General features: G+C 59.4%; 424 protein-coding genes, 2 tRNA genes, 1 pseudogene and 1 riboswitch (1 of these 428 cut by a window edge). Of the genes and pseudogenes, 266 read left to right on the top strand and 161 right to left on the bottom strand.

Annotated elements, in window-relative coordinates:
- The 47 genes from K6118_RS09410 to K6118_RS09180 all read left to right on the top strand — a co-directional run.
- Positions 1-95, top strand: a 95-nt coding sequence (locus K6118_RS09410) for an EF-Tu C-terminal domain-related protein (RefSeq protein WP_247120094.1), incomplete at its 5' end; no start/stop codon positions are given.
- A gap of 52 nt (positions 96-147) precedes the next feature.
- The gene (gene rpsJ / locus K6118_RS09405) at positions 148-462 is read left to right on the top strand and encodes a 30S ribosomal protein S10 (protein WP_247120083.1); all 315 of its coding nucleotides are present in this window, start codon (positions 148-150) and stop codon (positions 460-462) included.
- A gap of 5 nt (positions 463-467) precedes the next feature.
- Positions 468-1,226, top strand: coding sequence for a 50S ribosomal protein L3 (gene rplC / locus K6118_RS09400; protein ID WP_343269928.1), 759 nt, complete (start codon positions 468-470; stop codon positions 1,224-1,226).
- Between the two features lie 5 nt (positions 1,227-1,231).
- Positions 1,232-1,852 (top strand): 50S ribosomal protein L4, encoded by a 621-nt coding sequence (gene rplD / locus K6118_RS09395; RefSeq protein WP_247120082.1) that lies wholly within the window; start codon positions 1,232-1,234, stop codon positions 1,850-1,852.
- Positions 1,849-2,142, top strand: a complete 294-nt coding sequence (locus K6118_RS09390; protein WP_247120081.1) for a 50S ribosomal protein L23 — start codon at positions 1,849-1,851, stop codon at positions 2,140-2,142. The genes rplD and K6118_RS09390 overlap by 4 nt, the downstream gene beginning before the upstream one ends.
- A 3-nt stretch (positions 2,143-2,145) precedes the next feature.
- Positions 2,146-2,982 (top strand): 50S ribosomal protein L2, encoded by an 837-nt coding sequence (rplB, locus tag K6118_RS09385; protein WP_247120080.1) that lies wholly within the window; start codon positions 2,146-2,148, stop codon positions 2,980-2,982.
- Between the two features lie 12 nt (positions 2,983-2,994).
- A complete protein-coding gene (rpsS, locus tag K6118_RS09380; protein WP_247120079.1) occupies positions 2,995-3,276 on the top strand; it encodes a 30S ribosomal protein S19 in 282 nt (93 codons plus the stop codon).
- 62 nt (positions 3,277-3,338) lie between these two features.
- The gene (rplV, locus tag K6118_RS09375; RefSeq protein WP_247120093.1) at positions 3,339-3,659 is read left to right on the top strand and encodes a 50S ribosomal protein L22; all 321 of its coding nucleotides are present in this window, start codon (positions 3,339-3,341) and stop codon (positions 3,657-3,659) included.
- Positions 3,659-4,354 carry a 30S ribosomal protein S3 gene (rpsC, locus tag K6118_RS09370; protein ID WP_247120078.1) on the top strand — a complete coding sequence of 232 codons (696 nt, stop codon included), beginning with the start codon at positions 3,659-3,661 and terminating at the stop codon, positions 4,352-4,354. The genes rplV and rpsC overlap by 1 nt, the downstream gene beginning before the upstream one ends.
- A 32-nt stretch (positions 4,355-4,386) precedes the next feature.
- Positions 4,387-4,797 (top strand): 50S ribosomal protein L16, encoded by a 411-nt coding sequence (gene rplP / locus K6118_RS09365; protein ID WP_247120077.1) that lies wholly within the window; start codon positions 4,387-4,389, stop codon positions 4,795-4,797.
- A gap of 20 nt (positions 4,798-4,817) precedes the next feature.
- Positions 4,818-5,009, top strand: a complete 192-nt coding sequence (rpmC, locus tag K6118_RS09360) for a 50S ribosomal protein L29 (protein ID WP_247120076.1) — start codon at positions 4,818-4,820, stop codon at positions 5,007-5,009.
- An 11-nt stretch (positions 5,010-5,020) separates the two neighbouring features.
- On the top strand, positions 5,021-5,257 hold the full coding sequence (rpsQ, locus tag K6118_RS09355) for a 30S ribosomal protein S17 (protein ID WP_247120075.1): 237 nt from the start codon (positions 5,021-5,023) through the stop codon (positions 5,255-5,257).
- Positions 5,258-5,309: 52 nt separating this feature from the next.
- Positions 5,310-5,678, top strand: a complete 369-nt coding sequence (gene rplN, locus K6118_RS09350; RefSeq protein ID WP_247120074.1) for a 50S ribosomal protein L14 — start codon at positions 5,310-5,312, stop codon at positions 5,676-5,678.
- Entirely contained in the window at positions 5,679-5,996 is a 318-nt protein-coding gene (rplX, locus tag K6118_RS09345) for a 50S ribosomal protein L24 (RefSeq protein ID WP_247120073.1), read from the top strand.
- A complete protein-coding gene (gene rplE / locus K6118_RS09340; protein WP_247120072.1) occupies positions 5,989-6,540 on the top strand; it encodes a 50S ribosomal protein L5 in 552 nt (183 codons plus the stop codon). The genes rplX and rplE overlap by 8 nt, the downstream gene beginning before the upstream one ends.
- Before the next feature lie 26 nt (positions 6,541-6,566).
- Positions 6,567-6,872: a 30S ribosomal protein S14 gene (gene rpsN, locus K6118_RS09335; RefSeq protein ID WP_247120071.1), complete on the top strand. Its 306-nt coding sequence runs from the start codon at positions 6,567-6,569 to the stop codon at positions 6,870-6,872.
- A 12-nt stretch (positions 6,873-6,884) separates the two neighbouring features.
- Positions 6,885-7,283: a 30S ribosomal protein S8 gene (gene rpsH, locus K6118_RS09330; RefSeq protein ID WP_247120070.1), complete on the top strand. Its 399-nt coding sequence runs from the start codon at positions 6,885-6,887 to the stop codon at positions 7,281-7,283.
- A 15-nt stretch (positions 7,284-7,298) separates the two neighbouring features.
- Positions 7,299-7,832, top strand: a complete 534-nt coding sequence (rplF, locus tag K6118_RS09325; protein ID WP_247120069.1) for a 50S ribosomal protein L6 — start codon at positions 7,299-7,301, stop codon at positions 7,830-7,832.
- A gap of 12 nt (positions 7,833-7,844) precedes the next feature.
- Positions 7,845-8,201 carry a 50S ribosomal protein L18 gene (gene rplR, locus K6118_RS09320; RefSeq protein ID WP_247120068.1) on the top strand — a complete coding sequence of 119 codons (357 nt, stop codon included), beginning with the start codon at positions 7,845-7,847 and terminating at the stop codon, positions 8,199-8,201.
- Positions 8,202-8,229: 28 nt separating this feature from the next.
- Positions 8,230-8,802, top strand: coding sequence for a 30S ribosomal protein S5 (gene rpsE / locus K6118_RS09315; RefSeq protein WP_247120067.1), 573 nt, complete (start codon positions 8,230-8,232; stop codon positions 8,800-8,802).
- Between the two features lie 24 nt (positions 8,803-8,826).
- Positions 8,827-8,997 (top strand): 50S ribosomal protein L30, encoded by a 171-nt coding sequence (gene rpmD, locus K6118_RS09310; RefSeq protein ID WP_281500693.1) that lies wholly within the window; start codon positions 8,827-8,829, stop codon positions 8,995-8,997.
- A 26-nt stretch (positions 8,998-9,023) separates the two neighbouring features.
- Positions 9,024-9,482: a 50S ribosomal protein L15 gene (gene rplO / locus K6118_RS09305; RefSeq protein WP_247120092.1), complete on the top strand. Its 459-nt coding sequence runs from the start codon at positions 9,024-9,026 to the stop codon at positions 9,480-9,482.
- Between the two features lie 56 nt (positions 9,483-9,538).
- Positions 9,539-10,873 (top strand): preprotein translocase subunit SecY, encoded by a 1,335-nt coding sequence (gene secY / locus K6118_RS09300; RefSeq protein WP_247120065.1) that lies wholly within the window; start codon positions 9,539-9,541, stop codon positions 10,871-10,873.
- The gene (locus K6118_RS09295) at positions 10,870-11,517 is read left to right on the top strand and encodes an adenylate kinase (protein ID WP_247120064.1); all 648 of its coding nucleotides are present in this window, start codon (positions 10,870-10,872) and stop codon (positions 11,515-11,517) included. Before secY ends, K6118_RS09295 begins: the two co-directional genes overlap by 4 nt.
- Positions 11,518-11,634: 117 nt before the next feature.
- On the top strand, positions 11,635-12,003 hold the full coding sequence (gene rpsM / locus K6118_RS09290; protein WP_247120063.1) for a 30S ribosomal protein S13: 369 nt from the start codon (positions 11,635-11,637) through the stop codon (positions 12,001-12,003).
- A gap of 49 nt (positions 12,004-12,052) precedes the next feature.
- Positions 12,053-12,442 carry a 30S ribosomal protein S11 gene (gene rpsK / locus K6118_RS09285; protein WP_247120062.1) on the top strand — a complete coding sequence of 130 codons (390 nt, stop codon included), beginning with the start codon at positions 12,053-12,055 and terminating at the stop codon, positions 12,440-12,442.
- Positions 12,443-12,528: 86 nt separating this feature from the next.
- Positions 12,529-13,545, top strand: coding sequence for a DNA-directed RNA polymerase subunit alpha (locus K6118_RS09280; protein WP_343269926.1), 1,017 nt, complete (start codon positions 12,529-12,531; stop codon positions 13,543-13,545).
- Between the two features lie 138 nt (positions 13,546-13,683).
- The gene (rplQ, locus tag K6118_RS09275; protein ID WP_247120061.1) at positions 13,684-14,106 is read left to right on the top strand and encodes a 50S ribosomal protein L17; all 423 of its coding nucleotides are present in this window, start codon (positions 13,684-13,686) and stop codon (positions 14,104-14,106) included.
- A 140-nt stretch (positions 14,107-14,246) separates the two neighbouring features.
- Positions 14,247-14,777 carry an NUDIX hydrolase gene (locus K6118_RS09270; protein WP_247120060.1) on the top strand — a complete coding sequence of 177 codons (531 nt, stop codon included), beginning with the start codon at positions 14,247-14,249 and terminating at the stop codon, positions 14,775-14,777.
- A 98-nt stretch (positions 14,778-14,875) separates the two neighbouring features.
- Positions 14,876-15,565: a hypothetical protein gene (locus K6118_RS09265; RefSeq protein ID WP_247120059.1), complete on the top strand. Its 690-nt coding sequence runs from the start codon at positions 14,876-14,878 to the stop codon at positions 15,563-15,565.
- A gap of 191 nt (positions 15,566-15,756) precedes the next feature.
- On the top strand, positions 15,757-17,211 hold the full coding sequence (locus K6118_RS09260; protein WP_247120058.1) for a Do family serine endopeptidase: 1,455 nt from the start codon (positions 15,757-15,759) through the stop codon (positions 17,209-17,211).
- A gap of 11 nt (positions 17,212-17,222) precedes the next feature.
- Positions 17,223-18,554, top strand: coding sequence for a replication-associated recombination protein A (locus K6118_RS09255; RefSeq protein ID WP_247120056.1), 1,332 nt, complete (start codon positions 17,223-17,225; stop codon positions 18,552-18,554).
- 85 nt (positions 18,555-18,639) lie between these two features.
- Positions 18,640-19,455, top strand: a complete 816-nt coding sequence (locus K6118_RS09250; protein ID WP_247120054.1) for a DUF7946 domain-containing protein — start codon at positions 18,640-18,642, stop codon at positions 19,453-19,455.
- Positions 19,427-20,317 (top strand): hypothetical protein, encoded by an 891-nt coding sequence (locus K6118_RS09245; RefSeq protein ID WP_247120052.1) that lies wholly within the window; start codon positions 19,427-19,429, stop codon positions 20,315-20,317. The genes K6118_RS09250 and K6118_RS09245 overlap by 29 nt, the downstream gene beginning before the upstream one ends.
- Before the next feature lie 22 nt (positions 20,318-20,339).
- A complete protein-coding gene (gene crcB, locus K6118_RS09240; RefSeq protein ID WP_247120050.1) occupies positions 20,340-20,720 on the top strand; it encodes a fluoride efflux transporter CrcB in 381 nt (126 codons plus the stop codon).
- On the top strand, positions 20,717-21,703 hold the full coding sequence (locus K6118_RS09235; protein ID WP_247120049.1) for an RluA family pseudouridine synthase: 987 nt from the start codon (positions 20,717-20,719) through the stop codon (positions 21,701-21,703). Before crcB ends, K6118_RS09235 begins: the two co-directional genes overlap by 4 nt.
- 2 nt (positions 21,704-21,705) lie before the next feature.
- On the top strand, positions 21,706-22,386 hold the full coding sequence (locus K6118_RS09230) for an HAD-IA family hydrolase (RefSeq protein ID WP_247120047.1): 681 nt from the start codon (positions 21,706-21,708) through the stop codon (positions 22,384-22,386).
- Positions 22,386-22,862, top strand: coding sequence for a hypothetical protein (locus K6118_RS09225; protein ID WP_247120045.1), 477 nt, complete (start codon positions 22,386-22,388; stop codon positions 22,860-22,862). The genes K6118_RS09230 and K6118_RS09225 overlap by 1 nt, the downstream gene beginning before the upstream one ends.
- Positions 22,863-22,865: 3 nt before the next feature.
- Complete coding sequence (locus K6118_RS09220) at positions 22,866-23,591, top strand: ATP12 family chaperone protein (protein WP_247120044.1); 726 nt, start codon at positions 22,866-22,868, stop codon at positions 23,589-23,591.
- 64 nt (positions 23,592-23,655) lie between these two features.
- Positions 23,656-25,188, top strand: a complete 1,533-nt coding sequence (locus tag K6118_RS09215; protein ID WP_247120042.1) for an acyl-CoA carboxylase subunit beta — start codon at positions 23,656-23,658, stop codon at positions 25,186-25,188.
- A 12-nt stretch (positions 25,189-25,200) separates the two neighbouring features.
- Positions 25,201-25,431: a hypothetical protein gene (locus K6118_RS09210; protein ID WP_247120040.1), complete on the top strand. Its 231-nt coding sequence runs from the start codon at positions 25,201-25,203 to the stop codon at positions 25,429-25,431.
- Positions 25,431-25,655: a hypothetical protein gene (locus K6118_RS09205; RefSeq protein ID WP_247120039.1), complete on the top strand. Its 225-nt coding sequence runs from the start codon at positions 25,431-25,433 to the stop codon at positions 25,653-25,655. The genes K6118_RS09210 and K6118_RS09205 overlap by 1 nt, the downstream gene beginning before the upstream one ends.
- Positions 25,656-25,678: 23 nt before the next feature.
- The gene (locus tag K6118_RS09200) at positions 25,679-27,664 is read left to right on the top strand and encodes an acetyl-CoA carboxylase biotin carboxylase subunit (protein WP_247120037.1); all 1,986 of its coding nucleotides are present in this window, start codon (positions 25,679-25,681) and stop codon (positions 27,662-27,664) included.
- A 4-nt stretch (positions 27,665-27,668) separates the two neighbouring features.
- Positions 27,669-28,838: an acetylornithine deacetylase gene (argE, locus tag K6118_RS09195; protein ID WP_343269925.1), complete on the top strand. Its 1,170-nt coding sequence runs from the start codon at positions 27,669-27,671 to the stop codon at positions 28,836-28,838.
- A gap of 71 nt (positions 28,839-28,909) precedes the next feature.
- A complete protein-coding gene (locus K6118_RS09190; protein ID WP_247120034.1) occupies positions 28,910-29,524 on the top strand; it encodes a DUF2306 domain-containing protein in 615 nt (204 codons plus the stop codon).
- 48 nt (positions 29,525-29,572) lie between these two features.
- On the top strand, positions 29,573-29,866 hold the full coding sequence (locus K6118_RS09185; protein WP_247120032.1) for an acylphosphatase: 294 nt from the start codon (positions 29,573-29,575) through the stop codon (positions 29,864-29,866).
- 94 nt (positions 29,867-29,960) lie between these two features.
- Positions 29,961-30,248, top strand: a complete 288-nt coding sequence (locus K6118_RS09180) for a ferritin-like domain-containing protein (RefSeq protein WP_247120031.1) — start codon at positions 29,961-29,963, stop codon at positions 30,246-30,248.
- Positions 30,249-30,309: 61 nt separating this feature from the next.
- Here K6118_RS09180 and K6118_RS09175 read toward each other — a convergent pair whose 3' ends face one another.
- Both K6118_RS09175 and lipB read right to left on the bottom strand, forming a co-directional pair.
- Positions 30,310-31,398, bottom strand: a complete 1,089-nt coding sequence (locus K6118_RS09175) for an acyltransferase family protein (protein ID WP_247120029.1) — start codon at positions 31,396-31,398, stop codon at positions 30,310-30,312.
- A gap of 263 nt (positions 31,399-31,661) precedes the next feature.
- Positions 31,662-32,285, bottom strand: a pseudogene (gene lipB, locus K6118_RS09170) (lipoyl(octanoyl) transferase LipB); the annotation flags it as partial.
- Positions 32,286-32,595: 310 nt separating this feature from the next.
- On the opposite strand from lipB, the gene K6118_RS09165 reads away from it, so the two are divergent.
- The 5 genes from K6118_RS09165 to K6118_RS09145 all read left to right on the top strand — a co-directional run bounded on the left by K6118_RS09165 (position 32,596) and on the right by K6118_RS09145 (position 37,260).
- The gene (locus tag K6118_RS09165; RefSeq protein WP_247120026.1) at positions 32,596-32,838 is read left to right on the top strand and encodes a FliM/FliN family flagellar motor switch protein; all 243 of its coding nucleotides are present in this window, start codon (positions 32,596-32,598) and stop codon (positions 32,836-32,838) included.
- Between the two features lie 111 nt (positions 32,839-32,949).
- Positions 32,950-33,036, top strand: a tRNA-Leu gene (locus K6118_RS09160).
- A gap of 209 nt (positions 33,037-33,245) precedes the next feature.
- Positions 33,246-34,742 (top strand): magnesium transporter, encoded by a 1,497-nt coding sequence (mgtE, locus tag K6118_RS09155; RefSeq protein WP_247120024.1) that lies wholly within the window; start codon positions 33,246-33,248, stop codon positions 34,740-34,742.
- 13 nt (positions 34,743-34,755) lie between these two features.
- Positions 34,756-35,562: a response regulator gene (locus K6118_RS09150; protein WP_247120022.1), complete on the top strand. Its 807-nt coding sequence runs from the start codon at positions 34,756-34,758 to the stop codon at positions 35,560-35,562.
- Between the two features lie 93 nt (positions 35,563-35,655).
- Positions 35,656-37,260: a M20/M25/M40 family metallo-hydrolase gene (locus K6118_RS09145; protein ID WP_247120021.1), complete on the top strand. Its 1,605-nt coding sequence runs from the start codon at positions 35,656-35,658 to the stop codon at positions 37,258-37,260.
- Positions 37,261-37,284: 24 nt separating this feature from the next.
- Here K6118_RS09145 and panC read toward each other — a convergent pair whose 3' ends face one another.
- Together panC and K6118_RS17520 are read right to left on the bottom strand one after the other, a co-directional pair.
- Positions 37,285-38,154 carry a pantoate--beta-alanine ligase gene (gene panC, locus K6118_RS09140; RefSeq protein WP_247120019.1) on the bottom strand — a complete coding sequence of 290 codons (870 nt, stop codon included), beginning with the start codon at positions 38,152-38,154 and terminating at the stop codon, positions 37,285-37,287.
- Complete coding sequence (locus tag K6118_RS17520) at positions 38,151-39,095, bottom strand: glucosaminidase domain-containing protein (RefSeq protein WP_247120017.1); 945 nt, start codon at positions 39,093-39,095, stop codon at positions 38,151-38,153. The genes panC and K6118_RS17520 overlap by 4 nt, the downstream gene beginning before the upstream one ends.
- 135 nt (positions 39,096-39,230) lie before the next feature.
- Between K6118_RS17520 and K6118_RS09130 the strand changes: the two genes are divergently transcribed.
- The 7 genes from K6118_RS09130 (at position 39,231) to K6118_RS09100 (ending at position 46,364) form a co-directional block, all read left to right on the top strand.
- Positions 39,231-40,094: a division plane positioning ATPase MipZ gene (locus tag K6118_RS09130; RefSeq protein WP_247120015.1), complete on the top strand. Its 864-nt coding sequence runs from the start codon at positions 39,231-39,233 to the stop codon at positions 40,092-40,094.
- Positions 40,095-40,096: 2 nt separating this feature from the next.
- On the top strand, positions 40,097-40,549 hold the full coding sequence (locus K6118_RS09125; protein WP_247120014.1) for a DnaJ domain-containing protein: 453 nt from the start codon (positions 40,097-40,099) through the stop codon (positions 40,547-40,549).
- Positions 40,550-40,633: 84 nt separating this feature from the next.
- Positions 40,634-41,350: a substrate-binding periplasmic protein gene (locus K6118_RS09120; protein ID WP_247120013.1), complete on the top strand. Its 717-nt coding sequence runs from the start codon at positions 40,634-40,636 to the stop codon at positions 41,348-41,350.
- A gap of 90 nt (positions 41,351-41,440) precedes the next feature.
- Complete coding sequence (gene pgmG / locus K6118_RS09115; RefSeq protein ID WP_247120012.1) at positions 41,441-42,820, top strand: phosphoglucomutase/phosphomannomutase PgmG; 1,380 nt, start codon at positions 41,441-41,443, stop codon at positions 42,818-42,820.
- A gap of 110 nt (positions 42,821-42,930) precedes the next feature.
- The gene (gene clpS, locus K6118_RS09110) at positions 42,931-43,257 is read left to right on the top strand and encodes an ATP-dependent Clp protease adapter ClpS (protein ID WP_247120010.1); all 327 of its coding nucleotides are present in this window, start codon (positions 42,931-42,933) and stop codon (positions 43,255-43,257) included.
- 52 nt (positions 43,258-43,309) lie between these two features.
- Positions 43,310-45,709: an ATP-dependent Clp protease ATP-binding subunit ClpA gene (gene clpA / locus K6118_RS09105; RefSeq protein WP_247120008.1), complete on the top strand. Its 2,400-nt coding sequence runs from the start codon at positions 43,310-43,312 to the stop codon at positions 45,707-45,709.
- Between the two features lie 115 nt (positions 45,710-45,824).
- Entirely contained in the window at positions 45,825-46,364 is a 540-nt protein-coding gene (locus tag K6118_RS09100) for a GNAT family N-acetyltransferase (RefSeq protein ID WP_247120007.1), read from the top strand.
- On the opposite strand, the gene K6118_RS09095 is transcribed toward K6118_RS09100, so the two are convergent.
- From K6118_RS09095 to K6118_RS09060, 8 genes are all read right to left on the bottom strand, one after another.
- Complete coding sequence (locus K6118_RS09095) at positions 46,361-46,996, bottom strand: hypothetical protein (RefSeq protein ID WP_247120005.1); 636 nt, start codon at positions 46,994-46,996, stop codon at positions 46,361-46,363. The two genes, K6118_RS09100 and K6118_RS09095, sit on opposite strands and share 4 nt — an antisense overlap.
- A gap of 2 nt (positions 46,997-46,998) precedes the next feature.
- Positions 46,999-48,159: a GNAT family N-acetyltransferase gene (locus K6118_RS09090; protein ID WP_247120003.1), complete on the bottom strand. Its 1,161-nt coding sequence runs from the start codon at positions 48,157-48,159 to the stop codon at positions 46,999-47,001.
- A gap of 16 nt (positions 48,160-48,175) precedes the next feature.
- On the bottom strand, positions 48,176-48,931 hold the full coding sequence (locus K6118_RS09085; protein ID WP_247120002.1) for a glycerophosphodiester phosphodiesterase family protein: 756 nt from the start codon (positions 48,929-48,931) through the stop codon (positions 48,176-48,178).
- 4 nt (positions 48,932-48,935) lie between these two features.
- Complete coding sequence (locus K6118_RS09080) at positions 48,936-49,397, bottom strand: RidA family protein (protein WP_247120001.1); 462 nt, start codon at positions 49,395-49,397, stop codon at positions 48,936-48,938.
- Between the two features lie 128 nt (positions 49,398-49,525).
- A complete protein-coding gene (locus K6118_RS09075; RefSeq protein ID WP_247119999.1) occupies positions 49,526-50,230 on the bottom strand; it encodes a GGDEF domain-containing protein in 705 nt (234 codons plus the stop codon).
- A gap of 96 nt (positions 50,231-50,326) precedes the next feature.
- Complete coding sequence (locus K6118_RS09070; protein WP_247119997.1) at positions 50,327-51,646, bottom strand: DNA polymerase IV; 1,320 nt, start codon at positions 51,644-51,646, stop codon at positions 50,327-50,329.
- On the bottom strand, positions 51,643-52,284 hold the full coding sequence (locus K6118_RS09065) for a hypothetical protein (protein ID WP_247119996.1): 642 nt from the start codon (positions 52,282-52,284) through the stop codon (positions 51,643-51,645). The genes K6118_RS09070 and K6118_RS09065 overlap by 4 nt, the downstream gene beginning before the upstream one ends.
- Before the next feature lie 5 nt (positions 52,285-52,289).
- Positions 52,290-52,577, bottom strand: a complete 288-nt coding sequence (locus tag K6118_RS09060) for a DUF3572 domain-containing protein (RefSeq protein ID WP_247119995.1) — start codon at positions 52,575-52,577, stop codon at positions 52,290-52,292.
- Between the two features lie 209 nt (positions 52,578-52,786).
- On the opposite strand from K6118_RS09060, the gene K6118_RS09055 reads away from it, so the two are divergent.
- The 3 genes from K6118_RS09055 (at position 52,787) to K6118_RS09045 (ending at position 55,055) form a co-directional block, all read left to right on the top strand.
- Positions 52,787-53,152 (top strand): response regulator, encoded by a 366-nt coding sequence (locus K6118_RS09055; protein WP_247119993.1) that lies wholly within the window; start codon positions 52,787-52,789, stop codon positions 53,150-53,152.
- 6 nt (positions 53,153-53,158) lie between these two features.
- The gene (locus K6118_RS09050; RefSeq protein ID WP_247119991.1) at positions 53,159-54,535 is read left to right on the top strand and encodes a PleD family two-component system response regulator; all 1,377 of its coding nucleotides are present in this window, start codon (positions 53,159-53,161) and stop codon (positions 54,533-54,535) included.
- Positions 54,536-54,665: 130 nt separating this feature from the next.
- On the top strand, positions 54,666-55,055 hold the full coding sequence (locus K6118_RS09045; protein ID WP_247119990.1) for a DUF4870 family protein: 390 nt from the start codon (positions 54,666-54,668) through the stop codon (positions 55,053-55,055).
- Between the two features lie 101 nt (positions 55,056-55,156).
- On the opposite strand, the gene rpmG is transcribed toward K6118_RS09045, so the two are convergent.
- A complete protein-coding gene (rpmG, locus tag K6118_RS09040) occupies positions 55,157-55,324 on the bottom strand; it encodes a 50S ribosomal protein L33 (protein ID WP_247119988.1) in 168 nt (55 codons plus the stop codon).
- A gap of 250 nt (positions 55,325-55,574) precedes the next feature.
- On the opposite strand from rpmG, the gene K6118_RS09035 reads away from it, so the two are divergent.
- Positions 55,575-56,330 (top strand): Hpt domain-containing protein, encoded by a 756-nt coding sequence (locus K6118_RS09035; RefSeq protein ID WP_247119987.1) that lies wholly within the window; start codon positions 55,575-55,577, stop codon positions 56,328-56,330.
- Between the two features lie 502 nt (positions 56,331-56,832).
- The gene (locus K6118_RS09030) at positions 56,833-58,110 is read left to right on the top strand and encodes a hypothetical protein (protein WP_247119986.1); all 1,278 of its coding nucleotides are present in this window, start codon (positions 56,833-56,835) and stop codon (positions 58,108-58,110) included.
- Positions 58,111-58,205: 95 nt separating this feature from the next.
- On the opposite strand, the gene rnr is transcribed toward K6118_RS09030, so the two are convergent.
- The 11 genes from rnr to K6118_RS08975 form a co-directional block, all read right to left on the bottom strand.
- Complete coding sequence (rnr, locus tag K6118_RS09025; RefSeq protein WP_247119984.1) at positions 58,206-60,509, bottom strand: ribonuclease R; 2,304 nt, start codon at positions 60,507-60,509, stop codon at positions 58,206-58,208.
- A gap of 59 nt (positions 60,510-60,568) precedes the next feature.
- The gene (gene topA / locus K6118_RS09020) at positions 60,569-63,169 is read right to left on the bottom strand and encodes a type I DNA topoisomerase (RefSeq protein ID WP_247119982.1); all 2,601 of its coding nucleotides are present in this window, start codon (positions 63,167-63,169) and stop codon (positions 60,569-60,571) included.
- A 94-nt stretch (positions 63,170-63,263) separates the two neighbouring features.
- Entirely contained in the window at positions 63,264-64,385 is a 1,122-nt protein-coding gene (gene dprA / locus K6118_RS09015; RefSeq protein WP_247119980.1) for a DNA-processing protein DprA, read from the bottom strand.
- Between the two features lie 62 nt (positions 64,386-64,447).
- A complete protein-coding gene (gene plsY, locus K6118_RS09010; protein ID WP_247119978.1) occupies positions 64,448-65,080 on the bottom strand; it encodes a glycerol-3-phosphate 1-O-acyltransferase PlsY in 633 nt (210 codons plus the stop codon).
- Positions 65,081-65,083: 3 nt separating this feature from the next.
- Entirely contained in the window at positions 65,084-66,325 is a 1,242-nt protein-coding gene (locus K6118_RS09005) for a dihydroorotase (protein ID WP_247119977.1), read from the bottom strand.
- On the bottom strand, positions 66,322-67,323 hold the full coding sequence (locus tag K6118_RS09000) for an aspartate carbamoyltransferase catalytic subunit (protein ID WP_247119975.1): 1,002 nt from the start codon (positions 67,321-67,323) through the stop codon (positions 66,322-66,324). Before K6118_RS09000 ends, K6118_RS09005 begins: the two co-directional genes overlap by 4 nt.
- Before the next feature lie 63 nt (positions 67,324-67,386).
- The gene (locus K6118_RS08995) at positions 67,387-67,641 is read right to left on the bottom strand and encodes a hypothetical protein (RefSeq protein ID WP_247119973.1); all 255 of its coding nucleotides are present in this window, start codon (positions 67,639-67,641) and stop codon (positions 67,387-67,389) included.
- A 5-nt stretch (positions 67,642-67,646) separates the two neighbouring features.
- Positions 67,647-68,150: a GNAT family N-acetyltransferase gene (locus tag K6118_RS08990; protein ID WP_247119972.1), complete on the bottom strand. Its 504-nt coding sequence runs from the start codon at positions 68,148-68,150 to the stop codon at positions 67,647-67,649.
- Positions 68,140-68,613, bottom strand: a complete 474-nt coding sequence (gene ruvX / locus K6118_RS08985; protein WP_247119970.1) for a Holliday junction resolvase RuvX — start codon at positions 68,611-68,613, stop codon at positions 68,140-68,142. Before ruvX ends, K6118_RS08990 begins: the two co-directional genes overlap by 11 nt.
- Positions 68,610-69,851, bottom strand: a complete 1,242-nt coding sequence (locus tag K6118_RS08980; RefSeq protein WP_247119968.1) for a DUF3089 domain-containing protein — start codon at positions 69,849-69,851, stop codon at positions 68,610-68,612. The genes ruvX and K6118_RS08980 overlap by 4 nt, the downstream gene beginning before the upstream one ends.
- A 32-nt stretch (positions 69,852-69,883) precedes the next feature.
- The gene (locus tag K6118_RS08975; protein WP_247119967.1) at positions 69,884-70,420 is read right to left on the bottom strand and encodes a GNAT family N-acetyltransferase; all 537 of its coding nucleotides are present in this window, start codon (positions 70,418-70,420) and stop codon (positions 69,884-69,886) included.
- 98 nt (positions 70,421-70,518) lie between these two features.
- Here K6118_RS08975 and K6118_RS08970 point away from each other — a divergent pair, with 98 nt between their 5' ends.
- The 4 genes from K6118_RS08970 to gatB all read left to right on the top strand — a co-directional run bounded on the left by K6118_RS08970 (position 70,519) and on the right by gatB (position 74,402).
- Complete coding sequence (locus tag K6118_RS08970; protein WP_247119965.1) at positions 70,519-70,983, top strand: hypothetical protein; 465 nt, start codon at positions 70,519-70,521, stop codon at positions 70,981-70,983.
- Between the two features lie 143 nt (positions 70,984-71,126).
- Positions 71,127-71,417 (top strand): Asp-tRNA(Asn)/Glu-tRNA(Gln) amidotransferase subunit GatC, encoded by a 291-nt coding sequence (gene gatC / locus K6118_RS08965; RefSeq protein WP_247119964.1) that lies wholly within the window; start codon positions 71,127-71,129, stop codon positions 71,415-71,417.
- A gap of 10 nt (positions 71,418-71,427) precedes the next feature.
- Positions 71,428-72,909: an Asp-tRNA(Asn)/Glu-tRNA(Gln) amidotransferase subunit GatA gene (gene gatA / locus K6118_RS08960; RefSeq protein ID WP_247119963.1), complete on the top strand. Its 1,482-nt coding sequence runs from the start codon at positions 71,428-71,430 to the stop codon at positions 72,907-72,909.
- A gap of 5 nt (positions 72,910-72,914) precedes the next feature.
- The gene (gene gatB, locus K6118_RS08955) at positions 72,915-74,402 is read left to right on the top strand and encodes an Asp-tRNA(Asn)/Glu-tRNA(Gln) amidotransferase subunit GatB (protein ID WP_247119961.1); all 1,488 of its coding nucleotides are present in this window, start codon (positions 72,915-72,917) and stop codon (positions 74,400-74,402) included.
- A gap of 190 nt (positions 74,403-74,592) precedes the next feature.
- On the opposite strand, the gene K6118_RS08950 is transcribed toward gatB, so the two are convergent.
- A complete protein-coding gene (locus K6118_RS08950) occupies positions 74,593-76,152 on the bottom strand; it encodes a S10 family peptidase (protein ID WP_247119959.1) in 1,560 nt (519 codons plus the stop codon).
- Between the two features lie 264 nt (positions 76,153-76,416).
- Between K6118_RS08950 and K6118_RS08945 the strand changes: the two genes are divergently transcribed.
- The 4 genes from K6118_RS08945 (at position 76,417) to K6118_RS08930 (ending at position 79,717) form a co-directional block, all read left to right on the top strand.
- The gene (locus K6118_RS08945; protein ID WP_247119958.1) at positions 76,417-77,145 is read left to right on the top strand and encodes a hypothetical protein; all 729 of its coding nucleotides are present in this window, start codon (positions 76,417-76,419) and stop codon (positions 77,143-77,145) included.
- A gap of 16 nt (positions 77,146-77,161) precedes the next feature.
- Complete coding sequence (locus tag K6118_RS08940; protein WP_247119956.1) at positions 77,162-78,457, top strand: M48 family metallopeptidase; 1,296 nt, start codon at positions 77,162-77,164, stop codon at positions 78,455-78,457.
- A gap of 4 nt (positions 78,458-78,461) precedes the next feature.
- Entirely contained in the window at positions 78,462-79,037 is a 576-nt protein-coding gene (locus tag K6118_RS08935) for a hypothetical protein (protein WP_247119954.1), read from the top strand.
- A gap of 221 nt (positions 79,038-79,258) precedes the next feature.
- Positions 79,259-79,717 carry a hypothetical protein gene (locus K6118_RS08930; RefSeq protein WP_247119953.1) on the top strand — a complete coding sequence of 153 codons (459 nt, stop codon included), beginning with the start codon at positions 79,259-79,261 and terminating at the stop codon, positions 79,715-79,717.
- Positions 79,718-79,792: 75 nt separating this feature from the next.
- Here the strand turns inward: K6118_RS08930 and K6118_RS08925 are convergent, their stop codons facing one another.
- Positions 79,793-80,032, bottom strand: a complete 240-nt coding sequence (locus K6118_RS08925; RefSeq protein WP_247119952.1) for a hypothetical protein — start codon at positions 80,030-80,032, stop codon at positions 79,793-79,795.
- A gap of 96 nt (positions 80,033-80,128) precedes the next feature.
- On the opposite strand from K6118_RS08925, the gene K6118_RS08920 reads away from it, so the two are divergent.
- Positions 80,129-81,376 carry a glycine zipper 2TM domain-containing protein gene (locus K6118_RS08920; RefSeq protein ID WP_247119950.1) on the top strand — a complete coding sequence of 416 codons (1,248 nt, stop codon included), beginning with the start codon at positions 80,129-80,131 and terminating at the stop codon, positions 81,374-81,376.
- A 103-nt stretch (positions 81,377-81,479) separates the two neighbouring features.
- Here the strand turns inward: K6118_RS08920 and K6118_RS08915 are convergent, their stop codons facing one another.
- Complete coding sequence (locus tag K6118_RS08915; RefSeq protein WP_247119949.1) at positions 81,480-82,073, bottom strand: glycine zipper 2TM domain-containing protein; 594 nt, start codon at positions 82,071-82,073, stop codon at positions 81,480-81,482.
- Between the two features lie 210 nt (positions 82,074-82,283).
- On the opposite strand from K6118_RS08915, the gene K6118_RS08910 reads away from it, so the two are divergent.
- The 3 genes from K6118_RS08910 to K6118_RS08900 all read left to right on the top strand — a co-directional run bounded on the left by K6118_RS08910 (position 82,284) and on the right by K6118_RS08900 (position 84,796).
- On the top strand, positions 82,284-83,459 hold the full coding sequence (locus K6118_RS08910) for a sensor histidine kinase (RefSeq protein ID WP_247119947.1): 1,176 nt from the start codon (positions 82,284-82,286) through the stop codon (positions 83,457-83,459).
- A gap of 206 nt (positions 83,460-83,665) precedes the next feature.
- Positions 83,666-83,944 (top strand): SEL1-like repeat protein, encoded by a 279-nt coding sequence (locus tag K6118_RS08905; RefSeq protein ID WP_247119946.1) that lies wholly within the window; start codon positions 83,666-83,668, stop codon positions 83,942-83,944.
- A gap of 96 nt (positions 83,945-84,040) precedes the next feature.
- Positions 84,041-84,796: an SDR family NAD(P)-dependent oxidoreductase gene (locus K6118_RS08900; RefSeq protein WP_247119945.1), complete on the top strand. Its 756-nt coding sequence runs from the start codon at positions 84,041-84,043 to the stop codon at positions 84,794-84,796.
- Between the two features lie 84 nt (positions 84,797-84,880).
- Here the strand turns inward: K6118_RS08900 and K6118_RS08895 are convergent, their stop codons facing one another.
- The 4 genes from K6118_RS08895 to K6118_RS08880 form a co-directional block, all read right to left on the bottom strand.
- Entirely contained in the window at positions 84,881-85,240 is a 360-nt protein-coding gene (locus K6118_RS08895) for a hypothetical protein (protein ID WP_247119944.1), read from the bottom strand.
- A gap of 69 nt (positions 85,241-85,309) precedes the next feature.
- Positions 85,310-85,822, bottom strand: a complete 513-nt coding sequence (locus K6118_RS08890; RefSeq protein WP_247119942.1) for a DUF6702 family protein — start codon at positions 85,820-85,822, stop codon at positions 85,310-85,312.
- A 14-nt stretch (positions 85,823-85,836) separates the two neighbouring features.
- Positions 85,837-86,982 (bottom strand): GGDEF domain-containing protein, encoded by a 1,146-nt coding sequence (locus K6118_RS08885; protein ID WP_247119941.1) that lies wholly within the window; start codon positions 86,980-86,982, stop codon positions 85,837-85,839.
- A 149-nt stretch (positions 86,983-87,131) separates the two neighbouring features.
- Complete coding sequence (locus K6118_RS08880; RefSeq protein WP_247119939.1) at positions 87,132-89,519, bottom strand: M1 family metallopeptidase; 2,388 nt, start codon at positions 89,517-89,519, stop codon at positions 87,132-87,134.
- 266 nt (positions 89,520-89,785) lie between these two features.
- On the opposite strand from K6118_RS08880, the gene K6118_RS08875 reads away from it, so the two are divergent.
- From K6118_RS08875 to smpB, 3 genes are all read left to right on the top strand, one after another.
- Positions 89,786-90,295 (top strand): EF-hand domain-containing protein, encoded by a 510-nt coding sequence (locus tag K6118_RS08875; RefSeq protein WP_247119938.1) that lies wholly within the window; start codon positions 89,786-89,788, stop codon positions 90,293-90,295.
- A 143-nt stretch (positions 90,296-90,438) separates the two neighbouring features.
- Complete coding sequence (dapA, locus tag K6118_RS08870; protein ID WP_247119937.1) at positions 90,439-91,329, top strand: 4-hydroxy-tetrahydrodipicolinate synthase; 891 nt, start codon at positions 90,439-90,441, stop codon at positions 91,327-91,329.
- A gap of 5 nt (positions 91,330-91,334) precedes the next feature.
- The gene (smpB, locus tag K6118_RS08865; protein WP_247119935.1) at positions 91,335-91,817 is read left to right on the top strand and encodes an SsrA-binding protein SmpB; all 483 of its coding nucleotides are present in this window, start codon (positions 91,335-91,337) and stop codon (positions 91,815-91,817) included.
- Positions 91,818-91,828: 11 nt separating this feature from the next.
- On the opposite strand, the gene K6118_RS08860 is transcribed toward smpB, so the two are convergent.
- Positions 91,829-92,602 (bottom strand): cyclic nucleotide-binding domain-containing protein, encoded by a 774-nt coding sequence (locus tag K6118_RS08860; RefSeq protein WP_247119933.1) that lies wholly within the window; start codon positions 92,600-92,602, stop codon positions 91,829-91,831.
- 270 nt (positions 92,603-92,872) lie between these two features.
- Here K6118_RS08860 and K6118_RS08855 point away from each other — a divergent pair, with 270 nt between their 5' ends.
- The gene (locus tag K6118_RS08855) at positions 92,873-93,034 is read left to right on the top strand and encodes a hypothetical protein (protein WP_247119931.1); all 162 of its coding nucleotides are present in this window, start codon (positions 92,873-92,875) and stop codon (positions 93,032-93,034) included.
- Positions 93,035-93,111: 77 nt separating this feature from the next.
- Here the strand turns inward: K6118_RS08855 and K6118_RS08850 are convergent, their stop codons facing one another.
- Both K6118_RS08850 and K6118_RS08845 read right to left on the bottom strand, forming a co-directional pair.
- Entirely contained in the window at positions 93,112-93,762 is a 651-nt protein-coding gene (locus tag K6118_RS08850) for a uracil-DNA glycosylase (RefSeq protein WP_247119930.1), read from the bottom strand.
- 84 nt (positions 93,763-93,846) lie between these two features.
- Complete coding sequence (locus K6118_RS08845) at positions 93,847-94,449, bottom strand: LabA-like NYN domain-containing protein (RefSeq protein ID WP_247119928.1); 603 nt, start codon at positions 94,447-94,449, stop codon at positions 93,847-93,849.
- Positions 94,450-94,560: 111 nt separating this feature from the next.
- Here K6118_RS08845 and folK point away from each other — a divergent pair, with 111 nt between their 5' ends.
- From folK to K6118_RS08830, 3 genes are all read left to right on the top strand, one after another.
- Positions 94,561-95,205 (top strand): 2-amino-4-hydroxy-6-hydroxymethyldihydropteridine diphosphokinase, encoded by a 645-nt coding sequence (folK, locus tag K6118_RS08840; RefSeq protein WP_343269924.1) that lies wholly within the window; start codon positions 94,561-94,563, stop codon positions 95,203-95,205.
- 65 nt (positions 95,206-95,270) lie between these two features.
- Positions 95,271-95,594 carry a DNA-directed RNA polymerase subunit omega gene (rpoZ, locus tag K6118_RS08835; protein WP_343269923.1) on the top strand — a complete coding sequence of 108 codons (324 nt, stop codon included), beginning with the start codon at positions 95,271-95,273 and terminating at the stop codon, positions 95,592-95,594.
- Positions 95,595-95,762: 168 nt separating this feature from the next.
- Complete coding sequence (locus tag K6118_RS08830) at positions 95,763-97,901, top strand: RelA/SpoT family protein (protein ID WP_247119926.1); 2,139 nt, start codon at positions 95,763-95,765, stop codon at positions 97,899-97,901.
- Positions 97,902-97,912: 11 nt separating this feature from the next.
- On the opposite strand, the gene K6118_RS08825 is transcribed toward K6118_RS08830, so the two are convergent.
- From K6118_RS08825 to K6118_RS08815, 3 genes are read right to left on the bottom strand one after another with little or no spacing between them, the layout of a single operon-like run.
- On the bottom strand, positions 97,913-98,248 hold the full coding sequence (locus tag K6118_RS08825) for an ArsR/SmtB family transcription factor (protein ID WP_247119924.1): 336 nt from the start codon (positions 98,246-98,248) through the stop codon (positions 97,913-97,915).
- Entirely contained in the window at positions 98,245-99,498 is a 1,254-nt protein-coding gene (gene arsJ / locus K6118_RS08820) for an organoarsenical effux MFS transporter ArsJ (protein WP_247119922.1), read from the bottom strand. The genes K6118_RS08825 and arsJ overlap by 4 nt, the downstream gene beginning before the upstream one ends.
- A gap of 11 nt (positions 99,499-99,509) precedes the next feature.
- Entirely contained in the window at positions 99,510-100,520 is a 1,011-nt protein-coding gene (locus K6118_RS08815) for an ArsJ-associated glyceraldehyde-3-phosphate dehydrogenase (RefSeq protein ID WP_247119921.1), read from the bottom strand.
- A gap of 275 nt (positions 100,521-100,795) precedes the next feature.
- Between K6118_RS08815 and pyrE the strand changes: the two genes are divergently transcribed.
- The 8 genes from pyrE to K6118_RS08775 all read left to right on the top strand — a co-directional run bounded on the left by pyrE (position 100,796) and on the right by K6118_RS08775 (position 107,851).
- Positions 100,796-101,380, top strand: coding sequence for an orotate phosphoribosyltransferase (pyrE, locus tag K6118_RS08810; RefSeq protein ID WP_247119919.1), 585 nt, complete (start codon positions 100,796-100,798; stop codon positions 101,378-101,380).
- 7 nt (positions 101,381-101,387) lie between these two features.
- Entirely contained in the window at positions 101,388-101,951 is a 564-nt protein-coding gene (locus K6118_RS08805) for a DUF2062 domain-containing protein (protein ID WP_247119917.1), read from the top strand.
- A gap of 11 nt (positions 101,952-101,962) precedes the next feature.
- Positions 101,963-102,697, top strand: a complete 735-nt coding sequence (locus K6118_RS08800; protein WP_247119915.1) for a pyridoxine 5'-phosphate synthase — start codon at positions 101,963-101,965, stop codon at positions 102,695-102,697.
- Position 102,698: 1 nt separating this feature from the next.
- Complete coding sequence (gene rnc, locus K6118_RS08795; RefSeq protein WP_247119914.1) at positions 102,699-103,373, top strand: ribonuclease III; 675 nt, start codon at positions 102,699-102,701, stop codon at positions 103,371-103,373.
- 4 nt (positions 103,374-103,377) lie between these two features.
- Positions 103,378-104,289, top strand: a complete 912-nt coding sequence (era, locus tag K6118_RS08790) for a GTPase Era (protein WP_247119912.1) — start codon at positions 103,378-103,380, stop codon at positions 104,287-104,289.
- A gap of 24 nt (positions 104,290-104,313) precedes the next feature.
- Entirely contained in the window at positions 104,314-105,057 is a 744-nt protein-coding gene (gene recO, locus K6118_RS08785; protein WP_247119911.1) for a DNA repair protein RecO, read from the top strand.
- A 68-nt stretch (positions 105,058-105,125) separates the two neighbouring features.
- Entirely contained in the window at positions 105,126-107,375 is a 2,250-nt protein-coding gene (parC, locus tag K6118_RS08780) for a DNA topoisomerase IV subunit A (protein WP_247119909.1), read from the top strand.
- 77 nt (positions 107,376-107,452) lie between these two features.
- Positions 107,453-107,851: a nuclear transport factor 2 family protein gene (locus K6118_RS08775; RefSeq protein WP_247119907.1), complete on the top strand. Its 399-nt coding sequence runs from the start codon at positions 107,453-107,455 to the stop codon at positions 107,849-107,851.
- A 55-nt stretch (positions 107,852-107,906) separates the two neighbouring features.
- Here the strand turns inward: K6118_RS08775 and K6118_RS08770 are convergent, their stop codons facing one another.
- The 9 genes from K6118_RS08770 to K6118_RS08730 all read right to left on the bottom strand — a co-directional run bounded on the left by K6118_RS08770 (position 107,907) and on the right by K6118_RS08730 (position 118,487).
- Complete coding sequence (locus tag K6118_RS08770) at positions 107,907-108,290, bottom strand: VOC family protein (RefSeq protein WP_247119905.1); 384 nt, start codon at positions 108,288-108,290, stop codon at positions 107,907-107,909.
- A gap of 123 nt (positions 108,291-108,413) precedes the next feature.
- Positions 108,414-108,842 (bottom strand): thioredoxin family protein, encoded by a 429-nt coding sequence (locus K6118_RS08765; RefSeq protein WP_247119903.1) that lies wholly within the window; start codon positions 108,840-108,842, stop codon positions 108,414-108,416.
- A gap of 61 nt (positions 108,843-108,903) precedes the next feature.
- On the bottom strand, positions 108,904-110,460 hold the full coding sequence (locus tag K6118_RS08760) for a TRAP transporter large permease (RefSeq protein ID WP_281500731.1): 1,557 nt from the start codon (positions 110,458-110,460) through the stop codon (positions 108,904-108,906).
- 34 nt (positions 110,461-110,494) lie between these two features.
- A complete protein-coding gene (locus tag K6118_RS08755) occupies positions 110,495-110,995 on the bottom strand; it encodes a TRAP transporter small permease subunit (protein ID WP_247119899.1) in 501 nt (166 codons plus the stop codon).
- Positions 110,996-111,004: 9 nt separating this feature from the next.
- Positions 111,005-112,189: a TRAP transporter substrate-binding protein gene (locus K6118_RS08750; RefSeq protein ID WP_247119898.1), complete on the bottom strand. Its 1,185-nt coding sequence runs from the start codon at positions 112,187-112,189 to the stop codon at positions 111,005-111,007.
- 98 nt (positions 112,190-112,287) lie between these two features.
- The gene (locus K6118_RS08745; protein WP_247119897.1) at positions 112,288-113,025 is read right to left on the bottom strand and encodes an arginyltransferase; all 738 of its coding nucleotides are present in this window, start codon (positions 113,023-113,025) and stop codon (positions 112,288-112,290) included.
- Between the two features lie 17 nt (positions 113,026-113,042).
- Complete coding sequence (locus K6118_RS08740) at positions 113,043-114,875, bottom strand: SLC13 family permease (protein WP_247119896.1); 1,833 nt, start codon at positions 114,873-114,875, stop codon at positions 113,043-113,045.
- A 156-nt stretch (positions 114,876-115,031) separates the two neighbouring features.
- Positions 115,032-115,955 carry a flagellar motor protein MotB gene (locus K6118_RS17515; protein ID WP_247119894.1) on the bottom strand — a complete coding sequence of 308 codons (924 nt, stop codon included), beginning with the start codon at positions 115,953-115,955 and terminating at the stop codon, positions 115,032-115,034.
- A gap of 72 nt (positions 115,956-116,027) precedes the next feature.
- Positions 116,028-118,487 carry a penicillin acylase family protein gene (locus tag K6118_RS08730; RefSeq protein ID WP_247119892.1) on the bottom strand — a complete coding sequence of 820 codons (2,460 nt, stop codon included), beginning with the start codon at positions 118,485-118,487 and terminating at the stop codon, positions 116,028-116,030.
- A gap of 124 nt (positions 118,488-118,611) precedes the next feature.
- Here K6118_RS08730 and K6118_RS08725 point away from each other — a divergent pair, with 124 nt between their 5' ends.
- The 5 genes from K6118_RS08725 to K6118_RS08705 all read left to right on the top strand — a co-directional run bounded on the left by K6118_RS08725 (position 118,612) and on the right by K6118_RS08705 (position 124,450).
- Complete coding sequence (locus K6118_RS08725; protein ID WP_247119891.1) at positions 118,612-119,496, top strand: NAD(P)-dependent oxidoreductase; 885 nt, start codon at positions 118,612-118,614, stop codon at positions 119,494-119,496.
- Positions 119,497-119,691: 195 nt separating this feature from the next.
- Positions 119,692-120,303, top strand: a complete 612-nt coding sequence (gene rpsD / locus K6118_RS08720) for a 30S ribosomal protein S4 (RefSeq protein ID WP_247119890.1) — start codon at positions 119,692-119,694, stop codon at positions 120,301-120,303.
- A 129-nt stretch (positions 120,304-120,432) separates the two neighbouring features.
- Positions 120,433-120,927 (top strand): GNAT family N-acetyltransferase, encoded by a 495-nt coding sequence (locus K6118_RS08715; protein ID WP_247119889.1) that lies wholly within the window; start codon positions 120,433-120,435, stop codon positions 120,925-120,927.
- A 212-nt stretch (positions 120,928-121,139) separates the two neighbouring features.
- Positions 121,140-121,259, top strand: a riboswitch (TPP riboswitch).
- Positions 121,255-123,093 (top strand): phosphomethylpyrimidine synthase ThiC, encoded by a 1,839-nt coding sequence (thiC, locus tag K6118_RS08710; RefSeq protein WP_247119887.1) that lies wholly within the window; start codon positions 121,255-121,257, stop codon positions 123,091-123,093. It overlaps the preceding riboswitch by 5 nt.
- A 124-nt stretch (positions 123,094-123,217) precedes the next feature.
- On the top strand, positions 123,218-124,450 hold the full coding sequence (locus tag K6118_RS08705; protein WP_247119885.1) for a HEPN domain-containing protein: 1,233 nt from the start codon (positions 123,218-123,220) through the stop codon (positions 124,448-124,450).
- A 120-nt stretch (positions 124,451-124,570) separates the two neighbouring features.
- Here the strand turns inward: K6118_RS08705 and K6118_RS08700 are convergent, their stop codons facing one another.
- On the bottom strand, positions 124,571-125,122 hold the full coding sequence (locus K6118_RS08700) for a hypothetical protein (RefSeq protein ID WP_247119884.1): 552 nt from the start codon (positions 125,120-125,122) through the stop codon (positions 124,571-124,573).
- A 203-nt stretch (positions 125,123-125,325) separates the two neighbouring features.
- Between K6118_RS08700 and K6118_RS08695 the strand changes: the two genes are divergently transcribed.
- The 4 genes from K6118_RS08695 (at position 125,326) to K6118_RS08680 (ending at position 127,843) form a co-directional block, all read left to right on the top strand.
- Complete coding sequence (locus K6118_RS08695; protein ID WP_247119883.1) at positions 125,326-125,778, top strand: DUF3574 domain-containing protein; 453 nt, start codon at positions 125,326-125,328, stop codon at positions 125,776-125,778.
- Between the two features lie 227 nt (positions 125,779-126,005).
- On the top strand, positions 126,006-126,683 hold the full coding sequence (locus K6118_RS08690) for a GNAT family N-acetyltransferase (RefSeq protein ID WP_247119881.1): 678 nt from the start codon (positions 126,006-126,008) through the stop codon (positions 126,681-126,683).
- Between the two features lie 140 nt (positions 126,684-126,823).
- Positions 126,824-127,186 (top strand): hypothetical protein, encoded by a 363-nt coding sequence (locus K6118_RS08685; protein ID WP_247119880.1) that lies wholly within the window; start codon positions 126,824-126,826, stop codon positions 127,184-127,186.
- Positions 127,187-127,210: 24 nt separating this feature from the next.
- Positions 127,211-127,843, top strand: coding sequence for a hypothetical protein (locus K6118_RS08680; RefSeq protein WP_247119879.1), 633 nt, complete (start codon positions 127,211-127,213; stop codon positions 127,841-127,843).
- A gap of 15 nt (positions 127,844-127,858) precedes the next feature.
- On the opposite strand, the gene K6118_RS08675 is transcribed toward K6118_RS08680, so the two are convergent.
- The 3 genes from K6118_RS08675 to K6118_RS08665 all read right to left on the bottom strand — a co-directional run bounded on the left by K6118_RS08675 (position 127,859) and on the right by K6118_RS08665 (position 130,819).
- A complete protein-coding gene (locus K6118_RS08675) occupies positions 127,859-128,632 on the bottom strand; it encodes a substrate-binding periplasmic protein (RefSeq protein WP_247119878.1) in 774 nt (257 codons plus the stop codon).
- A gap of 193 nt (positions 128,633-128,825) precedes the next feature.
- Entirely contained in the window at positions 128,826-130,211 is a 1,386-nt protein-coding gene (locus tag K6118_RS08670) for an MFS transporter (protein WP_247119877.1), read from the bottom strand.
- Complete coding sequence (locus K6118_RS08665; RefSeq protein ID WP_247119875.1) at positions 130,208-130,819, bottom strand: PadR family transcriptional regulator; 612 nt, start codon at positions 130,817-130,819, stop codon at positions 130,208-130,210. The genes K6118_RS08670 and K6118_RS08665 overlap by 4 nt, the downstream gene beginning before the upstream one ends.
- 283 nt (positions 130,820-131,102) lie before the next feature.
- On the opposite strand from K6118_RS08665, the gene K6118_RS08660 reads away from it, so the two are divergent.
- A complete protein-coding gene (locus K6118_RS08660) occupies positions 131,103-131,882 on the top strand; it encodes a class I SAM-dependent methyltransferase (protein WP_247119874.1) in 780 nt (259 codons plus the stop codon).
- A 79-nt stretch (positions 131,883-131,961) separates the two neighbouring features.
- Here K6118_RS08660 and K6118_RS08655 read toward each other — a convergent pair whose 3' ends face one another.
- The 4 genes from K6118_RS08655 to K6118_RS08640 form a co-directional block, all read right to left on the bottom strand.
- Positions 131,962-133,071, bottom strand: a complete 1,110-nt coding sequence (locus K6118_RS08655) for a DUF2167 domain-containing protein (RefSeq protein WP_247119873.1) — start codon at positions 133,069-133,071, stop codon at positions 131,962-131,964.
- A gap of 122 nt (positions 133,072-133,193) precedes the next feature.
- On the bottom strand, positions 133,194-133,697 hold the full coding sequence (locus K6118_RS08650) for a GNAT family N-acetyltransferase (RefSeq protein ID WP_247119871.1): 504 nt from the start codon (positions 133,695-133,697) through the stop codon (positions 133,194-133,196).
- Positions 133,698-133,732: 35 nt separating this feature from the next.
- Positions 133,733-134,065, bottom strand: coding sequence for a Grx4 family monothiol glutaredoxin (gene grxD / locus K6118_RS08645; protein WP_247119869.1), 333 nt, complete (start codon positions 134,063-134,065; stop codon positions 133,733-133,735).
- An 87-nt stretch (positions 134,066-134,152) separates the two neighbouring features.
- Complete coding sequence (locus K6118_RS08640) at positions 134,153-134,386, bottom strand: BolA family protein (RefSeq protein ID WP_247119867.1); 234 nt, start codon at positions 134,384-134,386, stop codon at positions 134,153-134,155.
- Positions 134,387-134,855: 469 nt separating this feature from the next.
- Between K6118_RS08640 and K6118_RS08635 the strand changes: the two genes are divergently transcribed.
- The 6 genes from K6118_RS08635 to K6118_RS08610 all read left to right on the top strand — a co-directional run bounded on the left by K6118_RS08635 (position 134,856) and on the right by K6118_RS08610 (position 140,048).
- Positions 134,856-136,373 carry an oligosaccharide flippase family protein gene (locus K6118_RS08635; protein ID WP_247119866.1) on the top strand — a complete coding sequence of 506 codons (1,518 nt, stop codon included), beginning with the start codon at positions 134,856-134,858 and terminating at the stop codon, positions 136,371-136,373.
- Positions 136,370-137,593, top strand: a complete 1,224-nt coding sequence (locus K6118_RS08630; RefSeq protein ID WP_247119865.1) for a glycosyltransferase family 4 protein — start codon at positions 136,370-136,372, stop codon at positions 137,591-137,593. Before K6118_RS08635 ends, K6118_RS08630 begins: the two co-directional genes overlap by 4 nt.
- A gap of 103 nt (positions 137,594-137,696) precedes the next feature.
- The gene (locus tag K6118_RS08625) at positions 137,697-138,548 is read left to right on the top strand and encodes an alpha/beta hydrolase family protein (protein ID WP_247119863.1); all 852 of its coding nucleotides are present in this window, start codon (positions 137,697-137,699) and stop codon (positions 138,546-138,548) included.
- Between the two features lie 87 nt (positions 138,549-138,635).
- Positions 138,636-139,052 (top strand): DUF1330 domain-containing protein, encoded by a 417-nt coding sequence (locus K6118_RS08620; RefSeq protein WP_247119862.1) that lies wholly within the window; start codon positions 138,636-138,638, stop codon positions 139,050-139,052.
- Positions 139,053-139,061: 9 nt separating this feature from the next.
- A complete protein-coding gene (locus K6118_RS08615) occupies positions 139,062-139,487 on the top strand; it encodes a hypothetical protein (protein WP_247119860.1) in 426 nt (141 codons plus the stop codon).
- Positions 139,488-139,589: 102 nt separating this feature from the next.
- Positions 139,590-140,048 carry a hypothetical protein gene (locus tag K6118_RS08610; protein ID WP_247119859.1) on the top strand — a complete coding sequence of 153 codons (459 nt, stop codon included), beginning with the start codon at positions 139,590-139,592 and terminating at the stop codon, positions 140,046-140,048.
- Between the two features lie 81 nt (positions 140,049-140,129).
- Here K6118_RS08610 and K6118_RS08605 read toward each other — a convergent pair whose 3' ends face one another.
- The gene (locus K6118_RS08605; protein WP_247119858.1) at positions 140,130-140,579 is read right to left on the bottom strand and encodes a DUF6694 family lipoprotein; all 450 of its coding nucleotides are present in this window, start codon (positions 140,577-140,579) and stop codon (positions 140,130-140,132) included.
- A gap of 243 nt (positions 140,580-140,822) precedes the next feature.
- Between K6118_RS08605 and K6118_RS08600 the strand changes: the two genes are divergently transcribed.
- Positions 140,823-141,110: a GIY-YIG nuclease family protein gene (locus K6118_RS08600; RefSeq protein ID WP_247119857.1), complete on the top strand. Its 288-nt coding sequence runs from the start codon at positions 140,823-140,825 to the stop codon at positions 141,108-141,110.
- A gap of 221 nt (positions 141,111-141,331) precedes the next feature.
- Here K6118_RS08600 and purL read toward each other — a convergent pair whose 3' ends face one another.
- Genes purL through purC form a run of 4 tightly spaced genes read right to left on the bottom strand, consistent with a single transcriptional unit; the run spans position 141,332 to position 145,219 of the window.
- On the bottom strand, positions 141,332-143,527 hold the full coding sequence (purL, locus tag K6118_RS08595) for a phosphoribosylformylglycinamidine synthase subunit PurL (RefSeq protein WP_247119855.1): 2,196 nt from the start codon (positions 143,525-143,527) through the stop codon (positions 141,332-141,334).
- Positions 143,528-143,538: 11 nt separating this feature from the next.
- Positions 143,539-144,201, bottom strand: coding sequence for a phosphoribosylformylglycinamidine synthase subunit PurQ (purQ, locus tag K6118_RS08590; RefSeq protein ID WP_247119853.1), 663 nt, complete (start codon positions 144,199-144,201; stop codon positions 143,539-143,541).
- A 5-nt stretch (positions 144,202-144,206) separates the two neighbouring features.
- Positions 144,207-144,446 carry a phosphoribosylformylglycinamidine synthase subunit PurS gene (gene purS, locus K6118_RS08585; RefSeq protein ID WP_247119851.1) on the bottom strand — a complete coding sequence of 80 codons (240 nt, stop codon included), beginning with the start codon at positions 144,444-144,446 and terminating at the stop codon, positions 144,207-144,209.
- Positions 144,447-144,451: 5 nt separating this feature from the next.
- Positions 144,452-145,219, bottom strand: coding sequence for a phosphoribosylaminoimidazolesuccinocarboxamide synthase (purC, locus tag K6118_RS08580; RefSeq protein WP_247119849.1), 768 nt, complete (start codon positions 145,217-145,219; stop codon positions 144,452-144,454).
- Between the two features lie 208 nt (positions 145,220-145,427).
- Here purC and K6118_RS08575 point away from each other — a divergent pair, with 208 nt between their 5' ends.
- The 4 genes from K6118_RS08575 to K6118_RS08560 all read left to right on the top strand — a co-directional run bounded on the left by K6118_RS08575 (position 145,428) and on the right by K6118_RS08560 (position 150,076).
- Positions 145,428-145,751 carry a DUF1476 domain-containing protein gene (locus K6118_RS08575; protein WP_247119847.1) on the top strand — a complete coding sequence of 108 codons (324 nt, stop codon included), beginning with the start codon at positions 145,428-145,430 and terminating at the stop codon, positions 145,749-145,751.
- Positions 145,752-146,013: 262 nt separating this feature from the next.
- Positions 146,014-147,228 (top strand): MFS transporter, encoded by a 1,215-nt coding sequence (locus K6118_RS08570; protein ID WP_247119845.1) that lies wholly within the window; start codon positions 146,014-146,016, stop codon positions 147,226-147,228.
- Positions 147,225-148,217: an N-acetyl-D-Glu racemase DgcA gene (dgcA, locus tag K6118_RS08565; protein ID WP_281500692.1), complete on the top strand. Its 993-nt coding sequence runs from the start codon at positions 147,225-147,227 to the stop codon at positions 148,215-148,217. Before K6118_RS08570 ends, dgcA begins: the two co-directional genes overlap by 4 nt.
- Positions 148,218-148,309: 92 nt before the next feature.
- Positions 148,310-150,076 carry an amidohydrolase gene (locus tag K6118_RS08560; protein ID WP_247119843.1) on the top strand — a complete coding sequence of 589 codons (1,767 nt, stop codon included), beginning with the start codon at positions 148,310-148,312 and terminating at the stop codon, positions 150,074-150,076.
- A 90-nt stretch (positions 150,077-150,166) separates the two neighbouring features.
- On the opposite strand, the gene K6118_RS08555 is transcribed toward K6118_RS08560, so the two are convergent.
- Entirely contained in the window at positions 150,167-150,442 is a 276-nt protein-coding gene (locus tag K6118_RS08555; RefSeq protein ID WP_247119841.1) for an Lrp/AsnC family transcriptional regulator, read from the bottom strand.
- 142 nt (positions 150,443-150,584) lie between these two features.
- Here K6118_RS08555 and K6118_RS08550 point away from each other — a divergent pair, with 142 nt between their 5' ends.
- From K6118_RS08550 to K6118_RS08535, 4 genes are all read left to right on the top strand, one after another.
- The gene (locus tag K6118_RS08550; RefSeq protein WP_247119839.1) at positions 150,585-152,174 is read left to right on the top strand and encodes a phytoene desaturase family protein; all 1,590 of its coding nucleotides are present in this window, start codon (positions 150,585-150,587) and stop codon (positions 152,172-152,174) included.
- A 163-nt stretch (positions 152,175-152,337) separates the two neighbouring features.
- Entirely contained in the window at positions 152,338-152,637 is a 300-nt protein-coding gene (locus K6118_RS08545; protein WP_247119838.1) for an STAS domain-containing protein, read from the top strand.
- 18 nt (positions 152,638-152,655) lie between these two features.
- Positions 152,656-153,882, top strand: a complete 1,227-nt coding sequence (locus K6118_RS08540; RefSeq protein WP_247119837.1) for a PP2C family protein-serine/threonine phosphatase — start codon at positions 152,656-152,658, stop codon at positions 153,880-153,882.
- Positions 153,879-154,790 (top strand): ATP-binding protein, encoded by a 912-nt coding sequence (locus K6118_RS08535; RefSeq protein ID WP_247119836.1) that lies wholly within the window; start codon positions 153,879-153,881, stop codon positions 154,788-154,790. Before K6118_RS08540 ends, K6118_RS08535 begins: the two co-directional genes overlap by 4 nt.
- Positions 154,791-154,805: 15 nt before the next feature.
- Here the strand turns inward: K6118_RS08535 and K6118_RS08530 are convergent, their stop codons facing one another.
- Positions 154,806-155,702, bottom strand: a complete 897-nt coding sequence (locus K6118_RS08530; protein ID WP_247119835.1) for a LysR family transcriptional regulator — start codon at positions 155,700-155,702, stop codon at positions 154,806-154,808.
- Positions 155,703-155,874: 172 nt separating this feature from the next.
- Between K6118_RS08530 and K6118_RS08525 the strand changes: the two genes are divergently transcribed.
- Positions 155,875-156,369 carry a hypothetical protein gene (locus K6118_RS08525; RefSeq protein WP_247119833.1) on the top strand — a complete coding sequence of 165 codons (495 nt, stop codon included), beginning with the start codon at positions 155,875-155,877 and terminating at the stop codon, positions 156,367-156,369.
- A 2-nt stretch (positions 156,370-156,371) separates the two neighbouring features.
- The gene (locus K6118_RS08520; protein ID WP_247119831.1) at positions 156,372-156,779 is read left to right on the top strand and encodes an MAPEG family protein; all 408 of its coding nucleotides are present in this window, start codon (positions 156,372-156,374) and stop codon (positions 156,777-156,779) included.
- 14 nt (positions 156,780-156,793) lie between these two features.
- Here K6118_RS08520 and K6118_RS08515 read toward each other — a convergent pair whose 3' ends face one another.
- A complete protein-coding gene (locus tag K6118_RS08515) occupies positions 156,794-157,714 on the bottom strand; it encodes a hydroxymethylglutaryl-CoA lyase (RefSeq protein ID WP_247119829.1) in 921 nt (306 codons plus the stop codon).
- A gap of 344 nt (positions 157,715-158,058) precedes the next feature.
- Here K6118_RS08515 and K6118_RS08510 point away from each other — a divergent pair, with 344 nt between their 5' ends.
- Positions 158,059-160,068, top strand: coding sequence for an elongation factor G (locus K6118_RS08510; RefSeq protein ID WP_247119828.1), 2,010 nt, complete (start codon positions 158,059-158,061; stop codon positions 160,066-160,068).
- Here K6118_RS08510 and mnmC read toward each other — a convergent pair.
- Positions 160,065-161,963, bottom strand: a complete 1,899-nt coding sequence (gene mnmC, locus K6118_RS08505) for a bifunctional tRNA (5-methylaminomethyl-2-thiouridine)(34)-methyltransferase MnmC2/FAD-dependent 5-carboxymethylaminomethyl-2-thiouridine(34) oxidoreductase MnmC1 (RefSeq protein WP_247119826.1) — start codon at positions 161,961-161,963, stop codon at positions 160,065-160,067. The genes K6118_RS08510 and mnmC overlap by 4 nt on opposite strands.
- A 114-nt stretch (positions 161,964-162,077) precedes the next feature.
- Here mnmC and K6118_RS08500 point away from each other — a divergent pair, with 114 nt between their 5' ends.
- The 3 genes from K6118_RS08500 to K6118_RS08490 all read left to right on the top strand — a co-directional run bounded on the left by K6118_RS08500 (position 162,078) and on the right by K6118_RS08490 (position 164,593).
- Positions 162,078-162,608 (top strand): gamma carbonic anhydrase family protein, encoded by a 531-nt coding sequence (locus K6118_RS08500; RefSeq protein WP_247119824.1) that lies wholly within the window; start codon positions 162,078-162,080, stop codon positions 162,606-162,608.
- A 68-nt stretch (positions 162,609-162,676) separates the two neighbouring features.
- Positions 162,677-163,633, top strand: coding sequence for a DUF2336 domain-containing protein (locus tag K6118_RS08495; protein WP_247119822.1), 957 nt, complete (start codon positions 162,677-162,679; stop codon positions 163,631-163,633).
- Between the two features lie 375 nt (positions 163,634-164,008).
- Positions 164,009-164,593: a lysophospholipid acyltransferase family protein gene (locus tag K6118_RS08490; RefSeq protein WP_247119821.1), complete on the top strand. Its 585-nt coding sequence runs from the start codon at positions 164,009-164,011 to the stop codon at positions 164,591-164,593.
- Positions 164,594-164,624: 31 nt separating this feature from the next.
- Here K6118_RS08490 and K6118_RS08485 read toward each other — a convergent pair whose 3' ends face one another.
- The 3 genes from K6118_RS08485 to K6118_RS08475 all read right to left on the bottom strand — a co-directional run bounded on the left by K6118_RS08485 (position 164,625) and on the right by K6118_RS08475 (position 168,678).
- On the bottom strand, positions 164,625-166,199 hold the full coding sequence (locus tag K6118_RS08485; protein WP_247119820.1) for a DUF945 family protein: 1,575 nt from the start codon (positions 166,197-166,199) through the stop codon (positions 164,625-164,627).
- Positions 166,200-166,303: 104 nt separating this feature from the next.
- Complete coding sequence (locus K6118_RS08480) at positions 166,304-167,722, bottom strand: FAD-binding oxidoreductase (protein WP_247119819.1); 1,419 nt, start codon at positions 167,720-167,722, stop codon at positions 166,304-166,306.
- Positions 167,719-168,678: an L-threonylcarbamoyladenylate synthase gene (locus K6118_RS08475; protein WP_247119818.1), complete on the bottom strand. Its 960-nt coding sequence runs from the start codon at positions 168,676-168,678 to the stop codon at positions 167,719-167,721. Before K6118_RS08475 ends, K6118_RS08480 begins: the two co-directional genes overlap by 4 nt.
- Positions 168,679-168,823: 145 nt before the next feature.
- On the opposite strand from K6118_RS08475, the gene K6118_RS08470 reads away from it, so the two are divergent.
- The 8 genes from K6118_RS08470 to K6118_RS08435 all read left to right on the top strand — a co-directional run bounded on the left by K6118_RS08470 (position 168,824) and on the right by K6118_RS08435 (position 177,790).
- A complete protein-coding gene (locus K6118_RS08470; RefSeq protein ID WP_247119816.1) occupies positions 168,824-170,617 on the top strand; it encodes an acyl-CoA dehydrogenase in 1,794 nt (597 codons plus the stop codon).
- A 60-nt stretch (positions 170,618-170,677) separates the two neighbouring features.
- Positions 170,678-171,883 (top strand): MBL fold metallo-hydrolase, encoded by a 1,206-nt coding sequence (locus tag K6118_RS08465; RefSeq protein ID WP_247119814.1) that lies wholly within the window; start codon positions 170,678-170,680, stop codon positions 171,881-171,883.
- A 121-nt stretch (positions 171,884-172,004) separates the two neighbouring features.
- Entirely contained in the window at positions 172,005-172,262 is a 258-nt protein-coding gene (locus K6118_RS08460; RefSeq protein WP_247119812.1) for an exodeoxyribonuclease VII small subunit, read from the top strand.
- Positions 172,252-173,166: a polyprenyl synthetase family protein gene (locus K6118_RS08455; RefSeq protein WP_343269922.1), complete on the top strand. Its 915-nt coding sequence runs from the start codon at positions 172,252-172,254 to the stop codon at positions 173,164-173,166. Before K6118_RS08460 ends, K6118_RS08455 begins: the two co-directional genes overlap by 11 nt.
- 77 nt (positions 173,167-173,243) lie before the next feature.
- Positions 173,244-175,193, top strand: coding sequence for a 1-deoxy-D-xylulose-5-phosphate synthase (gene dxs / locus K6118_RS08450; RefSeq protein ID WP_247119808.1), 1,950 nt, complete (start codon positions 173,244-173,246; stop codon positions 175,191-175,193).
- A gap of 28 nt (positions 175,194-175,221) precedes the next feature.
- Complete coding sequence (locus K6118_RS08445; RefSeq protein ID WP_247119806.1) at positions 175,222-175,968, top strand: TlyA family RNA methyltransferase; 747 nt, start codon at positions 175,222-175,224, stop codon at positions 175,966-175,968.
- Positions 175,961-177,262 carry a 23S rRNA (uracil(1939)-C(5))-methyltransferase RlmD gene (gene rlmD, locus K6118_RS08440; protein ID WP_247119804.1) on the top strand — a complete coding sequence of 434 codons (1,302 nt, stop codon included), beginning with the start codon at positions 175,961-175,963 and terminating at the stop codon, positions 177,260-177,262. Before K6118_RS08445 ends, rlmD begins: the two co-directional genes overlap by 8 nt.
- Before the next feature lie 87 nt (positions 177,263-177,349).
- Positions 177,350-177,790 carry a hypothetical protein gene (locus K6118_RS08435; protein ID WP_247119803.1) on the top strand — a complete coding sequence of 147 codons (441 nt, stop codon included), beginning with the start codon at positions 177,350-177,352 and terminating at the stop codon, positions 177,788-177,790.
- Positions 177,791-177,807: 17 nt separating this feature from the next.
- On the opposite strand, the gene K6118_RS08430 is transcribed toward K6118_RS08435, so the two are convergent.
- From K6118_RS08430 to K6118_RS08405, 6 genes are all read right to left on the bottom strand, one after another.
- The gene (locus tag K6118_RS08430; protein WP_247119802.1) at positions 177,808-178,818 is read right to left on the bottom strand and encodes an alpha/beta fold hydrolase; all 1,011 of its coding nucleotides are present in this window, start codon (positions 178,816-178,818) and stop codon (positions 177,808-177,810) included.
- 66 nt (positions 178,819-178,884) lie between these two features.
- Positions 178,885-179,505: a hypothetical protein gene (locus tag K6118_RS08425; RefSeq protein ID WP_247119801.1), complete on the bottom strand. Its 621-nt coding sequence runs from the start codon at positions 179,503-179,505 to the stop codon at positions 178,885-178,887.
- A gap of 67 nt (positions 179,506-179,572) precedes the next feature.
- Complete coding sequence (aroC, locus tag K6118_RS08420; protein WP_247119800.1) at positions 179,573-180,646, bottom strand: chorismate synthase; 1,074 nt, start codon at positions 180,644-180,646, stop codon at positions 179,573-179,575.
- 25 nt (positions 180,647-180,671) lie between these two features.
- Positions 180,672-181,487 (bottom strand): enoyl-ACP reductase FabI, encoded by an 816-nt coding sequence (locus tag K6118_RS08415; RefSeq protein WP_247119799.1) that lies wholly within the window; start codon positions 181,485-181,487, stop codon positions 180,672-180,674.
- A gap of 69 nt (positions 181,488-181,556) precedes the next feature.
- On the bottom strand, positions 181,557-182,513 hold the full coding sequence (locus K6118_RS08410; RefSeq protein WP_247119798.1) for a YihY/virulence factor BrkB family protein: 957 nt from the start codon (positions 182,511-182,513) through the stop codon (positions 181,557-181,559).
- A 1-nt stretch (position 182,514) separates the two neighbouring features.
- A complete protein-coding gene (locus K6118_RS08405) occupies positions 182,515-183,465 on the bottom strand; it encodes a DnaJ C-terminal domain-containing protein (protein WP_247119797.1) in 951 nt (316 codons plus the stop codon).
- 191 nt (positions 183,466-183,656) lie between these two features.
- Between K6118_RS08405 and pdxH the strand changes: the two genes are divergently transcribed.
- From pdxH to K6118_RS08365, 8 genes are all read left to right on the top strand, one after another.
- Positions 183,657-184,259 (top strand): pyridoxamine 5'-phosphate oxidase, encoded by a 603-nt coding sequence (gene pdxH / locus K6118_RS08400; RefSeq protein ID WP_247119796.1) that lies wholly within the window; start codon positions 183,657-183,659, stop codon positions 184,257-184,259.
- An 85-nt stretch (positions 184,260-184,344) separates the two neighbouring features.
- Positions 184,345-185,793: a coniferyl aldehyde dehydrogenase gene (locus K6118_RS08395; protein WP_247119795.1), complete on the top strand. Its 1,449-nt coding sequence runs from the start codon at positions 184,345-184,347 to the stop codon at positions 185,791-185,793.
- A 10-nt stretch (positions 185,794-185,803) separates the two neighbouring features.
- The gene (locus K6118_RS08390) at positions 185,804-186,940 is read left to right on the top strand and encodes an iron-containing alcohol dehydrogenase (protein ID WP_247119794.1); all 1,137 of its coding nucleotides are present in this window, start codon (positions 185,804-185,806) and stop codon (positions 186,938-186,940) included.
- Between the two features lie 5 nt (positions 186,941-186,945).
- Positions 186,946-187,389: an acyl-CoA thioesterase gene (locus K6118_RS08385; RefSeq protein WP_247119793.1), complete on the top strand. Its 444-nt coding sequence runs from the start codon at positions 186,946-186,948 to the stop codon at positions 187,387-187,389.
- 40 nt (positions 187,390-187,429) lie between these two features.
- The gene (locus K6118_RS08380; RefSeq protein ID WP_247119792.1) at positions 187,430-188,233 is read left to right on the top strand and encodes an SDR family oxidoreductase; all 804 of its coding nucleotides are present in this window, start codon (positions 187,430-187,432) and stop codon (positions 188,231-188,233) included.
- A gap of 11 nt (positions 188,234-188,244) precedes the next feature.
- Positions 188,245-189,012 (top strand): glucose 1-dehydrogenase, encoded by a 768-nt coding sequence (locus K6118_RS08375; RefSeq protein ID WP_247119791.1) that lies wholly within the window; start codon positions 188,245-188,247, stop codon positions 189,010-189,012.
- 14 nt (positions 189,013-189,026) lie between these two features.
- Positions 189,027-190,100 (top strand): phosphotransferase family protein, encoded by a 1,074-nt coding sequence (locus K6118_RS08370; protein WP_247119790.1) that lies wholly within the window; start codon positions 189,027-189,029, stop codon positions 190,098-190,100.
- A gap of 133 nt (positions 190,101-190,233) precedes the next feature.
- Complete coding sequence (locus tag K6118_RS08365; RefSeq protein ID WP_247119789.1) at positions 190,234-191,502, top strand: ferritin-like protein; 1,269 nt, start codon at positions 190,234-190,236, stop codon at positions 191,500-191,502.
- A 3-nt stretch (positions 191,503-191,505) separates the two neighbouring features.
- Here K6118_RS08365 and K6118_RS08360 read toward each other — a convergent pair whose 3' ends face one another.
- From K6118_RS08360 to K6118_RS08350, 3 genes are all read right to left on the bottom strand, one after another.
- Positions 191,506-192,390 carry an acyl-CoA thioesterase gene (locus K6118_RS08360; protein WP_247119788.1) on the bottom strand — a complete coding sequence of 295 codons (885 nt, stop codon included), beginning with the start codon at positions 192,388-192,390 and terminating at the stop codon, positions 191,506-191,508.
- Between the two features lie 45 nt (positions 192,391-192,435).
- Positions 192,436-193,215 carry a class II aldolase/adducin family protein gene (locus K6118_RS08355; RefSeq protein WP_247119787.1) on the bottom strand — a complete coding sequence of 260 codons (780 nt, stop codon included), beginning with the start codon at positions 193,213-193,215 and terminating at the stop codon, positions 192,436-192,438.
- A gap of 114 nt (positions 193,216-193,329) precedes the next feature.
- Positions 193,330-194,763: an MATE family efflux transporter gene (locus K6118_RS08350; RefSeq protein ID WP_247119786.1), complete on the bottom strand. Its 1,434-nt coding sequence runs from the start codon at positions 194,761-194,763 to the stop codon at positions 193,330-193,332.
- Between the two features lie 312 nt (positions 194,764-195,075).
- Between K6118_RS08350 and K6118_RS08345 the strand changes: the two genes are divergently transcribed.
- The 15 genes from K6118_RS08345 to K6118_RS08275 all read left to right on the top strand — a co-directional run bounded on the left by K6118_RS08345 (position 195,076) and on the right by K6118_RS08275 (position 213,058).
- Positions 195,076-196,245 (top strand): acyl-CoA dehydrogenase family protein, encoded by a 1,170-nt coding sequence (locus tag K6118_RS08345; protein WP_247119785.1) that lies wholly within the window; start codon positions 195,076-195,078, stop codon positions 196,243-196,245.
- 18 nt (positions 196,246-196,263) lie between these two features.
- The gene (locus tag K6118_RS08340) at positions 196,264-197,400 is read left to right on the top strand and encodes an acyl-CoA dehydrogenase family protein (RefSeq protein ID WP_247119784.1); all 1,137 of its coding nucleotides are present in this window, start codon (positions 196,264-196,266) and stop codon (positions 197,398-197,400) included.
- 3 nt (positions 197,401-197,403) lie between these two features.
- On the top strand, positions 197,404-199,134 hold the full coding sequence (locus tag K6118_RS08335) for a class I adenylate-forming enzyme family protein (protein WP_247119783.1): 1,731 nt from the start codon (positions 197,404-197,406) through the stop codon (positions 199,132-199,134).
- Between the two features lie 20 nt (positions 199,135-199,154).
- Positions 199,155-200,393, top strand: coding sequence for an acyl-CoA dehydrogenase family protein (locus K6118_RS08330; RefSeq protein ID WP_247119782.1), 1,239 nt, complete (start codon positions 199,155-199,157; stop codon positions 200,391-200,393).
- Between the two features lie 18 nt (positions 200,394-200,411).
- Positions 200,412-201,200, top strand: coding sequence for an SDR family oxidoreductase (locus tag K6118_RS08325; RefSeq protein WP_247119781.1), 789 nt, complete (start codon positions 200,412-200,414; stop codon positions 201,198-201,200).
- Between the two features lie 110 nt (positions 201,201-201,310).
- Positions 201,311-201,775: a MaoC family dehydratase gene (locus K6118_RS08320; RefSeq protein ID WP_247119780.1), complete on the top strand. Its 465-nt coding sequence runs from the start codon at positions 201,311-201,313 to the stop codon at positions 201,773-201,775.
- A gap of 60 nt (positions 201,776-201,835) precedes the next feature.
- The gene (locus K6118_RS08315) at positions 201,836-202,756 is read left to right on the top strand and encodes an SDR family NAD(P)-dependent oxidoreductase (RefSeq protein ID WP_247119779.1); all 921 of its coding nucleotides are present in this window, start codon (positions 201,836-201,838) and stop codon (positions 202,754-202,756) included.
- An 11-nt stretch (positions 202,757-202,767) separates the two neighbouring features.
- Positions 202,768-203,949 (top strand): acetyl-CoA C-acyltransferase, encoded by a 1,182-nt coding sequence (locus K6118_RS08310; RefSeq protein ID WP_247119778.1) that lies wholly within the window; start codon positions 202,768-202,770, stop codon positions 203,947-203,949.
- A 68-nt stretch (positions 203,950-204,017) separates the two neighbouring features.
- Entirely contained in the window at positions 204,018-204,992 is a 975-nt protein-coding gene (locus tag K6118_RS08305; RefSeq protein WP_247119777.1) for an NADPH:quinone oxidoreductase family protein, read from the top strand.
- A gap of 117 nt (positions 204,993-205,109) precedes the next feature.
- A complete protein-coding gene (locus K6118_RS08300) occupies positions 205,110-206,189 on the top strand; it encodes a glycosyltransferase family 2 protein (RefSeq protein ID WP_247119776.1) in 1,080 nt (359 codons plus the stop codon).
- A complete protein-coding gene (locus K6118_RS08295; RefSeq protein WP_247119775.1) occupies positions 206,182-207,504 on the top strand; it encodes an NDP-hexose 2,3-dehydratase family protein in 1,323 nt (440 codons plus the stop codon). Before K6118_RS08300 ends, K6118_RS08295 begins: the two co-directional genes overlap by 8 nt.
- Before the next feature lie 148 nt (positions 207,505-207,652).
- On the top strand, positions 207,653-208,720 hold the full coding sequence (locus tag K6118_RS08290) for a patatin-like phospholipase family protein (protein WP_247119774.1): 1,068 nt from the start codon (positions 207,653-207,655) through the stop codon (positions 208,718-208,720).
- 49 nt (positions 208,721-208,769) lie between these two features.
- A complete protein-coding gene (locus tag K6118_RS08285) occupies positions 208,770-210,458 on the top strand; it encodes a long-chain-fatty-acid--CoA ligase (RefSeq protein ID WP_247119773.1) in 1,689 nt (562 codons plus the stop codon).
- Positions 210,459-210,470: 12 nt separating this feature from the next.
- A complete protein-coding gene (locus tag K6118_RS08280) occupies positions 210,471-211,229 on the top strand; it encodes an SDR family NAD(P)-dependent oxidoreductase (protein ID WP_247119772.1) in 759 nt (252 codons plus the stop codon).
- A gap of 134 nt (positions 211,230-211,363) precedes the next feature.
- Entirely contained in the window at positions 211,364-213,058 is a 1,695-nt protein-coding gene (locus tag K6118_RS08275) for an ATP-binding protein (protein WP_247119771.1), read from the top strand.
- A 56-nt stretch (positions 213,059-213,114) separates the two neighbouring features.
- Here the strand turns inward: K6118_RS08275 and K6118_RS08270 are convergent, their stop codons facing one another.
- Complete coding sequence (locus K6118_RS08270) at positions 213,115-214,068, bottom strand: isoaspartyl peptidase/L-asparaginase family protein (protein ID WP_247119770.1); 954 nt, start codon at positions 214,066-214,068, stop codon at positions 213,115-213,117.
- A gap of 139 nt (positions 214,069-214,207) precedes the next feature.
- Here K6118_RS08270 and K6118_RS08265 point away from each other — a divergent pair, with 139 nt between their 5' ends.
- The 3 genes from K6118_RS08265 (at position 214,208) to K6118_RS08255 (ending at position 217,597) form a co-directional block, all read left to right on the top strand.
- Positions 214,208-215,992, top strand: a complete 1,785-nt coding sequence (locus K6118_RS08265; protein ID WP_247119769.1) for a DUF885 domain-containing protein — start codon at positions 214,208-214,210, stop codon at positions 215,990-215,992.
- A gap of 2 nt (positions 215,993-215,994) precedes the next feature.
- The gene (locus K6118_RS08260) at positions 215,995-216,492 is read left to right on the top strand and encodes a PAS domain-containing protein (protein ID WP_247119768.1); all 498 of its coding nucleotides are present in this window, start codon (positions 215,995-215,997) and stop codon (positions 216,490-216,492) included.
- Between the two features lie 103 nt (positions 216,493-216,595).
- Entirely contained in the window at positions 216,596-217,597 is a 1,002-nt protein-coding gene (locus K6118_RS08255) for a cysteine synthase A (protein ID WP_247119767.1), read from the top strand.
- Here K6118_RS08255 and K6118_RS08250 read toward each other — a convergent pair whose 3' ends face one another.
- Positions 217,598-218,065, bottom strand: a complete 468-nt coding sequence (locus K6118_RS08250; protein ID WP_247119766.1) for an Lrp/AsnC family transcriptional regulator — start codon at positions 218,063-218,065, stop codon at positions 217,598-217,600.
- 169 nt (positions 218,066-218,234) lie between these two features.
- On the opposite strand from K6118_RS08250, the gene ald reads away from it, so the two are divergent.
- The 3 genes from ald (at position 218,235) to K6118_RS08235 (ending at position 221,443) form a co-directional block, all read left to right on the top strand.
- The gene (gene ald / locus K6118_RS08245) at positions 218,235-219,353 is read left to right on the top strand and encodes an alanine dehydrogenase (protein WP_247119765.1); all 1,119 of its coding nucleotides are present in this window, start codon (positions 218,235-218,237) and stop codon (positions 219,351-219,353) included.
- Between the two features lie 24 nt (positions 219,354-219,377).
- Entirely contained in the window at positions 219,378-220,349 is a 972-nt protein-coding gene (locus tag K6118_RS08240; RefSeq protein WP_247119764.1) for an asparaginase, read from the top strand.
- A gap of 119 nt (positions 220,350-220,468) precedes the next feature.
- Entirely contained in the window at positions 220,469-221,443 is a 975-nt protein-coding gene (locus tag K6118_RS08235; RefSeq protein ID WP_247119763.1) for an EAL domain-containing protein, read from the top strand.
- A gap of 36 nt (positions 221,444-221,479) precedes the next feature.
- Here K6118_RS08235 and K6118_RS08230 read toward each other — a convergent pair whose 3' ends face one another.
- Positions 221,480-221,932, bottom strand: a complete 453-nt coding sequence (locus K6118_RS08230; RefSeq protein WP_247119762.1) for a MarR family winged helix-turn-helix transcriptional regulator — start codon at positions 221,930-221,932, stop codon at positions 221,480-221,482.
- A gap of 150 nt (positions 221,933-222,082) precedes the next feature.
- Between K6118_RS08230 and hppD the strand changes: the two genes are divergently transcribed.
- The 5 genes from hppD (at position 222,083) to phhA (ending at position 226,432) form a co-directional block, all read left to right on the top strand.
- On the top strand, positions 222,083-223,171 hold the full coding sequence (gene hppD, locus K6118_RS08225) for a 4-hydroxyphenylpyruvate dioxygenase (protein ID WP_247119761.1): 1,089 nt from the start codon (positions 222,083-222,085) through the stop codon (positions 223,169-223,171).
- Positions 223,172-223,239: 68 nt separating this feature from the next.
- Positions 223,240-223,788 carry a VOC family protein gene (locus tag K6118_RS08220; protein WP_247119760.1) on the top strand — a complete coding sequence of 183 codons (549 nt, stop codon included), beginning with the start codon at positions 223,240-223,242 and terminating at the stop codon, positions 223,786-223,788.
- A gap of 56 nt (positions 223,789-223,844) precedes the next feature.
- Positions 223,845-224,852, top strand: a complete 1,008-nt coding sequence (locus K6118_RS08215) for a fumarylacetoacetate hydrolase family protein (protein ID WP_247119759.1) — start codon at positions 223,845-223,847, stop codon at positions 224,850-224,852.
- Between the two features lie 23 nt (positions 224,853-224,875).
- Positions 224,876-225,529: a maleylacetoacetate isomerase gene (maiA, locus tag K6118_RS08210; RefSeq protein ID WP_247119758.1), complete on the top strand. Its 654-nt coding sequence runs from the start codon at positions 224,876-224,878 to the stop codon at positions 225,527-225,529.
- Between the two features lie 24 nt (positions 225,530-225,553).
- On the top strand, positions 225,554-226,432 hold the full coding sequence (gene phhA / locus K6118_RS08205; protein WP_247119757.1) for a phenylalanine 4-monooxygenase: 879 nt from the start codon (positions 225,554-225,556) through the stop codon (positions 226,430-226,432).
- A 235-nt stretch (positions 226,433-226,667) separates the two neighbouring features.
- On the opposite strand, the gene K6118_RS08200 is transcribed toward phhA, so the two are convergent.
- The 7 genes from K6118_RS08200 to K6118_RS08170 all read right to left on the bottom strand — a co-directional run bounded on the left by K6118_RS08200 (position 226,668) and on the right by K6118_RS08170 (position 234,276).
- The gene (locus K6118_RS08200; RefSeq protein WP_247119756.1) at positions 226,668-227,123 is read right to left on the bottom strand and encodes a YybH family protein; all 456 of its coding nucleotides are present in this window, start codon (positions 227,121-227,123) and stop codon (positions 226,668-226,670) included.
- Positions 227,124-227,279: 156 nt separating this feature from the next.
- Positions 227,280-228,404 carry a Glu/Leu/Phe/Val family dehydrogenase gene (locus tag K6118_RS08195; protein WP_247119755.1) on the bottom strand — a complete coding sequence of 375 codons (1,125 nt, stop codon included), beginning with the start codon at positions 228,402-228,404 and terminating at the stop codon, positions 227,280-227,282.
- Between the two features lie 362 nt (positions 228,405-228,766).
- Positions 228,767-229,252: a hypothetical protein gene (locus K6118_RS08190; RefSeq protein ID WP_247119754.1), complete on the bottom strand. Its 486-nt coding sequence runs from the start codon at positions 229,250-229,252 to the stop codon at positions 228,767-228,769.
- A 79-nt stretch (positions 229,253-229,331) separates the two neighbouring features.
- Positions 229,332-230,726 carry a dihydrolipoyl dehydrogenase gene (gene lpdA, locus K6118_RS08185; RefSeq protein ID WP_247119753.1) on the bottom strand — a complete coding sequence of 465 codons (1,395 nt, stop codon included), beginning with the start codon at positions 230,724-230,726 and terminating at the stop codon, positions 229,332-229,334.
- A 3-nt stretch (positions 230,727-230,729) separates the two neighbouring features.
- On the bottom strand, positions 230,730-232,031 hold the full coding sequence (locus tag K6118_RS08180) for a dihydrolipoamide acetyltransferase family protein (protein ID WP_247119752.1): 1,302 nt from the start codon (positions 232,029-232,031) through the stop codon (positions 230,730-230,732).
- Position 232,032: 1 nt separating this feature from the next.
- Positions 232,033-233,046 (bottom strand): alpha-ketoacid dehydrogenase subunit beta, encoded by a 1,014-nt coding sequence (locus K6118_RS08175; RefSeq protein ID WP_247119751.1) that lies wholly within the window; start codon positions 233,044-233,046, stop codon positions 232,033-232,035.
- A gap of 3 nt (positions 233,047-233,049) precedes the next feature.
- Positions 233,050-234,276, bottom strand: a complete 1,227-nt coding sequence (locus tag K6118_RS08170) for a 3-methyl-2-oxobutanoate dehydrogenase (2-methylpropanoyl-transferring) subunit alpha (protein ID WP_247119750.1) — start codon at positions 234,274-234,276, stop codon at positions 233,050-233,052.
- Between the two features lie 751 nt (positions 234,277-235,027).
- Between K6118_RS08170 and K6118_RS08165 the strand changes: the two genes are divergently transcribed.
- Together K6118_RS08165 and K6118_RS08160 are read left to right on the top strand one after the other, a co-directional pair.
- Entirely contained in the window at positions 235,028-235,444 is a 417-nt protein-coding gene (locus K6118_RS08165) for a hypothetical protein (protein WP_247119749.1), read from the top strand.
- 426 nt (positions 235,445-235,870) lie between these two features.
- Positions 235,871-236,752: a hypothetical protein gene (locus K6118_RS08160; RefSeq protein ID WP_247119748.1), complete on the top strand. Its 882-nt coding sequence runs from the start codon at positions 235,871-235,873 to the stop codon at positions 236,750-236,752.
- Between the two features lie 358 nt (positions 236,753-237,110).
- On the opposite strand, the gene K6118_RS08155 is transcribed toward K6118_RS08160, so the two are convergent.
- From K6118_RS08155 to K6118_RS08140, 4 genes are read right to left on the bottom strand one after another with little or no spacing between them, the layout of a single operon-like run.
- Positions 237,111-238,277: an isovaleryl-CoA dehydrogenase gene (locus K6118_RS08155; RefSeq protein WP_247119747.1), complete on the bottom strand. Its 1,167-nt coding sequence runs from the start codon at positions 238,275-238,277 to the stop codon at positions 237,111-237,113.
- Between the two features lie 31 nt (positions 238,278-238,308).
- Positions 238,309-240,318, bottom strand: a complete 2,010-nt coding sequence (locus K6118_RS08150; RefSeq protein ID WP_247119746.1) for an acetyl-CoA carboxylase biotin carboxylase subunit — start codon at positions 240,316-240,318, stop codon at positions 238,309-238,311.
- Entirely contained in the window at positions 240,315-241,109 is a 795-nt protein-coding gene (locus tag K6118_RS08145) for an enoyl-CoA hydratase/isomerase family protein (RefSeq protein WP_247119745.1), read from the bottom strand. Before K6118_RS08145 ends, K6118_RS08150 begins: the two co-directional genes overlap by 4 nt.
- Before the next feature lie 11 nt (positions 241,110-241,120).
- Positions 241,121-242,728: a carboxyl transferase domain-containing protein gene (locus K6118_RS08140; RefSeq protein WP_247119744.1), complete on the bottom strand. Its 1,608-nt coding sequence runs from the start codon at positions 242,726-242,728 to the stop codon at positions 241,121-241,123.
- 126 nt (positions 242,729-242,854) lie between these two features.
- Between K6118_RS08140 and K6118_RS08135 the strand changes: the two genes are divergently transcribed.
- The 4 genes from K6118_RS08135 (at position 242,855) to K6118_RS08120 (ending at position 248,523) form a co-directional block, all read left to right on the top strand.
- Positions 242,855-243,727, top strand: coding sequence for a LysR family transcriptional regulator (locus tag K6118_RS08135; protein ID WP_247119743.1), 873 nt, complete (start codon positions 242,855-242,857; stop codon positions 243,725-243,727).
- Positions 243,728-243,926: 199 nt separating this feature from the next.
- Positions 243,927-245,021, top strand: a complete 1,095-nt coding sequence (locus K6118_RS08130) for an efflux RND transporter periplasmic adaptor subunit (protein ID WP_247119742.1) — start codon at positions 243,927-243,929, stop codon at positions 245,019-245,021.
- Positions 245,018-248,119, top strand: coding sequence for an efflux RND transporter permease subunit (locus tag K6118_RS08125; RefSeq protein ID WP_247119741.1), 3,102 nt, complete (start codon positions 245,018-245,020; stop codon positions 248,117-248,119). The genes K6118_RS08130 and K6118_RS08125 overlap by 4 nt, the downstream gene beginning before the upstream one ends.
- A gap of 5 nt (positions 248,120-248,124) precedes the next feature.
- Complete coding sequence (locus tag K6118_RS08120) at positions 248,125-248,523, top strand: hypothetical protein (RefSeq protein WP_247119740.1); 399 nt, start codon at positions 248,125-248,127, stop codon at positions 248,521-248,523.
- Positions 248,524-248,592: 69 nt separating this feature from the next.
- Here the strand turns inward: K6118_RS08120 and K6118_RS08115 are convergent, their stop codons facing one another.
- From K6118_RS08115 to K6118_RS08100, 4 genes are all read right to left on the bottom strand, one after another.
- Positions 248,593-249,813, bottom strand: coding sequence for a threonine ammonia-lyase (locus K6118_RS08115; RefSeq protein ID WP_247119739.1), 1,221 nt, complete (start codon positions 249,811-249,813; stop codon positions 248,593-248,595).
- 280 nt (positions 249,814-250,093) lie between these two features.
- On the bottom strand, positions 250,094-250,975 hold the full coding sequence (locus K6118_RS08110) for an alpha/beta fold hydrolase (RefSeq protein ID WP_247119738.1): 882 nt from the start codon (positions 250,973-250,975) through the stop codon (positions 250,094-250,096).
- On the bottom strand, positions 250,968-252,503 hold the full coding sequence (locus K6118_RS08105) for a class I adenylate-forming enzyme family protein (protein ID WP_247119737.1): 1,536 nt from the start codon (positions 252,501-252,503) through the stop codon (positions 250,968-250,970). Before K6118_RS08105 ends, K6118_RS08110 begins: the two co-directional genes overlap by 8 nt.
- Positions 252,504-252,610: 107 nt before the next feature.
- Positions 252,611-254,875, bottom strand: a complete 2,265-nt coding sequence (locus tag K6118_RS08100; RefSeq protein WP_247119736.1) for a TonB-dependent receptor — start codon at positions 254,873-254,875, stop codon at positions 252,611-252,613.
- Between the two features lie 171 nt (positions 254,876-255,046).
- Between K6118_RS08100 and K6118_RS08095 the strand changes: the two genes are divergently transcribed.
- Together K6118_RS08095 and K6118_RS08090 are read left to right on the top strand one after the other, a co-directional pair.
- Positions 255,047-255,703: a TetR/AcrR family transcriptional regulator gene (locus tag K6118_RS08095; RefSeq protein WP_247119735.1), complete on the top strand. Its 657-nt coding sequence runs from the start codon at positions 255,047-255,049 to the stop codon at positions 255,701-255,703.
- A gap of 123 nt (positions 255,704-255,826) precedes the next feature.
- A complete protein-coding gene (locus K6118_RS08090) occupies positions 255,827-258,040 on the top strand; it encodes a S9 family peptidase (protein WP_247119734.1) in 2,214 nt (737 codons plus the stop codon).
- A gap of 76 nt (positions 258,041-258,116) precedes the next feature.
- Here K6118_RS08090 and K6118_RS08085 read toward each other — a convergent pair whose 3' ends face one another.
- The 4 genes from K6118_RS08085 to K6118_RS08070 all read right to left on the bottom strand — a co-directional run bounded on the left by K6118_RS08085 (position 258,117) and on the right by K6118_RS08070 (position 261,374).
- Positions 258,117-259,085, bottom strand: coding sequence for a hypothetical protein (locus K6118_RS08085; protein ID WP_247119733.1), 969 nt, complete (start codon positions 259,083-259,085; stop codon positions 258,117-258,119).
- A gap of 49 nt (positions 259,086-259,134) precedes the next feature.
- Positions 259,135-259,767, bottom strand: a complete 633-nt coding sequence (locus tag K6118_RS08080; protein WP_247119732.1) for an NUDIX domain-containing protein — start codon at positions 259,765-259,767, stop codon at positions 259,135-259,137.
- A 91-nt stretch (positions 259,768-259,858) separates the two neighbouring features.
- Entirely contained in the window at positions 259,859-260,113 is a 255-nt protein-coding gene (locus K6118_RS08075) for a SemiSWEET family sugar transporter (RefSeq protein ID WP_247119731.1), read from the bottom strand.
- 391 nt (positions 260,114-260,504) lie between these two features.
- Entirely contained in the window at positions 260,505-261,374 is an 870-nt protein-coding gene (locus tag K6118_RS08070; RefSeq protein ID WP_247119730.1) for an alpha/beta fold hydrolase, read from the bottom strand.
- Positions 261,375-261,621: 247 nt separating this feature from the next.
- Between K6118_RS08070 and K6118_RS08065 the strand changes: the two genes are divergently transcribed.
- The 5 genes from K6118_RS08065 (at position 261,622) to K6118_RS08045 (ending at position 267,336) form a co-directional block, all read left to right on the top strand.
- A complete protein-coding gene (locus K6118_RS08065; RefSeq protein WP_247119729.1) occupies positions 261,622-263,205 on the top strand; it encodes a peptide chain release factor 3 in 1,584 nt (527 codons plus the stop codon).
- A gap of 118 nt (positions 263,206-263,323) precedes the next feature.
- Positions 263,324-264,742 carry a glutamate-cysteine ligase family protein gene (locus tag K6118_RS08060; protein ID WP_247119728.1) on the top strand — a complete coding sequence of 473 codons (1,419 nt, stop codon included), beginning with the start codon at positions 263,324-263,326 and terminating at the stop codon, positions 264,740-264,742.
- Positions 264,739-265,761 carry a M14 family metallopeptidase gene (locus tag K6118_RS08055; protein WP_247119727.1) on the top strand — a complete coding sequence of 341 codons (1,023 nt, stop codon included), beginning with the start codon at positions 264,739-264,741 and terminating at the stop codon, positions 265,759-265,761. Before K6118_RS08060 ends, K6118_RS08055 begins: the two co-directional genes overlap by 4 nt.
- 23 nt (positions 265,762-265,784) lie before the next feature.
- A complete protein-coding gene (locus K6118_RS08050; protein WP_247119726.1) occupies positions 265,785-266,255 on the top strand; it encodes a VOC family protein in 471 nt (156 codons plus the stop codon).
- Positions 266,256-266,265: 10 nt separating this feature from the next.
- On the top strand, positions 266,266-267,336 hold the full coding sequence (locus tag K6118_RS08045; protein ID WP_343269938.1) for an SMP-30/gluconolactonase/LRE family protein: 1,071 nt from the start codon (positions 266,266-266,268) through the stop codon (positions 267,334-267,336).
- A gap of 14 nt (positions 267,337-267,350) precedes the next feature.
- Here the strand turns inward: K6118_RS08045 and fliP are convergent, their stop codons facing one another.
- From fliP to K6118_RS08030, 3 genes are read right to left on the bottom strand one after another with little or no spacing between them, the layout of a single operon-like run.
- On the bottom strand, positions 267,351-268,151 hold the full coding sequence (fliP, locus tag K6118_RS08040; protein WP_247119724.1) for a flagellar type III secretion system pore protein FliP: 801 nt from the start codon (positions 268,149-268,151) through the stop codon (positions 267,351-267,353).
- On the bottom strand, positions 268,138-268,488 hold the full coding sequence (locus K6118_RS08035) for a FliO/MopB family protein (protein ID WP_247119723.1): 351 nt from the start codon (positions 268,486-268,488) through the stop codon (positions 268,138-268,140). The genes fliP and K6118_RS08035 overlap by 14 nt, the downstream gene beginning before the upstream one ends.
- Positions 268,478-268,870, bottom strand: coding sequence for an EscU/YscU/HrcU family type III secretion system export apparatus switch protein (locus K6118_RS08030; RefSeq protein ID WP_247119722.1), 393 nt, complete (start codon positions 268,868-268,870; stop codon positions 268,478-268,480). The genes K6118_RS08035 and K6118_RS08030 overlap by 11 nt, the downstream gene beginning before the upstream one ends.
- A 152-nt stretch (positions 268,871-269,022) precedes the next feature.
- On the opposite strand from K6118_RS08030, the gene flgB reads away from it, so the two are divergent.
- The 10 genes from flgB (at position 269,023) to K6118_RS07980 (ending at position 280,308) form a co-directional block, all read left to right on the top strand.
- Complete coding sequence (gene flgB, locus K6118_RS08025) at positions 269,023-269,451, top strand: flagellar basal body rod protein FlgB (protein ID WP_247119721.1); 429 nt, start codon at positions 269,023-269,025, stop codon at positions 269,449-269,451.
- A gap of 47 nt (positions 269,452-269,498) precedes the next feature.
- Positions 269,499-269,906: a flagellar basal body rod protein FlgC gene (flgC, locus tag K6118_RS08020; RefSeq protein WP_247119720.1), complete on the top strand. Its 408-nt coding sequence runs from the start codon at positions 269,499-269,501 to the stop codon at positions 269,904-269,906.
- Positions 269,907-269,917: 11 nt separating this feature from the next.
- Positions 269,918-270,241: a flagellar hook-basal body complex protein FliE gene (gene fliE, locus K6118_RS08015; RefSeq protein ID WP_247119719.1), complete on the top strand. Its 324-nt coding sequence runs from the start codon at positions 269,918-269,920 to the stop codon at positions 270,239-270,241.
- Positions 270,242-270,267: 26 nt separating this feature from the next.
- Entirely contained in the window at positions 270,268-270,534 is a 267-nt protein-coding gene (gene fliQ / locus K6118_RS08010; RefSeq protein ID WP_247119718.1) for a flagellar biosynthesis protein FliQ, read from the top strand.
- A complete protein-coding gene (fliR, locus tag K6118_RS08005; protein ID WP_343269921.1) occupies positions 270,531-271,298 on the top strand; it encodes a flagellar biosynthetic protein FliR in 768 nt (255 codons plus the stop codon). Before fliQ ends, fliR begins: the two co-directional genes overlap by 4 nt.
- A 4-nt stretch (positions 271,299-271,302) precedes the next feature.
- A complete protein-coding gene (gene flhB, locus K6118_RS08000) occupies positions 271,303-272,388 on the top strand; it encodes a flagellar biosynthesis protein FlhB (RefSeq protein ID WP_247119716.1) in 1,086 nt (361 codons plus the stop codon).
- Positions 272,389-272,445: 57 nt separating this feature from the next.
- Complete coding sequence (locus K6118_RS07995; RefSeq protein ID WP_247119715.1) at positions 272,446-274,845, top strand: hybrid sensor histidine kinase/response regulator; 2,400 nt, start codon at positions 272,446-272,448, stop codon at positions 274,843-274,845.
- A 157-nt stretch (positions 274,846-275,002) separates the two neighbouring features.
- A complete protein-coding gene (recA, locus tag K6118_RS07990; protein WP_343269920.1) occupies positions 275,003-276,067 on the top strand; it encodes a recombinase RecA in 1,065 nt (354 codons plus the stop codon).
- A gap of 297 nt (positions 276,068-276,364) precedes the next feature.
- Positions 276,365-279,013 (top strand): alanine--tRNA ligase, encoded by a 2,649-nt coding sequence (gene alaS / locus K6118_RS07985; protein ID WP_343269937.1) that lies wholly within the window; start codon positions 276,365-276,367, stop codon positions 279,011-279,013.
- Between the two features lie 56 nt (positions 279,014-279,069).
- Positions 279,070-280,308, top strand: coding sequence for a cyclic nucleotide-gated ion channel (locus K6118_RS07980; protein ID WP_247119713.1), 1,239 nt, complete (start codon positions 279,070-279,072; stop codon positions 280,306-280,308).
- Between the two features lie 97 nt (positions 280,309-280,405).
- Here K6118_RS07980 and K6118_RS07975 read toward each other — a convergent pair whose 3' ends face one another.
- Together K6118_RS07975 and K6118_RS07970 are read right to left on the bottom strand one after the other, a co-directional pair.
- On the bottom strand, positions 280,406-281,620 hold the full coding sequence (locus tag K6118_RS07975; RefSeq protein WP_247119712.1) for an NADP-dependent isocitrate dehydrogenase: 1,215 nt from the start codon (positions 281,618-281,620) through the stop codon (positions 280,406-280,408).
- A gap of 158 nt (positions 281,621-281,778) precedes the next feature.
- Positions 281,779-282,363, bottom strand: coding sequence for an LOG family protein (locus K6118_RS07970; RefSeq protein WP_281500690.1), 585 nt, complete (start codon positions 282,361-282,363; stop codon positions 281,779-281,781).
- A 120-nt stretch (positions 282,364-282,483) separates the two neighbouring features.
- Between K6118_RS07970 and K6118_RS07965 the strand changes: the two genes are divergently transcribed.
- Positions 282,484-283,518 (top strand): LysM peptidoglycan-binding domain-containing protein, encoded by a 1,035-nt coding sequence (locus K6118_RS07965; protein WP_247119710.1) that lies wholly within the window; start codon positions 282,484-282,486, stop codon positions 283,516-283,518.
- A 38-nt stretch (positions 283,519-283,556) separates the two neighbouring features.
- On the opposite strand, the gene K6118_RS07960 is transcribed toward K6118_RS07965, so the two are convergent.
- A complete protein-coding gene (locus tag K6118_RS07960; protein ID WP_247119709.1) occupies positions 283,557-283,967 on the bottom strand; it encodes a hypothetical protein in 411 nt (136 codons plus the stop codon).
- Between the two features lie 268 nt (positions 283,968-284,235).
- Here K6118_RS07960 and K6118_RS07955 point away from each other — a divergent pair, with 268 nt between their 5' ends.
- Both K6118_RS07955 and pssA read left to right on the top strand, forming a co-directional pair.
- Positions 284,236-284,895, top strand: coding sequence for a phosphatidylserine decarboxylase (locus K6118_RS07955; RefSeq protein ID WP_281500689.1), 660 nt, complete (start codon positions 284,236-284,238; stop codon positions 284,893-284,895).
- A gap of 11 nt (positions 284,896-284,906) precedes the next feature.
- Positions 284,907-285,674 carry a CDP-diacylglycerol--serine O-phosphatidyltransferase gene (pssA, locus tag K6118_RS07950; protein WP_247119707.1) on the top strand — a complete coding sequence of 256 codons (768 nt, stop codon included), beginning with the start codon at positions 284,907-284,909 and terminating at the stop codon, positions 285,672-285,674.
- Positions 285,675-285,684: 10 nt separating this feature from the next.
- Here the strand turns inward: pssA and K6118_RS07945 are convergent, their stop codons facing one another.
- On the bottom strand, positions 285,685-286,215 hold the full coding sequence (locus K6118_RS07945) for a PadR family transcriptional regulator (RefSeq protein WP_247119706.1): 531 nt from the start codon (positions 286,213-286,215) through the stop codon (positions 285,685-285,687).
- A gap of 215 nt (positions 286,216-286,430) precedes the next feature.
- Between K6118_RS07945 and K6118_RS07940 the strand changes: the two genes are divergently transcribed.
- On the top strand, positions 286,431-287,276 hold the full coding sequence (locus K6118_RS07940) for an SPOR domain-containing protein (protein WP_247119705.1): 846 nt from the start codon (positions 286,431-286,433) through the stop codon (positions 287,274-287,276).
- Positions 287,277-287,732: 456 nt separating this feature from the next.
- Here the strand turns inward: K6118_RS07940 and K6118_RS07935 are convergent, their stop codons facing one another.
- Positions 287,733-287,912 carry a hypothetical protein gene (locus K6118_RS07935; RefSeq protein ID WP_247119704.1) on the bottom strand — a complete coding sequence of 60 codons (180 nt, stop codon included), beginning with the start codon at positions 287,910-287,912 and terminating at the stop codon, positions 287,733-287,735.
- A gap of 191 nt (positions 287,913-288,103) precedes the next feature.
- Here K6118_RS07935 and K6118_RS07930 point away from each other — a divergent pair, with 191 nt between their 5' ends.
- The 5 genes from K6118_RS07930 to K6118_RS07910 all read left to right on the top strand — a co-directional run bounded on the left by K6118_RS07930 (position 288,104) and on the right by K6118_RS07910 (position 293,589).
- On the top strand, positions 288,104-289,270 hold the full coding sequence (locus K6118_RS07930) for a Ppx/GppA phosphatase family protein (RefSeq protein ID WP_247119703.1): 1,167 nt from the start codon (positions 288,104-288,106) through the stop codon (positions 289,268-289,270).
- A gap of 2 nt (positions 289,271-289,272) precedes the next feature.
- Positions 289,273-290,019, top strand: a complete 747-nt coding sequence (locus tag K6118_RS07925; RefSeq protein ID WP_247119702.1) for an RlmE family RNA methyltransferase — start codon at positions 289,273-289,275, stop codon at positions 290,017-290,019.
- Between the two features lie 188 nt (positions 290,020-290,207).
- On the top strand, positions 290,208-291,677 hold the full coding sequence (gene guaB / locus K6118_RS07920; RefSeq protein ID WP_247119701.1) for an IMP dehydrogenase: 1,470 nt from the start codon (positions 290,208-290,210) through the stop codon (positions 291,675-291,677).
- Positions 291,678-291,689: 12 nt separating this feature from the next.
- Positions 291,690-293,021: an RsmB/NOP family class I SAM-dependent RNA methyltransferase gene (locus tag K6118_RS07915; protein ID WP_247119700.1), complete on the top strand. Its 1,332-nt coding sequence runs from the start codon at positions 291,690-291,692 to the stop codon at positions 293,019-293,021.
- A gap of 64 nt (positions 293,022-293,085) precedes the next feature.
- Entirely contained in the window at positions 293,086-293,589 is a 504-nt protein-coding gene (locus K6118_RS07910) for a hypothetical protein (RefSeq protein ID WP_247119699.1), read from the top strand.
- An 80-nt stretch (positions 293,590-293,669) separates the two neighbouring features.
- On the opposite strand, the gene K6118_RS07905 is transcribed toward K6118_RS07910, so the two are convergent.
- Complete coding sequence (locus K6118_RS07905; RefSeq protein ID WP_247119698.1) at positions 293,670-295,070, bottom strand: M20/M25/M40 family metallo-hydrolase; 1,401 nt, start codon at positions 295,068-295,070, stop codon at positions 293,670-293,672.
- Positions 295,071-295,122: 52 nt separating this feature from the next.
- The gene (gene trmFO / locus K6118_RS07900; RefSeq protein WP_247119697.1) at positions 295,123-296,460 is read right to left on the bottom strand and encodes a methylenetetrahydrofolate--tRNA-(uracil(54)-C(5))-methyltransferase (FADH(2)-oxidizing) TrmFO; all 1,338 of its coding nucleotides are present in this window, start codon (positions 296,458-296,460) and stop codon (positions 295,123-295,125) included.
- A gap of 148 nt (positions 296,461-296,608) precedes the next feature.
- Between trmFO and K6118_RS07895 the strand changes: the two genes are divergently transcribed.
- On the top strand, positions 296,609-297,781 hold the full coding sequence (locus tag K6118_RS07895; RefSeq protein WP_247119696.1) for a M28 family peptidase: 1,173 nt from the start codon (positions 296,609-296,611) through the stop codon (positions 297,779-297,781).
- Positions 297,778-298,323, top strand: a complete 546-nt coding sequence (locus K6118_RS07890; RefSeq protein ID WP_247119695.1) for a DUF924 family protein — start codon at positions 297,778-297,780, stop codon at positions 298,321-298,323. Before K6118_RS07895 ends, K6118_RS07890 begins: the two co-directional genes overlap by 4 nt.
- Positions 298,324-298,339: 16 nt before the next feature.
- Here K6118_RS07890 and K6118_RS07885 read toward each other — a convergent pair whose 3' ends face one another.
- The 3 genes from K6118_RS07885 to uvrA form a co-directional block, all read right to left on the bottom strand.
- Complete coding sequence (locus K6118_RS07885) at positions 298,340-299,080, bottom strand: substrate-binding periplasmic protein (protein WP_247119694.1); 741 nt, start codon at positions 299,078-299,080, stop codon at positions 298,340-298,342.
- A 216-nt stretch (positions 299,081-299,296) separates the two neighbouring features.
- Positions 299,297-300,037 carry a metallophosphoesterase family protein gene (locus K6118_RS07880; protein ID WP_247119693.1) on the bottom strand — a complete coding sequence of 247 codons (741 nt, stop codon included), beginning with the start codon at positions 300,035-300,037 and terminating at the stop codon, positions 299,297-299,299.
- A gap of 23 nt (positions 300,038-300,060) precedes the next feature.
- Positions 300,061-302,922, bottom strand: a complete 2,862-nt coding sequence (uvrA, locus tag K6118_RS07875) for an excinuclease ABC subunit UvrA (RefSeq protein ID WP_247119692.1) — start codon at positions 302,920-302,922, stop codon at positions 300,061-300,063.
- Positions 302,923-303,060: 138 nt separating this feature from the next.
- On the opposite strand from uvrA, the gene K6118_RS07870 reads away from it, so the two are divergent.
- The gene (locus K6118_RS07870; protein WP_247119691.1) at positions 303,061-303,465 is read left to right on the top strand and encodes a GFA family protein; all 405 of its coding nucleotides are present in this window, start codon (positions 303,061-303,063) and stop codon (positions 303,463-303,465) included.
- 72 nt (positions 303,466-303,537) lie between these two features.
- Here the strand turns inward: K6118_RS07870 and K6118_RS07865 are convergent, their stop codons facing one another.
- Positions 303,538-304,083, bottom strand: coding sequence for a hypothetical protein (locus K6118_RS07865; protein ID WP_247119690.1), 546 nt, complete (start codon positions 304,081-304,083; stop codon positions 303,538-303,540).
- A 330-nt stretch (positions 304,084-304,413) separates the two neighbouring features.
- Between K6118_RS07865 and ssb the strand changes: the two genes are divergently transcribed.
- From ssb to K6118_RS07845, 4 genes are all read left to right on the top strand, one after another.
- Positions 304,414-304,917: a single-stranded DNA-binding protein gene (ssb, locus tag K6118_RS07860; RefSeq protein ID WP_281500687.1), complete on the top strand. Its 504-nt coding sequence runs from the start codon at positions 304,414-304,416 to the stop codon at positions 304,915-304,917.
- 109 nt (positions 304,918-305,026) lie between these two features.
- On the top strand, positions 305,027-305,770 hold the full coding sequence (locus K6118_RS07855) for an SIMPL domain-containing protein (RefSeq protein ID WP_247119689.1): 744 nt from the start codon (positions 305,027-305,029) through the stop codon (positions 305,768-305,770).
- A 218-nt stretch (positions 305,771-305,988) separates the two neighbouring features.
- Positions 305,989-307,158, top strand: coding sequence for an alpha/beta hydrolase-fold protein (locus tag K6118_RS07850; RefSeq protein ID WP_247119688.1), 1,170 nt, complete (start codon positions 305,989-305,991; stop codon positions 307,156-307,158).
- Positions 307,159-307,304: 146 nt separating this feature from the next.
- Positions 307,305-308,135, top strand: coding sequence for a patatin-like phospholipase family protein (locus tag K6118_RS07845; RefSeq protein ID WP_247119687.1), 831 nt, complete (start codon positions 307,305-307,307; stop codon positions 308,133-308,135).
- Here the strand turns inward: K6118_RS07845 and K6118_RS07840 are convergent.
- Both K6118_RS07840 and K6118_RS07835 read right to left on the bottom strand, forming a co-directional pair.
- Positions 308,125-309,258, bottom strand: coding sequence for an acyl-CoA dehydrogenase family protein (locus K6118_RS07840; RefSeq protein ID WP_247119686.1), 1,134 nt, complete (start codon positions 309,256-309,258; stop codon positions 308,125-308,127). The genes K6118_RS07845 and K6118_RS07840 overlap by 11 nt on opposite strands.
- 11 nt (positions 309,259-309,269) lie before the next feature.
- Entirely contained in the window at positions 309,270-310,451 is a 1,182-nt protein-coding gene (locus K6118_RS07835) for a thiolase family protein (RefSeq protein ID WP_247119685.1), read from the bottom strand.
- Between the two features lie 214 nt (positions 310,452-310,665).
- On the opposite strand from K6118_RS07835, the gene K6118_RS07830 reads away from it, so the two are divergent.
- On the top strand, positions 310,666-310,842 hold the full coding sequence (locus tag K6118_RS07830) for a hypothetical protein (RefSeq protein WP_247119684.1): 177 nt from the start codon (positions 310,666-310,668) through the stop codon (positions 310,840-310,842).
- A gap of 50 nt (positions 310,843-310,892) precedes the next feature.
- Here the strand turns inward: K6118_RS07830 and K6118_RS07825 are convergent, their stop codons facing one another.
- Positions 310,893-311,807, bottom strand: coding sequence for a sterol desaturase family protein (locus K6118_RS07825; protein WP_247119683.1), 915 nt, complete (start codon positions 311,805-311,807; stop codon positions 310,893-310,895).
- Entirely contained in the window at positions 311,797-312,222 is a 426-nt protein-coding gene (locus tag K6118_RS07820; RefSeq protein ID WP_247119682.1) for a hypothetical protein, read from the bottom strand. Before K6118_RS07820 ends, K6118_RS07825 begins: the two co-directional genes overlap by 11 nt.
- A gap of 229 nt (positions 312,223-312,451) precedes the next feature.
- Between K6118_RS07820 and K6118_RS07815 the strand changes: the two genes are divergently transcribed.
- Entirely contained in the window at positions 312,452-313,399 is a 948-nt protein-coding gene (locus tag K6118_RS07815; RefSeq protein ID WP_247119681.1) for a glycerophosphodiester phosphodiesterase family protein, read from the top strand.
- A 173-nt stretch (positions 313,400-313,572) separates the two neighbouring features.
- Here the strand turns inward: K6118_RS07815 and K6118_RS07810 are convergent, their stop codons facing one another.
- The 3 genes from K6118_RS07810 to K6118_RS07800 all read right to left on the bottom strand — a co-directional run bounded on the left by K6118_RS07810 (position 313,573) and on the right by K6118_RS07800 (position 319,949).
- Positions 313,573-314,169 carry a DUF4389 domain-containing protein gene (locus tag K6118_RS07810; protein ID WP_247119680.1) on the bottom strand — a complete coding sequence of 199 codons (597 nt, stop codon included), beginning with the start codon at positions 314,167-314,169 and terminating at the stop codon, positions 313,573-313,575.
- Between the two features lie 74 nt (positions 314,170-314,243).
- Positions 314,244-316,016, bottom strand: coding sequence for a putative bifunctional diguanylate cyclase/phosphodiesterase (locus K6118_RS07805; protein ID WP_247119679.1), 1,773 nt, complete (start codon positions 316,014-316,016; stop codon positions 314,244-314,246).
- 264 nt (positions 316,017-316,280) lie between these two features.
- Positions 316,281-319,949, bottom strand: coding sequence for a vitamin B12-dependent ribonucleotide reductase (locus tag K6118_RS07800; protein WP_247119678.1), 3,669 nt, complete (start codon positions 319,947-319,949; stop codon positions 316,281-316,283).
- A gap of 441 nt (positions 319,950-320,390) precedes the next feature.
- Between K6118_RS07800 and K6118_RS07795 the strand changes: the two genes are divergently transcribed.
- From K6118_RS07795 to K6118_RS07785, 3 genes are read left to right on the top strand one after another with little or no spacing between them, the layout of a single operon-like run.
- Positions 320,391-320,783, top strand: a complete 393-nt coding sequence (locus K6118_RS07795) for an NADH:ubiquinone oxidoreductase subunit NDUFA12 (RefSeq protein ID WP_247119677.1) — start codon at positions 320,391-320,393, stop codon at positions 320,781-320,783.
- 31 nt (positions 320,784-320,814) lie between these two features.
- Positions 320,815-321,273: an outer membrane lipid asymmetry maintenance protein MlaD gene (gene mlaD / locus K6118_RS07790; RefSeq protein ID WP_247119676.1), complete on the top strand. Its 459-nt coding sequence runs from the start codon at positions 320,815-320,817 to the stop codon at positions 321,271-321,273.
- A gap of 49 nt (positions 321,274-321,322) precedes the next feature.
- A complete protein-coding gene (locus K6118_RS07785) occupies positions 321,323-321,754 on the top strand; it encodes a DUF2155 domain-containing protein (RefSeq protein WP_247119675.1) in 432 nt (143 codons plus the stop codon).
- Here K6118_RS07785 and aat read toward each other — a convergent pair.
- The 4 genes from aat to aroQ are packed head-to-tail and all read right to left on the bottom strand — an operon-like array spanning position 321,691 to position 324,724.
- The gene (gene aat, locus K6118_RS07780) at positions 321,691-322,350 is read right to left on the bottom strand and encodes a leucyl/phenylalanyl-tRNA--protein transferase (protein ID WP_281500684.1); all 660 of its coding nucleotides are present in this window, start codon (positions 322,348-322,350) and stop codon (positions 321,691-321,693) included. The genes K6118_RS07785 and aat overlap by 64 nt on opposite strands.
- A gap of 41 nt (positions 322,351-322,391) precedes the next feature.
- On the bottom strand, positions 322,392-323,753 hold the full coding sequence (gene accC / locus K6118_RS07775; protein ID WP_247119673.1) for an acetyl-CoA carboxylase biotin carboxylase subunit: 1,362 nt from the start codon (positions 323,751-323,753) through the stop codon (positions 322,392-322,394).
- Between the two features lie 12 nt (positions 323,754-323,765).
- Positions 323,766-324,242, bottom strand: a complete 477-nt coding sequence (gene accB, locus K6118_RS07770) for an acetyl-CoA carboxylase biotin carboxyl carrier protein (protein ID WP_247119672.1) — start codon at positions 324,240-324,242, stop codon at positions 323,766-323,768.
- A gap of 23 nt (positions 324,243-324,265) precedes the next feature.
- Complete coding sequence (gene aroQ / locus K6118_RS07765) at positions 324,266-324,724, bottom strand: type II 3-dehydroquinate dehydratase (RefSeq protein ID WP_247119671.1); 459 nt, start codon at positions 324,722-324,724, stop codon at positions 324,266-324,268.
- 148 nt (positions 324,725-324,872) lie between these two features.
- On the opposite strand from aroQ, the gene thiS reads away from it, so the two are divergent.
- From thiS to K6118_RS07740, 4 genes are read left to right on the top strand one after another with little or no spacing between them, the layout of a single operon-like run.
- A complete protein-coding gene (thiS, locus tag K6118_RS07755; protein WP_343269936.1) occupies positions 324,873-325,868 on the top strand; it encodes a sulfur carrier protein ThiS in 996 nt (331 codons plus the stop codon).
- 28 nt (positions 325,869-325,896) lie between these two features.
- On the top strand, positions 325,897-326,115 hold the full coding sequence (locus K6118_RS07750) for a hypothetical protein (protein ID WP_247119670.1): 219 nt from the start codon (positions 325,897-325,899) through the stop codon (positions 326,113-326,115).
- Positions 326,112-326,348: a hypothetical protein gene (locus K6118_RS07745; RefSeq protein WP_247119669.1), complete on the top strand. Its 237-nt coding sequence runs from the start codon at positions 326,112-326,114 to the stop codon at positions 326,346-326,348. The genes K6118_RS07750 and K6118_RS07745 overlap by 4 nt, the downstream gene beginning before the upstream one ends.
- 2 nt (positions 326,349-326,350) lie before the next feature.
- A complete protein-coding gene (locus K6118_RS07740; protein WP_247119668.1) occupies positions 326,351-326,725 on the top strand; it encodes a hypothetical protein in 375 nt (124 codons plus the stop codon).
- A 4-nt stretch (positions 326,726-326,729) separates the two neighbouring features.
- Here K6118_RS07740 and K6118_RS07735 read toward each other — a convergent pair whose 3' ends face one another.
- From K6118_RS07735 to K6118_RS07720, 4 genes are all read right to left on the bottom strand, one after another.
- Positions 326,730-327,461: a carbon-nitrogen hydrolase family protein gene (locus tag K6118_RS07735; protein WP_247119667.1), complete on the bottom strand. Its 732-nt coding sequence runs from the start codon at positions 327,459-327,461 to the stop codon at positions 326,730-326,732.
- Between the two features lie 63 nt (positions 327,462-327,524).
- A complete protein-coding gene (locus K6118_RS07730; RefSeq protein WP_247119666.1) occupies positions 327,525-328,289 on the bottom strand; it encodes a DsbA family protein in 765 nt (254 codons plus the stop codon).
- 39 nt (positions 328,290-328,328) lie between these two features.
- Positions 328,329-329,693 carry a M48 family metalloprotease gene (locus K6118_RS07725; RefSeq protein ID WP_247119665.1) on the bottom strand — a complete coding sequence of 455 codons (1,365 nt, stop codon included), beginning with the start codon at positions 329,691-329,693 and terminating at the stop codon, positions 328,329-328,331.
- Between the two features lie 162 nt (positions 329,694-329,855).
- Positions 329,856-332,699 carry an Rne/Rng family ribonuclease gene (locus tag K6118_RS07720; protein ID WP_247119664.1) on the bottom strand — a complete coding sequence of 948 codons (2,844 nt, stop codon included), beginning with the start codon at positions 332,697-332,699 and terminating at the stop codon, positions 329,856-329,858.
- Positions 332,700-333,229: 530 nt separating this feature from the next.
- On the opposite strand from K6118_RS07720, the gene K6118_RS07715 reads away from it, so the two are divergent.
- The 3 genes from K6118_RS07715 (at position 333,230) to prfB (ending at position 338,203) form a co-directional block, all read left to right on the top strand.
- Positions 333,230-334,426 (top strand): N-acetylmuramoyl-L-alanine amidase, encoded by a 1,197-nt coding sequence (locus K6118_RS07715; RefSeq protein ID WP_247119663.1) that lies wholly within the window; start codon positions 333,230-333,232, stop codon positions 334,424-334,426.
- A gap of 76 nt (positions 334,427-334,502) precedes the next feature.
- Positions 334,503-337,025: a penicillin-binding protein 1A gene (locus tag K6118_RS07710; RefSeq protein ID WP_247119662.1), complete on the top strand. Its 2,523-nt coding sequence runs from the start codon at positions 334,503-334,505 to the stop codon at positions 337,023-337,025.
- A 49-nt stretch (positions 337,026-337,074) separates the two neighbouring features.
- Positions 337,075-338,203 (top strand): peptide chain release factor 2 gene (gene prfB / locus K6118_RS07705; RefSeq protein WP_247119661.1). Its coding sequence is split into 2 segments (ribosomal slippage): positions 337,075-337,143 and positions 337,145-338,203, totalling 1,128 coding nucleotides; the frame shifts between segments, so codons are not numbered across the junction.
- A gap of 85 nt (positions 338,204-338,288) precedes the next feature.
- Here the strand turns inward: prfB and K6118_RS07700 are convergent.
- The 5 genes from K6118_RS07700 to K6118_RS07680 form a co-directional block, all read right to left on the bottom strand.
- Positions 338,289-338,729, bottom strand: coding sequence for a bactofilin family protein (locus K6118_RS07700; protein WP_247119660.1), 441 nt, complete (start codon positions 338,727-338,729; stop codon positions 338,289-338,291).
- Complete coding sequence (locus K6118_RS07695) at positions 338,707-339,984, bottom strand: peptidoglycan DD-metalloendopeptidase family protein (protein WP_247119659.1); 1,278 nt, start codon at positions 339,982-339,984, stop codon at positions 338,707-338,709. Before K6118_RS07695 ends, K6118_RS07700 begins: the two co-directional genes overlap by 23 nt.
- A gap of 153 nt (positions 339,985-340,137) precedes the next feature.
- Positions 340,138-340,953, bottom strand: a complete 816-nt coding sequence (locus K6118_RS07690) for a ferritin-like domain-containing protein (RefSeq protein ID WP_247119658.1) — start codon at positions 340,951-340,953, stop codon at positions 340,138-340,140.
- 5 nt (positions 340,954-340,958) lie between these two features.
- Positions 340,959-341,423, bottom strand: a complete 465-nt coding sequence (gene bcp / locus K6118_RS07685) for a thioredoxin-dependent thiol peroxidase (RefSeq protein ID WP_247119657.1) — start codon at positions 341,421-341,423, stop codon at positions 340,959-340,961.
- A 1-nt stretch (position 341,424) separates the two neighbouring features.
- On the bottom strand, positions 341,425-344,367 hold the full coding sequence (locus K6118_RS07680; RefSeq protein ID WP_281500681.1) for a bifunctional [glutamine synthetase] adenylyltransferase/[glutamine synthetase]-adenylyl-L-tyrosine phosphorylase: 2,943 nt from the start codon (positions 344,365-344,367) through the stop codon (positions 341,425-341,427).
- A 190-nt stretch (positions 344,368-344,557) separates the two neighbouring features.
- Between K6118_RS07680 and K6118_RS07675 the strand changes: the two genes are divergently transcribed.
- Entirely contained in the window at positions 344,558-347,974 is a 3,417-nt protein-coding gene (locus K6118_RS07675; protein ID WP_247119655.1) for a YhdP family protein, read from the top strand.
- Positions 347,975-348,028: 54 nt separating this feature from the next.
- Here K6118_RS07675 and tyrS read toward each other — a convergent pair whose 3' ends face one another.
- Positions 348,029-349,279, bottom strand: coding sequence for a tyrosine--tRNA ligase (tyrS, locus tag K6118_RS07670; RefSeq protein WP_247119654.1), 1,251 nt, complete (start codon positions 349,277-349,279; stop codon positions 348,029-348,031).
- 137 nt (positions 349,280-349,416) lie between these two features.
- On the opposite strand from tyrS, the gene K6118_RS07665 reads away from it, so the two are divergent.
- The gene (locus K6118_RS07665; RefSeq protein ID WP_247119653.1) at positions 349,417-350,574 is read left to right on the top strand and encodes an anhydro-N-acetylmuramic acid kinase; all 1,158 of its coding nucleotides are present in this window, start codon (positions 349,417-349,419) and stop codon (positions 350,572-350,574) included.
- Positions 350,575-350,622: 48 nt separating this feature from the next.
- On the opposite strand, the gene K6118_RS07660 is transcribed toward K6118_RS07665, so the two are convergent.
- Positions 350,623-351,270, bottom strand: a complete 648-nt coding sequence (locus K6118_RS07660) for an alpha/beta hydrolase (RefSeq protein ID WP_247119652.1) — start codon at positions 351,268-351,270, stop codon at positions 350,623-350,625.
- A gap of 170 nt (positions 351,271-351,440) precedes the next feature.
- Here K6118_RS07660 and K6118_RS07655 point away from each other — a divergent pair, with 170 nt between their 5' ends.
- From K6118_RS07655 to K6118_RS07645, 3 genes are read left to right on the top strand one after another with little or no spacing between them, the layout of a single operon-like run.
- On the top strand, positions 351,441-352,559 hold the full coding sequence (locus tag K6118_RS07655; protein ID WP_247119651.1) for a cysteine desulfurase family protein: 1,119 nt from the start codon (positions 351,441-351,443) through the stop codon (positions 352,557-352,559).
- Between the two features lie 5 nt (positions 352,560-352,564).
- On the top strand, positions 352,565-353,731 hold the full coding sequence (locus K6118_RS07650) for a cysteine desulfurase family protein (RefSeq protein WP_247119650.1): 1,167 nt from the start codon (positions 352,565-352,567) through the stop codon (positions 353,729-353,731).
- Positions 353,728-354,066: a ferredoxin family 2Fe-2S iron-sulfur cluster binding protein gene (locus K6118_RS07645; RefSeq protein ID WP_247119649.1), complete on the top strand. Its 339-nt coding sequence runs from the start codon at positions 353,728-353,730 to the stop codon at positions 354,064-354,066. Before K6118_RS07650 ends, K6118_RS07645 begins: the two co-directional genes overlap by 4 nt.
- 35 nt (positions 354,067-354,101) lie before the next feature.
- On the opposite strand, the gene K6118_RS07640 is transcribed toward K6118_RS07645, so the two are convergent.
- The 5 genes from K6118_RS07640 to rpsF all read right to left on the bottom strand — a co-directional run bounded on the left by K6118_RS07640 (position 354,102) and on the right by rpsF (position 358,928).
- Complete coding sequence (locus tag K6118_RS07640) at positions 354,102-355,700, bottom strand: glycosyltransferase family 61 protein (protein ID WP_247119648.1); 1,599 nt, start codon at positions 355,698-355,700, stop codon at positions 354,102-354,104.
- 130 nt (positions 355,701-355,830) lie between these two features.
- On the bottom strand, positions 355,831-357,357 hold the full coding sequence (locus K6118_RS07635) for a replicative DNA helicase (protein ID WP_247119647.1): 1,527 nt from the start codon (positions 357,355-357,357) through the stop codon (positions 355,831-355,833).
- Between the two features lie 276 nt (positions 357,358-357,633).
- Positions 357,634-358,248 (bottom strand): 50S ribosomal protein L9, encoded by a 615-nt coding sequence (rplI, locus tag K6118_RS07630; RefSeq protein ID WP_247119646.1) that lies wholly within the window; start codon positions 358,246-358,248, stop codon positions 357,634-357,636.
- Between the two features lie 24 nt (positions 358,249-358,272).
- Positions 358,273-358,503 carry a 30S ribosomal protein S18 gene (rpsR, locus tag K6118_RS07625; RefSeq protein WP_247119645.1) on the bottom strand — a complete coding sequence of 77 codons (231 nt, stop codon included), beginning with the start codon at positions 358,501-358,503 and terminating at the stop codon, positions 358,273-358,275.
- Positions 358,503-358,928 (bottom strand): 30S ribosomal protein S6, encoded by a 426-nt coding sequence (gene rpsF / locus K6118_RS07620; RefSeq protein WP_247119644.1) that lies wholly within the window; start codon positions 358,926-358,928, stop codon positions 358,503-358,505. Before rpsF ends, rpsR begins: the two co-directional genes overlap by 1 nt.
- A 280-nt stretch (positions 358,929-359,208) precedes the next feature.
- On the opposite strand from rpsF, the gene fabD reads away from it, so the two are divergent.
- The 7 genes from fabD (at position 359,209) to gmk (ending at position 365,396) form a co-directional block, all read left to right on the top strand.
- Complete coding sequence (gene fabD / locus K6118_RS07615) at positions 359,209-360,147, top strand: ACP S-malonyltransferase (RefSeq protein ID WP_247119643.1); 939 nt, start codon at positions 359,209-359,211, stop codon at positions 360,145-360,147.
- Positions 360,148-360,185: 38 nt separating this feature from the next.
- Entirely contained in the window at positions 360,186-360,923 is a 738-nt protein-coding gene (gene fabG / locus K6118_RS07610; RefSeq protein WP_247119642.1) for a 3-oxoacyl-[acyl-carrier-protein] reductase, read from the top strand.
- A 176-nt stretch (positions 360,924-361,099) separates the two neighbouring features.
- Positions 361,100-361,333 carry an acyl carrier protein gene (locus tag K6118_RS07605; RefSeq protein WP_247119641.1) on the top strand — a complete coding sequence of 78 codons (234 nt, stop codon included), beginning with the start codon at positions 361,100-361,102 and terminating at the stop codon, positions 361,331-361,333.
- 112 nt (positions 361,334-361,445) lie between these two features.
- Positions 361,446-362,717, top strand: a complete 1,272-nt coding sequence (gene fabF / locus K6118_RS07600) for a beta-ketoacyl-ACP synthase II (RefSeq protein WP_247119640.1) — start codon at positions 361,446-361,448, stop codon at positions 362,715-362,717.
- Between the two features lie 100 nt (positions 362,718-362,817).
- Positions 362,818-363,765, top strand: coding sequence for an endolytic transglycosylase MltG (gene mltG, locus K6118_RS07595; protein ID WP_247119639.1), 948 nt, complete (start codon positions 362,818-362,820; stop codon positions 363,763-363,765).
- 75 nt (positions 363,766-363,840) lie between these two features.
- Entirely contained in the window at positions 363,841-364,728 is an 888-nt protein-coding gene (locus K6118_RS07590; RefSeq protein ID WP_247119638.1) for a YicC/YloC family endoribonuclease, read from the top strand.
- 11 nt (positions 364,729-364,739) lie between these two features.
- Positions 364,740-365,396, top strand: a complete 657-nt coding sequence (gmk, locus tag K6118_RS07585; RefSeq protein WP_247119637.1) for a guanylate kinase — start codon at positions 364,740-364,742, stop codon at positions 365,394-365,396.
- Here the strand turns inward: gmk and rsmA are convergent.
- From rsmA to K6118_RS17510, 4 genes are all read right to left on the bottom strand, one after another.
- Positions 365,393-366,253: a 16S rRNA (adenine(1518)-N(6)/adenine(1519)-N(6))-dimethyltransferase RsmA gene (rsmA, locus tag K6118_RS07580; RefSeq protein ID WP_247119636.1), complete on the bottom strand. Its 861-nt coding sequence runs from the start codon at positions 366,251-366,253 to the stop codon at positions 365,393-365,395. The two genes, gmk and rsmA, sit on opposite strands and share 4 nt — an antisense overlap.
- Entirely contained in the window at positions 366,250-367,257 is a 1,008-nt protein-coding gene (pdxA, locus tag K6118_RS07575) for a 4-hydroxythreonine-4-phosphate dehydrogenase PdxA (protein WP_247119635.1), read from the bottom strand. The genes rsmA and pdxA overlap by 4 nt, the downstream gene beginning before the upstream one ends.
- A 12-nt stretch (positions 367,258-367,269) precedes the next feature.
- Positions 367,270-368,565, bottom strand: a complete 1,296-nt coding sequence (locus K6118_RS07570; protein ID WP_247119634.1) for a peptidylprolyl isomerase — start codon at positions 368,563-368,565, stop codon at positions 367,270-367,272.
- A gap of 83 nt (positions 368,566-368,648) precedes the next feature.
- The gene (locus tag K6118_RS17510) at positions 368,649-370,856 is read right to left on the bottom strand and encodes an LPS-assembly protein LptD (protein WP_247119633.1); all 2,208 of its coding nucleotides are present in this window, start codon (positions 370,854-370,856) and stop codon (positions 368,649-368,651) included.
- A gap of 234 nt (positions 370,857-371,090) precedes the next feature.
- Between K6118_RS17510 and K6118_RS07560 the strand changes: the two genes are divergently transcribed.
- The 3 genes from K6118_RS07560 to K6118_RS07550 are packed head-to-tail and all read left to right on the top strand — an operon-like array spanning position 371,091 to position 373,495.
- Entirely contained in the window at positions 371,091-372,557 is a 1,467-nt protein-coding gene (locus K6118_RS07560) for a leucyl aminopeptidase (RefSeq protein WP_247119632.1), read from the top strand.
- A gap of 21 nt (positions 372,558-372,578) precedes the next feature.
- Positions 372,579-373,028, top strand: coding sequence for a DNA polymerase III subunit chi (locus tag K6118_RS07555; RefSeq protein WP_247119631.1), 450 nt, complete (start codon positions 372,579-372,581; stop codon positions 373,026-373,028).
- Positions 373,025-373,495, top strand: a complete 471-nt coding sequence (locus tag K6118_RS07550) for a GNAT family N-acetyltransferase (protein ID WP_247119630.1) — start codon at positions 373,025-373,027, stop codon at positions 373,493-373,495. The genes K6118_RS07555 and K6118_RS07550 overlap by 4 nt, the downstream gene beginning before the upstream one ends.
- A 78-nt stretch (positions 373,496-373,573) precedes the next feature.
- On the opposite strand, the gene K6118_RS07545 is transcribed toward K6118_RS07550, so the two are convergent.
- The 3 genes from K6118_RS07545 to K6118_RS07535 form a co-directional block, all read right to left on the bottom strand.
- Positions 373,574-374,470, bottom strand: coding sequence for a hypothetical protein (locus K6118_RS07545; RefSeq protein WP_247119629.1), 897 nt, complete (start codon positions 374,468-374,470; stop codon positions 373,574-373,576).
- Between the two features lie 80 nt (positions 374,471-374,550).
- Positions 374,551-375,396: a DUF417 family protein gene (locus tag K6118_RS07540; protein WP_247119628.1), complete on the bottom strand. Its 846-nt coding sequence runs from the start codon at positions 375,394-375,396 to the stop codon at positions 374,551-374,553.
- A gap of 68 nt (positions 375,397-375,464) precedes the next feature.
- Entirely contained in the window at positions 375,465-377,357 is a 1,893-nt protein-coding gene (locus K6118_RS07535) for an ABC-F family ATP-binding cassette domain-containing protein (RefSeq protein WP_281500714.1), read from the bottom strand.
- A 130-nt stretch (positions 377,358-377,487) separates the two neighbouring features.
- Between K6118_RS07535 and ndk the strand changes: the two genes are divergently transcribed.
- Positions 377,488-377,910, top strand: a complete 423-nt coding sequence (ndk, locus tag K6118_RS07530; RefSeq protein WP_247119626.1) for a nucleoside-diphosphate kinase — start codon at positions 377,488-377,490, stop codon at positions 377,908-377,910.
- A gap of 86 nt (positions 377,911-377,996) precedes the next feature.
- Here ndk and purN read toward each other — a convergent pair whose 3' ends face one another.
- On the bottom strand, positions 377,997-378,650 hold the full coding sequence (gene purN / locus K6118_RS07525) for a phosphoribosylglycinamide formyltransferase (RefSeq protein ID WP_247119625.1): 654 nt from the start codon (positions 378,648-378,650) through the stop codon (positions 377,997-377,999).
- A gap of 20 nt (positions 378,651-378,670) precedes the next feature.
- The gene (gene purM / locus K6118_RS07520; protein ID WP_247119624.1) at positions 378,671-379,777 is read right to left on the bottom strand and encodes a phosphoribosylformylglycinamidine cyclo-ligase; all 1,107 of its coding nucleotides are present in this window, start codon (positions 379,775-379,777) and stop codon (positions 378,671-378,673) included.
- A 178-nt stretch (positions 379,778-379,955) separates the two neighbouring features.
- Between purM and K6118_RS07515 the strand changes: the two genes are divergently transcribed.
- From K6118_RS07515 to K6118_RS07495, 5 genes are all read left to right on the top strand, one after another.
- Positions 379,956-381,047: a DUF2066 domain-containing protein gene (locus K6118_RS07515; RefSeq protein WP_247119623.1), complete on the top strand. Its 1,092-nt coding sequence runs from the start codon at positions 379,956-379,958 to the stop codon at positions 381,045-381,047.
- A gap of 39 nt (positions 381,048-381,086) precedes the next feature.
- Positions 381,087-382,178, top strand: a complete 1,092-nt coding sequence (locus K6118_RS07510; protein ID WP_247119622.1) for an AI-2E family transporter — start codon at positions 381,087-381,089, stop codon at positions 382,176-382,178.
- 5 nt (positions 382,179-382,183) lie between these two features.
- Positions 382,184-382,849: an HdaA/DnaA family protein gene (locus K6118_RS07505; protein WP_247119621.1), complete on the top strand. Its 666-nt coding sequence runs from the start codon at positions 382,184-382,186 to the stop codon at positions 382,847-382,849.
- Positions 382,850-383,023: 174 nt separating this feature from the next.
- Positions 383,024-385,144, top strand: coding sequence for an RNA degradosome polyphosphate kinase (locus K6118_RS07500; RefSeq protein WP_343269935.1), 2,121 nt, complete (start codon positions 383,024-383,026; stop codon positions 385,142-385,144).
- A 9-nt stretch (positions 385,145-385,153) separates the two neighbouring features.
- A complete protein-coding gene (locus K6118_RS07495) occupies positions 385,154-386,659 on the top strand; it encodes a Ppx/GppA family phosphatase (protein ID WP_247119619.1) in 1,506 nt (501 codons plus the stop codon).
- Positions 386,660-386,763: 104 nt separating this feature from the next.
- On the opposite strand, the gene rnd is transcribed toward K6118_RS07495, so the two are convergent.
- Positions 386,764-387,930 (bottom strand): ribonuclease D, encoded by a 1,167-nt coding sequence (gene rnd, locus K6118_RS07490; RefSeq protein WP_247119618.1) that lies wholly within the window; start codon positions 387,928-387,930, stop codon positions 386,764-386,766.
- A gap of 195 nt (positions 387,931-388,125) precedes the next feature.
- On the opposite strand from rnd, the gene aspS reads away from it, so the two are divergent.
- The 12 genes from aspS (at position 388,126) to cutA (ending at position 401,786) form a co-directional block, all read left to right on the top strand.
- Positions 388,126-389,913 carry an aspartate--tRNA ligase gene (gene aspS / locus K6118_RS07485; RefSeq protein WP_247119617.1) on the top strand — a complete coding sequence of 596 codons (1,788 nt, stop codon included), beginning with the start codon at positions 388,126-388,128 and terminating at the stop codon, positions 389,911-389,913.
- 100 nt (positions 389,914-390,013) lie between these two features.
- Complete coding sequence (guaA, locus tag K6118_RS07480) at positions 390,014-391,561, top strand: glutamine-hydrolyzing GMP synthase (RefSeq protein WP_247119616.1); 1,548 nt, start codon at positions 390,014-390,016, stop codon at positions 391,559-391,561.
- Between the two features lie 193 nt (positions 391,562-391,754).
- Positions 391,755-393,086 (top strand): alpha/beta hydrolase family protein, encoded by a 1,332-nt coding sequence (locus K6118_RS07475; protein ID WP_247119615.1) that lies wholly within the window; start codon positions 391,755-391,757, stop codon positions 393,084-393,086.
- 141 nt (positions 393,087-393,227) lie between these two features.
- Positions 393,228-394,079 (top strand): 3-methyl-2-oxobutanoate hydroxymethyltransferase, encoded by an 852-nt coding sequence (gene panB, locus K6118_RS07470; protein WP_247119614.1) that lies wholly within the window; start codon positions 393,228-393,230, stop codon positions 394,077-394,079.
- Between the two features lie 176 nt (positions 394,080-394,255).
- A complete protein-coding gene (locus K6118_RS07465) occupies positions 394,256-395,008 on the top strand; it encodes a tetratricopeptide repeat protein (protein WP_247119613.1) in 753 nt (250 codons plus the stop codon).
- Entirely contained in the window at positions 395,005-396,357 is a 1,353-nt protein-coding gene (locus tag K6118_RS07460) for a PQQ-like beta-propeller repeat protein (protein ID WP_247119612.1), read from the top strand. The genes K6118_RS07465 and K6118_RS07460 overlap by 4 nt, the downstream gene beginning before the upstream one ends.
- 27 nt (positions 396,358-396,384) lie before the next feature.
- Positions 396,385-397,833, top strand: coding sequence for a ribosome biogenesis GTPase Der (gene der, locus K6118_RS07455; RefSeq protein WP_247119611.1), 1,449 nt, complete (start codon positions 396,385-396,387; stop codon positions 397,831-397,833).
- 46 nt (positions 397,834-397,879) lie between these two features.
- Positions 397,880-398,845: an ABC transporter substrate-binding protein gene (locus K6118_RS07450; protein WP_247119610.1), complete on the top strand. Its 966-nt coding sequence runs from the start codon at positions 397,880-397,882 to the stop codon at positions 398,843-398,845.
- Positions 398,845-399,561 (top strand): ABC transporter ATP-binding protein, encoded by a 717-nt coding sequence (locus K6118_RS07445; RefSeq protein WP_247119609.1) that lies wholly within the window; start codon positions 398,845-398,847, stop codon positions 399,559-399,561. Before K6118_RS07450 ends, K6118_RS07445 begins: the two co-directional genes overlap by 1 nt.
- Positions 399,558-400,319 (top strand): ABC transporter permease, encoded by a 762-nt coding sequence (locus K6118_RS07440; protein WP_247119608.1) that lies wholly within the window; start codon positions 399,558-399,560, stop codon positions 400,317-400,319. The genes K6118_RS07445 and K6118_RS07440 overlap by 4 nt, the downstream gene beginning before the upstream one ends.
- Positions 400,320-400,446: 127 nt before the next feature.
- Entirely contained in the window at positions 400,447-401,421 is a 975-nt protein-coding gene (locus K6118_RS07435; protein WP_247119607.1) for a COX15/CtaA family protein, read from the top strand.
- Positions 401,421-401,786, top strand: a complete 366-nt coding sequence (gene cutA / locus K6118_RS07430) for a divalent-cation tolerance protein CutA (protein WP_247119606.1) — start codon at positions 401,421-401,423, stop codon at positions 401,784-401,786. The genes K6118_RS07435 and cutA overlap by 1 nt, the downstream gene beginning before the upstream one ends.
- Before the next feature lie 7 nt (positions 401,787-401,793).
- Here the strand turns inward: cutA and K6118_RS07425 are convergent, their stop codons facing one another.
- Both K6118_RS07425 and K6118_RS07420 read right to left on the bottom strand, forming a co-directional pair.
- On the bottom strand, positions 401,794-402,930 hold the full coding sequence (locus K6118_RS07425; protein WP_247119605.1) for a carbon-nitrogen hydrolase family protein: 1,137 nt from the start codon (positions 402,928-402,930) through the stop codon (positions 401,794-401,796).
- Between the two features lie 5 nt (positions 402,931-402,935).
- Positions 402,936-403,949 carry an NADP-dependent oxidoreductase gene (locus tag K6118_RS07420; RefSeq protein WP_247119604.1) on the bottom strand — a complete coding sequence of 338 codons (1,014 nt, stop codon included), beginning with the start codon at positions 403,947-403,949 and terminating at the stop codon, positions 402,936-402,938.
- A 285-nt stretch (positions 403,950-404,234) separates the two neighbouring features.
- On the opposite strand from K6118_RS07420, the gene rplM reads away from it, so the two are divergent.
- Together rplM and rpsI are read left to right on the top strand one after the other, a co-directional pair.
- Entirely contained in the window at positions 404,235-404,693 is a 459-nt protein-coding gene (gene rplM, locus K6118_RS07415; protein ID WP_247119603.1) for a 50S ribosomal protein L13, read from the top strand.
- A gap of 5 nt (positions 404,694-404,698) precedes the next feature.
- Positions 404,699-405,178, top strand: coding sequence for a 30S ribosomal protein S9 (gene rpsI / locus K6118_RS07410; protein ID WP_247119602.1), 480 nt, complete (start codon positions 404,699-404,701; stop codon positions 405,176-405,178).
- 136 nt (positions 405,179-405,314) lie between these two features.
- Here rpsI and def read toward each other — a convergent pair whose 3' ends face one another.
- Complete coding sequence (gene def, locus K6118_RS07405) at positions 405,315-405,902, bottom strand: peptide deformylase (RefSeq protein ID WP_247119601.1); 588 nt, start codon at positions 405,900-405,902, stop codon at positions 405,315-405,317.
- Positions 405,903-406,003: 101 nt separating this feature from the next.
- Positions 406,004-406,879 (bottom strand): aspartyl protease family protein, encoded by an 876-nt coding sequence (locus K6118_RS07400; protein WP_247119600.1) that lies wholly within the window; start codon positions 406,877-406,879, stop codon positions 406,004-406,006.
- A 270-nt stretch (positions 406,880-407,149) separates the two neighbouring features.
- On the opposite strand from K6118_RS07400, the gene K6118_RS07395 reads away from it, so the two are divergent.
- The 11 genes from K6118_RS07395 (at position 407,150) to K6118_RS07345 (ending at position 418,268) form a co-directional block, all read left to right on the top strand.
- On the top strand, positions 407,150-407,992 hold the full coding sequence (locus tag K6118_RS07395) for a sterol desaturase family protein (protein WP_247119599.1): 843 nt from the start codon (positions 407,150-407,152) through the stop codon (positions 407,990-407,992).
- 135 nt (positions 407,993-408,127) lie between these two features.
- Complete coding sequence (locus tag K6118_RS07390) at positions 408,128-408,499, top strand: cupin domain-containing protein (protein ID WP_247119598.1); 372 nt, start codon at positions 408,128-408,130, stop codon at positions 408,497-408,499.
- Between the two features lie 86 nt (positions 408,500-408,585).
- A complete protein-coding gene (locus K6118_RS07385) occupies positions 408,586-409,020 on the top strand; it encodes a DUF4399 domain-containing protein (protein ID WP_247119597.1) in 435 nt (144 codons plus the stop codon).
- 307 nt (positions 409,021-409,327) lie between these two features.
- Positions 409,328-410,728, top strand: coding sequence for a M28 family metallopeptidase (locus tag K6118_RS07380; RefSeq protein ID WP_247119596.1), 1,401 nt, complete (start codon positions 409,328-409,330; stop codon positions 410,726-410,728).
- Between the two features lie 191 nt (positions 410,729-410,919).
- Positions 410,920-413,022 carry a protein-disulfide reductase DsbD family protein gene (locus K6118_RS07375; RefSeq protein ID WP_247119595.1) on the top strand — a complete coding sequence of 701 codons (2,103 nt, stop codon included), beginning with the start codon at positions 410,920-410,922 and terminating at the stop codon, positions 413,020-413,022.
- A gap of 25 nt (positions 413,023-413,047) precedes the next feature.
- Positions 413,048-413,659, top strand: a complete 612-nt coding sequence (locus K6118_RS07370) for a redoxin domain-containing protein (RefSeq protein ID WP_247119594.1) — start codon at positions 413,048-413,050, stop codon at positions 413,657-413,659.
- A gap of 131 nt (positions 413,660-413,790) precedes the next feature.
- Positions 413,791-414,660, top strand: coding sequence for a flagellar motor stator protein MotA (motA, locus tag K6118_RS07365; RefSeq protein WP_247119593.1), 870 nt, complete (start codon positions 413,791-413,793; stop codon positions 414,658-414,660).
- 128 nt (positions 414,661-414,788) lie between these two features.
- Positions 414,789-415,916: an N-acetyl-gamma-glutamyl-phosphate reductase gene (argC, locus tag K6118_RS07360; RefSeq protein ID WP_247119592.1), complete on the top strand. Its 1,128-nt coding sequence runs from the start codon at positions 414,789-414,791 to the stop codon at positions 415,914-415,916.
- On the top strand, positions 415,913-416,512 hold the full coding sequence (locus K6118_RS07355; protein ID WP_247119591.1) for a gamma carbonic anhydrase family protein: 600 nt from the start codon (positions 415,913-415,915) through the stop codon (positions 416,510-416,512). Before argC ends, K6118_RS07355 begins: the two co-directional genes overlap by 4 nt.
- 139 nt (positions 416,513-416,651) lie before the next feature.
- Positions 416,652-417,260 (top strand): superoxide dismutase, encoded by a 609-nt coding sequence (locus tag K6118_RS07350; protein WP_247119590.1) that lies wholly within the window; start codon positions 416,652-416,654, stop codon positions 417,258-417,260.
- 156 nt (positions 417,261-417,416) lie between these two features.
- Complete coding sequence (locus tag K6118_RS07345; protein ID WP_247119589.1) at positions 417,417-418,268, top strand: phytoene/squalene synthase family protein; 852 nt, start codon at positions 417,417-417,419, stop codon at positions 418,266-418,268.
- Between the two features lie 102 nt (positions 418,269-418,370).
- On the opposite strand, the gene K6118_RS07340 is transcribed toward K6118_RS07345, so the two are convergent.
- Entirely contained in the window at positions 418,371-418,553 is a 183-nt protein-coding gene (locus tag K6118_RS07340; RefSeq protein WP_247119588.1) for a hypothetical protein, read from the bottom strand.
- 192 nt (positions 418,554-418,745) lie between these two features.
- Here K6118_RS07340 and K6118_RS07335 point away from each other — a divergent pair, with 192 nt between their 5' ends.
- Positions 418,746-419,597 carry a tetratricopeptide repeat protein gene (locus K6118_RS07335; RefSeq protein ID WP_247119587.1) on the top strand — a complete coding sequence of 284 codons (852 nt, stop codon included), beginning with the start codon at positions 418,746-418,748 and terminating at the stop codon, positions 419,595-419,597.
- Positions 419,598-419,677: 80 nt separating this feature from the next.
- The gene (locus K6118_RS07330) at positions 419,678-419,983 is read left to right on the top strand and encodes a chorismate mutase (RefSeq protein ID WP_247119586.1); all 306 of its coding nucleotides are present in this window, start codon (positions 419,678-419,680) and stop codon (positions 419,981-419,983) included.
- A 6-nt stretch (positions 419,984-419,989) separates the two neighbouring features.
- Here K6118_RS07330 and K6118_RS07325 read toward each other — a convergent pair whose 3' ends face one another.
- Positions 419,990-420,325 carry a TraR/DksA family transcriptional regulator gene (locus tag K6118_RS07325; protein ID WP_247119585.1) on the bottom strand — a complete coding sequence of 112 codons (336 nt, stop codon included), beginning with the start codon at positions 420,323-420,325 and terminating at the stop codon, positions 419,990-419,992.
- Positions 420,326-420,444: 119 nt separating this feature from the next.
- Between K6118_RS07325 and glpK the strand changes: the two genes are divergently transcribed.
- Positions 420,445-421,935, top strand: coding sequence for a glycerol kinase GlpK (gene glpK / locus K6118_RS07320; RefSeq protein WP_247119584.1), 1,491 nt, complete (start codon positions 420,445-420,447; stop codon positions 421,933-421,935).
- 344 nt (positions 421,936-422,279) lie between these two features.
- Here the strand turns inward: glpK and K6118_RS07315 are convergent, their stop codons facing one another.
- From K6118_RS07315 to K6118_RS07295, 5 genes are all read right to left on the bottom strand, one after another.
- Positions 422,280-423,362, bottom strand: a complete 1,083-nt coding sequence (locus tag K6118_RS07315; RefSeq protein WP_247119583.1) for a ferritin-like domain-containing protein — start codon at positions 423,360-423,362, stop codon at positions 422,280-422,282.
- Positions 423,363-423,528: 166 nt separating this feature from the next.
- Positions 423,529-424,860: an ammonium transporter gene (locus K6118_RS07310; protein ID WP_247119582.1), complete on the bottom strand. Its 1,332-nt coding sequence runs from the start codon at positions 424,858-424,860 to the stop codon at positions 423,529-423,531.
- Between the two features lie 11 nt (positions 424,861-424,871).
- The gene (locus tag K6118_RS07305) at positions 424,872-425,210 is read right to left on the bottom strand and encodes a P-II family nitrogen regulator (protein ID WP_247119581.1); all 339 of its coding nucleotides are present in this window, start codon (positions 425,208-425,210) and stop codon (positions 424,872-424,874) included.
- A 376-nt stretch (positions 425,211-425,586) separates the two neighbouring features.
- Complete coding sequence (locus K6118_RS07300) at positions 425,587-426,075, bottom strand: hypothetical protein (protein ID WP_247119580.1); 489 nt, start codon at positions 426,073-426,075, stop codon at positions 425,587-425,589.
- Between the two features lie 100 nt (positions 426,076-426,175).
- On the bottom strand, positions 426,176-426,718 hold the full coding sequence (locus K6118_RS07295) for a VOC family protein (RefSeq protein WP_247119579.1): 543 nt from the start codon (positions 426,716-426,718) through the stop codon (positions 426,176-426,178).
- Positions 426,719-426,948: 230 nt separating this feature from the next.
- Here K6118_RS07295 and K6118_RS07290 point away from each other — a divergent pair, with 230 nt between their 5' ends.
- Positions 426,949-427,815, top strand: coding sequence for a patatin-like phospholipase family protein (locus K6118_RS07290; protein WP_247119578.1), 867 nt, complete (start codon positions 426,949-426,951; stop codon positions 427,813-427,815).
- Between the two features lie 5 nt (positions 427,816-427,820).
- Here K6118_RS07290 and K6118_RS07285 read toward each other — a convergent pair whose 3' ends face one another.
- Together K6118_RS07285 and K6118_RS07280 are read right to left on the bottom strand one after the other, a co-directional pair.
- Positions 427,821-428,264, bottom strand: a complete 444-nt coding sequence (locus K6118_RS07285; RefSeq protein WP_247119577.1) for a DUF123 domain-containing protein — start codon at positions 428,262-428,264, stop codon at positions 427,821-427,823.
- Between the two features lie 80 nt (positions 428,265-428,344).
- Positions 428,345-428,434: transfer RNA gene (locus tag K6118_RS07280), tRNA-Ser, on the bottom strand.
- Positions 428,435-428,677: 243 nt separating this feature from the next.
- Here K6118_RS07280 and gyrA point away from each other — a divergent pair.
- Positions 428,678-430,841, top strand: partial view of a DNA gyrase subunit A gene (gene gyrA / locus K6118_RS07275; protein WP_247119576.1) — the 5' portion only. 596 nt of this gene lie beyond the right edge of the window; the window shows 2,164 of its 2,760 coding nt (coding positions 1-2,164); it begins with the start codon at positions 428,678-428,680; its stop codon lies beyond the right edge, outside the window.

The following is a 430,841-nucleotide window of genomic DNA, read 5'->3' as shown; positions in this document are numbered from 1 at the left end:
TCGCTCCGATCGCCATGGACGAAGGCCTCCGCTTCGCTATCCGCGAAGGTGGCCGTACCGTCGGCGCCGGCGTCGTCGCTAAAATCCTGAAGTAATGCAACATGGCGCCGGCCCGCGTGGCTGGCGCCGCCTTTAAGGTATAGATCAATGGAAGCGCAAAAAATCCGCATCCGGCTGAAAGCCTTCGACCACCGCGTGCTTGACCAAGCATCGAGTGAGATCGCTGGCACGGCCAAGCGTACGGGCGCTCTGGTGCACGGGCCGATCCCGCTGCCGACCAGGATCGAAAAGTTCACGGTTCTTCGTGGTCCCCACATTGACAAGAAGTCCCGCGAGCAGTTCGAGATGCGCACGCACAAACGTCTGCTTGATATTGTTGACCCGACCCCGGCTACCGTCGACGCGCTGATGAAGCTCGACCTCGCTGCTGGTGTTGACGTCGAAATCAAACTGCAAGGGTAAGTCTCATGCGTACAGGTTTGATTGCAAAGAAACTCGGCATGACCCGTATCTTCAATGATGCCGGTCATCACGTGCCTGTCACCGTTCTGGAGCTTGATGGCTGCCAGGTCGTTGCTCAGCGCACCATGGAAAAAGACGGTTACACGGCTGTCCAGCTTGGTGTTGGTTCCCGCAAGGCGAAAAACGTATCGAAAGCGATGCGTGGTCACTTCGCCAAAGCGGAAGTAGAACCCAAAGCCAAAGTTGCGGAATTCCGTGTGGCTGAAGATGCCCTTATTGAGGTTGGCGCTGAACTCACCGCCGATCACTTCGTACCGGGCCAGCGTGTAGACGTTGTCGGTACCTCCAAGGGTAAAGGTTTTGCGGGTGCCATGAAACGCCACAACTTCGGTGGTCTTCGTGCTTCCCACGGTGTGTCGATTTCGCACCGTTCGCATGGTTCGACCGGTCAGTGTCAGGATCCGGGCCGCGTCTTCAAAGGTAAGAAGATGGCTGGTCACCTGGGTGACGTTCGCACCACTGTGCAGAGCCTTGAAATTGTCGAAACGCGGGTAGAAGACGGCCTGATCCTGGTGAAGGGCGGCATTCCTGGTTCCAAAGAGGGCTGGGTGCTGATTTCCGACGCTGCGAAAAAGCCGCGGCCAGAAAACGCGCCGATGCCGGCTGCGTTCCGTTCTCCCGTGAAAGCCGAAGCTGCTGTTGAAGCGGCCCCGGCTGAGGAAGTCACCGAAGCAGCACCTGCTGCAGAAGGTAACGAGGAATAAGCGTCATGAAGACGAATGTTCTTACATTGGACGCCAAGAAGGCCGGCGACATCGATCTCGATGAAGCCATCTTCGGCGTACCCGCACGGGCAGACATCCTGCACCGTGTGGTAAACTGGCAGCTCGCAAAGCGCCGCGCTGGAACCCACGCTGTGAAGTTCCGCTCGGACATCTCCCGCACTGGTGCCCGTCTGGGCCGCCAAAAGGGTGGTGGTACCGCACGTCACGGTTCGCGCCGTTCCAACATCTTCGTTGGCGGTGGCCGTGCTTTCGGTCCGATCCCGCGCGACCATGGCTTTGACCTGCCGAAGAAAATCCGCAAGCTCGGTCTGAAGTCGGCTCTGTCCGCCAAGCAGGCCGACGGCAAGCTGATCGTTGTTGATGTTGCTGAACTCAAGGACGGCAAAACCAAGGAACTGGCTGCAAAGCTCGGTAAACTCGGTCTCGCCAACGCCCTGTTCATCGACGGTGCTGATGTGAATGAAAACTTCAAGCGCGCCGTTCAGAACATCCCGAACATCGATGTGCTGCCGACCCAAGGTGCCAACGTCTACGACATCCTCCGTCGTGACACACTGGTTCTGACGAAGGCTGCTGTTGCCCAACTCGGGGAGAGGCTCAAATGACCGCAATCAAGCATTATGATGTGATCAAGAGCCCGGTCATCACCGAAAAGGCGACGCTCGGCTCAGAAAACAACCAGGTAACCTTCAAGGTTGCGATCGACGCTACCAAGCCGCAGATCAAAGCCGCTGTCGAAGCTCTGTTCGACGTGAAGGTCAAGAAAGTCAACACGCTGCGCCAAGAAGGCAAGGTAAAACGTTTCCGTGGTGTAACCGGCAAGCGCGCCGAGTACAAAAAAGCCATGGTCACGCTTGCCGAGGGCAGCAGCATTGACGTGACTACGGGGGTTTAACCGATGGCACTCAAGCAATATAAACCGGTGACCCCGTCGCAGCGCGGCCTCGTCCTCGTAGACCGTTCCGGTCTTCACAAGGGCAAGCCCGTCAAGAAGCTGACCGAGGGTCTGACCAAATCCGGCGGCCGGAACAACACCGGTCGTGTAACGTCCTGGCAGCGTGGCGGTGGCCACAAGCGCACTTACCGCGTGATTGATTTCAAGCGGACCAAGTGGGACGTACCGGGTACGGTTGAGCGTCTGGAATACGATCCGAACCGGACCGCATTCATCGCGCTCGTCAAATATGAAGATGGTGAACTGGCTTACATCATCGCGCCGCAGCGTCTGGCCCCTGGCGACCAGGTTATCGCGGGCGAAAAAGTTGACGTGAAGCCGGGCAACGCCATGCGTCTGGCCAACATGCCGGTCGGTACCATCATCCACAACGTGGAGATGAAGCCGGGCAAGGGCGGTCAGATCGCACGTTCCGCTGGTGCTTACGCCCAGCTGATCGGTCGCGACCGTGGTTATGCGCAGATCCGTCTGTCTTCGGGTGAAGTTCGTCTCGTCCGTGGTGAGTGTATCGCCACTGTCGGTGCGGTTTCCAACCCGGACAACCAAAACCAGAAGCTCGCGAAAGCGGGCCGGAGCCGCTGGCTGGGCCGTCGTCCGCACGTTCGTGGTGTTGCCATGAACCCGGTCGATCACCCGCATGGTGGTGGTGAAGGTCGTACCTCTGGTGGTCGCCATCCGGTGACCCCGTGGGGTAAAGGCACCAAGGGTAACAAGACCCGTTCGAACAAAGCTTCGGACAAATTCATCATCCGGTCGCGCCACGAGCGCAAGAAACGCTAAGGAGTCCTGAATATGGCACGCTCTGTATGGAAAGGCCCTTTCGTTGACATGCACCTGATGAAAAAGGTGGAAGGTGCTCTGGAAAGCGGCAAAACCTCGGCAGTAATTCAGACCTGGTCGCGTCGTTCGACCATTCTGCCGAACTTCGTTGGCCTGACCTTCAATGTCTACAATGGGCAGAAGTTCATCCCCGTTTACGTAACGGAAGACATGGTTGGTCACAAACTCGGCGAATTCGCCCCGACGCGGACCTACTACGGTCACGCTGCGGATAAGAAAGCGAAGAGGAAGTAACTGTGGGCAAGGTATCTGCAAAACGCCGTCTGGCGGATAACGAAGCCGTCGCAACCGCGACCATGCTTCGCGGCTCGCCCCAGAAACTGAATCTGGTGGCAGCCTCGATCCGCGGTATGAAAGTGGAAAAGGCTCTGGCTTCGCTGAGCTTCAACCGCCGTCGTAGTGCGATCGAAGTACGCAAGGTTCTGGCGTCGGCTATCGCCAACGCTGAGAATAACCATAACCTGGATGTGGACAGCCTGGTTGTCGCGGAAGCGACTGTCGGCAAGGCCCTGACGATGAAGCGCTTCCGCGCTCGTGCTCGTGGTCGTGTTGGCAAAATCGTCAAGCCGTTCAGCCGTCTGCGCATCGTAGTGCGCGAAGTAGAGGAGACTGCATAATGGGTCAGAAAGTAAGCCCCGTCGGTCTGCGCCTCGGTGTCAACCGCACCTGGGATTCGCGCTGGTATGCTGACCGTAGCGACTATGGTAATCTGCTGCACGAAGACCTGAAAATCCGTGACTTCGTTATGAAGGAACTGAATCAGGCCGGCATTTCCAAAGTCATTATCGAACGTCCGGCTAAAAAATGCCGCGTGACCATTTACTCGGCTCGTCCGGGTGTGATCATCGGTAAAAAAGGCGCCGACATCGAGAAACTGCGCAGCAAGATTGCCGGTTTCACCGACGCTGAAGTCAGCCTGAACATCGTCGAAGTCCGCAAGCCGGAAATCGACGCCAAGCTGATCGCCGACAACATCGCCCAGCAGCTGGAACGTCGTGTCGCTTTCCGTCGCGCTATGAAGCGTGCGGTTCAGAGCGCCATCCGTCTCGGTGCCGGTGGTATCCGGATCAACTGTGCAGGCCGCCTTGGCGGTGCAGAGATTGCCCGGACCGAATGGTACCGCGAAGGCCGCGTGCCGCTGCACACCCTGCGTGCCGACATCGACTATGGTACGTCCGAAGCTAAGACTGCCTACGGTATCTGTGGCATCAAGGTTTGGGTGTTCAAAGGCGAAATCATGGAACACGACCCGATGGCCCATGAACGTCGTGCAAACGAAGTTCAAAGCCAAGGAGGCCCGTCCCGCCGCTAAGGCTGGGACGGCTAGAGTAGGAGCGACAAGAGATGTTGCAACCGAAGCGTACTAAGTTCCGTAAAGCCCATAAGGGCCGCATCCATGGCAATGCCAAGGGCGGAACTGCTCTGAACTTCGGCGAGTTCGGTCTTAAAGCGACCGCACCCGGCCGTGTAACTGCCCGTCAGATCGAAGCGGCGCGTCGTGCTATGAACCGCCACATGAAGCGTTCTGGTAAGGTCTGGATCCGCATCTTCCCGGATGTGGTCGTGACCTCGAAGCCGACTGAAGTCCGTATGGGTAAAGGTAAGGGTTCGCCCGATTTCTGGTGCTGCCGCGTTAAACCCGGCCGCGTCATGTTCGAAATCGACGGCGTGTCCGAAGAACTGGCTCGTGGTGCGTTCGAGCGTGCAGCTGCAAAGCTGCCGGTCGGCACGCGCATCGTGACCCGGATGCAATAAGTTTAATCGGAGAAAAGACAATGAAGGCAGCTGATCTTCGTGCCAAGTCGCAAGACGAGCTCCGTGAAGAGCTTGTTAGCCTGAAGAAGGAGCAGTTCAATCTGCGCTTCCAGGCTGCGTCCGGGCAACTGGAAAATACCGCCCGCGTTCGTGCAGTACGTCGCGATATTGCGCGTATTCAAACGATCCTGGGCCAATCGGCTGAGGCGTAAGGAGTAAACCCATGCCAAAGCGTATTCTGCAAGGTGTAGTGGTAAGCAACAAGGGTGATAAAACCATTGTTGTGAAAGTAGAACGTCGCATCAAGCATCCTTTGCTTGACAAAATTATTCGACGCTCTAAGAAGTACCACGCTCATGACGAGAGCAACCAAATTCAGGTTGGGGACACAGTCCGCATTGAGGAATGCCGTCCTATCTCGAAACTGAAGTCCTGGCGTGTAGTCGGCGGTGAGGCCTAAGGCCTCATCGTTTTGCTATTCGTCAGCAATTTGCAATTAGAGGGTAACACCCATGATTCAGATGCAAACGAACCTCGATGTGGCCGACAACTCCGGGGCCAAGAGGGTGCAGTGCATTAAGGTGCTTGGCGGGTCCAAGCGTAAAACTGCCGGGGTAGGCGACATCATTGTCGTCACCGTAAAGGAAGCGATCCCGCGGGGTCGTGTAAAGAAAGGTGACGTGCATCGTGCCGTCATCGTCCGCACCGCTAAGGAAGTGCGTCGCGCCGATGGTACCGCCATCCGGTTCGACCGCAACGCAGCTGTGCTTGTAGACAAGAAACATGAGCCGATCGGCACCCGTATCTTTGGGCCGGTTGTGCGTGAACTGCGTGCAAAGAAGCATATGAAGATCATTTCGCTTGCACCGGAGGTACTGTAAATGGCCGCGAAACTGAGAAAAGGTGACAAGGTCGTTGTGGTTGCCGGTAAAGACAAAGGCAAGCGTGGCGAAATCATGTCTGTTCTGCCGAAAGAAGGCCGTGCTGTTGTATCGGGTGTGAACCTGGTCAAGAAGCATAACCGTCCGACGCAGACGAGTGCGGGTGGTATCGAATCGAAAGAAGCGCCGATCCAGCTTTCCAACCTCATGATTGAGGATCCGAAAGACGGTGCTCCGACCCGCGTTGGTTTCAAAAATCTCGACGACGGTAGCAAGGTTCGCTTTGCTAAGAAGTCCGGGGAGGTGATCAATGGCTAAGGCTTTGCCGCGTCTTCGTACTGTATACGAAGAGAAAGTCCGCTCCTCGCTTAGCGAGCAGTTTGGCTACAAAAACCCGATGCAGGTTCCGAAACTGGACAAGATCGTGATCAACGTTGGTGTTGGTGACGCCGTTCAGGATAAGAAAAAGATCGACAAGGTTGTCAGCGAAATCGCTGCGATCTCCGGTCAGAAACCGGTTGTAACCCTGGCCCGTAAATCCATCGCAGGCTTTAAGCTTCGCGAAGGGATGCCGATCGGTGTCAAGGTAACCCTGCGTGCTGAGCGCATGTACGAGTTTCTTGATCGTCTGATCACCATTGCGCTGCCGCGCGTTCGTGACTTCCAGGGCGTTAACCCGAAGTCGTTCGACGGCCGTGGCAACTATGCAATGGGCCTGAAGGAACAACTGGTGTTCCCCGAAATCAGCTACGACGACGTAGACCAGGTTCGCGGGATGGACATCATTATCTGCACCACGGCTGGAACCGATGACGAAGCGCGTGCGCTTCTGGCCGGTTTCGACATGCCGTTTAAGAAATAACGGCTAGCCGCTAGGAGGGTTTTGATATGGCTAAAAAAAGTGCCATCAACAAGAACGAACAGCGTGTGAAACTGGTAGCTAAATATGCTGCCAAGCGTGCCGCGCTCAAAGCTCAGGTCTACGATAAGGACCTGGACGACGATGAGCGTTGGATGGCTGCGCTTAAGCTCGCTGCGCTGCCGCGCAATGGTGCCCGTACCCGTATTCGCAATCGTTGCGAAGTCACCGGTCGCCCGCGTGGTAACTATCGTAAATTCAAGATGTGCCGGATTTCTTTCCGGGAGCTGGGCTCCGCGGGCAAGATTCCGGGCATCGTTAAGTCAAGCTGGTAAGGGGGTAGGCTCATGTCGATGACTGATCCGATCGGCGATATGCTGACCCGTATCCGCAACGGTCTGCAAGCTCGCAAAACTGTTGTAGCCACGCCGGCTTCCAAAACGCGTGAGCGCATTCTGGAAGTTCTGCAGCGTGAAGGTTATATCCGTGGGTATTCGCGTGTTGATCTCGAAGGCAACAAAGGCCAGATCAACATCGAGCTCAAGTATCTCGAAGGTGAACCGGTAATCCGCACGATCAATCGTGTGTCCAAGCCGGGCCGTCGGGTATACAGCTCGGTTCGCGACTTGCCTCGTGTTCATAACGGCCTTGGTATTTCGATCGTCTCCACGCCGAAAGGCGTTCTCTCCGATGCTGAAGCTCGGGAGAACAATGTGGGCGGCGAAATCCTTTGCACCGTATTCTAAGGAAGGGAAAGAGTTATGTCCCGTATCGGTAAAAAAGCTGTGGCGATTCCGTCCGGTGTCACCGTTTCCTTGAACGGCGCAGACTTCGCTGTAAAAGGCCCGAAGGGTGAACTGGCAATGACCTTCGTTCCTGAGGTTGAAGTATCTCAGAATGACGATGGCATTGTTGTGAAGCCTATTAACGAAACCAAACGCGCCCGCTCCATGTGGGGTATGCAGCGCACGATGGTTGCCAACATGATTGAAGGTGTGACTGATGGTTTCAGCCGCAAACTGGAGATCAACGGTGTTGGTTACCGTGCGCAGATGAAGGGCTCTGCTCTGAACCTGCAACTTGGCTACAGCCACGATATCGATTTTCCGGTCCCCGAGGGTATCAAGATTGAAACTCCGGACCAGACCACGATCCTTATCTCGGGTGTCGACAAACAGAAAGTCGGCCAGACCGCAGCCAAGATCCGCGAGTTCCGGAAGCCAGAGCCTTACAAAGGCAAAGGTATCAAGTACCAGGGCGAATATATCTTCCGCAAGGAAGGTAAGAAGAAATAACGGGTGGCAGAAATGGCTTCCAGTACCAAACTTTTTGAACGGCGCCGTCAGCGTAACCGCACTCAACTTCGCAAGAAGAGTGCCGGGCGGCCGCGTCTTTCTATCCACCGTACCAACCAGCATATCTATGCGCAGATTATTGACGATGTTAAGGGCGTAACGCTTGCCGCTGCCTCCACCGTCGAGAAGGACCTGCGTGGTGGCGCCACGTCGAATGCCGACGCTGCCGCCAAGGTTGGCAAAATGATTGCCGAGCGGGCCAAAGCTGCCGGCGTTGGGGAGGTCGTGTTCGACCGTGGTGCGTTCCTGTACCATGGCCGTGTAAAAGCACTGGCTGACGCAGCGCGCGAAGGCGGCCTGGATTTCTAAGGCTCGAGAGAAGGAAAAGGAACGTCCAATGGCACGCCCCGAACGCAATCGTGAAGAAAGCGAACTGATTGAAAAGCTTGTCCACATCAACCGTGTGGCCAAGGTAGTAAAAGGTGGCCGTCGCTTCGGTTTCGCCGCTCTCGTAGTGGTAGGTGACCAGCGTGGCCGTGTTGGCTTCGGTAATGGCAAGGCACGTGAAGTGCCGGAAGCTATCCGCAAGGCAACCGAAGCTGCCAAGAAAAACATGATCCGCGTCCCGCTCCGCGAAGGCCGGACTCTGCACCATGACATCAAGGGCCGTCACGGCGCTGGTCGGGTGCTGATCCGTACGGCTTCCGCCGGTACCGGTATCATCGCCGGTGGTCCGATGCGCGCAGTGTTTGAAGCACTGGGTGTACAGGACGTGGTGACCAAGTCTCAGGGCTCGTCGAACCCGTACAACATGATCCGGGCTACGATCGACGCGCTCTCGAAGCAGAACTCACCGCGTCAGATCGCTGCAAAGCGTGGTAAGAAAGTGGCCGACATCGTCGCGCGCCGTGGTGATGTCAAAGTCGCCGGTGCTGACGAAGCCACTGACGACGCTGCTCAAGCGGAGTAATGACCGATGGCTGCTAAGAAAAATATGCTTAAAGTAACCCAGATCGGTAGCCCGATCCGCCGTCACAAAGAACAGCGTGCTACGCTGGTCGGCCTGGGCTTGAACAAAATGCACAAAACGCGCGAGCTGGAAGATACCCCGGCCGTCCGTGGCATGATCAACAAGGTGCACCACCTGGTGCGCATTGAAGAGTAAGCCAGGGAAGCGTTTGGAGAAGTATGATGAAAATCAACGAACTTCGTGACAATCCGGGTGCGCGTAAAGACGCCACCCGCGTTGGCCGCGGTATCGGTTCCGGCAAGGGTAAGACCGCCGGTTCCGGTATGAAGGGTCAGAAATCCCGTTCGGGCGTGGCGATCAACGGTTTTGAAGGCGGTCAGATGCCGATCTACCGTCGTCTGCCGAAGCGCGGCTTCAAGAGCCTGAACCGGAAAGACTTCCAGATTGTCAACCTCGGCCGCCTGCAGAAGGCGATCGACGACGGCAAGCTGGACGCCAAGAAGCCGATCGACGCTGAAGCACTGGTAGCTGCCGGTGTTGTCGGTAAGGTGGTTGACGGTGTCCGTCTTCTGGCCAAAGGTGCCCTGACTGCCAAAGTCGACATCGCTGTCGACGGTGCTTCCAAAGCAGCTGTTGAAGCTGTTGAGAAAGCTGGTGGCAAGGTTACCGTTGCAGCCTAAGCACAAAAAAGCGTAGGCCGAGATAAGACTTAATCAAGGGGCTGGAGAAGGCGTTTATGGCATCCGCTGCAGAACAACTGGCGGCCAATTTTAGCTTGGCGTCCATCGGCAAAGCCGAGGAACTTAAAAAGCGTATTTGGTTCGCTCTTGGTGCACTGATTGTGTACCGGTTGTGCACTTACATTCCGCTTCCGGGCATCGACGCACAGGCGCTTCAGCGCATGTTCGCCGACCTGGGTGGCGGCTTCCTGGACATGGTGAATACCTTTTCAGGCGGTGCACTCAAGCGGATGTCCATCATCACTCTCGGCATCATGCCCTATATCTCGGCCTCCATTATCCTTCAGCTGCTGACCACGATGCACTCGGGTCTGGGCAGCCTGAAGAAAGAAGGCGAACAGGGCCGCAAGAAGATCAACCAGTACACCCGTTACGGCACCGTGCTCCTGACCATCGTTCAGGGCTATGGCGTCGCGACCGGCCTTGAAGGCCAGGCGGGTGTCGTTGTTCAGCCGGGCCTGTTCTTCGAATTCACCACCGTGGTGACGCTGGTTGGCGGCACCATGTTCCTGATGTGGCTTGGTGAGCAGATCACCCAGCGCGGTATCGGCAACGGTATTTCGCTGATCATCTTCTCGGGCATTGTCGCCAACCTGCCGGGCCACCTTGCGCAAGCGTTCGAGCTCAACCGGGCTGGCTCCATGTCGCTCACGGTTCTGCTCGCGCTCCTTATCGGTGCCGGCGCGCTTATCTGGTTCATCGTTTTCTGCGAACGCGCTCAGCGCCGCGTCGTGATCCAGTACCCCAAGCGCCAGCAGGGCAACCGCATGTATCAGGGTGACAAGTCGCACCTGCCGCTGAAGCTGAACGTTGCCGGCGTTATCCCGCCGATCTTCGCAAGCTCGCTTCTGTTGATGCCGCTGACTGTCGCCAACTTCTATCAGGCGAATGGGCCTGAGTGGCTGAGCACCGTGACCGCGATCCTGTCGCCGGGCAAGCCGCTCTATATCGCCTTCTATATCGCGCTGATCGTCTTCTTCTGCTTTTTCTACACCGCGATCCAGTTCAATCCGGAAGAAACCGCAGATAACCTGAAGAAGCATGGTGGCTTCGTCCCCGGTATCCGTCCGGGTAAACGGACCTCCGAATATCTGGATTATGTGCTGACCCGTCTGACCGTGATCGGCTCCGCCTACCTGGCCCTTGTCTGTGTCGTACCTGAAGTTCTGGTACGTCAGGCTGCCGTGCCTTTCTACCTTGGCGGCACGAGCCTTCTGATCGTGGTCAACGTGACGATGGACACCGTATCCCAGATTCACTCGCATCTGATGGCCCAGCAGTATGAGGGTCTGCTTAAGAAAGCACGCCTGAAGGGGGGCCGTAATAAATGATCGTAATTCTGTTTGGTCCGCCTGGCGCAGGTAAGGGTACCCAAGCGCAGCGTCTCGAGCGGGAGAAGGGCCTTGTCCAACTCTCCACCGGTGACATGCTGCGAGCGGCCGTTGCCCATGGCACCGAGATGGGCCTGAAAGCCAAGGCCAAGATGGAAGCTGGCGAGCTCGTCTCCGACGATATCGTCATCGGCATCATCCGGGACCGGATTGCAGAAGACGATTGTAAGAATGGCTTCATCCTTGATGGGTTCCCGCGCACTGTGGCTCAGGCCGAAGCGCTCGACGGGATGCTCAAGGAGCAGGGACTGAAACTCAATGCGGTTGTTGAGATGAAGGTTGACGACAATGCGCTTGTCGATCGCATCGCTGGCCGTTATACCTGTGCAAAATGCAACGCAGGCTATCATGATACCAACCTGAAACCGAAGGTGGACGGTGTTTGTGATGAATGCGGCAGCACGGAATTCAAGCGCCGCCCGGACGACAATGCGGAGACCGTGGCCAAGCGTTTGGAAGAGTATTACGCACAGACGGCGCCGGTATTGCCGTACTATGCGGAAAAAGGTGTTTTGCGCCAAGTTGATGGCATGGCGTCCATCGATGAGGTTGCTAAACAAATCGACGCGGTTTTGGCCGCGTGAAAAACTGTCACAGGACGGTTGACGAGCGGGGGTTAATTCATATAATCCCCGGCTTCAACACGTCTTGTGATTTGTGCTAACTCACAGTCGTGAAACATTGACTTAGGAGAAACGGTCGTGGCGCGTATTGCAGGCGTAAACATTCCGACCAACAAGCGAGTAGAAATCGCTTTGACCTATATTCACGGTATTGGCCCGACCACGGCCAAGGCAATCTGCGCTAAGCTGGATTTGCCCCGTGAACGTCGCGTGGCGGAACTCTCGGATGCTGAAGTAATTCAGATCCGTGAAATCATCGACAACGAACATACGGTTGAGGGTGACCTCCGCCGTGAAGTAGCTATGAACATCAAACGGCTGATGGACCTGAAGACCTACCGTGGTCTCCGTCACCGTAACAAACTGCCGGTGCGCGGTCAGCGCACGAGCACGAACGCCCGGACCCGTAAGGGTAAAGCGGTCGCGATTGCCGGTAAGAAGAAGTAATTACGAGTTCTGCTGTTTAGGACTCCCTCAGATATAGGGTCTGATAGAGATGGCTAAAGATACAGGTCGCATTAAGCGCCGTGAGCGGAAAAACATCAGCAATGGTGTTGCTCACGTAAATGCATCGTTCAACAACACGATGATCACTATTACGGATGTTCAAGGGAATGCAATTTCCTGGTCGTCCGCGGGCATGATGGGTTTTAAAGGTTCCCGTAAGTCTACGCCGTATGCCGCACAGGTTGCAGCCGAAGACGCGGGCAAGAAAGCCCAAGAACATGGCATGAAATCGTTGGAAGTGGAAGTGAAAGGCCCGGGTGCTGGTCGCGAGTCCGCTCTGCGCGCACTGCAGTCCATCGGCTTTGTCATCACGTCAATCCGTGATGTGACGCCGATTCCGCACAACGGTTGCCGCCCGCCGAAACGTCGCCGCGTTTAAGCATACCGAGTATCGGGTAGTACGACAGAGTATTGGCGCGAATCCTTTGACGCTCTTATGGCGTCATCCAAAACGAGGGTTACACCGTGATCCAGAAAAACTGGCAGGAACTTATCAAACCGAATGGCCTGACGATCGAACCGGGCTCTGACCCGCTTCGCAAGGCCAAGCTTGTTGTCGAACCGCTTGAGCGCGGCTATGGCATGACGCTGGGCAATGGCCTGCGTCGTGTTCTGTTGTCGTCGCTTCAGGGTGGTGCGGTAACCAGCATCCATATTGAAGGCGTGTTGCACGAGTTCTCGTCCGTTCCGGGCGTGCGTGAAGACGTGACCGATATGGTTCTCAACATCAAGCAGCTTCCGGTCCGTGTGACCAGCGATCTGCCGAAACGTCTGCACCTGACCGCTTCTGGTCCGGGTGAAGTCAAAGCCGGTCAGATCAGCGAAGTTGCCGATGTTGACATTCTCGACAAAGACTTGGTGCTCTGTCACCTGGACGAGGGTGCTACGCTCAACATGGAACTGACCGTCGCAAGCGGTAAGGGCTATGTACCGGCGGACCGCAACCGTCCGGAAGACGCACCGATCGGTCTTATCCCGGTCGACGCGCTCTACAGCCCGGTCAAGAAAGTCAGCTACAAGGTTGAGAACACCCGTGAGGGCCAGGTTCTCGACTATGACAAGCTGACCATGGAAATCGAAACCGATGGTACGGTCACCCCTGAAGATGCAGTTGCTTTCGCAGCCCGCATCCTGCAGGACCAGCTTGCGATCTTCGTCAACTTCGACGAACCGGAAGAGACCACCAAATCGGAAGAAGAGGAAGAGCCGACCATCAACCGTCAGCTTCTCCGCAAAGTGGACGAGCTCGAGCTCTCCGTCCGCTCGGCCAACTGCCTGAAGAACGACAATATCGTCTATATCGGCGATCTCGTTCAGAAGACCGAAGCCGAAATGCTGCGGACGCCGAACTTCGGCCGCAAATCCCTGAACGAAATCAAGGAAGTTCTTTCCTCCATGGGCCTGCGCCTTGGCATGGAACTTCCGGCTTGGCCGCCTGAGAATATCGAAGAGCTGGCCAAAAAGCTCGAACAGGAATATTAAACACACCGGCGGCCGGGTTTTGGGGATATCCCAGAACCCTGCCGCTCTTTTAAAACCTCCCCTAGAGGGACACCTCCCGGTACTATGCCCGTGAAATATGAAAAGGGCACAAGGCCGGACAGGCAAAAGGAGTAGACCATGCGTCATCGTAATTCCGGCCGTAGGCTGAACCGTACCGTAAGCCACCGTAAGGCTCTGTTCATGAACCTCGCTCAGGCGCTTATCAAGCACGAGCAGATCGTGACCACGTTGCCGAAGGCAAAAGACCTGGCTCCGGTCGTTGAAAAGCTGATCACCATTGCTAAAAAAGGTGGTCTGGCCAACCGTCGTCTGGCGATCGCTCGCCTGCAGGACGAAACCCTGGTTGCGAAAATGTTCGACGAACTGGCCGAGCGTTACAAAGAGCGTAACGGTGGTTACACCCGCGTTCTCAAAGCCGGTTTCCGTCATGGCGACAACGCCCCGATGGCTGTCATCGAGCTTGTTGACCGTAACGAAGATGCCAAAGGCCAAGACAGCGGCCCGACCCAGGAAGCTGGTGAGGAAGAAGACGCTGCATAAGCCTTAAGGCGTGCAAGACTTCAGGAACGGCTCCGCCAGACAGGCGGGGCCGTTTTTCTTTTGGGGCCCTTGCTTTAATGTGGAACAAGGCGGGCTGTCCTGCCTATGCTGGCCACAGTCGATTCAGTAGCGGAGGTTCCATGTCAGACCCCAAGCTTACCAAGCGCACCGAGCTTTATGCCCACACGTATCTGCGGGTGGTGGAAGACCGGTATGACCATGAGGAAGAGGAACTCCGCTATTTGGTCAAGGAGGACCCCGATTTTTCGGTCGTCGGGGCGGTGACGGAGGGCGGCAAGGTCCTGATGCTGCGGCAGTTCCGGCCGGGGCCGGGGCGCTTCTGCTTCGACATGCCCGCCGGGATGATCGATCCGGGCGACACCGCACTTGAGACCGCCCATAAGGAACTTCTCGAAGAAACCGGTTATGTGGCGGCGGAGATGACGCTGGTCGCGGAAACCTATGTCTCGGCCTATTCGACGGCGCGCAAGCATATCTTCCTCGCGCGCGGCTGTACGCCCATTCAGGCGCCGGAGGAGGAAGAAAATGTGGTCGCGGAACCGGTGTTGATGGATGTGGAAGACTTTATCGCCCTTGTGCGCGCGGAGCCGATCATAGACCTTGATTGCGCCCTGATCCTTGCCGATTCCCTGGGGCATAAACTTTTTTAAAGTATCATAAATTTCCCCTTGCAATTTAAAGGCGAATTCCCTTTATCTGGGCGCCTTAAAAATTTGTGTCTAACTATTTCAAATCTGATGGGGGATTTATGAAATCGCTAAAATTGCTGGGGCTGGCCCTTGCGTTGTCGTGCGGGGTTTCGGCTTCGGCTTTTGCTGACCACAAGGTTGCGTTTATCGCCCGCGCCGGGACGCGCGGTGTCGGCGGTGAACTGGTTTTCCCGCTGGCGCATAACCTGAATTTCCGGGGCGGGGTCTATGGTTTGAACTTCAGCCATAACGACCGGGCTTCCGGCATTGACTATAAAATGAACGCCAAGCTTCTCTCGGCAGGTGGGTATCTGGACTGGTATGTCGGCGGTGGTAATTTCCACCTGAGCGCCGGCGCGCTTTATGACGGCAACAAGGTAGATGCCCATAACCTGCCGGCCCAGACGTTCGATATCGGCCGTAACACCTATACCGCCGATGAGATCGGGCAGCTGAATGGCCGGATCAGGACCAACAACTTCGCGCCTTATGCGGGGATCGGTTGGGGCAACGCCTTGACGGGCGACCACCGGGTCAAGTTCATGTTCGACCTTGGCGTTATGTACCATGGTAAGCCGCAGGCTTCGCTTGTTGCCGACATTCCGGCCGACAGCCCGCTCAATGCATCGCCGACGCTTCTGGCCCAATTTAACGACGACTTGAAGCGTGAAACCACGAATTTCCAGAATGATATCGCCGGCTACCGCTTCTACCCGGTTGTCAGCCTCGGGGTTTCCTACGCCTTTTAAACGCATCTGAGGCACAGTTCATCGCAAGGGGCGTCCCAGGATAGGGGCGCCCCTTTTTTCTGCCACTTTCCGTTCCTATTTAGGCCCCAAGTCAGGGCTTTGGCGGGACCAAGCTGGATGTGCCCCTTGCATGGGGCACGAGGCTCCGCCATAACTGACGCTTCAATCCATCAGCACGGAGTAAGCTGTCGATGAAACCGCTCAAGCAACTCATGTCCCTTATGGTGGTTTTCTGCGCCTTTGCGGGGCTTTCGCCCGCAAACGCCCAGATGACCGAACGGCAGGTGCCGGAATCCCGTACGCAAGTACAGCTTTCCTACGCGCCCCTGGTCCACAAGGCGGCGCCCGCGGTCGTCAACATCTATACCAAACAGGTTGTCCGCTCCCAGCGGTCGGCGCTGTTCGACGACCCTTTGTTCCAGCGCTTCTTCGGGCAGAACTTCAGCTTCGGCATGCCGCAGGAACGGGTGCGGGGCTCGCTGGGCTCGGGCGTGATCGTGCGGCCGAACGGTGTGATCATCACCAACCACCACGTGATCGCGGGCGCTGATGAAATCCGCGTGGTCCTGGCGGACCGGCGGGAATTCGATGCCAAGGTGGTGCTGGATGACAAACGCACTGACCTCGCTGTCCTCAAAATCAATGTCGGCAACGACCGGCTGGATAGCCTGCCCTTGGCCGACTCCGACCAGGTGCAGGTCGGCGACATCGTGCTGGCGATCGGCAACCCGTTCGGGATCGGGCAGACGGTCACCAGCGGTATCGTCTCGGCGAACGCGCGGACGCAGGAAGGCATTTCCGACTTCGGCTTCTTTATCCAGACAGACGCCGCCGTGAACCCCGGGAACTCCGGTGGTGCGCTTGTCGGCATGGACGGTAAACTTCTCGGTATCAACACCGCCATCTACAGCCGCACCGGTGCTTCGAACGGGATCGGGTTCGCGATCCCGGCCAACATGGTCAAGACCGTCCTCCGCGCCGCGATGAACGAAGGCACGCTGACGCGGCCATGGCTGGGGATCAAGGGCCAGTCGGTGACGGCGGACCTCGCCGCAGGCCTCGGGCTTGACCGCGCGGGTGGTGTGCTCATCGACAATATCTATCCGGGTGGTCCGGCCGCTGAGGCAGGGCTCAAGACCGGCGACGTCATCATGGCGGTCGGTGACAAGGAAGTCATCGACGAGCCGGGGCTCAATTTCCGGGTCGCGACGCGCAAGGAAGGTGACGAAGTCACGCTGGCTGTGCTGTCGGACGGCGCCATCACCCAGAAGACAGTCAAGCTGCAGCTGCCGCCTGAGAATCCGCCGCGTGACATAACCACGCTGGATGGTCACAACCCGTTCCAGGGCGTGAAGATCGCCAACATGTCGCCGCGCTTCAATGACGAGCTGCAGATCAACCAGTTCGAAAGCGGTGTCGTGGTGCTGGGCGTTGACCCGCGCTCGCCGTCGGCGCGCTACCAGTTCCTGGTGCCGGGCGATATCATCATGGAAGTCAACGGCCGCAAGATCGGCAAGGTCTCCGACCTGGATAACGACCTGCTCGAAAACCAGCAGCGCTATGACTATAAGGTGCGCCGCCGCGGCGGGGATCAGGAATGCCAGATCATTCCGAACCGCTCCTACCGCTGCGTCCAGCTGCAGTAAGGAAGGCATCTATGGTCGATCTGTTCGAAAGCGCGGGGGCGGATGATGGCGCGCCACGTCCGCTCGCGGACCGGCTGAGGCCCCGTGCGCTCGACCAGGTCGTCGGCCAGTCACATTTGCTGGGGGAGGGCGGACCACTCGCCCGGATGGTCAAGTCCGGCAAGATCAGCTCGCTGATCCTGTGGGGCCCGCCGGGGACCGGTAAAACCACGATCGCGCGCCTGCTGGCCGACCATGCCGACCTGGCGTTCGAGCAGATTTCCGCCATCTTCTCCGGCGTCGCCGACCTCAAGAAGGTGTTTGAGGCCGCGAAGGCGCGCCGTATGGGTGGACGCGGGACGCTATTGTTCGTCGATGAGATCCACCGCTTCAACCGCTCCCAACAGGACGGCTTCCTGCCTTATGTGGAAAACGGCACGGTGACGCTGATCGGCGCCACCACCGAGAACCCGTCGTTTGAGATCAACGGCGCGCTTCTGTCGCGGATGCAGGTGCTGGTCCTCAACCGGCTGGACGATCAGGCGCTCGAAGAACTGCTCGTCCGCGCCGAAACCGAATATGGCGAGCCGCTGCCGGTCGATGCCGATGCCCGCGTGGCCCTCAAGGCCATGGCGGATGGCGACGGCCGCTTCCTGCTCAACTGCGTCGAGACGCTTTATAACCTCGCGTCAGGGGAAGTGTTGCAGACGCAACAGCTCGCGGCGCTCCTGCAACAGCGCGCGCCGTCCTATGACAAGGACCGGGACGGCCACTATAACCTCATCTCCGCGCTTCATAAGTCCCTCAGGGGCTCAGACCCGGACGCGGCGCTTTACTGGGCTGCCCGGATGCTGGTCGCGGGTGAGGACCCGATGTATCTGATCCGCCGTTTGGTCAGGTTCGCGAGCGAGGATATCGGCCTTGCCGACCCGGAAGCGATCCATCAGGCGCTCGCCGCCAAGGATGCGTATGACTTTCTGGGCAGCCCGGAGGGCGAGCTTCAGATCGCGCAGGCGGTGCTATACCTCGCCACCGCGCCCAAATCGAACGCGGCCTACAAGGCGGAGAAGGCGGCGAAGAAAACCGCGCGCGCAACCGGCAGCCTGATGCCGCCCGCCCATATCCTCAATGCGCCCACCAAGATGATGAAGAACCTGGGCTACGGTAAAAACTACGCCTACGACCATGACACCGAAGCAGGCGTGTCCGGCCAGAATTATTTCCCGGACGGCGAACCGCGGCAGGAATTCTACCGCCCGGTCGAGCGCGGGTTCGAGCGCGAGATCCAGAAGCGCCTCCAGTATTTTGCCCGCATCCGCGCCGACTATGCCGCCAGGGCGCAGTCGGACGGCGGAGATGACTGACTTCACCCAAAATTTCGTATAATTGACATGGGTGTATTTTTCTCGCCTAATGCGTATTGTCGGTGCGTGGGGAGATTATTCGTCTATGGAATTTATTGCGAAGTTTGAAGGGCTAGAAGCAGACCGTCATCGCGCACCAGCTTACGAAGCTGCCGAGAGTATTGTTGGCATCGCACGGGCGTTTACACTTGCTAGCCATACCTTAGTGACGGGGGAGGTAAGGAAGCGGACCCCATATGATAATCGGTTGGCGTTATATTTACGTCCGATGCGTGAAGGTAGTCTGGAGACAGTTTTTCACGCGATAGTTCAGTCCCCCGATCTGAAGGCTTTTGGAATAGCCGCAGGTGCGGGAATCACAGCCTCACTTTTTACTGATCTAATTCGAGTTTTATTTCGCCGTGCTGTTGGCTTTGAACAAAAAGCGGAAAGCCGGAGTGTGGAGCAATTCATCGAAGATAAGGCTGGAAACTTCGATGCGCTTCAGGATGCCGTGGAGCCTGCCCTGAAGATGGCGCACGAGGTCATTGATAATGGTGTCTCTAGCATCTCGATTATTGGAGACAGTAATGTTGCGAAATTTAATAGGATTACCAAGCAATATATTCGCTCCCATGCCCTTGAGGAGCGTTTTGAAGAAATGGATGTGAGCGTTGGTGCTTTCAATGTGAACCAAAAAACTGGGAGGGTCTTCTTTCATGATCTGGGTAAGACGGTTCCATTTAAGATAGCCAAAGAAGCTCCTCCGTTTACCACTACTATCTTGGCGGCAGGACTTGAGGCCTATGCCAATGCCTTAGGTACAAAACCCACTCATATTCGTTTCCGTCGTGTATTGACTCCTGATGGCCGTACCAAATCTATTGTCATCTATGGAGCAAGCAGAGTTATCATACAGTAACTTCACCCATTTCGTCGGCATCGACTGGACCGGCGCCAAGGGCCGGGCCCACGCGGGCCTCGCCATCGCGCTATGCGCCGTGGGGGAGGGCGCGCCGAAGCTTATCTCCCCACCGTCCGGAAAACGCCGCTGGAGCCGCGAGGAATGCGCGGCCTGGATTTCCGCTGGTATGGGGCTTGGAGAGGGCGCCCGGGCCCTTGTCGGGCTCGATTCGTCCTTCGGGATGCCTTTTGCGGATGAGGAAACCTATTTGCCCGGCGCGCCCCTGCCTGCGGACGTGCGCGGGCTTTGGGCCCATGTCGATACCCTGTGTGCCGGGGATGCCGACCTTTATGGCGGCGGCTTCGTCGATGCCCATGCCGAACATTATCTGCGCGGGGACATCAAAGGCGCGCGCTACAGCCGCCGGATGCGGGTGGCCGAACGGCTCGCCGTAGACTCCGGCGCGGGGCCGTGCGAAAGCGTATTCCATCTGGTGGGGCCCAGCCAGGTCGGGCTTTCGGGGCTTTCGACCATGCGAATGCTGCACAGATTGAATCAAGTGCCCCATGTGGCGCTGTGGCCGTTCGACGAGGACCTTGAAAAGCCTGTCGTGGTGGTTGAGATCTATGCCGCAGCTTTCGCGGCGCTTGCGGGGCACAAGGGCAAATTCCGGCGCCGGGAAGACCTTAAATCCGCGCTTCTCCGCCTCGGCGCTACCGGGCCTTTGCGCGTCGGTGGGGACATGAGCGACCATGCCGCAGACGCGGTCATAACCGCGGCCGCGCTCCGCAATATTCATGACGTACGCAAATACTGGAATCCCGCGGGGCTTTCCACTATGGTGCGCCGCACCGAGGGCTGGGTCTTCGGGGTAGAATGACGGTTAGTGAAAAGGACGACGTATGCGGATGCTGTTTGCCATCGCCGCTGGCGGCGCGACCGGCGCTTTGATGCGCCACTTTATTTCGGGCTGGGTGATGCACCGGGTGGGCACTGGCTTTCCGTTCGGCACCTTTACGGTCAATATCCTGGGTAGCTTGATGATGGGCTTCCTGGTGACGGCCTTTGCACTCAAATTCCAAACTACGCAGGAGCTTCGCGGCTTCCTGACCGTGGGCATGCTCGGCAGCCTGACCACCTTTTCGACCTATTCGCTTGAAACCGCGCTGTTGATTGAGCGCGGCAATATCTCCGGCGCGGCGCTTTATGCGCTTGGGTCCCTGATGGTGGGCGTGACCGCGCTTTTCACCGGCATGTGGCTTGGCCGGGTGGTGGTCGCATGAGGACCGTCCAGAATATCACGGTGGCGGACGACGATCATGACGTCCGGCTCGACCGCTGGTTCAAACGCCATTTCCCGGACCTGAGCTTCATCCAGCTCCAGAAAATGTGCCGCAAGGGCGAGGTGCGCCTGGATGGCCACCGCGTCAAGCCGGGCGACCGCATCTATGCCGGTCAGTCGGTGCGCGTACCGCCGCTGGGTGACCGTGCCGTCCCCAAACCGGACGATGTCAAGCCGAAGGCCGAGCACAAACTCTCGGATGAGGATATCAAAGAGGTCCGCAGCTGGGTGCTGTATAAGGACGATCAGGTGATCGCCATCAATAAGCCCGCGGGACTGGCGACCCAGGGCGGGACCGGCCAGAAACGCCATCTGGACGGGCTTCTGGAGGCGCTCCGCTACGACAGCGAGCACCGTCCGCGCCTTGTGCACCGGCTTGATAAAGATACATCGGGCGTGCTGCTGCTGGGCCGCAGTGCCAACTCTGCCGCCGCCCTCGCCAAGGGCTTCCAGTCCAAGGAAACCGACAAACGCTATTGGGCGCTCGTCAAGGGCGTGCCGCACCCGACCGACGGCCGCATTGTCCTCAAGATGGACAAGGCGCCGATCAAGGGCGGGGAGCGCATGGTGGTCACCGAAGACGGCAAGAAATCGATGACCGACTATGCGGTGGTCGATAGCGCGCCGCCGGAAGCCGCCTGGCTCGCGCTCAAGCCGCACACCGGCCGGACGCACCAATTGCGTCTGCACTGCGCCGAGATGGGCCATCCGATTGTCGGCGACGGCAAATATGGCGGTGCGGATGCGTTCCTCACCGGCGCGATTTCCCGCAAGCTGCATCTGCACAGCCAGTCTGTCACCTTCCCGCACCCCAAGGGCGGCATGATGACGGTCACGGCACCGCTGCCGCCCCACATGAAGGAAAGCTTCGCCATGCTGGGCTTCGAAGTCGGGGAGTATGAAGACCCGCTTCAGGAGGACTGAGCGTGTCAGGCTTTACCAAGCTCGTGATTTTCGACTGTGACGGCACGCTGGTGGACAGCCAGCATATGATCGTCGGCTCGATGCAGGAAACCTTCGAGGAAATGGGGCTCGCACCCGTGAGCGACGCCGATGTGCGGTCGATCATCGGCCTGAGCCCGGTTCAGGCCATCGCGGCGCTTGTCCCGGACGAAGACCCCGCTTTCCATGATGCTGTGGCCGAAAAGTTCAAATCGGTCTTCTACCGCCGCCGCGTGGCGATGCAGGCGGGTCCCGACCCGCTGTTTGATGGCACGCTGGAGGTGCTTGAGGCCTTGAATGACGCGGGCTACATGCTCGGGGTCGCGACCGGGAATTCAGTGCGTGGCCTCAATCGCGTCCTTGATGAACACAAGCTGGGCCATCTGTTCGTCACGCTTCAGACCGCGGACCACCATCCGTCCAAGCCACACCCGTCGATGATCCAGACAGCGATATTGGAAGCGGGCGCCCACGCTGACAGTGCAATCATGATTGGTGACACCAGCTATGATATGATGATGGCGCGCGCGGCCCGCTGCGGCGGGATCGGTGTTGACTGGGGATACCATCACACCGACATGCTCAAAGATGCCGGTGCGGACCATGTGGTTTCCCGTTTCCATGATATTCCCGAGCTGGTCGCCGGGATGATAGGAGCTGCGTGATGATGAAACACCAAGACAGTTTCGAGGATGAAGCGCTGAGGCCGCGCCGCGGCTTCCTGGTGGCTTCCGCGGTGGCGAGCGTGGCGGCGATTGCGGCTTATCTGTACCGGGACGATATAATCGGCGCAGACGGCCATAACGAGATCGCCTTTGCCTTCCTGATCGGCATGTTGATCCTGATTGCCATGTATCTGCTTCTGTGTTTCCGGGTGCCGAGGATCGGCAACCGGCTTCTGGGCTATGACGTCATGCTCAAGCCGGAGAAGAAAAAGGAAAAGGCCAGCATGGAATATGTTGGCAGTTTCAAAGTGCAGGCAGGGCTCGCCGAAAAGCGCCAAAACACCAACCGCAAGCAGGCGCGTTATTCGCGCCGCAAGCTCGCGGAGGTGACGCGCCAGATGCAGGCTGAGAAGAAGGCCGGGGCGGAGACATCCACTGCGGAACCTTCCTCTGAAAAGACCACAAAAGACGAATAGACGATGAAAAGATTTTACAAGACCGTCAGTGTTGAAAGCACCGAGGCGGGCCATGTTGTTGCGCTTGACGGCCGTATCGTCAAAACCCCCGCCAGGGAGACGCTGGCCATGCCGACGAAGGCGTTGGCCGAGGCCGTGGCCGCGGAGTGGGACGCGCAGGCGGATGAGGTCAAGCCGGATACCATGCCGGTGACCAAGCTTGCCAACACCGTGCAGGACCGTGTCGCCCCGCGCCATGACGAGGTGGTGGCGGAAGTCGCCAATTATGCCGGCACCGACCTCCTGTGCTACCGCGCCGATGACCCGGCGGAGCTCGCGGCCCTTCAAGCCAAGGCCTGGGACCCGTATCTGGACTGGCTCGCGGAAGAAGAAGGCATCCGTCTCAAGGTCACGGACGGCATCATGCCGATTGCCCAGGACAAGGCGGCGCTTGACGCGATTACGGCCATCGTTAAGGCGCATGATCCTTATGAACTGACGGCGCTTCATGCCTTCACCACTGGGCTGGGCTCGCTGATCCTCGGCCTCGCGCTCATGCGCGGCTTTACCGATTTCGACACCATCTGGCGCGCCAGCCTGGTGGATGCCGAGCACCAGGAAGAGAAGTGGGGCACCGATTGGGAAGCCGAAGAAAAGCGCGATCTCCTGCGCGCCGACATGGAAGCCGCGATCGCGTTCCTTTCGCACATGCGAAATAAATCGCTGGAAAGCCCGGCTAAAGCAGGATAATAAAATTTCATCACTGGGAGCGCGGGCCGGGAAGCCACGCCCGCAGGCTCAAGGGGAAGGTTATATGAAACAAATTCTGGAAAAGCTTGAGCTCAAGCGCGAAGAAGCGCGCCTGGGCGGCGGGCAGGCCCGCATCGATGCCCAGCACAAACGCGGCAAACTGACGGCGCGGGAACGCATCGACCTTCTGCTCGATGAGGGCAGCTTTGAAGAATATGACATGTTCGTTGAACACCGCTGTGCCGATTTCGGTATGGGCGAGACCAAGTATCCGGGGGACGGCGTCGTCACCGGGTCTGGCACCATCAACGGCCGGCTGGTTTATGTGTTCAGCCAGGATTTCACGGTTTTTGGCGGGTCGCTGAGCGCAACCCACGCCCAGAAGATCATCAAGGTCATGGATATGGCCATGAAGGTGGGCGCACCGGTGATCGGCATTAACGACAGTGGCGGCGCGCGCATCCAGGAAGGTGTCGCGGCGCTTGGCGGCTATGCCGACGTGTTCCAGAAGAACGTTCTGGCCTCAGGCGTCGTGCCGCAGATCAGCATGATCATGGGGCCGTGCGCGGGTGGTGCTGTCTATAGCCCGGCGATGACCGACTTCATCTTCATGGTGCAGGACACCAGTTATATGTTCGTGACCGGCCCGGATGTGGTGAAGACCGTGACCAACGAAGTGGTGACGCAGGAACAGCTGGGCGGGGCATCGACCCACACCACCAAATCCGGCGTGGCCGACAAGGCGTTCGACAATGACGTGGAAGCGCTGGCGCAGCTTCGCCGCTTCTTCGACTTCCTGCCGCTTAATAACCGGGAAAAGCCGCCGGTCCGGCCGACTTTCGACCAGGCGGACCGGATCGAGAAATCGCTCGACAGCGTGATCCCGAGCAATCCGAACAAGCCTTATGACATGCATGAGGTGATCCAGAAGCTCGTCGACGAAGGCGATTTCTTCGAAATCCAGCCCAAGCATGCGGGTAATATCCTGACTGGTTTCGCGCGCATGGACGGCGAAACAGTGGGCATCGTCGCCAACCAGCCGATGGTGCTGGCCGGTTGCCTGGATATCGACAGCAGCAAGAAAGCCGCGCGGTTTGTGCGCTTCTGTGACTGTTTCAATATTCCGATCATCACGCTCGTGGACGTGCCCGGCTTCCTGCCCGGCACCGCACAGGAATATGGCGGCATCATCAAGCACGGCGCCAAGCTTCTGTTTGCTTACGGCGAAGCCACGGTGCCGAAGATCACCGTCATCACACGCAAGGCTTACGGCGGCGCTTATGACGTTATGGCATCCAAGCACCTGCGTGGGGACCTCAACTATGCCTGGCCGACCGCCGAGATCGCGGTCATGGGCGCGAAGGGCGCCGTGGAAATCCTGTACCGCAAGGAAAAGGACGACGCGGAAAAGATCAAGCAGCGCACCAAGGATTATGAGGATCTGTTCGCGAACCCGTTCGTCGCGGCCCAGCGCGGCTATATCGATGAGGTTGTCATGCCGCATTCGACGCGGAAACGCATCATCTCCGGCCTCAAGAAGCTTGCGAACAAGCATCTCGAGAACCCGTGGAAGAAGCACGACAATATTCCGCTTTAACGGGAGAGTGTGATGAGTTCGGACGTTAAGACGACGCTCAAGGAAATAGGCTTCAAGGCGCTGGGTTTCTTCGTTGTCCTCGTGGCTGGTGGCTATCTGCTCGCAGGCTTTGGGGTCGGCGGCAAACCCAGCCCGTTTCAGGCCATCATCCTGGCTATCCTGCTGGCCACGCTGGAGAAATTCGGCAGCCAGCACCATGAAAAGCATGGGGATGACGGCGGTTCTGACGGAGATGCTGCCTGATGGCGAAGCCGCTCCCGGACGATATGGCGCATGTCGCCCAAAACGCCCGCCGCGCCGAAATCCGGTCGGTTGCCGTGATGGCGTTCATTGTCGGTGGAGCGGTTGGCTTTGGGCTCGGGCGGGGGTTTCCATCCGCTGACGGATCGCACTACACCTTCTTTTTCGGCGTCCTTGTCGTCGCCGCACTTTGGTTTCTCGCCGCACGCCGGCGGGCACAGAAATAATACCGGGATAGGGGCTATAGAGCATGTTCAATAAAATCCTGATCGCCAACCGGGGGGAAATCGCGTGCCGGGTCATCAAGACCGCGCGCCGCATGGGCATCAAGACAGTCGCGGTCTATTCGGACGCGGACGCCGATGCGCTGCATGTGGAAATGGCGGACGAAGCCGTTCACATCGGCCCGCCTGCCGCGGCGGAAAGCTACCTGCTGGCGGACAAGATCCTGCAGGCCGCCAAGGATACGGGCGCCGAGGCGATCCACCCGGGCTACGGCTTCCTGTCCGAGCGTGCCGAGTTCGTCAAGGCCGTGCAGGCTGCGGGCATCGCCTTTATCGGGCCGGACCCGAAAGCCATCGACGCCATGGGCGACAAGATCACCAGTAAGAAACTGGCGGCTGAGGCCGGTGTTTCCACCGTGCCCGGCTATATGGGCATCATCAAGGACGCGGATGAGGCGGTCAAAATCGCGTCGGAAATCGGTTATCCGGTGATGCTGAAGGCCTCCGCGGGCGGTGGCGGCAAGGGCATGCGGATCGCCTTTTCCGACGAAGAAGCTCATGAAGGCTTTATCTCAGCCCAGAACGAGGCGCGCTCCAGCTTCGGCGACGACCGCGTATTCATCGAGAAATTCGTTGAAGAGCCGCGCCATATCGAAATCCAGGTGCTGGGCGACAAGCACGGCAACGTGATTTACCTGGGCGAACGCGAATGCTCGATCCAGCGCCGTCACCAGAAGGTGGTTGAGGAAGCGCCGAGCCCGTTCCTCGATGAAGCGACGCGCAAAGCCATGGGCGAGCAGGCTGTCGCGCTCTCGAAAGCTGTGGATTATTGCAGTGCCGGAACGGTCGAGTTCATCGTCGACAAGAACCGCAATTTCTATTTCCTTGAGATGAACACCCGCCTGCAGGTGGAACACCCGGTGACTGAGCAGGTCACGGGCATCGACCTCGTCGAGCAGATGCTGCGCGTGGCGGACGGCGAGAAGCTCACGCTCCGCCAAGAGGACGTCAAGCTCACCGGCTGGTCGATGGAAACCCGCGTTTATGCCGAGGACCCGTTCCGCGGCTTCCTGCCGTCGATCGGCCGCCTGACCCGTTATGTACCGCCGGAGGAGACAGAGACCGTCCGTGTGGACACCGGCGTCTATGAGGGCGCGGAAATTTCCATGTTCTACGACCCGATGATCGCCAAGCTGATCACGACGGGTGAAACCCGCGATGAGGCGATTGCCGCCCAGCGTAAAGCGCTCGACGAATATTATATCCGCGGGATCGGCCACAATATCCCGTTCCTGGCGGCCCTGATGGCGCATCCGCGCTTCCAGGCAGGCAACATGACCACCGGCTTCATTGCCGAGGAATATCCGGACGGCTTCCATGGCGGTGTCCTCCGGGATGAGGTCAAGGAAGCCATGATCGTCGCCGCGACCTTCCTCAACGCTGTGGAGCGCTCCCGCGAGAGCCAGATCGAAGGTCAGATCACCGAGCCCGAAGCCCCGCAGAACCGCCAGTGGGTGGTGTCGATCAACGGTGATGAAGCCGTGACTTCGATCATCCCGATGGAAGACCATTCGGTGGTCGCGGTTGGCGATAAGAAGGTCGAGCTGTTCAGCGACTGGATTCCCGGCCAGCCGGTCCTCCATGCCACCATCGGCGATGTCGATTACGCGATGGAGATTGACCGGGGCACCCTCGGCTGGACGCTGACGTGTGACGGTGTCGCCATGGATGTGCGGGTTCAGACCGAACGCGCCGCCGCGCTCTATAAGCTGATGCCTGAGAAGGTCGAGGCCGACACCAGCAAGATGCTGCTGTGCCCGATGCCGGGCCTTGTGGTGTCGATCAACGTCGCCGAAGGCGACGAGATCAAGGCGGGCCAGGCGCTCGCGGTCGTCGAAGCCATGAAGATGGAAAACATCCTGCGCGCCGAGCGCGACGGGGTGGTCAAGTCGGTGAATGCCGAAGCGGGCGATAGCCTCGCGGTTGATGCCGTGATCATGGAGTTCGAATAAGCCGGTGACCGGGGCAGAGAGTCATAAGGCAACTGTAAGCTTGCTTGAAAGGCTGGTGGGGTTCGATACCACCAGCCGCCTCTCCAACCTCGCGCTCATTGAGTTCATCGCCGCCTATCTGAAGGAGCATGGCATCGAGGCCGAGCTTCAGAAGAATGCGGACGGCGACAAAGCCAACCTCATCGCCACCATTGGCCCCAGGGTCGAAGGTGGCGTTGTGCTTTCGGGCCACACGGATGTGGTGCCCGTGGAGGGGCAGGACTGGACGTCCGACCCGTTCACGCTGACCGAACGCGACGGGCGGCTTTATGGCCGTGGCGCGGCTGACATGAAAGGCTTCATCGCCTCAGCGCTCGCCCATGTGCCGCTGTTCGTGAAAGCCGACCTGAAAACGCCGATCCATCTCGCTTTCTCCTATGATGAGGAGATCGGCTGCTTGGGCGTTCAGCAGATGGTGCAGTATCTGAAGCCGCTGCTGCCGCGCCCCAAGGTGGTCGTGGTGGGCGAACCCACCTCGATGCAGGTCGCGAATGCCCACAAGGGCCAGCATGTCAGCCGCACCCGCGTGATCGGGCGGGAGGCGCATTCCAGCCGTCCGGAAGACGGGGTGAACGCTGTGGCCGTGGCGGCGGAGCTGATCGGCTTCATCACCGAGATGGCGCGCAAGGAACGGGAAGAGGGGCCGCGCGATGACGCGTTCGACCCGCCTTATACCAGCTTCAATGTCGGCCCGATCATCGGCGGCAGCGCCTTTAACATCATCCCGAATGTGTGCGAGTTCGATTGGGAATTCCGCCCGCTGCCCGCAACCGACTCCGCAGCGCTTCTGAAGCGCTATCAGGACCATATCGACACGGTGGTCGGCCCGCGTATCGCCGCCGAGCACGCAGGCTGCCATATCGAGAATGGCCGCTGGGCCTATCTGCCACCCCTGAAGGCTGAGCCAGGCTCGGACGCCGAGGCGCTGGTGCTGGCGCTCGCGGAGAAGAACGACACCAGTGTCGTCGCCTTCGGGACCGAAGCAGGCCACTTCCAGGGCATCGATTATCCCGCCGTCGTCTGCGGCCCGGGCAGTATCGCCCAGGCCCACAAGCCGGATGAATATGTCGAGCTGAACCAGCTTGCCGCCTGCGACCGTTTCATGACCCGCCTCGCCGAGACGCTTGCCTCCTGACCAATCGAAAGTTAGGATTTCAGGGAAGAAGAAGCACCGCAGAGTGCCCTGATGAAAAAGCGAGGAAAAACATGAAACGTTTCTTATGGGGGCTAATGGCCTTCTGGGCAGTTGCCATTGCCGTTTATGCCCTTTATCTCATTACGCATACAGACCTTATCCGTGCCAATGATGTCCTGCGGGAAGATTTAGCTCAGCGTGCGTTTGCGCTCTATGGCCACCTTGCTGGTGGTGCTGTTGGCATGGTTTTGGGTCCGCTCCAGTTTCTTCGGTCCGTGCGGCAACGCCATCCCCGCCTTCATCGCTGGATGGGGCGCACTTATGTTGTGGCCTGCATCGTCTCCGCCCTGTGTGGATTGGTCCTGGCCGTTCATATTGATGTTGGGCCAATACCGCCCGTGGGATTTAGCCTGTTGGCGCTGGCGTGGCTTTCAAGCACAACGACGGCTTTCCTGAAAGCCCGGGGTCGGGATTTTGGCGCACATGAACGCTGGATGGTTCGCAGCTACGCCCTAACCCTTGCTGGCGTGTCGTTGCGCATTCAGTTGCCACTGATGCTGATCGGTGGGGTCGAATTTTCGCTCGCTTATGCCATCATTTCGCTGAGTTGTTGGGTGCCGAACCTGCTTTTGGCGGAACTTTTTATCAAGGCGCGCAAGTCTTCCCCGCGCCCGGTGGCGGCTTGACAGCAGGCAAGAGCCGGCGGACAGTTGAGGCGGAACGGAGACCTCCAAATGACAGATATTCAGAACCGTGCGGCTGTCCGCGTGCGTATCCATGGCCGGGTGCAGGGTGTGTGGTACCGCGCCTGGACCGAGGAGGAAGCGGCGCGTCTCGGCCTTCATGGCTGGGTCCGGAACCGCAAGGACGGCACGGTGGAGGCCTTGTTTGTCGGGCCGGAGGCGGATGTGAATACCATGCTGGTCAAATGCCATGATGGCCCGCCTGCGGCAGAGGTTGAAAAGGTTGAGACCTTCCCGGCCGAGGGCATCGTGCCCCGGCGTTTTGAGGTTAAACCGACGGTGTGACGCTTTGCCCCCATAAGGGGCATTGATCCGGCCGTACCCATCCTGCAAGATAGCCGCCTAAAAGACTGAACAGCTAACGATAGGGAGCTTTGTTATGTCGGCTGAAGGGTATCATGAGCCCATTAATGAAATTTCGGATGAAACGCGCGATATGCACCGCGCCATCACGTCGCTGATGGAGGAGCTGGAGGCTGTCGACTGGTATAACCAGCGGGTCGATGCCTGCAAGGATGATGACCTCAAGGCGATCCTCGCTCATAACCGTGATGAGGAAAAAGAACATGCCGCCATGGTGCTGGAATGGATCCGGCGGAAAGACCCGACGTTCGACAAGGAACTGAAGGACTATCTTTTTACCGACAAGCAGATCGCCCACAAATAAGGCGCCTGCAGCGTGAAAAATCCAAAGCCGTATCCGGATAGCCGGGTGCGGCTTTTGTCATTTATGCAGCATTGGGTTTGTCGGGGTGGGGTATGGATTTTCCCCACCGGTCAAACAGGGCCAGGAACCAGCGCTTCAAGGGAATTTTTGCGCGTTCGCACGGGCGGCCAATGAGGACCGCGGCCATGAGGGGCACGCCAAATACCATCATCCGCTGAGGGGCAGAGTCCACAGGGAACCAGCCGAGGGCGGCGATGAGCATGATGAGCGGCAAATGGAACAGGTACAGCGAGAAGGTCAGGGACCCGGCATAACGGGCTGGGGCCGCGACGGACTGCACCCAGTCTTTAATGCTCTCAGGCAGGGTGCTGAACCCCAGGATGACAAGCGAAAAGCCGATGCCATCGGTATAATCGCTGATCAGCATGGGCCGGAGGAGCGGCAACGTCCAGCGGTGGGTGCCCTCCCGGATGAGAGGCGAGGCATAGACAAGCGCGAGCCCGAGGATGAAAGCTGCCCCCGCTACCCACCCCGGCAGGCTACGGATTCTCTTGCGCAAATGATAGACGCCAAGGCCCATCAGCCAGATCGGCAGGCGCGACAGGATGGACGGCCCGACAAGCAGGGCCGCCAGTATAAGCCACAGCCACTTCCTGGGGCCTTTCAGAAAGAAATAGAGCCCGAACAGCACATAATAGCTGGCTTCATAGCTCAGGGACCAGAAGGGGGCATTGCTGCCCGGGGCCACGGGCCAGGACCAGAACTCATTGGCATAAAGGAAGGTTGCGAGATAGCCGAGGAGATGCTCGCCGCCGAAGTTCCAGGGGCCGTTATAGTAGAAGCCGGCATTGGCTGACAGGCCGATTGCATCTGCGGCCACTGTGAGAAGAAGCGCGGGCAATACCACGGAATAAAGCCTGGCCAGCCGGGCTGCGGCATAGTCCTTCGCCTTGGTTTCACGCGTGTCTGTCACATAGCCGATCACATAACCGGAGAGCACGAAGAAGACCATGACCGCGGTTTCAAGATACCGTCCCACCTGCCAGAACAGCCCGCCGGAGAAGGCGTGCCCCGCAGTATGGCCGACGAAAACCACCATCGCCGCTGTGAAACGGCTGATGTCCAGGAAAACCGATGTGTGCCGGTCCATTGATGCCCCACCTTCGAAGGCGGCCTGAGGAGGCCGCGTATCCCCCATCAGGATTTATAGGGGGGAAGCAGAAGGGCGGTCAATCTTTCGAGAAGGGCAGAGGGCTATACCTTGAAGACGGGGTGGGTGTCTTCAATGGGCATGCCAGCCTCCACCACGCCGCTTTCGGTCGGCATGGCTTCGTAGGGCAGTTTGCTCGCTTGGGTCTCTGACGGGCCTTCCGGCGCTTCCTGGAACTCCAGGTGCATCGGTCGGCTTTCCAGGCCGAAGACCTCGTCGAACACGTCCTTCAGCACCACATCAAGGTCATCCATCGTGACCGGCAGGCCAAGGTCGGCGAGGCTTGTGACGCCATGCTCGGAAATGCCGCAGGGTACGATGCCGGTGAAATGCTCCAGGTCAGGTTCCACATTGATGGCAATGCCGTGGAAGGTAACCCACTGGCGCACACGGACACCGATGGCGGCGACCTTGTCCTCGCGGCCGGCGCCGCGTTCCACCCATACCCCGACCCGGCCCTTGCGGCGTTCGGCCGTCACGCCGAATTTGGCGAGCGAGCGGATGATGACTTCCTCGAGGCTATAGACGAACTGACGGACATCGCGGCCACGCTTCTTGAGGTCGAGCATGAAATAGACCACGCGCTGGCCGGGGCCGTGGTAGGTATATTGCCCGCCGCGCCCGGCGTCATAGACCGGGAAGCGGTCCGGGTCCACCAGGTCGGCCGGGTCCGCGCTTGTGCCCGCGGTATAAAGCGGTGGATGTTCGAGGCACCAGACCATCTCAGCCGCGTCTCCAGCCCGGATCTGCCGCACGCGCTCTTCCATGAAGGCAAGCGCGTCAGGGTAGGCGACCAGCTCATCGCTGATCTTCCATTCAAGCGGCATGGACAGGGTGGGCTCTTGGGTGCTCATTCGGTCCCTCTTAGTCTCTTGTGATATCGTGGCGCCTAGGCGCCTTTGGGGGCTTCATACCGCCAAACGGGGCCGAGGCCAAGCCGGAAAGCACGCGCCGTGGCGGTGCCGAGGCTGCTGGAGAGGCGCGATTTCCACCGATTCTCGCTTGTCGGTGGATGTCTGCTTGATGTCGGCCCCCGGTTTGGTTAAGCATTTGATAACGCTGCTTGTGCATTATAGCGGTGCCTCAGGCATCCTTTGGCGCGGAAACAGGGTAAAGTGAGCCCAGTAGAGGATTTTAATGAGCTTTCATTCCGTCAATCGAGTCTCCGTTGAGATCACAGTTGTGCTCGGGCGTACCCACATGCCGGTGCGCCAGCTTCTGAAGATGGGCCGGGGTGCCGTGATCGATCTGGATGCCAAGCATGAAGACGAATGCTGGGTCTACGCGAACGGCGAATTGATCGCGCGTGGCGAGATCATGATCGTCGGTGAAAAAATCGGCGTTTCCATCACCCGGATGATGAGCCAGCTTCAGGTCTGACGCATCCTCATAAGCCGCAGAAACCTGGGGCCTGTCAGTTTCATTTCATTTTCATGTCTTTTTCCCCTTGCGGGGGTGAATTCTTTCTGTTAGCTAAGCGCCCGTTCCGTTGCGGTCGTGGCGGAATTGGTAGACGCGCAGCGTTGAGGTCGCTGTGGGGTAACACCCGTGGAAGTTCGAGTCTTCTCGACCGCACCATCTCAGAGCCCGAAGGTGAAAGCCTTCGGGCTCTGTTCTATTCTGGCTCCTTAAAAATGGCCCGTGGCCGTCGCACCTGACAATTTTCTATTCACGAGACTGGAAAGCCGGGCTGCTTTCTTCTATCAAGGGAGCCAACAGGGCAATGGCATCAGCTGCGTCGCACAAGATACAATGGCCGGCGCAGGCTAGAGCAAGGGGAAACGGTCATGGTAGAGACTGGGCGAGATCCGAATCGACCGGATAGCCAGGCGGACGACCGGCAGGAAGATCTGCGGCACAACGACCCCGATGTAACAGATGCCGCACCTTCCAATCAGAATCTGGCCGAGGACGAGAATGCGGACTCTCCGCAGACCGACGTACACCTGTCACGTGAGTTTATCGCTCAGGTTATCCAGGCCCTGAAGGACGAGGACCGCGACGCAGCCTACGAGCTTGTCGAGGAACTGCACGCGGCCGACGTCGCCGACCTTCTGGAAGTCCTGTCTTCAAGCCAGCGTCTGTCGCTGATCTCCCTATTGGGGGACCGGCTGGACCCAGACGTCCTGATTGAGGTTGAAGGCGCGGCGCAGGACGACCTGTACGAACATATGCCCAACGAGCTGATCGCCGACGCGGTCAACGAGCTCGATACCGATGACGCGGTCTACGTTCTGGAAGAACTGGAACCAGAGGACCGGGACGAGGTCCTGCGCGCGCTGCCGGCCGACGACCGGGTCGCGATCGAGGAAAGCCTGAGCTATCCGGAAGAATCCGCCGGCCGCTTGATGCAGCGCGACCTGGTGGCGCTGCCTGAATTCTGGACCGTTGGTCAGACCATCGACTATCTCCGCAGCGAGAATGAGGACATCCCCGAGGATTTCTACGACATTTTCGTGGTCGACCCCGCGCACCGGCCGGTGGGCACCGTGCCGCTGTCGCGCGTGATGCGCACGCACCGCCCGGTCACCATCGGCGAGATCATGGACCGGGAACCGCACCTGATCGACGTCACCGCCGACCAGGAAGAAGTGGCCTACCAGTTCAGTAAATATCACCTGATTTCCGCGGCCGTGGTGGATACAAGCCAGCGCCTTGTCGGTGTGGTCACGGTAGATGACATCGTCGACGTTATCGGTGACGAGGCCGAGGAAGATATCCTCGCGCTTGCCGGTGTCGGCGACGAATCAGGCGTGAACGAAAATTTCATCGAGGTGGTCAAAGGCCGCTTCATGTGGCTGTTCGTCAACCTGGGGACAGCCGTGTTGGCCTCGACCGTCATCGGACTGTTCGATGCCTCGATCGAGCAAATGGTCGCGCTCGCGGTCCTGATGCCGATTGTCGCCTCCATGGGCGGCAATGCCGGCACGCAGACCATGACCGTGGCGGTGCGCGCGATCGCCACCAAGGAATTGAGCGCCACCAACGCCCTCCGCGTCGTCAACCGCGAGATCATGGCGGCGATGGTCAACGGCATGGCGCTTGCCATCGTTTCCGGGCTTGTGGCGTGGGGCTGGTTCCATAACCCGCTTCTGGGCGGCGTTTTCGCCGTGGCGCTTATCGTGAATATCTTTGTCGCAGGCCTGTTTGGCGTGCTGATCCCGATGGGGCTAAATCGCTTCGGGGTCGACCCGGCTGTTGCGTCCAGCGTTTTTGTAACTACGATTACCGATGTTGTTGGATTTTTCGCCTTCCTAGGCTTGGCGGCAGTCTTCTTGCTATAGGGCCCTCGCACGGATGAATACCGGACCCGTTCTGTTGGTCGATGATGAACCCGTGGTGCTGCGCATCCACGCAGCGGCGGTTAAGCAATTCGGATTCGAGACCATCATTGCTGAAACGGCTGAGGAAGCCGTGTCGCTTACGCGCGCCTATCGGCCGTCCCTGGTGATCAGCGATGTCCAGATGCCGGGTGAGGGCGGGTTCGACTTCGTCGAGGCGCTCGACCGCAGCGGCCTCAAGGCCATGCCGGTCATTTTCCTGACAGGCTATGACGATATCGAAATCGTGCGCGGCGGTCTGAAGGCCGGTGGCGACGATTTTATCATCAAGGGCGGCTCGGTGGAGCGGCTTCGGAACCGGATCGCCTTCTGGCTCGCGAGCGGTTTCCAGGAACTGCCAAGTGACCTCAGGCGCCGCGCGCTCATCGCCGCCAATGCGGTCAAGGGTGACCATTTCAGCAAGGTTGAGGACCATCTGACCTACAGCCCGGCGCTCACACAGCGTGTACTCAAGGCCGTCCGGGCCGAGATGGCGCCGCTTGGGGCCGACTTTGGCGTGCGTCTGGTCGAGCGGGTCTGTTTCCTTGGCCGGCTCTCTAAACTAATTATCGATGAATGCGCCTCGTTTGGCGACTTTGTTCGCTTTCCCGACTATATCATCGCGGTTATTAATGGCCTGAACCCGGTATGGAAGCGTGAGATGTGGCCGCTTCTGGGCCGGTTCGAGGATTGGGCCTGCGATATGCGCTTTGTCTATGCCGGGGTCGAACCCCTGAAACCGTTCCGGGAGTATGAGTGGTTCGTCGAAGGGTTGGAGCGCTAACCTGGGCCTGTTTTTGTGTATGGAGTGGAGGACGGAAAGTCGACGTGTCTGGGGGGCATGTGCTGTGGGTTTTCCGGCAAACTGGGGAATGCAATGAAACGTTTCTTTACGGCCGCTGTGGCGGCTTTCTCGCTGACAGCGTCGGTTTATGCGGCGGATGATGCCGTCAACCTCGACATGGTCACCAAAATCCGGGATGAGGGCTTTAACCACTCCCAGGTGATGCAGACGCTGGAATATCTGAGTGATGAAATCGGCCCGCGCCTGACCGGCTCGCCCGGTCTCAAGCGCGCGAACGAGTGGACCAAGGACAAGCTGACGGCCTGGGGCCTCAAGAACGCGCATCTGGAAGGCTTCGAGTTCGGCCCGGGCTGGACCTATAGCCGCGCCGATGTGTTCATGACAGCGCCGCGCAAGATGCAGCTTTATGCGCTGCCGATCAGCTGGCATCCGGGCACCAAGGGTGTGCTGAGTGGCTCCATCTTTTATGCGCCGATCAAATCCCCGGACGATTTCAAGAAATACGCCGGGGAGTTGAAGGGCAAGATCGTGCTGGTCGATCCGGTCCCTGATCAGAAAGAGCCGAAAAACGAGATTTTCGAACGCCTGGACGAAAAGGGCCTGCAGCGCGAGGTCAACTACCGCGTGCCGACCTCTGAAACCAAGGATGAGAACCGCTGGTGGGCCGATTATGTCGGCAACCAGTACAAGCTGGAACAGTTCCTCGCCAAGGAAGGCGCGCTCGCCATGGTGCGCCGCAGCCCGCGGGGCGCGATGCTCATCGAAGCCAGTGGCTACCAGTATAAGAAGGGCCTCAATGCCACCATCCCCGGTATCCGGGTCGCGGCTGAGCATTATGGCCGTCTCGTCCGGCTGTATCAGCGCGGTGACGATGTGAAGATGAGCCTCGATATCGATGCCACCTTCCATAATGAAGACATGAAATCCTATTCGACCATTGCCGAAATTCCCGGCAAGGGCCGCCATCCGGAAATCGTCATGGCGGGTGCGCACCTGGACAGCTGGTTCGTGGGCGACGGTGCCACCGACAACGGCGCGGGTGTCGCGGTGGTGATGGAAGCTGTGCGCATCCTCAAGGCGCTCGGCGTCCAGCCCAAGCGCACCATCCGCATCGGCCTGTGGGGCGGGGAAGAGCAGGGCTATTATGGCTCCTACCAATATGTGCAGGATCATCTGGCGACCCGGCCGACCAACCCGGACGAAGCCTATAAATATTCCGAACCCTATGCCCAGCAATATGGCCAGTTCCCGATCACGCATAAGCCGGGGTTTGACCGTTTCTCGGTCTATTTCAACCTGGATAACGGTTCAGGCAAGATCCGCGGTGTTTATTCGGAGGGCAATGCGGCCGCGGCGGCTATCTTCGGGCGCTGGCTGACACCGTTCCATGACCTGGGGGCCAAGACCGTGTCGATGAACGCCACCGGCGGCACCGACCATGAGCCGTTCGATGACATCGGCCTGCCGGGCTTCCAGTTCATCCAGGACCCGCTCGATTATGAAACCCGCGTCCACCACAGCCAGATCGACACGTTCGATCATGCTTATGAGGCAGACCTCAAGCAGGCGGCGGTGATTATGGCGAGCTTCCTCTATAACGCGGCGATGCGGGAGGACCGTTTCCCCCGCAAGCCGGAGCCCAAGGCACCAGCGGCGCCTGAAACGGCCAAGAAATAACGGATAAGAGAATGTCGGGGCGCCTCAGGGGGCCCCGATTGCCATATTGTCCAGAAGCCTTACGCCGCCCAGGCGGGCAACGGCGAGCACACGGGCCGCGCGGTCGTGGCTTTCGAGGGGGGCAAGGCTGTCCGGGTCGACGATGCTGACATAGTCGACTGTATCGAACCCTGCCTCGATCAGCTTTTTCCCGGCTTCGGCTTCGGCGGTACGCAGGTCCTTGCCAGCTTCGACCGCTGTCACCAAATCCTTGAGGATGACATTGAAGCGCCCGGCAACCCGGCGTTCGTCTTCGCTCAGATACGCGTTCCGGGACGAGGCGGCGAGGCCGTCCGGTTCCCGGATCAGGGCGCCGCCCAGAATTTCGACCGGAATGTCGAGGTCGGCGACAAAACGCCGGATGACGGCAAGCTGCTGATAGTCCTTTTCGCCGAAGATCGCCACGTCCGGGCCACACTGCATCAGAAGCTTGGTGACGATGGTGGCAACGCCGTCGAAATGGCCGGGGCGCAGGGCACCTTCGAAGCCTTCGGTGACGCCTTTGACGCTGACGGTGCTGGCAAAGCCACCGGGGTACATCTCCTCGACTGTCGGCGCGAAGATCAGGCTGGCTGGCGTATCCGAAAGCGCTTTCCTGTCGGCTTCCATCTGGCGGGGATATTTGTCCAGGTCTTCGCCTTCGCCGAACTGGGTCGGGTTGACGAAGATCGACACCACGACACGGTCTACATGGCCCGCAATGGCATCTACAAGCGAGAGGTGCCCATGATGGAGGGCGCCCATGGTTGGTACGAGGCCAACACGCAGGCCCTCACTCTTCCAGGCGGAAACCTGGGCGCGCAGGTCGGCGACCGTGTGCACAACGGGAACGAGGCCAGTCTCGGGGCTTGTCATCGGGCGAGGTCCGTATCCTGAACCGACAAGTGGGCGCTATCCAGCTTGTCCAGATCGTTATAATGGATGATCGACAGGATATCGCTGACGTAGGAAGCGCCGCGCTCGGAGTAATCGACCAGCGCGGGGGCAAGGGCAGGGCCCGTGACCGGCAGGTTGAGGTCCCTGAGTTCGGCACGGCGGCGCCTCAGCTCCCGATAGCTCGGGTGCCGGTTCAGGTTGGTCATATAGCTCAGCACGCTATCGATCAGATAGTCGAACTTCTTGACCTTGTGGGTCTTGCCTTCATCGCGGTCACGCGGCAGGAGACCGTTGCTGTCACCCCACACCCATTCACCAAACAGGGCGTTGCCTTCCTGGGCGAAATAGCTGGTGCCCCAGCCGGATTCCATCGCTGCCTGCGCAAGCGCGAGCGACGGCGGGATGACATCGACACGGTACAGAAGAATGTCGATATCCTTGGTCTGGAAATCATGGCGCTTTTTCAGCCGGTACTGGCTGCTTTTCTCCGCGAGCCAGTCTTCCTCGCTTTCACGCAAGGGGCGGCCTTCTTCCAGCTTTTCGCGCAGTACCTTAAGCCGGGTGCGGTCCGCCATGATCAGCTCGTTCGCGCGCAACACCACAGGCAGCAGCACCGAGGTGAACATCCGCTTGCGTTTCTGCGCGTTCTTGAGGTCAGGCAGCTTTTCCGGCAGCCGGGTCAGGAACACGCGCGGGACGGCGTTGACCGTGTGCAAATCCTTGTTGAGAAGATGGGCGAGCTTCGGTGTCAGCGTGGCGCGGCCTGCAGGGTACTGGTGGGCCAGATAATTGGGCCTGTCGGCGCTCAGCGCCATCATGTGCGCCGTACTGATCATATGGCGGGCAAGCGAGAAGGGGCCGACGACAAGCGTCAGCGTCCCGAAGGCTACCAGCAATATTTTTTGTACGGTTTTACGCACGTTCACCATTTCTCCGTCACCAGATATTATATATATCTGGTTAATAAATGTAGGTTCAAAACCCGAGTTCGGCTAGATAGTGCCGGAATGCGCCAGAATCAAGGCGCGGGTTCTGTGTAACGGGAGGAGAAGACGGTGCCTGACAGTGAGGCTAACCGCAGTGCTAAACCCCTTGATCGACCTTATCTTATTGTTCTTGGCAACGAGAAAGGCGGTTCTGGCAAGTCGACAACGGCGATGCATATTGTTGTCTCGCTGTTGCGCGAAGGTTACAGGGTGGGCACCATCGACCTGGATGCACGCCAGCGCAGCCTGACCCGTTATATCGAAAACCGCCGCACATATCTGGACCGCAAGGGCCTCGATCTGCCCATGCCGATTGAAACCGTGGTCGCCAAATCCACGCTCCGGACCTCGGATGAGGCTGAGGCGGATGAAAAGCGCCGGTTCGAGGAGGCCTACGTGGGCCTGATGGACAAGGTGGATATCGTGGTCGTGGACTGCCCGGGTAGTGACAGCTTCCTGTCCCGCCTCGCGCATACGGCGGCGGACACGCTGGTAACCCCGGTGAATGACAGTTTTGTCGATCTCGACCTGCTGGCCCGTGTGAACCCGAACACCCACAAAGTAGAGGGGCCGAGCCTCTATGCCGAGATGGTCTGGAAAGCGCGTCAGCGCCGCCAGATGGCCGATGGGGCCTCCATCGACTGGGTCGTGCTCCGGAACCGTGTCGGGATGCTGCACGCCAAAAACAAGGAACGGGTCGAAGGCGTTCTCAATGAACTGACCCGCCGGATCGGTATCCGCTATATCCCGGGGCTTGGCGAACGCGTGGTCTACCGCGAGCTTTTCCTGCGTGGCCTCACGCTGATGGACCTCAAGGAAGCCAAGGGCCTGGATGGCCGCGGCATGTCCATGTCCAACGTGGCGGCGCGCCAGGAAGTCCGCCGCATGATGGATGCGCTCAACCTGCCGTTCCGCAACGCCAAGGTCGCCTGAGGATGGGGTGGCTTTTCGCCGGTTTAGCCCTCGCGGGCCTGATGATGCTTTTCCTTTATTGGTGGGCGAACACCGATGTGAAATCGGCGCGCAAGTCGCTCATGTGGGCGGTGATGTTCGTTGCGGTGCTGTTGGGGCTGATGCTGCTGGCGACTGGCCGCGGCTTTTTCGCGATCCTGCCCATCGGCTATGCCGTCTGGCGTATGGCGGGGGACCGCCGTGGCGGGGCCTCAGGGACCTCACGTGACCGTACGGGTCCTGGCCCAGGCCGCAGCAAAGGGACGATGACCCGCTCGGAGGCTTATGACGTCCTCGGCCTCGAAGATGGTGCGCGTGAAGAAGAAATTAACGCGGCCTATCGTAAACTGATGGCGCAGGTGCACCCGGACAAGGGTGGCAGCAGCTGGATGGCGGCGAAACTCAATGAAGCCCGCCGCATACTTTTGGGAAAATGAATGGCTGATTGGGCTGTAAACAAGGGGAGATATAAATTCGGAGGCCTGAGGGCAGCCGTTCTGTCTGCCTGCGGCCTGGTCTTTATGCTTTTTGCCGGTGCTGGGCTATCTCCTGCCCATGCCGATGAGGCCAAGGTCATCCGGGTGGGCGTTATCCTGAGCAACCCGCCCTATGTGACCGAAACCCCCTCAGCCGGGATCGATAACGATATCGTCCGCGCGGCGCTTGCGAATGTTGGCTACAAGACTGAATTTTTCCATGCGCCGCTCGGCCGTCTCGACAGCCTTCTTGAGGACCAAAAGGTGGAGGCCATCACCACCTTCAACCCGCACGCCAAAAACTGCCTCATGAGTGATATTTTCACTTATTGGCACGACGGTGTAGTGGTCCGGCGTGGGCTTGGCCGGACAGTGCGGTCCGTGGCCGATCTCAAGGGGTTGCGGGTCGGGACATTCCCGAATGCAGAACTTGCGCTCGGGGATAAGCTGGCGCCGTACCTGTCCACCTTCGCAAAGCGGATCAATGTGTTCCGCACCGACCTTGTGGTGCCGATGCTGGAACGCAGCCGGATCGATGCCTATATCGGCGATGTCTGGGCGGTGCAGGAGTCTTTCGACAACCAATTGGGTATCCGGGAGGACCAGCCGCCCTTCATTGTCGCCGAATATTTCAAGCCGACGCCGCGTTGGCTGTGTTTCCGTGATGAGAAGCTCGTAAAAACCTTCAATAAAGGCCTGGCTGAGCTGAAGGCCAGTGGCCGCTATAAGGCCATTATTGCAGACTATCATCCCGGCCCGTAATACCTGTATTTTTCCACCGATAGCCATTGACCGGGGCACCCCTCCAAGGCACCCTAGTGGTATAAATCTTTTTCATTTGAGGCTTTTAAAATGACGGCTCACCATTTTCATTCGACCGTTCTTCGGGAATATGATGTCCGCGGCATTGTGGACCAGACGCTTTCAGGCGATGACGCCTATAACCTCGGCCGCGCGTTCGGGACCCATGTGGTGCGAAATGGCGGCAAGTCCGTCTGTGTCGGCTATGATGGCCGCCTGTCCTCGCCGCATTTGTCCGAACGGCTGATGGACGGCCTCAAAAGCACCGGCCTCGCGGTCAAGAATATCGGCCTTGGCCCTACGCCCATGCTCTATTATTCGGTGTTCGAGCTGGATGCCGATGGCGGCGTGATGGTCACGGGATCGCATAATCCGCCGGATTATAACGGTTTCAAGATGATGATGGGCAAGAAGCCCTGTTTCGGGGAAGCCATCCAGGCGCTCGGCAAAACCGCGGCGGCTGCCGATTTTGAGGTCGGGGACGGCATGGTAGAAGATATCGATATTTTCGACCGCTATATCGACCGGCTTCTGCTTGATGTCGACACCAAAGCCTTCAAGGTGGCGTGGGACCTGGCGAACGGTGCAGCTGGCCCCGCGGTCGAAGCGCTGGTGAAGCGCCTGCCGGGTGAGCATATCGTCATCAACGCCGAGGTGGATGGCACCTTCCCGAACCACCATGCTGACCCGACGGTCGAAGAAAACCTCGAGCAGCTGAAGGCCGTGGTGGCCGAGCATGGCTGCGACATGGGCTTCAGCTTCGACGGCGACGGCGACCGTATCGGCGCTATTGACGGCAAGGGCCGTGTCGTGTGGGGGGACCAGATGCTGGCGATCCTCGCGGGCGACGTGCTCACCGACGTGCCGGGCGCGCCGATTATCGCTGATGTTAAGGCCAGCGAAGCGCTGTTTGAACGCATCGGTGAGCTGGGTGGCCAGCCTGTGATGTGGAAAACCGGCCATTCGCTCATAAAGGACAAGATGGTTGAGCTTAAGGCGCCCTTGGCGGGTGAGATGTCCGGCCATATTTTCTTCAAGCATAAATTCTACGGTCATGACGACGCGCTTTATGCCGGGCTCCGGTTCCTCAATGCCGTCAGCCACCAGGGCGGCGACCTCGCGGCCCTCAAGGATGGGCTGCCGAAGGCGATCAATACGCCCGAGCTGCGCTTCGATTGCGAAGAAGACCGTAAATTCAAGGTGGTTGAAGAGGTCAAGGCCAAGCTTCAGGCCGGTGGTGCCGATATGAGCACGGTTGACGGCGTGCGGGTGAAAACCGCCGACGGCTGGTGGCTCCTGCGGGCTTCCAACACCCAGGCTGTCTTGGTCGCGCGCTGTGAGGCCTCGACCGAGGAGGGACTGGCCCGCCTCAAGGCCGCGCTGGTGGCCGCCCTCAAGGCCGCGGGTGTTGATGCGCCTGCAACACTTTAACGTTACCGCCGATCTTTTTTTTCAAAGATCGGCACTTTCACCGGTTCTTTACTCTTTTAGTGGAGGCTTTATGCATTACATTAGAAGGGTATGGATGTCGCGGAGGATCGATGCCTGACAAACGTAATACGGATGGGACTGGAACGGGCACCGGCTTGCTGACCAAGCCGGAGGTCAAAACCAAGAAACCGTCCATGTACAAAGTATTGTTGCTGAATGACGACTACACGCCGATGGAGTTCGTGGTTCATATCCTGCAGCGGTTTTTCCGCATGACGTTGGAGGAAGCCACGGAAGTTATGCTCCACGTTCATCAGAAGGGTGTCGGGGTGTGTGGTGTCTTCACCTACGAGGTCGCGGAGACCAAGGTCAATCAGGTCTTGTCATTCGCGCGCCAGCATGAGCATCCGCTCCAGTGTACGCTAGAGAAGGAATAGCGACACAAAGGGGGGAAGCCGCAAGATCGATAACTGACAAAGGAACCGTCTATTGCCAAGCTTTTCGCCACATTTAGAAGAAACCCTGCACCGCGCCCTTAAAGAGGCCAACAGCCGCGCGCATGAATATGCCACGCTTGAGCACCTGTTGCTCGCGCTTCTGGAAGACCCAGACGCCGTGGCGGTTTTGCGCGCCTGTGATGTGGATGTGGAGCTTCTCCGTGGTCAGCTTGTCGATTATCTCGATGAGGACCTTGAAAGCCTGCGGGTGGACGGTGAAGGGCTGGAAGCCACGCCGACCGCCGGGTTCCAGCGCGTGGTTCAGCGCGCACTGTTGCATGTCCAGTCTTCGGGGCGTGAGGAAATGACCGGCGCCAACCTGCTGGTCGCCCTGTTCTCCGAACGGGAAAGCCACGCGGTCTACTTCCTGCAAAGCCAGGATATGACCCGCCTGGACGCTGTCAGCTATATCTCCCACGGCATTGCCAAGGTGCCGGAGTTCCGTGAGGAACGCCATATCCACGGCGCCGAGGAGGAGGAAGAGGAACCGATCGCCCAGCCGGAAGCGCCGGCGGGGGAAAGCAAAAAGGCCGATACCGCGCTGGATGCTTACTGTGTCGACCTCAATGAGAAAGCCAAGGCGGGCAAGGTTGACCCGCTTATCGGCCGCGAGACGGAGCTTGAGCGCGCCGTGCAGGTCCTCTGCCGCCGTACCAAGAACAACCCGCTTTTCGTCGGTGACCCCGGTGTCGGCAAAACCGCGATCGCCGAAGGGCTTGCGCGCCGCATTGTCGAGCATGACGTGCCTGAAGTGCTTGAAGGCGCGGTCATCTATTCGCTCGATATGGGCTCGCTCCTCGCGGGTACGCGTTACCGCGGTGATTTCGAGGAACGCCTGAAAGCGGTGGTGAAGGAACTGGAAGCGCGTGAAGGCGCGATCCTGTTCATCGATGAAATCCACACGGTGATCGGCGCCGGTGCGACATCAGGTGGCGCAATGGACGCCTCGAACCTCTTGAAGCCCGCGCTTGCCAGCGGCACCATCCGCTGCATGGGGTCCACCACCTACAAGGAATTCCGCAGCCATTTCGAGAAGGACCGCGCGCTGCTCAGGCGTTTCCAGAAGATCGATGTCAACGAGCCGTCGGTCGAGGATACGATCAAAATCCTCAAGGGCCTCAAGTCCTACTATGAAGCGCACCACGGTGTCCGCTACACGATGGAGGCGATCAAGACCGCCGTTGAGCTGTCGGACCGCTATATCTCGGACCGCAAGCTGCCGGACAAGGCCATCGATGTGATCGACGAATCGGGCGCCGCGCAAATGCTGCTGCCGCCGTCGAAGCGCAAGAAAACCATCGGCGTGAAGGATGTGGAGGCCGTGGTCGCCAAGATCGCACGCATCCCGCCGAAAACCGTTACCCGCGACGAAAGCCGCACCATGCTGACGCTTGAGGAAGATCTGAAGCGCGTAGTGTTTGGCCAGAATGCCGCGATCGAAGCGCTGACCGCCGCGATCAAACTGTCGCGTGCGGGCCTGCGCGAGCCCAACAAGCCGATCGGGTCCTACCTGTTCTCAGGCCCGACGGGTGTGGGCAAGACCGAGGTTGCCCGCCAGCTTGCCGGCCTTCTGGGGGTTGAGCTGCACCGCTTCGACATGTCCGAATATATGGAACGCCATTCGGTCTCGCGCCTGATTGGTGCGCCGCCGGGCTATGTCGGCTTCGATCAGGGCGGTCTGCTCACCGACGCGGTCGACCAGCATCCGCACTGCGTGCTGTTGCTCGATGAGGTGGAAAAAGCGCACCCGGATCTTTTCAACGTGCTCCTGCAGGTGATGGATAATGGCGCGCTCACCGACCATAACGGCAAGAAGATCGACTTCCGCAACGTGATCCTGATTATGACCACGAACGCCGGGGCGATGGAGCTTTCGAAGAAAGCCATCGGTTTCGGCCGCGAAACGAACGAAGGCGCCAGCGAAGAGGCAATCAAGCAAATCTTCAGCCCGGAATTCCGCAACCGGCTGGATGCAGTTATCGCCTTCGACTTCCTGCCGCCCGAGGTGGTGGCCCGGATTGTCGAGAAATTTGTGCTGCAGCTTGAGCTTCAGCTCGCGGATCGCGGCGTGGAAATCAGCCTCATGGAAGACGCCAAGGCCTGGCTCGCCGAGAAGGGCTATGACCGTCACTATGGCGCCCGCCCGCTCTCGCGCGTTATCCAGGAACATATCAAGAAACCGTTGGCCGATGAGCTTCTGTTCGGCAAGCTCGCCAAGGGTGGTGAAGTGGTCGTGAAACTGAAAGACGACAAGCTTGTCTTTGAGGTCACGCCGTACGCGCCCAAGCCCGCGCAAGCCGCAAAGACGCCTGAGCCCGCGAAAGCCAAGGCGAAAAAGGCCAAGGTTCCGGCCAAACGCAAGCCGACGAAGCCGCCAGTGCCGGTGAAGTAAGCGCACGGTTATGAGATGATTGGAAAAGCCAGCGGTTGCATCCGCTGGCTTTTTTGTCTTGCTGGACGGTTTGGTTCGGCGTTAGAAGAGCCGCCCTTTTGGTGGGAGACGACCTATGCTGGAAACTGACCGTTTGATCCTCAGGCAGTGGCGCGCGGAAGACCGTGCCCCGTTCGCGGCGATGAACGCGGATGCGGAGGTCATGCGCTTTTTCCCGGCGCCGCAAACCCGTGCGGAAAGTGACGCGTCGGTCGCACGGCAGGAGAAGCGGATCGCTGAGCGTGGCTACGGCCTGTGGGCGGCCGAGCTCAAAGAGACGGGGGCGTTTATCGGTTTCATCGGTGTTCAGGACGCGCCGTATGAGGTGCCGTGTGCGCCCGCGTGGGAAATCGGCTGGAGGCTGGATAAGGCCCATTGGGGGCAGGGGCTCGCGCCTGAAGGCGCCCGCGCGGTGCTCGCCTACGCTTTTTCAGCGCTAAAGGCCGAGGAGGTCGTCGCCTTCACCGCCGAAATCAACCTGCCGTCCCGCCGGGTGATGGAAAAGATCGGCATGACCTATGACGCAGAGGGCGATTTCAAGCATCCGGCCGTGCCGATCCGGCACCCCGTCCGTCCGCATGTGCTATACCGGATAAAGGCTGAGGACTTGGCTTAAGTCAGCACGTCCTTAAGCCAAGCCCGGAAGTGGACAGAGTTGATTGTCAGCTTGCCAGAATGGGGCTCATGGCGGCTGTTATCGCACACGTAGTCCTGTTGGTTATCGGCGAAATCCCAAACATTTTTGATCAGGCAGGCTTCTAGTTCTGCAATGATTGTTGAGGCAGGAAGGTCTGGCACCGGGGAGAGGTCGCAATCAGCATCACGACCCAGTTTAGGCACCCGGCAGTAATAGAAATTGGTGCGCAGGACTTCCTGGACGGCTTCTCTGACATTCTTCTCAAGGTCGTTGAACTGGTTCAGTCCGTTGCGTTCGGGGTGTGTGAAGGCATATTCGTTCTCTGCATAGAGAGCGACTTTCTCATGGGAAGATGCTACCTCAAGTGCCTGCTGATATTCGGCACGGGGACGAGGGTCGTCTTTTCTGCGCCAATATTGGAAACCAAGGATGCCTGCGAGGTGTTGATGGAATCGCTTCCCTAGGTGCATGGACTTTCCTGCATAAAGGGCCGTCACGTTTGGGAAACGTTGGACATAAAGGTATACGCCGGGGATGGCGAGTGTACGTAGGTCCTTAGGGTAGGTGCCGGGCTTGAGTGGGCCTTGCCAATTAAGCTCAATATTTAGCATCTTTAGCCCTTCTTGAACGGCGTGTGCTCGGCCATCCATTCGATGTCATGCTCGACGCCCTGGCGTTCCTGCCTGAGGTAGCGGTCGATCGCGTCGCGGAAACCCGGATTGGCGATATAGTGCGCGCTGAGGGTTTTGACCGGTTCGTAGCCGCGCGCCAGCTTGTGCGGGCCCTGGGCACCGGCCTCGACCCTCTTGAGGCCGTGGGCGATGGCATAATCGATGGCCTGATAGTAGCAGGTTTCGAAATGCAGGCAGGGGTGATCCTCCACGCAGCCCCAATAGCGGCCATAAAGCGTGTCAGCGCCGATAAAATTGAGCGCCCCGGCAATCGGCTGCCCCTCCCGCATGGCGAAGATAAGCAGGATACGGTCAGCCATTGCTTCGCCCACCCGCGAGAAAAACTCTCGGTTCAGGTAGGGCTGGCCCCATTTGCGGCTGCCGGTGTCGATGTAGAAATCGAAAAAGGCATCCCAGTGCGCCTCGGTGATCGCGTCGCCTGTGACATGCTCGAAGCTGATGCCGGGCTCGACCGCCGTACGGCGTTCCTTGCGGATCTGCTTGCGCTTGCGCGACGACAGGGCGGCGAGGAAAGCGTCAAAATCGGCATAGTCGGCATTGTGCCAGTGAAACTGCTGGTCGGTGCGGATCAGCCAGCCTGCGTCGGCGGCAACTTGCGCCTCAGCTTCCTCCATGAAGGTGATGTGGCAGGAGGAAACCTGTAACTGTTTGGTTGCGGATTCCGCAGCCGCCAGAAGCATCGGCCCGCTTTCGGCCTGTGCGCCTTGACGGATGAGAAGCCGCGGCCCTGTGACCGGCGTGAACGGCACGCTGACCTGCAGCTTGGGGTAATATTGCCCGCCCGCGCGCTCAAACGCGTCAGCCCAGCCATGGTCGAACACATATTCGCCGTAGGAATGGCTTTTGAGGAACATGGGCATGACGGCGATGGGCGGCGCGGTTTCATCGCCACCCGCGTGCAGGACAAGGTGATAGGGCATCCAACCGGTGTCTGCCGTGGTGGTGCCCGCCTCTTCAAGGCAGCGGAAAAAGGCGTGGCTGACGAAGGGGTTACCGGCCCCCGCGCAGGCATCCCAGTCCGCACGCTCGATGTCATGAATGCTGCTGATCAGCCGGGCGTGTGGGGCATCGCCGTCAGCCATGGCGCCGCCCCCGCCTTCAGTCCTGGTCCCCGACGACAGCCGGGGCTTCGAAGATGACGGCGTCGGCATATTGGCGCGCGATCTGTTCCATCTCCGGCGTGCGCACGGTCCAGGTCAGGAGTTTGCCGCCGCGTTCCCGCCAGCGACGTGCGAAGCTGTTGGGCAGCAGGTTGATATCGCAGGCAAAGAAATCCGGCTTGGTCCGCGACGCCCAAAAGCCGAGCAGCATCCGGTTGCGGATTTTCAGAAGCGCGTCGCGCCCGATAATCAGCCCGCGGGCATATTTCGGCATATAGGTGGCGAACCATTTGACGACGCGCGGGTCGAACGACATGACGGCCACAGGCCCGGCATAGCCTTCGAAACAGTGGCGGACACCGGCACAGACTTTCTGAATGTCTTTATCGAGCCGGGTCTTGATCTCCACATAGATCGGCTGTTTGCCGTCCACGGCTTCCAGAACGTCCGGCAGCGAAGGGATCGGCAGCCCGCTGTTGCCGACATTATGTTTCTGGAGCTGCTGAAAGCCCCAGTTGGAAACCTCGCCCTTGGCGTTGGTCATGCGCTCCAGCGTATCGTCATGGAAAACCACGACAATATCGTCCGACGTGGTGCGTACGTCGAGCTCGATGGCGAACCCGGCCTCAAGCGCTGCCTTGAAAGCGGGCAGGGTGTTTTCCTCCGCCTTCGTGCCCGCGCGGAACAAGCCGCGGTGGGCGACATCGCCTGAAGCGATCCAGGGAAAATCACGCTGGGTGGGTTGGCTTGCCATGCGCTCAGTCGATCTCCACGAGGGCGTCGATCTCGACCGGAACGCCCAGCGGCAGGGCATTCACGCCCACGGCAGAGCGGCTGTGACGGCCTTTATCGCCGAAGACCGAGACCATCAGGTCGCTGGCGGCATTGGCCACCTGCGGCTGTTCGGTGAAACCGTCCACGCAGTTGATGAAAGCGCCAAGCTTGACGATGCGGACCACGCGGTCGAGGTTGCCGCCGCATGCGGCTTTCACTTGCGCAAGGATATTGATGGCGCAGAGGCGGGCAGCTTCCTGGGCGTCCTCTTTCGTGACCGTGTCGCCGACCTTGCCGGTGAAGGCGACTTTGCCGCCTGCGATCGGCACCTGGCCGGAGATGCTGACCAGATTGCCGCTGATCACATAAGGCACATAGTTGGCAACCGGCGCGACCGGTGTCGGAATTTCAAGCCCGAGTTCCTTCAGTTTTGCGTCGATGCTCATGTGTGTGCGGCTCCCTTAACCGGTCAAAAACTGCTGTAAAACTAAGATTTTGTACCAAAGGCTTTAGCATAAAAAAAGGGCTCCGAAAGCCCTTTTCTTGCGTGATTCTATCTTGGCCTGGCGGCGCTTCAGGCGCTTCTCAGATGCTTGCCCTTGCGGGTCTGCTTGTCGTGATACATGGCCTGGTCGGCGGCCTCGATCAGCTCACCCGGATCGGTGGCGCCCGTGAAGGGTTTGACGCCGATCGAGCATTTGACCGGGATAGATGCCCCGCCATAGGTGAAATCGCTGTCGTTGATTTCCCGCTGCAGCGTGCGCAGGCGTTCAACACCCTGGACTGAATCACAGCGGGTCAGGACGACCGCGAACTCATCGCCGGCGATACGGGCGACGACATCGGTCGGCCGGACATGGGCCTTGAGGATCTTGGCAACGTGGCGCAGGACACCGTCACCGGCCATGTGGCCGTGGATGTCGTTGATCGCCTTGAAACCGTCCAGGTCCAGGAAGCCGAGAACACCGGTTTCGCGGTGGCGCGCGGCGGAGGCAAGCGTCTGCCCAAGCGCGTTCCGTAGCCCACGGCGGTTCGGGATGCCGGTCAATTCATCGGTGACGGACAATTGCTCGAGATAGGAAATTCGTTCCTGCTGCTCAGCCATGCGCTGCTCGGCGGCAGCGGCGAAGCTCAGGACCTCAGTGATGAGTTGCCAGCCGGTGCTGTCAAACTTCACTTCGGCATTGGCAGCCGTCTTCATCAGCTTGCTGGCCAGCTTGCTGACATAGGGGTTGATCTCGTGTTTATCGTCCAACTTGCTAGAGGGGTGTTCAATCATGCCCGTCTCCCAAACTTAATTTCACATAAGCAGAAGCAAGACGCGTGCCACTGGTGGTTTGTGATAAACCCTTGAAAAACAGCGGTTTTGGAGGCGTCAGTCCTTGGACTTTTTTGCGGGCGAGGCATCTTTTGCCGGGTCGAAGCCGCGGCCCTTGACGATGGCGGCCTTGCCGTATTTGCCGCGGAGCGCATCCATCGCCGCTTCGGCCTGCTGGCGCCGCGTACGGCCGGGTTCGATCAGGTCGGGCTGGTCGGCCTCCTGGAGCGGCCGGAAATGGCTCATGCCGATGCCGATCAGCCGGTAGGGTGTGCCGTCGGTTAACGGCTTCAGAAGCTGCTGGCCAACTTCGAAGAGGGTGGCGGCAAGCTGGGTCGGGCCATCGAGCGTGCGGGAGCGGGTTATGATGCGGTGCATACTGGTCTTGAGCTTCAAGGTCACGGTCAGGCCCGCCAGTCCCTTGCGCTTGAGGTCCTCGGAGACGTTTTCGCTTAAAGCCCAAAGCCTTTGTTCGAGCTGGTCATAGTCCGCGAGGTCCCGGTCGAGCGTGCGTTCGCTTGAGACGCTCTTGACCGGCTGGCGCGGCTCCACCTTGCGCGTGTCGATCCCGCGGGACAGCCGCCACAGCCTGAGGCCGGTTTCACCGTAACGGCGGGCGAGTGTGGCTTCCTCCATTGTCTGCAATTGGCTGATCTGGGTCAGCCCGTCCCGGCGCAGCCTTTCGGCCGATTTGGCTCCGACACCGTAGATCCGGCTGATCGGCAATTCTGCGAGGATGCTTTTGGCATCCGTCTCACCGATCACGGTAAAGCCACGCGGCTTGTCCATGTCGGACGCAAGCTTGGCGAGGAATTTGTTGGGCGCGAGACCGATGGAGACGCTGATTCCCACCTCCCGCTCGACCCGGCCGGCAAGGTCGGCGAGAAGGGCGGCCGCAGGCGCGCCGTGCAAGCGCTCGGTGCCGGTAAAATCCATGAAGGCTTCGTCGATCGACAGGGGCTCAACCAGCGGCGTCAGGTCCTGCATCATCGCCCGCACCTGATGCCCGACCTGGGCATAGAGCTTCATGTTGGGGTGCAGGACCACGGCATCCGGGCACAGCTTGCGCGCCTGATACATGGGCATGGCCGAGCGCACGCCGGACATGCGCGCGATATAGCAGCAGGTGGAGACAACCCCGCGCTGGTCACCGCCGCCGATGATCAGCGGCTTGGATGCCAGCTCCGGGTTGTCGCGCTTTTCGATGGAGGCATAGAAAGCATCACAGTCCAGGTGCGCGATCTTCAGCGTTAACAGTTCCGGGTGCGAAACAAGCCTGGGCTTGCCGCAGTTAGGGCATTTCCGGGCCCCGCCTTCGAAGATATGCAGGCAGCTACGGCACAGGACCGGCGTGTCTGGCTCAGGGGGCGGGGTCATGACGAGAGGAGGTCGGTCAGATGCAGCTGAAGCGCGGGCCAGTCGTCCAGCCGGATATGGGCGTGTTCGGCCTTCGGGAGCAACGGTCCCAGCCGCGGGTCTGCAACGAAATGCACCCGGTGAACGTGAGGGGCGTGCGCGGCGACGGACGCATGCTGCGGCGGCAGGTCATCGATGAAAACGGCAGGGTGTGCGGCGGCGGACGCGAGCCTTTTGGCGGCCGGGCCCTTTTCGCCGGCGTTGGCAAGCACGGGGTAATCAAGCCCAAGGGTGGCGAGACTCGCCTGCCGGCGCGCGCGGCAGCGTTTCGGCACGTTGGTCAGGATCACCGGCTGATAGTGTTCTGAAAGCGCCGCCAGCGCCTCCGCCGCGCCTTCGACTGCGCCAATATCATCGACACAGTCATCGAAGAAGCGGGCGATCAGCCCCTTGCAGGTGGCGGCATCCGCGCGGTCGCCGCTGGCTTGGTCGAAGATATTGCCGCTGAGGCGGAAGCTTTCCAGCCTGAGTTCGTAGCCCACATCCAGAAGGAAGCGTTCGAGCCGGGCGACGAACTGAAGCAGGACTTCGTCGGCATCGACCATCAGGAGCGGTCTCTCGGGCGTGAGGTTGGCGATTATGTCTTCCATTGTCGTCATTGCGGTCACCAGGTCTGCCATTCGTCACCGGAGATCCCGCCGCCAAGCGCGCGCCAGGCGGCGATCACCGTCTCAGGCTTTTCATCCACGTGCGCGGCGAAGGCCAGGAGGTCGGGCTCATGCCCCATCAGGAAATCGAGCGTGCTCAGGAGGAAGTCGCGGTCGCCGATGCGGGCACGCAGGCTGTCGCCATCAAGCCCGGTCAGCGCCAGGAATCGGTCCTTTAGCGCGTCTTCAGCCAGAATGAAGACAACGGCCGACAGGGCCAGGGATTGGGCTTGCTCGCTGATCATATTTGCTATCCCACGATACGAATCTTTTGTGCTAGTGTTCCAGAATGAGGCGCGGATGCAAATCGGCTTTTTGTCCGGCTCGGTCCTTCGCGGCGGAAATTGCTATTTTAAATCCCTAGACGGGCTTGTCTTTTCCTGACAAGCGCGCCTATTATTCCCGTGACTGCGCGGCAGTCCGGCAAAGTGTGAACAAGGGGCCAGGGGATCGTATGGGTAAGAAAATCCTGATAGTCGAAGACAACGAGCTAAATATGAAGTTGTTCTGCGACCTTCTGGAGGCTCATGATTATGAGACGATCCAGACGCGCGATGGTATGTCAGCGCTCGATTTGGCCCGGGAACACAAGCCCGATCTCATTCTCATGGATATCCAGTTGCCGGAAGTATCCGGCCTTGAAGTCACCAAGTGGCTCAAGGAAGATGAAGACCTCCGGAAAATCCCTGTGGTGGCGGTCACCGCTTTCGCTATGAAGGGCGACGAGGAAAAAATCCGGGAAGGCGGCTGTGAAGCCTATATCGCCAAGCCGATTTCCGTCGGCCATTTCCTTGAGACCGTCAAACAATTCGTAGGGTAACGGCCGATGACAGCGCGGGTGCTGGTGGTTGACGACGTTCCGCCGAACGTCAAACTGCTGGAGGCTAAGCTTACAAGCGAGTATTTCGATGTTCTGACCGCCTACAGCGGGCCGGAAGCGTTGGAGATTATCAGCCGCGAACATCCTGACATCATCCTCCTGGACGTCATGATGCCGGGGATGGACGGGTTCGAAGTCTGCCGCCGTATCAAGGCGGACCCGGTGACAGCCCACATTCCGGTGGTGATGGTCACGGCGCTTGACCAGCCGTCCGACCGCGTGGCCGGGCTTGAAGCCGGCGCAGACGATTTTCTGACCAAACCCGTGCAGGACCTGGCGCTGTTTGCGCGCGTGCGTTCCCTGGTGCGGCTCAAGGTCATGATGGACGAGCTTCGGAACCGCGAAGCCACCGGTGCCCAGCTCGGCTGGGAGCGGGAAGAGGGCGGTTCCCAGGAAGCCGACTTTCCGGCCGATGGTTCTATCCTGATCGTCGATGAGCAGGAACGGGTGATGGAACGCATCGCCCGTGCGCTTGAAGGCGTCGGCGACCTGACCTTCATGGCGGGCGGCGAAGACGTGGCCGACCGGGCCCGCGAAAAGAATTTCGACCTGATCATCGTGTCGCTCACCATGCGCAATACCGATGGCCTCAGGGTCTGTTCGAAGTTGCGCTCGTTCGAGGAAACGCGCCATGTGCCGATTCTGGTGATGGTGGATGACGGCAACACCAAGCTGCTGGTCCGGGCGCTCGAAATGGGCGTGAACGATTATGTCGTCCGCCCCGTTGATCGGATGGAATTCCTGGCCCGGGTCAAGACCCAGCTCAAGCGCAAGCGCTATGCCGACAAACTGTGGGAGAATTTCCACCTGTCGATGCAGCTGGCCACCACGGACGCGGTGACGGGGCTTTATAACCGCCACTATCTGACCAGCCACCTGGAAACGCGCCTTGCTGCTGCCCATCAGGCCGGCAAGCCGCTGTCGGTCTTGATGATGGATATCGACCATTTCAAGAAGGTCAATGACACCCACGGCCACGCAGTCGGGGACCTTGTCCTCAAGGAATTTGCCAACCGGATCGCCAAGAATATCCGCGGTGTCGACCTCGCCGCGCGGTATGGCGGTGAGGAATTCGTCGTCATGATGCCGGAAACCTCGACCGACTGGGCCTATATGATCGGCGACCGGCTCAGGCAGGAAGTGGCGGAAAACCCGTTCGATGTCGGGGCGTCATCAGGCCCGCTCAAAATCACAGTATCAATCGGCGTGGCGACCAGTCAGCCGGGAGACCTGCCGGCCCAGCTTCTGGAAACGGCGGACAAGGCGCTCTATGACGCCAAGGAAGCCGGCCGGAACCGCGTGATTGTCGCAGGCCAGGACTAGGCTCTCCTCCCCCTCAAATTTGCCTCAGCGGCCCTTCTGAGGGCGTAGCTCCTGTTTGCTAAACATTGCCAGCGTCCCTGCGGCGCGGTAGCCTCCTCTTATCCGTACTTAGGGGAAGGAGGGAACAGGTATGACCGAAGCCTCAGACGAAAGGCGGGAGATGCCGGAGGGCTCGCCGGAGGAAATGCGCACCGACAGTGAGCGTCAGGCGGTCCTGCTCGTCTATATTCTCTATCTCATCGGGTTCGCCACCGGCATCAGCGCCTTCGCAGGCGTCGTTATCGCCCATACCAAGCAGGAGGGCGCAACCCCGCCGTGGGACAGCCACTATCGCTATCTGATCCGTACATTCTGGCTCGGGCTGGTGCAGTTGGCGATCGGTGTGGTGATGACCATGGTCTTCGTCGGGATTGTTATTATCTTCTGGTGGGCTTTCTGGACCGGCGTCCGCTGCGTCAAGGGCCTGTTGCGCACGCTGGATGACGAACCGATCAAGAACCCGGATACACTGTTGTGGTAGCGCCCCGAAGCAGATGGCGCACGGGCAGGGGCTAACCCAAATAAGAAAACGCCGCGGCCATTTCTGGCGCGGCGTTTTCCATTCGGATCGGAATTCCAAGATTATTTGATCTTGGCTTCCTTGAACTCTACGTGCTTGCGAACGACCGGGTCGTACTTGCGCAGGACCATTTTCTCGGTCAACGTCCGCGGATTCTTCTTGGTCACGTAGTAGTAGCCGGTATCCGCAGTGCTCACCAGCTTGATCTTGATGGTGGACGGCTTAGCCATCTGATTAACTCCAAGAAAACGGTTTAAAGGGCCGCCCCACTTGTGGGCGGTTCGTCGGCGCAAAATACTCGCGCGCAGGCATAAGTCAAGTGTTGAGTGGCACGTTTGTCATAAAATTTATGCCTGTTTGCAAAATGCATTGTAAATGCTAACGCTCGGGTAACCTTTTTCATGGCAAATGAAAAGGCAGGCATCATTGAAGCACGTGACCGGGACAGGCACCGCCGGTTGGCAGTTGGGATAAGGACTTATGATCGAAAACGATCTTGTTGAAGAGTTACGCACCGAAGCCATTGATACGGTCGAGGACCGTCTCGCCAATCTGCAGGAAGCGGTACAGCATTTTCAAGAGGGCGTGATCAAAGGCACGGATGCGCTCGCCGTCGTCCGGCTTGAGGCACACTCTTTGAAGACCGTTGCCGCCAGTTTCGATATGAAGGCCCTCAAGGTGCTGTGCCACCGTTTCGAGGACTATTTCTTCAACGTCAAGGACCTGACGCCTGAGGTCAGTCGTGACATTCTCTATTATGCCGACCGTATGGCCGAATGCCTGGAGGCCTTTGTCCACAATCGGGAGATCGATGTTTCCCAGATGATGCGCAAGCTGCCGAACAAAGGCGGCTTCGAGGTCAGCGATGTGACGGTCACGGATATTGAGGTGATGCTGGTGATGGAGCCGGGCCTCGCCACCAAAATCGTCACGCGGGAACTGCTTGAATGCGGCTACCGCATGATCAACGTCGCCTCCACCATGGATGCGGTCCAGCTTATTCCGTCCATGCGGCCCGATGCGGTGATCGTTTCCCGCGTGATGCCGGAACTGACGGGCGTGGACCTCGCCTGCGCGCTCCGCGCCATGCCGACCACGCGGAATATTCCCGTGGCCCTCATCGCCACGGAGAGCCACGAAATTACCGACCTGCCGGCTGACGTGCCGGTGCTCCGGAAAGGCGCGAATTTCGCCGACGATGTGGCCACTGTGTTCGTCAAGCTCGGCATTCTCTAGCCCCGATCCGATAGTGTTGCTTTTATGCCTGCAATTTTAGCGGGCGTGTGCAAGCTCGTGTTCCCACTTGACTATTATCAAGGTTAGCCAACGCCAGGGTTGTTTTTATGCCTGCGTTGAAAGACCCGTCTCATGCCCGAATGTTAGGTGGAAGACGGGACGCCGAATGGTTCTGCGGACCAGGCTTAGGCACGACAAAGCCTCGAGAGGGTCCCGTTATTGAGAGAGTAACTCATAGCGGACTTGTCTGAGGGTGGCCCCTGGCACCATCGACGCTTCCAACAGCAGTGTTGTCTGACAGTCTCGTTTTGCCGGTATCGGCAGGGCGCGAAGACTCTCAGGCCAACCAAAAGCCTGGAGAAGCAAGATGAAAACTATCTTGAGAAAAGTCCGGCGCGGCATCCTGTCCGCGTCCTTCGGGTCCGCGTCAGTAAAAAGCGGTGTCAGGCCGCGGCGTGGGCGATATTTACCAACCCTGGCGTTGCCGCTGGTTTTGGGCCTGATGAGCTTGGGGGTCAGCCATCCGGCGGCCGCGATCCCATCCTTTGCCCGCCAGACCGGCATGGAATGCAACGCCTGCCACACGGTCTACCCGCAGCTCAATTCGGTGGGGCGTGAGTTCAAGGCAAGCGGCTATTCGGAAGGCGATGTGCCTTTCTTCGAGAAGTTCAGCGCCTGGGCGCAGGGCTCCTTCACCCATACGGCCAAGGACCAGACCGACAACGCCGCTGATGGCTATGGCACGAATGATAACTGGACGGTCGACCAACTCAGCCTCTTCTATGGCGGCAAGGTTGTCGGCAAGGTCGGTGCCTTTGTTCAGATCACCTATGACGGTGTCGAAAAAGGCTGGTCCTGGGATAACGTAGACATCCGCTATGCCGACAGCACCACGATGAACGGCAAGGACCTGCAGTATGGGGTCAGCATCAACAATAACCCGACCGTGCAGGACCTGTTCAACTCCACACCTGCATGGGGCTTCCCATTTGACGGCTCGGCGCTGGCGCCTGGACCGGCAGCCGCGACCCTCATCGAAGGCGGGCTTGGGCAAATCTCCTACGGCGTTACCGCGTACGGTCTCTATAACGATACGCTTTATGCCGAGGCTGGCTTCTATCACATGCTGTCCCGCAGCCTGATCGGAAGCCTGACCGGTGATGCCAGCGGCACTCCTGGCTCCCGTGGCATAGCGCCATACTGGCGTTTGGCCATCCAGAAGGATGAAGGGGCGAACTTTTTCTCGGTCGGAACGTTCGGGATGGCTGCATCCTTGTATCCTGACGGGCACAGGTTCGTGGGGTCCGACCATTATACCGATGTCGGCTTCGATGCCACGTACCAGCGGATTGCCGACAATTATGATGTCACGGCCCGTGCCAGCCTGATCTTCGAGAATCAGCGGCTTGATGCCAGCCATGCGCTTGGTGATGCGGATAATGTGTCGAACACGCTGCACAGCTTCAACACCAGCGTCTCCTACACGTATGACCATACGTACGGCGCAACGTTGGGCATGGTCCGCATCTCAGGCGATCCTGACCCGGCCTTATATGGCACGCTCAAAGGCTCACCCAATTCGACCGAATTCATCGTCGAAGGTGACTGGTTGCCGTTCCACAAGAAACCGCTCGGCGCCTACCCCTGGTTCAACCCCAAACTGACGCTTCAGTATGTGGCCTATGCCAGCATGGACGGGCAAACCAACAATGTGGATGGCATGGGGCGCCATGCGTCCGATAACAACACCTTATTCGTGCTGACGACCCTGACGTTCTAGGAGGACAGTCAGAGCCATCTCAGCATGACCTGGGGGAAGCGGCACCGACAATATCGTCGGTGCCGCTTTGTTATCTGTGCAGGGAAGGGTGAGCCTCAGTGGCGGCGGCCGCCTTTTTTGCGGCCTGGCTTTTCACCGCCGACCGGACGGGCCTTGCGGCCCTTGGCGCGCGGGGGCGGGCCGCCACGGCCGCGGCGCTTGTGCTTGGCAAAGGCCGGAACATCACGTTCGCCCGCCAGGTCAAGCTTCAGGCCGCCGGTATAGCGGTTGGCTTCCGTGAGCTTGACGGTGAGCTTGTCCCCAAGCGAGAAGCTTTCGCCGTAGCGTTCGCCCACCAGCCGGTGATGGAGTTCATCGAGCGCGTAGAAATCCTGCCCGATCTCCGAGATCGGAATAAGCCCGTCGCCGCCTGAAGGCTCAAGCGCCACAAACAGGCCGAAACGGGTGACGCCGGTGATGCGGCCTTCGAACTCTTCCCCCACATGGTCGGCGAGGTAGGAGGCCATGTAGCGGTCGGTCGATTCGCGCTCGGCAATCATCGCCCGGCGTTCGGTGGCGGAAATCTGTTCGCCGACCTCGCCCATTTTGTGGATTTCCGCGTCCGTCAGGCCGTCGGAACCGAAGCCGAGCGCGCGGACAAGGCCCCGGTGGACCAGAAGGTCGGCATAGCGCCGGATCGGGGAAGTAAAGTGGGCATAGCGCCGGAGCGCGAGGCCGAAGTGGCCGAGGTTTTCGGGGCTATAGTAAGCCTGTGTCTGGCTCCTCAGCACCACCTCATTGACCATATGTTCGTGTGGGGTGCCTTTCACCTGGCCCAAGATGCCGTTGAACAGGCGGGCCATCAGCACATGGCCCTTGGCGAGGTTAAGGTCCAGCGTGGCGAGGAAGTCGCGCAACGACTCCATCTTTTCCATCGGCGGCTCTTCATGCACACGGTACATGGCCGGGGTATGGTGATGCTCCAGCTCTTCCGCCGCGCAGACGTTGGCGGAGATCATGAATTCTTCGACGATACGGTGCGCATCCAGCCGGTCACGCAGCGTGATGGCTTTCACGTGGCCCGCATTATCCAGCTCGATCTTGCGTTCGGGCAGGTCCAGTTCCAGCGGTTCACGCTTGGCCCGGGCTTTCATCAGAGCCTTCCAGGCGCCGTGGAGCGGCTTCAGGACGCTTTCTAGGAGCGGTCCGGTCTCATCGTCCGGATGGCCGTCAAGCGCGGCCTGGACGCGGCCATAATCGATATTGCCGGCGCTTTTCATCAGGCCGCGGACGAATTTATGGCGGATCTTGTGGCCGCTCGCGTCGAACCACATGTGGACGGCCATACAGGCACGGTCCACGCCCGGCATCAGGCTGCACAGGTCGGCGGACAGGGCTTCCGGCAGCATCGGCACCACCCGGTCCGGGAAATAACAGCTGTTACCGCGTTTCAGCGCCTCGCGGTCGAGCGCGGAGCCGGGGGTGACATAATGGCTGACATCGGCGATGGCGACCATCACATGCCAGCCGTCCTTGTTTTTGGGATCATCGTCGGCTTCGGCCCAGATGGCATCGTCATGGTCGCGCGCGTCGATGGGGTCGATGGTGATAAGCGGAATATCGCGGAGATCGGTGCGATTGCCGAGGGTAACCGGCTTGGCAGCCTCGGCTTCCTTGATCACTGCATCCGGGAATTCATAAGGAATTTCATGGGCATGGATCGCGATCATGCTGATCGAGCGCGCGTCCGAAAGGTCGCCCAAGCGTTCCTTGATGCGGGCGCGCTTCGGACCCATGTGGCGTTTGCCGGGCTTCGCGGGTTCAGCGAGTACCAGTTCGCCGTCCACGGCCCCGTTTATATCGTCCCGGTCGACCCAGTATTCGTCCCGGTTCTTTTTGTCCACGGGTTCGATGCGGCCGCCGTTCTCATTGCCCTTGAACACGCCCATCAGCGCCTTGGGGGCAGGTTTCAGCACCTTGAGGACATGGCCGCGGTAAAGGTCGTTCTTGACCTGGATGACCCGGACAAGCGCGCGGTCACCGGGGCCGAGCGCCGGGGCGCGCCCGCGGCCGTGCTTATGCTTGCGTTCTTCGCTGATATAAATGGTTGGCGGCGTGCCTTCGCCTTCCCAGTTGACCGGCTTCACAAGCGGGTCGCCGTGGGAATCGAGGCCTGCGAACTCCACCACCTGCACGCTGGGCAGCTGGTCGGCGGGGCGGAGGGCTTGTCCCTGGTCCTTCGCCAGCGTGCCGTCTTCCTGCATTTCCCGGAGGAGCTTCTTCAGGTGCACCTTGTCGGGGCCGGTAACGCCAAAGGCGCGGGAAATTTCCCGCTTGGTCACCTTGGTCTTGGAGTCCTTGATGAAGGCGAGGACGTCTTCGCGGCTCGGCAGGTGGGCAGGGGCGTTCTTATGTGCCAAGGGCACTTATCCTTTCAAATGAGCGGTCAGCCGTTTGGGGGTATAAAAAAGGCCCCCGATCAGGAGGCCTTCTTCGCTTTGGCTGCCGGCTTCTTCGCCGTGGCTTTTTTCGCGGTGGCCTTCTTGGGCGCGGCTTTCTTTCGGGCCGGTTTCTTCTTATCCGACTTTGCCGCGATCCATTCAAGCGCCTGTTCAAGCGTCACGCTTTCGGGCTCGGTGCCTTTGGGCAGCGTGGCGTTGATCTTGCCGTGGTTCACATAAGGCCCGTAGCGGCCATCGAGCACGCGGACAGGGGCCTCATCGTCCGGGTGGGCCCCCAGTTCCTTGAGCACGGTCTTGGTGCCGCGGCCGCCCGCCTTCTTGGCGGCGGTTTCGGCGAGGATGGTGACAGCGCGGTTGATACCGACGGAGAAGACTTCCTCGGTGGAGGAAAGCCGGCCATAGATGCCGTCATGCGCGACATAGGGGCCATAACGGCCGATCGACGCGGTAATCGGTTTGCCGGTTTCGGGGTGCGTGCCCACGGTCCGTGGCAGCGACAGAAGCTGAAGCGCCTGCTCTAGCGTCACTTCCTTGGCGTTTATGTCCTTCGGAATGCTGGCCCGGCGCGGCTTTTCGCCCTTTTCCTTGGGCTCACCCGCCTGGATATAAGGGCCGAAACGGCCGACGCGGATGGTGATTTCCTCGCCGGTTTCAGGGTCTTCCCCTAGCGTGGCGGGCTCATCGCCCGCGCCTTCGGCATTGTCATTGCTGCCGAACGGCCGGGTGTAGCTGCATTCCGGATAGTTGGAACAGCCGACAAAGGCGCCGTAGCGGCTGGTCTTCAGCCCCAGGCGGCCGTCTGCGCAGGACGGGCACTTGCGCGGGTCGCTGCCGTCCGCCGGTTTCGGGAACAGCATCGGCTCCAGGAATTCGTCGAGCGCGTCGATAACCACGGCGTTGCGGACAGCGATAATTTCTTCTGTCTTCGGCTTGAAAGCGTCCCAGAATTCACGAAGGACCTTCTTCCAGTCCTCTTGGCCTGCGGAGATTTCATCGAGCTGGCTTTCAAGGTCAGCGGTGAAATCATATTCCACATAGCGCGGGAAGAATTTCTCCAGGAACGCGGTCACGAGGCGGCCCTTGTCTTCGGGCACGAAACGGTTGCGGTCCATATGGACATAAGCGCGGTCGCGGAGCACGCTGAGCACCGACGCATAGGTCGACGGACGGCCGATGCCCAGCTCTTCCATGCGCTTGACGAGGCTTGCTTCCGTGAACCTGGGCGGTGCATCGGTGAAATGCTGTTTGGGCGTGACGGCTTCAAGCGTCAGCACTTCGCCTTCCTTCATCATCGGCAGGCGGGCATCTTCCTCATCCGCTTCGTCATCGCGGCCTTCCTGATAGACCGAGAGGAAGCCGTCAAACTGGACGACGGTACCGGTGGCCCGCACTTCGGCGGAGTTGTCGGCGTTCAGGATGGTGACGGTGGTACGCTCCATCTGGGCGCTTTCCATCTGGCTCGCGATCGTGCGGCGCCAGATCAGCTCATAAAGCTTCTTCTCATCGGCGTCGAGCGCGTGGGCGACTTCGGCCGGGGTCCGGGACGGTGCGGTCGGGCGGATGGCTTCGTGCGCTTCCTGGGCGTTCTTCGCCTTGGTTTTATAGACGCGCGGGGCATCCGGCAGATATTTCGCGCCGTAGCGGTTTTCAATCACACCGCGGGTCGCGTGCAGGGCTTCCTGCGCGATGGTCACACCGTCGGTACGCATATAGGTAATAAGACCGGTCACTTCGCCGTCGATGGTCTTACCTTCATAAAGGCTTTGCGCCACACGCATGGTGTGGTTGGCGGCGAACCCAAGCTTCCGCGCGGCTTCCTGCTGCAGGGTCGAGGTCGTGAACGGCGGCTGCGGATGGCGGCGCGCCGGCTTGCGTTCGACACCGCGCACGGTCAGCGGCGTGTTTTCGACGAGCTTGGCGGCGGTTGTCGCCTTCTCTTCATTATTCAGGTCATATTTGTCGAGCTTCTTGCCGTGGGTCGCGAACAGGCGGCCAATGAAGCCTTTCTTGGCGTCACCATTCAGCGCGGCTTCCACCGTCCAGTATTCCTGGGCGACAAATTGTTCGATCTCGCTTTCGCGGTCACAGACCAGGCGAAGTGCTACGGACTGCACACGGCCGGCCGAGCGGGCGCCCGGCAGCTTGCGCCACAGAACCGGCGACAGGGTAAAGCCGACAAGATAGTCGAGTGCGCGGCGGGCGAGGTAAGCTTTCACCAGCTCCTCATCCAGCTCCCGCGGTTCCGCCATCGCTTTCAGGATCGCGGATTTGGTGATTTCGTTGAAGACGACACGCTTGACGTCGACATCCTTGAGCGCCTTCTTGGCGGCCAGGACTTCAAGCACGTGCCAGCTGATCGCTTCCCCTTCGCGGTCGGGGTCAGTTGCGAGATAGAGCCGGTCGGCTTCCTTGACCGCCTTGGCGATCTCCGTGAGGCGTTTGTTCGAATCGCGGTCGACCACCCAATCCATGGCGAAATCTTCATCCGGCTTAACGGAGCCGTCTTTCGCGGGCAGGTCACGGACGTGGCCGAAACTGGCCAAAACCTTGTAATCCTTGCCAAGATATTTGTTGATGGTTTTTGCCTTTGCGGGCGATTCAACAATAACGACGTTCATCCGTCCCGGTATCCCCATGGTAGAAGTGTGGGCGCAATATGCGCGCCGCCTCACAGCCATCACCTAGTGTGAAGCGGGCCCGATTGCAATGCCTTTATAACAGACGGCTCACGCGGCCCCCAGCGTGGCGGGTGATTTTTCCCGCCAGTTCATACTCCAGAAACGCGGTGGCGACAGCCTCGGACGTGAGGCCGGAAAGCCGCACAACATCATCGATATGGATGGGGCTGGCGGTCAGGAGGTCGAGAAGTGCGTCGGCGGCCTTGGGCCCGTCTTTGATCGGCCGGACGGGCCCGTGGTTCTGCGGCACAGTGGCGCGGGTCACGGGGGCGCGCATCAGCGGCAGGGTTTCAAGCTCGGCCAGTATGTCATCGGCATTGCGGGTGAGGGTGGCGCCGTCCCGGATCAGCCGGTTGGTGCCTTCGGCGCGCGGGTCGAGCGGGGAGCCGGGGACGGCAAACACATCCCGTCCCTGGTCGGCAGCAAAGCGCGCGGTGATCAGCGAACCGGATTTTTGCGCTGCCTCGACGACGAGGACGCCTTTTGAAAGGCCGGAGATCAGCCTGTTCCGGCGCGGGAAGTGGCGCGCCTGCGGCTCCGCTCCCATCGGCCGTTCGCTGACGACTGCACCATGCGCGACGATGTCCTCATAGAGCCCCCTGTTTTCGGGCGGGTAAACCACATCCAGGCCACCGGCGACGCAGGCGACCGTGCTCATGCGGACGGCGGCCATATGGGCGGCAGTATCGACCCCGCGCGCGAGACCGGAGACAACGGTGACGCCTTTTTCCGCGAGATCCGCGGCGATCTGCTTGGTGAGCTTCAGGCCCGCCGCACTGGCGTTCCTCGCGCCGACGATGCCGATGGCGGTGCGGTTCAGGTGCGCGGCATCCCCCACTATATAAAGGACGGGCGGTGCGTCTTCGGTTTCAGCGAGAAGCGCGGGGTAGGGCGCGGTGCCCCAGAAAAGCGCGGTGCCGCCGAGGGCATGGAGCTTTTCAAGATCGGATGTACAGGTGTCGGCACCCGCGAGCCGCATCGGCTTCTTGCGGCCGCCTCGTGCTGCCATCTCGGCTACGCCCGCAAGCGCGGCCTCACCACTGCCGAACCGGGCCAGAAGCTCACGGAAGGTGACAGGGCCGATCCCGGCGGTGCGTGCGAGGCGCAGCCGGGCCAGCTTTTCGGCGTCAGTCAGCTTATTGGACGTGGTGGTCATGGCGGCAAGCCTGCCGCCCATGGGCGCCCAAGTCAATCAGCCAAGTCAATCAGACGGTGTGTTTATTCGCCTTTTTCGGCCTTGGCGGCGGCGTCTGCTTTTTTCTTCGCGCCGATCTTGGGTTCCTCACCCTTGAGGATGCGGCGGATATTATCCTTGTGGCGGATATAGATGACCAGGCTCATGAAGGCGAGCGGCATCCAGCCCTGATCGCCGATCAGATAATAGGCGTAGAAGGGCGTGAGAAGCGCGGTCAGGAGGCCCGAGAAGGACGACATGCGGAACAGGAAGGCGCTAATCAGCCAGGTCGCACCGGCGGCGAGGCCCAGCAGGGGCGAAATGGCGAAGATGGTGCCGAAGAAGGTGGCAACGCCCTTGCCGCCTTTGAATTTCAGGTAAATCGGGCAGCAGTGGCCGATGAAGGCGGCCATACCGGCGAGGGCTGCCAGGTCCGGGCTCACGAAATAGCGGGTGACGAGGACCGCGATCGCGCCTTTGCCCGCGTCCAGAAGCAGGGTGATAAGCGCCAAATCCTTGCGGCCGGTCCTCAGCACATTGGTCGCGCCGATGTTGCCTGAGCCGATGGCGCGGATGTCACCAAGACCTGCGAGTTTGGTGATGACGAGGCCGAAAGGCACAGATCCCAAAAGGTAGCTGAGCGCCAGAACGGCGGTCAGCTCAATCGGATTTCCCATTGTTTACTCCCCCTCGAACAGGGTTTTGCCGCCCACGATGGTACGCCAGACCTTGCCCTGCACGGGCAGGGTATCAAAAGGCGTGTTCCTTGCGCTAGAGCGGAATTTCTCCCGCTCGATCCGCCAGGGTTTGTCCGGGTCGAAGATGACGATGTCTGCGGGCGCTCCGGCCGAAAGGCGGCCGCTATCGAGCCCCAGAAGCTGCGCCGGGGTGCTCGTGAGCGCCTTCAGGGCCGTCATCAGCTCGATCTTGCCGGCGTGCACCGGCGCGAGCGTGAGCGCAAGCAGGGTCTCGAAGCCGACAATGCCGGGCGCGGCCTGGCCGAACGGCAGGCGTTTGACGTCCTCACTGCGCGGATCATGGTCGCTCACCACCGTATCGATGGTGCCGTCGGCGAGGGCCGCAATGAGCGCGAGCCGGTCTTCTTCCGCGCGGAAGGGCGGGCTGACTTTCGCGAAAGTGCGGTAGCCCTCGAGCGCATTGTCATTAAGGTGCAGATAATGCGGGGCGGTGGAGCAGGTCACCTTCACGCCGCGCTTCTTGGCGGCGCGGATGGCTTCCACGCCCTCGCGGGAGCTGATCATGGCGAAGTGGATGCGCGCACCGGTCAGCTCCGCCAGCCGCACGTCGCGGTCGATCTGGATGGCTTCGGCGGCGGCGGGCACACCCGCGAGGCCAAGCCGGGTGGCGATCTCGCCTTCGTGGGCGACAGCGCCGTTCGCCAAGGATTTGTCTTCCGGGAACTGGACGATCAGCGCGCCGAAATAACCGGCATATTCCATCAGGCGGCGCATCAGCTGGGTGTCGCTGATGGCGTGGCGGCAGTCGGTGAAGGCGACCGCGCCCGATTCCTGCATCTGGCCGATTTCGGCGACCTGGGTGCCTTCAAGGCCCTTGGTGGCCGCGCCCATCGGGTAGACGCGTACGGCGTGGGTATCGTCAGACCGGCGGCGGATGCGTTCGACCACCGGGTCGGTATCGATGATGGTTGTCTGGTCCGGCTGCAGGATCACAGTGGTGATGCCGCCCGCGAGCGCCGAGTCCGAATCGACCCTGTGCGCGCGCATGTCGATGAGGCCGGGCGCGAGCACGCGGCCTTTACAGTCGACAACCTCGGCGTCCGCCGGGGCGTCAACCTTCTGGCCGAGGGCCACAATCACATCGCCGTCGATCAGCAGCGCGCCTTTTTCATCCAGCCCGGTTGCCGGGTCGATCAGGCGGGCGTTTTTATAAAGGACGCTCATGCCGCTTCTCCGCGCAGGTTTCGGGTCAGGATATCGAGGCAGGCCATACGGACGGCCACGCCCATTTCCACCTGTTCCTCGATCGCCGAGCGGTCGATGTCATCGGCGACGTCGGAGGCGATCTCCACCCCGCGGTTCATCGGGCCCGGGTGCATGACCAGCACATCGTCCTTGGCGTAGGCCAGCTTCTCGGCCGTCAGGCCCCAGAAGCGGAAATATTCGCGCAAACTTGGCAGGAAGGCACCCTGCATGCGTTCCTGCTGCAGCCGCAGCATCATCACCACGTCGGCGCCCTTGAGGCCTTCATCCATGCGGGTGGCAACCTCGACGCCGAGGCGGTCGACATCCTTCGGCAAGAGGGTCGGCGGGGCGACAAGCCGCACGCGCGCGCCCATCGCGCTCAGGAGATAGATGTTCGAGCGGGCAACCCGGCTGTGCGCCACATCGCCCGAAATCACCACGGTTTGGCCGTGGAGCGCACCTTTGCGGCGGCGGATCGTCAGCGCGTCCAGCAGCGCCTGCGTCGGGTGTTCGGCGCGGCCGTCCCCGGCGTTGATCACCGCGCAGTCCATTTTCTCGGACAGAAGCTTGACCGCGCCACTGTCGGCGTGGCGCATCACCAGCACATCCGGGTGCATGGCATTCAGGGTCGCGGCGGTATCAAGGAGCGTCTCGCCCTTCTTGATGCTGCTGGTGCCGGTCGACATGGAGATGGTGTCCATGCCAAGGCGCTTGCCCGCGATCTCGAAGCTCATCAGCGTCCGGGTCGAGTTTTCGAAGAACAGGTTGATCTGCGTCAGGCCGGCACATTTGGGGGTGCTTTTCTGCGCGCGCCTGTTCTGCTCGACATACTCTTCCGCGGTATCGAGGATGTGCTTGATCGAAACCGGGTCAAGGTTCCAGGTGCCAAGCAAATGTTTATGGGGAAAAAGGCTGCCCGAGGGCGGAGTAACGTCCGCGCGCGGGTAGGAATCCGTCTCGGTTGGGTGCGTGCTCATTAAAGGGGGCTTATAGGCCCAAACGGCTGCGCGGGCAAGGGGTTAATGATGTGAAGTGGATGATCAAATCCATAAGGTCGCAGTGAGGAGAGCGGCAGCACTTATTGACAAGAAGGCGAGGAGACCGAAGCAGCCGGATGATCCCGTGCTTTCCGCGAACATCCTGTCCCGCACATTCAATTTGGAAACAGGCGTCCATTCGCCAAGTCCATGAGGGGTCTGGTCGGCTTTTTCGGCTTCGGCCGCACGCTTGGCGGTTTGCCGTTTGCGCCGGGCTTCGCGGCGTTGCCATCCTTCAGTAGGTTGTTCGTCGGCCATCTGCCTTACCCCTCGGCGAAGGCGGGGTCGAAGAAGACGCGGCCGTGAATGTCCTTGAGGGCGTCTTTCCAGCATTCCATCGCCATGAAGGCGGTCTGTACGGCGCTGTTGTCATCGTAGGACAGGCCGAACTCGGCCGCCGGGTGGAAGCCGATCTTGGCATAGAAGCCGACATGGCCGAGCACGAACAGCGCGTCGGCGTGGGTTTCCTCGAAGCTCTCGGTCATTAGCTTCACGGCGAGGCCTTCATTCTGATATTCCGGGTCGACCGCCAAGGGGCCGAGGCCCCAGAAGGTGCGGTCTTCATGGCCGTGTTCCACCGTGACCGGCGAGTAGGCGATATAGGCCACCAGCGCGCCCTGGTGCCACAGGCTGTGTTCGGCGGCGAGTTGCCCGCGTCCGCGCAGGCGGTCGATCAGGTGGGCTTCGAACTCCGTGGGGTAGGTGCCGCGCAGAAGCGCGTCCACATTGGGCCAGTCATCGGGTTCTAAAGTGTTTTTAAAGAGCATGGAGTGCGCCCTGCAGGATGTAAGCTGCTGCCATCTTGTCGACCAGCTCCTTGCGGCGCGCGCGGGAGCGGTCAGCCTCAATCAGGGTACGCTCCACCGCCGCGGTCGACAAGCGCTCATCCCACAAAGCCTGCGGCAGGTCGATCACCCCGGCGAGGTTCTCGGAGAAACTCAGGGTGGACTGGCACCTCGGGCCTTCCGTACCGTCCATATTGACCGGCCAGCCGAGCACGAAGCCGCCGACGCCCTGCGCCTCGACAATTTCCTTCAGCCGCGCCACGTCATTCTTGAACTTGGTGCGCTTGATCGTCTCCATCGGCGTGGCGATGGTGAGCGTGGTGTCCGAAAGCGCGAGCCCGATGGTCTTGGAGCCGATATCGAGGCCCAGCAGGCGCTTGCCGCGCGGCAGGGCAGCCTTTAGCTCCCGTATCGGCATGATCACATCGGTAACGGGTGTCATCATTCTTGGTGGGCCTCCAGCCAGGCGCGGGCGCGCGCGGCGGCGTTTTCGCGGATGTTCATATAAAAGAGGTTCAGGTCATAGACGTGGTAATTGTCCCCGGTCATGACATATTCGCGCCAGTCGCCGGCGTCGGAATGGTCGAACGTCTTGCTCATCTTGATGCCTTCGCCGCCGGGCGGGTTGTCGAGATAGAGGATGCCGTCCTTGCCGCAGCGCGCGCCGGTGAGGCCGGGGATCGGCGCATCGATCGGTTTGTCATTGATGAACAGGGGGACAGCGCCCTTGTTGGCCTTGGCGCCCTCGCGGCTGCCGATCTTCCAGTCCAGCGGGTTGGTGCACAGCATGTGGGTGCCTGTGTGCGGCTTGCCATTCAGGCCCGGCATGGCGTCAAACAGCTTGACGATGGGGCTGGCGTCGCCGTCCTTGCCGAAGCTCTGGTAGGAGATGACGCAGCCGGTATCCGTGCGGCCCTCGCAGCCATTGATGCCGTCCAGCGCGTCGATATCGCCCTCCACGCTCACGGGCCAGCCGATGATATAGGCGGCGACCATGCGGTTCTTGAGCTTGGAATTCGCGAGGCGTTCCTTCAGCAGCATCAGCGCGTGCAAGGCGCCCTGGCTGTGGCCGACGAGGATGAAGGGCCGCCCGCCGTTATCGTGCGCGATATAATAGTCGAACGCCTTCAAGACATCGGCGTGCGCGCGCATGATGGCCTGCACACCCTGGCCGGAGGTGTCCAGAAACGCGCCGAACGTGGCCTGCCGGTACTTGGGCGCATAAACCTGGCCTGCGAGGTTGAAGGCCGAGGCCTGATACTTGAGCGCAAAACCGCGGACCCAGCGCACCGCCTTGGCATCACCGTTATAGGGCGCGTTCCAACTGGCTTTGTTAAGATAGGTCGTCGGGTGGATATAGAAGACATCGACACCGGGCACGACCGCCGCGTCCATCACGCCTTCGGGCTTCCACCCGGCGGTATCTTCCGCGCCCGGCCTCGCGGCCCAGGCTGAAGCGTCGGCATAATCCGGCGCCGGGGCCATTTTCTCATCCGCGATCTTGCCGGAGGGCACGAAGGCGAACGTCATCATCTTGCCTTCGTTGGTGGTGAAGATGATGCCACCCACCAGGATCAGCACGATCACCGCCGCGATGATCAGCAGGAATTTGGCGGCAGGCGCCGTCTTGTGCTTTGTCTTCGGGGTGTCGCTGTCGGTCGGCTTGTTGTCTGACTGTCCCATGCTTCCCTCTCTGGACCTTTGAGGCGGCCATTCTAGCCCTTAGGAGGCCACAGCGCCATGATCTGGTCATCGACGACGCGGCCGTCCTCATAGGCCACGGCGCGGCGTCTCACCCCTTCTAGCGCAAAACCGAAGCGGCGATAAAGCGCAATCGCGCGGGCGTTGTCATCATGAACGTGAAGCTCGATGCGGCGCAGGCTTTTGTGGGCTTTTACCCAGGCGATAAAGGCCTCCAGCAGGGCGCGGCCGACCCCGCATCCGCGCCAGTCGGCCGCCACGGACATGGCGAAGACGGTGGAATGGCGCACCCGTGCGCGGCTGTCGGTCCAGCAGTCGATCATGCCGACAAGCGTTCCGGTGTCATCCTCGGCGACAAGGCAGGTCTCGTAAGCGTTCGCGAGCTTGCGCGCCAGCCGCACGCGCTGGCCAAGCCAGCCGAGGGTGAACTCGTCGCCCCGGGTGATCATATAGCCGCCGGGCTCCTTATAAATGGCGCGGATATAGCCGTTGAGCGCACGGGCATCCCTAAGCCGCGCCACTCTCACCGTAAAAGCCTGGCCCTCCGCCATAACTTGCCCCCATAATGCCTCATTCCCACTGTTCTTTTTAGAGGTGGGGAAGGGGAAAGGGAACCAGTCTTTCACCCAGGGAAACAAAGGGGGGTTTCATGAGGAAATTTATCGCTGTTCTGATGCTGCTGGTATTTGGCACGCCCGCGGCGTTGGCGGATGGGGCTCCGGCAATGAAGCCGGAGGCCATGCTCAAAATGGTGCAGGATTTCTACCGGCTGAGCCGCGAAGTCGACCGGCGCGGCATGGCGGCGGTGGAGGACATCATGGCCCTGGTGCATGATGACGCCCGCTATATCCACACTGAATATGCGTCCGAGTATGACAAGGCGGCCTGGATCGACGGCTACAAGCGCCGGATCGCCCGCGCCCACACGGAGCGCGAGGGCGAAACCGTCATCACCAACCATATCGCGGGCAAGAATATCCTGATCACCGAGCGCACCGCCCGCTGGTCCGACATGGAAGGCGGCCAGCGCGTGCACCATGAGAAAACCGGCATGGTCGCCACCTATCAATTCAAGGGCGGCAAGCTGTGGCGCATCAAGGAATATTGGGAGTAGGCCGGTAGGCTGGGGCCGTTATACGGATTGTACCGCTAAAAATCCCCCCGTTCCCCCTTATTCCCGCTTGCCCCCCGTGACCTCAGGCGTTAAGTTCCGCGCTTGATTTCCTAAGTATTTCCCACAAGTCATAGGGATTTTTGATGTCCGATATAGATAAGGCAACGGTGGCCAAGATCGCGCGGCTTGCGCGCATCAGGATCGAAGACGACAAGCTTGAGCCGCTCGCGGGTGAGCTCAACGGTATCATGGGCTGGATCGAGCAGCTCAATGAAGTCAATACCGACGATATCGCGCCGATGGCGAGCGTGGTGAACGCCAAGCTCCGCTGGCGCGAAGACGTGGTGAATGACGGCGACAAGCAGGACAGCGTTCTCAAGAACGCGCCGCGCGCCGAATACGGCTTCTTTGCCGTTCCCAAAGTGATCGAGTAGGGGGAGCGCCATGACGGACCTCACGAACCTGACTATCGCGGACGCCCGCGACCTTCTGAAGAAGGGCGACATCACGTCGCGCGAGCTCACCGAAGCGCATGTCGCTGCGGTCGATGCCGCCGACGCGCTCAACGCCTATGTCGCCAAGACGCCGGAGCTGGCCATGGAAATGGCAGACAAGGCTGACGCCAAGATTGCGGCGGGCGAGCAAAAAGGCATGACCGGCATCCCGGTCGGCATCAAGGACCTGTTCGCCACCAAGGGCGTGCACACCCAGGCCTGCAGCCACATCCTCGACGGTTTCAAGCCGGAATATGAAAGCACGGTCACCCAGAACCTGTGGGATGACGGCGCGGTCATGCTCGGCAAGCTGAACATGGACGAATTCGCCATGGGCTCCTCGAACGAGACCAGCTTCTATGGCCCGGTGAAGAACCCGTGGCGCGCCAAGGGCTCGGACAAGGATTATGTGCCGGGTGGCTCCTCGGGTGGCTCGGTTGCCTCCGTCGCGGGCTACTGCGCCATGGGCGCGACCGCCTCGGATACCGGCGGCTCGATCCGCCAGCCTGCCGCTTTCACCGGCACCTTCGGTATCAAGCCGACCTACGGCCGCTGCTCGCGCTACGGCATGGTGGCGTTCGCAAGCTCGCTCGACCAGGCCGGGACCATCACCCGCACGGTGCGGGACGGCGCGATCATGCTCGAAAGCATTTCGGGCTTCGACAAGAAAGACAGCACCTCGGTCGATATGCCGGTGCCGAACTTCGAAGCCGCGCTCACCGGGGATATCCGGGGCATGAAAATCGGTATCCCGCAGGAATATCACCTCGCCGGAATGCCGGCGGAGATCGAAGCGCTGTGGCATCAGGGCATCGAATGGATGAAGGCCGCGGGCGCTGAGGTGGTGGACATCAACCTGCCGCACACCAAATATGCGCTGCCGACCTATTATATCGTCGCGCCCGCTGAGGCGTCCTCGAACCTCGCGCGCTATGACGGCGTTCGCTACGGCCTGCGTGAAATGGTCGAAGGCGGCAACCTCGTCGACATGTATGAAGCCACGCGCGCCGCGGGCTTCGGCGATGAGGTCAAGCGCCGGATCATGATCGGCACCTATGTGCTGTCCGCCGGCTACTATGACGCCTATTACCTGAAGGCGCAGAAGGTCCGCCAGCTTATCTCGCATGACTTTAACCAGGCGTTCGAGCAGGTTGACGCGATCCTGACGCCGACCGCACCGTCGGCCGCCTTCGCGTTCGGCGAAAAGTCGGATGATCCGATTGCCATGTATCTGAACGACGTCTTCACCGTTCCGGCGTCGCTTGCCGGTATTCCGGGCTCGTCGGTTGCGGCGGGCACGGATGCGAACGGTCTGCCCTTGGGCCTGCAGGTCCTCGGCCGTCCGTGGGATGAAGAAACCGTGCTGAAAGTCTCGGGTGTGATCGAGGAAGCCGCGGGCTTCACGGCGAAACCTGAAATCTGGTGGAGGTAAGCGTCATGAGTAACTATGTCATCCAAGGCGCCACCGGCGATTTTGAAGTGGTGATCGGGCTTGAGGTTCACGCCCAGGTCACCTCGAACGCGAAACTCTTCTCCGGCGCCTCGACCGAATTCGGCGCTGAGCCGAATGCCCAGGTCAGCCTCGTCGATGCGGCCATGCCCGGCATGTTGCCGACCATCAACGAGGAATGCGTGCGCCAGGCTGTGCGCACCGGCCTCGCCATCGGGGCCGAGATCAACAAATATTCGGTGTTCGACCGCAAGAACTATTTCTACGCCGACCTGCCGCAAGGCTACCAGATCAGCCAGTTCAAGCACCCGATCGTGGGGGAAGGCACCATCGTGCTCGACCTCGAAGACGGCAAGACCAAGCACGTCGGCGTGGAGCGTATCCACCTGGAGCAGGACGCTGGCAAGTCGATGCACGACCAGCATCCGCAATATACCTATGTGGACCTGAACCGTTCGGGCGTGGCGCTGATGGAAATCGTCTCCAAGCCGGACATGCGCAGCCCGGAGGAAGCCGGCGCTTACCTCACCAAGCTTCGCACCATCGTGCGCTATATCGGCGCCTGTGACGGCAACATGGAGCAGGGCAGCATGCGCGCGGACGTCAACGTCTCGGTCCGCCGTCCGGGCGAAGGTCTCGGCACACGCTGCGAGATCAAGAACGTCAACTCCATCCGCTTCGTGCGCCAAGCCATCGAAGTTGAAGCCCGCCGTCAGGTGGACATCATCGAAGATGGTGGCTCGATCGACCAGGAAACCCGGCTGTTCGACCCGGTGAAGGGCGAAACCCGCTCGATGCGGTCGAAGGAAGAAGCGCACGATTACCGCTACTTCCCGGACCCCGACCTGCTGCCGCTTGAATTCGATGATGCCTTCATCGACGCCGCGCGCGAGAGCCTGCCGGAACTGCCGGACGCCAAGAAGGCCCGCTTCATGACCGAGCTTGGCCTCAATGACTATAACGCCAGCGTGCTGGTGGCCGAGGGCGAGACCGCGGACTTCTATGAAGCCTTCCTCGCCGCCGTGGTGAACAAGACCGGCAAGAAACCGGCCGAGGTTGCCGCCAAGGCCGCCAACTGGGTGCTTTCGGACCTGTTCGGCGCCCTCAACAAGGCGGGGCTTACCATCAGCGAAAGCCCGGTCGGTGCTGTTGCCGGTGCCGAGCTTCTGGCGCTCATTGAAGACGGCACCATTTCGGGCCGGATCGCCAAGGATGTGTTCGAGGTGATGTTCTCGACCGGTAAGTCGGCCGAAACCATCGTCGAGGAACAGGGCCTCAAGCAGGTTTCCGACACCGGTGAGATCGAAAAGATCATCGACGCCGTGATCGCCGCGAACCCGAACCAGCTCGCCCAGTACCGTTCAGGCAAGGATAAGCTGATCGGCTTCTTCGTCGGCCAGGTGATGAAGGAAACCGGTGGCAAGGCCAACCCGGGCCTCGTCAACCAGCTTCTGAAGCCAAAGCTGGACGGCTAGGGCGGCAGCCTTAGCGCTTAACAAAAGAAAGGCAGCGGCCGGTGGGGCCGCTGCCTTTTTCTTTCGTTCGTCATTCGCCGGCTTGACCGGCGAATCTAGGGACACTGTCCTATCCGTTTACATCTCTGTTCCTGGACCCGCCGGTCAAGCCGGCGGGTGACGACAGAGTGTATGGCGGTTGACCTCAGTCTTATTTGGCGTTGGCTTTATAGAAAGCCTGCAGGTCCAGGCGCATCTGGTGGCGCGCCTCGGGGTTCAGGTACACCATGTGCCCGGCGTGGTAATAGTGGAAGCTCAGGTTATCCTGCAGCTTCTTCGGCAGGCCCATGTGCTTCAGGTCCAGTTCGGTCACGAAGAAGGGCGTCGCCATATCGAAATAGCCATTGAGGGACATCACCTTCAGGTGCGGGTTGGTGCGCATGGCTTTCGACAGGTCAAGTGCGACATCGACCATCTTCTGTTTCCAGCCGCTGTTCGGGGCCATGTGGCCGAAGTCCCAGGTCCAGCCCTTGTAAGGGCGGGCGCTCAGGCGGTACTTCAGGTCGGTCTTGTAGCCGAACTTGCTGGTCAGCCGGTCCATGAAGCCGCTGACGTAGGTGCCGGAAATGCCGGTATCGGACGGGTCATATTCCGGGCTTTCGCCAGCGTTGTCGACATCGACACCCATATAACGGCCATCGAAGCGGCCGAGGGTTTCGCCTTCGTCCCGCATCAGTTCCTTGCGGAAGCGCGACGGGTCGATGCGCAGTTTGGTACGCTTCAGGTAGGCGGTGGACAGACCGGTGTAGGCGCTAAGCTCACCTGCGATCTTGTCGGCTTCGGCGTCGGAGATATCGTCGCCCTTGGCGAGCGCGAGCCGGTAGGGGCCATTCGCGAAGGCGCGGACCTTGTCGACAAAGGCCTTCAGGTCAGCCGGTTTGTTCTTGATCTTGTCATGATACCAGGCGGTGGCGGCGTAGGTCGGCAGATAGCCGATATAGGCATTGTCGAAGCCCGGCTGGTAGATGCCGTAGTTGAGGATGCTCGAAAGCAGGATCACGCCGTTCATCTGGACGCCATCGTCCTCAAGCGCGTTCACGAGGCCCGCCGAGCGCGTGGTGCCGTAGCTTTCGCCGAAGATATATTTCGGGTCATTCCAGCGCTTGTTCTTGGTGATGTAACGTTTGATCGCCCGCTTGAAGGCGTCGATGTCCTGGTCGACACCGTAGAAATGCTCGGGCTTCGTACCGCTTAAGGGCCGCGAATAGCCGGTGCCGACGGCATCGATGAACACCATGTCGGTGGAGCCGATCAGCGTGTCCGGGTTGGCCTTGATCGAACCAAACGGCGCGGGGCCGCCGGTGGTCGGGTCCTTGGTCATCACCGCTTCGGGCGCGAAGGAGCCCATGCGCAGCCACAGGCTGGCTGAGCCCGGGCCGCCGTTATAGAAGAAGGTGACCGGGCGGTGCTCGCCTTTCGCGGTATAGGCGGTGTAGAAGACGCTCGCTTCCGGCTTGCCTTCATCGTCACGAATGGTCAGCGTGCCCGCGGTCGCGGTGTATTCGACCTTATGGCCATCGACCGTGGCTTTGCCGGCATAGTGGGTGTCCTGCTCAACGATCGGGGCTTTGGCCCAGTTGTCGGCAACGTCCTTCGCCGCCTTTTCGGCATGGACTTTGGCGGCACTTGCACCAGCTTGATCAGCATTTACGGGACCGGCCATGCCGAGACACACGGTCAAAGCGATGGCGGATACAGCAGTAAAACGCATGGGTTTCCTCCCAGTGAAATTGACGGGTTTATTATTGCACTTGTATCGCGCGCGCAGCCTAAGAAGGCAGGGGACTGCAATCACGGACTTTGCGGCCAAACGAGCCTTCTCCGGGATAGGGTGACGCTGGCGTGGAATGATTTCGCCTGCTGATCTCAGTGAAGTGCACTTACTGATTGTATACGGCGGCATTTTCTTGTAGGCATATTCTATTATTAGTACCTGCCATGGGACGGCAGGGTTTAGTTATTCGGTGGGGGAAATATGACTCATTTTAGCCGTTTGGGCGCGCTTTTTGCCGCCTGTATCATGCTTGCTGCCTGTTCGCATACACGCGATTTCGCCAGTACGGTCAATACCAGCCGTATCCAGCAAAGCGGGAAAGTTCTTCTGATGCCGCTTGATGTCCGCCTGTCGCTTCTGACCGCGTCTGGCGTGACCGAGCCTAACGCAACCTGGACTGAAGACGCCAAGCGTCACATTCAGGAAGCGGTTCTCGAATATAAGGATAGCAAGGGCTTTCAGGTTGCCATGCTTGACCGCAGCCAGCTGCCGGCCGACCTGGCCACCAACTCGTTTGAGCTGGAGAAGCTGCACCGCGCGGTCGGTAACGCGATTCTGATCCACAAATATGCAGGCCTCAAGCTGCCGACCAAAAAGGGCAAGTTCGACTGGACCCTTGGCGATGCGACCAAGGCTTTGGCGGCCAAATATGGTGCCGACCAAGTGCTGTTCATCTTTGTTCGTGATTCCTATACCAGTGCAGGGCGTATGGCGCTTCAGTTCTTTGCCAGCATGGTCGGGGTCGGTGTCCAGGGTGGACAGACCGTTGCCTTTGCCTCGCTCGTGGACGCGAAGACGGGTGACGTAACCTGGTTCAATGTGCTGTCGAGCGGGTTTGCGGATTTGCGGGACATGGATGGCGACCGCAAGTTCGTCCATAACCTGTTCGATACGCTGCCGGTCGGCACGGCGCCCACCACAGGCCGCTGACGGCTCGGATCGTATCATGATGCGCAAGATGCTGATGGCGGCCGGGCTCAGCCTGGCAGCCCTATGGCCGTGCAGCGATGTCGTTGCAGGGGGACGCCTCCATTATGGTGACCTCCGGCCCGAAGTGCCGCCAGGGTTCAAGCCGCTTCGGAACAATGATGAGGCGGGTCTTTGGATGGCGGTGGACCGTCAGGAGGAGCAGCTCGAATATTCCCAGTTCGTGCTGCGCCAGCCTGACCTCAATGCCTATGTGAAGTCTATCGTCTGTCGGCTGGCCCCGGACTATTGCAGTGATATCCGGGTCTATATCGTGCGGACACCGCATTTTAACGCCACCATGCGGCCGAACGGCGTGATGGAAGTCTGGACCGGCTTGTTGCTCAGGATGCAGAATGAGGCACAGCTCGCGGCCGTGCTTGGCCACGAAATTGGTCACTATCTGCGTCGCCATTCTATCAAAAACTGGCGCAACATGCGGAACACGTCCGACTTTATGGCCTTCCTGACACTCGGAATTGTCGCGGCGGGCGGCGGCTACGACACGGCGGAGAGCATCAACCTTCTGGCCGTTGCCTCTATGTTCAAATTCGGACGCGACCAGGAAGCCGAGGCCGATATGTTCGGCCTGCAGATGATGGTTCATGCGGGTTACGACCCGCGTGAAGCGGCGAATGTCTGGCAATATATGCTGAGCGAATCCGAGGCGGCCTGTCTGTCGGCTTACAAGGACAGGAAGCTGGCCAAGAAGGGCAGGCGCGCATTGACGAAGGGATATCTGGCCAAGATCGATAAGGCAGCGGCCAAGCATTGTTCCAAACACTCGCGCTCTCTGGGGGATGTTTTGTTCGCCACGCACCCGCCCAGTGAGGACAGGGAAAAGACGCTCAGGGATACTGCCGACTGGATTGTCAGCAAGGAAAGCGGTTTTACCACAGGCGAGAAGCAATATTTCCAGGAACTCCGGCCCTATCTACCCATGTTCATGCAGGACCAGCTGCGCCTGCGCGATTATGGCCGGGCCGAATTCATGCTGAGACACCTTGAAGAGGAACCGGTGTGGAAGGGGTATGGGCGTTATTTCATGGCCGAACTTCTGCGCCAGCGGGCGCGCGAAGGCGATAGCCAGAAGGCGCTTGCCCTTTATGAAGAGGCGGTCAAATCGCCTGATGTACCGGCTGCGGCCTGGCGCGGCCTGGGCTTCATGCAGCTCAAGGCAGGCCATGCCGGGGCCGCCAAAAAAGCTTTTTCAACCTATTTGCAACTTGATCCCGATGCCGCCGACAAGGCGATGATCGAATTTTATGTGAGGTGATATCATGAACCGACGCACAGTTTTTGCCCTTTTGAGCCTTTCTTTTGTTTCCGCCTGTGGCCCGAGCTTCAGCATGTTGTCCTCGGGGACGACACTCCATGACAAGGACCTTACGGTCGTGCCGGTCAGTGACTGGAACCAGGGCAAGGGCCTGCCGTACCAGAAAAATACAGTGATGCTGACAGCCAACGGCCTCGGGGTCGATGAAGTGCTGATCTTTGCCGGAGTCAAAGACGGTGAGACGCTTCTGAAATCGGCTAAGAAACTGCCGACCTACCGTAAGGACATGCTGCCGAACGAAGTGATGGAACTGGTCCGCGCGTCCTATGTCATTCAGTATGATACGCCGATTGTTAATGTATCCAATTTACAGCCCACCGAATTTGCTGGCACCCAAGGCTTCCAATTTGACTATGCCTTCACCTCGAAGGATGAGGTCAAGCGCCATGGCCGCGCGATCGGTGGTGAGATCAACGGTAAGCTCTATCTGATGCTCCTGGATGCCGCCGCGACCTATTATTATGACGAGCTTCTGCCCAAGTTCGAGCAGATGGCGAAAAGCGCTCGCGTGAAGACCTAAGCGGGCTGAAGGTCGGCTGATGTCGCCGATTTAGGAGGTCACCCTATGGGGTGGCCTTCTTTTTTGCTGTTATGGTGCTCGAACTGTTGCACATGCAACAGGGGAAAGCCGTGAAAAATAGTGACCTGTTGCACGGGCAACAGCGAAGGACGCTGCCCCAATCCGGTCTCACTTTCGCCACGGAGGCAGGGCATCCTTTCAGGGTGAAAGAGAGGCCCTTCATGCTTAAATATGCTCTGCTCGCTGCCGTTTTTCTGACCGTCCCTGCTGCGGCGGCGGATGATCAACCTATTGATGGTAAAAAGGAAATGAGTCCGTCTGTTGCGGCGGCAGGGCCTGAGGTGCCGCACGCGAGCCTGTGTGAGGGTAATGGCTGTGATGCCTATCTGCCCGCCGCGCTTTTCACCCCGCGCTACCGCGACGAAGAAGGCGCGCGTCGCCGCAATGCGGTGATCGGCGCGGCATCCGGGGCGATTGTCGGAAATGAGATCGGCGGTCTTCCGGCTGCGATTGGGCTGGCTTCTCTAGGCGCTGCAATGGGTTACCACCAGTCGCGGGCGGAAATGGAAGCCCGCGCCCGCGCCTATGATGCCGCCTGGATCAGAGGCGACGATATATATTATAATCCGGTCTATGCCATCCCGGTGAACCCGCACTATTGGGGCGGCAAGCGCAAGTGATAAGGCGCTGACACTGCGCTGACACTGCGCTGACACTGCGCTGACATTGGGCTGACAGCCAGGTTCATGCCCGGTTCAGTTTACGAACGCTACGCTGATCGGGCATAATGACAGGAGGCATCGATGTTGAAGAAATCCCTGCTCCTTTTGACCACGACAGCAATCTTGTGGCCGGCCGAAGCCGCCGTGGCTGCAGGCGGAAATTCGCATCACCGCGCCGAACAAAGCCATGTCCGGCAGGCCCAGCCACATGTTCAGCGCAGGTCCCAACCCCAGCGCCAGCACCATGTACAAGCGCAGCGCAGTGTGCGCCATGAGCCTGTCCGGGCGCAGTCCAGCGAACGCCACACCCGTATGGTAAACCGTGGGAATGATGGGGAGCGGAGATATCAGGCTCCGACGGCGCGCCGCATGACGCCTGAACCGACCCGCCATGTCCAAAGCGAACAGCGCAAGAAGACGCAGCCGCCTGCACATCCCCAGCCTGCCCATCCCCAGCCTGCGAGCCAACCGCGTAAGAAGGCCCCCCCGGCTTCAGACCGCCGGGTCACCAAACCGCGCTCCGCCCCGGAGCACACCACAGGAATGCCGGTGCGCCGGGATGTTGGCGGTAACAGCACGACCATTCACCGTGCGACGGAAGGCGATGTCCGCACGCCGCACGCCCGCAGCGTTACGCCGCCCGCGCCCGCGGTCCGGGCCCCCCATGCCGGCGAACGGGTTACCCAAACGCAGCCACAGGGAACAAGCCGGCTGACGACCAGTCATAGCAGCGTGGTAAACAGGGGGCAGAGCGATATCGAACGCCTGCGCGCCCAGGAAGACCTTGCCCGCATGGGAGAAGATCGTCCGCGCGGTGGCTATAACGATGATCAGGACCGGCCTCGCCGTGATACGCGGACCACGAGCCGTGACCGCGATGACCGCCGCCATGTCCAGGACCGTGACCGCCGGGATCGCCGCGATCCCCGTGACCGCCGGACATATCGTGACCGGGACGATCACCACCGGCTTTGGTATCATGACCGTCACCGGCGGATATACCGGAGCTATTACTGGCCGCACTATTACAACAATATCTGGTGGGACAGCTATTACCGCAGTTACATCTATTACCGGCCCTACTATTTCGGGGATTGGCCTTATTATTCAGGCTATTGGCCGAGCTATTCCCGCTGGGTCTGGTATGCGCCGCACCACCATTATCACTATGGCAGCTGGTGCCCGGGGCTGAGCTATGAATATACCGTGCGCTATACGTCGGACCCCTATGCCTACTCGCCGCCTGATGCCAACAATATTGTTGGCACCATCCTTGGCGGTGTCGTCGGCGGGATCATCGGCGGTGAGATCGACGGCAGCCGTCACCACCGCGCCGGGACAGTGATCGGCGCGCTCGTGGGGGCAGCAATTGGCAATGCGATCACCCAACCGCAGACCAGTCGTGGCTACGACAGCAGCACGACCTACCGGCGGGATGATTATAATTCCAATGACCCGGGGGCCTATACCTATGGCCAGGAAAATTATGTCCCGCCCGAGCAGAAGCGGAGCTGCCTGGAGTATAAGATGCAGAACGGTGCTTATACCTGCACCAAATGGGGCACCGACTATGTCTATGACGGGGAGGATCTTCCCGAGGACACCCCGCAGCAATAAGGCTGGGCAGCTTTCAGCCTCCAGCCCCCCTTAGGGGACAAAGGAAAAGAAAAAGGGCAGCTCCTGTAGCTGCCCTTTGTGTTTGTCAGGAAAGTCCCAAACCTTAATGGTGAGGGTTTTCCTCTTCATGGCCGGATGGCTCTTCCCGGTAATTCTGGCCAGACTGACCTTCATCATCCTGATAATTTTGCGGCTGTTGCTGCTGCGAATTTTGCCGGAAGGCGGCATCGTCAAGCCGGACACGTGCGCGGTCGGCGCCGAAGACGATGATCACGGGTGCGCCGTCCGGCAGGGGTTGCTGGTCCGCCTGCACAATCGTGACAAGCGAGCCGCTTTCAGTCCGGATGATATATTCATAGGCGCCTTTGGTGCTGGCCGATTTTTCAACGCTTGAGCCGATCAGGCCGCCAATGATGGCGCCGCCGATGGCGCCGATAACGCTGTCTGCGCCGCCGTTGCCGATGGTCGACCCGGCTGCGGCACCGACCCCGGCGCCTGCGACGGTACCAACACCGGAATCGTTCTTCACCTGTACCCAGCGGAAACTTTCAATGGTGCCGCGCTCAACCCTGCGGACCTGACCGACGGCATAGGAATCATATGTACGAGGCGACGGGGTGGAAGCGCAGGCGCCCAGCGCAAGGGCCAGGGGCAATGCGATCGCTTTGGTCACCATTTTCTTTTTTGTTGCAATCATTCAGCAATCCTATCCAAGGCTGTATCTGGCGCCTTCATAGCCATCAAAGCGGGCAAATTCGTGGCACCTATCCAATGTTACGCCTCATTATCATAGATCCCGCTGAATGATCGATGAACAATCTTTTCCCAAGCGTTTGAAGGCAGTTCCCCTTGTCATGGTGCGGTAACAAATTTTCGCCACTACTGATGCTGCCTCAAGGGTGAATGTATGAAGCTTCTTAATATTATATCGAGCCCGGTTCTCCCCGTGGCACCAACGGCCCTGTGCGGCGCTGTGTATGACAGGTTCCAGGCGGATACCTCGCTTGTGGCTATTCCTGTTGTCGAACATCAGCGGCCGCTGGGCCTCTTGCGGCGCGTGGATTTTCTGACCCGTCTTGCTGATCGTTACGGCCGCCCGCTTTATGAGCGTCGGCCGGTGATCGAGCTGATGGATAGTGGCGCCCTCATGGTTGAGGACAATCTTTCGCTCGACGACCTCAATCGGCTGCTGGTGGGCAGCCGGGATGCGGTGCAGGACGGCTTTATCATCATGCGCGGGGGCTTTTATCAGGGTATCGGAACGGGATATACCTTGTTGCAGGCGAACATGGCCCGCGCCGAGGATCGGATGCGGGAGCTGGAAGCTGCCCGTATCGAGGCCGAAGCTGCCACACGGGCGCGCACCCAGTTTCTGGCGAACATGAGCCATGAGCTGAGAACGCCGCTGAACGCCATCATCGGTTTCGCGGATTTCATTCTGACCGAAAAGAAGCGCGGTAAACCCATCGAAAATTCTGAAAATTATATCCAGGACATTCGGGAAAGTGGGCGCCACCTTCTGGGGGTGATCAATTCAATCCTAGATCTGTCGAAGTTGGAAGCGAATGCCTTCCTTCTGCGGGAAGATTTTGAATCGCCGTCCATCCTGGCGGGTGAGGTCCTGCGCATGATGGAAGGCATGGCCAAGAACCGTGCGATAGATCTGCAGTTGAGCCATTCCGGTTTGGACTATGACCTTCATGCCGACCTGCAGGTGGTACGCCAGATATTGATCAACCTGCTGTCCAACGCCATCAAATTCTCCCCGGAAAAGTCCGCCGTCGTTCTGGAAATCCATCATGACGACGATGGCGGCATTGTCTTTGTTGTGCGGGATGAAGGGCCGGGCATGGCGCCGGATGTGTTGACAAAGGTGCTTGAGCCGTTTGTCCAGGCCGATACGGGCCTTGCCCGCCGCCATGACGGGACAGGCCTTGGGCTTCCGCTTGTGCGGGCCTTTACGGAGGCGCATGGTGGCAGTTTCACGCTGGTCAGCGAACTTGGGGTCGGGACGGAAGCTCGCGTGGCTTTCCCACCTGATCGCAGCGTCGCCCGGCAGGAAGCCACGTACGCGCTTTTGTGACGCGTATCGGCGGGCTTCCAAAGCGCTTCTGATTCTTGCTTTCTTTTGCTATCATTCGTTTGTTAGGCCATGCCCGGACGTGATCGTCGGCCGATAATTACCCGCTCACAAGATACAGTTTTCCTGCGTCATCCATGAAGGATTCACCTTGGGTGCAGTCCTTATGGTTGTTTCCTTTTTGCCCGCCGTTTGGATGGAGACGTGGGATGGGACAAAAAGACCGGGACCTTTACGGTTACATTTCGGACAGGCTTGCGCAGGCAGAGGCTGGACGCCCGGATGCGCTTTACGACCTGGGTCTCCTTTATTCGACCGGGCAGGGGGTGGACCAGGATTTTGTCCAGGCCCATAAATGGTTCAACCTGGCGGCTATCCGCGGTGTCTCCCGCGCGACCGTCGACCGTTCCGAGCTCGCCCGCGACATGAACCGCCGCGATATCGCCGAAGCCCAGCGCCAGGCGCGGGAATGGCTGAGCGCTCACTGAAGCCTCTTCACCAGATTGTTAGGAAATAGCCGACAATAACTGTCGCATTGAGCGGCAGCCTTTCTATACTGCCTGCTCAAACTCAGGAGCAGCAGTATGTTTACACTTGAAGGACAAACGATTTTGGTCACCGGGGCGTCCCGCGGGATCGGGGCGGCAACGGCACAATTGGTGCTGGAACTGGGCGGCACGCTTGTTGGCAGCTATCAGAATGCGCCGGGCAAGCTTGATACGCTTCAGGCCGAATATGGGGCGGACCGTGTGCTTTCCGTGCAGGTCAATCTCGGTGAAAAAGGCGCCGGCAAGCGTCTGTGGCAGGAAGCCATGGCTTTCAAAGGCCGGATCGACGGCCTCGTCAACAATGCCGGTATCGCGCCGGAGACACCAATCGATGCAGATGACGAGGTCTGGGACAAGGACTGGGCCGACGTTATCGCTGTCAACCTGCAGGCAGTGGCTGACCTGTGCCGCGCAGCGGTCCTGGCTTTCAAAAAGCAGGGTGGTGGCCGCATCGTGACGGTGGCCAGCCGGGCTGCTTTCCGTGGCGATATCCCCGAATGCCTGCATTATGCCGCCAGCAAAGGCGCACTTGTTGCCATGATGCGGTCGATCGCCCGTGCCTATGCCAAGGACGGCATCTACGGCTTCATCATTGCGCCAGGCTGGGTGAAGACCGATATGGCGACCGGTATTTACGAGCCGGGCAATGAATATAAATTGCAGGAAATCCCGATGGGGGATGCCGCGCCGGCCGAGGAAGTTGGCAACATGATTACCTTCCTGCTGTCCGGCAAGGTCGATAATGCGACAGGGGCGACATTCGACATCAATGGCGCCAGTTACGTTCGCTAATCGCGGAAGAAAATCGGCTGATACAAGTGCGGCGCGCTCGGTTCCGGGCGCGCCGTTTTTCGTGTTATCTAACCGGCTGAAGGGTCAGCGGGCCTTTTTGACCGCGGCTTCAAAGACGGGGACGAAGGCCTTGCAACCACCTTTGGGTTCCCGCGTGCTGGCGACGGCCAGGATATTCTTGAACTCAATCTGTGCGATGACGCGTTCATATTCATCCTTGGCGAGGAATTTGATCTTGGCGTCTGTCTTGGAGATATATTCTTCGATCAGCTCTTCGTCGGCGTTGCAGTAACGGGCGCCACCGACATAGGTTGCGGCCTGATGCGCCAGCGTCATCAGCGGGTCGTTTTCCGCCGGAGCGTCTGCGGCATGGGCCGAAATGCCGTAGGACACAAAGCCTGCAGCCAGAAGGCCGGTCGGGATAAGAAACTTAGTCAACGTCATTCTATCTCTCGCATGATGGTGCTTCGACACATTAGCTATAGCAATTGTGGCAAGCAAGTGGTGATAGCCTTAGAATTCCATCTCCACAGGGCCGCTGTCGCCCGTGATCTCGCCTGCCTTACGGACGCCTTCAACGACAGCCATAACCGAATTCAGCTCACCCGGCAGGTCCTCCAGGAACATGGAATTCATGACCCGAATCTTCTTGGGCTTCTCTTTGCAGTCTGTCTCCAGATACAGATAGACAAGCTGGTCCTTCATTTCCATACCCAGGTAGGTGAGCGGTAACGCTTTGTCATCCACATAAAGCTGAAGGTGGCGCAGCGCCCAGGGACCAGTGGCTTGCTCAAGGGCGGCATAGTCTTTCTTTTCGAGGAACGTAAGCCGTTTGCCCAGGTCAAGTGACAGGCGTGCTTCCAGGTCGTTGGCATGAACCTGGACGACAAATTCCAGCGTGCCGGCCCGTTTGTTCCAATCGATGCGGGTGAAGGTGGTGAAAATATTGTGCGCCGACGCCGGGGGCAAGGTGGCCCCCAGGCTCAGGCAGAAGAAGACGGCTATACGGGCAAGCCACCTGGACATGACGATATTCCTTGTTAAACGCGGGCATATTCGAAGCCGACAACCCGGTTTCGCCCATATGTCTTGGCGCTGTATAGGGCTTGGTCGGCGCGGTCAAGCGCGGGCTCGATGGTTATTTCTTCCGGTAGCCATTGGGCAACGCCGATACTGGCGGTGAAACGGAATTTTTCCACGTCGCAAACCGTTTGATTGCGGGCGGTTTCGCGGCGGATCGTTTCCGCCATGCGGATCGCGACATCCATGGTAGCACGGGGGAGGATAATGGCGAATTCTTCACCGCCCATGCGGCCGATAAAGCCATGGTCGGCGATGGTTTGTTCCATGATGCGGGCAAAATCCCGGATCGCGACATCGCCGGCGGCATGGCCATAGGTGTCATTGATGCGCTTGAAATAATCAATGTCCATCATCAGCACCCAGATTTCCTCGCCGTCCCCTGCTTTGAGCACGGCTTCCTCGCCGAGGGCGGTGAAACGGCGCCGGTTCAGGAGGCCTGTGAGGGAGTCCGTGTTGGCAAGATGGGTCAGTTCCGCCTGTTTGGCTTCAAGCTCGGCCTTGGCATGGAAAAGCTGTTCTGCCAGTTCCGCTGTGCGGGCGGCATCGGCCTCCAGCATGGAGCGGTGCATGGCGTTGTCGTCATTGGCCATCTGGACATGGGTCAGGTCCCGTAAAATCCATATGCGGTCCGGTGAGGCTTCTACCGGCCGTGTCAGGCGTTCGTAGACCCGGCCATCCCTCATCTGCAGCATCTCGGTAAATTGGATTTCGGGGGCGGACAGGACCGCCTCCAACACCTGGTCCGCATGGTTGCGGTCCTCAAGGTTACCGTGAAGCCAGTCGAAGAGGGGCTTGATGTCGGCGGAGGATGGGGCTTCCGAGAACAGAGACTGGGCCGACCTGTTCAGGAATTTGACCTTGCCATTAACCGACGTGACGATAAGCGCGCCCGGTAACATGTCGGCATTGACGAGCTTGTCGTCTTCCGTGGTTGTTTTGGGGCGCGCCCGCCAGTCCAGGATGGCGAGGGCCGTATAGCCGCCGATAAAGATCAGGCTAAGGCCGAAAAGGGCAGGGCTTGCCTGCCCGGCAAACCACACACCGAGGACGAGCAAAAAGGCCCCAAGGCCCAGACCAATTTTGAACGCTTCCTTATGGATCATTGTACGCTTTGCACCCACTCCCCCGTGCACGAAGGGACTTTACAGCCCAGCGTTTGTCAAGTGTCTTCCGGCTGTCTTTATATAAGGGGTCATCACCCCAAAAGAAATTGGGGGGCAGATGCCCCCCAATGGTTCGCTTCCTGGAATGGTTATTTAGGCGTTGCCGTTTCCTTGGCTTTTTCCTTTTTCACCATTTCCTGACCGTCCAGCACTTCCTTCATCAGGTTGCGCGGATGGGAGTATTTGAACAGCTCCACGCGGGTCATCTTGGGCTTGGCCGGCCATGCGTTGTTGCTTTCGTCCGCATCCGCGGTTTCGTGGTTCGGATCGAGAACAACAGACTTGATCTCCTTGTCCCGGATCAGGAGCTTGGTCACATGCTTGGCATTGCGGCGCCAGATTTCGGCCGGTACGCGGACCTCCTCATGGCTGCCGTCTTTATATTCGACATCCAGGATGAGCGGCATAACGAGACCACCGATATTCTCGAAGTCGAGGAAATAGAGCTCGTGCCCGTATTTGAGCAGCTCTTTTTCCCAGTCCTTCAAGCCCTTGAGCTTGTCGGCATAGGCCTGCTTCTGCTTCTCGGTGACGATATAGTCGCTGTTCTCGTTATAGAAATCGAGAAGCTCCGGATATTTGTCGACCCGGTGCTGCTTGAGTTCCCGCTGAACACGCATCTCACCGGCGTAGCGGTGCTCATCCTTGTCCTTGGCTTCCTTGATCGGGTTTTCGACCGCAGGGTCCTCGGTATTGATGCGGGCATGGGTGATGCCGGTCAGGGCGATATCCACATGGTCGGTGGTGTAGAACCAGCCGCGGAAGAACCAGTCCAGGTCCTTGCCCGACGCATCTTCCATGGTGCGGAAGAAGTCAGCCGGGTAGGGGCGCTTGAACTCCCAACGCCGTGCATATTCCTTGAAGGCGAAGTCGAAAAGCTTCGGCCCCATGACGGTTTCCCGCAGGATATTGAGCGCGACCGTCGGCTTGGTGTAGGCGTTCGGGCCATAACCGAGGATGCTGTCCGACTGGGTCATGATCGGCACCTGGTCCGGGCTGGTCATATAGGAAATGATGCCCGTGGGGACCGCGCGGCGGGCCGGGTAGTTGGCTTCCCACTCACGTTCGGCGCGGCTTTGGAGGAAGCTGTTGACGCCTTCGTCCATCCAGGCCCAGTTGCGCTCGTCGGTGTTGACCGTCATTGGGAAATAGCTGTGGCCGATTTCGTGGATAACCACGGAGATCAGGCCGTATTTAGTCCGCTTGCTGTAGGTGCGGACTTCGGTGCCGTCTTCCTTCTTGTCGATCTCCGGCTGCGGGCCGTTCGACGTGATCATGGGATATTCCATGCCGCCGCCGAGAGGGCCATTGACCGAAATCGCGACCGGGTAGGGATATTCGAACGAATAGCGGCTGTAGGTGTCGAGCGTATGCGCGATCGCCTGCGTCGAATATTTGTTCCAAAGCGGCATGCCTTCTTCAGGATAGAAGGACATGGCCATGACCGTGCGGCCGCTGCCAGGCAGTTTCACGCCCCAGGCATCCCACACGAACTTGCGTGAGGAGGCAAAGGCGAAATCACGGACATTGTCGGCCTTGAAGTGCCAGGTTTTAGTGCCCTTGGCGCGGGTCTTTTCAGTCTCCAGCGCTTCCTTTGGCTCGACGACAAAGACCGGGCGGTCCGCCGTGCGCGCTTTTTTGAAGCGGGCGCGCTGGTCCTTGGTCAGGACATCGCTGGTATTCTCAAGCTCGCCGGTCGAGGCGACGATATGGTCGGCAGGCACGGTGATCTCGACATCATAGTCGCCGAATTCGAGCGTGAATTCGCCGGTGCCTAGGAATTGCTTGGTTTCCCAGCCCTCAAGGTCGGTATAGGCCGCAAGGCGCGGGAACCACTGGGCGATGAAGAAGACATCGTTGCCATGGCGCTTGTAGGTTTCATAACCGCCGCGGGCCCACAGGGTCTTGCCCTCGGGAATATGGTAAAGCCAGTCGATATCAAAGACGAACTTGCCACCGGACTTGAGCGGCTTCGGCAGGTCGATCCGCATCATCGTGTCGTTGATGGTGTAGTCCAGGTCCTTGCCGCCGGATTTGACGCTGTGCAGTTTGAAGCCGCCATCGAACTGTTCCATACGGGCGATATAATGCATCGTCGCATAGCTCATTTTCTTGGAGGATTCGCGGCCGACTTCCATCGTGGTATAGGCGTCGCCATGCTTGGCAAAACGGTTCTGGTCCAGCTGGAGCCAGATATAGGTCAGCGTGTCGGGTGAGTTGTTGGTATAGGTTACCGTCTCTGTCCCGGATAGCGTCCGCTCGGTTTCGTTGAGCTTGGCTTTGATCTTATAGTCTGCTTCCTGCTGCCAATATTGGTGCCCCGGGGCCCCCGATGCTGTCCGGTACACGTTCGGTGTCGGAAGATCCGCCTCAAGCTGACGGAACTTGTCTTGGAAAGTTCCTTTAGTCTGCTGAATCGCATCCGCATGGGCAGGCAGGGCGATGAGTGCAGCAAGCACAATCCCCACTATACGCATGTTTTTTATCCTTAATTAACTGTTGGCCTTAAACTCAAATTTCAACTTAAGCCGTGAAAGTAGGAGAAATCAGGGGTTCGGGCAAGATTATAGGGAAAGCTTATATCTAAAATTTAGTACACGAGAATGTGAGGTGTGATGCGAAGGGTGAGGTCGGTTGTCAGCGTACCATCTCCATAAGTTCACGACAGGCAACCAGGAAAAGGATCAAAAAAATGATCATCCGTACCTCGTTAAAACTCCTTGCTCTTTCGGGGGCGCTATATATGGCAGGCGGTGCAGCCAGCGCAGACGATAAGACACCGCCCAGACCCGAAAATATCTTCAAGCTGATGGACACCAACAATGACGGCGTTATCACCCACGATGAGCTGATGGCGCATGTTCAGGCCAAGTTCGCTTCCTTCGATAAGAATAAGGACGGGTTTCTTGTTCTTGATGAACTGCCCAAGGAAATGCCTATGCCCCAGGGTATGAAGCGCGGCAAGAAGCGGTTCCACAAAGGCGACAGGCCGTCACCATGCCAGGATGGCGACTGCCCGATGGGGGCGGAAGGCCGCCCGCCGATGAAGGCGCCGACCCGGATGCAGTTCATGGCCCGGTTCGACCGTAACGGGGACGAGAAAGTCTCGCTTGAGGAATTTGCGGAGCCCGCCGTGCGTCACTTCAAGCGCATGGACCTCAATGGCGATGGCAAAGTGACGAAAGATGAGGCCCAAGAGGCTCATAAAGAGCGTTTCAGAAAGATGAGGGATCACCGCCCGATGCGGCGATAACCGCCAGGTTTCCCGTTAGTCACTCCTCCCAAGAGAGACACATTTTCTGATATCGGAGCCTCAGGCGCACCCAGTGCTTGCCCTTTTAAGGGGCTGACGCTAGGGTGCGCCAACACTTTATCGCTATCTGAGGCTTGCTTGCCATGTTCAAAGGCTCCATTACCGCGCTCATCACGCCTTTCACTGAAGACGGTCAGGTCGATGCTGACGGCTTCCAGAAGTTTGTCGACTGGCAAATCAAGGAAGGCACGCATGGCCTGGTGCCTGTTGGCACCACCGGTGAATCGCCAACCCTTAGCCATGAAGAGCACCGCCAGGTGGTGGAGCTGTGTGTAGAGGCGGCAGGCGGGCGTGTGCCCGTCATCGCCGGGGCCGGCTCCAACAATACCCTGGAAGCTGTTGAGCTTGCCCAGCACGCCGAAAAGGTTGGTGCCGCAGCCGCCCTTGTTGTGACGCCTTATTACAACAAGCCGAGCCAGGCAGGCCTGATTGCCCATTTCAAGGCGATCCACGATGCCTGCGACCTGCCGATCATCATTTACAATATCCCGGGCCGGTCGGTTGTCGATATGGCGGTGGAGACGATGGCGGAGCTTTTCAAGTTGCCGCGTATCATCGGCGTCAAGGACGCAACCGGGGATATGAACCGTGTAACCGACCAGCGGGCCGCCATGGGGCCTGATTTCGTTCAGTTATCCGGTGAAGATTCGACCACACTCGGCTTTATGTCGATGGGTGGGGTTGGTGCGATTTCCGTGACCTCGAACGTCGCGCCGAAACTGTGCAGCCAATTCCAGGAAGCTTGCCTCGCGGGCGACTATCAGACGGCGCTTGCCCTGCATGATAAACTGTTGCCGCTTCACCGCGCCATGTTCATGGAGCCGAGCCCGGCCCCGGCGAAATATGCCGGTTCGCTGCTCGGTGTGTGCAGTGAGCATGTCCGCCTGCCGATCTTGCCTGTGTCAAAGAGCGCACGGGCTATCATCGCCTCGGCCATCTATGAGACGGGGCTTGAGCCTGCTCAGCTTGGATAAGCTTTATGGCGGCAAAGAAAAAAGATAAAAAGCCGGCATCCCGGATCGCGGCAGACAACAGGAAGGCGCGCCACCTTTTCCATATCGAGGATACGTTCGAGGCAGGCATCGCGCTTCAGGGCACTGAGGTCAAGTCGCTGAGGACAGGTGAAGCCAATATCCGCGAAAGCTATGCCGAGGAGAAGGGCGGCCAGTTATGGCTTGTTAACGCCCATATCCCGGAGTTTTCGCACGGTAACCGGTTCAACCACGAACCGCGGCGCCCCCGTAAGCTTCTGATGCATAAACGGGAAATCGACCGTTTGGGCGGCGCTGTCCAGCGGGGCGGCATGACCCTGGTGCCCTTGCAGATATATTTCAATGATCGCGGGCGCGCCAAGGTGCTGATCGGCCTTGCCAAGGGTAAGAAGCTGCATGACAAGCGCGAAGATGAAAAGCAGCGCGATTGGGACCGCCAGAAAGCCCGCCTCCTGAAGGACCACGGCTAACAGCCTTCCTGCTATTCGAACGGGACCGTAATGATGAAGCGCACCGGGCTCTCCGCGCTTCCTGCGATCGTGACATTCTGGCCCGGCTTCAATTTGCTTGTGGCTTTCATGGTATATTTGCTCAGCTTCTCGCCATTGACCATGGTGCCGTGCTGACTGCCCAGGTCGCGGACCCACAATTCCCCTTCACGCTTGATGATTTCGAAATGGTTGTCGGCCAGTTCGGGAGCGGAGGGCAGGGGAATCTTGAGGCCAGTTGCGCTGATAACGGCATGTTTCTCGGTGTTGTGGATGTTGCCGACCGTAAAGGGATATTCCTTCAACTCCACAAAGGTCAGCAACCGGTCCGCCACAAGGCGGGAGCTGCCTTCAATGGTTGGCTTGTCGCTTTTGAAATGCGGTATCTTGCCGTCCGTGCGGTCACTGGTTTGCTTGGCGCTGTAGCTGCTTCTCAGCCGCGCGGCCAAGGTGTGGACGACATGGCGCACAAGCGGGTCGGAAAAACTGCGGCGGAAAGCTTCGGCGTCAATGAACAGGACCTTGGTCCGGCAGGACGCCCTGGCGCTGACGCTGTGGTTGGCGCGTTCGATCACGCTGACTTCGCCAAGCAGTTCGCCACTGCCCAGGGAGGCGATGTGATGCGCATCGTCTTCATTCTCATGCCAGATGTCGATCCGGCCATCGAGAATCATATAGATACCGTCGCTCGGTGATCCCTGTTCATAAACGGTGTCACCCAGTTCATAGATGATCTCGCGACCTGTCGTATGTTCGGTCTCGGTCATGTCCCTCTCGCGCACAGTGTTTTTGTCGTGCCTCTTTCTCAAGAGCTACAAGTGTATCCATACACGTTCAAGAGTGAAGGAAAGGTGAAAATCGCAATCAAGGGCTTGATTGAACTATATATTGTGCCGTTATGCAAAAATTAAGGAAAATATAGTGTAATGGAGTCGTGAATAACAGCGAAAGCAAAGACGATGGCTGATCATGTCCTCCCCCCGACATACGCGACCACCATTACTGCTATGCGCCCAAGCTTGATGCGGGCTTTATGCATGGCAGTGGAATCTGGCGATGCGACACGCGCTGCGGGGCTTTATGCCCTCTGTGCTGGTCCCGATGCTGCGGCCCATCTCCGCCCCCGGGATGCGCTTGATGTCATCGGTGCCTGGCTGAGCCGGCAAAATGAAGTCGCGAATGATCTGATGGCTGCCTAAGGGTAGCCCAAGCCCTGTTGTTTTGAGTAACAAGCGGCAGCCCCTTGTGGGCTGCCGTTCGCATATCTAGGGGATTTTTATGCCTGCATGGCTTTCTGGCAGGCCTTCAAGGCACTCATGAACATCTCTTCCGTCAGCCGGTTCGTGTTCACGTTATAGCGGGAGCAATGGTAGCTATCGACGAGGATATAGCCGTTAGGCAGGGGATGAACCGCTTCATGGCCAAACGGGTAGCTGGCAAGCCTGAGCCCAAAGGTGCGGATCGTGGTGTCATGCGCGATCTTGCCAAGCGCGAGCAGGACTTTCAGATTCGGTAGGGCGGCGAGGCGTGCCTGAAGGAACGGGCGGCAGTTGTTAATTTCACTACCAACAGGCTTGTTCTGCGGCGGCACGCAGCGCACCGCGTTGGTCACCATGGTGTTGACAAGTTCAAACCCATCATCGGGCCTGCGGTCGTAGGTGCCCTTTGCCCACCCCATCTGCTTGAGGCATTTATAGAGAAGGTCACCCGCATAGTCGCCGGTGAAGGGGCGACCCGTCTGGTTGGCCCCTTTCAGGCCCGGGGCAAGCCCAACCACCAAAAGCTCGGCATCTTCCTTGCCGAAGCTTGGAACCGCGCCATTGAAAAAAGCCGGATAGGCTTTTTGGTTCGCTTCCCGGAACTCGACAAGACGTGGGCAGAGGCTGCAATCCGCGGCGGGCTCGGCTGGTGTGGCGGTCTGGGGCATGGGAATCCTCTATAATCTTTCAGGCATCAAAAAAGGCGGCAAGGGTGGCCGCCTTTTTGGCATTTGGTCAAGAGCCTCATTTGCTTAGGCTGTTTCCGGCTCAAGGTGGTCGGCATAGGCCTCGTCAAACGGGGGGTGCGCTGCGGGCTTGCGGCTGCTGCCTTTGCGTCCAACGATCTCACGCAGGTCTTCAAGGTCGATGAACTGATCAGCCTGGCGGCGCAGTTCATCGGCAATCATCGACGGTTGGGTCGAGTTGGAGCTGACGACCGTCACGCGGACGCCGCGGCGCTGGATCGCTTCCAGGAGGCGGCGGAAGTCGCCATCACCGGAAAAGAGGACCACGTGGTCGAGATTGTCCGAGATATTCAGCATATCAACGGCGATCTCAATATCCATGTTGCCTTTGATTTTGCGGCGGCCATGTTCGTCGGTGAATTCCTTCACCGGTTTGGTGACGAGCGTGAAGCCGTTATAATCAAGCCAATCAATGAGCGGGCGGAGCGGTGAATACTCCTGATCTTCCAAGATGGCAGTGTAATAGAAAGCCCGGATAAGGCGGCCTTGCTGCGAGAAATGCGAGCGCAGGCTCTTGTAGTCAATTTCCATGTCGAGTGCGCGGGCGGTGGCGTACAGGTTTGCGCCATCTATGAAGAGCGCAAGGCGTTCCTCTGGATAGAAAATCATTTTATAAATCCAATCGCTAAACTAATTAAAAAATACCGGCTGACAGCTGGGAGCTGTTGGGTGCTAGAGTGTTGACCCCATGTCGTTAAAGTTTGGTTAATAATTAAGTCAATGTCCAGTTCTTCAACAGATTGTGACAATATACAGGTCCGCGAAAACATGCCAGTTTTACTTGCGATGGGTGGGAACCTTCCATCAGCGGTCGGAACACCGCTCGATACCCAGGTTGCAGCCCTTGAATGTTTGCTGAAGGCGGGGGTGGAGGTCGAGGCGGTTTCGTGCCTTTATCGGACATCCCCGGTCCCGGTATCGGACCAGCCTGACTTTATCAATTGCGCGCTGCGGGTGCGGACACATCTAGCCCCACAAGCCTTGCTGGACGTGTGCCAGGAGACCGAGGTCGCCCTGGGGCGGCAAAAGGGGGAGCGGTGGAGCGCCAGAACCTTGGATATCGACGTATTGGCCTATGGCGACAGGGTCCTGCCGGACGAACAGGCCTGGCGTGACGTCACCTGCAACCCTGACCCTGCCTATATCCTGGACCAGGCTGTCGTGCCGCATCCCCGTCTGCACCTGCGGGGGTTTGTCCTGATGCCGCTTAATGATATTGCGCCGGAGTGGCGACACCCGGTGTTAGGGACGACGGTTAGGGAAATGCTGACGAAGTTGCCTGCTTCCGACCGCGCCGGTATTGAGCGTATGGCTGTTGATTTTGGCCGATTCTCGACTTTACAGCCGGGAAGAGGGGCTGTATAAGCGGGCGCTCGACCTACGTGGTTTGCTGAAAGAGGGCAAACCCTATCAAGTTTTGGAGATATTGCATGGCTCGCGTCACCGTAGAGGATTGCGTAGACAAGGTTCCGAACCGGTTTGATCTGGTGCTGTCTGCAGCGCAACGTGCGCGTCAGATTTCCAGTGGTGCGCCGCTGACCGTCGATCGCGACAATGACAAGAACGCCGTCGTTGCCCTGCGTGAAATTGCTGACGAAACCATCGATGCCGCTGCTATGACCGAAGCTGTCATCCAGAGTATGCGGTTGGTTGTCGAATCCGACGAGCCGGAAGAAGTGGATCTGTCGATCCTGATGGCTGGTATGGATAGCGAAACCAAGGGTGAAGCTGCGGCAAAGCCTGAAGAAGCTTAATTATACGGCGCCATCTGCGCGCTCGTTGAAAACCCGGTCTTTGGCCGGGTTTTTTTGTTCTTCTTCTATTTTCTCCAGCAATGCCGGAAGATGGGTCTGGATAATTCCTTCAGAATCTTTATTTCTGAACGAATGGATATATTTGTTTCGGTTTGGTGAGGATGCCCGGTGATCCGTCAGTTTGAACTTGTGGAAATGGTCAAGGCCTACGACAAGAATGTCGATGAGGCGCTTTTGAACCGGGCCTATGTTTTTGCCATGAAAGCCCATGGCACCCAGACGCGTGCCTCCGGTGACCCATATTTCTCCCACCCCTTGGAAGTGGCCGGCATCCTGACGGCGTTGAAGCTGGACGGCAACACGATTGCCACGGCGCTCCTGCATGATGTGGTTGAGGACACGGTCGCCACCATTCCGGAAATCGAGGAATTGTTTGGCCCCAAGGTGGCGGAGCTGGTCGATGGCGTAACCAAGCTTTCCAAGATTGAGCTGCAGACCGAAAGCGAACGCCAGGCGGAGAACTTCCGGAAATTCGTGCTGGCCATGTCGAACGACATCCGCGTGCTTCTGGTGAAGCTTGCCGACCGCCTGCATAATATGCGCACGCTCAATTACATCCAGAAGGAAGCGAAGCGCCGGCGTATCGCCCTTGAAACCCTCGAAATTTATGCGCCGCTTGCCGAACGCATCGGGATGCACGAACTGAAGGATGAGCTGGAGCATCTGGCGTTCCAGCATCTGGACCCGGAAGCGATGGAGTCAATTTCCGCCCGGCTGCATTATCTGATCGAGCAAAGTCCGAACCTGGAACAGGATATGGTGACGGCGCTGCAGGCGCTGATGGCGGAAACCGGCATCACCTGCAAGGTGAGCGGCCGGATCAAGCGTCCGTATTCGATCTGGCGGAAAATGGAACGCCAGAATATCACTTTCGAGCAGCTTTCCGACGTCATGGCGTTCCGCATCATGGTGGACGATGTCGCTACCTGCTACCGCGTGCTCGGGATCGTGCACCAGAAGTACCCAATGGTGCCGGGCCGCTTCAAAGACTATATCTCCACGCCCAAGCGGAACTTCTACCGCTCCATCCATACGACTGTGATCGGCCCCTTGAACCACCGGCTGGAAATTCAGGTCCGGACCCACCGGATGCATGAAGAAGCCGAAATGGGTGTGGCCGCGCACTGGCAATATAAGCAGGCGGCTGAAAAGGTGGACGGGTCGCAGTATCTGTGGGTGCGGGAACTTCTGGAAATTCTGGATCATACCACCGACCCGGAAGAGTTCCTGGAGCACACAAAGCTCGCCATGTTCCAGGATAAGGTCTTCTGTTTCACCCCGAAAGGGGAGCTGGTTTCCCTGCCGCGTGGGTCTTCCACGGTTGACTTTGCCTATGCCGTACACACGGAGGTGGGCGACCACTGTGTTGGCGCCAAGGTCAACGGCCGTATGGTACCGCTCCGCCACCAGCTTGAGAATGGTGACCAGGTCCAGATCCTGACGAGCAAGGGCCAGGCGCCGTCGCCGCGTTGGGAAAGCTTTGTTGTGACAGGCAAGGCCCGGTCAGCGATCCGCCGTCATGTCCGCCAGCAGCAGATTTCGGAATATAGCCATCTTGGCCATACGCTTATCGAGAAAGCCTGCCGCCGGAACGGGCTCGACTTCTCCCCCCGCGTGATCGAAGAAGCCGCCCGGGTCCTGAACCTGGAAGATGCCGACATGCTTTATGCTCTCGTGGGGCAGGGCACGCTGACGGAAGATGAAATCCTCCGGGCCTCTTTCCCCGGCTTCCGGGAAGATGCCCGCGCCGAAGGCCTGCCGACCGTGCACCATGAATGGGAGGCCATGAAAGATGCCGCCCTGCCGATCAAGGGCATCAACAAGGAATCGGCAGTTCATTTCGCCGATTGCTGCCATCCGGTGCGCGGCGACAGGATTGTCGGGATGCGCATTCCGGGCAAGGGTGTTGAAATCCATACCATCGACTGCGGCAAGCTTGATGCTTTCGATGACCGACCGGAATTGTGGATCGACCTCAAATGGCAGGACGATGAGGACGATGATGCTTTCTATGCGGGCCGCTTGAGGCTGGAGGTCACCAATGAACGCGGGGCGCTTGCCACCATCGCGGCCATCGTGGCGAAGGGTGGCGGAAACATCTCCAACCTGGTGATCCCGGAACGGGACCCTGAATTCTATATCATGATCGTCGATGTCGAAGTCAGGGACGTGAAGCACCTCAATGATATTAGCCGCAGTTTGCGGGTGAGCCGGGTCATCAGCCGGGTCGACCGGGTGCTGGGCTAATTGGGGGCTAACTATCCGCAAACGGCCTTTTCATTGCCGACCATGCCGCAGATTTCAGGATGGCCATGGCAGCAATCACTGACCAGATAATCCAGAAATTCCCGCGTGGTCGCGATATTCACTGAATAGATGAGGCTGCGGCCTTCGCGCCTTGCGGCAATCAACCCTGCGTTCGACAGGATAGAGAGGTGCGATGATAGCGTGTTTTGCGGTACGCCAAGGCGGTCGGCAATGATGCCTGCCGCGAGCCCATCTTCCCCTTCCTGCATCAAAAGCCGGAAGACCCCTAAGCGAGTTGTTTGCGCGAGCGCTGAGAGCACCCTGACGACCTGGGCATCGTTTGTCATGCGACATCTCCTTGGGCGGGTGAGCGTGTCAGCGGCAACGTCAGAAGGGCGGCAATACTTATCATTGCGCCCGAGGCAAAAAGACAGGCCACCAGCCCGGCATATTGATAGATCAGGCCTGAAAGCAGGGTCCCTGCCAGCCGCCCCAAGGCATTGGCGGTATAATAGAAGCCGACATTGAGGGAAACCTTGTCATTATCCGAATAGGCGACGATCAGGTAGGAATGCAGCGCCGAATTAACGGCGAACAAGATACCGAACAGCATCAAGCCGGGAATTAGCCAGCCTGTCGTTGTCAGCACAGGGGTGATATTTGCCAAGAGGCTTTGGCCCTTGTCGGTCATGCCAAGCGCCAGGATAAAGGTGAGGAGGGCCAGAAGGCTTCCCCAAGTGCGGGCGGCGTGGGCCGCGCCAGTGCTGTCGTGCGCTGACTTGAGGGCCTTGGGCACTAGGGCTTGCACAATACCGTAGCCGATCACCCACGCCGCCATAAAGGCGCCGACGGCATCGAAAGACCAGCCGGTAACACCCGCCAGATAAACGGGTAGGCCAACCACGAACCAGACATCGCGGCTTGCGAACAGGAAGATGCGGGCCGCAGACAGCCAGTTGATTTCCCGGCTTTTGGAGAACAGGTCGCGCCCGCGGATCTTCTCTTTCGCTTTGCCAAGCTCGGAGGTCAACCGCAGGACGGACAGGATAAGAATGACGGCCAGGCCTGCCGCCATGGCGATCAGCGCCCCCACGAAGCCCAGGGAGGCCAGAAGGAAGCCGCCGACGAAGAAACCGACGCCCTTGAGGGCGTTTTTGGAGCCGGTCAAAAGCGCGACCCATTTGAATAAAAGGCCGTGACTTTCTTCCGCGACCACTAGTTTGACCGCCGATTTGGAACTCATTTTCGTGAGGTCCTTGGCGACGCCGGAAAGCGCCTGGGCCGCCATGACATAAGCGACAGAAAGCGCGAGCGTAAGACCCGCGGGGAGGGCGGCCAACATCAAGAGGGCGACGATCTGGGTGGTAAGCCCGGCAAAGAGCGTGAGCCTGAGCCCATAGCGGGCGCCGATCCAGCCACCGACGAAATTGGTCAAGACCCCCATGACTTCATAGAGAAGGAACAGGAAGGCGAGTTCGACCGGGGTGTAGCCAAGGGCATGAAAGTGCAACAGCACCAGCATCCTCAGCGCGCCATCGGTAATGGTGAAGCCCCAGTAAGCGGCGGTCACCACGGCATAATTCTTAATATCTCTCATGTGGGTGCGCCTCAGAAACTGGCGGCGATCATGCTGGCGATGTCTGCCATGCGGTGCACATAGCCCCATTCATTGTCATACCAGGCATAGAGTTTGAGCTGGGTGCCGTTCACAACCATGGTCGAGGGCGCATCAATGATCGATGAGCGCGGATCGTTCAGATAGTCGGCTGAGACCAGGGGCCGGGTTTCATAGCCCAAGATACCTTCGAGGTAACTGCCGGCGGCTTCCTCGAACAGGGCGTTGACGGCCTTGGCGGTGGTCTCCTGCTCCAGTTCGAAGACACAATCGGTCAGGGAGGCATTGAGAAGCGGTACCCGGATGGCGTGGCCGTTCAGGCGTCCTTTGAGTTCAGGGTAGATCACGGTGATCGCGGTGGCGGACCCTGTGGTCGTTGGAATCAGCGATTGCAGGCAGGACCGGGCACGCCTCAGGTCCTTGTGCGGGGCATCGACAATCACCTGGGTGTTGGTGACATCATGCACCGTGGTGATGGAGCCGTGGCGGATGCCGATCTTTTCATGGATGACCTTGACGACGGGGGCCAGGCAGTTGGTGGTGCAGGATGCCGCGGTGATGAGGTCATGCTCAGCCGGGTCATAAAGGTCATGGTTCACGCCCATGACCAAATTAAGCGCGCCTTCCTCCTTCACCGGGGCGGACACCAGCACCTTGCGGATACCTTGGTCATAAAAAGGCTGCAACAGGCTGCGGGCTTTGAACCGGCCGGAACAATCGACAACCAGATCGACTTGTTCCCCAGTCCATCCGGTCTCCGCCGGGCTTTTTGCACGGGTGACGGCCACCAATTTCCCATCAATTGTAATGCCGTTTTCCGAAGAAGCGATTTCCTTGTCCCACCGGCCGTGGACGCTATCGAACTCAAGCAGATGAGCGAGCGTGGCTGTATCGGCGGCAGGGTCGTTTATGGCGACCAGTTCAACATCATCCCGTTCCCACACGGCGCGGGTAAAGAGGCGGCCCATGCGGCCAAATCCGTTGATTGCGATGCGAAGTGCCATGATTTTGCTCCCTTGCTGAGGCAGCCATCTGCCAGCGTGTATATTTATATCGATATATGTCGATATATAGAAGTCGTGTTGCGATATTATGTCAGCATCGGGGCTGGAAAGGCCGGGACCGGATATGCATGACAGACACCTGCGACAATTTTCCGTCTCGCCACACCTGCGGTTTGACGCAATTTCCCTTGACGCGGACGGGCGGGCGCACTATCCGCGCATTCAGACATTTCTCACCCAGCCATCGGGCTCAGCCAGCAGGAAGGACAGAAATCATGGACCAGGAAGCCGTACTTCAGGAATTTCGCGATGCCGAAGCCTTGCTCGAAGGCCATTTCAAGCTGTCCTCCGGCCTGCATAGCTCGGTTTATCTGCAATGTGCCCGAGTCCTGATGGACCCGAAGCGGGCGGAACGTCTGTGCAAAGCCTTTGCTGACAAGCTCAAGGCGACGGGCGTCGAGATCGACATGGTCGTCAGCCCGGCCATGGGCGGTGTGATCGTTGGCTATGAAGTGGCGCGCCAGCTTGGGGTCATTGGCATTTTCACCGAACGTGTCGATGGCGAGTTCGCGCTGCGCCGTGGTTTCGAAATCCCCCAAGGTGCCCGCATCCTGATGATGGAAGACGTGATCACCACGGGTCTGTCCTCACGCGAATGTATCAAGACCATTAACGAATGGGGTGGTAATGTTGTGGCTGCTGGCTGCCTGATCAACCGTTCAGGTGGTAAGGTGGACGTGGGCGCACCGATTACCGCGCTCGTCACCATCGAGGCACCGACATACAAACCTGAAGAGCTTCCTGAAGACTTGAAGGCCATTCCGGCTATCAAGCCAGGGAGCCGTGGGCTGAAGGCGTAAAGAGAGAATGCTGTTCCGGCGTCGTGCAGATTTAAGTTTTGGACAAAAATTTCTGGGCTTCCTGTGGCCGCGGTCCGGGTGGGTTCGTGCGATCAAATATATCTGGCACCGGGTCGCCCGCTTGCCGGGGACGCCGCATAGCATTGCTGCCGGTTTTGCCGCGGGGGCTGCTGTTTCCTTCACGCCATTCCTGGGGCTTCATTTCCTGATGGGGTTTGCCGTTGCCTGGCTCACGCGCGGCAACATGCTGGCATCCGCCATTGGTACCGCCGTTGGGAACCCATGGACATTTCCGTTCATTTTTGCGCTGACCGGCCAGGTTGGCGCGCTCATTCTCGGCCATGATGTCACCGCCGGTGTGCCCGCCTGGAGCTGGGCTGAGCTCATGGCGGCGCCTTTCCACTATCTATCCTCTTTCCTGCCTGTGGTATTTCCGCTTATTGTAGGCGGTGTTCCCGTTGCTATTGTCGTGTGGCTGCTGTTCTATATCTCCCTGAAGGGGCTATTGATCGGCTATCACGCCAATCGTCAACAGAAGTTAAAGGCAAAAAGGCCGCAGGTTAGCGGCTGAAAAGGCAGGGTATGACAAGGGATTATTTGCGCCTCGGGGTCAATATTGACCATGTGGCAACCATCAGGAACGCGCGTGGTATCCGGCATCCGGACCCGGTTCGTGCGGCAGGCCTCGCCGTCAAGGCAGGAGCTGACGGCATTACCGCGCATTTGCGTGAAGACCGGCGCCATATCTCCGATGAAGATATCGCGATGCTTTCGGATGTGCTGACCGTCCCCCTTAACCTGGAGATGGCAGCGACCGACGAGATGCTGGAAATCGCCCTCAGGCATCAGCCCCATGCCTGTTGCCTTGTCCCTGAAAAACGGCAGGAACTGACGACAGAGGGCGGCCTTGATGTCGCCGGTCAGCATAACCGGCTGTCGCCTTATGTTCGGGCGCTTGTGGATGCCGGTATCCGGGTCAGCCTGTTCATCGATCCGGATGAAGACCAAATCCGGGCGGCCAAGGACCTTGGCGCCCCGGTGACCGAGCTTCATACCGGGGCTTATTGCGACCTTGTCGGCGATGCTCGGGCCGCTGAGCTCGACCGCATCCGGAAGGCTGCTGAGTTGGGCGTGAGCCTCGGCATCGAAATGCACGCTGGCCACGGTCTCTCCTATGAGACAGTCGCGCCGATTGCGGCTATCCCGGAAATTCGTGAACTCAACATCGGCCATTTTCTGATCGGCGAAGCCATCTTCCATGGCCTTGAAGCCTCGATCGTCGAAATGCGCCGCCTTATGGACGAGGCACGAGCGTAACATGGGCAAGCATGACATGACGGTGGAGCGGGAAATCGCAGGCTATCGTTTCGATAAGGTCAGCCTGCTTGAAGAAGCGCTGACCCATCCGTCGCTTTCGGGCACGCACAATTACCAGCGGCTTGAATTCCTGGGGGACAGGGTGCTCGGCCTTGTCATCTCGACCTGGCTTCTGGAAGCGTATCCAAGTGAGGCGGAAGGCAAGCTGAACCGCCGCTTCACTGCGCTTGTACGTAAGGAAACGCTGGCGGAAATGGCTCAGCAGTTAGGCATTGCCGCAGCGATCATGCTGACGCCGGGGGCGGAAGCCGAAGGCACGCGGGACAAGGAAGCCGTGCAAGCGGACGCATGCGAGGCCGTCATCGGCGCCATGTATCTGGATAGCGGCTACCGCTCAGCAGAGAAATTCATCCGTAAATTTTGGGCGCCGCTGATGAAGGACGGCCCAGGCATTTATAAAGACAGCAAGACCCAGCTTCAGGAATGGTGTCAGGCCCGCGGCTTGCCGCTGCCTGTCTACAAGATGGCTGGGCGCGAAGGGCCGGACCATAACCCGGTTTTCACCATTGAAGCGCAAGTCGACGGTAAGGGCTCGGCCAGTGCGTCGGGCAGTGCCAAACGGCAGGCGGAACAGGCGGCGGCGGAAGAGCTTCTTATGCTGCTGACAGGAGAATAATAGAATGGCGCAAACGCCAGAACAGGAAACACGCTGTGGTTTTGTCGCGCTTATTGGCGCCCCGAACGCTGGGAAGTCGACGCTTCTCAATGCGCTGGTTGGTGCAAAAGTGGCGATCGTGACCCACAAGGTGCAGACGACGCGGACGAAAATCACCGGTATCGGCATGCATGAAAACACCCAGCTGGTGTTTCTGGATACACCTGGGATTTTTGAACCAAAGCGCCGGCTTGACCGGGCCATGGTCAATGCCGCCTGGAAAGGGTCCGAGGACGCTGAAATCACGGTCCTTCTGGTGGATGCGCGTAAAGGGCTCGATCATGAGGTCGAGCATATCATCGCGGGCCTGAAGGATACCAAGCGCAAGGCCATTCTGGTTCTCAACAAGATTGACCTTATCAAGCGGGACAGTCTGCTGGCCCTTGCCCAGAAAATGGATGAAACCGGTGTTTTCACCGACATCTTCATGGTCTCGGCCCTCACCGGGGACGGCGTGGCCGATCTGAAGGCGCATCTGGCGGCCCAGTCGCCGGTTGGCCCCTGGATGTATCCGGAAGACCAGGTTGCGGATGTGACGCTCAGACTTCTGGCTGCCGAAATCACCCGTGAGAAAATTTATCTCCGCCTTCATGACGAACTGCCGTATTCGACGACGGTTGAGACCGAAGAGTGGGAAGAACGCAAGGACGGCTCCGTCAAGATCAGCCAGGTCATCCATGTCGAGCGTGACAGCCAGAAAGGCATCGTCATCGGCAAGGGCGGCAGTATGCTCAAGCTGATCGGCCAGATGGCGCGCGAGGACATGGAAGAAAACTTTGAACGCAAGGTTCATTTGTTCCTGCACGTCCGCGTAACAGAACGCTGGGCCGAAGACCGCACCATGTATAAGGATATGGGCCTCGATTACGTGGACTGAGGCTCATTCTCAAAGGGAATACGGATGGAATGGCAGGATGACGGCATAGTGCTTTCTGCCGCGCGTTACGGTGAAAGTGACGCGCTTCTTGAAGTGATGACCGCATCGCATGGCCGTGTACGCGGGTTCGTCAAAGGCGGCAGTGGTCGCCGCCAGCGCGCCAACCTGCAGGTGGGTAACCGGCTTCGTCTCAATTGGTACTCCCGCATAGAGGCCAACCTTGGCCGCTTTAGCGCCGAACTCGTCTACAGCCCGCTCGGCCTGATGATGGGCGAGGGCGCGCGCCTGAGCGCCCTGTCGGCAGTGGCTTCGGTCATTGCCTCCACCCTGCCGGAGCGGGAAGACCATGCCGAGATATATGAACGGCTTCTGGCTGTTCTCGACCTCCTTGAGGAAGAGGAGGGCACCTCCGTCCTTTGGGCCGGGGCTTTGGCACGGCTTGAGCTCGCTATCCTCTCGGCGCTCGGCTATGGACTCGACCTCACATCCTGTGCGGCGACGGGCACGACTGAAAACCTCGCTTATGTATCGCCCAAGTCGGCACGCGCCGTCAGCCGTGAAGCAGCCGGTCCCTATAAGGAACGCTTGTTACCACTGCCTGGCTTCCTGCTGGAAGCGCCGCTTGCGGGTGTCACACCGGATGACGTGCTTGGGGGGCTGCGCCTGACGGGCTTTTTCCTAGACAGGCAGGTGTGGGTGGTTCACGGCAAAGGTCAGCCACCGGCCCGGGACAGGTTCATCGCATCGCTCATGCGGGCTACCCAATGAGACAAAGAAATTGTGGATAACCACAACATCTTGTAGCGTTTGCTGTCTTCATTGTTATAGTCAGCACCATGAGCACACATCCTGAGTTTAGTGAAAATATCATCGAGGCGCCGTTCGCGAACGCGCTGAGCGAACGCTACCTTGCATACGCCCTGTCGACCATTATGTCCCGCTCCTTGCCGGACGTGCGTGACGGGCTCAAACCAGTTCACCGCCGCCTTCTTTACGCCATGAGGCTTCTGAAGCTCGACCCGAAAACGGGCTACAAGAAATGCGCCCGCGTGGTAGGCGACGTTATCGGTAAATACCACCCGCACGGTGACCAGTCGGTTTATGACGCGATGGTCCGCCTGGCGCAGGACTTCTCGGTCCGCTTCCCGCTGGTCGACGGCCAGGGTAACTTCGGTAACATCGACGGCGATAACGCGGCGGCGATGCGGTACACCGAAGCCCGCCTGACCGAAGTGGCTGCCGCACTGATGGACGGCCTTGACGAAGATGCGGTTGATTTCCGGCCGACCTATGATGGCGAAGAGGCGGAACCGATCGTCTTTCCGGGGGCTTTCCCGAATTTGCTCGCGAACGGGTCCAGCGGGATCGCGGTTGGCATGGCCACCAATATTCCGCCCCACAATGTGGGGGAGCTGATCGACGGCTTGCAGCTTCTCATTGAAGCGCGGCGCAATTCGAACCAGGAAGTAACTGTCTCAGATCTTCTGGACCGTATCCCGGGGCCGGATTTCCCCACAGGCGGCGTGATCGTTGAGGACCGCGAGACCATTCTGTCGGCCTATGAAACCGGTCGTGGTGGCTTGCGGGTGCGTGCCCGTTGGGAGCGGGAAGACCTGAGCCACGGCATGTATCAGATCGTGGTGACGGAAATTCCGTACCAGGTGCAGAAATCTAAGCTCATCGAAAAGATCGCTGAGCTGATCAACGACAAGAAAATCCCGATCCTGACCGATGTCCGGGATGAGTCGACCGAAGACATTCGCATCGTGCTTGAGCCGAAGAACCGCTCCGTCGATGAGAAGGTACTGATGGAAAGTCTGTTCAGGCTGACGGAGCTTGAAACCCGCTTTTCGCTCAACGTGAATGTCATCGCGCTCGATGGCAAGCCTAAGGTGCTGTCGCTCAAGGAAATCCTGGATGAGTTCCTTGATCACCAGATCGAGGTTCTCCAGCGCCGCAGCCGTCACAGGCTTGAAAAGATCGAGCGGCGTTTGGAAATCCTGTCCGGCTACCTGATCGCTTATCTCAACCTCGATGAGGTGATCCGTATCATCCGGGAAGAGGATGATGCCAAAGCCAGCCTGATGGAAACCTTCAAGCTGACGGACAACCAGGCTGAAGCGATCCTGAATATGCGCCTGCGCGCCCTCAGGAAGCTTGAGGAAATGGAAATCCGGACCGAGCACGCCAAGCTGGAAGCTGAAAAGGCTGACCTGCTGGCGCTTCTGGGGTCCGAAGCCAAGCAGTGGATCGCCGTTGGCGACAGGCTATCCGGCATCAAGGAAAAGTTTGGCCAGGAAACTGAGCTTGGTAAACGCCGCACCCGTTTTGGCGATGCGCCGACGGCGGAAATCGTGCCGCTTGAAGCCATGATCGAGAAGGAGCCGATCACGGTGGTCTGCTCGAAGCGTGGCTGGGTCCGGGCGATGAAAGGCCACATCAAGCCGGAAGAGACGCTCAAGTACAAGGAAGGCGACGAGGAACGGTTCCGTTTCCCTGCCTACACGACCGACAAGATCTTCCTGTTCGCAACCAGCGGCAAGATCTATACCGTTGGCGGCGACAAGCTGCCGGGCGGCCGTGGAATGGGGGAGCCGATCCGCCTGATGGTCGATATGGACGCCAATGACGAAGTTGTCGCGCTCATGACCTATATGCCGGGCGGTAAGCTGTTTGTGGCTTCCAGCATCGGCAAGGGCTTCCTGGTGGACGCCGACAATGCTGTCGCCATGACCAAGTCCGGCAAGCAGCTTCTGAACCTGCCGAATGACGCTGTGGCAACCCACTGTATGACAGTGGACGGCGATAGCGTTGCCGTGATCGGTGATAACCGGAAAATGCTGGTCTTCGGCCTGGATGAGTTGCCGACTATGACGCGCGGGCAGGGGGTTACCCTCCAGCGCTATAAGGATGGCGGCATGTCGGATGTCATGATCTTCCACAAGGAAGAAGGCCTGACCTGGCCGATGGGCGGCAACAGCGACCGCTGGCGGACAGAGACCGAGCTTGCCCCCTGGACCGGCAAGCGCGGCAATGCAGGCCGTCTGCCGCCGATGGGCTTCCCGCGGAATAATAAGTTCCGCTAAAATATTGAATCTGATGCCGCACGGCATAGATGACAAAAGGCGCCACTTTGGGCGCCTTTTTCTGTGGGGGATAAAGCATGACAAGCAAAGCCAACCTCGAGCGCTGGTATGACTTCGTAAAAGCCAAAGACCCAAGCGCCTTGGACGCCCTTCTGGCTGACGATGTGACCTTCTATTCGCCCGTGGTGCATACGCCCCAGCGCGGCAAGATGATCACCAGCCTGTATCTGGGCGCGGCTGCGAATGTGCTGGGCGGGGACAATTTCCGCTATGTTGGGGAATATCTGTCCGGCGATGGCGCCGTGATTGAATTCAACACTGTCATCGACGGTATCGAGATTGACGGCATTGACATGATCACCTGGAATACGGACGGAAAGATTACCGATTTCAAGGTCATGGTGCGGCCCCTGAAGGCGGTCAATAAGCTCCATGAAATGATGGCGGCAATGCTGGCGCAGTTTCAGAAAAGGTAAACGGGCGCCCTAAGCAAGGGGACGCCCGTTCCGGTTTTAAAAGGCTTCTTGGGCCTTAGCTTGCCTGCATGTGGAAAGCGTTCAGTTTGTTGCCGTCCAGGTCCCGGAAGTAACCGGCATAGAAGGGGCTGTCCTCTCCGCCGCGCGGTCCGGGTTCGCCCTCGCATGTGGCGCCCAGCTCAATTGCCTTGGCATAGATAGCATCCACCGTTTCACGGTCCGGAGCGACAAGGGCGATCATGACGCCGTTTCCCACGGAGGCATCATTGCCGTCATAAGGCAGGGCAATGCTGAAAGACGGCTTGTCCGGGGCGGTTCCCCACAGTTTGAAACGTTCCATGTCCCAGCTGCGCTTCGCGCCCAGAAGAGCGAGAAGTTCGTCATAGAAGGCTGCTGCTTTTTCGATGTCGTTTGTGCCGACAGTAGTGTAGCCGATCATACTTGGGTGTCCTTTTCTATCCCACGTGGTGAGCCCAGTATAGCCAGCTGTGAAGAGGCATCAATGTGCCACTTCTGCATAGCGCCCATGTGGCTTTGGGGGGGGCGATGAGGGAACTGGCCCTCAGGAGACTCCATTGTCTTTCAGGAAAGCAAGGATGGCATCAGGCGTGACCAGCCCACCGGCCCGGGCAACTTCGTGGCCGCCCCGGAAAATGGCCAGAATCCCGGTTCCTTCGAAACCATAGTGACGCCCGAAGTCCTTATCGTGGTCAAAGTCGACGCGGACCGCCGGAAGGGTGGGCGCCTTGCCACTTTCGGCAAGCGACTTGAACGCCATCTGTTGCCGCACACATGTGGGGCACCAGGACGCATAGATTTCGACGAGGACGGGTTTGTCCGCAGCCATCAGCGTATCGAACGTGGCCTTGTCATAAGTCTGCCAGCCCGGCTGAATGGGATCAATGGCGCGGACATTCATATAGAGAAGTCCGCTGCCTACAATCAGTAGGAGGCCGACAAATATTCGTGCTGATAGCTTTTTCATCGTCATAAAAGCAGCCTATCAGCCTGCTCGGCCATGCCCAAATGAAGCTCTCGTGACAGGTGTGTGATTAGCCATGGAAAAGCTGGGCGGGCAGCCAGGTCACCATGTGCGGGAACAGGGCAATGATCAGAAGGGCAATGACCTGGATGATGACGAACGGAATGACACCGCGGTAAATGGCGGTTGTGGGCACGCTTTCAGGGGCTACCCCGCGCAGGTAGAACAGCGCAAAGCCAAAGGGCGGGGTGAGGAAGCTCGTCTGCAGGTTCATCGCCATCAGGATACCAAGCCAGATCGGGCCTTGGGACCCTGGCATGGCGAGAAGCGCCGGAGCGACAACGGGGACGACCACGAAGGTGATCTCGATAAAGTCCAGGAAGAAGCCGAGCACGAACATGATCAGCATCACGGTGATCAACGCACCTGTATGCCCGCCGGGCAGGCTGTGGAGCATGTCCTCAATCGCTGTATCGCCGCCCAGCCCCCGAAATACCAGTGAGAACAAGGCTGCGCCGAGCAGGATGGTGTAGATCATGGTCGAGATGCGGGTGGTGGCCTGCATGACATCGCTCAGGACACCGCTTTTGTATGTACGGACCAGGGCATAGGCTAGTCCGGCGGTAAAGATGACGCACAGGATGACCGCGGCAATGAAGGCAAGCTGGTCCATGAACGGCATGGCCTCGCGCCCCAGTCGAAGGTCGGATGTCGCGGCAATCCCCAAGATCAACAAAAGCGAAAGCAAGGTCACCATGACAATAAGGCGCGCTTTTTTATCGGCACGGGCAGCTCCGAGCAGAATGGCGCCAATGGCACCGACGGCGGCCGCTTCGGTTGGTGTGGCGATGCCGGTGAGGATAGACCCCAAAACGGCGATGATGAGCAGAAGCGGCGGCAACAGGGCTGTCAGCAGCGAGCGGTAAAAAGCGCCATCAAGCTTTTCGCCTTTTTCGCGGGGGATGGCGGGGCTTGTCTTGGGGCGGAAGAGGGCCGTTGCTGCCTGATACAGGATATAAAGCCCGACAAGGGCAAGGCCCGGGATCAGGGCGCCCGCGAACATCTCCCCCGCGCTTACGGGGGTCGGAGAAAAGATATGGTTTTTCAGCTGGGCCTGTTGCCAGGCTGAGGAAATAACGTCGGACAGCAGGATCAGCACGATCGAGGGCGGAATGATCTGACCGAGCGTTCCCGCGGCGGCGATGGCGCCGGTCGCGAGCGCAGGGTCATAGCCGCGCTTCAGCATGGTCGGCAGTGACAGGAGCCCCATGGTCACCACGGTGGCGCCGACAATGCCGGTTGAAGCCGCAAGGAGGGCACCAACGATGGTCACGGATATGCCAAGGCCACCCCGTAAGGAGCCAAACAGCTTGCCCATGCTCTCCAACAGGTCTTCGGCGACGTTGGATTTCTCCAGCATCACTCCCATGGAGACAAACAGGGGCACGGCGAACAGAAGCTCGTTCCTGATGGTATTGCTGTAAATCCTGTTTGGCAGGATCTCGAGGAAGCTTGCGTCCAGGGTGCCGGTCGCCATGCCCAACAGGCCGAACAGAAGCCCGGTTCCGCCAAGGGTGAAGGCAACAGGGAAACCCGTCAGCAGTAGAACGACGAGCGTGGCGAACATGCCAGCGGTAAGGAGAAGGGCTGGATCCACAGGGTTACATCCTCTTCAGCGCGTGGCGGTTTCGTATGAGGCTGATAATGGCATGAAGGCTGAGCGTGAACGTGAACAGCAGCAATGTCGACTTCAGAATATAGACAAATGGCAGGCCGCTGGATTCTACGCTTTCTTCCAGGATCGACCAGCTATCGAGCACATAAGGCACCGCCGACACCCACATCAGGATAAGGAAGGGGACAAGCAAAAGCAGCGTGCCCCAGAAATTGACCTGTGCGCGCCGGCGGCGGTTAAATTTGCTGTAGAAGACGTCAACGCGCACATGGCCATCATGAATGGCCGTGTAGCCAGCAGCCCCCAGAAACATCAGTGCGTTGATATATTGCAGGCTTTCCTGAAGCTTGATGCTGCCTGTGGCAAACACATAGACCATCAAAACGATGGCGAACTGGACGAGGACAAGAATGAGCGGCAGCACCGAAAGGATGCGGCCGCTTTTCTCCAGAATGGTTTCCAGTCTGTCAGCGAGATGGTCAAGCATGATAAGGCGTTACTTCTCGTACAGGCTGCGGGCATGGGCGAAGGCCTGCTCGGAAATGGCCCCCCAGCGCATACTGTAGGCGCGGGATGTTTTATAGCTATCGTAGACGCGCTTGCTCAGCTCATCATTGCTCGCGGTATCCCTCAGAACCTGATCTGAAACCTCGGCAAGTTTGGCGAGGATTTCATCGCTGAAACGCTTCAGTTTCACGCCATGCTCGTTCACAAGCGTGTCGAGCGCGCGGCCGTTGTTGGCGTTGAACTCAGCATACATGATGTCATTCTCAGCGGCGGAAGCGGCTTCGATGATAGCCTTTTCCTTCGGGCTCATGTCTTCCCACAGATCCTTGTTGAGGCCGAGGGAGAGGGCTGAGCCGGGCTCATGGAAGCCAGGATAATAGTAATTCTTCACGATGGTGTGGAAGCCGAAGGCCAGGTCGTTCCAGGGGCCGATCCATTCGGTCGCGTCGATATTGCCCTGGCTGAGGGCCTGGAAGATTTCACCGCCCTGTTTGGTTACCGGTGTGGCACCCAGGCGCTTGAGGACTTCGCCGCCGAGGCCGGGCATCCGGATGCGCAGGCCCTGGAAGTCGGCAATGCTGTTGATGTCCTTCTTGTACCAGCCGCCCATTTGCGTGCCGGTGTTCCCAGCCAGGAAAGCTTTGACATTGAAGCGGCCGCTCAGCTCATCCCACAGCTCCTGGCCACCGCCGAAGCGGACCCAAGCGGTGATTTCGCTTGCCAGCATCCCCATGGGGACGGCGGCGAAAAAGTTGAAAGCGGGGGACTTGCCTTGCCAGTAATATTCGGCGGCATGATACATGTCGGCCTTGCCCTGGCTTACGGCATCGAAGCCGTCCAGGGCGCCCACCAGTTCACCGGCGGCATAGACCTTAACCTGGATATCGCCGTCAGAAAGCGTTTCGATCCGTTTGGCAAGGCGCTCGACGCCGGTGCCGAGGCCGGGGAAGTTTTTCGGCCAAGCTGTCACCATCTTCAGTTTGCGCTGTTTGGACACGATGCCGGGCGCGCCTTTGCCGCCGACCTTGTCCTTGCCACCATCACACGCGGCGGTGAGGGCCGCTGCCCCGACGAGCGTGGCACCACGCAGAAGGTTCCGGCGGTTTAACATCTTGGCAGGTACGTCTGCCGATGTGGTCGAATTGGTGGTGTTGTGGATCGTTTTTTTCGTCACCGTCTACTCCCCCTGTACGCGTGCAGGGCGCCTACGCACGATGCGAGTCGCCGGGCGACAGTATAGAGCGCGGTTCAGGCGGAGCAAGCCTGTACAGCTTATTTCGCGTTGTCTTGTGCCTCAACCTCATACCAGCCGTTTTGGCCAAGCCGTTCAAGGGGTTGAAACCGTCCCTTATATTGCATTTTGGGGCTGCCTTTTACCCAGTAGCCTAGATAGACATACGGCTGATTCGCCCGTTGCGCCCGGTCGATATGGTCGAGGATGATATAGGTGCCGAGGCTGCGGCTCTTTTCTTCGGTGTCGAAGAAGCTGTAGATCATGGAAAGCCCGTCGCTGAGTTCATCGGTGAGGGCAACCGCCATCAGGCGGCCATCGATGGCGCGGCGGTATTCGATCAGCACAGTGGGGACAGGGCTTGTCTCCACCATGTCGCGATATTCATCGGCGGTCATGTCCGCCATCGAGCCATCGGCATGACGGGTACCCAGGTAGGCTTGCAACAACTCATATTGTTCGTCGGTTACAATCGGGGGGCGGACTTCCGACTTGAGATCGTGGTTGCTGCGGACAACCCGGCGCAAGGAACGTCCGAGGCGGAAATCCCGCGCGCGGACGCGGACGGAAACACATTCCGAGCAACCTTCGCACGCCGGGCGGTAGACAACCGACTGGCTACGCCGAAATCCAACCCGACCCAGCGCTTCATTCAGGGCCGCGGCATCAGGGCCACGCAATTCCGTGAAGACTTTGCGTTCGATCTTGCCGTCAAGATACGGGCACGGCGACGGGGCCGTGACGTAGAATTTCGGAAATTGTAAGCCCTGGTCGGTCATGGGCGTCCTTCATCTCCTTAGAAGAGGCCATAATACCATGGTACGAACAGAGTGAAAGCCATCCATATGACAATTATGAGCGGCGTACCCACGCGGACGAAGTCGACAAACCGGTAATGGCCTGGCGCCATGACGAGAAGGTTGGTCTGATAGCTCATCGGAGTAGCGAAGCTGCAGTTGGCGCCGAAGATGACCGCAAGCAGGAAAGGCATGGCGTCCACATGAAGCTCGGCGGCAATCGAAACGGCAATCGGTGTAAACAGCACAGCCGTTGCATTGTTCGACAGGACGTTGGTCAAAAGCGCGACCAGCAGGAAGAAGCCTGACAGGATAATCCATACGGGTGCACCGGCTAGTGTCTGGATCAGGGTGTGGGCAAGCCAAGTGGCACCACCGGTACCCTGAAGAGCCGTGCCAAGGGCGAGGGCGGCGCCAACGATGGTGAAGACACGCCGGTCGATGGCACGGCTTGCCTGCCGGATGTTCAGGCACCGGCTGATCATCATCAGGGTCGCACCCAGCAGGGATGCAATCACAATCGGCATGATTTCAAGGGCTGAAACGGTTACGACGCCGGCAAAGATGGCAAGGGCCCGCCAGGCATATTCGCGCATTGGCACGTCGGTGGCTGACGATTCCATCAGAAGCACGTCCCGGTTATCCCGAAGCGCCAGCACATTGTTGCGGCTGCCCATGATCAGAAGCACATCACCAGCTTCCAGGCGAAGCTGAGACAGGGCGGCGCGGATCATCCGGCTGCGTCTTTGGACGCCGAGCACGGAACAGCCTGTTTCTGCCCGGAAACCGGTTTGGGGCAGGGTACGACCGTCCATACGGGAAGCCGGCGCGATGACAGCCTCGGCAATCACCCGGCGTTCCCCGGCTTTGTCATCCACATCATCGCCTTCAGCGGCGGAAACGAGGTCGGGCGACGCGTTGAGAAGGTCGGTCATGACGCTACGCGTGGCGGCAACCAGCACAATGTCGCCTGCCTGCAGGGTGATATCGTCATATGGCGGCAGAAGCTTGTCATGCCCGCGCTCGATCATACGGATCGTCAGGTCCTTGAGGCCCGGGAACATGCCGGCAATCGCGCGCTGGCCGACCATGCCGTTATCGGATGCCAGCTCTATCTGGAACAGGAACTGTTTGCCGCCGCTGCCAGCCAGCCGGTTGGCGATGCTTTCCCGGTCAACGAGGAGTTTGGGGGCGATGAGAACCACATACAGGAAGCCGACGATGGCGATTACACTGCCTGCGACTGAGAAGTCGAAGAAACCGATGGCGTGGCCGCCCATCTGTTCGTAGGCGCCGATCGCGAGCAGGTTGGTGCTGGAGCCGATTTTGGTGATGTTGCCGCCGAGGATGGCGACGAAGCTGAGCGGCATCATGACCATGGCGGTTCTTCGCCCCAACCGTTCAGCCAAAGCGGATAATATCGGAATGAAGATCACGACAACCGGGGTGTTATTGAGAACGGCGGAAATCACCATCACAATGATGAAGCAAAGCAGAACGATGGTGATGGGATACCGCTTTCCAGCCCCAACGAGCATACGGGCAGGTCCGTTTAGAGCCCCTGTTTGCACCAATCCTTGGCCGACGACCAATAGGGCCATGATGGTGATAAGGGCGGGGTCAGAGAAGCCTTTTAACAGACTGCGCATACTGACGACTTCTTGACCGGCTTGATCATAAAGCGGCAAGAGGTTGAAGACCGTCAGGAGCAGGGCAACCGTGGTGATCGAGGAAATTTCCAGCGGGATGCGGTCGTAGGAATAGGCGATGATCGCGCCGATAACGATCGCGAACGTCAGCCACATCTGTATTGTTGGTTCTACGATTGCCATAGACACACGCAATAACCCCGGAAAAATTGAAAAATAAAATAATCTGCTGCCAGTGTTACAGACCACACTTTGGGCCGACAAGCAGAAAACGCATTGTCACTGTCCCTCCTTACCCAGGAGGAACAGTGTTGAGTGAGCTGTATGCTTTTGAAAAACCTAGTGTTTAGTTAGGTTTGGCGGGACGACGGGAGCTTCCCGCAGAAGCAGGATCGTGATGCGCCGGTTTTCAGTTCGGTTCGGTTGATCCGGGTAGAGCGGGTCAGTGCCGGCCTTGCCGACAACTTCGGCAATACGGTCATTGGTGACACCTGAATCCTCAATCACACTGCGTGCCGCATTGGCCCGGTTCGCGCTGAGTTCCCAGTTGGTGATGCCACCGTCGCCGACAAAAGGCCCGCCATCCGTGTGGCCAAGAATAGTGATCCTGTTGGGGAGGCTTTTCACGGATTTGCCGATCTCTTTGATCATCGCGCGGGCATAACCGTAAAGCTGGGACGTCCCGCTTTTGAACATGGCGCGCCTGTCTTTATCGATCAATTGAATCTTCATGCCGTCTTCGGTGACTTCCATGATCAACTGGTCGGACATATCGGACAGGGTAGGCGATTGCTGGATCGCCAGCTTGAGCTTTGCCTCAGCCGCCTTGAAAGCCATGTCTTCACGTTCCGTCATATTGGCGGCTTGCCGGTCATTCGGGAAGTTAGGATCTCCGCCGCCTTCGCCCACGGACCCACTTTTGGTGCCATCTTGCGAGCCAGCTTGCGGCGGGCCCGGTACGGTGATGGCAACAACAGGAGAAGGGTTTGCCCCAGTGGCGGCGCTGGAGGGCGGGTTAATGGCATCCTGGCCTGAGTGCCCCATCACGGCAGCCGTGGTCGGAGCGAAATAATCGGCGAGACCCGCCAGGGTTTCCGGCGGTGCGACATTGAGAAGCCACAGCAGCATGAAAAAAGCCATCATCGCTGTGGTGAAGTCGGCATAAGCCACCTTCCAGGCGCCGCCATGATGGGCGCCACCTTGGACCTTCCGCACCTTCTTGATGATAGGCCTGACTGCTTCTTCGTCTTTTTTCGGTGCCACCCAATGCTCCTAATCTCTCGGCCAAGCCGGTATTATGGCGTAGGCAACGTTAATATTTGGTTGCGCGCGCTTTCAAGGCTTTTCTGGCGCTGCGGGATGCAGCGTCAGAATATGTTTGGCGTCGGCCGGGACCGGTTTGTCCGTCGGGATCGTGAAATAACGGCCTGTCCGCCAGTAGGGGAACAAGTCATCATAGTGGCTCGAAAGCGGGTTGCCTGACTGGCCGGTCGGTTGCACGAACAGGGATTTGTCCAAATCGCTTAGGTCGAACAAACCCCGGTAACTGGGACCGAACGTGCTTTGGTTCAGCGTAGCCGGGGTCTCGCTCACACCAGCCACGTTGATGGTGTAGACGTCACCGGAGACCGGGGCGCTAAGCTCAAACCATGGCCGCAGTGACGGCACATTGCTGAACGGGCGGTGTGCCTGGTGCAGAATATGTTCTGATTCCCAGGTCCATTTTTTCCAATCTTTCCCGTGCCTTGCGGAGAGGTCTTTGATCGTTTCCTCAAGGGCGGTCCGTGCCAGGTCCGTGCAACTTTCCTGGACATCGGGGGTCTGGACATTGTCGCACCAGGCGAGGGCGGCTTTCTGGTCGATGGGCGGAAGATTGTAGTAGGCGGTGTCAGCCGGGGCATTCCCGTGGGCCTTGGCTTCCCAATAGAGGCTGCTTTTCAGAAGCCTCGGCTCGATACGGCGGAAGCTTTTGTACATGTCGCCCAATTCATCAGCCATCAGTGCCTTTTGATACTTCCTGATCCATTCATGGAAGATCAGGGGCTCTGGCCTGTCAGCGGCTGTGTCGCCATTCCATTTCGCCAGGTCCTGAACGATGGGATTGGAAGGATTGGCCGCGGCAAGGAAGGATGGCAACAGGTCGCGGATCATGTCTGATACGGTGTCCTGCTGGATCGTCTTGAAGCTTGCGAGGTCATGGCCGTCATGGGCTGCCAACAGATGCTTGATGCGGTTGGCGCGGTAGGGCAGCGTCCAATCACCGGTAATGAAGTGCGGGTAATTGTCATCGATGATCTTATTGTTCGCCGTGGCGATGATGCCGCCCTTGGGGTTGTAGTATGTCGGCAGCTGATTATAGGGAATGAAGCCCTGCCAATCATATTGCGCCAGCCAACCGGGCGAGGGCAGGCGACCGCCGATATCGTTCCCCGGCTTGCGGACCGGGACAAGGGCAGGGGCATAATAGCCAATGTTGCCCTTGGTATCGGCGTAAATCATGTTCTGCTCAGGCCCCATATAATAGAGCCCGGCGGTTTTGAAGTCCTGGAACGTACGGGCCTTTGCAATGCCGAACAGGCCTGCGACAGCGGTCTCGCGGTCCATCAGGGCTGTCCATTGCAGCGAAAGGACATAGCCGTCCTTCAGGAATTCCTTGCCGTCCGACAGGGCATCGGACAGCACAGGGCCATGGCGGGTTTCGCGCACCGTCAGGGTGACATCTTTCTCGCCCTTAACGTGGATGACTTCCTTGTGGGTGATAAAATCGGCCGGGCCGTGCGGGGTCAGGTAGCGCTTGCCGCCATCAACCAGCTTTTCGATAAACAGGTCCTGGCAGTCAGGCTCGGTATTGGTGAAGCCCCAAGCGATATGGTCATTGTGGCCGAGAACGACAGACGGCGTGCCGGGGAAGGAAACGCCGACAAGATTGGCGCCCGTCGTGCGGTTATGCAGCCGTACGAGATACCAGATCGACGGCGTCGTCAGCGTCAGGTGCGGGTCATTGGCAAGAAGCGGCTTACCGCTTTTCGTATGATCGCCGGAAATCACCCAGTTGTTGGAGCCGTAGCCCGGCGGCATTTCAGGCCCGACGATGCTTGCAACTTCCTTCAGGGGTGTTTTGGCGTAAATGCTGGCAAGGTCCGGAAGTGCCGAGGCCTTGTCGCCCGGGTACGCCGGGTAAATGCTCTGAACCTGTGTGGGCGTCAGCTTGGTCAGCAGGCGGGCGCGGGCGATCTCCCGGCGCATGTTGCCCGAAAGGTCCAGCCACATCAGCTTCTGCCACACGATGGTGTCGACGGGCTTCCAGGGCTCGGGTTTATCGCCGGTGAGCAGAAACTCCGGCGGCAGGGCACCTTTATGGCCCTTGATGTAGGCGTTAACGCCGTCGGCATAGGCCTGGAGGCTGGCAACCACATCGGCAGGCATCTGCTTGAGCGCGGCTTCCGCTTTGCGGCTGAAGCCGAGGGTACGCATGTAGCGGTCGATCCCCAGCCCAGGCTTGCCGACCACTTCTGCCAGCCGGCCATGGCCGATGCGTCGGTTAATCTCCATTTGCCACAGGCGGTCCTGCGCATGGACGTAACCCATTGCAAAATATAGGTCATTATCTGTGGCGGCATCGATGTGGGGGACGTCGTGGCTGTCGCGGGCGATGGTGATATCAGCCGTTGGGCCTTTGACTGTGATGGTGCCGTCAAGCTTGGGCAGGCTGCTCCTGACCCAGGCGGTGCCGATCAGGGCAATCATAAGAACAAGGCCGCCGATGATGGCAGCCCAAAGCTTCAGTTTGCGCATATTATTCCTCCCAGGCACCTACGCCCCACGCTGGACAGAATGGCTAATTAAGCCTATGTCAGCAGGCAATGTTTTCTGTCAACTAGCCTAAAGTAGACCGGTTAGTCCAGCTTGGGAGGTATTTATGGTAAAAGTAGCATTTATTGGATTGGGCGTGATGGGCTACCCGATGGCGGGGCACCTGGCAGTAGCCGGGCATGACGTGACCGTCTATAATCGGACTGCGGACAAAGCAGAAAGTTGGCTTGAGGCTTACGCCGACAAGGCCGATGGCGAGCTTTACATGGCCCCGACCCCGGCTGGTGCCGCCGCAGATGCCGACATTGTGTTCGCCTGCGTCGGCGCGGACAAGGATGTGGCCGAGGTCTGCATTGGTGAGTTCGGGGCGTTCGACGCCATGAAAGAAGGTGCGATCTTTGTCGACCATACCACTGCGTCAGCCAACTGCGCGCGGGCGATGGGGGCGGCGGCGGCTGAAAAAGGGCTCAGCTTCATCGATGCACCGATCTCCGGCGGGGAAGCCGGGGCCGTGAATGGTGCCCTGACCGTCATGTGCGGCGGCGACGCGGACGCGTTTGCGAAAGCCGAGCCGGTCATCCAGGCTTATGCCAAGTCGGTGAAGCTGCTGGGCGGTGTGGGCGCCGGCCAGCTTACGAAAATGGTTAACCAGATCTGTATCGCCGGTGCCGTGCAGGGCCTTGCTGAGGCGCTGAATTTCGCCATGGAAGCCGGGCTCGATGCCAAGGCGGTTGTGGATGTCATCTCCAAGGGCGCGGCGCAAAGCTGGCAGATGGACAACCGGGCCGAAACCATGATCGACGGCAAGTTCGATTTCGGTTTCGCGGTCGACTGGATGCGCAAGGACCTTGGTATCGTGCTCACCGAAGCGAATGCCATGGGCGTGTCGCTGCCGGTGACGGCGCTGGTCGATCAGTTCTATTGCGACGTCCAGAAAATGGGCGGCAACCGGAATGACACCTCCAGCCTGATCCGCCGCTTCCGCGGGTAAGGCCGGGGCACTGAAACCATACGGAAATCAGGCGCTTTTTGCATGATTTCCGTTGACTCCGGGCCGGGAACCCAGTATCTCCCGCCCATTAACGAATGGCTGTGGCAATGGTGTCCGCAGCCGCGCGAGCAAATTTGTATAATGTTTTCGGACACATACACCGCTCGTGGCGCTTGAAAAGAAGGAGCGATTCGCATGTCAAAGCGTATCCAAGCCAAATATAAAATTGATCGCCGTATGGGCGAAAACATCTGGGGCCGTGCTAAGTCCCCGGTGAACAGCCGTGAATATGGCCCCGGCCAGCACGGTCAGCGCCGCAAAGGCAAACTGTCGGACTACGGCATCCAGCTGCGCGCCAAGCAGAAGCTCAAGGGCTACTATGGCAGCATCAGCGAGAAGCAGTTCCGCCGCTACTATGACGAAGCTGACCGCCGCAAGGGTGATACCGGTGAGAACCTGATCGGTATCCTGGAGTGCCGTCTCGATGCGCTTGTGTACCGCGCCAAGTTCGTACCGACCGTCTTCGCTGCCCGTCAGTTCGTCAACCACGGCCACGTTCTGGTGAACGGCCAGCGTTGTAACATCCCGTCGCGCCTCCTGCGCCCGGGTGACGTTGTCGAAGTTCGCGAAAAAGCTCGCCAGATCCCGATGGTTATCGACGCTGGCCAGAGCCCCGAGCGTGAAATCCCGGAATATCTGTCGGTCGACGGCTTCAAAGCCACCTACGTCCGCGTTCCGGCGCTCGACGATGTACCGTACCCGGTCATCATGGAACCGAACCTGGTGGTGGAATTCTATTCCCGCTAAGGCTCCGGCTCATAAAGTTTCCGAAAGGCCATCCGCTCAGGCGGGTGGCCTTTTCTTTTGTGCGCATAAGGGCTTGGCGCGCGTCGCCCCAGCCTGTAAAACAGGGCCATGACGAGGGAGACACGCACCATGATCGAAGAGTTGCCGACCGGGTTCACGCTCCGGCACGTGGCGGATACCGACGCTGAAGGCCTTATGCGGCTGATCGGCGGCTGCTTCGCCGAATATGACGGTGTCTACCTGGAGCCGGACGGCCTGGATGCCGACCTCAAGGCCTACGCAACCTACCTCAAAAGCATCGATGGCGAAGGTTATGTGCTTGAGAAAGATGGTGAAATCGTCGCCGTCGTATCCTGCGCGCCGGGGGAGGCCGCGGATTTCCAGCTCAAGCGCATCTATTTGAGCGCATCCCTTCGCGGCACCGGCCTCGGCCCCAAACTCGCCCGCCTGATCGAGGACCGCGCCCGCGCGCGCGGCGCGAAATCGATCGAGCTCTGGTCGGACAGCCGCTTCGCCCGCGCTCATGCGTTTTATACCCGCGAAGGCTACGTGAAACAGGCGGAAACGCGGGACCTGCACGATAGCTCCAACACCACAGAATTTCACTTCATCAAACAGCTCTGAGCGGGACGCAAAACCGCCTCCGGCCTGCAACACTTCAGGCCCAACTTTGCAACAGTTGCGTCTCCCACGCTGTTGCAGGCGCAACAGTTGGCCGGTTTCGCGGCGCTTTAGTCGCGCGGCACACCTTTTCACGCCGTCCCAACCACGCGACCCACCCCCGAAACCGCTTGATCAGGCCCCCGCATAAGCGTAGAACCGGAACCCTTAAACCAATGCGTTCCGAGGGGAGCCCCGTTTTGAAAATCGGGGGCTGAGAGTCCGGGGAGAAAGCCGGAGACCCTTAGAACCTGATCTGGGTCAAACCAGCGTAGGGAACGGAGCTATATCATGCCTGATACCGCAAAAACCGATTTTAGTGTGACCACCGGCGAGCTGAAAGGCTCGAAGAAGATTTACGTGCGTTCGGAAACTGACGAGCGCGTGCGCGTGCCGATGCGCGAAATTCACCTGCACCCGACCGCGAACGAAGAACCGGTGCGCGTTTACGACACCTCCGGCCCGTATTCGGACCCGAAGGCCGAGATTGACATCTACAAGGGCCTCGAACCCCTCCGCCGCGCGTGGGTCATCTCCCGCGGTGACGTGGAAGAATATGACGGCCGGGAGATCAAGCCCGAGGACAACGGCAACGTTGAGGATAAATACCTCGCGCCCGCATTCCCGGTGCATGCCCGTCCGCTGCGCGCCAAATCGGGCGCCAACGTCACGCAAATGCACTATGCCAAACAGGGCATCATCACGCCCGAGATGGAATATGTCGCCGTGCGCGAAAACCTCGGCCGCCGGGTACTGGCCGAGAAACTGGAGCGGGACGGGGAGCCCATGGGCGCCAATATCCCGGATTATATCACCGCCGAATTCGTGCGGGATGAAATCGCCGCTGGCCGCGCCATCATCCCCAACAACATCAACCACCCGGAAAGTGAGCCGATGATCATCGGCCGAAATTTCCTCGTCAAAATCAACGCCAACATCGGCAACTCGGCGGTCTCATCCTCGATCGCGGAAGAGGTGGACAAGATGGTCTGGTCCACGCGCTGGGGCGCGGACACGGTGATGGACCTCTCGACCGGCCGCAACATCCACAACACCCGCGAATGGATCATCCGCAACTCACCCGTGCCGATCGGCACCGTGCCGATCTATCAGGCGCTCGAGAAGGTGGACGGCATCGCCGAAAACCTGACGTGGGAGATCTTCCGCGATACGCTGATTGAACAGTGCGAGCAGGGCGTGGATTATTTCACCATCCACGCCGGGGTGCGCCTGGCCTTCATCCACCTGACCGCCAAGCGCGTGACCGGCATTGTCTCCCGTGGTGGCAGCATCATGGCGAAATGGTGCCTGGCCCACCACCAGGAAAGCTTCCTCTATACCCACTTTGAGGAAATCTGTGAGATCATGAAGGCCTATGATGTCGCCTTCAGCCTGGGGGACGGCCTGCGCCCCGGCTCAATCGCCGACGCCAACGACGAAGCCCAGTTCGCCGAGCTCAGGACCCTGGGTGAGCTGACCAAGATCGCCTGGAAGCATGACGTGCAGGTGATGATCGAAGGCCCCGGCCACGTGCCGATGCACAAGATCAAGGCCAACATGGAGGAGCAGCTCAAGCACTGCCACGAAGCCCCCTTCTATACGCTTGGGCCGCTCACGACCGACATCGCGCCGGGGTATGACCATATCACCTCCGCCATTGGCGCGGCGCAGATCGGCTGGTACGGCACCGCGATGCTGTGTTACGTCACGCCGAAGGAACACCTGGGCCTGCCGAACCGGGACGACGTGAAGGTGGGGGTTATCACCTACAAGCTGGCGGCCCACGCGGCCGACCTCGCCAAGGGCCACCCGGCCGCGCAACTGCGCGATGACGCGCTTTCCCGTGCCCGGTATGAGTTCCGCTGGGAGGACCAGTTCAACCTGAGCCTGGACCCGGAAACCGCGCGTGATTTCCATGACCAGACCCTGCCGAAGGAAGCCCACAAGGTGGCGCACTTCTGTTCCATGTGCGGGCCGAAATTCTGCTCGATGAAAATCACCGCCGAGGTGCGCGAATTCGCCGCCAAGAAGGAAGAAGCCGAGACCGGCATGAAGCAGATGGCGACCGAGTTCAAGAAACGCGGCTCCGAAATCTACCTGCCCGCCGAAGAGGTTGACGCGGCAGAGTAGGGTTTACATCAGCAACCTTGACGATAGTAAGAAGGCCGGGGCACCATGCTTCGGCCTTTTCTCTTGGGGGAGGCAATTACCTAAACAACCGTAGGCCGCACATCAAACATTCGAGGAGAGGTGAATGGCTCAGAGCGATCTGACGAACCAGTTTCGATTGAACAATGTTCAGCCGGGTGAACTCGCGGCCTTTTTGTCCGAAGGCGGTACTTCCCATGCGATAACAGGCCGCAGGTTCCAATATCTGGGTTGTATTGAAGTGGCCTACACCAACAAAGGAGGCATCGCCAAGATCGTTGGAGATAGGAATGATCCGATTGTCCAGAAAAAGCTGACCGAATTTCCACATGTATTTGGCGACCATGGCTTGGCAGTCCAGACAGAGGCAATATTTGCGCAAATGCCTATAAAGGGCTTTTTTCGTTATTCAGATGTTCTGCAAATTATGCCCGACCGCTCTTTTCCCGATCCTTTTGAAGCCAATGATCTCACGCAAAGACCATTCCCAGTTGTTCTGCAATATGGGTATAGAAAAAGCCCCAATCATGGTGTTGATTTCTGGAGAAGGAATGAGGCTTTTCATGAAGTTTTTTATTTGTTGAGTGCTTTAATTGAGCATGGTTTTTATAAACAAGAGCCAAATAGAGCGTGGGGAATACAACTGGATGAGGCCAATTCGTCACTTTGCAATGTTAGTTTCAGCTTAGGTTATTCCCTCAGGGATAGCATTAATTTGGATAACACAAGTTCCTTTGAGGACCCGGCTAGTTTCAAGCCCATTGCAGAAATGGACCCTCAAAAATATTATACGCAGCAAGGTATTGATATTAGCCGGCACCTCATGCTGCCTCGAAACTTTCGGGATTTTCTGACGTCTTATTTTGCTCTGGAGGCGGCAAAGAGGCAAAAATTTCTGAGAGCGGCATACTGGCTAAATACTTCACATGTTGTAGCCAAGCATTCGTCCTCTCTCTCATATCAATGTTTGGTGCAGGCGATTGAAGCGCTTTCTGGGAGAGAGAAAGAGGAAATTCAAGAATGCCCTCGGGACGACTGCTCATTTAAAATTTGTCAGGATGTGGGGCCAACAAAGCTCTTCCGGCAATTCTTGGAAAAATATGCTCGGGGCACTCCCTCAAATATAATCAGCCAATTTTATGACATGAGGTCTAAGCTTACTCACGGTAGTAGGCTTATGCCGCAGGATACGGAATTCGATTCGTTTATTTCATCACATTTGGAAGCTTCGTCCAAAGCGCTTCATTTGCGACTTGTTGTTGTTAGGTGTTTAGTAAACTGGCTGCTTGATCAGACACCATTTTTCAGAGTTTCAGATTCTGATTTGCCAAAACATTAGATCTAATTTTTGTCACCCCGGGACTCGATCCCGGGGTCCATACGGTGCCTGAAATAGCGTTCCCTTTACCCGCAGGGTTATGGATAGCGGGATCAAGTCCCGCTATGACATTTGGGATAATTAGTCGAGCGTTCCCCCAAGAGAGATGATTTTCTGTTTCGCCTGTTGGAAAAAATACTCAAGGGCGCTGAGGTCATTCGCATCGAAAAAGATAGAGGCCTTATAGTTGACTTTGAAGAAACCTTTGCGGTCTTTACCATTTACATAAAAGCCAAACTGGGGGTCCCCATGGCCCTGATATACCACTTCGGTATAGGGAGCATTGTCCGCCAAGCTCGCCAGTTTTTTATTCATAAATTCAAGTGAACTAATGGCGCTGGACACTTCCTTTGCATCGAAAACTCCACTTGCTTCGCCATTGTCATAGTCGGAGTTGTAGTATGAGGAACTGACCCTAAGGGCATACACTTTTTTGCCAGTATTGATGTCAGTGAGAACGGCTATTTCACCATTAACGCGGTTGAATTTTCCGAATTTGAAAAACTCTTTAAGCGTCAAAGTGCCCCTTTGTAACAGAACTTGTTCAAACTTCGTGGTTGGGCCCTTCTTAATTTCATCAGCGTGTACAGGTAATGTAAGAAGAGAAATCAAGGCAATAATGACTATTCGCATTTCTATAACCTTCCAGTGAAGTTATTTGGAAAATGACAAATACGCCTAACTAACTAAGCTTATGTTAGCCAGTTTTTGTATATTCACAACCATGAATGGTGGTCTGAGGTGTGAGGTAGCCTCATTCTTGCATCCTGTCTCAAAACCCGGCACCTTTGCGACATGCAGGTCTTTGCGGCCTAGGTGTCATAAGGTGGAATGTCATGACAGCAATGAGAAAAGCTTTCGGACTAGGCTTGGCGCTGGCCTTCGCCACCCCGGCGGCCTACGCAGCTCAGACCTGCCCCGCAGACCAGCAACCCATGCAGGAAAGCCGGTTGTTTTTCGGGCGCAGCATTTCGGGCGGCGGGGCGGTGACGGACGCCCAGTTCGCCGCCTTCCTGAAGGCCGAGGTGGTGCCGCGCTTCCCGGACGGCTTCACGGTCATGGACGGCATCGGCTATTGGAAGGGCTGCACCGCCCCCGATGCCACTGGCGGCTGTGAGCGCAGCAAGGTCGCCATCTTCCTCCATGCGCCGGACGCGGCGGCCTCGAAGCGCGTGAGTGCGGTGGCACGGGCCTATGCCGTGCGCTTCCACCAGCAGGCCGTGCTGCGCGCCGACGCCCCCACCTGCGTCGCCTTTATCGGCGCGGATGGCGGCGCTAAGGCGGAATAGCCTTTCAGCTGTCACCCCAGGGTCGCGAAGCGGACGCTTGCGCCACTCGATCCCGGGGTCCATACGGTGCCTGAAATAGCGTTCCCTTTACCCGCAGGGTTATGGATAGCGGGATCAGGTCCCGCTATGACAAAGGAAATGACTGCCCCTTGCATCCCCCCGCAAAACCCGGCACATAGGGGCGAGCAGGCTTTCTCGTTTTGCGTGTCACATGGTGGGGGATTTTCATGACAGACGATACATTGGGGGCGGTTGACCCCGTTCTGGTCGCACGCTGGCTGGAGGGCTGGACCCGCTCCCGCGAGACGCCGCCGCCGGTCGCCGACCATGGCGGGCTGCGGGTCGATGTCGGCTTGCCCGAGCAGCGGGTCCGCTATGTGTTTACCGAGCTTGGCCCGGCGATACCGGCGTTGGCCGCGACGATCCATGAGCCCTATATGTTCCTGAAGGCCTGCGCGAGCCCGGAGGCGATGCGCGCCATCCTGCCGCCGCCCTGGTCGGTCCAGCCGCCCGGCTACCTGATGACCTGCGATGGCCCGATGACGGGGGTGATGGCGGAGGTCGGCGGCCTGCCTGCGGGCTACCGGCTGGAGGTCAACACGGGCGCCAAGGCGTCGTCCGTGCGCGTGGTCGCCGAGGATGGCAGCCTGGCGGCGAGCGGCTGGGTGGTGCCGGTGGACGAGTTCGCCATCTATGACCGGATCGAAACCGACCCGGCGCACCGGCGGCGGGGGCTCGGCCGCGCGGTGATGAAGGCGCTGGAGGGTCTGGCCCGAGAGGCCGGGGCGACCCGGGGGCTTTTGGTCGCGACCGACGACGGCCGGGCGCTTTATGAAACCGTGGGCTGGTCGCTGCACACGCTGTTCTGCACCGCCGAAATTCCACCACCCGTGCCTGCGGTTTGATCGGGGCCTGATCGTGGCTTGATCGCAGTCCGATCGCGGACGGGGCTGCTGGGGCGGCGGCCCTTGCATCCATCCTCAAAACCCGGCAGATAGGAACGAGCAGGCTTTCGCGTCCTGCGTGTTATTGATGGGGGACTTTTATGACTGACTATAAATTGGGGGCGATCCGGTTCGGTAACATTCCGTCCGGGTCCATGTTCAAGATCGGCTTTTTCTGCAACATCTTCATCTGGGGCGTGCTCGGCTTGATCTTCGGCGGGCTGGCCATGCTGGGCTATAACACCGTCAGTTGGAACCACCAGCATGTGTACGGGCTTGCCGGCCTGCTGTTCGGCGTCGGCATCTGCGTCGTCTTCGCCTTCCTCGGCGCGGTGCTGTTGATGGTCGGCGGCCTGCTGGCCACCTGGGCCGCGCGCCGCTTCGGCTTCGGCGAGCTTTACTATCTCGTGCCGGTGACTGAACCAGTGACGGATGCGGCGGAGAATGACGCAGGCGGCGCCTGAGGTCTTTCTGGAAGCATGAAAACCTTGGCGAAACGCAGTTGGCGCATTGTTGCCTTCATCTACGGCTATCTGGGCGGAGCGATGCTGGTCTTGTTTCCGGTCAGCGCCTTCATAGACCTGGTCCTGTTCGGCCCTAACGGCGTGCCCTTCGGGGCACGGCTAGCCACCTTCTTTGATGTCATGAGCCAGGGGCGCGCCTATGTCGCGCTCATCCCTGTGGGTATACTGCTGTTCCTGGTGGCCCTGGCCATCGTGATCGATGACTGGCGCGGGCTTGCGAAAGCGTGCAGGCGGGCAGGGATATCCATGGCTGAGTTTGGCGCGCTGGACGAAGCCGCGCAGGAGGCGGTGATCGCGAAACATGTACGGGCCCGGCAGGCGGTGCAGAAATCGCCGATCTGGCTATCGCTGACGCGGGTGAAGGAAGACGGGGGTGAAAACCATGATCCCAAAAGGCGTTACCAGCGCTTTGACCCCGCGCTCGGCTATCCGGCAGCGGCGCATTTCTTCTATGAATGCGCGGCCTGTGGCGATGTGCTGCCCAGCAAGCCCGAAGGTGATCTGCGCTGTCGTTGCGGCAACATTGCCATCGATACCGGTGCGGGTCGTGTCTCGGTGAAGGATGAGGCGAAATTCAAATGTTTCGCCGAGGTTTGAGGATGAAGGCCGCCCTTATTCACTGAGCGGCGGGGTGATGCGTTCCTTGAGGCCGTGGTTGCGGGTGATGGTGTTCAGCACCTCGGGGTTTTCCTTCAGAAGCGCGTCCAGGGCGGCGTTGAAGGCGTCGGCCTTGGCGGCGTCGGTGAAGCACAGCTGCTGCGGCGTCGGCGGGAAGAAATGCAGGATTTTGGCCTCATACTCGCCGGTCGGGTCTTCCTTGTGGAAATTATAGATGACGGTCGGATAGTCGCCGATATAGCTGTCCAGCCGGCCATAAAGCATCATGCGCACCCCGGCATTGACCGTATAGATGCGCTGAAGGCTGTCATAGTCGATGCCGATTTTCGCCAGCGCGGGCTTCAGGTGCTCGGAGCCCATGAAAATGCCGGTGCGCCGCATGTCGCCGCCCGTGCCGGGCACGCCTTTCTTGTGCGCGGTAAAGAGCGCGTTGCGCCAAAAGCGGTACGGCTTGGCGGGGTGGCAGGTCACGCCCTTCGGCAGGCTCCAGAAGGTGACGGCGTCAACCTTGTGGGAGGTCAGGATCAGCGAGCGGCGGGCGAAGGGGACATAGACAAAGTCCGGCGTGTCGCCCATGCGCTCGATGATGGCGTGGAGGATTTCAAGGTCGAGCCCGTCGCCGCGTTCGACACTGAACACATAAGGCGGGGAGCCGGAGGTGATGCCGACCTTCAGCGTATCCCCTGCGCGCGCGGCGGAGGGCAAAAGGGCCGTCAGCCCGGCGAGGAGGGCGGCGGCGGTCAGGCGGAAAGCGGTGTGGTGCGGCACATCGGGCTCCGGATGGTAGGTGTTGGCTTCCGTCCAGCATAGGCCTAAGTCTTTAAGAAATCGAGACTTCTTTGCTCCGGAATCGCTGTGCGGCTTTCGGTTGCAGGCATTCTTGCAAATGGTGTATGGGCGCGGAAAAGGCCCCCGCCCGAATGCCGGGGCAGGGGCCTTCCCGCGGTTGGTGGTAGGGTGTCTATGCCGCCGGCTGTTGGGTTTGCGTTTCCGCTTGCCCGATGCGGCGTATTGCCGGAACCAGCATAGACAACCCTGCCACCGTGCTCAGGGCCAGTCCGCAGACTGTGAAGAAGTGAACGATGGTGGTGTGGCTCAGGAGCCAGCCGCCCGCCGACGCCGACAGGGGCGCGACACCGAGGACGATGAACATGAACAGGCTCATCACCCGGCCCATCTCGGCGGGGTTGGTGCGGCCCTGGAGCCAGGCGAAGCTTTTCACCTGCACCATGCCGCCGAACAGGCCGACCCCGGCCATGAAGGCCGCGCCCACCAGCGTGCTGTCGATATGACCGAAGGTGGTAAGGAGGAGGCCAAGGGTGAAATCGACGCTCAGGAACATCCAGCCGACCGAGGGCCAGCGCGGGGTTTTGCCGGTGCCCGCCAGGATCACACCGATCAGCATGCCGATGCCGTTCGCGCCCATCAGCGTGCCGAAGGAGGCCGCGCCGCCGCCCAGTTGGGTTTCGGCGAACACGGGCAAGCCGACCTGGATCGGCCCGCCGATGAACAGCTGGATCAGGCCCATATAGAGCATCATGGCGCGGAGTTCCGTGTCCTTGAAGGCGCGGGTGAGGCCGCTTATCAGCAGTTTCATCACGCTGTCGCCGCCTTTTTCGGGCACCGGTGCGTCCGCGTGCAGATGCACCTTATATAGCGTGAAGGCGGACAGGAGGAAGCTGAGGCCGTCAAGCGCGAACACAAGCGCCAGCCCTGCGGTGTCCTCCACCGTCACGTGCGCGCCGACCTTGTGGCTGCCGAAACCGGCGATCACCAGCCCGGCGATCACGGGGCCGAGGAACATGGTGATCTGGCGCATGCCCATCAGGAGGCCGTTGGCCTTGTGAAGCGCGGCCTTCGGCACCACGAACGGCAGGATCGACGTGCCCGCGGGGATCGCGAACGCGCTCGAAAGCCCGATCGCCACCGAGAGGCCATAGAGGATCGGCATGGTGATCCCGCCGGTGTAGACCAGCGCGGCCAACAGCCCCAGAAGCCCGCTGTTGATATATTTGGAGATCAACAACACGCTTTTGGGCGCGTATTTATCGACGATCGCGCCGCCCAGCAGGATGAAGATCGCGCGCGGGATGCCGATGAGCGCCAGCACGAAGCCGAGCGCGAGCGGGTCGCCCGTCAGCTTCAGGGTCAGCCACGGCAGGCCGATGATGGTGAACTGGTCCCCGAGCATGGAGATGAAGCCGCCGCCCAATAGCCAGGCGAAACTGGGGGGCGGGCGCATCTTGCTCGCGCCGTTCTCCGCTGTGGCTTCCTGCGCCGCGCCTTCTGGTGCGTCTTGGGGCGCCTCTGTGGGCGCCGCTGTTTTCGCTGTCGTGTCCTCGGTCATTTCTTAGTCCATTCTTTTGAGAGAGTAGCGAGTTTCTCACCGATCTTTTCGCGCTCGAACGCCGCGGGGTCCCCCGGGAACAGCGGGCCGGCCTCGATTTCGGTGATCAGCGTGCGGGTCCAGTCGATCTCCGTGCGCTGGTGCGCGATGGCGTTTTCCATCAACAGCCGCCCGCCCGCCGCCATGACGGTGCGGAGGATATTATAGATGGCTTCGGTGGCCATGAGGCCGGTCTCGACCGCCGCGAGCCGTTCCCGCGCGAACGCCAGCAGATTGTCCCGGTCCGCGAGGTCGAGGAACAGCAGCGAGGGATAAAGCGGATGCATCGGCGGCTTGTCGCTCGCGAATGCTTCCATGATCAGCGTTTGCAGCCGTGCGCGGCCCGCATCCGTCACGCCATAGATGGTGCGCACCTGACGGCCGGACTTTTCCTGCCCGCGTTCCTCGATCAGGCCGTCCTTCGCCAGCTGCTTCACCGCATAGTAAAGCGTGCCGATATCGACATCGAGATAGTTTTCCACTTGCGCGAGCTTCAGCCGACGCTTGATCTCGTAGGGGTGCATGTCGCCCCGGTGCAGGACGCCGAGGATAAGGATTTCGGCTTTCATTCGTCTGGCCTTCTTACCTGTGTAACGGGTGCCGGGCTTTCCCTGGAAAGAAGCGCCCGGACACCCTTGCTGTCGTGACTAGGGCCGGTTGATCCGGTTTCGCACTGATAGTTTAATTAAACTACTTTAATTTAAATAGTAGAGCGCTCCGGCTTTGGCAAGGGGAAATATGGGCTTTCACCTAAAGTTTGTTCACAGCGAAATGACTTGCTGTTCCGGCCTGCTCAGGTAGGCTTTTGCCATCATTCAGCCCCGGGAAGGGGCATACAGTGGGGAGATAACGATGTTTCAGGCACCTATTCGTAAATTCACCCGCCTCAGCGCTGGGGTTGCAGCCGGGGTCACACTTGCCCTGTCACTCGCACTCGCGGGCCAGGTACAGGCCGATGAGGTCACCGACCCGGTCCAGGCCGCGATCGACAGCCCTGACCGCCCGGCGATCGACAAACAGCGGGATGCCGCGCGCAAACCGGCGGCGATCATCAAGTTCGCGGGCATCAAGCCGGGGATGACCGTGCTCGATGTCAATTCCGCGACCGGCTGGTATACCGAGCTGTTTTCCCGCGTGGTCGGGCCGGACGGCACGGTCTATGCCCACAATGGCCCGGCGTATCTGGGTTTCATGAAGGGCAATGTCGGCCCGCGCTATGACGATGGCCGCCTGCCGAACGTGATCCAGCTGCGTTCCACCAGTTCGGAGAATTTCGACCTGCCGGAAGACACCGTCGATGTCGCGATGATGACGCTGGTCTATCATGACTATTTCGCCGGGGCCCATGGGCCGATCGCCCCCATTCTGGCCTCGCTCCACAAAGTCATGAAGCCGGGCGGCGCTGTGGTGATCGTTGACCATGTCGCAAAAGCGGGCAGCGGTGAACATGCGGGGGATGAATATCACCGGATCGACCCAGCGCTCGTGAAAAAGCAGATGGAAGCCGCGGGCTTCAAGTTCGCGGGCGAAAGCGACGTGCTCCGGAACCCGGACGACGATCATATGTCCAAGCCGTGGGCCAAGGCGATCCGCGGCCATACCGACCGTTTCGTCTATAAGTTCGTGAAATAAAGGCACACAGCCCTGAAAGGGAAAGGGGCGCCTTCCCGTGAGGGCGCCCCTTTTTCTATGCTTCAGGGTGACGGCCAGTTCAGGCGCGTTCGCCGCCTTCACGGGGCTCGGCAGAGGCGGCCTCCTTTCCGGCTTCACCGGCCGTCTCCAGCGCCAGGGTCTCATCCGTACCCACATCTTCGTCGGCCTTGCCTTTGCCGAACATCTTCTTGAAGAAGCCGATGACGGCGACAACCGCGACGATAACGACTTTCTTGAGCGCGAGCAGGACCAGCCCGATCTTCTTGAGGCCAAGCAGGATCAGCCCGAACAGGCCGGCCTTGGCCAGGATTTTACCGGCGATCAGGCCACCGATACCGACCGCGGCGACCTTGTCGACCGACGGGTCGAAGTCGGAAAACAGGTTGCCCGGTTCGAAGTCTGTGGTTTCGAGCACGCCGTTGATCTGGTTACGGATTTCGGGCAGTTGCTCCATCCCGGCGATGAAATTCATCACCAGCACGCCTTTGCGGCCCAGAATGCGGACATTATAGTTGAGCGTATGGTGCGCATCGTTGCCGATCTGATACTCCTTGGCCCAGTAGAGCTTTTTGGCCTTGGCGTCATAGTAGGGTTTCTCGGCCCAACCGATCAGGGTGAGCGGCTGATAGCCCGCCTTGACGCGGGCCTTGCTTTCTTCCTCGGTGTCCTTCTTCATCTCGGACAGCAGGTCGTCATAGTCGATCTTGCCGGCGTCATCGTCCTTGACGTGGCCCATCTCCTCATAGGAGATCTCAACGCCCCAGGTGTCGCTTGAAAGCGGGGTTTTGCTGGCCGGGAACAACATGCCGAGGCCACCGCTTTGCGGCGGGTTGCCCCAGGCGTTTACCAGCACCTTCCGGGCGTCGGATGGTGCCAGATAATAATATTTTTTGCCGGTCTTGATGGAGGCCAGATTATCGCCGAGGTCGATGGTGCCGGTGCGCTCGGTCAGCGACGCCAGGAATTTCTGGGCCCAGGCGCGCGCCTGTTCCGGGTCATCCGGGATCGGGCCGAGGCCATCGTCTGTCTGCGCGTCTGCTGTAATGTCCTGGCCGGTTGGTACGCGCGGCGGTGGTGGTGTGTCGCCAGCATGGCTGGGCAGGCTGAAGGCAACAATAGAGACAAACGCCGCTGCAATGAGCGGACGCATCGAAAAATAGGTCGTCATAAATATCCCCCTAGTCCAAAGAGGTCTACTATGGCGGGAGCTCTGCAATCTTTCCAGAGGGAAGTTTATTCAGGGCCTTGAAGGCAAGAAAAAGTCGTCCCGATTGGGTGCCTTATTCAGGATCAGCGGAGGTCTCTGAGCATATAGCTGGACGAGCCTTCGTAGGAGGCGAGCTTTTGTTCGAGCGCGGGGCTGGTGTGCAGGCGGAAGCCCTGCTTTTCCCAGAAGGGCTCGGTGCCATTGACCGAGACAATGCTGACGTGAGCGAGGCCGTGCGCCTTGCCGACCTTGGCGACATGCTCGACCGCCTTGCCGGCGGCCCCCGTGCCGCGCGCGGCGGGCAGGAGGGCGATGTCATGCAGGTGCAGGCAGTCTGATCCCTCAGGCACCGTACCCATCAGCGCATTAAGCGCTGGCGGCTTTTCAAAAAGACACGGGTGCGCCAGCACATAACCGATCGGGCCATCAGAGCCCTCAAGGATGAGGCACGCCTCCGGCATCAGCGCGAAACGCTCCGTCAGCACGGCATCATCTTCGGGATGGTCCTGATGAATGGCGGCGGCGAGGCGGATAACCGCCTCGACATCGTCTGCCGTCATCGGACGCCAAGTGGGGCTTGCGGGCATGAAAGCAGCCTTCTTGAAGGGGGAAGCCGAAAGGCTCAGGCGGCTTTAACGCCCTTGTCGTCGAACAGTTGCTGCAGTTCGCCGCTTTCGAACATTTCGCGGACGATATCGCAGCCGCCAACGAACTCACCCTTCACATAAAGCTGCGGGATGGTCGGCCAGTCGGAGAAGGCTTTGATGCCTTCGCGCAGGTCCATGTCTTCCAGCACGTTATAATGCTGGTAGGGCACGCGCATATGGTTCAGGACCTGCGACACCACGCTCGAGAAACCGCACTGCGGGAAGATGGGCGTGCCTTTCATGAACAGCACGACGTCATTTTCATCTACATAGCCCTGGATGCGGTCGAACACCGGGTTGTCACTCATCACTCAAATCCTTTGCTTTGTTTTGCTGGGCCTAGAGATAAGCCTTCATAAGGCGCATTCCAAGCCCTGAATTAACAGAGAAACAGCTTATTCCGGGATGCTGGTCTGCAAGGCGAGGGCGTGAAGCTCACCGCCCATGCGGCCTTTGAGGCTTTTATAGACCAGCTGGTGCTGCTGCACGCGGCTCATGCCCTTGAAGCCTTCATACACCACGTGGGCGGCATAATGGTCGCCATCGCCGCGCAGGTCCTCAATCCGGACCTCGGCGCCGGGCAGGGCCTCCTTGATCAGTTTCACAATGTCTTCTGCCACCATGGCCATGGTATCTGTCCCCTGAAAACGTACATGTCTGTAAATTGATGCCCCAGTATAGCAGGTCTTTTTTTCTGCCGTCACCAACCTTGAGCGGGTTATTTCTGAAAGACACCTAAATATTTTATAGGTGTCCAAAAGACGGTGGAGCGGATACCTTACACATACGGCCCTTACGCTATTGTGCGTAGGGGATTTATAAGTTTTACCGGCCTTTGGGTCGGCACGGTGTTACCGGGGGTGATCGGCCTATATTCGTCGGTCGGTGGCACCGCGTTTCAAGCGGGGTTGAATAAATTCCAGCCCATACGCGCTTCTACAACGGTCTGGGCCGGTTGCCTTCGGGGCGCCGGCCCAATTCCATTCAAGCTCCGTCCGCGATGGCAGATGCCCGCTATCTTCCGAGAAAGATTGATTAAACCGGCGCTTTACGCCACTCTGCCCCTACGAAAAGGGGCATATTCAAAAGCGGCGCATTATGACCAGTGACAAGAGCTCAGCGACCGGCACCGGCGGGGCCCGTCTCGACAATATCGGCCAGCGCGTGGCGCGCGGTGTGGTCTGGACGACGGCGATGCGGCTGAGCATGAGGCTGTTTGGCCTTGCCAACGTGGCTGTGCTCGCCCGCGTTCTCACCAAGGCGGATTTCGGCCTGATCGCGCTCATGATCTCCACCGCGGCGGTGCTGACGCTGGTTCTGGACACGCTGATGCGCGTGGCGCTGGTGCGGCTGCAGACGGTCCGGGACGAACATTATGGCGCGGCCTTCTTCCTGCGCGCGGCAGGCGGGCTTATCGTGTGGCTGATCCTGGCGGCGGCATCAGGGCCGCTGGCTGATTTTTATGGCCAGCCGCGGTTGATGATGGCGCTCATTGCCTTCGGCGGCATCGTGTTTGTCGAAGGGCTGGTCAGCCCATGGCCGATCGCCTTCCAGCGCAATCTCGAATTCCATAAAGACTTCGCCTATGAAGTGGTGCCGAGCGTGATGCGCGTTGTCGCCACCATCGGCTTTGCCCTGTGGCTCAAGGACTTCTGGGCCGTGCCGCTCGGCCTTTACGCCGGCAGCCTTGCGCGCATCGTCCTCAGTTACAGCATCTGCCCGTTCAGGAGCCTGAAAACCGACGCTTCGGCCGTCCGGGACCTCTGGTATGTGGTCAAATGGGCGCTTGTGGAAACCGGCGCGTCCTTTTCCGAGGAACGGATCGACCGGCTGCTCCTGGGCCGGGTCGGAACGGCGGGACAGCTCGGGGTTTTCTCCGCGGTTCTGGACCTGGCGGCGCTGCCGGTGGGCAACCTGGTGCTGCCGATCGGCCGTGCGATTTTGCCGGGGCTTCAGCATGTTAGGCAGGCGGGGGCGGAGAAGATGAAAGCCGCCTACAGCCTGTCGCTTGGCGGTATGATCGCCTGCTGCATTCCCGTTGCGGCGGGGCTTGCGCTGGTGGCCGACCCGCTGATCCGCACCGTGTTCGGGGACCGCTGGGCCGACGCCATCACCCTGTTGCAGCTGGCCGCGGGCTTCGCGCTTGCGGACGGTGTCCTGGGGGCGGCGCGGCAGCTTCTGCTCGCCGAAGGGCGCTTGCGGGCGTTGACGGCATTCCAGTGGATCCGGGCCTTCGTCTATGTGCCGGCGATGATCGGCGGCTTTTACCTGATGGGGCTCGAAGGTGCGGTGCTGGCGAAATCGCTGGTGGCGCTTCTGGCGCTCATCCCCGTGCTGTGGCATCTGGCCCGCACGGTGCGGCTGGATTGGGGCTGGATCGCAAGCCAGGTGCTGCGTTCGACCCTTGCGACGATCGGGATGGCGGCCGCTATTGTCGCCCTCATGCCGAGCCTGAAGCTGTGGCTGCCGGAAAGCTGGGCGCAGCTTATTATTATCGCGGCTTTCGGGGCTGCCGTTTTTGGCGCTGTCCTTCTGGCCCTGTGGGCGCTGGCCGGGCGGCCGGACGGGCTTGAAAGCCGTATCGTCGGGCTTGTCACGCGCAAGAGGGCGGCATGACGGACGCGGCGAAATGCCTGTTGGTGACCACCCATTACCGCCCGCTGGTGGGCGGCGCGCAGGCGGTGTATGACGCGCTCGCGCGGGAAAGCGGCGGGGCGATTTCGGTGCTGACCGCGTCCTCCAACCCCGCGGACGGGACGACCGTTCAGGGCGCTGCGGCCTTTGATGCCGCGGCGCCATACCCGATCAGCCGTATCCCGATGCTGCGGGTGCCGCTGTTGCCTGCGCGCCCCTCGCTTCTCACGCGGCTGCACGCGCATCTGCTGGACTGGAGCCTCCGCGGTGAGGTGCAGATGGCGCTCATGCAGGCGGTGGCGGCGTCCGGCGCTTCTTGTGTCTGTATCGGCGCGCTCGACAGTCTCGGATGGCTGGTGGACCCGGTGCATGAAAAGCTCGGCCTGCCGGTGATCCTGTTCACGCATGGCGAGGAAATCTCCCAGGGTGCCTATTCGCCGAGGGCGGAGGACCGCCGCCGCGATGCGCTCAATAGCGCTGATGCCGTGATCGCCGTCAGCCGCTTCACCGCCCGGCTGATCCATGAGAAATATGGCGTGCCGGAGGGCCGCATCCACCTGCTGACCAACGGCGTGGATTACGCCCGTTTCAGCACGAAGACGGACGGCAATGCGCGGGCAGAGTTCGGGCTCGGAGACGACCCCCTCGTTCTGTCGCTCGGGCGGCTGGTGCGGCGCAAGGGCTTCGACACGCTTCTGGCCGCCTGGCCGCAGGTGTTGAAGGCGGTGCCGGAGGCGCAGCTCGCCATCGCGGGCGACGGTCCCCTGAGGGCAGAGCTTGAGGAAAAAGCCGAGGCGCTCGGGCATGTCCAGCTTTTAGGCCGGGTCGAGGATGACAATCTCCCCGCGCTCATGCAGGCGGCGGATGTGTTCGCCATGCCCAACCGCACGATGCCGGACGGCGACACCGAAGGTTTCGGGCTCGTCTTCCTTGAGGCCGCAGCGGCGGGCACACCGTCGGTCGCCGGGAATGCGGGCGGCGCGCCGGACGCAGTGACGGATGGGGAAACCGGGCTATTGGTGGACGGGAATGATGTGGGTGACGTCGCGCGCGCCATCATCCGGCTTCTGACCGACGATTCCTTCAGGGCCGACTTGGCGGCAAAAGCGCAGGCCCATGCCGCGGAGGAGGACTGGCCCCAGAAGGCGCAAGCCTTTCTATCCCTTTGTGAAAAACTGCCCCACCCGCCGCAAGATTGCTAAAAAGCCCGTGTCTTGCTACTCTCTCCGGCCCGGCTTGGGACCGGGGATGGCCTTTTGGTGTGCTGCCATAAGGCCGGGGATGGGCTCTGACACGGGGGTCGGTATGGACTGGCAAATGGTCGAGGCTGACGGCGGCATTCAGGTGCCGGTGAAGCTTTTCGGGGCGCCGGAGGGAGCGAAAGCGCTGCTTCTGCTGCTGCCCGCGCTTGGCGTGCAGGCCAAATTTTACGCAAAACTCGCGGCGCAGCTCGCCGAAGACGGCATCGCCACCGTGCTGATGGAACAGCGCGGCCACGGCGCCAGCCCCTACAGGGCCCGCCGCGGGCGCAGCTTCGGCTTCGATGATTTCCTGAAGGTCGATATCCCCGCCGCGATGCGCTGGGCCCGCGCCCGCGTGCCGGACGTGCCGTTCCTTGTGGGAGGGCATAGCCTCGGCGGGCATTTAAGCTCCATCACTGCCGGGCGCCACGCCGGTGACGTCGACGGTGTCATCCATCTGGCGTGTGGCTTTCCCTACCATAGGCTTTATACCGCGCCGGATTCCAAACGCATCCGGGCCTTGTGCAACCTCCTCCCCGTCGTGACGCTGCTGTTCGGGCATTTCCCGGGCAAGCGCTTCGGCTTCGGCGGACGTGAATTCAGCCGCCTGATGATGGACTGGCGCGATTGGGCCGCCCACGGCAGCTATGACTATGGCGACGCGCAGGATGTCGAGGCTGACATCAGCGCCTTCAAGGGGCCGGTGCTGTCGCTCAGCTTCGAAGCGGATGCGCTGGCGTCCGACCAGGCGGTGGAATATGCCTATACCCGGTTTGATCCCGCGGTGGTCAGCCACAAGAAACTGGGCGCCAAGGAGCAGGGTGAGCATCTCGGGCATTTTGACTGGGCCCGCGCCCCGCACGGTGTCGCCGCGGAAATCGGCGCTTGGCTCGACACGCACGTGACTCCGGCCTAAACCGCTGACAGCCTTGCCTTTTTATTGCCTTACGTGCGTGCCGCCCCAGTTAACAGGGCAGGACGTGACAAGGAAGGGAGCCTGTCCATGAATGTCTATATCGACCCCAGCGCAGAATTGTTCACCGCCTTCAAGGCGCTTGACCGTGACAAGCCGATCCAGATGATCAACCTGATCCGGCTGAAGGAACGCGCGTCCTACGCTCACGGGCGGGACGTCAGCGGGTTTGAGGCTTACAAGGCCTACAGCCGCGAAAGCGGGCCGATCTTCACCCGTGTGGGCGGCAGTATCGTCTGGCGCGGGCGGCCGGAAACACTGGTCATCGGCCCGGAAGCCGAACAGTGGGACCTCGCCTTCGTCGCGCGCTACCCCACGGCCCACGCCTTCCTCGAGATGGTTTCGGACCCCGACTATAAAAAAGCGGTCATCCACCGCCAGGCCGCCGTGGCCGACAGCCGCCTGATCCGCTGCGCCGAGCAGACAAGTGACGGCCTGTTCAGCTAAAGAGGGTGTATGACACAGGATGAGCAGAGGTATGACCCAGGCGAAATAATGCTGGCGCAATATAGCGGCTCCGGCTTTCTCTGGTTGCTGTTCAATCTTTTGTTGCTGGTCCCGACGGCGGGGCTGCTTTTCGCGATGATGCCTGATGATCTGGAAGGCTTCTTGTGGCTTCTATGGGTTATGGCACCGCACATTGCGATTTGTTTCATCGCCCTAGCTTTGATGGTGCGGCGGGGAGCAGCACGTTGGGGCGCACTTGGTCTCCTGTGTGTAGAAGCCGGAATTCTTCTGTATTTGTATGGGCCTGTCGCCCAGGACCCTAACGGCGCGCTCAACTATATCTTCGGGCCGCTATGGCACTGGGGCGCGGTTGGGGCTGTAGTCCTTGTTTGTGGACTTGCGACAGCGTTTGACCAGCGGCCGGGAGAACGCTGAGGTAGGGCGTGCTTGCGCCAGAAGTCTATCAGGCATAAACTTTCTGGGCGGTTTCCGGGAAGGGCGCCGCGCAGGGGCTATACATCATAAGGGGGACATCTCATGTCGGTTTCACTGAACAAGAACGACTATATCACCATCGCGGGCACGGTGCTGGCGGCGGCTGGCGCTTTCATGCCGATGCTGAATATCGCGCATCTCGGCACCATTAGCTACGCCAAGGCCGCGGACCCGCAGGTTTACTTCCTGGTGGCGTTCGCCGTGCTGGCGTCTGTGGTCATCTTCCTCGGCAAGCGGGCGTTCGCGCTTTATGCCGCGGTTGGCGCCTGGATCGTGCTGCTGTGGCCGGTTCTCAAGAACATCGGCTCGGGCGGCGGCGGCGATGATGGCGGCCTGATGAGCAAGGTAACGAATGCCGCGTCCGACCCGCTCCAGAAAGTGGCCGGCAAGCTGTTCAACAATGTCTTCGACCTGGAGCTCGGCGGGTATGTGTTCCTGATCGGCATGATCCTGTTGATCGTCGGCGGTGTCATGACCTTCAAGGCTGCGCGCGAGGGCTGACCCCAATCCGTCACGACTGGACACAATTAAAAAAGGCGCCTCATTCGGGGCGCCTTTCTTCTTGTTCGGATAGGGGGCTTATCAGCCGGCCATCTTGAGGATGTCATTGAACGTGAGGCCGTTCAGCTTGGCGCCCATCTTTTCATAGAGCGTGCTGGTCACGTCCCCGCCGGACATCATGCCCTTGGCGGCGTCCATCATGCTGCTGGTGTCGCCGCCGCCGCTGCTGCTGGTGGCGGAGGACGCCAGCTTGCCGAGCGCGGCCGTCAGCTTGGACTGGTCATCCGGGCTGAGGCTCGCCTGCATTTTGGCGAGGCTGGCCTTGAAAGCGTCGAGCGAGCTGGTGTCCAGCTTCAGGGCTTCGACGGCCTTGGTGGCCATATCCTTGGCGGTATCCATCGCGCTGGATGTCGCCGGGGCTTCCGAGGTTGCCGGCGGCTGCGCGGGGGCTTGCTTCTTCTCGGCTTTGTCGCCGCAGGCGGCGAGCGCAAGCAGGCTGACCGAGGCGGTGAGGACTATCAGTTTTTTCATGATTGTATCTCCCTTGATGGCTGTATGCCATGTACGCCTTACTACACCATGGTTGTAGCATAATTATGGCAGGGAGAGGAGAGGGGAAGATGGGGGCTGTTTAAGGACGTCGTTTATGGCTGGCAGGGTTATGGATTCCGGGATCAAGTCCCGGAATGACAATGAGTGTGATATTGCGACTGCCCCCCTCCGATGTCATAGCGGGACTTGATCCCGCTATCCATACGGTGTCACCGTAGCGCCATGACCTATCATGTCTATATGCTGGCGAGTAAACCGGGCGGGACGCTTTACATCGGCGTGACGAATGATATCGCGCGCCGGATGGAAGAGCACAGGACCGGGCAGGGCTCCGCTTTCGTGAAGCAATATGGCGTCACGCGGCTTGTGTATCTGGAAGCTCATGAGGATGTGAGGATTGCGCTTCAGCGCGAGAAGACGCTGAAAGACTGGAACCGGCAGTGGAAGATCGACCTGATTGAGCGGGGTAACCCGGACTGGGATGACCTGTTTGATCGGTTGAACGTCTGAGTGTGCGGCCAGTTGGGTTATGGATTCCGGGATCAGGTGGCGCAAGCGCCAGCTTCGCTAACCCGGAATGACAATGGTTTTATATAGGCATTTCTACCTCCCACTTGTCATAGCGGGACTTGATCCCGCTATCCATACGGTGTTCGTCACGGGAGAAGTGGATATAAAAAAGGCGCCCTCTCAGGCGCCTTTTTTGTGTCTTTTAGCTCTGACGTATCCGCTTATTCAGCGGCGGCCATATAGTTTGGCAGCCAGCCTTCGTGCGCGGCACGCACGTCCGCGAGGGCGAGGCTGAGGGCGTCGCCGTTCACGCTCAGGCGGTCACCGCCGGTCTTGCCGAGGACCGTGACCGGGATACCGGCGTCTTTGGCCTCCTGACGGATGGTTTCAGCCACATCTGCCTCAGCTGCGACCAGATAGCGGGCCTGGGTCTCGCTGAACAGCTGCACGTGCAGCGGCAGGGTTTCGCCGAGCGTGATCTCGGCGCCCATGTTACCGCCGATCGCCATGTCGGCGAGGGCGGCGATCAGGCCGCCGTCCGAAAGGTCATGGCAGGTGGTGACCTGGCCGTTCTCGATCATCGCACGGACGAAATCACCGTTGCGGCGCTCTACGCCCAAGTCCACCAGCGGCGGCAGGCCATCATCCTCACCCAGAATTTGCTTCTGGTAGAGGCTGGCGCCCAGCTCGTCCCTGGTTTCGCCGATCAAGAGGATGGTTTCCCCCGCTTTTTCGAACGCCACCGTGGCCATGCAGTCGATGTCCGCCATCACGCCGACGCCGCCGATGGCGGGCGTGGGCAGGATGCCGGTGCCGTTGGTCTCGTTATAAAGGCTGACGTTGCCGGACACGATCGGGTAATCGAGCGCGCGGCAGGCTTCGCCCATGCCGTCCAGGCAGCCGACGAACTGGCCCATGATCTCGGGCCGTTCAGGGTTGCCGAAGTTCAGGCAGTTGGTGATGGCGAGCGGCTTGGCACCGACGGCGGTGATGTTCCGCCAGGTTTCGGCCACAGCCTGCTTGCCGCCTTCGACCGGGTCGGCGTAGCAGTAGCGCGGGCTGACGTCGGTTGAGATGGCGAGGCCCTTCATGGTGCCGTGCACGCGGACGACCGCGGCGTCACCACCCGGGCGCTGGATGGTGTCGCCCATGACCATATGGTCATACTGTTCCCAGATCCAGCGGCGCGAGCTGAGGTGCGGGCCGCCGATCATGTCCATCACGGCTTTACCGAGGTCAGCAGGCGCTGGGACGGTTACGGCCTTGCGCTTGGGCGTCGGCACCCACGGGCGGTCATACATCGGCGCATCGTCAACGAGACTGTCGATCGGCATGTCACCCACGGTCTCCCCCTTGAACTTCAGCGTCAGCTTGCCGGTGGTGGTGATGGTGCCGATGACGGCGAAGTCCAGCTCCCACTTCTCGAAGATGGCCTTGGCCATGTCCTCACGGCCCGGCTTCAGGACCATGAGCATCCGCTCCTGGCTTTCCGACAGGCACATTTCGTAGGGGGTCATATTTTCTTCGCGCTGCGGCACGTTATCGAGGATCAGCTCGAAGCCGACACCGCCCTTGGACGCCATTTCAACCGACGAGCTGGTGAGGCCAGCCGCGCCCATGTCCTGAATGGCGACGATGGCGTCGGTCGCCATCAGCTCCAGGCAGGCTTCGATGAGCAGCTTTTCGGTGAAGGGGTCCCCCACCTGAACGGTTGGGCGCTTTTCCTCGCTGTCCTCGGTGAATTCGGCCGAGGCCATGGTGGCGCCATGGATACCGTCACGCCCCGTTTTGGAGCCGACATAGACCACCGGGTTGCCGACACCGGCCGCCGCGGAATAGAAGATCTTGTCGGTGTCCGCGAGGCCCACGGTCATGGCGTTTACGAGGATGTTGCCGTTGTAGGACGGGTCGAAGTTGGTTTCGCCACCCACGGTTGGCACGCCCACGCAGTTGCCGTAGCCGCCGATGCCTTCGACCACGCCAGCCACAAGGTGGCGGGTTTTGGGATGGTCGGGCTCACCGAAGCGGAGCGCGTTCATGTTGGCGACCGGGCGCGCGCCCATGGTGAAGACGTCCCGCAAAATGCCGCCCACGCCCGTGGCCGCGCCCTGGTAGGGTTCGATATAGGACGGGTGGTTGTGGCTCTCCATCTTGAAGATGGCGGCCTGGCCGTCCCCAATGTCGATAACACCGGCGTTCTCGCCCGGGCCCTGGATGACCCAGTCGGCCTTGGTCGGCAGTTTCTTCAGGTGGATGCGCGAAGATTTGTACGAGCAATGCTCGGACCACATCACGCTATAGATGCCCAGCTCGGTGATCGAGGGTTCGCGGCCGAGGGCTGCGAGGATACGGTCATATTCCTCAGCGGTCAGGCCGTGTTCCTTGACGAGCTCAGGGGTGATTTTAACGTCGGTCATAATGCTTCCCCTTAGCCGAGCGAGTTGATGACGGATTCGAACAGGATGCGGCCGTCGGAGCCGCCGAGCGCCGGTTCGATCATCCGTTCGGGGTGGGGCATCATGCCAAGGACATTGCCTTTCGCGTTCATGATACCGGCGATGCGGCGCTGGGCGCCGTTGATGTCGCTTTTGTATTTGAACGCGACCTGGCCTTCACCTTCCAAGCGGTCGAGCGTTTCCGTGTCGGCAAAATAGTTGCCATCATGGTGCGCGACCGGGATGGTGATGCTGTCCATGCCCTTGTAACCGCTGGTGAACATGCTGTCGGTGTTCTCGACCGTCATTTCCACGTCGCGGCAGACGAAGTGCAGGTTGGCGTTACGCATCAAGGCACCCGGCAGCAAGCCGGTTTCCGTGAGGATCTGGAAGCCGTTGCACACACCGAAGGTGGGCACGCCCGCTTCGGCGCGCTTGACCACTTCCTTCATCACGTGGCTGCGGGCCGACATGGCGCCGCAACGCAGATAGTCGCCATAGGAAAAACCGCCTGGCAGCGCGATGAAGTCGACTTCAGGGAAGTCATACTCCTGGTGCCAGACCATGATCGGCTTCTGCCCCGTGATTTTCTCAAGGGCAACAGCCATATCCCGGTCGCAGTTGGAACCGGGAAAGACGATGACGGCGGATTTCATGGTCCTCACTCCAGCTCGATGCTGTAGTTTTCAATCACCGTGTTGGCGAGGAGCTTCTTGCACATCTCGTCCACTTCGGCCTCGGCTTTCGCGCGGTCGGTGTGGCTGAGGTCCAGCTCGATATATTTGCCTTGGCGGGCGGCGTCGACGCCGGTGAACCCCATGTTGCCAAGCGCATGTTCGATCGCCTTGCCTTGCGGGTCCAGGACGCCGTTCTTCAGGGTGATGTGGATGCGGGCTTTCATCGGGCTTACTTCCCTTTGTTCTGGTGGTCGGCGAATTCGGTGATGTCGGCGTTCGGCAGGATACCGAGACGGCGGGCCACTTCCTTGTAGGCCTCCATCTCACCGCCGAGGTCACGGCGGAAACGGTCCTTGTCGAGCTTCTCGCCGGTCTTCATGTCCCACAGGCGGCAGCCGTCCGGGCTGATCTCGTCGGCGAGGACGGTCATTTCGTCTTCGCCTTCATAGAGGCGGCCGAACTCAAGCTTGAAGTCGACGAGCTTGATGCCGATCCCTGCGAACAGGCCGGACATGAAGTCGTTCACCCTGAGCGCATAGTGGGTGATGTCCTCAAGTTCTTCCGGGGTGGCCCAGCCGAAGGTCAGGATATGTTCTTCAGCGATCAGCGGGTCGCCCAACTCATCCGACTTGAAGCAGAATTCAATCAGCGGGTTCGGCAGCAGCGTGCCTTCTTCGATGCCGAGGCGGGAGGAAAGGCTGCCAGCCGCGATGTTGCGGACGATCACTTCAACCGGAATGATCTCCACCGCTTTGACGAGCTGTTCCCGCATGGAGGTGCGCTCGATAAAGTGGGTCGGGATGCCGATGTCGGCGAGCGACTTGAAGATATATTCGGAGATGTGGTTGTTGACGACGCCTTTACCGGCGAGCGTGCCTTTTTTCTGGGCGTTGAAGGCAGTTGCATCGTCTTTGAAATACTGGATGATGGTTCCGGGCTCAGGGCCTTCGAAAAGAACTTTGGCCTTGCCTTCGTAAATCTTGTTGCGGCGGGACATTAATGCCTGCTCCTCGTGGGTTGGAGGGTAGTGGTTGCGCGGGCGCGAACATAGGGGAAAATGGGGTCAGCCACAATCTTTCTGTCACATTTCGCAATAAGATTTGGAAATGTTCGTAAAAACCGCATAGAAATTGCCAGCGCGGCCATTTTGGCTATGATATTTTAGTTATGTCCAACCATAGACTCGGACAGGAGGATGTAATTCCATGACGACATTTAATAACCGCGAAAAAGGCTACGAGGACAAGTACGCCCACGACGACGAACTGATGTTCAAGGTGCGGGCCCGCCGCAACCGTCTTTTTGGGGAATGGCTTGGTACCGAATTCGGTCTTTCGGGCGATGAGCTGAAAGCCTATGCCGCTGATGTGGTGCAATCCGACCTTGAGGAAGACGGCGATGACGACGTCCTTCGCAAGGTGGCTGCTGACTGCGAGGCCCGCAGCTACGACATGTCGCTGCACCGACTCGAAAAGCACCTGCTTTCGTTTACGGACGAGGCCAAGAGGCAGGTGATGTCCGAAGTTTGATCTTCAGGACGCATCAATTGAGTTTACTGGAAACGGGGTCCGCAAGGGCCCCGTTTTCTCATTCGGGCAGGGTGTCACAAGGCGCCTGATATAAACGAGTCGGTGCCGAAAGCCCGCACGGGCGGCATGGCTTGGGAAACGGCATGGAGAAGGGCGCTTGGCCGGTCCCTCAAGGGGGACGTGACAAAAAAGTCCTTGAGGTCGGCTATTGAGCGTGCTCCCTATTAATCCCTCTTTCCCATAACCATCCGGTTGTCCAGCTATGCTTGCGTTATTTTTCCTGATCTTCCTTCAGATGGCGGCATTTGCCACGCTTCTGCCGTCCGTCATGTATGTGCTCACGAACCTCGGTGTCAGCCCGTCGCTGGCGACACCGGTTTTGGCGAGCTACAGTTTCGCCCAGTTCCTGGCAGGTCCCGCGTGGGGGCGGCTTTCAGATAAGTGGGGCCGGAAGCCCGTGTTGGCGATGACCATCACCGGCGCCTGCCTCAGTTATGTGTCGGTCGCTTTCTTCGGGGACAGCGTCGCCGGTATCTTCATCGGGTATGCGCTCGCAGGCACCTTCGCCGGCGCCAGTGCGGTGATCTACGCCTCGGTCACCGACATCACCGGTCCTGAGAAACGAGCCAAGGGCATGGGGATCATCGGTGCCGGGATCGGCCTCGCCTTCACGCTTGGCCCGGCGCTCGGTGCCCACTTGGGCGGTAAGAGCGCGGCGTCGGCCGGGATCGAGATGCCTGCCACGGCTTCTGCCATCATCTGCCTTGTGGGGCTGATGGTCGTCCTGTTCATGCTCAAGGAAACCGCATCCCACCGGGAGGGCGAAGCCGCACCGGCGCCTGCCACGCCGCAGGTCGGCCGGCTCGCCGCCATGAAGCGCGTGGCGCGTCACCCGATTGCGTTCCAGATGGCGATCATGCTGATGGCTTTCACCATGGCGATGACCATGATGGAATCGACCCTGCCGCTGCTCGCCAACGTGCGCCACGGCTGGGGGCCGCGCGATATGGGCATCGTCTTCGCCTATATCGGCCTTGTGCTCATCTTCGTACAGGGCGGCCTTGTCGGCCGTCTGGCGCAGCGCTACGGCGAACGGCCGATGGTGCGCGCAGGCCTTCTCTCGATGGCGATCGGGCTTGGCCTTCTGGCCTTCGTCCCGGCGGAATGGGCGATTTTCGTCGGCCTGACCGGGGCTGCGGTCGGCAGTGCGCTGTTCAATACCGCGATGCTGGCGCTGGCGTCCCACCGGGCGGAAGCGCATGAGCGCGGCCTGGTGATGGGCGTGTTCCAGTCGATGCAGCCGCTCGGCCGTTCGGTCGGTCCGCTGGTCGCCGGGACCTTCTACCAGGCCGGTCACACCGTGCCCTTGATCGTCGGCTGCGTCTATATGGCGATGGCCTTCCTGTGGTTCGCGACGCTCAAGCGCCGGATGGAGCAGGAAGCCCAAGACGCCAAGGAAGCGGAGGCGGCTGCTTGACGGCTGTGCTGCAGGGCTTTGCCCGCGCCGAAGCCTGGCCGCTTCGGGAAGCCTTCGTTATTTCGCGCTCAAGCCGCACCCATGTGGATGTCGTTTATGTCGAAGTCACGGACGGCATTCATGTCGGGCGCGGCGAATGCCAGCCGAACACCCGCTATGACGATACCCCGGCACAGGCAGTTGCCCAGCTCACCGCCTGCTTTGAGGCGGGTGTGACGCTCGAGACTGACGTGCAGGCGTTGCCGCTGAGCCCGGCGGCGAAGAACGGCCTCGATTGCGCGCTGTGGGACCTTCGGGCCAAGCGGGCGGGTGTCCGCGTCTGGGACCTTCTGGGCCGCGCGGCCCCCAAGCCTACCGCCACCGTCTTTACCCTGTCGCTCGGCACCCCCGAAGCCATGGCCGACGCCGCCCAGCGGGCTGTTGCGGACGGCAAGACCCGGCTGAAGCTGAAGCTGGGCGGGGAGGGGGACGATGCCCGTGTCGCTGCGGTGCGCGCCGCGGTACCGGACGCGCGTCTGGTCGCTGACGCCAACGAGGCCTGGACGCCTGATATGCTGGTGCCTTACCTGCGCGCCATGGCAGAGGCTGGCATCGAGCTTTTGGAGCAACCGCTCCCCGCGGGGCAGGATGATGCGCTTGCGGGCCTCAACCGGCCCATTCCCCTTTGCGCCGATGAAAGCTGCCACACGGCCGATGACGTACCGCGCCTCGCCGCCAAGTATGATATGGTCAATATCAAGCTCGATAAATGCGGCGGGCTGACGGAAGCCTTGCGGTTGGAGACAGCGGCTCAGGACGCGGACATGGGGATATTCGTCGGCTGTATGCTCGGCACCTCGCTGGCCATGGCGCCTGCGCTGATCGTCGCCGCCACTGCGCGCTGGGTCGATCTTGATGGCGTACTGTTGCTATCCCGCGACCGTGATCACAAATTGGCGGTCGATGCTGGCTATCATATCGCCGCCCCGGCCCCGCAATTGTGGGGATGATTCCCGCGAATTTCCGTCGTTTGATGGCTTGCATTAATCACATTTATCTGAAATCATGGCCTTAAATGTGATCACATTTACTGGAGGGGAGCATGTTTAAATCATCATCATGGGCTGTAGCGGGTCTTGTCGCCGCGTCGCTCGGCCTTGCGGGCTGTAACGGCAAAAAGGCCGAAGCGCCGGCCGATCTCGTACTGACGCACGGCACCGTTTATACGGTCAACGACCAGAATGCGGTTGTGCAGGCGGTCGCCGTCCGGAACGGTGCTATCGTCTTCGTCGGCACCGACGCGGGCGCCAAAGCCTTTATCGGGCCGAAAACCAAGGTCGAAGATCTGGGCGGAAAGGCGGTTTTCCCGGGCTTTACCGATAGCCATGTCCACCTGCCGGATGGCGGCGCGGGCATTCGCGGCCTGGCGCTTGGCAGCATCATGGACGTGAAAACGGTGCTCGCCGACGTCAAAGCCTATGCCGACGCCAACCCCGACCTGCCGGTAATCTTCGGGGCAGGGTGGGAGCTGAGCCTGTTCCCCGACGCCAACCCCAGCAAAGCGCTTCTGGATGCAATCGTGCCGGACCGCCCGGTCGTGCTCGGCGCCGCTGACGGCCACAACAGCTGGGTCAATACCAAGGCGCTGGAACTTGCCGGTATCACCAAGGACACCAAGGACCCGATCAACGGCCATATCGAACATGATGCCGACGGCAACCCGTCCGGTACGCTCCGCGAAGCGGCGCAGGCGCTGGTGATGAGCATCGTGCCGCAGCCGACGGAGGAGGACGCCGAGAAAAACATCGAAGCCGGGATGCACTTCCAGCTTTCGAACGGCATTACCTCGTCGATCGACGCCGCCATCATGGCCGACCAGAATGAAGCGGCCTACCTGAAGCTGTCCGAAAACCCGGACCTGCCGCAGCGGATGCGTGTGTGTCTCTTGGCCGCCAAAGCGATGGTGACTTCGGTTGTCACGCCTGAAAACGCCGCTGAGACAGTGAAAGAGCTGGACGCGCGGCGGGCCCAGTACCGCAAGCACGCCAAGGACCGGCTCAATGCCGAATGTGTCAAAATCTTCGTCGATGGCGTTTATGAAAACCACACGGCGGCGATGATCGACCCCTATGTGAACGCGGCCGAAGGGCCTGAGTATCGCGGCAGGCCCAACCTGTCACCGGAAGCGCTGGACGCTTATGTGACCGATCTGGATGCCGATGGCTTCCAGGTGCATATGCACGCAATCGGGGACCGGGCTGTCCGTATGGCGCTTGACGCGGTTGAGGCGGCTGAAAAAGCCAACGGCCCGAAGGACCGCCGCCACCAGATCGCGCACCTTGAGATCGTCCGGCCGGAGGATATCAAGCACTTCAAGCCGCTGAATGTCACGGCTGATCTGCAGACGCTGTGGCACTTCGCTGACGAATATATCACCGACCTGACGGTGCCGTTCCTGCAGAAGGACCTCCAGCGCTGGATTTACCCGGCCAAGAGCTTCAAGGACGCGGGCGCCCGCATCGTCTGGGGCAGTGACTGGCCGGTTTCCACCAGTGATCCGTTCCAGTCGATGGAAGTGGCGGTCACCAGGCAGGACCCGAACGCCGACCCGGCCAAGTCGGAACCGCCCCTGGTGCCGGAAGAAGCCCTGACGGTGGATGACATGATCCAGGCGCTCACCCGCGGCGGGGCGTACCTGATGAACCAGGAAAACATCCGCGGCTCGCTTGAGGTCGGTAAGCGCGGGGACATGATCATCGTCGACCATGACCCCTACAAGGTGAAGCCGGTGGATATCGGCAGCATCAAGGTGCTGGAAACCTTCATCGACGGCAAAACGGTGTTCAAGCGTAAGGCGGCCGACAGCTGAGCCTGACGCCAGGAAATGCGAAAAGGGCGCCTTATGGGGCGCCCTTTTTCTAAAGGTGAGACTGTTCTGAAGGCTCAGATACCGCCGGACTTAGATATCGTCAGGCCCGCCGGTCACGCCGTCTTCGGTGAAGGCATTGAGGCCGATGATGGTGTAGGTGTCCTTCACGCCCGGCGCGGTCTGGACCGTTTTTGTGATGAACCGGCCGATTTCCTGCTCGGTGCCGAGCTGGAACTGGGCCAGAAGGTCATACTGGCCGGAGGTGGAATAGCAGCTCCTCAGCTCAGGCACCTCGTCAGCGAGATAGGCAGCGACATCGTAAGTACGGCCAAGCTCACACTTGATCATGACAAAAACGGTTTTCATCGGGCGGGGCCTCACATGATTGGAAAACTTACCTGCTTGTAGCCAAAAGGTGCGCACTTGTGAAGCCGTGAAAGGGCATATTGTCCTGAAGGCCTAAACATAGTAGGCACGAAACACATGGGGAATGGAGGGACTTGTTCTTATGTATGATGTAGCGATTATCGGCGGGGGCCACAACGGCCTGACCTGCGCAGCCTATCTCGCCAAGGCCGGGCTCAAGGTTGTTGTGCTTGAACGCCGCGACGTGGTGGGCGGCGCCGCCGTCACCGAAGAATTTCACCCGGGGTTCCGCAACTCGGCAGCCTCCTATACCGTCAGCCTTCTGAACCCGAAGGTCATCAGCGACCTGAACCTTTATGGTCATGGCCTGAAGGTGGTGGAACGCGGCATGGCCAACTTCTTCCCGCTCGATGAGGATAATTACCTGAGCTTCCCCATGGGGGCGGAGAACAAGAAGCGCGAATTCGCCCGCTTCTCGCAGAAGGATGCCGACGCGCTGGAGCGCTATGAGGAAGACATCGAAGCGGTAGCGGACCAGCTGCGCGCGCTGCTCCTCAAGTCGCCGCCGAACGCGGGCGGGGGGCTTCGGGACCTCATCCAGGCCGGGATGCTCGGCCTCCAGACCATCAAGCAGCCGATCGAAATGCAGCGCCTGCTTCTCGATATGGCGACCGACAGCTGCGCCGACGTGCTGGACCGATATTTCGAAAGCGATGCCATCAAGGCCGCCTTTGCGTTCGACGGCATCGTGGGCGCCTATACCAGCCCCTATGCGCTGGGGACCGCCTATGTGCTTCTCCACCATGCGTTTGGCGAAGTGAACGGCAAGAAAGGCGCGTGGGGCCATGCGATCGGCGGTATGGGCGCGATCACGCAGGCCATGCGCAAGGCGGCCGAGGCCGCAGGCGCCGAGATCAGGACCTCAAGCCCGGTCGCCGAGGTCATCACGGAAAAGGGCCGGGCGGTCGGTGTGGCGCTGGAAGACGGCACGCGCATTGACGCCAAGGCCGTCGCCGCCAATGTCACGCCCAAGCTTTTGTTCGGCAAGATGGTCGACCCCGGCGTAGTGCCGAGTGATTTCCATACCCGGATCACCAACCTCAAAAGCGGGTCGGGCACCTTCCGTATGAACGTGGCGATTTCTGAACTGCCGAAATTCAGTTGCTGGAAGTCGGACGACTATGGCCTGCCGAATAGCTCGGGCATCGTCATTGGCCCGTCGATGGACTATCTCGACCGGGCCTATACCGACGCGAAACAGAATGGCTGGTCGAAGGAGCCGATCATCGAAGCGCTGATTCCCAGCACCTATGATGACACACTGGCGCCCGAAGGCTGCCATGTGATGAGCCTGTTCTGCCAGCAGTTTGCGCCGCACCTGCCGGACGGCAAAAGCTGGGACGACTGCCGGGATGAGGTGGCGGACCTGATCATTGATACGGTCAACCGCTATGCGCCGAACTTCAAAGCGAGCGTCATCGCGCGGCAGATCCATTCGCCGCTGGACCTCGAACGCAAGTTCGGCCTGTCGGACGGGGACATCTTCCACGGTCAGCTGACACCGAACCAGCTTTTCAGCGCCCGTCCTGTACTCGGCCATGCCGACCACAGGATGCCGGTGAAGGGGCTGTATCTGTGTGGTTCAGGCGCGCATCCGGGGGGCGGCGTGACCGGTGTTCCCGGCCATAACGCGGCTGCAACCATTGTGCGAGACCTGAAGCACAAGTTCTAGGCTGTCGTATCCTCAGGATATCGGGGCAACTTCTCGCCACGCCGGAGAGCTTTATCTCCGGCGGTGGTTGAGAATTTGCGGCTATATCGTTGAAAGATAGGTGACAAGTCCCTTTGGATGGGGGAAGATAGTCTTGAATTTCATGCCGGAGGGGAATGACGATATGGAATATAAGATCGAGACGAATGACGCGGATGCCCGGGTTGTCTTTACGGGCGATATCACCTTTTCCGAGAATGTGAGCTTCCGTCAGCTTTTGAAAGATTTGTCAGAGAAACACATTACCAATTGTGTCTTCGACCTGAGCGATGTCGGCATGATCGATTCCGCGGGGCTTGGCATGTTCCTGATCGCCAAGGAACAGGCCGATACCGGCAACTGGAAACTGAGCGTCACCGGCGCGCATGGTCATGTCGCCAGTATGCTGAAGCTGACAAAACTTTCCGACCTTCTCCAAGCCTAGCCCGCGACAGACCAGTCGATGAGTGTTTCAGGTAACGGGGGCGAGCAAAAGCTGGATGGCACCAGTGCCATGAGGGCAGGGATCGAGGTCGCCCGTATCCTGATCGTCGACGACATGATGCTGATGCGGCAGATGATCGGCGCCTGCCTGACCAAGGGCGGCTTTACCAATCTCGCCTACGCCGAAGATGGCGAGCAGGCGCTTGAAATCATTGCCGCAGACCCACCCGATATCCTGATCCTCGACCTTAAAATGCCCAAGCTGTCCGGCTATGACGTCTGCCGCAAATTGCGGGCGGACAAGAAAACCGCGCATTTGCCGATCCTGGTTCAGTCCGCATCCGAGACAGCGCAGGAACGGGTGGAGGTGTTTGCGGTCGGTGCCACCGACTTTGTCTCCAAACCGATCAACCAGCCGGAGCTGCTCGCCCGGGTGCGGATGCATCTTGAAAATCGCTTTCTGATCAACCGCTTGTCATCTTTCCGTGAAAGGATGTCTGCGGAGCTTACGCTAGCGCGGGAGATGCAGCATTCGCTGCTGCCGGAGGCCTCGGTCCTCAAGGCGATCGAAGCGGCTTGCGATTGCACCATCGAAGCTTTCTACCAGGCCTCCTTCGAGCTGGGCGGCGATCTATGGGGCTGCTGGCTGTTGCCGGAGAATAAGCTGGGGCTGTTCATTCTCGATATTTCCGGGCACGGTGTGGGCGCCGCGCTCAATACCTTCCGGGTTCACGCCACCATGACCCGCCTTGGCCCGCGCCGGAGTGACCCTGCGGCTTTCCTGACCGCGCTGAATGAAGCCTTGCAGCCGCATTTCCCTATCGGCCAGTTCGGCACCATGTTCTACGGCGTGCTTGACCGGGACAGTGGCGAGCTTACCTATGCCGGCGCCGGTGCGCCCCGGCCGATGGTGGTGGGTGAGGGCGGTGTCCGCTATCTCGATACCACCGGCATCCCGGTTGGCATTCTCTCCAATCCCGATTACGAAAACCGGCAGGAACGGCTGGCGACAGGCGAAAGCCTGTTCTGTTATTCCGATGCGCTGACCGAAGCGCCGGCACCGGATGGCAGTTTCCTGGGCGAGGCCGGGTTAGCCGAGCTTCTGACAGCCGTGGCGGGCGAGGGCCCGCGCGCGACGATGGTCAAACGCCTCTTGGACCGTTTCTATGAAACCAGAAGCCGGGAACTTCCGGACGATATGACCGCGGTTGCCATCCACTGCAACGCGGAAGGGGCAGGCGCATGACGGACATGAAAGCCGAAAACCCGGAAGTCGTCGCCATCGTCAAGTCCGCGTCCTGGGCCAAGCGGATGGAGAAATGCCTGGCCGATTTGCCGCTGAAGCGGCGTATTGTAACGGCAGCCGATTTCCATAACGGCCAGTGCGGTTCAGCCTCCGCGGCGTTACGGCTTATCATCATTGAAACCGGGGACGACCTGGATTTCTTCCGCGAAGCCTTGACCTGCATCGATGCGGGCTTCCTGCAGGCTGGGGGGCCTGTGATCGCGATCCTGGAAAAGGATGCAGCCGCGCAGGAGGATACGCTCCTGATGATGGGGGCGTCGAAGGTGGTGGACGGCTCCATCAGCGCGGCCCAGCTCAGGCGCATGATTGCGGTCGATTCAACGGAATATGACCGGATCAAACGGCTCAGAAAGGATATCGAACGCCGGGCCTCCGCGATCGGGGAGGTCATGCAGGGTACGTTCCGGCTCCATACCCGCCGTGAAGCGCAAAACCTGGCGACCATGCTGTCCCTGTCGGCGTCAGAGCCGCGGACCGTCGCGGTCGGCCTGTCGGAATTGATCATCAACGGGATCGAACACGGATGCCTGGGTATCGGGCACGATGAAAAGGGACGGCTGATCGAAAGCGGAGCCCTGACCGAGGAGATCCATCACCGCCGCGCGCAAACGGATTATGCCGGGCGCACTGTAATGGTTGAGTTCCGCCGCACCGCTGACCGGCTGGAGTTCGTGATCACCGACCCGGGCGAGGGCTTCGACTATAATGGCGTGACGGCGGAAGCGCCTGGAGACCTCAAGAAACATGGCCGCGGCATCCTGATGGCCCGCAACTGTTTCGATGAACTGGAATATGAAGGGCGCGGCAATATCGTCCGCGCCGTCCATTATCGCAAAAAGAAAGACTGACGCCCGGTTCCCGGCTCAGCCTTCCCCTGAAAAGGCGGCGGCATTGTCATGCAGCATGTCGCCCAGATAGTCATACATGGCGCGGATGCGGGCGTTCCGCTTCAATTCGGCGTGTGCCACCAGCCAGATGTCCGAGCTGAAGACGGTATGGTCGTCGAACAGGCGCACCAGGTCATCATTCTCGGCCGCCATCAGGCACGGATAGGCGCCGATCCCCATGCCTTCCTCCACCGCGGTCGCCAGCGCCGTCATGTTGTTGGAGCGGAACGCCGCCGCTTCTGAGAGGGCATAGACCTTGCGCGGGTCGGTCTTGGTATGGGCAAGGATTTCATCGTGCGGCAGGATGAAACAGTGATTTTTGAGGTCACGCGTGTGTTCGGGCATCCCGTGTTTTTCCAGGTAGCCGCGGGTGGCATAATAGCCGTAGACCATGGAAACCGTGCGTTTGGCGACAAGGTCATTCTGCACCGGCCGAAACATGCGGAGCGCGATATCGGCTTCGCGTCTCAATAGGTCCGATGCGGCATTGTCGACCTTGATATCGACCGTGATGCCGGGATAGCGTGCCCGAAACGGCTTCAATTGCCCGACCAGCCAGCGCCCGCCGATGGCCTCGATACAGGAAATCATCACGCTGCCGGTCAGGTTGGTGTCCTGACCTGTTACCAGCCGTTCGATGGCGAGGACGTCATCCTGCATATGCCGGGCATGGTGGAGAAGCTGTTCGCCGAGCGTGGTCATCTCCAGCCCCGTGCGGGTGCGGGAGAAAAGCTCAGCGCCGACGTCTTCCTCAAGCGCGGTCAGGCGGCGGCTCAGCGTAGGTTGGCTGACATTCAGTTTGCGTGCGGCCGCCGACAGGCTGCCGTGTTCGGCCATTGCCAGAAAATATTTCAGGTCATCCCAGGCTATCATTGTGTCCCTCGCAATATCTTGGCCGTCTTTTTATTTTGGCCAATTCAATTTTGAATAGGTTACATGCATTATTCCGCAATTTCCATCCGTATTCGTATCCACCATATCACGTCTCAGCAGGCGAAATGCCGAAACCGGGTCACGACAGCGACCCAAAGCGAGGAGACAGACAATGTTCGGGACAGCGAAGAAACGGATGCCGCAACTGATGGCGATCCTTATGGGCGCAGGCCTTGTTGGCGTGTCGGCGCAAGGGGCGGAAGCCCAGGTTTTGTATCTCACCAAGGACCGCAACTATGAAGTGGCCATGCAGGCCATGAAAGCCGGAGACCTGGAAACCGCCGCCGACCGGTTCGAACGCGCGGTCAGCTTCGATATCGGCAGCGCGCGGCTTCTGCCCATGCTCAACAACCTGTGTGCGGTTAATTATGTGCTTGGCCATCTCGATAAAGCCAAGGAAGCGTGCGACCGCGCGATCCGGGAGGACCGGCATTATTGGCGGGCCTATGTGAACCGCGGCAATGTGTTCAAGGCTGAGGGTGACCTGAAAGCCGCGCGGGCGGATTATCGCTACGCCGTGCGGCTCGCGCCCAAAGCGGACTTGCCAAGACAGGCACTTGCACGCTTAGATAATCACCGGGAACAATTACTGGCAGGGGCTCATTAGACATGGATAAAGCAATTCTCTACCCAATGGCGGCTTTGGCGGCGCTGACGTTCGGCGTCGCCTTGGTCCTCGTCAAGCGCCGGTTCGCGGCGGTGAAGGCGGGCGAGACCACCAACCTTAAATATTTCAAGACCTTCCAGGGCGAGGGTGAGCCGGAATATGTCCGCGTCGCCCAGCGCAACATGATCAACCTGTTTGAAACGCCGATCCTGTTTTATGTCGGCTGTCTGGCGGCTGCCGTGTTCGGCGCGGCTGATACCGTCAGCGTGGCCTCGGCCTGGGCTTATGTCGCCATCCGGCTTCTGCACACCATCGTGCATATTACCGTCAACAAGGTGCCGTGGCGCGCGAACCTGTTTTTCCTCAGTTTCGTGCCGCTCATCGTTCTGTGGGTGAATGTGGTGGCCTGATCAGGCCCCAAATTTCAGACCACGCCCTTCGGGAAACCGCCGGCCTGCGAGACCATTGAGGGCGCGGGCCGGCCTAGCACCGTTTCAATCCAGTGGGCGAGCTCGATCATGCGGTCGAGGGTGACGCCGGTATCCACGCCGGAACGGTCCAGCATATACAGAAGGTCCTCGGTGCCGATATTGCCGGTGGCGCGCGGGGCGAACGGGCAGCCGCCAAGGCCTGCGACCGAACTATCCAGCACAGGCACACCGGCTTCATACGCCGCCCAGGCGTTGGCGATGCCGGTGTTGCGGGTGTTATGGAAATGGGCCCGTAAGGTCACGCCCGGCAGTTCTTCCTTCAGCCGTTCCACAAGCTGGCGCACCCGGATGGGGGCGGCGACGCCGATGGTGTCGGCGATGGCGATTTCGCGGGGGGAAGCTTCGGCCAGTTCCTTCGCCATGTCGACGACCACTTCCGGGTCGACTTCACCCTCGAACGGGCAGCCGAAGGCGGTGGAGATGGTCACCTGCGCCGAAAGCCCGTCCCGGCGCGCGAGTTCGATAATTTCCTTGGAAACCTGGACAGATTCCGCACGGGTCTGACCCTGGTTCTTTTCCCCGAACGTGTTGGAGGCAGTGGCGACACAGCCGACTTCGTCGACGCCGCGCTTGTTGCCGTCCTTGGTGGCAAGCGCCCGCATATAGCCGCGCTTGTTGAGGACAAGGCCGATATAGGTGACGTCCTTGAGGTCCGGCAGCTCAGCGACCACGGCTTCGGCGTCCGCCATCTGCGGGACCAGTTTCGGGTGGACGAAGCTTGCCACTTCAAGGCGTTTCAGCCCTGCGGCCATGGCGTCGGTGATCAGCTTGACCTTGTCGGCCGTGGTGAACAGGGTCTTCTCATTCTGAAGCCCGTCGCGTGCACCGACTTCGACAATTTCAACCTCTGCCATGATGATACTCCTCGTCTGTCTCCGCGATACTCTCCGGCGCCTTATAGGCGATTGCGTGCCTCCCGTACAGGGGCGGAATAGGCGGTTGCGACTCACTTCATCCGTCATTTAGCGACAGGCCTGCCAAGGACCGTCATTTATACCTCGGAGCCATTTTTATGAAAATCAAGGGCTTGCCGGGGCAGGGGGCTGATACGGGCGTGAAGTTTGGCCCGCACGCTGCAGTCTGTTATTCTGGTCATCCGCTCAACTGCCAAGAATAAGAAGAATGATGCCTATGCCCGGTCGCTGACGAAACATAAGGTTTCGCCTGGCGGTTTGATCAACCTGGGACGGAGGATCACATGACCCAAGGCATCCAGACCGGCCCGCGGGTAGTCGCGCTCGTGGGCCCCTATGCAAGCGGTAAAACCACGCTTCTTGAAAATATTCTCTTTATGACCGAGACCACCCGCCGCCGTGCCAATGGCGAGCGGGTTTTTGGTGACGATAGTGTCGAAGCCAAGGCCCTTTCCATGGGCGTCGATATCAATCTCGCCTCGGTCCATTATCTCGGTGACCAATATATATTTTTCGATTGTCCAGGCTCGGTGGAATTTTCACAGGAAATGCGGAATGCGGTCCATGCGGCCGATATCGCCGTCGTCGTGGCGGAGCCGGAGCCTGAAAAGCTACAGGCGCTTAGCCCGCTCCTCCGGGACCTGGAGAATGACGGCATTCCGCACCTTCTGTTCATCAACAAGATCGACCATAGCAACGTCCATATCCGGGACTTGGCGGCGGCGCTCGATGAGGTCAGCGCGCGGCCGACGGTGCTCAGGCATATTCCGATCCGCGAAGGGGAGGAGATCACGGGCTATATCGACCTTGCCCACAAGCGGGCCTACAGCTACGGGCGCGACGGTCAGAGCGAGTTGATCGATATGCCCGCCACCCTGGCCGAGCAGGTCAAGGACGAACGCTTCCATATGCTGGAGACCATCGCCGACTTCCATGACGAGCTGATGGAGGAACTTCTGGAGGATATCGACCCGCCATCGGATGAAGTATTCAAGGACCTGGCGGACGATATGGCCTCGGGCCGGATCATGCCTGTGCTGATGGGCTGTGCCCATGAGGGCTATGGCCTCAGGCGTCTGATGAAGGCGCTGCGCCACGAAATGCCGGGGTTTGAGCTGGCGAGCACGCGCATGATGCCGAAGAAAAGCCGCGAAAGCTGCGCCTATATCTTCAAGACCCGCCATTTGCCGCATATGGGCAAAATGTCCTGCGGGCGCGTGATCAAGGGCACCATCAGCGACGGCCTGCACCTGGGGGACAATAAAATCTCCGGCCTTTACCGCCTGCACGGGACCGAGCTCAAGAAAACCACGATCGCCGACGCGGGCGACGTGGTGCTGATCCCGCGGCTCGAAGGCGTCGCAACCGGGGAGACACTCGGCGGCACCGATGCGCCAAAGCCCCAGGCCTTGCAGCCGGTCTATTCGGTCGCCGTGATTGTCGAGGACCGCAAGGACGAAGTCCGGCTTTCGGAAGCGCTGACCAAACTGTTGGACGAGGATACCTCCTATGCGATCGAACACCGGGAGGATACCGGGCAACTGATCCTGTGGGGGCAGGGCGAAATCCATATGCGGGCGGCCCTCGCCCGCTTGAAGGACAAGTATGGCGTTAACGTCCGGTTCGGGATGCCGCGGGTGCCCTATAAGGAAACCATCCGCCGGGCCCGGACCCAGCATTCGCGCTACAAGAAGCAGTCCGGCGGTCACGGCCAGTTCGGCGATGTCACGGTGGAGATCCGCCCGCAGGCGCCGGGGACAGGCTTCCGCTTCTCCGAACACATCACAGGTGGCGCGATCCCCAAGCAATATATTCCCAGCGTTGAAGCTGGCGTGAAGGAATATCTCCTGCATGGGCCGCTCGGTTTTCCGGTGGTCGATGTCGAAGTTGAGCTGAAGGACGGGCAGACCCATTCGGTCGACAGCAGCGACATGGCCTTCAAGATGGCGGGCCGTATGGCGATGGCGGAGGCCATGCCGGAATGCGACCCCGTGCTTCTGGAGCCGGTCGAGCGGGTGCAGGTGATGGCGCCCACGGCCCATATGGCCAAGATCAACAGCCTGGTGGCCAGCCGACGCGGCCAGATTCTCGGCTTCAACAACCGACAGGGCTGGCCCGGTTGGGAGCAGATCGACGCCGAAATCCCCACCGCCGAAATCCAGGATATGATCATCGAGCTCCGCTCGCTGACCCAAGGAACAGGCACGTTCCAGCATGAGTTCGATCATCTGACCGAAATCGGTGGACGGCTGAAGGACAAGGTGTTGGGCACGGCAGGAGCCGCAAGCACTTAAGGCTGAACGGTGCCGCGGATCAGACCCCGGATGAAGCCCTTCAAGGGGCTGATCGTCGGGGCGAGGTCCGTGGGCAGCGGCAAAGGCTCGCCGGTCATCTGGGCCGCGAGATATTCGGCGGCCAAAGGGCCATACTGGAAGCCCTTGGAGCCGAGCCCCGTCAGGATATAGAGGCCGCCCCTGTAGCTTGGCGCGCCAAGGTTTCGGGTGCGTGCATCCTTGGCAAGCGGGGCATATTGTTCGGCGGCCGCGTCCCAATCCGGCATTTGGCCCACGAACGGCAGGTGGTCCGCCGTCGTCGCCCGGATGCCTGTCCAGGACCCCGTAAGGCTGGCCGGGTCTATCGTCACGCCGGTTGAGGCCTCAAGGGCCGCCAGTATCCGGGCCCTAGCGTCCTCGCTCGGCGGATAAGCCGTGCCCGTGGTGAGCCGGTCGAAGGTTGAGCCGAGCGTGCGTTCACCGCCGACCGCAGCAGTCACATAACCGCCGAAGGCAAAGCTGTGGGGCGCCAGCTCGGGCGCGGCCGAGGTGGGCAGGCGCTCGATCTGGCCGCCGTTGGGGCGAAGCTCGATCCGGTCCCCGGCGCCTGAAAGGTCCGCGCTCGTCATACCGGTGGCAATAACCACCGAGGCTGCGTTCAGCACGGTGTCGCCGTCCGGCCCCAGAAGCCGCCAGCCGTCGCCGTCGCGTTCAAGAGCTGTGATATCGGCTTCCATATGCGGGAGGCCGTGTCCAAGCGCCGCGAGCGCTTTTTCCGTATCGAGGCTGCCGCCCATGGGCAACATGAAGCCGCCCTCGAGCGGTTGGAGCCAGTCCTGCCCCCATTTCAGGTGCGCGGCGATACGTGTGGCCCAATCGGTGTCGGCCCCCGGTTTGGCGCGGACTTCAATGCCGCGCTCTTGCGCCCAGGCATCCCGGAAGGGAGCGAAGCAGCCGCTGTAGGCGAAGGCAGAACTGAAAAACTGCGCCTGCGGCTGGTCATCCAGGCTGAAACGCGGTGACAGGATCGCGGCGGGCACGCGGCTCGCGGACGGCAGGGAACCGCTGATCACCGTGACATCGCGGCCCCGGCGGCGGAGCGCGTCCGCGATGCTGAGCCCGGCAATCCCGGCACCGACAACGGCGATGGGGCCGTCTGCAGCCGTGCTCGGCGGGGTTGCCCAGTCCGGGTAGGGGCGGGGGGCCGTATAGGCGGGCGGTGTTTCCATCTCGCCCACCAGGCGTTCGCGCTTGCGGCCGTAACCGGGCACTTTTTCGACCCGGAAGCCCCGCGCCTGAAGCCCGCGGCGGACGAAACCCGCAGCGGTGAAGGTGGCGAAGCGGGTGCCGGGGCGTGACAGCCGGGCGATTTCATCGAGCACGGCGTCCGACCACATGTCCGGGTTCTTGGCGGGTGCGAAGCCGTCCAGATACCAGGCGTCGACCGTGGCGGATAGCCGTTTGAATGCGTGTTCTGCGTCCCCGAACAGCAGGATCAGCGTGATCTTGCCGTCCTCGAACGTGCGTGGGTGAAAGCCGGGGGCGGGCGGCGGCCAGGCGTCATAAAGCTTGCGGGCGTAGGCGGCTATATCCGGGAAGCTTTCATGCGCGGCCTTCAGGGCCTCCCGGCTCAAGGGGTAGCCTTCAACCGAGATGAACGTCAGCCGGCCTGGGGTGCCGCTTTCTTTCCAGGCCTTCCATGTGGCGAGGAAATTGAGCCCGGTCCCGAACCCGGTTTCTGCAATGACATAATGGTCCCGGTCCTGCCACACGGCCGGGGCGCCGGTGCCCTGGAGGAAGACGAAGCCTGTTTCCTCAAGCCCGTTCTCGGCAGAATAATAGACATCGCCGAAGCGCGGCGCCACAGGGGCATTGCCGCGCCATTCCAGGGCTTCTTTGCCGATTTCGTCTACCATGGGACCCGTGGGAGTTGTTGGCGTTGCGGGCGCTCTTCTAAACCATTACTTGGCTTTTGTCTGCTTTCAATTATCCTATGAAAATGAACGAGCAGCAGATCGAAAGAAATATTTATGCTTTATGAGCTTGATGGTGTTCGCCCCAATCTCGAAGACGATAGTGCCTGGGTTGCGCCGAATGCGGCCGTGATCGGCCGGGTGAACATGGCCCCGCGCTCCAGCGTGTGGTTCGGTGTGACGATCCGGGGCGATAACGACCCGGTCACCATCGGCGAGGACAGCAACATCCAGGACGGCTCGGTGCTGCATACCGACATTGGCGCACCGCTCAAGATCGGCAAGGGCGTGACGGTGGGCCATAAGGTCATGCTGCATGGCTGCACCATCGGGGATTATGCGCTTATCGGCATGGGCAGCACGATCCTGAACCATGCCACCATCGGCGCGGGCTCTATCGTCGGGGCCGGCAGCCTGGTGACAGAAGGCAAAAGCTTCCCTGAAGGGGTGCTGATCGTCGGCGCCCCGGCCCGGGTGGTCCGTGAGCTGAAACCCGAAGAAAAAGAAATGATCAAAGCGTCCGCGCAGGTATATGTAGATAATTCCGCACGTTTTGCGCGAGGTTTGAAGAAAGTCATTTTAGAATAGGAAAAGTGATCATTTCAGGGTATGAGCACGGCCACACGATAGGGGGTATCGTTACATCAGGTGCGTGAATGAGCATTGAACTGAACGACGCTGAAGAGTTGCGCAATATCGATCTTGCGGCGCGTGTAGAAATCGCGCGGAAGGTCGGCCGTATTCTTGCGCGCTCACCTGGTGAGGGGGACAGCAAGGATGCTGTTGACCTGGCCCGCCTTTTGGTGGAGGACGTTTCCGTGTCCGTGCGCGAAGCCCTGTCACGTGAGCTGAAAAGCTGCAGCTTCCTGCCCAAGGATATCGTTGTTCATCTCGCCAAGGATATCGACCAGATTTCCATGCCGTTCCTTGTGGCGTCCGAAGCTGTCGATGATGCCTTCCTCGAAGAAATCGTGCGGGATTGCAGCGGCGGCGCCCAGGAAGCAATTGCGCAGCGCCGCGGGCTTTCCGAAGCCGTCAGCTATGCGATCAGCGATATCGGCAGCCAGGAAGCGGTCACCGCCCTTGTCGGCAACGATACGGTGACCCTGTCTGAGCGGAGCTGTAACCGCGTTGTCGACCGGTTCCCGGAAGAGCGCAGCCTGATGGAAATGCTGGCTGCCCGCGCCGACCTGCCGGCGGCGGTGGTCGAACGCATCATCTTCAAGGTTTCCAAGCGGTATGGCGAGTATCTGAGCGAGAAATTCGGTCTTGCGACGGATTATGCTTCCTATCTGGTATCGATGGCCAACCGCCAGGTTTTCTCGCGCACGCTTGAAATGGCGCCCTTAAGCGAGATTGAAAATTATCTGACCCAGCTGCACGCGATGCAGGGGCTTACCTCCGACGTGCTTCTCAACTATCTCCAGAACAACAATGTCCGGCTTTTCACCATGGCGCTGACAGTGCTGCTTGGCCGGCCCTATGACGTCATGGAAATGGTGCTCGACAAGGGGGACAAGAAGCTCGTTGCCCGGCTTCTTGAAAGCGCGGGCTTCTCCAAGTCGGTGATCGGCGTGCTGCTGATTGCGTACGAGCGCCTGCTGGTCGGCTAAGGTTTCGGTCAACTGTCCCAAAATGGGACGCGTACCAAAATGAAACACATTATAGCGCGGCGAGTCTGTGCCATTTTGGAACACATATTTCTAAGCCATTGAAATATTAGGTCATTTATTTCTGGCACACCCCTTGCTGATAGTAGGGTGCCTTTAGGATTTTGCCTGAGATCTGGAAGGTACTCGATACGAGTTAGGTGTTGGCCGTTTGCCTGAGCGGTCGGCACGGGACTTACACGGCGGACAGGGGACACCCTGTCCGCCTGTTTTTTTGTGCTTCGTTTATGGCTTGGCGAAAATAGGGCGATCGGCTACCGTGCGCCGCCGGTCCGGTGTGGTTTCACCGAAGCAACCGGGCAGGGGAAGGGAAGCGCAGTGGCGGAAGAACGCCTTATATACGACAGCCGTTTTTTCAGCGGCCTGCTTTATTGGCTGGGCCGCGTCATTCTTGCATGTGGGCGCTGGAAGCTGGTTGGCTCCGTGCCTGCGGATGCCAAGCTCGTTGCCATCGCAGCCCCCCACACCAGCAACTGGGATTTCCCGCTTTTCATGTCGGTGGTCGGCGTTTTGCGGCTGAGGGTACGGTTCTTTGGCAAACATACCTTGTTCGAGGGCCCGTTCGGGAAGCTGTTCTATTGGCTTGGCGGCATCCCGGTCGAACGCGAAACCAAAAACGCCGCGGACCTGGTGAATGAGGCCGTTGAAGCCTTCAGGACGCGGGATTCCCTTATCCTCGGGCTTGCCCCGGAAGGAACGCGGTCGAAGGTGGAGAAATGGAAAACCGGCTTTTACCGCATTGCGGTGGAAGCAGGTGTCCCGATCCAGTTCGCCTATCTCGATAGCCGGACGCGGGAAATCGGCATCGGCCCGCAATTCATCCCGACTGGGGACAAGGACGCGGACCTGGCCGCCATCCAGGCTTTTTATGCTGACAAGATAGGCGTGCGGGCGAAAGGCTGATACCCGCCCGCCAATCAGCCCGCCGATAGCTTTATTGAGGCTGCTGTGCGTCCGTGCCGGGTGTGGCGGCCGGCACGGCTTTGGTCACCTGATGCGGGGCATAAAGCGGCCGGATCGGCTTGCCGTTGACGATGAGCTTGTTGTCTTCCAGCTGGATGGTGCTGACATAGCTGTCACCTTCGGCCTTGATAAGGCCCGCTTGGCTATATTGCGCCAGCATCGCATCGGCTGTCTGGTCGGTCTGGGCACGGGTCGGCTTTTTCGGGCCAAGGCTGCTGCCCTCATAGATCAGCGTTTTCAGCATGGCCGTGTCGATCTTGACCGTGAACTTACCCTGGAGCGCCCCGGCAAGGGCTTCCGGATTTTCCAGGATGTTGGCATGCGCGTCTTCCCGGAGGCGAAGCGTGCCCGTAAGGCTGCTTTCGCCATCAGCGTTGGCGATGGTGTAATGATCGAGCGTCAGTTCGGGGCGGGCTTCAACCTGCCGTTCGGCCAGCGACGCGAAGTCCTTAGCGCCGACCACGGCAAAGGGAACGCTAAGGCCTTCAGGCGCCAGCTTTTTACGCATCTGCATTTCGCGGGCGACAAGGTCAAGAAGCAGGTTCTTCAACCGCACGTCCGCTTCGATATGGCCGAGCTTCAGCTTGTTGTCGTCAACCATGACGCTGAGCCCCGGGGAGCTAACCGTGGCTTTGGTGGCGAGAACGGCTTCCTTGCCCGCGTGGCTGGTGCTGGTTTCAGACTCGCTTTTGAGGCCTGCAAGCTTGATCAGCACCGGCTTGCCGCCCTCATGCACCGTCAGGCGCATGGGCTCCATTTCGAAATTGGCTTTGCCTGCCCAGTAGCCTTGGGCCAGGGGCTGGTATTCTCCCTTGAGGGAGGCCGACCCGGTCTGGATATAGGTCGTCAGGGCAGGGGATGACAGGTCGAGCGTCATGCCGCCGAACTCAGTGTCACCGGTCAGGTGCTTGGCGGTGCTGTCCAGGTGGAATGTGCTTTTTACCGGCCGCAGTTTGAGGAGCAGGCTGGTGGCGCTTTTACCGCCCTCCGCCTGTTGCCTGAGGGCCACCTTGCCGCCATGGAAGTAGGCTGACATATCGACGGAGCGGTCATAATGGACATTCATCATCAGGTCCGGGCCGATGGCGCGGATAAGGTCTGCGACGAACAGGATCAGGGTTTCGTGCTTGTCCGGGTCCTGTTCATGGACCACAAGCTCGGCTTTTTTCGAGGCGTGGCGTCCCGTTTCCATCGCGGCGTAAGCCAGGCTGAAATGTAGCCCATTGTTCAAGATGATGGGGCCGTGTGTCAGGTGGATATCGAAGTCGATGGTGGGGGCTTTGCCGTCTTTGGCTTCCGGTGTGATGCCGATGTTTGCGAGCCCCGGCAGAACAGCCTTGTTGATCGGTACGCTGACTGTCATGTCCGAGCTGAACCAGCCGGAGGTGAAATTCTTGATCTCGAAGGGATACCCCATGACATCACTGTAGGCGCCGGCAATCGTCCGGGCTTGGGTTTCCATGCTGTTGCCGATTATCTTGGCGCCAACAATCTGGACACCGGCGACAATCGCCAGGGCGCCGCCGATAAGGGTCAGTTTTTTCATGGGATTAGGTCCTTGAGGGTCAGATCTCTCGTTGGCGACCACTATAGGCATGAAGGCGGTTCTGTCACGCCCGAATTGTGGGCGGAGGGCAGCAAGCGTTTGCCTCAGCCAAACAGGGCGCCGGGGTTCATGATATTATGCGGGTCCAGGGCGGCCTTGATCGCACGCATGGCGTCAAGGTCATGCTGGCCCTTGAGGCGGGCGAGCTCCCCGCGCTTCAAGGTGCCGATGCCATGTTCGGCTGAAATGGAGCCTTTCATATCGGTGACGATGTCATGCACCAGGCGGTTCATGCCCTCCCATTCATTCAGAAAGGCCTGCTTGTCGCCGTCTTTCGGCTGCATGACGTTGAAATGGATATTGCCGTCGCCCAGGTGCCCGAACGGGGTAACGCGGGCGCCAGGGTAGGTCTGCTCAATCGCTTCGGTGGCGCGGGTGAGGAATGCAGGCACCCGGGAGACAGGGACGGAGACATCATGCTTGATGCTGCCGCCTTCATGCTTCTGGGCTTCCGACATGCTTTCGCGCACCCGCCAGAAATCCTGCGCTTGCGCGACCGTGCCAGCGATGGCGCCGTCGAGGATCGCGCCGTCCTCGAGCCGGGCTTCGAGCCAGGCGTCGAGCGCGGCGGCGAGGCCCGGGTCCTCGCGGCTGGTCGCCACATCGGTCAGCACATACCAGGGGTAGGGGGCGGTAAGCGGGTCGCGCGTGTTCGGGATATGGCGGAACACCATCTCAAGCCCGACCCTGGGCATCAGCTCAAAGGCCGAGACCCGGTCCCCCGTGGCTTCGCGGAGCGAGGCGAGGAGGCTGAGCGCGGCGGCTGGGCTTTCAACCGCCAGCCAGCAGGTGTGTTTCTGTCTTTCCGGCGGATAGAGCCTGAAGGTCGCCTTGGTGACGATGCCGAGCGTGCCTTCGGCCCCGGCCAGCAATTGGGCGAGGTTATAGCCCGTATTGTCTTTCCTGAGCGACGACAGGCTGTTTACCACAGCACCTGTGGGCAGGACGGCCTCAAGCCCCATCAGGAGCGCGCGGGTGGTGCCGTAGCGCAGCACATGCACGCCGCCTGCGTTGGTGGAGATCACGCCGCCCACGGTGCAGCTGCCTTCGGACGCGAGAGAGAGCGGAAACAGCCGGTCGGCGTCCGCGGCGGCGGCCTGCAGCGTGGCGACCGGGGCGCCTGCTTCGGCGGTGATGGAGAAATCCTGTGCGTCGACATCGAGGATGCGGGTCATGCGCTTGAGGCTGACAAGCACCTCATCACGGCCTTCAAGGCCGGGGATGCCGCCGCCAACCAGCCCGGTATTGCCGCCCTGGGGCACGATGGCGATCCGGTGTTTGTGGCAATAGCTGACGAGGCGGGATAGCGTTTCGGTGTCCGAGGGCATCAGCATCAGCGGCGTCCTGCCGTTGAATTTATCGCGCCATTCATGCAGGTGCGGCGCGATCTCCGCCGGGTCGGTGGTGGAGCCGCCAGCCCCCGCCAGCTCAATGAGAACATCGATATGCGCGCGGTCTATCATGCGGCTTCCCTCGGGGCGGCGGCGCGGCGCAGCCGGTCATTGAGCGCGATGCCGACGCCGGCATCCGGGATGGGGGCGACGGCAATAGTGCCCGCGCCCATGGTATCGGCTTTTCTCAATATTTCAAATAGGTTGTGGGCAGCTTCTAAGGTATCGCCAGAAGTGCTGAGGCTGATGTCACCAGCAATATCCCCGAAGCCGATGAGGATTTCGCCTGCCTGTTTCTCGGTGGCATTCAGCCGCACAGGCGCGTTCGGGGCATAGTGGCTCAGGAGCTGGCCGGGCGCGGTGATCTTGGTGTCGTCCCGGTCATAAACCGGGGCGCCGGTCGCTTCGGTGATATCGTCCGGGGTGATGCTGCCGGGGCGAAGCAGATAGTATTTATCCCCCTTCACGCCGACAATGGTCGATTCAATCCCGACATCGGACCGGCCGCCATCGAGAATCAGTGGCAGCTTGCCTGCGAGCCCTTCAAGCACGTCTTCGGCACTGGTGGGGGACAATTTACCGGACGGATTTGCGCTCGGGGCAGCAACCGGGCGGCCTAAAGTTTCGATAATTTTATGGGTGGTGGGATGCTTCGGCGCGCGCACGGCGAGCGTGTCGAGCCCGGCTGTGACGGAGGCAGCAATGCCGCTTCCGGGCAGGCGGTCCAGCACCAGCGTGAGCGGCCCGGGCCAGAAAGCCTCCATCAACTGTTTCGCTCCTGCCGTTACGGCGACATAGCGTTCCGCCATGGCCGCATCCGCCACATGGCAGATCAGCGGGTTGTAGGACGGCCGTCCCTTGGCCTGATAAATCTTTTGCACTGCAGCATCGGTGCAGGCATCCGCGGCCAGCCCATAGACCGTTTCGGTGGGCACGGCGACCAAATTTCCGGCATCCAACTGCTGGACAGCGGCGGAAATAGCGCCATCTTCATGGGCAGAAACGACTTGTGTTTTAAATGCTGCCATGCACAAAATTCCCTCGAGGGACAAAGGCATTATAACGAACATAAGGTTGCAACGTCATTAGCTGATAGGCCAGCGGCGGACCGGACGCAATGGTTTTGCTGGTGGATCAAGCGTAGGTTTTAACGAATATTCGGGATTTTGGGACATGAGTGAGTATCGCGCACCTCTGGAAGACATCCGCTTTCAACTGGAAACGGTCGGGGGCTTGAAGGACTGGACCGCGTGTCCGGGCTTTGAAGAAGCCAGTGAGGACTTGGCCTATGCGGTGCTTGAGGAAGCGGGCAAACTTGCGGGCGACGTGATCGCCCCCACCAACAAGATCGGGGATGAGAAAGGCGCAGTCCTGACGGACGCAGGCGTCGTCACGCCTGACGAATTCAAGCCCATGCACCAGGCCTATGTCGAAGGCGGTTGGCCGACCCTGTCGGCGGCCCCGGACCTTGGCGGGCAGGGGCTTCCGGCCACGCTGTCGATTGCCGTCACCGAAATGATCACCTCGGCTAACATGGCCTATAGCCTGATGCCGCTCCTGACCAGTGGGGCGATTGAGGCGATCCGTGCCCACGGCACCGATGCCCAGCGTGAGATGTATCTGCCCAAGATGATCGACGGTACCTGGTCGGGTGCGATGAACCTGACCGAACCGTCGGCGGGCTCGGATGTCGGGGCGCTGCGCGCCAAGGCCGAGAAGCAGGCCGATGGCAGCTATCTTGTTACAGGGCAAAAGATTTTCATCACTTGGGGGGATCATGACCTGTGTGAGAACGTGATCCACCTCGTGCTTGCGCGCCTGCCCGGTGCGCCCACGGGCACCAAGGGCATCAGCATGTTCCTCGTCCCCAAATATCATGTGAATGAAGGCGGCTCCCTTGGGGACCGCAACGATGTGCGTGTCGTCAGCCTGGAGCACAAGCTCGGCATCCACGCCAGTCCCACCTGTGTGATGAGCTTCGGCGACGAAGGCAAATGCGTCGGCTATATCGTCGGTGAAGAAAACCAGGGCATGCGCAACATGTTCACCATGATGAACCATGCCCGGATCGGTGTCGGGCTTCAGGGTGTCGCGGTGGCTGAACGCGCCTATCAGCAGGCGGTTTCTTATGCGCGGGACCGGGTGCAATCGGCCGACATCGGCGGTAAAAGCCGCGAGGCCGTGACCATCATCCACCATCCGGACGTACGCCGGATGCTGATGACCATCCGCGCGACCACGGAAGCTGCACGCGCCATCATCTACCGCAATGTCTGGGCTTCCGACCGGGCGCACACCGCGACGGAGGATGACGATCGCCGCTATGCTCAGGGTGAAGCTGACCTCTTGACCCCGATTTCCAAGGCTTATTCGACCGACATCGGTGTTGAGGCCGCGTCGCTCGCCGTGCAAGTCCATGGCGGCATGGGCTTCATCGAGGAAACCGGCGTCGCCCAGCATTACCGCGACAGCCGGATCGCGCCGATCTATGAAGGTACCAACGGTATCCAGGCGCTCGACCTCGTTGGCCGCAAACTCAATATGGACGGCGGTGACCATTGGCGCACGCTGATCGGCGAAATGCGCGCCTTCACCGACGGGCTGGATGGTGTCATGGCTGCCAGCAAGGCCGGCCTGTCCCTGGGCGTGGACGCATTGTCCTCCGCGGCTGAGGCGCTGGTCGCCAACGGGTTCGAGGGCATTGTCGACACCGCGGCGGCGGCAACGCCGTATCTCAGGCTGTTCGGCACCGTGCTTGGCGGCTATCTGCTGACCGTCCAAGCGGTGGAGGCTGAAAAGCGGCTCAAGGCGGGCGAGGGTAACCCCACGTTCCTCAAGGCCAAAATCACCACGGCGCAGTTTTTTGTTGAACAATTGTTGCCTCAGGCCACAGCCCTTCTAGCTCCTATTAAGGCGGGGGCGCATCATCTGATGGCCCTTGACGAGGAGGCCTTCGCCCGGGCATGACCCCAGGTCCGTATGGCCAACACGGGCGCAAGCCCCAGTGAAAAGAGTATGAGAGGGACCATGGCAGACCAAAAAACGCCCGCAGGCAAAGGCCCTGAGGATAAAATTCCTGAGGACGCCAACCTGGCCGACCACCGCGCCGGCAAGGTGCGGGACGCCGATGACGGGCTCGTGTTCCCGTTTCACAAGGTCCCGCATGAAGGCTCGGTGATCGAGGTTGCCCAGGGTATCCTCTGGGCGCGGATGCCACTGCCGTGGTCGCTGGACCATATCAACGTCTATCTGTTTGACGAAGGCGACAGCTGGACGGTTATTGATACCGGCTCGAACGGCAATAGCGGCCGCTCGGCCTGGGAAGCGCTTGAGGAATCCACCCTCGGCGGCAAGCCGATCAGCCGTGTGATCGCGACCCACATGCACCCGGACCACCTGGGCCTCGCTGGCTGGCTGACCGAACGGCACAAGGCCGAGTTCTATATCAGCCAGACCGAATATCTGCTCGCGAACACCCTGTGGATGAGCGCGAGCGCCGACTTCCCGCAGTCCGAGCTGGATTTTCTGTTCGAGGCCGGTGTCGACCGCCAGTATGAGGACATGATCAAGAGCGCGGGCTTCGGCAACTATAAAAAAGGTGTCTACCAACTGCCGACCGCCTTCCACAGGCTGGAGGACGGCAGCGAGATCATGATCGGCGGCAGGCGCTGGCGTACGGTCATGGGCCGCGGTCATTCGCCGGAACATGCCTGCCTGATGTGCCTCGATGAGCCCTTGTTCATCTCGGGCGACCAAGTCTTGCCGCAAATTACCTCCAACGTGTCGGTCTATGCGCGTGAACCGCTCGCCAACCCGCTGTCCCATTGGCTTGCGAGCCTGGAGCGGATCAAACAGGTCCCGGGTGACCCGCTGGTGCTGCCGTCTCATGGCCCCGTGTTCACCGGGCTCGGTGCCCGCGTGCAGGCGCTGATCGACAGCCACTTGCGCAAACTCAACACGCTGCATGCCTGGCTTGAGGAAGAAGAACGCACCCCGGTCGAGACCTTCCCGGCGCTGTTCCGCCGCAAAATTACCGGCTTCGATTTCTTCATGGCGCTCGGCGAAGCGGTCGCGCACCTGCATCTTCTGGAATCCGTCGGGCTGGCTGAGCGCCGCTTCGATGGCGAGGTCAACCGCTTCAGCGCCAAGGGGGACATTGCATCGACTGACATCATGAAAGCGGTGATGACGCTCAAGGGTGTGCCCTTGAGGTCACTCAATGACTTTGATTGACCGCTTCCAGTGCCGATAACCTTTGCGTCGCTGAAAAGCCCGTCCTATAACTCGGCTGAAAGATGAAGATATGGGGCCTGGCTCCCAAGTGGGCAGGGTTTAGCGAATTGAGGAAGGTTTTATGAGCGACGCAAAGGGCGGGGCGCAGGATTTGGCTCAGATGAGCTTCGAAGAAGCCATGGCGGCGCTGGAACAAGTGGTTGCCCGGCTCGAATCCGGCAATGCATCGCTTGAACAGTCGATCGAGCTTTATACCCGTGGCACTGCCTTGAAGGCGCACTGCGAAGCCAAGCTCAAGGACGCCCAGGCCAAGATCGAAAAAATTACCCTTGATGAAACCGGTGCCGCAAAGGACACCGTTCCGTTCGATGTTGAATAAGGCAGCAGCCGTGATTACGGGCCCATTACAGGAAGCTCTCGCCGCCACCTCGACGGCCGTTGAACGTGTCCTCGATCCTATCCTGGCGATCCCGGACGGGGCTGAATCCCGTGTTGTCGAAGCCATGCGCTATTCGGTCTTCTCAGGCGGTAAGCGCCTCAGGCCGTTCCTGGTGCTTGCCAGTGCCGAACTTTTCGATGTTGAGCGCGTCCATGCCCTGCGTGTGGCGGCGGCGATCGAATGCGTGCACTGCTATTCGCTGATCCATGATGACCTGCCGGCGATGGATGACGACGACATGCGCCGCGGCAAGCCCACGGTTCACAAAGCCTTCGATGAAGCGACGGCCATTCTGGCGGGGGATGCCCTGATGTCGCTGGCGTTTGAAATCCTTGGTGCGGAAGAAACCCACGGCGACCCGTCGGTGCGGCTGGAGCTTGTCCGCAAGCTCGCCCATGCCTCAGGCCACCACGGCATGGTCGGCGGTCAGATGATTGACCTGCGCGCCCATGAGCTTGAGATGGACGAAAACCGCATCCACCGGCTTCAGCAGATGAAAACCGGCGCGCTGATCAGCTTCTCGGTCGAATCCGGTGCTGTTATGGGCCATGCCAGCAAGCAGGCCCGCGCGGCGCTGATGGGCTATGCCCGCGACCTCGGCCTCGCGTTCCAGATCGCCGATGACCTTCTGGATGTTGAGGGTGACGAGGATGAGGTCGGCAAGGCGACGGGCAAGGATGCCGGCGCCGGCAAAGCCACGCTTGTCAGCCTCATGGGGGTTGAACGCGCGCGTCAGCAGGCCGAAATGCTGACGGAGCAGGCAATCGCGCATCTAAGCATGTTCGACGAACGTGCTTCTCTTTTGCGTGCCGCGGCGCATTTTGCTATAAGCCGCCGCGCCTGACGTTCATCGATGATGCGCTTTGATGGCGCAAAAGTGCCGGATGAAGCTATAATAGGCGTGTGAAGAAGGATAAGAAGTTGAGCGTACGCCCTGAAACGCCCCTGTTGGACCAGGTTGATACCCCGGAAGATCTCAGGAAGTTGCCGAAGGATAAACTTCAGCAACTTGCCGATGAGTTGCGCGCAGAGATGATCAGCGCGGTTTCGGTTACCGGTGGTCACTTCGGGGCAGGGCTCGGTGTAGTCGAACTCACCGTCGCGCTCCATTATGTCTTCAATACGCCCAAGGACCGGCTCATCTGGGACGTCGGTCACCAGGCCTATCCGCACAAGATTCTGACCGGCAGGCGGGACCGTATCCGGTCTATCCGCCAGGGCGGCGGGCTGTCACCCTTTACCAAGCGCAGCGAAAGCGATTATGACCCGTTTGGCGCGGGCCACAGCTCGACGTCGATCTCGGCGGCGCTCGGCATGGCGGTCGCCAACAAGCTGGACGATAACCCGGGCAAGGCCATTGCCGTCATCGGCGACGGCGCCATGAGCGCGGGCATGGCCTATGAAGCCATGAACAACGCCGAACAGGCCGGCAACCGGCTGATTGTTATCCTCAATGACAACGACATGTCGATCGCGCCCGCTGTTGGGGCCTTGAGCGCCTACCTGGCCAAGATCGTCAGCTCCCGCACGTTCCTGAGCATCCGGGACTTCGGCAAGAAGATGATCAACATGCTGCCCAGGCCGCTGGCTGACCGCGCGCGCCAGGCCGAGGAATATGCCCGTGGTATCGCGGCAGGCGGTGGCACGCTGTTTGACGAACTGGGCTTCTATTATGTTGGCCCGATCGACGGCCATAATATGGAACATCTGCTGCCGGTTCTGGAGAACGTGCGCGATGCCATCGACGGCCCGATCCTCGTTCATGTGGTGACGGAAAAGGGCCACGGTCATCCGTTCGGCGAACCGAGCCAGGATAAATATCACGCCGTGCCCCAGTTCAACCTGGTGACTGGTGAACGGAAGAAATCGACGCCGTCGGCGCCAACCTACACCAATATTTTCGCGCAAAGCCTGATCGCTGAGGCTGCCCGCGATGAAAAAATCCTGGCGATCACGGCGGCGATGCCTTCCGGCACCGGGCTCGACAAGTTCGGTCAAGCCTATCCTGACCGCACTTTCGATGTCGGCATCGCCGAGCAACACGCGGTGACCTTCGCGGCGGGCCTTGCTGCGGAAGGCTACAAGCCGTTCTGCGCCATCTATTCCACCTTCCTGCAGCGCGCCTATGACCAGGTGGTGCATGATGTGGCGGTGCAGAAGCTGCCGGTCCGTTTCGCGATCGACCGTGCCGGGCTTGTCGGCGCGGATGGCCCGACCCACGCGGGCAGTTTTGACGTTACTTACCTTGCCAGCCTGCCGAACATGGTGGTGATGGCCGCAGCCGATGAGGCTGAGCTCATGCATATGGTGGCGACCGCCGCCTCGATTGACGACAGGCCGTCCGCCGTCCGCTATCCGCGCGGCGAAGGCCTTGGTGTTGCGCTGCCGGAGACCGGCGAAGTGCTGGAAATCGGCAAGGGCCGTATCGTCCGTAAGGGCAATAAAATCGCGATCCTGTCGCTCGGTGCGCGCCTCGGTGAGGCCCTCAAAGCCGCGGATGAGCTGGAAGCGCGGGGGCTGTCGACAACTGTCGCGGATGCCCGTTTCGCCAAGCCTATTGATCATCAGATGATCCGCGACTTGGCGGCGACGCACGAGCTGGTGTTGACGATCGAGGAAGGTTCCATCGGCGGCTTTGGCGCCCATGTGATGGACTTCATGGCCGGTGAAGGCATCCTCGACGGCACCCTCAAGGTCCGTGCGCTCAAGCTGCCGGACGTGTTCCAGGATCACGACAAGCCCGAAAAAATGTATGCCGAAGCAGGACTTAACGCTGACGGCATCGTCGCGGCCGCCCTCAAGGCGCTGGGCCATAACGACGTCGGCCAGGCGGACGAAGCGGGCGATGATAAATCCGCCGTGCAAGTCTGAGGCTGGGCCGAAATTAGAGTAGGGCGGGATGGCACAGAAAATCCGGGCAGATGTAGCGCTCGTTGACCGCGGGCTCGTCGAAAGCCGTGCGAAAGCGCAGGCGCTCATCATGGCGGGCAAGGTTTTCTCCAAGGAAACCAAGATCTTGAAGGCCGGTCAGCAGATTAAGGAAGACCAGCCGCTCGAAGTCAGGGGCAAGGATCACCCCTGGGTCAGCCGCGGCGGCCTCAAGCTCGAAAAAGCGTTGCAGACCTTCCCGATTACTGTCGCAGGTGCAACAGTAATCGACGTCGGCTCGTCGACCGGCGGCTTCACCGACGTGGCGCTGACCAATGGCGCCAAAAAGGTCTATGCGGTCGATGTCGGCACCGGCCAGCTCGCCTGGAAGCTCCGGCAGGATGACCGGGTGGTGGTGATGGAAAAAACCAACGCGCGCTACCTGACCGCTGAGGATATCCCGGACCCCATCGACCTTGTGGTGTGTGACGCCAGCTTTATCTCGCTCAAGACCGTGCTGCCCGCAGCGCTCGCGCTGGTGAAGCCGGGCGGGGCGCTGGCAGCGCTTATCAAGCCGCAGTTCGAAGTGGGGCGGGAGAATGTCGGCAAGGGCGGCGTGGTCCGGGACCCGGCGCTCCATGAAGCCGTGTGCGAGGATATCCGCGCCTGGCTTGACGGCCTTGAAGGCTGGCACGCCGTCGGCATCACCGAAAGCCCGATCAAGGGGCCGGAAGGCAATATTGAATTCCTGATCTATGGGGAGAAAACCATTGGCTAAGCACTCAGGGGCTAAGCAGGCAGCGGCTGAACGGCTTGAGGTAACGATCGACAGCCTCGGCGCCCAGGGTGACGGCGTCGGTAGCCTCGCGGACGGCACGCCGGTGTTTGTCCCCTTCACCGCGCCCGGCGATGTGGTGGTGGCCGAGGTCAAAGCCAAGAACCGCAACGGCATTTCGGCCGAGCTTGTAGAGGTCAAAACCCCGAGCCCGGACCGGGCCGAGCCCGCGTGCGCCCATTTCGGTACCTGTGGCGGCTGTCAGCTCCAGTTCCTGAAGCCGGACGTTTATGCCGCCTGGGTCAAGGACCGCGCCGCCATGGCGCTGGCCCATCATGGGTTTTCGGCCGACCTGGTGCTCGACCCGGTGATCAGCCCGAAGGGGTCGCGCCGCCGCCTTGCGCTCAAGGCGCTCAAAACCGTCTCCGGCGTGCTGCTCGGCTTCAACGAACGCCAAAGCCACCGGCTGGTGGATGTGACGGCATGCCCGGTCGCCCGGCCGGAGCTGACCGCGCTGTTTGACCCGATCCGCGAGGTTCTCGACGCGACGCTCGAGCAAGCCATGCACGCCACCGTGCATATGACGCTGACGGCCACGGGCGTCGACCTGCTGATCGAGGCCTCGATGGCGCTCGATCTCGCCGCGCGGGAACGGCTGGTGGCGTTCGCGGACGCCCATGATGTCGGCGCGCTCCACTGGCAGGATCAGGGATTCCTTGACCCCGTTGCCATCCGCCGCGCGCCAGCGATGACCCTGTCCGGCATTCATGTGCCGCTGCCGCCCGCGTCCTTCATTCAGGCGACGGATGAGGGCGAGGCCGCGCTCGTTGCGGCGGTGACGAACGCCTGCAAGGGCTATAAGCGCGTCGCCGACCTGTTTTCCGGTATCGGCACCTTTACCTTCCCGCTTGCGCGGGAGCATCAGGTGCTGACGGTTGAAGGCGCCAAGGCCGCGCTCGATGCCCTGTCGTCGGGCGCCAATATGGCAACGGACCTCAAGCAGGTTGTCCCGCTCCACCGGGACCTATACCGCCGTCCGCTGACCGCGAAGGAGCTGGAAGCGTTCGAGGCCGTGGTGTTCGACCCGCCGCGCGCGGGGGCCAAGGAACAGGTGGCGGAACTGGCCAAGTCCAGCGTCAAGTGCGTGGTGGCGGTGTCGTGCAACCCCAACACCTTCAGCCGGGACGCGCGTATGCTGGCCGATGGCGGCTACGTTCTGACAAGCGTGCAGCCGGTGGACCAGTTCCTGTGGTCGCCGCACCTTGAGCTTGTCGGGGTGTTCACCAAACAGGCGTAAACCCAGCGCTTGACGGCTATCAAGGCCCCGTTTCCCCTTTGTGGTTACACTGCTTCCCGTATCAACCTTATGGGAAGGAGATACCCCATGTTCACGCTCGAGAAACCGTCGCTGATGCTCCGGGTCGGCACCGGCAAGCTGGTGGGGCTGCTGGTCGGCCTGATCGGCTTTTTCGCCCTGCCGAGCTTCTACCCCGATACCGGGCTCATGTTCCGGCTTGGCGTTCTGTGCTGGTACACCACGATGGGAGCGGTCGTCGGCATGTTCGGCGTTGTCACCTACCACCCGGTGCTGAAGCTGCCGATGCCCTGGTGGTTCCGCTCGCTCACCGTCGGGGCCTGGATGAATTTCGTCCTCACCCTGTTCCTGCATGACCGTTTCAGCGCCATGATGGTGGCAGTGTATGGGGAAGGCAGCCTGCTGTCCTCACCCTGGTGGATGGTCGCGGAAGGCGCGGTTGTCGGCCTTATCTGCGGCTTTGTCGCCACACGCGTGGGCGGCGAAGGCAAGGAAACGGTAGGGCGCTGACTGGCGCTGAGCGCGCCTCAGCCGGTCTTTTCCAAGTGCCCGCTGTGCCGCCCCAAGGCCGGGGCGGGCGGGGCGATGCGGTCGATGAAGGCCCGTACTGTGGCGGCGGATCTGGCCGGAGTTTCCTCCATCATCACATGGCCGACGTTGGGGAAGACGATAAAGTCGCTGCCCGCGATGCGCTTGTGCATCTCCGCGCCGCTTTCCTCCGGGATCAGCCTGTCTTCCGCGCCCCACAGGATGAGGGTGGGCACATGGATATCCTCCAGCTTCAAATCGGGCGGCCCCTTGCGGTAGGACGCGAAGCGGAGCCCGGTGGCCCGCCGGTTGCCGGGCGCGCGGGAGAGCTCCCAATAGCGGTCGATCATCTTCTCGGTGATGCGGCTTTTGTCGACGAAGGCCTTATCCAGCCCTTCCTTGACCAGCGAACGCGGCGTGACATGTTCGATGATCCAGTCGGCATACCAGCTGCCCGCGAGGTCAAACACCAGCGGCCGGTCGACCTTGATGCGGGTATGCGCGGGCGTGGCCAGCCCTGCGGCATCGATGAGGATAAGACCGCGTAAGCTGTCCTGATAGCGGGTGGCGTAGGTCAGCGCAACGCCGCCGCCCATGGAGTTACCACCGAGGAAGAAGCGCCCCAGCTGAAGCGTATCGGTGAATTCCTTCACGAAATCAGCCAGCCCGCCATAGGTGTAGTCGTCCGACGGTACCGGGCCGGTGAGGCCGTGGCCCGGCTCATCGACGGTGACGATGCGGTAAGCGTCCTTGAGCTCAGCCACCCAGGGCTCCCACGTCTGGAGCGAGGAATTGGAGCCATGCAGCAGCACCAGCGTCGGCCCATGCGGGTTGCCTTCGATCCGGTAATGCGCGCGGGCGCCGGAGGGCAGGGCGATAAAGGCGGACGCGGGCGTGGTGTATTTTTTAATGAGCACATCCTGAGGGATATCCGGCGTCCATGCCGCCGCAATCAGCCCAGCCACGACGACCACCAACAGTCCAACGGTTATGGAAATCCACTTCAGCATTCGACCCTCCCCAAGGTTATGTCGGGGCGAGTGTACGTCAGATGGGGTATGAAGGCCAGATGCTGCTTAGGAGCGCGCTTGCATGCGCTTGAGCGCTTCTTTCTTGCGCCTTGTGTGCCAGAAGCCGAGGGTGGAGGCGGTGCCGGCGGCGCCGACCACGGTGAAGGCCAGCAACAGCATGATCGCGGTGGCGCGGCTCATGGAGGCGGCGAGGGCGCCCGCGCGGTCCACCGTCAGCTGCAGCGTGCCGGTCGCACCCTTGTCGGTCGGGTCATTGGGGTCCGGCGCCATGGTGACCTTGCGGCCATAGGTGCGCGGCGCGAAGCCGAGATGGTCCAGAAGCGCCTCAAGCCGGGCACGCTTTTCCGTACCGCCATGCGTGGCCTTGCGCCCCGCGATCAGCTTGCCTTCCGCATTCAACAGCTTGACCTGCTCAATATAGCCCGCCTGCATCAGGCCTTCTGAAAGCGCGTCCCCGACGCCGAGCGCGGGCGCGGCGATGGCGATCTTGGCGGTGTCGGAGGCCTTGGCGAGCAGCTTTTCGACGCTGAAGGTCAGCTGTTCATCCGATGTATGCAGGATGGCGCCGAACTGCAGCATCGCGCCCACAAGCCCGACGGTCAGGCCGATAAGGGCCGCCTTCAGGAACGGCGGGCGGTGGGTCGGTTTGGATGCAGCTTTTGCCATGGCGGCGAGGCTCCCTTATACGCGGGTTACAGGATAGGCGCGGGCAGGTGGCCCGTCAGCCACACAGTCAGCCACATTGGGCGCGGTGCAGCATCATATGGTCGGCCAGCACGGCGGCCATCATGGCCTCGGCCACCGGCACGGCGCGGATGCCCACGCACGGGTCGTGGCGGCCCTTGGTGATGACCTCGGTGGCCTCGCCCGAGCGGGTAACGCTTTTGCGTGGGGTCAGGATCGAGCTGGTCGGCTTGACGGCAAAGCGGCACACGACCGGCTGGCCGGTGGAGATACCGCCCAAGATTCCGCCCGCTTTGTTACTGAGAAACTCGGGCTTGCCGTCCTTGCCCGGTACCATCTGGTCGGCGTTTTCCTCGCCTGACAGCGTCGCGGCTTCGAAGCCTGCGCCGATTTCCACGGCCTTGACGGCGTTGATGCTCATCATCGCGGTGGCGAGGTCGGAATCCAGCTTACCATACACCGGGGCGCCCCAGCCTGCGGGGACGCCTTCGGCCACGACTTCAATGACCGCGCCGATGGAGCTGCCTGCCTTCCTTATGGCATCCAGCTCGGTCGCCCATTCCCCGGCGGTGACGGCATCGGGGCAGAAGAAGGGGTTATTGTTCACTTCAGTCCAATCGAACCGGTCATAGTCGATTTTATGGCTGCCCATCTGCACCATGGCGGCGCGGATGGTGATGCCGTCCCCCAAAATCTTGCGGGCGACGGCACCGGCGGCAACGCGGGCCGCGGTTTCACGGGCGCTCGACCGCCCGCCGCCGCGCGGGTCGCGGATGCCGTATTTGGTGGTGTAGGTATAGTCGGCGTGGCCGGGACGGAAGGTCTCGGCGATATTGCCGTAATCCTTCGAGCGCTGGTCGGTATTCTCGATCATCAGCTGCACCGGCGTGCCGGTGGTTTTGCCCTCATAAACGCCGGACAGGATCTTGACCAGGTCAGGCTCCCGCCGCTGGGTGGTATATTTGGACTGGCCGGGTTTGCGTTTGTCGAGGAACCCCTGAATGTCGGCTTCGCTGAGGTCCAGCAGTGGGGGGACACCATCGACCGTACAGCCGAGCGCCGGCCCGTGGCTTTCGCCCCAGGTGGTGAAACGGAATAGACGGCCGAAGGTGTTATAAGACATAAACTTACCCGGTTAAGTTAAAGAGTTAGTCCAGAAGCGAGATGAAGGTCCTCATCACGTCTTCGTCGGTCGGCATACAGGTGGTGTTGAAGCCCGCATCGACAAAATGGACTTCGCCGGTCACGCCCGACGACAGGTCGGACAGGAGGTAAAGGCCAGCCCCGGCGACATCATCGAGTGTGATGTTGCGGCGCAGCGGCGCGTTCTTCTCGGTATATTTCAGGAGCATGCGGAAATCACCGACACCGGACGCGGCCAGCGTCTTCATCGGGCCTGCGGAGATGCAGTTGACGCGGATGTTCTGGACGCCCAGGTCCCGCGCCATATAGCGCGTGCTGGACTCCAGCGCGGCTTTGGCGACACCCATGACGTTATAGTGCGGCATCACCTTGTCGGCGCCATAGTAGCTGAGCGTCAGCATGGAGCCGCCGTTATGCATCATCTTCTCGGCGCGCTGGGCGACGGCGACGAAGCTGTAGGCGGAAATGTTCATGGTCATCAGGAAGTTGTCGAGCGAGGTGTCGACATAGCGGCCGCGAAGCTCGGTCTTGTCCGAATAGCCGATGGCGTGGACGACAAAGTCCAGGTTATCCCATTTTTCACCGAGGGTGGCGAACAGGGCGTCGATGGATTCCCCCTTGGAGACGTCGCATTCGACCATGAAATCGGAGCCGATCGATTGGGCAAGCGGGCGCACGCGCTTTTCCAGTGCTTCGCCCTGATAGGAAAAGGCCAGCTCGGCGCCCTGTTCGGCGCAAGCCTTGGCGATACCCCAAGCCATTGAGCGGTCGTTGGCGACGCCCATGATCAGGCCGCGTTTCCCTTCCATCAGTTTTGTCATGATTGCCCTCATCTTTTTCTAATATGGCACAAAATAGTGCGGCGCATCCTACACGAAAGGCCGCACCGGTCAATTTTTCTCGTGCGATTCTTTTTGGGGTTCTGTCGAAGTCTCGGTAGCGCTTTCCGCTACGGCTTCTGCGGGCGGCAGGGTCTTTTTGCGCGGGGTTTCCACGAATGTGTAGGCGGCATTGAGTTCAGCCCCCAGCACGAAGCCGAGGCTGACGAGGAAACAGAAGAGCTGCAGCACCACCACACCGGCGAGCGACCCGTAGGTGACATCGTAGGTGTTGGCGTATTTGAGATAGATCGAGAGCCCGCGCGCGGTGGCGATCAGCATGACGAGGCTGAGGACGGTGCCGGGGAAGCGGTAGGGCTTCTTCACCTTGCGGGGGGTGAGCGCCAGGTAGATGACATAAAGCCCGAACATCATGATCGCCGGGCTCACCAGCAGGCTGAGGTAGCGCCACAGCGACAGCATCCCGCCCGTGACCTCATCCGGGAACAGGCTGGTGACCGCCTTGATAACCACGGGGCCGAGGACGAGGATCGACATGGCGATCAGCATGGCGACAGCGCCGACGACGACGATACCGAGGCTCTCGAGCCGCCTGATCCACATGGCGCGGGCATGTTCGCGCCCGAACGCCTGGATGAGCACGTCGCGCGCGGCCTCGATGCCGTTGGCCGCGGTCCAGATCGCGAACAGGATCGAGAACGTGAGGATCTCGGCGCCTGTGTTGTTGATGATGCCGGAAATCGGCCCCTGAACCACATTGCCCACCTCAGGCGGCAGGACGGAGATGATGAAGGCGATGGCCTCAAGCCCACGGTCTGTCTGGCCCAGGAAGCCGGAAACCGCGACGAGGAAGATCACGAACGGGAACAGCGACAGCATGGCGAGGAAGGCCATGTTGCCGGCCGCGACCATGGCGCCGTTATCCATGAAATGCTTGAAGGCGCGGCCCCAGACCGTGCGGTGGTACTGAAACCGCGTGAGCGGCGGGGGGAGCGCGCCGTCTTCCATCTCAGCTCAGCCCGGCCTTGCGGCGCAGTTTCGGCCCGTCACCCTTGGCCCAATCCTTGATGAGCGCCTCCAGCTTGGGGTCGCGCTCCTCCGGCAGCATTACCTTGAGGCTGACATACATATGCCCGGTCTCGCCACCGCGCTTGACGCCCTTTTCCTTGAGCCGGAGCCGCTTACCGGTGGAGCTGTTCTTCGGGATACGGATGGTCAGCCGCCCCTTGGGGGTCGGGACATCGATATCGCCGCCGAGGATCGCTTCATCGAGCGAGATCGGCAGCTCAAGGTGAATATCGTTACCGTCGCGCTTGAAATAGGGGTGGGGCGAGACCCGCACTTCCACAAGCGCATCGCCCTTGGGTGCGCCGCCGAACCCGGGGCCGCCTTGGCCCGCAAGCCGGATGACCTGGCCGTTCTTGATGCCTTCGGGGATCTTGATGTCGACATCGCGGCCGTCATTCAGGTGCAGGCGCCGCTTGCCGCCGGTGATCGATTCCTCGAAGCCGATGGTGATCTGGTAGCTGATATCCAGGCCCTTGTCACGGCCCGAGCCCTTGAACGGGTTGCCGCCCTTGCCGCCGGTCTTCTTGCCGCCCGCGGTGCCACGACGGCGGCCGGTGAAGCGGAAAAAGTCGGTGAACAGGTCTTCGGCTTCGTCGAAATCGAAGGTGGTGCTGCCGCCCGCTGATTGTGAGCTTTTGAAGCCGAACGGGCCGCCGCCCATGGGGCGTTCCGCGCCGGATTCGTCAATCTCGCCGCGGTCATAGCGGGCGCGCTGCTTCTCATCACCAAGGATGCTGTAGGCTGCCGAGACTTCCTTGAAGCGGTCGGCAACCTTGACGTCATCCTTGTTACGGTCCGGGTGCAGCTTTTTCGCAAGCTCGCGATAGGCTTTCTTGACCTCCGCCTGGGAGGCCTTCTTTTCGACACCAAGAATCTTATAAAGGTCGTTCATAGGATTGTTTCGACACCTGAAACCAGATACTGAAAAACTTACCAAGCCATCTTACCCGAGGGATCGCCGATGGCTATAGTGTTGATATAGCAGAACTCTGACGTGGAAGATTAAAAAAATCGTAACCATGCGCGGGACTGCGGCGTAAGATCTGGCGCGCGTGAGAGCGGACTTCAAGGAGCAGGCGGGATATGAGCGACAATACGGCAGCTTTCGACGACCCTTTCGAAACCTTCGATGCCTGGCTCAAGGAAGCCGAGGCGGAGGAGCTGAACGACCCGACCGCGGTGGCGCTGGCGACCGCGACCAAGGACGGCTTCCCCAGCGTGCGCATGGTGCTCCTCAAGGGCGCGGACAGCCGCGGGTTCGTCTTCTACACCAACCTCGGCAGCCGCAAGGGCGGTGAGCTCGCTGAAAACCCCAACGCGGCGCTTCTGTTCCACTGGAAGTCGCTCCGCCGTCAGATCAGGATCGAAGGCGCGGTGACGCCGGTGAGTGAGGAAGAGGCGGATGAATATTTCGCCTCACGCCCGCGCACCAGCCGCATCGGCGCCTGGGCGTCCAAACAGTCGCAGGAGATGGAAGGCCGGTTCGAGTTCGAGGCGCAGATCGCCCACTATACCGCCCATTTCGGCATCGGCGACATCCCGCGGCCCGACTTCTGGTCCGGTTTCAGGCTGAAGCCGCGCTATTTCGAATTCTGGCGCGACCGCAAATTCCGCCTGCATGAACGCAAGACCTACCGCATCGCCGAAGATGGCGGGCATTGGCTCACCGCGGAGCTTTATCCCTGACCCCATCCCATTTTGGACTTTGAAGTCCAGTAATTCCGCTCTAGAGTCCTTCCCCAAGGTTACCGGACATGGAAGGGGAGCGAGAATGGACGGGATGCAACGCATTGAAACGCCGGCTGAGGTTATCGCCGGCAAGCTGAACAAGCAGCGCCAGGCCTATCTGGCTGAGGGATTCGTGACCGCCGAGGTGCGCAAGGACAGGCTCCGCCGCGCGCTCGCCGCTCTTCTCGATCACAAGGATGACTTTATCCGCCTGATCTCCGAAGATTTCGGCAACCGTTCGGCCGAGACCACGCTGTTCGCTGATGTGGTCGCCTCCGCCGGTGCCCTCAAGGACGCCATTAAGCATGTCGATAAATGGATGAAGCCCTCGAAGCGCAGCCTGATGTTCCCGCTCGGGCTTCTGGGCGCCAGGGCTGAGGTCGTGCCGCAGCCCAAGGGCGTTATCGGCCTGATCACGCCGTGGAACTTCCCGCTCACCATGGTGTTCGTGCCGCTCGCGCAGATGCTGGCGGCGGGCAACCGGGTGGTGATCAAGCCGTCCGAGCATACACCGCGCACGTCGGCCTTCCTTGCCGAGGTGGTTGCCGAGCATTTCGATGAAAGCGAAGTCACCGTGGTGCAGGGTGCGGTGGAAACCAGCCAGGCTTTCTCGGCCCAGCCGTGGGACCATCTGATGTTCACGGGTGCGCCGGTCGTCGGCAAGCTGATCATGCGCGCGGCGAGTGAGAACCTGACGCCGGTCACGCTGGAGCTGGGCGGCAAAAGCCCGGTTGTGGTCGGCAAAAGCGCGGACCTGGATGCCGTGGTCGAGCGCGTCGCCACCATCAAACACCTGAACGCCGGGCAGATCTGCCTCGCGCCCGATTACCTGAACATCGATGCGGGCCGGAAGGACGAATTCGTCAAGCGCTACACCAAGAAGGTGGAGAGCATGTACCCCACCATGCTTGCGAATGACCAATATACTTCCATCATCAGCGCGCGGCACCGGGAGCGGCTGGAAGGCTATATCAAGGACGCCGAGGAAAAGGGCGCCGATGTGCGCATCATCAACCCAGGCAGCGAGGATTTCGGTGGCCAGAACCAGGCCAACAAGCTGCCGTCGGCGCTGATCCTCAACCCCACCGACGATATGAAGGTGATGCAGGAAGAGATTTTCGGCCCGATCCTGCCGGTGCGCACCTATGATCGCACCAAAGAGGTCATCGATTATGTCAACGGCCGGCCCCGCCCGCTCGCGCTCTATTATTTCGGCCAGGACAAGGCAGAGGAACGCGAAGTGCTGACCCGTACGACCTCAGGCGGTGTGACGGTCAACGATGTTCTGTGGCACGGTGCGCATGAAAATCTGCCGTTCGGCGGTGTGGGGAACTCGGGCATGGGCCACTATCACGGCTATGACGGATTCCTTGAGTTCAGCCACCAGAAATCCGTGCTCCGGCACCCGAAATTGTCGATCGGCAATTTGCTTGGCATCGTTCCGCCCTATACTGACAAGCTGAGAAAGAATGTTGAACGCCAGCTAAAGTAGGGGAGCAGCCTTGTTTGCCTTCAATTTTCACAGCGTCGCCTCGGTTCTGGTAGAGGACGGCGTCGCCAGCCATTTGGGCGTTGTCCTGAAGGCACGTTTTGGGGCCAAACGGCCCTTTATCGTGACGGATGAGGGGCTTGTGCGCCTCGGTATGGTGGCGGCTGTCACCGATGGCCTCGCCGATGCCGGGCTCGCCCATGCGGTTTATGACGGCGTTCAGGCCGACCCGTCCGAAGCTGTGGTGCGCGATGCGCTCGCGGCCGCCAAGGTTCATGAAGCCGACCTGATTATCGGCTTCGGTGGCGGCAGCTCGATGGATGTGGCCAAGCTTGTGGCCGTCCTCATGACCGGCAAGCAGGACCTGTCCGATATTTACGGCGTCGACCAGATCGAAGGCGGGCGCTTGGCCCTGGTGCAGGTGCCGACGACGGCGGGCACGGGATCGGAAGTCACACCGATCGCTATCGTCACCACCGGGGAGACCACCAAGATGGGCGTGGTCGACGGTGTCATGCTCGCGGACCTCGCGGTGCTCGATGCCACGCTGACGGCGGGCCTGCCGAAGCATATCACTGCGGCGACCGGCATTGACGCCATGGTGCACGCGATCGAGGCCTACACCAGCAAGATCAAGAAAAACCCGATCTCCGACGGGCTTGCGCGTCAGGCGCTGCTGATGCTCGGCCAGAATATCGTCACCGCGTGTGAGGACGGCTCCAACATGGAAGCCCGGCGCAATATGCTGATCGGCGCCATGCTTGCGGGGCAGGCGTTCGCGAATGCGCCGGTGGCCGCCGTGCACGCGCTCGCTTATCCGCTCGGCGGGCATTACCACATCCCGCACGGGCTTTCGAACGCGCTGGTGCTGCCGCACGTGCTCCGCTTCAATGAGCCACAAGCCGGGAGACTTTATGGTGAGCTTGCGGGCCTCGTCGGGCTGGATGCCACGTCGGATGCCTTCATCGGCTGGCTCGACGGTATCGCCGACACCGTGGGCATCGAACGCCGCTTGCGCGATATGGGTATCAGCCACAACGCGCTGCCGATGCTGGCGGAGGACGCGATGCTGCAACAGCGGCTTCTGGTCAATAACCCGCGGGAGGTCACGCTCGAAGACGCCCGCGCCATTTATGAAGCAGCGTGGTAACCGATATGAGCGAGAAGAAAGACCCGCGGCCGATTTCCGACTATCCCACCTTCACGCCCCTTGAGACGCGCTGGATGGACAATGACATCTACGGCCACGTCAATAACGTCGTTTACTACAGCTTCTTCGATACGGCGGTGAACCGTTTCCTGATCGAAGGCGGCGTGCTGGATATTCACGATGGTGAGCTGATCGGGCTGGTGGTCGAAACCGGTTGCCGCTATTTCGCCCCGCTCGCCTTCCCGGACAGGCTGCATGCCGGGATCGGCGTTTCCCACATCGGCCGCTCCAGCGTGCGCTATGACATCGGTCTTTTCCCCGGCGGGCTGACCGGTCCCGCGGCGGAAGGACATTTTGTGCATGTTTATGTGGACAGAAAGACCCGCCGCCCCACTTCATTACCTGAACGGTTCAGGGCGCTTCTGGAGACCATCCGTCTCGACACCTGAACCCCGAAACAAGTCACCGAATTCGGGAGGGGAGCTTTAGATGGATGTGAAAGACAAGGTTGTCGTCGTCACTGGCGCGGCGAGCGGTATCGGCAAAGCCATGGCCGAGAAATTCGCGGCAGAAGGTGCCAAGGCGGTCGCGGTCGCGGACCTGGATTTTGAAGGCGCCAAGAAGGTGGCTGCGGGCATCGGCCCGGTCGCCAAGGCCTATAACCTCGATGTCACCAAGCAGGATTCGGTCAATGCCATGGTCGCGGACCTTGAAGCTGCGCACGGCCCCATTGACCTTTATTGTTCCAACGCCGGGATCATTTTCTCCGACGCGCCGACCTGGACCGTGATCAACTGCACGGACGACCAGTGGCAGAAAATCTGGGAAGTGAACGTGCTCGCCCATGTGCTGGCGTGCCGCGCCGTGCTGCCGGGCATGATCGAGCGCAAATCCGGCGGTTTCCTGATCACCGCGTCGGCGGCAGGGCTCCTGAGCCAGATTGGCGACGCCAGCTATTCGACCACCAAGCATGCGGCGGTTGGGTTCGCAGAAAGCCTCGCCATCACCCACGGCGATGATGGCATTTATGTTGGCTGCTTGTGCCCGCAGGCGGTGGAATCGAAGATGACCGCGGGGGCCGAGAACAGCTCGGCGGCCGTTGACGGCCTGATGAAGGCATCCGAGTTCGCGAACCGCGTTTATGCCGCCATGCTGGAAGGCAAATTCATGATCCGCCCGCACGAGCAGGTGGAAGGCTATTTCAAACATAAGGCCGAGAATTACGACCGCTGGGTCGGTGGAATGCGCAAGTTCCGCCGCCACCAGATGGCGACCACCGGCCGCCCGATCTGAGGAGACGCGACATGGATTACACGAAACTCATGGATTTCACCGGCAAGGTGGTGTTTGTCTCCGGCTCCTCGCGCGGCATCGGTGAGGCCATCGTGCGCGGCTTCGCGGCCAATGGCGCACGGGTCATCGTTTCCAGCCGCGACCAGGAAGCCTGTGACAAGGTGGCGGAAAGCATCCGCGCGGATGGTGGTGACGCCAAGGCCAAAGCCGCCCACGCGGGCAAGATGGAAGACGTCCACGCCGTGTTCGACTGGATCAAGGCGGAATATGGCCGCCTTGATGTGCTGGTGAACTGCGGTGGCACCAACCCCTTCTATGGCAACATCGGCGACACGCCTGAAGGCGCGTTCGACAAGACGGTTGAGGTGAACCTCAAGGGGCCGTTCTACCTGTCCGCCGAAGCTGTCAAGATGATGCAGGAGCAGGGCGGCGGCGCCATCGTCAACGTTGCCTCCATCAACGGCCTGACGCCCGGCCACCTGCAGGGCATCTATTCGATGACCAAGGCCGCCATGATCAATATGACCAAGGCCTATGCCCGCGAATATGGCAAGGACGGTATCCGTGTGAACGCCATCTGCCCGGGGCTGATCGACACCAAGATGACGGCGGTCTTCACCGCGAACGAGAAGGCGCTTGAGGGCGTGACCAGCCAGTTTCCGATCCCGCGGGCGGGCAAGCCGCAGGATATGGTCGGCGGTGTGCTCTATCTGGCGTCTGACGCGGCGGCCTTCACGACCGGCACGACGCTCGTCATGGACGGCGGCTGGACGGCCTGAGGAAGGGGACACGTATGAGCGAAGAACTCAACAAAACCGTTGGCGTGCGCCCGGGTGAAGAACTGGATGTTGGCCTGATCGACAGCATCGTCCGGGAACATATTCCAGGCCTTGAAGGCACGCCTGAGATCCGCCAGTTCGCCAGCGGCCACTCGAACCTGACCTACAGCATCGCTTACCCGAACAAGAGCCTGGTGCTCCGCCGTCCGCCGTTCGGCACGCGGCCCAAGTCCGGCCACAGCATGATCCGCGAATTCCGCGTGATGAATGCGCTGAAGCCGGTGTTCCCGGCGGTACCGGAAACATACTTCCATGTGCCGGATGAGGGCAGCCCTTTGGGCGCCGAATTCTATGTCATGGAGCTGGTGCCGGGCCGCAAGCTTGAGCGCACGATCCCGGATAGCTGGGGCTTTGGCGAAGAAGAGGGCCACAAGCTGTGCCTCAGCTTCTTCCACAAGCTGATTGAGCTGCATAAGGTCGACTATAAGGCCATCGGGCTCGGCGATTTCGGCAAGCCGGAAGGCTATGTCGAGCGTCAGGTGCTGGGCTGGAATGGCCGCTATGAGCGCGCGATCACCGACGATGTCGAAGATTTCGCCGATGTCCGCCAGTGGCTCGCCGACCATATGCCGCCGGGTGAGGTTGGCCACTGTATCGTCCATGGCGACTATAGGCTCGATAATGTCATCCTGTGTGAGCAGAATCCGTTCGAGATCAAGGCGATCCTCGATTGGGAGATTTCTGCGCTCGGCGACCCGCTCATGGACCTTGGCAACACGCTGGCCTACTGGTCGCAAAAGGGTGACCCGAATGAGATGATCGCCATGTGCATGCAGCCCTGCATGGCGCCGGGGATGCTGACGCGCGAGGAAATCTGCGAGCTTTATGCCAAGGAAACCGGGCTCGACCTCGCCAAGTTCGACTATTATCTGGTCGCGGGCGTGTTCCGTCTCGCGGTGATCCTGCAGCAGATCTACTACCGCTATTATCACGGTCAGACCCAGAACAAGGCCTTCGCGGGCTTCGGGGTGCGCGTGGGCCAGATCGGCAACTATGCCCGCCGTTTGATCGAGAAGGCCGACTTCTGACGCCTTGATGGCCGCTAGCGTTTCAGAACCCGCTCCACATGCTGTGGGGCGGGTTCTCTTTTTAGGGGAATAAAGGCAATTTACAAATGCGGCCGACCCGATAGAGTTGGGGAGACAACAGAGGGGGCTTTTCATGAGTGGGATACCGGTATCACCCAGGCGGCTGGGCAGCAGTAAGCGCGATATCAGCTTCAGGGACACGGACGCGGCGGCGGCGCGGGCGATTGCCCAAGCGGCTGTCAGTGTCGAGCTGTTTACAATTCCACTTTACATGACAACGCTTTATTCGCTTGAAGGCAGCCATGAGGCGCAGGGAAAATCCGTGCCCGGCATGGTGCCGAGCGCCAAGCCCGCCAGCGCCAACGAGAAAGCCTTCAACACCCTGTTCAGTGTGCTCATTCAGGAAATGCTGCACCTGCAACTCGCCGCCAACATGGCCTCGGCCATCGGCTGCACGCCCAGCTTTTCCGACCCTGCCTTGCAGTCAGCCGGTCATGGCTGGCGCTGCTATGGCCCCGACCAGACCGTGATCCCGCATATCATCGACCTCGCACACACCAGCACCTACGCCGACACCCGGGTGCAGCTCGGGGCCCTGACGGCCGAACAGATTGGCCTCTTCATTGCCATTGAGGAGCCGGAGCAGGCGGCGCGCGACCGGGTCAAGCCCTCGGCGCATGACCGCTACTTCCCGTGCGTGCCATTTGACGGCTGGACGGCGGGCGATGCGCTCCCGCTTTTTGGCACCATCGGCTGGATGTATGAGTGTTACGCCGAATATCTGGCGCTCCAATATACGGACGGCAAATCCCTGTGGGCGCATCTCTATGATCCGCAGTCCATTCAGCAGGACCTGTTCAACCCGGTGATCCCAGGTATTCACCCGATGCCGGAATATCCGGACATGGCGCTGACCTTCACCAAGGATGAGGCGGTGGGCCCCGCGCACGAGCGGTTCAAGGCCATGATCAACGCCATCACCGACCAGGGCGAAGGCAGCACGCTGAACGCGCGTCCGCGGGAAGGTGAGGACCCGGACGTGGTGAAGAGGCGTTACCGTCCGTGCCTCAAGGCCCTTGAGGCCGATTATCCGGACGGCCATGCCGGGGCGGCCCATGCCCGTTTTGAGGGCGCGAAGACCGACCATTATGAGCGCTTTGTCGATGTGCGGGACAGCCTGGTCGCCAATGTTTCGCTTTGGCCCGCTGGCGGGAGCGGTGGCGACTATGCGGCGGCAAGCAAAGCGGCGATAGACGCCATTGCCGTCGTCACCGACGCGCTTGACGCTTACTGGAGCGGCAAGGCGGATAGTTTCCCATTCTCGGCGATGACAGGGCTGGGCGCGCGCATGACGGCGGTGTGGGCCGACTGCGGCAAGGCGCCGGACTTAACCGGCGCCTGAACGTTACTTGTCGTCGTCTTTCTTAAGGCGGAGCAGGCTTTCCTGCGCGACGGAGGCGAGCAGGCGGCCATCGCGGGCATACATGGCGCCGCGCGCAAGGCCGCGGCCTTTGCCGGTCCAGTAGCCTTCGGTCTTGTAGTAAATCCACTCATCCACGCGGATACGGTCGCGGTGGAACCACATGGCGTGGTCCAGGCTCGCCACGGTCTTGAGCCGGGCATCGCGCGGGATCATGGCGTGGGGGCGGAGGTTCGAGGACAGGAAGGCGAAGTCGGAGACATAGGCCAGCAGGCGGGCGTGCAGGTCACGGTCATCGCTGACCGGTTCCTTGAGCTTGAGCCAGTAACCGGAAACCGGGTCCTTCGGCTGAAGGTTTTCCAGGTCCATGCGGTCGACCGAGCGCATTTCGAACGGCAGGAAAGGCTTGTTCTTGGGCGCCTTGCCGACGGCGCGCAGGATGCGGGAGTAATATTCCTCGTCATCCTCCAGCTCCTCAGGCTGGGGCACTTCCGGCATGTCGATCTGGTGGCTGACGCCGTCTTCGCCGACATGGAAGGAGACCGAGATGGAGAAGATCGCCTCGCCATTCTGGATCGCCACCACGCGGCGGGTGACGAAGCTGCGGCCGTCCCGGATCGGGTCGACATCATAAATGACCGGCAAATCGGCGATACCCGGGCGCATGAAATAGCTGTGCAGGCTGTGGAGCTTGTATTTCGGGTCCACGGTCGCGGTGGCCGCTTCCATGGCCTGCGCCACGATATGGCCGCCGAACACATGGCGGTTTGGCCACTGGTTCGGGGTCCCGCGGAACAGAAGCCTGTCCAGCTGTTCGATCTTCAGGCTCTGAATAATCGGGCCGTCGACAGTTGAATTTTCGTCGGTCATAAAATGCCTTATGTGATGCCTTCGTGCTTAATGAAGGCTGTCTTATCAGTCCCGGAAGCTCGGGTCCAGCCGGTCCATTTTCCGAAGCAGCGCAGGCCAGACCAGATTGTCGGCACCGTTCGCGCCAGCCACCACCCGCACGTCACGGAGCGCGTTGCTGATGGCTTCCTCGCTGGGCTCATGGATCTTGGCGCCGGAGGATTGGGTCAGGATCTGGATCTTGCAGGCTTTTTCGAGGAAATACATGGACTCGAACGCCTTGGCGATGGAACTGGCGGCGGTCAGCGTGCCGTGGTTCCTCAGGATCAGGCAGGTCTTGGTGCCGAAGTCGGCGACCAGGCGCTCCTTCTCACCGTCATTGACTGCGAAGCCTTCATAGTCGTGATAGGCGACCGACATCCAGGCCGGGATCGCGCTTTGGCACGTGGGCAGAAGGCCGTGTTTCTGGTTCGACACCGCGATGCCGTAATCGGTATGCAGGTGCAGGACGCACTGGGCATCCTCCCGCGCGGCATGGATGGCGCTGTGGATCACGAAGCCCGCAGCATTCGGGATGAAAGGCGTGTCCAGAAGCTTGTTGCCATTCAGGTCCACCTTCACGAGACTTGAGGCGGTGATCTCCTCAAACATCAGCCCCAGGGGGTTGATGAGGAAATGGTGGTCACTGCCGGGCACCCGCGCGGAGATGTGGGTATAGATGAGGTCGTCCCAGCCGAAATGGGCGACAAGCCGGTACGCGGCCGCGAGGTCCACCCGCGTCTGCCATTCTTCAGCCGAAACCTTGTCCCGGACCGACGGTATATCAAGCAAGCCTGGTTTAGCCATTTTCCCCTCCATTGGCTGCCCCGTGGCCATGGGTGGCCTGGGGCGCGTTTCATATGAAAGTGTAGGGCGAATTGCCGGGCCGTCCAAGCGGCGATGACAAATTTGTCAGGAAGCCTAGCGGGACAGGCCGCCGTCGTCCTTGTGGTCATGGCTGCGCTTGAAGAAGAAGCGGCGCACGCTTTCGCGGCTGAGGCCCGCAATGGACTGGAGCGGCAGCGGCGCGCGGCCGCGCCCGGCCTCGATCCAGCGGCCGGAGCGGAAGCGCAGGATCAGCATGGTGGACTTGATCATATAGTCGACGATGATGACCGCATACATGGCCTCTACCGGGCCGCCATAATGGACCACCATGGCGCCGACCGAAAGCCGCCCGAGGATCATGCCGGTGAAGGTGACCAGAAGCGGATAGCGGGTGTCACCGCTGCCCCGGAGCGCGCCGCCGATGGCGAACTCGACCGCCATCATCGGCTGCACAAGCGCGAGGATCAGGATGAAATATTCGGTATAGTGCCGCACCTCGGCGTCGGTGGACAGCAGTTCCGCGAGCGGGACGCGGAGGAGGACGGTGATGACCGCAAGCACGGTCATGCCCATGATGGCCAGCCGCATGGCCGCCCAGCCGCTTGCCATCGCCGCCTTCGGGTCGCCCGCGCCCAGCCGCTGCCCGGCGAGCGTGGCGCTCGCCACCCCGAAACCGAGGCCCGCGGTGATGCACACGCTCAGGATGGCGATACCGATGCCGTAAGCGGCGAAGGAGGCGGTGCCGTAACCCGCCAGCAGGATCATGAAGGCCAGGAAGCTCGCCTGGATGAAAGCCTGTTCGATGGCGGCGGGGGCGCCGATGTCGATAAGCTGCTTGATGCGCGCGCGCTCGAACGCTGCCTTGGGCTTGGGCGTCAGGATATAATGGCGGCGTAGCCAGCGGACAGCGAACCAGATGACGACCAGCCCCTGGCCGAAAGCGGTCCCCCACGGGATGCCCTTGACGCCGAGCGCGGGCAGGCCGAACGTCCCGTGGACAAGGATGTAGGAGCCGGCGATGGCAACTGTGGTGCCTGCCGCGGTAAAGCGAAGCGGCCGGACGACATCGCCGATCGCGCGGAAGGCGGTGGCGATGGTCAGCATCAAAGCGAACACGATATTGAGGAGGCTGGCCGGGCGGATATAGTCCACAGCCAGTTTGGCGGCGGTTTCGTCCAAATGGAACAGGCCGGCTATATGCGGCGCGAAAGCATAAACGACACTGCCGAGCGAGAGCGAGATCAGCACCGCGAGCGTGAGCGAGCTTGTGGTGGCGGCGGAGGCCTCTTCGGCATCGTCCGCGCCCCAGGCCCGGGCAACCATCGCCGTGGTCGCGACCGACAGCGCCATCGTCGCCGCCATCAGGAGGAAATGAACCCGGCCGCCGGTCACGACGGCCGCGCTGGCGTCCGGGCCATAGGGTGCGATGATCCACAGGTGCGCGAACGAGATGGAGGTCATCAGCACATTGCTGATGATGTTCGGCCCTGCAAGCTGCCAGACGGTCTGATAGGAGAATTTCGCCATAAATGCCGGTGCGTGCCGCGCCGTTCCTGTCCCGTGGTCCCTGTTAGGTATCATAGTAGGGCAGAGGCCTTTCCTGACCAGAAGCTTTTTCCGGGACCCAACTGGGCGTTTGTGTCGCAGCTTGGACGAAAAGCCAAGCTACAGCCTATGGTTAGGGGGTGTTTGGGGGCTTATGTCCGGGTCGGTCGCTGAAAAAATCCATACAAGAAAGTTGGGTGCTTACCTTGAAGCCGGACCAAACCGCCTTAAACATCATCCTTGATTTAGTTGCGTCCGTAACGTCGGACCGGGAATTTTAGGGAGAGATGGGATATGAGCGACCTGGAGCAGTTCCGCCAGGAGACGCGGGCATGGCTTGAGGACAATTGTCCGGCATCCATGCGCAAACCGGCACAAGGCGAAGCCGACATCTGCTGGGGCGGCCGCCGTTTCGAATTTCAGTCCGAAGACCAGAAGCTGTGGCTTGAGCGCATGGCGTCGCGCGGTTGGACCGTGCCGACCTGGCCCAAGGAATATGGTGGCGGCGGTCTCTCGAAAGACGAGAACAAGATCCTCGGTGAGGAAATGCGCCGCATTAAGGCACGCTCGCCGCTTACCTCCTTCGGTATCTGGATGCTTGGCCCGGCGCTCCTGAAGTTCGGCACCCACGAACAGAAGCTGGAGCACCTGCCCAAGATTGCCCGCGGCGAAATCCGCTGGTGTCAGGGCTATTCCGAACCGAACGCGGGCTCGGACCTCGCATCGCTGATGACCAAGGCCGAGGACAAGGGCGACTATTACCTGATCAACGGCCAGAAAATCTGGACCAGTTATGCCGACAAGGCCGACTGGATCTTCTGCCTGGTGCGCACGGATTTCTCCGCCACCAAGCATACCGGCATCAGCTTCATCCTGTTCGATATGGAATCGGAAGGCGTCAGCACCAAGCCGATCAAGCTCATCTCCGGCTATTCGCCTTTCTGCGAAACCTTCTTTGATGACGTGAAGGCCGACAAGAAGAACCTGGTGGGTGAGGTCAACAAGGGCTGGACCATCGCCAAATACCTGCTGACCCACGAACGCACCGGTATTGGCGACATGGGCCTGCCGACGCCGCTGAGCGCCATCGCCCGCGACAAGCTGGGCCTTGAGGACGGCGAACTCGCCGACACCATGCTGCGCCATCAGATCGCGGAACACGAAATCGACGCTGCCTCCTTCATGTTCACCATTGAACGCGCGAAGGACCAGGCCAAAGCGGGCGGCGACATGGGGGCTTTCTCCTCCATGCTGAAATATTACGGCACCGAACTGAATAAGGACCGGCATGAACTGATCCTGAAAGTGAACGGCTCCGAAGCGCTCGAATGGGAGGGTCAATTCTCCAATAATGGCGAAATCGCCCGCAGTTGGCTCCGGACCAAGGCCAATTCGATCGAGGGCGGCACCACTGAGGTGCAGCTCAACATCATCGCAAAACGTATTCTCGAATTGCCGGCCTGAGTGGGGGAGTATTAACACATGGCACTCATTCTCAATGAAGAACAGCAGCTCCTGAAGGAAACGGCCGACGGTTTCTTTGCCGATAAGGCACCGGTCAGCCAGCTCAGGAAGCTCCGCGACGATAAAGACGAAACCGGCTATTCGAAGGACCTGTGGCAGGAAATGGCCGAAATGGGCTTCGCCGGGCTCCTGGTTGATGAAGACAATGGCGGCACTGGCTTCGGCTATGTCGGCGCCGGTGTGGTGGCGGAAGCCATGGGCCGGACGCTGGCCGCGTCGCCGTACCTCGCCAGTGCGATCGTCGGCGCAAGCGTGGTTGAGGCTGCGGGCAGTGATGCCCAGAAGGCCGAGCTTCTGCCCGCGATTGCGTCGGGCGAGACGGTTGTCACGCTCGCGATTGACGAAACCGCCCACCACGGCCCTGAAAAGACCGCGCTCAAGGCCGAAAAGGCCGGGGGTGGCTACAAGCTCAGCGGTCTCAAGACCTTCGTGCCCGAAGGCCATGTGGCCGATAAGGTGATCGTGCTGGCGCGCACGTCCGGCAAGGCCGGTGAGCGGGACGGCCTCAGCCTGTTTCTGGTGGACCGCAAGGCCTCGGGGCTGATTGTCGACCGCACGGTGATGACCGACAGCCGCAACTGGGCCAAGATGACCTTCGAAGGCGTTGCCGTCGGTGCGGATGCGCTGATGGGCACGGAAGGCAAGGGCATGGACGCGCTTGAAGGTGCGCTCGACCGCGCCCGCATCGTTGTCGCGGCCGAGCTTCTCGGTATTTCCCAGCAGTGCCTGGATATGACCGTGCAATATCTGCAGGAACGCAAGCAGTTCGGCGTGCTGATCGGCTCCTTCCAGGGTCTCCAGCACCGCGCGGCGGAGCTGTTCAGCGAGATCGAGGTCTCGCGCTCGGCGGTCCTCAAGGCGCTTCAGGTGGCGGACGCGGGCGGCAATGTCGGCTGGTTCGCGAGCCTCGCCAAGGCCAAGGCCAGCAAAACCGCGGAACTTGCCACCAATGAAGCGATCCAGATGCACGGCGGTATCGGCATGACCGATGAGTTCGACATCGGCTTCTATATCAAGCGTGCCCGCGTGCTCCAGAACCTCTATGGCGGCTTCAATTATCATGCGGACCGCTTCGCGGCCCTGTCGGGGTATTGAGCCATGGGAGCGTTTGACAATCTGGACCTGCCTGCCGTCGACCCGGCCACACCGCTTGATCAGGTGATCGGCATGATGACCCGTGAGGGCATGCCGTTCGCGACCAAGCAGGAGGAAATCGGCGGCATCACCCATACGGTGTTTGCCAACCAGCCGCCAAGCCTCAGGGAAGCCTTCATGATGTTCCTGGGCCATGGTGACAAGGAATTCATGGTTTACGGCGACGACCGCATCACCTTCACCGAAACCGTTTCCCGGGCGTCCATGCTCGCTCAGGCGCTTGTGGATGATTACGGTGTCAAAAAAGGCGACCGGGTGGCGCTTGCCATGCGCAACTATCCCGAATGGGTGCTGAGCTTCATGGCGATCACCGCGGCGGGTGGGATCGCCGTCCTGATGAACGCCTGGTGGAAGGAAGAGGAACTTGCCTGGGCGATGCAGGACTGCGGTGCCCATCTGGCCATCACCGACGGTGAGCGCGCGAAGCGGATGCTGCCGGCGGCCGAGAAGGACGAGTTCCAGATCATCGTCGCGCGGGACGCTTTTGAACCCCACGAGCGGCTGCATGATTTTGCGTCCTTGTATGAGGGCAAGAAACCGCTCACCTGGCCGACGGTCGAGCTTGCGCCCGATGACCCGGCAATCATGCTTTATACCTCCGGCTCCACCGGTTTCCCGAAAGGGGCGCTTTCGACGCACCGCGCCTTCATCAGCGTGCTGATGAACTGGGTGACGATTGCGCTGTCCCTGAAGATGCTTGGCCGCCTGAATGCGGACCCGGATTTCCAGCCGGTGATGCTGGTGGCCGTGCCTTTCTTCCATGTGACCGGGCTTCTGCCGGTGCTGTTCGTCTCCGCGACGGTCGGCCGCAAGGTGGTGCTGATGCACAAGTGGGACGTGGAAGAAGCCTTCAAGCTGATCGAACGCGAGGGCGTGACCGCCTTTACCGGCGTGCCGACAATGTCGTTCGAGATGGCGTCGTCGCCGCTTCGGGAGAAATACGATCTCTCGACGCTCGTCGATATCGGCGGCGGCGGTGCTGCGCGTCCGCCCGAGCATGTGCGCCTGATCCGTAAGGCCTTCAAGGAAAGCAACCCCGGTATTGGCTATGGCCTCACCGAGACCAACTCGATGACCGCTGTGCTGTCGGGCGATGAATATGTCGACCGGCCGACAAGTGTCGGCAAACCGACGCCGCCGATGATCCATGTCACCATCCGTGACGCGGACGGCAACGAAGTGCCGCAAGGCGAACGCGGTGAGGTCTGCATTAAAAGCGCGACCAACTTCCGGGAATATTGGAACAAGCCGGACGCCACCAAGGCGGCCTTCTTCCCAGACGGCTGGTTCCGGTCTGGCGATATCGGCTATCTCGACGAGGAGGGCTACCTCTATGTCGTCGACCGGCTGAAGGACATCATCATCCGCGGCGGTGAGAATATCAGCACACTGGAGGTTGAAGCCATCCTGCACGCCCATCCGTCGGTTGAGGATGTGATGGTGTTCGGCCTTCCCGACCCGCGCCTTGGCGAGATCGTCGGGGCCGTGGTGGTAACAAGTGATCCGAATTTATCTGCGGAAGACCTGATCAAGGATGCGGCGCAGCACCTGGCCAGCTTCAAACTGCCGGAACAGCTTTGGCTCACCACCGAGCCGCTGCCGCTCATTGCTTCCGGCAAGATCGACCGCAAGGGCATCCGTACCCATTATCAAGAAATCTGGCAAAGCGCCTGACGTAAGAGAGGAATTTCCCCATGTCTATGGACCTAGGCCTGACCAAAAAAGGCGAAGAACTGCGTGACCGTATTCGGGCTTTTATCGACAACAAGGTGTTGCCGGTTGAAGATGAATATCATGCGGAGGTCGGCACCACCGGCAACCGCTTCGAATTCACGCCGCGTATGACCGAAATCCTCGAAAACCTGAAGGACGAGGCCCGCAAGGACGGCCTGTGGAACTTCTGGCTGACCGGGTCGGAAAACGGCTACGGCCTCACCACGGTCGAATATGCGTATCTGGCTGAGGAAATGGGCCGCTCTCACCTGGCGGCGGAAAGCTTCAACTGCTCCGCGCCCGACACCGGCAACATGGAAGTGATCGAACGCTACGGTACGCCCGAGCATAAGGAAAAGTGGTTGAAGCCGCTGCTTGAAGGCAAGATCCGTTCGGCTTACCTGATGACCGAGCCGGAGGTTGCTTCTTCGGATGCCACCAACATTTCCATGAGAGCGGTGCTCGACGGCGACGAATATGTCCTGAACGGTGAGAAATACTGGGCCTCGGGCGCCGGTGATCCGCGCTGTAAGATCTATGTCACCATGGTCCGCACCGGCGACGATGACGCCCCGCGCCATAACCGCCACAGCATGATCCTGGTCGAAGCCGGCACGCCGGGCATCGAAGTCCTGCGCCCGATGATGGTGTTCGGTCATGACGATGCGCCACACGGCCATATGCATATCCGCTTCACCAACGTGCGTGTACCGAAGGAAAACCTGGTCCTCGGCGAAGGCCGCGGTTTCGAGGTTTCCCAAGGCCGCTTGGGCCCGGGCCGTATTCACCACTGCATGCGCTCGATCGGCGCGGCGGAACGCGCGCTTGAGCTTCTGATCAAACGCTCGCTGTCGAAGGAGGCCTTCGGCCGTCCGCTTGTGAAGCTTGGTGCCAACTATGACATCATCGCAGAAGCCCGGATCGAGATTGAGATGGCACGTCTCCTGTGCCTGAAGGCCGCCCACATGATGGACACCATCGGGACCCAGGCCGCCCAGCCTTACATCAGCCAGATCAAGGTTGTGGCCCCGCGGATGGCGCTGAAGGTGATCGACGAAGCCATGCAGATGCACGGCGGGCAGGGCATCAGCCAGGACTTCCCGCTCGCCAGCATGTGGCACGGCCAGCGGACGCTCCGCTTCGCCGATGGCCCGGATGCGGTGCACCGCATGGTGATCGCCCGGACCGAGCTTAAAAAATACCGCTCGAACAAGGTCTAGGAACGAAGGGGGCAGGGCATGGATCTTTCCACGCTATATGACATCAAGGGCAAGGTCGCGCTGGTCACCGGGGGTGGCTCCGGTATCGGCTCCATGGCGACCGAGGCCCTCGTGCGGGCCGGTTGCAAGGTCTATATCGCCTCGCGTCGGCTGGAAAGCTGCGAGGCCGTGGCCGAGGAGCTGAACGCCGTCGGCCCGGGCACGGTGACGGCCTTGCAGGCGGACCTTTCGACCGCCGAAGGCACCGAAAGCCTCGCCGCGCAAATGGCTGAGCGTGAGCCCTGCCTCCATATTCTTGTCAACAACTCGGGTATGACCTGGGGCGCGCCGTTTGAAGAGTTCCCGCGCCAGAAGTGGGATGACGTGTTCCGCCTGAATGTGACGGCGGTCGCGGACCTGACCCGGCTTCTGCTACCGCTGCTCCAACGCGCGGGCACGGATGAGGACCCGGCCCGGGTCGTCAACCTCGGTTCTGTCGTCGGCACGCGGCCTGTCTCCAACAGCGCCTACAGTTACGGCGCCAGCAAGGCGGCGGTGCATCACCTGACCAAAATCCTGTCGAATGAGCTGGCGGGGCGGCACATCACCGTGAACGCCATCGCACCGGGCCCGTTCCCGAGCCGCATGATGGCTTTCGTCACCGATAACCCGGAACGCCGGCGTCAGCAGGAGGAGCGGGTGCCGCTCGGCCGTGTCGGTACGCCCGAGGATATCGCAGGGGTGTTGATTATGCTGACCTCCCGCGCGGGCAGCTATATCACCGGCGGTATCATTCCGCTCGATGGTGGCATTGCGGCCTTGCCTTGATGTGAGGCCTATGAAATAAATTTGTGCAGTGCAGCATAGACTTTGTGCGCACGCGATATAGATGAGACAACACGGGGGCCCGAAACGGGCCGGAATTGCAGGAGGATGAAATGGCGGTCGTCGTTTCGAAAGACAAGCTCAAGGATTATATCGGCAAGGAAATCGGCGTGTCCGACTGGTTCAAGATCGACCAGGAGCGCATCAATCAGTTTGCGGATGTCACGCTCGATCACCAATATATCCATGTTGACCCGGACCGCGCAGCCAAGACCCCGTTCGGGTCCACCATCGCTCACGGCTTCCTGACCCTGTCGCTGACTCCATACCTCGCTGCTGATGCTTCGATCGGTATCGAGGGCGCGGTCATGGGTATCAACTATGGTTCGGACAAGGTGCGTTTCATGAATCCGGTAAAGGTGAACAGCGAAATCCGCGCCCGGTCCACGCTGTTGTCGGTTGAGGAAAAGCCCGGAAATCGCTTTCTTCTCAAGACCCAGTTGACCATCGAGATCAAAGGTGAGGAGCGCCCGGCGCTCATTGCTGAATGGCTGACCATGCAGGTTCTTCCGAGCTAAGGCCTTAGCCAAATTCAAGAATTAGCGATCCAAGCTTATAGACTATTTGGGAGTTTCAAGATGAGCATTCGTTATGATGATCGTGTCGCCATTGTCACCGGCGCCGGTGGCGGCCTCGGCAAAAGCCATGCGCTGGCACTAGCCGCGCGCGGTGCCAAGGTGGTGGTGAACGACCTTGGCGGTGACGTTCACGGTGTGGGCGGCTCGTCCGCTGCCGCCGAAGCGGTGGTGAAGGAAATCATCGACGCTGGCGGTGAAGCCATTGCGCACGGTGCCAACGTCTGCAAGGCGGACGAAGTTGAGGACATGGTCAAAAAGGCCATGGAAAAATGGGGCCGGGTCGACATTCTGGTCAATAACGCCGGGGTGCTGCGCGATAAGACCTTCGTCAAGATGACGCTGGATGATTTCAACTTCGTCGTTCAGGTCCACCTGATGGGCTCGGTTACCTGCACCAAGGCGGTGTGGGAAATCATGCGCGAGCAGGGCTACGGCCGTATCGTCATGACCACGTCGTCCTCGGGCCTGTACGGCAACTTTGGTCAGGCCAACTATGGCGCGGCCAAGATGGCTGTTGTCGGTTTCATGAACACGCTGTGCCTTGAAGGCGCCAAGTACGGTATCAAGGTCAACTGCCTGGCGCCGACGGCGGCCACGCGCATGACCGAAGACCTGTTGCCGCAGGCGGCGCTTGATCTCCTGACGCCGGAGTCTGTAACCGCAGGCCTTCTGACGCTGGTGGATGACGAGGCTCCCAACCGCACCATCCTGTGCGCGGGTGCAGGCGGTTATGCCCGCGCTGTGCTTTATGAAACCGAGGGTACTTTCCTCCCCGTGGACGCGCAAACGCCTGAAAATGTGCGCGCCGCCCTCGAGCAGATTAACGACCCGACCGGCCAGCAGGAATTCACCCAAGGCGGTCAACAAACCATGAAATTCCTCGGCAAGGCTGCGGCCGCTGCCGGTGTTAAAATCGGATAAGGAACAAAACCATGCGTGAAGCAGTCATCGTATCAACGGCACGGACGCCGATCGGCAAAGCCTATCGCGGGTCTCTCAATGCCACCCTGGGCCCGAGCCTCGGCGCCCATTCCATCGAACATGCGGTCAAACGCGCGGGCCTCGAAGGCGGCGAGATCGAAGATGTGGTCTGGGGCAGTGCGCTGACCCAAGGGTCGCAAGGCCCGAACATCGGCCGTCTGGCCGCCCTGCGCGCCGGCCTGCCTGTTACCGTGTCGGGCATGACCATGGACCGTCAGTGTTCGTCGGGCATGATGGCGATTGCCACCGCCGCGAAGCAGATCATCTCGGACGGCATGGACATCGCCGTCGGTGGCGGCCAGGACAGCATCTCGGTCGTCCAGAACGAGCATATGAACCGCTATATGGGCGTGGATAAAAGCCTCGTCGCCATGCACAAGGACGTCTATATGCCCATGCTGCAGACGGCCGAAATTGTCGCCAAGCGCTATGGCATCAGCCGTGAAGCCATGGACGAATATGGCTTGCGCTCGCAAGAGCGTACGGCTGCTGCCCAGCAGGCTGGCAAGTTCGACGATGAGATCGTGCCGATCACCACGCAGATGGGCGTGATGAACAAGGAGACCAAAGAGGTCACCTTCCATGAAGTCACCCTGTCGAAAGACGAAGGCAACCGGCCTGAGACCACCCTTGCAGGCCTGAACGGCCTCAAGACCGTGATCGAAGGCGGTACCATCACGGCAGGTAACGCCAGCCAGCTTTCGGATGGCTCGTCGGCTGCGGTGCTGATGGAAGCCAAGACCGCCGAAAAACGTGGCCTCGCGCCTCTCGGCATCTACCGCGGTATCGCGGTTGCGGGCTGTGAGCCGGACGAGATGGGCATTGGTCCCGTCTTCGCTGTGCCGAAGCTTCTGGAGAAGAACGGCCTCAAGATGGATGACATCGGGCTGTGGGAGCTGAACGAAGCCTTCGCCGTGCAGGTGCTTTACTGCCGTGACAAGCTCGGTATCCCGGATGAGCTTCTGAACGTCAACGGCGGTGCCATCTCCGTTGGTCACCCCTACGGCATGTCGGGTGCGCGCATGGTTGGCCATGCGCTCATCGAAGGCAAGCGCCGCGGCGCCAAATATGTTGTCTGCACCATGTGTGTCGGCGGCGGCATGGGTGCGGCTGGCCTGTTCGAAGTCGTATAAGCTACTCAAAACAAAGGGGGCAGGGCAGCCGCCTTGCCCCTTCTTTCATTCCTGTGGGGAGACGGATCATGAAGGCAGTCGTATGCCATGAACTTGGTATGGCCGACAAACTGAAGGTCGAGGACATGCCGGAGCCCAAGGCGGGCAAGGGCGAAGTCCTGATCGACATCAAGGCCTCGGGGCTTAACTTCCCCGATGTGCTGATCATCCAGGGCAAATACCAGTTCCAGCCGCCGCTGCCGTTCATTCCGGGCGGCGAAGGCGCGGGCATCGTGCGCGAGCTTGGCGAAGGTGTCACCAATGTGAAGGTCGGTGACCGGGTGATCTTCTTCCACCAGACCGGCGCATTCGCCGAGGTGATCGCCGCACCCGCCGCGACGCTGGTGCCGATCCCGGACAAGATGTCCTTCGAGGTCGCGGCCGGTTTCACCATTACCTATGCCACCAGCTATCACGCGCTCAAGCAGCGCGCCAATATCCAGCCGGGTGAAAGCATCCTGGTGCTTGGCGCCGCGGGTGGTGTCGGCCTTGCGACGGTTGAGCTTGCCAAGGCCATGGGCGCCAAGGTGATCGCGGCCGCCAGCACCGATGAGAAGCTCGAGGTCTGCAAAAAAGCCGGCGCCGATGAGGTCATCAACTATTCCACCGAAGACCTGAAGGCGCGGGTGAAGGAACTCACCGGCGGTAAGGGCGTGGATGTGATCTACGACCCGGTCGGCGGCGACTATACTGAAGCCGCGCTCCGCACCATGGCGCCGGGCGGGCGTCTGCTGGTCATCGGCTTCGCGGCCGGCGATATTCCGAAGCCGCCGCTCAATCTGTGCCTTCTGAAGCAGTGCGCCATCGTTGGCGTCTTCTGGGGCGCATGGGCGCGCGCCAACCCCGCGGGTCAGATGCAGAATATGCAGGAGATGTTCGCGCTGTTTGATACGGGCAAGATCGACCCGCTGGTCAATGACATCTTCAGCCTTGACGACGTTGAGGCGGCTTACGCCTGCCTCACCGAACGCCGCGCCAAGGGCAAGGTGGTCCTGAAGCCTTGATGGTCGGGACTTTCAGATTAGAAGGGGCGCTACCTTGGCGGGTGGCGCCCCTTTTCGCTTGTGGGCCTGCAGTTCTAACCCTATGTTGCATAAAGTTTTATGTATTGGCCTCCTGGCATGCCCGCTGTCACGATCGTAATTTCCACCTATAACCGGCCTGAACTTCTGCGGCACACCATCCAGTCCGTGATGGCGCAGACCTTCGAGGACTGGATCCTTTTGGTCGTTGGCGACTGCTGCAGTCAGGAAACGGCCGACATGATGGCCGAAATCGATGATGAGCGGGTCTTTTACCACAATCTGTCTGACCGATGTGGCGAGCAATCCGGGCCAAACAGCGCAGGCTGGACAGCCGCTGAAACCGACTATGTCGCCTTCGCGAACCATGATGATATCTGGTTGCCGCACCATCTGGAGGTGGCACGGGGCGTTTTGGAAAAAGGCGATGTCGATTTTTACTGTGGCGCCTCTGTCCTGACATCGCTGGCGCTTATTGATGGCGCTGAGGAGGAAAGGCCCGTCTGCTGGGAGGTTACGCCGTCCGGGCGGACATACGAGCAGGCCTTCTTTAACCGCCCAGCGGTGTTCGAGCCGATTTCAAGCTGGGTCATGCGGCGGACGCTTCTGGACCGTGTCGGCGCTTTCTGGCCCGCGGCTCAGCTTCACCGTACGCCGCTTGAGCATTGGATTATGCGGGCAGGCCGTGCGGATGTCCCTACCTACTTCGCCGAGCAGGTCACCAGCATCTATTGCAATGCCGAGAAGAAGAAATGGCACCGGTCGGAAAAGGGCGAAAAGCTGTATGGCTTCTCGGATACCGAGGGTGCTTTCTGGTTGGACAGGTTCCGGGGAATGGATGGTCCGGCAATTGAAGCCCTGATCGCCGAGGAAATCAGCCGTGTGCAGCGGCGCGGGACCTTCTTCAGGCATGGCTATGCGCAGGCGGATAAAAAATGGCTGTTTGAAGCGCTCCTGACACCTGAAACAGCGCGGATTTTCTACGAATGTGGTTGGGACGCCTATGACAAGGCCTGCGAGCTTTCAGGCTGGGGTAAAGGCTGGGGGATGGCGCATATGCTGAAACGCAGGACAGGGGAAGACCTCAGGGTCCGTGTCTCCTGGCGGGAGGTGTCGCTTGCTTGCCGCAAGGCGCTGGCCGCTGACCCGCGTTGGCGGCGGATGAACGGTCATGCTTGAGTGGCTGGGCGAGCAGCGCAACAGCTGTGGGATGCGCTACAGGCCGATCCCTTTTTCGGAAAGCCTTGAATGGGCCTGGGATGACGGTCGGTTGCGCCACAGGACAGGGGGATTCTTCTCGCTCGAAGGTGTGGAGGTCTCCGCCCGGCATCCTTCGCTCGATGGTTGGCGCCAGCCGATCATCAATCAGCCTGAAGTCGGCATTCTCGGGTTTGTGCTGGTGGGTACGCCTGGAAGTTACCGTTGGCTTGTGCAAGCCAAGGCCGAGCCCGGCAACGTGGGCGGTGTCCAGCTTGCCCCAACGGTTCAGGCGACTTACAGCAATTATACCAGGCGTCATGGCGGGGCTGAAACATGCTATCTCAGCCATTTTCTAGAGGACGCGGATAGCTTGGTGAGCGACAGCCTCCAGTCGGAGCAGGGGACGCGCTTCCTGCGCAAATTCAACCGCAATGCGGTGCAGCATGTTGGCGAAGCCCCTGATGTTGCAGGGGCTTCCTTCACCTGGATGCGGTCGGGCGAGCTTCGTGCTGCGCTTGCGGATGATTATACCGTCAACACCGATGCGCGGTCCGTGCTCGTCACCGCGCCATGGCTGTTTCTTGCCCGCGGCGAGACACCGTTCGACAACCCGGCGGCCCATGCTTTGTTCGGGCAATCGCTCGCGGCTTCCTATCTGCGGCAAGCGGACCCATGCGCCTTGTTGGCAAAGCTGAAGGCGGGGCTTGATGATCTGCGGCAGCGGCTGGCCCTCACGGTCAGCTCCTGCAGCCTGCTGTCGCTCGGTGGGTGGCGGATCACGGATGGGTCGCTTCGGGCTGAGACGGGCGCGGGGGCGCTTGAGGTCTGTCACTACGCCGTTGAAGCTCCGAATCGGGAGCGCCCAGCCTGGGACCAACCGCTGGTTCAGTCACGGGAGGCGGACGAGGTCATCCTCTTTTGCCAGAAACACGAGGGTGTCATGCGCTTCATGGTTCGCCCCTGTTTCGAAGTTGGCCTGACCGGGGGTGTAGAGTGGGGCCCCAGCTATAAACGCGAATCCCTGCTTGCCCAGCCGGATTGGCTGCAGGCCCTGGTTGCCTCAGGCGATTGGCGGACGCTCATCAGCGCCGAGCAGTCCGACGAAGGCGGGCGCTTCATGCTGTCCCGCTGCCGCTACAGGGTGGCGGAAGTCCCGGTGGACTGGCAAAGGCCGACCGACATGGATGACATCATATGGCTGACAGCGGCTGAGCTGGAGCAGGTGGCAAGGGTGTCGGGTTTTCTGACAAATGAGGCCCGCTCGGCCCTCTCACTGTTGCTGAGTCTGGCCTAAGACGGGCAAGGCTAGGGCTTGCCTTCGGGATAGATTGGCGTCATTTAACCCATTCCTGATATTTCTGGACTGATCGGTCTTGAAAAGTCTGGTGTGTCCGCTATTTTCATCGCCACACCCGCCCATGGGCGGCCTTTTGGGGAAAGTCATGCAGGCTCTGCGCCTTATCGCCGGGAAGACAGCACGCAAACGCATTGAGGAGGAAGGGTTAAGCCCAGACCTCGTGCGCATGGTCGTTGGCGCGTCCGGCGGACCGAAATGGCTGTGCCTGCGTGGGCTGGACCAATTCGTATTCGGCGATTGGCTGGCGGCTGCCGAAGGGCCGATTGACTTGGTCGGGTCCTCGATCGGCGCCTGGCGCATGGCGTGTGCCGCGCATCCTGAGGCGGGCGAAATTTTCAAGCGTTTCGAGGAGAATTATTTCCTGTTCCGGAAGGAGGACGGCGCGACGCCTGAAGCGGTGACCAGTTCCTCATACGCGATCCTCGAACGCTTCCTGGGGCCTGAGGAGTGTGAGGCCATCGTCTCCAACCCCAAGCGGAACCTGAATATCGTGGCTGTCCGCTGTTTGGGCGCGACCGCGAGCCAGTCGCGTTTCTTCGAGGGCGCGGGGCTTCTGGCGGCTGCGGCGGCCAATGCCGTGCACCGGCCGCTTCTGAGCAATTTCTTCCAGCGCGCGGTTTTCTATACCGGGGCTGATGTGGCGCAGAGCGCGGCCTGGAACGATTTCGACCGGCTCGACGTGCCCTTGAAGGCCTCGGCGCTCCATGACGCGCTGATGGCTTCGGGCTCGATCCCCTTCGTGGTGGAAGCCGTGCGTAACATCATGGGGGCGCCCGAAGGCAGCTACCGCGATGGCGGCGTGATCGATTATCATTTCGAGGTGCCGTGGCAGTATGACCGCGGCATCGTTCTGTATCCTCATTTTTACGGTCATCTGGTGCCGGGCTGGTTTGACAAGGCACGCACCAGCCGCCGCGTGCATGGCGACGTCCTGGATGAACAGCTTATCCTGGCGCCGACCGACGAGTTCGTCGCGTCTCTGCCATACGGCAAGATACCGGACCGTAAGGATTTCAGCGACCTGGAAGACGATGAGCGCTGGCCCTACTGGCGCACGGTCATCGAGGAAAGTTACCGCCTGGGTGACGAATTCCAGACGCTTCTTGAAAAGCCGGATGAGCTGATGATGAGGCTTGAACCGGCACCAGAATAATGAACTAATGAAGGTTCGTGGGAAGGGAAATGCTATGGAGGCTCACTTCATGAGTGAGATTGAGTTCGGACCGGAGGACATGCTTGCCGGTTATATGGGAGAGATGGTCGACAATGCGGTCGCGGAACACGGGAACAAGCCCGCTTTCAGCTGCATCCTGCCCACAGGCCATTATGAGACCCTGACCTATACCGAAATCGGCCGCTATTCAGACGCGGTGGCGGCTTACCTGCGTGAGGATCTGGGCCTGAAACCCGGCGATGTCGTGGCCATACAGGCACCCAACACGCTGGCATACCCGATCCTGGCCTTCGGTATCCTGAAGGCGGGGCTGATCGTCACCAACATCAACCCGCTCTATACCGCGGAGGAGACCAACCACCAGCTGAAAGACAGCTGCGCCAAGGTCTGGTTCGTGATCGATGTCTTCGGCAACCGTGTGGCGCAGTCCACCGAAGGCACATCGGTTGAGCGGGTCTATAAGCTGTCGCTCGTCGATATGTTCTCAGGCCTCAAGCGCCACCTGCTGGCGTTTGCGCTCAAATATCTCAAGAAGGCCGTGCCGCCGTTTGAAGGCACTGTCGCGGGGACGCTCGCCAGCGTGATCGGGGCAGGTGAAAAGCATCTGGGCCGCGTGGACATCAAGTCCTACCGCGCCCATGCCTCGCTCGACGATGTCGCCATCTACCAATATACCGGCGGCACCACCGGCCGCAGCAAGGGCGCTGAGCTGACCCACCGCAATGTGGTCGCCAACATCAGCCAGGCCAACAAGCGCGGCGATGCCATCGATAACCAACCAGACGATGCCATGCTGCTTATCCTGCCGCTTTATCATGTTTATGCGCTGGCCGTTGGCGCGCTCAACAGCATGTATAAGGGTACGCATGTGGTGCTGGTGCCGGTGCCCAGGCCGCTGTCCAACCTCAAGGTCGCGTTCGAGACCTTCAACATCACCATCATGCCAGGCGTGAACACGCTCTATCTCGGCCTGATGCAGGAACCCTGGTTCGTGGCCAACCCGCCGAAGAACCTGCGGCTTTGCTTCTCGGGCGCTGCCCCCCTGCAGCCCGCCACCGCCGACAAGTGGGAAAAGCTGACAGGGTGCGCCATTTATGAAGGCTACGGCCTCACGGAAGGCACCTGTGTTGTCTCGACCATGCCGCTCGATCAGCCGCCGAAGCGTGGCACCTGTGGCAAGCCGATCCCCGGTACCGAGGTCCGCATCGTCGGTGAAAACGGTGAAGACCTGCCGCGCGGTGAAGCCGGTGAGCTGTGGCTCAAGGGCCCGCAGATCATGAAGGGCTATCTCCATAACCCGGAAGCCACGGGCGCCACCATCAAGGACGGCTGGCTCAAGACCGGCGATGTCGCGGTCTATGACGCGGAAGGCTATCTCTCTATCGTCGACCGCATCAAGGACATGGTCATCGTCTCCGGCTTCAACGTTTACCCGACCGACATTGAAAGCGTGCTCACCCATTCGGAGCGTATCGCTGAGGCGGCGGTCGTTGGCGTGCCGGACGATGAAACCGGTGAACGCGTCGTGGCCTACGTGGTGCCGAAGGACGAAGACCTCACGGAAGGCGAGGTGATCGCCTACTGTAAGCAGCACCTGACCGGCTACAAGGTGCCGAAAACTGTGGTGCTGGTGAAAGAACTGCCGAAATCGCCGGTTGGCAAGGTGCTCCGCCGGGAGCTTCGTGACCAGGCGGCAGGCGCAGCCAAACCGGTATAAGGGAACGCAAAGATGGACCTCGGTCTCAAGGGTAAACGGGTACTGGTCACCGGCGGCACGCGCGGGATTGGCGCTGCCATCGTCGATGTGCTGGCTGCGGAAGGCGCGCAAGTAGCCTTCTGTGCCCGTCAGCCTGCCGAGGTTGAGGCCCGCACGGCATTCCTGCAGGGCAAGGGCTATACGGTCCACGGTGCCGCGGCGGATGTCGCGGACCCGGCATCCTACGCCCAGTGGCTCCGCTCAGCCATGGATGCCCTCGGCGGCGTCGATGTCTTCATCCCGAATGTCAGCGGGGGCGCAGGCGCCGGTGAAGAAGGCTGGCGCGCGGCGTTTGAGGTCGACATGATGGCCGCGGTCCGCGGTGTCGAAGCCGTTGTGCCGCAGATGCAGGGCCAGAAAAGCGGAGCCATTGTGATGATTTCCTCCATCGCCGCCCTTGAAGCCATGGGCGGCGCGGGGCCATACGGCAGCATGAAAGCGGCGCTGACCGCATATGCGAGCCAGCTTGGGGCCGATGTGGCGCCTTACGGTATCCGTGTGAACACAGTCTCGCCGGGGCCGATCCATGTCGAGGACGGCTTCTGGGGCAATGTTCAGCGCAACCACCCTGAAGCCTATCATGGTGCGGTTGCCCGCCAGCCGTTCGGACGGCTCGGCACGGCTGAGGAAGTCGCGCGCTGCGTGGCTTTCCTTGCTAGCCCAGCGGCATCATGGGTCACGCGCACCAACATGATTATCGACGGCGGTTTCACCCGGCGCGTCCAGTTCTAACCTTTAGTCCATCGGGACCACCCTCTGGTTGTTGCTTAAACGTTCGGGAGACAGTAGGCTTTCTCCTTCGTTTGTGACGCTAAAGATGGGCATGTATGGCGCCAGTTTTGAAATCGGTTCCATGGGTTATGGCTGTGGCTGCTACGGTGGGCACCGTGTTGGCCTTTGTTGTGACCGGAACAGAAGACGTCGGCTATATGCCGGTTTTGGCGGCCGGTTTGGTCGGTGGGCTTTTCGGCGTCATCATGCAAATGATCTTCGAATATCGGATCGCTAAGCCGCAAGCGGTGTTCCTGTCGGCGCTGGCCCGGTATGTGCGCGGCGATTTTTCGGGCGAAAATGACGACCGGGATGCGCTGCACGGTCGCCGGGACCTGGAAGACGCGCTCAAGCTGGTTCGGACATCCCAGGAAGAATCGCGCCGCCGCCTGGTGGAGCTGACCGAGGTCGAGCATAACCTTCAGCAGGTCGTGCAGGACAAGCGCCGCAACGAGGCGGTGCTCAAGGAACAGCGGGAGGCCTTCGCCAAGCTCGCCAACGAGCTTTCGAAAGCGCGCGATGCCGCCGAAAGCGCCAACATTGCCAAGTCCGAATTTCTCGCGACCATGAGCCACGAAATCCGGACGCCGCTTAACGGCGTTATCGGCATGATCGAGCTTCTGATGGAAACCGGGCTCGACGATAACCAGCGCTATTTCGCCAACACGCTGCAGCAGTCCGCGCAGACGCTCCTGACCGTCATCAACGATATTCTCGATATCTCCAAGCTGGAGGCCGGTAAGGTTGATCTGGAACATAAGGCAACGCGGCTTGAGCGCGTGATATCGGACACGGTCCAGTTCCTGGAGCCCAAGGCCAAGGAAAAGGGCCTGGATGTATTCTGGCGGCTGGAAAGCGCCGTGCCGGAAGTGATCATCTCAGACCCCACGCGGCTCAGGCAGATTTTGTTCAATCTGGTCGGAAACGCGATCAAGTTCACCGAAACCGGCGGCGTGACCATTCTGGCGGAGCTGACAGGCCGCACGCAAAACGACCTTAAGGTCAAGGTTTCGATTACCGATACGGGGATCGGCATCTCCAAGGATGCGCAGCGCAAGCTGTTCCAGAAATTCACCCAGGCCGACGCATCGACCACGCGCCGTTTTGGCGGGACGGGGCTCGGGCTCGCCATCTGCCGCCAGCTTTGTATGCTGCTGGGTGGCGAGATCGGCGTCGTCAGCGAGGAAGGCGAGGGCTCGACCTTCTGGTTCACCTTCCATTGTACCGAAGGCGCGGTTGAGGACCTGGTCGAGGACCGTGGCTTTGATATGGATTTCAATATCCGCAGGGCGAAAGCCTCGCGGCCGCTCAAGATCCTGGTGGCGGACGACAATCTTATCAACCAGCGCATCATCGACAATATGCTCGGTAAGCTCGGGCACAAGCTGACGGCGGTCGAAAACGGCGCCCAGGCGTGTGGTTTGGCGGAAGAAGAGGATTTCGACCTGATCCTCATGGATATCCAGATGCCTGTCCTCGGCGGGATCGATGCCACCAAATGGATCCGGGCGATGGAAGGCAAGAAGGCCGAAGTGCCGATCATCGGCTGTACGGCGGATGCCTTCCCGGAGCAGCTTGAGCGTTTCCGTCAGGCCGGTATGCAGGATGTGGTCACCAAGCCGATCAGCCGGAGACGGCTCCTGACGGTCATTAACCAGGTGCTGGGGGAGGAAATCCACAGCGTGGTGGAGGAAGGCGCGGAAGAGGGCGCCGTCGCATCGAAGAAGGCTGCGAAACCTCCCATAAAGGTGGATAACCCGCTCGACGCCCTCCTCAGGGAACTCAGCTAAAAGAAAAGGGCGCCCCGGATGGCGCCCTTGTTGTTTCTGTGGCCGGTTCTCAGCCGTCAGTCCTTGTAGATGTCCACTTTCTCAGGAACGCCCGAGCCGACCATGCCACGGAACATCCCCGGTGTGTTGAAGGTCTGGGTCATGTTACCGTCCTTGTCGACCGCGATGATGCCGCCTTCGCCGCCCATTTCCACAAGCTGTTTCATCACCACCTGGTCAGCGGCGGCCTGGAGGCTCATGCCCTTGTATTCAATCAGCGCGCAAATGCTGCGGGCCACGGTGGCGCGGATGAAAAATTCGCCTTGGCCGGTACCGGAAACCGCACAGCTTTTATTGTCGGCATAGGTACCGGCGCCGATGATCGGGCTATCACCGATGCGGCCGTGGGCCTTGTTGGTCATGCCGCCGGTGGACGTGCCTGCGGCGAGGTTGCCGTGCATGTCACGCGCAACCGCGCCGACCGTGCCGAACTTATATTCGATGTTGCCGGTATGATCCATGACCGCGCCCATATGGAGCCTCTTGGCTTCCTGAAGCTGGTGCCAGCGGTAGTCGGTATAGAAATATTTATCGTCGGCGCGTTCGATGCCCTGTTCGTCAGCGAACTGCTCGGCACCGGGCCCCGCCAGCATCACGTGCGGTGATTTTTCCATCACGGCACGTGCCAGCAGGATCGGGTTCTTGACATGGGTCACCCCGGCAACGGCGCCCGCGTTCAGGGTTTTGCCGTCCATGATGGCGGCATCCATTTCATTCTTGCCCTCGGCGGTGAAGACCGCGCCGCGGCCCGCGTTGAAGTGGGGCGAGTTTTCAAGAACGGTGATAACGGCGGTGACGGCATCGACAGCCTTGCCACCGCTGGCCAGCACTTTCTGGCCCGCTTCAAGCGCGTGTTTCAGGTCACCGCGGATCTCGGCCTCAAGCTCTGGCGTCAGCTTGTCCGGCGTGATGGTCCCGGCGCCGCCATGGATGACGAGCGAATAGGTGGGTGTATCGGCTGCGTGTGTCATGGTGGCTCCAAAGAAGATGGCTGCGGCCGTTAAAATTTTTTTGATCGGCATCTGTTCCTCCCCGTTTGACAGAGGGTGAATTGTTCCGCATGAATGATATTCAATCAAGTGATTAGAATATTCGGGGCAGGGAGATAACATGATGGTGATAAAACGATTTTTAGCTGCAGTCGTGGTTGTGCTGATGGCGGGACAAGCGGTTGCGGCAGCTTCTGCCCCGGCGGGCAGTCCGGCGGAACGTCTCCAGGCCCTGTTCCAGAAGGAACGCGCCACCTATTATGCTGAAAACCCCGGCACCGGCCCGCGCGGCGAACCGCGCCCCGTGGCTGACCATATGCAGGGTGTCTCCCCGGCAGATCAGGCGCGGCGTGAAGCGGAGAACAAGGCTTTCCTCGCCGACCTTCTCGCTATCCCGCGGGACAAGCTGTCGGCGGAGGACCAGCTCAATTACGACCTGTTCCGCTTCATGGTCCAGAGCCGGCTGACCTTCTTCAAATACCGCACCTGGCGCCTGCCGCTGCAGGCTGACAGCGGTTTCCATACCTGGCCCGCGCGTATGTGGACCTCGGTCAATTTCCGCACCCGAGCCGATTATGAGGCCTATATCCGCCGCCTGAAGGATCTGCCCCGCTACCTGCAGCAAAATGCCGACAATATGAAGATCGGCATGAAGGACGGCTTCACCATGCCGCAGGTGGTATTGAAGGGCCTGATGCCGACCTTTACCGCCATGATCTCCAAAACGGCGGAGGAAAGCCCCTTCTACGGTCCGTTCAAGAAGATGGCTGAGGGCGTGTCCGATGCCGACAAGGCCGCGCTGCGGGCGGAGGCGAAGGACGCGATCATGCAGAGCGTCAATCCCGCCTATACGAAGCTCGCGGCTTTCATGAAGGATGTCTATTACCCGGCGGCGCGCACCAGCATCGGCGCGTCCGAATTGCCGGACGGCAAAGCCTATTATGATGCGATGGTGAAATATTACACCACGCTCGATGTCACGCCGGAGCAAGTGCACCAGATCGGCCTAAACGAAGTCAAGCGCATCCGCGGTGAGATGGAAGCGATCATCAAGCAGGTGGGTTTCAAGGGCGACTTCGCCGCTTTCCTGAAGTTCCTGCGCACCGACCCGCGCTTCTATGCCAAGACGCCGAAAGAACTTCTGATGCACGCAAGCTATATCGCCAAGAAGATCGACGGCCGTCTGCCGATGCTGTTCGGCAAATTGCCGCGCCAGCCTTATGGTATTGAGCCTGTGCCGGCGGTTCTGGCCCCCAACTACACCACCGGCCGTTATTCCGGCGCGCCCCTCGATGCGCCCCATGGCGGTTATTACTGGGTGAACACCTACGCGCTCAACAAACGGCCGCTTTATAACCTGCCGTCGCTGACGCTGCATGAAGCCGTGCCGGGCCACCACCTGCAGATCGCGCTGGCGCAGGAACTTAAGAATGTGCCTGAATTCCGGCTCGATATTTATCCGCACGCCTTCGGTGAGGGCTGGGGGCTTTATAGCGAAAAGCTCGGGATTGAGCTGGGCATCTATGAAACGCCGTATGAGAACTTCGGCCGCCTGAGCTACGAGATGTGGCGGGCGTGCCGCCTGGTGATCGACACCGGCATCCATGCCATGGGCTGGAGCCGCGAGCGAGCGATCAAACTGCTTGCTGACAACAGCGCATTATCGCTTCATAATGTCCGTACAGAGGTTGACCGTTACATCGCATGGCCGGGTCAGGCGCTTGCCTACAAAATGGGTGAGCTGAAGATCATCGAGCTTCGCAAGCGGGCAGCCAAGGCGCTGGGTGACAAGTTCGATGTCCGTGCCTTCCATGATGAGGTTCTCTCCGCAGGTGGGGTGCCGCTCTATATTCTGGAAGACCGGGTGGACCATTGGATCGCCGCCCAGAAAAACAGCAAGGGCTGAGAGTGTCGGACGACCTGGAAACATTGAGGGCGATGAGCGATCCGGCAAAGCTTTATGCCGGTGATGAAATTCCCGAAAATTCCTGGCCCGAGGCCACGATCCTCTATGATATTTGGGACAGCAAACGGGGTGGGCGTCCTGCCCCCTCGCGCGCCGATCTCAGCCCGTTCGACATGAAGAAGGTGCTTCCCCTCATCACGCTCAGTGATGTGGAATGGGAGCCGTTCCGCCTCAAAAGCCGACTGGTTGGAACCGGTTTCGTCGAGGCCATCGGTTTCGACCCGACTGGGCATTATACCGATGAATTCGAGCATACGGAGATGCTGCACCGGCGGTCCCGCTGGGTCGCGGATCACTGCATGCCGCTGATGACGCGCGGTTTGCCACTGCTATGGTCGCCCAAGGACTTCAAGTGCTATGACACGCTCTGCCTGCCTCTCATAGGGGAGGATGGGCGCGTCAATATGCTTCTGTTCATCAACCGATTTCACGTAGAATAAAGAAAATATTTTCTGTTATCACGGAAATATGGGTTGAAATTTCCATTGAAATGCGCGATTTGCCGCTTATGTGAGAATGCGTATTTCGTATGGAGATGTGAGCATGTCTATGAAGACCGGCGCTTTGGCCGCTATCGGCAACACCCCGCTGATCAAACTTCGTGAAGCGTCGGAACTCACCGGCTGCACCATTCTCGGCAAGGCGGAATATGCCAACCCCGGCGGGTCGCTCAAAGACCGTCCGGCGCTTAATATCGTTGAGGATGCAGAAGCCAAGGGGCAACTGGAGCCCGGCGGGCTGATCGTTGAAGGCACGGCGGGCAACACCGGGATCGGCCTCACGGTGGTGGCGAACGCCAAGGGCTACCGCACGCTTATCGTCATGCCCAACACTCAGTCACAGGAGAAGATCGATACCCTCCGCACGCTGGGGGCCGAGGTGAAGCTGGTGCCGCCCGCGCCTTATTCGAACCCCGGCAACTTCAACCGTGTCGCGGCCCGCCTGGCTGAAGAGCTTGCGGCGAGTGAGGCGCATGGTGTCATCTGGGCCAACCAGTTCGACAATGTCGCCAACCGCGATGCCCATGTAAAAACCACAGCACCTGAAATCTGGGACCAGACCGACGGCAAGGTCGACGCCTTCATCACCGCGATCGGCTCCGGCGGCTCGCTCGCAGGTACGGGCATCGGCCTCAAGGAACGCAACAAGGATATCCTCATTGCCGCCGCCGACCCCATGGGGGCGGCCATGTATAATTATTACAAGCATGGGGAACTGAAATCCGAAGGCAGCTCGATCACCGAAGGTATCGGGCAGGGGCGGATTACCGAGAACCTCAAAGATGCGCCGATCGATGATGCTTTCCAGATCACCGATGAGGAAGCGCTCAGGGTCGCGTTCGACCTTCTGAAGCATGAGGGCCTGTGCGTGGGCTCCTCGACCGGTGTCAATGTCGCGGGGGCGATCAAGCTCGCGCGCCAAATGGGGCCGGGGCACACCATCGTCACCCTCCTGTGCGACAGCGGCCTGCGCTACCAGTCCAAGATGTTCAATCCGGAATTCCTGCGCTCAAAGAACCTGCCGGTCCCTGGCTGGCTTTCCTGATCAGCGCTCGGCGAGCGGCAGGCGCGTGCGTTTGAGCACGGTCCTCAGCGCGAAGCTGGAGTGGATGCGGGCGACGCCGGTCAGGCGGGTCAGCATATTGTGGATGCGCTCATAGTCGGGGGCGTCCTTCACGACCACGCGCAGCATATAGTCCACGTCGCCGCTCATCAGGTAGCATTCCATGACCTCCGGCACGCTTTTGACCGCCTCCTCGAAGCCCGCGAGCTTTTCCTCGCGCTGGTCCTCAAGCGACACGCGCACGAACACCGAGCCGGGCAGGCCGACAGACGCGGCATTGAGGTGGGCGGCATAATGGGTGATCACGCCTTTTTCATGCAGGTTCCTGACCCGTCTCAGGCACGCGGATTCGGACAGGCCAACCCGGTCAGCCAGCTCCACATTCGATAGGCGGCCATCTTTCTGAAGCTGTTCCAGGATGGCACGATCAATCTTATCAATGTTAATCATTCGCAGAATCTTGCGTTAAAATTTATTTTATTGAACCTATCATGCAAAAGGCCATGCTGTCCAACCCTGTCTTCGCAAGGACGTGCCGCGGCTCTTGAGGTATAAAATTCGCCATAAATTTCAGCACCGGATCGTCCGGTGCCCATTGTTGTGGATTTAGGAGGGCAACATGCTTGTTGGGGTTCCGAAGGAAATTAAAAACCGCGAATACCGTGTCGGTCTGACGCCGGGTTCGGTGCGCGAATTGATTGCTCATGGCCATGAGGTCATTGTTCAGAAGAATGCCGGTTTCGAGATCGGCTTCACTGATGACATGTATGTCGCCGCTGGCGCCAAGATCATCGACACCGCGGCGGAAATCTTCGCCAAGGCCGACATGATCGTGAAGGTAAAAGAGCCGCAGCCGGTCGAATGTGAAATGCTGCGTCCGGGCCAGATCCTCTACACCTACCTGCACCTGGCACCCGATCCCGAGCAGACCCAGGCGCTGATCAAGTCCGGCGCGATCTGTATCGCTTATGAAACCGTAACCGATCCGTTCGGCGGTCTGCCGCTTCTGGCGCCGATGTCGGAAGTTGCCGGTCGTATGTCGATCCAGGCTGGCGCGCACGCGCTTGAAATGAGCCAGGGCGGCCGTGGTATGCTGCTCGGCGGCGTTCCGGGCGTTGCGCCGGCTAAAGTTACCGTCATCGGTGGCGGTGTCGTTGGCACCAACGCTGCCCGCATGGCTGTCGGCATGGGCGCGGATGTTACCATCCTCGACCGTTCGATCCGCCGGATGCAGCAGCTGGACGATATCTTCAAGGGGGCTGCCAAGACCGTTTACTCGACCCAGGATGCGATTGAGGAATATGTCCTCGGTGCGGACCTCGTTATTGGCGCTGTCCTGATCCCGGGGGCTGCTGCGCCGAAGCTTGTCACCCGTGAGATGATCTCCAAGATGCAGCGCGGTTCGGTGCTGGTTGACGTTGCCATCGACCAGGGCGGTTGTTTTGAGACCTCCAAAGCCACCACGCACGAAAACCCGACCTACATCGTTGACGAAGTGGTTCATTACTGCGTTGCCAACATGCCGGGCGGTGTTGCACGCACCTCGACGCTGGCGCTCAACAACGCCACGCTGCGCCACGCTGTTGCCATTGCCGACAAAGGCTGGAAACAGGCGCTTAAGGACGACAAGCACCTTCTTGAGGGCCTGAACGTCTGCGAAGGCAAGATCACCTATGAAGCTGTCGCCCGCGATCAGAAGCTGGACTATGTTCCGGCGCTGAATGCTATTGGCGGCTGACACGCTTTCAGATAAAAGGCGGGTATGAAAAAGAGACCCGTCATCCAGGTATTCGCCCTCGGCGGTACCATCGCGATGACCCCGGCGCAAGGCGCCGGGGTCGTTCCGTCTTTGAGCGCCTCGGACCTTGTCGCGGCGGTCCCTGGCCTTGCGGATGTGGCTGATGTCCGCGCCGAAACGCTGGTCCAGAAAGGCAGTGCCAACCTGGACTTCAAGCTGATCGCCGACATCTGCGCCCGCGCGGCCAAATCGGATGCCGACGGCATTGTCGTGACTCAGGGAACCGATTCGATGGAAGAGTCGTCATTTCTGGCGAGTCTCCTGTGGGGTGTTGGTAAACCGCTCGTCTTCACCGGCGCCATGCGCACGCCCAACCAGCCGGGCGCTGACGGCCCCGCGAACCTGATGGATGCCGTCACCGTTGCGGCCCATGCGCCTGCGGGCGTCTATCTGGTCATGAATGGTGAAGTCCACGACCCGTGGCGGGTTTCCAAGGAACACACAACGTCTGTCGGGGCCTTTTGGTCCAGGGGCGGGCCCATGGGTGCGCTGGTTGAAGGGGAAATCCATTGGCGGGCGCCGGTACCGGCGCGGCTTGCACTCTCCCGCCCGGAAGCGGCGGCCTTCGCCCCCGTTGCCCTCATCAGTGCCTGCCTGGATGATGACGGCAGGCTGCTCTCCGCCATCGCGCACGCTGGCTATGAGGCCCTGGTGGTTGAAGCCTTCGGGGCAGGGCATCTGTCGGAAATCTGGGCTGACAAGGCAGTAGCGCTTGCCGGGCATATGCCGGTTATTTTCGCGAGCCGGGCCAAGGACGGCCGGGTGCTTGAAGGGACATACGGTTATGTCGGGGCCGAAATCGACCTGATCGCCCGCGGGCTGGTGCCCGCCGGTGGCCTCAGCGGCCGCAAAGCGCGAATCCTGCTTTCGCTGCTTTTGAAAAAAGATAGGGATGGATGGCGGCAAGCCTTTACCTCGGCTGCAAAAAGTGTTTGAGTACTGACGCTTAGAATAACCGAGCAGGACATTTGAGGGGTCGAGTGTTGCCGGACGATTTTCTGTTTCCCCCCGTTTGCGGTGTGGGACATGCCTTTTTTTGGTGCCCAAGCGACCAGGTGACACATCGGGTCAAAAGCTTGCTGGCCTCCGGTGGTATGGTTGAGGTGCCGATGAGTGAATCCGGCGTCACCTGCTTCCTTTCAGACGATTTCGAATCCCTGATGCCGCTCCTGGACCGTGGCCTCACACCGCCTGAGAAAAAGGCCGTACGCGCGCTTCTGTCTGCGAGCAGCCAGCCGAGCCTGCGGGAATTCGGGAGTATTCAGACGCTGGAGGAGTTGGGGCTCAAGCTCTCCGCCCAGTGGCTCGGCCATATGCTGGCCGACCGGCGCTACAAGTCGCTGATGCAGCCGATTGTCTCCGCCGCAAACCATGACGATATCCTCGGCTATGAATTCCTGATCAGGGGTCTCCACACCGACGGGGTCGAAATTTCGGCGCCGACGCTGTTTGAAACCGCGGACGCGGCCGGGATGCTCTATGCGCTCGATATGGCAGCCGGGGAGACAGCAGCGCGGACGGCCAAGGGATTTGACCTCAAGGAAAAGGTATTCGTCAACGTCCTGCCGCGCACGATTGGGGACGATGAAGGCTTTGAGGCCTGGCTTGCCAATGTCCTGGGGGACGCCTCTTTTGCGCCCGGACAGGTGGTGTTTGAGATTGTCGAAAGCCAGCAGCTTTCTGACGTGGCGTCGGCACGCAAGCTGATCGAAAGCCTGCATGAGCGCGGCATCATGATGGCGCTGGATGATTTCGGCACCGGGTTCAACAACCTGGCGACGCTGACCGACATCCAACCGGACTATATCAAGCTCGACAAGTCGCTCACCAAGGATGTCATCAATGACGGCCGCAAATGGACGCTCATCGCCAACATCATCGATTCGGCCAAGCAGTCGAACATTCAGGTGATCGCGGAAGGCGTGGAAGACCTGCGGACGGCTCGTGCGCTGGAAAGCGCGGGGGCTGACTATATGCAGGGCTATCTGTTCGGGAGACCGGCGGACAAACCGCTTGAGGCCGCGGAATAGGGCGCCAGAGCAGCGCCCCAATCCCTATTGTTTCCATCAGGTGTGAAGCTGAATATCGTCCAGCTTGTTGAGAAGGCTGTTCAGAAGCGCCTTTTCGTCTGACGTCAGCTTTTCCATGATCTTGTGCTCATACTCCACCGCGATCGGCCCGACCTCGCGGTAGACTTCCTTGCCGGCTTCGGAGAGCGCAAGCACCGAGCGGCGCTTGTCATCAGGGGCAAAATGGCGCTCCAGCCTGCCGGACTGCAAAAGCTTGCTGACTGCGCGCGAGACCGCGACCTTATCCATCGCCGTACGCTCGGCCACCTGGCCCGCCGAGAGGTCGGTTTCTTCGCCGACCACGGCCATCACCCGCCATTCCGGCATGCTGAGCTGGAACCGCTCCTCATAACGGTCGGCGATCGCGCGGCTGATGCGGTTCGACAGAACCGACAGCCGGTAGGGCAGAAATTCGCCGAGGATGAGTGTGCCGTTCAATTTTTTTTCCATATTTGCCTCTTCGCAGCTTGCAAATAGTTTCTCCTGAAACTAAACTCGTTTCAAGTGAAACCTTGGACGTTACCGAAATTATGGCCGGTGGGGGCCAGTCCGGTGATGCCGAATCTCTTTTGTATATATGACTTGGAAGTGAGGTGAAACATGAAGGATCTGTTTGAGAACCCGATGGGTCTGGACGGTTTTGAATTTGTCGAGTTCACGGCGCCTGAAAAAGGCCTTTTGGAAAAGGTGTTCGAAACCATTGGGTTCACCATGGTCGCCAGGCACCGCTCCAAGGACGTGACGCTGTGGCGCCAGGGCGACATCAACTTCATCGCCAACTATGAAAAGAACTGCCACGCCGGTTATTATGCCGAAGAGCATGGCGCCTCGGCCTGCGGCATGGCCTTCCGCGTGCGCGACAGCCACAAGGCCTATGAGCGCGCCATCGAGCTTGGCGCCCAGCCGATCGAGATGAAGACGGGTCCGATGGAACTGCGCCTGCCGGCGATCAAGGGTATCGGCGGGGCCGCGCTTTACATGATCGACCGCTACAAGGAAGGCGAGACGATTTACGACATCGACTTCGAGTGGCTCGAAGGTGTCAACCGCCATCCGAAAGGCTGCGGGTTCAATGTTATCGATCACCTGACCCATAACGTCTACCGTGGCCGTATGGACTTCTGGGCGAAGTTCTATGAGCGCTTCTTCAACTTCCGTGAAATCCGCTACTTCGACATCAAGGGCGAATATACCGGCCTGACCTCGCGCGCGATGACCGCGCCGGACGGCCGTATCCGCATTCCGCTCAATGAAGAAGGCAGCAACGGCAAGGGCCAGATCGAGGAATATCTGCAGGAATATAACGGCGAAGGCATCCAGCATATCGCCTTCTCCTGCGATAACCTTCTCGAGTGCTGGGATGCGCTCAAGAAGCAGGGCGTGCCCTTCATGACCGCCCCGCCGGAAGCCTATTATGAAATGCTGGATGAGCGCCTGCCGGGCCACGGCGAGCCGGTTGCCGAGCTGCAGAAGCGCGGTATCCTCCTCGATGGCTCCACCGAAGACGGTGATCCGCGTCTGCTGCTCCAAATCTTCTCCGAAACCATGGTCGGTCCGATCTTCTTCGAGTTCATCGAACGCAAGAAGGACGAGGGCTTCGGCGAAGGCAACTTCAAGGCGCTGTTTGAATCGATGGAACGTGACCAGATCCGCCGCGGCGCGCTGAAGGTCGACGAAGACGCCGCCTAAGGCACGGAACAACAGGGCGGGGGCCGGGCTCCCGCCTTTTGCCCTGCATGGCATCAGGAGATGAGACTATGAAAATTCAGCGCATCCACCATGTGGCCTACCGCTGCAAAGACGCCAAGGAAACGGTGGATTTCTACCGCAACCACCTGGATATGGATTTCCAGCTGGCGATTGCCGAGAACAACGTACCGTCGACCGGTGCGCCGGACCCGTACATGCATGTGTTCCTCGATGCCGGGAACGGCAACGTGCTCGCCTTCTTCGAGCTCCCGAACTCGCCGGAGATGGACCGCGATCAGAATACGCCTGAATGGGTGCAGCATATTGCGTTCGAGCTTGAAAGCATGGATGAGCTCCTGAAGGCCAAGAAACGCCTTGAGGACGCCGGTATCGACGTGCTCGGCCCGACCAACCATACCATCTTCAAGTCGATCTATTTCTTCGACCCGAACGGTCACAGGATCGAACTGGCCGCCAATACGGCCGAGCCGGGGATGTTGGAGGAGCTGAAGCGCGTCTCCGATGACATGCTCGACGAATGGTCACGCACCAAGAAGGCGCCGACCCATGCTGATTGGCTTCACGGCGCAGGCGAGTTCAAGCGGGGCCAGCCCTGAGCTTCATTCTGGCCAAGCCGCTGACCTGACACGAATTTTTTGGGGATATATTTCCGATGAAACTTGCTTCTCTTAAGCACGGCCGCGACGGCAAACTGGTTGTCGTCTCCCGCGATCTCAAGCGCATGACCGGGGCGGATGACATTGCGCCGACCCTGCAGGCCGCGCTCGATGATTGGGACGCTGTCCTCCCGCGCCTGCGTGCCCTCTATGAATCGCTGAACTCCGGCGCCATCGAAGGCGACGCGTTCGACGAGACCCTGTGTGCGTCGCCGCTGCCGCGCGCCTACCAGTGGGCGGATGGCTCGGCTTACGTGAACCATGTTGAGCTGGTCCGTAAGGCCCGTGGGGCTGAAATGCCGGAAACCTTCTGGACCGACCCGCTGATGTACCAGGGCGGCTCCGACAGCTTCCTGCCGCCGCGCGGCGATATCGTTTTCCCGACGACCGAGGGCTGGGGCGTGGATTTCGAGGCCGAAATCGCTGTCATCGTCGACGATGTGCCGCTCGGTGTGTCGAAGGACGATGCCGCGAAGCACATCAAGCTTCTGATGCTGGTGAACGACGTGTCGCTCCGTGGCCTTATCCCGGCCGAACTCGCCAAGGGCTTCGGCTTCTTCCAGTCGAAACCGTCGAGCGCCTTCAGCCCGGTCTGCGTAACCCCGGATGAGCTTGAGGGCGTGTGGCAAGACACCAAGGTGCATCTGCCGCTCGTCTCCCACCTCAATGGCGACCTGTTCGGCAAGCCGGAAGCCGGTGTGGACATGACCTTCAACTTCGCGACGCTGGTTGCCCACGCTGCGAAAACCCGCCCGCTGGGCGCTGGCGCCATCATTGGTTCCGGTACCGTATCGAACAAGCTGGACGGCGGCCCCGGCAAGCCGGTTTCGGAAGGCGGCGTCGGCTATAGCTGCATCGCTGAGATCCGCATGATCGAAACCATCCAGAAGGGCAAGCCCGAGACACCGTTCATGAACTTCGGCGACTCGATTCGAATCGAAATGTTTGATTCGGAAGGCCAGTCGATCTTCGGGGCCATCGAGCAGGTGGTCTGCAAGGGCTGACAGAGATAAGGGGAGAGGGAGTTATGCGCACATTATTCGGATATTTCAGGTCATCGGCCGCTTACCGGGTGCGCATCGCCCTCGGCCTCAAGGGTCTGGCTTACGACTATAAGGCCATCAACCTCAAGCCGGGCGAGGACGAACAGCGCTCACCCGACTATCTGGCCATGAACCCGCAAGGACGCGTGCCGTTCCTGGTGGACGGCGAAGTCAACCTCAGCCAGTCGCCGGCCATCCTCGAATATCTTGAGGAAGCGTACCCTGAGGCAGCGCTTCTGCCGGAAGGCGTTGCTGACCGTGCCTATGTGCGCCAGCTTTCCGCCCTTGTTGCCTGCGATATCCACCCGCTCAACAACCTGTCGGTGCTTAAATGGCTGAAAGGGGAGCTGGGCGCGGATGAAGCTGCGGTCAATAAATGGTATCATCACTGGATTCTGGAGGGCTTCGCCGCTTATGAGGCACTTCTGGGGACAAGCGGGCTTTCGGGCCGCTTCTCCTTCGGTGACGCGCCGACGCTCGCGGACATCTATCTGATCCCGCAGGTCTGGAACGCGAACCGCTTCAAGGTGCCGCTGGAGGCCTTCCCGCGCATCAACGCCATCGTCGACGCCTGTAACAGCCTTGAGGCTTTTGCAGATGCCGCCCCTGAAAAGCAGCCGGATTGCCCGGCAGCCTGATCATCGTATTGAGGGACAAAAGCCATGCTGATTACCACACGCCTTGGCCGCACCGTCGAAGTGAACGAAGACTATACGGTCGACCAGAAATGGGACCATTTCACCCAGGAAGAACATGACCGCTGGGACCGGCTTTATGCCCGCCAGTGCAATCTTCTGCCCGGCCGTGCCTGCGACGAATTCATGGAAGGCCTGAAGCTCCTGAAGCTGTCCGACAGCGGTATCCCGAACTTTGAGGAGCTTTCGGAACGCCTGAAGGCGGCGACCGGTTGGACCGTCGTCGCCGTGCCGGACCTGGTGCCGGACGAGGTTTTCTTCGACCATCTGGCCAACCGCCGTTTCCCGGCCGGGAACTTCATCCGCTCGGAAGCGCAGCTTGATTACCTTCAGGAACCGGACGTATTCCACGATGTGTTCGGCCATGTGCCCTTGCTCGCGAACCCGGTATTCGCCGACTATATGGAAGCTTACGGCAAGGGCGGGCAACGCGCCATGGGCCGTGGGGTTCTGAAGAACCTCGCGCGGCTTTACTGGTACACGGTGGAATTTGGCTTGATCAATACGCCCAAGGGGATGCGCATTTACGGCGCGGGTATCCTGAGCTCGAAAGCCGAAAGCATCTTCTGCCTTGAGGATGCGAGCCCGAACCGCATCCATTTCGACCTGATGCGTCTGATGCAGACCGACTACCGCATCGACGATTTCCAGCAGACCTACTGGGTGATCGACAGCTTCCAGGAGCTTCTGGAAGCCACCTATCAGGATTTCGGGCCGCTTTATGACGCGCTTGAAGCCAGCAACACGGTCTATAGCCCGGCAGCGGTGCTGGAGAGCGACAAGGTCCACAACAAGGGCACGCAAGCCTATGCAAATGCCGGTGGCCGCCTTGCCAAAGCCAGCTAGGGGGCTTTGATCAGGCAGGAGCCGGTAAAGGGCTGCCCGGGGCTGGGGCAGCCCTTTCCTTTTTGATAAGAGGCCGGACCCCGTTGTAGGGAACCTCATGGATGCTGAAACAAGTTCAGCATGACGGGAAAAATAACGCCGCCATGCAATCCCTTCAGCAGTCACCCTGAACTTGTTTCAGGGTCCACACTATGCCCAGAGCAGTTGATGCTGACGGTGTTCTCAATATGAAACTTCAGTCCTGCGGGGAGGGGCCCGGGCTCGGGTTGCCGGTGTCCAGGATGGCTTTCCAGTCGTCGCCACGTTTGGCCCAGACGGTGGTGTATTTGCCGTAGCCGGTCTTGGAGGTGCCGTCTTTCGCCGTGTAGCTCACCTCATAACGACCCCAGGTGTAGGCTAGGTCTTCCGATTCTGCGACCATGCCGTCCTTGGGCCACCAGGTTAGCTTGAAGTCTTTGGGCAGGCCCTCGAAGCCTTTCATGATGGCATCGTGGCCTTGAACCGCGAAGGCGCCGCCATCCAATTTGACCGCGTCTGCCGCCAGATAATAGCTGAAGGCGGCCTTCACGCCCTTATCAGCTGCCATTTCGGCGAAGGCCCGGTCGACCAGAATGATTTCCTGCTTATCGGCGGCAAGCGCCGGAACGCTGAGGCTTGCAGCCGTGGCTGCTGCCAGGATCAGGGTACGCATCTAAGTCCTCCTCCCTGCTGTCATGTGACCGGGAGGATAGCATGACGGCTGATCTGCCGGAACGCCGCTTCGCAAGGCTAAACCATGGATATAGGGGGCATAGAAAAAGGCCCCCGCCAAAAGGCAGGGGCCTGAAGTCTGCTCTAGGAGCGCCGCTTATTCAGCTGCGGCTGCGAGCTTGGCTTCGTTGGCGCGGCGGATGATATCCTCGGCCATTTCGTTCGCAATGATGCCGGTCGGGCGCTTTTCGCGGTCGCTGGCTTCGAAGATACGGGTCAGCGTCTCACCGATACGCAGCACCTTGGCTTCGCGGGCGGCGTTGTCCGGACGCTCTTTGTGCACTTCGGATTCAACCGAGATGATGCCACCGGCGTTGATGACATAGTCCGGGGCATAGAGAACGCCGCGCATCCGCAGCTGTTCGTCTTCCACGCCCTCGGTCTCAAGCTGGTTGTTGGCAGCACCGGCAATGACGGTGGCCTTGATGTCACCCAGCGTTTTCGGGTTCAGGATGCCGCCAAGGGCACACGGCGCGAACACGTCGCAATCCACGGCGTGGATGGCGTCCGGGGCAACCACTTCAGCGTCACCCTTGGCCAGAACCGCCTTGATGTTGGCGTCGACGATGTCGGTGACGATCAGCTTGGCGCCAGCCGCGCGCAGGTGGTCGGTCAGATACTGGCCGACGTGGCCGAGGCCCTGAACCGCAACGGTCAGGCCTGCAAGGTCGTCTTTACCCAGGCGGTGCTTCACAGCAGCCTTGATGCCGGTGAAAACGCCGAGCGCGGTGTGGGGGGACGGATCGCCGGTGCCGAAGTCGCCGCCTTCGAGGCCGCAGACATACGGGGTGGATTCCGAGGCAGCGCCGAGCATTTCAGGCGAGGTGCCAACGTCTTCAGCGGCATAATAGGTGCCGCCGAGGCGGTTCACGAAACGGCCGAAGGCGCGCATCAGCTCAGCTGTGCCAAGTTCTTTCGGGTTGCCGATGATCACGGACTTGCCGCCGCCGAGACGGAGGCCGGCCATGGCGTTCTTGAAGCTCATGCCGCGGGATAGGCGCAGGACGTCATAGATGGCGTCCTGTTCACCGCGGGTTTCGGCAACGTCGATCGGGGCCGAACGGCGATGACCTGCGGCATAGTCCCAGAAACGGGTGCCGCCGGTTGCCGGGCCGAGCGCGGTCGAGTGAACGGCGATGATGGCTTTGAGGCCGGTTGCTTCATCCGCGCAGAATACGACCTGCTCGTGGTTCCTGAAGCTACGTGAATCGAATACGGGCATACTGTAATCCCTTCTCATTTGAGGTCCCGCCGGGGCAACTGAGCCCCCCAAATTCTTCTCTGTACCTGCGCCTTGCCGCCGTTCTTTATGCGGTGGCTGTTATGCACGCCCACCCATTTTCCCTTACGGAATGTTGGGCTTCAGGGCTATGGCCATTTCGTGGCCTTGGGTACTGAGCTGAGACGAGTATCTCACTCTTTTTAGGAAATGAGCTTTCGAAGATTTCCGAATTTTGCAATCTTCGAATAGATTTCGGGCCTATTTTATAATTTGTGATCAGGGCAGGGACATTTCGTTCCAAACCGGCCCGGTTTTTTCGGAAACCGATGGTGTGAGGCGGGTGCGACTCAGTCTGGTGGGCGTCAGGAGCCGATCTCAGTGGTTAACTGGGTTTCGCGTACATGCTTCAGGCCCTGCAAAAGTGTAAACGTGCCGCAGCTTGCAAGCCAAAACCAGTATCCGGCGTTATAGCCGGTGATCCAGCCCATATGGCCAGCCTCGTTTACCTCAATTTTTTGGACGAAAAGGAAAATAAGGGTGAACAAGGTTGCAGCTAAACCACAGCGGAAGGCCTGCTTGTGCCGCCCACCTCTGTTGGCGGCCCAAGCGTAGATGATGAGTGGGTTCGCGAGCCAGGCCCCTAAGCAGGAGAAGAGGCCAAGCCAGCCGAGAAGCAGCAGGAACCAACCGTAGGGATAAAAACCGCTGGGCTGTCCGTCGATATCGAAGGGTGTGGGCAGCAGGAGTGCTGGAATATAGAGCGCGATGCTGATGAGGCTGATCTGGTTGTAGCTGAGCTTGTCGATCAGCCGTTTGGTGCCAGAGCCGGAGCTATTGTGGTCGGTCATGCGTTTCCCCCCAGAAACATGATGCGCCAGAAGTATAAAGCGGATGACGGGGAGGGCGTCCCCCCGTCATCCGACCGTGCTAGATATGCAGCGCGTGGCCGAGGGCCTTGAGCGCGGCTTCCTGGAAGCCTTCGCTCTGGGTCGGATGCGCGTGGATGGTGCCTGCGATGTCCTCCAGCCGGGCGCCCATTTCGAGCGCGAGCGAGAAGGCAGCGGAAAGCTCGGACACGCCCTTGCCGACGGCCTGGATACCGAGGACGAGGTGGTTGTCCTTGCGGGCAACGACGCGCACGAAGCCTTCATCCGATTCCATGGTCATGGCGCGGCCGTTCGCGAGGAACGGGAACAGGCCAATGACGGTGTCGTGCCCTGCCGCTTTCGCCTCATCGGGCGACAGGCCGCAGGTGACGATCTCGGGGTCGGTAAAGCAGACCGCCGGGATGGCGACCTTGTCGAAGCGGCGATGCTCACCGGCGACGATTTCAGCGACCATTTCACCCTGCGCCATGGCGCGGTGCGCCAGCATCGGCTCACCCGTCAGGTCACCGATGGCGTAAACGCCGGTCATGGAAGTGCGGCACTGGTCATCGATGGCGACAACGCGGCCGTTCATGGTCAGGTCGAGGCCTTCAAGGCCCCAGCCTTCGGTCTTGGCGCGGCGGCCGACGGTGACGAGGATATTATCCGCCTTCAGCGTCTCTTCCTTGCCGTCGGCGGTTTCGACCACCAGGCCTTTGCCGTCTTTCGCCAATGTTTTCGCCTTGGTGCTGGCCATCACGGTGATGCCATGCTTCTTGAGCGATGCGACGACCGGCTTGGTCAGTTCCTTGTCATATTGGGCGAGCACGCGGTCGAGCGCTTCGACCACGGTGACGTCCGCGCCCAGCTTGGCGTAAGCGATGCCGAGCTCGAGCCCGATATATCCGCCGCCGATGACGACCAGCTTGCCGGGCACCGCATCGAGCGACAGGGCTTCGGTCGAGCTGATAACATTGCCGCCAAACGGCAGCGACGGGATTTCGATCGGCACAGAGCCTGTGGCGAGAATGACATTCTCGGCCTTAACCGTCACCTTGCCGTCAGCCGTCTCGACCTCGCAGGTCTTGCCGTCGATCATGGTGCCCCAGCCGGTGATATGCTGGACCTTGTTCTTTTTAAAGAGGCCCGCGATCCCGCCGGTGAGGCGCTTGACGATGCCGTCTTTCCACTCAACGGTTTTCCCAAAATCGATGGTCGGCTTCTGAACCGAAATACCGAGGACATTGTCGCCGGTGAAGTGGCTGACTTTCTCGAACTCGTCGGCGGCGTGAATGAGCGCTTTCGACGGGATACAGCCGACATTGAGGCAGGTCCCGCCCGGCGCATTGCCTTCAACGACAACGGTATCGAGGCCGAGCTGGCCTGCGCGGATGGCGGCGATATAACCGCCGGGCCCCGCGCCGAGCACGAGCAGCTTGCAGGAGATCGTTTTCATCTACTACTCCTCCATAAACAGGGTTGCCGGGTGTTCCATCAGCATCTTGATGCGCTGGATGAACTCGGCCGCGTCCCAACCGTCGACGATACGGTGGTCGAAGGAGGACGACAGGTTCATGATCTTGCGGGGCACGAAGGCACCTTCCTGCCAGACCGGGCGCACAGCCACCTTGTTGACGCCAACGATGGCGACTTCCGGGCTGTTGATGACCGGCGTGGAGACGATGCCGCCCATGCGGCCGAGGCTCGACAGCGTGATGGTGGAACCGGTCAGTTCCTCCCGCGTGATGCTGCCGTTGCGGGCTGCGTGCGCCAGGCGGTGGATTTCCTCGGCCATGCCCCAGATATCCCGCGCTTCAGCGTGGCGGACAACCGGCACCATCAGGCCGCCCGGCGTCTGGGCCGCCATGCCGATGTGCGCGGCGCCGTACTGGTACAGCATGTCGTTCGCATCGTCATAGTGCGAGCTCAGCTTCGGCGAATGCTTCAGCGCCCGCACCATGGCCAGCATGATGAAAGGCAGGATGGTCAGCTTCGGCTGGTCGGCGTGCTTGGTGGCATTCATGTTTTCGCGCAAAGCCTCAAGCTCGGTCACGTCCACTTCCTCCACATAAGTAATGTGGGGGATGCGGCGCTTGGCATCCTGCATGCGCTCGGCGATCTTGCGGCGAAGGCCGATCACGCGGATTTCCTCGACGCTGGTGTTGGCCACCCGGCCGGTGCCAGCCGCGCGCGGGGCGCTTTCGCCGGAAATGTAAGCGTCCAGGTCCTCATGCGTGATGCGGCCAGCGGGGCCGGTACCATGGACATATTCGAGCTTCACGCCCGCATCCATCGCGCGCTTGCGGACGGCGGGCGAAGCCACAGGCTTCTCACCTTCAGGGCGCGGCGCACCGGTGTGGGCCTTCGCAGCAGCCGGTTTGACGACCGGTGCCGGGGTCGGCTCCGGCTTCTTCGGCGCGGGTTTGGGGGCTTCAGCCTTCTTCGGCTCCGGCTTTGGCTCTTCCGCTTTGGCGGGCGCCGGGGCAGGGGCTTCCGCCTCAGCTGACGTGTTGCCTTCGCCTTCGACCTCAAGCGTGATGATCGGCGTGCCGATGGCGGTCATTTCGCCAACTTCACCCATGATCGCCTTGACCGTGCCGTCAACCGGCGAGGGGATTTCCACCGTCGCCTTGTCGGTCATCACAGCGGCGAGCACGTCGTCTTCCTTGACGACATCGCCGACATTCACATGCCATTCGACGATTTCGGCTTCGGTAATACCTTCACCAACGTCCGGCATCTTGATGTTATGAAGTCCCATATCAAGCCTCCATCATGGCTGTGAGTTCACGGCCAACACGGGCCGGACCAGGGAAATAGTCCCATTCCTGCGCGTGCGGGTAGGGCGTGTCCCACCCGGCGACGCGCACGACTGGCGCCTCCAGGTGATAGAAGCAGCGTTCCTGCACCTGCGCGGCCAGCTCGGCACCGAAGCCCGAGGTCTGGGTGGCTTCATGCAGGACCATGCAGCGGCCGGTCTTCTCCACCGACGCGACGATCGTGTCGACATCGAGGGGCGACAGCGTGCGCAGGTCGATGATCTCGGCATCGATGCCGGTCTCTTTCTTCGCGGCTTCGGCGACATAGACCATGGTGCCGTAGGTGACGATGGTCACGTCATTGCCCTCGGAGAAGACCGAGGCCTTGCCGATTGGCACGGTATAGTGGCCTTCAGGCACATCGCCGAGCGGATGCTTGGACCAGTTGGTCGCCGGGCGGTCATGGTGGCCGTCGAAGGGACCGTTATAAAGGCGCTTGGGCTCGAAGAAGATAACCGGGTCGTCATCCTCGATCGCGGAAATCAACAGGCCCTTGGCGTCATACGGGTTCGACGGGATGACCGTCTTGATGCCGGAGACGTGGGTGAACAGCGATTCTGGGCTCTGGCTGTGGGTCTGGCCACCGAAGATACCGCCGCCGCAGGGCGTGCGGATGGTGATCGGGCAGGTGAAATCCTTGTTCGAGCGGTAGCGGATACGCGCGGCTTCCGACACGATCTGGTCATAGGCCGGATAGATATAGTCGGCGAACTGGATTTCGACACACGGGCGCAGGCCGTAGGCGGCCATGCCGACCGCCGTGCCGACGATGCCGCATTCGTTGATCGGGCTGTCGAACACACGGTTGGTGCCGTATTTCTTCTGGAGGCCGGCGGTGCAGCGGAAAACGCCACCGAAATAGCCGACATCCTCGCCATAGACGACAACATCGTCATCCAGGCCCATTTTCACATCCATCGCGCTGCGGATGGCTTCAATCATGGACATTTGCGGCATGGGTTATACTCCCAACTTCTGGCGCTGTTCACGGAGATGCCTCGGCATTTCCTTGTAAACATCGTCGAACATGTCTTTGGGGCTCGCGCCTGAGCCCATGACGCCGTAGCTTTCGGCTTCCTTGGTCGCTGCGCGGATTTCGTCGTTATATTCTGTCTCGGCTTGGGTCTGGCGTTCCTCCGACCACAGCTCACGCCCGATCAGGTGGTTCTTGAGGCGCAGGATAGGGTCCCCAAGCGGCCAGGCGGCGGATTCTTCCTTCGGCCGGTACTGGGACGGGTCATCCGAGGTCGAGTGCGGCGCAACCCGGTAGGTCACCCATTCGATGAAGGTGGGGCCGAAGCCGCGGCGGGCGCGTTCGACCGCCCATTTGGACGCGGCATAAACCGCGAGATAATCGTTACCGTCCACCCGCAGTGCCGGAATGTCATAGCCCAGTGCGCGTTCAGCGAAGGTGGCATGGTCGCCGCCTGCGATGCCGCGGAAGCTGGAGATGGCCCACTGGTTGTTGACCACGTTGAGGACCACCGGTGGCCGGTAAACCGACGCATTCACAAGGGCTGCGTGGAAATCGTTCGCGGCGGTGGAGCCGTCGCCGATCCAGCCGGAGGCGATTTTGGTGTCGCCCTTGATCGCCGAAGCCATCGCCCAGCCGACGGCCTGGATGAACTGGGTGCCCAGGTTGCCGGAGATGGTGAAGAAGCCATGCTCCTTCGAGCTATACATGATCGGCAGCTGGCGGCCCTTCAGCGGGTCGCGGGAGTTGGACAGGATCTGGCAGATCATGTCGACGACCGGATAATCGGTGGACAGGAGAAGCCCCTGCTGCCGGTAGGTCGGGAAGTTCATGTCGCCTTTGGAGAGCGCGGCGCGGAAACCGACGGCAATCGCTTCCTCGCCGGTACACTTCATATAGAAGCTGGTCTTGCCCTGGCGCTGCAGCGTCATCATGCGCTCATCGTAGGCACGGACGCGGATCATGTTCCTGAGGCCCTGCAGCAGGACATCGTCGTCCAGCCCTTCGGCCCAGGGGCCAACGGCTTCGCCGTCACGGTTGAGGACGCGGATCATGGTCGAGGCCAGATCCTTCATATCCTCGGCCTTTGTGTCGATGTCAGGACGCCTTACTGACCCGGCTTCAGGGATGGTGAGAAAGGAGAAGTCTGGCGCGTCGCCCGGACGGCCAGGCGGTTCAGGCACGCGAAACTTTAGTGGTCCATATTCAGACATGATGTGTACACACCCTTTAGAAAGGTCCCCAAAAATATGTCAGGGATACTGACGTATTTCTGATAAAAAGCAATGTTTTTCTCAAGCGCCGAACTGACCGGCGGCATTGGTCCGGTCAGAGGGCGCTTCCAGGCCCGGAATACGACTCGATACTTGGTAGGCCCAGGAATACGTAACGGAAACGCCAACGGACAGAGCGGTAGCGTGCCGGTGTGGGCATCGTGGTGACGAACGAAAAGATAGGCTGCCATTGTGACACAAGCGTGGCTTATGGTTGCCTGTGTTCCGGTGCCATGCGGACGTCCGCATCTTTGTTTCCCTTCGCCTTATCATCAAGACGATATCCCTCAACGGCAGGGATTATGGCACTTTCTTTGGGAAATGAGCGGTCGAAGATTCAGCTTTTTTGCAATCTTGCATAAGGCTGAAGGCGTATTTTTGAAATATGTGAATATGCGAACGTAATAGTTGTAAACTTGCCGCGGTGCAGCATTGGTCTAAACTTATGTTTCTTGCTAAGTGACTTGTATTCAAGGGACTTTGAGGTTAGCGATTGGTTGAGTAAAGTTTAGCGCGATTTCTTTTTGGAAAAGGAAGTGGCCGCAGTGGCAAGGGCTCGGGGGTGCCGGATATGCCATTTGCGGTTCGGGAACCGATATTTATGACATGGAGCCTGTCCAATTTTACCGCCCATGAGGATGTTAATTTCCAACAGCTTGCCGCTATATGGGATGGGTGCCGGAGCAAAAGGGTGCCAAGCCGTGAGGAGCTGAGCTTTATCAAGTTGCTCCCGGTCTCTCACAAGATCGTCATGCTCGATGTTTCGCAGGTGAGCCCGCAAATCATCTACAGCGGCAGCGAAAGCTTGCCGTTTTTCTATCTTGATCCGCTCGGCGTGTCGCTGATGCAGGCCTTTTCCTTCGATACTTTCCAACTGCTGATGACGGCAATGCCAACCCTGAAGAAAAAGCAGGGGCTTATGATCAGCCTCAAGCGGGATGGTGTTGAAAAGTATGACGTGCTGGTGCTGCCCGTGGCCAACTCGAAGGACCGGGTGGTTCAGGCGGTGGCGATCGGTGAACTGGTGGATGGAGACGTCAGGGAGAGTGCGCTTAATGGGATTGTCTCCAACAATACGTCTCTCGAGTGGGCGCCGGTCGCCCTTTGAGGTGGCCTTTCCCCAGGGCTCTACTGCATCTTCACTTGTTTCCCGGCATCATCGTGCTGGGGCGATTCTGCACTTTTTCTGTTTTGTAAAAATATATATGGGGCAGAGCTTCATTTTCTTCTGTGTTTTGTTTTTAAATATATTCAGTAAAAACAAGGCGGTAATTCGCTAATATTTAAACTACACATAATATATTGTACAAAATGCTGATAATTAAGCATAATAAAGCTTGATTTTACTTTTTAATGTTTCGCAATGCCCTGAAAAATAAGGCGTTGCAGGTCTGTCGCCAAGGAAGAGGTGGCACACCATTTTATTTATCGATCCTTCTCCATCATTTGGGTCAATACATAGCTCTGGTCTGGCGGTCCGCCGGAGGGCGTGTTTCTTGGTGGGGTGGCTTTGCTTTCACTTAAAGGAAACCTGATGCCCTTAACTTTCAGGCTGCCGCGTGTAGCCCTATACCTTATTACTTTTGCAGCCTTTGCTCTTTATGGCGCTGTTACGGTGATGGCGTCGGACCCCCCCGAACCCATCCCCGCCAATGCCCATGCAAGGACCTATAGCACTGGCTGGGAATGCGACAAGGGCTTTACCAAAACCGGTGGCACGTGCACGGCTGTTGTCGTGCCGGTCAATGCCTATGCCCATTCGACCGGCTATGGCCGCGGATGGGAATGTCAATTTGGCTTCCGCGAGGACAATGGCGTCTGTCGCGCCATCCAGGTTCCCCAAAATGGCCATTTGTCCGACAGCAGTTATGGCCGCGGATGGGATTGTGGTCACGGCTTCGTTGAAAAAAGCGATGATTGCGTCAAGATTATAGTGCCGGAGCATGGCTTTCTTACCGACAAGCCAGGTGGCGGCGGTTGGGACTGTGACCGTGGCTATCGGGCAACGAAGGACGCCTGTGTGGCGATCAAAGTGCCGGCAAACGGATATCTCACCAATACTTCCTATGGTCAGGGCTGGAAATGTGAGCGCGGCTTCAAGGAAGAAGGGGATACCTGCCTTGCGATCAAGGTGCCTGAAAATGGCTATCTGACAGATTCGCCCTACGGGTCTGGTTGGGCTTGCGACCGTGGCTTCCGTGAAGACGGGGCGGCGTGTGTTGCCATCAAGGTTCCGGCCAATGCTTTCTTCGTCGATGAGAGCTATGGCCCCGGTTGGCAATGCGACCGTGGTTATCAATCCAAGCAGGGGGCGTGCATCGCCCTGGTCGTGCCTGAAAACGGGCATCTCCAGCGCGAAGGTAACGACTGGACCTGTAATGCTCCCTATCGCCGCCGTGGGGATGTCTGTGTCTGATCCCGGATATTCTTCTGCCGAGGCCCGTCAGGCCCAGCAGGGGAGTGGTGGCCCCGTCACCAGGGTCCTGGCCATCAGTCCGGGCCGGGGACGTGCGGCCGCGCTTAAAAATGCCGGGGGTGGTATCCAGGCCCGGAACGGTTGGGATGTTCCCAAGCTGCGGGCATGCCTGGTATGCCAGACAAGCTTTGAAAGCCAGTGGTCCGGGGAACGGGTCTGCCGTGGGTGCAAAAGCAAAAACGCCTGGCGCGGGGGTGTCAATTTTTAATCCCCACAGGGACGACTTCGGGCGGACAAGGCCGGAAAAGAAAACGCGACGCCATGGGCGCCGCGTTTTTGTTTTTGGAACGGGGTGCGCTTAACGGGTTTCGTTGAACAGCTCGCGGCCGATCAGCATCCGGCGGATTTCCGAGGTGCCGGCGCCGATTTCATAAAGCTTGGCGTCTCGCCACAGGCGGCCGGTGTCATATTCGTTGATATAGCCGTTGCCGCCGAGGGCCTGGATCGCTTCCCCCGCCATCCAGGTGGCTTTCTCGGCCGAATAGAGGATACAGCCTGCGGCATCCTTCCGCGTGGTTTCGCCCCGGTCGGCCGCTTGGGCGACCGCGTAGACATAAGCGCGAGTGGCACCCCAGGTGGCGTACATGTCAGCCAGCTTGCCCTGCATCAGCTGGAAGGTGCCGATCGGCTGGCCGAACTGTTTGCGGTCATGCACGTAAGGGATCACCACATCGAGGCAGGCCCGCATGATGCCGAGCGGGCCGCCCGACAGCACCAGGCGTTCGTAATCGAGGCCGGACATCAGGATTTTGACGCCGTCGCCTTCGTTGCCGACGAGGTTTTCATACGGCACGAAGCAGTCCTCGAACACCAGTTCGCAGGTGTTGGAGCCGCGCATGCCCAGCTTGTCCAGCTTCTGCGCGGTGGTGAAGCCCTGCATGCCTTTCTCGATCAGGAAGGCCGAAATGCCGCGCGGGCCCGCCTCCATGTCGGTTTTGGCGTAAACCAGCAGCACATCGGCGTCCGGCCCGTTGGTGATCCACATTTTGTTGCCGTTCAGCACAAAGCCGTCGTTCTTGCGGTCGGCCTTCAGGCGCATGGACACCACGTCCGACCCGGCCCCCGGTTCGGACATCGCCAGCGCGCCGACATATTCGCCCGAAATCAGTTTCGGCAGGTATTTGGCTTTCTGTTCGGCGTTGGCATTCCTGTTGATCTGGTTGATGCACAGGTTCGAATGCGCGCCGTAGCTGAGGCCAACGGCGGCGGACGCCCGGCTGATTTCCTCCATCGCGATCACGTGCGCGAGGTAGCCCATGTTGGCGCCGCCAAATTCCTCCGGCGCGGTCATGCCCAGAAGGCCGAGTTCCCCCAGCTTCCGCCACAGGTCCACCGGGAAGGCGTTATCGGCGTCAATTTGCTGGGCGCGCGGGGCGATCTCATCCGCGGCGAAGCGGGCGATGGTTTCGCGCAGCATGGCGATCTCTTCGCCGTGGTCGAATGTAAGGTGCGAAAACTCAAACATGGTAGGGGTCCCTCAACCAATTGTTATATAATTATTCTTTGTCCTGAATGGTCAGCAGTACGGCGCCGCCGGTGACCTGTTGGCCGGGCGTGAGCGCAAGGCCGGAGACCGTTCCGGCCTTCGGGGCAGTGATGGTCTGTTCCATCTTCATGGCTTCCATGATCAGGAGCGGCTGGCCTTTCTCGACCGTCTCACCGTCCGTCACTTTCACATCGAGGATTTTGCCGGGCATGGGCGCGGTGATGGTGCCGGGGCCTTCGACCTCGTCGTCGAGCCCGCCATCGCGTGCATGGCGTTTGATCACCATCGTGCGCTCGGGCGTCACCAGCGTGACTTTTGCCTCGTCCACCTCGGCAAATAGGCGACTGCGGAGGCCATCGACCTCGAGCGTCAGCGTATCTCCATCAAAATCGATGATCCGGGCGTCCACTGTTGCATCTGCAACAGTAATGGTGACCGTGCTGTTGCACGCCGCGACAGTTGCAGTGATGACTTCCCCATCTTCATTTTCGAACCACAGTTTTTCGCTGTGGGCGAGGTTCAGGCGGAAATTGTCGGCCATCGCCCACGGGTCGGTGCCTTCGATACGGGTATGCCGGGCCGCAAGGATCGCGGCGGACGCCAGCGCATAGTCATGTGCCGAAACTGCCGGTTTCGTGAGAAGCGTATTCTTGTGGGCTTCGATAAAGCCCGTGTGCACATCGCCCGCACGGAAATCCTTGTCCTTCAAGGCACTTATCAGGAAATCGCGGTTGGTGGTCAGGCCGGAAACCGGCGTGTTTTCAACGAGATCAATGAGCGCATTGATGGCGCTTTCGCGATCCTCGCCCCAGGCGATAAGCTTGGCGATCATCGGGTCATAATGGATGCTGACCGCGTCGCCCGCGCGCACGCCCGCGTCGATCCGCTGACCCGCTCCGACATTCGCAAACGGGTCAAACAGGCCGATCTTGCCGGTCGCGGGCAGGAAACCGCCGTACGGGTCTTCGGCATAGAGGCGAACCTCAACCGCATGGCCGTCCGCCATCATCTCGATTTCATCCTGCGCGAGCGGCAGGTCCTTGCCTTCGGCGACCATGATTTGCCATTCGACCAGGTCCTGACCGGTGATGGCTTCGGTTACCGGGTGTTCCACCTGCAGGCGGGTGTTCATTTCCATGAAATAGAAGGGTGCACCGTCGATCCCGTTCGCGACATCGACGATGAATTCGACTGTGCCTGCACCCACATACCCAATGGCTTCGGCGGCCTTGACCGCAGCGTCGCCCATGGCCCGGCGCATTTCCGCGCTCATGCCGGGGGCGGGGGCTTCCTCAATCACCTTCTGGTGGCGGCGCTGGAGCGAACAGTCACGCTCGAACAGGTGAACCGCGGTACCGTTCACGTCCCCGAACACCTGCATTTCGATGTGGCGCGGTTTCTCAATCAACTTTTCGATGAGCAGCGTGCCGTCACCGAAGCTGTTTTCGCCTTCGCGCCGCGCGCCTTCGATGGCAGAGGGCAGTTCCTCAAGGCTATAGACCTTGCGCATGCCTTTGCCGCCGCCGCCCGCGACCGCCTTGATCAGAACGGGGAAACCGATCAGTTCGGCTTCGGCCACTAGCGTTTCCAGCGACTGGTCGTCACCGTGATAACCGGGCACGACCGGCACGCCGGCGTCTTCCATCAGTGCCTTAGCGGCACCCTTCAGCGCCATCGCCCGCATCGACTGGGCCGACGGACCGACGAAAATGATACCGGCTTTCTGGCAGGCCTCGGCAAACGCCGGGTTTTCGGACAGGAAACCATAGCCCGGGTGCACGGCGTCGGCGCCGGTGCGCTTACAGGCGTCGATGATTTTCTCAGCGACCAGATAGCTTTCACGTGCGGGAGCCGGGCCGATATGCACGGCTTCATCCGCCATGGCGACATGGAGGGCGTCCCGGTCCGCGTCCGAATAGACTGCGACCGTCTTGATGCCCAGCCGTTCACAGGTGGCCATCACCCGGCAGGCGATTTCACCGCGGTTGGCGATCAGGAGCTTGCGGATGCGGTGCGTCATTGATCCACGCTCCATTCCGGTTTGCGCTTTTCAAGGAAGGCGGAAAGACCTTCGCGGCCTTCAAGGCTGGCGCGGCGCGCGGCGATCCTGTTTGCGGTATCGGCGCGGAGGTCCTCGGTGATCTCCTTGCCTGCGACTGCCCGGATCAGCGCCTTGGCTTCGCGCTGGGCCCCGGGGGCGCCGGCGAGGATATTCTTGAGCATAACGTGGGAGAGGCTGCAGGCATCCTGAAGCGACGGCGCGGTTTCCTGCACCAGGCCGATTTCCTTGGCTTTTTCAGCGCTGAAGCGTTCAGCGGTCAGGAAATAGCGGCGGGCGGCGCGGGCGCCGATGGTCGCCACCACATAAGGCGAGATGGTCGCGGGCGTAAGGCCGAGCCGGGCTTCGGAGAGCGAGAAGACCGCGCCTTCAACCGCAATGGCGATATCGCAGCAGGCGACAAGGCCAACCCCACCGCCGAAGGCTGCGCCGTTCACGATGGCAATGGTTGGCTTCGGGCAGTCATTGAGGGCCGCGAGCATATCCGAAAGCCGCAGGGCATCGGCCTTGTTCTGCGCCTCAGTATAGTCGGCGGCCGCTTTCATCCAATTGAGGTCCGCGCCTGCCGAGAAGCTTTTGCCAGCGCCCGTCAGCACAATCGCGCGAACATTTTCATCCTCACCCAGCTTCTTGAAAGCGTTGTGAAGTTCCCAGATCAGGTCGTCATTGAAGGCGTTATGCACATCGGCGCGCATCATGGTGACGGCGGCAACGCCGCGATCATCGATAGTGGTATGAAGTACGTCGGTCATGGCTTTGGCCTTTACATACGGAACACGCCGAACCTGGTCGGCTCGGCAGGGGCATTCATGCTGGCGGAAAGGGCGAGGCCGAGCACGCGGCGGGTGTCGGCAGGGTCGATGACCCCATCGTCCCACAGGCGCGCGCTGGCATAATAGGGGTGGCCCTGGTCCTCATACTGATCGCGGATCGGTGCTTTGAAAGCTTCTTCCTCGTCTGCGGACCAGCTTTCACCGCGGGCTTCCATGCCGTCACGCTTGACGGTGGCAAGTACGCTGGCGGCTTGTTCACCGCCCATCACCGAGATGCGGGCGTTCGGCCACATCCACAGGAAACGGGGGCTGTAGGCCCTGCCGCACATGCCGTAGTTGCCGGCGCCGAAACTGCCACCGATCAGGATGGTGAATTTGGGCACATTGGCGCAGGCGACCGCGGTCACCATTTTGGCACCGTCGCGGGCGATACCGCCGTTTTCATACTTCTGGCCGACCATGAAGCCGGTGATGTTCTGGAGGAACACCAGCGGGATGCCGCGCTGTGCACAAAGTTCAACGAAGTGCGCACCCTTGAGCGCGCTTTCCGAGAACAGGACGCCATTGTTGGCGACGATGCCGACCGGGAAACCGTGGATATGGGCGAAACCGCAGACGAGGGTCTCCCCATAGAGCTTCTTGAATTCGTCAAATTCACTGCCGTCAACGATGCGGGCGATAACCTCACGCACATCATAGGGCTGGCGCGTATCCTTGGGGATGACGCCGTAAATTTCCTTCGGGTCGTATTTAGGCTCGACCACATCGCGCATCTTCACCGGTACCTGTTTGGTGCGGTTGAGGTTGCCGACGATACGGCGCGCAAGGCCAAGCGCCTGATAATCGTCCTTCGCCAGATGGTCGACCACGCCGGACGTGCGGGCATGGACGTCACCACCACCAAGGTCCTCGGCCGAGACTACTTCGCCGGTCGCGGCCTTCACGAGGGGCGGGCCGCCGAGGAAGATGGTGCCCTGTTTCTGCACGATGATGCTTTCGTCCGCCATCGCGGGCACGTAAGCGCCGCCTGCTGTGCAACTGCCCATGACGACCGCCACCTGCGGGATGCCTTCGGCCGAGAGGGTCGCCTGATTATAGAAGATGCGGCCGAAATGGTCGCGGTCGGGGAAGACCTCATCCTGGTTGGGGAGGTTGGCACCGCCGCTGTCGACCAGATAGACGCAGGGCAGGTTGTTTTCGCGGGCGATTTCCTGCGCGCGCAGGTGCTTCTTCACCGTGACTGGATAGTAGGTGCCGCCTTTGACCGTGGCGTCATTACACACCACCATGCATTCGGTGCCGCTGATGCGGCCGATGCCGGTAATGATACCTGCGGCCGAAATGCCGCCGCCATACATGTCATAAGCCGCCAGCTGGCTGAGTTCCAGGAAGGGGGAGCCGGGGTCGAGAAGCGTATTCACGCGGTCCCGCGGCAACAGCTTGCCGCGCGAAAGATGCTTGTCCCGTGCGCGTTCAGAGCCGCCGAGAGAGATTTCGGCGATCTTGGCTTGGAGGTCATCGACCTGGGCCTGCATGTGGGCGGCATTCTGTTCAAATTCCGCGCTGCCCGGCTGGACAGTCGAGTGGAGAATGGTCATAGGGGCCTGATACTCCCGTATACAGCGGCGACGATGGCAGCGAACTTATTGTGATTGCTGGCATCTTAGGGAAAAGGGTGCTATCGGTAAAATCGAATGCAAAAATAGAATTGATAGACAGTATCTATGATGGATTTGTACCTGTTGCGCTATTTCCTCGCGGTTGTCGAAACCGGTAGTTTTACGCGCGCCGCCGACCGTGTTTTTGTGACCCAGCCGACCCTGTCCGCCGGGATCAAGAAGCTGGAGACACAGGTCGGACAGCCCCTGTTCGAGCGGTCGAACCGCCGGGTGTTCCTGACGGAAGCGGGAACGCGCTTCCTGCCGCGGGCGAAGGCGATTCTCCATGAATGCAACATGGCGATGCAGGCGCTTGAAGAAACGCGGGCGGCGCCGGTCATCCGGCTTGGTGTGCTGACTACCATCTCAACCCGAGCGATGGGGGATCTGTTGGCCGGGTTCAAAAAGCAGGCGCCGGAAGTTGTCCTGGAAATCGTCGATGGTACCGAGCAGGAACTCCTGAACCGGTTGGAGGACCGCAGCCTGGATTATGCCTTGTCCGTTCACCGCGGGGCTGGGCCGGACCAGGCGATTGCGCTTCGGGAAGAGGGCTATGTCTTCATCCTGCCCGCGGGCCACGCCTTGGCATCACGAACACGATTGGTGGCGGCGGATCTTGCGGAGGAACATATGGTTGTCAGAAGCCGCTGTGAGGTGCTTTCTGAGACCAGCCGGTACTTCACCGACCAGAATATCCGCCCCAGGCTTGTGTACCGTACCCCGAACGATAGTCGTGCCATTTCCATGGTGGCGGCAGGTCTTGGCGGCACGGTGGTGCCGGAAAGCCTGGTTGATGAACGGGTTACGTCCGCACGGTTGCAGGGGTTTGACTATAAACGCCGCCTGGCGCTTTATCGACCGCGCTATGAACTGCCGCCCGTTGTCGCAGCGGCAGGCCAGCAATTTGAAGGCTATGTGGCCACAGTGTGGTGTGGCTGAACCGCTTATACGGTTCGATGCGGGCGATTGGTCGCATGAAAAGCACAGTTCGCCGCAAATCACACGCATGTGACCCCACAAAGGTTCGCCTCCAAGGTATGCCACCCTAAGAAATGGCATTATATAGTTTGCAAATTTCAACTTGGGCTAGGATGTCGGCACTTTGCCGGCACGATAACGACAGAATACGAGGTAGCGAATGAAACCGGGACGGATTGTGCTGGCAGCGGTGTTTTTGGTGCTTGCTGGGGCGTCGGTGTGGCTTATTTGGGGGCCGCGCGACAAAGGCGCGCAGCAGCGGCATGGCGGCACACTGACTGTTGTCACCCAACCTGTAACCCTTCGCCCGTTTACGGATATCGTCGAAGCGCTGGGAACGGCGAAAGCGAGCGAATCCGTGACGCTGAATGCCCGTGTGTCCGATACCATCCGCGCGGTTAAATTCGATGATGGCCAACTGGTCAAGAAAGGCGATGTGCTCGTCAATCTCGAAGACCGCGAAGAAAAGGCCAAACTTCAGGAAGCTGAAGCCAACCAGAAGGAAGCCGAGCGCCAGTTCAAGCGGACGCGTGACCTGGTGAAGAAGGGCAACGCTTCGACCGCCGCCCTCGATGCCGCCCAGCGCACGCTGGATGAAGCCCGCTTCCGCGTTGATGCAGCGCAGGCAAGGCTCAATGACCAACGTGTTGTGGCGCCGTTCGATGGCGTTCTCGGCCTGCGTCAGGTCAGCGAAGGCTCGCTCATCACGCCGTCGACGCCGATCACGACCATCGATGCCATCAATCTCATCTATCTGGACTTTTCCGTGCCGGAACGTTTCTTGGCCCGCCTCAAGCCGGGGCAGGAGGTCGAAGCCAAGGTTGAGGCCTATCCGGGGCGTCTGTTCAAGGGCCGGGTGAAGACGGTGGATAGCCGTGTTGACCCCGTTACGCGCTCGGTGATTGTTCGGGCTGAAATTCCCAATGAAGACAAGCTCTTGCGGCCTGGTATTCTCATGACGGTTGATCTGATCAGCCGGTCCTGGAATGGCTTGTCCGTGCCGGAGGAGGCTGTCGTGCCCACCGGCGGCAAGGATTATGTTTTCGTGGTGGAAAATGGTACCGCGCATCGGCGTGCCGTCAGCCTCGGCATTCGCCGTCCGGGCTATGTTGAGGTGACCCAGGGCGTCAAGGAAGGTGACCGTGTCGTTACCGAAGGTACGCTCCGCCTCGGCAGCCAGCCTGTACCCGTGCGTGAAGCCGGTGATGAGCCCAAGGCATCCGCCGGTAGTGCCATGAAGGGAGCGGCGCAATGATCCTTTCCGACGTTTCCGTTAAACGTCCGGTCTTCGCGACGGTGATCAGCCTGCTGCTGGTCGCCTTCGGGATCGTCTCGTTTGAGGGCATTTCCGTGCGCGAACTGCCGGATGTTGACCCGCCTGTGGTTTCCGTCAGCACCGATTATCCGGGCTCCAACGCTGCCGTGGTTGAAACCCGCGTTACCCAAATCCTCGAAAGTGCGATTGCGGGCGTGCCGGGTATTAAAACCATGGATTCCGTCAGCAGTGACGGCAATAGCCGCATCACAATCGAGTTCGACCTCGACCGCGATATCGACGCCGCCGCCAATGATGTGCGTGACCGCGTGAGCCGTGTGCTCGACAACCTGCCGGAAACGGTCAAACCGTCGGAAGTATCCAAGGCTGACAGCGACACGCGGCCGATTATCTGGCTCAACCTCACAAGCCCGGTGCGCGACGTGCTGCAGCTGACCGACTATGCCAAGCGCAATATCGTTGACCGCCTCTCGGTGGTGGACGGTGTCGCCGGTGTCCGGATCGGCGGGCGCCGCAGCTATGCCGTGCGCATCAACCTTGACCGTCAGGCCATGGCCGCGCGCGGGGTGACCGTGGCGGATGTTGAGCGGGTTCTGCGTGCCGAAAACGTCGAGCTGCCTGCCGGTAAGATCCAATCGATCAATCGGGACACCATCGTCCGCCTCAACCGCGAATATTCGCGGCCTGAGGACTTCAAGACCATGGTGATCAAGGAAGGCAAGGATGACGGCTTCGTCCGTCTCGGCGACATTGCCACCGTCGCCATGGGCGGGGAACGCGATGAAAGCGTATTCCGCGGCAACGGTATTCCGGTCATCGGGCTGGGCGTTGTCAAGCAGTCCAAGGGCAATACGCTCGCCGTCGCCAAGGCGGTGAAGGAGGAGGTCAAGCGTCTGCAGGCCACCTTGCCTGAAAGCATGAAGCTTTCCGTGGCCTACGATAGCTCGGTCTTCATCGAGAAGGCGATTGACGAGGTTTATGTCACGCTCGCCATCGCCATGGGGCTGGTGGTGCTGGTGCTTTACCTGTTCCTCGGCAACCTGCGCACCGTACTGGTGCCCGCGGTGACCGTGCCGATCTGTATTATCGCGAGCTTCCTGGTTCTCAACCTTGCCAACGTGTCGATCAACCTGATCACGCTTCTGGGCCTCGTGATGGCGATCGGCCTTGTGGTCGATGACGCCATCGTGGTCTTGGAGAATATCTACCGCCGCGTGGAAGAGGGCGAAGCAGGCCTCGTGGCCGCCTACCGCGGCGCGCGTCAGGTTGGGTTCGCGGTTATCGCCACCACCATGGTGCTGATCGGCGTGTTCGTGCCGATCCTGTTCCTGCCCGGCAACGTCGGGCGCCTGTTCGGCGAACTGGCGATCACCATGTCGGCGGCCGTTGCTTTCTCGGCCCTTGTGGCCCTGACGCTGACGCCGATGATGTGCTCCAAGCTTGTCCGGCGCCGCAACAAGAAACCTGCGTTCGCCAAGTTCCTCGACCGCCTGTTCCAGCGCCTCAACGCCGCCTATGGCCGCGCGCTTGAGATGTGCCTGGAGAACAAGACGCTGGTGATCATGAGCTTCCTGACCTGCTTTGTGCTGATCGGCGCCATCTTCACCCGTGTCCCGTCCGAACTTGCGCCGATCGAGGACCGGGGCGGCCTGTTCCTGATGCTGCGCGGCCCGGAAGGTGCCAGCACCAACTATATGCGCAAGCAGGCGATCAAGGTGGAGAAGCAGGTGCTGCCGCTGATCAAGGAAGGCGATATGACCCGTCTTCTCCTGCGGGTCGACGGCAACGGCGGTTTCGGCTTCATCATCCTCAAGCCATGGGATGAGCGGAAGCACACCGCGACACAAATCGTCAACGAGCTTCGGCCCAAGCTGATGAACAATGTGCCGGGTATCATGGCGATCCCGATCCAGACGTCGGGGCTGACCAGCCGCAGCGGCAGTTCTCAGGCGTTCCAGATGGTTATCGGCGGCAACACCTATGATGACCTCGGCCGCTTCAAGCAGATACTGAGGCCGATCCTGGAGAAATATCCGGGCCTTGTGAACCTGGATTTCGATTACCGTGAAACCCAGCCGCAATATAAGGTCAAGATCGACCGCCTGCGCGCGGCCGATATGGGTGTTTCGATCCAGTCGATCGGCCATACGCTCGAAACCATGATGGGCGGCCGCCGGGTGACCACCTTCGTCAAGGAAGGCCAGGAGTATGACGTGATCCTGCAGGCCAAGAAGCAGGACCGTATGCAGCCCCTTGATATGGACAACACCTACGTGCCGTCGAACACCGGCAAGCTCATTCCGCTCACCAACCTGGTGAAGGTGGATGAGGTTTCGGGTGCGGGGCAGCTCCGCCGCTTCAACCGCGTGCGGGCGCTGACCGTCTCCGGCAACATCGCGCCCGGCTATACGCTCGGCACCGTCATTGATGAGGTGAGCAAGCTGGTCAGGGATGAAGTGCCTGACGTGACTGCGATCGACTATAAGGGCGCTACGCGCGAATATATGGAAGCCGGGCACGATATCTACTTCATCTTCGTGCTGGCGCTCGTGGTGGTGTTCCTGATCCTCGCGGCGCAGTTCGAAAGCTTCCTGCACCCGTTCGTGATCATGCTTACCGTGCCGCTCGCACTTCTGGGCGGCCTGGTTGGCCTCTATCTCGCAGGCAGTACGATCAATATATACAGCCAGATCGGCCTCATATTGTTGATCGGCCTCGCGGCCAAGAATGGTATCCTGATTGTCGAGTTCGCGAACCAGCTTCGGGACGAGGGCAAGGCAATCCGTGACGCGCTGATGGAAGCCTCGAAGATCCGCCTCAGGCCGATCATGATGACCGGGCTTTCCACCGCCATGGGCGCCGTGCCCTTGATGATGGCCTCAGGCGCGGGCTCAGCCAGTCGCCAAACCATCGGTGTCACCGTCTTCAGTGGCGTCATCGTCGCCACCTTCTTCACGCTGTTCATCGTGCCGGTCTTCTACGACATGCTCGCGCGCTTCACCAAGTCGCCCGGCCATGTCGCCGCCAAGATCAAGGACTATGAAGAGAAGGAAGCCGCAGGGATACCAGCGGAGTAGGGAGTATGCCGAAGGAAAACAACACATATTATTGGGGCGGTTGGCACCATGAACGGCCAGTCGACCCAATAGAGTTTTTCTATGAAGTCTCCCATGACGGTAGAGTTTTGAGGTTGGTAGAAAAGTTTAGCGATGGCCGTCTGCATTGGGATGACTTGGCGGTTTACCGTCAGAAGGGCGTGTCGTCATTTGGCCAAGACAATCTTATCGGTGGTGATTTCCGTGAGATTCTAAAGCCTGAAGGAAAAACAGCCGAAACGAGTGGTCCGTTCGAGATTGAAAAGCACACTTTTCTCAGTATGTTCGAGATGGCGCATGCGGAAGGTAAGAGGTGTGACTGTGCAGATGTTGTAGCTGCTCGTAAAGCCAACACCGAATGGGATTGCTCACACGGCAGGTCATAGTCACAGGCTTCATTGATCCGAAGCAGAAAAAGCCGGCTCTGGGGGCCGGCTTTTATTTGGGCCCGGGAATCAAACCGTCTTGGCGTAATCGACCTTGAAGCCTGCGTCTTCGAGGGCGCTGACGAGCCGCATGGCGTGCTCGCGGTCCTTGGCTTCGATCACCAGCTCCATTTCGGTGAGCTTCAGCGAAATGGCGCCAAATTCGCGCTGGTGGCGCATCTCAATGACATTGGCGCCGACCTGGGCCACCACCTCGGTGACTTTGGCGAGCGCGCCGGGCTGGTCCATCATGGTGATGCGCAGGCGTGCCAGGCGGCCGTCACGGGCCATGCCGCGCATGATGGCGCTGGCGAGCAGGCGGCTATCGATATTGCCGCCGGTGAGTACCATCCCCACCTTGCGGTCCTTGAAGCGGTCAGGGTACTCCAGAAGCGCGGCCAGGCCAGTGGCGGCGGCGCCTTCGACGACGATCTTCTCGATCTCCATCAGCATCACGAGCGCGGCTTCGATACGGCGTTCGGGCACGATGAGGATCTCATCCACGAGGGCTGCGACCACCTTGCGGGTATTCTGGCCCGGCGTTTTAACGGCGATACCTTCGGCGATGGAGATGAAGCTGCCATCCAGGTCGACACCGTCCACCACTTCCTTCATGGCGGGGAAGGCTTCGGTCTGGACGCCGATGATCCGGATGTCCGGCTTGATATGCTTGGCGATAGTGGCGATGCCCGAGATAAGCCCGCCGCCGCCGATGGGGACGAGGAGGGTGTCGAGCTCTGGCACGTCTTCGAGCATTTCAAGCCCCACGGTGCCTTGGCCAGCCATTACAAGCGGGTCATCGAACGGGTGGATGAATGTCAGGCCTTCCTTGGCCGCCAGTTCGTATGCCGCCTGGGTCGCGATCTCGAAATTGCTGCCGGTGAGCACCACGCGCGCGCCCAGCTCTTCGGTGCGCTTCACCTTGTTGAAGGGCGTACCCTCAGGCATGACGATGGTGGCGGGGATACCGAGCCGCGTGGCGTGGTAGCTGATGCCCTGGGCATGGTTGCCGGCAGAGGCTGCGATCACGCCCTTGGTATCCTTCGGGAGCGACAGAAGCTTATTCAGGGCCCCGCGTTCCTTATAGGCGGCGGTGAACTGGAAAATCTCCTGCTTCAGCCAGCAATCAGCGCCGGTTATGGCCGACAGAGTTTTGGATGGGATGGTCTGGGTGCGTTTAACGGCGTCGCGGATTGATCTTTCCGCTTCGAAAACATCTTGGGCCGTTATCGGCAATAATTGTTCGTGCACACCAGACTCCATGAAATAAAAGTACGGTCCGCAGCATTGCCATAGTGTGCAGGCCATGTCCAGCCAGAAGCACGCTATTTGGGTTATTTTTCAAGGATAAGACGCGGGGCAGTCGTGCTGGTTGGCGCCGCGTTGTGCTCTGTTGTTATAACCGTGTCACCCCGGGACTTGATCCCGGGGGGCATCCGATATCTGCCGCGATCTCCCGTGATGGACGCAGCGCATGGATACCGGGGTCAAGCCCCGGTATGACAATGAGAGCGGTTACGAAGCGACCGGCTCAGACGAAGCGGGCGAGGAAATTATCGACCGCGTCCATCGATTCCTGTTCCCACAGCATGGGCGCGTGGCCGATACCGGGAATGGTGACGGCGGTGAGGTCCGGGTGGCCTGCGGCCATCTTGTCCAGCGTCTCGGCGGAAAGGATGTCTGAAAGCTCACCCCTGAGGACCAGCGTCGGCACGCTATACATGGCGGCCCAGATCGGCCACAGGTCCGGTGCGGCCTGGTCGGGCTCGGCATCGAAATTCTGGGCGAGGGCGGCGTCATACTGGATGACAGGCTTGCCGTCCACATCTGCATAAAGCTTGTGGGTCATGCGGGACCACTCATCATCCGTGAAGCTCGGGAACATGCTGAGGCCGATTTTACGGGTGCTTTCAATAGCTTGTTCCCATGTCTTCGGCGGCGTGCCCTTGCCGACAAAGCCCTTGATGCGTTCAATGCCCGCGTCATCGATTTCCGGGCCGATATCATTGATGATGGCGGCGCGCCACACACCGGGCGTGGTGGCCTGAAGGATCATGGTCATGAGGCCGCCCAGGGACGTGCCGAAGGCGATGACGTCCTTGAGGCCCAACTGGTTCACGAGCGTGAGCACATCACCGACATAGGTCACGGGCGTGTAGCGGCTCGGGTCCGGGTCCCATTCCGACAGGCCGCGGCCGCGGTTCTCGAAACAGAGCACCCGGCAACGGTCCGCGATATGGGCGGCGATTTCCTCGAAATCCTTGGCGTTGCGGGTGAGGCCGGGGATGCACAGCACCACGGGGGCATCCGGCCCGGCGGTGTTATAGTCCCGGTAATGCTGCTTCAACCCATCGGTGTTGGTGAAATATTCGTCTGTGTAGGTAGCCGTCGGGCGTGCCGCGCTATCAGCCATAATCCTTGTCCCCATATATCGTTCTCAGGTCCCGCTTCAGGATCTTGCCGTTCGGGTTCCGGGGCAGGGCGTCGATAAATTCGACCGCCGCGATCCGCTGCTGTTTGCCGAGACGGCCATTGGCCCAGGCCTTGAAATCCTCAGGGCCAAGACCGCAGCCTTTTTCCGGCACGATGATCGCCACCGGTGTCTCGCCCCACCGGCTGCTTTTCGCACCGATGACGGCAACATCATTGATATCGGGGTTGGTAATCAGAACGGCCTCGATATCCTGCGGATAGATATTCTGCCCACCCGAAAGGATCATATCCTTCTTGCGGTCAACGATATAAAGGTAGCCTTCTTCGTCAAGTTGTCCAATATCGCCTGTACGCAACCAGGCCTTGCCGTCCGGATCGATCCAGGTGCTGTCGGCGGTGGCGTCAGGCCGGTTGAGGTAACCCGGCATGACGATACGGCCTGCACCGCAGATTTCGCCCGGCATGCCTTGCGCTACTTCGCGGTCATCATCGCCGACAATCTTGATATCGGTGCCAATCAGTGGCTTGCCGACGGAGGCCAGCCGGCCTTCGGCTTCTTCGGGCTCAAGCGTGGTGATAATGCCTTCGGTGAGGCCGTAAAGCTCGATCACGGTGGGGCCCAGGCGGTCAATCAACGCGGCCTTAAGGTCGGCGTGGAGGGGAGAGCCGCAGCTCATGACCGCCTGGATGGAAGTAAGGTCGAACCGTTCATGGTTTTCAACTTCGAGAAGGCGCTGATACTGGATCGGCACCATTGCCATGTTGGTTATGCGCTCGCGCTCGATGGTCTTCAGCGCTTCTTCGGCATCGAATTTTGAATGGATGACCATGGTGCCGCCCGCCAGCAGTGTGGTCACCATGCCGACCCAGCTGATGTTGGAATAAAGTCCGATGGTGAAAAGCGTGCGCGCCGAGCAGTTGTAGCGGAGCGCGATGGCGAGATCATAGGCCCAGTCACGGCGGCCAGCATGGGTATGCAGGATACCTTTGGGCATCCCGGTGGTGCCGGAGCTATAGATGACATTGAGCGGGTCATTGGGTTCAATCGCGACATAAGGCTTTTCGGCGCTGCCTTCGGCCTTGAAGGCGTCGTAATTGCCGTCTGCGGCGATCAGCTTGAGGCTGGGGTGCGTGGCTTTATAACCAGCCAGCCTGCCGACCTGGTCGTCCGTGGCGATAACGGCGGAGACACCGGCATCATCCAGCATGGCGTAAAGCGCTTCGTCGGTCACCGACAGGTTGATCGGTACGGATGAAGCGCCTGATTTCATGATGCCGACCAGGCTTTCGACCATTTCGGTGCTATTGGTCATGACCACGCCGACTGAGGACCCGCGGCTGATGCCTGCGCTGATCAGGGCATTGGCGAGCCGGTTGGTCTCAGCCTCGAACTCAGCCCAGCTCAGGCGTTTGTCACCGGAGATGAGGGCGGTCTTCTTGCCGCGCCATTTACCGTGGAGCGCCAGGATTTCAGGCAATAAGGGGGCTGTGGTATCAAACGGGGACATTTGATAATCCTGTCTCTTTCCAGTTTCGACCGGCGCGCCGGCCCGTTGTTGGGACTTGTTGGTGGGGAGAGCGGCGTTCGCTCTCCCCCGGACAACCTTGGGGGTTATCAGAAGTTATAGGTGACCGTACCAGTAACGGTAAGCGGTGCGCCATAGAAGGCAGTGATGTTATTCTCAAGGCCCAGGGTCGGGAAGTTGTAGCCCGAGGTCTTGTACCGGGTATCGAACAGGTTCTTGCCGTGGATACCGACAGACCAGCGCTTGTCTTCCGCGGTCCAGACGATGCTGGCGTTCGCGATGTCATAGGCTTTCTGGTCAATTTCCGGAACCGGGGTTTCGAACTGCACGATCGAGCTCTTGTGCGACCAGTTGCCGTTGAGGCTGATGGTGCCGGAGTCCAGCGGGATCGTATAGGTCAGCCCCGCGTAGGACATGAACTTCGGCGTGTTCTGGATGTAACGCTGGTTCGCAACGTTGACGCCGTTCAGCATCCACTCCGTGATCTTCGGATCAAGCAGGTTGAAGGTGCCCTGGAAGGTCAGGTTTTCGTTCAGCAGGAACTCGCCTTCAAATTCGATCCCCTTGATGTGGGCCCGACCGGCGTTGGTTACGGTGCCGACGAAGCCGTCGTTGATGCCGTCACCGTTGCTGTCAATCGGCAGCGACCCCGGGATCTGCATGTCCTTATAGTCGCTATAGAAGAGCGCGATGTTGGTGCGCGCCCGGCCGTCCAGCCAGGTGGCTTTAAGGCCTGCTTCATAGCTGTCGAGGATTTCCGGGGCGAAGCCCTTTGCCACGTCTGGCGACGAGAAGTTGGCGCCACGCGGGTCGAAGCTGCCGGCCTTGAAGCCGCGGCTGAAGGAGACATAGACCTTGGAATTGTCGCTGAGCTTATAGTCGAGCGCGATCCGCGGCGAGAAGTTCTTGAAGGTGCGCGCCGCCTGGAAGTCACTGGTAACAGCCAGGAGGGTAGCACTGTCGTTTCCGAACACCGGCGAGCCCTTGCCAAGATAGTTGGCGCGGTAAATGTCAGCCGAGCGTTTATCGTTGGTGTATCGGCCACCAAGCGACAGGGACAGGTTCTCGTTGAAATCGTAGGTCATGTCCGCGAACAGCGACCAGGCTTTGGTATCGACCGTGCCGCCGGTATAGGCGGTGACGCCAAGCCCGCCGACCAACTGGCCGAGGACAACGTCAAAGTCGTTCGAGGCGGAGGCATCCAGGTAGAAGAAGCCGACAACGCCATTGAGCTTGCTGCTGTGGTACTGCATCTGCAGTTCCTGGCTGAACTGGCTGTTGTCATAGATGACCGGGGCGTCGAAATCGTCCACCGCGAGGCTGTCGAAGTCGATCACGGATTCGGTATAGTCGGTCCGGTAGGCGGTGATGGATTTCAGGGTTACCGCGTCGCTGGCTTCCCACTCGATCGAGCCATGGATGCCCTTGGCCTTGATCTCGTTGTTGCCGTGGATTTTGGTGTTGGCGGTCGTGAGCGTGGCCCCGGCATAGGTGTCATAGACATTGCTCAGGACCGGCGTGCCGCTCAGGGCACCAGGGTAGGGGCGGTGGCCCGCAACCGAATTGGACTTGTCGTCGGTATAGTCGCCGGCGATGCGGATAAAGACGCTGTCGCTCGGCAGGATTTCGATGCTGGCGCGGGCGGCCAGAATATCCTTGTTATACTGGTCCTGGCCGGTGGTCAGGTTATGACCGAAGCCGTCCCGGTTGAGGCTGGCGACCGTCGCCCCCACACGAACCTTGTCTCCCAAGGGCGTCGAAGCCTTGATGATGCCGTCGATCTGGTTGTAGCTGCCGTAGGAGGCCTTGATGCCAAGCTCTGCATGGTCGGGCAGTTTCTTGGTGACATATTTGATGGCACCGCCGACCGCGTTCCGGCCATAGAGCGTCCCCTGCGGGCCACGCAGCACTTCGATGCGCTCGATATCGTAAATATCGAGAAGCGCACCCTGCGGGCGGGCCATATAGACGTCATCAACATAAAGCGCCACGCCTGGCTCGAACCCGGCGAGCGGATCCTGCTGGCCGACGCCGCGGATGAAGGCGGTGAGGGTGGAGTTGGTGGCGCGCGACGGCTCCAGCGTCACGCTCGGCGCGACCTGGGCGATGTCCGTGATGTCGGTTGCACCCCTCAGGGCCAGTTTGTCGGCGGAATAAGCCGAAACCGCGATCGGGACGTCCTGAAGGCGTTCAGTCCGGCGGCGGGCCGTAACCTGAATTTCCTCAAGACCGACCGTGTCGGCTTTTTTTGCGTCGGCTTTTTTGTCTTGGGCCATCGCCGGCATGGTGATGGCAAGGCTGGTGGTACACACGCTTGCCAATAGGGCAGCGCAAAGGGTCCGTCTGGATTTCATATTTCCCTCCCCAGGGTTTTGGTTGAATCGTAGACCTTGGCATTAAGTAAATTCAACAATCGTTGAAAAGTCAACGCAAAAATTCAACGGTCATTGAAATTTGAACGAATAGGCATTGTCCCCAAGGGCTTCCATGGGCTAAAAGGGGGCGTTGTTCAGGAGGGGGAGCCATTGGCTGAGCCAGAAAAGAAAAAGCGCCAAAGCCGTAAAGAGCGTATTCTTGATGCCGCCGAAGCCCTGTTGGCCCGCCACGGGTTCGACGGCGTTTCCATGCGTATGGTGGCTGAACGCGCCAAGGTGGACCTGGCGCTGGCGAGCTACCATTTCGGCAGCAAACAGGGGCTTTTTGATGCCGTACTCCTCCGCCGTGCCGAGGTTTTGAACGAAGCCCGACAGGCCGCGCTGGAGGAATGCCAGGCCAATGCAGGCCCTGATGGACCGACGGTTGAAGAGATCATCGATGCCTTCCTGAACCCGATGCTGGCGCATGGCTATGAGGATGACGAAGGCTGGCGGCATTATTTCGAACTGATCGGCCAGGTGAACAGCTCCACCGAATGGGGCGGTCAGCTGATGACCAAATATTTTGACCCGCTTGTCCGGCGCTTCATGGACGCGCTCAAAAAAGCCTTGCCGGATGCGGACCCGGCCAACCTCTACTGGAGCTATCATTTCCTTTCAGGCGCGCTCACGCTCACCTTCGCGCGCACGGGCCGGATCGACCATCTCTCGAACGGGGCCATTCATTCCGACGACATGCTCGGCGCCTACAAGCGCATGGTGCCCTTCGTCGCCGCCGGTTTCCGCGAACTCTGCGAGAAAAAATAAGCCATCTTATCCGACTGAATAGTTGACGCTCGAATATGTGACTGGGCGCCTCCCGTCAAATTTGCTAGGCAGGTCCGGTAGGGCCGCTGGGGGCGGCATCACAGTATTTTAATGAGGGTGGCTATGAAAAAAGCAGCTATCGCTGCGGGGCTGATGATAGCCTCGGGGCTGACGACAGCGGTTTCCGCAGAAAACCTGACCATTGACCGGCTTGTGGCGAGCCCGAGCATCGACGGCCCGGCCGTTCAGGGGCTCAAGATGTCGCCGGACGGCAAGCGCATCACGTTTCTGCGCGGCAAGAAGGACAAAAAAAACCAGCTTGATTTGTGGGAATTCGACGTCGCGACCGGTAAGTCCTCGCTTCTGGTCGATTCAGCCAGCCTGCTTGAAGGCGGCTCGGAAAAGCTGAGCGAGGAAGAGAAAAACCGGCGGGAGCGCAACCGCACGATCGCGGGGAAATCCGGCATCGTCGATTATTTCTGGTCGGCTGATGCCAAGATGCTGCTGTTTCCCTTGGGCGGGGACGTTTATGTGCTGCCGCTTGACGGCAAGGTCAAACGCCTGACCAAAACCCCGCAGTATGAAACCGACATCAAATTCAGCCCCAAGGGGCACTATGTTTCCTTCATCCGCGACCGTGAGCTTTATGCCGTCGATGTCGCGACCGGTAAGGAAATGCGGCTGACCACAGGCGCCAGCGATACGGTCGCCAACGGCATGGCCGAGTTTGCCGCGCAGGAAGAGCTGGACCGTTTCACCGGCTACTGGTGGTCCCCGGATGAAAGCAAGATCGCGTTCGAGCAATATGACGAATCCGGCGTCCTCCTGAAGGACCGGTATGAGGTCCAGCCCGATGGCAGCGTGGTCACGAAGAAACAGCGCTACCCTGAAGCGGGCAGCGCGAACGTGGCTGTCCGCCTCGGTGTTGTCGGTGTTCACGACAAGGCGGTCAAATGGATCGACCTGGGGCCGGACAAGGATATCTATCTCGCGCGGGTGAATTGGCTGCCGGACAGTCAGCATGTCGCATACCAGCGCCTTAACCGTCTGCAAGACCAGTTGGACCTCGTGTTCGCGGATGCCGACGGCACGTCGCAGAAGACTTTCCTGACTGAAAAATCGGATGTCTGGGTCAATCTGAACAACGACCTGAAATTCATCGACGGTGGCAAAGCGATGATCTGGGGCAGCGAACGGACGGGATACAAGCATTTGTACCGGTATGACCTCGCCTCGGGCAAGGCGGAGGCTCTGACCTCGGGCAAATGGGTCGTTGGGTCGCTTGAAAAATATGATGAGGACACCGGCGCCGTCTATTTCTCAGGCTTTAAGGATACACCGGTCGAGGAGCATCTCTACCGTCGGGACAAAGACGGCTCGATCACGCGTATAACGCAGGAAAAAGGCTGGCACGAAGCCGAGGTGGGCGACAAGGTCTTCATCGACAAATTCTCGAGCCCCGACCAGCCGCCGCAGGTGATGGTCCGTTCGCTCAAGGACGGCAAGACGCTGGCGGCCGTTCTGGAAAACAAGCTGGATGATAGCCACCCGTTCCATCCCTATTTGGCGAGCCGGGCGAAGGAAGAGTTCGGCACCATCACGGCCGATGACGGCACCACGCTTTATTACCGCCTGTATCTGCCCCATGACATGAAAGCCGGGAAAAAGTACCCGGCGATCATGGCACCTTATGGCGGCCCGCATGGCCAGCGCGTGAAATACGCCTGGTCGGTCGACTTCAATGACATTCTGGCCGCCAACGGCTTTGTCGTCATGGTGCTGGACAACCGCGGCATGTGGAACCGGGGCCTGAAGTTCGAAGGCCATATCAAGCACGCCATGGGCACGGTCGAGGTGGCGGACCAGGTCGCGGGCGTCAACTTCCTCAAGACCCAGCCTTATATCGATGGCGACCGGGTCGGTATCTGGGGCTGGTCCTACGGCGGCTACATGACACTGATGAACCTCTTCAAGGCGCCGGATGTGTTCAAGGCCGGTGTGGCGGTCGCCCCGGTGACCGACTGGCGGCTTTATGACACGGCCTATACCGAACGTTACCTTGGCCTGCCGTCAGCCCCCGGGGACGTTTACAAGAAATCGAGCGTGTTCGATTATGTCGACAATTTCAAAGGCAAGCTTCTGCTGATGCACGGCATGGCGGACGACAATGTCTTCTTCGACAATTCGGTCAAGCTGATGGCGACCCTGCAGAACAAGGGCAAGCCGTTCGAGCTGATGACCTATCCGGGCAAGAAGCACGGCATCCACGGTGAGGCGGCGCGCAAGCACCTGTGGCACATGGCGCTCAGCTTCTTCGAGCGCACGCTGGGCAACTGACCCTCGTCATAAGCTGAAAACAGGGAAGGGCGGAGCCATGCGGCTGCCGCCCTTTTCTTTGCGGGAACTTGGGGGCTTATTGCAGCACCACGCCGTTCAGGTAATCGACCGTATTGTCGAAATTGAAATTGTTATTGGCTGTGCCATTTACCCCCGGTGAGTAGGGGCCGATGTAGGCGACCGTGAAGCCGGCTTGGTTGCCATTATATTCATCGGCATCGACCGCAAGGTGGCCATCGATGGTGCTGCGTGCGCAGGCAACGTAAAAGCCTTTGTGGGCCAGGGGCGCAGCATCATCGGTTTTCAGCACGCCGAGGACATAAATCCCGACAAACTGGTCCTGGTTGAAGTTGACGCTGCCGCGAATTTGGGCGACGGCCATATCTGCTTCATTGGCATAGTAGCCCAGACCGCCTTGGCTGGTGCCATAGCTTGGATCGTAATACTGGTTGTTATACACAAGTGTCTTGTGGTTTTCCCAGTTATAGAAACCGGCCGCAGTCCCGTTGGGGCGCCAGGTGTTGGCAGACAATCCCATCACCTGGTTTGTGTGCGTGGCAATGAAGCCTTGGTGATAGGTGCCGGTATATTCGTTTACGGCAAAATTGTTTTCTGCTTGGTTGAAGCCGTACGGCATGGCGAAGCGCAGCAGACCGCGCAGTGCGTGCGCAGGGAGATTGCACTCACCGCGGTCCAATACGCCATCGAGAAGGTCATAATAGTTGCCCCGGTCCACCGGCGACCACGTCCACAGATTGTTCTGGGCAAGCGTGGTGTGAAACCTGTTGGAGAAGGCAAGTACATTGCCATGGTTCAGGACACCAAGGACCTGATTGTTGATGGTCAGGCCCCCGGGTGAGTTTGCCCAGTCGGCAATCTGCTGGACGCCCGGCGCGAAATTGGGATCGCCATCGAGGCATCTATATACGCCTCTGTCGTCCTCCTCCGGGGCATTCTGGAAAAAGCAGCAATAGATGGCGGTGCCGAAGATGCCCAGGGCGGTCAGGCCCGCCCCGATGCCTAAGATGATCGTCAGAATCGGCATGATGCTGTCCTTTTAATCTGGTGCGGGGGACGGGGGTGAAGACGGGGTATCATTGGGTTTCCTTGTCGCTGAGCGCGGTGGTGAAATAGCTGGTGTCTTGTGCGGCGGCCGTGGTGAGGTCGCTCGTGAGAGTGTCTATTTCCGTGTTCAGTTGCCCTGGTGATTTGCCGTCGAAATATTCGCGGATGACCACATCCTTCCAGCCACCGCTTGGGACTGGGGTGGCGCCGATCTTATTGCGCGCGTCGCTCATGGAAAGCACCTTCGCGCCTGCGAGTGTGCCTTCAGAAACCTGTGTTGTGCCGATCACATCGGTGATGACAGTTTGAAGCAGGCTAAGCGCCGCCATGGTCGTGAAGATACATTGCACGCTAAAGGTGGCGTAGTTCTCGGTTTTGAGGTTGATCATGGAGCGGTTCTGCAGCAGGAAATTCGACCCGACATCGCTGTCGGTAAGATCCAGGCCTGTTTGTTCGTGAAAGGTCCGGATAGCTGCAGCTTCCGGCGTTTCATTCTGGCCGATCGGGCCGCCCACCAGGCCCCACTGTCCGGCCCATTCCGGGATGATGCCTTTGACCGACTTGCCGGCTTGGCGTTTCTGGATCAATTGCCGCTGCACCAGAACCACATGGGCAGCCTTGGTGTCCACGGCAAAAGGCATGGTGAAGGCATAACTGGTCATCGTGGTCCCCGTGCGAATGGTTGACTGTTCTTCAGTTCAACGTTTTGCCTGGGGATGTGTGAAGTCGGCAGCGAGGTGCCGTCGGCAGGGGTTACCCGAACTTGATCTTGGCAATCAGGATGGAGGCGGCGAGGACAAGCGTCACAGAATTGGCGGCGATTAAGGGCACATCGCCGCGCGCGAGGCCATAGACAAGCCACATGACGATGCCGGTGAACATGATGGCGAACATGGCGAAGGACACATCCTTGGTCGACCGCGTGCGCCAGGCGCGGACAGCTTGTGGGATGAAGGCGATGGTTGTCAGGCTTCCGGCGGTCAGGCCAATAAAAGTGATCAGCGACAAGGGGTTATCTCCGAATATAGGGGGCGGTTCCATCAAGCCGCTAACGCTCAACCGCAGTTATGCAGATATGTAGCATCGGGGCAGGAAAGGGCATAGCAGAAATGGGGGTGCCGCATTTTTTTCAAAAAAAATGCGGCAGATACCTTGCCGGAAATAATAACTGGACTACTTGGTCTAATAACTCTTGCGGGAGGTTCAGCAGCCCTCCTGCACCTCGATGCTTCCTAGGAGTGTCGTATGTCATGAGTAAAGCCCGGCCGGTTCGGGAAGAGGCTTTTTCCCTCCCTCCCTAGCCCTTTTCGGACCACCGGGTTTAAATTAAGACCGGGATGCAGGCTGTTCTGCATCCCGGTTTTTGCCTCTGGGGACCTTAGCTGACCTACTCCTGCCGTTAGGCTGCGAGCTCCAGCTTGTCGTCTTCATCTTTGAGGCCGCTTAAAATGGTTTGGACCGTCGCCCGGAACTGTTCGACATGGAACATATGGTCGGCGTCCGGGATGGAGATGAAACGGCTGCGTTTGAAGGAAGCGGCAACGCGCTGGTTGGCGCTTACCGGCAGGAAATGGTCATGCTCGCCGGTGAAGACCGTAGCGTCGACATCGGGCATCAGGGCCAAATCCGTGTGGCCATGCTTCAGGATACGCATGGTGTTGTGCTTGAACTGTTCCTTCATGCCGGTGCTGGCATTGACGAGGGCATGCCGAAGCTTGTCGGCAGTCAGGCGGCACAGGCGGTTGGTTTCGCGGAAGTCCGGGTTCGTCAGCAAGTTGGTGAAGCCGTCGGCGAATTCTTCCATGCGGTTCCATTTCAGTAGGAACAGAAGCAGGTTGAACTCATATTCCAGGTGGCGGGGCAGTTGTTCCATCGCCGACCCGAGGATCAGTTTGTCGACCCCCAGATACATCTGGGCATAGCGCATGGCAACGATACTACCATAGCTACATCCCAGCACATTGACGCAGTCGATGCCGAGCTTTTTGATGGCGCTGTGAATGGCGCGGCAAATGAACTCGAAATCATAGCTATAGGGCAGGACGCCGGTGTCGCCATTGCCGGGGGTATCGACGGCGATAACCCAGCTTTCTTTGGCGAGTGCGAGGCTAACCTTTTCAATTTGTTGAATGTTTTGAAAGGCGCCGCCGATGAACACCAGTGGTTTTTCTGTAAGGCCGCGCGAGTATTCCTTCACGTGGATCGGAAAGCCTTCATAGGAAAAACAGTGGAAGGCGCTTTCATTGGGCAAACTGTGTAAACTAGACACGGTACTCTCCTAAAAGTAGAGTTGTTAATACTATGTATATTTATTTGCCTGATGATTTTTTTGCGCCCTTAACACTTATTAACCTTAATGATCAATTAACTTTAATCTATTTAATACTTAATTGCGCGCGAATGTTGCGCGAAAGCAACGGTTCCCGCAGGGCTTTGGGCATTTTCTCTTCCAATTAGGCGAAAAATCGCTAGGGTGCGCAGCCAATTCATTTGCTTATCAGGAAGATGCAAACCCCATGGCTCTCGCCGAGGAAATTGATAAACGCCGCACTTTTGCGATCATCTCGCACCCGGACGCCGGTAAAACCACGCTGACCGAAAAACTGCTTTTGTTCGGTGGTGCCATCCAGTTGGCCGGTGAAGTGAAGGCGCGCGGGGAACGCCGCCGGGCACGCTCGGACTGGATGAAGGTGGAGCAGGAACGCGGTATTTCCGTGGCCTCGTCGGTGATGACCTTCGATTATCAGGGCCATACCTTCAACCTGCTCGATACACCGGGCCACGAAGACTTCTCGGAAGATACCTACCGGACGCTGTCGGCGGTCGATAGTGCCGTGATGGTGCTCGATGCCGCCAAGGGTATCGAGGCGCAGACCCGCAAGCTGTTTGAAGTCTGCCGTCTGCGCGATATGCCGATCACCACCTTCATCAACAAGATGGACCGGGAAACCAAGGACCCGTTCGAACTCCTCGATGAAATCGAGCAGACGCTGGCGCTGGATGTCTCCCCCGCTAGCTGGCCGATTGGCATGGGCCGGGACTTCCTTGGCTGTTACGACCTGATCCATGACCAGCTGATCATGTTCGATCGCGGCAAGGGGGATGCTGTTTCCGAAGGCATCAAATGCGAAGGGCTCGACGATCCCAAGCTGGCGGAGATGCTGCCGGATTACGCGCTTGAGAAGCTGCGCGCCGATGTTGAAATGGTCCGGGAACTCTGCCCGGCCTTCGACCTGGAGGCGTATCTCGAAGGCACGCAGACGCCGGTCTATTTTGGCTCCGCCATCAACAATTTCGGGGTGCAGGAAATCCTGCGCGGACTGGGTGACTTCGCGCCGAAACCCCGGCCCGGCAAAGCGATCGAACGTGCGGTCGAGCCCAAGGAAGACAAGGTCGCGGCCTTCGTCTTTAAGATCCAGGCCAATATGGACCCCAAACACCGGGACCGTATCGCCTTTGTGCGGCTGGTTTCTGGCCGGTTCCGCAAGGGGATCAAGCTCAAGCATATCCGCAGCGGCAAGATCATGGCGATCCATAACGCCCAGCTGTTCCTGGCGCAGGACCGTGAAGTCGCGGAAGAAGCTTACGCGGGCGATATCATCGGTATCCCGAACCACGGCAACCTACGGATCGGCGATACGCTGACCGAAGGGGAAGAGCTGCACTTCACCGGCGTACCGTCGTTCGCCCCGGAAATCCTGCAGAAGGTGCGGGCGGATGATCCGATGAAGGCCAAACACCTTGGCCGCGCGCTGGAGCAGTTGGCAGAAGAGGGCGCTGCCCGTGTCTTCAAGCCGACGCTGGGCAGCGACTGGGTTGTCGGTGTGGTCGGCCCGCTGCAGTTCGACGTGCTGGCGGACCGTATCCGCACCGAATATCAGATCCCGTGCCGGTTTGAGCCGACGACACTGATGACGGCGGAATGGATTGAGGGCGATCCCCGTGAAGTGAAGCAATTCACCGACCAGAACCGCGCTTCCATGGCTGTGGACCATGCCGGTGCCCCGGTTTATCTCGCCCGCAATAACTGGCACCTGGATAAGGCCAAGGAAACCTTCCCGAGCCTCAAGTTTTTGAAAACCAAGGAAGAAGTCTACTAAATAGGCCTCTTTTCCGAAGCGTATATTCGGCCGTGGGCATCTGTCCGCGGCCGATTTATTTGTTGCGTCCTGCCCCCGTCTTCCCCACCATTCAAGGGGGATCAAGGCGGAGAGCATCATGGGCAAGGAACTGAACCGTTCAACCTTCAGCGATGAAGACTTTGGTATGTTCGTCGAACGTCTCCTGGAGGAGACGGACCTTGTGGAGGCGTGGGAGCGCGAGGGCGCCCTGTCTGGTGCGCCGATAACCGCGGGGTTCGAGGTGGAAGCCTGGCTTGTGGATGCCGGAATGCATCCGGCCCCCCGGAACCAGGAATTCCTGGAGAAGATGGATAATCCGCTCATCGTGCCGGAACTGTCCGCCTTCAATATCGAATTCAACGGCGATCCGGCGGAGCTGACCGGGAAGGGCCTTTCGGACATTCACGCCAAGCTCGATGCCCTATGGCAGGATGCGTGCCTGACCGCCCGCGGCATGGGGCTCGATATCGCCATGATCGGCATCCTGCCAACTGTGGCGGATGAGGACCTGTGCCCCGCGAACATGTCCAAGTCCAGGCGCTATAAGGCCTTGAATGAACAGGTTTTCCGCCTGCGAAAGGGTAAGCCGATCAAGCTGGATATCGAGGGGCGGGACCGGCTTGAAAGCGTGCATATGGATGTGATGCTGGAAGCCGCGGCCACATCCTTCCAGATCCACCTCAAGGTGCCGGACGGGCAGGGCGCGACCTATTATAATGCTTCCAAGCTCGCCAGCGCTCCCTTGATCGCCGCAGGCGCCAATTCCCCCTTCCTGTTCGGCAAGGACCTGTGGGACGAAACGCGGATTCCCCTGTTCGAACAGGCTGTCTCCGTCGGGGATTGGGATTATGCCGAACGTGTCACCTTCGGCGTGCGTTATCTGGAGAAATATCTGTCCGAAGTGTTTGTCGCCAACCGACAGCGCTATCCGGTTTTGCTGCCGCAAATCAGCGACCGGCCGACGACGAAGCTGGATCACCTGAGGCTCCAGAACGGGACCATCTGGCGTTGGAACAGGCCACTTGTCGGCTGGGACGATGACGGCAAGCCGCACTTCCGGCTGGAACAGCGTGTGCTCCCCGCGGGGCCGACGATCGCGGATTCGATGGCCAATGCCGCCTTCTATTACGGCTTGGTGAAAAGCTTCGCGGACCATGAAACCCCGCCGCACCGGCGCGCGCAGTTCTTCACCACGCGCGACAATTTCTATATGGCGGCCAAGCATGGCCTCCGGGCGCAGATCCGCTGGGAACATACCGATGGCCGTCCGATCGACCGCGTTATCCTGGATGAATTCCTGCCGCTCGCAGAGGAAGGGCTCAAGGCATACGGCGTCGATGGCGGGGATATCAAAACCTACCTCGGTATCATTGAGGCGCGGGTTAAAACCGGCCAGAACGGCGCAGCGTGGCAGCGCGCCTATGTGGCCAAGCATCAGGCCTCGATGGCTGATCTGTTAGCGGCTTACCTTGAGCGGCAGGCAACCGGGACGCCGGTTCATGAGTGGGATTTATGACCGAGCTCAAGACATTTGAGACCATCCCCGACGGGTTTTGGACCGTGCCTGTCACGGGGTTGAAGGACCTGCTCGGTGGGCCGTCGCTCTTCTATCTCAAGGGCGCGCGGGAACCGGCGCTTTTTGTCTCCACCTTGCTCCACGGCAATGAAACCACGGGGTTTGAGGCCGTGCGCGATGTGCTCAGGCGCCACATTGAGGCGGGGATGCCGCGCAGCCTATGGCTGTTCCTGGGGAATGTGGACGCTGCAGCAGAAGGCCTTCGGTTCCTGCCTGGACAGGCGGACTATAACCGCGTTTGGCCCCATACGCCGATGACCGGCTTGCCAGAGATCGCGCTCATGCAGGAGGTAGTGAAGCGGGTAACGGCTGAGCCGCTGTTCGCCAGCGTCGATATCCACAATAACACGGGCCGCAACCCGCATTATGGCTGCATCAATAAGCTGGAAACGCCGTACCTGCATCTGGCGGCACTGTTTTCGCGCACGACCGTCTATTTTACCGAACCGCGTGGGGTGCAGTCCATCGCCATGGCGGACCATTGTCCGGCGGTTACGCTGGAATGCGGGCAGGTGGGCGATGCTAGCGCGCACAAACATGCGGTTGATTATCTCGAAGCCTGTTTGCGGCTTCATCATATTCCGGATCATCCCATTGCGTCGGGGGATATAGGGCTTCTGCACACGGTGGCCGTGGTTAAAGTTAAGCCGGGCTTATCGATCGGCTTCGACCCGGACGATACGGATATTTCCTTCCGGCAGGATATCGACCATTTCAATTTTGGCCGGATGCCGAGCGGGAGTGTGCTTGCTTCGGTGAAAGGCGAGGATATGCCGGTTTACGTCACCGATGAGAATGGGAATGACATCACGGATAGCCTGTTCGATTTGCGGAACGGGCTGCTGATCCTGCGGGAGGATATCATCCCCTCAATGGCGACGCCGGATGCCCGGGTGATCCGGCAGGACTGTGTTTTTTATGTTATGGAACAACTTGGCGTGGCACACTTGCCAGCCTGACCCATGGTGTAAGGGGGAGAGACATGGCGGAAAACGATCGGGCGGAAAAAGACGGCATCGTCACCGGCGTGGGCGGCATATTTTTCAAATGCCGGGACCGCGAAGCCCTTGCCAGCTGGTATCAGAAGAAGCTGGGCTTTCCCTATGACGGGATCGGTGCCAGCTTCCTGTTCCGCGAAGATGACGACCCCAAGAAGGCAGGCTATCTGGTTTGGGGGCCGTTCCGTAAGGACAGCGACTATTTCCGCCCCTCCGGCAAGGATTACATGATCAACCTGCGGGTTCGGGGGCTTGATGCGCTCCTGAAACGGCTGCAGGCCGCGGGCGTGGAGCAGATCGGTGAGGTCGAGGAATATGATTACGGGCGTTTCGCCTGGATCATGGACCCGGAAGGTACCAAGATCGAACTGTGGGAACAAAAGGGTGAACCGCCAATCCATGAGCCCGACCATGAGCCGGGTATCGAATGGGGAAGCGAAGAGAAGGGGGAATAAGATGGTTTGGCTGAAACGTCTGCTGGCGCTTGCGCTGGCTGTCATTGTGCTGTTTGGCGCCTGGCTGTGGCTTGCGCCTGCGAAGATAGACCCAGTGGCCTGGACGCCGCCTAAATCCGCGGGGTTTGTCGGTGTTTTCGCCCCCAATGACAAGCTGGAGAAGGCCGAGGTCATCAAAATCAAGGATGGCACGGGGCCGGAAACCGTTGCGCTCGATAATGATGGCCGCATCTATGGCGGGCTGCAGGATGGCCGGATCATTCGTATCCTCAAGGACGGCACGCAGGAAACCTTCGCCACCATCCAGGGCGGACGCCCGCTTGGCATGGCATTCGATGCTGCCGGCAACCTGATCGTCTGTGACGCTTATAAGGGCCTTCTCAGTGTGGCGCCGGACGGAAAGGCAACGGTTTTGAGCGCGGGCGAGGGCGGCCGCCCGTTCCGCTTCACCGATGACCTGGCCATCGCCTCGGACGGCAAGATTTATTTTTCCGATGCCAGCGACACCTACAGCCAGCCGGATTACCGGCTCGATCTTCTGGAAGCGCGCGGCCATGGCCGGCTTCTGGTCTATGATCCCGCAACCGGGGTGGCCACCAAGCTGCTGGATGGGCTTTATTTCGCCAACGGTGTTGCGCTCTCGGCGGATGAGAGCTTCGTTCTGGTCAATGAAACCGGGCGCTACCGGGTCAGCCGCTATTGGCTGAAGGGCGACAAGGCGGGGACGCACGATATATTCGCCGATAACCTGCCGGGCTTCCCGGACGGTATTTCCTCGAACGGCCATGGCACCTTCTGGCTCGCCATCCCGTCCCCGCGCAACCCGGTGATGGATGATGCCCATCCCAAGCCCTGGCTCAAGAAAGTCATTTCCAAGCTGCCTGTGTGGATGCAGCCCTCGGCGATCAAGGAAGGCATCGTCGTCGCCCTTGATGAACAGGGCCGGGTGAAAGAGGTGTTCCACGACGGTGACGGCAATCCGGTCTATATGATCACCTCAGCCACGCAGGTTGGGGATACGCTCTATCTCGGCAGCCTTGACGCGCCGCAGATCGTGCGGCTCAAAGTTTCCGGCTATTGAGGAAAAAACAGGCGTCAGCCACCGACACCCGGTGGCGGCGCCGTGCCGAAGCTTTGCACCAGCGAGCCTGCAACCAGGTTCCAGCCATCCACCAGCACGAAGAAAATCAGCTTGAACGGCATGGCGATCATGACCGGCGGCAGCATCATCATGCCCATCGACATCAGGATGGAGGCGACGACCATGTCGATCACGATGAACGGCACGTAAAGCAGGAAGCCGATCTCGAACGCGCGCCTGAGTTCGCTGATCATGAAGGCGGGGACGAGGGTGGTCATCGGCACCGTGGCCGGGGTGACGTCCTTGCTGTTGCCCGCAAGATTGATGAACAGTTCCAGGTCCTTGTCGCGCACCTGCGCCAGCATGAAGTTGCGGAACGGCACGGACGCGCGCTCATACGCTTCGTTCTGGTCGATTTCCTGGTTGATGAGCGGCTGGACGCCGTCATGCCAGGCTTGCGTGAGTGTCGGCGACATCACATAGGCGGTCAGGAACAGCGACAGGGAGATCAGCACGATGTTCGGCGGCGTCTGCTGCGTGCCCATCGCACTTCTGAGCAAGGAGAAGACGATCACCATCCGGGTGAAGCTGGTCATCATCACCAGAATGCTCGGGGCGAGGCTGAGGACGGTCAGCAGCAGGATTGTCTGGACCACACGGCCGGAAAGCGTGCTGCCCTGGCCGAGGTCGAGATTGAGCGACTGGGCCATCGCAGAGCCGGTGCCGGCGATCACGAACGCGAGGAACACCGGCAGCAGCAGGAAAAAGGTCCTGAGGACGAGCTTCTTGTGGAACCGCAAGCTAGGCAGTTGCATCGCCATCATCCTTGTTAGGGCTTTTCGGGGCGTCATTGGCCCCATCTCCTGTGTCGAGCAGTTTTTCAAAGTCACTCTCTTCGGTTCCGATCATGGTAACGCCGTTCGCGCCGCTGCCGAGAAGATACTCGTGCCCGCGCCAGCGCACAATGACAAGTCTGTTGCGGGCATCGAGTGCCCGGGTTTCAAGGATGGTGATTTGTTTCTTCGCACCTTTTGCCAGCCTGGGTGTTTGGCCGGGGACAAGGCCGCTCCGTTTCAGCATCCAGACGAGGAAACCCATCAGCGCAAGGACGAAGGCCAAAGCGGCAATGGCGTTGAAAATATCACTGATCATTGCTGTTTCCGTCCTCCGGGGAAGGCTTGGCAAGAGGGGTTGTGAGCGGAGGTCTACCCGTGGTTCCATACTGCTTGGTCTGGTCCTCAGAACCGGCCGCAGCTTCCATCTTGCTGTTCTCGTTATAGACGCGTTCGAGGATCATCGATACCGCTTGGAGGGCTTCCAGGGGCACGGGGCTTTCGACCTCGAAGGCGTCCAGAAGGTCTGTCAGGTCCTTGTCCTGACGAACTTTCACGCCTTCGGCGAATGCGATGTCGAGGATTTTCTCGGCAACATACCCATGCCCCTTGGCGGTAATGCGCGGCGTGTCGGAGTCTGCTCCACGCTTGACGGCAACCGCCTTGGTTGTTGGGGTAGGGATGTCGTTGGTGTCATTCATGGCGACCATTGAGCGACAGTTGATCCGAAATTGCAAGTGGCGCCATGTTCGTGTTTGGAAAAACGTTTTATGTTTGCAACTTGTTAACCTGATTCGGGTCATGTTATGGTTCGTGCGAAAAGGTTGTGATAGGTCCCAGGACAGGCAGGCCAATGGATTTTAACAATATTCCGATTATGGCAGCGCTCAGGCAGCGTATGCGGTGGTTGAACCAGAACCAGACCGTTCTCAGCGAGAACGTGGCGAACGCAGATACGCCCGGCTATAAGGCCAAAGAACTGTCAAAGCAGGACTTTTCCGGCCTTGTGGATAACCTTTCCGGTAGCAGCAGCAAGGGGTCAGTATCCCATGTCGCGCTTAGGGTGACCGAGCCGGGACACATGTCCCTGAATGGCGGTATGGCCGGTGACTCCCATGTTATTCAAAGCAAAATTGAGGACGAATCGCCGACCGGGAACACTGTCGTTCTTGAAGAGCAGATGATGAAAGTGGCCGACAACCAGATGAAATATGGTGTTGCGGTCAATCTTTATAAAAAGAATATGGGGCTGTTGAAGATAGCCCTCGGACGAGGCGGCTAGTAGAATTGCTAACCCGCCGGCTTGAGCCAGCGTAAAGGAACAGGCACATGGACCTTCAAAAAGCGATGATCGCATCCGCGGCGGGCCTTCGGGCGCAATCCGTGCGGATGCGGGTGATTTCCGAAAACATCGCCAACCAGGATTCCGTTGCAACCGAACCGGGCGCAGACCCCTATCGCCGCAAGATCGTGACCTTCCAGAACGAGCTTGACCGGGCGGATAGGGTCAATGTCGTCAAGGCGACCGGCATCCAGTATGACAAGAAAGCCTTCGGCAAGAAGTATGACCCCGGTAACCCGGCGGCCGATGCCTCAGGCTATATCAAGACCTCCAACGTCAATGGTCTTATCGAGATTATGGATATGCGCCAGGCCCAGCGGAGCTATCAATCCAACCTGAACGCTCTTGAAGCATCGCGGCGCATGATGACCATGACGCTCGATCTGTTGCGCTAGGAGGGGGTTAGATGAACGTAAAACAACTTGATGCCGTAAACGCATATTCCCAGGCGACGCGCCAGCTCGACAAAGGCGGCGCAGCCCCGCGTGAGGGTGTGGATGGCAAGGGTGAAGGCTCGGCTTTCTCGTCGCTGATCGAAGATGCGATGGGGGATGTGACCAAAGCAACCGCCACGTCTGAATTGACGGGTGCCAGGGCCCTCACCGATAAGGCCGACATGGTCGATGTGGTAACGGCCGTTTCCAATGCCGAGATGGTCGTCCAGACCGTCGTCAGTGTTCGCGACAAGGTTATCAGCGCTTATAACGACATCCTCAAGATGCCGATCTAACCCGTGTTTCGGTTGGGGGACGTTCTATGACAGGCCCGGAAGTTCTAGAAGTAGGACGCGATGCCGTGCAGACCATGTTGCTCGTGTGCGGGCCAATCATGGCGGTCGGCATGGTCGTGGGCCTTGTGATCGCTTTTTTCCAGGCGATTACGCAATTGCAGGAAATGACCCTGACCTTTGTGCCGAAAATCCTGGCTATTTTCACGATGCTTCTGTTTTCGCTTCCTTATATGGGCCGTATCCTGAGTGCGTTCATGGGACGAATTAGCGAGCACATCATCAGCGGCGGGTGAGCGGCGTGCTTGGGCGGATTCTCCCTGCCGAGGCCTTTGGCTTTCTGCTGATTACAGTAAGATTGGCGGCCCTTGTCATGGTCATGCCCGTCCTGGGGGACCATTCGGTGCCGCGGCGTACGCGCGTGGCCTTCGCCCTTGCGCTGTCCCTGGTCATTTACCCCACAATCAAGAATATCCTGCCGCCGATGCCGGCCAGTGTCATAGAACTGGCGGCGCTTTTTATCCGTGAGCTTACGATCGGGCTGATGATGGGGCTGGTTACCCGCATCCTTTTGACGGCCACCCACACGGCAGGCTCGTTGATCGCCTTCACGACAGGCTTGTCCGCGGCGCAAAGCTTTGACCCGAGCCAGGGCTCGCAAAGCGCGCTGATTTCTACTTTCATGACCCTCATGGCCGTGACCATGATTGTGGTGACGAACATGCATCACCTTCTGATCATGGGCATGGTCAACAGCTACCAGAAATTCCCGGTGGGCATGTCCGTGCCCTATGCGGATTTCGCCACCGTGACAGTGCATTATGTCTCCTGGGCTTTCATGCTCGGGGTCCAGCTTGCCATGCCGTTCATTGTGTATGGCTTTGTCTATTATGTCGGGCTTGGCCTTATTTCCCGCATGATCCAGGGGTTCCAGGTGTTCTTCGTGGGGATGCCGGTCAACCTGTTCTTCGGGTTTGCGCTGATGATGATGTTGTTAGGCACCATCATTAACGTGTTCCTCGACCGCTTCGGTCAGCACTTAGTCGACTTCGTGGGGTAAGAGCATGGCAGAAGACGACGACCAGTCACAAAAAACTGAAGAACCCACCCCCAAAAAACTTCAGGACGCGCTGGAGAAAGGGGAAGTCGCCCAAAGCCAGGAACTCAAGACCTGGTTCCTGCTGGCCACGGCTGCGCTTTTGGTCGCCTCGACAAGCGACTATATCGCCCTTCATATCGCTGTGCCGTTCCAGGCCTATCTGGGTAAGCTCAACGCCTATGATATTGATCAGAGTGGCCTTTTCCATCCGCTCATCGGTATTCTGCAGGAAGTTCTGCTGGTTCTCGTCATCCCGCTTTTTGCTTTCATGGTGTCGGGGGTCATCTCCAACCGTATCCAGCACAAGGGGGTCTTTTCGTTAGAAAAGGTCAAACCCAGCCTGAAAAAGATATCGCCCATGGCTGGGGCTAAGCGCATGTTCTCCATGCAGAAGGGTGTCGAGTTTTTCAAGATCAGCGCGAAGCTGGTGACGGTGGCCAGTGTGATCGCCGTTATCGTCTATCCCGAACGGGGCCGGCTCGATACGGTGATGTTGCTGTCAATGCCGGACGCCTTGCACCTGATCAAGACCATCTGCATCAAGCTCCTTCTCGGGGTGGTCATGGTGATGACCGTGATCGCGGGCCTCGATTACGCCTATCAGAAATATCAGTTCATCAAGAAACTCCGCATGACCAAGCAAGAGGTCAAGGATGAGTATAAGCAGACGGAGGGCGACCCCAAGATCAAGGGGCGGCTCCGCTCAATCCGGATGGAACGCGCCCGTCAGCGCATGATGGCGTCGGTGCCCAATGCCGATGTGGTGATTACCAACCCGACCCACTATGCGGTAGCGCTGGAATATAAGCATGGCGAGATGGATGTCCCGAAGCTGGTTGCTAAAGGGATGGACGGTATCGCTTTCAAGATCCGGGAAATCGCCGAGGAAAATAATGTGCCGATCGTAGAAAACCCGCCGCTGGCCCGCGCGCTGCACGCCAGTGTCGAGATTGATGAGGAAATCCCGCCGGAACAGTATAAGGCTGTGGCTGAGGTTATCAGCTACGTCATGAAGCTGCGCCGGGCCGGCCTTGGTAAAGTGCCGGCATAAAAGCTTTTCAGGGGCTTAAGGGGCCGCTAAGCTTCCTCAAAACAAGGGTAGGAATTTATGGAAAGTCGTCTGCCGCAACCGTTTCGTGATGCGCTTATCGAAAGCGAAGCGAAGACGGGGCTACGCCTGATGGCAATGGCGCTTGCCGGGCTGTTGGGCGCGGGCGGCGCAGGCTTTCTTGCAGCGATCATCTGGGGGCTTCATGGGGCGCTTGCCGCAGCCAGCCTCGTTTTGGTCGCGACCGCTTTCACGCTTCTCAAATCGCTTTCCACCCTCGACGACCCGATCCGGCGGCGCGAGCTTCTGGACAGGGAGCTGTTGCAGGCCCTTGTCGGGCTGGAGCGTCGGGCGCTCCTGATCACCGACCTCAGCGGGACGGCTGTTGCGTCTAATGGCGGGTTCGAACGGCTTGTCCGCGGCCGGGCTGGCGGTTTGCTTGGCCTGATGGGGGACGAAGAATCCAAACATGCCTTGCAGCGCCTGGTGTCCTCGGTTCGCCAGTCGGGCACCGGGAAAATGAGCCTGAGCGGCGTTGGGGAGGGGCAGGACCTTGCCGAATTCTCGATCTCCGGCCGGCGGGTTGGCCAATATGCCATGTGGCAGGTTGTCACCGAGACCGATGTGGAACGGCTGGAAAATGAGCGCCAGCTGATTGAGGATTGGGGCGATCCGCTGTTCGAACGGCTTGAATGCGGTATCTCGCTTGAGGATGCAAACGGCCGTATCCAGTATATCAACAAGACCCTCAGGGATTGGCTGGAGCTTGACCCTGAGGCGCCTCTGCCGCGGCGTATCCAGCTCAAGGCCGGGCAAACCCAGTTACTGGTCGGCAAAAAGCAGCGGCTCGATGTCGATGTTATCGATATGCCGCTTAAGACCCGGGAAAAGGATCGGGATATCGGCCGGTACCGGTTTATCCGTCGGCTCGACCAGATCCGCGGCCGCCTGGTGCCGGAAGAGCGCCAGTTCCTGATCGACCCGATCTTCGATGCCGCGCCGGTGGCGATCGCCGTGGTCGACCGGGAAGGCATGGTTCAGGAATTCAACCAGCCGCTCAAGCGCCATCCTTCCGGCAAGAATATCAAGGTCGGCGATTCCGTACTCACGCTCGTGAAGGTCGATGACCGGGATGGTCTCAGCCAGCAGATCGCCTTTGCCTATGACGGCAAACCTGCCTCGCACCCCTTGGATGTGGTCTATAACACCCAGCCAGAACGGGTAGGGCAGGTTTTCTCCTCCTCGATCACCCGGGGGGAAGAGCAGTTCGCGATACTGTATCTTATTGATACAACGCAGGAAAAAAGCCTGGAACGCCAGTTCGTTCAGGCCCAGAAGATGCAGGCTGTCGGCCAGCTTGCCGGTGGTGTGGCGCACGATTTCAACAACCTGCTGACCGCCATCATCGGTTTCTGCGACCTGCTGCTGGTGCGGCACGACGCGGGCGACCAATCCTTCTCCGATATCATCCAGATCAAGCAGAACGCCAACCGTGCGGCGAACCTCGTCCGGCAGCTTCTCGCCTTCTCGCGCCAGCAGACGCTCCGCCCCAAGGTGCTGATGATGACGGACGTGCTGGCGGAGCTTTCGAACCTCATCCGGCGTCTGATCGGTGAGAATATCGAGCTCAGGGTCGTGCACGGCCGGAACCTGAAGCCGATCAAGGTCGACCAGGGGCAGCTTGAACAGGTGATCATCAACCTTGCCGTCAACGCACGCGACGCCATGGGCTCAGGCGGCAAGCTGGAGATCCGCACCAGCATGATCGGGCCGGACCATCCGCTGGTGGAACGCTATGACGTGATTGTGCCGGACGATTATGTGCTGGTGGAAGTGGAAGACTCCGGCTGTGGTATCCCGAAGGATAACCTCAACAAGATTTTCGAACCCTTCTTCACCACCAAGGAAGTGGGGCAGGGCACCGGCCTGGGGCTCGCCACCGTTTACGGCATCGTCAAACAGACCGGCGGTTTCGTCTTCGTTGAAAGCCAGGTCGGCAAGGGCACCACGTTCCTGTTGTTCTTCAAGGCGCATGCGTCCGAGGGGGATGAAAAGCCCGAGGACCAGAAGCCCGAAGCCCCCGCCCGGGACCTGACAGGCAAAGGCACGATCCTGATTGTCGAGGATGAGGACCCCGTGCGCATGTTCGCGAGCCGGGCGCTTGTGAATAAGGGCTACAAGGTGCTGGAGGCGGCTTCGGGGGAGGCGGGGCTCGAGATCCTGATGACCAGTCAGGAGCCGATCGACCTCCTGATCTCGGATGTGGTTATGCCCAATATGGATGGCCCCACCCTGGTGAAGGAAGCCCGCAAAAGCCTGCCTGATCTTCCGGTCATCTTCGTCTCCGGGTATGCCGAGGACATGTTCCGCAAAGACCTGGAAGACGATGACTTTTCCTTCCTGCCGAAACCTTTCTCGCTCAAGGACCTTGCCGAGCAGGTCAAGACGCTTCTCGGATAGAGCGCATCCCCTGCAGTATTGGGGATAAGGGCCTGTTTTCTGCGCATTTCAGCACGAGAACAAAAGGGGAATATTTGTTCTTGTCAGGTTAGAACAAAGCTGGTACAAAACATTGCATTGCAAGCGATGACCGCCTGTGGAATAAGGAGACCCGACAATGGCAATGCCTGAATTACAACTGGTAAAGGGAACATCCATGGACAAAGCCAAAGCGCTTGAAGCCGCGCTCAGTCAGATAGACCGGGCGTTTGGTAAGGGCTCCGTCATGAAGCTCGGTCAGCGCGAAAGCGTCGATATCGAAACCATTTCGACGGGCTCCTTGAACCTTGATATCGCGCTTGGTGTCGGTGGCCTGCCGAAAGGCCGGATTGTCGAAATTTACGGGCCGGAAAGCTCCGGTAAAACCACGCTCGCGCTTCATGCTGTTGCCGAAGCGCAGAAAGCTGGCGGTATTGCGGCTTTTGTCGATGCCGAACATGCGCTTGACCCCTCCTATGCCCGCAAGCTGGGCGTTGACCTCAATGAACTCCTGATCAGCCAGCCAGACACCGGTGAACAGGCGCTGGAGATTGCCGATACGCTGGTCCGCTCAGGGGCTGTTGATATTCTGGTCGTCGATTCCGTTGCCGCGCTGACGCCGCGGGCCGAACTTGAAGGCGAGATGGGCGACAGCCACGTCGGCCTGCAGGCCCGCCTGATGAGCCAGGCGCTCCGGAAACTGACGGCGTCGATTTCGCGCTCCAACACGATCGTCATTTTCATCAACCAGATCCGGATGAAAATCGGTGTCATGTATGGCAGCCCGGAAACCACGACCGGTGGTAACGCGCTCAAATTCTACGCCTCTGTCCGCCTGGATATCCGCCGGACCGGCGCGATCAAGGAAAAGGACGAGATCGTCGGTAACACCACCCGGGTCAAGGTGGTGAAGAACAAGGTGGCGCCGCCGTTCAAGCAGGTGGAATTCGACATTATGTACGGCGAAGGCGTCTCCAAGATGGGCGAAATCCTGGACCTGGGTGTGAAGGCCGATGTGGTTGAAAAGTCCGGCTCCTGGTACAGCTATGCCAGCCAGCGGATCGGCCAGGGCCGTGAAAACGCCAAGCGCTTCCTGCAGGAAAACCCGGATGTCGCCAATGAGATCGAACGCGCGATCCGTCAGAATGCCGGCCTTGTCAATGAAGCGATGCTGGAAGGCCGTGAAGACGATACCGAAGAGTAAGCCACAAGGGGCTTCTGTTGTCCCAAAGGTTGGCTGTTCCTTCTACGGGAACGAAAAGATCAAGGCGGTCCGTATGGGCCGCCTTTTTTGCTGGCGCGACGGTGAATTTTGGCCATTTGGGCATTCTTGTCGTGCCGCGGGAGCCACAGCGCTGGGGAATTCGGTGGCATAGGCGGCGCTCAGGCTGGACAGCGGCGGGGGCGGGCGCTACAAGAGCCTGAAAACCCGGCGGAATTCATGGTCCGGGCGTGCGTATTAATAATTGTATGAACTGAGGCTGATTTAATGGCTGGAACACTGACGGGCGCCAACGATATTCGTAAGGCATTTCTGGACTTCTTTGGCAAGAATGGCCACGAGGTCGTGCCCTCGGCGCCGCTCGTGCCGATCAACGACCCGACCCTGCTGTTCACGAACGCAGGCATGGTGCCGTTCAAGAACCTGTTCACGGGTGCAGAAACCCGGCCCTACAACCGGGCGACATCGTCCCAGAAATGTGTCCGCGCCGGCGGTAAGCACAATGACCTGGATAATGTCGGTTATACCGCGCGCCACCACACTTTCTTTGAAATGCTCGGCAACTTTTCGTTTGGCGACTATTTCAAGGAAAACGCCATTGAATTCGCCTGGGACCTGATCACCAAGGAATACGGCATCAACAAGGATAAGCTGACCGTCACGGTTTATCATGAAGATGACGAAGCCTTTAACCTGTGGCGCAAGATCGCCGGCCTTTCGGACGACCGCATCATCCGCATCGCCACCAGCGATAACTTCTGGTCGATGGGCGACACCGGCCCGTGCGGTCCGTGCTCGGAAATCTTCTATGACCATGGCGATCATATCTGGGGTGGCCCTCCGGGCAGCCCGGAAGAAGATGGCGACCGCTTCGTCGAAATCTGGAACCTGGTTTTCATGCAGTTCGAACAGCTGCCGGGTGGGGAGCGCATCGCGCTGCCGAAACCGAGCATCGACACCGGCATGGGGCTGGAGCGTATCGCTGCCGTCATGCAGGGTACGCATGACAACTATGAGATCGACACCTTCCGCCGTCTGATCGAAGCGTCGATCGATGTCACCAAAGCACCGGAGACCGACAAGACCCGTGCATCGCACCGCGTGATCGCTGATCACCTGCGTGCCTGCAGCTTCCTCATCGCTGATGGTGTGCTGCCGTCCAACGAAGGCCGCGGCTATGTGCTGCGCCGTATCATGCGCCGCGCCATGCGTCATGCCCACCTCCTGGGCGCCAAGGACCTGGTAATGCACCAGCTTGCGCCGACGCTGGTTGGTGAAATGGGGCAGGCCTTCCCGGAACTCGGCCGGGCACAGGCGCTGATCCAGGAAACCCTGAAGCTTGAGGAATCCAAATTCCGCACCATGCTCGAGAAGGGCTTGCGTCTTCTGGATGACGAACTTGGCAAGATCAGCGACAAGGACGACCTACCGGGTGAGGTCGCCTTCAAGCTTTACGATACGTATGGCTTCCCGCTGGACCTGACGCAGGATGCGCTGCGCTCGCAGGGCCGGAAGGTTGAGGTCCAAGGCTTCGACGCCGCGATGGAACGCCAGCGCGCCCAGGCGCGGGCCGCTTGGTCCGGCTCCGGCGATGCAGCCACTGAAAAAGTCTGGTTCGATATCAAGGACAAGGCCGGGGCAACCGAATTTGTCGGCTACAGCACCGAACGCGCTGAAGGCCAGATCGTTGCCATCGTCAAGGATGGTGACGAGGTTGATGAGGCCAAAGCCGGGGATGAGGTTTCCATCGTAACCAACCAGACACCTTTCTATGGTGAATCCGGTGGCCAGATGGGTGATGCTGGCACGCTGAAGGGCGCGAATGGCCGCGCCGACGTAACGGATACGCAGAAAATGATCGGCGCGCTTCATGTCCACCGCGCCAAGCTGCTGGATGGCAGCCTGAAGGTCGGCGAAGCCCTCGATATGGTTGTGGATGGGGAGCGCCGCGCCAAGCTGCGTGCCAACCACTCGGCCACGCACGTCTTGCATGAAGTGCTGCGTCAGCGGCTGGGTGAGCATGTGACCCAGAAGGGGTCGCTGGTTGCGCCTGATCGTCTCCGCTTCGATATCTCGCACCAGAAAGCGCTCTCGGATGAGGAAATCCTCGATGTCGAGCGTGAGGTCAACCGCGTGGTGCGTGAAAACGCCGCGGTCGAGACCCGTCTTCTCAGCTATGACGAAGCCATCGAAGCCGGTGCCATGGCGCTGTTCGGTGAGAAATACGGCGATGAAGTTCGCGTGGTTTCCATGGGCGAAGGCGCTGGCGGCCGTCAGCACTATTCGGTGGAGCTGTGCGGCGGGACCCACGTCAGGCGTTTGGGGGATATCGGAACCTTCACCATCGTCTCCGAAAGTGCCGTGTCGGCCGGTGTCCGCCGGATCGAGGCGCTGACGGGGGCTGCGGCGCTTGACTATCTCCTTACTCAGCAGCGGCTTCTGAAGGAGGCCGCCGCGACCCTCAAGGCTGCGCCCACAGACCTGAGCGACCGCATTTCCGGCCTTCAGGCCGAACGCAAGACGCTTGAGAAAGAGCTTGCCGATGCCCGCAAAAAAGCCGCGCTCGGCGGTGGTGCCGCCGCGGGACCTGCCACCAAGGAAATTGGCGGCATCAAGTTCCTCGGCCAGGTGCTGGACGGCATCAGCCCGAAGGACCTGCGGGGCCTTGCGGATGAAAGCAAGAAGAAACTCGGCTCCGGTGTGGTATCGTTCATTGCCGTCAATGACGGCAAAGGCGCGGTGCTTGTCGGTGTGACCGATGACCTGAAAGACCGCGTAAGCGCGGTTGATCTGGTGCGCGTCGCTGCCGCTGCGATCGGCGGTCAGGGCGGCGGTGGCCGTCCCGACATGGCACAGGCTGGTGGCCCGGACGGTGACAAGGCCGCGGACGCCATCAAGGCGATTGAAGACACCCTGGCCGCCATCTGACCAGGGTAGGCGGCCGGAACGTTTGTTCACGGCCGCCGGGCATAAAAGGGGAAGGCATGGCGGCTTCGGGCCTCAGGCGCAGAACGTATGATTTTCTCGAACTTGGCAGTTTCGCGGGACGCGCGGCTGCCGCTTTCGAGTTTTTCATGATCGGCCTGATCCTCGCCAACCTGGCGGCGGTCGCGCTCGAAACCGTGCCTGCATATTGGGAAAAATATCATCATTTTTTCCATTGGTTCGATGTCGTCTCCGTCATCATCTTCACCATCGAATATGTCGCCCGGGTTTGGGCGAGCGCGGAGCGGGAGTCAGTCGCGGGCGACACGGCCTTCATGCGGCGGGTGCGTTATGTCCTGTCGCCGTCGGCGCTGATTGACCTCCTCGCCATCCTGCCGTTTTACCTGTATCTCGGCGCGGTCACGACCGTTGACCTGCGTGAGCTTCGGGTCTTCCGGCTGCTCCGGCTGTTGAAGCTTGTGCGCTATTCCCCGGCACTGTCATCCTTGGGTAGGGTCATCTATGCCGAGCGCCGGGCTTTGATTGCCGCGCTCATCATCATGATGGGGCTGTTGTTTTTCGCTGCGACCATCATGTACGGCGTTGAACATGAGGCCCAGCCGCAGGCGTTCGGCAGCATCCCCGAAGCGCTTTGGTGGGCGCTTTCCACGCTCACGACCGTGGGCTATGGCGATGTGGTGCCGGTAACGGTGACAGGCAAGATCATTGGTGGCTTCGTCATGATTTTCGGCCTAGCCTTTTTCGCGTTGCCCATCGGTATCGTTGCCTCCGGCTTTTCCGATGAAGTACACCGGCGTGAGTTTGTCGTGCCGGTTGGTGTCGTTGAGGATTTCCCGGTCTTCTCCCGCCTGCCGCGGGAAGTGGCTCACGAGGTGGCGACGCGCGTACGGTCACTCGCGATTGCGCCCGGCACGGTGCTCAGTCACCGTATGGACGTGGACAATGGCCTCTATTTCGTCATGTCGGGCGAGGTGAGCGCCTTCTTCAAGCACCGGCCGATCCCGATGCGCTCGGGGGACTTTGTCGGCGAATGCGGTCTCATCAATGAAAACCGGCACCAGCCGGCAGCGGTCGCGCACACGCGCTGCCGCGTTATGTGGCTGGAAAGCACCGATCTGCATATGATCCTGTCCATCTACCCGGACCTGGGTGATCAGATCATCACCTACGCGGGGGAACGCCTGGCCGAGTTTGTTGAGGCCAGCTACCTGAACGCGGAGGAACGCTCGGCCATGCTTGAAAGCCTGGAAGCCTGGATGCAGAAGGCTCGGACCTGACGACATAGGGCAGGGATGTCCGGCCATTAAAACCTGCACCTCAATAAAAAAGCCGCCCGGTGAGGGGCGGCTTTCGTGTTCTTGTTACTGACGTGCCTTAGCCGAACTTGGCTTTCAGGTTGTCGTCGATCTTGTCGAAGAACTGGCCGGTGGTCATCCAGCTCTGGTTCGGGCCGATCAGCAGTGCCAGGTCTTTGGTCATGCAGCCGCTTTCGACGGTCTCGATACAGGTGCGCTCGAGCGTCTTGGCGAATTCGACCACTTCCGGCGTGTTGTCCATGTTGCCGCGATACTGCAGGCCGCGGGTCCAGGCGAAGATCGACGCGATCGGGTTGGTCGAGGTTTCCTTGCCTTCCTGGTGCTGGCGGAAGTGGCGGGTCACCGTGCCGTGTGCGGCTTCGGCTTCAACCGTTTTCCCATCCGGCGTCATCAGGACCGAGGTCATCAGGCCGAGCGAACCGAAGCCCTGGGCCACGGTGTCGGACTGGACGTCGCCGTCATAGTTCTTACAGGCCCACAGGAAGCCGCCAGCCCACTTGAGGGCACAAGCGACCATGTCGTCGATCAGGCGGTGTTCGTAGGTGATGCCGGCGTCCTTGAACTGGTCCTTGAACTCGTTCTCATAGACTTCCATGAACAGGTCCTTGAAGCGGCCATCGTATGCCTTGAGGATCGTGTTCTTGGTCGAAAGGTAAACCGGATATTTCCGCATCAGGCCATAGTTCATGCTGGCGCGGGCGAAGTCGCGGATGCTGTCATCCACGTTATACATGCCCATGGCAACACCGGATTCTGCGAATTCATAAACTTCGCGCTCGATGGCTTCGCCGCCGTCGGCCGGGGTGAATTTCATCGTCAGCTTACCGGCGCCCGGCACCAGGAAGTCGGTGGCGCGATACTGGTCACCGAAGGCATGACGGCCGATGACGATCGGCTGGGTCCAGCCCGGAACAAGCCGCGGCACGTTCTTGATGATGATCGGTTCACGGAAGACGGTACCGCCGAGGATGTTCCGGATGGTGCCGTTCGGGCTGCGCCACATTTTCTTGAGGTTGAATTCCTCAACGCGGGCTTCATCCGGCGTGATGGTCGCGCACTTGACGCCGACACCGTGTTCTTTGATCGCGTTGGCGGAATCGATGGTGATCTGGTCGTTGGTGGCGTCGCGGTTTTCGACCGAAAGGTCGTAATACAGAAGGTCCACGTCGAGATAGGGCTGGATCAAACGCTCGCGGATCCACGTCCAAATGATACGGGTCATTTCATCGCCGTCGATCTCAACAATAGGATTTTTTACCTTAATCTTGCTCATTTGTCCCTCAAATTTACTAGTTGCCAGGTGGGCTTTTCGGGTGCCGGTGCGGGGAGCACCAGCGAAATTTTGCCGCACCCTATCACCAGTTTCACAATTGTTGAAGAGCCAACACGCTGAAAATGGCGTTTTGGCCCATGGATAGCGGCTTTTGGGCCTTAAAACAGCTGGCTTTTGCTTTGGTCGCTGGTGGTTTGATGGGTGAGATAGCGGATCGCGTCCTCGGCCGTGTCCGCGACTTTCAGCAGGTCAGCATTCTCGGGCGCGGCGAAGCCGTCATCGACCACATGGCGGATGAGTTCGAGAAGCGGCGACCAATAGTTCTCATGGTTCAGAAGAATGATCGGCTTTTCATGGAGGCTAAGCTGCGCCCAGGTCATGATCTCCAGCGTTTCGTCGAGTGTGCCGAGCCCGCCGGGCAGAACGATGAAGGCGTCCGAGCGGTCGAACATCATGCGCTTGCGGTCATGCATGTTCTGGGTGACATGCAGTTCGGACAGGCCCTCCTGGGTGATTTCGATGGCGTCTAGATGTTCCGGGATGATGCCGATGACCGGCGCGCCTGCATCGCGGGCGGCCCGCGCGACCACGCCCATAAGCCCGATGGAACCGGCGCCATAGACGAGCGACATACCGGCGCCGGCGATCAGCCGACCGACATCGTCCGCAAGTTTTTCATAGGCCGGTTTATTCCCCATCCGCGAGCCACAATAAACACATACCGATTTGATGGGATGCCGCATTTCCATATCCACGCTCTCTTTCGTTACGCCGTCAAACAATTGACATGTTTTTCGTAAAATCATCTTTCAATATACAGCCTTGATTGTTAAGGCTTTGTTGAATGATTTGTAAGGCCAAACATGCCCCCATTTGAAACCAAGAACGATGACCGGCGCCGCCTTGTCATCGGCATCACCAGTGCGGTGATCGCCGTCGGCGCACTCGTATATGTTTTTTGGGGGCAGGAAAAGGACGCCAGCAAACCGGCTGAGAAGCCAGCTGTCACCGCTGAAGCAAAGAAGGCGGAGGCCGAGAAAAAGGCTGTTCCCGCGTTCGACCTCGTCCGCATTTCCCGGGGTGGTACCGGCGTTATCGCCGGTCGGATGGCGCCGGGTGCGGTGGTCGAGCTTTACGCAAACGGCAAGAAGGTTTCGGAAGTCACCGCCGATGAGAACGGCGAGTGGGTGATGATCCTCGAGCAGCCGCTTGAAAGCGGCTCTGTTGAGCTGAATCTCAAAGCGCATCAAGGGGATAAGGGCCCAGTATCCGAAGCCGACAAGGTGGTGGTGGTCTCCGTACCCAAGCGCGATAACCAGCATTTCCTCGAGCGCCAGCAAAATGGTGTTGTCGCCGTTCTGACCCCCAAGAACGGGGAGGGCGCCAGCACGGTGCTCCAGAAACCGGGCGTGGCGGCCTATGCTGAGGTGGGTGAAAGCCTGAGCGTGGACACGATCGATTATGGCGACGGCGGGCAGCCGGTCATCGCCGGTCATTCGCTGCCGCGTGTCGAGGTGCGGGTCTATATGGATGGCTCTTATGTCGGCAATTCCAGGGCTGACGACCAGGGCCGCTGGCAGGTAACCCATGATGGCGCGTTCAAGCCGGGGCAGCATGTCCTCAGGGTCGATCAGACCATCAGCGAAGGTAAGGTCCAGCTTCGAATCGAACAGCCGTTCTCGACCGGGGAGCCGCTCGACCCGACCAGCGCCGAAAGCGGTGTCTTTATCCGCCCGGGTAACACCCTCTGGCAGATTGCCCGCCAGCTTTATGGGTCAGGCGTGCGCTATACCCTGATTTTCCGCGAAAACAGCGAACAGATCAAAGACCCGGACCTCATCTACCCCGGGCAGATCTTCCGGTTGCCGAAAAAGGCTGAGACCAAGAAAGAGGGCTGAGTTCAGCCAGCTTTCCCGAAGGCCTGACGGCTTTCCCCTTAATGAAGGGGCTTGAGGTGGGAGCGCAGGGCGCGCAGGTGGGTTTCCGATTCCAGAAGGATCAGCGTCAGCGCGCCCATCAATTGCGAGCCTGTAAGCTGCTTGTCGGTCAAGGTGACGCTGTTGAAAAGGACTTCGCCCTTTTTATTGATCAGATAAGCGCCATCGATGCCGCGGTTGGTGGCATAAACGCGTTCGATCGCCATCGTGCGCTGGGCTGCGTCTTCCACAGTGAAATAAAGTCGGCCGAGCGTGGCGTTCAACCGGACGCTGCCGCTGCCGTCCGGCTTTTCTTCGGCCGAGGCGTGGAACTGGATGCCTTCCCATTCAAAATCGAGCTTGTCGAACGTCGGATCATCAAGGCGCTCCAGATGTCCCTGAACTTTGGCAAGCGTTTCTTGAAGTTTCATGGTGTCGCATCAATCCTTACACGGACAAGCAATTGTCCAGTCCCCGGATATAAACATCGCCGGACAGTTTTAAACAAGTGTAAATAGGGGCGAATTTTGTTTTGCCGGACAGGCTTGGCATTTTCTTGGCCTTTGAGTGAGATTTTGCTATTTGCCTCTGGTGTCATTACATAAGGACCCGGGCCAAGGCCCTGTCGCGATAGCTTGACGGCAAGGCGGCAAACGGCCAGTGTGACGGTGTTAACAACAAGGATAAAGGCGGCAGCCCATGAAGGCTATGGACGTAGTCATGACCCCAATTAACCGCGAGGGGCATTTGTTTGTGGCGATATTTTTTATCGCCTCTCTGGCTCTTTTCTGGGTGGCGGAGCCTCTCGGCTGGATCGGCCTCATCCTCACCGCGTGGTGTCTTTATTTCTTCCGGGATCCGGAACGGGTCATTCCCGATGAAGCTGGCGTGCTGGTAAGCCCGGCAGACGGTACTGTCTGTGCGGTCACCGAAGCAACGCCGCCGGCGGAGCTGGACATGGGCGATGCCCCTCGGATCCGTATCTCTATCTTCCTGTCCGTCTTCAATGTCCATGTGAACCGCTCGCCTGCGACAGGGCAGGTTACCAAGCTGGCCTATGTGCCGGGCAAATACCTGAATGCCGCCGCGACGGAGGCCAGTGAGGAAAATGAGCGCCAGCTTATCCGCATGACCACGGAAGACGGCCATGACATTGCGTTCGCGCAGGTAGCCGGGCTCGTTGCCCGCCGCATCCTGTGTGACCTCAGCGAAGAGCAGTCGGTTGCGCGCGGGGACCGTTTCGGACTTATCCGTTTCGGCAGCCGTACCGACATCTATCTCGATGACGGGCTGGTGCCGACGGTCAAGGTCGGTCAAACCATGATTGGCGGTGAAACCATCATCGCCCGCAAACGGTGATGGGCGACGCCATGCCACGGGAAAAGAAAGCGCTCCTGTTCAAAGCCGTTTCCATTCGCACCATCCTGCCGAATGTCGTGACGCTGTTGGCGTTCATGGCGGGGCTGACGGCAATTCGTTTCGCGCTGTCTGGCCGGTGGGAAATGGCGGTTACGGCCATTTTGCTCGCAGGCGTGTTTGACGGGCTCGATGGCACGGTGGCGCGTCTTCTCAAAAGCACCAGCAAGTTCGGTGCTGAACTGGATTCTCTGTCCGATATCGTCGCCTTCGGAGTGGCGCCGACGGTCATTCTCTATCTCTGGGGGCTTCAGGCGCTCGACCGGCTCGGCTGGGCTGTCTCGCTCGTCTATGCCATCGCCATGGCACTGAGGCTTGCCCGCTTCAATGCCCGGCTTGAGGATGAAGAGGAACCGCGCAAACGGCTCGGCTTCCTGACCGGGGTACCGGCACCAATGGGGGCCGCGCTCCTTCTCGTGCCGCTGATGGTGGATTTCATCATCGAAGGCGAATTCCTGCGCCAATATCAATATATCGTCGCGGTCTATTCCCTGATGATTGCGATCTTGATGGTGTCGACCCTGCCGACGATCTCCCTGAAAGCACTCAGGGTGCCGAAGGAATGGCTGGTGCCGGTTATGCTGATCATCGGTGTTGTCATTGCGGGGCTGTTTGCCCGCACGTGGATGGTGCTGATCGGGATCGCGGTGCTGTATCTCGCTTCGATGCCGCTGACATACCTGGCTTACCAGAAGCGGCGCGAGCAGAAGAAGAACCTCTGAGGGCAGGGGATTACCCCGTCTGTTTTTCAGGAGCCGGGCTCAAGCGGGCCCGGTTTTCTTTTAGGAAGCGGCGTGCGGCTTCCTGCATCACCAAACCATATTCCAGCACAAACCGGGCGACAGTGCCCTGTTCGTCCTTCAAATGGCCCTTCAGGAGCGCGATTTGCTCATCATGTTCGCTGATGCGGTCATGGATAAGGGCGTTGATCCTGTCTGGGCTGACGGCTTCTGCGAATAAAAGGGCGGCCAGAAAGTCCGACCGGTGGCGGTCAGGTCCGGGCGCTGCGGTGAGGGACTGCTCCAGCGCCTTCCGCCCATCCGCCGTCAGGCTGTAGACCTTTTTATCGGGCCGTCCCGTTTGGCTTTCAGCCCGGCAGGCGACAAGCCCGTCCGCTGTCATTTGTGTTAGCGCAGGATAAATAGAACCGTAGCTTGCCTCGCTGAAAAAGCTGAAGCTGCCATCGGTGACCATTTTCCTGATTTCATACCCTGTGGCTTCCCCAAGGCTGAGGATGCCGAGGCAAAGGGTGCGGATATCCATGCGCTGTCTCAAACAATATTATTATGTCTCCTTTAAATGGGGAGACCTCCTGGAATTTAAAGAGGGCAGCGGGATATTGGGAAAGAACAAGGTGAGCCGCGCAGCTGGCATCGCATTTGCATTAATTCTTGCGAGTGAATAGGCATTCCGGCGCGGAGAGACGCCATAGGGTGCAAAACGCCGAAATTCGGCGCTGAATTAGGAAGGGTAAGCTCATGTTGGCTGCAAAATTAACCCACCGGGCACGGTTCGGCTCACCGCTGACGCGGGTAATAGTTGCCGGTCTTGCGCTTATGGTCTCGGCCTGCCAGTCAGATAATCTGTGGCAGGGTGATGATGTGAAGGTGGAAGCGCGCCAGACCAATCTGGAACATACGGTAACCCGGGTGGATGAAAATCATCGGGACCTTCTCGACCGTTTCAATTCGCTGGAACGGCTGTATGTGGACCTGGTCAGGCAGGTGCGGGCGCAGGATGCTGAGATCAATACCCTGCAGACCAAGCTTGCCAACTTCAAGAAAGACCCGAAAACAGCCCTGGAATTGAGCCATCTTCAGAAAGATGTCTCCAAGGTCCATGGTCAGATGAAGAAGCTGGAAGACCGTGTCTTCTCGGTTGAAATGGCGGACAGGACCGCGCGTCAGGTCAATATGCCGACACCGGCTGCCAAGTCTTCGACCGTTCAGTCGGGCGCGGATGTAAAGGATGACAAGACGGCAGCGCCGTCAAACGAAGCTGCTGGCGGTACGGGCTCTACCCCGGTGGCGCAGAAGGCAACCGCAGAGAAGACCTTCTACGGGGTGCATCTGGCGTCCTACCGCAGCAAAGACCAGGTGGCTTCCGGTTGGAAATCGCTGGTGCGGGCGTTCGGCGCCGACCTCAATGGTCTGACCCCGCTCGTCTATGTGCAAAGCCAGGACGGTATCGGGACGTTCCTGCGCCTGATCGCGGGGCCGCTGATGAGCGAACAGGAAGCGCAGTCCCTGTGCGACCGGATTCGCAAAAATGCCAGCGAACAATATTGCCGCGTGTCCGAATATCAGGGCGAACCGGTAGAATAAAGAGTGCGGGGCCTTCTGGCCCCGTTTCATTTGCATTTTAAACAACCGGTTGCACTATCATGGAGTGGGGTTAAGCGCTTTTATTTCCCAAAGCCCCCTTGACAGAAGCGCGTGAATCCTGTCGGATGCTGTTCACCCTTGGTTTAGTGGATGTTCTGATCAACTTGGGGAGGTGAGATCAGACTGGGCGCCAATGCGGCAGCCGCCACGTACAAGGGCCGGGCATACCTGGGGGTTTCGCTCGGATTAGGCGCGGTGTATCAGTCCTGAGGATCTGTTCGCCGCGCCTCTTATTTTCTACAGACATCGCCATCATTCTGACGCTGCCTTGACCAGAAGGCGGCGCCATTTGTGTGCCTGACGCTGATGATAATCCAGATATAAAAAGACCGAAATAGGGCAAAGCGCCGCAGGAACGGCGCTTTGGTCAGTCTGGGTTTGTGTGTGGGAGAGGGCTCAAGCCCGCTGAGGGCGAACGGCAGCCGGCTTTGCGCCGCGTAGCGGCGTGCGCCGCAGGCTGGGGCGGAAGGGCAGGTTCCGCCAAACGATGCTGAGCCCATCCTGAAGCGCGGCCATACCCAGGGCACCCATGACGATAAAACCGATGATGATTCCCATGTGAGCAAAACTTAGCATCTTAGCCTCCGTTCCTTTTTTGTTCTTCTACGCTGCCTGCGGCCTCCCGTCAAGAACAAAAAGAGAACATTCTTATTTTGTCTCAAAGTCCACGCATTTGCTTTGCACAATTTGGCGCCTGGATGATATGTAGAAGGCAAGTGAGCCGCTCCTGAGATGAGCGGTGAAAAAAATAGAAAACGAGAAAAAATATGTCATTGGAAGAAGGGCGCGCGCGCCAGGGCAAGAAGCCCGGCAGCCGCTCCGATCGTCCCACCGGACAAGGTGGTGGGCGCGACCGGCAAAAAGAGGCAGCGACAGAGGCCCATGAGGGCCCGCGCCAGCGTAGGCCATACCGCGAAAGCAGGGCTTTTTCCCGCGGTGTCTATAGCGCGATCGACCTCGGCACCAACAATTGCAGGCTTCTGATTGCCCGCCCGACCCGGCAGGGTTTCCGTGTTATTGACGCCTTTTCCCGCATCGTCCGTCTGGGCGAGGGGGTTTCCGCCAACAACCGCCTGTCTGATGAGGCGATGGACCGGGCCGTTGAGGCCCTGAAGGTCTGTGCCGAGAAGATCCAGCGCCGCGGTGTGACCTGTATGCGCCATGTGGCGACCGAGGCCTGCCGCGTGGCCGATAACGCGCCTGAATTCCTCACCCGGGTGAAGGAAGAAACCGGGCTCAACCTCGATATTATTTCCGCACGGGAAGAAGCGCGGCTTGCTGTCATGGGCTGCCAGTCGCTGATCGCGCCGGGCAACAAGCACGCGCTGGTGTTCGACATCGGCGGCGGCAGTACCGAACTGATCTGGGTGCGGGTGCTATCGGGCCGCCGCACTGAAATCAGCGGCTGGATGTCGATCCCCTGGGGCGTGGTCAACCTGTCTGAACGGTTCGCGGTGCCCGGGATTACCCCGCCGCCTGAACAATATACGTCCATGGTCGAGGAGGTCGCGTCCCATCTGCGCGCGTTTGAAGATGCGCATCAGGTCGGTTCGGTGATCAAGAAGCGCCATACCCAGTTTCTCGGCACGTCCGGCACGGTCACGACGCTGGCGAGCCTGCACCTCAACCTGCCACGCTACCAGCGTGACAAGGTCGATGGCGCCTGGATGAAATCCCGCGATATCTACAGCCTGTCGCAGCGTGTGGCACAGATGACCCACGCCGAACGTGCGGCCCAGCCCTGTATCGGGGAAGAAAGGGCCGACCTTGTGGTCGTAGGCTGTGCTATTCTCGAAGCGATCCTCGGCATGTGGAACGTGCCGAGCCTCAGGGTCGCTGATCGTGGCATCCGCGAGGGCATCCTGCGCGGGCTGATGCAAACAGAACATGAACCCCGCACCGGTGATGGTCGCAATCGACAAAGGGCAGGCTGATCATGGCAAAAGGCTGGAACAACCAATCGACAACCCGAAGCCGGGCGCGCGGCGCCAAGGTACGGGTGAAAACCGCGCGCGGGCGTAAGCCGTCCTCGACGCGCTGGCTGCAGCGTCAGCTGAACGATCCTTATGTGGCTGAGGCGCAGCGCCTGGGCTACCGGTCCCGTGCGGCTTTCAAGCTCGGGGAGATCGATGACCGCTATAATATCCTCAAGGGCGCGAAGCGGGTGGTCGACCTTGGCTGCGCGCCGGGCGGCTGGACCCAGATACTGACCGAACGCCTGCCGGAGACAACCCAGATCATCGGGATCGACCTTCAGGAAGTGGAGCCGATCCCCGGTGCCAAGATGTGGGTGATGGATTTCCTGGACGAAGGCGCGGAAGAGGAACTGATGGCCGAGCTGGATGGCCCGGTCGATGTGGTGCTGTCCGATATGGCCAACTCGGCCACCGGCCACCGGGCGACGGACCAGATGCGTACCATGGCGCTTTGTGATGCCGCGCTCGATTTCGCGATCAAGGTTTTGGCGGAAGGCGGCACCTTTGTCGCCAAGGTCCTGCAGGGTGGGGCCGACAATGACCTCATGCGCCGGATGCGGACTCACTTCTCCAGCGTCAAGCATCTGAAGCCGCCTTCAAGCCGCCAGGACAGCAAGGAATGGTTCGTGGTCGCCCAGGGCTTCCGCCACGCTAAAAAGGCCGCCGTGGGTGCGCATGAGGGTGGTGACGACACGCCTTCCAAGTAAGCGTCTGAAATATAAGGCTTCTGGCGGACGGACCTGCTGTGTGAAACTTTTGAAAGATTCGCATTGCATTTGGGTCCGCCTTCGCGGTATTGAACGGCGAATATCAAATGAACCCTGATCCGGCAGCTCGTGCGCAACCAGGCGAGATGCCCTGCGCCCAAAGAGCGCCCCATTAGACAGGAATGACCATGGATATTCGCCTCGGCCTCACATTCGACGATGTTCTCCTTGTACCGGCTGCCAGTGACGTAATGCCTGCGCAGGTCGATGTACGGACCCACGTTACCCGCGAAATCGAACTCAATATGCCGCTTCTCTCGGCCGCCATGGATACGGTGACCGAAGCCAACATGGCGATCGCCATGGCGCAGGCCGGCGGTATCGGGGTTCTGCACAGGAACGTGACCGAAGAAGAGCAGGCCGAGATGGTCCGTCAGGTGAAGAAGTTCGAGAGCGGCATGGTCGTGAACCCGGTCACCATGTTCCCGGACCAGACCCTGGCCGATGCCATGGAGCTGATGACCCGCCACAAGATCTCCGGTATCCCGATTGTCGAACGCGCGAACCACGCCGGGCCGAAAAAGCTCGTCGGTATCGTCACTAACCGCGATGTCCGCTTCGCCACCCAAATGGACCAGCCGGTTTCCGAACTGATGACCCGTGATGTGGTCACCGTGCAGGAAGGTGTCTCGAGCGAGGAAGCCAAGCGCCTGTTCCACCAGCACCGGATCGAGAAACTGATTGTCGTCGACAGCGACCACCGCTGTGTCGGTCTTATCACCGTCAAGGATATGGAAAAGGCCGTCGCGAACCCGAACGCCGCCAAGGACGCCAAAGGCCGCCTGCGCGTTGCCGCCGCCACCACGGTGGGCGAGAAGGGCTTTATCCGCGCTGGCATGCTGGCGGACGCCGAGTGTGACCTGATCGTCCTCGATACCGCCCACGGCCACAGCGCCCGGGTGATCGAACAGGTTGCCAAGATCAAGAAGGCTTACGGCCATGTCCAGCTGGTTGCCGGTAACGTCGCGACCGCAGACGCCGCCAAGGCGCTGATCGACGCGGGCGCTGACTGCATCAAGGTTGGCATCGGGCCGGGCTCCATCTGCACCACCCGCGTGGTCGCCGGTGTCGGTGTGCCGCAGCTGACCGCCGTGAGCGATGTCGCTTCGGTGGCTGACAAGCAGGGTATCCCGATTATTGCCGATGGCGGCCTCCGGACCTCGGGTGACGTAGCGAAAGCCATTGCCGCAGGCGCCAGCGCCTGCATGGTTGGCTCGCTCCTCGCCGGTACCGAAGAAGCCCCGGGCGAAGTGTTCCTGTATCAGGGCCGCTCTTACAAGGCGTATCGCGGCATGGGCTCCGTTGGCGCCATGGCGCGCGGCTCCGCTGACCGTTACTTCCAGGATGACGTCAAGGATACGCTGAAGCTGGTCCCGGAAGGCGTTGAGGGCCAGGTGCCTTATAAAGGCCTCGCAGGCAACGTTCTGCACCAGCTGGTTGGTGGCCTCAGGGCTTCCATGGGCTACACCGGCAACCGCACCATCGACCTGATGCGCAAGAACGCTCAGTTCGTCCGTATTACCAACTCGGGCCTCAAGGAAAGCCACGTCCACGACGTGACGATCACCCGGGAATCACCCAACTACCCCAGCAAGTAACGGCGGAGGACGATGCAGCCCGCCGCGCGCCTTGCCGCCGCCCTTGAGCTTCTGGAAGCTATTGAGACGGCCATGAGCGCGCGGGCGCTGCCGGCTGATGTCCTGACCTCCAACTATTTCCGTGCCCGCCGCTATGCCGGATCGAAAGATCGGCGCGCCATATCGGACATGGTTTACACAATCCTGCGCGGCCGCGGCCTCTATATGTGGGCGCTTGAGAGTGCCGGGCAGGGTACCATAGATGCCCGCGCCCTCCTGATCGCCTATCTTGCTCATACGGATTCCGAGGCGCTGACGCTGTTCGGAACGGATGCCCGCTTTGCGCCTGCCGCCATAAGCGCGGATGAGGAAGCGCAGGTCGCCAAGCTGAAGGCGCTGGATTGGTCGACAGCCCCGGCGGCGGCAAACGCGAATGTGCCCGCATGGGCGCAGCCCGGGTTTGAGCGCCGCTTTGGCGGAGCCTGGCAGGAAATAGCTGCCGCACTATGTGGCCACGCGCCGCTGGATATCCGCCTCAATCCGCTTAAGGCAGGCAATCAAAAGTTTCAGGATAAAATTAAGTCTGCTCTGGAAGGTTTTGAAAAAACAAAACTTTCACCAATTGGATATCGTGCCGAAAAACATGTGAACCTTGGCGGCAGCCCGGCCTATCGGGACGGTCTTGTCGAGGTCCAGGATGAAGCAGCACAGGTGGCCAGCTTGCTGGTTGAAGCCGGCCCCGGGCAGCAGGTGGTGGACCTGTGCGCAGGCGCGGGCGGCAAAAGCCTGCTGATCGCCGCGACGATGAAAGGCAAGGGCCAGGTCCATGCCTGCGATATATCCGGCAAACGGCTTTCTGAACTGAAAACCCGTGCGAAGCGCGCCGCCGCCCATAATATCCAGCCGCTCAAACTGCCGCTTGAAGGCGAAGCGCGCACACAGGCGCTGGCCCCGCTTCAGGGCAAGGCGGACCGGGTTGTTCTCGATGTTCCCTGCACCGGCAGTGGTACCTGGCGGCGGAGCCCGGATCAACGCTGGCGCTTTGACAAGGATTCCTTAACCGCGCTCAGGCACACTCAGGAAAGCCTGCTCCATGAAGGGGCGGGACTGGTGGGCCCCGGCGGCCGGCTTGTTTATATGACCTGTTCGGTGCTGCCTGAGGAAAATGAGGACGTGATCCGCCATTTTCTGGAAAGCCCGGAAGGGCAAGGCTGGCAGGTGCTGGACTATCGGGCCATATGGTCCAATGTGATGGAAAGCCCGCCCCCGGAGAGTTTGGCCTTGATGCCGGAAATGCTGCAACTGGCACCGGTGCCCCATGAAACGGACGGCTTTTTTGTCGCGATTTTGGGGCGTTCTACCTAAAAACCATGGCAAGCAGCCAAAAACCGGGTAGCATGAGGCAACAAAGAACGTGATGAGGAATGGCATGGCAATGCGGAAACTGACGGCTCTTTGCGTTGCGGCGGTGGTCTTTACCCTGCCAGCGGCGGCCCAAACAGCCAGCAAATATCAGGCGCTTTCCCGTGAATTGGTGAGCGAGGGCCAGGCGGCACTCAGCGCCAAGCAGACCAAGAAAGCCAAGGAGCTTTATGAACGCGCGCTGGTGGCGGACCCCGCCAATGTGAATGCGCTCGTGGGCCTTGGTAAAACCCATGAAGCCATGGGGCTGGTTGGCCACGGCCTGCGCAACTACCGTCAGGCGCTGGAGTTGGAGCCCAACGACAAGGCTGCGCTTGAAGCCCAGGCCCTGGCGTTCCTGAAGCGGGACCTGGTTTCCCGGGCCACCGACAACCGGGACAAGCTTGCCCGCCTGTGCGCGGACGGTTGCAAGCCGCTTGCGGATGTGGATAGCGCGCTTTCCGCTTACCATGCCCAAAAGGCGGAAGCCGATGCCCCCGCCCATAAGGTGGCCAAGAAGGAAGGCCGTTAAGCTTTCCCTTCTGATCTTGCCTTAAACAAAAAGAGCGCCCGGTTTTGGGCGCTCTTTGTTTTTCTGCTGCGGTGCGGTGCTTACCGGAAGCTGCCGCCCCATTCAGCCGACAGGTAGGTGAAAACGACCCAGCAGGCCAGGTTCTGCTGAAGCTGGGCGGGGTCCACCTTGTCGAGCGTGTCGTCAGCCGTGTGGTGCAGGTCGAAATAGCGGGTACCATCCTGCATCAGGTCCACCGCCGGAACACCGGCATCCTTAAGCAGGCTCTGGTCAGACCCGCCTTCGACCTTGCCGCCACGCCGGGTAACGCCAATCGGGCCAAGCACACGGGCCATGGCGTCGATCACATGGAGCGAATCCTCGCTAACAGCGGCACGAAGGCCATAGATATTGTCAGCCCCGAAGTCCGATTCCGCTTCGATGGCGATATTCTTCAGCTCGTCCTTATGGGCGGCGACATAAGCCTTGGCGCCCAGAAGGCCCGGCTCTTCCGAGGCCCACAGGATAACCCGGATGGTCTTGCGCGGGTGCTGGGGCGCCATGTCCTTGATCATCTTGGCCGCAGCAACCGTCAGGGCCACGCCCGCGCCGTCGTCGATGGCACCGGTGCCGTGGTCCCAACTGTCGATATGGCCACCGATGACGACGGCCTGGTCCGGGGTTTCACGGCCGGTGATCTCGGCGATGACATTGGCGGTCTGAACCTTGCCGTAATCCTTGGTCTGGATGTCCAGATGCAGTTTGACCGGCTTGCCTTCCTTAAGGATGCGCATCAGCTGGTCGGCATCGGGGTTCGAAAGCGCCGCAGCCGGGATCTTTTTGACGCCGTCCTCATAGCGCTGGATGCCGTCATGGGGCAGGCGGTGCGTGTCAGTCCCGATCGAACGGATGACAACAGCCAAGGCACCTTTACGGGCGCCTTCCGCGGCACCATGGGCGCGGGCCTGCACGGCCGGGCCATAACCGGAGCCGTCCTTGGCGCGTTCCATACGGTTGGAGATGAAGGCGATCTTGCCTTTCACCTTGGCCGGGTCTGCGGCTTTGAGGTCGGCAAGCGTGTCGAACTGGACAACGTCAGCCGTCAGGCCGCCTTTGGGGGTCGAGACCGAGTGGCCGAGCGCCGTGATCAGCACCGGCTGCGCGTAAGGTGAAATGATGCTGGCGGTTTGCTTGATCCGCTCCCAATGGTCAACGGTGACCGGCTCGGTCCAGACCTTGTCGAAGCCCATGGCCTTCAGCTTGGCCTCAGCCCAGTCGATGGCGGCGCGCTCATGCTTGCTGCCCGAAAGCCGCGGGCCGAACTTGGTGGTCAGTTCCTCAAGAAGGCTATAGGCCGTGTCGGACTTGAGTGCGGCATCGCGCAGCTTGGCCGCCATTTCGACCGCTTGCGGGTCAAGCGGCGGCTGTGCCGCGGAAATGCTGATACTTGAAAGAACCAAAGCCGCGCTAACGGCGGCTTTGGCGAAGGAAAATGGGTTCATCGCTGCCTCCCTGTTCTACAAATGTTCGCGGGCGACAGTGGCGAGTTTTAGATCAGTCGTCAAGGGCCTCACGCCATTTGTGAAGGTCTTCGAGCGCGCGGCGGCTCATCGCCGGTTTGCGCTCTTTCTTGTAGACCTTGCCTTCAAGCGGCGGGAACAGGCCGAAGTTCACATTCATCGGCTGGAAGGTTTTGGCATCGGCCCCGCCGGTGATGTGGTTGATGAGGGCACCGAAGGCCGTGGTGGCGGGCGGCGCGACCGGCGTGCGGCCGAGCCGTTCCATCGCGGCGAATCGTCCAGCCATCAACCCCATGGCGGCGGATTCCACATAGCCCTCGACGCCGGTGATCTGGCCTGCAAAGCGCAGGCGCGGGTCCGCCTTCATGCGCATCAGGTCATCCAGCACCTTGGGGCTGTTGAGGAAGGTGTTGCGGTGCAGCCCGCCAAGCCGGGCGAACTGGGCGTTTTCCAGCCCCGGAATCTTTTTGAAGATGCGGGTCTGCTCGGCATATTTCAGCTTGGTCTGGAAGCCGACCATATTATAGAGCGTGCCGAGCTTGTTATCCTGCCTCAGTTGCACCACGGCATACTGGCGTTCTTCCCAGTGCGGGCAGGTGAGGCCCACGGGCTTCATCGGGCCGAAGCGCAGGGTCTCGGGGCCACGTTCGGCCATGACCTCGATCGGCATACAGCCTTCGAAATAGGGCGTATCCTTTTCCCATTCCTTGAAGTCTGTCTTCTCGCCCGAGTTCAGGTCCTCGATGAATTCGTAATACTGCTCCCGCGTCATCGGCAGGTTGATATAGTCGGCGCCGTCGCCCTTGTCATAGCGGCTCTGGTACCAGGCGGTGCCGAAGTCGATGCTGTCCTTGTAGATGATCGGCGCGATGGCGTCGAAGAAGGCCAGGCTGTCCTCACCGCACAGCTCCAGCACCGCAGAAGACAGCGCGGGGGAGGTCAGCGGGCCGGTGGCGATGATGACGCTGTCCCAGTCCGCCGGCGGCAGGCCGTCGATCTCACCGCGTTCGATGGTGATCAGCGGGTGATTCTCGAGCGTCTCGGTGACATGGGCGGAAAAACCGTCGCGGTCGACGGCGAGGGCCGAGCCCGCGGGCACCTTGTTCTTCTCAGCCGAGGCCATGATCAGCGAATTCATCCGGCGCATTTCTTCATGCAGCAGGCCGACAGCGTTGTTTTCCGCGTCGTCCGAGCGGAAGCTGTTGGAGCAGACCATCTCGGCGAGGTTTTCGGTATGGTGCGCGTCTGTCTTACGGACGGGGCGCATTTCATGCAGGATCACGGGCACGCCCATCTCTGCCGCCTGCCAGGCCGCTTCGCTGCCAGCGAGGCCGCCGCCGATGATATGGATTGCTTTTGGCGCTTGTGTCATGCTCTGGTGCCTCATCATACTCTTGCCATCACTTGGGCCGGTCGCGCCGCCCCTGTCGCTTTGGCGCCTGTTTACCGGACAGGCGGGGCGGTTGGAAAGCGAAAAGCGCGGCCTGGGGGCTGGGGCAGGACGGATTTTCGGGGGATCTATGCCGCTTTCCGCGACGGACATCTTTAACACGCTCAGCGACTGGCCGCATCGGGGCTTCGGTTCCGAAGAAGAAATGGAAGCGCGGGAAGCGCTGATGGCGGAGCTGAGCGGCGAAATTGGCGTTGAGGTCACCGAAGAAGGCTTCACCGCGCCCAAGACATACCTGACCTTTTTCTGGATCGTCGCCCTTGGGCAGGCGCTGATGATTTTGGCGGTGCCACTGGCGCCGGTGGCGTTCGTGCTCGGCGGATTGATGCTGCTTGTCAGCCATCTCCTTTATTTCGATTGGCGGGTCAGCCCGCTCGCCTGGGCGGGGGACCGTACGCTTGGCGCCAACCTGGTCGCCAAGAAGGGCGTGGGCCGCAGGCTCATCATCCTGATGGCGCATCTGGACAGCGCCCCGGCCTCCTTCGCCTACAGGCCTGATCAGGTCCGTCATTTCGCGCTTTCCGTCTGGCTCGGGACCGGGATTGTCACCTTCGGGCTTTTGGTGCCGCTCGCGGTCGCGGTCGGGATCGGCGTGCCTTTGTGGCTGAGGGTGTTTTTCGGTTTTCTGCTGGTTGCGCAGGCGGGGGTGGCGAGCTGGGACTATCTGCGCCACGGTTTCACGCCCGGCGGCAACGACAACCTCTCAGGTGTTGCATGTGCAACAGCTGTGGCCAGCCGACTGTGGCACAATATGCCAGCCGATACCGAGGTGCGGCTGGTGATCACCAGCGCGGAAGAAGCCGGGATGCTCGGCGCCCAGCACTACTGGCGCCAGCACCGGGGCGAACTGCACGGCTACCAGACCCATATCCTCAATATCGATACGGTCGGGGCTGGCAAGCTTGCTTACGTGACGGAAAGTGGTGGCTTCACAAAGGTTTATTATGGTGGCCCGCTTATCAAGGCGGCGGGGGCGCTGGCCCGGCTCAATGAGCGTTTCAAGGGTTTTCAGCCCGCGCGGCATCATGTGGGGGATTTCGACAGCGTCTGGTTCGCGCGCGATGATATCTCCGCGCTCACGCTCGCGGCCTATGATGAGGATGGGCTGATGCCCCATATCCATACGCCAAAAGATATGCCGGACAGGGTGGATTTGAGGTGCGTTGAGGAGGCTGCGGACTGTGCTGAGGCTTTGCTGCGCCTTCTACCCAAGGCACTGGAAAAGCAGGAGAAAAAGTTATGATACGCGCCGAGGATATTGTCTATTTCTGGTTCACCGAGATCACGCCACAAGACTGGTGGCGGAAGGATGCCAGCTTTGACGCCATGATACGGCGCCGCTTCCTTCCGCTGTATGAAGCCGCCGCCCAGGGTGAACTTGCACCATGGCGCGATACCCCGCGCGGACGCCTTGCCGAGATCATCGTGCTCGACCAATTCCCGCGCAACATGTTCCGCGACACCCCGCGCGCCTTCGCAACCGACGCCATGGCGCTGGTCTGCGCGCAGGAAGCGGTGCGGGCAGGGGCGGATGAGGCGCTGCCGCCATATTGGCGCGCTTTTCTCTATATGCCCTATATGCATAGCGAAAGCCGCACGGTGCATGAAACGTCGATCGAGCTGTTCGCCGCGACGCCGGAATTGTCGGAGAATCTGAAATTCGCCCATGCCCACAAAGATATCGTCGACCGGTTCGGCCGCTATCCGCACCGCAATGCGATCGTGGGGCGCTCCAGCACGGCAGAAGAGCTGGCCTTCCTCACACAGCCGGGCAGCGGTTTCTGAAGCTGTTATATACGGCTTAGTGTACTTTGGCGGGCGGGGCCGCATCCACTAGAATACGGGCCTTGTAGCTGTTCCAGATGTCGGCGAGCGTGCCCTCGGCGTTCAGGTCGGCATAGGCCTGGTTGAAGGCATCACAGTATTTCTGGTCATGAAAGCGCGCGACATAATGGGATGCCGGCATGATCTTATGCCCGGTAAGCTCATGATAGACGCCGGTTTTTTCCATATAGCGCCGCTGTGCGAGCCGAATGATCCATTGGTCGCCGACCACCACATCGAACCGGCGCTTGTAGAGAAGGGCGATGTGCGTGCCCTGGTCACCGGATTCGGTATAGCGGGGGCTGTCCTTGATGGCCGCGGCAAAGGTGGGGCCCAGGTAGCGCGTGGCGCCGCTGAAGGAAATAACGGCATAGTGGCTGAGGTCAGCGAGGCTCCCAACCTTCAGGTGCCGGTCCGCGAGCGTGAAAGCAAGATTATGATGGGTGATATAAGGCACCGTGACGCAGCCGACCGATGAGGCCTCGGCATTCTGGGTCAGGAGGCCGTCGATCTTGCCGTCTTCGAAGCTCTGGATCATGCGGATGCGTGGCAGCTGGATAAAGCGGTAAGGGATATGGGCTTCACTGAGGATCGCCTGAACCAGGTCCACCTCTATCCCGCTTTTTGCTTTTTCATAGACATAAGGCGGCAGGAATTCCCGGATCGCGACCTTGAGAGGGGCTTTTTGTGCCCCTGTGCCCTTCTCTTGAGCGGACACAGGCTGAAACGCCATGAAGACAAGAAAGAATGTCAGGAAAATATTTGATAAACCAAGGCGTTTAGTACTTGCAAACATCGGGGGAATCTTAAATCCAGTTATGGAAACCGCGTAAACGGAAACTCAGGTTTACTTCGGCAGCACCCTAATTTATCTGCGGCCGATCCTCAGCCTAACGGGCCGAATCTGACGATGCAAGCAAAGAGGTGGGCTTGTTTACCGAATGCGGCCGGTCCTGAGCGCAGAGGCCCAATCATCGCGCCCCATGTGGCTGGCGCGCCGGGCGGCCGTGTCCCAGTCATAGCTGACGGTCCTGAAACTGAGCTCGTATCTACCGTCCTGAATATCGAGGATCAGGTAGCGGGCATGGGGGCTGCCGGTTTCCATGACATGGGGGAAGGGCAGGTCATCCGAATAGGCGGGGAGGCCGGCACTGCCGGGGTTCGCGATCTCGCGCCCGTCCGTGAGCCTTATGTGGCGCGGTATATGGGGGTGGCCGCAGAGTGTCAGGCCTGAAAGAACATCGCTAAGAGTGACTGTGATCTGGGCATCTGATCGCAGGATGGCATGGCCGGAGGAGACATCTTCAAGCAGATAGGTCATATCGCTTCCAGGCGCGCCGTGGCACAGGAACATGCCGTCGAAGGCCTCTGTTTTCGGTAGATTTTTCAGCCAGTTAATCGGAGCTTTCCCCAAATCCCGGCAGACATAATCCAGCGTCGGCAGCACTGCGCGGCTCTCATCGGTGGCATCATAGATGATCCGGTCCTGGTTGCCCTGGATCGTGATGACATCATGCGCCCTCAACAGGTCATAGGTCTCCCTCGGCGCCAAGGGTCCATAGAGAATGTCGCCCAGGTTGACGAGTTGCCCAGCGCCTTGCTTTTCCGCATCCTCCAGCACTGCCCGGAGCGCCCAGACGTTGGCATGGATGTCGGAAAAGACGGCGTAGCGCATGGGAAGGCTCCTGTATGCTGCGGTTACTCTGCCGCTTTCCGGCTCAGCACGGTTTTCAGATACTGCCCCGTATAGCTGCGGCTGTCATTGGCCACATCTTCTGGCGTGCCGGTTGCGACAATCTCACCGCCGCCATCACCGCCTTCGGGGCCGAGGTCGATGATCCAGTCTGCGGTCTTGATAACCTCCAGGTTATGTTCGATCACCACCACCGTGTTGCCTTGGTCAACAAGCGCCTGCAGCACTTCCATCAGCTTGCGCACATCCTCGAAATGAAGGCCGGTGGTCGGCTCATCGAGGATATAGAGCGTCTTGCCGGTCGAGCGTTTGGAAAGCTCCTTGGCGAGCTTGACCCGCTGGGCCTCGCCGCCCGAGAGGGTGGTGGCCTGCTGCCCAACCCGGATATAGCTGAGGCCGACCCGGTCGAGCATTTCAAGCTTGTTCCGGATGGAGGGAACCGCCTTGAAAAACGCGACACCTTCCTCAACTGTCATATCAAGAACATCGGATATTGATTTGTCTTTAAAACGAATTTCAAGAGTTTCACGGTTATAGCGCTTGCCCTTGCACTGGTCGCATTCGACATAAACGTCCGGCAGGAAGTGCATCTCGATCTTGATCATGCCGTCGCCTTTGCAGGCTTCGCAGCGGCCGCCCTTGACGTTGAAGCTGAAGCGTCCGGGTTTATAGCCGCGGGCCTGTGCTTCCGGGAGACCGGCGAACCAGTCGCGGATCGGACCAAAGGCGCCGGTGTAGGTGGCCGGGTTCGAGCGCGGCGTGCGGCCGATCGGGCTTTGGTCGATATCGACGATCTTGTCCAGATGCTCAAGGCCCTCGATCACCTCATGGGCGCCGGGGGTAACCCGGCTGCCGTTCAGATGCTTGGCAACGGCCTTATAGAGCGTCTCAATCGTGAAGGTGGACTTGCCGGAGCCTGATACCCCGGTGATACAGGTCAGGGTCCCCAGGGGCACGGAAGCCGAGACATTCTTGAGGTTGTTGGCGTGCGCGCCTTTGACCGTCAGGAATTTCTTCTTGTGGCCGGGGCGGCGGAGCGTCGGCGTCGGCACAGCGCGCTTGCCGGTCAGATACTGGCCGGTCAGGCTGTTCTCGGACGCCATGATGTCGTCAGGCGTGCCTTCGGCGACGATGGTGCCGCCATGCTCGCCCGCGCCCGGGCCCATGTCGATGACATAGTCGGCGGTGCGGATGGCGTCTTCGTCATGCTCAACGACGAGCACGGTATTGCCGATGTCACGCAAGTTCTGCAGGGTTTCCAGGAGCCTGTCATTGTCCCGCTGGTGCAGGCCGATGGATGGTTCGTCGAGCACATACAGCACACCGGTGAGGCCGGAGCCGATTTGCGAAGCCAGCCGAATGCGCTGGCTCTCGCCGCCAGAAAGCGTTCCAGATGAACGGCTTAAAGTAAGATATGAAAGTCCTACATTATTAAGAAAGCCCAGGCGTTCCTGGATTTCCTTGAGGACTTTCTCGGCAATCGCCTGCTGCTTTTTGGTGAGCTTGGCGGGCAGATCCGTGAACCAGTCATACGCACCCTTGACCGAGAGGTCGGTGACGTCACCGATGTTGGTGCCGTCAATCTTGACGGCGAGGGCCTCGGGCTTCAGGCGTTTGCCTTCGCAAGCCGAGCAGGTGGTCGATGCCTGGTATTTGGACAGTTCATCCCGCATCCAGGCACTATCGGTCTCACGCCAGCGGCGTTCGATGTTGTTGAGAACGCCTTCGAACGGCTTGTTGACTTCAAACCGGCGCTTGCCGTCGGCATAGACGATGGTGATGGGTTTGGTGCCGGTGCCATAAAGGAAGGCCTGCTGCGCGGCTTCGGGGATTTTCTCCCACGGGGTATCGATGGAGACGCCATAATGCTCCGCCACCGCCTCAAGCGCCTGGAAATAGAAGGGTGAGGGGTTGTTGGCCTTGTTGGCCCACGGCGCGAGCGCACCCTGGCGGATCGTCTTCTTGGTGTCCGGCACTGCAAGCTCGGGGTCGAAATAAAGTTTGTTGCCGAGGCCGTCACAGGTCGGGCAGGCGCCGTGCGGGCTGTTGAAGGAGAACAACCGCGGTTCGATCTCCTCAATCGTGAAGCCGGAGACCGGGCAGGCGAATTTGGCCGACATGATCTGGCGGTCCACTTCCTCATCGCCCTTCGGCACGGTTTCAGTGACCACCAGGCCGTCTGACAGTTCCAGCGCGGTCTCGACACTGTCGGCCAGGCGCTGCGCCAGCCCTTCCTTCAGGACCAGCCGGTCGACCACCACATCGATGTCATGCTTGAATTTCTTGTCGAGCGTCGGGGCTTCCTCGATCAGGTAGAACTCGCCATCGACCTTCACACGCTGGAAACCGCGCTTCTGCAGCTCGGCGAATTCCTTCTTATACTCGCCCTTGCGGCCGCGCACGATGGGCGCCATCAGATAAAGCCGCGTGCCTTCAGGTTGGCTGAGGATACGGTCGACCATCTGGGTTACGGTCTGGCTTTCGATCGGCAGGCCGGTCGCGGGCGAGTAGGGCACGCCGACACGGGCCCACAGAAGGCGCATATAGTCGTAAATTTCGGTGACCGTGCCGACGGTCGAGCGCGGGTTCTTGCTCGTGGTTTTCTGCTCGATGGAGATCGCAGGTGAGAGGCCCTCGATATGGTCGACATCGGGCTTCTGCATCAGCTCGAGGAACTGGCGGGCGTAGGCCGAGAGGCTTTCGACATAGCGGCGCTGGCCTTCGGCATAGATGGTGTCGAACGCAAGCGATGACTTGCCGGACCCCGAAAGCCCGGTAATTACCACCAGCTTGTCGCGCGGAATGTCGACATCGACCGACTTGAGATTATGTTCCCGTGCGCCCCGCACCGAGATTTGTGTGAGCATGAAAGCCTCGCTACGCCTAACGTTTCTGTCCCATCAAGTGGCGCTTGTACCCTATTGAGTCAAGCGTCTTGTCTTGTGGCTTGACATTAGCGGCGAGAAAGGAACAAATAAAGAACAAAATCAGTGAGGAGACTGGAAATGGCTGATCTACGCCAAGGCGGCTGCCTGTGTGGTGCCGCGCGGTATGAAATCAATCTGGACGGACACCAGACCGGCAATTGCCATTGCACGGATTGCCAGAAGAACTCAGGCGGTCCCTTCATGACGTTTACCAGCGTCCCTGAGGGGCAGCTCCGCTGGATTTCGCGGCCAGAAGGCGAGGCCCGGGCGAGCGACAAGGCGGTCCGCCGGTTCTGTGCCAAATGCGGCACGCCGCTCACGTGGGATGGCGGCAAAGGCAACAATAACAATGTCAGCACTGGCTCGCTCGACGATCCGTCAGGGCTGGAGATTTCCTATGAAATCTTCACAGATAGCCGCTGGGCGACCATTCCGCCCCTTGCCGGTGCGCGCCAGTATAAGCGGGATTCGGCAGGAACCTGAGGCCCGAGGTCTGGCTGGGGGCTAAGGCGGGGCAGGGGCCGTGCAATGGCGGCCCCATGGATGCCGCCGTTCTTATCCCTTGCCGGCCTTTTTGTATATGCCGTCGAACCAGGGATTCCACTGTTTCTTGTCGGCGTCATATTGCTCGAAAAACTGACGGACACTGCCGTCTTTCTCCGGCGTCCAGGTGCCGCGGAAGGGGGCGCTAGAGCCATTCTTGTAATACCAGATGGTCCCGCTCATCACCATGGAGCCCTGATCATTGAGGCCACCTTCTATGTCGAGGCTGTAAGCGCCTGCGGCAACCCAGACCTGCCGCCATTTCTTGGTGATGGGATTATAATAATTCACGCTTTTGCCGGTGCTGCCACGCTTGCCGTGCCAGTTTTCAAGGACGGCACAGCCGCCTTCGATGGCTTTGATGACGTTGGTGCCGGCAGCTTTGCCGCTTTTCCGGCTGGTGACATCCCATTTGCCGAGCCAGAAATCGAAATCCCGGAAGTGCGGGTCGGTCTGGCAGGCGGTCTTTTTGGGTTTTGTGTCCTGGGCGGCTGTCGCCGTCGCCGTGACGGCAAGACTGGCTGCTAGGGCAGCGGTGAGGGCGTAGGATATACGCATGAGGATTGCTCCTTTTCCTGTGGGTCGTGAAAAAAGCAAAACTCGGAACGAAAACCAGCATAACGCTACTGTCATGCCACCCGGTAGCGGGGTGCGCTCAGTTGAAGGACCGGCTGCGGTGAGCCGATTATCGCCTCATAACAAAAGCTTAGACAGGCTGTGCGCTTGTGGTTGCGTGCAGTCTATGATAAATGGAACAAAAAGGGAACATAAACTTTTTGACAAGGCTGCTTGGCAGCGGTGATCCGAGTAGCTATGTTCGCCTGAACGCGGGCACCAGTTGGGGGTGCCCATGACCAACAAGCCAAGATCAACAAGAAGGGGGCTCCGATGGCCGGTAGTGTGAATAAAGTAATTTTGGTTGGCAACCTGGGCCGTGACCCTGAAGTCCGCAACATGCAGGATGGTTCGCCGGTGGTGAACCTGTCGATCGCCACGTCTGAAACCTGGCGTGACCGTGCCTCGGGTGAGCGCAAGGAGCGTACCGAATGGCACCGTGTGGTCATCTTCAATGAAAATCTGGCCAAGGTGGCGCAGCAATATCTGCGCAAGGGCTCGACCGTTTATGTCGAAGGCCAGCTGCAGACCCGGAAATGGACCGACCAGTCGGGTCAGGAAAAATACACCACCGAAATCGTTCTCCAGCGCTACCGCGGTGAGCTGACCATGCTTGGCGGTCGTGGCGACAATGCCGGCAGCAGCTTCGGTGACAGCGGCCAGAACGATTATGGCCAGCCTTCGGGCGGCGGCTTCGGCGGTGGTGCTGCCGCAGGCGGCGCAGTCGGTGGCATGGGCGCGGGTGCGGCGGACCTCGATGATGAGATTCCGTTCTAAGCCGGGATCAAAACCGAACAGCAAAGGGCGCGGAGGGAAACCTCTGCGCCTTTTTTTTGCCAGAGAGGGGCGCTAGCCTGATCTGCACGACACCTATGAGGAGGACAGAATGAAAACCGTATCCCTTTGGGCCGCTCTGTTGTTTTTCGCCTGCGCCACGCCGTCCGCCTTGGCCAAGGAGGCGCATGGCACCACGCTCGACCTCACCGTATCCGTCAGCAAGCCGGTGATGCAGGACACGCTCGATGCCGCGCTTTATTACCGTGCCGAAGGCAAAACGGCGGCTGAGGTGCAGGAAACCATCAACCGCGCCATGCAGGACGTGTGGGCGAAAGCCTCGGCCAACCCTGCGATCAAGGCGCGCCTCACGGGTTACCGCGTCTGGTATGAGGAGAACCGCCGCCCTGCGCGCGAACCCGGCGCGGCCGATATCGTGACGGGCAAGTGGGTCGGCAATCAGTCCCTGTCCATGGAAAGCCATGATTTCAAGGCGTTGAAGCAGTTGGTGGGTGCGTTCCAGCATGATGGCCTTATCGTGAACCATATCGGCTTTTCGGTATCCCCGGCCCTGAGGGAGCAGACGCAAGAGGCCCTTATGCCGTCGGCCGCCGAGAAACTGCGCCATAAGGCAAAGTTGCTCGCGGATTCCTTTGGCGTGAAAGTTTTGCGCTTTGATCAGGTTTCCCTGAATGGAGCAGGGGGCGGCCCTGTTTGGCGTGAAACCCAATTGAATGCCTTTGCGGCTCCCCGTAGCAGCGGCGGCGTTGTCGCCCCTGTCGCAGAACCGGTTGAGGAGAATATCAGCCTCACCTTAGGCGGTCGCGCCATGCTTTCGACGGTCGAGGGCGATTAGACCGTAGGACCTGCCGTCTATAGAATCGCGATTATGGCCGGTGCCTCAGGGCTCCGGCCTTTCTGATTCAGGGGCCGATGGATCGGGGGATAGCAGCCTGCTGCGTGCTTTGAGTTGAAATGGTCAACTTTAGTTGGCATATAGGGCGAACTAAAAAACGGCTCCGGTAAAGGAGACCGATAAAAAATACAACGACAGTCAGCGAGGATACCAAAGCTATGCATAAGCTTATCTGTACCTTTTTTCTATTTTTTGCGGGCGCGAGTGTACACGCCGTACCGGTCGAGAAGGCCGGTCCGCTGGTGCTTGCCACCGAATATCATATCCAGTCGTCTACGCTTGGGGATGAGCGCACAATTCTTGTTTCCGTGCCGGAAGGCTATGAAACGTCGGGTGGGGCCTATCCGGTCATCTATCTGCTGGATGGCATGCAGAATATTTATCAAGCTGCAGGCGCGCGGGATGTTCTGGTGCGCTCAGGCGACATGCCGCCGGTCATCCTGGTTGGCCTCAAGAGCGTGAACCGCAATCTGGATATGACGCCGTCCGTTCAGGAGGGCAATGCGCAAAGCGGTGGCGGCGCCAAGCTTTTGGCGCACCTCAGGGATGAAGTGATCCCTTTCGTGGAGAAGACATACCGCACCAATGGCTACCGCCTGCTGGCCGGGCATTCCCTTGGTGGGCTGTTCGCCACCTATACGCTCCTGAACGCGCCTGATCTGTTCGATGGCGAGATCATCATGTCGCCGGCCCTCTGGTGGAACCATGAAGAAATGACCAAGGCGGCTGTGCCTTTCTTCAAGACACATCCGGACCTCAAAACATCCCTTTACTTCGGCATTGGGGCCGATGACGGCTATGGCATGCGCCAAGAGCTGAAGCATTTTGTTGATGTTCTGAAGGTTGATGGGCCTGAGGGCGTGCGCTGGGGCTATAAGGAGTTCGACGGCGAAGGCCATATGTCGGCGCCCCTCAGGACCTTTTATCACGGCGTGAAATTCATCTTTGCCGACATGCGGCTGCCCGATAACATCATCGAGCATTTCACCACCAAGGCCTTCTTGGCGCACGAACGGATGATCATGGCCAAATATGGCCCGGCCGCGCGGCAGGCGCAGGAAATCTATGTGCCGCTTGGCTACCAGTTGATGGAAAAGGGCGACTTTGACGGCGCGATTGCGGTTTTCAAGCGCAATGCCGAGGCCTATGCCGCCAACCGCTATCCCCGCAACAATGCCTGGCTCGCCGCCGCCTATGAGAAAGCCGGACGAAAGCAGGAGGCACTGGCTGAATATCAGCGGGCTTACAAGCTTGCGGTCGAGACCGGATACGGCGAGTTGGACACATACCGCAAGAAGGTGACCGACCTTGGCGGCACTGTGGACTGATCCTTTCTATAGAAGTCTCTTCTAACAAGCCTCTGCTCTCTCTGGAGGGCAGGGGCTTTCTTCTATGGCGCGTGGGTGAGACCTTGTGCCGTGGCAGAGCTGTGCCCATATCAGGCTGATATAACAAAACAGCGGAGGCAGTTTTCATGACACGGATCGGATTGGCGCTTGGCGGCGGTGCGGGGCTTGGTTGGGCGCATATCGGCGTTGTGCGCGTGCTGGAGGCCGAGGGCATCGAGGTCGATATGGTCGCGGGCACCTCTATCGGGTCCATCGTCGGGGCCTGTGTGGCGGCCGACCTTCTTGATGAACTGGAAGATATCGCACGGGAGATCAAGCTCAAGGACATGCTGGCCCTTGGCGAGCTTGGCATCGGCAAGGGCGGGCTGATCGGCGGCGGCAAGATCGAACGCCGACTGCGGGAGCATTTTGGAGCCCGGACCATCGAACAACTGCCTAAGCCCTTTGCTGCTGTTGCCGCTGATATCTATTCCGGTGCACGCATCGTGCTCGACGAAGGTGACGTCGTGACGGCCGTCCGTGCCTCATCAGCCGTGCCGGGCATGTTGCCGCCGGTCAGGACCGGCCGGCTACTCCTCACCGACGGCGGGGTCGTCGACCCCGTCCCCGTGGCGGCTGTGCGTGACCTCGGCGCGGATTTCATCATCGCGGTCGACCTTCAGGGCGATTATGAGGGCAGGGCGCGGCGCATGGGATTCGACCCTGCGGGTGGGCGGGGCCAGATCGGTTCGATCCGCATGGCGCGCGCCGGTTGGTCGCTCGCCCTACAAGCGCTCAGCCGCGCGCGGCTGGAGGCAGACCGCCCGGATATAACCATCACGCCGCTCATCGGCCATATCGACATGGCGGATTTCACCAAGGCGCATGAGCTGATTGAGCATGGAAAAAAGGCAGGGCTGGATGCGCTGCCCTTAATATTGTCCGGCCTTGATGAAGGCGTGCGCGCTAGCGGTTGATCTCACGCGTGATGACGATGCGCTGGATGTCGGAGGTGCCTTCGTAAATCTGGCAGACGCGGACGTCGCGGTAGATTTTCTCAACCGGATATTCGCTCAGGTAACCGTACCCGCCCAGCGTCTGGATCGCCCCTGAGCAGACCTTCTCCGCCACCTCGCTCGCGAACAGCTTGGCCATGCAGGCTTCCTTGAGGCAGGGCTCGACCGCATCCTTTTTGGCGGCGGCGTTGAGGACCATCAGTTCCGCGGCCTGGACGCTGGTTGCCATGTCAGCGAGGCGGAAACCGACAGCCTGGTGCTCAATGATCGGCTTGCCGAAGGCTTCGCGTTCCTGGGCATATGCAAGCGCATACTCATAAGCCGCGCGCGCCATGCCGACCGACTGGGCGGCAATGCCGATCCGGCCGGTCTCCAGGTTCGACAGCGCGACCTTATAGCCGGCGCCTTCCGCGCCCAGCAGGCAATCGGCCGGGACTTCCATGTCCTCGAAGGCGATCTGGCAGGTGTCGGATGATTTCTGGCCCAGCTTGTGCTCCAGCCCCGCCACGCGGTAGCCGGGGGTGTCTGTCGGCACCAGGAAGGCGGAAATGCCGCGCTTGCCTGCGGACGGGTCGGTAACGGCGAACACAATCGCCGCGCCGCCGATTTTGCCGGAAGTGATGAACTGCTTGCTGCCGTTCAGTTTCCAGCCGCTGTTGGTGCGTTCGGCCTTGGTGCGCAGCATCGAGGCATCGGAGCCCGCCTGCGGTTCGGTGAGGCAGAAGGCGCCGATCATCTCGCCGCGCGCGAGCGGCTTCAGGAAACGCTCCTTCTGCTCATCCGTGCCGTTGGCGAGGACTGCGGCGCACACCGGCGCGTTGTTGACGCTCATCAGCGTCGACAGCCCGCCATCACCGGCTGCGATTTCCATCAGCGCGAGCGCGTAGGAGACATAATCGGTTTCTGCACCACCCCATTCCTCGGGCACGGTCATGCCGAGAAGGCCGAGCTCACCCATTTCACGCAGGAACTCAGCCGGGATTTCACCGGCTTTTTCCCAGTCACGGGCGTTCGGGGCAATGCGGTCGGATGCGAAGGCGCGGGCCATATCCCGCACCATGCGCTGCTCTTCGCTGAGGATCATTGCCTTATGCCTCAGGCGAGCTCGATGGCGAGCGCGGTGGCTTCACCGCCGCCGATGCAGAGGCTGGCAACACCCTTTTTGAGACCGCGTTTCTGGAGCGCGTTGATTAGCGTCACACAGATACGGGTGCCGGACGCGCCGATCGGATGGCCGAGGGCGCAGGCACCGCCGTTCACGTTCACCTTGTCAGCGTCGAGGCCCAGTTCCTGAATGGCGGCCATGGCGACAACGGCAAACGCTTCGTTGACCTCATAAAGGTCGACGTCCGCCGTGTTCCAGCCAGCCTTATCGAGGGCCTTCTGGATCGCTTTCACCGGCGCGGTGGTGAACCATTCCGGCGCCTGGGCGTGAACCGCCTGGCCGCGGATGTAGGCAAGCGGCTTCAGGCCGCGCTTTTCGGCTTCGCTTTCGGTCATCATGACCACCGCGGCAGCGCCGTCCGAGATCGAGCTGGCGTTCGCGGCCGTGACCGTGCCGTCCTTCTTGAAGGCAGGGCGGAGGCCGGGGATTTTGTCGAGGCGGGCCTTGCCGGGCTGCTCGTCGACGGCAACCGTGGTGTCTCCGCGGCGGGACGAGATGGTAACCGGTACCACTTCGCCTTCGAAGCTGCCGTCCTCGATGGCGCGCTGGGCGCGCTTCAGCGATTCAATGGCATAGGCATCCTGGGCTTCACGGCTGAACTGGTAGGTTTCAGCGCACAGCTCGGCATAGACGCCCATCGGCTCACCGCCATAGGCGTCGGTGAGGCCATCGAGCGCCATATGGTCGAGCATCTGCATCGGGCCGTATTTCACGCCGGTGCGGCTGTTCGGCAGGATGTGCGGGGCAAGCGACATGCTTTCCATGCCACCGGCAACCACGGCGGTTGCGGATCCTGCGCGCAGGCTGTCATGGGCCTGCATCATTGCCATCATGCCGGAGCCACACATCTTGTTGACCGTCACGGCGCCGACGCTGTCCGGCAGACCGGCCTTGATGCTGGCCTGGCGGGCAGGGGCCTGGCCCTGGCCCGCGGGCAGCACGCAGCCCATGATCGTTTCGTCGATGCCGTCATTGTCCATGCCTGCGCTTGCCAGCGCGCCCTTGATCGCGGTGGCGCCGAGTTCGGACGCCGGGACGCTCGAAAGATCACCAAGCAGGCCACCCATGGGCGTACGGGCCATGCCAACAATGACGATAGGATCGTGGGACATCTGACGGTCTCCTTTAAGTATAATGTTCATTGAGACGCTTGGGGCTGCGCCTCTGAGGGTTGGGCCTGGCGGGTCATGCCGGGCCGAAAATAATCGCCGCCAATGTCGCTAAAACCGGTTTATTTCGCAAGTGCAAAATAAATTGCCGTTATTGACGGCGATAGGCCGCAGTCCGTATAAGGCGCGGAATGCAGTTTTTTAGGAGCGAGAGCCCATGACGACGCGTATTGGTTTCTACCTGTTTATCGGCATGGTCGCCGGCGCCATCATTGGCAATTGGCTGCCCTATGTCGCAACGTTTGAAGCGCTGGCAGGTGGCATCATCGCTGCGCTCATCGGTGCGCTCATTGACTTTATCGTCAGCCGGAAAAACGCCAAGAAAGACCTCTAGGCCTTAAGCCCAAAAAGCAAAGGCCGCCAATTTGGCGGCCCCTATGTCTTTTATTCGGCGGCTTGTCTCTCGGCGCTAAGCCGTGCTTGCCATTCTTCCTTGATCATGTCGCTGGTCTTGCGGCTGCCGTCTGGCGTCCAGCCCGGCGGGGCGACGAGGAACATGAACTTGTCATGGAGGGTCTTCGCGCTCCAGACGTCCTTGATGATGCCCCACCATTCATGGAAGGCGACCCGGAGAGGGTTGAAGGTGCCCAGGTCGCGCACGAGACCGTAGCGTACGGGCTCGGCATCGTCTTCGGGCACGAAGGTGCCGAACATCTTGTCCCAGATGATGAAGACCCCGGCATAGTTGGAATCGAGATATTTCGGGTTATTGGCGTGATGGACGCGGTGGTGGCTCGGCGTGTTCATCACGGCTTCGAACCAGCGCGGCATCCGCTTGATTGCCTCGGTATGAACCCAGAACTGGTAAATCAGGTTGATGCCCGCGACAAACAGGATGATCGCAGGGTGGACCCCGAGGATGATGAGCGGGATCTTGAACAGCGCGCCGGGCGTGAACTGGCCGGTCCAGGTCTGTCTCAGGGCGGTCGACAGGTTATAATGCTGGCTGGAATGGTGGATGACATGGGCGGCCCACATCCAGCGCATCCGGTGACCGTAGCGGTGGATCCAGTAATAGGCGAAATCGTCGAGGACGAAGGCGAGCACGAACACCCATGGCGCCTGACCAAGGTCAAAGAGCCTCAGGTGGTCCCATATCCAGTAGGCTCCCACGGCGGCGATGGAAGCGGTGAGCGCGCCGGATACCGTGCTGCCAAGCCCCATGATCAGCGAGGTGAACGTGTCCTTGCCTTCAAAATGCGCCCGGCCTGTTTTCCAGCCGTAGAGCATTTCAGCCAGGCACAGGAGCACAAAGGCAGGGACAGCAATGACGGTTGGTTCTGGCAGGTTAAGCGGCATTCTTCGTCGCCTTTACATCAAGGTTTTTCAATAGATTATGGGCGGTATCTAAAGCGACACCAGAAGCCATGAAATCCAGGTCAGGGTAGGTGAAATCATGGAAACGGATGTGCAGACGGTCGTCTTTACGCTCCAGTGCTGCGATGTCCGCAGCAACCAGGAGGCGGCAGACAACCCGGTCCCCGGGCTGGGTGACAAGGCCCACTTCAGTGTCGTTCGCTGCAATCGGCAGGAGGGCCGCTGCGCCATCGTCAGCGATAATGGCCTGGCCCTGGACGAGGTCAGGATAGCAGCGGGCGAAATTACGGCTTACGCGCTCAGCGTCCAGCTGCTTCTTCACCGGAAACAGCCAGCGGGCGATCAACGCCAATAGCGTGATCGCAATGAATGAAAATGCGAGCTGCGTAGGTTCCATACCGACCTTCCTAACATTATTGTCATTAAAGACCCTTTATATACTGGACCGTCAAGTCTTGAATAGTTTTTTGATAGCGTATCGGCTGGTGCCTGCCTTGTGCTTGAGAGGGGGCCATAACCTGATATGATGCGTTTCGGGGCCGGAAAGCGGCCCAAAGGGAGAATATATGCGGTCACTATTCAGCGTTGCTTTGCTTTGCCTGGCAGCTTTAGCGGGAGATATGGGAATGAACCAACAAGCCGTGGCTGAGGCACCGCTCGATGGTCCCATCGTCATTGCACACCGCGGGGCAAGCGGATATCGGCCCGAACATACCCTGATGGGCTACAAACTGGCGCTTGAGATGGGGGCCGACTATATCGAGCCCGACCTGGTCATGACAAAGGACGGCCATTTGGTTGTCCGGCATGACATTTACCTGTCCGACAGCACCAATGTCGCCGAAGTGCCTGCGTTCGCAAGCCGCAAGCGCACCTTTGAGGGCCGGACGGACTGGTTCGTGTTCGATTTCACGCTCGCGGAACTCAGAACACTCAAGACCCGCCAGCCGCGCCCGGCACGGGGGACTGACTATGACGGCATCGAGCCGGTTCCCACCTTCGACGAAGTGATCGACTTCATTCTGAAGGCGCACAAGGAAGGCTACAAAGCCGGGCTTTATATCGAGATGAAGAGCCCGCAGATGTTCACCGGTCGTGGGCTTGACCCAACGAAGGCGCTGACAGCGGGTTTCAAGCGCTTGTCGGATGCCGGTATTCCCCTTTATTTCCAATGCTTTGACAGTGCCTTCCTGATGCATATGAAAGATAGGATCAAGGCGCCACTCATCTGGTTGATCGAGGGCCATGAGGATGAGAAAACGGGCGCCTATGTTCTGGATGCACCGCTGGATGTCATGGCGGGCAAGATCGACGGCGTCGGCCCTTATAAGCGCCTTTTGCTGGATGCCAGGGGCAAGCCCAACGATTTCGTCAAGCGCGCTCACAAGCTGGGGCTTCTGGTGCATATCTGGACCATCCGGGACGATGATGTCGGCGCCGGGTTCGCGTCCAGCCGCCAGGAGCTGAAGCTTTTCTATTCGATGGGTGTGGATGGGGTCTTTACCGACTTCGCCGATACTGCCATTGATGTTCGTAACAGCATGAAACTTCTCAAGCCGGAGGTTGCCGAATGATGGATCTGACGAAAGGGCTTCTGACAGCGCTTGCGGCCATCGTGGTGATCCGCCTGGCGGCTGAGGTGCTGTTCCGCGCAACGGGCCTTTAAGCGGCCGTATGGCTGAATATGAAAAGCGCGGGTCGCCTGTTGGCGCCCGCGCTTTTTCGTGGCTGCTATAAGGCTAGGGCCTTATTCCTCGACCGGCAGTGGTTTGCCAAGCGGGAAGGGACGTTCGTCGGTCTTGAAGCTCAGATAGGCCATCACGTCTGCGATATAGTTGCCTGCGGTCATGATCGCTTTGGTGACCACATCGTTGGGTCCACCGGTCAGGATCAGGATCACGAACTGGATGCCGGCCAGCAGGAAGCAGAAGGAAATCGCCAGCCAGGACAGGAAGCCGAATACCAGCATGAAAATGCCGCGCACCAGATAGGTGCCCCAGTCTTTTTCCTTGAGTTCGGCGATAAACTCCTGCGCGTCTTCGCTGATGGTGTGGCTGGCAGCCGCACTGTCTGCGCTCGCGCTCTCGGCTTTAGGTGCCTCAGCCTTGGGTGCTTCGGCCTCAGGCGGCGTTGCAGCCTTGGCGGTGGCTCCGGTTGCCTTGGCAGCTGCCGCCTTGGGTTTGGCAGCTGATTTCTTCGGCGCAGCCTTCTTGGCCGTGCTTGTCTTTGCGGTGGTTTTCGCAGCCGGTTTTTTGGCTGTCGTCGTCCGCTTCCGTGGCGCGGCTTTTTTCTTCGGCGCCTTGGCTTCGGTCCCTTCCGGGGTCGGGGTGGTTTCCTCGCTCATTGTATCACCTTCGCTATAGGTTGCTTTCTACCAATGTGGGCGCGGATACTATGTACTTCAAGGGGTTCGGCCCGTTACGAACTTTTGCCCCAGGGGAGCTGGCCCCTGACCATGGTCGTGGCGCCTTCGCCTTCGACGGGCTTCGAATAATAATACCCCTGCGCCAGCCGGAAGCCCATGGCATCAACCATATTGATATGGTCCAGGTCTTCAAGACCTTCGGCAACCACTTCATGGCCCAGGCTTTTCGCCAGCATACCGATCATCTGCAGGATTTTATAAGGTTCGTTATCAGGCCGCAGTTGGTTGATGAAGCTGCGGTCGATCTTGATCACGTCGATTGGGAACTGGTGCAGGTAATTGAGCGACGAATAACCGGTGCCGAAATCATCGAGCGCGACCTTGACCCCAAGCGCCCGGATGCGCGACAGCGATTCCGAAATTCGTGTCGGGTTGGCCATGATGGCGCTTTCCGTAAGCTCGATCCGCAGGAATCGGCCGTCCAGCTCATGTTCCCTGAGTGCCTTTTCGACCATGGCGGCGACATCGTCACGGGCGAACTGGATGCCGGAGACATTGACGTTGACCGGCACGGTCCGGTCGGGGCCGACCTCATCAAGCCAGGATTTTACCTGGGCGCAGGCGGCCTGAATGGCCCAGCGGCCGAGGCCAACGATAATGCCGGTTTCTTCGGCAAGCGGGATGAATTCTACCGGAGAGACAAAGCCCCGTTCCTTGTGAATCCAGCGCGTGAGGCCCTCGAAACCGTGAAGCTCACCGGTTTTGAGGTCGACGATGGGCTGATAGTAAAGCTCTAAATCGTTCCGTTCGACCGCGCGGCGGAGTTCGGTTTCCAGGTGGAACTGAGACCGGGCGCGCTGGTGCGATTCACGCTGGTAGATTTCGGTCCGGGCCTTGCCGGCCGATTTGGCCCTGTGCATGGCGAAATCGGCATCGCGGATCAGGTCCTCTGGGTGGGTCGAACTTGAAATCGTTGTGGCGACGCCAACGGAAACGGACGTAAAAACCTCATTTCCATCAAGGTCATAGGGCTGTTGCATCGCTTCATGGATGCGGTGGGAGATATTCTCCACCTCCTCGATATCCTGGAAGCGGGTGACGAGAATGGCGAATTCGTCTCCAGAAAGACGGGCAAGTGTATCGCTCGCGCGGATACAGCGCCTGAGGGTCGATGCCATCGAAATAAGGAAGCGATCGCCGGCCGAGTGACCGAAGCTTTCGTTGATCTGTTGGAAGCGGTCGATATTGACGATCAGCACAGCGCAGCCGCAGCCCTGGCTCGAACGCTGGCATTCCGCGACGGCTTCTTCCAGCTTGTTGCGGAACAGGACCCGGTTCGGCTGCCCGGTCAGGGCATCGTGGAAGGCGTGATGCAAGAGATTGCGTTCGGCGAGCTTTTCCGCCGTCTGGTCCTCAATGGTGCAGATGATCTGATAGACCTTGCCTTCATGGTCGATAAGCGGAATCAGGTGGCTGGACAGGAACCGTTCAATTGCCCCGAAACGGATGCTCCATTCGAAATTGGCGTCGCGGGCGGTGCGGTAGACCTCTGTCACCTGGCTCGCCAGGACATGATTGTCGCCGGTGGCCCATATCGAATCGAGCGAGCAGGGCAGGATGGCGGTGTCTTCGAGATTGAAGATATCGCGGGCGAAGCCGTTGACGAACAGAACTTCAACAATATTGCCGGTGCCGATGCCGCAGATCATGACTCCGACGGGAAGGCGTTCGACAACAGCACTTGTATTGACGATGCGGGCATTCCGGTTACCGCCATTCCCCAGGCTGGCGATAGAGGATATTTTGTTTTTTTGCGTATCCGCCACGGAAGGCTCCGCCTCAATAAACCAAAGACATTATACAAAAGGGCGGGAAACCCCGCCCATTGCGGCGCGGCCATGTTCGGCAGCGGGTAGTAAAGATTTGGTAAAAGTCACCATGCGCCCAATCGTATTTATCGTCAAATAATCCTACAGGGCCTGATGATAGCCCGCCCGGTGGAATTTTGGCAAAAAAATAGGGGAAGGACTAGCCTTCCCCAAGGCTTGCCGCTCACCGGGACGGGTTGGTGGGCGGCATAAACGATTGGATCAGCTGCAGCCGCTTGTCGCGCCGCAGGTGTTGCATTTCAGACATGTGCCGTTCCGGACCAGCGTGAAGTTGCCGCATTCGCCACAAGCGTCGCCTTCATAACCTTGCATCTTGGCAGCGGCCCGTGCGTCCGGCGTGGCGTCGGTCGCACCGTTGGCGACGGCCGAGCCGATGGTCACAGTGGCATCAGCGCCGTGTGTACCGGTGGCTGCCACGGTTTCAACCGCCTGCTTGCCGGTCTTCTTGGTGCTTTTCTTCAGGACAACAAGGTTGCTGCCGCGCACATAACCGGTCGAGGCCAGTTTCTGAACCCGCTCAAGGGCTTCGCTAACTTCATCGCCCATGGCCGGCACGCTTTCGGCTTTGTTGCCGCGGCCGGTGGTGTCGTGCATCAGGTCCGCCGGTGTGGCGTGGGCCAGATCGTCACGGCCGAGATAGGAGATCGCCAGCTCGCGGAACAGATAGTCGAGAAGCGATGTCGCCATCTTGATGGTGTCGTTGCCCTCGACGCGGCCGAACGGTTCGAAGCGCGTGAAGGTGAAGGCGTCGACGAATTCCTCCAGCGGCACGCCATACTGGAGGCCGATCGAGATCGCGATGGCGAAGTTGTTCATCAGCGAGCGGAACGCAGCGCCTTCCTTGTGCATATCGATGAAGATTTCACCGAGCGAGCCATTATCGTATTCGCCGGTCCTGAGGTACACCTTGTGGCCGCCAACCATGGCTTTCTGGGTATAGCCCTTGCGGCGTTCAGGCAGGCGCTTGCGCTTGGTCGGGCCCTGGCGTTCGACTTCAACGATACGCTCGACAATCCGTTCAGCGACAACCGTAGCCTTCTCGGCCAGCGGCTGACCTTCGAGCTCCTCTTCCAGGTCAACATCATCCAGAAGCGCAGCATTGAGCGGCTGGCTGAGTTTGGAACCATCCCGGTAAAGCGCGTTGGCCTTCAGGGCGAGCGACCAGCTCAGCTCATAGGCCTTGGTGCATTCATCCACCGTGGCGGCGTTGGGCATGTTGATGGTTTTCGAGATCGCGCCCGAGATAAACGGCTGGGCAGCCGCCATCATGCGGATATGGCTTTCCCAGGAAAGATAGCGCTTGCCGATTTTGCCGCACGGGTTCGCGCAATCGAAGACCGCGTAATGCTCTTCCTTCAGATGCGGAGCGCCTTCCAGCGTCATGGCACCACAGCAATAAAGGTTGGCCGCCGAGATATCGTCTTTCGAGAAGCCGAGAGCGACCAGCATGTCAAAATTATAGTCGCCAAGCTGGGCATCGGTGAAGCCGAGCTTTTCCTTACAGAAATCTGCGCCAAGCGTCCATTGGTTGAAGACGAACTTGATGTCGAAAGCGTTCCTGAGCTGAGCAGCGACCTTTTCGACCTGCTCAGTGCCGAAACCACGCTCACGAAGCGCTTCGTAATTGATGCCAGGGGCATCCTCAAGCGTGCCATGACCAACGGCATAGTCTTCGATCGCCTTGATCTCATCCGCCGAATACCCAAGCGTGGTCAGGGCGTCCGGAACGATGCGGTTGATGATCTTGAAATAGCCGCCACCGGCGAGCTTCTTGAACTTCACCAGCGCGAAGTCAGGCTCGATCCCGGTGGTGTCACAGTCCATGACGAGGCCGATGGTGCCCGTGGGCGCGATGACCGAGGCCTGTGCGTTGCGGAAGCCATGCTTTTCACCGGTTTCCAGTGCGCGGTCCCAAGCGTCAGCCGCCGCAACGGTCACAGCTTTGTCCGGGCAGTTTGCGATATCGAGCGCAACCGGGCTGGTGTGGAGCTGCTCATAGCCATCGGCCTGGCCATAAGCGGCCCGGCGGTGGTTACGGATCACGCGCAGCATATGCTCGGCGTTCTTGCCATAGCCTGGGAAGGCGCCGAGTTCGCTCGCCATCTCAGCTGAGGTCGCATAGCTTTCACCGGTCATAAGCGCGGTGATCGCGCCGCAAAGCGCGCGGCCTTCGTCGCTGTCATACGGTAGGCCCAGGCTCATCAGCAGGCCGCCAATGTTGGCGTAGCCGAGGCCGAGCGTGCGGAATTCGTAGGACAGACGGGCGATTTCCTTGGACGGGAACTGCGCCATCAGGACGGAGATTTCCAGAACCATGGTCCACAGACGCACGGCATGCTTGAAAGCATCCACTTGGAACTGGCCGTCTTCCGCCCGGAACATCAGCAGGTTCAGGGATGCCAGGTTACAGGCCGTGTCATCCAGGAACATATATTCGGAGCAGGGGTTCGACGCGCGGATTTCACCGGACGCCGGGCAGGTGTGCCAGTCATTGACCGTTGTGTGGAACTGGATCCCCGGGTCGGCGCACGCCCAGGCGGCATAGCCGACATCGCGCCACAGGTCCTTGGCATTGACCGTTTTGGCAATGCTGCCGTCCTTACGGTTGGTCAGGTGCCAGTCGGTCCCATCGCTGACGGCCTTCATGAAGGCATCGGTCACGCGGATCGAGTTGTTGGAGTTCTGGCCGGAAACGGTGAGATAGGCTTCCGAATCCCAGTCCGTATTATAGGTTTTGAAGTCGATCGAAGTGTAACCCTGCTTCGCGAACTGGATAACCCGCTGGACGTAGTTTTCCGGGATCATCACCTTGCGCGCGGCGATCACTTCCTTTTTCAGAGGCTTGTTCAGCTTGGGGTCGAACGCATCATCGCCCATGTCAGCCTTGGCTTCATGGCAGGCCTTCATGATGCGGTTGAGGTGTATTTCATTGAGCTTGGAGCCGGAGACGAGGGCCGCGACCTTCTGCTCTTCCGTGACCTTCCAGTTGATATATTCCTCAATGTCCGGGTGGTCGATGTCCACCACGACCATCTTGGCCGCGCGGCGCGTGGTACCACCGGATTTGATGGCGCCCGCAGCGCGGTCGCCGATCTTGAGGAAGCTCATAAGCCCCGAAGATTTGCCACCACCCGAAAGCTTTTCGCCTTCGCCGCGGACGTTGGAGAAGTTGGAGCCGGTGCCGGAACCATATTTAAACAGGCGGGCCTCACGAACCCAAAGATCCATGATGCCTCCGTCGTTTACGAGGTCATCCGACACCGACTGGATGAAACAGGCATGGGGTTGCGGATGCTCGTAGGAGCTTTTGGAGCGGACGAGCTTGCCGGTTTCAAAGTCTACATAATGGTGGCCTTGGGCCGGGCCGTCGATGCCATAAGCCCAGTGCAGGCCGGTATTGAACCACTGCGGGCTGTTGGGCGCGGCCATTTGCGCCGCCAGCATGAAACGCATTTCATCAAAGAAGGCCTTGGCGTCGTCTTCGCTTTCGAAATAGCCACCTTTCCAGCCCCAATAGGTCCAGGTGCCAGCGAGACGGTCAAAGACCTGCTTGGCGCTCTGCTCCGGGCCGTAGCGTTTGTCTTCGGGCATTTGGGCGAGGGCGGCTTCGTCGGCTTCCTTGCGCCACAGCCAGCTCGGGACGGTGTTTTCTTCGACAGGCTTCAGGGCCTGGGGCACGCCGGCCTTCCGGAAATATTTCTGGGCGATGATATCTGTCGCAACCTGGCTCCAGGCCGAGGGGACTTCAACGTCATCCATGTGAAAGACGACAGACCCATCAGGGTTACGGATTTCACTGATCGCGGAACGCCACTCCATGCCGGCGTATGGATTAGAAAGGTCTTTTGTGAAGCGGCGCTCAATACGCATTCGTTTCCCCCGTATGTTCCCAACCTGGTTGCGCAGTCGAAGTATAGCATTTTTGCGTCTTTTCCGGGTGTCCCGGTGTACTTCAACTGTCTATCGACCCCACTATATGTTGGGGGCCTAGCCCAATAGCTCGCAAAGTGTAGGGGTGAGAGGGCGATATCTCCAAGCCTATTTTTCAGTAATATGCGATTGACTCATGGTTCTGAGAAGTGGCTAAACCAACGACTCATGACACTTCAATGAGTCGTGCTTTTTGCCTTATTCTTTCCTTAAAGCATGGGTAAAAGAACATCATGGATTGGCCCGGGCATGTCGCGGCTCGAATCGCCCTAAAGAGGCGGGGATGCGGATAAATACCGTGTGAGGGCAAGCTGCCGCTTTCCCTCCGGACACAAACATGCTAAACGGGCCGCGAATATCCAACAGTATGGAATGAAAGTTATGGCTGGTATGATCTCCAAGCTCTTTTCGTCGCCGATTTTTACCTGGTGGAACAGCGCCACGTTCGGGACGCGGGTTTTCACGAGCTGCAAAGGCGTAAAAGTGGGCGAAGATAGTCAAGGCAACATCTATTATAAGGAAAAGGACGGTCGTCGCCGTTGGGTCATCTACAAGAATGGCCCGGTAGAAGCGTCGCGCGTTCCTGCCGATTGGCATGGATGGCTTCATTACACCGTCGACACGACGCCCACTGAAAAGCCGCTTGAGGTCAAGCCGTGGGAAAAAGACCACCAGCCCAACATGACCGGGTCTGCAGCCGCCTATGTGCCGCCGAGCCTGCATGGTGGCAAGCGTGCTGCAACCGTGGCCGATTACGAAGCCTGGCGTCCGTAACAGCCTGCTTCAGAGTGCATGAAAGGTTGGTATGTCGAGCAATCTTGTAGAGTCGCTGATTGGCGCGCTGGTTCTGGTCGTTGCCGGTTGGTTCCTAGTTTTCGCCTATGACCGGACGGAAACCCGTATAGACGGCGGTTATGTCCTGCAGGCACGCTTCGACCAGATCGACGGTATCAGCGTCGGCTCTGATGTCCGGCTTGCCGGGATCAAGGTGGGCACTGTCGTTTCTAGTGATCTCGACGCCAAGACCTTTCAGGCGATCATCCGTTTCTCGGTTCGCGCCGGTGTGAAGCTGCCGATCGATACGGCTCTGGCCGTGACCCAGGAAGGCCTTCTGGGCGGTAAGTATCTGACCCTCATCCCCGGCGGTATGGATGAAACGTTGGCCAACGGTGACGAGATTTCTGAAACGCAGGACTCGGTGGACCTGATCCGCCTCTTCGGCAAGTTTGCCACTGGCAGCGGTAATGACGATAAGAAGAAATAACACATTCTTCCAAATCCTGATAGCGGCCTCGATCTTTGGGGCCGCTAGCTTGGTCTCACCTGCAACCGCGCAGGATACGGCCGCTGCTCCTTCCGACCAGCCGACAGATAGCCAGCCGATCCCGCCTACGGGGGCGGAGGCCACCGACAATGTCTCACATAATGTGGTGGTCTTGCGTGCGCTTGATAAAATCACGGCGCGCATCACCGAGCTTGATGTCCCGATCGGGAAGGAAGTCCGCTTCGGAACCCTGGCGCTGACCGCCAAATATTGCCGGACCCGGCCGCCGATTGAACCGCCTGAGACCTATGCCTACCTGCAGATCGATGACATCAAGCGCGCCGGCAAGCGGGAGCGGATTTTCGATGGCTGGATGGTGGCGTCAAGCCCGGCCCTGAACCCGCTGGAGCACCCGGTCTATGATGTCTGGGTGATGAGCTGTAAAACCGTTTCGCCCGAGGCAACTTCCGGCAGCGAATAGAAGTTGGCGGTGATCAGCGTCAGCGCCTGTTGAAGGCGTTCGTGATATTCCTCACGCGGGATTTCGACTGCGCCAAACTGTTTCAGATGATCGGTAACGAACTGGGTATCCAGGAGGCTGAAGCCACCGGCTTTGAGCCGTGCCACAAGGTGCACGAGCGCGACCTTGCTGGCATCCGTCTCGTGGTGAAACATGCTTTCGCCGAAAAAGGCTCCGGCCAGTGAGACGCCATAAAGACCGCCAACAAGCTCGCCTTCACGCCAGCATTCCACCGAATGGGCGAACCCGCGTTCGAACAGGTCGGTATAGAGCGCTTCAATGCGCTCGCTGATCCAGGTGGTCTCCCGCCCGCGCGCGGGTTTCGCGCATGACTGCATAACCCTGCGGAAGGCCGTGTCGACACGGACTTCGAAATGGTCGCGGCGTACCAGTTTCTTCAGGGATTTCGAAAGGTGAAAGCGCTCAAGCGGCAGAATACCGCGCTCATCGGGGTCGACCCAGAAAAGCTCGGCATCGTCCCGGCTTTCGGCCATAGGAAAGACGCCGGCCGCATAGGCCTGCAATAAAAGATTAGGGGTTATGACGTCGTGCGGCATAACCCCTAATTTAATCGTTTCAGCTGGTTCAAGCCAGAGGCCTATTTCGCTTTTTCTGACTCGGCTTTTTCAGCGAGGAATTTCTCCAGCCAGTGGATGTCATAATTCCCGGCCCGGAACTCCGGATTCTCAATGAGTGCCAGGTGGAGCGGGATCGTGGTCACGACCCCGTCGATGACATATTCCTCCAGCGAACGGCGGAGGCGCATAAGGCAGCCTTCGCGCGTGTAACCGGACACGATCAGTTTGGCGACCATGCTGTCGTAATAGGGCGGGATTTTATAGCCAGCATAGACCGCGCTGTCGCAGCGGACGTTCAGACCGCCGGGCGGATGATACTGGGTCACAAGCCCCGGGCTCGGCATGAAGGTGAACGGGTCCTCGGCATTGACGCGGCATTCGATGGCATGGCCGAAGAAGCGCACCATATCCTGCGTGTAACTGAGTTTTTCGCCGGACGCGACGCGGATTTGCTCCCGCACGATATCGATGCCGGTGATCATTTCTGTCACCGGGTGTTCCACCTGAAGGCGGGTGTTCATTTCGATGAAATAGAACTCACCGTCCTCATAGAGGAACTCGATCGTGCCTGCGCCGCAATAGCCGAAGTCCGCCATGGCCTTGGCGACGACGCCGCCCATGCGCTCACGGGTTTCACTATCGATGACGGGCGAGGGGGCTTCCTCCAGCACCTTCTGGTGGCGGCGCTGCAGCGAGCAGTCCCGTTCCCCAAGGTGAATACAGTGGCCGTGGTTGTCGCCGATGATCTGGAATTCGATATGGCGCGGCTTCTGCAGGAATTTCTCGATATAAACCGCATCGTCACCAAAGGCCGCTTTGGCCTCGGTGCGGCAGGTCTGCAGCTTGCGCGGCAGCTCGTCTTCCGAGCGGACGATCTGCATGCCGCGGCCACCACCGCCTGCTGAGGCCTTGATGATGACCGGATAGCCGATCTCGTTGCAGACCTTGCGGGCTTCATCGTCTTCGGTGATGCCGCCGGATGACCCCGGAACCACAGGAATGCCAAGCTTCTTGACGGTTTCCTTGGCGGTGATCTTGTCACCCATCATACGGATATGCTCAGGCGACGGGCCAATGAAGGTGATTCCGTGGCCAGCGACGATCTCGGCGAAACGGGCATTCTCGGACAGGAAACCGTAGCCCGGGTGAATCGCGTCGGCGCCGGTGATTTCGGCTGCCGAGATGATTGCCGGGATATTGAGGTAACTGTCCGTGGAAGCGGCCGGTCCGATACAGACGCTTTCGTCTGCCAGGCGCACATGCATGGCATCGGCGTCGGCGGTCGAATGCACAGCCACCGTCTTGATGCCCATTTCATGGCAGGCGCGGTGAATGCGAAGCGCAATCTCGCCCCTGTTGGCAATCAGGACTTTTTTAAACATGGCTTATTCGTCCTATTCGATGATGCAGAGGACTTCGCCAAACTCGACCGGCTGGGCGTCGGTGAACAGGATTTCCTTCACGGTGCCGGATTTGGGCGAGCTGATCTGGTTCATCACCTTCATGGCTTCGATGATCAGAAGCGTATCGCCTTCCTTGACCTTGTCGCCAACCTTTATGAAGGCTTCGGAGTCAGGCGAGGGGGCTGCATAGGCCGTGCCTACCATCGGTGACGGAACGGCACCCGGATGGTCGGCCGGATTTGCAGCTGCCGCGGCGGCCGGAGCTGCAGCAGGAGCCGCAGCCGGAGCAGCCATGGCAGGAGCCGCATGCGTCATCGCCGGAGCGGTATAGTTGACCGCGCTCGGAACGTCACGGGCGACACGGATGCGGAAATCCTCTTCTTCGACTTCGATTTCCGACAGCGTCGACTTGTCCAGAAGTTCCGCCAGTTCGCGGATCAGCTCTTTGTATTCTTTAAGTTTTGACATGATACTAAGTCCTTACCCCTCGATCATGATTGGTCGCGCAGCATACCTGCTAGCGCGTCAATCGCAAGCACATATCCAGCCGGTCCAAATCCGCAGATAACGCCTGCCGCCACATCCGAAACAAAGGAATGGTGGCGGTATTCTTCGCGCTTATAGATATTGGACAGGTGGACTTCAACAACCGGTGTTTTTATCGCGGCAATCGCGTCATGGATGGCAACCGACGTATGGGTGTAGGCTGCGGCGTTCAGGATAATGCCGGCAAACTCCCTGCCGCCTTCCTGAAGCCATTCCACAAGCGTGCCTTCCTGGTTGGTTTGGCGAAAATCGACAGCGAGACCGAGGTTGGCCCCATGGCTCCTCACCATGGTCTCGATATCGCCCAGACTGTTGGTTCCGTAGGTTTCGGGCTCCCGGGTCCCCAATAGATTGAGATTGGGGCCGTTAAGCACCAAAATCCGGGCGGATGTCTTTTCAGTCATAAGCGGCTCGCTGTCCTGACAGATCGCTTGAAGCCCCCTGTATAATGCCATATGCATGACATGCAAAGCCGGAAGGATAAATTTGTTCCATTGGTCCAGCCTCTCCGGCCGAATAGGACCGAACGAGTTTGGAGGACCAAAAGCCGTGATCAGCATTACAGTCAATGGCGAGCCGAAGAAAATCGAAGCGGGCCAGAATGTTGCGGCTTTTTTGGCCACTCTGGGGCTGGAGCCGACCAAGGTTGCGGTTGAGCGTAATCTCGAAATCGTGCCCAAGTCGACTTACGCGGACGTAACGCTTGAAGACGGCGACCAGCTGGAAATTGTACATTTTATTGGCGGAGGACTGGAAACCGTGACTGACGCAACCGCACACGATGATAGCTGGACCTTGGCGGGCAAAGCTTACCGCTCGCGCCTTATTGTCGGCACCGGGAAATATAAGGATTTCGAGGAAACGGCACAGGCGGTCGAAGCCTCCGGTGCGGAAATCGTTACCGTGGCGGTGCGCCGCGTCAATGTCTCGGACCCGAACCAGCCGATGCTGGTCGACTATCTCGACCCGAAGAAAATCACCTACCTCCCCAACACCGCGGGCTGTTTCGATGCCGACAGCGCTGTGCGCACGCTGCGCCTGGCCCGCGAAGCCGGCGGCTGGGACCTGGTGAAGCTTGAGGTTCTGGGCGACCAGAAGACGCTTTATCCGAACATGCTGGAAACCTTCACCGCCGCCGAAACGCTTATAAAGGATGGCTTCAAGGTCATGGTTTACTGCTCGGACGATCCGATCGCTGCCAAGCGGCTTGAGGATATGGGCTGTGTCGCCATCATGCCTTTGGGCGCGCCCATCGGTTCCGGCCTCGGTATCCAGAACCCGGTGCAGATACGGCTGATGATCGAACAGGCCAAAGTGCCGGTGCTGGTGGATGCGGGTGTCGGCACGGCCTCTGACGCGGCCGTCGCGATGGAACTGGGGTGTGACGGTGTACTGATGAACACGGCCATCGCCGAAGCCAAAAAGCCGGTGATGATGGCACGCGCCATGAAGCTGGCGGTCGAAAGCGGCCGGTTGGCGTACCTTGCAGGCCGGATGCCCAAGAAACGCTACGCAGACCCGAGCTCACCGCTTTCGGGCCTGATCTGAGACAAAGCCGAAGGGGGCTGAAATGGAAATGACAGCAGGATATGTAACGTTGGTGGCCGGGCTTCTCGGCATTCCGGCGTGGAAAATCTTCCAGAAGGCCGGCTTCAATGGCTGGATCGCCGTGGCAGTCCTGCTGATCGGGGTTGTTCTGTGGGGGCGTGCGGGCGAAGGCTTCGCGGTCTTTGGCCTGATGGCGTTTCTGGCGCTGAGCAATTGGCGGCCCACACGTTCGGGTGACGACCAATGATGGACATGCGCGGCATAGAAGCCCTCGGCTGGCCGACCATCAGCATGATTTTGCTCCTCGTCGTCTATTTCAGCATCCGTATCGCAGGCAAGGCCGGTTACAACCCGTTTCTTGGCCTTCTCATTCTGGTGCCGCCTGTGAACCTGATCCTTGTTTGGCTGTTCGCGCTCAGCGAATGGCCCGTCTTGAAGGATGCGGAAGGAACCGGGAGCAATTCAGCGCAGGGAGAATAAGGATGAAATTTGCACGGTGGGTTTTCACGATTGCTGGCATCTATGGCATTCTGGTGCTGACGCCGATGTATTTCACGGAAAGCATGGCGGTCCATCTGCGCGGGCCGGATAATTATCCCGAATATTATTATGGCTTCGCCGGTGTGGCGCTGGCCTTCCAGGTCTTGTTCTTGCTGATCGGGCGTGACCCGGTGCGCCTGCGCGCAGCGATGATTCCGTCGATGCTGGAAAAGCTCAGCTTCGTGGGCGCGGTGTGGCCGCTTTATTTCGCCGGGCGTACGCCGGGGATCACCGCGAGCTTGGCCTCAGTTGATCTATTACTGACAGGGCTCTTTGCCATCGCCTATGTGAAGACCAAACCTGCTGCTAACGGCTGACAGGCTATAGTGCCAAAGTGTGGATGATGGCGCCGGGGACACCCTCCGGCGCTTTTTCTATGATGTCACCATCCGGTGAGACAATGGCGGTGCAGCCATAGCTTTTATAGCCGTCATGCGTGCCAATAACGTCCGCTGACGCCACCCAGCACCCCGTCTCTTGGGCTCTCATCTGGAGAATTTGGGGTGTCTTGTGCCGCCACGTGTCAGCCGTAGCAATGGGCAGCATGTTGTTGAGGGGCGCAAGGATGATATCGGCCCCACCTTTGGCCATGCGGTTCAGCGTTTCAGGATAATTGGCGTCATTGCAGATGCTGATCCCGAAGCTGGTCTTGCCGATGTTGAAGAGGGGCGTGTCTTCACCTGGGCATATGCCGGCTTCATTGGGGTGACGTTTGCGCGAAACCCCCAAACACTCGCCCGCACGCATGACGAGGGCGCTGTTGTAGAATGCGGTACCAGAAGCTTCGATAAAACCCACGACGACAGTTGGCTGGTAGGGGCCAAGCCGTGTGAGAAGGGTTTCTATGGGGCTGTCCGTCAGCCGAAGCGCGGAGGCGTGGACGTCCGCGCGGCTATGCGGGTAGCCCTGCAGGAAGCTTTCGGGGAACAGGCACAGGTCCGCGCCATTGTCCTCAGCCCACGCGACATCTTTGAGGATGGCGGCAACAACCGTATCCGGGTCCCCACAGATTTCACGGCGTTGGAAACAGGCGACGCGGATGTCAGTTGGCATGTTTCGAGATGGGCCTTGGTCTTTGGCAGGAAGAACCCGGCGGTCCTTCCTGCCGGGAAAAGCTTATTGCTTGGCCTTTTTCGCGGCGTCTGCGCGGGCGCGGTCGACCGCTTGCTTCAGACGGTCATAGCCTTCGGCGCCGAGGATAATATCGTCACCGACGATATAGCCAGGGGTGCCGTTGAAGCCGATGTCCTTGCCGATGGCCAGCGTGTTCTGGATCGATTTCTCGATCATCTTGTCCTTCATATCGGCCTTGAGCTTGTCGACATTGAGCCCAACGGAGGCGGCAACTTTATAAAGGCCGTCCTCGGTCAGCCGGTCGGGGTAGGCCATGAGGGCGTCATGGAATTCGGCAAACTTGCCTTGCAGGTTGGACGCCAGCGCGGCCTTGGCGGCCATCAGCGAAACGGCAGGGGCGCCGGGGCGGTCCAGGATCGGGTATTGGCGCGGTACGAGACGGATATTGCCGTCTTCCTTCATCAGCTTCTGCAGCACGGGGAAACTGTGTTTGCAGTAGGGGCAGCGGTAATCGAAGAATTCGACAATGGTCACGTCGCCGTTCGGGTTGCCAAGGACGGGCGCGCCTTTTTCATGTTCCAGGTAATCGCGGTACAGGTTGATGGTCGGCAGCATCTGGGCGACCGTCTGGCGGCGTTGCAGTTCCTGTATGGACTGGATGATCACCTCCGGGTGCTGCATCAGATAGTCATGGACCACCGTCTCGATCTTGGCGCGTTCTGCCGGCGTCATATCTTGGGCAGCGGCGGAAACGGTCGGCGCCAGCATCAGGCCGGCAACAAGAAGGGACTTTGCGAATTTAATCATATAAGGGGACTTGCTCTATAAAGGGGGCGGATGCCCGGTTTAACCGCGATGACTGCGGCGTTTCATTTTGGATGCAGCTTCCTGCGAAATCAGCATGATATCCTGGGCGCGCAGCCAGTCAGGCGTGCCCATTTTAAGGCCGCGCATCGCGCGTTCGGCGTGCATGGCGGCCTGGGCTGGCGCGCCGCCCGCGTAAAAGCGCTCTGCGGTCGCCAGGCTGGCTTCAGGTTCATTGCCGACCCAGCTATAGGCGCGGGCGAGGTTGAACCAGCCGAAGGTATTTTCCGGGTCCTGCTTTGTCGCCTTCTGCAGGATCGGGATCGCCTGCTTCATATGCTTGTCGTCTTCCAAGGAGACGAGGGCCTGGCCATATGCCGTCGCAATCAAAGGCTCATAAGGCTTGAGAGAGACAGCCTCCTTGAAGACGGGCAGACTTTTCTGGATATGCCCGTTTTCAAACAGAATCTGACCTTTGATCTCATAATAATAAGGATCGCTCGGGTCTTCTGCGATCAGGGCATTGGCTTCTTTGATTGCCTTATCCCACTCAAGCGCCTTGTGGTAGGCGTAGACGCGGGCATAGCGCGCGGGCACAGACGTATCACTGGGCGGATAGATGCGCAGCGTCTGAACCGGGTCATAAAGATAACCAGCCAGCTTGGCTTTAACCTTCAGGAATTCGCCATTCGTCTTGGGGTTGGGCGGCGTGTGATAGTAAGGGCTTGTCTCCACCGCCTGCTCAAGCTGCAGGATACGTGTGCGGTTCAAGGGGTGGCTGCGGACGAACGGGTCCTGTTTGATCTGCGCCAGAACTTCCTCACGCTGGAGTTTCTGGAAAAAGCGGATCAGCCCGCTGCCGGAGACGCCAACGGCACGGAGATACTTAGCGGCGGCAAGATCGGCCTCGCTTTCCTGACCGCGGCTGTAGGCGAGGGCCTGGCCCTGTGCCATTTGCTGGCCTGCCATCATGATGCCCATGCCGGCGTCAGCGCCGCCAGCAAGGATAGCGGCAGCCCCCAACACCATGGAGAGAACACTGGTCGTACCAGCGGTCTGATAGCCTTCATCCCGGACCTGGTGGCCGCAGGCGATGTGGCAGGTTTCGTGGGCGATAACGCCTGTCAGTTCGTCAACATCGTGTGCCGCTAGGATAAGGCCTGTGTGGATGAAGATATTCTCGCCGCCTGCGACGAAAGCGTTGATGCTGTTGTCATGCACCAGATAAATGTGCACGGCTTCAGGTTTCAGGCCTGCAGCCTTCAGAATTGGGTCGGTGATATTATGGAGGAAACGTTCGGTTTCGGCATCGCGCAGGAACGAAATCTGCCGCTGTGCCAAGGCATTGGTCACAGGCACGAAAATCACGAGAAGTGCGATTATCAGGCGTTTCGCAAAGTTTGCCAAAACATGGTCTCCCATCATTCCCCGTCACGCTAGGCGGTGGCAGCTTAATCGTCAATGAACATCACCTGACATCAACGTGAGCGACGGGGTCAGCCCCCATATAAGAACAAAAGGCGGCGAAGCTATGGCCTCGCCGCCTTTTTATTCATTTTTCAGGCCTGATCAGCCAAAGGTGCGTTGCCACCAGCCTTTACGTTTTGGCCCGTCGCCATCCTCTTCAGGAGCCGCAGCAGTGGCCGCGACCGCATCATCCCCCATTCCGACAGAGATGGATTGAACAGGCTTGTCGACCGGCTTTTCCTTCGGGGCAGGTGCTTCGGCCTTGGCTGTCTTCTCCGCCGCAGGTGCCGCTTTCTCAGGTGCCTTTTCAGAGGCTACCGCATCCTTTTGCGGGGCAGCTTCCTCCGCGGCAGCTTTCGGCTTGCGGGTGCGGGTGCGTTTAACGGGCTTTTCCGTTTCAGCCTTCTCATCGGCGGCTTTCTTCGGCGCTTCGTCAGCCGCATCCGTGCTGGCAGAGGCTTTCTCGGCCGTCTTCTTGGTGGTGCGACGCGTCCGTTTCGGCTTGGCCGGTGCTTCTTCCGCTTCGGCAGCGGCTTCTACAGGGGCGGCTGCCTCAGATTCAACCGTTGTGGCCTCAGCATCGGCCGGTTCCGCTTTTTTACGGGTCCGGCGCCGACGTTTCGGCTTTTCTTCAGCCTCTGCTTCTGTTTCAGCTTCAGCTTCAGCTTTCACCGGCTCTTCCGTTTTCACCTCTTCGCTGGCGGCAGCTTCAGCAGCTTCTGCGGCCTCTGCCATTTCAGCTTTCGTGCGGCGACGACGGCGGCGCGGCTTTTCCTCTTTCACTTCAGACGGTTCAGCGGCTTCGGCTGCAACTTCCTGAGCGGGAGCTTCAGACGCTTCTTCGCCAGCCTCGGCCTCAGTTTCCGGAGCCCCTTCGGTCCGGCGTTCTGCGGCTTCGCGACGACGGCGACCGCCACGGCTGCCACGGCGACGGCGCGGACGACGTTCTCCGTCTTCGCCGCTTTGGGCTTCTTTGCCGTCTTCCGATTCCTCGGCTGCGGTATCTTCATCTTCGTCGTTGGCTGCGGTCTCCTGTGCCGTTTCAAGGGCACCTTCTTCACCGCTGCCACGGCGCCGACGCCGACGCCTGCGGCGCTTGCGGCGGGGTTTGTCTTCATCGCCCTCGGACGCTTCGGCTGGCTCAGCCGGACGTTCAGCCGGAGCAGGGGCTGCAGCCTGGGGTGCCGGTGCACCATCCGGGGTAACAGCCGTCTCGGCGAGGAGGGCATCGCCCCGGCCACCGCCGGAGGCGGCTTCGCGGGTTACTTCGATATCCGACGGGCCCATCTCAGTGGTGGCCAGGATTTCGATGGTGAACTCGTAATCATTCTCCAGATCGGAGAGCACCTTGCGCTTCTTGTTGAGAAGATAGATGGCGACCTCGGGGTTCGCGGAGATGCGAACGGTCGAGCTACGGCCACGGATGCCTTCTTCTTCAAGCTGACGCAGCACCATAAGCGCAGCGGATTCGACCGAACGGACAACGCCGGTGCCGCCACAGGTGGCGCAGCTTTCCATGCTGGCTTCGATAAGGTTGGGCCGCAGGCGCTGGCGCGACATTTCCATAAGGCCGAAGCCGGAAATGCGGCCGACCTGGATACGGGCACGGTCCGACTTGAGGACTTCCTTCATGCGCCGTTCGACCGAGCGGTTGTTGTTGCGCTCTTCCATATCGATAAAGTCGATGACGACAAGACCAGCCATATCCCGGAGACGCAGTTGGCGTGCGATCTCTTCCGCGGCTTCCATATTGGTCTTGAGCGCGGTTTCCTCGATATTGTGTTCTTTAGTCGCCCGGCCTGAGTTGACGTCGATCGAAATCAGCGCCTCGGTCGGGTTGATGACGATATAGCCGCCGGACCGGAGCTGCACCACAGGCTGGTACATGGCCTCCAGGTGGCTCTCGACCTGATAACGGTGGAAGAGGGGGATGCGGTCCTTATAGTGCTGGACCTTGCGGGCGTGGCTCGGCATCAGGAGCTTCATGAAGTCCTTCGCTGCGCGGTAGCCGGCTTCGCCTTCCACCAGGATCTCGTCGATATCGCGGGTATAAAGATCGCGGATCGTCCGTTTGATCAGGTTGCCTTCTTCATACACCAGGGCCGGCGCGACCGACTTCAAGGTCAGGTCACGGATGCCGCTCCACAGGCGCATGAGATATTCGTAATCGCGCTTCACTTCGGCTTTGGTGCGCTCCATACCCGCGGTGCGGATGATGAGGCCCATTTCGTCCGGCACTTCCAGCGCGCCGATCATCTTCTTCAGCCGCTTGCGGTCGGCAGCCGAGGAGATTTTGCGGCTGATGCCACCCGAATGGGTCGAGTTGGGCATAAGCACGCAGTAGCGGCCAGCGAGCGACAGATAGGTGGTGAGCGCAGCACCCTTGTTGCCGCGTTCTTCTTTCACGACCTGGACGAGCAGCACCTGACGGCGCTTGATCACTTCCTGGATGTGGTATTTGCGTTTCATGGCGCGGAGCGAGCGGCGGCGTTCGGCGGCGGCTTCTATTTCCGCATCCTTTTCCTCTTCGTCGCTCCCGAGGACTTCATGCTCGTCCTGGTCTTCGGCGTCGCCTTCAGTTTCAGATTTGGCGGTCGCTTCGCTGGCCGCTTCCTCTTCATGATCGGCGTCTTCGACTTCTTCCGCGGTTTCAGCCGCGGCCGAGGTTTCGGCAGCAATCAGCTGTTCGCGGTCTTCGACCGGGATCTGGTAATAATCAGGGTGAATTTCGCTGAAGGCGAGGAAGCCATGGCGGTTGCCGCCATATTCTACAAACGCGGCCTGAAGGGACGGCTCGACCCGGGTTACACGGGCGAGATAGATATTTCCCTTAAGTTGGCGTTTTGCTGCAGATTCGTAATCGAACTCCTCTACCCGGCTTCCCTTAACAACTGTGACCCGCGTCTCCTCTGTGTGACGCGCGTCGATAAGCATACGTGTTGACATAAATTAAGTCTCCGGACAGACCGCCGCGCAGGCACGCCCTCTCGATTGAGGGGGGCGCAGACGGTTTCCATGTTTTTGTGAGAAAGGGCCCGCGGACGGCGAGACGCCGAAGGCCTGGAAGAGGCAAGCTCCGAATGGCAGCTGAACGCAAAAACAGGTGGCCGCCCATCACTCCGAGGGGACCCTGTTTTGGTAAAATACTCTACGCACAGCCTTTTGGCCATTGCCGGTTCTTGTCCTTGTTTGGCTCTGGAGGATGGAAGTAGCCGTCTCAAACACTGCGGCTACGCGGTCATCCCCGAAAGCCCCGACCTGCCGTTGTTAGCGGCCGATCGAAAAACTCGCATGAGTAAAATAGTGAACTCATAAGGTCTTTACAATCGAAAACTGGTATCAGGAGGTGCGATTGTCGCAAACGCAGGGGCGCCAGGTGGGACGAAATGTCCGGTTTCCCTTGAGCCATTTAGATATTCTTCATACTATCTAAGCATATAGATAGAGTTCAGGAGGAAACACTGCGGGAATTGCTTGTGTTGCGTTGTCTTAAGCAGATTGTGGTTTGGGGTGCCCTGAGCCTGTCAGTGGCCGGTTTTGCCCAGGCCAAGGATATTGACATTTCCGGTGTTCGGTTTGGGGTGAACGGTAAGGTCACCCGTTTTGTCCTCGATATGTCGAGGAAGACCACACCCCAGATATTTCTTCTGGCGGACCCTTACAGGGTTGTGATCGATCTTCCCGAAGCCAATTGGCACGCCAGCGATGACGTCAAGACATCGGGCGCCGTTGCCGGGTTCCGCCACGGGCTTTTCACCCCCGGTACCTACCGCATTGTTCTCGATCTGGATAAACCGGCGACGGTGCAGTCCATCTTCAACCTGCCGTCCAAGGGCGGATACGGTCCCCGCCTCGTGCTTGACCTGCAGGCTTCGAGCCGGGGTGATTTCCTGAAAGCTGTGGCAGAATCGAAAAAGGCGCGGCCGATACCTGCGCCGACTGTTGTCGATGCAACACCTATGCCCCGACGCAAGGGTGGTAAGCGCATCATCGTGCTGGACCCCGGCCATGGCGGTCCCGACCCCGGGAACCTCGGGGTGATTGGCGTATATGAGAAAACCATCGTCCTCAATATCGCCAAGGAAATACGCCGTGAACTGGAGAAGACAGGCCGCTATGAAGTGCGCATGACCCGTGACCGGGACATCTTCTGGCCGGTCAGGGAGCGGTTCCGCATCGCAAGACGGATGCACGCCGACCTTTTCATCAGTGTCCATGCCGACAGTATCAGTGATCATAGGACCAAAGGCGGCAGCGTTTATAACCTTTCCGAGGTCGCATCGGACAAGGAGGCCGCGCGTCTGGCCGCCCGGGAGAACAAGTCCGACGTGATCGCAGGAGTGAACCTGGATGTGGTTGATGACGATGTCTCCAACATCCTGATCGACCTGGCGCAGCGCGAGACAATGAATTTCTCCGCCCAGTTCGGGGAGCTTCTGGTTAGAGAACTGCGGTCTGAGGATGTCCCGATGTTACCGCGGAGCCACCGGTACGCCAACTTGGGCGTGCTGAAGGCGCCGGACATTCCTTCTGTGCTGATGGAAGTTGGCTACCTTACCAACCGCTCGAACGCGAAATTCCTGAACAGCAGCAAGGGCCGGAAACGCATTGCCAAGGCGACAGTCATCGCGGTGGACAAGTTTTTCGATCATATGGTGGCCCTGGGCCGCTAAACTGCCACAAGAGCGACACATTTTCTTGCGATCACAGGCTAAATAGGCATGATGCGCCATCCTTGTGGCGAAACGAATGGCTGACAGTAAAGATTTGAAAACCGAACCGACCGGTCAGAAAAAAGCGAAACCGGCGCGTTGGAAGAGGTTGCTTAAATACGGCCTTATCCTGGGCGCCGTTGGCTTTGTCGTGGCTGCGGGCGCGGTTATCTGGGCCATTATCTATTATGGCCGCGACCTGCCGGATTACCGCCAACTGGCCAATTATGAACCCGCCGTTGTGACCCGTATCCATGCGGGGGACGGTAGCCTGTTGACGGAATATGCGCGTCAGGAACGGCTGTTCGTCCCGATCAACGCGATCCCGGACCAACTGATCGATGCCTTCATTTCCGCCGAGGACAAGAATTTCTACGAGCATGACGGCCTTGATTATATGGGCATGGTGCGGGCCAATATCCGCAACGTCTATAATATCATGCGCGGCCGCCCGCTTGAGGGGGGCTCAACCATCACCCAGCAGGTGGCGCGGAACTTCCTGCTGACGCTCGATCAGCGGCTCGACCGCAAGATCAAGGAAATGATCCTGACGCTCAGGATCGAACGCGCTTTCTCCAAGGACCGTATCCTGGAGCTTTATCTCAACGAGATTTATTTCGGTCACCGGTCCTACGGCGTTGCGGCGGCAGCCCTCAACTATTTCAATAAGTCGCTGAGCGAACTGACGGTCGCGCAGATGGCGTATCTCGCTGCACTTCCCAAGGCACCGGGTAACTATAACCCGGCACGGCACAAGGCGCGGGCGGTTGCGCGGCGTAACTGGGTGCTGTCGCGCATGTATACGCTTGGCTATATCGACAAGCCGACCTACGAAAAAGCGATACAGGAAGACCTTGTGATGGTCGAAAGGGACGATCACGCCCATTTCGAAGCTGAATATTTCACCGAGGAAGTCCGGCGCCGGGTTGCCCATATGTATGGCACCAAGGTCCTGTATGAAGGCGGCCTGTCGGTTAGGACATCGCTTGAGCCACGCCTGCAGGCCATTGCCGAGCGCAAGCTCAGGGACGGCCTTGTCGCGTATGACCGCCGCCATGGCTGGCGCGGACCGGTCACACGGATGACGGTGGACCGGGATTGGCAGACGAAATTGGCTGCGATCAAGAAGCCGCTCGGCTATAAGACCTGGCACCTTGCCGTGGTTCAGGAAGTGCGCGCCGATGGGGCCATCGTCGGGCTGGCAGACGGCCACTATGGTTTTATCCCGGTTGATGAGGTCAAGTGGGCGCGGGCCTGGCGGCCGGGCGAACATATTGGCCCCCAGGTAACGGATATTGCGCAGGTTCTGTCTGTCGGCGATGTGGTGCCGGTCGAACAATTGGAAAGTGCGCCTGCCGTGTCGCTTGCGGGCTTTGCGGGGGAGGAGGGCCAGCCCGTGCCTCCGGTGCCGCAATATGGCCTTCGCCAGGTGCCCGCCATCAATGGTGCGCTGGTCGCGCTCGACCCGCACACAGGCCGTGTTTTGGCGCTTGTCGGCGGCTACGACTATGACGCCAGCGAATATAACCGGGCAATCCAGGCTGAACGCCAGCCGGGCTCGGCCTTCAAGCCGTTCGTGTATATGGCGGCGCTTGACCACGGCTTTACCCCTGCCAGCCTTGTGCTTGATGCGCCTTTCGTCATCGACCAAGGCGACGGGCAGGGCAAATGGAAGCCGAAAAACAGCTCCAACAAATATTACGGCCCGAGCACGCTGCGGCTCGGTATCGAAAAATCCCGGAACCTGATGACGGTGCGTCTCGCCCAGTATCTGGGAATGCCGCTGATCATCAATTATGCGAAGCAGTTCGGGATCGCCGATAACATGACGCCGACACTGGCTTCGTCGCTTGGCGCGGGGGAAGTGACGCTGTTGAAGCTGACCGCCGGGTATGGCGAGATCGTCAACGGCGGCAAGGAGATCAGCCCGACACTGATCGACCGTATCCAGGACCGCCGTGGCCATACCATCTATAAGCATGACACGCGCAAGTGCCTGTCCTGCAATGTGAAATGGGATGTCAGCCATGACGAGCCGGATATCCCGGATGACCGTAAACAGATCATCGATCCGCTCACGGCCTACCAGATGGTTTCCATGCTTCAGGGCGTGGTTGAACACGGTACGGGCCGGAAAATCCGCGTGTTGCACAAGCCGCTTGCTGGCAAGACCGGGACAACCAACGATGCGACCGACGCCTGGTTCGTCGGCTTCTCAGCGGACCTCGTGGTGGGTGTTTTCACCGGCTTCGACCAGCCTCGGTCGCTTGGTTATGGTGAGGAAGGCTCCAGCGTTGCGGTGCCGATTTTCCGGGACTTCATGCGCGTTGCGCTCAAGGACGAACCGGGGATTCCGTTCCGGATGCCGAAGGGCATCAGGCTTGTCCGCATTAATGCTGACACCGGGGAACCCGCCAAGGTAACGGACAGCCACGTTATTCTTGAAGCCTTCAAGCCGGGCACGGAACCGCGCCCCGGTCAATATGCGGTACTTGACGGCTCCGCCGAAACCGCTAAAACCAAGAGCACAATTCGTAAGGGCACCGGCGGCATTTATTGATCGCCTCGCCGTGCCCGGCTCTTGAATTCGAATATAAAGGATAGTGTTTATGCGTGCGGAAGCTCAGGCAACCGTCGACCAACTCCAGCAGTCTCTCGCGCTGCTGAGGAGGCATCTTTGACTGGGATCGGGCCCTTTTAAGACTTGAGGAGCTCAATGCCCTCGCCGAAGACCCCGATCTTTGGAACAACCCCCAGAATGCGCAGAAGCTGATGCGTGAACGGACCCGGCTCGATGACTCCATCGGCGCCGTCAAAGCCATTGAACAGGACCTCAGCGATACGCTGGAGCTTCTGGAACTGGCGGAGATGGAAGGCGATGCAGATATGGAAGCCGAGGCCGAGGTCGCGCTTACGCAGATGGGTGAGAAGGCGAAAGCGGCTGAGCTGAAAGCGCTCCTCTCCGGTGAAGCGGACGCCAACGACACCTACGTGGAAATTCACTCAGGCGCAGGCGGGACCGAAAGCCAGGACTGGGCATCGATGCTTTTCCGCATGTATATGCGCTGGGGCGAAAAGCACGGCTACAAGGTCAGTACGGTTCAATATACCGCAGGTGAAGAAGCCGGTATCAAGTCCGCGACCCTTCAGATGAAGGGCGAGGATGCCTACGGCTGGCTTAAAACCGAATCCGGCGTGCACAGGCTTGTGCGGATATCGCCGTATGATTCCAACGCCCGTCGCCACACCAGCTTTGCGTCGGTCTGGGTTTATCCTGTCGTGGATGACAATATCGAGATCGAGATTCTGGAGAGCGACCTGAAGACGGATACTTACCGGGCATCCGGTGCAGGCGGTCAGCACGTCAACACGACGGATTCCGCAGTCCGCATTACCCACATTCCGACCGGGATCGTGGTTCAGTGCCAGGCTGAGCGGTCCCAGCACAAGAACCGGGCGGCGGCGATGAGCATGTTGAAAGCCCGTCTCTATGAAGCGGAGCTGCGCAAACGGGAAGAAGAAGCCAACGCGGTCAATGCGACAAAGACGGAGATCGGCTGGGGGCACCAGATCCGTTCGTATGTGTTGCAGCCTTACCAGATGGTGAAAGACCTCAGGACGGGGGAAGAATCCGGCCAGCCCGACAAGGTGCTGGATGGTGATCTGGATGCCTTTCTGGCGGCGGCGCTTGCCGCGCGCGTGCACGGCGAAACCAAGGATATCAGCGATATCGACTAAGGCCGGTAGCGTTTTCCGCGTCTGATAATGAAAAGGGCGCCGCAGGATAATGCGGCGCCCTTTCTATTTGGGTATTGCGCCTGGCTTATTCGGCGGCCGCGCTCTTGGTGCCGGAAACGAACGAGGGCGTTTCATCGGCCTTTTCCAGCGTCTTTGCCTCACTGGGACTGGTGGTGTGCGCAAAACGACCGGTCAGCTTGGCGCCGGATTCGACCGAAAGGCTTTCGTGATAGACATCACCATCGACCACAGCGGTCTTTTCCAGGCGTACGGCGCGGGCGCGGATTTCACCGCTGACTGCACCCCGAATGGTGACGCTGTCAGCCGAAATACTGCCTTCAACCGAGCCACTTTCCCCCATCACCAGGCCACCGCAGGTAAGGTCGCCGATGATGGCGCCATCGAGCTGAAGCTCGCCACGGGTTTTCACATTGCCTTCGATCTGGACATCGGAACCGATGATCGACGGGGTCGGAGCCGCGCCGGAACGGGGCGCAGCCGCGTTATTGCTGGCTGGTTTCTTCATATCGTCCTTGGATTTTACGAACATCATTTGCTGCCTTCAAATAGGGCATCGGATCCCGGACCTTACCGTCAAACCACACTTCATAGTGCACGTGGGTGTCGGTGGCGCGACCGGTCTTGCCCATGTCTCCGATCTGTTGGCCCAACTGGACCACTTCACCTTTATGGACCCGGAGCTTACGCATATGGCCATACCGGGTATGGAAGCCGTTGCCGTGATCAATCTCAACCATCTTGCCGTATGGTCCATGCCAACCGGCATAGATTACGACGCCAGGGGCTGTCGCATGGATCGCCGTGCCGGGCCATCCCGCAAGATCGAGCCCATAGTGATGTGCCCAGGTTTTCCTGAACGGGTCCATCCGTCGGCCAAACCGGCTGGCAACATAATATTTATCAGCTGGCTTCCCGACAGGGAAACTATTCAGCACATTTGTGACCATCTCAAGGCGGTGCCGCGCATCCAGAAGTTCGCTGAACTTGGTGCCGTCCTTGTGGTCAAAGACAGGCTTGAACCCGCTTTCCGGCATGAAGGGGCCGCCGATGGCGGAATCGTCTTCATGATTATACTGGCGGATCAGGTCGCCGGTCGTGATTTTTGTGCCTTTGAGCACGGTATCGATATGGCTGAGCTGATTATCGGTTTTTGCCAGGAGACGCGTCGCGAGATCTTGTTGGCGTTCTCCCAAAGACCGGAGGCGGTTTGACAGGCTTTTGCGCCAGTCGACGTCGCTTTTTTCAGGAACGGACGCCTGGGCCGTGCCGGTGCCGAGAAGGCGCTCAAGCAGCGTCAGGCGCGATTGCGATGGCTCATCGGCGGAGGATGTTTCACCATCGCTATCCGCGGCTTGGTCATCTTCCTTGCCTTGAGGTGCATTTGTGTCCGTGGTCGGGGCAGTCTGCTGGCCGTCAGCCTTCTGAGAGGCGCCGGCGACTTCTTCAAGGAATTTCTGGCGCTCTTCTAGTTGCTTGGTCTGGCGCTCCACCTTCTGGATCACGGTCGAGAAATCGGTCGACAGCGCCTGATACTGGGCGGACATGCTGGCGATGGTACGGTTCTTACGCTCCAGCGTCTTGTCACGGGTGAGATAGGCGTAGCTTGTAATGCTGCCCCAGACGAGGGTGCCTGCCAGAATTGTGGTGGCGACGAGCTGGGTGTAGCTACCGATGGTGACGAAACGGACCCGGCCTTCACTGCGCAAAAAAAGCTGGCGTTCGGGGAAATATTTCCCGCGCCATGCATGGAATTTGCTCAACAATGTACGTTGGCCTGCCAAATATCCTCTCACGCTGTCAGCGTGTCCTCACCCTGTAATTACAATATTCTTTATGCGCTACATATGGTTAATAGCTGCAATTTCTTAATATTGTCTGCATTCCACCCACTTTTGCAATGCTGGTCAAGTTCATTATCCTGCTTTGGAAGGCGCTGCAAGGGGTTCGTAGAAGCTGGCGCCCATGCCAGCCCGGTCGCGGGCGGGCTTGTTAAAGGGCGGTTTAAGCTGGCCGTGGAAGTAAAGTTTCACCAAATTCTGGAACCAAAGATCCGGGTCTTGGCCCTCCTGCTCGGCGAGATAGCGGAACCAGCGTGTCCCTGCGGCAACGTGGCTGACTTCTTCCTCATAGATGGTGCCGAGGACTTCCGCGGACGTATCGTCGCCAGCGTTTTTCAGCAGTTTAATCATCTGCGGGGTAACGTCGAGCCCGCGGGCTTCCAGAACCATAGGCACCACGGCAAGCCGGGCGGGCAGACAGTCCTTTGTCGCTTGTGACGACTGCCATAAACCGTCATGGGCTGGCAGGTCGCCATAGAAGCTGTCGAGCGCCTTGAGGCGGCTTGAAACCATGATGAAATGGCGGGCTTCGTCATCGCCCACCTGAACCCAGTCATCTGAAAAGCCGCGCGGCATCTCCGCCCCGAAGCGCGCGACGATATCGAAGGCGAGGTCGATGGCATTCAGTTCAATGTGGGCGACTGCATGGAGGAGCGCGCGGCGGTTATTCTCATTCCCGGCTTTCCGGCGCTTCGGCATATCCCCAGGCGCCAGAAGGATAGGGCGGTCCGGCCTCGCGGGCCTGTCCGGGACCGGCGTGTCGAAGCTGAAGTCCAGTTCCCGTGCACGCCAGGCGGCGGCGACCGCGCGGGCAACTTCCGCTTTCGTGCGGGGCTTCTCGGTGTTGAGGACGGCGACCGCGGCCTCCCCCAGTGTTTGCCACTCAGCCATGTGACTTAAAGGGCCTTGGCGGCTTCGAGGACAGCTTCAGCGTGGCCCTTCACCTTCACCTTGTGCCAGACCTGGCGGATGACGCCGTCACCGTCGATAAGGAAGGTGGCGCGTTCGATACCCATATAGACACGGCCATAGAGCTTTTTCTCGACCCAGACGCCGTATTTCTCAATGACTTCACCGTCCACGTCGGCAGCGAGTTCGACCTTCAGGTCTTGCTTGGCGATGAAGTTGTTATGCCTGGTAACGCTATCCTTGGACATGCCGATGACCACGGCGCCCGCGGCCTTGAACTCGCCTATGAGGGCTGAAAAGTCCTTGGCTTCGGTGGTGCAGCCGGGTGTGCTGTCCTTGGGGTAAAAATAGAGCACGACCTTCTGACCCTTGAAGTCGCTCAGGCGCAGGTTTTTGTCGCCGGCGGCCGGCAGATCGAAATCCGGGGCTTTGGCTCCGATATCAAGGCTCATGCTAGTCTCCCTTCAGGTGGTCTTGTTCTGTGCGCGCCTTCAAGAGGGCGTACGCGGGCTCTTCTATAACACGCTTGTAGAGGCTGTACAGCCTGGCCTCCTGCCGCAGGACGGTTTCCTTGAGGGCGCCGAAATCCTCGGTATGGGTTGCCCGGCAAAGCGCTGTGCGCAGGCCTTCGGGGATTTGTTCCTCAGAGCGCGGCGAACTGCCCAGGCTCAGACGCAGGAGTGATTGGACATTCTGGAGCAGAAAGTGCGCGCTTGCCATAAGCTCGGTATCGGCCTCCGGGAGGACTTTCTTTGCACGCAGGCGCTTGATGGTTTCGGAGATTTCCGGGTGGAAGATCCCCGGTGTCTTATGGCCTTCGCGCAGCATCAGATACTGGCAGATGAATTCGATATCGACGAGGCCGCCCCGGACATATTTGATCGCCCACGGGTTCTTCGTACCGAACTGGGCCTCGACCTTGAGCCGCATGTCATGAACGGACAACAGTAGGTCGTCGGCATCGCGCGGGGACGTGAGCACAGAGCGGATCGTGTCGGTGAGCGCGTCCCTGAGCGCGTCTGGCGCGATGATGATGCGCGCGCGGGTCAGCGCCATATGCTCCCACGTCCAGGCGGCGCTGGAATAATAGTCCGTAAACGTCTTGAGGGTGACGACCAGTGGCCCCTGGTGCCCCGACGGACGCAGCCGTGTATCAACCTCAAAAAGCCGGCCTTCGGGGGTCAGGGCCGTGATCGCGGTGATGATATGTTGGCCCAGGCGGGAGAAATACTGGCTGGGGCCTAGGGGCTTATCGCCATCAGACATGCTGTTCATGTCTTCGACGTGATAGAGGAACACCATGTCGAGGTCCGAGGTTTGCGTCAGCTCCCGCCCGCCATATTTCCCCATGCCGAGGAGGCAGATACCGCCACCGGGGAACCGGCCATGCCTGCGGGCGAACTCTTTCTCCACTTCAGGCACAAGCACCTTGAGCGTGACATCGGCGACGCGTGTCATTGCTTCACCGGCCTCGCGCACGTCGGAAAGTGATTCAAGCAGTTGCACCCCGATGCGGAACCGAAGCTCGGCGACGAAGCGGCGAACATAGTCAAGCATGTCCTGGTAGTCGTTCGCGGTGTGCAACATGCTTCTGAGCATATCGGCGAGGGTGTCTTCATCCTCGATAGGGTCGAAGAAATGGGGCTCCAGCACGGCGTCCCACAAGGCCGGCTTCTTGGCGAGCGTATCTGCGAGCGCAGGTGCAAGCCCCATCACATGGGCCAGCAGCTGGAAGAGCGACGGGTTGGCATGAAGAAGCGAGAATAGCTGAACGCCGGCCGGTTGCTGGGCGATGAAGGAATCGAAGCGCATAAGGGCGGCGCTCGGCTTGTCGGTTTTGGCGAAAGCTTCCAGAAGTCCCGGCAGCATCTGGTCCAGCAGATGTTTGGCGCGCTCGGTCCGCAGTGCCCGGTGCCTGCCGCGGCGCCAGCCTTCAATGACCCCAGCGGAGCTTGCCGGGTCATCGAACTTCATCTCGGCAAGGTTGCTTTCCAGGTCCTGCTCATTGAAGCCGCTTTCTGATGTTTCATCTTCAGGGAGCAGGGCATCATAATGGGCGCTGACCCTGTCGCTGTGGCGCAGGACTTCGGCCTTCAGGGCCCCCCGATCCGCAAGCCCCATAAACGTAGCGAGCCGATCTTGGCCGGCTTCATCCTCCGGTATCTGGTGCGTCTGTTCATCCGCCACCATCTGGATACGGTGTTCGAGCGTGCGGAGGAAAACATAGCTTTCGCTGAGGTCTTTATGGACTTTCGGTTCGATCAGGCCATCCGTTGCCAAGGCATCCAGGGCGTCGAGCGTGCCACGTATACGCAAGCGCGGGTGACGGCCAGCAAACAGTAACTGGTTGATCTGGGCAAAAAATTCGATCTCGCGGATGCCGCCATGGCCGAGCTTGACGTTATAGCCCGCAAAGCGAACACCCGAGGTGCCATAGTGGCGGTTGATCTGGTGCTTGATGGCGGCAATGTCGGCAAGGGCGGCAAAATCCATGTTGCGGCGCCAGATCCAGCTACTCATGAACCCCAGGTAGGCTTCGGCTGCAGCCTTGTCGCCCGCGGAGGGGCGCGCCTTGATCATGGCCGAGCGTTCCCAGTTTACCGCCATGGAGTGATAGTAATTCTCTGCGGCCTCCACCGAGATGGCTACGGGGGTCGCGCCAGGGTCAGGCCTCAGCCTCAGGTCGGTGCGGAAGACATAGCCGTGCATGGTGCGCCGGTCCATCATCTGTACCAGGTCCTGCGTGATTTTGATGAAGCAGTCCGACACGGATTTGCGCCCGCTATAGGTGACCCGGCTTGCGTCATAGAGCGCGATCAGATCGATGTCGGACGAATAATTGAGCTCATAGGCACCAAGCTTGCCCATGCCGAGGAGGAAATAGCCGCAGTTTTCGGTCAGGGCAGGGGTAACGGGTTCCGGCTCACCCTTGGGCCAGGCAAGATCACCCCGCTGCATCCTGTCGTGCAGGAGATGGGCGAGCGAGAGCGTGAGCGCCGCATCGGCAAAGCGGCTGAGCGCTGTGGTGACGTCGTCGAACTGCCAGCGGCCTGAAATATCGGCGTAGGCCGTCAGGAAGGATACGCGGGTCTTCAAGTTCCTGAGGACAGCCATCAGGTCCGGCATTTTCTCGCCGTCCGGCCGCGGTGCGGTCATGTCCTTAATAAGTACCTCGAACAGGTCGGTAGGGTCGCCTGCCATCAGGGTCAGGCAGTCAGCCGGGTGGCGCTGCATGATGCCGGCGAGGAACGGGCTATTGCCGGCAAGGGCTGCGATCAGGGCAGCTTCCGGCATAGGCAGATTATTTTCCGCCGCTGTTTCTTGTAGCGTTGCCGTAATTTCGTCCGCTTTTGCCTTATCATAGGCAGACGGATATGGACTGTTGCTGTCTGACATGCTCTATACCGGGTGAGACGGGAACGGACGACTGGGATGTAAGTGTCTATGGCCCGTGCCGTCAAATCAAGGGTCTTAAAACGGTTGGGCTGCGCCTTTGAAGCGGATTAGTGCAATATTGGCAAGGATCGGTGTCTGGGGTCTGACGGCGAGCCTGCTTCTGATAAGCCTTGCCTTCGTAAGGGTATTCTTGGCGCCTGTCGATGTCAGCTTCGCCAGAACGCTGGTCGAAGCACGGGCCGCGGATGTGCTGCCGGGATGGCGGATCAGCTTCAAGGACGCCATCGTCGGCTGGGACTGGCGTTCCGTCCGACCCTGGGTTTCCATCACCGACCTCAAGCTTATCGACCGCCGGGACAGGCTGCGCGCCAATGTGCAGGATGTACGGCTGGGGATGGCCTTTACCTCGCTCCTGTCCAATGTCAGCTTTTCGACGATTGACGTATCGAACGCCAATATCACCATTTCAGACCTTGCCGGGTTCAGCGACGCGACGGACAACGGCAAACAGGGCACGCCCCGCAAGCTATTTGGCGAATCGGGCATTCCAAGACCCGAACTTTTGCGGCCGGTTACGGAAGCTTTCAGCCGGTTTGGTAGCCGCCTTTTGAAAACGGCCCCCGGGCTTGACCGTATCCTGATCAAGAACACCTCGGTCGATATCTATCGCGGGGAAGGGCTGCAGGATGCGCACCTGGACTTGCCGACCTTCCGGCTCAGCAATAACCATAACGAGCTGGAGCTCCGTTCGCTTATCGATGCCCGCTTTGCCGATGTTCCAACCCAGATTCGCCTGACCGGGACAGCCGAGCCGACCTATGGCGAGATGAAGCTGTCGCTGTCGATGAGCGGGCTGATGCCATCAAGCCTCGCAGAAACGGCCAAATTGCCGGAGGTGGTCTCCGCGCTTCAGTTCCCGATCGGGCTCGATATTGACCTGGAACTTGGCGCCAATGTGGGCCTGCGCGGGGCACGTTTTGCCATTACCATCGATGACGGCATTCTTTCTGATCCGGTGATGTTCCCGAAGCCTGCGCCCATCCGCTATGGCACTATCAGTGGCGATTATGATGTCGCTGAGCAGGTTATCGCCATCAAGCAGGTGGAAATCGCGGCAGGGGATCATCTGATCACCGGACACGGGTTGGTTTACTGGGATGAAGGCAATCCGCATCCTGGAATCAAGCTTGATCTGGGAATTGATGGCGAAGTGCCGCTTTCCGACGTGTTGATGTATTGGCCGATCCATACCTACCCGGACGGCACTCCGCGGGGCGCGCGGGCCTGGGTCGACCAGCATATGATCAAAGGCATGACCAATGACGCCGAGTTCCAGGTCGACATGCGTCCGGATGGTACGGGGCCGTTCGAAAACAAAAGCATTATCAAACTGGGCTTCGGCTTCCACGACCTGGATACGCATTTCCTGTTGACCATGCCGCCGATTAAGGGCGCGAGGGGTCATGCCGCGCTGACGCACACCAGTTTCCGGCTTTGGCTTGAGGGCGGCACGGTGCTTGAGATGCCGCTTAAGGACTCGCGCGTGGATATCGAACATATCAACATCCATGAAGGCGCGATCGGTAACTTTACGGTTCATACGGCAGGCGACGTGCCGACGGTGATGAAGCTGATCAGCTATCCGCCCTTGAGTGTGCCGGAAAAAATGCATTTCGATGCGGCCCGCATCGGTGGCGAGGCCACTATCCGTGCGCTTATCACCTTACCGCTTATCAAAGACCTGCCGGATGATGCCATCCATTATGATGTTCAGGCGGAGCTCGCCCACGCGAGTGTGGCGGACCTTCTGGGCGGGGAAGGGCTGAAGGATGCCAGCCTTACCCTATCGCTGGACCGTGACACGTTGGCGGTTGGCGGGAACGGCATCCTTAACGGCGTCCCCCTAAATCTGCACTGGCGCGAGGATATGGCGGCAGGGCGGGCTTCGCCAGACGCCGATACCAGCCAGATTGTGCTGACCGGAAACATGGACCAGAACGACCTGAAGGCCTTGGGGGTCGATATCAGTGATTTTCTGGACGGCAAGGCCTGGGGTGAGGCGACCTTTGTCGGGCGGTCCCTCAAATTCCGGAAAGGTTATTTTTCCGCTGATACCCTGGGCGCTGTGGTTATGGCGCCGCAGCTGGGATGGAAGAAGCCGGCGGATGCCCCGGCCAATATCACCGGGACAGTGATCTTCGACGACAAGGGAACCCATTTGCACCCGCTTGTCGCCACTGGTGAGAATATCGACGTTAAGGCCGATTTCGATTGGGGGCCGAAAGATAGCGGCCTTTTCAAGGGGCGCTTTGATTTGCGCAAGCTGGGCCGGACGGAAGGACTTGTGGGCACCGTTGAGGAAAAGCCCGGCAAGCCGACGGTCGCTAAATTGAAGGCCAAGGACTTCGACCTCGCCCCACTTCTTGTGGCTGGGTCTGACAAGAAGCAAAACAACGGCACCAAGGATGTGGACCTGTCGCTTGATGCGAACCGCCTGCTTCTGGAAAACGGTGAATATTTGAAGGGGGCGACAGTCCGGGCGCGTTTCCGGGATGGCTCGCCCAAGTTAGCCAGCTTTACAGGAACCTTCCCCGTGAAAGAGGGGCAGAAACCGGTTCCGACCACGATGGCGATCCGTGAAGATGGCGGGCAGGATCAGGCAATCACGATCGAATCACCTGATGGCGGTAGGTTCTTGCGTGGCCTAGGCCTTTTCGCGCACCTATCCGGCGGCACGCTGAAAATGGAAGGCCGGACCACAGGCTGGGGCGGAACCCTCCATCTCAAAGGGAACGGGACAATCCTCGGGGCTAATCTTGTCTCAAAGGAAAGCCTCGGCCCGGCTGTTACCGAAGGGGTGGTCAGTGGTCTTGATCATTATCTCAAGGACGGCCCGATTGAACTGAACAACATCACCATTCCCTTTGCCTACAACGAGGGCCTACTGGATCTGAATGAGCTGAAAGCGAACGGCCCGTCGATGGGCATGACCATGGAGGGGCAGATTGAAGCCAAGACCGGGCGGATCAACGTCAATGGCGTGATTGTTCCGGCTTACGGTATCAATTCACTTCTTGGGAAAATCCCGCTTGTCGGCGGCTTGTTCTCGGGCGGGGAGGGCAAGGGGCTGTTCGGGGTCGCTTACCGTGTTAAGGGGCTGACCGAGAAGCCGGATGTCTCCGTGAATGCGCTTTCAGGGCTCGCGCCCGGGTTCCTGCGCCTGCTGTTCGAAGGCCGCAAGGGCAAGGTATCCGACGTCAAGGAGCCGCCACAGACGCCAGAAAAGGCAGCAGAGCAGACTGACAAGGCAACGCAGCCGGCATCCGAGGTAGAGAAACCTGCATCGCCGCAGCCGTCCCCTGCTGTAAAGCCTGATGCCAAGCCAGAAACAAAGCCGGAAACCAAGCCTGACGGGACGCCGGAAAAGACAGCGCCAGCCCCGGAGAAAACACCCGCGACGCCTGATCAGGAACCGGCAAAGGCGCCGGACCAGGCCCCAGTTCCTGCGCCTGAGAAAGCTCCGACAAAGTCCCCTGATACAGCCCCGGCGAAAGATCCAGCCCAATCGCCATCGGTTACGCCGGCAACTGTGCCGTCCCCCGCATAAAAAACGGCCCGCCAAGTATGGCGAGCCGTCTGTGATGCTTCGAAGGCAGGTGGCCTAGGCGCTTTTCACCAGCGCATGGCGCTTTTTGCCTGCGGACAGCTTGATCTGGCCGTCGGCGAGGTCGGCTGCGGTCACCGCCTGGTCGATGCTTTCAACCTTCACGTCATTGACCTTGGCGCCGCCTTGCTGCACCAGGCGCCGGACCTCACCCTTGGAGGCGCCGAGCCCGGCTTCCACCAGCAGGTCGACGATGTTGATGCCGCCTGCAAGCCGTGCGGCGGCGACATCGATGGTCGGCAGGTCGGTACCGGCGCCCCCCTTGACGAAGGTTTCGCGCGCAGTGGCTTCGGCGGCCTTGGCGGCTGCCTCGCCGCGGCACATGGCGGTGGCGGCATTGGCGAGGATGACTTTGGCGTCATTGATCTCGGCGCCTTCCAGCTTTTCAAGGCGGCGGACCTCATCCATCGGGATATCGGTGAAGAGACGCATGAACTTGCCGACATCGGCGTCATGGCTGTTGCGCCAGAACTGCCAGTAGTTATAGGCCGGAAGGCTTGCTTCATTAAGCCAGACGGCGCCATCTGCCGTTTTGCCCATTTTCTTGCCGTCAGCGGTGGTGATCAGTGGTGTGGTCACGCCGTACATCTCGCGGCCGTCAATCCGGCGGGCCAGTTCAATACCGTTGACGATGTTGCCCCACTGGTCGGAGCCACCCATCTGCAAGGAACAGCCATAGCGGCGGCCCAGTTCCATGAAGTCATAGGCCTGGAGGATCATGTAGTTGAATTCGAGGAAGGTCAGCGGCTGCTCGCGCTCAAGCCGCAGCTTGACGCTATCGAAGGTCAGCATACGGTTGATGGTGAAGTGAGGGCCGACGTCGCGCAGGAACGAGATATATTCCAGTTTGTCGAGCCATTCGCCGTTATTGACCATGGTGGCATCCGTGGTGCCATCGCCGAAGCTCAGGAACTGGGTAAAGATAGAACGGATGCTTGCCATGTTGCCCGCGATGATCTCGTCGGTCATCAGCTTGCGGCTTTCATCCTTACCCGATGGGTCGCCAACCCGGCTGGTGCCGCCACCCAGGAGAACGATCGGCTTATGGCCAGCCTGCTGGAGCCGTCGCAGCATCATGATGCTGACAAGGTTGCCGACATGGAGGCTGGAGGCGGTGCAGTCGAAGCCTACATAAGCGGTGATCGGACCCTCAGCCATTTTGGCGTCCAGCGCGGCCAGGTCAGTCGCCTGGTGAATGTAGCCGCGCTCGGTGAGGATTTGCAGAAATTCCGATTTCAACTCGCTCATGGGATTGGTCCAGCATCTTCCGGGAAGCCCCCTATAGGCCGCCCACACAAAATAGTTTAAGAGCGGGCTGATGTAGCATAGGGTGGCGAAAAGGCAAAGCCTTCGCGTAAGAGGATAGGGCAGGGAATAAGCGACATATGACAGTTCTGGGGGAACCGGGCGAGGTTAAGTGTGTGATCGGGCTGATGAGCGGCACCTCGATGGATGGGGTCGACGCGGCTCTTATCTATACCGATGGTGTGAAATTGGAGCGGCGCGGCCCGTCGCTGACACTGCCGTATCCGAGCGCGATGCGCGAACGGATCAAGGAAGGGCTGAAGCTTGCGTCCGCCTGTTCAAGCGCCGCTGACGCCCCGGCCGAAATCCAGGTTCTTGAGCAGGATATCACCGACTATCATGCAGATGCGGTGGCGGAAATCCTGGCGATTACTGACCTCAAACCCTCAGATGTCGACCTTGTCGGCTTCCATGGCCAAACACTGACCCACCGCCCGGACAGGGGCTGGACCTGGCAGATCGGTGATGGCGGCCGCCTTGCGGGCCGTACCGGCATTCCTGTCGTGAATGATTTCCGAACCGCCGATGTGGCGGCGGGCGGTGAAGGGGCACCTCTCGTCCCGCTGTATCATGCTGCATTGATGGCAGGAGAAAACCGCCATAAAACCGCAGCGATCCTCAATATCGGCGGTGTAGCGAACGTGACCTGGGTGTCCTTCAGGAACGGGCCAGAGCCGGAAATCGTCGCCTTCGATACAGGCCCAGGCAACGCCATGCTGGACGACTGGGCCGAAATCCATACCGGCACGCCGTGTGACATGGATGGCCAGCTCGCGGCTGAGGGCCTCAGCCATGAGGAAGTGGTCATGGGCTTGATGGCGAGCCCGTATTTCGATGAGGCGCCACCGAAGACGCTTGACCGTGACGATTTCAATATTCAGGCGGTCCGGGGCCTGAGCGCCGAAGATGGTGCCGCGACACTGACCGATTTCATCGTCGAATCGATGGTTGCGGCCCAAAGCCATTTCCCGAGCCCACCGGACGCCTGGTATGTCTGTGGTGGCGGGCGGCATAATCCGACCCTGATGCGCCGCCTGCGCCGCCGCCTGCCGGTACTTGTCGATCCGGTTGAGGTATTGGGCTGGCGCGGGGATGCGCTTGAGGCTGAGGCTTTCGCTTTTCTGGCCGTACGCTCGGTCCGTGGTTTGCCGATCACGCTGCCGTCGACGACGGGCTGTCCTGAGCCAACAACAGGTGGTGTGCTTCATAAACCCAGAGGGCGCCAAACCCGGATATGAAAAAAGGCGCCGGAAGGCGCCTTTTTTGTCATTCTTTGGGTCGGAACCTTATTCCTGGCCGGTCAGGCGCAGGTTCAGGTATTTGTTCACCGACGACATCAGCTGATTGAGCTCCGTCTCAAAGAAATGGTTTGCCCCTTTGATCACGTCATGGTGGACGGTGATCGATTTCTGCGCCTTCAGCTTTTCAACAAGCTTGGTGACGGAGATCGGCGTAACCAGATCGTCATTGTCAGCCTGAATGATCAGGCCCGATGACGGGCAGGGCGCCAGGAAGGAGAAGTCATACAGGTTCGCCGGCGGCGCAACCGAGATGAAGCCTTTGATTTCCGGGCGACGCATCAGAAGCTGCATCCCGATCCAGGCCCCGAAGGAGAAACCGGCGATCCATGTGCCGGTCGAATTCGGGTTCATCGACTGAATCCAATCCAGCGCCGATGCGGCATCGGACAGTTCGCCCGTTCCGTTGTCGAATTCGCCTTGGCTGCGTCCGACACCGCGGAAATTGAAGCGAAGCGTTGCGAATCCACGATGCGCAAAGGCATGGTACATGTAATAAGTGACCTTATTATCCATTGTACCGCCATATTGCGGGTGCGGATGCAGGATGAGGGCAACCGGAGCGGTGTCGCTCTTGCCAGGCTGATAACGGCCCTCAAGCCGCCCGGCCGGTCCATTGAAAATAATTTCTGGCATCTGTGGGTCTAATTCGCACTTTTTTATGGTTGACTGGATTGTTGGGGCCACCGGCCCGCAGTATGTTCAGTCCCCGATATATCGAACTTTGGCACCGATTCGCAAGCAAACTAAGTACCGGAAGCTAAATTAGAATTGATCGGGCCGGTATTTCTTCCTATGTGACAGACATGAAAACGCCAATATATCTCGATTATAACGCCACCTGTCCCATCCGTCCGGCCGTGATTGACGCCGTCGCGTCGACGATGCGGGAGGTTGGGAATCCGTCATCTGTTCATGCTGCGGGGCGCAACGCCCGGGCGGCGGTGGAGAAGGCACGGGTCCAGGTGGCGGCCCTGGTGAACTCCCGGCCACGGGATGTTGTGTTCTGTGGCGGCGGGACGGAGGCGAACAACACCGTCCTGCGCGGTGCTGGCGCTGCGAGCCTGATCATTTCCGCGATCGAGCATGAAAGCACGCAAGCCGCGGCCGAGCAGGCTGGCATGCCTGTCTTTACCATTCCTGTGAATGCCCATGGCGTCATCCTGCTGGATGAACTGGAAAGCCTTCTGGCGGAAGCCCCCAAACCGGCGCTGGTGTCGGTGATGCTGGTCAATAATGAAACCGGGGTCATCCAGCCGGTGGCGGATGCGGCCAAGCTTGCGCATGAAGCCGGGGGGCGTATCCATACCGATGCCGTTCAGGGCGCGGGCAAGCTGACGCTGGACCGTCAGGCGCTTGATGTCGACTATATGACCCTGTCCGCCCACAAGATTGGCGGGCCGCAAGGCGTCGGTGCCATCGTGCTGGCGCCGACAGCCCCCTTGAAGGCCATGCTGGTCGGCGGCGGGCAGGAACTGTCGCGCCGGTCCGGCACTGAAAATGTCGCCGGGATTGCCGGGTTCGGCGTTGCCGCGATTGAAGCCATGGGCGGGCTTGCCAGTATCCAGCATATCGCCGCCATGCGGACACGGCTTGAAGCCGGTATCATCGCCCATGCGAACGATGTGGTTATCGTCGGGGCCGGGGCGGACCGGAACGCCAACACCAGCTGTATCGCCATGCCGGGTGTGAAGGGGGAAACCCAGGTCATGCATTTTGACCTTGCGGGCATTTGCGTGTCATCGGGCTCGGCCTGTTCGTCAGGCAAGGTGAAGGTGTCCCATGTCCTCAATGCCATGGGCTATGAAGATGCCATTGCGGAAAGTTCGATCCGCGTGTCGCTCGGCTACGGTACCCAGGATGCGGACATAGACGCTTTCCTGACAGCGTGGCAGGCGATTTATAACCGGACACGCGGGCGCTGAGATTGATGGCAACATCCCCGAAAACCCCGGTTTATCTGGACTATCAGGCGACAACGCCGATGGATGAGCGGGTGCTCGGGGCCATGATGCCCTATCTCACCACCAAGTTTGGCAATCCACATTCCAGTACACACCGGTTTGGCTGGGAAGCTGAGGCGGCGCTGGATGTCGCGCGCGGGCAAGTGGCCTCGCTGATCGGCGCGCAAGAGAATGAAATCTATTTCACCTCCGGCGCGACCGAGACCAACAACCTGGTCCTCAAGGGCGTGATGGATGTCTGGGGCAAGAAGCGGCCAGAACTGATCACCGTGGCGACGGAGCATAAATGTGTGCTCGAATCCGCAGCAGCCTGCGCGCGCGCCGGGTACAAGGTCACTGTGTTGCCTGTGAAAGCTGACGGCCTTTTGGACCTGAACAGGCTTGAGGATGCGGTCAGCGAGCAGACCGCGCTCGTGTCCGTCATGGCGGTCAATAACGAAATCGGTGTCATCCAGCCCCTCAAGGAAATTGGTGCTATCGTGAAAGCCAAGGGCGCGCTGTTCCATTCGGACGCGGCTCAGGGCTATGGGAAAATCCCGCTCGATGTCGAAGCGCTTGGACTCGATTTTATGAGCATCTCCGGCCACAAGATTTATGGCCCCAAGGGCGTGGGCGCGCTTTACAAACGGACTGGGCGTCAGACTGCGCTGACGCCGCAAATAGTCGGTGGCGGGCAGGAAGACGGCATCCGCGCCGGAACCCAGGCACCTGCCTTGGTCGCGGGCCTCGGGGCCGCAGCCAGCCTGTGTGCGGATGGAATGCAGCAGGAAGCCGGGCGGCTTCAGGCCATGATGGCACGCTTCAAGGACAAGCTGTTTACCGCGCTTCCTGGTCTTATCCTCAATGGTGATGCCGAAAAGCGCTGGCAGGGTAACCTGAATGTCAGCTTTCCGGGGCTTGATGGCGACCTTCTGCTCGCGAGTATCCGGCCGCTTGCGGTCTCAAGCGGGGCGGCGTGCGCGTCTGCCGTCACCGGCTCGTCTTACGTGTTGGAGGCACTGGGGCGTAGCGAGGATGAAAGCAATAGTGCGCTCCGGATCGGGATCGGGCGTTTCACCACCGATGAAGAAATAGATTTCGCCGCCGACACGCTGATCGGCGCGGTTGAAAAGCTGGGAGGCCTGGTGCCATGAGTGACGTAACCGTAACTTTCATCCGGCCTGACGGCAGCGAGTTGAAGGTCACGACCGAACCCGGCGTGACCGTGCTTCAGCTTGCGCAGGAAAACGGGCTTGAGATGGAAGGGGCGTGCGAAGGCAACATGGCCTGTTCCACCTGTCATGTCATTGTCGATAAACACCATTTCGACCGCCTGCGGGAAGCCAGCGAGAATGAGGAAGAAATGCTCGATCTTGCACTAGGCCTTACGGCTACGTCGCGCCTCGGTTGCCAGATCGTCATCGATGAAAGCCTGGATGGCCTCATTCTGCGGCTCCCTAGGGAAAGCCGCAACATGATGGGCTTTTGAGGCCCTTATCCTGCCTGGCCCGTGGGGGGAGTATATCAGGCCTTGGGGGCAACGTTACGGGCAATGCCCTTGGCAATATCGTTTATATGTAGAACTGGAAGGTTGGCGATAAAACTGGGTTTTGCCGAGCTTTGTTCGTCATTCCCCTCGGGGGTAAATCCTGGCCTGCTCTGACCCCATACCACTGCGACCGATGCTCCCTGAACGCGGGCAACGGATAATGTGGGGTAGGCGGCCTGGATGGTGGCCAGGAGACGCTCATTTGCGCTGTCGGGGGCTCCTGCCTCCCAGCCCTCAATGAGCCATATTGTTTCCTTGGTTGCATAGGAGCGCGAGCTGTTGAACGCTCTGAGTGCCGCGCCGTAATCAGCCTGATGGCGAAAACAATATATATCCTGACTGGGTTTAACCAGCTGCGTAGTGAAATACTGGTCTGTGGTCATCTCATAATATTGGGTATTGTCCTCACGAAGAGGCGCAACATCGAACGTGAGTTTTTCGGCAACCACGGTTGAATCTTGCACGCCAACATCTGTGGCGATGGCATTGTCTGTTGGCCATAACTCGGTGATCGATTTACGGCCAAAATAATTGGCGAGGGACTTGGCGATGTTCCGAAGCGCATGTGGCAGGGGTGCCCATGGCCGTTTGGGGCGTTCTGCCTTCAATGTATCGAGGATGAAATCCAGGTCGGTCCATAGCCAATTGTTTTCCCAGACGTTGAGCCCTGTGGACCATTGGGTACGCGGCGGGGATGCAAAGGAAAGTTTATGCCCATGTGTGTGACCGATGTTGGCATAATCCATGTTGAGTTTGGCGCCGCGGCCAAAAATAACCACCTCACCGGCGAAATCGGGCATCAGGATCAGGGTATGAAAGGCCGACCCTTCGACACCGGCGATCAGCTCGGCGTCTGCCAGCATGGCAAGCTGCTCTGCGATGCTATGTTCTTCCGGATGGTAAAGGATCCAGCCATTCGCGGCTAATATGTCCTCAAGTGCTGGTTCATTATGAATGATAGCGGATTTGAGTTTGCTGCGGGAGAGCCAGACCTTCTTGCCTGGCGTAAGTTCAGTCGGCCCTACCAGGCGCAGTGCTTCCGCCTGAGCATCCGTGAACTTGCTGTTGATGATGTAGCCTGCCTCCGGCACCACCAGTTCTTCAACCTCGGTTTGTTCTGTGATCAGATGCATGGGATTCCTGAGGCCGAAAAGCTCAAATATCTCTTGCTGCATCTGGATGAAGTCATGCTGGTTATGGACGCCGAGCCAGACCAGGGGAATATCGGGGTTTTGGCGAATGACCCAAAGGCGGGACAGGCTTTCCAGGAGGAAATGGCCATAGTGCGGGAACAGATAGCCGGCGAAGATGTGCCGCCCGCTCAACCGAGCTTTGGTTTTCCCTATATTGCCCTCAAGCACCATCTGTGTTTCGACAGTCTCATGCCCTGTTGTGCTGTCCCACACGCCATCGATAATTTTTGACTTCAACCTATAGCGTCGGACCAGAAACGCCTCCTTGATAGGCTGTTTATCCTGGGTGAAAACACCGCCGTGAGCGCCATTAGCAAGGAGTGGTTTTTGTTCCGCGCCGAGACAAGGCAAGCAAATGGCGTTCCGATATATTTGGGTCATTCCCCCGAAATCCCTCAACCTGGCGAGACCAATGAAAACGCCAAAATTATTGAAATAAAATCACTTTTACCTCAATGCCTTAGCGTTTGGCAACCGCAGGGGATTTGGGGCTGCACTGAGCAGGAGCAGGTTACTCGAAGCGTTCGGGCAGGTGGTCTTCCTCGATAAGGTCGGAGAAGCGCGTGCATTCTTTGTCGAACGCAAGATGGATGGTGCCTACCGGACCATGACGTTGCTTGCCTATGATCAATTCGGCCTTGCCGTAAAGGGCCGACATTTCCGCCTGCCACTGCAGATGCTTTTCCTGGTCGGCCTGAGAAGGTTCCTCCTTCTCTTTGTAATATTCTTCCCGGAAGACGAACATCACCATATCGGCGTCCTGCTCGATCGAGCCTGATTCCCGGAGGTCCGACAGCATGGGACGCTTGTTTTCACGTTGTTCCACACCCCGGCTAAGCTGCGACAGGGCTAGAACCGGTATGTGAAGTTCTTTCGCCAAGCCCTTGAGACCACGTGTAATTTCTGAAATTTCCTGCACGCGACTTTCGGCTGCGTTTCCCTTGCCGGTGCCGCGGAGGAGCTGGAGGTAATCGACGACCACAAGGCCGAGGTTATGCTGGCGCTTGAGCCGGCGGGCACGGTTCCTGAGGGCCGCGATGGTCAGCGCGGGCGTGTCATCGATGAAGAGGGGCGTCTCCTCCAGCTCGATCGCCGCGCGGGCGATGGCCTCGAACTGGTCCTCGCGCAGATGGCCCTGGCGCATTTTGTGGGACTGGATCGGCTCCGGCCCGTTATAGAGCGCGTTCGCACGGTCCGAAAGAATACGGGCGGCCAACTGGTCGGCCGACATCTCAAGACTGAAGAAGCAGACGACTGCGCCTTTGGATTTGGCCGGGTCAACCCCCACCAGCCGGTCGTCGGCAAAGCGTTTAGCGGCATTGAAGGCGATGTTGGTGGCAAGCGCGGTCTTCCCCATAGCCGGACGTCCGGCGAGGATCATAAGGTCCGAATCGTGCAAGCCGCCGATTTTCTCATTGAGGAGCGACAGCCCCGTCGTGATACCGGAAAGGCTGTCCGGGTCTTTGTAGGCGTTTTCGATATTTTCAACCGCGGTTCTAAGCGCGCGGGAGAAGGGCTGGGCGCCGGTTTCGGCCTGACCGAGCTCCGCCAGATCGAAAAGCTGCTTTTCAGCGTCGGCGATCTGTTCGGCGGCCTCAAGGTCGACCGGGGCGTCATAGGCGTCATTGACCATGCGCTCCCCGATCAGGATAAGCGAGCGCCTGAGCGCAAGGTCATAGATGGTGCGGCCGTAATCTTCGGTATTGATGATGGTCGCGGCGGAGGCGGCCAGGCGCACCAGATACTGCGCGCCGCCGACGTCCGAAAGCGCCTCGTCATTCTCAAAATAGGGCTTCAGCTTGACCGGGTCGGCGACCTGGTTTTTGTCCATCAGTTTAAGGACGGCTTCATAGATCCGGCCGTGGACGGGCTCGAAGAAATGTTCGGGCAGTAGAAAACCCTGAACCTTCTGGGCGGCCTCGTTGTTGACGAGGATGGAGCCGAGGAGCGCCTGTTCCGCTTCAAGGTTATGCGGTTGCTGGCGATATCCGAGCTTGTCCTCAGAATCGTTGGCAGCATCGCGTTTCAGCGCTTCCATTGGGAGCCCTCCGTGACCATTGTTTCCCTGAGCCAGGCCATTCTTGCATGACCCGCGTCAAATTCCGAGTCTTCGCCCGGTCGCATCCTTGCGGAGCGTGGGGCACCATAACGGAAATGTCGCTTAAGGGCAGGGGCTATTTCCATTCATCCACAAGAGAGTTTTCCACAGGGGAATAACTCTGGGGATAACTTGTGATGGCGCGGTCGGAGGGTAACAAAAAAGGCGGCCCTAGGGACCGCCTTTTCCGTGAATGTCTGTAAGAGGAAAAAGTCCTTAGGCTTCTTTGGCTTCCTCTTCGCCTTCAGCTGCAGCTGCTTCAACAGCAACTTCTTCAGCTTCGAGCTCTTCATCTTCGTCTTCACCGAAAGCGCTTTCGAAATCAGATTCGAAACGCTCGCTAGCGACGAGAGCCGAGCCAGTTTCAAACTGGGTTTCAGCTTCTTCGACCGAGCGGGCGATGTTGACGGTCACGTCAACCGATACTTCCGGGTGCAGACGTACATGAACGTCGTGCAGGCCAATGGTTTTCAGCGCGCGATCGAGGATGACCTGATTGCGGGCAACCTTGACACCGGCTTCGGTGATGGCGTCTGCAAGGTCACGGCTCGTAACTGAACCGTAGAGCTGACCGGATTCGCCAGCTGCGCGGACCATAACGACCTTGAGGCCGTCCATGGATTTTGCAACAGCTTCGGCTTCGGTGCGGCGCTCGAGGTTATCGGCTTCGAGGCGGGCTTTATCGGCTTCGAAAACAGCTTTGTTGGCTTCCGTGGCGCGCAGGGCTTTTTTCTGCGGCAGCAGGAAGTTACGGGCAAAGCCGTTACGAACGGATACGATATCGCCCATCTGGCCGAGTTTCTCGACGCGTTCCAGCAGGATGACTTCCATTTTATGTCTCCGTGGCTTGAGCGATTATTGAACGATGAACGGAAGCAGCGCGATGTTACGGGCGCGTTTGATCGCTTTAGCCAGTTCACGCTGTTTCTTCAGGGAAACGGCGGTGATACGGCTCGGGACGATCTTGCCACGCTCAGAAACATACTTCTGCAGCAGCTTCACATCTTTATAGTCGATGACCTGGGCGTTCTCACCGGAGAAGGGGCAGGTCTTGCGACGACGGAAAAACGGACGACGAGCAGCCATTATTTAGCCTCCCTTTTACCGCCACGGCGGTCACCACGATCACCACGGTCACCACGATCACCGCGGTCATCACGGTCACGCGGGCCACGGCGTTCTTTGTCAGCTTTCGAGCGAAGAACGATCGACTGACCTTCCTCAAGCTCGTCAACGCGGATGGTCATGAAGCGAACAACGTCTTCATGAAGGCGCGCCTGGCGCTCCATCTCAGCGAGGGCTGCGTGCGGGGCATCGATGTTCATGAGAACATAGTGGCCCTTGCGGTTTTTCTTGATTTTGTAGGCCAGGTTCTTAAGGCCCCAGTATTCGGTCTTGGCGACCTTGCCGTCGTTCTCCTCAATGATTTTGGAGAAGTCGGCGGTAATGCCTTCAACTTGCGAGGCGTTGATATCCTGCCGCGCAATGAAAACATGCTCGTACAAAGCCATGTTTTGCTCCTTTATGCTGATCGCTCACCGCCCGCCATGGACGGTGCCTCCAGCTTTCCTAAACAAAGTCCTTCTGCCGCAAACCGCATGGTCTGGGGACTCGAGACGCGCCTCTATACCCCTGGTATCACCCAAAAGCAAGGGAAACCGGGGTTCTGGCAATTATTTGCCGGATATTATGCCTTAAAGGCTTGCTATGCCGCTACGGACTGTGCCATTTGCCGGGGGATAACGCCGCAACGTTCCTGGGATGCGGCAGGGATATCAAGGGAGAGACCATATGACCCGTGCGCTCGTGTTCCCCGGTCAGGGTAGCCAATATATCGGAATGGGCAAGTCGCTGGCCGATGCATTCGAAGCCGCCCGGAACGTGTTTGAAGAGGTGGATGACGCGCTGTCGCAACACCTGAGCAAGATCATGTGGGAAGGGCCGGAAGACGATCTCCGCCTGACCGAAAACACGCAGCCCGCCCTGATGGCAGCATCGCTTGCCGTCATTCGTGTGCTGGAAGCTGGCGGTGTCAAGGTTGAGGATATCGCAAGCCATGTCGCGGGGCACTCGCTCGGCGAATATTCAGCCCTGGCGTCGGCTGGTGCTTTTTCCATTGCTGATACGGCACGGCTTCTCAAACGCCGTGGCCAGGCGATGCAGCGCGCCGTACCGGTGGGTGAGGGCGCCATGGCGGCAATCCTGGGCCTGTCGCTCGAAGACGTGAACGCTGTCGCTGAAGAAGCGTCGCAAGGTCAGGTCTGTGTGATGGCCAATGATAACTCCGATGGGCAGGTTGTCGTATCCGGTCATAAGGCTGCGGTTGAACGGGCCGTGGAAATCGCAAAAGCCAAAGGCGCCAAGCGCGGCTTGCTGCTGCCGGTGTCTGCACCTTTCCATTGCCCGCTGATGCAGCCGGCGGCGGATGAGATGAAAGAAGCGCTCGCGGAAGTGACGGTCAATCGTCCTGTCGTGCCTGTGATTGCCAATGTGCTGGCCGCCCCGATCAGCGAACCGGAAGGTATTCGCACCCTTCTCGTCGAGCAGGTCACCGGCTCGGTGCGCTGGCGTGAGAGTGTGGCGTCGATGGCATCGCTCGGGATCGATCAGGTTGTTGAAGTTGGCTCCGGCAAGGTCCTTTCCGGCCTTGTTCGCCGGATTGACCGTGACCTGAACGTTGCCAACTTGCAGGACCCCGCCGATATTGAAGCTTTCACGGCTTCGCTTTAACGTCGCTTTTTCAGGCAAAATTCAAGAGGCATTCATTCATGTTTGATCTTACAGGCAAAAAGGCACTGGTAACCGGTGCGACCGGCGGCATTGGTGCCGCCATCGCGACCGCGCTCCATGACGCCGGCGCCGAAGTCACCCTTTCCGGCACGCGGGCCGAAAAGCTGCAGGAACTTGCAGCGCAGCTCGGGGGCCGTGTTCATGTAATCGCAGCCAATCTTTCCGATCGGGCCGATGTTGACCGGCTCGCGAAAGACGCGGCCGATGCTATGGGCGGGATCGATATCCTGGTGAATAACGCCGGGATTACCCGCGATAACCTTGCCATGCGCATGAAGGATGAGGACTGGGACAGCGTGATGCAGGTGAACCTGGAATCCGCTTTCCGTCTCATCAAGGCAACCATGCGCGGCATGATGAAATCCCGCTGGGGCCGGATTGTGAATATCACATCCGTCGTCGGCGTAACCGGCAACCCGGGCCAGGCCAACTATTGTGCGGCAAAGGCCGGGATGATCGGCATGTCGAAATCGCTTGCGCAGGAGCTTGCGAGCCGGGGCATTACCGTCAACTGTGTTGCCCCCGGTTTCATCGCCACGCCAATGACAGACGTGCTGACGGACGACCAGAAAGCCAGCATCACATCCGGTATTCCGTCCGGGGAACTGGGCGAACCGGCTGATATCGCTTCCGCGGTCTTGTATCTTGCAAGCCCGGAAGCCAAATATGTCACAGGCCAAACACTGCATGTGAATGGCGGCCTGGCGATGATTTAAGGCGCATTTATGCGCTTCAAATGCGTAACATAGGCTTCTCAAACAGGGGAAACTATGTTACGAGCACCCTCGATACGGGCGATCTGGCTAAAGATTTGGCAGCCTGCCGCACGTTAGGGGTAATAGTTCAAGGGCATATCCCTTGCTATACGGTGTTAAGAACGAGGAAATGAGCAATGAGCGAAATCGCCGACAAGGTGAAAAAGATCGTAGTCGAGCACCTGGGTGTTGACGAAGATAAAGTAACCGACACTGCCAGCTTTATTGATGATCTGGGCGCTGACAGCCTGGACACCGTTGAACTGGTGATGGCGTTTGAAGAAGAATTCGGCATCGAGATCCCCGATGACGCGGCTGAAAAAATTCAGACCGTCAAGGACGCGATCGATTATATCAGCGCGAATTCCTAAGCCGGATCTGCTATTAAAATAGGGCAACAGCCGGGCCGGTTGGGTTGGGCTGTTGCCCTTTTGATTTTCTGTCAGCATTTGGGCTGCAAGATAGAAATTTGAGGAACGACCGATGAGACGTGTAGTAGTGACAGGTTTGGGCATGGTGTCGCCGCTCGCTTGCGGCGTCGATGAGACCTGGAATCGCCTTATTGAAGGCCGCTCCGGTGCTGGGCCGGTAACTTTGTTCGATACCACTGACTTCCCCTGCAAAATTGGCTGTGAAGTTAAGCTGGGTGACGGCACTGAGGGCACATTCAACCCGGATGACTGGATGGATGCGCGTGAACAGCGCCGCGTCGATACTTTCATCCTGTTCGGCATGGCTGCGGCGACGCAAGCCATCCGGGATTCCGGCTGGGAAGCGCCGGGCGAGGAAGAATGCCTGCGGACCGGTGTCATGATCGGTGCGGGCATCGGCGGCCTGAAGTGGATTTCGGATATGTCGCTCGTGCTCAATGAGCGCGGCGTGCGCAAGGTCAGTCCGCACTTCATCGCAGGCTCCATCATCAACCTCGCGTCCGGCAACGTTTCGATCAAATACGGTTTCAAGGGCCCGAACCATGCGGTTGTCACCGCCTGTTCGACCGGCGCGCACGCCATCGGTGATGCGGCCCGTCTGATTGCGCTGGATGACGCGGATGTCATGGTTGCAGGCGGTACCGAAGCTTCGATCTGCGGCATCGGCTACGCTGGTTTCAGCCAGGCCAAAGCGCTGTCGACCAAATATAACGACACGCCGGAAGAAGCGTCCCGTCCGTGGGACAAAGGTCATGACGGTTTCGTCATGGGTGAAGGCGCGGGCATTGTAATCCTGGAAGAGCTTGAGCACGCGAAAAAGCGCGGCGCTAAAATCTATGGTGAAATTGTCGGCTACGGCATGTCGGGCGATGCCTATCACGCCACGGCACCTGCGCCGGATGGCAATGGCGGTTTCCGCTCCATGCAGGCCGCTCTCAAGCGGGCCGGCTTGAACGCTGAAGACCTGGATTATATCAATGCGCACGGCACCTCGACGCCGGTCGGTGACCCGATTGAATTCGGCGCGGTCAAACGCCTTCTGGGTGACGCGGCCAACAAGGTTGCCATGTCTTCGACCAAATCGTCGATCGGACACCTGCTGGGTGCCGCGGGGGCTGTGGAGGCCATCTTCTGCATCAAGGCCATCAATGAAGGAGTCGTTCCGCCGACCCTGAACCTGCATGAACGCGCCGAAGGTTGTGACGGTATTGACCTGGTGCCGCTGGTTGCGCAGGAACGCAAAGTGAAAGCCGCTCTTTCGAACAGCTTTGGTTTCGGCGGTACAAACGCTTCCCTAGTGGTGCGGGAATACAACGGCGACTAATTTTCGCTACTCCGATAATAAAGACCGGCTTTGGACCGGCCCCAACGCCTGATAGGCTAGGGGCATGATCCGAAGCCGGTTTTTCATTGGGATAGTGCTAGTGGCCGCGTATGCGGCTGTTGGCATTTGTCTGTGGTTTGGCATCGTCCGGTATGTGAGCGATAGTCCCATCCCGGCGAAGAAGACGGTCTATTATTATATCCCATCAGGCTCGGGCCTCCTGAAGGCATCTTATCAGGCCGCGCGTGACGACCTGGTCCGGGCGCCGTGGCAATTCAAGGCGGCGGTCCGCTTGCGTGGTCTCGAGCGTTCTCTCTACGCTGGTGAGTATGAAATCGCCCCCGGCACCCGCTTGACCGATGTCCTCAGCAAAATCCAGAAGCAGGAGCGGTATCAGCGCCATCTGGTTATCCCGGAAGGTCTGTCTGCGGCTGAGGTGAAGGCGCTTCTCTCCTCGGCGTTCGGGCTTGAGGGTGGGGACGATGTCTCGATCAAGGAAGGGTCTGTGCTGCCGGACACATATTTCTATGAGCGCGGCGATAACGCCAAGTCGCTTGTCCACCGGATGCAGGGGGCGATGAACAAAGAACTCCTGTCCCTGTGGCAGACACGGGCTGCAGATTTGCCGTTCGAGGACCCGGAACAGGCGCTTATTCTTGCCTCAATCGTTGAGAAGGAAACCGGCGTGCCGTCCGAGCGGCCCTTGGTGGCTGCCGTTTTTGTCAACCGGATGAAAAAGGGAATGCGGTTGCAGTCCGACCCGACGGTCAGCTACGGTCTCACCGGCGGTCTTCCGCTCGACCGGGCGCTGACGAGTGCGGACCTCCGTGAAGAGACGCCCTATAATACCTACCGTATTGCGGGCCTGCCGCCGACGCCGATTGCCAACCCAGGCAAAGCCGCGCTTGAAGCCGTGCTGCACCCAGCCGATGTGAATTATCTCTATTTCGTGGCTGATGGAACCGGGGGACACGCTTTTGCCAGTACCCTGAGGGCCCATAACCGCAACGTCGCCCGCTGGCGGCACCACCAGCAAAAAAGGCGCTAAAGGGCCGATTAAGACGTGCAACGCTGCATGGCTTGCGGCTATAGTCCGGCATTATTTTGAGGAAAGGGACACTCTATGGCGCTGATGAGCATGACAGGCTTTGCCCGCGCAGCAGGGGAAGGGGCTGGTTGCCGCTGGAACTGGGAAATCAAAAGCGTCAACAACAAGGGCCTTGAAGTCCGGACCAAGCTGCCGGGGCTTATCGATGGCTTTGACCTGACGATCAAGAAGCGGGCGGCCGACTATCTGACTCGCGGGTCTGTTTTCGTAACCCTGTCCGTCAGCATAGATGGCGATGAAGGTGCACTGGTCATCAATGAGGAGCGGCTGGAAGCGCTGTTGGCGCTCGCTGCGAAATATACTCACCGGCCCGGCGTTGAACCGGCCCGGCTTGATGGTCTGCTGGCAGTGAAAGGGGTGGTTGACGTTACCACCCGTGAAATGGACGAAGATGAGAAGGCTGCCCTTGAGGCGGATCTGAGCAAAAGTTTCGATGAGCTCCTCGATGCGCTTAAATCCGCCCGCGCCCAAGAAGGGGCAAGGCTGCAGACAGTGCTCGAAGGCCAACTCGCCGATATTGAGCGCCTGGCCAAAGCGGCGAGGGCCGCCGCCGGGGACAGGCTCGAAGGGATGCAGGCGCGGTTCAGCCAGCAGCTGGCCAAGCTTGCGAAGAATGACAAACCGGTCTCTGAAGAGCGGCTCGCGCAGGAAGTGGCGCTTATGGCCGTGAAAGCCGATGTGCAGGAAGAGCTGGACCGGCTCGATAGCCATGTGGAGGAAGCCCGCAGGCTTCTGGCTGAAGATAAACCTGTCGGCCGCCGGCTCGATTTCCTGTGTCAGGAATTCAACCGTGAGGCCAATACGCTCTGTTCCAAGTCCGGCGATAATGTGCTGACGAAAATTGGACTTGACCTGAAGGTCCTGATCGACCAATTCCGTGAGCAAATTCAGAATATCGAATAGCAGGACCATATATGACTGAGAACACGATCCATGCCCGTCGGGGTTTGATGCTTGTGATGTCGTCGCCTTCGGGCGCCGGAAAAACCACCCTGACGCGCCGGCTTCTGGCGGAAGAGGGAGGCAATATGGTCATGTCCGTTTCCGCCACCACGCGGGAGCCGCGGCCCGGTGAGGTGGACGGTAAGGATTACTTTTTCGTCAGCCATGACCGCTTCCGCGAGATGATGGAACATAATGAACTGCTGGAACATGCCGTCGTGTTCGAGAACCGCTACGGCACACCGCGCGGTCCGGTGCAGGACGCGCTGAACCAGGGCAAGGACGTTGTGTTCGATATCGACTGGCAGGGCACCCAGCAGCTGGAACAGAATGCGTCTCAGGATCTTGTGCGTATCTTCATCCTGCCGCCGAGCATCGATGCGCTGGAACGCCGCCTGCACACCCGGGCGCAGGATAGCGATGAAACCGTCCGCAAGCGTATGGCGCAGGCGGGCAGTGAGATCAGCCACTGGAACGAATATGACTATGTTCTGGTGAATGACGACCTGGATGAGACTTTCGCGGAACTGAAGACCATCCTGCAAGCCGAGCGCAAGCGCCGGCGCCGTCAGACCGGGATCGCGGAATTTGCCCGCAAGCTTATCGATGATGCGGAAAGCCGGGCTTAAGCCTGGCTTTTCATCTCGGCAAAACAGCGGGTGAGGCGGACAAAGTCTGCCACGCTGATATTTTCGGCCCTCAGGGTCGGCTCAATCCCTGCTTTTTCCAGAAGGGCCAGCGCATCCACGGGAAGCCCTTTGAGGCTGGCGCGCAGCATTTTGCGCCGCTGGTTGAAGGCGCGCTCGACCACCAGTTCGAGGTCGCTGAGTTTCACGGTGGGGTCAATGGGGTCCATTGGTTCGAAATGGATGACCGCACTTGCGACCTTGGGCGGCGGCGTAAAGGCCGCAGCGGGGACATTGAGCGCGATCCGGACCTTGCCGCGCCACTGTGCCAGCACGGACAGGCGGCCATAGGCCTTGGTGCCGGGCCCCGCAACAATGCGCTCCGCCACCTCGCGCTGGAACATCAGCGTGAGCGAGGCATACCAGGGCCGCCACTCATCGAGCGTCAGCCATTTGATCAGCAGCATGGTGCCGACATTGTAAGGCAGGTTGGAGGCGATCCTCAGCTTCTCACCCGGTTCAGGGTTGATAAGCGCTAGTTCGTCCACCTCAAGCGCGTCGGCGTTATGGACAGTCAGACGGTCGTCATAGGCCGCTGAAATGTCAGCGAGCGCGGGCAGGCAGCGGCTGTCCATCTCAACCGCGACAACGCGCTTCGCGCCGGACATGAGAAGCCCGCGCGTCAGGCCGCCGGGGCCAGGGCCGACCTCATACATGACGCTATCGGAAATATCGCCGGGGATGCGGGCGATCTTGCTGGTGAGGTTGAGGTCCAGAAGGAAGTTCTGGCCGAAATTCTTCTTGGCGCGCAGGTCATATTCGCGAATGACCTCACGAAGCGGCGGCAGCGTGTCGGTCATGCTTGCTCCTCCGTGGTCGCCATTTCGGCCGCCATGCGGATCGCGGCGAGCATACTGTCCGTGCGGGCGATACCTTTGCCTGCAAGGTCAAACGCAGTGCCGTGGTCGGGTGATGTCCGGATAATCGGCAGGCCAAGCGTGATATTCACGCCACCCCAAAAATCCAGCGTCTTAAGCGGGATCAGCGCCTGGTCGTGATACATGCACAGCACGGCGTCATAGTTTTGGCGGGCATCGGCATGGAAGAGCGTGTCAGCGGGCAGGGGGCCGGTGACGTCAATCCCGTCGTCCTTCAAGGCCCAGATAGCCGGCTGGATATGGGTGGCTTCCTCCATGCCCATGGCGCCGGATTCGCCCGCGTGCGGGTTAAGCGCGGCCACGGCAAGGCGCGGGGTCTTGATGCCGAAGCGGTCCCGGAGGTCGGCGGCGGTTGCCCTTCCTGCATGGATGATGGCATCTGCCGTCAGCTTCTTGGCCACGTCCTTGAGCGCAATATGAATGGTGACAGGCACCACGCGCAGGCCTTCAGTCGCCAGCATCATGACCGATGCATCATCCGGCAGATCGCACAGGCGCGCCAGATACTCGGTGTGGCCGGGGGCGGTGAAGCCGGCTTGATAGAGGAGTGCCTTATGCAGCGGTGCCGTGACAATGGCGGAAACGGCACCCGCGCGGGCGAGTTCCACGGCTTTATCGATGGCATTGATAACGGCGCTCCCGTTTGCCGGGTTGCCTTCCCCCGCGACGACAGGCGCTGGGACCGGGACCGCGAGAACGGGGATAGCTTTGGCGAAGACCTCTGCGGCTTCGCTGACATCGTCCAGAACTTGGTACGGCACGTCGGGAAGAGCCGCGGTGAGGGCTTCAGGCGCACCGATAAAGACGAATGGCGGCAGGGCTAGCTTATCCCGGTCCTGCCACAGACGTGCGGCCAGTTCCGGCCCCACGCCCGCGGGGTCTCCCATTGTCAGGGCCAGCGGGGCGGAGGCTGGGGCCTTTGTCATGAAGCGTGCCTTTTAGCGGTAGTCCACGATTGCGTCGCGGCGCAGGTCCCGCAAATAACGGCGGGCCATCATGGACAGGCGTTGCTGTTCGATCTGGTTATAGATGCTGTCGAAGTCCGGTTCCTGGACCTGCGGCTCCTTGCGGCTGCAAACGGTCAGCACACGCCAGCCGTCCTCCATCTTCATCATCGGAGTCGATTGACCGGCCTTCAGGTCCTTGATCTGGGAACGGACATTGCCCTGCAGGTCACGCAAGCGCAGCGTGCCGATGTCTTGCGGGCCGTCAGCACCGGACTTTTTGGCGAGATCGGCAATAGCATCACACTTGGTGGCGGTGTCATGAAGATTGGCGACAACACTTTCGAATTTCTTGGCGGCAGCCTCATCAGCAACCTTATCCTTGCCCAAGGCCAGCTGCTTCAGGTCGAACTGGGCATCAAGCGGATCGGCCGTCAGGACACGGCGGCGGTCACGCACGGCGATGATGACATAGCCGCCCGGTGTCCGGATCGGGTCCGAGATCTGGCCGACAGGAACGGTTTTCACAGCCGTTTCATAAGGGCCAGTGATGTCATCACCTGTGATCCAGCCGATATCGCCCCCAACCGCAGCGGTCGAGGAGGCGGAAAGCTGCTGTGCGATGTTCGGAAAGGAAGCGCCGCCACGGATACGTTTCACCAGTTCTTCTGCGTTGTTTTTGACACTGGCTTCCTGGTCAGGCCTGTCAACGAGCAGGACGATTTCAGCCAGATGGTATTCAAACTTGCCGCGGTTTTCGCGGATTCGCTTGATAAAGGCGTCAACTTCTTCGTCGGACACGCTGACGAACGGCCCAAGCTTGCCCTGGACAAGCTGTGACCAGGCCAGCTCGGCGCGCATCTGGTCCAGCATGGTTTTCTTGCTGGAGCCGATCTGCTTAAGCGCTTTCTCGAATTGTTCGGGCGTTTGGCCTAGGCCTTTGGCGCGGCGGGCGAAAAATTCTTCAAGCTGAGCGTTGTCAACTTTCACGTCATTTTTCTTGGCTTCCTGAAGCTGCAGGCGTTCATCCACCATCGAGCGGATGACCTGCTTTCGCACTTTCAGGAATTCTTGCTGGGATTTAACGCCGCCGGAGACCGCGATAACCAGTCTGAGCCGCTGGTTGATGTCGAAACTCGAAATCGGTTCGTCATTTACCAGAACTTCAATACCGTTTATGGGCTGCTGCGCGAGAACTGGCGTCAAACTTGGGATTACCCCCAGGCTAAGACACGCCCCCAATACCCCCAATAAAACCCAACTCTTTGCTTTTTCTACAATTCTCGCCATGCTCTAACTTCGTTTACACTCTCGTTTCAGCTGCGCTTCCGCCCCAATATGGTTAGCCTTTTAGACGCTTTCGAGGCAATGCACTAGCCCAAATTCTTTAATTTCACGGTGAACAGAAGGGACGTCCCCGGCACAATGTCCCGGTCTTTGGTGAAGGAACGTTTATATCTGATGCCCAATTCGATGCATTCGTTGATGTAGGTAACACCAAAATTATAGTCGACGCTACCTGCGCCTTCACTAACACCGTTAATAACGGCACCTTTAAGGCGCTGGGTCAGGCCGCCATAAAGCTGCCAGCTGTTATCGATGGTGAAAAGGGCGTTGCCGCGAATTTCCTCACGGTCTTCCCGGTTGATGAAGTTGAGGCTGCGGTCCAGTTTGAAGTAGCCAACGGAAAAGTGTCGGCCTTTGGAGCCGATACGCAGATTTACCTCATTGCGGCGGAAGGCCATGGTCTTGTCATCCAGCCGGTATCGGTGGTCGATGTCGAGCCAATCCTTGTAGGAAATCTCTGTCTGGCCGACAAAATCGGACATGGTGCCTTCAAGGCCGGTGCCTTGGGCAAGGATGACATTGCTACCGGATATACGCCAGGACTGGCCAACCATGACACGGGCGTGCAGGTCGCTGCCGTCATAGCGCCAGCGCAGGCCATAGGTCAGGCGGGAGCCGTCCTCCCAAAGGTCATAGCCTGCGGCACGCTCGCTTGAGAATAGGTTGAGCGCGGTCAGCTCGAACGCCCGGCTGTCTTCAACGACCGGGATGGCAGCATTCGCCCGTGCCGGGGAAACCGTCATTTCCAGGATCGGCTCAATGGTTTGGCTGCCACCTTGCATCAGTTTGACAAGGGGCCAGCTCAAGGTGCCGGTCAGGCGCGACAGGGTGCGCACGTCGCTCGAGGTGTTGGTGTCTGTCGCCGTTGTGTAGCTGCCGAGGAAGGCAGGGTCATCCGGGGCGCTCAAGTCGCTATAATGATAGGCGTCGGTACGGATGAGGCCGTCAACGTCCAGGACGAAGCCCTTGGGCGTGATCCAGCGGCGCTGCCAGTCAGCCGAAACCGAAATGCGCTGGGTATCGAGCCCGGAGCTGCGGTGCAGCGCCAGCAGGTTGCCGGTTGCCCGGAAGGTCCCGCCGAGCGGCTTGAAAGGCGCGACATATTCGGCGTCGATAAGCGGCAGGGCATAGGCTGTCTTGCCGGCGACATCTTCAAGGCGCAGGCCCTGGAACGCCATGGTGCGTGCCGAGATATAGGACGCGCCATAAAAACCTTCGAGCTTATATTGGCTCATCAGCGTATCGGCGGTCGAGAATCCGTAGCGCCGCAGGTAGGTGTCATCCGACGCCCACGCTACCTGATAGGTGGAGCGCCAGCGTTTCGAATGGTTGAACACGCCGCTCGAGCGGAAATGCCCCCGCGTGCCGTTGGTGTTCGTGGACGTGATGCTGCCGTCCGCCATGAATTGGCCGAAACCAAGGTTCTGCCGGTACTCTGTCGCCAGGACGGGGCCTTCCTTGGTGGTCAGGATCGGCGTGATCGTCATATCCTGACTGTCGTTGAACAGCTGATAGTAGGGCAGGCCGACAACGAAGCCGAGATCCTTGCTGGTCTGCAACTCAAGCGGCAGGAAGCCGCTGGCCTTCTTCACTGTAGGATCAGGATGTGAGAAATAAGGCGTCCACAGGATCGGAATGCCGAGGATTTCCAGCGAGGCATCTTTATAATAAAGCCGGTGCTTCTTGCGGTCATGCACCACGCGCACGGCTTTTAGCTGCCACAGCGGTTCCTTATAGCCTTTTTCGTCGCACACTTTGCACGGGCTATAGACGGCATGGTCGAGCGTGATGCGGTCTCCGTCGCGCTTGCCGCTTTTCGCGCGGGCCTGGGCGCCGTCCTGCATCACGAGGCGGATATCTTCGACGAAGGCCTTTGTCAGCTTGTCATCAAGCGTGACATGCGGGGACAAGATGCGTTCACCACCCGGGGCCGTCAGCTCTACGGCGCCAGACGCTTCGGCATGGCCGGTTTTCTGGTTATAGCGGACTTCACCAGCCTTCAGGACATAGCCGTCCCGGACAAGCTGCACGCGACCGCGGGCGACGATATCGCCAGTTTGTGCGTCATAGCTCAACTGGTCGGCGGTAAGCTCGATCTGGTCTTCACTTTCTGGCGCTGCGTGTGTTGCCGAATCGTCGGCATGAACAGCCAGGCACGGGGCGGTCAGCGCCGTTGTGAAACACAAGGCGGCAAGCGCTATGCTCAGACGATCAGCAGTGAAGTTTCGTGGCACGATTAGACACCTAGCCCTTAGATATTTGTGACTTGATAGCGGCTGGCACGCCCCTCTGCAATGACCTTACGCGTCCACCATCATATATTTGATCGTGATCTCCCTTAAAATTGTGGCGATTTCGGGGGGAGGGCGCTTGCGCTCGCGCGCATTTAGAGGCATTAGTTTCGGACTGCCGATCCCCCGTGTGCGGGGTCGGATGTAAGGATTTCATACAATAAGAAGGGGACCCCCATGCAGATTTCATTTACTGGCACCGCGCTTCCGTCTTCGGGCGCAGCCGTCTTCCTGGTTGCCAAGGACAAAGCCTTCAGCGGTGCTGCTGCTGAGGCGGATGCTGCGACCTCCGGTGCGCTCAAGAAAGCTGCCGACGTATCGCGTTTCACCGGCGCCAAGGGCCAGACGCTTGAAGTTGTAGCACCCGCAGGCCTTTCGGTTGACCGGGTCCTCTTCATCGGCCTGGGTGACGGTGACAAGATGGCCGAAACCGATAGCCTGACCATCGGCGGCACCGCTGTTGCCAAGCTTCTGATGGCGGGCAGCGAAAGCGCGACCATCTTCGCCGATGCCGACGGTGTTGACGCTGCTGTCGTCGCTGAAGGTGCACGCCTGCGCTCCTACCGGTTCGACAAATACCGCACCAAGGAAACCGCGGACAAGAAGCCGACGCTGAAGGCCGTTGCCATTGCAACGTCCGACAAGAATGCCGATGACCGTTATGCCGTACGAGACAAGGTTATCGACGGCGTGTTCCTGACCCGTGACCTGGTGTCGGAGCCCGCGAACGTCCTGTACCCGGAAAGCTTTGCCGCTGCAATCAGCAAGCTGTCGGCGCTGGGCATCGATGTTGAGGTTCTTGGCGAAGCCGAGATGACGAAACTCGGTATGGGGTCGCTGCTGGCGGTTGGCCAGGGTTCGGAAAAAGAATCGAAGCTCGCCATCATGCGCTGGAACGGCGCCGACAAGGACGACCAGCCGATCGCCTTCGTCGGTAAGGGCGTCACCTTCGATACCGGCGGTATCTCGCTGAAGCCGGGCGAAGGCATGGAACAGATGAAATGGGACATGGGCGGTGCAGGCACCGTGACCGGCCTCATGAAGGCGCTGGCGGGGCGTAAAGCCAAGGTGAACGCAATTGGCGTCGTTGGCCTCGTTGAGAACATGCCGTCCGGCAACGCCCAGCGTCCGGGTGACGTGGTCACCAGCATGTCGGGCCAGACCATCGAAGTTCTGAACACCGATGCCGAAGGCCGCCTGGTGCTTGCCGATGCGCTTTGGTACACGCAGGACCGCTTCAAGCCGAAGTTCATGGTCGATTTGGCCACGCTGACCGGGGCCATCATCATTTCGCTCGGCAATGAGCATGCTGGCCTGTTCAGTGATAGCGATGAGCTTGCTGAGCGTATCGCCAGCGCGGGCACCGTGACCGGCGACAAGGTGTGGCGCATGCCGCTTCATGACAACTACAACAAAATGCTCGATTGCGCGATTGCCGACATGAAGAACATCGGTGGCCGCCCGGCTGGTTCGATCACCGCGGCGCAGTTCCTGAAGCGCTTCACCAACGATGTGCCGTGGGCGCATATCGACATCGCAGGCATGGCCTGGTCGGACAAGGACCTTGCGGTTTGCGAAAAAGGCGGCACCGGCTTCGGCGTTCGCCTGCTCGACCGCATGGTTGCCGAGCATTACGAAAGCTAAGGCTGAAAAGGCGAGGTCAGCGTGACGGAGATCCGGTTTTACCATTTGCAGCGGCAGTCGCTTGAAGAAGCGCTGCCAAAGCTTCTGGAGCGGATCCAGTCGGCTGGCCTCAACGCCGTCATCAAGCTGCCGGATCGCGGCTTGATGGAAACCATGGATAAAGTCTTGTGGGATTACGATCCCGCAAGCTTCCTGCCCCATGATATCGAAGGCTGCAAACACGCGGACGCGCAGACCTTTTACCTCACCACATCGGATGAAAATCCCAACAGCGCCACGGCGCTGGTGCTCGTGGATGCGGTCGATAGCCCGGATGTGATGAAATACGACCGCTGCCTCTATATGTTCGATGGCCGCAATGACGACATTGTCGCCAAGGCGCGGGCGGATTGGAAGAACTTCAAGGAAACGGACGCCGAGCTGAGCTATTGGCAGCAGCGTGAAATGGGCGGCTGGGAGCAGAAGGCATGAGTGCGCCACACGCCCGGCACGATAGCCTGCCATATTATGTTTCCACCGATCTTGCCGATTTCGACCTCGACCGCATGCATGGTTGGCTTGCCTCCACCTATTGGTCACCCGGCATTCCGTATGAGACCATGGAGCGGGCATTCCTGAACTCGCTTCCGTTTGGGCTGTTCCATGAGACGGACGGGCAGGTGGGCTGTGCGCGCATGATCACCGACTATGCGACTTTCGCCTATCTCGGGGACGTCTATATCGATGAAAGCCAGCGCGGGCATGGTCTCGGTCTATGGCTGATGCAGGTCATCATGGCGCATCCTGACCTTCAGGGCCTGCGCCGCCGCATGTTGGCGACCCGCGATATGCACAAGCTTTATGCCAAGGTCGGCTTTCAGCCGGTCACGCGCCCGGACGTCCTGATGGAAATCGTCGATCCGGATATGTACCGGCGGCTGGTTCAGGCGGACGCCTGAACCTTACTTGCGCTCGCGCACCTAGGTCTACACGTTCGTTCTTGGTTAATCGGTTAAATCTTAAAATTTAACGTTAACTTACGGAGCATTTAATGCTGCGAAGGATGAGATAATTTCTCGAGAATATCTCCGATAAAATTTGCAATACGCCATGCCGATAATCCAGGTAAATAACCAGAAGCATATTAATGCCCACTCAGTGCCTCCAAGGTATTTCGTGTGATCATGAAAGTCGAGACAATCGAACATTAGATCAAAGACGAGAAGCCAGCACACTATGGTTCCAAGAAAAAGAAAAGACCGCAAAAACCCATATAAAACAACATAGTTGTATGCTTTAGGGGCAACGTATGGGTACTTGTTCAACGTGTAGTACGACAGCAGAGAAAACCAATCCCCATTTTGCTCTTTTATATAGTTTGAATAGCTTGGCCAAATTTTTGTGAAGCGCTTTTTGCATTCGTTTACGACGCAGGGAGATAGCGGCTCAGTATAAAATCCAAAGCCTAAAAGCATTGAGCCAAGAATTACGGGTAGAAGAACTATATGAAAAATAAATATGGCTCGTGTGAACCAAGGGCCGCGCCAGCCAAAGCCACCCCCGTACAGTTGATCCATAATATTTTTTCTAATTCTGGCCCCTGCAGTCTTTTTTTGCTTGGCTTGATCAAGAGGAGCATAACTTCTCCCCATGAGATAGACAGTGGGGTAGCCCAAAGAACGAACAATGAATTTTTCGGATACCTCCGAAGACAAATAGGAGAGTACATGTCCCATTACGTAGGACAGAATCAACAATATTAAAAATGCAATTACTTGAAAGGCTGTGTTTCCTTTCTCCAGCATTGAAGAGAGAGAATTGCTGAAAAAGTTGTTATGTAAGAAGAAAATTAAAACAACAACGCTTCCAGGTACCAAGTACCCGACCAAGTCATAAGTTGTGAAGGGTAAGTTTTCAATCCGGTCACGTGACATATTCGCACCTTCCAAAGATATTGGAGGTGAAGAAGCTACGCTTATTTACATAGATTGTCTTTTAAAATTTGGGGTTGTCTTCATTTGCGCTCGCAGGCGAGGATTAGCGTGCCTGCCATCAACAGGAAATCCTTCACCAGAAACTGCCCTGCCGATGTGAGGTAGGGAAAGCCGGCACCCGTCCAGGCACCATGATAGGTGACGAGGAAGCTGATCGTTGCAGCAAAGGTATAGACCGCAAACAACAGCCCGAAGCCATAAAGCGTGTCGTTCCAATAGCGCGCGGTTAGCAGGACGGCCGTCGCGATTTCAATGCCGCCGATCAGGTTCGAGGCACTGCGTTCGGTAAAGCCGCCAGTGAGCAGCCAGCTGAAGGCCGGGCTGGATTTCAGGAGCGGCAGGATGCCGTGGGCCTCATGCGCGGTGAATTTCATCGCGCCGATCCAGCCGAGGACGAGAATAAGCCCGATCAGGATCACGGTTTCGGCGTGGCGGTTATGAAGCGCCCACAGGGCCACCCCGATCACGGTGATATACTTTATCAGCCCTTGCCCGGCGCCGATCGCGGGGAAGCCGCCGAGGCTCGCGACCCAAACGGGGTTGGTGAGCATGAAGCTGAGCGCCCCGATGCTGAAGGCGATAATCGCCCACAGGGCAAGGCGGCGTGTCCGTTCGGGTACGCTGTGCAGGGCGATAATAAGGCCGACTAAAATCTGAGCAATACCAAGAAGATACATCAGTATCTTCATGTTCGATTTAAACTGGTGGAGGAATATGTGTCCGCCCATCCAGTGTTCGACGTTGGCGGCGCTGGTGCCGGTGAAATTCATCAAGCCGAACCAGATAAACACGGTCGCTAAAGACGCTGTGGTGAAGAAGCGGGTAAAGGCGAACGTGGGCGCAAGGTGCGGCTGGGTCGTCAGCATGAAAGGCTCCGGTTTAGGCTAATCCCTCGCGGGTCATAAGGCGATAAAGCGCTTCCGCCGTCAAGCGCTTACGCGGTGACCAGGGCTTCCTGCTCGGCGAAGGTTTCTTCGGCGGTCATCCAGGCGGCTTCGGCATCAGCCAGTTTCGCGGCCACCTCGGCGGCTTTCTTGGTGGCAAGCGCAACCTTGTCCTCATGCCCGGGCTCATAAAGCCGCGGGTCGGCGAGGATCTTGTCGATCTTGGCCTTTTCGGCTTCGAGCTTCTCAACCAGTGCCTCGGCTTTTTCCACGGCCCGGCGGTAGGGTGCGAGCTTGAGCCGCAGGTCGGCGGCGCTTTGGCGGGCGGTCTTCTTGCTGTCCGGGCCCTTGGCGCCCCGGCGCTCAGTGCGTTCCCCCGCGCGTTCTTTAAGCAGATGGGCGCGGTAATCACTCAGGTCGCCGTCAAAGCGCTTCACGCCACCTTTTTCAACGATCCAGAGCCGGTCAACACAGGCTTCCAGCAGGTGGCGGTCGTGGCTGATGAGGATCACGGCGCCATCATATTCGTTGATGGCGTGGGCGAGCGCCTCGCGGCTGTCGACATCCAGGTGGTTGGTCGGCTCGTCAAGCAGCAGGATTTGCGGCTTCTCGAAGGTGGCGAGCGCGAACATCAGCCGCGCTTTCTCACCACCGGAGAGCGATTCGATCGGCCGATCCGCCTTATCGGCGCCAAACCCGAAGCTGCCGAGGCGCGCACGCACCTTGGCCTCAATCGCATCAGGCATCAGCTTGGCCATATGGTCATAGGGGCTTCTGCCCGGCATAAGCTCATCCAGCTGGTGCTGGGCGAAATAGCCGATCTTCAGAAGCCTCGGGCGGCGCATCTTGCCTTCCATCGGCTTCAGTTTTTCAGCCAGAAGCTTGGCGAAGGTGGATTTGCCGTTGCCGTTCGCGCCCAGAAGCGCGATGCGGTCGTCCATATCGATACGGAGGTCCAGCTTCTTGAGGATCGGCTGGCCTTCAGTATAGCCGACGCCGACATCTTCAAGCGCGATCAGCGGGGACGACAGCGGTTCCGGCTTCGGGAACTGAAACGGCACCGTGTGGGCTTCAACCATGGTAGCGATGGGCTTCATGCGCTCCAGCGCCTTCAGGCGGCTCTGCGCCTGCTTGGCTTTCGAGGCCTTAGCCTTGAAGCGCTCAACGAAGGACTGGATATGCCGCCGTTCGGCTTCCTGCTTGGATTTGAGCGCCATCTGGCGTTCCATCTGCTCACGCCTGAGGTCCTCAAACCGGTCATAGCCGCCGGTGTAGATATTGAGCTTGCCGTTCTCAAGGTGAACGATGTGGGTGACGGCGGTGTTCAGAAGGTCCCGGTCGTGGCTGACGATGATGACGGTGTAGGGATAGTTGCGGAGGAAATTCTCCAGCCACATCACACCTTCAAGGTCGAGATAGTTGGTCGGCTCGTCAAGGAGCAGCAGGTCGGGCTCATTGAACAGCACGCAGGCGAGCGCCACACGCATCCGCCAGCCACCGGAATAGCTGGAGCAGGGGCGGGCCTGCGCTTCTTCATCAAAACCAAGGCCTGACAGGATCGTCGCCGCGCGGGCCTCCGCCGTGTGGGCGCCAATGTCGGCGAGCCGTGTGTGGATTTCGGCAATACGGTGCGGGTCTGTCGCCGTTTCGGCCTCAGCCTCCAGGGACGTCATCTCATGATTTGATGCCATCACCGTCTCAAGCAGGCTTTCCGGCCCGCCCGGCGCTTCCTGCGCCACATGGCCGACGTGCGCTGTCTGCCTGACCGTCACCTCACCCGATTCCGGGCCGATCTCATGCAGGATCATTTTCAGAAGCGTGGACTTGCCAGCACCGTTTTTGCCGACAAGGCCGACCTTGTGGCCCGCAGGCACATGCAGCGTGGCGCCATCAAAGAGAAGGCGGTCGGCAATACGGTAGGTGATGTCATTGATATGAAGCATGGCCCGGGCAAGTATCACAAGAAAGCCCGGCCTGCAACGCAAGCTTGGCTTAGGGCTTGGCTTTACGGTAACAAGCCGCTATAAGGCCCGCGAATCGAGTTTCCAACAGCATCCAGCAGAGGATATTACAATGGCTGTTCAACGTACTTTTTCGATCATTAAACCGGATGCCACCAACCGCAACCTGACCGGCGCCGTTAACGCCAAGCTGGAAGCTGCCGGCCTGCGCATCGTTGCCCAGAAACGCATCCAGATGACCCAGAAGCAAGCTGAGACCTTCTACGCTGTTCACAGCGAGCGTCCCTTCTTCGGCGAACTGGTTGAGTTCATGACCTCCGCTCCGGTTGTTGTTCAGGTTCTCGAAGGCGAAAACGCCGTCCTGAAAAACCGCGAAGTTATGGGCGCCACCAACCCGGCTGAAGCCGCTGAAGGCACCATCCGCAAAGAATTCGCCCTGTCGATCGGTGAAAACTCCGTTCACGGTTCGGACAGCGAAGAAAATGCCGCGATCGAAATCGCGCAGTTCTTCGCGGGCAACGAAATCGTCGGCTAATGCGCCGCTGATTTCCGTTCCGACGGAATGACAAAGGGCCGGTCCAGATGGATCGGCCCTTTTGTTTTGGTGCGTGGGACGAGTGTTTAAGCAACAGGCCCAATAAGCCCCTCGGCTGGCATCTCTACGTCATCCGAAAAGACCACCATGTTTGCGCTCACCCGCACCTTGCCTTCGGCGATCAGCTTCACGGCGGCCGGGTACATGCGGTGTTCGTAGGTGTGGATCTTGGCGGCCAGGCTGTCCGGCGTCTCATTGTTGGCGATCGGCACGGCGGCCTGCATCAGGATCGGGCCGTTATCCATCTCCGCGCGCACATAATGGATGGTGCAGCCCGCAAAGCGGACACCGTCCTCAATCGCGCGGTCGTGGGTGTGCAGGCCCTTGTAGGACGGCAGCAGCGACGGGTGGATGTTGATCATCCGGTCACGCCAGCGGTTGACGAAGCCGGGGGTCAGAAGACGCATGAAACCAGCGAGGCAGACAAGCTGGACCTTATGGTCCGTAAGGGCGTCGTGGATGGCATCCTCGAACACTTCGCGCTCGTCATAATCCTTATGGTCGATGCAAATGGCCGGAATGCCTGCCTTTTTGGCGCGTTCCAGTCCCATCACGCCGGGGCGGTTGGAGATGACGACGACAATCTCGGCCGGGTAATCGGCAGTTTCACAGGCGTCAATCAGCGCCTGCAGGTTGGTGCCGGTTCCCGAAATCATCACGCCGAGGCGAAGCTTGCTCATAAGGATTATCCTAAACTTTCTCAGGCGTCTGCGGTGATGGCGGACCAGTCGGCGTCTTCGCCCCAGGTGCCGGCCTTGCCGGTTACGCGGCACTTGGGCTTACCAGCACCTTTCACGATGCGGCCAATCTCATAAACGGTTTCGCCGCCTTCTTCGAAGATGGCTTTGGCCTCGGCCGCATGTTCGGGGGCCACCACAACCACCATGCCGATGCCGCAGTTGAAGGTGCGGCACATTTCAGCCGCGGTGACATTGCCTTCATCCTTGAGCCAGCCGAACACGCCGGGCAGGGCCCAGGTGCTGCTGTCGATCTCAGCCAGCGTACCCTTGGGCATCACCCGCGGGACGTTCTCGACGAAGCCACCACCGGTGATGTGCGCCAGTGCCTTCACGGTACCCGCACGCACAGCGGCGAGGCTGCTTTTCACATAGATTTTGGTTGGTGCCAGCAGGGCCTGGCCCAGCGTCTGGCCGGGCGCGAACGACGCGTCAGATGCGTAATCATGGCCCTTGTCGTTCACGATGCGGCGGATGAGCGAGTAACCGTTCGAATGGGTGCCATTGGAGGCAAGGCCCAGCAGGACGTCACCTTCAGCGACGGTCGAGCCGTTGATCAGCGTGCCGCGTTCGGCAGCACCGACAGAAAAACCGGCGAGGTCATAGTCGGCATCCTGGTACATGCCCGGCATTTCAGCGGTTTCGCCGCCGATGAGCGCGCAGCCAGCCTGACGGCAGCCTTCGGCGATACCCGCGACCACGTCGGTCATCTGCGCGACATCCAGTTTGCCGGTGGCCATATAGTCGAGGAACAGAAGCGGCTCAGCGCCCTGGACCACAAGGTCGTTCACGCACATGGCGACAAGGTCGATGCCGACCGTGTCATGAATGCCGGCGTCGATGGCGACTTTGAGCTTGGTGCCGACCCCGTCGTTGGCGGCGACGAGGATCGGGTCCTGAAAGCCCGCGGCACGCAGATCGAAAAGACCACCGAAGCCGCCAAGGTCCGCATCCGCGCCGGAGCGCTTGGTGCTGGCCGCCAGCGGCTTGATATTTTCGACGAGCGCCTCACCGGCGTCGATGTCCACGCCAGCCTGTTTGTAGGTATAAGATTGTTTATTGTCCGTCACGATCCGACCCGTTCTGCCCCAACTTGGGCTTATTCCGGTGCCAGGCTTTAGGCCGCTGGTTGCGAAGCGGTTACTGGGCGCTGGCAATTGAACTCAAGGGCGTTATAGTGGCGCCGAAACCGATAGAAAAGAGCTTATGCACAAACGATTGGCAAATAACGGGCTTTTAGGCGCCGCTGTGGTTTTTGCGCTGCTGATTCTGTTGCCTGCAGCGCTGGGAATGCTTCCCGCGCGCGCCGATGATGCGCCTGTACCCGGTGAAGACCCGCTCGACCGGCTGTTCACGATCCAGGATGTCCATGTGGATGAGACCGCGACGAGCGCGGCGCTCGCCCGTCAGGTCGCGCTCAAGAAGGCGGAAAATATCGCCTACAACAAGCTTCTGGGCAAGCTGACGCAGGCGGAAGGCCGCGCCAAACTGCCGGAGCTGTCCGAAACCGAACGTGAAGCGCTGGTAAGCGGGATTGAAGTGGTGGACGAACAGTCTTCCTCCCGCCGCTATATCGCCACGCTCAACATCCGGTTCGAACCGCAGCGGGTGAGCGCTTATTTTGCGCAGTATCATGTCCCGCACGTGCTGGGGACCGGCGGTGGCATTCTGGTGCTGCACGCCCATGCCCGCGGTCTCAGCCACTTTCTGTGGGAAGAGGACCCGGCGATGGCCGCAGGCCGCAAGGCTGTCGACTGGGTGAACCGGATTCGCCACTATGTGTTTCCCTATGGCGATGTGCGCGAACGGCTGGCGATTAGCTATGAGGAAGTGAAAGACTTTGATACAGACGCGGCCCGCAAAATGGCGGCGCGGTATCAGGTTCAGGCAGCCTTGATGATTTTTTCCCGGTATGAAGACGGTGTCCTGCATTACCGGTTCCATTCCACTGAAGGGGATTTTTCCGGGGAAGGCGACATAACAGGCGCTGCGGACGAAAGTGCGGCACTTACCGCCATGTATGAACGGGTTCTGGATGCCAACGACAGCGCCTGGCGCGCCCAGCTTTTGGTCGATACCAGCACTGGCGGGGAAATGACCGTGCTGGTGCCGACCCGATCGCTGGCTGACCTGAACACGGTGGAAGCGAAACTGAAGTCCGTCGCGCTGATTGAGGGCTATAGCATCGATGAGCTGAGCCTGCCGCTCAGCCGCATTCATCTGCGCTATAACGGGCGGGAAGACCAGCTTACCATGGCACTTCGCTATGCCGGGCTTAGCCTGGTGCCGTATGGCGAGGACAGGCTTCTGGAGCCGCATGCCGCGCTCACCGACAAATAGGCCGGGACCGCATGGCGGAAGAATAGAGGAGGGGGAGTTATGAACAGATGGGTATGGGCTGGCACGATTGCCGTGACGGCGCTGTTTTTCTATCTCACACGCGGAATCCTGCTGCCGTTTATGGCGGGCCTCGCCGTGGCCTATTTCCTCGACCCGCTCGCCGACAGGCTTGAGGCACGCAAGGTGTCGCGCGGTTTGGCGGCGGCTCTCGTTATCGCCTTGTTCTTCATGACTATCGTTGGGGTCGTCCTCGCGTTCTGGCCGGTTATCGAGGCGCAGGTCAGTGCGGCCGCGCATACCTTGCCGAAAACGCTGGCTGGGCTCAGGCCGTGGCTGAACCACCTGCTGCAGGCAGTGTCGGACAAGCTGGGCCCCGATGTCATGGGCGATGTCGACAGTATGCTCGGCAGCTTCTCTTCCGACCTGATGACGGAAGTGCAGGCCGCGGCAGGCAAGCTGTTAAGCGGCGGGCTTGCGGTTTTCAACGTGCTTAGCCTTGTACTGATCTCCCCGGTCGTGGCCTTTTATCTCCTCAGGGACTGGGATTTGCTCGTCGCGAAGATCGACAGCTGGATGCCGCCTGCCGCCGCCCCCATCGTCCGGGAGCAGGCGAGCAAGATCGATACCGTACTCGCCGGTTTCGTGCGGGGACAAATCCTCGTCAGCACCACCATGGGCGTGCTCTATGCCACCGGCTGGTCGCTCGTGGGGCTCAAATCCGGTATCGCGCTTGGGGTTCTGGCGGGCATCATGTCCTTTGTGCCGTTTGTCGGGGCGCTGTTCGCCGCCATCATCGCTGTCGCGATGGCTTTCGGGCAGTGGGGTTTCGACCCCATGCACCTGGGGCTTGTCGCCATGATTTTCGTAATCGTGCAAGCGATTGAAGGCTCGTTCCTGACGCCGCGCCTGGTTGGCGGACGGGTCGGTCTGCACCCTGTGTGGGTCTTGTTCGCTGTTTTCGCGGGCGGTGAGGTCATGGGCTTCGTCGGCGTGCTGATCGCGGTGCCTGCGGCGGCGGCCATTGCGGTTCTCGTCCGTTTCTGGATTGAACGCTATCTCGAACATTACGTCGGCCCCAAAGAAGCCAAGGCGCTTGTTGAGGGACCGGAACAAGAGGAAGCGGAAGACTGAGCCTGATGTCTGTGACCAACCAAATTCCGCTCAAGCTACCGCATGAGCCAAGCTATGACATGGCGGACTTTATCGTCTCCAGCTCCAATGAAGCCGCCGTGGCGCTTGTCGACAGCTGGCCTGACTGGCCTTTGCACGCGGTGGCGCTTGTGGGCCCTGCTGCGGCGGGAAAAAGCCATTTGGGCCATGCCTGGGCCGCACGCGCCGGGGCCCAAACCCTGGCGGTCGATGCCACACCGGATGACCTTCAGCCAGGGCAGGCCTATCTCGTGGAAGACGCGGACCAGGCCGCATATGACGCGGCGACCCTGTTCCATCTATATAATTGGACGCGGGAAACCGGCGGTTATGTGCTGATGACCGCCCGCACGGCACCGACGAAATGGCCGTTTAGTTTGCCTGATTTACGGTCCCGCTTGGCGACGTTGCCGGTCGCGGAAATCCAGTCTCCCGACGACAAACTTCTTATGGCGCTGTTTATAAAATTGTTTTCTGACAGACAATTACAAGTAGACCTTCCTGTGATAGATTATCTTTTGCCACGGGTGGAGCGGTCGTTTGCGGCCGTACGGGCCTTGGTGGCGCTCATGGATGAGCGTTCCCTGGCTGGCAAGCGCAAGATCACGAAGGCCTTGGCCAGAACTTGCCTTGAAGAGCTTTCGGACCGATAATTGCAACAATTCCCCGGTAACTCAGGGCTTTTAGACCAAATGACGGAGCAACAGATGGCGGATGGTGATCACGTGCAGGTACAGGCGGGCGACGCGAACGCCCCTGTGCACCATGCCGAAGACAGTAAGCCGGCGCTGCCGACCCGCAAGGCGATTGTCTCCAAGATCAAGGCGATGCCCAATCCCGCCAAGTATCTGAACCGGGAGCTGAATTGGCTGCATTTCAACATGCGTGTGCTGGAAGAAGCGGAGAATATGCGTCATCCGCTTCTGGAACGCCTGCGCTTCCTGTCCATTTCCGGGAATAACCTGGACGAATTCTATATGGTCCGTGTGGCCGGCTTGCGCGGTCAGGCTGAAATGAAGCTGGATGTGCAGTCGGACGACGGACTGTCGCCGATGCAACAGTTGGAGCGGGTCAATACCCTGGCTGAAAAGCTGATGGACCAGCAGCAGCAGGTCTGGGCCAAGCTGAAAACTGAAATGCGCGAAAACAATATCGTCGTCCTGGAAAAACATGAGGTTTCCAAGAAGGACCGCGCCTGGATCGAGACCTATTTCCTCGAGAATATCTTCCCGATGCTGACGCCGATCGCGGTTGACCCGGCGCACCCGTTCCCCTTCATCCCGAACCTGGGCTTCACCATGGCCTTGTCGCTGACGCGCAAGAATGATGGGCGTGAGATGGTGGCGCTTCTGCCGGTGCCGCACCATGTGCAACGTTTCATTCGCCTGCCAGGTGACAAAGTGGTGCGCTTCATTTCGCTGGAACGCATCCTCGAACTCTTTCTCGACCAGCTCTTCCCTGGCTACCACGTTGAAGCATCTGGTGTATTCCGGATCGTGCGTGACAGCGATATCGAGATCGAGGAAGAGGCCGAAGACCTGGTGCGCGTGTTCGAAAGCGCGCTCAAACGCCGGAGGCGGGGCCGTGTCATCCGCCTGAAGATCGACCAGGCAATGCCGAAATCCTTGCGGAACCTGGTGATCAACCGCAGCGGCGCCGATCCCGATACAGTTATGCTGGTTGATGGTATTCTCGGCATCAATGAGACCGAACAGCTGATCATCGACGATTTCCCGGCGCTAAAGTTCAAGCCGTATAACCCGCGCTATCCGGAACGGGTGCGGGACTTCGGTGGCGACATCTTCAAGGCGATTGCCGCGAAGGATTTTGTCGTCCATCACCCGTATGAATCATTTGACGTGGTCCACCAGTTTCTCAGGCAGGCCGCGCGCGACCCCGATGTACTGGCGATCAAGCAGACGCTGTACCGTGCGGGTTCCCAGTCGCTGATCATCAGCGCGCTTATCGAAGCGGCGGAAGCGGGCAAGTCCGTCACGGCCGTGGTGGAACTGAAGGCCCGTTTCGATGAGGAACAGAATATCAAATGGGCGCGGGACCTGGAACGCGCGGGGGTGCATGTGGTGTTCGGCTTTATCGACCTGAAGACCCACGCCAAGGTCTCGATGGTGGTGCGGCGCGAAAATGGCAAGCTCAAGAGCTACATGCATTTCGGCACCGGCAACTACCATCCGATCACCGCGCGTATTTATACCGATCTGTCCTTCTTCACGGCGGACCCGGCGCTGGCGCGCGACACCAACAAGATGTTCAACTATCTGACTGGGTATGTGGAGCCTGTCGGCGTCGAGAAACTGATCCTGTCGCCCTTCATGCTGCGGGATCAGCTGATCAAACTGATCGAGAAGGAAATTGAATTCGCGCGGGCAGGGCGGCCCGGGTCCATATGGGTGAAACTGAATTCGCTTCTGGACCCCAAAATCATCGATAAGCTCTATGAGGCTTCGATGAATGGCGTGCAGGTTGACTTGGTTGTCCGCGGTATCTGTACGCTCAGGCCCAAGGTGCCGGGGCTCAGCGACAATATCCGCGTGCGGTCCATTGTCGGGCGGTTCCTGGAGCATGCCCGTATTTGCTGTTTCGGGAATGGGCATTCGCTGCCTTCGCGCCATGCCAAGGTATTCATTTCCTCTGCCGACTGGATGCCACGGAATTTCGACCGCCGGGTGGAAACGCTGGTGCCGATCGAGAACCCGACCGTGCGAGACCAGATCATGGGGCAGGTTATGGCCGCCAACATGCGCGATAATGTGCAATGTTGGAAAATGGGACCGGAGGGTGAATATACCCGTCTGCATCCAGCCGAAGGCGAAGAAGAATTCTGCGCGCACCATTATTTCATGACCAACGCTTCGCTTTCCGGGCGGGGCACTGCGCTCGGTGAGGAGACGATGATCGCCCCGCTGATCGATTATGGTATCGAGGACTAGGATTTATGTATGTTTGAAGCCAGCCGTGCTGCTGACCGATATCTTGCCGTCGTTGACATCGGCTCCAACTCGGTCCGCCTGGTGGTGTTCTCCGGCCGCGAGCGCGTTCCGGACAGTATCTTCAATGAAAAAATCATGTGCGGCTTGGGGGCAGAGGTCGGTAAGACCGGCCGTATGGCCGATGACGCCGTGGCCCAGGCCATTAGCACCTTGCGCCGCTTTCGGGCGCTCTGTGAGCAGATGGGTGTTTCCGAAATCCACTGCGTCGCGACGGCAGCCGTAAGAGACGCGGAAAACGGCCCGGATTTTGTGGCGCAGGTGAAAGATGAGTGCGACCTCGATATCCAAGTCATTCCGGGTGAGGAAGAAGGCCGTCTGGCGGCCATGGGGGTCCTGTCGGGGGAACCGACCGCGCGCGGAATCGTCGGTGACCTCGGCGGTGGCTCGCTTGAGCTTTCCCGCGTGGAAAATGGTCAGGTCCTGGATACGGTGAGCCTGCCGTTTGGCCCGCTCAGGCTGATGAGCCAGTTCGGCACGAAACGCAACAAAATCATCAGGCATTTGCGTGAGCTTTTTGCCACGATTCCCTGGCTCCGGGAGTGTGAAGGACAGGCGCTTTACCTGGTTGGTGGCGCCTGGCGGAACATCATCAAATTGATGATGCGTGAAAAATCGAACCCGCTGCCGATCCTGCATGGCTTCCGAAGCTCGAAGACAGAGCTTGTCAATTACTGCCACCGCATCAGTTGTCTCCGGCCTGAAGATATCCCCTTCGGCAGTTATCTGCCGCAACGCCGGCGGGACGTCCTGCCGGTGGCGGCGATTGTCCTCAGTGAAGTGCTGAGCGGCATGAAGGCTAAAGCTGCGGTCGTTTCCTCCTATGGCTTGCGGGAAGGGTTGATTTTCGACGCGCTTGAGAGTGACATCCGCGCCATGGACCCGTTCCTGTTCAGCTGCCGTGTCCTTGCGGATGAACGCTGCCGTTTCGCCGAACATGCGGATTTGATCTATGATTGGACGCGTCCCCTATTCTCAGTGCGGGTGCAGGAAGCTGCCCGGACGATCCGACTCCATCGGGCACTGTCGCTCCTGGGGGACATCGCCTGGCGTGGTCATCCGGATTTCCGGGCGGAGAAAGCGGTGGAGGCTGTCCTGCATGGCAACTTTGTCGGAGTGAGCCACAGGGACCGGGCGTATCTCGCTGTTGCACTTAACCAGTCATATGGCGCCCCGGTCGATTCCGACCATATCGCGCATATCCTACCGCTTCTGAGCATCAACGATATCATGGAGGCCCGGCTGATGGGGGCGGCGCTCCGGCTCGCCCAGCGCCTGTCCGGCGGTGCGGTGGCCGCGCTGACAGTCAGCCGCCTGCGTGTCAGCAAAAGTAAGCTGTTTTTGGGCATACCCAAAGCGTACCAGGATATCGCCAACGATGTTGTCATGAAGCGGATCGAAGCCTTGGCGCAGCTTATGGGCAAGAAGGCGACGATCGAATTTATCCCGGCTGACTAGCGGGGAAGAGCGCACTTCGGTGCCGTGAGGCATTCTACCCAGTAAAAGAAAAGGCGACGCCACATAAGTGGGTCGCCTTTTTCTAATAGTAGGGCATATGAAGCCTAGTCGGCTGCGTCTTCTTCCAGTTCCACGACATCGATATCGCCCTTGTGGGCGGTCAGCGCCAGGGTACCAGCCATCAGCTTGAGGGCATCGGCACCGAAAATTTCCCGGCGCCAGCCATGGAGTGCGGCAATATCGACCTTGTCAGGCTCGGCGGCCCAGCTTTCGATATCGTGCGCGTTGGCGACCATCCTGGGGGCTACCTTGGCTTCCTGGCATTTGATCTTGAGAAGAACCTTCAACAGATCCGCCATCGGCGGCGTTGCTGGACGCGGCTTGGCGCGGGCCACATGCGGCAGGTCGTCCTCCGGGATTTCCAAGCCGGCCTCGATAGCCTGCAGCAGGCTTTTGCCTGCGCGGGATCGGCTGAAGCCTTTGGGAATGCCGCGAATGCGGTCCACCGCGGTTTCATCCTTGGGGGGATGTGCGGCAATCTCGAACAGAGTTTCGTCTTTGGCGACCCGGTTGCGGGGCAGGTCACGCTCCTGAGCCTGACGTTCACGCCAAGCGGCCAGCTCCTTCAGAAGCCCCAGGAAGCGCGGCTTGTTGGTGCGTACCTTCAGACGCAGCCATGCATCTTCGGGCTCCACGCGGTAGAGACCGGGATCACGCAGCACAGCCATTTCCTCTTCAACCCAGGACCGGCGGCCGGTATCGGTCAGCTCGGCATCCAGGTGGCGGTAGATGTCCCTGAGGTAGGTCACGTCGCCGAGCGCATAGTGAAGCTGCGTGTCGGAAAGCGGGCGTTTGGACCAGTCGGTATAGCGGGCGGATTTATCGAGCGGTTTTTTGGTGATTTTGGTCACCAGAGTCTCATATCCGACCGAATCGCCGAAGCCGCAAACCATGGCCGCGACCTGGGTATCGAAAATCGGTGCGGGCAGGGTGTCCATCATCAGCGCGAAAATTTCCATATCCTGCCGGCACGCGTGCATGACCTTGAGGACATTTTGGTCCGCAAGCAGGTCAAACAAGGGTTGCAGGTCTATGCCTTCGGCAAGCGGATCAATGGCGTGCGCATCCTCGTCATCCGCAACCTGGACAAGACAAAGTTTTGGATAATAGGTGTTGTCGCGCAGGAATTCGGTGTCGACTGTAACAAAACTGGCCTTCTTCAGGCGCTGGCACAGGACCTCTAGGTCCTCCGTCCGTGTTATGGGATGCATGTAAAATTCCGTCCTTGTTTCCGGCATCTAATACACAAGGAAGGTGCGGTCGTCACCCTTTCTGTTGTATAACGGCACCCCGGTCTTGACAATCGATGCCTTTCATGCGCTTTTCCCCGGCAAAATATAGCGACTTCAATCGCTTTGAACGGCAGCGAATTTTCGCTGCAAACGACATAAAAAATGTAGGACACCATGCACGCATATCGTTCTCACACCTGTAACGACCTTCGCCATTCCAACGTCGGTGATACCGTCCGCCTTTCGGGGTGGGTTCACCGGAAACGCGACCACGGCGGTCTCCTGTTCATCGACCTCCGCGATAACTATGGCATGACCCAGTGTGTGTTCGATGTCGATAGCCCGGCCTTTGCCGCAGCAGAAGCCGTTCGCGCGGAAAGCGTGATCCGGGTTGACGGCAAGGTGAAAGCCCGGACCGAGGATACGGTCAACAAAGACCTGCCGACGGGTGAAGTTGAGGTCTATATCACTGAGCTCGAAGTTCTGTCGGCCGCCGGTGAGCTGCCGATGCCTGTTTTCGGCGACACCGAGTACCCGGAGGACATTCGCCTCAAGTACCGCTTCCTGGACCTGCGCCGCGAACGTCTGCACAAGAACATCCTTCTGCGTTCTGGTGTGATCAACAGCTTGCGCCGCCGTATGGTTGAACAGAACTTTACTGAGTTCCAGACGCCGATCCTGACCGCGTCGTCGCCTGAAGGCGCGCGTGACTTCCTGGTGCCGGCTCGCCAGCATCCGGGCAAATTCTACGCCCTGCCGCAGGCGCCGCAGCAGTTCAAGCAGCTGATCATGGTGTCGGGCTTCGACCGCTACTTCCAGATCGCACCGTGCTTCCGCGATGAAGATGCCCGCGCTGACCGTAGCCCGGGCGAATTCTACCAGCTCGATGTTGAAATGAGCTTCGTGACCCAAGATGACGTCTTCAACGCCATCGAGCCGGTACTTGTCGGTGTGTTCAAGGAATTCTCCGAGAAGAAGATCACGGAAGCCCCGTTCCCGCGCATTCCGTTCAAGGAATCGATGCTGAAGTACGGCAACGATAAGCCGGACCTTCGGAACCCGATCGAAATTCAGGATGTGACGGAAATCTTCCGTGGCTCAGGCTTTGGTATTTTCGCAGGCATGATCGAAAATGGCGCCGTTGTGCGCGCAATTCCGGCACCGGGTGCCGGTGCGCTGCCGCGTTCCTTCTTCGATAAGACCAACGACTGGGCCAAACGGGAAGGTTATGCCGGTCTCGGCTACACCAACTTCAAGGACGGTGTCGGCGGTGGCCCGATCGCCAAGAACCTGGGTGAAGAACGCGTTCAGCAGCTTATTGACCAGCTTGGTCTTGAGCCCAACGACGGTGTCTTCTTCGCCTGTGACAAGGAAGCCGGTGCCGCCAAATTGGCTGGCCTCGCCCGGACCAAAGTCGGTGAGGATCTGAACCTGATCTCGGATGACGAGTTCAAGTTCTGCTGGATCGTCGATTACCCGATGTTTGAGTATAATGAGGATGAGAAGAAGATCGACTTCTCGCACAACCCGTTCTCCATGCCGCAGGGCGGTATGGAAGCGCTGGAAACGCAGGATCCGCTGGATGTTCTCGCGTACCAGTATGACATCGTCTGTAACGGGATTGAGCTGTCCTCGGGTGCTATCCGGAACCACCGTCCGGACATCATGATCAAGGCCTTCGGTATCGCGGGCTATGATGAAGAGACGGTTGAGACCGAATTCGGCGGTATGCTCAACGCCTTTAAATATGGTGCACCGCCGCACGGTGGCCTCGCGCCGGGGGTTGACCGGATGGTCATGCTGCTCGCCGATGAGCCGAACATCCGGGAGGTTATCCTGTTCCCGATGAACCAGAAGGCCGAAGACCTGATGATGGGCGCGCCCGCCGAGGTGACGCCAAAGCAGCTCCGCGAGCTTCATATCCGCTGCGTCGAGCCGCCGAAGAAAGAAAAGTCCGAGTGATAAGATGGGGCCCAAGCGGCCCCATCTTGCCAATTGGCCCTTTTGCCCATAGGGCCAACCTATTTTTTAGAAGCAACCGAGCAAACAACAGGACCTGTTGATGAGCGACAAAATCCTTATTCTCGATTTCGGGTCACAGGTGACCCAGCTGATCGCCCGCCGCGTACGCGAGGCCGGTGTTTATTGTGAAATCGTTCCGTTCAACAAGGCGGATGAGATTATTGATGATTTCAAACCCGCCGGTGTCATCCTTGGCGGTGGCCCGGCGAGTGTGACGCACCATGACACGCCGCGCGCGCCTGAGCGGCTGTTCACCATGAATATCCCGGTTCTTGGTATCTGCTATGGTCAGCAGACCATGGTGGCCCAACTGGGCGGCAGCGTGACTGCCTCCGACCATCAGGAGTTCGGCCGGGCGTTTGTCGACGTTAAAGAAGACTGCGCGCTGTTTGATGGCGTCTGGTCCACGGGTGACCGTGAGCAGGTATGGATGAGCCATGGCGACCATGTGGACCGCCTGCCGGAAGGCTTCAAGGTTGTCGCCACCAGTGAAGGCGCACCGTTCGCCGCCGTCGCCAACGAAGACCGTCATTACTACGGTGTTCAGTTCCACCCTGAAGTGGTGCACACGCCCCATGGCGCCCAGCTTCTGAAGAATTTCGTTCAGAAGATCTGCGGCTGCAAGGGTGACTGGACCATGGCCAGCTTCCGCGACACCAAGATCCAGGAAATCCGCGAGCAGGTGGGGGATGGCAAAGTCATCTGCGGACTTTCGGGCGGCGTGGATTCGTCTGTTGTTGCCGTGCTGCTCCATGAAGCCATCGGCGACCAGCTGACCTGTGTGTTCGTTGACCATGGTCTCCTGCGTATGAACGAAGCCGAGCAGGTGGTGAGCCTGTTCCGGGAACATTATCACATCAACCTGATCCACAAGGATGCCAGTGACCTGTTCCTGGGGGCGCTTGAAGGCGTGACCGACCCTGAAGTGAAGCGCAAGACCATTGGCAAGCTCTTCATCGATGTGTTCGAGGAAGAAGCAGCAAAAGTGGGCGGCGCAAAATTTTTGGCACAGGGCACGCTGTACCCGGACGTGATCGAGAGCGTATCCTTCATCGGCGGCCCATCGGTGACGATCAAGTCCCACCATAACGTGGGTGGCCTGCCGGAGCGCATGGATATGGCGCTCGTCGAGCCGCTCCGCGAGCTGTTCAAGGACGAAGTCCGCGCTCTTGGCCGTGAACTTGGCCTGCCAGAGACCTTCGTTGGCCGTCATCCGTTCCCGGGCCCGGGCCTTGCGATCCGCATCCCAGGCGAAATCACCCGTGAGAAATGCGAAATCCTCCGGAAGGCCGACGCCGTCTACCTCGAAGAAATTCGCAATGCTGGTCTTTATGACACAATCTGGCAGGCTTTTGCCGTGCTGCTGCCGGTCAAGACCGTCGGCGTCATGGGTGACGCGCGGACCTACGATTATGTCTGCGCCCTGCGGGCAGTGACATCAACGGACGGCATGACGGCGGATTATTTCCCGTTCCCGCATGACTTCCTCGGCCGGGTTTCCACCCGCATCATCAACGAGGTGCGCGGCGTGAACCGCATTGTCTATGACATTACCTCGAAGCCCCCAGGAACCATCGAGTGGGAATGATCTGAAGCCTGATCCTATAATCGGCGCGCCTGAAAAGGGCGCGCCGATTGCGTTTCAGGCAGATGCTAAATGGCCTAGAGAAGGTTGCCAAATTGGCCCTTGACCGACAGGCCGGTCAGGGGGCTAAGCTTGTGTACGGCTTACGCGCAAAAAATCAACAAGACGTGGCACGCCTAAGACACGAGGATAACCTATGAAAATCAAGATTTTGGCGACCTCTCTGGCCGCTATATCCGCTTTTCTTGGCGGATATGCCGCTTATGCAGACACGCTCACTGAACCGTGCAGGGTTGGGCTCTATCACTTATCGGATGGTCGTGACGTTGACATCGACCCTGCGGATGCAGGACACCTGCGCTGGCGCCTCAAGAATGGAACATCAGGTAAATTGACGCGGGAGGCTGACGGCAGCTGGTCTAGCACGCTAGGCTGGGCCGGCAGACCGGATGGTATACATGTGTCGTTCGGCAGTTGCAGCCAGGGTCGCATAACCTTTAACGGTGTCTCGGGAAAGCGGGATATTTTCGATATCCAGAATGTCACATTTGCCGGTGCTGGGGATGTTCCGCTTGCGGGCCGACTAGTATTGCCTAAGGGGCGAGGGCCTGTTCCCATTGTTGTGTTGGTTCATGGTGCGGAACGGATGTCTGCGCTTCAGTATTATTCGCTCCAGCGCCTATTTCCATCGGACGGTATTGGTGTCTTTGTCTACGACAAGCGTGGGACCGGCGCTTCGGGCGGTGAGTATACGCAAGACTATACCCTGCTTGCCCGAGATGCCGTCGCCGCGGTAGCTGAGGTGCGAACCCTGGCCGGTAGCCGTGTCGGCCGTGTCGGCTTTCAGGCGGGCAGTCAGGGCGGTTGGGTTGCTCCTCTGGCCGCTACTTTGACACCGGTTGATTTTATCGTTGTCAGCTTTGGTCTTGCGGTTTCACCCTTGGCGGAAGACAGGGAAGCGATTGCCCTCAACATGACCAACCATGGCTATGGCCCAGACGTCATGCAGAAGGCGATGGAGGTCGCGGATGCCACGGCAGCCATTCTCACCAGCAAATTTCAGGCGGGATACAAGGCGCTTGCCGCCGTACAGGCCAAATACCGTGCCGAACCATGGTTCAAGAATGTGCGGGGGGACGTGACCTGGTTCATCCTCAAAACACCGGAAGCCAAGCTGCGCAAAATCGGCCCGGAACTGCTCCGCGGGGTCAACCTTGACTATGATCCGCTCCCGGTTCTGCATAAGCTTGAGACGCCACAGCTCTGGGTGTTCGGAGCTGAGGATCGGGACGCGCCCTATGCAGAAACGTTGCGCCGACTGGACCGTCTGGTGCAGGGCGGCAAGCCAATCGTTACGGCAGTTTTTCCGAAAGCTGAACATGGTATCTATGAGTATGAGACCACAGCCGATGGCGAGCGCCTGTCCACCCGCAATTCAGACGGCTATTATGCCATGATGCGTGACTATATACTCACCGGTCACCTGAGCGGGCGTTACGGGAAAAGTGTTGTTGCGCCACCCCGCTGATGTGGGTTTCGTCTTCGACGAGCTTGCCCGGCGACATCACTTTCCGTCTATGGCTTTTGCTTTTTCTGCTGCAGCGCACTATATCTTGGCCAAGTCACCCAGTATGGGTCACTTTCCTGTTTCCTGGAAGGAGAGGCCGTTATGTCTACGACCCCCAAAGACACTGCCATTGACGCGCGTCCCAAGCGCCAGCAAACCGCGAAGAATATCCGTGCGATGAAAGGCAGCACACCGATCGTGTGCCTGACAGCTTATATCACGCCGATGGCGGCGCGGCTCGACAAGCACTGCGATCTACTTCTGGTGGGCGACAGTGTGGGCATGGTGCTGTATGGCATGGATTCGACCCTTGGTGTCGATGTCGACACCATGATCCGCCATGGCCGTGCTGTCTGCCGGGGGGCGAAACAAGCGCTTGTGGTCATCGACATGCCGTTTGGCTCTTACGAGGAAACGAAGGAGCAGGCATTCCGGAATGCGGCGCGCATGCTGTCGGAAACCGGGGCGGGGGCTGTGAAGCTGGAAGGTGGTATCGAGATGGCGGAAACTGTCCGCTTCCTCGCACACCGGGGTATCCCGGTTCTGGGCCATGTCGGCCTGATGCCGCAATCCGTGCACGCGCACGGCGGCTATGGGGCTCGCGGGCGTTCTGTCGATGAATGGCAGCCGATTATCGAGGATGCCAAAGCCATCGCGGAAGCTGGCGCTTTTGCCGTTGTTCTTGAAGGCGTTGCTGAGCCGCTTGCCCGCAAAGTGACGGAAGAAGTGGATGTGCCGATCATCGGCATTGGGGCCTCGAACGCTTGTGATGGCCAGATTTTGGTGACGGAGGACATGCTTGGCCTCTTTGCCATTAACCCCAAATTCGTCAAGCGCTATATGGAGCTTGGAGCCGCCATTGAGGAGGCTATCGGCGCCTATGCCGGTGAAGTCCGATGCCGCGCTTTTCCTGCTGAAGAACATACCTATAAGATGCGCGGCGCGAATAGCTGACAGCCTGCCGAAAATTCACCACATTCCCTTGATGTGTTTGCGTGTGTGTTCGGGTTTGCTTCTGTGGCCGGCTTTGGCTATGGTAGCCGCGAATTTGGGCGGATTGTCCGAACAATGATAGATTATTGGCGCCGCTTGGCCTTGTGTGGCCGGCGGCTTTGTCTGGGGAGTATGGTGTGTCGGACCTTCATTCCGATCTTCTGACTCAGGAAGTTGATGAGGAAGTGCGCCGCGAGCGGATGCACAAACTTTGGAAAACCTACCGCAAATATGTTTTCGGTACGGCGGCGGCGATTGTTATCGTCGTGGCGGGCCGGGAGCTTTACCAGTATCAGGTAAAAACGCGCGAAGAGGGCTTTTCCACAACCTTTTCGAAAGCAGCCGAGTCTGCTGGTACTGACGGGGCGGATGTCCTGAAGGTCTGGCAGGGGGCCTTGCCGAAGCTCAAGGGCGGCTATCACGCGCTCGCGGAAATGCGCTTGGCGAAGGCTGCTGAGGATAAGGGCGATGTTGCCTCGGCCCTGAAGGCGTATGACAATGTCATCGCCGACGATAGCGTTGACCAAAGCCTGCGTGACCTGGCGGAACTTCAGTCCGGCCTGTTGCAGGCTGGAAAAGGCAAGAACCTGGATGACGCCCGCAGTCGTCTGTCGCTTGTCGCCGTTAAGGGCAATGCCTGGTACTTCAGCGCGCAGGAACAGCTGGCGCTGATCGATCTTCAGCAGGGCCACCTCAAGGCAGCGCATGACAAGATCAGCCTTTTGGCCGATGACGCGGAAACCCCGCAGTCGATCAAGGCACGGGCCAACGAATTGCGTAGCTATATCGAAGCGCGGATGCCTGCGAAGGAAACTGAGGCAAATGATAAAGCTCCGGAAGCCCAGAAGGACACCGGCGATAAAACAGACAGCAAGGAGCCGTCTAAATGACCCGTTCGGTCCTGAAATCCGGTGTCCGCATCGGCGTGACGCTGACGGCGGCTTTTGCCCTGTCCGCCTGTGGCATGTTCAATACAAATCATAAACCCAAGGGTAAATATGATGACGGCGGTCGTGAGCGGATTTCGATCCTGAGCTCGACCCAGACCTTGAACGCTGACCACGCGCTGGCGGATGTGCCCGTCGTTCTGCCGAAACCGTACCGCAACCATAACTGGGCGCAGGTTGGCGGCAATACGCTCCACTCTGTCCAGCATCTGGCAATCGCTGATCATATTTCGCTGGCATGGCGCCGTAACATCGGTCCGGGTGACCAGAAATATCAGCGCATCATTAGCGGCCCGGTGGCTGCGGATGGCCGTGTTTTCGCGGTTGACGTTAAAGGCGATGTAACGGCCGTTTCGCTCAAGGATGGCCGGAAGCTTTGGCACGCAGAAGTCCGGAACCCGGATGAACACAGCAAAGTTGGCTACGGCGGCGGTGTCGCCTATGCCAATGGCCGTGTGTTCGTAACCTCGGGCTATGGCATCCTCGTGGCCCTCGACGCCAAGACAGGCCGGGAAATCTGGCGCTATAAGGGTATGGTGCCGTTCCGCGGTGCACCGACCGTGGCGGCAGACAAGGTTTTCGCCGTCACCCATGATAACCAGATGATCGGCCTGAACGCCGAGAACGGTGAACATTTGTGGGACCAGGTCGGTATCGCCGAAACCGCCGGTATGCTTGGTGCTGCAAGCCCAGCCTATGATGGTCATACGGTCATCGAAGCCCTGTCGTCGGGTGAACTTATCGCCCTTCGCGGTGCTAACGGCCGGACGCTTTGGCAGGATGCGCTGTCAAGCTCACGCCGCCTGACCCCGCTGGCCACGCTGTCCGACATCGACGCGAGCCCGGTTATCGACAATGGCAAGGTTTACGCCATCAGCCATGCCGGCCGGATGGTCGCAATCGACATGCGTTCGGGCGAACGGTCGTGGGAAGCTGACATCGCTGGTGTCAACACCCCTGCCGTTGCCGGCAACTTCGCTTTTATCACCACTATTGACGCCCAGGTCATCTGTGTGGCACTAGGCGACGGCCGTATCCGCTGGGTTACCCAACTTCAGCGGTTTGAGAACCAGGAAAAGCGCCGTGACCTCGTTAAGTGGAATGGCCCGATCCTGGCCGGTGACAGATTGCTTGTCACCAGTTCGCACGGCTATCTCTTGAGCGTGTCGCCCTATACCGGGAAAGTGCTGAGCGGTGTTAAGATGCCGGCCGGGTCCGTAACTGATCCGATCGTCGTGGATGGCACCTTCATCACGCTGACAACAGAAGGTGAACTGGTGGCTTATCGCTGATAGGCCGCCTTTCAGGACCATTGATAAATGAGTTTTACGCTTGCCATTGTTGGCCGTCCCAATGTCGGCAAATCGACCCTGTTCAACCGTTTGGTTGGGCGGAAGATCGCTATTGTCGATGATACGCCGGGCGTCACCCGCGACCGGCGCGAGGCCGAGGGCCGTATTGCCGACCTCCAGTTCAGCCTGATCGATACGGCCGGGCTTGAGGAAGGTGAAGCCGGATCGCTTTCGGACCGGATGCGCCAGCAAACCCAGCGCGCTGTCGAAGATGCCGACGTGACCGTCATGATGTATGACGCGCGCGCCGGTGTGACACCGGCCGATGAGCATTTCGCCAAATGGCTCCGCCGCAGCAATACATCGGTTATCCTGGTGGCCAACAAGTGCGAAGGCTCTGCGGTTGTCGACGGCATCTATGAGGCCTATACGCTTGGCCTGGGCGAGCCTATCGGCCTGTCTGCCGAGCATGGCGAAGGCTTGGGTGAGCTGTATGGTGCCATCGTCGAAGCGTTGAAGGAAAAGGGTATCGACCCCTATGAAGACCTCGACGAAGACGAGGTTCGCGAGGGTAAGGACAAGGATCACGGCCCCACCGAAGGCGACATGGACTATGAATATGTCGACCCCGAGGATGAAGATGAGGAAATCCGGCCGCTGCGTCTCGCCATCGTCGGGCGCCCGAATGCCGGTAAATCCACGCTCATCAACATGCTGGTCGGCGAAGACCGTATGATCACCGGGCCTGAAGCCGGTCTTACGCGCGATTCAATCGCCGTTGACTGGGAATGGAACGACCTGCCGGTTAAACTGTTTGATACCGCCGGGCTTCGTAAACGGGCCCGCATCAATGAAAAGCTCGAAAAGCTCTCGGTCGCGGACACCATGCGCGCTGTTCAGTTCGCCGAGGTGGTCGTGCTGCTTCTGGATGCTGAACTCGGCATCGAGCGCCAGGATCTCCGGATCGCCGAAAAGGTGGTCAGCGAAGGCCGGGCGCTGGTGATAGCGCTCAACAAATGGGATGCGGTGGATGACCGGCTTGAGGTTACCCGCCAGCTCAAGGATACGCTCACGCGCAGCCTGCCGCAATTGAAGGGCGTCAAGGTCATCAATTTCTCGGCGCTCACGGGGCAGGGTGTTCAGCGCCTGATGCCGGCTGTAGCCGAGGCCTATGAAATCTGGAACGCCCGTATTCCGACCGCAGCCTTCAACCGCTGGCTCGCGGATGCCATGGAAAAGCACCCGGCACCGTCGTCGGGTGGCAAGCGCACCAAAATCCGCTATGGCGCGCAGATCAAGGCGCGTCCGCCAACCTTTATGCTGTTCTGTAACCGGCCGGAAAACCTGCCGGACAGCTATGTCCGTTATCTGGAAAACGAGCTTCGGCACGACTTCAACCTACCGGGCGTGCCGCTCCGTTTCGTGATGAAGAAGGGCGAAAACCCCTATGAAGGGCGCAGGCGCAAGAAGAAATAGCACCAAGGCGATTGAGCTTTCTCTCAAGGCTCCTATAGTCGGGAGTATGAAACGTTTCTTGGTCTTCTTATCGCTGATCTTGACGGCTGCAGCACCCGCTGCGGCCGATACTGCCATTAGCTTTGCGACCGACTGGAAGGCCCAGGCCGAACATGGCGGTTTCTATGAGGCGCTCGCCAAAGGCTATTACAAAGCCGAAGGGCTGGATGTGCGCATTCGTCCAGGCGGGCCGCAAACGGACCTACCACGGCTTATGGCTGCCGGTGCCATCAATATCGGCATGGCCTCCAATAGTTTCCAACCGATAAACCTGCTTGCCGCTGGGGCGGATGTGAAGGTGGTGATGACCAGCTTCCAGAAAGACCCGCAGGTCCTGATGGTGCATCCTGAGGTGCCGGCGAAAAGCCTGTCCGATCTCAAGGGGATGCCGATTTTCATATCCGACAGCGCCATCGCCACCTTCTGGCCGTGGCTGCAGACGAAATTCGGCTATGACAACCGGCAGATTCGGAAATACAGCTACTCGCTCGCCCCTTGGCTTGTGAACAAGAACAGCGTACAGGAAGGCTACCTGTCGTCCGAACCTTATTCGGCGGAAAAGGCAGGCGTGAAGCCCAAAGTGTTCCTGTTCGCAGATGCTGGCTACCCCGGGTATGCCGGCATGGTCATGGTGCGGGGGGAATATCTCCAAGCACATGAAGCGGCTGTCCGGGCGTTTGTAAAAGCCAGTATCCATGGCTGGCAGGATTATATCTGGGGTGATCCGTCCGCTGGCAATGCGCTTATCCTGAAGGATAACCCGGAAATGACCCCCGGCCTGATCGCCTATGCTCGCAAAGCCATGCTTGAGAATGCCATGTTAGGGGACCGGGACAAGGTTGGGGTAATGAGCGATGCCCGTTGGCAGCGGTTCTACTCTGAAATGTCCGGCCTTGGCATTGTCGCCAAAGGGCTGGATGTCAAAAAAGCATACCGGCTCGACCTCTTGCCCCAAAACGGGAAGGCCGATTGATGCTGTCCGTCAGCGGGCTGGGTTTTTCCTATCCGGGCTCAGGGCCGGTCCTCAACCATATTGAGTTCAGCCTGAAAGCCGGGGAAGTCGTGTCGCTTCTCGGCCCCTCAGGCTGTGGTAAATCGACCGTGCTGCGCCTGGTTGCGGGCCTGATGACCCCATCCTCTGGCCAGATTGTCCGGGAAGAGGGTGGGGACCATATCGGCTTCGTTTTCCAGGAGGCTGCTTTGATGCCCTGGGCGACGGTTGCCGACAATGTCTCTTTACCCTTGAGCCTTGCCCACAAAAAGGACGCTGCTGCGGTTGCCTCTGCGCTTGAGGCTGTCGGTCTCGCCGATTTTGCAAGCCGTTATCCGGAAACGCTTTCAGGCGGTCAGAGGATGCGTGTCTCCCTCGCGCGGGCACTGGTTGCGGCCCCGACCCTGATGCTGATGGATGAGCCCTTCGCGGCGCTTGATGAAATCCTGCGCTTCCAGATGAACCAGCTTCTTCTGGATCTGACGGCCAGTAAGGGCTGGGGCTGCCTGTTCGTGACCCACAGCCTGTTTGAGGCAGCATATCTGTCTGACCGGGTGCTGGTGATGCGCGAAGGCCGTATCGCAGGGGAAGTGACCCCAGGCCTTGACCGCAGCCTGTCCCCCACTGCCCAGCGGGCATCCGTGCCTTTCATGAAGGCCGTTGAACGGATCGGCACTTTGTTGGAGGGCGGCGCATGAAGGTGAAAGCCATTTTCCTGCCACTCCTGGCTTTATCGCTCCTGCTTGTCGGTTGGCATTTCGCCGTGGTTTGGACGGGCGTTTCAAAATTTGTGCTGCCAGGGCCCATCGCCGTTCTGCACGCCTTGCTGTCTGACTGGGCCGGGCTGATGACTGCGGCACTTGCCACGCTCAAGGTGACGCTCATGGCCTTATTTTTCGCAGTTCTCAGCGGTGTCCTGCTGGCCTTAATGTTCAGCCTGAGCCGAACCTTCGAGATGACCGTCTATCCCTTCGCTGTGGTGCTGCAGGTCACGCCGATTGTCTCAGTTGCGCCCCTTGTACTCATCTGGGTCGGGATCGACCATGTGGAGCGCGCGCTGGTCATCATTGCCTGGCTCGCGGCTTTCTTTCCAATCCTCACCAATATGTCGGCGGGCCTCCGAGCCACGGACCGCAACCTGCACGATCTGTTCCGCCTATACCGCGCCACGCCGTGGCAGCGCTTCTGGCGGCTTTCCTGGCCGACGGCGATGCCGTACCTGCTGGCGAGCCTCAAGGTCAGCGGTGGGTTGGCACTGATCGGGGCAGTGGTCGCGGAATTTGTCGCGGGCTCAGGCGGGGCGACAGGGCTTGCCTGGCGCATCCTCGAAGCTGGGAACAGGCTCCAGGTGGAGAAAATGTTCGCCGGACTCGTGCTTCTGAGCCTGATGGGGGTCATGATCTTTTACGGTTTCGCCCTGGTTGAATGGCTGGTCCTGAAGCGGAGGATGCGCTGAAACTGTCATCCCCCTTGCTGCGACAAGATTATCGCTTGCCCGGCGCCGTCAACCGCGCTAGCAAACTGCCATGATGTTCCAGACCCATGATAAAAATCGTCGCGCTGTAGCCTATTGGCTTTTGTTCATGGCTTTCATGGTTTTCGCCATGGTGGTGGTGGGCGGCGCAACCCGGCTGACCGAATCCGGCCTGTCGATCGTTGAATGGAAACCTGTGACCGGTGCTATCCCGCCGATCACTACAGCGGACTGGCAGGACGAGTTCGCCAAATACCAGCAAAGCCCGGAATATAAGCTCAAGAACCTCGGCATGAGCCTGGAGGACTTCAAGGGCATCTTCTACTGGGAGTGGGCACACCGGCTGCTTGGGCGGTTGATCGGCCTGTTCTTCCTGGCTGGGCTTCTGTGGTTCTGGGTGAAGAAACAGGTGCCGCCCGGCTATAAGCCAAAGCTGGTAACGCTTTTCTTCCTAGGTGGAGCTCAGGGGGCGCTTGGCTGGTATATGGTCGCCTCCGGCCTCGTGAACGAACCGGCCGTCAGTCATTACCGGCTTGCCGCGCACCTGTCGCTCGCGCTCTTTATCCTGTCAGCCATGCTGTGGACGGCGCTGTCGCTCCTGAACCCACGCCCTGCCGCCGCTCCGAAGGCATTGAAGCCGCTTACGCACACAGCCATGCTGGTGTTGGCGCTTCAGCTCGTCATGGGGGCGTTGGTCGCGGGACTTAAAGCTGGCCATATCTTCAATACATGGCCGCTGATGGGCACAGGCTTCGTGCCTGAGGACATGATGCTGATGGACCCCTGGTGGCGCAACCTGCTGGATAACGCCATTACGGTCCAGTTCGATCACCGCCTGGGAGCCTATCTGTTGACGACGCTGGTACTCGTGATTTTCTGGCGGTCCCGTCAGGCCTCGGTTGCTGTTCGGTCAGCGGCAAACCTCGTCCTTGGTGCCGTGATCTTGCAAATGGTCCTTGGCATCACCATGCTATTAAAGGATGTCCCCGTAAGTTGGGGCACCGCGCACCAGGCCGGCGGCGTGCTGCTTTTGGTGACGCTTATAAATCTAATGCATAAACAACGGCGAGGGGAGGCCCGATAGTGGCAACCGAAAATAATAACGACAGCGAATTTGTTACCCTTTATGTGATGGCGGAAAATGAAGACGTGGGGGTCCATATGGCGACCTCCCTGGTGAAAGAGCGTCTGGTCGCCTGCGCCAACGTCAACACAGGGACGCGCTCCATCTATGAATGGGATGGTCTGATCCGGCTGGACAACGAAGTCACAATCTTCATGAAAACGACGCGGGATAAGGTGGAAGCTGCGGTTGCACGGATCAAGCAATTGCACAGCTATGATGTTCCGTGCATCACGGCGATGCCGATCATTGACGGCAACCCGGATTATCTTTCCTGGATACGACAGCAGGTCAACGCTGAAATCCACGAAACCCACGGCCACTAGGCCGGGGTCAGTTCAGCCACAAATTATAGAGTGCGGCGCCGTCTTTCGTGTCGGCGCCGACATGAAGCGTGCCGTCTTCTAAAATCAAGGCCCTACCGTCGCCTTTCAGGCCCCACAGATCCCCTTTCAGGAACACTGTCATGCCGTTCTGGATACCCAGGGTGGCGGCCTGGCCGGGTAGGGCATACTTGACCCAGGCTTCGCCTTCATTGAGGCGTCCGACGTCAGTGCGCCAGTCTTTGTCCTTCGGGGAATCATTCAGATAACCGCGCCAGGGGGAAGACCATGTCGTCCCCTGTAGGAAGGCAGGAACCAGGAGAACGTCAGCCCCAGCGTTCTTGAGGGGACGGGCCACGCCTTCAAACCAGCTATCGGCGCATATCATGACGCCGAACCGGTGCCGGGAAAGCGGGAAGGTTGGTTGACCGGCATCCTGCGGCCACGGGGTGATAAAGCCTGTTTCAGACGGTATGGGGTGGACCTTGCGGACAGCGTCATCAATCGGTTCACCATCAGGCCCAAAGACAAAACTCGCATTGAAAATGGGGCCATGGCCATAGGTAAGGCCGTCATCATAAATGCCTGCCGTCATCTGTGCGGCAGAACCGGCGACGATCGTGACGTGATACTCACGCGCGAGAGCGCTGAAAACGCTGAGCTGCGCATCTGCTATTTTCTTGGCGTATGTTCTGAATAAAGATGCAGATACAATATCTTGATCGTTAAATATAAAGTAGTCTTTTAAGAAATCTAAGGGGTGTGCAGTGATAAGCGGGAGCATGGCACTTGAAAGATCATCTGCCTCGAGTACTCGGCTTTTGCTGTCGGCGGCGATCAGCCATGTCCCCAGGTGTTCCGGTAGCAACACCACGGTCCCCTCACCGAACCAGCCTTTGGTTTTCGCCGCATCGAAATAGCCAGCCAGTTTGGCCTTGAAACGCGCTGGGGTCGCATAGTCTAGCGGCACCATATACGGTTCGATCCCGACAACGTTGCCGCCGCCGGTATCTGAGCCGAAGCTCGCACTTGCTGTAATCTTAAGGCTAGGCGGGGTGCTGAGGTCGGGGCTGAAACCCGGCCAGAACAGCCAGAAGGCGGCAGCCGCAGCTACCGCCAGCGTTATCAGCTTTTTCTTATGCCGCATGGCGCTTAGTCATCGGCGAGCTTGACCACCTGTTTGCCGAAATTCTTGCCGGACATCATGTCGATGAAGGCTTGCGGCGCGTTTTCAATGCCGTCCGCGACGCTTTCGCGGTACTTGAGCTTGCCTTCTTTGATCCAACCGGCGCCAACGCCGATCCATTCCTTACAGAGGTCCGGATAGTTGGAGACGATAAAGCCCTGCATCTTGACACTGCGGCCAACCAGAAGCGCCAAATTGCGCGGGCCCGGCGGCATGTCATCCAGGGTGGCGTTATAATTGGCAATCATACCGCATAGGGCCACCCGGCTGTTAAAGTTCAAAGAGGCGATCACGGCTTCCAGGATCGGGCCACCGACATTCTCGAAATAGACGTCGATGCCATTCGGGTTGGCTTCCTTCACGGCCCGGAACAGATTGTCCGAAGTTTTATAGTTGAAGGCGGCGTCAAACCCGAGCTCATCCTTAAGGTAGGCGACTTTGGCATCGTCACCCGCGCTGCCCGCGACATGGCAGCCCATATTCTTGCCAATCTGGCCGACAACCTGGCCGACAGCGCCGGAGGCTGCGGAAACGAACAGGTTGTCGCCTTCCTTCAGGTCCGCGACGCCTTTGAGGCCGACATAAGCAGTCATCCCCGGCATTCCGAGAATGCCGAGATAGTAGGAAAGCGGGGCAAGTGTTGGGTCGACAGGCTGGAATCCCTTACCGTCCGTCGTCATATAGTTGGCCCACAGGCCCATACCGGTGACATAGGCGCCTTGCGGGAAGCTGCCGCCATTCGACGAGACCACTTTGGCGACTATACCGCCCTGGAGCGGTTCGCCGATCTGGAACGGTGGCACATAGCTTTTGACGTCATTCATCCGACCCCGCATGTAAGGATCGACGGACAGATAGAGCGTCTGCAGGAGCATTTCACCGGGCCCAGGTTTCGGCATGGCAGCGTCGGCTAAGGTGAAATTGTCGGCTGTCGGCCAGCCTGACGGGCGGCTTTTCAGGAGAATCTGTTTGTTTGTCATGGGGTGTCCCAATCTTGGTTTCATCTACCCGATGATATGGGGCAGGGGGCTGATGCGACAAGAAAAGCCTCAAAAACAATGGGGTACTTAAATACCTATTTTATAATGCATTGTTTTTGTTAGATTATTTAGAAATGTGGGGTGAAAATAGCCGTTGACACTCCGCGTTTTATGCCTATATTCCGCGCCTATTACGGATTTTGGGACCTGCGCCTGAATTGGCATGGTGTCAGGTTCTTGTTTGATAAGTAACACCGGATCATCCGGTAACCGAGGCAGATAGCTATGAAAACATATAGCGCAAAACCTTCGGAGATCGAAAAGAAGTGGCTGGTCGTTGACGCCGAAGGCGTTGTCCTTGGCCGTCTCGCTCAGGCAATCGCCGTCGTTCTCCGTGGCAAGCACAAGCCCACGTACACCCCGCACATGGATTGCGGTGACAACGTGATCGTTATCAACGCGGAAAAAGTAAAGCTGACCGGCAAAAAGATGCAGGACAAGGTTTACTACCGTCACACCGGCCACCCGGGTGGTATCAAGGAAGCAACCGCAGGCGAAATCCTGACCGGCCGTTTCCCTGAGCGTGTGGTTGAGAAAGCCGTTGAGCGCATGATCCCGAAAGGCCCGCTTGGCCGTCAGCAAATGCGCAACCTGCGTGTATACGCTGGTAACGAACATCCCCATGCCGCACAGGAACCTGTCGTTCTTGATGTTGCTGGCATGAATGTGAAGAACAAGAGGTAATCAACATGGCCGATCTTCAGGACCTGAAAGAAATCACCGGCGCAGCTGACGTTGCTGCTGAGGTGGTAAGCGAAGAGCGCAAGCCGGTTGTTGATGCCCAGGGCCGTTCCTATGCTACCGGCAAGCGTAAAGACGCTGTAGCCCGCGTATGGATTAAGCCTGGCACCGGTAAAATCACGGTCAACAGCCGTGACCAGGAAACCTACTTTGCCCGTCCCACCCTGCGTCTGATCGTGAACCAGCCGTTCCAGGTTGCTGGCCGCGTAGACCAGTATGACGTTGTCGCCACTGTTAAGGGCGGCGGCCTCTCCGGTCAGGCTGGTGCTGTCAAGCACGGCATCTCGCAAGCGCTGCAACTGGCTGAGCCGGAACTGCGCGGTGCGCTGAAGGCTGCTGGCTTCCTGACCCGCGATAGCCGCGTTGTTGAACGTAAGAAGTACGGCAAGGCAAAAGCCCGTCGTTCCTTCCAGTTTTCCAAGCGTTAAGCTTCAAGAGTTTTCTGTTCAGAGTTTCGTTTCGAGTATCGCACAATTCTGTACAGAGTACGAAAGGCCGCCCCATCGGGGCGGCCTTTTTGTTTGTAACGAAGTCCCTGCAGTATAGGGACGTTCCTATCTTTTCCTAATGATCGTGGTCGCAGTGCGGACCATGGACATGATCGTGTCCATGGTGATGGTCATGGCCGCAGCCGGGGCCATGCACATGGCCGAATTTTTGAACCTTTACCATCTTCTTGAGCAGCTGGTCGCGCTTCAGTTTTGACAGATGGTCGAGATAGGTACGGCCGTCGAGATAATCCATTTCATGCTGGATGACGGTTGCGAGATCTCCTTCGGCTTCCAGTTCATGCTCAACACCGTCCCGGTCCAGGTAGCTTATATGAATGGCACGCGGGCGGCTGACCACTGCTGAAATGCCGGGGAAGGAGAGCGAAGCCTCTTCCATCTGGCTCTTATCTTCCGAATACCAGATGATTTTCGGGTTGATACACACAAGCGGGTTGCGGTTACCGTCCTGTTGTAGGTCCAGAACGATGATGCGCTTGAGAATGCCAACCATATTGGCGCCAATGCCGACCCCGCGTTCGGCATACATGGTCTCCAGCATATCGTCGACCAGTTGGCGAATATCATCATCCACTGTCTCAACGGGCACCGCTTTCTGACGGAAGATTGGGTTCGGGGCATATACGAGTGGCAACACAGCCATGGCAGTATCCTGAAAGTCGTTGATCTGTCGCTTCTATAGAGCGCCCGACAGCCTCTGTCACGTTTTTGCGGCAGAGGCGTGGGTATGGATGGCTTACTCGCTTAGGGTCGTGACAGGTAAATCCTATGGTTCGGGAAGTCGACCACCATGGTATGGCTGCTGAGATAATCCAGGCCGAGTATCATCGCGGGTTGGTCTGCTACACCGAAGGCCTTGAAAACGGGGAGGTTGGCTGCCCCTCCGACAAAGGCATCGGCCCGGTCGCCGGCAACTGACAGAGTTCCAAGCGTTCCGATCTTGATATCTGTTTTCCTGATAGTAGCACCGTAAATTGGTTTGGCTGGCTTCAGTATATCCAGGTCGACCCCAGCTATTTTGGCAAGCTGCGGGTTGATGATGCTACGGCGGGCGCCGGAATCGAGGACGGCAATCGCCTTTTTGCCATTAAGCCACACGGGCAGGCTCAGAAGTCCGCTTTCGGGCAGAATTGAAGCATCCACCTCATGTCCGTTTGCGTGGACAAGCGAACGGGCATTGGTCCAGGCTGGATAAAAGCTGAGTTGGTGATGGGGCATGTCGAATTTGACCACATAGGCGCCCATGGAATCGAGCCCGACAATGCCCGCATAACCCGCCTTATCCCGGCGTGGTGGCAGGATGACACATTCGAGCGGCCCTGTTTTGACACCAGCCACTTTCAGGCTGTTGATTTTGGCAAGCTTGACGGCACTGCTGCCGGTTTGTCCGGTCAATTGGGTTGATCCTCTGGCCTTTATGCCACTTGCCTGGACAAAGCCGCTATAGAGCGCGCACCCGCCGGCACCGGTATCGACAACGAACTTACCGTTATGTGTGCCATTGACAATTGCGGGCGTTACAAAATGCCCTTGCGGTGCCCGGGTGAGTGGCGCTGCTGGAGCTAAAGGGGCTGTGACGGTGCTAGCGTGGGCCGAAGTCCCTGCCAGGGCCATGATCATCGTACTCAAGACGATGTGGCGGCATTTGGGGTGCCTCATATCTTTTCCTCTCTGTCTTTTTAAGGCCCCGATATGGTTCCGGGGTATCTTCATATTCGGGGGAAGGTGGCAACAGCACAAGGACACGGCGACCCGATTCATCGCAAAAATGAAGCGCTTTGTCGAAAAAATCACTCAAGACGGGAACCTGAAAGTTTTATCTATTTGCTGTCAGTCTTTTAACGGCTGGTCGCTAACATTGGGCGTGTGGCAACCGGATGAGGTGGGGCAGTGCTTGAACGTCTGGCAGACGGTATTCAGGAACTTATAGTCTTGGCAGCGCTTTTCACGGAGCTCAGTTTGCTTGCGCGCGGCATGACCAGCCTGCGTACCTCCTGGCGGAACAGCCTTGCAGAGTGGCGCGTCAACCTGATCTACTATTTCTCAGACTTGATCCTGCTTGTGCCGGTGTTGACCTCAATGAGTGGCGGTATTGATAGTTTTATGGCTGGGCATGGGCTGAAAGGGCTGGCTGCAGATGAAATCGCCAGCTTGCCGACATGGGCCGTGCTTATTCTGGCGGTCGCGGTGTCCGATCTGATTGCTTACTGGGTACACAGGGTGATGCATATCTCCTGGCTGTGGCCCGTTCATGCTGCCCACCACAGTGACCGGGCTGCAAACTGGCTGACCCTGATCCGTTTTCATCCGCTGAACCGTTTTATCGCTGTGGGTTTGAGTGCTTTGGTGTTCGTGCCGTTAGGCTTCCCTGTATGGTCCGTGGTCGCCAGCAACTGGATACGACATTTCTACGGCTATTTCATTCACGCCAACGTTGGCTGGCGGTTTGGCCCGCTCAGGTATGTGTTGGTAAGTCCCCATTTGCACCGTTGGCACCATTCCTCAGATGCAGTGGCTTTTGACCGCAATTTCGCATCTGTCTTTGCGCTCTATGATGTGATTTTCGGCACCTTTTACTCACCAAAACACGAGGCAGGGGCCTTGGGTGTATCAGATCCTGCATATCCGGGCACATGGTGGGGGCAGACCCTTTATCCTTTCCGGGTATGGGTGCGCGCGCTTCAGGGGGCTGTCTGGCGGGATAGAGGCCGCTCCGGTGTCCCCGCCGAGTAATTCTTGTCCGGTCGGTTAGATAATTCTCTGCACTATCATGCGAATGTCATTGCCAAGCTCTCTCCCCTTTTGGCAGGTTAGGCGCGCCTGCGAGGGGCAGGCTTTCAGGCCAATTCATTTGAGGGGAGACAGGCTGTGAACGTTGGTGCAAATGGGGTTTTGGATTTTGCTGGTGTGAAGCCGGAACGGGAAGAAAGCCTCCCGGCCGATGATAAGCTGATCTCAGGACAGCCAGTTCAACTCACCGAGAATGTCTATGAAGACAAAAAAGGCAGCTTTTTTACCGGATTCTGGTCATCCGCGCCGGGAAAGTGGCGGGTGAATTACGCCGGTGAGGAAGAGTTCTGCCATCTGCTGGAAGGCTTGGTGGAACTTGCCGATGATGAGGGTAACGTCAGCCGTTTCAAGGCAGGGGACAGGTTCGTCATTTCGGAAGGTTTCTCCGGCACCTGGGAGACGATCGAGCCCAGCAAGAAGCTCTATGTGATCTCTGTCGTCGGCGCGTAAGGCGGTTCTTGGCCGATTTGACAGTCTATACCCCGTGTGGAATGCTCGGCCAAGTGGTGGAGGATTTCACAGGACGGGAGCTTGTCATGAAACACGCACTGAAACTGATCGCAGCGCTAGCTATCGCGGGCTTTAGCCTTGTTGCCTTCTCGGGGCCAGCGAGTGCGAGAACACCTTCAAAACCTGGGGCGGAAGAATATATCATCAGCCCCAAAGATGGTGACACGGTTACGAGCCCTGTCACCATTGTGTTTGGGCTCAAGGGCATGGGCGTCGCGCCTGCGGGGGTCGCCAAGGCTGGCACGGGCCATCATCACCTGCTGATCGATACCGACTTGCCGCCTCTCGACCGGCCGATCCCGGCGGATGAGCACCATCGTCATTTCGGTGGCGGCCAGACGCAGGTGACGCTGGACCTCGCCCCTGGTAAGCATACGCTTCAGCTGCTTCTTGGGGACCAAAACCATATCCCTCATGACCCGGCGGTCTATTCCAAAAAGATCATGATCATGGTCAAATAACGGCAGGCGGCCCGGGTCCGCCCTGTCAGGGATATGTCAGTAAAGCTTTATTAAGATGAAGGCTGCACAGTGCGCTCACATTGATGATCACGCATTTGTGGCTGGTCATCCAGACGGTTTCATCCATGTTATCGTCTAGTCATTACCGGTAAGGGGGACACCGGGGACGGTCATTGTTTCAGGGGCCTGTTGGGGCAAGGCCGAGACAAATTCCGTCAGTATCTTCGGGCGTCGAAGAGGAAAGCTTAATCGCGTGCCGGGAGGCCAACAAAACCGACGAGGCGCGCGTCCATGAGGGAAAAAAGTGATGTTTGATAAAATTTCGATGGTTGCGGCCTTGTGCCTGGTTGGAACGACCGCCGCATCCGCAGTTTCGGATGAACCTGCACCGACGGAAGTCCCGCGCCTGCATCAATATGTTGCCGACGTATCAGCCAAACGGATTGAGGCGGATGTGCGCAAGCTCGTTGGTTTTGGGACGCGTCACACGCTGTCGGATACCAAGTCCGACACCCGCGGCATTGGCGCTGCGACGCGCTGGGTCGAATCCCAATTCAAAGAGATCAGCAAAAGCTGTGCGGCCCCGCTTGAGGTCTTCACCGTCTCCGACACGGTAACCGGTCCGCGCATTCCGACCCCTACCAAGGTCACCAGCGTTGTTGCGATCCAGCGCGGTATTCTGGATCCCGACCGCATGGTCATCATGTCGGGTGATCTGGATAGCCGTAACTCGGACCCGCTTGACGGCAAGAATGACGCGCCGGGCGCCAATGATAACGCCTCCGGCATGGCCGGCACCATGGAAGCCGCACGGGTTCTCTGTAAAACCAAATTCCCGGGTTCCATTGTTTACCTTGGCCTGTCGGGCGAAGAGCAGGGCCTTTATGGCGGTAAGATTGTCGCGGCTTATGCCAAGAAGCATGGCTGGCGCATCATGGGGATGCTGAATAACGACATGATTGGCAACATCTCCGGCATCAATGGCGTGATCGATAACTCGACCGCCCGGGTCTTCTCTGAGGGCACGCGCATTGTCGAAACTCCGAAAGAGGCCAATCAGCGCCGTTTCTGGGGCGGTGAGGTCGATAGCCCGAGCCGAAACCTCGCGCGGCTCATTGCCAAGCTCGGTGACCAGTATGTCCCGAACCTGAAGGTCATGATGGTCTACCGGCTCGACCGGTTCCGCCGGGGTGGTCACCACCGCCCGTTTAACGAAGCCGGTTATCCAGGCGTGCGGGTTATGGAGACCAATGAAAACTATAATCGCCAGCACCAGAACGTGCGGGTTGAGAACGGTATCCATTATGGTGACACTATCGACGGTGTGAACTTTGATTATGCCGCCAAGCTGACCTCGCTCAACGTGGTGACACTGGCGTCTATCGCCGGCGCGCCGCCTGCGCCCGTCAATGTGACCATCGAAGGGGCCGTATCGCCTGACACCACCATCAAGTGGGATATGCGTCCGGACCAGAAGGAAACGGCGAACCTGCGTGGCTTCCGCGTCTATTGGCGCCTGACCACCGACCCGCAGTGGCACTGGAGCCGTTGGGTCGGCAAGGATGCCCGTTCGCTCACCCTCAAGAATGTTGTGATCGACAATTATTTCTTCGGGGTTGCCGCGGTTGCCAACGACGGCCTTGAAACGCCGGTGGTCTTCCCGGGCCCGATGGGGGCTTTCGACCATATGCCTGAAGCCAAAAAATAAGTCTGGCTTTCAGCCTGGGCTGAAAATTGACTGCCGCGGCCCAGTGTCGCGGCAGTTTTTTTATGATCTGTGAGGGATCCTAAAGCCGTACACGAAGCTGGCTATCGCGTTCTTTTGACGCATATGTGAAGGCCCGCTGCCGTTAAGCGTGTTATAGGACTGCTAAATCAACGCAATCATCGGGTTGGGGTATGAAAAGACGGACATCACTGGTTTTGCTGGCAGCCCTGTGGCTCCTTGGCGGCGCACAGGCGGCTTCGGCTACCCCTATGGCGACCGCAGACGACAGCCACAGCAAGCTCGCCCTTTACGGTGAAACCGTATCGGTTGCTCCTGGCGGCAGTGTCTGGCTTGGTGTTCATATCACCCCCGAAAAAGGCTGGCACACCTATTGGCAAAATCCTGGGGATAGCGGCGCGGCCCCTATCTTGACCTGGAAGCTGCCTGCGGGGGTGAAGGCTTCGGCTCCCCTGTTCGGTGCCCCGCATGCGATCCGCTTCGGCCCGTTGATGACCTATGGCTATGAAGGGCCTTCCACGCTGCTGGTTCGCCTGGAAGCGGACAGTTCCATTGCCGATACTCTACCCCTGCATCTGTCCGCCGAATGGCTGACCTGTGCGGATATTTGTGTTCCGCAATTGGCAGAACTTGATGTCACCCTTCAGAAGGGGGCGGCAAAGCTCGACCCCGACAATAAAAGCCTTTTCGCGGCGGCAAGGCAGGCTTTGCCGGAGCCGTCTTTCTGGGATGCCAGCCTCAAGGTTGGGAAGGCAAGCTCTGACCTGACGGTCTTTATGGCGAAGACGGATATCCCAGACGTCAAATCGGTCCGGTTTTTCCCAGCCTTCGAAGGTGTGCTGGACTATCCTGCTGACCAAAGCTTTGCCTTCACGCAGGAGGGGCTAACCCTTCATTTCCCGCGCAAGCCGGGGGCTCCCGCGCCGAAGTCTGCGTCTGGCGTCTTGGCACTCTATTATGACGATGGTACCTCCGCCCACTATGAGATGACACCCAAGCTGGATATCGCGGCTGATGTCGCATCCCAGGCGAAGGGCGCGCCTTCTTCACTGGATACGCTCCTGCCGCAAGCTCATGCTGGTTTGCCGATATGGCAGGCGGCCCTGTTTGCCTTTTTAGGCGGCTTGATCCTCAATTTGATGCCGTGCGTTTTCCCGGTTCTCTCTTTGAAGGCTTTCGCCTTCATCTCGGCCAACAATAGGAGTTTGGCACACCGGAGGGCCGAAGGATGGGCTTATACGGGCGGCATCTGGGCCAGCTTCATGGTTATCGTGAGCGCGCTTATGGCCCTGCGTGCGGGGGGCACTGCGATCGGATGGGGCTTCCAGCTTCAGTCCCCGATCTTTGTCGGCCTTATGACGCTGCTGATGGTGCTTGTGGCCCTTTCACTCGGCGGGTTAATCCATATTCGTCTGGGTGTTGAAGGGGCAGGGGGCAGTTTCGCCGCCAAGGAGGGAATGCAGGGCGCGTTCTTCAAAGGCGTACTGGCAACTTTGGTCGCGACACCGTGTACTGCGCCGCTGATGGCGCCTGCTATCGGCTTCGCGCTCACCCAGCCGCTTCTGGTGGTCTTCACCATCTTCACGCTGCTTGCCCTCGGGCTGGCGCTTCCTTTTCTCATCTTGTCCTATAGCACGCGCGTTGCCGCCATGATGCCAAAGCCCGGCGCGTGGATGGAAAAGCTCAAGGAAGGTTTGGCCTTCCCGATGCTGCTGACCGCGGCCTGGCTTCTCTACATTTTCGATCAGCAGACCGGCAGTGCGGGCACGCTGATGCTGGTGTCGGCGATTATCGTGTCGGTGTTCGCTGTCTGGCTGTGGCAGCAAGGCCAGGGGAGAGTCCTGCGCGCGATTGCGCTTGTCTGTGGTGTTGCTGCACTTGTTGCCATCGTCCGCGTGCCGACCCCCCAAGATCATCAGGCCGCAAAAACCGAAGCTGGGGACGTCGCCTATTCGGATGCTGCGCTCAATCAACTGCTGACCGATGGCAAGCCGGTGTTTGTTTATTTTACTGCGGACTGGTGCATCACCTGCAAGGTCAATGAAAGTCTGGCCTTGGACCGCGAGGACACCCGCACGCTTTTCAAGGACAAAGGCGTTACCGTGATGGAAGGCGACTGGACCAACCGGAATGCCGAAATCGCCCATGTGCTGGCCCGCTACGGTCGCGCTGGTGTGCCGCTTTATCTTTACTTCGCTCCCGGGAAGGCGGAGGCGACCGTCTTGCCGCAGATGCTGACCTATGGCATCTTAAAGGACACGCTTGATGGGCGTTGACCCTTTGTCCGAAAGGAGGGGTACCGTGCGTTTTTTCAAAATCTGTTTCCTGTTTTTGTGTGCAGGTTGGTCTGTCGCTGCAGCCGCTGAGCCCGTGCCAGGAAAAGCTGCGCCAGCCTTTACAGGAACCGACAGCAAGGGCCAGAAAATTTCCTTGTCTGACTTCCGCGGTAAACGCGTGGTCCTGGAGTGGACCAACAAGGACTGCCCTTATGTCAGGAAGCATTATTCCAGCGGGAACATGCAGCGTTTGCAGAGGGCGCTAACGGAAGACGGGGCTGTCTGGCTTTCAGTAATTTCATCCGCGCCCGGCAAGCAAGGCTTTCTGACACCGGAAGAAGCAGATGATGTTGCCGCTCGTGAGGGCAGCTATGCCGACCACATCATTCTGGACCCCGACGGCGTGATCGGCAGGGCATATGGTGCCAGCACCACGCCTCATATGTTCATTATCGATACGGATGGAACGCTCCGCTACATGGGGGCGATAGATGACCGGCCTTCGACCCGTCAGGCCTCGCTCAATGGTGCCACCAACTATGTGATGAAGGCATGGACGGCGGTTAAAGCAGGTCAGCCTGTAAACCCCACCTCGACAAAACCTTACGGATGTTCAGTGAAGTATGGTCGACAGTGACCGCTCGATCCGCTGATTTCTGCGGCAGGCGGGGCTGTTCGCATTAATCGTCTGTTAAACCTATTGATTGAGACTGAACGACCTGTAAGATGCGGGACAATCTATAATTTTTTTCAGGCAGGCGCGCGCCCATGTTTCTATTCATCGGTCTGATCGTCGTTTTGGTGATGGTTTTTGGCTCCTTCGCGATTTCGGGGGGCAATTTCGAAATCATCCTTCACGCGATTCCGCACGAATTGATGACGATTTTCGGTGGTGCCGTTGGCGCCTATATCATCGCCAACTCGACAGGGGTCATCAAAGGCACCTTCAAGGGCATCATGATGGTGATCAAGGGTCCGAAATGGCAGGCCGAAGATTACCGCGACCTTCTGTGCCTGATGTATCTGGTGACCAAGACCATCCGCTCCAAGGGTGTGGTCGCGATCGAACCGCATGTCGAAAACCCTGAAGAATCAAAGATTTTCCAGCAGTTTCCGCGTATCGTATCGGACCATCATGTGGTCGACTTCATCTGCGATTATGTGCGCATGATGACTATGAACTTCGAAGATCCCATGCAAATGGAAGACGCGATGACCATAGACCTCGAGAAGCACCACCGTGAGGAACATGAACCCCAGCATTCGCTGCAGACCATGGCGGACGGCCTTCCGGCTGTCGGTATTGTCGCGGCCGTTCTGGGGATCGTGAAAACCATGGCCGCAATCGCGGAGCCGGTTGAGGTTCTGGGCGCCATGGTCGGTAGCGCCCTTGTCGGTACTTTCCTTGGTATCTTCCTGTCCTACCTGCTGGTGGCGCCGATTGCCGGTCGCCTGAACCAGATTCTGGAACAGGATGGTCAGTTCATGAACCTGATCAAGCTCATCCTGGTGTCGCATCTGCAGGGGAACCCGCCGCAGATTTCGGTGGAGATCGGCCGACGAAATGTCCCGACGCCTCTGATGCCCGGCTTTATCGAGCTTGAAGAGGCAATCGCCGAGCTGCCGCCTGATCTTTGATCGGTTTCAACCTAATCAACATCACAAGGCAGCCGGATTTCTCCGGCTGTTTTGCATATAATCAATGACTTGTCGCGCGGCCTTCGTCAGAATGGCAGCGTGTTTCCATTAGCCAAGCGGAGCGTCTCATGTCTGAGCCCAAGAAAATTCGTGCCGGTATTCTAGGTGCAAGCGGTTATACGGGGGCTGACCTCGTGCGCTTGCTGATTTCGCACCCGAACGTCGAAATCGCGCTGATGACCGCGGAGCGAAAGGCCGGGATGCCGCTTTCCGAAGTCTTCCCGCATTTCCTGGGTTATGCGCTGCCGGACCTGATCAGCCTTGATGAAGTCGAATGGCCGGCGGTTGAGCTGGATGTCGTCTTCTGTGCGCTACCGCACGCGACGAGCCAGGAAGTCATCAAGGGCCTTCTGCATGCCACCAAGCACAGCCTTTTGGATGAGATGATTGTCGAAACTGAAGGCGACCTTGCGGACAGCATCAAGGGTGAAGTGAAGGTTGTGGACCTCTCGGCTGATTTCCGGCTCCGGAATGTCGATACCTACGCCGAATGGTATGGCCGCTATCACCAGGCGCCGGAGTTGCAGTCGAAAGCTGTGTATGGTTTGACCGAAGTTTATCGGGAGCAGGTCAAGAAGGCGTCGCTCGTAGCGTGCCCCGGCTGTTATCCGACGGCGGCTTTGCTTGCCCTTGTGCCGCTCCTGAAGGCTGGGCTGATCGGCACGGAAGATATCATCATCGATGCCAAGTCGGGGGTTTCCGGGGCAGGGCGCTCGCTCAAGGAAAGCAACCTGTTCGCGGAAGTTGCTGAGGCCATGAATCCTTATGGCATCAGCCATCACCGGCATATGCCGGAAATCGAGCAGGAACTGGGCGTGGCTGCGGGGGAAGACCTTTCCATCAGCTTCACGCCGCATCTGGTTCCGATGAACCGGGGCGAACTTGAAACCATCTATGTGAAATTGGCTGACGGGGCGTCGGTTGATGATCTCCGTGCGGCGCTTACAGACGCCTACGAAGATGAGCCGTTTGTGCATCTGCTGTCAGAAGGTGTCGCACCGGCGACCCGGATGGTCCGCGGATCGAACAACTGTGTGCTCAACGTCTTCCCGGACCGGATTTCTGGCCGTGCGATCATCGTTTCTGCGATCGATAACCTTGTGAAAGGCTCGTCGGGACAGGCGATCCAGAACATGAACCTCATGTTCGGCCTTGATGAAACGGCGGGTCTTTCGCAGGCACCAATGTTCCCGTGAGCAAGCAGGACGACACCCAACGGCCCATCTGCCGGGATACCGCACTCGGCGGTCGCTTGAGCCCCTTCAAGGGCCAATGGCCAACCGTTCCCGAAAGCGCCTTCATCTTTCATGGTGCGCAGGTTGTTGGGGATGTCACGCTCGGGGAGCATGTCAGCATCTGGCATAACTGCGTCCTCAGGGGCGACGTGAATTCGATTCGCGTCGGTGAGCGCAGCAATATCCAGGACGGCACGGTTATCCATGTCAGTACACGGACCTTTCCAACCACCATTGGTCGGGATTGTCTGATCGCGCATATGGCTATGCTGCATGGCTGTACGCTCAAGGACCGGGCTTTCGTCGGTATGGGGGCTGTTGTCATGGACAATTGCACCATAGAGGAAGATGGAATGCTGGCGGCGGGCGCCATGCTTACGCCGGAGAAAACCGTTGGTTCCTGTGAGCTTTGGGCGGGCCGTCCGGCTAAATTTGTCCGGATGCTGACGGACGCGGAGCTTGAAAAGAACCGCAGCATGGCTGAACATTACCACCAGCTTGCACTCCAGCATAAGGCTGATGCCGAGGGTCGTACGCTCGACCGGCCTTATCCGTAAGGAAAGCATGATCAAATCATTGCAATCCAAGGGTTGTTTCTATAGCTAATAGGACCAAATAGGTAATGTAACCGGACACACGCGCCGGGATTATCTATCCGACTTTTCTGTCAGACACGAACAAATAAGGGAGTCTCCCATGAGCTTTGAATTGCCAGCATTGCCGTATGCCGATACGGCGCTTGAACCCCATATTTCCGCAAACACGCTCAGCTTCCACCATGGCAAGCACCACAATGCTTATGTCACCAACCTGAACAAGCTGATCGAAGGCACTGATTTCGCTGGCAAATCGCTTGAGGACATCATGAAGGCGACCGCCGGTGATGCCGCGAAAGCCGGTGTTTTCAACAACGCCGCGCAGGTTTGGAACCACACCTTCTATTGGCATTCGATGAGCCCGAACGGTGGCGGTAAGCCCTCTGGTGCGCTCGCCGACAAGATCGACGCCGATTTCGGCAGCTTCGATGCGTTCGCTGAAGCCTTCAAAACCGCGGGTGCCACGCAGTTCGGTTCCGGCTGGGCTTGGCTTGTCCTGAATGCCGACGGCAAGTTGGAAGTGGTGAAAACCGCCAACGCGGAATGCCCGCTGACGGCTGGTAAAACCCCGCTCCTGACCATGGATGTGTGGGAACACGCTTACTATCTCGATTATCAGAACCGCCGCCCGGACTATATCGCGACCTTCCTGTCGTCGCTGGTAAACTGGGACTTTGCGGCTCAGAATTTCGCGGCTGCTACTGCATAAACTGCGTAGTCTGGTCTATAAGGCGAGACACCAAAGGGCCGGGTTTCCGGCCCTTTCTATTTTACCTGTTGCACCTGCGACAGTTGCTGCCGAAAGGCCTCATTCCCGTACCGATTTCTGTTGCATCGGCAACAGTTCGCCGTCATTTTGCCCGCCATGACCCCAAAGACAGATACAGAGACCGACAAAAAGCTTTATTGCCAGGAGATGGTGCGCCGGGATGACCCCGATCGCTACTATGCCACCCTGTTTGCGCCTGCCGATCATCAGGGCGACCTGTTCGCGCTTTATGCCTTCAATCAGGAAGTCGCCAAAACGCGGGAGAGCGTGTCCGAACCCATGCTCGGTGAAATCCGGCTGCAGTGGTGGCGGGAAGCGTTGGAAGGTCTGGCTGAAGGAACAGTCCGGGCGCATCCGGTTGTCGAGGCGCTGGCCGAGGTGAAAAACCTTCAGGTCGCCTTGCCGATGCTTCATGCCGTCATCGAAGCCCGTGGGCAGGATATGTATGACGGCGGCACTGCCGATTTTGCGGCGCTGGAGGCCTATGCCGACGGAGCAGGGGGCGCGCTTCAGGAAGCGGCGGCTGTTCTGGTGGCTGGGGATGACACGATCCGCAAGGCAGCACGAGCGTCAGGACGAGCTTTCGCGATGCTGGGGCTTGTGCGGGCGCTGCCGTATCACTGGCAGGCTGGGCGCAGTTATGTGCCGCAGGAAGCCGATGTCGATATCGCGAGCTTCACCGAGGCAGAAAAGCTTTTCCCCGCCCTCAAACCGACGATCGAGCGGATGACCGCATTTGTGCAGGGGGGGCTTGAGGAAAGCCGGGCAGAAGGCAAAAAGGCAGGAAGAGCAGGCCGGTCGGCGCTGGCCCTGAATGGCCTCAGCCGTCTTTACCTCAGGGGCCTGGAAAAGGCTGGGATGAACCCGTTCGAGCTGGCCGGGCAGGAGCCGAGTGACCTGAAGCGGCTTTTGGCGCTCGCCGGAGTCGCCTTTCTGGGGCGGGTATAGACGCCTGCGAACAGGCAGCCTTAAAGATCATCGGAAAAATCTGGATGCAGAAAAAGCCCGCCAAAAATATTGGCAGGCACCACTTTCAGATGCAGACGATACTTACGCCCGGATGTCTACGCGCTCACCAACACCACGGTTGGTTGCCGACGGTTCGGCTTCCTTGCGCTCGATCTGCGAATCTTCGACTTCCTTACGTTCGGTTGCCGCGGATTCAACAGAACCGCTCCGCCCAGTGGCGTTCACGGTTTGCGCAAGCGTAGCGCTTGATCCTTGAATATCCATTTTATCACTCCAGCGACGTGTGATAACCCATGACACACGCCCTCTCAGCACTTACAACTATACTCGATATGGCTGACCGGCCAAAGGATTTCACGCATTTTGGGCCTGAAATCGCCGTTTTCGGGCGGTTTTGCTGATTTCAGGGGCCGAAACCGGGGGTGAATATTGTTTAAAATTTTAGCTATCCGAATCATGCCTTTAACGCTCGGCCTCGTGCTCAGTGCCTGCGCAAGCGGGCCTGCGAAGCACGCAACGGAGGGGGATGGGCCTGTTTCTGTCCGGGCGCGCAATGAACTTGCGGCCCACAATCCTCTCGGTCTCGTGCATGTGGGCGAGGGGTTTGAGCGCGCAGGCGATCTTTCGGGCGCCTACAAGCTTTATGGCCAGGCCCTGGCGGCAGATCCCAAGCTTCTGGAGGCAAGGGTCGCGCTTGCCCGCACCCTCGGCAAACTTGGCGAGCATGACGAAAGCATCAAGCGATTGACCGCGATGGTGGGCGAATATCCGGACAATCAGACAGTCCGGCATGAACTGGTCGAGGCTTATGTCCGCGCAGGCGACTATAAACTGGCCACGGAAAGCCTGGGCCCCCTGGTCGGTACCGATAAAGCCAGCCCTGAACTGTTGGACCTGGCAGGCCGCCTGGCTCAGGTAAACGGCAACCCCACGGACGCCCGCAGCTATTTCGATCGCGCGCTCAAGAAGGCGCCTGGCAATATGGCGGTCACCCGTCATATGGCGCTGTCGTTTGCGCTGGCGAAGGATTATACCACGGCGGTGGCAATGCTGCAGGTTGACCTCGATAGCGCAGCAACACAAACGTCGGCGCAGGAATCGCTTGCTGTCGTCTATGCGCTTTCCGGCCAGTATGACGCGGCGATGACCATTGCGAAGACCATCATGGACCCGGATCAAGCGGCGAGCCTCAGGCTTTATTATGCGCTGTTGCCGAAGCTGGAGCCTGCCCAGCAGGCGGAGGCTGTGATGTTCGACCGTGTGCCCAAGGATGTGCTGAAACGGCTGTCGCCCGATGGGGCAAATTGACCGCTTGAACCCGGGTGCCAGGGGCGCTAAGGAACGCGCGGGTAATCGTTACAGTTGATCAGTCAGGAAAGGGCGGCGCCGTGAAGACATGCCGGAACATGACCGAGGTGCGGGAAGAAATCGACCGGGTGGACCGGTTGATCGTGCCGCTGCTTCTGGAGCGTCTGGGCTATATCGCCCAAGCCGGGCATATCAAACAGGACCGCGAGGCCGTGCGGGACGAATGGCGGATTGAGGATGTGGTCAGCAAGGCCAAGGCGACTGCAGAGGGCCTAGGCGGCAACGATGGCTATATCGAGGATATTTACCGTCATCTGATCGAGTGGAGCATCGCCCACGAATTCACGGTGTGGGACGGCGTCAACGAGACAGCCAAGCAGGCCTGAGGCTCTTTAGCCTTTGCCTGATGTGCAATCGGTACAGAGAGCGGCTGCCGGGTCCAGGTCCAGCCGTTTGGGGCTGATCTCCTCACCGCAGCGCACACAGTAGCCATACTCCCCTTCATCAAGCCGCTGAAGCGCGGCTTCCACCTTCTGAAGTGCCTGACGCCTGCGGGCGGCAATCGCCTGGTTCATGGCCTGGCCCTGCAGGGCATCCATGCGGGAAAGGCGACCGACACGGGATTGATCCAGCTCCACGGTGCCACGGGATTCCTCGCTGGAGTGATCCATGGCCTCAAGCTCTGCCTTCAGGGTATTCAGGCGGGCGCGTATGTCGGCATCGGTCATTTGATGGTTCCTTTCCCCTTCCACTGGTTACGTAAATGCGGCGTGCCGTCAAGCCTGCTGACGTCACTTGACAGCAGCTGTTAGGCGCGGGACAAAAGCGGAAAGAGGGGAGACACATCATGGCCGATACCGGGTATATCCTGGCCCTGGACCAGGGAACCACAAGTACGCGCGCGCTGGCATTCAATGCCGAGCATAAGGTGCTTGCGGTCGCCCAGCGGGAACTCAAGCAATATTACCCGGCCAATGGCTGGGTCGAGCATGACGCCGCTGAGATATGGGATGCCTCGCTCGCGGTGATGGCCGAGGTGATCGGTGCCATGGAGGCGCGCGGGATGACTCCTATGGCGCTCGGCATCACCAACCAGCGTGAAACCACCATCCTGTGGGACCGCCGGACCGGGGAGCCCGTCCACCGGGCCATCGTGTGGCAGGACAGGCGCACGGCCGACGTCTGTGACGACCTCCGCAAGGAAGCTGGCGTAACAGCCCGCATCACCCGCCAGACAGGACTTCTGCTGGACCCCTATTTCAGTGCCACCAAGATCGCCTGGATACTGGACAATAACCCGGACCTGCGTGCGCTTGCGACCGCGGGGGACCTCGCCTTCGGGACGGTTGAAAGTTATCTCCTCTACCGGCTGACAGGGGGCATACGCCATGCCACCGACGCCACCAATGCGTCCCGCACCATGCTTTGCGATATCCGGACCTGCACCTGGTCGGAGGAACTGCTGGACCTGACCCGGGTTCCGAAGGCCCTGATGCCGGAAATCGTCGATAACGCCGGGGCGTTTGGTGTGGTTGACGAAGGTTTGCCGGGCGCGGGTATCCCCATCACGGGGCTGATCGGGGACCAGCAATCCGCCGCAGTGGGCCAGGCCTGTATTGCGCCAGGCCAAGTGAAAAGCACTTACGGCACCGGCTGCTTCGTGCTGCAGAACACCGGCGAAGAGCTGGTCTATAGCCAGAACCGGATGTTATCGACCGTCGCTTACAGGATAGGCGGCAAAACGGCCTATGCCATGGAAGGCAGTATCTTCAATGCCGGGACGGTGGTGCAGTGGTTCCGGGACCAGTTGGGGCTGATCCAGTCGGCACCGGACAGCGAGGCCCTGGTTGCCGGGCTCAGCGATTCCGGCGGGGTTTATATGGTGCCCGCCTTCACCGGGCTTGGCGCCCCGCACTGGCGCGCGGATGCCCGTGGGATGCTGTCGGGGCTCACCCGGGATACATCGGCGGCCCATATTGTGCGGGCAGGGCTTGAATCGGTGGTTTATCAGACGGCGGATCTGTTTGCGGCCCTGAAGGCTGACGGGGCGCAACCGGCTGAGATCGTCCGGGTCGACGGCGGCATGGCGGCCAATGGCTGGTTTGTCCAGTATCTGGCCGATATCTGCGATGTGCCGGTTGAAAGGCCGGTGTCGGTGGAGACCACGGCGCTTGGCGCCGCGCTCTGTGCCGGGGTCGGCATCGGCTTGTGGCCGGACCTGGAAGCTGCGACAGCCCAGTGGCAGTTGGACGCCCATTATGACCCGGCCATGGAAGCCGGGCACAGGGCCGGGCTCCTGAAAGGCTGGCAGGCGGCGCTCCGTCAGTGCCTGGCCTGATTGTATAGCAGCCAAAGGTTGCCGGTATTTTGTTCAAATTCAATGACTGTTGAAAGTATAGGGTTGATCCTGTCTAGACAGTCAGAAAATAAAGAGTATGCAGAATGTGAGACCAGTTCACTTTAACTTGACGGTATCACAGGAATTATTTGCTTAAGATTTGGGCAAAATATGATTACAATGCCCTGATCTGGCGTCCAGAGCTGTTCGTCTCGGCGATGGCGCTGTTTGACCCAGAGGGCTTACCCCCATCGCCCTCTGGGTCATCTATTTCCAGACATACCCGCCAATAAAAAAGGACGGCCATGACCGTCCTTTCTCTGATATTGGGGTATGGAACAGGCTTATTCCGCGGCGTTTTTACCTGCCTCAATCGCTTCTTCGACATGGGCGCGGCGGGCATCATGCTCATCGGCAACCTTCATGTCATTGGCCTGCATGGCATCGATATCGATGTTGGCGAAGCCAAGGATGCCCATATCACCATATGCCTTCTGGATCTTGTCACCCCACAGGCCGATGTCCTTGACCACGGGGACGATACGGCTGAAGAGCCCGGTCCGGAACATCTTCATGCCTTCGGAGTGCTCCAGGTAATATTCACATTCCTTGACCGGGTAATCGAGGGTTTCCCAAAGCTCGGTGCTTGTGAAGCGGTCGCGCATCAGGTAGCAGGCTTCGATCAGGAATTCTTCGCGCTCATTGCGCTCGGCCTGTGTCAGTTCTGGATAATAGTCCCTGAGCGTGAGGCGACCAAAGGCAACATGGCGGGCCTCATCCTGCATGACATAGGCGTTGACGGCCGCCGCAAGCGGGTTTTTGGCATTGTCCCGGATATTGGCGAAGGCTGCGAGCGCGAGCCCTTCTATCACCACCTGCATGCCGAGGTAGGTCATGTCCCAGCGTTTGTCACGCAGGACCTGGTCGAGAAGGGACTTCAGCGGCCCGGTAATCGGGTAGGCCAGGCCGATCTTCTCCAGGAGCATCTTGTAGCTTTCCACATGGCGGGCTTCATCGATCACCTGGGTGGAAGCATAGAATTTGGCTTCGCTGTCCGGCACGTTCTGGACGATCTTGGCAGCGCAGAGAAGCGCGCCCTGTTCGCCATGCAGGAACTGGCTGTTGGACCAGGCAGCCTGGTGGCGCCGGGCTTCGGACTGTTCCTTCTTGGACATTTTCATGAAAAAGTCCGCGCCGTAGAGCGGGAACAGTTCGATCGGGATGCCGAGTGGGTCATCGGGATCAAGTTCCTGCGACCAGTCAATACGGCTTTCCGCATCCCACTGGGATGACTTACCCTTGCGGTAGAGGTTCAGAAGGTCTTTGCGGTCGTCGCTGTAGTTCCAGTTGAAGAGCGCGTCATAGTTTTGCGGCACATCCCACTGGTTGTCTTCAAGCGCTCTTGCGTAAAGCGGATCCAGAGCCATCTTTCCCCTCCCAGGTTGCAGGCTTAATGGACGTACCAGTCTAGGTAAAGAAGGTGCCGCTGGCAAGTGACAAGATTATCAATAAGGTGCAAGCACTTGCCAAAAAAAGAGAGGCAGCCGCAGTGCCTGCGGCTGCCAAGTTCCAGGGTAGAAGAGCCTTATAGGCTTAGAAGCTAAGCTTCTGAGACCCACGACCGAATTCGGGGTAGGCCTCCATGCCCATTTCCGCAAGGTCGGAACCAAGCTCCTCGTCTTCCGCCGAGAGGCGGATGCCTACGGTCGCCTTGAGAGCGAACCAGGCAATGGCGCTTGTGAGGGACACAAAAGCGCCAATAGCGAGCACGCCGATAGCCTGCGTGCCAAAGTGTGTGTCAGGGTTCGTGAAGGGAACCGCCATGGTGCCCCAGATACCGCAGACCAGGTGAACAGAGATGGCACCAACGGTGTCGTCGATCTTCAGCTTGTCAACGAACGGCACGGAGAAGACCACGAGCACACCGCCGACAGCCCCGATGAGGGTGGCGACAAGCGGGGTCGGGGTTGCAGGGCCCGCCGTGATGGCCACGAGGCCGGCGAGGGCGCCGTTCAGGATCATCGACAGGTCAGCCTTGCCGTAAACCACCTTGGTCAGCAGCATGGCTGCGATCAGGCCGCCACAGGCTGCCATGTTGGTGTTAACATAGACGTTGGAGATCGCAACGGCGTCGGACGCGGAAGCCATGGCAAGCTGCGAGGAACCGTTGAAGCCGAACCACCCAACCCACAGGATGAACGTGCCGAGCGTGGCGAGGGTCATGTTGGAGCCGGGCATCGGGCGCACTTTGCCGTCAGGGCCGAACTTGCCGATACGCGGGCCAAGGATGATGGCACCCATGAGGGCAGCCCAACCGCCACAGGAATGAACGAGGGTCGAGCCTGCGAAGTCGGAGAAGCCCTTCTCGGCGAGCCAGCCCTGACCCCAGACCCACGAGCCCTGGATCGGGTAGATGAGGCCGGTGAGGATGACCGTGAAGATCATGAAGGGGAACAGCTTGATGCGCTCGGCAACCGTGCCGGAGACAACCGAGGCGGCGGTGGCCACGAACACGACCTGGAAGAAGAAGTCCGAGCCGGTGGTGTGGCCGCTATAGTCGGCGCCTTTTTCGGCGAGAGCGGCTGCATCATTCGGGGAGAACATGGCGAAGGTGCCGAAATAGCCCCCGTTGACGCCGGTGTACATCAGCTCGTAGCCCACGAGCAGATAGACCACACAGGCAACAGCATAAAGCGCGATGTTCTTGAGGCAGATTTCGCCAACGTTCTTCGAGCGGACGAGACCGGCTTCAAGCATGGCGAAGCCTGCCGCCATCCACATGACGAGGAAGCCGCCCATCAGGAGCAAAAGCGTGTTGAAGATATAAGCGGTTTCACCACTCACCGCGGCGGAAGCGGGAACGGACAGCAACAGGGCACCGGCCGCGGCAAGCAATAGCTTCTTGGGCATGAGTTTGGATATCATTGGTTCACTCCTTAAAGCGCCGAGGCGTCGGTTTCGCCCGTGCGGATCCGCACGACCTGGCTGAGGTCGAGGACAAAAATCTTGCCGTCGCCAATCTGGCCGGTGTGGGCGGTTTGTTGGATGGCCTCGACAGCCTGTTCGGCGACCGCGTCGTCGGTGGCGACTTCGAGTTTCACTTTGGGCAGAAAATGGACTTCATATTCCGCACCGCGGTAGATTTCCTTCTGGCCACGCTGACGTCCGTACCCCTGTACTTCCGTCACCGTCATGCCGTTGATGCCAATCTGGGCAAGGGCATCCCTGACCGGGTCGAGCCGGTGAGGTTTGATGATGGCTATGATGTATTTCATAACGACTCCCTGTGGTTGCTGTGGTTCCACCTCCCTATCAGCAGCTTCCGTGCCAGTTTGCAAAAGTCATAAATATCAATGACTTGAGAAAGCATTCATTAAAAATAGATGGTTTTTTGTGCACAAAAATTACGGTGTGCACAAAAAATGAGCATTAATATTTCAAATTTATGTCCCGAAAAGGGTGGGCTATTGCGGGAGTGCCTCAGGTTAAGGCGTTACGTGTCCTGAGGCGCCTTGTTGGGCGCGGCAGTTAGCGGCTTGTGGGGCCAAGCAGTCTATCGCCTCTGCATACAGAAAAGCCGCCGTCTCTCGGGAGACTGGCGGCTGTTCGGGGTCGGCGGGGCCTTGGGAAAGATTGAGGGCTATCGCGGCCTTATTCGCCGTCCGGGTTCGGATTTGGGTTCGTTTCATGTGCGGGCTGGCTTTGCTGCCGTTTCTTGCGCTGATTATCGATGATCGTCTTGGCGCCGGTCTGCTGGCAGGCGTTGGTCATGGCCATAAAGACCTGGCCGCCTTCGGTGGCGCGGCCGCTCACGGCCATCTGGAATGCCTGAAAGCCGGCAGATTCACCGAGGAGGCTGGCTGCATCGGGGCCGAGCTTATCGAGCATGGCCTTGATGCGCGGGTTCTTGAGGCCCTGCAGCCGCTGATCGAGGCTTTTTGCCAGGTTGGCATCGCGCCCGCCCACCAGTTTCACCACCTGCCGGAAGCTGAGCGGCAAGAGGAAATCCACCGTGGCAGCGCCGACATTGCCGTAATAGGTGCAGATGTCTTCGTTATCATCCGCGCGCACGGGCAGGGCCGTGGTCACGGCTGTGAGGCTAAAGGCACCCATGAGGGCAGCGGCCAGAGGTTTTTTCATCGGTCGGCTCCATCCTTGACTGTCTTTTCTTTGATACATCATCAGGGCTGGCAAATGAACCGACAATGAATGGCGCTGACAACCAGATGTCAGCGAAGGCTTAGCGTTTCGGCAAGGAGCGCATGGCGGCCCGGGCAGCACCATCTTTCCATTCAGGATGTTTGGTTTCCTCCGACTTTATGGCGCGGAAGAAACGCAGGAGCGCGGCAGGTGAGGGAATGCGCGGTGTCGTGGCCAGTTCCCAGTGGATACCGTTGATCGGGTCATCGAAGAAGACGGCATAATAGCCAGGCGCATAAATATCATAAGCGGCAGGGGCTTCGGTCACCGGAATGTCATTCTTCAGAAGGAATTCCGTATAGAATTCATTTATTTCACGCCTGTTTTTCGCCCAAAGCGCGATGTGATGAATGCCGGTCGCGCGGGCCTCATGGTCAAGCTTGTCGCCGCTTTTCGCGGGCTGGATGCCGATGTAACTGTGGGGCATGGGAAAGCGCGCCATATAGTAGGTGGAGCGGTAGCCGATATCGAGGGTCCAGAAGCTTTTGTAGCCCAGCCATCCGAACATCTTGTCGTAGAAGGCCACCGAGGCTTCATAGTCGAGCACCGAAAATTCCACATGATGAACACCGCGCCAGCGCATGGTTCCCTCCTTGTTATGGGGGTTGGGGCCGCAGGAAAACGCGGCCATCTTGCCATAAAGACGCAGGCCGTGCCCTGAAAGTTCAGATTTTACGGAAAAGCGGGCAGGCGTGGCGGTGAAGCTTGAGAAATCAGGGCCCGCGCGATATGGCTGGGTAAAGGGGCTTAACCGGCAGGACGCGAAAGGACAGCGGCATTAGCAAGAAGCAGGACAAGAAGAGCGTCTCCCTCGTGCTCGGCAGTGGTGGTGCGCGCGGCGTCGCCCATATCGGCGTGATCAAATGGCTTGAGGAACACGGCTATGACATCCGCTCCATCGCCGGCTGTTCGTCAGGCGCCATGGTCGGCGGCATCTATGCGGCGGGCGAGTTCGCGGCGTTCGAAGCCTGGGTGCGCTCGGTGAGACGCCTGGATATCATCAACCTGCTCGATATCGCCTGGAGCCGCAGCGGTTTCGTCAAGGGCGACAAGATCATCCGCACGCTGACGGAAATCGTCGGCAACCATACGATCGAAGACCTGCCGATCAAATTCACCGCCGTCGCGGTCGACATCAAAAACGAAAAAGAGGTCTGGCTCAATAAGGGTGACCTGTTCAGCGCGATCCGGGCTTCCATGTCGATCCCGCTCTTTTTCACGCCGTTTCCCTATAATGACGGCTTGCTGATCGATGGCGGCGTCCTCAACCCCGTGCCGATCGCGCCGACCTTCGGGGACGACACGGACATCACCATCGCGGTGAACCTGGATGCAGAAGATGACACGGTTGTGCCGGAGCAGGCTGAGCCCGAGCCCGCAAAGGAAAGCGGCTCCCGCATTCAGGATGCCATCGCGGCGCTCAGCAAGCGCCTGACCTGGCCGCCGTCCCGGTCTGCTGACGAGCAGCCGGTGGGGGACATTTTCGGCGTGGCTTTGCAGGCGTTTGAGACCATGCAGGGCACCATCGCCCGGCAGAAGCTGGCGGCGTATCCGCCCGACCATCTGATCGAAATCCCGCGCACGGCCAGCAAGATGCTGGAATTTCACCGTTCAGCTGAACTGATCGACCTTGGTTACCGCAAGGCGGAACAATATCTGGGCGGCATGAAAGGCCGGTAAAGGCCTTATATCGGCAGGCTGTCAAAACCGCCTTCGGGGACCGTTCCACGTGCCATCAGCAAATGGCTCTCGCACGTCTGGCAATCGCTGCTGCCGAAGCCCGGCATGATGTGAATATACTGTCCGGTCTTCATGAGGCGATCCACCAGCCCGCACTCGCTGCCGTCAGGCTCCGCGAAGGCCATGATGTCCGCGGCCTCGGTGGCCAGCCGGTCGATATGCCAGTGGATTTTCTTGTCCCTCAGGAAATGCCGCCTCAGCCGCGCCTGCATCCCGCCGCCGCCATAGGCACTACCGGCGTAAAGGTACCAGCCCGGCGCCAGATGGGCGGGGGCCTTGCCTTTGAGACTGACGTCAATGCCAGAGGCAAGCCGGAACACAAGGACATAAGCCCCTTTGGCCGTGCCGAGCGTTCCTAAACTTTCCGTGGTGACCCGATGAAGATTCATAGCCCGACTGTGACATGGCGGCAGTCTGAGGTGAAGGTCATAAACAAAAAAGCCACCCCAGATGGGACGGCCTTTTTTAATGGCGGGCAGGGTGGGATTCGAACCCACGAAGGGCTTGCACCCTTGCTGGTTTTCAAGACCAGTGCATTCAACCGCTCTGCCACCTGCCCGTGGTCTGGGTCATGCCTCAAACTGGCGAGCCTTTTACCCGCAGATGCCGCCTGCGTCCAGCTTATTTGTGCAGGATTGCGCCATAGCCTGCGATGCACCTTGCAAGGCCGGGCGCGACTTGATAGACAAGTCTGTCAGTCTACCACATATCGGGGCATCGCTCCTGGATGTAGGCTATATTTCGTTTGTTGTTAGGATAAGACCGCGGCGTGCGATCCGCGGCAATCAGGGGGCTGAAGCTGGTGAGCGACAATACACCGATTACGCCGGAAGAGCGGAACATCCAGCCGATTACCATCGAAGAGGAGATGAAGACGTCCTACCTCGATTACGCCATGAGCGTGATCGTGTCGCGGGCGCTGCCGGATGTACGTGACGGCCTGAAACCGGTACACCGCCGTATTCTCTACTCGATGCATGAAAACGGCTATGAATGGAACAAGCCGTTCCGGAAGTCCGCCCGTATCGTCGGTGACGTGATGGGTAAATATCACCCGCACGGTGATAGCGCGATCTATGACGCCTTGGTGCGGATGGCGCAGGACTTCTCCATGCGGGCCCCGCTGATTGACGGGCAGGGTAACTTTGGCTCGATGGACGGCGACAGCGCCGCCGCCATGCGTTACACCGAAGCCCGGATGGACAAGGTGTCTTCGGTGCTGCTGGCGGATATCGACAAGGATACCGTCAACTTCCAGCCCAACTATGATGAAAGCGAGAGCGAGCCGATCGTTCTGCCGGCCCGGTTCCCGAACCTGCTCGTGAACGGCGGTACCGGTATCGCTGTCGGCATGGCCACCAACATTCCGCCGCACAGCCTCCGCGAAGTCGTCGATGGCACGCTGGCGCTGATTGACAACCCGGCGATCGAGACGCTGGAGCTGATGCAATATGTCAAGGGGCCGGATTTCCCGACCGGTGGCATTATTCTGGGCGCTGGCGGTATCCGCCAGGCGTTCGAGACCGGCCGTGGCTCCATCACCATCCGCAGCCGCACCCATATTGAGGAAGTGCGCAAGGACCGCTGGGCCATCGTCATCACCGAGATCCCGTTCCAGGTGAACAAGGCCTCGATGATCGAGAAGATTGCCGAATGCGTGCAGTCGAAGCGTATCGAAGGCATTTCCGACCTCCGGGACGAAAGCGACCGCGACGGTGTCCGTGTTGTTGTTGAACTGAAGCGCGATGCCGTGGCCGATGTGGTGCTCAACCAGCTGTTCCGCTTCACCCCGGTTCAGACGAGCTTCGGTATCAACATGCTGGCGCTCAATGGCGGCAAGCCGGAGCAGCTCGGCCTCAAGGATATTCTGAAGGCGTTTGTGACCTTCCGTGAGGAAGTTATCACCCGCCGCACCAAGTTCGAGCTTGGCAAAGCCCGGGACCGCGCCCACGTGATGGTCGGCCTGGTGATCGCCGTGACCAATATCGACGAAGTGGTCGCGATCATCCGCGGCGCCAAGTCCCCCGCCGATGCGCGGGAAGCCCTGACGGCCCGCAAGTGGGACGCCAAGGACATCATTCCCTACCTGGAGCTCATCAATGAGACCGGGCAGCTGAATGACGACGGCACCTGCCAGCTTTCGGAGATACAGGTCAAGGCCATCCTGGACCTGCGCCTGCACCGCCTGACAGCCCTCGGCCGTGACGAAATCGGTGGCGAGCTTGATGAGCTGGCGAACAAAATCGCCGAATTCCTCGAAATCCTGCGCTCGCGCGTCCGCCTTTACGAAGTACTGCGCGGCGAGCTTGAAGCTGTCCGTGAAGAATTCGGCAACGACCGCCGGACCGAGATCGACATGAACGCCATCGGCGCCTTCGAAGACGAAGACCTGATCGCGCGGGAAGAGATGGTCGTGACCGTGACCCATTCGGGCTACGTCAAGCGCGTACCGCTCAGCACATACCGGGCACAGCGCCGTGGCGGCAAGGGCCGTTCAGGGATGCAGACGAAGGATGAGGATTTCCTCTCCACCGTCTTCGTGGCCGATACCCACACGCCGGTGCTGTTCTTCACGAACATCGGCCAGGTTTACAAGATGAAGGTGTGGAAAATCCCGCTCGGCACCCCGCAATCGAAGGGCCGGGCTTTCATCAACCTGCTGCCTTTGAAGCAGGAAGAAACCGTTGCCACGATCCTGCCGCTGCCTGAGGATGAGGACAGCTGGGGCGATTACAACATCATGTTCGCGACCGCCCACGGCAACGTGCGCCGCAACAAGCTGTCCGACTTCTCGAACGTCATGTCGAACGGCAAGATCGCCATCCGGTTCTCGGAGGAAGACGACAAGCTTATCGGTGTCGGCATCTGTACCGAAGATGACGACATTCTGCTCGCGGCCCGGGGCGGCCGTGCGATCCGCTTCAAGGCCACCGATGTCCGCCTGTTCGCGGGCCGGACGTCGACCG

This window comes from Kordiimonas marina, from assembly GCF_023006325.1.
Lineage (GTDB): Bacteria > Pseudomonadota > Alphaproteobacteria > Sphingomonadales > Kordiimonadaceae > Kordiimonas > Kordiimonas marina.
The sequence above is the reverse complement of the archived record's forward strand: the minus strand, read 5'-3'. Positions and strand labels throughout refer to the sequence as shown.

Bases quoted from the DNA above. Each gene is read 5' to 3' on its own strand.
- rpsJ (WP_247120083.1), top strand. From the start codon at position 148: ATGGAAGCGCAAAAAATCCGCATCCGGCTGAAAGCCTTCGACCACCGC.
- rplC (WP_343269928.1), top strand. From the start codon at position 468: ATGCGTACAGGTTTGATTGCAAAGAAACTCGGCATGACCCGTATCTTC.
- rplD (WP_247120082.1), top strand. From the start codon at position 1,232: ATGAAGACGAATGTTCTTACATTGGACGCCAAGAAGGCCGGCGACATC.
- K6118_RS09390 (WP_247120081.1), top strand. From the start codon at position 1,849: ATGACCGCAATCAAGCATTATGATGTGATCAAGAGCCCGGTCATCACC.
- rplB (WP_247120080.1), top strand. From the start codon at position 2,146: ATGGCACTCAAGCAATATAAACCGGTGACCCCGTCGCAGCGCGGCCTC.
- rpsS (WP_247120079.1), top strand. From the start codon at position 2,995: ATGGCACGCTCTGTATGGAAAGGCCCTTTCGTTGACATGCACCTGATG.
- rplV (WP_247120093.1), top strand. From the start codon at position 3,339: ATGCTTCGCGGCTCGCCCCAGAAACTGAATCTGGTGGCAGCCTCGATC.
- rpsC (WP_247120078.1), top strand. From the start codon at position 3,659: ATGGGTCAGAAAGTAAGCCCCGTCGGTCTGCGCCTCGGTGTCAACCGC.
- rplP (WP_247120077.1), top strand. From the start codon at position 4,387: ATGTTGCAACCGAAGCGTACTAAGTTCCGTAAAGCCCATAAGGGCCGC.
- rpmC (WP_247120076.1), top strand. From the start codon at position 4,818: ATGAAGGCAGCTGATCTTCGTGCCAAGTCGCAAGACGAGCTCCGTGAA.
- rpsQ (WP_247120075.1), top strand. From the start codon at position 5,021: ATGCCAAAGCGTATTCTGCAAGGTGTAGTGGTAAGCAACAAGGGTGAT.
- rplN (WP_247120074.1), top strand. From the start codon at position 5,310: ATGATTCAGATGCAAACGAACCTCGATGTGGCCGACAACTCCGGGGCC.
- rplX (WP_247120073.1), top strand. From the start codon at position 5,679: ATGGCCGCGAAACTGAGAAAAGGTGACAAGGTCGTTGTGGTTGCCGGT.
- rplE (WP_247120072.1), top strand. From the start codon at position 5,989: ATGGCTAAGGCTTTGCCGCGTCTTCGTACTGTATACGAAGAGAAAGTC.
- rpsN (WP_247120071.1), top strand. From the start codon at position 6,567: ATGGCTAAAAAAAGTGCCATCAACAAGAACGAACAGCGTGTGAAACTG.
- rpsH (WP_247120070.1), top strand. From the start codon at position 6,885: ATGTCGATGACTGATCCGATCGGCGATATGCTGACCCGTATCCGCAAC.
- rplF (WP_247120069.1), top strand. From the start codon at position 7,299: ATGTCCCGTATCGGTAAAAAAGCTGTGGCGATTCCGTCCGGTGTCACC.
- rplR (WP_247120068.1), top strand. From the start codon at position 7,845: ATGGCTTCCAGTACCAAACTTTTTGAACGGCGCCGTCAGCGTAACCGC.
- rpsE (WP_247120067.1), top strand. From the start codon at position 8,230: ATGGCACGCCCCGAACGCAATCGTGAAGAAAGCGAACTGATTGAAAAG.
- rpmD (WP_281500693.1), top strand. From the start codon at position 8,827: ATGCTTAAAGTAACCCAGATCGGTAGCCCGATCCGCCGTCACAAAGAA.
- rplO (WP_247120092.1), top strand. From the start codon at position 9,024: ATGAAAATCAACGAACTTCGTGACAATCCGGGTGCGCGTAAAGACGCC.
- secY (WP_247120065.1), top strand. From the start codon at position 9,539: ATGGCATCCGCTGCAGAACAACTGGCGGCCAATTTTAGCTTGGCGTCC.
- K6118_RS09295 (WP_247120064.1), top strand. From the start codon at position 10,870: ATGATCGTAATTCTGTTTGGTCCGCCTGGCGCAGGTAAGGGTACCCAA.
- rpsK (WP_247120062.1), top strand. From the start codon at position 12,053: ATGGCTAAAGATACAGGTCGCATTAAGCGCCGTGAGCGGAAAAACATC.
- rplQ (WP_247120061.1), top strand. From the start codon at position 13,684: ATGCGTCATCGTAATTCCGGCCGTAGGCTGAACCGTACCGTAAGCCAC.
- K6118_RS09270 (WP_247120060.1), top strand. From the start codon at position 14,247: ATGTCAGACCCCAAGCTTACCAAGCGCACCGAGCTTTATGCCCACACG.
- K6118_RS09265 (WP_247120059.1), top strand. From the start codon at position 14,876: ATGAAATCGCTAAAATTGCTGGGGCTGGCCCTTGCGTTGTCGTGCGGG.
- K6118_RS09260 (WP_247120058.1), top strand. From the start codon at position 15,757: ATGAAACCGCTCAAGCAACTCATGTCCCTTATGGTGGTTTTCTGCGCC.
- K6118_RS09255 (WP_247120056.1), top strand. From the start codon at position 17,223: ATGGTCGATCTGTTCGAAAGCGCGGGGGCGGATGATGGCGCGCCACGT.
- K6118_RS09250 (WP_247120054.1), top strand. From the start codon at position 18,640: ATGGAATTTATTGCGAAGTTTGAAGGGCTAGAAGCAGACCGTCATCGC.
- K6118_RS09245 (WP_247120052.1), top strand. From the start codon at position 19,427: ATGGAGCAAGCAGAGTTATCATACAGTAACTTCACCCATTTCGTCGGC.
- crcB (WP_247120050.1), top strand. From the start codon at position 20,340: ATGCGGATGCTGTTTGCCATCGCCGCTGGCGGCGCGACCGGCGCTTTG.
- K6118_RS09235 (WP_247120049.1), top strand. From the start codon at position 20,717: ATGAGGACCGTCCAGAATATCACGGTGGCGGACGACGATCATGACGTC.
- K6118_RS09225 (WP_247120045.1), top strand. From the start codon at position 22,386: ATGATGAAACACCAAGACAGTTTCGAGGATGAAGCGCTGAGGCCGCGC.
- K6118_RS09220 (WP_247120044.1), top strand. From the start codon at position 22,866: ATGAAAAGATTTTACAAGACCGTCAGTGTTGAAAGCACCGAGGCGGGC.
- K6118_RS09215 (WP_247120042.1), top strand. From the start codon at position 23,656: ATGAAACAAATTCTGGAAAAGCTTGAGCTCAAGCGCGAAGAAGCGCGC.
- K6118_RS09210 (WP_247120040.1), top strand. From the start codon at position 25,201: ATGAGTTCGGACGTTAAGACGACGCTCAAGGAAATAGGCTTCAAGGCG.
- K6118_RS09205 (WP_247120039.1), top strand. From the start codon at position 25,431: ATGGCGAAGCCGCTCCCGGACGATATGGCGCATGTCGCCCAAAACGCC.
- K6118_RS09200 (WP_247120037.1), top strand. From the start codon at position 25,679: ATGTTCAATAAAATCCTGATCGCCAACCGGGGGGAAATCGCGTGCCGG.
- K6118_RS09190 (WP_247120034.1), top strand. From the start codon at position 28,910: ATGAAACGTTTCTTATGGGGGCTAATGGCCTTCTGGGCAGTTGCCATT.
- K6118_RS09185 (WP_247120032.1), top strand. From the start codon at position 29,573: ATGACAGATATTCAGAACCGTGCGGCTGTCCGCGTGCGTATCCATGGC.
- K6118_RS09180 (WP_247120031.1), top strand. From the start codon at position 29,961: ATGTCGGCTGAAGGGTATCATGAGCCCATTAATGAAATTTCGGATGAA.
- K6118_RS09175 (WP_247120029.1), bottom strand. From the start codon at position 31,398: ATGGACCGGCACACATCGGTTTTCCTGGACATCAGCCGTTTCACAGCG.
- K6118_RS09165 (WP_247120026.1), top strand. From the start codon at position 32,596: ATGAGCTTTCATTCCGTCAATCGAGTCTCCGTTGAGATCACAGTTGTG.
- mgtE (WP_247120024.1), top strand. From the start codon at position 33,246: ATGGTAGAGACTGGGCGAGATCCGAATCGACCGGATAGCCAGGCGGAC.
- K6118_RS09150 (WP_247120022.1), top strand. From the start codon at position 34,756: ATGAATACCGGACCCGTTCTGTTGGTCGATGATGAACCCGTGGTGCTG.
- K6118_RS09145 (WP_247120021.1), top strand. From the start codon at position 35,656: ATGAAACGTTTCTTTACGGCCGCTGTGGCGGCTTTCTCGCTGACAGCG.
- panC (WP_247120019.1), bottom strand. From the start codon at position 38,154: ATGACAAGCCCCGAGACTGGCCTCGTTCCCGTTGTGCACACGGTCGCC.
- K6118_RS09125 (WP_247120014.1), top strand. From the start codon at position 40,097: ATGGGGTGGCTTTTCGCCGGTTTAGCCCTCGCGGGCCTGATGATGCTT.
- K6118_RS09120 (WP_247120013.1), top strand. From the start codon at position 40,634: ATGCTTTTTGCCGGTGCTGGGCTATCTCCTGCCCATGCCGATGAGGCC.
- pgmG (WP_247120012.1), top strand. From the start codon at position 41,441: ATGACGGCTCACCATTTTCATTCGACCGTTCTTCGGGAATATGATGTC.
- clpS (WP_247120010.1), top strand. From the start codon at position 42,931: ATGCCTGACAAACGTAATACGGATGGGACTGGAACGGGCACCGGCTTG.
- K6118_RS09100 (WP_247120007.1), top strand. From the start codon at position 45,825: ATGCTGGAAACTGACCGTTTGATCCTCAGGCAGTGGCGCGCGGAAGAC.
- K6118_RS09095 (WP_247120005.1), bottom strand. From the start codon at position 46,996: ATGCTAAATATTGAGCTTAATTGGCAAGGCCCACTCAAGCCCGGCACC.
- K6118_RS09090 (WP_247120003.1), bottom strand. From the start codon at position 48,159: ATGGCTGACGGCGATGCCCCACACGCCCGGCTGATCAGCAGCATTCAT.
- K6118_RS09085 (WP_247120002.1), bottom strand. From the start codon at position 48,931: ATGGCAAGCCAACCCACCCAGCGTGATTTTCCCTGGATCGCTTCAGGC.
- K6118_RS09080 (WP_247120001.1), bottom strand. From the start codon at position 49,397: ATGAGCATCGACGCAAAACTGAAGGAACTCGGGCTTGAAATTCCGACA.
- K6118_RS09075 (WP_247119999.1), bottom strand. From the start codon at position 50,230: ATGATTGAACACCCCTCTAGCAAGTTGGACGATAAACACGAGATCAAC.
- K6118_RS09070 (WP_247119997.1), bottom strand. From the start codon at position 51,646: ATGACCCCGCCCCCTGAGCCAGACACGCCGGTCCTGTGCCGTAGCTGC.
- K6118_RS09065 (WP_247119996.1), bottom strand. From the start codon at position 52,284: ATGACGACAATGGAAGACATAATCGCCAACCTCACGCCCGAGAGACCG.
- K6118_RS09060 (WP_247119995.1), bottom strand. From the start codon at position 52,577: ATGATCAGCGAGCAAGCCCAATCCCTGGCCCTGTCGGCCGTTGTCTTC.
- K6118_RS09055 (WP_247119993.1), top strand. From the start codon at position 52,787: ATGGGTAAGAAAATCCTGATAGTCGAAGACAACGAGCTAAATATGAAG.
- K6118_RS09050 (WP_247119991.1), top strand. From the start codon at position 53,159: ATGACAGCGCGGGTGCTGGTGGTTGACGACGTTCCGCCGAACGTCAAA.
- K6118_RS09045 (WP_247119990.1), top strand. From the start codon at position 54,666: ATGACCGAAGCCTCAGACGAAAGGCGGGAGATGCCGGAGGGCTCGCCG.
- rpmG (WP_247119988.1), bottom strand. From the start codon at position 55,324: ATGGCTAAGCCGTCCACCATCAAGATCAAGCTGGTGAGCACTGCGGAT.
- K6118_RS09035 (WP_247119987.1), top strand. From the start codon at position 55,575: ATGATCGAAAACGATCTTGTTGAAGAGTTACGCACCGAAGCCATTGAT.
- K6118_RS09030 (WP_247119986.1), top strand. From the start codon at position 56,833: ATGAGCTTGGGGGTCAGCCATCCGGCGGCCGCGATCCCATCCTTTGCC.
- topA (WP_247119982.1), bottom strand. From the start codon at position 63,169: ATGAACGTCGTTATTGTTGAATCGCCCGCAAAGGCAAAAACCATCAAC.
- dprA (WP_247119980.1), bottom strand. From the start codon at position 64,385: ATGACCACCACGTCCAATAAGCTGACTGACGCCGAAAAGCTGGCCCGG.
- plsY (WP_247119978.1), bottom strand. From the start codon at position 65,080: ATGGGAAATCCGATTGAGCTGACCGCCGTTCTGGCGCTCAGCTACCTT.
- K6118_RS09005 (WP_247119977.1), bottom strand. From the start codon at position 66,325: ATGAGCGTCCTTTATAAAAACGCCCGCCTGATCGACCCGGCAACCGGG.
- K6118_RS09000 (WP_247119975.1), bottom strand. From the start codon at position 67,323: ATGAGCACGCACCCAACCGAGACGGATTCCTACCCGCGCGCGGACGTT.
- K6118_RS08995 (WP_247119973.1), bottom strand. From the start codon at position 67,641: ATGGCCGACGAACAACCTACTGAAGGATGGCAACGCCGCGAAGCCCGG.
- K6118_RS08990 (WP_247119972.1), bottom strand. From the start codon at position 68,150: ATGCTCTTTAAAAACACTTTAGAACCCGATGACTGGCCCAATGTGGAC.
- ruvX (WP_247119970.1), bottom strand. From the start codon at position 68,613: ATGATGACACCCGTTACCGATGTGATCATGCCGATACGGGAGCTAAAG.
- K6118_RS08980 (WP_247119968.1), bottom strand. From the start codon at position 69,851: ATGGGACAGTCAGACAACAAGCCGACCGACAGCGACACCCCGAAGACA.
- K6118_RS08975 (WP_247119967.1), bottom strand. From the start codon at position 70,420: ATGGCGGAGGGCCAGGCTTTTACGGTGAGAGTGGCGCGGCTTAGGGAT.
- K6118_RS08970 (WP_247119965.1), top strand. From the start codon at position 70,519: ATGAGGAAATTTATCGCTGTTCTGATGCTGCTGGTATTTGGCACGCCC.
- gatC (WP_247119964.1), top strand. From the start codon at position 71,127: ATGTCCGATATAGATAAGGCAACGGTGGCCAAGATCGCGCGGCTTGCG.
- gatA (WP_247119963.1), top strand. From the start codon at position 71,428: ATGACGGACCTCACGAACCTGACTATCGCGGACGCCCGCGACCTTCTG.
- gatB (WP_247119961.1), top strand. From the start codon at position 72,915: ATGAGTAACTATGTCATCCAAGGCGCCACCGGCGATTTTGAAGTGGTG.
- K6118_RS08950 (WP_247119959.1), bottom strand. From the start codon at position 76,152: ATGCGTTTTACTGCTGTATCCGCCATCGCTTTGACCGTGTGTCTCGGC.
- K6118_RS08945 (WP_247119958.1), top strand. From the start codon at position 76,417: ATGACTCATTTTAGCCGTTTGGGCGCGCTTTTTGCCGCCTGTATCATG.
- K6118_RS08940 (WP_247119956.1), top strand. From the start codon at position 77,162: ATGATGCGCAAGATGCTGATGGCGGCCGGGCTCAGCCTGGCAGCCCTA.
- K6118_RS08935 (WP_247119954.1), top strand. From the start codon at position 78,462: ATGAACCGACGCACAGTTTTTGCCCTTTTGAGCCTTTCTTTTGTTTCC.
- K6118_RS08930 (WP_247119953.1), top strand. From the start codon at position 79,259: ATGCTTAAATATGCTCTGCTCGCTGCCGTTTTTCTGACCGTCCCTGCT.
- K6118_RS08925 (WP_247119952.1), bottom strand. From the start codon at position 80,032: ATGGCGCACACTGCGCTGCGCTTGTACATGGTGCTGGCGCTGGGGTTG.
- K6118_RS08920 (WP_247119950.1), top strand. From the start codon at position 80,129: ATGACGCCTGAACCGACCCGCCATGTCCAAAGCGAACAGCGCAAGAAG.
- K6118_RS08915 (WP_247119949.1), bottom strand. From the start codon at position 82,073: ATGATTGCAACAAAAAAGAAAATGGTGACCAAAGCGATCGCATTGCCC.
- K6118_RS08910 (WP_247119947.1), top strand. From the start codon at position 82,284: ATGAAGCTTCTTAATATTATATCGAGCCCGGTTCTCCCCGTGGCACCA.
- K6118_RS08905 (WP_247119946.1), top strand. From the start codon at position 83,666: ATGGGACAAAAAGACCGGGACCTTTACGGTTACATTTCGGACAGGCTT.
- K6118_RS08900 (WP_247119945.1), top strand. From the start codon at position 84,041: ATGTTTACACTTGAAGGACAAACGATTTTGGTCACCGGGGCGTCCCGC.
- K6118_RS08895 (WP_247119944.1), bottom strand. From the start codon at position 85,240: ATGACGTTGACTAAGTTTCTTATCCCGACCGGCCTTCTGGCTGCAGGC.
- K6118_RS08890 (WP_247119942.1), bottom strand. From the start codon at position 85,822: ATGTCCAGGTGGCTTGCCCGTATAGCCGTCTTCTTCTGCCTGAGCCTG.
- K6118_RS08885 (WP_247119941.1), bottom strand. From the start codon at position 86,982: ATGATCCATAAGGAAGCGTTCAAAATTGGTCTGGGCCTTGGGGCCTTT.
- K6118_RS08880 (WP_247119939.1), bottom strand. From the start codon at position 89,519: ATGCGTATAGTGGGGATTGTGCTTGCTGCACTCATCGCCCTGCCTGCC.
- K6118_RS08875 (WP_247119938.1), top strand. From the start codon at position 89,786: ATGGCAGGCGGTGCAGCCAGCGCAGACGATAAGACACCGCCCAGACCC.
- dapA (WP_247119937.1), top strand. From the start codon at position 90,439: ATGTTCAAAGGCTCCATTACCGCGCTCATCACGCCTTTCACTGAAGAC.
- smpB (WP_247119935.1), top strand. From the start codon at position 91,335: ATGGCGGCAAAGAAAAAAGATAAAAAGCCGGCATCCCGGATCGCGGCA.
- K6118_RS08860 (WP_247119933.1), bottom strand. From the start codon at position 92,602: ATGACCGAGACCGAACATACGACAGGTCGCGAGATCATCTATGAACTG.
- K6118_RS08855 (WP_247119931.1), top strand. From the start codon at position 92,873: ATGGCAGTGGAATCTGGCGATGCGACACGCGCTGCGGGGCTTTATGCC.
- K6118_RS08850 (WP_247119930.1), bottom strand. From the start codon at position 93,762: ATGCCCCAGACCGCCACACCAGCCGAGCCCGCCGCGGATTGCAGCCTC.
- K6118_RS08845 (WP_247119928.1), bottom strand. From the start codon at position 94,449: ATGATTTTCTATCCAGAGGAACGCCTTGCGCTCTTCATAGATGGCGCA.
- folK (WP_343269924.1), top strand. From the start codon at position 94,561: ATGTCCAGTTCTTCAACAGATTGTGACAATATACAGGTCCGCGAAAAC.
- rpoZ (WP_343269923.1), top strand. From the start codon at position 95,271: ATGGCTCGCGTCACCGTAGAGGATTGCGTAGACAAGGTTCCGAACCGG.
- K6118_RS08825 (WP_247119924.1), bottom strand. From the start codon at position 98,248: ATGACAAACGATGCCCAGGTCGTCAGGGTGCTCTCAGCGCTCGCGCAA.
- arsJ (WP_247119922.1), bottom strand. From the start codon at position 99,498: ATGAGAGATATTAAGAATTATGCCGTGGTGACCGCCGCTTACTGGGGC.
- K6118_RS08815 (WP_247119921.1), bottom strand. From the start codon at position 100,520: ATGGCACTTCGCATCGCAATCAACGGATTTGGCCGCATGGGCCGCCTC.
- pyrE (WP_247119919.1), top strand. From the start codon at position 100,796: ATGGACCAGGAAGCCGTACTTCAGGAATTTCGCGATGCCGAAGCCTTG.
- K6118_RS08805 (WP_247119917.1), top strand. From the start codon at position 101,388: ATGCTGTTCCGGCGTCGTGCAGATTTAAGTTTTGGACAAAAATTTCTG.
- K6118_RS08800 (WP_247119915.1), top strand. From the start codon at position 101,963: ATGACAAGGGATTATTTGCGCCTCGGGGTCAATATTGACCATGTGGCA.
- rnc (WP_247119914.1), top strand. From the start codon at position 102,699: ATGGGCAAGCATGACATGACGGTGGAGCGGGAAATCGCAGGCTATCGT.
- era (WP_247119912.1), top strand. From the start codon at position 103,378: ATGGCGCAAACGCCAGAACAGGAAACACGCTGTGGTTTTGTCGCGCTT.
- recO (WP_247119911.1), top strand. From the start codon at position 104,314: ATGGAATGGCAGGATGACGGCATAGTGCTTTCTGCCGCGCGTTACGGT.
- parC (WP_247119909.1), top strand. From the start codon at position 105,126: ATGAGCACACATCCTGAGTTTAGTGAAAATATCATCGAGGCGCCGTTC.
- K6118_RS08775 (WP_247119907.1), top strand. From the start codon at position 107,453: ATGACAAGCAAAGCCAACCTCGAGCGCTGGTATGACTTCGTAAAAGCC.
- K6118_RS08770 (WP_247119905.1), bottom strand. From the start codon at position 108,290: ATGATCGGCTACACTACTGTCGGCACAAACGACATCGAAAAAGCAGCA.
- K6118_RS08765 (WP_247119903.1), bottom strand. From the start codon at position 108,842: ATGACGATGAAAAAGCTATCAGCACGAATATTTGTCGGCCTCCTACTG.
- K6118_RS08760 (WP_281500731.1), bottom strand. From the start codon at position 110,460: ATGTTCGCCACGCTCGTCGTTCTACTGCTGACGGGTTTCCCTGTTGCC.
- K6118_RS08755 (WP_247119899.1), bottom strand. From the start codon at position 110,995: ATGCTTGACCATCTCGCTGACAGACTGGAAACCATTCTGGAGAAAAGC.
- K6118_RS08745 (WP_247119897.1), bottom strand. From the start codon at position 113,025: ATGACCGACCAGGGCTTACAATTTCCGAAATTCTACGTCACGGCCCCG.
- K6118_RS08740 (WP_247119896.1), bottom strand. From the start codon at position 114,875: ATGGCAATCGTAGAACCAACAATACAGATGTGGCTGACGTTCGCGATC.
- K6118_RS08730 (WP_247119892.1), bottom strand. From the start codon at position 118,487: ATGCGCAAACTGAAGCTTTGGGCTGCCATCATCGGCGGCCTTGTTCTT.
- K6118_RS08725 (WP_247119891.1), top strand. From the start codon at position 118,612: ATGGTAAAAGTAGCATTTATTGGATTGGGCGTGATGGGCTACCCGATG.
- rpsD (WP_247119890.1), top strand. From the start codon at position 119,692: ATGTCAAAGCGTATCCAAGCCAAATATAAAATTGATCGCCGTATGGGC.
- K6118_RS08715 (WP_247119889.1), top strand. From the start codon at position 120,433: ATGATCGAAGAGTTGCCGACCGGGTTCACGCTCCGGCACGTGGCGGAT.
- thiC (WP_247119887.1), top strand. From the start codon at position 121,255: ATGCCTGATACCGCAAAAACCGATTTTAGTGTGACCACCGGCGAGCTG.
- K6118_RS08705 (WP_247119885.1), top strand. From the start codon at position 123,218: ATGGCTCAGAGCGATCTGACGAACCAGTTTCGATTGAACAATGTTCAG.
- K6118_RS08700 (WP_247119884.1), bottom strand. From the start codon at position 125,122: ATGCGAATAGTCATTATTGCCTTGATTTCTCTTCTTACATTACCTGTA.
- K6118_RS08695 (WP_247119883.1), top strand. From the start codon at position 125,326: ATGACAGCAATGAGAAAAGCTTTCGGACTAGGCTTGGCGCTGGCCTTC.
- K6118_RS08690 (WP_247119881.1), top strand. From the start codon at position 126,006: ATGACAGACGATACATTGGGGGCGGTTGACCCCGTTCTGGTCGCACGC.
- K6118_RS08685 (WP_247119880.1), top strand. From the start codon at position 126,824: ATGACTGACTATAAATTGGGGGCGATCCGGTTCGGTAACATTCCGTCC.
- K6118_RS08670 (WP_247119877.1), bottom strand. From the start codon at position 130,211: ATGACCGAGGACACGACAGCGAAAACAGCGGCGCCCACAGAGGCGCCC.
- K6118_RS08665 (WP_247119875.1), bottom strand. From the start codon at position 130,819: ATGAAAGCCGAAATCCTTATCCTCGGCGTCCTGCACCGGGGCGACATG.
- K6118_RS08660 (WP_247119874.1), top strand. From the start codon at position 131,103: ATGTTTCAGGCACCTATTCGTAAATTCACCCGCCTCAGCGCTGGGGTT.
- K6118_RS08655 (WP_247119873.1), bottom strand. From the start codon at position 133,071: ATGACGACCTATTTTTCGATGCGTCCGCTCATTGCAGCGGCGTTTGTC.
- K6118_RS08650 (WP_247119871.1), bottom strand. From the start codon at position 133,697: ATGCCCGCAAGCCCCACTTGGCGTCCGATGACGGCAGACGATGTCGAG.
- grxD (WP_247119869.1), bottom strand. From the start codon at position 134,065: ATGAGTGACAACCCGGTGTTCGACCGCATCCAGGGCTATGTAGATGAA.
- K6118_RS08640 (WP_247119867.1), bottom strand. From the start codon at position 134,386: ATGGCCATGGTGGCAGAAGACATTGTGAAACTGATCAAGGAGGCCCTG.
- K6118_RS08635 (WP_247119866.1), top strand. From the start codon at position 134,856: ATGACCAGTGACAAGAGCTCAGCGACCGGCACCGGCGGGGCCCGTCTC.
- K6118_RS08630 (WP_247119865.1), top strand. From the start codon at position 136,370: ATGACGGACGCGGCGAAATGCCTGTTGGTGACCACCCATTACCGCCCG.
- K6118_RS08625 (WP_247119863.1), top strand. From the start codon at position 137,697: ATGGACTGGCAAATGGTCGAGGCTGACGGCGGCATTCAGGTGCCGGTG.
- K6118_RS08620 (WP_247119862.1), top strand. From the start codon at position 138,636: ATGAATGTCTATATCGACCCCAGCGCAGAATTGTTCACCGCCTTCAAG.
- K6118_RS08615 (WP_247119860.1), top strand. From the start codon at position 139,062: ATGACACAGGATGAGCAGAGGTATGACCCAGGCGAAATAATGCTGGCG.
- K6118_RS08610 (WP_247119859.1), top strand. From the start codon at position 139,590: ATGTCGGTTTCACTGAACAAGAACGACTATATCACCATCGCGGGCACG.
- K6118_RS08605 (WP_247119858.1), bottom strand. From the start codon at position 140,579: ATGAAAAAACTGATAGTCCTCACCGCCTCGGTCAGCCTGCTTGCGCTC.
- K6118_RS08600 (WP_247119857.1), top strand. From the start codon at position 140,823: ATGACCTATCATGTCTATATGCTGGCGAGTAAACCGGGCGGGACGCTT.
- purL (WP_247119855.1), bottom strand. From the start codon at position 143,527: ATGACCGACGTTAAAATCACCCCTGAGCTCGTCAAGGAACACGGCCTG.
- purQ (WP_247119853.1), bottom strand. From the start codon at position 144,201: ATGAAATCCGCCGTCATCGTCTTTCCCGGTTCCAACTGCGACCGGGAT.
- purS (WP_247119851.1), bottom strand. From the start codon at position 144,446: ATGAAAGCCCGCATCCACATCACCCTGAAGAACGGCGTCCTGGACCCG.
- purC (WP_247119849.1), bottom strand. From the start codon at position 145,219: ATGTCCCGCCGCAACAAGATTTACGAAGGCAAGGCCAAAGTTCTTTTC.
- K6118_RS08575 (WP_247119847.1), top strand. From the start codon at position 145,428: ATGACGACATTTAATAACCGCGAAAAAGGCTACGAGGACAAGTACGCC.
- K6118_RS08570 (WP_247119845.1), top strand. From the start codon at position 146,014: ATGCTTGCGTTATTTTTCCTGATCTTCCTTCAGATGGCGGCATTTGCC.
- K6118_RS08560 (WP_247119843.1), top strand. From the start codon at position 148,310: ATGTTTAAATCATCATCATGGGCTGTAGCGGGTCTTGTCGCCGCGTCG.
- K6118_RS08555 (WP_247119841.1), bottom strand. From the start codon at position 150,442: ATGAAAACCGTTTTTGTCATGATCAAGTGTGAGCTTGGCCGTACTTAC.
- K6118_RS08550 (WP_247119839.1), top strand. From the start codon at position 150,585: ATGTATGATGTAGCGATTATCGGCGGGGGCCACAACGGCCTGACCTGC.
- K6118_RS08545 (WP_247119838.1), top strand. From the start codon at position 152,338: ATGGAATATAAGATCGAGACGAATGACGCGGATGCCCGGGTTGTCTTT.
- K6118_RS08540 (WP_247119837.1), top strand. From the start codon at position 152,656: ATGAGTGTTTCAGGTAACGGGGGCGAGCAAAAGCTGGATGGCACCAGT.
- K6118_RS08535 (WP_247119836.1), top strand. From the start codon at position 153,879: ATGACGGACATGAAAGCCGAAAACCCGGAAGTCGTCGCCATCGTCAAG.
- K6118_RS08530 (WP_247119835.1), bottom strand. From the start codon at position 155,702: ATGATAGCCTGGGATGACCTGAAATATTTTCTGGCAATGGCCGAACAC.
- K6118_RS08525 (WP_247119833.1), top strand. From the start codon at position 155,875: ATGTTCGGGACAGCGAAGAAACGGATGCCGCAACTGATGGCGATCCTT.
- K6118_RS08520 (WP_247119831.1), top strand. From the start codon at position 156,372: ATGGATAAAGCAATTCTCTACCCAATGGCGGCTTTGGCGGCGCTGACG.
- K6118_RS08515 (WP_247119829.1), bottom strand. From the start codon at position 157,714: ATGGCAGAGGTTGAAATTGTCGAAGTCGGTGCACGCGACGGGCTTCAG.
- K6118_RS08510 (WP_247119828.1), top strand. From the start codon at position 158,059: ATGACCCAAGGCATCCAGACCGGCCCGCGGGTAGTCGCGCTCGTGGGC.
- mnmC (WP_247119826.1), bottom strand. From the start codon at position 161,963: ATGGTAGACGAAATCGGCAAAGAAGCCCTGGAATGGCGCGGCAATGCC.
- K6118_RS08500 (WP_247119824.1), top strand. From the start codon at position 162,078: ATGCTTTATGAGCTTGATGGTGTTCGCCCCAATCTCGAAGACGATAGT.
- K6118_RS08495 (WP_247119822.1), top strand. From the start codon at position 162,677: ATGAGCATTGAACTGAACGACGCTGAAGAGTTGCGCAATATCGATCTT.
- K6118_RS08485 (WP_247119820.1), bottom strand. From the start codon at position 166,199: ATGAAAAAACTGACCCTTATCGGCGGCGCCCTGGCGATTGTCGCCGGT.
- K6118_RS08480 (WP_247119819.1), bottom strand. From the start codon at position 167,722: ATGATAGACCGCGCGCATATCGATGTTCTCATTGAGCTGGCGGGGGCT.
- K6118_RS08475 (WP_247119818.1), bottom strand. From the start codon at position 168,678: ATGGCAGCATTTAAAACACAAGTCGTTTCTGCCCATGAAGATGGCGCT.
- K6118_RS08470 (WP_247119816.1), top strand. From the start codon at position 168,824: ATGAGTGAGTATCGCGCACCTCTGGAAGACATCCGCTTTCAACTGGAA.
- K6118_RS08465 (WP_247119814.1), top strand. From the start codon at position 170,678: ATGGCAGACCAAAAAACGCCCGCAGGCAAAGGCCCTGAGGATAAAATT.
- K6118_RS08460 (WP_247119812.1), top strand. From the start codon at position 172,005: ATGAGCGACGCAAAGGGCGGGGCGCAGGATTTGGCTCAGATGAGCTTC.
- K6118_RS08455 (WP_343269922.1), top strand. From the start codon at position 172,252: ATGTTGAATAAGGCAGCAGCCGTGATTACGGGCCCATTACAGGAAGCT.
- K6118_RS08445 (WP_247119806.1), top strand. From the start codon at position 175,222: ATGGCACAGAAAATCCGGGCAGATGTAGCGCTCGTTGACCGCGGGCTC.
- K6118_RS08435 (WP_247119803.1), top strand. From the start codon at position 177,350: ATGTTCACGCTCGAGAAACCGTCGCTGATGCTCCGGGTCGGCACCGGC.
- K6118_RS08430 (WP_247119802.1), bottom strand. From the start codon at position 178,818: ATGCTGAAGTGGATTTCCATAACCGTTGGACTGTTGGTGGTCGTCGTG.
- K6118_RS08425 (WP_247119801.1), bottom strand. From the start codon at position 179,505: ATGGCAAAAGCTGCATCCAAACCGACCCACCGCCCGCCGTTCCTGAAG.
- aroC (WP_247119800.1), bottom strand. From the start codon at position 180,646: ATGTCTTATAACACCTTCGGCCGTCTATTCCGTTTCACCACCTGGGGC.
- K6118_RS08415 (WP_247119799.1), bottom strand. From the start codon at position 181,487: ATGACAAAACTGATGGAAGGGAAACGCGGCCTGATCATGGGCGTCGCC.
- K6118_RS08410 (WP_247119798.1), bottom strand. From the start codon at position 182,513: ATGGAAGACGGCGCGCTCCCCCCGCCGCTCACGCGGTTTCAGTACCAC.
- K6118_RS08405 (WP_247119797.1), bottom strand. From the start codon at position 183,465: ATGAACGACCTTTATAAGATTCTTGGTGTCGAAAAGAAGGCCTCCCAG.
- pdxH (WP_247119796.1), top strand. From the start codon at position 183,657: ATGAGCGACAATACGGCAGCTTTCGACGACCCTTTCGAAACCTTCGAT.
- K6118_RS08395 (WP_247119795.1), top strand. From the start codon at position 184,345: ATGGACGGGATGCAACGCATTGAAACGCCGGCTGAGGTTATCGCCGGC.
- K6118_RS08385 (WP_247119793.1), top strand. From the start codon at position 186,946: ATGAGCGAGAAGAAAGACCCGCGGCCGATTTCCGACTATCCCACCTTC.
- K6118_RS08380 (WP_247119792.1), top strand. From the start codon at position 187,430: ATGGATGTGAAAGACAAGGTTGTCGTCGTCACTGGCGCGGCGAGCGGT.
- K6118_RS08375 (WP_247119791.1), top strand. From the start codon at position 188,245: ATGGATTACACGAAACTCATGGATTTCACCGGCAAGGTGGTGTTTGTC.
- K6118_RS08370 (WP_247119790.1), top strand. From the start codon at position 189,027: ATGAGCGAAGAACTCAACAAAACCGTTGGCGTGCGCCCGGGTGAAGAA.
- K6118_RS08365 (WP_247119789.1), top strand. From the start codon at position 190,234: ATGAGTGGGATACCGGTATCACCCAGGCGGCTGGGCAGCAGTAAGCGC.
- K6118_RS08360 (WP_247119788.1), bottom strand. From the start codon at position 192,390: ATGACCGACGAAAATTCAACTGTCGACGGCCCGATTATTCAGAGCCTG.
- K6118_RS08355 (WP_247119787.1), bottom strand. From the start codon at position 193,215: ATGGCTAAACCAGGCTTGCTTGATATACCGTCGGTCCGGGACAAGGTT.
- K6118_RS08350 (WP_247119786.1), bottom strand. From the start codon at position 194,763: ATGGCGAAATTCTCCTATCAGACCGTCTGGCAGCTTGCAGGGCCGAAC.
- K6118_RS08345 (WP_247119785.1), top strand. From the start codon at position 195,076: ATGAGCGACCTGGAGCAGTTCCGCCAGGAGACGCGGGCATGGCTTGAG.
- K6118_RS08340 (WP_247119784.1), top strand. From the start codon at position 196,264: ATGGCACTCATTCTCAATGAAGAACAGCAGCTCCTGAAGGAAACGGCC.
- K6118_RS08335 (WP_247119783.1), top strand. From the start codon at position 197,404: ATGGGAGCGTTTGACAATCTGGACCTGCCTGCCGTCGACCCGGCCACA.
- K6118_RS08330 (WP_247119782.1), top strand. From the start codon at position 199,155: ATGTCTATGGACCTAGGCCTGACCAAAAAAGGCGAAGAACTGCGTGAC.
- K6118_RS08325 (WP_247119781.1), top strand. From the start codon at position 200,412: ATGGATCTTTCCACGCTATATGACATCAAGGGCAAGGTCGCGCTGGTC.
- K6118_RS08320 (WP_247119780.1), top strand. From the start codon at position 201,311: ATGGCGGTCGTCGTTTCGAAAGACAAGCTCAAGGATTATATCGGCAAG.
- K6118_RS08315 (WP_247119779.1), top strand. From the start codon at position 201,836: ATGAGCATTCGTTATGATGATCGTGTCGCCATTGTCACCGGCGCCGGT.
- K6118_RS08310 (WP_247119778.1), top strand. From the start codon at position 202,768: ATGCGTGAAGCAGTCATCGTATCAACGGCACGGACGCCGATCGGCAAA.
- K6118_RS08305 (WP_247119777.1), top strand. From the start codon at position 204,018: ATGAAGGCAGTCGTATGCCATGAACTTGGTATGGCCGACAAACTGAAG.
- K6118_RS08300 (WP_247119776.1), top strand. From the start codon at position 205,110: ATGCCCGCTGTCACGATCGTAATTTCCACCTATAACCGGCCTGAACTT.
- K6118_RS08295 (WP_247119775.1), top strand. From the start codon at position 206,182: ATGCTTGAGTGGCTGGGCGAGCAGCGCAACAGCTGTGGGATGCGCTAC.
- K6118_RS08290 (WP_247119774.1), top strand. From the start codon at position 207,653: ATGCAGGCTCTGCGCCTTATCGCCGGGAAGACAGCACGCAAACGCATT.
- K6118_RS08285 (WP_247119773.1), top strand. From the start codon at position 208,770: ATGAGTGAGATTGAGTTCGGACCGGAGGACATGCTTGCCGGTTATATG.
- K6118_RS08280 (WP_247119772.1), top strand. From the start codon at position 210,471: ATGGACCTCGGTCTCAAGGGTAAACGGGTACTGGTCACCGGCGGCACG.
- K6118_RS08270 (WP_247119770.1), bottom strand. From the start codon at position 214,068: ATGACACACGCAGCCGATACACCCACCTATTCGCTCGTCATCCATGGC.
- K6118_RS08265 (WP_247119769.1), top strand. From the start codon at position 214,208: ATGATGGTGATAAAACGATTTTTAGCTGCAGTCGTGGTTGTGCTGATG.
- K6118_RS08255 (WP_247119767.1), top strand. From the start codon at position 216,596: ATGTCTATGAAGACCGGCGCTTTGGCCGCTATCGGCAACACCCCGCTG.
- K6118_RS08250 (WP_247119766.1), bottom strand. From the start codon at position 218,065: ATGATTAACATTGATAAGATTGATCGTGCCATCCTGGAACAGCTTCAG.
- ald (WP_247119765.1), top strand. From the start codon at position 218,235: ATGCTTGTTGGGGTTCCGAAGGAAATTAAAAACCGCGAATACCGTGTC.
- K6118_RS08240 (WP_247119764.1), top strand. From the start codon at position 219,378: ATGAAAAAGAGACCCGTCATCCAGGTATTCGCCCTCGGCGGTACCATC.
- K6118_RS08230 (WP_247119762.1), bottom strand. From the start codon at position 221,932: ATGGAAAAAAAATTGAACGGCACACTCATCCTCGGCGAATTTCTGCCC.
- hppD (WP_247119761.1), top strand. From the start codon at position 222,083: ATGAAGGATCTGTTTGAGAACCCGATGGGTCTGGACGGTTTTGAATTT.
- K6118_RS08220 (WP_247119760.1), top strand. From the start codon at position 223,240: ATGAAAATTCAGCGCATCCACCATGTGGCCTACCGCTGCAAAGACGCC.
- K6118_RS08215 (WP_247119759.1), top strand. From the start codon at position 223,845: ATGAAACTTGCTTCTCTTAAGCACGGCCGCGACGGCAAACTGGTTGTC.
- maiA (WP_247119758.1), top strand. From the start codon at position 224,876: ATGCGCACATTATTCGGATATTTCAGGTCATCGGCCGCTTACCGGGTG.
- phhA (WP_247119757.1), top strand. From the start codon at position 225,554: ATGCTGATTACCACACGCCTTGGCCGCACCGTCGAAGTGAACGAAGAC.
- K6118_RS08200 (WP_247119756.1), bottom strand. From the start codon at position 227,123: ATGCGTACCCTGATCCTGGCAGCAGCCACGGCTGCAAGCCTCAGCGTT.
- K6118_RS08195 (WP_247119755.1), bottom strand. From the start codon at position 228,404: ATGCCCGTATTCGATTCACGTAGCTTCAGGAACCACGAGCAGGTCGTA.
- K6118_RS08190 (WP_247119754.1), bottom strand. From the start codon at position 229,252: ATGACCGACCACAATAGCTCCGGCTCTGGCACCAAACGGCTGATCGAC.
- lpdA (WP_247119753.1), bottom strand. From the start codon at position 230,726: ATGAAAACGATCTCCTGCAAGCTGCTCGTGCTCGGCGCGGGGCCCGGC.
- K6118_RS08180 (WP_247119752.1), bottom strand. From the start codon at position 232,031: ATGGGACTTCATAACATCAAGATGCCGGACGTTGGTGAAGGTATTACC.
- K6118_RS08175 (WP_247119751.1), bottom strand. From the start codon at position 233,046: ATGCCGCAAATGTCCATGATTGAAGCCATCCGCAGCGCGATGGATGTG.
- K6118_RS08170 (WP_247119750.1), bottom strand. From the start codon at position 234,276: ATGTCTGAATATGGACCACTAAAGTTTCGCGTGCCTGAACCGCCTGGC.
- K6118_RS08160 (WP_247119748.1), top strand. From the start codon at position 235,871: ATGCCCTTAACTTTCAGGCTGCCGCGTGTAGCCCTATACCTTATTACT.
- K6118_RS08155 (WP_247119747.1), bottom strand. From the start codon at position 238,277: ATGTTTGAGTTTTCGCACCTTACATTCGACCACGGCGAAGAGATCGCC.
- K6118_RS08150 (WP_247119746.1), bottom strand. From the start codon at position 240,318: ATGACGCACCGCATCCGCAAGCTCCTGATCGCCAACCGCGGTGAAATC.
- K6118_RS08145 (WP_247119745.1), bottom strand. From the start codon at position 241,109: ATGACCGACGTACTTCATACCACTATCGATGATCGCGGCGTTGCCGCC.
- K6118_RS08140 (WP_247119744.1), bottom strand. From the start codon at position 242,728: ATGACCATTCTCCACTCGACTGTCCAGCCGGGCAGCGCGGAATTTGAA.
- K6118_RS08135 (WP_247119743.1), top strand. From the start codon at position 242,855: ATGATGGATTTGTACCTGTTGCGCTATTTCCTCGCGGTTGTCGAAACC.
- K6118_RS08130 (WP_247119742.1), top strand. From the start codon at position 243,927: ATGAAACCGGGACGGATTGTGCTGGCAGCGGTGTTTTTGGTGCTTGCT.
- K6118_RS08125 (WP_247119741.1), top strand. From the start codon at position 245,018: ATGATCCTTTCCGACGTTTCCGTTAAACGTCCGGTCTTCGCGACGGTG.
- K6118_RS08120 (WP_247119740.1), top strand. From the start codon at position 248,125: ATGCCGAAGGAAAACAACACATATTATTGGGGCGGTTGGCACCATGAA.
- K6118_RS08110 (WP_247119738.1), bottom strand. From the start codon at position 250,975: ATGGCTGATAGCGCGGCACGCCCGACGGCTACCTACACAGACGAATAT.
- K6118_RS08105 (WP_247119737.1), bottom strand. From the start codon at position 252,503: ATGTCCCCGTTTGATACCACAGCCCCCTTATTGCCTGAAATCCTGGCG.
- K6118_RS08100 (WP_247119736.1), bottom strand. From the start codon at position 254,875: ATGAAATCCAGACGGACCCTTTGCGCTGCCCTATTGGCAAGCGTGTGT.
- K6118_RS08090 (WP_247119734.1), top strand. From the start codon at position 255,827: ATGAAAAAAGCAGCTATCGCTGCGGGGCTGATGATAGCCTCGGGGCTG.
- K6118_RS08085 (WP_247119733.1), bottom strand. From the start codon at position 259,085: ATGCCGATTCTGACGATCATCTTAGGCATCGGGGCGGGCCTGACCGCC.
- K6118_RS08080 (WP_247119732.1), bottom strand. From the start codon at position 259,767: ATGACCAGTTATGCCTTCACCATGCCTTTTGCCGTGGACACCAAGGCT.
- K6118_RS08065 (WP_247119729.1), top strand. From the start codon at position 261,622: ATGGCTCTCGCCGAGGAAATTGATAAACGCCGCACTTTTGCGATCATC.
- K6118_RS08060 (WP_247119728.1), top strand. From the start codon at position 263,324: ATGGGCAAGGAACTGAACCGTTCAACCTTCAGCGATGAAGACTTTGGT.
- K6118_RS08055 (WP_247119727.1), top strand. From the start codon at position 264,739: ATGACCGAGCTCAAGACATTTGAGACCATCCCCGACGGGTTTTGGACC.
- K6118_RS08050 (WP_247119726.1), top strand. From the start codon at position 265,785: ATGGCGGAAAACGATCGGGCGGAAAAAGACGGCATCGTCACCGGCGTG.
- fliP (WP_247119724.1), bottom strand. From the start codon at position 268,151: ATGCAACTGCCTAGCTTGCGGTTCCACAAGAAGCTCGTCCTCAGGACC.
- K6118_RS08035 (WP_247119723.1), bottom strand. From the start codon at position 268,488: ATGATCAGTGATATTTTCAACGCCATTGCCGCTTTGGCCTTCGTCCTT.
- K6118_RS08030 (WP_247119722.1), bottom strand. From the start codon at position 268,870: ATGAATGACACCAACGACATCCCTACCCCAACAACCAAGGCGGTTGCC.
- flgB (WP_247119721.1), top strand. From the start codon at position 269,023: ATGGATTTTAACAATATTCCGATTATGGCAGCGCTCAGGCAGCGTATG.
- flgC (WP_247119720.1), top strand. From the start codon at position 269,499: ATGGACCTTCAAAAAGCGATGATCGCATCCGCGGCGGGCCTTCGGGCG.
- fliE (WP_247119719.1), top strand. From the start codon at position 269,918: ATGAACGTAAAACAACTTGATGCCGTAAACGCATATTCCCAGGCGACG.
- fliQ (WP_247119718.1), top strand. From the start codon at position 270,268: ATGACAGGCCCGGAAGTTCTAGAAGTAGGACGCGATGCCGTGCAGACC.
- flhB (WP_247119716.1), top strand. From the start codon at position 271,303: ATGGCAGAAGACGACGACCAGTCACAAAAAACTGAAGAACCCACCCCC.
- K6118_RS07995 (WP_247119715.1), top strand. From the start codon at position 272,446: ATGGAAAGTCGTCTGCCGCAACCGTTTCGTGATGCGCTTATCGAAAGC.
- recA (WP_343269920.1), top strand. From the start codon at position 275,003: ATGGCAATGCCTGAATTACAACTGGTAAAGGGAACATCCATGGACAAA.
- K6118_RS07980 (WP_247119713.1), top strand. From the start codon at position 279,070: ATGGCGGCTTCGGGCCTCAGGCGCAGAACGTATGATTTTCTCGAACTT.
- K6118_RS07975 (WP_247119712.1), bottom strand. From the start codon at position 281,620: ATGAGCAAGATTAAGGTAAAAAATCCTATTGTTGAGATCGACGGCGAT.
- K6118_RS07970 (WP_281500690.1), bottom strand. From the start codon at position 282,363: ATGCGGCATCCCATCAAATCGGTATGTGTTTATTGTGGCTCGCGGATG.
- K6118_RS07965 (WP_247119710.1), top strand. From the start codon at position 282,484: ATGCCCCCATTTGAAACCAAGAACGATGACCGGCGCCGCCTTGTCATC.
- K6118_RS07960 (WP_247119709.1), bottom strand. From the start codon at position 283,967: ATGAAACTTCAAGAAACGCTTGCCAAAGTTCAGGGACATCTGGAGCGC.
- K6118_RS07955 (WP_281500689.1), top strand. From the start codon at position 284,236: ATGAAGGCTATGGACGTAGTCATGACCCCAATTAACCGCGAGGGGCAT.
- pssA (WP_247119707.1), top strand. From the start codon at position 284,907: ATGCCACGGGAAAAGAAAGCGCTCCTGTTCAAAGCCGTTTCCATTCGC.
- K6118_RS07945 (WP_247119706.1), bottom strand. From the start codon at position 286,215: ATGGATATCCGCACCCTTTGCCTCGGCATCCTCAGCCTTGGGGAAGCC.
- K6118_RS07940 (WP_247119705.1), top strand. From the start codon at position 286,431: ATGTTGGCTGCAAAATTAACCCACCGGGCACGGTTCGGCTCACCGCTG.
- K6118_RS07935 (WP_247119704.1), bottom strand. From the start codon at position 287,912: ATGCTAAGTTTTGCTCACATGGGAATCATCATCGGTTTTATCGTCATG.
- K6118_RS07930 (WP_247119703.1), top strand. From the start codon at position 288,104: ATGTCATTGGAAGAAGGGCGCGCGCGCCAGGGCAAGAAGCCCGGCAGC.
- K6118_RS07925 (WP_247119702.1), top strand. From the start codon at position 289,273: ATGGCAAAAGGCTGGAACAACCAATCGACAACCCGAAGCCGGGCGCGC.
- guaB (WP_247119701.1), top strand. From the start codon at position 290,208: ATGGATATTCGCCTCGGCCTCACATTCGACGATGTTCTCCTTGTACCG.
- K6118_RS07915 (WP_247119700.1), top strand. From the start codon at position 291,690: ATGCAGCCCGCCGCGCGCCTTGCCGCCGCCCTTGAGCTTCTGGAAGCT.
- K6118_RS07910 (WP_247119699.1), top strand. From the start codon at position 293,086: ATGGCAATGCGGAAACTGACGGCTCTTTGCGTTGCGGCGGTGGTCTTT.
- K6118_RS07905 (WP_247119698.1), bottom strand. From the start codon at position 295,070: ATGAACCCATTTTCCTTCGCCAAAGCCGCCGTTAGCGCGGCTTTGGTT.
- trmFO (WP_247119697.1), bottom strand. From the start codon at position 296,460: ATGACACAAGCGCCAAAAGCAATCCATATCATCGGCGGCGGCCTCGCT.
- K6118_RS07895 (WP_247119696.1), top strand. From the start codon at position 296,609: ATGCCGCTTTCCGCGACGGACATCTTTAACACGCTCAGCGACTGGCCG.
- K6118_RS07890 (WP_247119695.1), top strand. From the start codon at position 297,778: ATGATACGCGCCGAGGATATTGTCTATTTCTGGTTCACCGAGATCACG.
- K6118_RS07880 (WP_247119693.1), bottom strand. From the start codon at position 300,037: ATGCGCTACGCCGTCTTTTCCGACATCCATGCCAACGTCTGGGCGCTC.
- uvrA (WP_247119692.1), bottom strand. From the start codon at position 302,922: ATGCTCACACAAATCTCGGTGCGGGGCGCACGGGAACATAATCTCAAG.
- K6118_RS07870 (WP_247119691.1), top strand. From the start codon at position 303,061: ATGGCTGATCTACGCCAAGGCGGCTGCCTGTGTGGTGCCGCGCGGTAT.
- K6118_RS07865 (WP_247119690.1), bottom strand. From the start codon at position 304,083: ATGCGTATATCCTACGCCCTCACCGCTGCCCTAGCAGCCAGTCTTGCC.
- ssb (WP_281500687.1), top strand. From the start codon at position 304,414: ATGGCCGGTAGTGTGAATAAAGTAATTTTGGTTGGCAACCTGGGCCGT.
- K6118_RS07855 (WP_247119689.1), top strand. From the start codon at position 305,027: ATGAAAACCGTATCCCTTTGGGCCGCTCTGTTGTTTTTCGCCTGCGCC.
- K6118_RS07850 (WP_247119688.1), top strand. From the start codon at position 305,989: ATGCATAAGCTTATCTGTACCTTTTTTCTATTTTTTGCGGGCGCGAGT.
- K6118_RS07845 (WP_247119687.1), top strand. From the start codon at position 307,305: ATGACACGGATCGGATTGGCGCTTGGCGGCGGTGCGGGGCTTGGTTGG.
- K6118_RS07840 (WP_247119686.1), bottom strand. From the start codon at position 309,258: ATGATCCTCAGCGAAGAGCAGCGCATGGTGCGGGATATGGCCCGCGCC.
- K6118_RS07835 (WP_247119685.1), bottom strand. From the start codon at position 310,451: ATGTCCCACGATCCTATCGTCATTGTTGGCATGGCCCGTACGCCCATG.
- K6118_RS07830 (WP_247119684.1), top strand. From the start codon at position 310,666: ATGACGACGCGTATTGGTTTCTACCTGTTTATCGGCATGGTCGCCGGC.
- K6118_RS07825 (WP_247119683.1), bottom strand. From the start codon at position 311,807: ATGCCGCTTAACCTGCCAGAACCAACCGTCATTGCTGTCCCTGCCTTT.
- K6118_RS07820 (WP_247119682.1), bottom strand. From the start codon at position 312,222: ATGGAACCTACGCAGCTCGCATTTTCATTCATTGCGATCACGCTATTG.
- K6118_RS07815 (WP_247119681.1), top strand. From the start codon at position 312,452: ATGAACCAACAAGCCGTGGCTGAGGCACCGCTCGATGGTCCCATCGTC.
- K6118_RS07810 (WP_247119680.1), bottom strand. From the start codon at position 314,169: ATGAGCGAGGAAACCACCCCGACCCCGGAAGGGACCGAAGCCAAGGCG.
- K6118_RS07800 (WP_247119678.1), bottom strand. From the start codon at position 319,949: ATGCGTATTGAGCGCCGCTTCACAAAAGACCTTTCTAATCCATACGCC.
- K6118_RS07795 (WP_247119677.1), top strand. From the start codon at position 320,391: ATGGCTGGTATGATCTCCAAGCTCTTTTCGTCGCCGATTTTTACCTGG.
- mlaD (WP_247119676.1), top strand. From the start codon at position 320,815: ATGTCGAGCAATCTTGTAGAGTCGCTGATTGGCGCGCTGGTTCTGGTC.
- aat (WP_281500684.1), bottom strand. From the start codon at position 322,350: ATGCCGCACGACGTCATAACCCCTAATCTTTTATTGCAGGCCTATGCG.
- accC (WP_247119673.1), bottom strand. From the start codon at position 323,753: ATGTTTAAAAAAGTCCTGATTGCCAACAGGGGCGAGATTGCGCTTCGC.
- accB (WP_247119672.1), bottom strand. From the start codon at position 324,242: ATGTCAAAACTTAAAGAATACAAAGAGCTGATCCGCGAACTGGCGGAA.
- aroQ (WP_247119671.1), bottom strand. From the start codon at position 324,724: ATGACTGAAAAGACATCCGCCCGGATTTTGGTGCTTAACGGCCCCAAT.
- K6118_RS07750 (WP_247119670.1), top strand. From the start codon at position 325,897: ATGACAGCAGGATATGTAACGTTGGTGGCCGGGCTTCTCGGCATTCCG.
- K6118_RS07745 (WP_247119669.1), top strand. From the start codon at position 326,112: ATGATGGACATGCGCGGCATAGAAGCCCTCGGCTGGCCGACCATCAGC.
- K6118_RS07740 (WP_247119668.1), top strand. From the start codon at position 326,351: ATGAAATTTGCACGGTGGGTTTTCACGATTGCTGGCATCTATGGCATT.
- K6118_RS07735 (WP_247119667.1), bottom strand. From the start codon at position 327,461: ATGCCAACTGACATCCGCGTCGCCTGTTTCCAACGCCGTGAAATCTGT.
- K6118_RS07730 (WP_247119666.1), bottom strand. From the start codon at position 328,289: ATGATTAAATTCGCAAAGTCCCTTCTTGTTGCCGGCCTGATGCTGGCG.
- K6118_RS07720 (WP_247119664.1), bottom strand. From the start codon at position 332,699: ATGTCAACACGTATGCTTATCGACGCGCGTCACACAGAGGAGACGCGG.
- K6118_RS07710 (WP_247119662.1), top strand. From the start codon at position 334,503: ATGGCTGACAGTAAAGATTTGAAAACCGAACCGACCGGTCAGAAAAAA.
- K6118_RS07700 (WP_247119660.1), bottom strand. From the start codon at position 338,729: ATGAAGAAACCAGCCAGCAATAACGCGGCTGCGCCCCGTTCCGGCGCG.
- K6118_RS07690 (WP_247119658.1), bottom strand. From the start codon at position 340,953: ATGGCTGAGTGGCAAACACTGGGGGAGGCCGCGGTCGCCGTCCTCAAC.
- bcp (WP_247119657.1), bottom strand. From the start codon at position 341,423: ATGAGCCTTGATATCGGAGCCAAAGCCCCGGATTTCGATCTGCCGGCC.
- K6118_RS07680 (WP_281500681.1), bottom strand. From the start codon at position 344,367: ATGTCAGACAGCAACAGTCCATATCCGTCTGCCTATGATAAGGCAAAA.
- tyrS (WP_247119654.1), bottom strand. From the start codon at position 349,279: ATGAGCGAGTTGAAATCGGAATTTCTGCAAATCCTCACCGAGCGCGGC.
- K6118_RS07665 (WP_247119653.1), top strand. From the start codon at position 349,417: ATGACAGTTCTGGGGGAACCGGGCGAGGTTAAGTGTGTGATCGGGCTG.
- K6118_RS07660 (WP_247119652.1), bottom strand. From the start codon at position 351,270: ATGCCAGAAATTATTTTCAATGGACCGGCCGGGCGGCTTGAGGGCCGT.
- K6118_RS07655 (WP_247119651.1), top strand. From the start codon at position 351,441: ATGAAAACGCCAATATATCTCGATTATAACGCCACCTGTCCCATCCGT.
- K6118_RS07650 (WP_247119650.1), top strand. From the start codon at position 352,565: ATGGCAACATCCCCGAAAACCCCGGTTTATCTGGACTATCAGGCGACA.
- K6118_RS07645 (WP_247119649.1), top strand. From the start codon at position 353,728: ATGAGTGACGTAACCGTAACTTTCATCCGGCCTGACGGCAGCGAGTTG.
- K6118_RS07640 (WP_247119648.1), bottom strand. From the start codon at position 355,700: ATGACCCAAATATATCGGAACGCCATTTGCTTGCCTTGTCTCGGCGCG.
- K6118_RS07635 (WP_247119647.1), bottom strand. From the start codon at position 357,357: ATGGAAGCGCTGAAACGCGATGCTGCCAACGATTCTGAGGACAAGCTC.
- rplI (WP_247119646.1), bottom strand. From the start codon at position 358,248: ATGGAAGTCATCCTGCTGGAACGCGTCGAGAAACTCGGCCAGATGGGC.
- rpsR (WP_247119645.1), bottom strand. From the start codon at position 358,503: ATGGCTGCTCGTCGTCCGTTTTTCCGTCGTCGCAAGACCTGCCCCTTC.
- rpsF (WP_247119644.1), bottom strand. From the start codon at position 358,928: ATGGCTTTGTACGAGCATGTTTTCATTGCGCGGCAGGATATCAACGCC.
- fabD (WP_247119643.1), top strand. From the start codon at position 359,209: ATGACCCGTGCGCTCGTGTTCCCCGGTCAGGGTAGCCAATATATCGGA.
- fabG (WP_247119642.1), top strand. From the start codon at position 360,186: ATGTTTGATCTTACAGGCAAAAAGGCACTGGTAACCGGTGCGACCGGC.
- K6118_RS07605 (WP_247119641.1), top strand. From the start codon at position 361,100: ATGAGCGAAATCGCCGACAAGGTGAAAAAGATCGTAGTCGAGCACCTG.
- fabF (WP_247119640.1), top strand. From the start codon at position 361,446: ATGAGACGTGTAGTAGTGACAGGTTTGGGCATGGTGTCGCCGCTCGCT.
- K6118_RS07590 (WP_247119638.1), top strand. From the start codon at position 363,841: ATGGCGCTGATGAGCATGACAGGCTTTGCCCGCGCAGCAGGGGAAGGG.
- gmk (WP_247119637.1), top strand. From the start codon at position 364,740: ATGACTGAGAACACGATCCATGCCCGTCGGGGTTTGATGCTTGTGATG.
- rsmA (WP_247119636.1), bottom strand. From the start codon at position 366,253: ATGACCGACACGCTGCCGCCGCTTCGTGAGGTCATTCGCGAATATGAC.
- pdxA (WP_247119635.1), bottom strand. From the start codon at position 367,257: ATGACAAAGGCCCCAGCCTCCGCCCCGCTGGCCCTGACAATGGGAGAC.
- K6118_RS07570 (WP_247119634.1), bottom strand. From the start codon at position 368,565: ATGGCGAGAATTGTAGAAAAAGCAAAGAGTTGGGTTTTATTGGGGGTA.
- K6118_RS07560 (WP_247119632.1), top strand. From the start codon at position 371,091: ATGCAGATTTCATTTACTGGCACCGCGCTTCCGTCTTCGGGCGCAGCC.
- K6118_RS07550 (WP_247119630.1), top strand. From the start codon at position 373,025: ATGAGTGCGCCACACGCCCGGCACGATAGCCTGCCATATTATGTTTCC.
- K6118_RS07545 (WP_247119629.1), bottom strand. From the start codon at position 374,470: ATGTCACGTGACCGGATTGAAAACTTACCCTTCACAACTTATGACTTG.
- K6118_RS07540 (WP_247119628.1), bottom strand. From the start codon at position 375,396: ATGCTGACGACCCAGCCGCACCTTGCGCCCACGTTCGCCTTTACCCGC.
- K6118_RS07535 (WP_281500714.1), bottom strand. From the start codon at position 377,357: ATGCTTCATATCAATGACATCACCTACCGTATTGCCGACCGCCTTCTC.
- ndk (WP_247119626.1), top strand. From the start codon at position 377,488: ATGGCTGTTCAACGTACTTTTTCGATCATTAAACCGGATGCCACCAAC.
- purN (WP_247119625.1), bottom strand. From the start codon at position 378,650: ATGAGCAAGCTTCGCCTCGGCGTGATGATTTCGGGAACCGGCACCAAC.
- K6118_RS07510 (WP_247119622.1), top strand. From the start codon at position 381,087: ATGAACAGATGGGTATGGGCTGGCACGATTGCCGTGACGGCGCTGTTT.
- K6118_RS07505 (WP_247119621.1), top strand. From the start codon at position 382,184: ATGTCTGTGACCAACCAAATTCCGCTCAAGCTACCGCATGAGCCAAGC.
- K6118_RS07500 (WP_343269935.1), top strand. From the start codon at position 383,024: ATGCCCAATCCCGCCAAGTATCTGAACCGGGAGCTGAATTGGCTGCAT.
- K6118_RS07495 (WP_247119619.1), top strand. From the start codon at position 385,154: ATGTTTGAAGCCAGCCGTGCTGCTGACCGATATCTTGCCGTCGTTGAC.
- rnd (WP_247119618.1), bottom strand. From the start codon at position 387,930: ATGCATCCCATAACACGGACGGAGGACCTAGAGGTCCTGTGCCAGCGC.
- aspS (WP_247119617.1), top strand. From the start codon at position 388,126: ATGCACGCATATCGTTCTCACACCTGTAACGACCTTCGCCATTCCAAC.
- guaA (WP_247119616.1), top strand. From the start codon at position 390,014: ATGAGCGACAAAATCCTTATTCTCGATTTCGGGTCACAGGTGACCCAG.
- K6118_RS07475 (WP_247119615.1), top strand. From the start codon at position 391,755: ATGAAAATCAAGATTTTGGCGACCTCTCTGGCCGCTATATCCGCTTTT.
- panB (WP_247119614.1), top strand. From the start codon at position 393,228: ATGTCTACGACCCCCAAAGACACTGCCATTGACGCGCGTCCCAAGCGC.
- K6118_RS07460 (WP_247119612.1), top strand. From the start codon at position 395,005: ATGACCCGTTCGGTCCTGAAATCCGGTGTCCGCATCGGCGTGACGCTG.
- der (WP_247119611.1), top strand. From the start codon at position 396,385: ATGAGTTTTACGCTTGCCATTGTTGGCCGTCCCAATGTCGGCAAATCG.
- K6118_RS07450 (WP_247119610.1), top strand. From the start codon at position 397,880: ATGAAACGTTTCTTGGTCTTCTTATCGCTGATCTTGACGGCTGCAGCA.
- K6118_RS07445 (WP_247119609.1), top strand. From the start codon at position 398,845: ATGCTGTCCGTCAGCGGGCTGGGTTTTTCCTATCCGGGCTCAGGGCCG.
- K6118_RS07440 (WP_247119608.1), top strand. From the start codon at position 399,558: ATGAAGGTGAAAGCCATTTTCCTGCCACTCCTGGCTTTATCGCTCCTG.
- K6118_RS07435 (WP_247119607.1), top strand. From the start codon at position 400,447: ATGGCTTTCATGGTTTTCGCCATGGTGGTGGTGGGCGGCGCAACCCGG.
- K6118_RS07425 (WP_247119605.1), bottom strand. From the start codon at position 402,930: ATGCGGCATAAGAAAAAGCTGATAACGCTGGCGGTAGCTGCGGCTGCC.
- K6118_RS07420 (WP_247119604.1), bottom strand. From the start codon at position 403,949: ATGACAAACAAACAGATTCTCCTGAAAAGCCGCCCGTCAGGCTGGCCG.
- rplM (WP_247119603.1), top strand. From the start codon at position 404,235: ATGAAAACATATAGCGCAAAACCTTCGGAGATCGAAAAGAAGTGGCTG.
- rpsI (WP_247119602.1), top strand. From the start codon at position 404,699: ATGGCCGATCTTCAGGACCTGAAAGAAATCACCGGCGCAGCTGACGTT.
- def (WP_247119601.1), bottom strand. From the start codon at position 405,902: ATGGCTGTGTTGCCACTCGTATATGCCCCGAACCCAATCTTCCGTCAG.
- K6118_RS07400 (WP_247119600.1), bottom strand. From the start codon at position 406,879: ATGATCATGGCCCTGGCAGGGACTTCGGCCCACGCTAGCACCGTCACA.
- K6118_RS07385 (WP_247119597.1), top strand. From the start codon at position 408,586: ATGAAACACGCACTGAAACTGATCGCAGCGCTAGCTATCGCGGGCTTT.
- K6118_RS07380 (WP_247119596.1), top strand. From the start codon at position 409,328: ATGTTTGATAAAATTTCGATGGTTGCGGCCTTGTGCCTGGTTGGAACG.
- K6118_RS07375 (WP_247119595.1), top strand. From the start codon at position 410,920: ATGAAAAGACGGACATCACTGGTTTTGCTGGCAGCCCTGTGGCTCCTT.
- motA (WP_247119593.1), top strand. From the start codon at position 413,791: ATGTTTCTATTCATCGGTCTGATCGTCGTTTTGGTGATGGTTTTTGGC.
- argC (WP_247119592.1), top strand. From the start codon at position 414,789: ATGTCTGAGCCCAAGAAAATTCGTGCCGGTATTCTAGGTGCAAGCGGT.
- K6118_RS07350 (WP_247119590.1), top strand. From the start codon at position 416,652: ATGAGCTTTGAATTGCCAGCATTGCCGTATGCCGATACGGCGCTTGAA.
- K6118_RS07345 (WP_247119589.1), top strand. From the start codon at position 417,417: ATGACCCCAAAGACAGATACAGAGACCGACAAAAAGCTTTATTGCCAG.
- K6118_RS07340 (WP_247119588.1), bottom strand. From the start codon at position 418,553: ATGGATATTCAAGGATCAAGCGCTACGCTTGCGCAAACCGTGAACGCC.
- K6118_RS07335 (WP_247119587.1), top strand. From the start codon at position 418,746: ATGCCTTTAACGCTCGGCCTCGTGCTCAGTGCCTGCGCAAGCGGGCCT.
- K6118_RS07325 (WP_247119585.1), bottom strand. From the start codon at position 420,325: ATGACCGATGCCGACATACGCGCCCGCCTGAATACCCTGAAGGCAGAG.
- glpK (WP_247119584.1), top strand. From the start codon at position 420,445: ATGGCCGATACCGGGTATATCCTGGCCCTGGACCAGGGAACCACAAGT.
- K6118_RS07315 (WP_247119583.1), bottom strand. From the start codon at position 423,362: ATGGCTCTGGATCCGCTTTACGCAAGAGCGCTTGAAGACAACCAGTGG.
- K6118_RS07310 (WP_247119582.1), bottom strand. From the start codon at position 424,860: ATGATATCCAAACTCATGCCCAAGAAGCTATTGCTTGCCGCGGCCGGT.
- K6118_RS07305 (WP_247119581.1), bottom strand. From the start codon at position 425,210: ATGAAATACATCATAGCCATCATCAAACCTCACCGGCTCGACCCGGTC.
- K6118_RS07300 (WP_247119580.1), bottom strand. From the start codon at position 426,075: ATGAAAAAACCTCTGGCCGCTGCCCTCATGGGTGCCTTTAGCCTCACA.
- K6118_RS07295 (WP_247119579.1), bottom strand. From the start codon at position 426,718: ATGCGCTGGCGCGGTGTTCATCATGTGGAATTTTCGGTGCTCGACTAT.
- K6118_RS07285 (WP_247119577.1), bottom strand. From the start codon at position 428,264: ATGAATCTTCATCGGGTCACCACGGAAAGTTTAGGAACGCTCGGCACG.